Source organism: Paenibacillus dendrobii (genome assembly GCF_009807035.1).
GTDB classification, from domain to species: domain Bacteria; phylum Bacillota; class Bacilli; order Paenibacillales; family Paenibacillaceae; genus Paenibacillus_AQ; species Paenibacillus_AQ dendrobii.
In genome coordinates this window covers 2,247,916-2,709,288 of the sequence record NZ_WUBI01000001.1, presented here as the reverse complement: position 1 = coordinate 2,709,288, position 461,373 = coordinate 2,247,916, and the positions used below count along the sequence as shown (strand labels likewise).

Genomic DNA, 461,373 nt, shown 5'->3' with positions numbered 1-461,373 from the left:
CATTCTGTCGAAAACGCTAATGAATATTGACAAGTTTGGAACTCGGTTTCCTCATGTGAGTCTGAATGGAAAATATCTTTTGAATGATAACGACGATTGGACAGATGGCTTCTGGTCGGGAATCTTGTGGTTGTGCTATGAATATTCACAAGATGAACGCTACCTTAAGGCAGCAGAAGGGGCAGTAGCTAGTTTTCGTCAGCGGCTTGAGCAACAAGTCGTACTGGATCATCATGATATTGGATTCTTGTATAGTTTATCGGCCAAAGCGCAGTGGATCATAACCGGTGATGAGCGTGCTCGTGAGTTGGCTCTTGCTGCAGCTGATGTATTAATGAGACGTTGGCGGAATACGAGCGACGGCAGCGGTTATATTCAAGCTTGGGGAGCACAAGAGAACGAGCAAGAAGCGGGTAGAATTATTATTGATTGCCTGCTTAATTTGCCATTATTGTATTGGGCAAGCGAGCAGACCGGTGATCCGAAGTACCGTGAAATAGCAGAGATCCAAGCAGAGAGAACACGGCGATATATCGTTAGAGGTGATGATAGTTCGTATCATACGTTTTTCTTTGATACCAAGACGGGTGTTCCTATCGGCGGCGCCACACATCAAGGTTATAGCAACGGTTCGACGTGGACCCGGGGGCAAGCTTGGGGTGTATATGGGTTTGCACTATCCTATCGTTATACTGGAAATGAGGTGTTTCTGGAGACTTCCAAGCGTATGGCACGCTACTTCCTTGAGCATTTACCTGAGGACAGCGTTGCTTATTGGGATTTCAATGCTCCAGTAGCGGCTGATACCTACCGCGATAGTTCAGCTTCAGCGATCGTAGCTGCCGGACTGGCGGAGCTTATCTCACATTTGGATGCTGCCGATCCGGATCGTCTTTATTTCGAACAGATGCTGGCCATAAGCATGCAATCGCTGATTAACAACTATGCTACGATCGGTGATGATGATGCGGAAGGCTTTCTTAAGCATGGCTCGTACCATATCCATGGTGGTTTATCCCCTGATGATTATATGATTTGGGGCGATTATTATTACCTGGAAGCGTTAATGCGTCTTGCACACGGTGTTTCTGGTTATTGGTATGAGCGTAATTAAAAGAGACTATTCAAACATGAGGGGTTATAACAAAAGCTGGCCAAGCAGCCAGCTTTTTAACATGCGTTGATTCATATTATTAGGGATTGGAGAATGAATGTATGGGAATCCGGAAATGGCTTGGGAGTATATTTAATAAACAAATCAAAAGCGTACCAGATTTAAGACCATCATTTTCCCTCTATCATCATGGAGGAGAGATATGGATTTCGTGTTTAGATAATCTGGGCTCGGATATGCAATTAATTAAAGAAAAGGTAAATAATAATGAAGACTTAATGAGAACGGCTAATAAACAAGCTCGTGTACTATACCATTTAGATGGGACAGATGTCATAGATGAAACTGCAGAATATATAATGGAAAGCCTACGAAGGACTAGACATCATATATTTAAGATTGCAATAGTTGGAGTAACAAGAAGTGGAAAGAATAATTTTAATAAATGTTTAGAGAATGAAACTTCCAGACGTAGTTTAGGTATAAAATATTTTTCAAGTATGGACCAAGCGAAAGATTGGTTAGTAAGTGAGAGGTTTTAATTTACTTTGTATAGATGTAAATCCAAGAACGCTGTACGACATACATCAAAGGATGATAGTAATGATCAAAGGAATTTTATTTGATTTAGATGGGACATTACTGGATCGCGATCAGTCATTGGTTCGTTTTCTTGAAAATCAATATGATCGTATTCATGCTTTTCATGATATTGAGAAGCATGCTTTCATTCAAAGATTTATTCAATTGGATCAAAAAGGGTACGTATGGAAAGACAAAGTCTATCAAAAGCTTCTTGAAGAGATGGATTTGAATGTAAGTTGGCAAGAATTATTAGATGATTATGTGGAGTCATTTAAAAATCATTGTATTGGTTTTCCAGGGTTGTTTGACATGCTCGATTACTTAAAGGGAATGAATTATAAGCTCGGCATCATTTCAAACGGATTTGGCCGATTTCAGATGAATAATATATTAGGGCTTCAGATGAATCATTATTTTGACGAGATTTTAATATCAGAAATTGAAGGATTAAGAAAGCCCAATATGGAGATATTTCAGAGAGCATTAAATCGTTTAGGGATAGAACCACATGAATCTATATTTGTAGGAGATCATCCAATCAATGATGTTGAAGCGAGTATAAACGCTGGAATGATAGGAATATGGAAAGAAGATGACTATTATGAAAGGCCAAAAAATGCGTATAGATCCATAAAGAACTTAATAGAAATAAGAGATATACTTGTAGGCATATCCAAGTAGTTAGTGGTTGTACAGGTGCACATCGGACGGACCGAAGTATATTCTCCAAAATTAACTAACTAATGAAGATAGGGGAGTATTTATGATAGCACTTAAGGAAATAGATCGAAGCAATTTTTTTGATGTCATTAAGTTGAAAGTAGCTGATGAACAAAATGAGTTTGTAGCGACAAATTTGTTTTCGCTCGCACAGGCTAAGGCATTCCCAGAGTGTGTTTGCTTGGCTATTTATCACGATGATATTCTAGTTGGATTTACGATGTATTGTATAGATAAAGAAGATCATGAATATTGGATTTATCGGTTAATGATAGATTCCAAGCATCAGTCGAAAGGTTATGGAAAGGTTGCTATGGAAATGCTCATTGAAAGGATCAAAGAAGATATACAGCATCGAGTCATATACATAAGCTTTGAACCAGAGAATGCTTGGGCGAAACATTTATATGAAAAATTGGGATTTGAAGAAGATGGCCGGGTGATAGATGGGGAAGTCGTTTATAAACTGGAGTATTGAGGATTCCTGAATACAACAACGTTTTTGAAAGCGGGACAACCCCATGATTTGAGAGAGGGATGTTATGAAGCATAAGCTAAAGGGAATCATTTTTGATATGGATAATACCATATTAAGATCAAAAATCGATTTTTCAACCATGAAGAAAGAAACGTACCGATTTCTCGTATTGAGAGAAATACTTCCAAGCGATATGGATCTTAGTCGACACACAACTGCAACCGTTATTGAAGAGGCAATTCGCACCAATCGGATGACGGATCGGCTAATTCAAGAAGTCTGGGATATTCCCAAGAAACACGAAATGTGGGGAATGCAAGGAGCTGACTTAGAGCCGGGAACAGTGGAAATTCTTAATAAACTGAAAGGCAAATATCATATTACAATCGTAACGAACAATTCAGTTCGGGCTGCTGAGATAGCACTCAGAGAAAATAATGTCATGGAGTATTTTGACCGAATTGTTGGCAGGGAAATGATGGATTCATTGAAGCCATCCCCAGATGGTTATTTGCGTATTTTGAATGAATATAAATATTCGGCGGATGAATGGGTTTCGGTAGGGGATTCTTGGACTGACGGAAAGGCATCCATAAACGCAGGAATAAAATTTATTGCATATCGATCGGATATAGATAAGATGCAGCAGATGAACGTTATTCCTATTGCGGAGATAACAGATCTAATGGAATTAACGAATATTATGGAGCGTATCGAGGAAGGCCTCCCATTCAGATAAACAACATATATTCTAAAACCTGACTATGTGTTTCAAATGGACAACGACCATTTTTATTCCACTAAAACCGTACCAGAAGGTTGGAAATCAGGAAATGCCGAAATGAGTGATTGCTACGGTTTCTCCAATGCCTATCCGCGCTTCTGGGATATCAGATTTGAGTTCATTGCGAGCTTGGTTCCAGGCGCTTTTGTTTTCGTTGTTCTTCTAATAGTTTGGCCATGAATTCTTGAATCGGTTTCGTCTGCGACGTGGCCAAAGAAGGATGGGCAAGGTTACGGGTTTCCAGCGGATCTGCAGTCAAATTATATAGCTCATATTCGTCTGGCACAGGTTTGGTTTTAACGGATGTGACACAAAAAGTATGCGTGGTTGACTGTCCAGAAGTGGAATCTGCCGCAGTTTGGGTCGTCATATCTTTGCTGCCGGGATGGCTCCAAAATTGATCGTTATCAAAGTAGCGGGAATACTTCCATAACTCTTTCGCATGGTTCCGATGTATGCTGGCGATAACCGTTTCGATATGATTGGGTTGAACAACGGAAGGATAGGGTCTTCCCAATGGATTGATTTGGTGCTGGCCACGCGTAACATCGTCATCGATCATAAAATAAACCGGGCTTTCGGCGAATTCAAACTCGTTCTGCCCTACTATAGAGGGGGAGAGGTCCCGGCCAACCAAAGGATGAACTTCACTGAATTGTTGACGCAAGCGGTTTTGAATCTCTATCACGTTGGCATTGGCCAACCCCAACATCGTAGGCAGCAAATCAACATGACTGGTAAGCGAATTGAAGTTCTTTTGGCGGGGGAAAAGTTTGCGATTATGAATGACGAAGGGTACATGTAACATTTCTTCATAAGCACAGTACCATTTTTGATGGAGATCGCCGTGAGCGCCCAGTAGTTCCCCATGATCGGATGTGAAAATAACAATCGTGTTGTCGTAGAAGGAAGAGCGGGTTAAGGCTTCAAATACCTTGCGCATCTGCAAGTCGGCATTTTTTTGCAGCTGATAGTAAAGATTGCGGTAATGCGACGAGTTGATGATAGGTTGCAAGGCTCTGGGATAGAGCTGTTGATAGCTTGCCTGACAGCGCGGCTTGGTATCCAAACTTTCGTTGATTGTTGGAGGGGGAGCTACCCAAGGCATGGGATCAACATGGAAATGAAACATAGGAAGATGTGCGGTGAGCGCACCATATAGCACAATATCATGAGGATTCACGAACGAAGCAACAACAAGCCAAGGCTTTGCCTCGATGTTAATTTCTTTTTCCCGGTCGAGTGATTCGATCAGTTCAACTACCTCTGAGGCATAGACCACGTCTCGGCCGCTAACACCGAACGCTGCGGAAGAAGCAGAGTTACGCGGATTTTTACCGTGAGGCTCTGGACCAATCCAGCCGGAGAACCCAAAGTCGTTCAGACGGTTGGCATGCAGGTACAATTCTTCTTGTTCGCTGTCAGGCACGCCAGTCATGGGATGATAACTGGGGACGCCTTTATGCGTACCGGGTATCACAATATCTTCATAAGAAACATGCCACTTCCCTTTATAATAGGTCTGATAGCCTGCCTCACGAAAGTAATTTCCCATTGTCGGTACCGTGTTTCTTCCTAACCAGAACATATCGGAGTCAAAGGTTTCCTTGGCAATCCCATCGGTTTGACTCACGCCGTGGAGAGAGGGATACTGTCCTGTCAACAATGTAGCCCGACTTGGACAGCAAGCAGCACTTCCAATGTAATGCCGGTGGAATGCCATGCCATTGGATTGCAAAAGTTCATGAGTCGTCAGATTATGTCTGCGCCATTCCGTGATTTCCGCTTGCTCATAAACGGGGGGATAACGTTCCTCATCAACAAGAATCACAAGAAAATTAGGTTTTTCACTATGGGATGATGAGAGTCGGGTACTCAAGGCATACACATCCTGTGTTTTTGCCCTAGGATATGATGCAAGGTTCCAAAAAAGAAGTAATTTCAATCAAAATCGATAACCCATTCACAGAGCCTGGTGGGAGTTAGAATCGAAAAGTCATTTTTCAGCAAAAAGTAGATTGATTCAGCCGGACGCTGTCGTGTACACAAACATTAGCTGGAACGCTTGAAGAATGGAGGTGACCCGAAGATGCGTATGTATAAAGCGATATTTTCAATATCATTGTTCACTTTACTAATTGGCTGTGCTGGTTTAGCGGATTATGATATCGACTTACCAGGAAACTATTCAATTGTCAGATTATCAGCTCATCAAATAATCATTGCTCCTAAGCTTACCGATGATTCATGGGGATCCGCTGTTATTCCAACAGAAGTAGCTAGTGTTGGCTGGAATGATGATTTTATACTTGCAATGCAATATAGTATGATGAAAGACCCTACAAGTTCGAATGGATATGAAATTCCGGATACATCAAAAATGAATTATTGGATTATAGATATAGGGCAAAATCAAATTAGGGGTCCAATGAACCTTACGGATTTTGATGAAACTAAAACAAAGCTAAAAATACCAGAAACTTTAAAATTAAAGGACATAGATAAGATAAAAAAATAATAGAGCAATAGTTATTCGATAATATCAGTAGCCTGTAAGAGTTTAGAGATGCTGAACACACGAAATATAGCGGTGATCTTGGTTATTTATCGCAGATGACAAGGTTAGATTAGGCGGTTCAATTCATTCATAAGGAAGGGGGCTCTTCATAATGGCAGCCTCGAATCAAAGCTATAGAACATGCAACAAAGGACACCGATACCAAAAAAGCAGCGACTGTCCAACTTGCCCTATCTGTGAACAAGAACGCAAACCAGCCAATGGTTTTCTTTCACTGCTCTCGGCACCAGCAAGAAGAGCGCTGGAAAATCATGGAGTGACCACTCTGCCAAAACTTTCAGATTATACGGAAAAAGAAATTCTTCAATGGCACGGTATGGGACCGGCATCATTGCCAAAACTTAGGTCGGCATTGCAGGAAGAAGGATTATCGTTCAAAAACGGATGCGAGAACTCGCGTTGAAATTGAGCCGTCAAAGACAACACAAGAGCCAGCCATGCTAATCGCCAGACGAGAAGTTTTTACTGCTCCTTAAATCATGCTTCAATAACCTGGGAGGGCACATGAAAAGAATTATCCTGATAAGCGACATACATGGTTGCATCGATGAGTTTAATCTCATGTTGAAAACGGTTCATTATGACTCAAACCTGGATCAGTTGATATTGCTAGGCGATTATGTGGATAGAGGCCCCCGTTGTAAAGAAGTTGTGGAGCGTGTCATCGAACTGGTCCGGAATCATCATGTCATCGCGCTAAAGGGGAATCACGATCAACGATTGGTTGATTTGGTAAGAACTCCTGACGAGAAGATAAAATCGAAATTCTTAGAACATGGCGGACTGCAGACCATACTAAGCTACAATAGCGAGGAAGATAAGGGGATTTTAGAGCAAGATATCCATAAATTTATTGCGCATATGCAAGAAAATTATGAGGATCACGTGGAATTTTTAAGTACATTGCCGTTATACCATGAAGATGAACACCACATTTACGTACATGCTGGGATCAACCCTGCGTATGTTCATTGGAAGGAGCAAACGGAGTATGATTTTATGTACATTAAGGATGAGTTTATTTACTCCCCATTCGATCTAGGGAAAAAAGTAGTGTTTGGACATACCAAAACGGTAGATATCCATGACCAGGCCCATATCTGGTTCGATCAAGATAAAATAGCAATCGACGGAGGTTGCGCATACGGGTTGCAATTAAATGCACTTATTTTTGAAAATGGGGAATACAGAACAGAATATGTAAGCAAAATGAAATGAAATGGCGAGAATCTTCCGATGAATGATGAATTTGAGCAAAAGTTACATTCGGCATCGCCAACTAGGCTATAGGAGGAATTTATATTTATGTCTGGTAACCGAAAGATATTGATAGGTACGAATGAAGAAGCAAACGCTGTTAGAAATAAACTGATTGAATTCAATTCGAGGCATGTCCCGAACGGATATTATGAGGAAATTCATTTGTGTGTGAAAGATGATGAAGGCGAAATGATGGCTGGTCTCAACAGCACAATCTGTTGGAACTGGATGGAGATTGATATTTTGTGGGTAGATGATAACCACCGTGGGCAAGGACTTGGAAAAAGGCTACTGGAAGAAGCGGAACAAATGGCAAGAGCAAAGCATTGTACGTTCATTAAGCTAAACACCTTCAGCTTTCAAGCTCCTGAATTCTACAAGAAGTACGGATATGAGGAGATGGCAATGATCGAAGATGCTCCTATGGGATATAGACACTACTATTTCAAGAAGAATTTAATGTAAGAAGTAGACTGAAACGTGAATGACGTTTTTTCAAAAGGGATAGAAGGGAAACGGAAAAATTGAGGGGATGCATCGGTTTCATCTTGATTTTATCCAGTTATATCATTTGCAGCGTGAGTCTCCGGCCAAATATCGATTTTGACTGGATGACGTGCGGGATCTGTGTTCTATTGCTTCTCAATGCATATCTTGTAAACAAATTTGACCTGAAAACCTATTACATGTGGATCTTCATATCGATTGTTCCTGAAATAGCCTTTATTTTATATAGCCGTTTTCATGAAAGTACCGGGGGATTAATTAAATTCGAGTGGGACTGGGGTCTATGGGGGATTGTGATGATCATATTGGGCTTCTTTCAAATCATCACTTTGCTGTCATTTATCATGGGCGAAAAGAAGAACGGTTAGAATCAATGCATGCTCCTTACGTATGTGCAACTCGTGAGATCCTATTGTAGCAATAAGATTTACAAAAGCATCGATTGAGAAAAAAAGGCTTCTCCAGCGTAGAACTGGGGAGCCTTTTTTGGATAGAACGATTCGCGTTCGTCATTCGTAGTGATGAATTAAGCGACGATCACATTACCGCAGTACTCGCATTCCTTCCTTTCATTCGCATTCACGACGATCCTTGCACCACATCCGGGGCATTCCATCGATCGCGGTCCTTGTGGAGGACGGGGGCCAGCTGCTGGTTCATGACGGACTTCCGGGGAAGGGGGGGGATCATGCGGTTCTTCTCGTGGCCCTTCATGAAACCCTTCGGGTTCAATCTCCAGAACTCCTTGCTCAATTCTGCCGAAAGGCAGCCTGTGCGTCGTTATCATAAAATCCAGGTCTCTCATTACATGATAAGGGGATTGCTTTACCGCGACCGCCAGATGGTCAATTTCTGTTATACCCCTTTCCATTACGAGTTCGTAATACTGCCTCAGCAGAATGTTAAACTTATGATCCGCCCTGCTGGCAAGAAATGCAAAGACGATAGCCGGAACGATCAGCAGAACGCCAAAGATCAGGGCAAGATCCCACATTTGCTGTGCCTCTGCCGGTCCGAATTCATCATACGTTATGTAGAACAGGCCCATGAGAAGAAGATACGTACATACAAAAACCCAACCGAGCAATTTGTGATTTCTTCCTCTGCAGCTGTGATGGAAGTGGGTGGACAGCACACGAATCAAGGCCATGATGACACCCACGGGATAAAGGCAATATGTTGCCGAAAGAATGATGCGATCAAAAACGAGTAATTTGGATTTGTAGGGTACTTGATCTTGCATGATAATATCTCCTTCAATTCATGTTCTTAAGTCGTTCCTGTGTTGCCTTGGGACCATGCGGTACGACGTTCGTTTACTGTTTTGAGTGTATCCTTGACCAGCAGCACGGCCTCTTGGGCCAGTTCTTTCCTTTGGTGGTCCGGCACCGCAGCGATCAGCTTCACTTGATCCTCAAGTATGGAAATTTTTTGTTGAATCAAATGATTCATTTCGGAGAGGGACGCTATGAATACCGGATCGCTGTATCGGAGGGATTCCTCTAACTCCTTCGTCTCAGCCAACAGATGTTCTTGTTCAGGCACATCGGGGATGGCCAGTATCTGTTTGCGAATGGAAGTGATCCAGGCAGTCGTTTCTCTTTTGGCGCTGAGAAGGCGGTTTTCTGTGCGTTCTTGATCTCCGGCATATTTTCCGGCGCGTGAGACGATTCCTAGCGTCATTGAAAATACAATAAAGGTTATGATGTGAATGGACAGATAAGTCCATCCGGATACCTTAAACAGATAGCCAAAGCATATCACTTCAATGATGGCAATCATGGCATACATTCCGGTGACGAATCCCAAGGCGATTCGAAACGGCAATGAGATGGAAGCCTTTCGGTTAAAAGGGATCCGGTACAGGAATAGCAGCAGCGCAGCCTCTACCCATCCGATAGCGGCTCCGGAGATCCAGGAATTCATGTGAAACCATCCGCCGCTCAGACCGAATAAAATCACAGTGGCAGCTGGCAGCAAAGTCGCGGTTATTTTTATCCAACGACCATGATTGGTTCTTATATTCAATGTTCTTCCCCCGCTTTATGAAAGAGTAGTGCCGCATTCCATGCAAAATTTTTGACCTGGCGTGATCTCATACTGACAGTTCGTGCATTTCAGCACGCTGCTGGCACCGCAGCTTGGGCAAAATTTGGCCTTGGGATCAAGCATTTCACCGCAATTCTTGCAAGGCTGGGGAATCGAAGTACCGCATTTCGGGCATGCCGTGGCAAGTGCGGAGCAATCATGGCCGCATGTCGGGCAGGGAAGATACGGATCTCCGCAATGCTGACAAAACTTCGCATTCGGCGGGATCGGGTGGCCGCAATCGCTACAGAGCACTTCTGTATAAGGCTGATGCTCCTGTCCTGTCAGTAATGACTGGCCGCATCCCGAACAAAATCTGGCATCCTCGGCATTTAAACTTCCGCATTTCACGCACGCTTTCTGCTGAACTTGCGCATCCGTTGCGGTCTGAATTCGTACGTTGCCGGACATTTGTTGGACTGCGTTATACATGCTGCCCGCCATTCCCAATCCCATCCCCAGATCGGTACCGATAACGGCAGCACTGCTGCCTGGATTCTTGGCTGCCCCTTCCAGTGTGTCGAAGGATCTTTCCTGCTGGTACGTATACCCGATAATATCCATTTCGGCCTTTTTGGCCAGAGCTTCCTTAATCCGGAGTGCTGCCGGATCATCGGCCGGAGTATTAATGGAATCGACATAGAAATTCAGAAGCGAGATGCCCATATCCTGAAAAGCAGGAGCGATGGCGTCCTGAATATGCTTCGATATTTCAGCGGCATATGCGTTAATTTCGACCACGCTGATTTTCTTGTGAACGATATAGGATGAAATGATTTCATTAATGTTGGACATGAGTACGCCGCGGTAGTACTTAACCAGTGTGTCCTGATCAAAGGTGTGGAGCGTGCCCACCAGCTTCAACAGAAACTTGCGGGGATCTTCGATTTGAATGCCGAATTGCCCGAAAGCTCTCACGGATACGATGATGTTGAACTTCGGATCTTGCAGCTGCAGCGGTGTACTGGTACCCCATTTAACGTCGAGTGAACTGAGTTTATTAATGAACCAGACTTCTGCGGTAAAAGGTGATTTTCCGCCAAATGGGAGGTTGATCAAGTTGGAAAGGATCGGAATATTCGCCGTGCTTAGGGTATGGCGCCCAGCGGAAAAGGAATCTAGCGCCTGTCCGCCTTTGAATAGGATCGCTTCCTGTGTTTCGTGAACGATTAATTGGGTCCATGTACCCAATTCCTGATTCGGATAACGCCAAGCAAAGACACCCGGGGGCCCATCATATTTTACAACATCAATAATAGCCATAAGCTGCACTCCTTTTTACGCAATTCTTCCATCAAAAGAAATAGAAATAGGTACAAATATACCACTATTGTATACGATTCAAGGCCCATGTGGGTGCAAATATTGGAAAATAAAATGGATGAATCGGGTTCGGTAGAGGCACAGGTATCTCTTTTATTTACATTTGAAGAAGATAATTGAAGCTGGGGCGGAAAGAATATATGATCTGAATAAGAGAAAGTGGATAGACCCTTTCGGCGAAGTACCGTCATTGCTGCTCTTCATCATCACATGATTATGAACGCAATCTAACACAAGGGAGGACATTCATTTGTCATTCATCAAGGTATTGGATCAAGGCTACGTCAGACTTGTCAACCATATGGGCTCGGATTTATCGATTGTTAACGCTGCGCGGGTATCCTACGCGAAGGAATCTCATGAGCTTTCCGAAAAGGATATGAAGCTGATCCAGTTTCTTGCCAGGGAAGGTCATACATCGCCATTCAGGCATGTAGTATTACAGTATGAAATCTATGCTCCGCTCATGGTCGCAAGGCAGTGGTGGAAATACGTGATCGGTTCTTCACACGCGGAGGGAACTGGCGACAGCATGGAGGCATGGAACGAATCCAGCCGCAGATATATTACGGAGGAACCCGCGTTTTACATCCCTGGTTCGGAAGAATGGAGAAGCAAACCGGAGAATTCCAAGCAGGGCAGCGGGGAAGTATTAGGAAACGAATTAGGCGAGAAGTTATCAAGTGAATTATTGCAATACATAGATTTAGGCGTACAGAAGTATGAAGAGGCAATACAAAACGGTGTCTGTGCCGAACAAGCACGGCTATTCTTACCTGCATACGGCATGTACGTCAGATGGTACTGGACGGCATCGCTGCAGTCGGTTTGCCATTTTTTGAATCAAAGGCTTGAACATGATGCCCAGAAGGAAATACAAGATTACGCCAAAGCGATCCTTGAACTTAGCAAGCCATTGTATCCGGTATCCGTGGATGAATTGATCGGGAAAAAATAAATATTAATCCGGGAGGATCTTTTTGGGGATGGAGCCAGGCGGTATATATCTTTTTTGAAAAAGTGAGGGATGGCGAATGGAGAAGAACTCCAGCCTGGAATTTTATAATGAGCTTTCAGAAACGTACCATCTGATTTTTAACGACTGGTATCAGGCCGTTCAATGGCAAGGAGACTTTTTTAATGGCTTCATTCGCTTGCATGTTCTGCCTAAGGATGAAGGAGAGATCAAGCTTCTGGATGCTTCATGCGGGATCGGAACGCAAGCCTTGGGCTTGGCCCAACATGGGTTTACCATAACTGCCACGGATCTAAGCCCCAAGTCGGTTGAACGTGCCAAACGCGAGGCTCAGAAATTAGGGGTGCAGATTACCTTTGGAACGGCGGATTTCCGGACATTGGACGCAGATGTTCCCGGGAAGTTCAAGGTGGTCCTTTCCGCGGATAACGCGATTCCCCATTTGCTAACCGACGCGGATCTGGAGAAAGCATGCCGCAATTTCTATGACAAGCTGGAAGACAATGGCTTGCTGATCATCTCCATAAGGGATTATGACCGTGAAATTCTAGATAAACAGCGAGCGACAATCCCCCGGGTCATGGATGGCGGAAAGCGGATTGTTTTTCAGGTGTGGGATTGGGTCGAAGGCAGCAGCTTATATATGATCAATCACTTTATCATGCAGGAGCAAGACGGTATTTGGCAGACGGAAGTGAATAAGACCGCATACCGAGCATTGCTGAGAGAGGAATTAAGCGAAGCATTAAGGCGCGCGGGTTTTCAAGATATCCAGTGGCATATGCCTGCGGAGTCAGGATACTATCAGCCGATGGTTACGGCCAGAACATGAAACTGCATTATTTCTCGCACGCAATCAAATCTTTGTCGCGGTCCAGTTTCTTATTGGCGTTGTATAAAGCACTGGATACAAAAGGTTTAAACTTCGTTTTGCCGCCTTTATTCTTAACGGACGCAGATTGCGCGACGCCGCCTTTATAGACTTTGTTGAGCTCGGTGCAATTTTTAAAGGTCTTAACGCCGGATTCCGCGGTTGCCGTTGAAGCTGCGAGTCCCCCTCCGATACATACGACGCACAATCCCATGAGCAGAGCCTTCTTTAACATCTTAAATCACCACTTCCTATATTATGTAATTATAGTAAACTATGATTATCTCAAAAGACAACAGTTGAATTTTTATGATTCCTATGAGGGGAATGAACGGAGGTTAACGATGCCTTGGCCCATGGTGCATTTTGCGGTAGCAGAAAAAATATCGCTTTCGAATCCTTCACCCGAGCTGTTATTGGGCAGCATTTCGCCGGATGCGATCCATGCTCGAGACCCTGTCACGAGAGCGGAAAAGGGACTTACCCATTGGGTGGTGGATGGACGGTTTCCGAGTTTCGAGGCTCTTAAAATGAACTGTATCGCCTATTGGAACAAGCACGGGAATGCGGAATGGAAAGAGTTTGTAAGGGGCTATTTTGCCCATGTCTATACGGATATCCGGTGGACAGAGACGCTTTATGCCGATTTTGAAAAAGCGTACGCCGGAGATTCGAGCGAGATCAGGGATACGTACAATGCAGAAGTAAGCCAAGTCGAGTTTGATTTGCTAAGATCTGCAGATTGGGCGGATCAGGTCATCGCAAAATTACGGCTGGCCCATTCTTTTGCCATGGATCCCTTCGTAACCCATGAGGAAGTCAGCAGGTATAGGGATACCAAAATCAACTGGCTGCTGAATCCGTCCGATGAGCCGGGCATCGTCACCAGGTATTTTCAGGAAGACCGAGTGAATCGTTTTATCGAACAGACTTCCAATGAGTTCATAGCGTTATTCGATGGATGGAAAATAGACAGCGAGAGGAGTTTACAACCATGATTCACATCAGAAATATTCAACGCGCACAGGCAGGCGATTTTTGGAGGTTGAGACTGGAGGCACTTCAGTCCCACCCCGAGGCCTTTGGGGCTTCCTATGAAGACCAGGTGAACACACCGATGAATGAAGTCGAATGGAAGATAAATAATGAACTGGATAATTATATTTTAGGGGCTTTTTCAGAGAATAACGAGTTGATGGGGATGGCCGGATTCCGGAGGGAGCAGGGCGTGAAGGTCCGCCATAAAGGAATGATCTGGGGCGTATACGTGTCTCCTGAACACCGGGGGTTGGGCATTGCGAGAATGCTCATGCAGGAAATCCTGCGCCGGGGAAGCGAAATCGAAGGACTGCAGCAAATCCAGCTCACGGTAGTGACTGTCAACCATGCGGCGGCGGAGCTGTATAAAAGATTGGGCTTTGTCACCTATGGAATCGAAAAGGATGCATTGATCTATCAGGGCCAGGTATACGACGAGGAACTGATGGCTTATTTTTTGAAGTGAGAGAGGGGATATGATCCTGTGAAGAAGATTTGGATGCCCGTGGCCTTACTTATATTGCTCATGTTAGGTTTTGGAGCCGGGACTCTTTACAGCGATTACGTAAAAGTGAATGCGGCGGTCAAAGAATCGTTGGAACGAAGAACCATGGAATATTTAAAAAAACAAGGGTATCCTCCAGAGCAATATACGATGAAAACGTTAAAAGGTGTAAAATTTGACGGGATGAAGGACTACCATGTTGACGTTCAATTTACTGATGAACCGGGACATCACTACGATTACGGGGAAGACAATGACGGCAATATGATCCAATACGGATATAACGGAACGAAGCATATTGAACAATAGCCGAATTTGAGTAAACTTTCAAAAGCTATTTTCTACCATTAAACATAAAAGAGGTGCATCATGGATCAACAAGTTCTCCAAACCGCAAAAGAATTATCCGTCCGAATCATACGTCAAGCTGGGCAGATCGCCAAAGATAAGTTTGATGACATCGCCGACGTGCAGATCAAGGACGAATTTGGCGATGTCGTCACAGAGGTGGATCATCTCGCCGAAGGGGTCATCATTGCGGAGATTCAAGACGTTTTTCCCGAACATCAAATACATAGTGAAGAGGCAGGCGTGATTGGAGCAGACAGTGATTGGCTGTGGTTGATTGATCCGCTGGACGGAACGAATAATTTTGCGATCGGACTTCCGGTTTTTTCGGTGTCCATCACGCTGATGTACCAACAGGAGCCTGTGCTTGGCGTCGTCTACGAGCCGCTGACAGACCGAATGTTTGTCTCGATGAAGGGTGAGGGAACGTATTGCAACGATAAGCCGGTGCACGTGAAGAGCAGTCCCCATTTCCCGAGAGGGAATATAGGCTGGATTCAAGGCCATAAGGTTCAGAATGATCCGCGGGCAGTTCAACTGCGGCAGTTCATGGACATCCGTTGTAAAAGAATGATGCGGCTGTGGGCGCCAACGCTGCAGTGGTGCATGCTTGCCAAAGGGGATTTGGATGGCATTGTCTTGTATAATTCGGAAGGCGACGATTTGTACTCCGGTATCTTGATGGTCAAGGAAGCGGGCGGCGTGGTCGTTGATTTTGACGGTAACCCGTTTAACGGCATGAGCACGGAACCTTATATCATTGCTTGTCACCCGGATCATCTTCATCAGCTGTTGCAGCTGGTAAGGGAAGGTCTGAGTTTAAGGTAAGGAGAAACAATGCCGGTTACTTTCGCGCATCCTTTATATATCGCTCCGGCCAAATACATCAAACCGCGATATAGGATTCTAACCGGACTTATATTGGGCAGCTGATAGCAATAATGCAGAATGAATTGTTCAATTTTACCTGAAAAAAATACTAGATCGGATTATATATATTACCAAAAATGATGCGGCCAGGGGCGATGCCTTTGGTCTTTTTCGTTGCGCAAAAAAAGCCCTCCACACTTGTAATGTCCTCCAATGAAGCAGATAGGTCAAAATTGATATTGTTATGAAAGCCCTTACTTCAGAGCAAAAATGACACATTGTCACGTTGTCATTCGGCATTGTCAAACGCCTGCCAGCCTTGATATACAGCGCTTTCACAGATAACGAAAATGACATATTTACCGGATTCGGGACGTCCTCTATCGTTAGATATGTAAGCGCTAGCAAATTTCACATCCGGTGAAAACGAGCGCTAATCAGAGACAATCTAATATCAGGAAGGGGTGATCCTATGCAGGATACTAAGGTAGCCATGTCGGGCCATGCGAGGCTGAAGCCGGGAAGGACAGACAAAGGGGTATGGAAGAGAGTTGCCCAAAACTGGGAATTGTACATCTTCATTGCACCCGCCTTTTTCTACTTTCTTATTTTTTCCTACGGACCGATGTACGGCATCCAAATCGCATTTAAAAACTTCATTCCAACGAAAGGGATTACGGGAAGTCCATGGGTCGGATTCGACCACTTTGATCGTTTCTTTCATTCCTACTATTTCTGGGACTTGCTGTGGAACACGCTGAGCATCAGCTTATACGAGCTGGCGATTGGTTTTCCGATTCCGATTATTCTGGCACTTGCCTTCAATGAAGTGAGGACGGGCTTCTTCAAAAAACTGGCCCAGACCGTCACATACGCGCCGCACTTTATTTCGGTTGTGGTCATGGCCGGGATGATCATCACGTTTCTATCCCCGTCGACGGGAATCGTCGTGCATATCATTGAAGGGCTTGGCTTTAACGCTCCTGACTTCCTCACCGACCCGAGATGGTTCAAGACCATGTACGTTTTCTCCGGGGTATGGCAGAGCGCAGGCTGGGGAACGATCATCTACTTGGCCGCGTTGTCGGGCGTGGATCCTGGACTGCATGAGGCGGCAATCATCGACGGAGCATCGCGTTTCCAGCGTATACGTCATATCAACATTCCAACGTTGATTCCGACGATGACCATTCTGCTCATTTTGAATATGGGTAGTCTGCTGGGAGTCGGCTTCGAGAAACTCCTGCTGCTGCAGAACCCGCTGAATATGGGATCTTCAGACGTCATTTCGACGTTCGTGTACCGCTCCGGTCTCGTGGATGCCCAGTACAGCTTCTCGACAGCAATTGGTCTCTTTAACTCCGTAATCAACGCCGTGCTGTTAGTGGTTGTGAATCAGATAGTCCGCCGGACGAGCGAGAATAGTTTGTGGTAGAGAGGAGGGACAACGGATGCTGTCAGGTGTGAAAGAAACCAAACGGGATAAATTGTTTTTGATTTGCAATTACATCTACGTCTTATTGGCTTTTCTGATCGTGTTCTATCCGCTGGTCTATATGATCAGCGCGTCGATCAGCGATCCGAAGTATGTCGGCTCCGGGGAAATGTGGCTGTGGCCGAAAGGAATTACTTTTGACGGGTACAAGAGAGTATTCCAGAATTCAAGCATTTGGACCGGTTACGGAAACACCATTCTGTATACGGTGGTGGGGACGGCCATCAATCTGGTCGTTACGCTGCCGGCAGCCTATGCACTGAGCCGCAAGGATTTTGTAGGGCGCAACTTTTTTATGGGCATGTTCATGGTCACGATGTTTTTCGGGGGCGGCCTGGTGCCAACCTATTTGCTTATTAAACAGCTGGGCATGATCAATACGATGTGGGCCATCGTTATTCCTTCAGCCGCATCGATCTGGAATATCATCGTATCCCGTACGTTTTTCCAGAGCGCCATTCCAAAAGAGCTTCAGGAGGCCGCCCAAATAGACGGTTGTACGAATATGAGATTGTTCATCCGCATTATCCTGCCGCTCTCGATGCCGATCGTCGCGGTGATGGCTTTGTTTTATGGAGTAGGCAACTGGAACAGCTACTTCTCGGCACTGATCTATTTGAACGATTCGGCCAAATATCCGCTGCAGCTGGTGCTGCGTCAGATCCTGGTCCTGCAAGAAATGGCCGCACAAGGAGGCGGGGGCATCGACGCTTCAACCGCAGCAGCAATGAACAGCAAGGCGGAAATTGCAGCCCTCGTGAAATACGCAGTCATTATTGTAGCTACGATTCCAGTTATTGTGATTTATCCGTTCCTTCAGCGTTATTTCGTTCAGGGTGTTATGATTGGTTCCGTGAAGGGCTGATCTTTGCCATAAACAACAATAAGGGGAGTTGTTCATATGAAAAATCTACGCAAGGCATCATCCATTATACTCTGCCTGACGCTGTCCGCGACTATGCTGGCGGCATGCGGCTCCAAAGACGATAGCGGTTCTTCCTCGTCCGGTTCCGCCAGTGCGGAAGGCGTAAAAAAAGAAGGCTTTCCGATCGTAGACAAGCCGATCACGCTGAAGATGATGTCGCAGGATGCGGGTGTAGCGGATTGGAACCAGATGCCTGTCCTTCAGGAAATGGAGAAGTTGACCGGGATCAAGTTCACCTATCAGCTGGCGCCGATTGACAGCTTCGCGACCAAGAAGAATCTGGTGTTTGCCAGCGGAGACCTGCCGGATGTGTTTTACGGTGCAGATCTGAAGCCGGCGGACCAAGTAACCTACGGCTCGCAGGGCGTATTGATACCCTTGGAGAAATACATCGATGAAGGCTACGCCCCGAACATTAAAAAAATATTCGATGAGCATCCGGACATCCGCAAATCGTTTACGACGCCTGACGGACATATCTACGCGCTTCCGAATATCGACTTGTCGGCCGTATGGTACCGCAGTCCAATGTGGTATAACGGCAAATTCCTGAAAGCCTTGAACGTGACGGAGCTGCCGAAGACGACGGACGAGCTGTATACCTTCCTGAAACGTGTGAAGGACGAGGATCCGAACGGCAACGGCAAAGCGGACGAAATTCCGTTGACTTCAGTGAAGCTGGATGATTTGCGGATGTATTTCCTGGGCTTCTGGGGCATTTATGACGAGAAGGTCTATTCGGACAAGGATGGCAAGGTTCACTATACGCCGCAGGAAGAAGGCTATAAAGGATATTTGACCTTCTTGAACCGTCTGTGGAAGGATAACCTCCTGGACCATGAAACCTTCTCTCAGACGCCTGAACAAAAGAAAGCCAAAGGGCAAAAGAACCAAATTGCGTTGTTTAATGACTACTATCCTTACTTTACGCTGGGCGGAGAGCCAAGCGGGGACAATCCGCTCATGACGCCGGTGAAGAGCGAGGTTGCCGGTTCTCCGGTATACGGCAAGCATCCGGGCATTTCCGCGAACGGAACTTTTGCCATTACGAGCAAAGACCCGGCTCCGGAAGCAACCATGCGCTGGATTGATTACCAGTACGGCTATGATGGCGCGACACTGTTTGCGCAAGGACCTGAAAATCTGCTGTGGAAATACACAAACAAAGAAACCCACGAGAAAGAATGGCTGCCTGTCCCGGGCGGAAAAGAACGTGACGAATACCGCGGCACGCTTACGCCGAACTATGGCATCCTGACGCCGGGCATGAGTTCAAGCGAATTGACCAAAGGACTCAAGACCGATTTCGATACTTGGCTCGATAAAGAAAACGCGGAGAAGCTGACGCCGATCGGCAAGGCTCCTTTCCCTAACGTGTATTTGACGAATGAGGAGCAAAGCGAAGCGACATCCCTTTTCTCTGACTTGGATACGTACGTGCAGCAGATGGAAGCGAAGTTCGTAACCGGACAAGAGCCGCTTTCTAATTGGGACAACTATGTCGCACAACTCAAAAAAATGGGCGGAGATCGCATCGCTGAGCTATACCAAGGCGCATACGACCGCTGGAACTCGGAGAAATAAACAATTCTGATCAAGTAAAAAAAGAAGCCAACATATCCCGGTCCATAAGGGCCGGATGTTGGCTTTCGTAGTTATTGGTCATCCAAATCGTTTCCGGAGATGTCGCCTTCTGTATGCATTTTACGGTATTGACCGGGCGTATAACCGGTTTCCTTCTTGAATTTACGGATGAAGTTAGGTGTATCCAGATAACCGACCTTCAAGATGATGTCTTTCAGCGGGTCGTTCGTCGTCTTCAACTGATGCATGACTTCTTCCATTCTTTTTTGCCAGATATATTGAATGAAATTGAGGCCCATTTTCTCCTTGAACGAGCGGCTGACATGGGAAGGCGATATGCCGAACTCAAAGGCTACCGTCTCCAGGCTTAAGGTATTGTCCGTATAATGACCGTCGATGTAAGTGACGATTTGATCAATGGCGGACTCCTCTTCCTTCTGGCTGTCCTGCTCGACCTGGTTGCAGATCTCGGAGGCGAGTACCAGCAGGCTGTTTTCCAGTTCGTCCAGGGAGTTGCTGTAAATCATGCTCGGAGCGACCTGCTGCATCATGCTGTGATTTCCAAGCTCGGATGCGGCCTTGAGAATGGTATTCAGCAGATCAAAGCAGATACAGCGGGTAAGAAGAGCAGAGAGCTCGGAAGTCTTCAAGTTATGGATGGCAGAGTGGATCATTTGTGCCGCTACATCGTAGCTGCCCTGCTTGAGGCTCTGCGAGAGCTTGAGCAGCGTATTGTTCGGAATCCAGAATGCATGATCCGGCGTGTATGACAGCTTCTCGAAATAGGTTACGGTTCCATGGCTGGAGGATACGCGCATCTCAAATGCCGAGCAGGCTTCAATAAAGGATTGATTCAACTGATCCGGACTTGGATAGCAGGTGCCGACTCCGATCATCGGGATCATGTCGAACGTTTCGAGCATATGGCTGCGCACGGCTTCAACAATCTGCTGTATACGCAAGAACTCGTCCATTTTGTCTCCAAGATTAAAGCTGATGATGAGGCCAAGCTGATCCAGCTGCGACAGTTCCACGCCATATCCTTGAGCGTCTAGCTCAGGAAATTCGATCTGCGCGAGCAGTTCCATCAGATCCTGACGCTCTTGGTGGCCATTTTGTTCGTCTTCGTTCCAGCCAATCACCATCACGAAATGATGGGAACGGTCGAACTGGAGATCAAAAGCTTCCTGAAGCTCAGGCGTAAGGCTCTGCGCGCTGCCATATTTCAGAACCATGGACAGGAAATGATTGCGGGCGAAAGGTTCTTGAAGGTCGATTCTCGAACTGTATTCCTGTAGGGCAAACCGAATTCGGTCAAGTTCATTCCGGGATAGCGCAGCGTCGTTTTCGGACGGCTTCGCGCCGGCCTTAGAATCGGCGAATTCGACCAGCATGGAGATCGGTTGGTACTGCATCCGTGCCAGTACGAGCGCGATCGCGGCACCGACAAGCATGACGATGATGAACAGCATAATGATGAAGCTGCGAACATGCAGGACGCTGCTGAAGAACTGAGCGCTTGGCATGATCGTCACGTAAGTCCAGCCGTTATTTTCCGACTTCACGGATACAATGGAATGCGCCTTACCGTTCAGTGTCCGGTCCTGAATTCCCGGAGACAGGTTAGCGAACAATGATTTTGCCTCGGTACTGGATAACGCTTCACCTTGACGATTATCCACCAGAATATGTCCATCATTATCCAGAATGTAAGTCAGACCCTGGTATTTTCCGAGAATCGAGTCGATAAGACTGGTAAGCTCGGACTCCTTGATCAGATACATGACCGTTCCGTGAGGATTGGGACTGTTCGGCGTAATGGGTATCAGATAGGCCAGCATCGTTTCTTTCATACCGGATGGGGTGCTGACGGTATCCGCAGGACGCATCGTCGGAAATTGGACGGAGTTCAGGTCCTGCAGCAGGATTTCGCTCTTCCAATTTTGAAATTGGACGTTGCGAGTGAATACGTCAAAATTGTTGAGGCCTTTGCTGGAATAGATCTTGTCATCCTTATGAAGATACAGATACAACTCACCGATAATGGAACTGGTTGATTTGTACTGATCAAGCGCCTGAATGGCGTCACCGGCGTAAATGGGGTCATGAACGCGATAAGGAGTCAGTCTTTTGTCATAAGAAATGCGGGAAGCAATCTCGCTTAATTCTTTCATCCGCCCGTCGATGATGACCTTGGTTTGGTTTAATTGGGCAAGCCGGGATTGTTCGATTTCAGACCGCAAATTCGTGACCGCATTTTGATAGATAAATAGAGTCATTAATACTAATGGGATGAGCAGGATGAACAAATAGGACCATATGTATTTTAAGAAAAGCTTGGATTTAAAGTAGTTCATTCTCAATGATTCTGCCTCCTGTTAGCTCAAGATCAATTCAATGATAACAACAAAACCTTCGTTTGGACATAGACAGCATGATGGAATTTGTCGAAAATTGAGGACTAAAGTCGCTGAGCAACCATAAAGTATAGAACAATTCTATTTTTAAGAAGCAGAAACGATAGATTCTATTGGAGGGGATAACATGAGCGAGGATAAACGTTTAGAAGAAGACATGATCGTTGAACAGGGGGTCCACAATTACAGCAGCGAGGAACAGTGGGTAAAGCCGGAAGATCCGCTTCTCTTGGAACGGCTGGAATGGTTCAAGGATCAGAAGCTCGGTCTCATGATGCACTGGGGACCGTATTCGCAGCTCGGACTCGTGGAATCATGGGCTCTCAGCGATACGGACGAGGAGTGGTCCCGCAATGAGATCGACTGGGATATCGATGCGGAAGAACTCAAGCGGGAGTATTTCGATTTGAACAAGACCTTTAATCCGCTGCGCTTTCAGCCAGACTTATGGGCGGATCTAGCTGCGGACAACGGCTTCAAATATTTGAATTTCACGACGAAGCATCACGACGGCTTCTGCATGTGGGATACTCATACAACCGACTACCGGATCACGGGTCCGGACTGTCCGTTCCATACGCATAAATATGCCGATATTACGAAGCAGCTCTTCAATGCTTTCCGTGCAAAAGGCCTCGGCATCTCCGCTTATTTCTCCAAAGCCGATTGGCATACGCCTTATTACTGGGCACCGGGAATGAAGCCGGGAACCACGACGTCGCGCGGGCCGACCTATGATCCGAAGGAATATCCTTGGCTCTGGGAGCAGTTCGTCCAGTTTACCCATGAGCAGATCATGGAGTTGATGACGAATTACGGACGCATCGACGTGCTATGGCTGGATGCCGGCTGGGTCAATGATTACCGCGATCAGAACATCAGACTCGGGGAAGTGGTGGAGAAGGCCCGCCAAATTCAGCCTTGGCTGCTGTCGGCAGACCGTACGGTGGGCGGACCTTATGAGAATTTGATTACCCCGGAACAGACGCTGCCTGAACGCGCGCTGCATGTGCCGTGGGAGAGCTGCATCACAATGGGCTCGGCGTTCTCCTTCCGTTACGAGGATAACTATAAGTCGGTGCGCCAGCTGATTCATCTGCTGGTGGAAATCGTGGCCAAGGGCGGCAACCTGGCTCTCAATGTCGGACCGCAGCCTGACGGAAGAATATCCAATACTGCCATCTCCCGCATTCAGGGCATGGGCGCATGGTTGAAGGTACATGGCGAGGCGATCTACGGAACGCGGATTTGCGAGCCTTGCTCGGTCGGATCGGTTCAATTCACCCGCAAGGGAGATACGATCTATGCCTTCCACTTGTATAAGGATGAGCATGAGACGGTGCAGGAGGAAATACATTTGCCGCTGACAGCCGATTTCAGCCGGATCGATCTGATTGGCGGGCAGGACAATCTCGATTATCGCCGCACGGAAAACGGCATTACAGTCCGTCTGCCGGATGCGGAGATTCAGGCGGGAGCCCCGATCGCGCATGTATTCCGGATCCGTTAAAAGTTAGGGCGAGCCGACAACAAATGATATTTTACGGGAAGGTGCTGACCAGGTATGCAAAAATGGTTTGAGGAAGCGAAGCTGGGCATATTCATTCATTACGGAATATATGCCGTCGACGGAGTTGCGGAATCATGGTCTTTTTATAACGGGCGAATTCCGTACGAGCAATATATGAAACAACTGGACGGCTTCACTGCGTCTAAATATGATGCGGACTACTGGGCTGATCTGATCGAGAAATCGGGCGCGAAATATGCCGTCCTGACGACCAAGCATCACGACGGGGTGGCACTGTGGGACACGCAGTACAGCGACCTGAACGTCGTGAAGAAAACGCCTGCCAAACGGGATTTGATTAAGGAGTATGCCGAAGCTGTCACCAAGAGAGGCATCCGCCTTGGCATGTATTACTCGCTGATCGACTGGTCGCATCCGGATTATCCGAGCGTTTATGAAGGTGGCAAGGTGCCGGAGGATTTGACTCAGGTCAATACATACTCCAGTCCCGTAGACGGCGTGCAGGACGAAGAGAAGTGGAAGAAATTTTTGCAGTTTAACAATGACCAGTTGAAGGAGATCTTAACGAATTACGGCAAGGTGGATATGTTATGGTTCGACGGCGATTGGGAGCGGAGCGCCGAGCAATGGAATTTGCCGGAATTTAAGCATTACCTGCAGTCCTTCAACCCGGACATCATCATCAACTCGAGGCTTCAAGGACACGGAGACTACAAAACGCCGGAGCAGGGAATCCCGATCACGAGACCGGAAGGACCGTGGGAGTTCTGCACGACCATCAATACCTCTTGGGGCTACGTGCCGACGGACGACCGGTACAAATCGCTGAATCAGATCATCCGCATGTTCTGCGACTGCATCTCCATGGGAGGGAACATGCTGCTGGATATCGGACCCCGGGAGGACGGAACGATCGATCAGCGGCAAGAGGATATTTTGCTGGGGCTTGGCGATTGGATACGCACGCATGAAGAAGCGGTGTACGGGACAGAGGAAGGGATCATGACCCGTTATTATTTGGGAGGCAGCACGATTTCCAAAGACCGGAAGACGCTGTACCTGTTTGTCTACGATGATCCGAAGGAGAACGTATGCCTTAAGGGACTATGCAATCCGATTCGAAAAATTACGGTGCTCCACTCCGGCAAAGAACTTACGCATGAAATTCACGGCGGCGTGCCGTGGTTCAACATCCCGGGCACGACGTGGATCCATATGACCGCTGAGGATACGCATGATCAGGTGACGGTGCTGAAGCTCGAATTCGACGAGGAATTGGAAATGTACGGCGGCTCCGGCGCGGTCGTAACGCATAATTAAAAGGGATTCCATGACGATAGACCGGCACCCATGAACCGGACCTTCCAATCTCGGGTGGACAACCTGCATGCCGTGCTGGCATGATGGATAGGAAAAGAAAAATGCATTTTGCATGTTAAAGGAGATTGAAATCATGGAACAATTCAGATTACCCAAAATAAAGATGTCCGAAATAGAGCTTCCCAAAGCGGTCGTGGACGTGTTGAAGGAAGCGGAAGAGAAGCTGGCGCACCGTCCAAAGCTGCTGCAGCTGTTCAAGAACTGCTTCCCGAACACGCTGGAGACGACAACCAAGCTGATGGAAGACGGAACGACCTTCATCATTACGGGGGATATCCCGGCTTCCTGGCTTCGCGATTCAGTCGAGCAAGTTATGCACTACGTGCCGTTGGCAAAGAATGACGAGGATTTGCAGCGCATCATTTCTGGTCTGATCAAACGTCATATCCAATACATCCATATTGACCCTTATGCCAACGCGTTTAACGAATCAGCGAATGATTGGCATTGGAACAAGGCGGATTTGACCGACATGTCTCCATGGGTGTGGGAGCGCAAATTCGAGATCGATTCACTGTGCTTCCCGATGCGCCTGGCCTATGCATACTGGAAGGAAACCGGTCTGACGGATATCTTCGACGCTGGCTTCAAATCGGCGATGCGCCTGATATTCGACGTATTCAAGACGGAGCAGCGCCACTTCGAGAAGTCTCCGTATCGCTTCGAGAGAGATAACGGCATTCGGACGGATTCGCTTGAGAACGATGGCCTCGGCATGCCGGTCAATTACACGGGTATGGTCTGGTCCGGCTTCCGTTCCAGCGATGATGCTTGCGATTTCCATTACAATATCCCGGGGAACATGTTTGCGGTTGTCGTGCTCCGACATATGCAGGAGTTTGCGGAATGGATTTTCCGTGATACGGATTTCCTCAAGGAGCTTAAAAAGCTTGAGGGCGATATCGATCATGGCATCCGTCTTTACGGCATTTACCGCCATCCGGAATTCGGTCCGATCTATGCCTACGAAACCGACGGATACGGCAACTTCTGCCTGATGGATGACGCGGGCACGCCGGGTCTAATGTCGATTCCTTATCTGGGATATGTGACGGCGGATGACGAGGTATATCAAAACACGAGAAGATTCGCGCTGTCGAAGGAGAATCCGTTCTATTTCGAAGGAACGGCCGCGAAGGGCATCGGCAGTCCGCATACGCCGGACGGATTCATCTGGCATATGGCTTTGTCGATGCAGGGCATCACGGCAACGACGAAAGAAGAGAAGCTTGAGATGATCGCGATGCTGGAGGCGACGGATGCGGATACCGGCTACATGCATGAAGGTTTCCATTCGGATGACCCGGCTAACTTTACGAGATCCTGGTTCGCCTGGTCCAACAGTCTGTTCTCTCAGCTGGTCTACCATGCGATGAAGGATGGCATTCTGTAAGGCTTACGATCCAAGCGCTGAAGTATTAAGGGGGGATTTCCCCCCCTATTCAATTTCAAGGATGTCCGGAGGGAACAACATGAACCGAAGTGGAGTACCAGAGCCTAAGATTGAATACGCTCCCAAGCATTACATATGCCGCCGAGCCTCGGAGCCCCTGTCGCTGGACGGGCGGCTGGACAAACCGTTCTGGCAGGCTGCGGACTGGACGGATGATTTCGTGGATATCGAAGGCGATCTTCGTCCTAGACCGGCCAAGCAGACCCGCGTCAAAATGCTGTGGGACGATGAATATTTCTACTTTGGGGCGGAACTCATCGAGGATCAGATTTGGGCCACGCTCACGGAGCGGGAATCGGTTATCTTTTACGATAATGATTTTGAGATCTTCATTGATCCGGACGGAGATACCCACCAGTATTACGAATTCGAGATCAATGCGCTGAATACGGTCTGGGACCTCCTGCTCGTCAAGCCTTACCGGGACGGGGGACCGCCGGTGAACGGCTGGGACATCAGCGGGATGAAGACGGCGGTACATATCGACGGCGAGCTGAATCGTCCGGATGCGGCCAACCGGATGTGGAGCGTGGAAGTGGCGATGCCGTGGAAGATCCTGCGGGAATGCGCGGCAGACGCGCGTCCGCCGGTAACAGGCGAATTCTGGCGGGTCAATTTCTCTCGCGTGGAATGGCAGACCGAGGTGCAGGACGGAGAATACCGCAAAGTCGTGAATCCGCAAACGGGCAAGCCTTATCCCGAAGACAATTGGGTATGGTCGCCGATGGGAATCATCAATATGCATTATCCGGAGCTGTGGGGTTATGTCGTATTCGCGGACGGTAACGGCCCGGATACGTTCGAGCTATCCCAGGATGAACGCATCAAGTGGGAGCTGCGGAAGCTTTACTACCGCCAGCGTAATCATGGCGAGGCTGAAGGGGAGTTCACCAAGGACGCGAAGCTCCTGATGGGCGACGATTCATGGAGCATCGTTCCGGAGATCGAGACGACGCGGAGCTTGTTCCAGATTACGGCCCCTGCATCGGATGGAAGCGGAATGTACTGCATCCGCGAAGACGGAAAGCTATGGAAGGAGTGAACGGACATGACCATGCAGACCTCTGCATTTTCACTAGACTCAAAGACCATGGATCAAATCGAGCGCAAGCTTCAGGAAAAACGTGAGCTGGCACAGGCCAGAGCGCATGAGCTGTTTGACGTTTTTCAACAGGAGCTGACGGAAGAAGAGACTTGGGCCTTGAAATATCTGTTCGCCTACATGCCGGTGAATGATATGGCCGATTACGACGGAATGTTATTCCTCAGCCATGTGCGGCGGACGCTCGAAATCCGCAACCGTATGCCTTGGGGGAAGCGGGTGCCGGATCATCTGTTCCTGCATTTCGTGCTGCCTTACCGGGTCAACACCGAGAATATCGAGGATTCCCGCGGGATATTGCATGAAGCGTTGGCGGAACGCACCAAGTCGCTATCGATGGCGGATGCCATCCTGGAGACGAACTACTGGTGCCATGAAAAAGCGACCTACATCGGCAGCGATCTGAGAACGATCTCCCCGCTGACGATGATCCGGAATGCACGCGGGCGCTGCGGCGAAGAGTCTACCCTTGCCGTGGCTGCTCTGCGCAGCATCGGCATTCCGGCCCGGCAGGTCTACACGCCGCGCTGGGCGCATTGCGACGATAACCACGCATGGGTCGAAGCCTGGGCCGACGGCACCTGGTATTACATCGGCGCCTGCGAGCCTGAGGCCAGACTCAATCAGGGATGGTTCAGTCCGCCCGCGCGCCGGGCAATGCTGATCAACACGCGGATTTACGCGGGTTACCCGGGACCGGAGGACATTACGCTTGCCGACGAATGGTTCACGGAAATCAACTTGCTGGAGAACTATGCGCCGACACGGACGATTACCGTGACAGCGAAGGATGAAGCGGGAAATCCGATCAGCGGAGCCGAAGTTCGGTTTGAACTGTATAACATGGCTGAATTCTATCCCATTGCGGCCATCCCGACGAATGCGGAGGGCAAAGCTTCGTTTAAAACCGGCTTTGGCGATCTGCTTATCCGCGTGGTCCATGAAGGCAAGTGGGGAGAACGGAAGATTACGGTAGCGGACCAGGATCATTACGAGATCGTTCTTGATCAAACGGGTCAGCCGGCAGGAACGGTGGATTTGGACATGGTGCCTCCTCCGGAACGCGAGGGTGACGCTGCCGAACCGCTCTCCGAAGATAAGATTCAGCAGCATAACAAGCGAATCGAAGAAGGCACGAAGATCCGGACGGGCTATGAGGAGACGTTCCTGACCGAGGCGCAGGCCGCCGAGCTTGCGGATGAAGCCTCTCTTCCGTCAGAACGCGTGTGGGACGTTCTGCACAAAGCGCGCGGAAACAGCCGCGAAATCGCCGCCTTCTTACGGGAGCGTTCTGCCAAGCACGGAGAATGGCCGCTGCGCCTGCTGGAGAGCCTGAACGAAAAGGATCTGGTGGATACGTTCCGAGGAACGCTGGATGACCATCTGAACGGTTCATTGACGCATCGCCGGGACTTGCCGGAGGATATTTTCACGCAGTACGTGCTTTGCCCGCGCGTGCAGTATGAGATGATCGTGCCGTACAAGCAGTTTTTCCAACAGGCGTTTACAAGTGAGGAAGTCGAAGCTTTCATAGCCAATCCGTTGGAGCTTGCCCGTACGCTGGATGAAAGTTACGGCCTATGGGAAGACCTTCAGAACCTGAAGGGGAGAGGCAATCCGGTCGGCACGTACAACCTGATGAGAGGGGACCGCGTCTCGCTGGATATTCTCTTTGTGGCCATCTGCCGCAGCTTGGGCATTCCGGCCAGGCTGCATCCAAGCGAGCAGAAGCCGCAATATTTGGATGGCGGCAGCTGGGCGGATGCGTTATTCCCGCAAACGTCGCCGAAGGTAGAGGAGACGAAGGAATGGGGGGCTCTCCGCTTGCTCCAGGATCCCGACCCTGCGCCGGAGACACCGGCCGCTTCCTATGAAGAGAACTTTACGTTCGCGCGCATCGAGAACGGGATCTATAAGACGCTGGTCTATCCTTCTGGCAAAAAAGACGTGTACGACGAGCCGTTCGAGGTGGAACCGGGTTCTTACCGGATGACGTCGGGCGTACGGCTCAAAGATGGCACGGTGAAAGTGAGATTCTCGTACTTCGAGGTGCGTGCCGGTGAACAAACCGATGTTGTACTGACATTCAGACCGGCGGAGCAGGAGATTCCTGTCCTAGGAACCGTGGATCGCAGCATCGTCTTGACGTCGCTGGACGGAACAAGCATAACGATTGGAGAACTTGCAGGCGAGAATGGCGCGATTGTCGCCTGGATTGAGCCGGAGCGTGAGCCGACGAAGCATCTCTTCCGCGAACTCGGCGAGCTGGCCGAACCGTATGCGGAGCTCGGTGCGCCCGTCGTTCTTATTATCGGCGATGAGCAGTGGACGGCATCGTTCGAACCGGCCAATTATCCGAAACTGCCGCCGCGTACCATTTTCGTCCGGGATGCGACATATGCTGGATTACCGGACTTGATTGCGAAATCGCCGGCTCATGAGGCGGGCTTCCCGCATCTCTTCGTGCTGGACGGCCAGGACCAAATCCGCTATACGGCCTCGGGATACAAAATCGGAACCGGCAAGGAAGCTTTGCAGGTGCTGTCCGGGGTGTGGCAGCAAACTACGGATCGGAGTGAAGGATAAATGACGAAGACGAACTACGTTGTCGCCGGTTACGCCGTCGATGCCAAGCTTCCCGCGATGACGAGCGAAGACCTGGCGAAACTGACCCATCTGAATGTGGCTTTCGGCCATGTGCTGAACGACCAAATCTCGACGGAGCATCTTCAGCATCTGGGACGGCTGCAGGACATCAAGCGCGAGCATCCGGAGCTGTGCATCCTGCTGTCCGTCGGCGGCTGGGGAGCTGGCGGATTCTCAGAAGCCGCCTCTACGGAAACGGGAAGACGCAGCATGGCGGAATCTGCAGTCCGTGTACTGGCTGAGCATCCGTTTGACGGCATTGATCTTGATTGGGAATATCCAAGCTACGGAGAGGCTGAAATTGCATCCAGTCCGGATGACAAAACGAATTTCACGCTCCTGCTGAAGACTATCCGGGAAGCGCTGGACCGCAAAGGGGAGCAGGACGGACGCCATTATCTGCTGACGATCGCTGCGGGCGCAGACCAGTATTACGTGGACGGCACCGAAATGGATCAGGCGCAGAAGTATCTGGATTTCGTCCAGCTGATGACCTATGACATGCGCGGCGGATTTCAGGTGCTGACGGGGCATCATACGAATTTGTATACGCCTCAAGGAGACCTGTTCCGTATCAGCACGGACGCCTCCGTGAACATATTCGTTCGTGCCGGCGTTCCGAAGGAGAAAATCGTCATCGGCGCGGCCTTCTACTCCCGCGTATGGCATCAGGTGCCGGACCGGAACCGTGGGCTTCACCAGATGGCTGGCACTACCGGCGGATATGGACCGAATTATACGACGCTTGCCGCGGACTACATCAACAAAAATGGCTATACGCGTTACTGGGATGCGGAAGCTTGCGCGCCGTACCTGTTTAACGGATCGAGCCTGATTTCCTATGACGATGCAGAATCGATCGTTCATAAATGCGAGTATATCAAGAATGAGAGCCTGGCAGGTATCATGTTCTGGGAATACAGCTGCGATGATACGCATCAACTGCTGGATGCAATGTACCGCGGACTTAAAGGATAAATCATAGAATATTGAACTTACATCAGAGAATGAACTAAATCCAAGAAGGCTGAAGACTAGCACAGTGCGATGATTCCGGTGGGTAACCTGGACCATCATTCCTCATGGAAGCACGCAGTCTTCGGCTTTCTTTTTTTTGATATCAGATGTTGATAAACGTTTGCTTACATATATGTGTTGATTGGCGAATAACCTGGCAGTATGATAGATTTCATATTTTGATATATTTTACAAAAGGGCGTGAACACGATCACTCTTTCGGATCATGAACTGATGGGAATACAGGCGAGAACGTTATATGTACTGGATGACCGTGAGCAGATTGCTGCCATAAATGAACCTATGGACATGCAGCCACCGGCCGTTTTTATCGGAATATCCAAGGAGGGGCGGTTCATCCGCTTCAGGCAGGATCTGCCACAATCGGTGAGGGATGACATACTGGCCTGTACGGCGGAAACGCTAGATGTGGTCCGTCTCTGCCAAGTGATCGCAACTTATCGGAAAGTGACGGATATCTGGATGGGACCGGCGTATGCATTCCTATCGGATTCTGCCCTGCCCGAAACGGAGCCGAATATCGTTATGATCGATGGATCGAACCGGCATCTGCTGAAGCCGAACTTCCCCTCCCTGCATGAAGAGTTGTTCGATCACTTGCCTGCAGCAGGATATATGGTAGAGGGGGAAGTGGTCTCCGTATGCTGCAGTGCGCGGATTTCCGGGAAAGCCGCCGAAGCCAGCTTGAAAACGATGGAAGCGTACAGGGGACAAGGGCTTGCCCCGCGTGTCGTTCAGGCATGGTGCAGTGAAGTGGCCAGACAGGGACTCATCCCGCTGTATAGCACGTCATGGGATAACCTGAGCTCGCAGACGGTAGCGCGGAAGCTGGGACTGCATCCATACGGCATGGATTTGAACATTCGTACGGAATAGAAAATGTAACAATTCGCTTCAACAAGCCTTTGCTGTGCAGCTTCATGCCATACTTTAGCGATTCGGTTCTCAACATGCGTAGCCTGTGATACACTTCGAATAATATTTTTTTGAATGATGTATCGTTGAATTCGAGCTGTTTACGGAAGATCAGAAGTAGGTATGGACTATAAAGATCATGAATCGAGGTGCTGAAATGGAAAATAACATCGTGTTAAAACGGCTGTCCGAACCGTCCGAAGCAGTGATGCTGGATGAGGCATTCTCAAGCCATTTTGGATGGTACAGGCAGGGAGATTATTACGAGAGATGCCTTGCGGAAAACCGGGAAGGAACTCGGATCACTTTGATGGCCTTTTGCGGGGATGAATTGGCGGGATGCTGTCATCTGCTTCACCGTTCCAAATACCCCTATTTTCAGGAACATAACATTCCGGAGATCAATGATCTGAACGTGTTTCCGGAGTTTCGCCGCAATCACATTGCCAGTACAATATTTGATGAATTCGAGCGCATCGCGGCTCAAAGCTATGCATGTATAGGCCTGGGCGTCGGATTGTACGAAGACTACGGGAACGCTCAGCGGATGTATACGTCGCGCGGGTACGTCCTGGATGGACAAGGAATGACCTACAATAATCAAAAGGTCGTCCCGGGCCAGCCCGTTATGGTCGATGATGATCTGCTGCTGTATTTGATCAAAAAGCTGTAGACCGGAACCGGTAAAAGGGAGGCAGCATAATCAGCTGAACGGTACCGGTCCGAACGCTTTGAAGATCATCCGGCAGGCGCTGGAGGAGAAGGCACATTCTTGTACCAAGAAATGAGGGGACATCATCATGATTCAATTTTCAAATAAGAAGATTACGGTATTCCAGAGCGTTTTGTTTCAGACCACTTCAACTGTCATAGAGCTGGATGATGCCATCCTGATCGTGGACCCGAACTGGCTCCCCGGCGAGGTTCAGGAAATCAAGGCTCATGTGGATGCGGTCCAGGGGGACAAAGCATGCTATTTGCTGTTCACGCATGCGGACTATGACCATATCATCGGATACAAGGCTTTTCCGGGTGCTATAACCATTGGGAGCGTTGCTCTGGCGAATCATCCGCAAAAAGAGCATAAGCTGAAGCTGATCCGGGATTTTGATGCCACCTATTATGTGACGCGAGACTATCCGGTGGAATTTCCGGAACTGGATATCGTCATTGACCGGGACGGGCAGCAGGTGATGGTCGGTTCAACCATGTTGAGCTTTTACCTGGCTCCGGGTCATACGGAGGACGGCTTGTTCACGGTAGTTGATGCGGAGGGGGTGTTGATCGCCGGCGATTATTTATCGGACTTCGAGCTGCCCTTCATTTACGATAGTGCCCGGGCGTATGAGGAAACGATCCGCAAGGCCGCTTCGATATTGCAAAATCACCCGGTACGCCTGCTCATTCCAGGTCATGGACAGCATACCGAAAGCCGCGCCGAAATGGACCGGAGAGTGAACATGGCGCTGGATCATCTGAAGCGGATGGAACAAGCGATTCTTGCAGATGACGAACAGGCGCTGGAGCAGCTGAAGCTTGAGCATGGCTTCTTATCCGAAACGACGATGGAATGCCATCAGGATAATGTGAGAATCATGCGGCAGGAGCTTCTGTAACCGTCCAAGGAGGAATGACAATGAACTATAGGATTCGGCCGATTTTGGAACAAGATGAGCCTTTTATGTGGGACATGTTATACGAATCCATGTATGTTCCCGAAGGGCAGCAGCCATTCAGCAGGGATATCCTGAGGGACCCGTCGATCGCCAAGTATGCCGAGGATTGGGGCCGGGCGGGAGATACCGGGCTGATTGCGGTGACGGAGGCGGGAGAGCCGCTTGGCACCATTACGGCACGAATTTTTCAGGAAGACAATCAAGGCTATGGATTTGTCGGCGTTGATGTACCCGAACTGTGCATGGCGCTATCACGTTCATATCGGGGGCAGGGGATTGGAACGTCTCTCATGAAGGCCTTGTTCGAAGAGCTGTCTCATAACGGATATGCCCGGGTGTCGCTGAGCGTTGATCCGAATAATGCGGCTGCAGTTAAACTGTACCAGCGTTTTGGTTTTGAAGAAGTAGGCGTGGTCGGCACGTCCATTACGATGGTTGCCGATGTGTGCCAGACGGGAACAGCAGAGTTATAATCACGAAGGCATTTCGGTGCACATGTACATGGAATCAAAAGAACAGCATGCTTGCTTGGCAAAGGAGACTGCGATGCGGATTATCGTTACAGGCGGAGCCATTATTCAGGATGCAGAGGGACGTATTTTGCTGCAGCGCCGTTAGGACTACGGAGACTGGGGATTGCCTGGCGGCGGCATGGAGCCGGGGGAACTGATCGAGGACACGATGATGCGGGAGGTCTTTGAAGAGACCGGACTTGAAGTCACGGGTTTCGAGCTTTATGGCGTTTACAGCGGGCCAAGGATGCAGTATACATATCCGGATGGAAATGAAGTGGTGTTCGTGATGTTTATTTTTCATGTGGAAGCGGATTTGCGCGGACATATGGCGGACGACGGCAAGCATCTTCGATACAGGGATCGCAGCGGAGAATCGGTGGATCTTGCATTTCATGCGTTGGAAGATACGGACGACCTGCGCATCAGTTCGGTGCAAAGACCTGTCTTCGCGGATTTAAAGGCTGAGAAAACAGGGATTTTAAGATCCTGAAGGCGGCTTATCTTCTGGTGTTAAGGAGAGGTGTAACCTATTGATCATTTGGGTGAACGGCGCGTTCGGAGCGGGGAAAACGCAAACGGCGCATGAGCTCCAGCGGCGGATTCCGAATTCCTATATTTACGATCCGGAGAATGCCGGTTATTTTATCCGCAAAAACATTCCCGCTGGCATGGCCAAAAACGATTTTCAGGATCACCTGGTGTGGCGCGAAACGAATTACGGCATGATCAAGTACATTCATGACGAATATGACGGAACGCTGATCATACCGATGACAATCGTCGATCCGGGGTATTTCGACGATATTGTCGGCAGGCTGAGACGGGACGGGGTGGATATTCATCATTTCGCGCTGTGCGCCACAAGGGAGACGCTTCTGAAAAGACTGCGGAGCCGCGGCGAAAATGACCGTTCGTGGGCCGCGCAGCAAATCGACAGATGTATGGAGGGGCTTTCGCTTCCCGTGTTTGGGCAGCAGCTGCAGACGGACGGGATGACGATCTCCGAAGTGGTGGAGGCCATTGCGGTGACGCTTGGTATCACGCTTATGCCCGATCATCGAGGGAAACTGCGCAAAACATACGATAAAGTCGTGACGCAAATCAGGCATATCCGTTTTTTTCAATAAAAGGCTTGCGAGTGATGAAATCATGAGGATCGAATGAAATTAATAATTGCATAAATATTCATTACAATTTATATTAATACCAATCATTTTGCATAAAAGGGGTTGGTAGCTTTGTACAAGAAAATCGAGGAATATGCCTTAAATGCCTGGCCGGCGCTCCAGACGCTTGTTCATGACGGATGGCTGCTGCGTTTTGCGGACGGGTATACCAAACGTTCTAATTCTGTAAATGCCATCTACAATATGGAAGAAGACCAGCTGATGCAGAAAATATCCCAATGCGAGGCCTTGTACCACAAGGCCGGTCTGGACGCCGTGTTCAAGATTACGCCCTTCGTTCCCGGTTCGCTCGATCGTACGCTGGAGGCAAGAGGATACAAGGTTTGCGATCCATCTTCGGTCATGATATTGGAGGATCTGAATGCTGCGGCAGAGCCGAAGCTGACGAATGTGGAATTCTCGGCATCATTAACTCCTCAGTGGACGGACATCTTCGCTGCCTTGAACGGGGGACTATCGGATCGTCATCAAGTGGCCATGCAGAAGATGCTGTCGCAAACGGTGCTGAAAACGGGATACTTTACGCTTTACCAGGGATCCGTTCCGGTTGCCTGCGGTCTTGGAGTGATCGAAGATAATTTCGTTGGTTTGTTTGATATCATCACGTCTGTGGAGCAACGCAATCGGGGATATGGCGAACAGCTGATCCTGAACATATTGAAATGGGCAAAAGAAAACGGGGCAGAGCAGGGATATCTTCAGGTTGTTCAAGATAACAAGCCTGCGAACCGATTGTACGACAAGCTGGGGTACCGACATATCTATTCCTATTGGTATCGCAGCAAAAACCTGCTGTAGCACATCTGTTTTTTTCAGACAAAGGAAAAGAGGACTTTATGGAATCGTCAATGTTTCTAGTCATATGCATTATCGTGGTGGTGGCGGCCGGGTTTATCCAGGGGTTGACGAGCTTCGGATTTGCCCTGATCGCCATGCCCTTTCTGGCGAGGCTCATTCCGCTTCAGCAGGCGGTTCCCATTGTCGTCATGCTGAGTCTGTGCACGAACCTGATCGTTATTATCGATGCCAGGCGGCATGTGGATTTGAAGAAAATATGGATTCTCATCCTGTCCAGTCTGGTGGCGGCGCCAATCGGAACCTACCTGCTTCTGCTGCTGGATGAGCGGCTTCTGAAATCTTTTACCGGAATATTCATCATCCTGATCGCCATTCTGCTTCTGCTCGGCAAGTCGTTTCCCGTGAAGAACGAAAAGCTCGCCTTTGTGCCGGTCGGCATCATCAGCGGGTTGTTGAACGGAAGCATTTCCATGAGCGGCCCGCCGGTAGCGCTTTTTCTATCCAATCAACGGACGGGCAAAGAAACGTTCCGGGCCAATATCACGGCATACGGCATTATTTTAAATGTGATCACGATTTGTACGTATGCATACAGCGGTATGCTGACGAGGCAAGTGTTTACGTATTCATTATGGCTCGTTCCCAGCATGCTGATCGGCGTATGGATCGGCATTAAAGCAATCCGAAAGCTGAACGATCAATGGTTCAGAAGACTAGCGTTGTGGGTGATCATTCTGTCCGGCGCGTGGACGGTGATCAGCATATTTTAGCAGGCCAACGCCTTGTCGGTTTGTTTCGGCAGGAGATTTTTGAAGAAGTGGCCAAGAGCGATTTGGCTGGTTTGATTTTTACATATGTGTGGGCATTTGACTTGCGAACCGGCTCAGCCACAAACCGATCAAGCGAAATCTGGAGTCTTCCGAAAAGAATCTGCGGGAGACGATGAAGCATCACCGTCTGAATTCCCTGGAGGGGGAAATCAAGCACCCGCAGTATTTGCGAATGAACAATTCCCGCCTAAGTCCGGAGGAAGTCGCGCAGATGATTAAGGAGAAATTCGGATTATAAACCTTTAGGGGTAAAAAGGAGATTCAAGAAGTTATGTTTATCGAACTTTCCCATCTGATTCAGGACTCACTGCCGGCTTATCCGGGGGATTCGCTGACGCGGTTGGATCAGCATAAGACCCTTAAAGAGCACAAATACAACAACCATGAGCTTCACATTAATATGCATGCCGGTACGCATGTGGATGGGCCGATGCATTTGACCGACAGTCCAAGGCATATAAGCGATTATCCGATCGATACATTTATAGGAGACGGCTGCTTGTTGCAGGTGCAGGGTGAACAAACCATCCGCTACAAGGAAATTTATGAAGAACGGGTCCAAGAGAACCAGATCGTATTGCTCCACACGGGCCACGGTGAGAAGTACGGGCAAAGCGGCTATTTTACTGAATATCCGGTGCTGAGCTTGGAACTTGCCGAGCTGTTCGTTCGAAAAAAAGTGAAGCTGGTAGGCATGGACACGCCTTCGCCGGATACTTTTCCATTTGAAGTGCACCGCTATTTGTTTGAGCATGATATATTGCTGATCGAGAACCTGACCAATCTGTCTTCACTGGAAGGCATACAGAATTTCGAGATCATCGCGCTGCCGCTTTACATTCGGGCTGATTCATCCATTACGAGAGTCGTGGCACGGGTGAAATAATGGTTTAGGTTGGAGGGGGACGTACCTATGAGCAACAAAGTCATTACATACTACAATGCATTCGACGAATGGGGACGGCTCGACCGGGAGCCGATAGAATTCATCATTAATATGCATCATATTCAAAGCCTGCTTCCGCCAGAGGGACGTATTCTGGATAACGGTGCCGGTCCTGGAAAATATGCGATGGAGCTTGCCAAGCTCGGATACCGGATGACGCTGACGGATTTAACGCCGAAATTGGTGGAGATAGCAAAGAAAAAGGCTGAAGAGTATCAGGTTGAGGATCGGTTCGACGGGTTTTACGCAGCGAATGCCAGAGACTTGGGGCGGTTCGCCGATCACCAGTTTGATGCCTCCCTAATGCTGGGGCCGCTGTATCATCTGCAAACGCAAGAGGGCCGTGTACGGGCTGTTCAGGAACTGAACAGGGTGACGAAGCCTGGAGGGCTCGTGTTTGTGGCGATGATGTCCAGAACCAAGTTTTTGACGACATCGCTCATGTACCCGGAGATGTGGAAGCCCAACCATACGGTTCATGGCATCGCGGATTTTCTGGAGACGGGAACGTTTGATCACGCCGATGAAGGGAGATTCACGGGAGCATATTATTTTGACATCGCTGAGATTATTCCGTTCATGGAGTCGCAACGATTCGAAACCGTGAAACTGGTGGGATCGAGCAGCATTGCAGGGGCTATGAAACCGGAACAGTGGGATTACTGGCAGCAGCAGGGCGATGAAGCATACCGTGAAATCATGCAAATGATCTTAAAAGAATCCGAGAATCCTTACATGCTAGGTTCAGCGTCACACTTGCTTTATATCGGCAGGAAGAAAAGTTGAAATTCCCCAGAAAATCGCTAATTCAAAAAAAAAGTGGCTGCCTCTTAGGTAGATATTCTACCCTGGGGACAGCCACCTTTATGTTTACTTATCCGATGAATCTTGCGCCGCTGCGTTTTCCTGTTCCCGCAGATCTATTCTTCTGATTTTACCGGAGGATGTCTTCGGCAAATCGTGAACAAATGCTATTTTGCGCGGGTACTTATAAGGGGCCGTCCATTCTTTGACATGCGCCTGCAGCTCTTTCACAAGCTCGGGTGAACCCGCCGCTTCATCCTTAAGTACGATAAACGCTTTAACGACATGACCGCGAACCTCATCGGGGCTTGCCACGACGGCACATTCTTTGACCGCGGCATGCTTCATGAGCGCATCTTCGACTTCAAAAGGACCGATCGTATAGCCGGAGCTGATGATGATGTCGTCTCCCCGACCCTCGAACCAGAAGTATCCGTCTTCATCCTTGCGCGCCCGGTCGCCCGTTACGAAGTATTCACCATGGGAGCAGTTCTCTTTGCGCTCAGGGTCCTTGTAATAGGTCTTGAACAACGCTGGCATGCTCAAATGCACGGCGATATCTCCAACAACACCCGCAGGGAGAGGTTGTCCATCCTCGTCGATGACTTCCACGATGCCTGGAGCAATCGATTTACCCATGGAGCCTGGCCGTGCCGGCATGTCCTTGAGCGTGGCGATGATCAGTGTGCTTTCCGTCTGTCCGTAGCCATCCCGGATCGTAATATCGAAATGGCGTTTGAAGATCTCGATGACTTCCTGATTCAAGGGTTCTCCGGCAGACACCGCACAGCGTAACTTGGACAAATCGTATTGAGATAGTCCTTCGGTCTTGGCCATTAACCGGTATTCGGTTGGCGTACAGCATAAGACCTGAATTCCGTGGTCCTGCAGCAGCTGCAAGTACTGTCCGGGTTTGAAGGTTCCATTGTATACGAATCCTGTCGCTCCGGTTCCAAGCACAGTCAAGAACGGGCTCCAGATCCATTTTTGCCAGCCTGGTGCCGCCGTGGCCCAGACAATATCCGATTCGCGAATATCGAACCATAGGGACGAAACAATCCGCAAATGCGCATAACCCCAGCCATGGCTATGCACGACAGCTTTTGGATTGCCTGTGGTTCCGGATGTATAGGCCAGAATGGCAATATCATCTCTGTGACTGTTTACCGTAGTAAAGGTATCAGGCTGGTCCATCATTAATTTTTCAAGATCGATCCAGTCCGGATGGGTCTCCCCTGCGTCTTCGGAAACGAACAGACGATAATCCAGCTCGGGAAGTTCTTCCGTAATCTTGTCGACTTCAGTGGTTCCTTGAGACCAGGTGATAACAGCCCTAGCTTCGGAATGTCGAAGCCGGTAAGACAAATCCTTGGCCCGAAGCATTTCGGAAGAAGGAATAATGGCAAGCCCCTGTTTTAGACAAGCCAGGTAGATCACGTATGCGAAGATGCTCCGTGGAACCATAACCAGGACACGATCTCCTGGACGAAGACCCAAGCCTGCTAATCCTCCGGCCAGTTTATTGGCCTGCTTGCGAAGCTCTCCATATGTAATTTCCTTGCAATCCCCATGATCATTTAACCATTTCAGTGCAACCTTCTCCGAAGGATGCTGTTCCATTTCGGAAGTCATATTATAGTATTCGGGTGCAATCCATTGCTGCTGTTCCAAAATGAACATCTCCTACATCATTTTGATGGTATAGTCTTTCATCTTATTATAAATGATCTTATAAAATGAAATGCACGATTTGCAAAAATAGAATTTGTCATATGGCAGAGTAATGACAACGGATAACGACTCGAATGCCCGGTTTTTATAATCCTTTTCCTCCAAGCGGCATGACAGGTATCGATTCCACTCCGGCAATCAGCGGCATGGCCCGGCTAATCGACTCCTTAGTCTCCGGTTGGCTGAGTGATGCTTGATGGGCTTCAGCGCTGCTCCACACTTCGGTTACCCAGATGGCATCAGGTTCATCGTCCGAAACATTAATGATATAGATTTCGCAATCCGCTATCGTCTGTGCAGCGGCTGCGGCCTCCAGCAGGATGTCAGCAAGCGCCTGACGCTCTCCGGATTTGGCCGTGAACTTTACATAGGCTCCATATTTGCTCATGGTAACACTCCCACTATAATTTAATGTTTTCTCGCGTTTTCTCACTCATTCTTAGATTCTGAATCTTCGACCACCTCGAGAGATGGAAAAGTCATGTAACCATGGATAATTTTCTGGATGTGCCAGTTGCGGGAATAGAGATCGGATTGTAGTTCCCAATCTATGGGCGAATATCGTTCCTGGAATTTGAGCCAGCATTATTTGCTCCACTTCCGTCATGATCTCCTCAAGCTGCTTGGAGAACATCTCGTACTGCTCCAGAAGCGTCTTCAACTCGATTCTCGCAGATGCTAAACCTTGCGTAAGCCCAATAGAGGTTTTTGCTGCTTCCAGCAACTGCGTCGCTCGTCTGGGACCGACAGCGCGCTGTACATATTCCTTCCAACAAAGATGATGTCCGTCTTGTGGTGCTGTCGCTGAAGATCCTTCATCCACGTTACAAGTTTCGTTAGTCCATGATGATCATTGTCAAACACGCAGTCCTTGCCAAGTAACAATTTTATAAGTAAGGAAGTATAACTTTCAATATGACTAGGCTGATAAAGACGGCAAATAGCACTATAATAGGTACAATTATTATTTTGTTTGGTAGAATGATAAATTTTTTCATTATTTCAATAGACATTGATACCATTAGTAAAAATAAGAGAAAGCAAGGAATGAACAATTTGCTTTTTTTGCTAAGGAAAATATAAGTAAGATACTCTGTTCCACAAAAAGCGATGATCATTACTGAAAATATGCCAATAAGATTGCGTATGTTTTTTACCATATTCCACCACCTTGATGTAATAAAGGGGTATAAAAGTTTTACAACCATAAACGAAAACTCTAGTAACTATCAAAAATTATTTAAAAAATTCAAATTTATTATCTTTCCAATCGCCCCAGATTCCAGGGAATGGATTGGGAACACTACTGGTTTTAGAAATAAGAGAGTAGAACTTACTTACCACATGGTTCGAATACATGAACTCTACTTTCATATATTGATGTGCTGCCGCTGAAGATCCTTCATCCACGTTACAAGTTTCGTTAGTCCATGAAGATCATTGTCAAACACGCAGTCCTTGCCAAGTTCGATTCCGCTGAAATCGACGGCCCGGGTGACATGTGTCTACTTGGCAATGTCTGCACCGATTACGAGGGTATGATCTGTAATTTGCTGAATTCGTTGATTCTGCTTTTTCGAATGTTTATACTTCATTGTAGAGTGCCTCCTGCGCTGAGATTTGTTCTTTGGTCGGAACGTTTCCCAGTATACAGTTGGCACTTTTTTCTTTCTAAGCTCAAATTAATTCATTACAGGAATGGCTCCTTTTTAGGGCTTAAGTTGTATCTTCATTTTCCACAAAATCGTATACAATTACAACCAAGTCAGATTGAATTTGGAATTACGTATTTGCTCGAATCTTTGTTTCACCGGAAGGGGAGATACCGATCAGAATTCGCATTATAGGTTCTTGCGGCAGCGGCAAATCCTTTATCGCCCGGGAATGCTCGCGGATGCTCGGGATACCTCACTACGAAACGGATAATTTCGTGTGGGAACGCGGGGAGGTTCAGCGCAAGTTTCCGCCCGAGACAAGAGACAGGCTTTTACGGGAAGCAGTCCAATCGGAAGCTTGGATTATTGAAGGCGTTCACCACAAATGGGGAAAAGAAAGCTTTGAGCATGCCGACATCATTTTCATCATTTCCCCGAATAGGCTTGTCCGGGATTTCCGGATTCTTCGGAGATTCGTGCGGACACGGCTTGGAATGGAGCGGGCCAACTACAAGCAGTCCATCAAGAATTTGTTCGTCATGACGTTTGAATGGAATAGGGGCTTTGACCGGGTGGCCATGAAGGAGATTACCCAGCTTACGGAGCCTTATAAACGCAAGAGAATCATCGTGAAGAGCAATCAGGAGATTATAAAATACATACGTAATGCTGGTGGCGAGGGATGAAAAAGACTACACTGTACTACATTATTTTCGCGGTATTTGTAGGCCTGGCTTTGCTTGTTCAGTACTTGGTGGAAACCCATCAATCCTATTTCGGAAGATATGAGATGACGGAATCTTACGGAGGAACACAGAACCGATTCATATTTCATTTCGATATCGACGGACTGAAGCGGGAAACCGGCGTTCAGATCCTGATGATTACAGGTGACCGCGCCGAATTTTTTGAACCGGTAAACCATACGGAATATGAGTATGCACTTGAGCGGGACATCAACGTCATTCCGGATCAGATCCTGGTCGAATGGAAGGCCGGGCATACCCAATACGCCAAGAGAATCAAATAACCATAACGATGTCCTAATCGTCTAAATAAAGGATTCGTAAAGGAGCGATAAACCAGATGAGCACCCCGATTCAAAATCACATTCAAACCGTATTCATTCCGGTCAGCGATATCGAAAAGGCGCGGGGTTGGTACTGCGGCATTTTGGGTGTACCGGCGGATGGCGAGATTCTTCACGGTCATCTGTACATATTGCCGATGCGCGGCACCGCGGGAATCGTACTGGACAGCCGCATTTATGCGCCCGAGAAGGTATTCCGCTTTCCGGCCGTGCAGCTGCGTACCGATGATATTGAAGGTTCTTATGCATATCTGAAAGCAAGAAACGTCGAGCTTGCGTCCGGAATCGAATATGATCAGTGGTTTAATTTCAAGGACCCTGACGGCAACATGCTGATGATTTGCAAATGCTAGTGAATCGTAAATGCTGATTCGAAAGAAGCGAGCTAGCATTTTGATGGATACAAGGGGGAATATTTATGCCAAAACGCTGTTTTATCATCACAGGGACGTCTAAGGGAATGGGAGAGGCGATCGCCCGAGGTTTGCTCGAACGCGGAGATGCCGTGTATGGGATTGCCCGAAGCGCAGCGGAACCGCTCTCTGAACGAATGGGATACATCCACACCAACTTTGATCTCTTGCAAACGTCCCAAATCGAGTCGATGCTGCAGACGATACTGGAGCAGATCAAACCGGAAGAGTTCGAAATGGTATGCCTGATTAACAATGCCGCCATGCTGGAGCCGCTAAAGCGGGTGGAGGACCTGAGGACGGAGGAAATGACGGCGAATATTCACATCAGCCTGCTGGCGCCAATGATTTTGACCTCGGTGTTTATCCGGGAAACGAGAGGTTGGAAGCTTCGTAGAAAAGTGATCCAGATCAGTTCGGGCTCGGGCACTGCCGCCAATCCGGCCATGAGCGTCTACTCGACGGCCAAAGCCGGCCTGAACATGTTCACGGCGTGCGCAGGGACGGAGCTAATGGATGAAGTCGAAGTGATCGCAGTAGACCCCGGAATGATTGATACGCCGATGCAGGCGATTGCCAGGAACAAGGATATCGAGAATTTTGCCATGGCCGCTCATTTCAAACAGGCCTATCAGGCCGGGCTGCTGCAAACGCCGGATGAAACCGCTCGGCACATCATGAGAATCATCGATGCCCGAATAGAATCGGGCAGAGTTCTTACCTATTTGGAATCCTGATCTGTTGAATATGAAGTGAGCCAGCCGGGGCGATTGATCGATCTGGCTGGCCTTTTTTTGTTAAGGTCGAGTCACGCGACAAGATGGCCTTCAATACAAATGAACCTTTTGCAACTGTTTATATAGCAACAATCAAGAATAGAGCTGCCGGCATTGACGGTATATCGTTGTTGCGCAAAATTGTATGATATAAATAAGAGGCAGAGCTCCTTAATTTACCAATGAAAGAGGATACGTTATGAATGAACAGCAAGGAAATGAGCACCAAGTGTTTACCATGGAATGCCGGGATATTATACTGCGTGAATATCTGTCATCGGACGTCGAGGCGATATATGCATTAACGCAGCAACCTGAGATCAAACAGTTTCTTCCCGATTGGGATGTGCCGCTTGCCCAGAGAGTGGATTGGATCAAAAATTACGAAACAGTAGAGAACCGGCGATTTCTCCAAGCTGCCGCGGCGGATGGCCACATTGGCGGCATGATTCTCCGGCTTGGAATCATCGAGAAAGCAACGGGAGAGTTCATTGGCTGGTGCAACACCGGAATCAAGGATGAGCTCCCGGAACCGAACCGGGAAATTATGTACGCGCTGTCTAACCGGCACACCAATAAAGGCTACACGACGCAGGCGGTCCAGGCACTGGCGCAGTATTTGTTCGCATACACGGATGTTGCCGTGCTTAACGCGGTAGCCCTGACGCATAATCACTCTTCCAACAAGGTCATTCAAAAATGCGGGTTCGAAACTGAGGGAACGATTCGAATCGATGATGAGGAGTACAATCATTACAAGCTGTATAAACGCAAAGAGGCATGATGGAAGTCTATCGATCGCATCGATAGCTTTCATTAACGGGAAAAGTCAATCCCAATGAACAAAAAAAGGAGGGAGCATGATGAAGCTGATCGAATCGTCACCGCATCTTCTGGATGAAGAAATGACTATTTTGAACTCGGATTCATTCTTTAACCGGATATCCAAAGACAAAGACAACTTTACCCAAGAGGAGATCGTCGCAGAGATTGAGGATGGCAAAAGCATGGGCGCCGAGCGTTTTCTCATTCAGGATGATGGCGAATATGTAGGCGTACTGGAGTATTTGATGAAAAATCCAAACGACGGCTACACATGGCTCGGGCTGCTGCAGATTCGTAAAGATGCTCAGTCAAGCGGGTACGGACGCAAGGTCTTGGAGTTATTTTATGACATCATGCAGCAGCGTGAAGTGGGACGCTTCCGTTTGGGCGTCATCGCCGAGAACGAGCCGGGACACCGGTTTTGGAAGAGACAAGGGCTGCTGCCGATCAAATCTGTTGTCAATCAAGACAACAAGACCATTATCGTATATGAAAAGGAATTGTCCTGAAAGGATGGACGTTAAGAGTCAGGACATGTGAAGCAAGCACACAGTATATATAAAGAGGCACTCCATAGTGGAGGCCTCTTTTTTTGGCGGAAAGTAAGTTATTACAGTCAATGGCTGCCTACTCTAGGCGAGGTACAGTATCCTGCTCCGATTTGGACGTAAACTTCGATTCCCCTTGCCCCGTATCCATCCGATTCATTTGCCGGTATTCGGTGGGACTTTTCCCGTATTCGAAGGAAAACTGCTTGGAGAAATGATGAATGGAGCTGTACCCGAGCAGCTCGGCGATTGCGGTGACCGTTTGGGTCGACTCAAGCAGCAGCAGCGCTGCTTTTTTAAGTCTCATTTTGGACTGATAAGCCATCGGCGACATGCCTGCTTCTTCCCGGAACAGCTTGTACAGCTGCGATTTCTGAAGTCCGGTTTGCTTGCACCAAAGCTCCACCTGAAATTCGGCATCTGGATACAGCTCGATCTGCTGCATAAGCCGGGTAATCCGGTAATCGCGTACCTTGCGATTGAAGGGGCTGCCCGCAGCGTGAAGCAGGACGGCCCGCAGCAGGCTCGAAGCAATTTCTTCGCCGTAGACGATATATTCCATCTGGCACAGTTGATGCAGACAGTCTGCAGGCAAAGATGAAGCCCCCATGACGGTGCAGGCAGGAATATGGTCAAGTTCCGGGCATTCCTCCACAGGCGTCATGTACTTTGGATCCGACTCGTCCGGAGCAAAAGCAAACCGCGGCTGATGGGGGCGGGGGACGGACCACAGATCGAAGTAGACATTGTAGGCTTCAAGCGGTTGTTTGGGCAAGGGATGGAAGGAATGCACCTGCCCGGGCCGGACGAATATCATCGATCCTTTTTCCGCTTTATGTTCGGTTCCTTCAATATGAACGCTGCCCATTCCGGCAGTGAAGTAATGGATGGCAAAAGCGTAGCCGGTTCTTGTATGTTCATGTATGCCTCCGTCGTAAACCCAGCGGTGGGCCGAGCGCACGTGCGGCGTAAGCTCAAGTAAGCTGCTCATCAATCGATCATCCTTTTAGCATGTTGGTGGAATGGCGTATAAACAGCGGAATGCCGTTCAAATACACTTGGATAGTTCCATGATACACTAAAGGACAAATTCAGACATAGTGACACAAGGAGTGAACCGAATGAGATTCAGACAGATTCATCTTGATTTCCATACATCCGAACATATACCGGGCATCGGCAAGCAGTTCTCCAAGGAACAGTTCCAGGAAATGCTGAAGCGTGGACATGTCGATTCCATTACTATTTTTGCGAAATGCCATCATGGCTGGGCGTACTTTCCATCGGAAGTGAATGAGCAGCACCCGAACTTGGATTTTGACCTTCTTGGAGCCCAGATCGAGGCGGCGCATGAGATCGGAGTCAAGACTCCGGTATATTTGTCCGTCGGTTTCGAAGAAAAGATCGCCCGCATTCATCCGGAATGGCTGATGCGCGATGAGAAGGACCGCACCAATTGGGTGGACGGGTTCATGGTGCCGGGCTGGCATCAATTCTGCCTCAACACGCCATATCTGGATCATATCATTCGCCAGACGGAAGAAGTCGTGCGCAAATATGATGCGGACGGGATCTTCCTGGATATCGTCGGCGTACGCAAATGCTACTGTCCGACATGCCTCAATCAACTTCTGGCTGAAGGAAAAGACCCCCGCGATACGAAAAACGTGGTCGAGCTGGGTGAAAGAGTCTATGCGAACTATGCCAACCGCATCCGTGAGGCGATCCATGCGATTAAGCCAGGCCTTCCTGTTACTCAGAACTCGGGGCATTTCCCTCATGGACGCCGCGATCTGATTGACGTGAATACGCATCTGGAACTGGAATCGCTTCCGACGGCAGGCTGGGGATATGACCACTTCCCGCTGTCTGCCCGTTATGTGCAGCCGCTGGGCGTGGACTTCCTCGGGATGACAGGGAAATTCCATAAGTTCTGGGGAGAGTTCGGCGGATACAAGCATCCGAATGCCCTGCGCTACGAAACCGCGCTCAGTCTGGCTCACGGGGCGCATTGCTCCATCGGCGATCATCTCCATCCGGAAGGACTTATGGATCCTGCAACCTATGATCTGATCGGAAAGGCTTACAGCGAGGTTGAAGCGAAAGAGCCTTGGTGTGAGGGGACGACGAATATCGCGGATATCGCGCTGCTGTCGGTCGAGAGCACGGGATATGAAGACCATGCTTCCGCGATGTTCACCAACCAGTTTGACGCTGGTGCGGTCCGGCTGCTGCTGGAAGGCAAATTCTTGTTTAACGTGATCGATATGGATTCTGACTTTAGTGCTTATAAAGTGATTTTGATGCCGGACCATGTGCTTGTGAATGACAAGCTGAAGGCTAAACTCGAAGCATTTATAGCCCAAGGAGGCAAAATCCTGGCTACCGGCAAGTCCGGTATGGACCCGGCCGGGGAACAATTTGTGATTGATCTTGGCGTGCGCCGTACAGGGGATAATCCTTACAAGCCGGATTATTTCCGTCCGGATTTCGACATGCCGAACTTAGGTCAAGCCAACTTCCTGATTCAAGCCAGCGGTCAGCGTATTGAGCTAGCTGAAGGAGGCAAAGTGATCGCGAAACGGGTGGATCCTTATTTCAACCGGGACGCGTTCAAATTCAGCGGACATCAGCATACACCGTTTACTTTTGAGGCCAAGGATGAAAGTCCGGGCGTCGTAGAGAGTGATTCAGGTATTTATATTGCCTGGAACATGTGCGAGGATTACGCGATTAACGGCAGTCTTCCGGTGAAGGAGCTGATTCATCAGTCGCTTCGCAGACTGCTGACTGAACCGACGCTCTCAACCAACCTGCCGGCTCAAGGCGTCGTGACCCTTCAGCATCAGACAGGCGAAAGCCGCCTTGTGAATCACTTGCTGTATGCTTCCCCGGTGAAGCGCGGCACAAATGTGGAGATTATCGAAGATATCATTCCGGTACATGATGTGAAGGTTGATCTGCATCTGCCGGGCAAGGAGATTCAAGGGGTGTATCTGGCTCCGCAGAAAACGCCTTTGGCCTTTGAACAAAGCGGCAGTCATGTGAAATATACCGTTCCTGTACTGGAAAGCCATCAAATGGTCGTACTTGATCTGAAGTAAAAATAAAGCATTGCCGTTAAAGCTGCTACATCCTAAAACAGGCTGTTTTTGATCGGATGAACCCGTCCGCGCGAAAGCAGTCTGTTTTATATCAAAGGAGCTGGGAGACGAATGGTAAACTTAGGACATTGTAGAAGAATGTCGAAAAATACCCGTGATACATGTAAACTAAATTTGTAACCGATTACAAACGGGGATTGAAGTGAATTCATAAACCATGGGTTTAACCGAATCGCAAAACTCCATGCCAAAAAGCCAACCATGGGAAAGGGGGTTGCCATGCTGCGCAAACTTTCGAACAAGCTGCTGCCCGGTTCCATCAGCACCAAAATTACCTTCGCTTACATTTGGCTGTTTGCCTTGCTGATAGTTCTGCTCGCGCTCACCACGTATTTTATTTCATCCAACATCCTCATTAACAAATCGATCGTGAACATGCAGCAGAATCTGCGTCTGGCTTCCGAGAAGCTGGACATGGTGCTCAGTCAAGCGGAGACCTTCGCGCAGATGGCCATTACAGATGAATATGTGCAGGATATTATCAGCAGCCCCAGGTCAGAATATCTGGCCCACTATAATGATCAGATTGCCATACAGAATGCCCTCTTCGGAATGACGGAGAAGACGATGATCGATTCTGTGATCATCTACGACCAGATCGGAGGGATCTATGGATCTGGCGTGGAGAAGGACATTACGGATACGAGCGGGACATATATGAAGAAGTTCTCTTCATCCACGGCATCCTCGCAGTGGGTGGACACTACTCTGGCCAACTATCAGCGAGAGGACGGCCCAAGGAACGTGATCTCTCTCTACCAGAAATTCTATTCTGCCAGGACAGGCCTGCCGATCGGGTTGATTCAGCTCTCCATTAACGAGAAGAGCATCAGCCAGCAATACGGGAACATTTCCATCGGTAAGGGCGGAAGTATTTTCATCATTAATCGAAAAGGCAGAATCGTCTCGGACGACAACAAGAACCGGTTATACACTTCGGTAGAGACGGAGCCTTATTTTAACTGGGCTCTGAAACATCAAGATGGGGATATCTTCAAGATCAACGGTAAAAAGCAAATTGTCGTATCCCGCTATTTCCCCAAGCTGGACTGGATTATTCTCGGAGTCGTTCCGGTCGGCGAGGTGACCAAGGACAATCAGGTGCTGATTCGCCAATTCACGGTGCTTTCCCTGGTGTTCATTGTGATCGCGGCAGTATTGACCCATGTGACCGCGAAATCGATCACACGACCTTTGCTTGCGATGAAGAAAACGGTAAAGAAAATGAAGGAAGGCAACATGGACGTCGTTTTCGATATCCAATCCAGGGATGAGATTGGTGCGCTTGGGGCTGAATTCAATAAAATGGTGAACCGGACAAGGCAGCTGATGGAGAAAATTGTGGAGGATGAGAAAAAACGCAAGGAAATCGAGCTCGCGGCGCTCCAGTCGCAGATCAATCCCCATTTTTTATATAACACGCTCGAGAGCATCAGCGCACTGGCCGATCTTGGACGCGGGGAAGATATCGTAAGCCTCGTCAAGCAGCTGGCGGCATTTTATCGTGGTGTACTCAGTAAGGGAAGCCCCATTATACGGGTGGAGGACGAGCTCAATATTACCCGCAATTATCTGGATATTCTGAAGGTGCGTTATGGGGACCGGATCAGCAGCCATTTCGATGTGGATCCCGCTGTACTCCGTTACAGGTCGATTAAGCTGCTGCTGCAGCCGCTGGTGGAGAATGCGGTATATCATGGCCTGCGCTTTAAGCGCGGGAAGGGAATCATCGGAGTACGGGTTTACAGCGAAAATCATCAGCTTATGTTGGTGGTTACGGATAATGGAGTGGGCATGCAGCCGGAGAAGCTGAACGCCATCATGCGGGAACATTCCGCTCATGGAAGCGGCTTTGGCGTGAAGAGCACGGATGAACGGATCAAACTGCATTTCGGAGCTTCTTACGGCCTGCGGATCAGCAGTGTATACGGGGAAGGAACGACCATAACGGCGATTTTACCGCTGCTAAGAATGGAGGGGGAACACGATGATACAGACGATGATCATAGATGACGAATACCTGATCCGGGAGAGGCTGAAGCGATTAGTCGAATGGGAGCAACTTGGGTTTGAGCTTGCGGCAGAGGCCGAAGACGGCGAAGAGGCACTCGAACTGTTGGAAGGGGCAGAAGTTCCGGTACAGCTGGCGCTGGTGGATATCAATATGCCGATGATAGACGGACTTGAGTTTGCGAGAAGAGCAAAAGAGAGCCAACCAGGCCTGCATATTATTTTCCTAACGGGATACAGCGATTTCGATTATGTGAAAATGGCACTGCGGCTGGGGGCAGCCAACTATATCCTCAAGCCGATTGATCGGGATGAGCTGGCAGAGACGCTTGTGAAGGTAAGGACGGCAATTCTGGAAGAAGAAGTCAGCCGTGCCCATTCCGCTGCGGTCGCAGTAGAGGTGAACGATGCCTATGAAAGCACGCGAGCCCGCTTTATGATGCGTCTGTTGGATGCTTCCGCTTCAATGGAGGAGCAGGAGCGAAAGGCAGGGCTGAAGCGGTATTGTCCGAAGCTTGCGGAAGGGACGCTGGTACTTGCTGTAGCGGGTGCCGACCCGCTGGATGAAGAGAGCGTGGCTGCCGATCTCTTTGCCGGAAGGCATGCGGAACGACGTCATGAACAAGCTGAGCTCGGACTCAGCCTGCTGGCAGAGGCAATGCAGCCGCTCGAAGGTACGGAAATCTGCTATGACACGAGCGGACGTCTGGTCATGTTATCCGCAGATGAACATCAATTGGAGCAAGCTTGCCGCAAAGCTGTGGAGAGAATCCGTGATACCGCAGGTTTGCTGATGACGTTAGGCGTCAGCGGCTATTGCAATTTTGCTGAGGCGGGAAGAGGCTATCAGGAGGCCGTGCTGGCGATGCGCCACAAGGCGGTGTACGGCATTGGAAAGATCATAAGGTATGATGAGCTGCCAACCGGATGGAAGCCATTTCAGCTCGGAGGACTCCGTGAGCAGCTGCTGATCGATCTGCGGCTTGGGAACCCGGAAGATGCCGAAGTTCGTATCCGGGAATTGTTCAACCGATTCAAGGCCAACCCTACGCATATCGATCAGTTGTATTATATCGTGTATGAGCTTATCGCTGTGCTTAACGTGTACGCGGAAGAGCAGCAGATCGAAATGACGGAGGATGAGGCAGCGGCCCTGAATGCGGCGTCGGCCGTAGATCGTCTGGAGATGCCCGAACGCATCGAAGCCTGGATCAACGGCAGGATGCAAAGCCTTTATGCCCGTTCGGAATCGCAGAAGAGGTCTGCTTCGGCCAGGCTTGTCGAGACGGCGAAAGCATATATCGATGCCAACTATACCGATGCTGAGCTGGATCTAACGGCTATTTCGCAGAGCCTTCATATCAACGCGAACTATTTGAGCCGTATTTTCAAAACCGAGTGCGGCCTTTCCATTACCGAATATGTGACCCTGCGCCGGATGAACAAAGCCAAGGAGCTGCTGATGGCGGGGTACAGAAATGTGGAATACATTGCAGAACACACCGGATATTCTGACCCTCACTACTTCAGCAAATGCTTTAAAAAGTTTTACAGTGTTCCTCCTTCTAAATTTTCCGTGTAGGCGGTATGGATTGCTTTTATGATGAAAAGTCATAATATTCCCGGTCAGGTGGGGATATTACATTCGTTTTGAAACCGCTGCCAACTATAATTCCTAATAGAAAGTTAACCCAGAATACATCAAAGGAGGCAGCGGTGATCTTATGAAGGTAATGAATAAAGCCCACTGGACACTCACGTTATTGCTTATATGCTCCTTGGTACTTTCCGCCTGCGGAAGCTCGGACGGATCGGACGGCAGCTCGACTGGCGGCAAAGGAGGCAAAGAGACGCAGGTACGGATCATGACCCGCCTCTCCGGCTCGGATCTGAAATCCAAAGCGTTTAATGAGCTGTTGGATAAATTCAAAACGGAGAACCCGGACATTGACGTCATCAATGAATCGGTTAACGACGAAACCTCGTACAACAACAAATTTAAAACGGCCGTTGCGACGGGGAACGTTCCGAACATCTGGATGAATTACGGCGGACAATCCTTTAAGGTATATGCCGAAAACATCGCGATGGACCTTCAGCCGATCCTCGAGGAGGACAAGGCATGGAGCGGTGCATTCAAACCTCTGTTCAGCGGATGGCAGTATAGCGATATTAAGGGAACCTTTGCGATTCCTATGGAAGACAGCAGCGTGGCGATCTATTACAACAAAGAGCTATTCCAGAAGGCAGGCGTAGAGCCGCCAAAAACGATTGAAGAGATGATGGCGCTCGTGGAGCCTTTCAAAAATATAGGCGTCGTACCGATGTTGATGGGCGATAAGGAAAACTTCCGCGGCGGACATTTGATCAACAATCTGTCCTTCAAGCGCTTTGGCATACAGAAGACCGAAGATTTGGTCAGCCGCAAGGCCAAGTGGAATGATCCCGATATGGTTCAGCTGTTCCAGCTCATGAAGGACTGGCAATCGGCAGGCGTGCTTGGGGACAACATCGTCACGCTGGATTCGAATGGCACAACGGCGCAGTTCCTCGCAGGCAAAAGCGCCATGCTGTTCGAAGGCAACTGGGCAATCTCCCAGCTATCCTCCTCGGACATGGCTGACAAGATCGGTGTGATCCCATTCCCGTATTTTGCAGACCATCCGGAGAATAAGGATGTCTGGTTCGGAACCGCGGGCGGATACTCCGTATCCAAGTCCATTTCGGGGGCAGAAAAGGATGCCACGATTAAACTGCTGAAATATTTGACGAACGAAGATGCATTTAAATATTTTGCACAAGCGACGAAAGGCGGCACTTATCCGGTGAACGTGGAGCTGGATCCTTCCCAGATCGATCCGGTGACGAAGGAATATATGGAAGCGCAAAAGACAGCTAAAAGCTTCTTGGCCGAAATCGAAACCTATGATAATATTCCTTCCCTTCAGGACAAGCTGCGCAGTGAGATTCAAGGGATGTTTGCAGGCGCAAGTCCGCAGCAGACTGCCGACAACGTACAGAAGGTCGTTGACTCGAATCACTGATCGTAACTTACGATAATGATGAACAAAGCCGCCGGATGCTCACAGCCTTTATGGAGAGAGACCCGGCGGTTCTATCATTCACAGCCTGAGAACGAAGCGGAGGGAATCGCGTGAACAAGCAGAAAACATACGGGGCGATTGCGATTTTGCTCTTGCCTGGACTTTTGCTCTATACGATAGCTTTTATTTATCCGGCTATTCAAACAGTCTACCAATCCTTTTTTGATTGGAACGGCATCTTTAATGTTCCTCTTACTTTCGATGGTATGAACAACTACAAAGAGATGCTGGATAATCCGAACTTCTACAGGTCGCTGAAAAACGTCGGCTTGTTCATCGTCGCCTCCTTTGTCCTGATCCTGCCGATTGCGCTCTCGCTGGCGCTGATCGTCACAAGCCGGATGAGAGGCAAACGGTTCTTTAAAGTCGCGTTTTTTATTCCATCGATTCTGCCTCTCACCTCGGTAGGCCTGATGTGGCAGTTTCTTCTGAAAAGCGACGGCCTCGTGAATAAACTGCTGGAAATGTTCGGGCTCGGCGGATTGACGCATGACTGGCTGGGTGAGCCTGCACTTGCCATTTATACGGTCGTGATCGTCAATGCATGGATCTACTGCGGGCAGAACATGATCATCTTTGCGAGCGGACTGGTTGCCATACCGGACGACATCTATGAAGCTGCTTCTCTGGACGGGGCGAACGGTTACCATAAGCTCATGCATATTACGCTTCCTTTAATGAAGGAAATCTTCAAGGTATTTGCCGTTCTTGCCGTGACCCAGTCGATCCGCGTATTCGGACAGATCTACGTCATCACGGGCGGTGGACCGAACGGCGCGACGGATGTGCCGACGACTCTCTTGTACAACGAAGCCTTTAAGTTCAATAACTTCGGAGTAGGGAACAGTATCGGTACCTTTATGATCGTCGCCGCTTTAGTGGTAACGGTGGTCATGAACTTCTTGACAAGCTCCAGAAGCCGCACCAAGAAGAAGGGGGTGCAGGCATGATCAAGCTGAAAAGAACGCCGTTATATGTTTTTTCGATCCTTGCAGCCGTCATATTCCTGTATCCGCTGCTGTATTCCTTCTTCGCTTCTTTGAAAGACAATGTGGAGATTTATAACAACTCGGTTTTTTCACTGCCGGATATTTGGCGATGGAATAACTATAAAATGGCACTGGTCGATGCCAATATCAGCCGGGCTATACTAAATTCATTTATCTATGCGATTCCGGGGACCTTCCTGTGTCTGGTACTGTCGCTCATGGTTGCGTTCGTCCTGTCCCGGTACAAGCTGCGGATGAACGGATTTTTGTACAATTACTTTGCGATCGGACTCATGATTCCCGTATTCTCTCTGATGATTCCGATTTCGAAAGTGGTCGGAGCACTGCATTTGTTCAACAGCTATCCGCTCATGATCGTGCTCTACGGCGTGTTCGAGATGCCGCTGGCGATTTTCCTTATTACCGGCTACATGAAAGGCATCAGCAAGGAGCTGGATGAATCCGCGATCATCGATGGCTGCGGACCGATCCGCATGCTGTTCCGCATCATCGCTCCGCTCACGATGCCGGCGGTATCGACTGCAGGGATACTTAGCTTCTTCGATATCTATAATGATCTGGTGTGGAACGTCATTCTCGTATCCGACCAGAACATGAACAATATCTCCATGGCGCTGATGTCCTTTGTCGGCCAGCAGGGTTCTTCCCAGCTGGGGCCGACCTTCGCAGGCATCATGCTGACGATTGTGCCGACCATTGTCGTCTATTTATTGTTCCAGGAGCGGGTGGAGAAAGGTCTTAGCGCGGGGGCTGTGAAGGAATAAAGGAATAATGGAATTTCTGCAAAAAGCCGAATGTTATCCAGCCGATAACATCCGGCTTTTTATGCATGGGCTGCCATCTGCCTTCATTGCAGGTGGTATTTTGCGGGTTTGAGGGCTTTTTCCTTGAGGTGCTATTGTTGTATAATCATAGAAACAAACCTATCAAAAGACAGCTTTCTGACCCGGCTTAAGATATACATGATCTTGCCGGGTTTTATTGTCTTTCATGGGATCTAACGATTTACTCGATATGGAGGGACGACACTCATCATGCAGCTTGAGATAAGATTCGGGGAAGCGGCGGACCTTCCGGCCGTGCTGAGCTGGGACAAGCATTTTGATCGGGAATTGTTGCAGTGGAAATTGACCCGGCAAGAAGTCGTCGTGGCTGAGGCGGACGGCCAAATGATCGGTTATCTGCGTCTGGAATACATTTGGTCCACGGTTCCCTATATTGGTCTGATCCTTGTTTCGGAACCCTATCGGAAGAAGGGGGCTGGCAAAGGAATGGTTTCGTTTGTGGAGGAGTATTTAAGGGAACGGAGTCACCCATTTCTATACAGTTCGTCCCAGGCGAATGAAGCAGAACCTCAAAGTTGGCACAGGCATGCCGGATTCAATGAAACGGGAATCATTGCGGGTATGAATGAAGGCGGTATTGGCGAGGTCTTCTTCAGGAAGCAGCTGTAAGGCTTGGAACGGCATAGTGCCTGAAACATACGAATACACCCGCTTAGCGGAGAAAAAGAGGGACAGCATGGCAACGGGAGAAGCATTGGATATCATTAGGCAGGCAGAGCAATTTGTACAAGAGGAACTATTCGGTGAGGCCAGCGGCCATGACTGGTGGCATATCGAACGGGTGCGGAATACGGCACTGGACATTGCCGAGAAGGAGCATGCGGATACGCTCGTGTGCGAGCTGGCGGCACTTCTGCATGATATCGCGGATGAGAAGCTCAATGAGAGCAAAGAAGCCGGCCTGGATAAGGTTCGAAGTTGGTTGAACGGGCATACGGCTAACACGGGCCTGATCGAGCAGGTGATGGAGATTATATCGACCATGTCCTATAACGGCGGCCAGAACCCGCCGATGAAGACCCTGGAAGGCGAGGTTGTGCAGGATGCGGACCGATTGGATGCGCTTGGTGCCATCGGTATTGCCAGAACGTTCGCGTATTCAGGGGCCAAGGGACGCATCATTCACGATCCGGGGCTAAGTCATGAGGTGCTAGCACAGGAGGATTACCGGTCCAGCAGCAAAACGGCCATCTATCATTTCTATGAGAAACTGTTGAAACTGAAAGACTTGATGAATACCTCGTATGCCAGGGAGTTGGCCGAGCAGCGGCATGCATTTATGGAGCTGTATTTACAGCAGTTTTATAGTGAATGGAAGATTCGCGAGGTTCCGGATACCGCGGAATAAGATCAGAGAGGTTGAAGTTTTGTATGATCAACGGTCAAACGATGCTGCTAAAACCGCGAAATGAGAGGAAGTGGTCTACCCTTGAATACTGCCAACCGGATTACCTTGGCCCGGATCGCGTTAATCCCATTATTCATGTTGTCTTTCACGCAATGGCCTGCATGGCTCGCTGACAACAACGAATTCATCCGGTTCCTGAACAATTACGGACTATACATCGCTGTTGGAATTTTCGCGCTTGCATCAGGAACCGATAAACTGGACGGCTATGTAGCTAGAAAATACAACCAGGTCACCAATTTGGGGAAATTGCTCGACCCGCTTGCCGACAAATTGCTGATTTCCGTGGCGCTCATCATGATGGTACAGGCGGACATGGTTGCATCATGGGCGGCGGTTGTGATAATTGGCCGTGAATTCGTGATTACCGGGCTCCGCATGATCGCTTCCGCTCAAGGCATCGCTCTGGCTGCGGACAGATTAGGCAAATGGAAAATGGTCCTGCAGGTCGCAGCCATCATCGCCGTTCTGCTCGGAAACGTCCCTTTTCAGTGGTTTACCTCCGTACGTGTGGACAGTGTACTGATGCTGCTTGCGGTCATGATGACGCTGTTTTCCGGACTTCACTATCTTATTCAAAACTTCAAGATGCTCAATCTGAATGATATGTAGCTTCCATACCGAAAAAATGTATTTGGGAGGTTTCAGTTGTCATGATCCAGTCCTATTCCTTTTTGCGTATCGGTTACGTTTATGTGCCCACAACCCGGATGGAGGACTCCATTGCATGGTACACGGAGCATCTGGATTTCAAGCTGATGGACAAATTCGAAGACCGCGGTTCGCTGCTCAGCGTGCTTCATCATCCGCACTTGAATTCCATTGCCCTCCTGTTGATCGAAACCCGTGACCGGCAGCCGCTTGAAATCTCGAGAAACGGCAAGCCGTTTCCAATTATGGCCCTAAACTGTGCGGACATCGAGTATACATACGATAAGTTGAAGCGCGCGGGCGCTGAGGCGGAAGAGATTCATACGCTTGGCGGGGGCGAAGCGAAATATTTCTATTTCAGGGATCCGGAGGGCAACCTGCTGGAGGCTACCTGGTCGAAGTGGGATCCGCAGGATGAAATCAAGGACGATTTCAAGAAATAGAAGAATGTTCAATGCCACATCTGGCAGCAGCTTAGGGGTGGGGGATATGTATGAAAAAGTTAGCGGTTTTCATTTGCATCTTCTTTATGCTCATGCATTCAGAGGCATCAGCCAGCTGGGCTTATCCATTTGTCGTCTATGACAACAGTATATATGCAGTAACAATGGAGCAGGTGAGTTCGGATCTCCTTGGGGAGCGTATTGGTAAAGTAACCCGCTTCTCCGACCGCGAAGGGACATACCGTGGTCATTTTTCGAACAGCTACCCGAAGGGTACCGCTTATTACGCGATCAACGGTATCAGTCCCAAGCAGCAAATTGCTGTTCAAGCGGAGAAAGCATTGTATCTAAAAGCCTTATACCAAGGAGAATACGCGGCATCTGGACCTGCGAACAACATGTTCGTATGGATTGGTATGGCGGGAGTGGCAGCAGCGGCGATTGTCGTTTTCGTGTTATACCGCCGTAATCGAGCAACATGAGTCTATTCGCGTCAGGAGGAAGGGGAGAATCAGAATGAAACGAAAGATTGTCATCGCCGGTGGAACGGGTTTTATCGGGACCTATTTGGAAAAGCAATTCCAGAAGCTTGGCTTCGAGGTACTCATCATCTCCAGAAGGGCAGGCCATATCGCATGGAGCGATAAGGACGGGATTCGCAAAGCGCTGGATCATGCGGAGATGCTGATCAATCTGGCGGGTAAATCCGTGAACTGCCGTTATCATGCGAAGAATAAAGCCGAAATTATGGACTCCAGAACGGAAACGACCGGCATTCTTGGACAAGCCGTGCAGGAATGCGAGCATCCCCCGGATCTTTGGATCAACTCTAGCACGGCCACCATCTATAGGCATGCCGAAGATCGTCCGATGACCGAAGCCGCCGGGGATATAGGCTCTGGCTTTTCCGTGGATGTAGCCAAGGCGTGGGAGCAATCTTTCTTCTCTTTTTCTCTCCCGCATACCCGGCAGATTGCTCTAAGAATCGCTATTGCTCTGGGGCGTGGCGGCGGGGTCATGATTCCGTATCAAAATCTGGTCCGGTTTGGTCTTGGCGGCATTCAAGGGCCTGGCAACCAAAGATTCAGCTGGATTCATCTGGAGGATATCCTCGGGATTATTCTTTTTCTGATGGAGCATCCGGAGCTTAGCGGCGTGTTCAATGTGTCGGCTCCGAATCCCGTAACCAATCGAGAGCTGATGCAGCAGCTCCGCGAAGCCATGAAGATGCGCTTTGGGCTGCCGGCGCCGGCTTGGATGCTTGAGCTGGGAGCCCGGGTGATACAGACCGAAACCGAGCTGATTCTCAAAAGCCGATGGGTCATTCCGGAGAGACTCGAACAGGCGGGATATTCTTTTAAATACAAGACACTGAGCGAGGCGCTCCACGAAATTCTACCCTGATAAATATTGGGGTTAGGGCTTTAGTTAATCGCCAAAGAGAGGTACACTAATGTTATTGGGCCTTTATCCGATACTTTCCTGAAGGGAGCATCATCCATGTCTTTTGAAGCTACAAACACGCTGGAAGAGAAGCTGGCGAAAGCCGTTAACGAGCCCTCTGCCAGACCTGACTTTTATAATGAACTCCGCAATTCGGAAATTTATGCGATCCAAGGCGGGCAAACCCCCGTCCAAGAGAGAACCGAGCTGACCGCCGGCCAGTCCGTGCAGCTTCTGAGTGTTGAAACCAATGGGAAAAGATACCTTCCTATATTCTCCTCGCTCACCCGCATGCAGGACTTTATTAAAGAGCCTGTTCAATACCTGGCGATCAATGCCCTTCACTTTTTCGAGCTGACCAAAGGGGCGGATGTGCTGCTCAACCCGGGTTCTGCTTTTGGCAAAGAATTCAGTGCAAGGGAAATTGAATCCATTCTCGACGGTTCGGTCTTTAATGCTCAGGAAGCTTATGTAGTGGAAAAAAACACCCAAACCATGATCGGTCCGCCTTCCGAGATGCCAACGGAGCTGCTGAATGAACTTCGCACCGTTTTTGAAGAACGGTTGAAAAACGTCATTTGCGCCTATATAGCCCAGGTATTTAATCCACGTACCGACAATGCACCGCGCACCTTGATCGCGGTCAGCTACATCGGTAAGGGAGACCATATCATAGCCGAGGCGGGCAAGGTGGCTGAGAATGCGGTGGTACAATTTCCGCCCATCGAGTTCATCGAGCTGAACGGCAGCTCAGGGCTGGAGGGTTATTTTGAAAGCAACTGCAAACCATTTTATTTGAAAGAAACCTTCTGATTACCGCTTATATGGGAGGGCATGCCCGAGTTCCGGTTCGATGGGGATTCGGGCTTTTTATTTGGGAAACGATACCATGGAGCACAGATCTATTCTAATGAAGAGAGGTACAGACCAGCATGATCCAGGAGAATACAGAGCTTGCATGTCCATACTGCGGAAAAGAAATCGTATCGGCTTATTTTGAGGGAAGTTATACGGGCCATGTCCGGGTATGCAGCCAGGTAAATGAAGGCAGCACTGCAGAGGAGATCGTCCATCTGCTGGAAACGGAAAATGAGGGAGCCCCCTTACGGGTGTTGGTGCAGCGTGACCGGCTGGATTCCATTCTCTCGCGGGCAGATGTGTCAGCAGCGACGAAGGAACGGGTACGCTCAGCTATTTTGAAGATAAGGATGCATACTTGCAGAGCCTTTTTTCTGAAGAGATCATGGAAGTGTATGGTGCGTATGTTCAGCGTATGAATTTGCTGCATGATATTGCAGTAAAGCTGGATTTGCCGAAGCAGACGTTTGAGGCATTTCTCGCACAGGACTTCAGCCGCTTTGACCGGAAAACCGTTATTGTCCGTACGCCGGAACAAATTTACAGTGTTATATATCCCTAAAATGGAATTTGGTGTAAAATAGTGGCTGATTGCTGGGCCTGCAGACTTTTACATCCATGTTCAGACAAACCTGGCTGAGTATATTGCCGGGTTTTTTGGCTTTCCCAAAAAAAGGGCTGGGAGGAGTTCATGAGCGATCAGTAATGGTGCATCGTTGTGATCACGACGCTTGGATTGTTGATTCAGGTCCGTTACAGAACAGTACGCGAGCATGGAGTATAGCCATTCAGCATACGTACACATTAAAAATTAGGAAAGGAAGATGCATGATGTCAGTAGGGGCTGGGGGATCGGTTGTGGCTTTATTTCCGTTGATTCTTATTATAGGTTTTTGGGGATTGGGCATTGCCTGCATGATCTTTTTTATCCGTTTTGCCGTTAGGGCGATCAAAGCGCTGGATATCTATCTCGATGAGAAAAAGGGACGCAGGTACGATAGATTATGAGCAGGGGCGAGTGTATAATTTTGTTAAAAATGGAACTGGGATAAGCTGTACATTCCCTGAATGGCCTGGCTTGACAATTTGTTGGAGGATGATATTATGAGTAAAATTCAATATTCCGTTCAGGTTCGCTTGGTTTCGGATCTCGCTGCATCCAAGGAATTCTATGAGAAAGTGCTCGGCTGCGAGGTGAATGACTTCTGGGCGGTCCGCGATGAATTCGCGCTTGGCTTCAAGCTGCTTCAGGCCGCAGAACCGGGAGATGTACAGCCGAATCAGAAGGGGAAAGACCAGGCAACGGCTTGGGATACATACGCATACATGGATACGCACGGGGATTTGGACCGATTGTATGAAGAATTGAAAGCTGGAGGAGCTCATTTTATTCAAGAGCCCGTCCTCACGGAGGCAGAGTGGGGAGCGTGGAAGGAATTTGCCGTCGCAGATCCGGACCATTACTCGATCGGCTTTGGATCAGGCAAGAGAAATTAAGAATCAGAGGTTCCCGCCGCTGTCATGTTGGGACATGACAGCGGCTTTTATTTAAGGAGGCACTAATTATGGATCATGGATCAGGCGGCTATGTCGTTGGCTGGGGCACGTTGGCATTAATCAATGCCGGACTTGCGCAAGGAAAAAACAGGAGCGGTCTGAACTGGTTTCTGATTTCGCTTTTGATCGGTCCCTTGGCAACCCTGTTTATCGTGGTATGGGATAAAAAATGAGCATGGGACGATTTTTGATTGGACAATACGGTGCATTTGACCCGCTTAAATTCGGGCGGGACTACAGGAAGGGATTCTTCGGGATCGAGGCCTGCCTGCTGCAAACGGATGAGGATATTGCAGCGTTGCGTCAGGCTGCGATCGAGCATTCTTTTCAGGTAGGCATTCATTTTCCGCTTCGTGACCGGGGAGTTGTGATCCGTGATGCGCTTTTTCTCTCCCAAGATTCTGAGGAACGCAGCGATGCTTACCGGCGCATTCAAGAAGAACTGGATTCAATCAAGATGCTGAAGCTGAATCCGGCTTATATTCTGTTCCATTACCCGAAACCGGTCATTTTGGATGATCGCGTCAACTGGAGCACGTGGCATTTCAGCGACCGTCGGGAATATGCTTATGAGCGCGACTACTCGTTCGAAGTGTTTGAGCTGCGGACCGAGGAGCTTTTTCAGTGGCTGACAGATCAAAGTAAAATATACGGCTTCGTACCTGTGCTCGAGTTCGATGCATTGAACCGATATGTGTATGATTCGGAATTTTTAGAGAAACTGCTGCAGAAGTATCCTGCGGTCCGGCTTTGTTTGGATACCGGAAGATTGTATCTGCAGGAGCGTAGGGACCCCTTCTTCAAGTCCATTCCGCTCATGCGGAGATACGCCAAGTACGCTGAAGTGATTCATCTATGGAATTTGCAGTACAATGACGGCTTTGTTAAGCTGCGCTACCCGGTACTGCCTGAGCAGCTGCCCCAAGAGGGTTGGGCGCCCATCGCCGAATACCTGCACATCATCAGGGAAGAGAACCCGGACGTCAAAATTCAGTTCGAGCACCGTTCGGATTTGGTCAGCGAAGTAGAACTGGAGCGTTGCTACTGCTGGGTTTCGGACTTACTCACGGATCATAACTAGAGAAAGGATGCGGTTGAATCGTGGATCAATGGGCATACAAGACGGTAAAGTATAAAACCGGCGGCTTTCTGGGCGGCAAGGTCGATGAGGAGGATTTCGAGAACCTGCTGAACAGCTACGGATTTGATGGCTGGGAACTGGTTTCCTGTTTTGATACCAGCGCCAGTCAAGGCCAATCCCGGGACGTCATTGCGATTTTCAAGCGTAAGGTGTAAGAGATACATGAAAAGGGACAGCGTAGGCTGTCCCTTTGTAATACGTTTCATCTCCATATTTTATTGTTGCTGCTTTGCGGCAAATTCCCGCATTTCCGGCACGGTAGGATTGGCCAGGTAATGACCGCCTTCCACCTCGATGGTTTGACCGGTCAGGAACTTGGATTCATCCGATGCGAGGAACAGCACGGTGTAACCGATATCTTCCGGCTCGCCATGATAAGCAAGGGCGTTATGCTTCTCGAACATGTGCAGCATTGCTTCAGGCAGATTGTTCTTCGCAGCTGGAGTCAGAATGAGTCCGGGAGCAACGGCATTGCAGCGGATGCCTTGCTTGCCGTATTGCGTTGCCACGTATTTCGTCAATTGCACCACGGCAGCCTTGGAGGAGCCGTAAGCGGTACGGACGGAGTCGCTGGCGAATGCGGACATGGATGCGGTATTGATGATTGATCCTCCGCCGGCTTTGATCATATGCGGAATGGCATATCTGCATCCGAATACGACGCTTTTTACATTCACGTTCATCTGACGATCCCACTCATCCATATCCATGTTGACGATGTCGAGATCCTTTTTCAAATTGGTGACGCCGACATTGTTATACATCACATTCACGGTGCCGTAGGCTTCAACCGTTTTGTCTACAACTTCTTTAATGGATTCTTCCTTGGATGCATCGAGGAACATGGCTTTGGCTTCAAAGCCTTGGCTGACGAGTTCCTGTGCAGCTACTTCCGCTCCCTCAACATTAAAGTCTGCAATGACCACTTTTGCGCCTTCTTTGGCCATCAGCTGCGCGGATGCCAATCCAATGCCGGATGCTCCTCCAGTGACGATGGCTACTTTTCCTTCTACTCGTTTCATTTTTATGCCGCCTTTCGCTCTATAGTTTAATAACTTAAAGATTAGATATCTAATAACTAAAATCGTGAAGTATTATATCACTAACAAATTCAGAAAATCAAATGCGGTTCAAAAAGACGCTTTTTCAATGAAATATGCGACGCAAGATGAATGTTATTTTCTCTTAATACTGGATAGATATACTTTCCCCCGCATTGAATCAAGGGATCATCACGCCAGCCCTGCCAGAAATATCGTTGAGAGACCCTCAGCCATCAAAGGAAGGATCGTGCTGACAGTGGATAAAATGCCGTGTTTCCCTTACACTAATAGGATAATCAGGCATATGACAGCCTGGATATTTACATAGAAGGAAGGCCTGTGAATGTCTTACGAATGGATTTTATTGGACGCTGACGAAACCTTGTTTGATTTTAAAATGTCTGAATCGCGCGCGTTGTCCGCGGTGCTGGCGAGTATGCAGCTGGACCCGGAAGACCTCACGATCACGGACTGCTACAACCGTATTAATCGCGGGTTATGGCAGGAGCTAGAGCAGGGGCTGATTAATTCAACCGAGCTGAAGGTAGAAAGATTCCGGCGGTTTTGCCTCGAACAAGGGCTGAACGAAGATGCCGGGGTCATCAGTGACCGGTACATTGAATCGCTCTCGGAGCAAGCTTTTATTTTGGCGGGCGCGCTTGATCTCTGCCTGTATTTGAAGGACCACGGATACCGCATGGCCATCATCACGAACGGAATCAAGCAGGTGCAATTCGGGCGGATCAACCGTTCGGAGCTGAAGGATTTTTTCGAGCAGGTGATCGTATCCGAGGATACGGGCTTCCAGAAGCCGCAACCGGGCATTTTTGAGCATGCATTTTCCAAAATTGGAAGCGCAGAAAAAGAAAAAATGCTGATGGTTGGCGATTCACTGACCTCGGATATTCAGGGAGGCAACAATGTAGGGATCGATACCTGCTGGTATAATCCGAACCGCGTTCCGAATCATACCGGAATCGTTCCGACATATGAAATTCATGACTTGGCAGAGCTGAAAGGGATTCTGGAGCGAAGCCGGGCTTGAGAAGATGTGAAAGCGCATCGATCATGACAACAATTTGACGCTTATGTAACCTTATTGTGACGATTTGGCGCTGGCGATGTTTTATAGTAAATCTATAAGATCACCGCGCCCAAAGGGAGATTTTCTAGGGATGTTTTTTGCACCATCTCGTTTGAAAATAACTCAGCAGGGTAATGGATGATATGGAAATGAAATACATTGTCCATCAAAGGAGATATTTTCAATGAAAAAAATCACGCTGCTTGCTACCCTCATGATCGTCGCCCTGCTGAGCTTTATCACATCGGCGAGTGCAGTCGGAACGGATAAGGAATATACACCGGTTCCTCCGAGCGAGGACACAGTGACAGTCTTGATTTCTACAATACAGAATGAAAACGGGCAACTGAGCATTCAGGCCGACCCGATTGAATGGTATGAAGGCGCCGCAGCCGACCAGAAATTCCTGGAACGCGAAAAGGATGCCGCTGAGGAATTGGGCGGAGCACCTGACGGTTATTACATTGTGAATGATGACAATACGCTGCAAACGTATGAAGTTGCGCCAAACGCCCAAGTGCTGATGCAGATCTATGATCATGACGGAACCTACGAAGGCATGGACATCCAGTGGAACGAAGCCGTATCGCTGGATAAATATCTGGCTATCATGCATAACGACAAGCTGATGGACATGAAGACCTTCCCGTATCATTTAATCATTCAGGACGGCAAAGTAGTTAAAATCGTGCAGCAGTATATCCCTTAAGGCAAGCACGTAAAATGTAAAATCCAGTACTTCTCAGGTACTGGGTTTTTTCGGTTTGGGCGGCTTTCCATAGAAAAGATCCAACCCATGAGGGCTGGATCGGATTGTTTATGGATGAAATCCCAGGGTTGGATAATTACAAGCAGCAGCGGCATTACAGATGTGATCCGCCGCTTGCATCGATGAGCTGGCCGGTGACCCAGCGGCTGTCGGGTGAGGCAAGAAAAGCAGCGATATCCGCGATATCCTGCGGCTGACCCCATCGTCCAAAGATCGAGAATTCGGCACCGAACTGCCTTCCTTCCGGGCTTTGCAGGGTAGCGGCATTCATGTCCGTTTCAACAAACCCGGGGAGAATCGCGTTGATGGTTATGCCTCGCGGTGCCAGTTGATTGGCCAGGGCCAGCGTCAGGACATTGATTGCGCCTTTCGTCATGCTGTAAGCAGGAAGAGCGGGGAGCGATATTCTGGTAGTAGCGGATGACAGATTAACGATGCGCCCTTCGTCCCGAAGACGGGGCAGAGCTTGCTGGATTAGAAAAAATGGGGCTTTGACGTTGACGGCCATGATTTCATCAAAGGCCTGTTCTGTCGTCTCCTCGATGGTAGCGGAGAGAGCCATCCCCGCATTATTGACCAAAATATCAAAATGGCGATTTCCTGTCCGTTCTTGCAGCAGCGTATCCAGTGAGTCGAACAGCTGCTCGATATGACTTGTCGAACCAAGCTCCGCTCCTACGGCGAACGCAGCTCCGCCGCGCTGCTTGATCTCCTGCACGACCGCTTCGCCCGCGGCACGGTTTCTTCCATAATGAACGGCTACGAGAGCCCCTTCTTCTGCCAAGCGCAGCGAGATGGAACGTCCTATTCCACGGCTTCCGCCGGTTACGAATGCTGTTTTACCGGTTAACTTGCCCATACCTTCAACTCCCTTTGGTTTTAACAGTTGCGCACCTGTTTGAGACAGTTATATCATAGGTGGAATATCGAAATGTTGCTTTCTAATTCCAGCGGTTATAGAGGTCCTAGGCTGCAGGGGAGGAAATGTAAAGGGTCATATGCGATAATGAAGCTATGATTTGAAAATGAACGAGCGACGGGGGAAACTATGAATTCGATCCGCAGATTTGTCCTATTCGGCTTGCTAGAAGCACGCTCTTGTATCTTTCCGGCCGTCATCTTCTTGACGCTGGCTGCATCGAAGCTGTTCCATATTTCTGGACTGCCAAGGTATGATTTCATTCTATTGATATGCGTTCTGGCTCAGGTGCTGATGCTGGTGTTCAAATTGGAAACGTGGGATGAGTTTAAGGTCATCTGCATGTTCCACGTCATCGGACTGGTGCTGGAGTTATATAAAGTACATATGGGTTCATGGGCGTATCCGGAGGATGGTTGGAGCAAAATTGGCGGTGTACCTTTATACAGTGGTTTTATGTATGCGAGCGTAGCCAGCTATATCTGCCAGGCTTGGCGGAATATGAACTTGCGTATCCGGAACTGGCCGCATGCCGTGTGGACGGTCAGCATTAGTATTTTGATCTATCTGAATTTCTTTACCCATCATTATCTGTGGGATTTGCGCTGGTGGCTAACGCTACTGCTGTTCATTATCTTTTTCAAAACGTTCGTGTACTTCGACGTCGGGGGCAAAACCTATCGGATGCCGCTCGTGCTGTCCTTTTTTTTGATCGGATTCTTCATCTGGGTGGCAGAGAACATATCGACCTTCTTTGGCGCTTGGCAGTATCCGGACCAGGAGCATGCTTGGAGAATCGTGCATATCAGCAAGATCAGCTCCTGGTTCCTGCTCGTGGTCATTAGCATCATTATCGTGGCGCAGCTGAAAAAAGTGAAGGAAACGGAGCAGACGGAGGATGCGAATGCCGGAGTGAAGCAGCAGTTCAAATAGATTGAAACAACCCAGTACCTTATCGGTACTGGGTTGTTTTTTTGGAATAGGGAAATGAACGCGCTACAGCAGACTCTCTGCTTGCTGTTGATTCCGGTATTCATAGGGGGTGCAGCCGGTTTCCTGCTTGAACAGCTTGGAGAAATAGGAATAATTAGAATAACCGGTTTTGCTGGAAATGGCGTTAACCGACATATTCGTCGTTTTTAACAGCTGCTTCGCAATGCCGATGCGTGCCTCTATGATATAAGTTCCCAGGGAGATGCCGGTTTCCTTTTTGAAGAGACGCGCAAGGTAATCCGGGTTCAAATAGACGATTTCCGCCAAACTGGTTCTCGTGAGATCGTTCCCGTAATGCCGACCGATATATTGCTGGATTTCCTCCACGACGGACCTTGGCTGCTCGGCAAAATCCCGGTATCTTGTCGCCGTATTCACCAGATAAGTCAGGTATTTCTCCATATCCTCCATGGAATTCAGCGATTGCATAAACAATTGATCATTCATTTTTCCTGTATATAGCTTGTGCACCTGAATTTCTTTGTTTTTGAGAAAAGAATAGACAAGCTGAACCAAATCAAGCCGGAACAAACGGAGCAGCGATGCATTCATGGACTGATGGTTCAACAGACTGTGCAGATAGCGATGGGTTTCATCCAAAAAAGCCGAAGAATTGGCTTGGTTCAGCAGCTCCTCCAGAAGGGTCAGGTTGGGAGGAGTATAATCGGCTTCTTGATACTGGGTCTTTTCGAGCCAAAAGATCTGATTGCGGCTGTTGATCATCTCCTCATTCATATGGATCAACTGGCGAATGACCGGGTGAACGGCCGGCAAGGCAGAAGCCGTCGCAATGTTGCAGCACGCATCGCATCTGAGGAACCGATTGGCTTTTTCAATAAATGAAGAGCATAACTCTTCCATTCGGTGCGATTCCGGGGAAGCATCCCACTTCAGCATGGCGATCCAGTTGTAATCCTTGTACTCCAGGATCGTTTCAATGGAATAGCGGGGGCTCTGGAACAGCTCGTAGAGTACATTCAAAAGCGCGTAATCAAACAAATCCTTATCTTCCTTACCCAGACTGGTGTCATACGGGAATACCTTGATCAACACCGGTTGGAATGAATCCGAGATCTGGTAAGACAGATTCTGATCGGCAATGGCATGAGCGATGACGGCTGGATCCGATGGGAAGGTTTTGCCGGTCATCAGCTTGCGCCAAAAATGCTCGACGATTTTATCTTGGTTCTTTTTCCACAGATAGCCTTCCGCGATAGCCTTCTCGATGTGCTGCTCCGCACTCGCCTTGGACACCGCCTTACGGATAATCAAGGTCAGTTTATCGAACTCGATCGGCTTAAGAAAATAATCAAAGCTCTGCAGCTCGATGGCCTTCTGGGCATAATTGAAATCCGCATAATTGGTCAGGAAGATGGTCTGAACGCTGTATTCCTCCTCCCGTATCCAGGCCAGCAGCTCGAGTCCGTTTCCTTGGGGCATTTCGATATCGCAAATGAGAATATGCACGGGATGCTGCTGCAAAATGTCCCGTGCCTGGGAAACATTATAAGCGGTAAATATATTTTCAATAGAGAGCGCCTTCCAATCAATTTTCTTTTCAAGCGCTGTCACGACAAAATAGTCGTCATCGACCAGCAAAACATTCATTATGAGGTCTCCTTTCACAATGATTCCGGCGGATGAAATGGGAAAATGAGAGTCACGCAAGCGCCGCCTTCCTCGCGGTTGCCGAAACGGATTTCCGCCTTCCGGCGGTAAAGGAGTTCCAGCCGCTGCAGGGTGTTCATGATGCCGATATGGTTGCCATCGCTTTGATCGAGCGGGTGTCCACTAACCAGCTTCTCCAGGATGGAAGGAGCAAAACCGGGTCCACTATCGGATATCCGGATGACGGCCATGTCTTCATGATGTTCGATCAACCGGCTGACCGAGAGGGATATCTGAACTTCGCTTACCCGGGAAACGGCGTATTTGACTGCATTTTCGATAAAAGTCTGCAATACCAGCGGAGGAATATGGATATCCTGCGTGTCTATCAGCTCTTCGATCTGATATCTAAATGCATTCCGGTACCGGTGCTGTTGAATGTCCAGAAATACCCGGACATGGTCGATTTCATCCTTCAACCGGACAAAATTCTGGCCGTTCTGAAAGATGTACCTGAAGTACTTGGACGTAGACAAGGTCATATGTTCAATCTCCTTGTACATCTGCATTTGAGCCATACTGTAGATGTTTGTGAGGCAGTTCAAAAAGAAGTGGGGCTTGATTTGGAGCTTCATGTAGTCAAGCTGAATCCGCTGCTTATCCAGTTCCTTTTCGTAGATGTCGATTTTGAACCTTTTAATCTGCTCGATCAAAATTTTGAACTGAAGGTTGGCGTCTTCGAGCTCTATGAGTTTGCTGCTTTCGAAATCCGGATCCCTGCCGCCCTCGCTCAGTTGGGCCAGATTATCGGAGAATGACTGGATGGGTTTCAGCACGCGTTTATTAAAGTAGAGCATCACGACGCACAACGTTAGGGCAATGATCAGCGCGAGCAGTATAATGAGCAGCTGGGCCACCATGATCTTCTCGAATGTACCGAACCGGATAATCATCTGTACGCGGAATGATGCATTGGAAAATTGCCTGCTCACCGTTGTTTGCGATTGGACGAGGCTGGGGAGGGCAGGTTTGAAGGTGTTTTGTTGAAGCTGTTTTTCCCGGGCTCCGATGGGGGTGGAGATGCTTTCCCGTTTTTCATTGATCAGCGATACGGAGCCGTTTTCTCCCAAATTAATGGCCCTCAGCGGCCGGATTAACTCATCCGCCGAGATTAAGCAGATCAGATAACTGTCGTTATAAGGGACGATGTTAATGATGAAATATTTATTCTTTACGTGGATGGGAGTCCACTCGGAATAAAACCTCTCATAGATATTTTTATCTTGAGTGTAAGAGATCACCTGCTTTTTGAGTTCGAGGTAATCGGGATATTGGATGCTTAATGGAGCACAGTTCAAAAAGAAGTCCTTATTCTTAATGTAGAAGAAAAAATTGTACCCCTGACCGTAATTTTTCTGGAGCTCCGTAAAACGCTGGTGCAGTTGAGTATTCGACTTGAGGAATTCAGTGGAAGCGGTTTGGGATTTATCCATGGTTTTCATAATCTCATCGTTGGCCAAGGTCCAGCCCATGTAATGGTTGATATACGCAAAATCATGGTTGATCCGGTTGATGTACAGGTCGGCAGTATCCCTCAAATATCTTGTAGACTGCTGTTTGACGATGGATATGGATGCATAGCTAATGATAAAATCCAATATCAGTGCCGTGAACAAAATGAAGAGCATAATGTTGACGTAGTGTTTTACGGGATAGGGTTTCCCCGTCTTTTTGGGCAGCAGCCTCATAAGAATCCTCTCTCATCTCTTCCTATAGAAAATAATGTATGCGCTTTAATTGTTATTATATAGAACCTGCATCCATAACAACATGTGTGAATCTATGTATTTTCCCGAAAGTCCGGATAGTGACAATCAAAAGTCCGGATTATGGCAGTTTTCTTCGGGAGATACCAAGCTTTCGGATGAGAGAGTCCGGATAATGCCGTGACGAAGTCCGAATATGCCCTGCACGAGCAGATATAATGAGAATTGTTTAGAGCGGCAGATGAAAAAGAGAAAGGGGGAGTCTGTTTGAGAGCAAGTCAAACGGGTGGTTCGATGCAGCGGACGCTTGGGCGGATCAGCCGGAATTGGGGACTTTATGTGCTGCTGCTGCCGGCTTTCGTGCTGCTCGTGCTGTTCGCCTATAAGCCGATGTACGGCGTCGTGATCGCATTCAAGGATTACAGTCCGGCTTTAGGCATTACGGGGAGCCCTTGGGCGGGATTCAAGTACTTCGAAAAGTTTTTTCATTCCTATCAATTTACGATAACAATCAAAAATACGCTGATTATCAGTCTGTACAGTATCGTCACTTTTCCGATTCCGATCATGCTGGCGCTTATGGTGAATCAGATGCGGGTCAATCGGTTCAAACGCGTATTCCAGACCATAACCTACATGCCTCACTTTATTTCCACGGTCGTCATGGTGGGGTTGATGCTGATCCTGTTTTCGCCGGGCAGCGGCCTGATCGGGAATATCTATCGTTTGTTCGGTGCGGAGGCTCCGAATCTGATGGGCTCGGCCGGTTGGTTCAGCAGCGTGTATGTGTGGTCGGATGTGTGGCAGCATGCCGGATGGGACAGCATCATTTTCATTGCGGCCTTGTCTGCGGTCGATCCGAGCCTCTATGAAGCGGCGACGGTGGATGGAGCGAGCCGGTGGCAAAAAATCCGATACATCGATATTCCGATGCTGGTGCCGACGGCGGTTACCTTGTTCATTCTCCGGATGGGCGGATTGCTTGGCGTCGGGTTTGAAAAAGTGTATCTGATGCAAAACAATCTGAACATATCCTCCAGCGAAGTCATTTCAACCTACGTGTACAAAATCGGCCTGCTGAGCAGCCAGTACAGCTTTTCCTCGGCCATTAATCTTTTCAACACCCTGATTAACTTTGTATTGCTTATCCTGGTGAATCAAATTTCGAAAAAACTCAGCGACAACAGTTTATGGTAGCGGGAAGGAGGCCTGAAAACAAGTGATGGAAGCTGTGACGAATACCGCGGCAGGTAAGATCAATAACAGGGCATCCGACCGTGTTCTCGAAGTCGTGATGTATATCGCTGCCGTGCTGCTGCTCCTCATTCTCGTGTATCCGCTGTATTTTATCGTGATTGCCTCCTTCAGCGATCCTTCCGCCGTTGGCAACGGACAGGTGTGGCTGTTCCCGAAAGGCTTCACGATAGACGGATATAAAGAGCTGCTAAAGCATGAAAATATTTGGATCGGGTACCGAAATACGATTTTGTATACGGTCGTTGGAACCCTGATCGGTTTGGTCGTCAACGTGTCGGCAGCTTACGCGCTGTCGAGAAAGGATTTGGTCGGCCGCCGGTTCATATCGCTGTTTTTCATCTTTACGATGTTCTTCAGCGGGGGACTGATTCCCATCTTCCTGACCATCCGCGATTTTCATATGTACAACACGTTTTTGGTAATGGTGCTGCCGTTCTCGGTCGTGGTGTACGACATCATCGTGGCGAGAACCTTTTTCCAGACGAGCATTCCGAGCGATTTGTGGGAGGCGGCCCAGATTGATGGATGCGGCAACCTCCGGTATTACGCCCTCGTCGTTCTGCCGCTCTCCAAGGCCATCATCGCCGTACTTGGGTTATGGATCGCCGTCGGCTATTGGAATTCCTATTTTAACGCCTTGATTTATTTGAAAAATCCGAATCTGTATCCGCTGCAGCTGATTCTGAGGAATATTCTGATCACGAATCAAATGCAGTCCAGCCTCGGCAGCGGCGAAGCAGCCAATATCGCTTTGCGGCTTGCCAATATGATGCGTTACTCCGTTATCATCGTGTCCACGATCCCGATCATGTGCGTTTATCCATTCTTGCAAAAGTATTTTAACCAGGGGGTGATGATCGGAGCGGTCAAGGAGTGAGCCGGTTAGGACGAGAATCAATAATAGGGGGAATCTGGGAATGAGTAAAAGAAGAGTTGGCAGATTGTTGGTCACGCTCGGCGTAATCTCTACGCTTCTGGTAGGGATGACGGCATGCAGCGGCAGTAAAGAAGAAGGCAAAGCAGCCACCGATACCGATGGGTCATTCAACAAGACGGGCCTTCCCATCGTGAAAGAGCCGATTACGCTGAACGTACTCACCGTCCGCTGGGGCAATATGGGCGATACCTTCACGAAAAATACATGGCTGCAAAATCTGGAAAAAGACACGAACATCAAAATCAATTGGCAGGTCATGTCCTCCAATGATTGGGCCGAGCAAAAATCGATCATGCTGGCCAGCGGCACGCTGCCGGATGTCGTACTTGGCGATATCGCCTTTTCTGACTCGGATATCGTCAATAACATCAGCTCGTTCCGTCCGCTCGACGATTATATCGATCAGTACATGCCGAATTTGAAGGCCGCGATGAAAGAATCGCCTGAGCTGAAGAAGCTGAGCACGTTCCCGGACGGAAAAATGTATTCGCTACCGGCACGGCTTCCTTCCCGGCCGGTAACCCAGAATGAGCCGGTCATCAACAAGGCGTGGCTTGATAAGCTGGGACTCAAGGTACCTGAAACGCTCGACGATCTCTACAATGTGCTGAAGGCCTTCAAGGAAAACGACCCGAACGGCAACGGCAAAAAGGATGAGATTCCTTACAGCGGTTCCGGCGATATCAGTATGGATTTGCTCAATCCTTTCGGAATCACGGATCTGAATGCCACGAGCATGATGATTAAGGACGGCAAGCCGGTTTATTATCCAACCTCGAACGAATACAAAGAAGCGATCAAATGGGCTCATAAATTATTCTCGGAAGGTCTGATCGACCAGGAGCTGTTCACGCAGGATAATACGATGCTGACCGCCAAGCAGCAGAATCCGGATGTCGCCCTGGTAGGGTTCACCCATCAGTGGACGCCGGATGCCGTGTTCGGCAAGTGGAAGGATCAGTATGAGACGATTCCTACGATTTCCGGACCTGACGGCAAACGTTATCAGGTAGGCGATCCGAACGGACTTAGTTACAGACGCAACGAGCTCCTGATCACGACGTCCTGCAAAAATCCTGAAGTCGTAGCCCGGTGGGCAGACCAGTTCTATACCAATGAAGCCAGCATCCAGAATTTCTGGGGCGCGATCGACACGGTTATCAAGAAAAATGATGACGGCACGTATACCCTGATGAATCCGCCAGCAGGCACCAGCGCGGATGCCTGGTACTGGGACAGCTCCCTTCGCGACTTCGGTCCGAAGTATGTAAGCCCAAGTTTTGAGAAAAACATTGTCCTGGATCCGGCCAATGGCGACGGATTGAAACTTGAAATCGATAAACTGGGCAAAGATTATGTAACGACGCCTTTCCCGAACGTGATGTACACCGCAGAAGAATTCCAGGAGCTGCCGACGCTTACGACCGATATCGATACTTACGTAAGAACCAACCGCGCGCAGTGGATTACCAAAGGCGGTATTGACGAGCAGTGGGATGCCTATGTGAAAAAGCTAAATGAAATGGGACTCGATAAGCTGGTGAAAATCCGTACGGATGCGTATGACCGTTACAATAACGTCAAATAGCAAATAGCCGCCCAATGGGACGGCTAACAGGATCAATGGAATATGCAATAGAGGAACAGCCGGATTCATTCGCTGCTGCTGCCTGCCGCTCCGGCCGAAACGATCATCGTTTCGGCCGGAGCTTTTTTAAGATCCCCTTATTTTAAAAAATCCCCATACTGAGATAGCGTTCGCCCGTGTCCGGGGCGATGCAGAGCACCCGTTTGCCCGGACCGAGGCGCCGGGCTACCTGCAGTGCGGTCCACACGGCTGCGCCGGAGGAAGGTCCGACCAAAATGCCTTCTTCTCTTGCAAGACTGCGCGTGGTCTCAATCGCATCCTCGTCGCTCACCTGAAAAATTTCATCATATACGTTCGTGTTGAGGATCGGCGGGATAAACCCTGGGCTCGTACCGACAAGCTTATGAGGCCCTGGCTGTCCCCCGGACAAAACCGGAGAGCCTTTGGGTTCGGCCACATAGATGCCGATGCCCGGAATGTTCTCCTTCAATACCTCACCAGTACCGGTGATGGTGCCGCCCGTTCCTGCCGTCGCCACGAAAGCATCCAGCCGGCCTTCCATTTGCTCGATAATTTCCAGCGCCGTCGTGCGCCGATGGATGTCAGGATTGGCCTTATTTTCGAATTGCTGCGGAATGAAGCTGTTCGGAATCTCTTGGCTCAGCTCCTCGGCCTTGCGGATGGCTCCAGGCATACGTTCAGCCGCTGGCGTCAGGACGACCTCTGCTCCATAGGCTTTGAGAATATTGATTCGTTCCTTGGTCATATTGTCCGGCATAATCATGATGGCCCGGTAACCTTTGGCTGCCGCGTTCATGGCCAGACCAATGCCGGTGTTGCCGCTGGTAGGTTCGATGATCGTGGAACCGGGCTTCAGCAGCCCATCCTTTTCAGCTTGTGCGATCAGATTGAAGGCCGCGCGGTCCTTCACACTTCCGCTAGGATTATAGTATTCCAGCTTCACGTATACCTCGGCATCTTCCGCACTCGTTAGGCGGTGGAGCCGTACGGCTGGCGTTTGACCAATAAGCTCAGTTATATTTTGTACCACTTTGGGTTGTGTCATGGCTATATAAACGCTCCTTTATGATGTTATATCATACTAAAACGATAGACTTATCCGTTTATTATAGTTCCTCCCGGCAGAATGCACAATTCGGACACTTTATATTGCCGAATGGCCGCGTGTTTTACCCGCATTAGACCTTTTACCCGGGAGGACGAAGAACAATAGATACATGATGGTGAAGATGAACAGGGCGATGCCTTCTTCAGCCAGCAGATATACTGGGTAGGGACCGAGAAAGTCCAGGATGGAGGCGGTGGAAGGCTTATGCATCAGAAACATATAATTGGCACCCAATTCATAATCCGCGATTCCGACAAGCAAGGCGGCAATATTCAAGAATATCATCGTCAGTCCGATGGATTTCCACGTCGGTCTGTAATTTTCGATCCAGGTCATGTACAGAGAGGCAAGAATGATCAGAATATGTGCCGCAAAAAATTGATAGAATCGGATGTGCGGAAAGGCATATGCGAGATTGGGCGTGATCAGAGCCTGCAAAGCACCGCCAATTCCCGCGAAGAACAGAATGCCATACAGCAGGCGGCTTTTGGTCAACAGCATTGCGATCGATAGCAGCAGCGTCAGACTGCAAAGCTCCAAAGGCAGCGTGTAACGGGGGCTACAAGCCCCTTTCGAGATATTCCAGATATCGAGAATGGCTTCGGAACCTGCCAGCAGGCCGGCTAAGGCGTAGCGGACGATCGACTTGCCACGCGGGTTATGTTGAAGAAAGCCCTTGAATGCATAGAGAAGGAGTGAAGTAATGACGAGCAGCAGGAGCGCGAGAAGATGCGAAGAAGAGAACAGGACAAACGGTTCACTCATGAACATAACTCTCCCTAAAAAGTTTATATTACCATGATATCCATATCATGGTTGAACGCAAGCGGGGATTTTGAGCCTCGCAATCAATCAAAACTTACGTCAAAGATAAGTGGAAAGCGGTGATGGGCTGTGATTTTGGTGTTAAGGCACAAGATTCCACCGCCATTGAAATATGGATGGTCAACATAACGTAGGAAGAGTCGGATGTGAAGACAGCGGGCTTTTTTTATGATGTCAGAATTAGATTATCCGTTAGCCGCTTCAAAACCAGGGATTTCTTCCGCGAATTTCGGGTTTTCTGATCGATTTGGGCTGTGGAGGGTTAAAGGGTATTATAAGGAATAAAGTTATTGGTAGAAAATAGTTGGTCATACTATGAGATGATGGGGACGATTGCCATTGAAGTCTGCAATTGTGGATGAGAAACATGTATTAGTCGGCCTTACGGGCTGGGGAGATCATGACGATATATATCCTAAAGGAACCAAAACAGGGGACAAGCTGAAGGTTTACAGCAACCGTTTTCCGATCGTGGAGCTCGACAGCTCCTTTTATGCGGTTCCTTCACCGGAAAGGATGCACAAATGGTGCGATCAAACGCCAGATTCCTTTGGATTCATCGTGAAAGCGTATCAAGGCATGACGGGTCATGCCCGCGGCAAGATTCCTTATCCGGATACGAAGTCCATGTTTCGAGCATTTCGGGAGTCTGTAGAGGAAATGGAGAAGGCAGGCAAGCTCAGAGCCGCTCTGTTTCAGTACCCGCCGTGGTTTGATTGCAACCGGAAGCATGTTGAGATGCTGCGCCGTACACGGGAATGGATGGACGGATTCCCGCTGGCGCTTGAATTTCGACATCAAAGCTGGTTCGAGGGGGAGATGAAGGACAAGACGCTGGGATTTATGAGGGAAGAAGGCTGGATTCATTCCATTTGTGATGAACCGCAGGCTGGTGAAGGATCCATTCCGACGATTCTTGAGCCGACCCGTGATGATGTTACGCTCGTGCGTCTGCATGGACGAAATGCTGCAGGTTGGCATTCAAGCGGACAACCCAATTGGCGGGAAGTTCGATACTTGTATCGCTACAATGAGCGAGAACTTTTGGAATGGAAAGAAAATATAAACAAATTACTCAAATCGACGCAAAACTGCTGGGTGGTATTTAATAACAATTCCGGGGGAGATGCAGCTGCCAATGCCATGGAGCTGATGGAATCGCTTGGTTTGGAACTTCCGGAGATGGAGGAGCCGCCGGACCAATTGTCCCTTTTTGAAGAATAGAACGGAGCTTGTAAGGATTGCCATATGTAAATGGAGCGTAAATTGCGTTATTGTCCTGATTGATCTGTTTTTTAGATCATAACTATATTAAATGGTTATTTCAGGTATGGAGAGGTTTTGTTTATAATAGAAATTGAGCCGCTTACATTTTTCCGTAATGGCTTATAAGAATCATGTTTTCAGATTTCCGTCCAACGCATAGAAGAATGGTTCGATGATTAACTCATTCTATATGACTATTAAAAAATCAAGGCGGAGGTATCACTTTAGCGATGATAACCAATAAGAATGACACACAAACGCAGGGAGCCTGGGAATCTTACTACGGCCCCAACCTGGGATATGTTCAGGAACAATATGAACGGTATGTAAAGGATCCTGAGTCTGTAGATGAAACGTTCCGCAAGGTGTTTCAGATGTGGGGGGCTCCTCCAATCGCACCGACAGCGCTCGCGCCGGTAAGCACAGCGTCCGGCAGCATGTCTTTGGACAGCAACATGCTGAAAAAAGGCGTAGACGCCGGCAAGCTGGTATGGAACATCCGTGCTTACGGACATCTGGCAGCAGACATCGATCCGCTCGGCATCATTCCTAAGCCGGACACACGCGTGCTTGAGCCTGAACAATACGGACTGAGTCAGTCCGATCTGACGGCTTTCCCTGCATCCCTGATCTGGGATGGGGCGCCTGAGAATGTTAGAACCGGTTGGGAAGCGATCCAGAAGCTGCGTCAAACATATACAGGAACGATTGCCTTTGAATTCAGCCACGTGCATGACACTGAAGAGCGCGTATGGCTGAACCGTCATGTCGAAAGCGGCATTTTCCCTACTCCTTTGAGCGAGACGGAGAGAGTAAACCTGCTTGAAAGATTGATCGAAGTTGAACAGTTCGAGGAATTCCTGCACCGTACCTTCGTAGGGCAAAAACGTTTCTCTATTGAAGGCAACGATGTGCTGGTACCAATGCTCGACGAAATGGTGCGCATCATGTCCGACGAAGGCGCGGAGCATATCTTGATGGGTATGGCTCACCGTGGCCGTTTGAACGTTCTGGCACATGTACTGGGCAAACCTTACGATAAGATTTTCTCTGAATTCCATCATTCGCCGAACAAGAAACTGTTCCCTTCCGAAGGTTCTATGGGCATTAATTTCGGCTGGACCGGCGACGTTAAATACCATTTGGGCGCAAAACGCGTTCTTAAGGATGGCAGTGTGGTACAGACACGGATTACGCTTGCGAATAACCCGAGTCACCTTGAATTTGTCAATCCGGTTGTTGAAGGCTTTGCCCGCGCGGCTCAGGAAAACCGCAACCAGCCTGGCTACCCAGAGCAGGATGTGAATAAGGCCGCAACGGTTCTGATCCACGGTGACTCTGCGTTCCCTGGCGAAGGCATTGTAGCGGAAACGCTGAACTTCAATAAGCTTCCAGGTTTCCAAAACGGAGGCACAATCCATATCATTGCCAACAACAACATCGGTTTCACGACTGAGAGCCGGGATTCCCGTTCGACTCATTATGCCAGTGACTTGGCGAAGGGCTACGAAATTCCGATCGTCCATGTGAACGCAGATGACCCTGAGGCATGTATCTCGGCTATCCGTCTTGCGAGCGAATACCGCAACAAATTCAAGAAGGACTTCCTGATCGATCTCGTTGGTTACCGCCGTTACGGGCATAATGAAACGGATGATCCGGATACAACCCAGCCGCTCATTTACGACAAAGTGAAGAGCCATCCTCGCGTTGTCCGCATCTATTCGGATGTGCTGAACCAAAAAGGCGTGGTTAATAAAGAACAGGCGGATCAAATGATCCAGCAGGTTCAGAACCGCATGAAAGATGCATACGACAACATCAAGGATCTGGAGCAGGAGCCTGCGAATTCGCATCAGCAAACGCCTGCCGAAGACCGGATCAAGGCACTTAAGACTGCCGTACCGATGAATACGCTCCGCGAGATCAATGCGGATCTGCTGAAGCGTCCGGCTGATTTCAATGTCTATCCGAAGCTGCAGCGCATTCTGGAACGCCGCGAATCTGCACTGAACGAAGGCGAGAAGGTAGACTGGAGTCTTGCGGAAACATTGGCATTCGCCAGCATCGTTGCTGACGGTAAGCCGATTCGGATCACAGGCCAGGATGCCGAGCGCGCGACGTTTGCACATCGTAACCTGGTATTGCATGATACGAAGAACGGTTCGACGTTCTGCCCGATTCATGAGCTGCCGCAGGCGAAGGCGTCCTTTGCAATCTATAACAGTCCGTTGTCCGAGGCTTCCGTACTCGGATTCGAATACGGCTATAATGTATATTCCCCGGAAACGCTTGTCATCTGGGAAGCACAATTTGGTGATTTTGCCAACTGCGCGCAGGTCATCACCGACCAATTCATTTCGGCAGGACGCTCGAAATGGGGACAAAAATCGAGTCTGGTTATGCTCCTGCCGCATGGTTACGAAGGACAGGGACCTGAGCACTCCAGCGCTCGTCTGGAACGTTTCCTGCAGCTTGGCGGCGAAGAGAACTTTACCGTTGTCAATCTGACGAGCGCAGCCCAGTACTTCCATTTGCTCCGCCGTCAGGCCGCATTGACCGAGAGCGAAGATGCCCGTCCGCTGATCGTGATGTCGCCGAAGAGCCTCATCCGCAACACACGCGTTGCGTCGAACGGTCAAGAGCTCAGCGAAGGATACTTCAAGCGTGTCCTGGAACAACCGGGACTCGGCGAGCATCCTGAACAAGTGGAACGTCTGGTTCTCTGCAGCGGCAAAATTGCAGTGGAGATTGAAGAAGCACTCGATAAAGAAGAAGGAGGGAAAGATTGGCTGCATATCATTCGCGTGGAGCAGCTGTATCCGTTCCCTGAACAAGAAATCAGCGAGATTATCGCTCGCTATACGAATCTGAAAGAAATTCTCTGGGTGCAGGAAGAACCGGAAAATATGGGTGCTTGGCGTTACATCGAGCCTCATCTCCGGAAAGTTGCGCCGCAAGGAACGCCTGTTAATTACAACGGCCGTCCTGAACGTTCGAGTACTGCAAGCGGCTTCCAACAAGTACACAGCTTTGAACAACAACAAATCGTATCTACAGCATTGAACCAAAAATCTATTAAGCATAATATCGCACTGGGGAGGTAGCAAGCAGTGAGCGAAATTACAGTACCGGCAATGGGTGAATCCATCACAGAAGGAACGATTTTTAAATGGCATGTTAAAGAAGGGGAAGCAGTGAACCAGGGGGATGTCCTCCTGGAGCTGGAAACGGACAAAGTCAACCTTGAAATCAGTGCCGAAGAATCGGGTGTAGTTGAAAAGATTTTGAGAAACGAAGGCGACACCGTACAAATTGGTGAAGTGATCGGAAGACTTTCGGCTGGCGGCGAAGCGGCTGCGGCTGCTCCAAGTGCACCGGCAAAAGAAGAACCGAAGGCACAGGAAAAAGCAGCTCCGGCACCAGCGGCTCCAAGTGCACCTGCACCGGCTGAAGCAGGGGACTCTTACCTGGCAGCATCGCCGGCAGCACGCAAGCTTGCACGTGAACAAGGCATTGATCTGGAACAAGTAAACCGCGATCCTAAGGGCCGCATTTTCCAAGACAACGTGAAGAACCACACGGAAGCACCAGCTCCGCGTCCTTCGGCGCCTGCTCCAGCAGCGGCACCTGCAGAAGTGAGCCAGCCAGGAAAACCTGCTGAGCGCACTCGCATGTCCCGCCGCCGGGCTACGATTGCCAAACGTCTGGTTGAAGCACAGCACACCGCTGCGATGCTGACCACGTTCAATGAAGTGGATATGACCGCGATCATGGATGTTCGTAAACGCCGTAAGGATGCATTCAAAGAAAAGCATGAGATCGGACTGGGCTTCATGTCCTTCTTTACGAAGGCTGTAGTTGGCGCCTTGAAGAAATTCCCTCATCTGAATGCTGAGATCGACGGTGAAGATATCATCGTGAAGAAATACTATGATATCGGTATCGCCGTATCCGCGAAGGAAGGTCTTGTCGTTCCGGTCGTTCGTGATGCGGACCGTCTGGGCTTTGCGGAGATTGAGAAGGAAATTGCTTCGCTGGCTTCGAAAGCACGCAACAATTCCCTGGCACTGTCTGAGCTTCAAGGAGGCACTTTCACGATTACAAACGGGGGTACATTCGGTTCGCTGATGTCCACGCCAATCCTGAACGCGCCTCAAGTAGGTATTCTCGGCATGCATAAAATCCAGCTTCGTCCGGTTGCGATTGACGCAGAACGTTCGGAGAACCGTCCGATGATGTATATCGCCTTGTCTTATGACCACCGAATCGTGGATGGCAGCGAAGCCGTTCGCTTCCTTGTGACGGTTAAGGAACTCTTGGAAGATCCGGAATCGTTGTTGCTTGAAGGTTAATACTTGACCATAGATTCTAATCGAAATATCCGGACCGCATGCTGCGGTCCGGATATTTTTTCGTGAAACCATGGATTCGTTGACTTTTCCTAGATTCTGTCTTATGCTTATCATATACCCTATGGGGTATGTTATAAGTGATTAAATACGATGAATCGAATAGGAAAAGGGGATTGCTGCACGATGAATTCTTCAACCATTATTTATATTGTACTGGCTCTCTTTGTCATATGGATGCTATATCGTATGTTCGCGCCTGTGAAAGGGCTTGTGCAGCTGCGGGACGAGCCGTTCCGCAAGAAGTTGGACGAGTCCAGGCATAAGCGATTGATTGATGTGCGCGAGGCTCACGAATTCAAATCCGGGCACATCCCGGGTGCGATAAATATCCCTCTTTCCCAGATCGGAAGTCGTGCTTCTGAAATATCCAAGGGCGACGACGTGTTTTTGTACTGCCAGAGCGGCATGCGCAGTAAGCAGGCAGCTAAAATCCTACTCAAAAGCGGTTATCCTGAAGTGAACAACTTGATGGGCGGGATATCTTCCTGGACAGGGAAGCGGATACGTTAAAATTTGCTGTGATATCAATCGACTGCCTGTTGTACCTCAGTCCATGAAATTAAAAGAGACATTCCGTAAGCCCTCCAGAGGGTTACGGGATGTCTTTTTTTGATAGCAAAATAAGTTGTGTTATTCTTGCATTACTGTCCGTTGCTATTCGTATCCATGTCAGGCTGCATTAGCTGGTCAGCCGGGATATTCGGGTCATGCCAATTGGCAATGAGCTTATGAATATATTCGACATCTTCTTGATCCGGATCGTAATACCAAATGGAATCGCGCATGGCTCCTTTGCCTTTGAGCATATAATTGCTGAAGGTCGGCATGCTGCCTTCGTAGAAGGATTTCGCCAGATCAATCATAAACGTGGAGTTCATGTTCGTTTTAAAATTGCTCCCGGCGACTTTGATCAGATCCGGAATTTTCGTTAAGTTCTTGATTTCTAGTGCTCTGGCCATAACGGCATCGATCAGAACCCGGTGTCTCATCGTCCGGTTAAAATCGGAATCCTCGCGGTATCTGGCATAACTCAGTGCATCTTCACCGTTGTATATCGGCTTGTTGGGCTCGATCCGCAGTTTTTCGTGAATCTTCTGCTTGTTTTCAATAACATTGGTAATCGGTAGATGCACTCCGCCAAGCTTATCGACTACATCCTTCAAACCTTGAAAGTTAATGGTGGCGTAAAAATCGACGTTGTTGCCTACCAGATTCTCTACCGTATCGACGCTTCGTTTGATTCCACCACGGGCATAGGCGGCGTTAATCTTGCTTTTTTTATTTTCTTCGGCAATCTCGGTGTATGTATCTCGCGGGATGGAGATGAGCAGAATCTTCCCGTCCTCCGGGCGTACGACAGAGTAGATGATGGTATCGGAACGTCCGGGCTCATTTTTTCGCTCATCGGTTCCTAGCAGGAGGATGGAGAACGGGTCTTGAATCTTCTCAGGCTTGACCTCCTCATCGATTTTCTCGTACGATTGATCCAAAGTTTCGGTTACGCTATCCTTCATTAAGGTGTCAAAAGCGAGCAGCGCAGCTTGCTTCCGGAATATGTATCCGGTGCCTGCGATGAGAAGGAGGCATACAAGTGTAATAAGCAGCCAGGTACCTTTGCGTTTCTTTTTCTTCTTTTTGCGGGGGCGGGTAAGCCTTTGCGGCTCTTGATTTTCCATCTAGATCTCCTGTCAGGTTCGTCGTGGTCAAGCTATTCGCGGTTCATCCTACTTGTGACTGTAATCATTTTCCTTTTTTACAGTTCAATTTATTAAACCATTTTATAGTATTCTCTTAAATAAAATCAACACATAGAGTCACGTATTTCGTCAGCAATCGTGATGTTTCAACATCAACACAGCAAAAAAAGACGACTACAGGGCCGCCTTTTCAAATGGGGTTGAAATGGATTATATAATAAGTATAGTTGTTGATTTCGTATCAGACAGGGGTTTTCTGGCGCTCGTTCAACCGTTCCAGCTTACGGATAATTTCCTTTTGCCATCGAATATCCTTAAGCTGCTTCGCGAGATTCAATAGATCCAAATAATCGTCAATCCGCATTTCTGCGCATTGCGCTGATGTGTTCACCATGCTCGTCGACTCCTTAACCGTTGGTGTAAATTGCTTTTATGAGAATCATTGTATCATAAACTCATTCTCAATGATAATCTTTCTCAATAAAATAACAAATTTTTTTGGAGAGGAACATGTATACGATGGAAACGACGCTGAAATGGCTGAACTGGGCCAAACAGATCCAGGGAATCTCTCAAACAGGGCTGGCTTATACCAAGGATGTTTATGACAAGGAACGATACGAGCAGCTTCGCGCGCTCAGTGTGGAGATTATGCGGCAATACACGGATGTGGAGACCGGCAAGCTGGTCGAGCTTTTTGCGGGCGAATACGGTTATGCCACACCTAAAGTGGATATCCGCGGCGTAGTCGTGTCGGATGGCCGTATTTTATTGGTACGAGAGAAAGAGGAAGGGGAATGGTCATTGCCTGGAGGCTGGGCAGATCTGCTGCTGTCGCCATCTGATATCGCGGTAAAGGAGGTCTTGGAGGAGTCGGGGTTTGAGGTGAAGGCGCTGCGTCTGCTGGCCGTGATGGACAACCACAAGCATAATCCGCCTGCCCCTTACCATGCTTACAAAATGTTTATTCACTGTGAAATTACCGGAGGAGCGGCGCAGGAGGGAGTCGAAACCAGCGGGGTAGAGTTTTTCGGAGAAGATGAATTGCCCCAATTATCCCGAGACCGAAATACGGAGGAGCAGATTAAACTCATGTTTGCCCTGCTGAGGAATCCGGAGCGTATTCCGGTTATGGATTGAAACCTTGTACATGGACAAACTGCTGCGAATGCGGCAGTTTTTCTTATGTAACTGGGATATGCCGACTCCTCGCCTATAAGTTGATAGAAATTAAATGTTGGACGGATGATGGCAGGTTTTGTAGTATTGTAGCTGCTGTTCATTATTTTACTGCTGAGCATTGTACCGGAGGTGTGTCACCATGTTGTCTACGTTTGTCCATACCATATATCAAGTGTTTCTCCCTATATCTTTGCCTGTGATCGGCGGAGCACTCATTAAACGTTTTAAAAAAATCGAAACCAAGCCGCTTTCCACGTTGTCTCTGTATTTGCTCAGTCCGGCTCTTATTTTTGAGACGCTGATGCACGCGGACATTTCATCCGGCGATGTGACTCAAACGGTATTGTTCACCGTGTTGAATATGCTCCTGCTATGGGGGCTTGCGGCCGGTCTTGGCAAAATGCTGTCCCTCCCCGCGGCGGAGCGCTCCGGTCTGACCCTGGTCGCCCTCTTCACCAACTGCGTGAATTACGGTTTGCCGCTTGTCCTGCTGGCCTTCGGTCAGGCCGGAATGGATAAGGCATCCGTGTATGTCATCTTGCAGATTATCATTGTGAATACCATAGGGGTATACTTTGCTGCACGCTCGCATTTTTCCATGAGACAGGCTGCCTTGTCCATTTTCAAACTGCCTTCGGTTTATGCGGCCGTGCTGGCTGTCATTCTCCGCTCGGGCGGGATAACCCTGCCGGAGGGCTTGGAGCAGGGAGTATCGATGGTGTCGGGAGCCTATTCCTCTGTCGCTTTGTTCATTTTGGGTGCACAGATGGTGAGCGTGAATGTTGGGGGAGGAGCCAAGGCGATTTATACTGCTACATCGCAAAAGGCTTTCTATGCAGGCATGTCGCTCCGGCTCATTCTTTCCCCGCTGGCATCGCTGCTGTTGCTCTTTATCCTGGGCGTGGAGGGGACTCTTTTCAACGTTATCCTGATTCTCAGCTCCATGCCGGCGGCCGTGAATGCGGTCATTCTTGCCGAACAGTTTGACGCCGCTCCGAAGATTGTGACCCGCTGCATTCTCTGGACGACGCTGGCTTCCTTCATTCTCCTGCCGCTCATGATTGGGTGGCTTTCCTGAGTACGTTACCGCTGGCTTAGCGTATACTCGGGATTCGTGAAATGAATGGTATTTTCCAAGCCCGAGGTTTGATAGATTCGGTTGTCTTCCGTGATGAAAAAGGCCTCGACGCCCGGCTGCTCTTCTATATACTTCAGTCCTCCATCCAGGCCCATCATAAAGACGGCGGTAGAAAGCGCATCAGCATCTGTTGCTGTATCGGAGATGATGGTTACGCTTTTGAGCCCGCTATGGCTTGGATAGCCTGTCCGCGGGTCCAGGATATGATGATATTTGACGCCGTTTTCCACGAAAAAGCGTTCATATACGCCGGAAGAGTCGATCGTTTTGTTGATGATTTGGACATTGCCAAGCGAAGTGCCCCGGCTTTGGTCGGGGTCCTGCAGGCCGATGTTCCAGCTATGGCCGCCGGGCTTGCTTCCCATAGCGATAATGCTGCTTCCTCCAAGATTGACTATCGCGCTGTCTACCTGCTGCGCCCTTAGATAATCAGCGACCCGGTCGGCTGCATACCCCTTGCCGATTCCCCCCAGATCCAGCGCCATTCCCGGACGGGTCAGCTTGATCGACCGTTCTTGCGGATTCATGAGCACATCCTTATACCCGATCAGGCTAATCGCCTCGTCGAGCTCAGGCTTGGACGGGACATGGGCTCCTTCATTGCCGATATTCCAGAGGCTGACCAGAGGTCCGATCGTCGGATCGTATAAGCCGCCGGATGCGGCGGCATACTCCAGAGCCTTTTTCACCACGTCAAAGGTATCCTGCGATACCTGTACGGCTTCGTTGCCAGCAGCTTGATTGATACGGTAGACTTCGCTGCCCTCAAGCGTTCGGCTGAGCGCATGATCCATGTTTTCGAGCAGATGTTTAATATCTTCCAGCTGCTGAGGCTTGGCATGTTCTCCGTACAGCTTCACATTCACAACGGTATCGAAAATAATATAAGTCTCTGATATGGCTTCTGCTGGCTTCGCTTCGGCTTTGGCGTGTTGTTCTTTCCCGGATAAAAAGGGCAGGCTGTCCCGGGCAAAGACGGCAGCACCGCCAGCTGCGATGAGCACCAAGACAAACATTCCTGCAAGCCATTTTCTTTTCATCTTCGTTCCCCCCTAAATTCTGCTGAAGGAATGATTATTCCTAATAACATCTTACTTGGGGGCAGGGGGGACCGCTGTGCCATTCCTCATTCCAAGCATTAAATTTAAATTTTCATCCTTAACAAAAGATCGGCTAATGCAGTCTTGCTTCAGTTGGGAACTGCAACGGTGCGGTTAACTTTCTTTTCGATATCTGAGAATGCAGCCGAGGATCGTGAGCATAATGAGAAGCGAGATGGAGTTCGTAATCAGAAATGCAAAACCGACGCCGCCCAGCGCAATATGGACGGCATATACCTCCATCAGGGCGATGCCGGTTACAAGGAACAGGAATGTTTTAATATTCAGATCTTTTACGGATTTGGTACGCAAAATTTGAATGATCTGCGGAATCCAGCCAACCGCCAGAATGAGTCCGCCAATGAGCTGCATGATTGCGTATATCATCTAAAGTTCCCCCGTCTGGTCTATTTGGGGTAATATATGCAGCGGTAGCCCAGAAACGTGAATGTTCTGCCCGATGTCTGTTAGAATAAGGGTAATGGCAGAATATGGCCTGGAGAATCGATAAACGACATAGATGATAAACGAGTTGGAAAGGATGACAACATGCTGACGATCACGGAATTTCAAGTGGAGCATATTAAGGACCCGTTCCGCATTTTGGCGGGAAAGCGTTATGAATACAAATTGGACATTGAAGTCCCTGATGATGATGAGCTCTATTCAGAGAACGGACTGTATGTCCGGGCAATATATAACGAACAGGAAGAGGGCGGGGGTCTCGTCAAATACGACTTGTACGAGAAGTCGACCGACCTCTATCTTGATTTTGATCTTGAAGATGAAGAAGTACAGGCCATTGAGACATTCTGCCGGGAGCATCTGGGAGATGCAGAGGAATGAAGCATACCGTTACGTCCGTCCCTTATGGATACGAGCCTCCTAAAGAAGAGTACAGGGGCACGCTGATCTATTACGATACATTTGAGGATATAGCTGACGAAGCGTTGGATAATGCGGAGAAAACGGCGGAGGAACGGAATTTTTCCAAATTCGTGCTGTACCCGTTGCATGAAGAAACGGTAAGACGCATGCAGAAGCATCCGGTCCGTTCCTATTACAAACGTGAGCAACAGCTCGAAAGCTGGAAGCAGGATCGCGGCTCTGCCGCCATCATTGAGAGCTTTGAGGCGAAGCGAAAAAAATACACTCCCATGGATACGGCCCTGCGTCATTTGACGGACAAATTTCCTGCTCCGCATTTACTGTATCTGACCGCGGATATGGCCAATTTATTTGCGTCTTATTCATCCTTTGCCGAGTGGATCGTCAAACTGCGACTCATCCTGGCGGACAAGCCAGACCGCCTGCACCCGCTGCTGGAAAAGCACCGGAGCCGGTGGGATGTGGCGGGAGAAGAGAAGAAAGACGCGTAGAAGCGTATTTCCGGAATAGAAGCCGGCAGCTGGAATGCCGGCTTTTTTTGCAGTTCTCGTGCTCATTCCCAAAAAATGTACATGCGGTTGCTCATTCCTGTAAAGCCCGTTAAACTTAAGGAGAGTATTTTATTTTTGGAGTAGATATATTGCTTTTAAGAAGATATAAGAAAATATGAACTTCGAAGTGGTCGTATCCTTATATCTACATGAAACTACATCTATAGCGGTCTGTCTTCTTTGAAGGAACGTCGATAGACGTTTTTTAATTTCAATAGATTTCGTTAGGAGTTCAATAATTCATGAGTGTAGAAACGATGAAGCTGGAACGGGCGCAGCAGCTGCTGCAAACCTATTATGGCTATCCGGATTTTCGGGAGGGCCAGAAAAGAATCGTCCACAGCCTGCTGGATGGAAGCGATACGCTGGGGATTATGCCGACAGGCGGGGGGAAATCGATCTGTTACCAAATTCCTGCCCTTATGCTGCCCGGGCTGACGCTGGTCGTGTCGCCTTTGATCTCGCTAATGAAGGATCAGGTGGACGCGCTGACGGCAATGGGCATTTCGGCCGCGTATATCAACAGCACGCTGAGCGGTAAAGAAGTGAATGAACGGATTCGTGCAGCGAAGCGCGGGGACCTAAAGCTGCTGTATGTCGCTCCCGAGCGGCTGGAAGTGGACTGGTTCCGGGACGAAATGAGCGCTTTGTCCATATCCTGCGTGGCAGTCGACGAAGCGCACTGCGTGTCGCAGTGGGGGCATGATTTCCGGACTAGCTATCTGTCGGTGGCTCCATTCGTGCATAGCCTCCCGGAACGTCCGATTGTGGCCGCATTTACGGCAACTGCGACGCCGGAAGTAACGGAGGATATGGTGAGGCTGCTGCATCTGGAGCAGCCCGAAGTATTCGTGACAGGACTAAGCCGCGATAATCTGGCGATGTCGGTCCTGCGCGGTGAGAACAAACGCGAATTTGTGATGAAGTATGCCGAGGCGCATTCGCATCAGTCCGGAATTATCTATGCCGCAACCCGCAAGGACGTGGATGATTTATACGAACGTCTGAGAAGCGCGGGGATTGCTGCGGGAAGATATCATGCGGGCATGACCGATGATGAGCGGGCTGCAAGCCAGGAGGCATTTCTGTACGATGATATCCGGGTAATTGTGGCGACCAATGCCTTCGGCATGGGGATCGACAAGTCCAATGTGAGATATGTCATTCATTTCAGTATGCCGAAGAACATGGAGGCATATATACAGGAAGCCGGACGTGCGGGACGTGATGGTGAACCGAGCCAATGCATTCTCTTGTTCAGCGCTCAGGACATCATAACGCAAAAGTTCCTGATTGAGCAGAACCCGCAGGATTCGGACCGCAAGCATAATGAATATCGTAAGCTCCAGCAGATGGTTGATTACTGCTACACGACAAGATGCCTTCGCAATGCGATGCTGGATTATTTTGGAGAGGAGCATCCGGATAAGCCATGCGGCATATGCAGCTCCTGTACGGACGAACGTGAGCTTGTAGATATGACGATCGACGCGCAAAAAATCTTTTCCTGCATCCATCGCATGCGTGAACGCTTCGGGGTATCCATGGTGGCGTCTGTGCTTAAAGGCTCGCGCAATAAAAAGGTGCTCCAGTACGGATTCGATGATCTGTCGACTTACGGGGCGATGTCCAGCCGGACGGAAAAAGAGATTTCGGAGATCATTAACGTTATGGCTTCGGAAGGTTACCTTATGTTATCCGAAGGTCAGTATCCGGTACTCAAATTGCAGCCGCTGGCAGCGGATGTACTGAAGGGTCAACGCAAGGTAATGCAGCGCATGCCGGCCAAAGGTGCTGCCGAAGTTGCAAACGGCCGTTCCGGAGGCTCGCGCAGGCATGATCATTCGCAATCGGCTGTCAACGAGACGGTATTCGAGCAGCTGCGCCTGATCCGGCGCGAGCTTGCTGGCCGTGAGCATGTGCCGTCCTATATTATTTTCAATGATGCGACGCTGCGGGAGATGAGCGTGGTATGTCCGCAGACAGAAGATGAAATGCTGAACGTTAAAGGCGTTGGTGAAGTGAAATTCCGCAAATACGGCAAACCGTTCCTTGATTTTTTCAGGGAGCAGGGTGATGACCGGTACGATAGCGATTATGAATAACAGAAGGAACGTGAATCCATGAAAGTCATTTTAACGACGTTAAACGCCAAATTCATTCATACCTCGCTGGCAATCCGCCTGCTTAAGGCATATAGCGAGCACGAATTTGATATCGAGTTGACCGAATATACCATCAAGGATCCGGTGATGAATATCGTCTCGGATCTGTTTCAGAGAAAGCCCGATGTGATCGGATTCTCTTGTTATATCTGGAATATCGAAGAAACTCTCCGGGTGATAGACATTGTCAGAAAGGTCATGCCTGAAGTAAAGATTATTCTCGGCGGTCCAGAAGTTTCCTATGATACAGGCTACTGGATGGAACGCGCGCAGGGCGTCGATTTTATCGTAATGGGCGAAGGCGAAGAGACGTTTCATCATCTGCTGCAAGTGATCGAGGGCGACCGAAAATATCATTTTGTTTACGGGATAGCGTATCGGAAAGGGGAAGAGGTGATTATCAATCCTCCCCGTCCGAAAAGCGAGCTGGATTTACTTCCGTCGCCGCATCGCTTCCAAGAAGATATTCCGAATCTCGGCAAACGAATCGTTTATTTCGAAACCAGCCGGGGCTGCCCGTTCCAATGCCAGTTCTGTCTGTCGAGCATCGAAAACGGTGTACGCTATTACGATATCGAACGGGTGAAGGCGGATATTACGTATTTGATCGACAACGGCGCCAAAGTCATTAAATTTCTGGACCGCACGTTTAACATCAATCACACATACGCGATGGAAATGTTCAAGTTCCTGATCGAACATAATCGGGGCTGCATATTCCAGTTCGAAATCACGGCGGATATCATGCGGCCGGAGGTGCTTCAATTTTTGGCGGATAACGCCCCGGAGGGGATTTTCCGCTTTGAAATCGGGGTGCAATCCACGAACGATCCGACGAATGTGCTGGTCAAACGCCGCCAGAACTTCGAGAAGCTATCGCGGACCGTCAATATCATCAAGAACAGTGGCCGAATCGCGCAGCATCTGGACTTGATTGCCGGCCTTCCGGAGGAAGATTACGATACGTTCCGCAAAACCTTTAATGACGTATTCGCGCTCAGACCTGAAGAGCTTCAGCTGGGATTCTTGAAAATGCTGCGAGGAACCGGACTTAGGTTGAATGCGGAAAAATATGATTATTCCTATATGGACCAGGCTCCATATGAGATTCTTGGAAGCCATAAGCTTCCTTTTGGAGATATCGTACGTTTGAAGCGGCTGGAAGACGTTCTGGAGAAATATTGGAATGCCCATCGCTTGGATCATACGCTGAATTATTTGATGAAGCATGAATTCGAGTCGCCGTTTGACTTCTTCCAAGAGTTCGGGGATTACTGGGAAGGGCAGGGCTGGCAAAAAATCGGCCATCAGCTGGAGGATCTGTTCATGCGGCTTTCAGCTTTCCTCACACATCGCGGAGTCAAGCGGATGGATGTGGTGCTGGGGCTGATGAAGCTTGATTACTTCCTGAATCATAAATACAAACCACGCAAAATCTGGTGGGAATCGCCGATCAACAAGGATGAATGGAGCTCGTTCATGCGGGCGGTCCTGGAACATCCTGAGACGGTATCCGGCAGCTTCGCGGAGCTTCAGCTCAGTGAACGCGAGCTGCAAAAGCATGCGGTGCTGGAAGTGCTGCCATTCTCACTAGAGAGCGTGCTTGCAGGCGGCACGGGCGATTCGGCAGAGGGAGAGGACACCGTTCAGCAGCTGCTGATGGTACTGTATCAGCAGGATGACAGCGAGCAGGCGGTCTACTATACGATGGATTTGGCATCGGCCGATTCGGCTGCCGTGTAAGTCACAGTGAAATCCACTTTTGAATAATAAAAAAACGCTCTTGGCTCGTGGAGGAATGGACTTCCACGAAACCAGGAGCGTTTTTTTGCCAAAGAAGCACAGATAAGCCGACTAAGTCGTTGATGACTGGAAGGGGACTTCAGCCGAAATATGACGGTCTAACCAATCCTGCACGTCGCTTGTCACTTCATCACGGTTAATCTCGTTCAGCATTTCATGGCGGCCATCCGGGTACAGGCGGCATTCCACATCGGAAATGCCGAGTTTCCGATAAACGGCTTCCAGGCGGCGAACGCCGTCACCGTTCATTCCTACCGGATCATTCGCGCCGCTGAACAGGTAGATAGGCTTATGCCTCGGAATGCCTGCGTAGCCTTCAGGCTGCTGGATATCCTGCAGCAATCCGAAGAAATCGCGGAAGAAGGAAGCCGTACAGATTGCCCCGCAGAACGGATCCTCAATGTATCGGTCGACTTCATTCGGGTCCCGTGACAACCAGTCAAAAGGAGTGCGGGGCTTGGAGAAGGAACGGTTGAACCCGCCGAAGACAACCGCATTCATCATCATGCTGCGGTGGGATTCTCCAAGGAGCTTGCTCTGCAGGGAAGCGAGGGTTTTGCCGGCACGCAGCATTCCGCGCGGGCCATTCGTACCGGATAATATAAAACCGTCAAAGCCCTCGGACTTTGTCATGATCACCTTTTGGACAAGGAATGATCCCATGCTGTGCCCCATCAGAAATAGGGGCACGCCGGGATGATTGCTTCTCACTTGGATGCCCAACTGGACCAGATCCTGAACCATAAGCTGAAAACCGTTTTCTCCGACATGCCCAAGCTGCTCGGCCGAACCGGCAGTGAGCCCGTGTCCACGCTGGTCCGGAGCATAGACGGCATAACCGGCCTGAGCCAGTGCTTCCGCAAAGCGCCTGTAGCGTTCGGCTGTTTCACACATGCCGTGGGAGATCTGAAGTACAGCCTTGACGGCGGTGCCTTCAGAAGGGAGCCACTCGTAAACCTGTATTTCCGCTCCATGCGGTCCGGACAGCGTAAAGATTTGCTCATGCAAGCTCATCACTCCCCCATCGTTCATTCGGGACTTGAATAGTTTAATCTATGCTTCTTTAAGACAGCTAAGGATTATTCCGGCAAATATGAACGAAGCACCGTTGCGTTTCCTTCCAATGTATAAGAACCCAGATTGGCCGGAAGAAGGAAGCATTGTCCCGCTTTGTATTCCAGAGATCCGCCGTTCCAGCCCAAGGTGCCGTTTCCGTCACAGATGACCAGAATGGTAAAGCTTGCAGGCGTGGTCTGAAGACTCCAAGCGCTTTCTACAATCCCTTTTTCGACGATGAAGTAAGGGGATTTGGCCAACTGCAGCCACTCGCCGGCAGCAAGGCCGTCTGTTTTCATAGTCGTGGCGCCGGAGCCTTCAAACGCAGTAACATTCAAGGAATCCTCGATATGAAGCTCACGGGGTTTGCCGTCGAGTCCTGGGCGATCGTAATCGTAGATCCGGTATGTCGTATCCGAGTTCTGCTGGATTTCCGCAACGACCACTCCGGCGCATAGCGCATGCACGGTACCGGCCGGAATATAAAACGTGTCTCCTGCGGCAACGGGTACTTCACGGAGCGTATCCATGACGGTTCCATTTTCCAGTGCTTCTTTCATGCTTTCGCGGGTAACTCCGTCTTTCAGGCCGTAGATGATTTTGGCGTCCGGTTTGGCATCGAGAACATACCACATTTCCGTTTTGCCAAGCTCGCCCTTGGGAAGACCTTCGTAGTCATCGGTAGGGTGCACCTGAACGGACAGGTTGTCATTGCAGTCCAGTAGCTTGATGAGCAGAGGGAAGCGTCCGTTTTTTTCGGAAAAACCTTTACTGCCAAACCATTCTTTACCCAGTTGCTCACGGATTTGATCAAGTCCCTGTCCGGCAAGCTCGCCGTTGACGACGGTGGTCGTGCCGTTCGGATGGTCGGCGATCATCCAACCTTCGCCGATATGTCCTTCGGGTGGGGTGAGGCCAAATTGCTCCAGGGCGCGACCGCCCCAGACGCGTTCTTTGAACTCGGGTTGAAATTGTAATGGATACGGTTGTGTCATAGTTGCATCTTCCTTTCGTGGTCAATCATCTGATGGATGAATCAAACCGCTTATATCTATGTTGAGGTGCACATGATAGGATGTGTCACTGCGGTTTAGCGCTTTTTTTCAATGGCGATGACATAGGGAGAATCGCTGCGCTGGAGCTGCCTGTACACCACCGTTTGGCAGCGATCCTGCGGCAGTTCGGAAGCCCATGCCGTGACAGCCTCAGCTTCCGCGTCTCCTCCGGCATGGCCTGGATAGAGCACGACGGTGATGATACCCTTTGGACGAAGCATCGATAAGGCCGACTCCAAAGCGCGGAGTGTGCTGTCGCCCTCCGTGATAATGGTTTTGTCGGAATCCTGCGAAGGCAGATAACCCAGATTAAACATAATGGCGCCTATGCTGCCTTGTATCTTGGCGGGGATCCATTGCTCCATAAGGTCATGGCTCGCAAGAAACAGGGAAATGGAAGCCAGGCTGTCAGCCGGCTCCCGGGAGATTCGCTCTTTGGCAAGCGCAAGCGCCTGTTCCTGAATGTCGAAGCCGTAGACACAGCCTTTTGGGCCTATTGCCTTCGCGAGAAACGCCGTATCGGCGCCTGTACCTACCGTGGCATCAATTGCTGCGTCACCAGGCTGGAGGCGTTCTCCGATCTGCTTGTGCGCAAAGCTGAGCACTGATAAAAAGCCCATGGTTATGCATTCCTCCAATATTTACCCTGCCACGAATCGCGTGCTTTGAGCTCGGCGTCGATGCCGTTTAGCACTTCCCATTTCTTCATGCTCCACACCGGTCCGATGAGCAGTTTGCGCGGTGCATCGCCGGTGAGCCGGTGTACGATCATTTCCGGAGGGAGCATTTCCAGCGTGTCGACGATCAGCTTGATGTATTCGTCCTGCTCCAGGAAGCGCAGGAGACCGGCTTCGTACTGCCGTACCATGGGCGTTCCCTTCATGAGATGCAGCAGGTGAATTTTGATCCCTTGTACATCCATTTTGGATACGGCGCGGCCGGTTTCAAGCATCATCTCGTGCGTTTCTTGAGGCAGACCGTAGATGATATGGGCACATACCCGGATGTTATGCTTGCGGAGCTTTTCAACAGCATCGATGAAACATTGGGTATCATGGGCCCGGTTGATAAGCTCGGAGGTCGAGTCATGCACCGTCTGCAGTCCCATTTCCACCCACAAGTATGTCCGCTGGTTCAGCTCGGCCAAATATTCGATGACGTCGTCCGGAAGACAATCAGGACGAGTCGCGATTGATAATCCCACCACGCCCGGCTGTTGCAAAATAACTTCGTAGTATTCCCTCAGCTCTTCAACCGGAGCATACGTATTGGTATATGCCTGGAAATATCCGATGTATTTGGCATGCGGCCACTTCAAATGCTGTTTGTCCCGAATATCGTTGAACTGGGTCACCAGATCGTCCCGCCGCTTGCCGGCAAAATCTCCCGATCCTCTCGCGCTGCAGAAGGTGCATCCGCCTCTGGCGATGGTGCCGTCGCGGTTCGGACAGGTGAAGCCCGCATCGAGCATGACTTTAAAGACCTTTCCGTCAAACTCGCGGCGCATTTCTGTATTCCAGGTATGAAATCTTTTATCTCCCCACAAAAGCGGAGAGTCTATGGTTGGTGAGTTCATTTCGGTACTCCTTTTTGGCATATCGGCAAGGCTACAACCAGAAATGTTCTTTTACGCTTGCTCTATTGTAGCAAAAAAATGAAGTGAAGGGTATGAGCCCGCGAAGAAGCAGTCATTTTAAGCGTAAATCGGGCATATGCTTTATTGAAAAAACTTACATGAAATGTTATATTTATTTTAGCGTCAACAGTTCTCATCTTGGGTAATTACATTACAGAATTCATAAAAGCATGGCGTCTCGGCTACCATATGATCCGTGAGGTGATAATGATGAATTCGTTAACCAGGGAAGCTTCAGAGAAGGGTAAAATCGCTGTGGAATTGACTCCGGAGGAGGCGCTTGCCTTGACAGGCGTTACATTTAATGGGAATCCGGAGGTGAAGGCGGAAGCGCGCCGCAAAATTCGCAAAGCCTTCGAAAAGACATTTGATTTTCAGTATCAAGATAGGTTAGACTAACAACAATGAATTCGTTGGACCCCAATTCCAAATAGATTTGGAAAAGGAATTCTGTGCCCTCTGTTATGCAGAGAGCCGGAATTCTTTTTCTTTTTGTCGGAGAAAAAAGAGGCTTCTATGCAATTTGTTCTGTACTAGCTCTTTACATTTGGCTGCATCTTCGGCACAATATTTCAGTAACCGTCCGCATGGGCTTCCCTTGCGCGGATATCAGACAGTAATGAAAGCGGAGGTATATCATGCGTTTACGCGGCAGAAAAGGAATCCGGGAGAGTCTGGAGGAGCAGGAAGGCTTCGTGATTCTCGATCCCCGGTCGAATAAAGGGAAATGGCATACATTGTTCGGGAACGATCATCCCGTTTATGTGGAGCTTGGCATGGGCAAAGGGCAGTTTATCAGCCAGATGAGCTTCCGCAATCCGGATATCAATTTTATAGGTATTGATATGTATGATGAACTGCTTCGCCGGGCCAGTGAAAAGGCGCGCATAGCTTGGTCCGAACGCGATGTCGAAGTTCCGCCGAATTTGCGCCTGGCTTTGGCGAATGTCGAATTTTTGGAGGAAGTTTTTGAAGAAGGGGAAATCGAACGGATTTTTCTGAACTTTAGCGATCCTTGGCCTAAAGCCAAGCATGCACGGCGTCGTTTGACTCATCCGCGTTTTTTGGAGAAATACCGGTCCCTGCTGAATGCAAACGGTGAAATCCATCTGAAGACAGACTCGCAGACTTTGTTTGAATTTTCGCTCAATTCTTTTGCCGATTATGGTCTGCAAATGACGAACATTTCGTTGAATCTTCACCGAGAAGGAGCGAACGAAGCGCATGTCATGACCGAATACGAGACGAAATTTTATGGACAGGGCGTTCATATCCACCGCTGCGAGGCGATCGTGGGCGATGAGGCGCTGAAGCGCTATCAGGAGCACCGTCTCGACAATTACCGCATGCAGGAGAAGCCTCATTCGGGGGATTCTTTGCAGGAAGACGAGTAATGATAAGATTTAATCCATGAACAAAGCAGCGACCCTCTTGCACCATGTCAGAACTCATTTCATGCATTGAGCCAAGTGATAAACAATATATCTACAGCAAAGAAGGTGCCTTCCTACGAAGGCACCTTCTTTGAGTCCAGCATATCGATAATGCTCTGCGCGCTCTCCATCGGGCGGTAAAGGGCAATGCTCTGGAGCTGCTCTTCCCTGCGCTCGCGAATGGTTTCGAGCTCTGTCATCAGTTTGTTCATCCATTTGACGATAACCTCCAGGGAAGAAATGGGCTCACCCAAACCCTGGGCCGTGAAATAATGGCAATTTTCTTCCTCCTGGCCCGGCAGGGGATGGTGGAAGAGCATGGGAATCCCCTTCGCAAGACCCTCCGTGCAAGTCATTCCGCCCGGCTTCGTGACGAGCAGGTCGGACACCTCCATGAGCTTGTCCACTTCCTGAGTAAAGCCGATCAGCCGAATATTGGGGTGATTATAACGCGAATCCTGCTCCAGCTTCTTCAATACCTTTTCGTTGTTTCCAAGACAAAAAAGAATCTGAACATCATCACGCCAGCGGGTCAGAAAGTCGTTGATGATCTCATCGCTCATAATGCCCCAACCGCCGCCCATCACCATCACGGTAGGCATATCCTTTAATTGGAATGTATCGCGAATATCTTCTTTTTCGGGATGCTCCCAAAAATTAGGGTGCACCGGGATGCCGGTTACCTTAATTCTGCCGGGGGGCACTCCCTGCTGAATCATCTTGCCTCGCACTTCCTGGGTGGAAACGAGATAACGATCCACTTCCGGACTGATCCAGGTACCATGGGCATCGTAGTCCGTGATGACGGTGCAGAGCAATATCTTTTCCCCGAGACGCTTCAGACGAGATATGACAGCACTCGGGATCGGATGCGTACAAACGACAATATCCGGTCTCAGCTGATTGACGACATTTTTCGTATGGGTATAAAAAATGCGGTGCAGTGCGAGCGTCGTGAACCGGTTCAGCGATTTGTTATATTGATGGCGGTACATCATACCGACCAGCCTTGGCTGGGAAAGCACGGTTTTTTTATATGCTGTAATGATTAAAGGAGCAACCTTTGGGTTCAAAAAACTTCCAAGCTCAAGGACTTTCGTCTGAACATTCGGTGATAGTTTGCGTAGACTGCTTGAGAGTGCGTACGCAGCTCGAGTATGTCCAGCACCAAAGCCTTCAGATAATAACAATACTCTTTTTTTGATCACTCTCAGTTCACCTGTTCCTGCTTGTATTTCCTTATATCCCAGATTATCGACTTTAGGGCCACAATGCAACTGTTACTGCAGCTACAGAAGTACCAATGACAGCTCCTGCGAGCACGTCGGAGGGATAATGCAGTCCTAGATAGATTCGAGATACCCCTACCAAAAGGCTCAGTGGCAGAAACAGATATATCCATTCCGGATGACCCAGTATCAGTGGTGTGGCCAGCGAAAAGGCGGCCGTTGTATGCCCGGACGGAAAAGAATGATCTTTTAGCGGATTGCGAAAGGTGCGCGTTCCCGGCAATGCCAGATGGGGCCGCAGCCTCGGATACAGTTTCTTGGCCGCTGCGACAGGGATATGGCTGACAGCCAGGGATACGGCAGCCTGCGCGCCGGACTTGCTCCAGGAGGAAGAGCCGATGTACCAGATCAGTAAGGATGAGGCAATCGTAAAAGTGGCTCCTCCCAGGTGAGTAAGGTGATAAAGCCAAAAATTGAGGAAACGGTTATGGAGACGTCCATTTATATATTGAAACAGCTTCCTGTCGATCAGTATGAATCTCATGAGCAAACGTCTCATTCCATTCCCCCGTTTAACGCCTTGGTCAGGCTGTATTTGGACTGGCGGCGGACCCGGATTGCTTCCACTTTTCATTAATCATATTTTCTATTCGTTTCTTTTTCAAGGCGAAACTCCTGTATTCCGAGTGAATGAGGGGTAATTTTGACTTCACTTTACAGAACCTTTACAATGATTCAAACAGCGGGAATCCGTTTAAGAGTTAAGTGATTAATACTTGAGATTATACCTTAACCTACGTTTTTCTTTTTTAGGATCGCAGATTAGTATCAACTTTTCGTGGACTTATTTCGTTTATAAATATGGAATACGGTTATGATGTGAATTGATAAGGAAAAAGATGATTAAAAAAAGGGGGGACTAAAGAAATAAAAACCCGGTAAATAGCTGAAAATAAGAACTAACGGTCATGAATATAAGCTTGAAGTGCCTCAGATGGCTAAGATAACACTTCTCTTCGGCTTTTTAGGTACCAGAGCAGTTATTAAGCTTTTGACAAAAAGCTTAAAACCGTGGAAAATCGATATGTCGCTCGAAGACATACCGAAATATGAATTTCGAATGCCAAAGGTCATAAGGGTCATAGAAAAAAAAGAACCGTAAATCAATCCGTAATCTACAGAGAGAAAAATCGATTATGAGGGGTAAAAAAGGGGGGTTCTGAGAAACATGTTAGACGCCATTTTTATCGCGCTCCAGATTCTTCTGGCCGCGATCGGTGTATACCAGTTTGTGTTCTCGATTTTGGGTCTGTACAGGAAAAAGAAAAAACAACATTATCCGGCAACAAAATCCTTCGCGGTGCTAGTAGCCGCCCACAATGAAGAGCAGGTCGTAGGGGCGCTCATGGAGAACCTGAAGGAGCTCGACTATCCGAAGGAAATGTACGATGTTTTCGTCATTTGCGACAACTGCACGGACAATACCGCGAAGATCGTACGTGAGCATGGCATGAACGCTTGCGTTCGCACGAACAACAATCTTCGCGGTAAGGGTTATGCCATCGAATGGATGCTCAAAGAACTCTGGGCTATGCCTCGCCAGTATGATGCAGTCGTCATGTTCGACGCCGACAACTTGGCGGATGTGAACTTCCTGAAGGAAATGAACGATGATTTGTGCTCCGGCGCACGCGTTATCCAAGGGTACATTGATACCAAGAATCCGGAAGATTCCTGGATCACAGCCGCATATGGTATTTCCTACTGGTATATCAACCGTTTGTGGCAGCTTTCGCGCCATAACATGAATATGGCCAACTTCCTCGGAGGTACGGGGATGTGCTTTGAAACGAATCTGCTGAAGGAAATCGGCTGGGGAGCAACCAGTCTGGTCGAAGACCTTGAGTTTACGATGCGCAGCGTCAAGCGCGGTGTGTATCCGAAGTTCAATTACGATGCGAAAGTATTTGACGAAAAGCCGCTGACATTCAAAGCTTCGGCAAGACAGCGTCTGCGCTGGATGCAGGGACATTTTACGGTAGCACGCCGCTACTTCTTCCCGCTGCTATGGCAGAGCATCAAGGAACGTAGTCTGGTCAAACTGGATCTTGCTTTGTATGGAGCCAACGTATACATCGTACTCCTGACTTTCCTGATGACAGCGGTGATGTGGGTGGACAGCACGTTCTTCCAAGGTCCGCATATCGCTAATCTGTACGGATACCTGCCGGTTTGGCTTAGCTTCACGGCCATTGCCGCAAACGTGTTTACGTTCTTGGCAGCCATGTTCCTGGAGAAGGTTACTTACAAGAAGGTGTATCTATACCTGATACTCTTCCCGATCTACCTGATTTCCTGGTACCCGATTACGTTCTACGCTTTCTTTACGCAAAACAACAAGCAGTGGAGCCATACCGAGCATACTCGTGTGGTTCGGCTGGAGGAAGTGCAGAGCAAGCAGGGCTAAGTTTTCGAATCCATGGTTGACAACACGTTTGCATATATGTTAAATTATTTGAGTACGTTAAAAAGAAAAAAGGATTTTCAAGAAGAAGCACCAGCTTCTCACCTGATCGACTTCGGTTGACGGGTTCGTGATCCGATGATTTATGAATGTGAACTTTCATGAAACGTTGATCATAGGGATGCTGGTAGATGACACCGGTATCCCTTTTTAATTTTGTTTTTTCTTGAGAATTACCCATATGAACATGGAGGTGGACGGTTATCAGTAAGGATCATATGATTAATGACGAAATTCGGGCGAAGGAAGTTCGTTTGGTCGGCGCGGAAGGCGAACAGATCGGTATCAAACCGATTCGGGAAGCACTTCAAATGGCAGTGGACCTGAATCTTGACTTGGTGAATGTGGCGCCTCAGGCGAAACCACCTGTATGCCGCATCATGGATTACGGCAAGTTCCGTTATGAGCAGCAGAAAAAAGAAAAAGAAGCCCGTAAGAATCAGAAAATCGTTGATATCAAAGAAGTATGGTTCCGAGCTAACATTGAGGAGCATGATTTTCAAACCAAGCTTCGCAATGTCGTCAAGTTTTTGAAAGACGGCGACAAAGTGAAATGCTCTGTCCGTTTCCGCGGACGTGAGATCACTCACGCCAACATTGGCCAAAAGATTTTGGAACGCGTCAAAACGGAGGTTGCTGAAATTTCCGCGGTTGAACGCCAACCGAAATTGGAAGGCCGCAGTATGATTATGATTTTGGCTCCAAAAGCCCAATAGTCCTGAGGAGGAAGTACAATGCCTAAAATGAAAACACATAGCAGCCTGAAAGGCCGCTTCAAAGTAACTGGTTCCGGTAAAGTAACTCGTTACAAAGCTTACAGAAACCATTTGCTTTCCCACAAATCCAAACGCGCTAAACGCGTGCTCGCTGGTAACCCAGAAATGGCTCCGGGGGATGTAAGACGCTTGAAACAAGGCTTGGCTAACTTGAAATAGTTAACAACACATTTTTGGGAGGTTTATTATTATGGCAAGAGTAAAGGGCGGATTCGTTGTTCGTCGTAGACATAAGAAAGTATTGAAACTCGCAAAAGGTTATTTCGGTTCTAAACACCGCATTTTTAAAACAGCTAACGAACAAGTGATGAAGTCTTTGGTATATGCATACCGTGACCGTCGCACTACAAAACGTAACATGCGCAGATTGTGGATCGTTCGTATCAATGCGGCTGCTCGCATGAACGGATTGTCTTACAACAAACTGATGCATGGTTTGAAACTGGCTGGAGTGGACATCAACCGCAAAATGCTGGCTGATCTTGCCGTGAATGACATCACTGCATTCAACTCTATCGCTACTGTAGCTAAAGAAAAAATCAACGCATAAATCTGCGTTATTTTATAGAAAAAACCGCCTTAACCGGCGGTTTTTTTATGGAGTAAAAAAGGTGATTGCTAAGAGTCAGGAAAGCTAACACAGATTACCTGATTACTCTGCGCATAAAATGGATTTCCAATGAGATGCTGTGGTAATCTTTTAACGCATTAACGCGTGTTGTTATAATATATGACAAAGAGTTTACTCTAACTGTAAAATATTTCATTAATGAAGCGCTTACATCCGGTTTACTTCAAAAAAAGTTTTCAAATGTGATATAAATGTGCTGGATTTTGACGATTCGAGAAGGTATAATCTGAAATGTAAAAAGACCGACATTTGTACAAGCCCATTCTTGCAATTAATTGACCATAGATCAATTGCTGGTCAGGGCGGAACGAATGAGAGGAAAGAATTCATTGTAGGGGGACAAAATTCAATGAAAAAGATGTTCAAGTTGTCGCTGATTATGCTGCTCGCGTTTTCAGTGGTACTCGCTGGCTGCGGTAAAAAGAAAGAAGAAACAGGCGCAACTGGCGGCGATTCCGCAGGAACTGCAAAGTCGGCTGTTAAAGTAGGTTTGGTAACTGACGTGGGCGGGGTAAATGATAAATCCTTTAACCAATCCGCTTGGGAAGCTCTCGAAGGTTTGAAGAAAGACAAAGGCATTGATGCTCAATATCTACAAAGTAAGTCCAAAGAAGACTACGTTACCAACTTGAACAAATATGTAAAAGGTAAATACGACCTCACTTGGGGGATCGGTTTTGACCTTGGCGAAGACATGAAAACCGTTGCAGACCAAAATCCGGATGCACATCTTGCAATTATTGATGCTGTCGTGGACTCTCCTAACGTTCGTTCCGTAACGTTTGCTGAAAACGAAGGCGCATTCTTGGTAGGCGTCGTTGCGGGTAAAATGACGAAAACAGGCAAAGTCGGCTTTGTCGGCGGTTCCAAAATTCCGGTTATCGTTCGTTTTGAAGCAGGCTTCAAGGCTGGCGTGAAAGCGGCTAACCCTAACGCTGAAATCAAAATTAACTACACTGGCGCATTTGACAAGCCTGACCAAGGTAAAGCAGCTGCGGCTACCATGTACAACGACGGCGTAGACATTATCTTCCACGCTTCCGGCGCTACCGGTACTGGCGTATTTAACGAAGCTATTTCCCGTAACAAAGCAGGCGGCAGCAAAGTCTGGGTTATCGGCGTTGACAAAGACCAATCCCTGGAATTCGGCGATGATGTAACACTGACTTCGATGGTTAAGGGTGTAACGACGGCTGTTGACAAAGTAACTAAAGAAGTAATCGACGGAACGTTCAAAGGCGGATCCGAAACGCTGGGTCTGAAAGAAAACGGCGTTGGCCTTGCTGATACTTCGAGCAAAAACGTTCCTGCAGATGTACTCAAAGAAGTTGAGGACTACAAACAAAAAATTATCAGCGGCGAAATCAAAGTTCCTGAAGAATAAGACTTCAATGCACTGATCATCAGAGATATAAGTGTGTTTATTAAACGGCAAGGCTGGTTGATATAACTGGCCTTGTCTTACGTTCTTTAGCAAAAATAATGATATAAGGGTGATCTCATGGATGCAGCGACCCCTGTCGTTGAGTTGAAGCAAATAACCAAACGCTTTCCCGGCATCGTTGCCAACGACTCTATCAGCTTAAAGCTGCACAAGGGCGAGATTCATGCACTGCTTGGTGAGAACGGTGCGGGGAAATCAACCTTGATGAATATCGTTTTCGGATTATACCAGCCGGATGAAGGAAGCATTGAGGTTAACGGTACTCCTGTCACCATCGATAGCCCGAATAAGGCGATCGAGCTTGGCATTGGCATGGTGCATCAGCATTTCAAGCTGGTACAACCTTTCACCGTAACCGAAAATATTGTACTTGGCATGGAGCCGAAAAAAATGGGAGTCCATCTGGACTACAAAACTTCGGTTGCCAAGATCAAGAAGTTATCCGACCAATACGGCCTCAAGGTCAATCCAAACGCTAAAATACAGGATATTTCCGTCGGCATGCAGCAGCGTGTCGAAATTTTGAAGACGCTTTATCGCGGAGCAGACATTCTTATTTTTGACGAACCGACGGCTGTGCTTACACCGCAGGAAATCAGCGAATTGATGGGCATCATGAAGCGGCTGGTTGAAGAAGGCAAGTCCATTATCCTGATTACGCATAAGCTGAAGGAAATCATGCAGATTTCCGATACGGTGACTATCATTCGCCGCGGTAAGGTTATCGATACTTTGAAGACCGAAGAGACCAACCCGAACGAACTGGCGGAGAAAATGGTCGGACGCAGTGTGTCCTTCAAAGTGGACAAGAAACCTGCGACGCCGAAAGAGACTGTTCTTGAAGTTAAAGGGTTGACTTCGAAGAACAAAGACGGCATTGCCGTACTGAATAGTCTCAATCTCAAAGTCCGGGCAGGAGAAATCTTAGGAATCGCCGGCGTAGACGGCAACGGTCAAAGTGAATTGATCGAGGCTTTGACTGGACTAAGCCATGTGGAGAACGGTATCATCGAACTGAACGGCAAGGACATCACGAACAAAAGTCCCCGCCACATTACGGAAAGCGGAGTATCTCATATTCCGGAGGATCGTCATAAGCATGGACTCGTGCTTGATTTTTCCATGAGCGAAAATATGGTGCTCGAAACCTATTATCAGGCGCCGTACAATCGAGGCGGATTTCTGAACAAGAGTGCGATTGACAAACAGGCAACGAGATTAATCGAGCAATTTGACGTCAGAACGCCGAGCATTGAGACGAAAGCTCGTTCCCTGTCTGGTGGTAATCAGCAGAAAGCCATTATAGCCCGGGAAATAGATAAAAACCCTGATCTGCTGATCGCGGCTCAGCCGACGCGTGGTCTGGATGTTGGCGCGATTGAGTTCGTGCAGAAACAGCTTGTTGCCCAGCGCGACCAAGGCAAAGCCGTACTCCTGATTTCTTTTGAGCTGGACGAGATCATTAACGTTTCTGACCGGATTGCCGTTATTTACGAAGGGCAAATCGTCGGCGAAGTATTGCCGGAAGAAACCAATGATCAGGAGCTAGGCCTCATGATGGCGGGCAGCAAGATTGCGGGAGGTACAGCATAATGAGCAAAGTATTCAAGATCTTTTCTGTTAACAGCCTCCTGGTACCGCTGGTAGCCATTGTACTTGGTCTTATCGTGGGTGCGATCATCATGCTGATCGGCGGTTATGACCCGCTGCTTGCATACAGCTCCTTGTTCTCGACTGTATTCGGGAATGTATATGATTTCGGGGAAGCGATCCGCGAAATTACGCCACTGATTATGACAGGTCTCGCGGTTGCGTTTGCGTTCCGTGCCGGGCTGTTCAACATCGGTGCCGAAGGTCAGTACATTATGGGTATGACTGCCGCTACGGCAGTCGGCATTAAGCTGACAGGCCTTCCGATCGTGGTGCATGCGCTTGTCGCGATTATTGCCGGAGGTTTGGCGGGCGGTATTTGGGCTGGCATTACCGGTTACCTGAAAGCCAAACGCGGCGTTAACGAAGTTATCATTTCGATTATGTTGAACTGGACGGCTTTATATTTGGGTAACTATATCGTAAACAACTTCCTGCTTCAGAAGGGCCAACAAAAATCTGAAGAAATCAAAGATACTGCGTCCATTTCCATCGGGTGGCTATCCGAAGCATTCGATAATGCGCGGATGCACTGGGGTACGGTTATTGCGATTTTGGCTGCGGTCTTCTTCTTTATCTACATGTGGAAGAGTAAGCAAGGCTACGAGCTTAGAGCGGTGGGGCATAATGGCGATGCGGCCAAATATGCGGGTATGAACGTGAAAAAGAATATCGTTAAAGCGATGTTCATCAGTGGTGTCTTTGCCGGCTTGGGCGGAGCTTTCCAGGTTCTCGGCGTATTCCATTATCAAGCAGTCTTTACCGGGTCGCCTGGTATTGGCTTCGACGGAATCGCGGTGGCGTTGATCGGCATGAACCATCCGTTCGGTATTTTGCTGTCGGCATCTCTATTCGGCATATTGACTTACGGTTCCGCCGGCATGAGCTTTGGTGCCGATGTTCCTCCTGAAATCATTCGTATCGTTATCGGTTCCATCATATTCTTCATTGCTGCACAAGGCATTGTGCGCTGGGTTCTCAAGCCCTTGTATCTTAAGCGCAAGAAAGAGAAGGTGTTGTAAATGGATTGGATGACAACAATCGGCCAGCTGATTAATACGACGCTCGTCTTTTCTACGGCGCTTATCTTTGCTGCCATAGGCGGCATCTTCTCTGAACGTTCCGGGGTTACCAATATCGGTATTGAAGGTCTGATGACCTTCGGTGCATTTGCTGCGGGCGTGGCATCTTTTTATGCCGAAGACGCAGGTATGGGAGCTGCATCTCCGTATATCGGTTTGCTGGCCGCTTTGGTCATGGGCATCATTGCTTCGCTGATTCATGCCGTGGCATCCATCACGTTTAAAGCGGACCAGGTTATCAGTGGTGTCGTTATTAACTTTTTGGCGGCGGGAAGCACGCTGTACATGGTTAAACTACTGTTTGACGGTGCAGGTGAAACCACGCTGCTGAAGGAAGGTCTGACAAAATGGCCAGTCCCATTGCTGTCGAAAATCCCGATTATCGGGGAAGGCATTTTTAACAACTACCCGACAACCTACTTGGCCATTATTTTGGTACTCGTAGCTTTCTACGTGTTGTACAAAACTTCGTTCGGCCTTCGTCTGCGCGCTGTCGGTGAACATCCGAGTGCTGCGGACACGGTAGGCATAAAAGTGCTGCGTATGCGTTATATCGGCGTTATTTTGAGTGGCGCGCTGGCTGCTCTCGGCGGTGCCACCATCACGTTGACGACAACGAATACGTTCTCGCATAATACGATTTCCGGCCAAGGTTTTATTGCGATCGCTGCAATGATTTTCGGTAAGTGGAATCCGCTTGGAGCCTTTGGTGCGGCTGTATTCTTCGGTTTTTCCCAGGCGATTGGGAACTACTTCCAATTGTTTGCTTGGTCCAAAGATATTCCTCAGGAATTTATCTACATGCTGCCGTATGTTCTCACGGTCGTTGTACTCGTGGCCGCAGTCGGGAAGTCTTCCGCACCTGCCGCTCTCGGGGAACCGTACGATCCGGGCAAGCGATAATCAAGAAGCAAGATCTACCATGTCAAAGAGGCTGCATTCCATCAATTGGGATGCGGCCTTTTTTTCGTGAATGCAGTATCTGGGCGGTGAAGACAGGGCATCCAACTTGCAGGTACACCGGGCTATGGAACAAGCGCTTTGGCAACTAGCGGAATAGACTGACATTGAACATATTTGGAGGAGGGATTTCATGCAACAGTCTGTTACCCGTAAACAAGCGCAAAAGCTGATAGGTCAACATATAGTAGCTGTCAAAAAAGACGGTAATCTCGTTACTGGCAAGCTGGTTCGCATATCCGGCAACCGCCTGATTCTTCAGCGCAGCAAAGGGAAAAAAGTACAAACAAAGGCGATAATTCCTCTCGTCTTGTTCGATCTTTTGGCCATCGGAACGGCTCCGTTTGCCGGCGGTTTCTACGGCGGCGGGTTTGGCTACGGCCCTGGTCCTGGTCCAGGTCCATACGGCGGTGTTCCGGGATACGGCCCTGGTGGTTATCCGGGGGGATATCCAGGAGGATTCGGATTTTTCTAAGACATGGATGGGATAAACTCTTAAGATGGCGCATACAGAGCCCGCAATGAAATTTCCCGCTAAAAGCGGTCTGTCTTTCGTGGAACTGCGTTGACAGACTTTTTTTTCTGTAGCCGGGTTATAATGTTTTTTCCAGTTCATGGCACTGGTTTTGAGTGTGGAACCGCACTGTAACATAACCCAGCTTTTTGTAAAAAGATAAACCGTTGGCATTGCCGGCATCAACCATTACTTTGGACCGTTTGCACCCGCGTGACACCGCAAATTTTTCAGCGTGAACCATGAGCGTATTGCCCCATCTTTTGCGTTGTGATTCGGGTGTGACGGCCAACATATCGATATATAGCAGTTCGCCATGTAAAAAAAAATGCACAAAGCCAAGCGGATTATCCTCGTAACGCTGGCACGCGACAAGAGTAATGCCGCGGGCCAGTCTTTTAGGAATATCTTTACGCACGGCCTCCAATTGAACCGGGTTTAAATGCGACAGCGGGACAAGCTGGGAATCGATGAATCGCATAATGAACGCGTCGTCTTGTTTGGGTCTCCGATACCTGATCATCATGCCTTTCCTCCCTTCAAGCTGGGCTTCTTCAAAGGTGAATACATGTCATCATATGAGGGAAGGTGGAAGTCTGTGTTTAGTTGATTCAGAGCATGATTTTATCCTTTTGAAAATATGGGTATTGACTTTTAAGTTCGATGAATCATATAATGTGTCTAAACATTTTAACGAACATATCGTGATCGGCAATGAAGAGGACGAAGTTTAAAGGGCCCTTTTGCTCAGAGAGTGTGAGGAATTGCTGCAACCTCCACCAGAATCCCTTTTATACGAGCTCACCTCGGAGCTGTTTTCCTGAAAAGCGCTAAAGCTTATTAGGGAAAATCGTCAAGTCCACGTTACGGACTTTAGGTATATGAGACGGCAGGCTCTCTAATGAGTGTCGTTCCTTATTTCTATACCTGATGAGGCCTAGCATTGCGAGATGCATGGCAAATATGGGTGGTACCACGGAAGCACAACCTTTCGTCCCTCACGCAGAATACTTCTGCGTGGCGGACGGAAGGTTTTTTGTTTTCTACAGATGTAACATGTATGTAAATTATGAGGAGGAGGATGACTGATGAGCGCGCAAATTCCTGAAGTGCGGTCTACAGAACAACTACGTGAGAAATGGATGAAGCCGGAAGTCATTACCGGTTCGGAAATACTGCTTCGGAGCCTTTTGCTTGAAGGCGTTGAGTGTGTTTTCGGATATCCAGGCGGGGCAGTGCTTTATATTTACGATGCGATGTATGGATTTGAGGATTTCAAACATGTGCTAACTCGTCATGAGCAGGGAGCAATCCATGCGGCGGACGGCTATGCAAGAGCCAGCGGCAAAGTCGGCGTATGTATTGCAACGTCGGGACCGGGGGCGACAAACCTGGTCACAGGAATTGCCACAGCTTACATGGATTCCGTTCCTCTGGTAGTCATTACCGGCAACGTTGCCACAACTTTGATCGGAACCGATGCGTTCCAGGAAGCGGACATCACCGGTATTACGATGCCGATTACGAAGCACAGCTACTTGGTGAGAGACGTAAAGGAATTGCCGCGTGTGATTCACGAAGCTTTCCACATTGCTTCGACAGGCCGGAAAGGTCCGGTACTGATCGATATTCCGAAGGATGTTTCAGCAGCACTGACTTTGTTTGAGCCCAGCAGTAACGCGGTAAACCTCCGCGGATATAACCCTCGAATGGTGCCGAACAAACTGCAGCTCGACAAATTGGCTCAGGCTATTGAAGAAGCGGAACGTCCGATGATTCTTGCAGGCGGCGGGGTAATCTACTCCGGAGGCCATGAGGCATTGTTCGAATTCGTGAAGCGGACCGAGATTCCAATCACGACTACACTTCTTGGACTTGGCGCCTTTCCAAGTGGCCATGAGCTATGGACAGGAATGCCAGGGATGCATGGAACGTACACGTCGAACATTGCGATCCAGGAATCGGACCTCCTGATTAATATCGGGGCCCGCTTCGATGACCGGGTGACAGGCAAGCTTGACGGGTTTGCTCCTCATGCTAAGATCGTGCACATTGATATTGATCCCGCGGAAATCGGCAAGAACGTTCCAACGGACATCCCGATCGTCGGTGATGTGAAGACGGTTCTGGAAATGCTTAATCCGGAAGTGAAACGTGCAGCCAAAGCGGATGCATGGAGAACACGGATTCAGCAGTTGAAAATGGAACAGCCTTTCCGTTACCAGGATTCCGATACCGTACTCAAACCGCAGTGGGTTATCGAAATGCTGAACGAGACGACCAGAGGCGAAGCGATCGTTACGACGGACGTAGGACAACATCAAATGTGGTCGGCACAATATTATAAATTTAACCAGCCGCGTTCGTGGATCACATCCGGCGGCCTTGGAACGATGGGCTTCGGATTGCCTTCCGCAATCGGTGCCCAGATGGCTCATCCAGAGAGACTCGTCATTTCGATCAACGGAGACGGCGGTATGCAGATGTGTTCGCAGGAACTGGCTATTTGCGCCATTAACAACATCCCGGTCAAGGTTGTGATTATCAATAATCAGGTGCTTGGCATGGTACGCCAGTGGCAGGAGCTGATATACGATAATCGCTACAGCCACATAGATCTGGAAGGCAGCCCTGATTTTGTGAAATTGGCAGAAGCCTACGGTGTCAAAGGACTTCGGGCGACCAACAAGGAAGAAGCGCGCAAAGCATGGGCGGAAGCTCTTGAAACGCCTGGACCTGTCGTTGTCGAGTTTGTGGTCAGCAAGGGTGAAAACGTGTATCCGATGGTAACTCAGGGCTCGACCATTGATCAAATGTTGTTGGGAGATGCATAAATATGAGTATGAGACATACCATTGCCGTTCTAGTAAATGACCAACCTGGCGTTCTGCAGAGAGTCTCCGGACTGTTCGGAAGACGCGGATTCAATATTGAGAGCATCACAGTAGGACAGTCCGAAGAAACGGGTCTATCACGGATGGTCATTGTGACCCTCGGTGATGAGCAGACGCTGGAGCAAATCGAGAAGCAGCTGTATAAGCTGATTGATGTCATTAAGGTCATCAACCTCAGCTCAAATCCTATGGTAGCCAGGGAGCTAGCGCTCATTAAAGTGATCGCTGAACCGGCGAATCGTCCTGAAATTATGGGTGTGGTAGAAACCTTCCGCGCATCGGTGGTAGACATTGGCAGCCACAGCCTTATGGTGCAGGTGGTAGGCGACTCTACAAAGATTGATGCGATGATTGAGCTTCTGAAGCCTTACGGTATTCGTGAGCTATCCCGCACAGGTGTTACCGCTATGATTCGCGGAAATGTATAAACATGCAAATTAATGATATCGGATAAAATGCCCGCCGAAGAGCGGGGGTTTGAAGAGATCACCGAATTCATAGCTAAACATCCGGGAGGTCTCCTGAAACACCCGCTCTTCATGAGGGTTCTTTTTAAAAATAAAGGAGGATTTATAACATGGCAGTTACAACTTATTATGAACAAGATGCAGAACTTAGCGTATTGAAAGGTAAAACCGTTGCGGTAATCGGTTACGGAAGTCAAGGGCATGCTCAAGCACAAAACTTGCGCGATAGCGGCGTGAAAGTCATTATCGGTCTTCGTGAAGGCAAATCTTTTGATAAAGCCAAAAACGACGGCTTTGAAGTTCTCTCCGTAGCTGAAGCAACAAGCAAAGCTGACATCGTACAAATCCTGATGCCTGACGAAACTCAAGCATCGGTGTACAAAAACGACATCGAACCAAACCTGAAAAAAGGCGCGGCTCTGATGTTCTCCCATGGTTTCAACATCCATTTCGGACAAATCGTGGCTCCTAAGGATGCGGACGTGCTTCTGGTAGCTCCAAAATCCCCAGGTCACATGGTTCGTCGTACTTACGTTGAAGGCTTCGGCGTACCGGGTCTGATCGCAATCGAGCAGGATGCAACCGGACAAGCCAAACAAATCGGCCTTGCTTATGCAAAAGGCATCGGCTGTACCCGTGCAGGGGTTATCGAAACTTCCTTCCGCGAAGAAACCGAAACCGACTTGTTCGGCGAGCAGGCTGTACTTTGCGGCGGTGTAACTGCCCTGATCAAAGCTGGTTTCGAAACTTTGGTAGAAGCTGGATATGCTCCGGAAATGGCTTACTTCGAGTGCTTGCATGAAATGAAGCTGATCGTTGACATGATCTATGAAGGCGGTATGGCTAACATGCGTGATTCCATCTCCAACACAGCGGAGTATGGTGACTATGTAACTGGACCTCGCGTTGTAACTGATGAAACGAAGAAAGCAATGAAAGAAGTACTTAATGATATCCAACAAGGTAAATTCGCACGCGACTTTATCCTTGAAAATCAATCCAACCGCGCATTCCTGAATGCGACTCGCCGCAATGAAGCAAACCACCCGATCGAGGTTGTAGGTGCTCAGCTGCGTGAAATGATGCATTGGATCAAGAAATAATCATATTTATACGATAATGATCCTTTTCCCGCTGGGAAAAGTGAACCTTTCCAATGCGGCCGTGCACCTAGCGTGAGCCGCATTGGTAGTTTTTATAGGTTTTTGGATGATAAGGAGGTGCCTTGGACTTGCGAAAAATTTATGTATTTGACACAACATTGCGCGACGGGGAGCAGTCTCCTGGCGTAAACCTGAATACCCGTGAGAAGCTCGAAATCGCATATCAACTGGAAAAACTGGGCATTGATCGGATGGAGGCAGGTTTTCCTGCAGCATCTCCCGGAGATTTGGCGGCAGTAAACGCAGTAGCCAAAGCGGTGAAAAATGTGACGGTGATCGGTTTATCCCGTTCCAAAGAACATGATATCGACGCTGTCCGTGAAGCATTGATCGGAGCGCAGGATCCATGTATCCATATTTTCCTGGCGACATCGCCGATCCACCGAAAGCATAAGCTGAAAATGGAAAAGCATGAGGTGCTGGAAACGGCGCAATCGGCTCTGCGTTATGCGAAGAAGTATTTTTCCAAGATCGAATTTTCCCTTGAGGATGCCGGACGCACGGAACTGGACTTCATGGTCGAAATGGTGTCTATGGCCGTAGGCGAAGGCGTGAAGGTAGTGAACATTCCGGATACGGTGGGCTACTTGAACCCGTCCGAATACGGTGCCATCTTCAGACATCTGAAGGAAAACGTGCCTGATATCGAAAAGGTACAGCTCAGCGCGCATTGCCACAATGACCTCGGAATGGCGACAGCCAACACCCTTGCCGCGATTCAAAACGGTGCCGATCAAATCGAAGGCACGATTAACGGCATCGGTGAGCGTGCGGGCAACACGGCAATTGAGGAGATTGCCATGGCTCTGGAGACACGTCAGGAGTTCTTCGGTGCCAAGACTTCGCTCAATCTGTCTGAAATCTCCCGTACGAGCCGCTTGGTCAGCAAGCTGACGGGCATGGTGGTGCCTGGCAACAAGGCGATTGTCGGAGCGAATGCGTTTGCACATGAATCCGGTATTCACCAGGATGGCATGTTGAAAGAAAAAACGACGTATGAAATCATGACCCCTGAGACCATTGGACTGAAGGAAAGCAAGCTGGTACTGGGCAAGCATTCCGGACGTCACGCTTTCCGTGAGAAGCTGCTGGACATGGGCTATGAACTGGATGAGCAGGAGCTGAACCAGGCCTTTGCCCGATTCAAGGAGCTTGCGGACAAGAAGAAGGAAGTTTCGGATGACGACATTATGGCTCTCGTAGAAGAGAAGCTGGTCGATACGCCGGAGGTCTACAAACTGGAAACGATCTATGTCACTTACGGTAACCGCTCGGTACCTACGGCCAAAGTGCGCATTATCAAGGGTCAGGAGCAGGGATTGGAAGAGGAAGCAGAGGGTAATGGTTCGGTAGATGCCATCTATAACGCTGTCGATAAAGCGACAGGAGAAGAAGTCACCCTATCTGACTACTCGATCAAATCGGTCTCCCGCGGTAAGGATGCGCAAGGTGAGGTGCATGTCGTCCTCACTCAGAACGATGTCTCGGCGCAAGGCCGCGGACTCAGCACGGATATACTGGAAGCGAGTGCCCGCGCTTACGTGGATGCTTTGAACCAGTTAATCGAGAAGCGTAAAACATTCAGCAAGAGAGAACGTGCGAGCTTGTAAGAGCGCGCCATATCCCTCCTTGCTGATAGCACAGAAAAGGCAGACCGCTATGACTTGCGGTCTGCCTTTTCTTGTGAACCAACGGATTTAACCGTCTTGTCACTAAACTGGGTTAAGTATGATTACCAAGCATAAGCTTCCGGTGCTTCACCGCCCGGACCAGGGAAGATTTCATCCAGCCGCTTCAGTACGGCCTCGTCAAGCTTGACGTCGATCACGTGGAGTGAGCTTTCCAGCTGTTCCAGCGTGCGTGGACCGATAATCGGTGCCGTAACGGACGGGTGCGTCAGCAGCCACGCAAGCGCTACATTGTCCTGAGGTTCGCCGAGCTCGTTGCATAATTCCGCGAAGGCTTCCAGCTGTGCGCGATGCTTTTCAATTTTTTTCGAGTTATTGCCGCTGCGGGTGCCTTCGAGTTTCTTCAGCGCATTGCGTCCCAGCATGCCGCCATCAAGCGGGCTCCAAGGAATGACGCCGAGCCCCATTTCTTTGGCGGCAGGCAGCACTTCAAGTTCAGGCAAGCGGCAGTTTAGATTGTATTTATGCTGTTCTGCGACAAGGCCGAGAAAGTGGCGATTTTGTGCTTTACCTTGAGCCTGGGCAATTTGCCAGCCCGCAAAGTTGCTGGAACCGACATACCCGATCTTTCCTTGGGACACTGCGAGTTCAAAGGCTCCCCAAAGCTCGTCCCAGGATACATTGCGGTCTACATGATGCATCTGATACAGCTCAATATGATCGGTTTGCAGACGTTTTAGCGAGCCTTCCAGGTGACGGCGGATCTTGTAGGAGGACAAGCCTTCCGTGCTGTTAGGGCCATCGGCAGGATCATGCATATTTCCATGGACCTTGGTCGCCAAGACCACTTTCTCGCGTCGGCCGCCGCCTTGAGCGAACCAACGGCCGATAATGGTTTCCGTAAGACCGGAATTTTGGCCCCAGCCGTAAATATTAGCGGTATCAAAAAACTGAATTCCTGCATCCAAGGCAGCATCCATAATGCGGAATGCTTCTTTTTCATCCGTTGCGGGTCCAAAATTCATGGTTCCCAGGCACAAACGGCTAACCTTCAGACCTGATTTACCGAGATAGGTGTATTGCAAAATCGTTCAACTCCTTCAACGCAGATTTGGGTCTATACGATACCATTTTACCCGGAGGAGTCTCAAATAGGAATGTGGGAAGTTACGATTCTGGGGCGGGAAGGTTACATTCGGAGGCTTCTTATAGGAAAATACTATAAAGGTGATAGATTCTATATCTTGGTCAACTGCCCTGCGAATATGATACAACAATAGATAGATAATTAGATCAGTGAGTGAAGTAACCATAAGGAGTGACGGAAAACATGCCAGAAGTGAAGAAAATTGCCGTAATCAGCGGAGACGGAATAGGACCGGAGGTCGTTGCGGAAGCCGAGAAAGTGCTTAAGCGGACGGAAGAGTTGTTTGGATATTCGTTCGAGACAGAACATGCTCTCTTCGGCGGCATTGCTATTGACGAGAAGGGTACCCCGCTTCCGGAAGAAACACTGTCCGTGTGTAAAAATGCCGACGCTGTACTTCTGGGCGCTGTAGGCGGCCCGAAATGGGACAGCAATCCTAAGGAGCTTCGTCCGGAAACCGGTCTCCTGGGCATTCGCAAAGCACTCGGTTTGTTCTCCAATCTGCGTCCGGCAGTTGTGTTCGATTGCCTGAAGGATGCTTCTACACTGAAACCGGAAGTGCTTGAAGGAACGGATTTGATGGTTGTTCGCGAATTGACCGGCGGCATTTACTTTGGTGAAAAGTTCAGACGCCAAGGCGAGCATGGAGAAGAAGCGGTGGATACTTGCGCATATAACGTGGTTGAAGTGGAACGCATTGTGCGCCAGGCTTTCGAAATCGCCCAGAAGCGAAGCAAGAAGCTGGCTTCCGTTGACAAAGCCAACGTGCTTGAAACTTCCCGCTTGTGGCGTGAAGTCGTCATTCGCGTATCGGCGGATTACCCGGATGTTGAGCTGGAACATGTGCTCGTGGATAACTGCGCAATGCAGCTCCTTCGCCGCCCGGCAAGCTTTGACGTTATCGTCACGGAAAATATGTTCGGAGACATCCTCTCTGACGAGGCAGCGATGCTGACCGGTTCCATCGGTATGCTGGCATCGGCCTCCATGGGTGAAGGAGCATTTGGATTGTTTGAGCCGGTACACGGCTCCGCACCGGATATTGCCGGACAGAATCTGGCGAATCCGATTGCAACGGTCCTGTCGCTTGCCATGATGCTTCGCCTGACGTTCGGTTATTCTGATGCAGCGGATGCAATTGAAGCGGCTGTGTCTCAGGTCCTGAACGATGGACACCGCACCAGCGATATTGCTGTAGATAAGAGCAAGGCGATCGGCACCCGTGAGATGGGCGATCTGATCGTAGCGGCCATCAAGAAGTAATATAGATTGTTGCCCTTACCAATAGCAAGCGGGTGTCACTTTCCGAAGTGATGCCCGCTTGTTGCATGTATCGCTCAGGAAAAGCATGTTGTTTATATATACATATATAATAGGAAGCTTTTGTTCACGATTTTATTTTATTTATAATTATTATAAATAAATAACCGATATAATCTTGACTTTGAAATGGACGAATGATACCATTTTAAATGTAGGTTCCAGACGGAATCAATGATCATATGAAATAAGAAAAACTTATGTTTTTCTTTCATATAGAATGGACGAATGAGCTCATTCTATATATATCTCAAAGGAGGATTTATAACATGGCAGAACGTTTAGTAGGTAAACCAGCTCCTGATTTTACAATGGAAACCGTATTGGGTGACGGTTCCGACTTTAGTAAAGCAAGCCTGACCGACTACCGCGGTAAATGGCTCGTATTCTTCTTTTATCCTTTGGACTTCACATTCGTATGCCCGACTGAAATTACAGCATTGAGTGAAGCTGCTTCCCAGTTTAAAGCTCTTGATGCCGAAATCCTGGGCGTAAGCACAGACTCGATCCACAGCCACAAAGCATGGATCAACACTCCAACAGATGCTAATGGTCTGGGACAAATCAGTTTCCCGCTGGCTTCGGATATCACTAGATCCGTTGCTAAGGACTATGGCGTATACATCGAAGAAGAAGGCGTAGCACTGCGCGGACTCTTCATCATCAACCCAGAAGGCGAACTGAAATATCAAGTGGTTAACCACAATGATATCGGCCGCAGCGTTGAAGAGACGCTTCGCGTATTGCAAGCTCTGCAATCCGGCGGACTGTGCGCAATGAACTGGAAACCAGGCGACAAAAACCTGTTTGCGTAAGATTTCATATGGACAAGCCCCCTTTGCCGGGTGTGAGGATGCCCTCCTTACCTGCAACGGGGGCTTTTTAAGCTAATAGAAGGTGGAAATTTCGAAGGTTTAGACGGAGGGATATACGTTGATATATATCAAGAAGAACCTGCAGAAATTTATATGGAACTATACATCCGAAAAAGGAATTGCCATAGAATAAAGCGAATACATTTATGAATAATACGGTGGAATCAAGAGGAGGGTGAACTGGCATGAGTTATTGCTGCGGAGCGAGTATGGTTGGAACGAAGGGAACATTAAAACATTATCGCACTCAGGTCCACAATGTTCCCCTGCTGTTCTGTCCCGTGTGCCACCGGGTTGAAGTTCATTACAAGGTTGAGAACGAATATGAAATTTTAGCTGAATATGCGCATGGTGACGGAGCCGGGGAAATTGATTTCCAGGACTATGTTGTGGAAGATGACGAGACTATTTTCGAAAATGTCGTCAATTGCGAAAAGGAGGATCCCAAGGACATCGTACAAAGCCAAATTGACATGGCGCTGGACTTGTTGACAGTAGCCAAGCAAATGCAGGACGAGAAATGGGAGGGCGAATTAAAGAAAAGATTGGCCGTGATGAGCCAGCGGCGGCTGCGCTTGCAGCATAAGGCATAATCATGAAAATGGCACCTGTTATGCTTATAGGAACGATTTACCTAACATAACAGATGATATAAAAGCATCAGTACATGTGTATTCATGTATTTGATGCTTTTGTTTTAACATTTTTGAGAGCGTTTCCAAGTCGGGGTTCGAAGTTTTTCCATACATGAAAGCATCTTTGCGTACTTATTTGGGAAAATAACCATAAATTTCTTTTTTCGACAGTTTCTCTGATTGAGTTTTCCAGCTACCTTGTCTATGATAAAACTATCTTTTCTATTGCATGTCTGTCTATGAGGACAAATTGAACTAATGAAAGGATAAGCCCTTCTCCTGAATAAGAGCGGAGCCCTGATGATGCAGGATTGACTTTAGTTCATTTGTATAGATGAAAGAATAGGAGATGGGGGATGGAGTGAATCTTTCATTCTCTTGAAAAGGGGGAGTATCGTGTTGAGCGATATCCAAGAGACATTGTTACAGTCCCTTGAGGCTTTTCAATCCACGCAGTTGGTGAAGAACAAGTACGAAAACATCCTGGAGCATTTGGATAGCGGAGTTATGCTATTTGACAGCGAAGGTGTACTCACGTTTATTAACGTGCAGATGGCCAGGCTGCTCGAAGTGTCCCGGAAATCCCTTACGGGCTGTACGTTATTGCAGATTTTGCGTCATCCGCAGCTCAGCCGTTTCAAGAAGAAGAAGATTCTGCGGATTTATCGCGAAACGATTTTTCACTGCAAGAAGTACCACGAGCTCACGGATGAATCCGGGCGGCAGTGGCTGCTTACCGTAACTTACGGTGATCAGATGGACGGAGATTACTTGTTTAGCGTGAAGGATGTATCTGATTTTAAGCAAATCGAACAAACCGCTTATCGGAACGATAAGCTGGCCATGCTCGGTAAAATATCCGCCTCCATTGCACATGAAATCCGAAATCCGCTGACTGCAATCCGGGGGTTCATTCAACTGCTGCGTCCCCATCTGATTAAACTGGGAAAAGATGAATATGCCCGTATTATTCTTATGGAAATCGACAGGGCCAATGATATCATATATGAGTTTTTGAATTCATCGAAGCCTTCCGCGCCTCAGACGACCGTGATTCCGGTCTCCTCTTTACTGAAGGAAGTCGTGCTGCTGACCGAGAGCGAGGCGCTGATGAAAGGCTGTCAGGTGCTCCTGCATGATGATATTCTACCGCTGCATATCTCTGTGGACGTGAAGCAAATCAAGCAGGTGATATTGAACATGGTTAAAAATGCGATGGATGCGTTTGACCTTTTGACAGGGGAAAACGGGGGATTAATCGAGATCCGGGCGCATCGCGACAACAAGAATGTACATATTTGCATATCGGACAACGGTAAGGGGATGGACCATAATACGCTTTCCCACCTGTTTGATCCGTTCTTTACGACGAAGGAGAGCGGGACAGGCCTTGGGCTGTCTGTCAGCTACCGGATTATTAAGAATCATAAGGGGTACATTGCCGTTAATAGCACGGTCGGAAAAGGGACGGAGTTTGTTATTTCTTTGCCAATCGTGGAAATCGTATAGGGTGATGAAGAAAAAGCCTGTTCCTCAAGGTTAGGGGGAGCAGGCTTTTTTTGTAATGATGAAAGAGGGTCAGGCGAGAAGATATTAATTGTATCGGGATTCTTACATAATAGCTGGACCCACATTCCACTACGAAGTTCTAAAATTTGATAAAACTAACGGAGGATAAAGGTGCGGAAGAGTCGGTCCGGATGAATATGGTTGGCGTTTGATTTCGGACAAGCGCACGACGCTTGGTATGCTTGACGAGCATTCGCCAACAACCCGTTTTTTTGGGCTAAAGATACGGTCTTTGGAGTTGCTTTGGACAAACGTGGAATAATATATATGATTAAACGTCCGAAAACTCAAGACAAAAAGGAAGATGGCCCATGAAAGGACATTCCGATTCCGGATCTATACAGGTTTCAATCGATTGGAAGGAAAATCTCGACGCGGCGCAGTATGATGTGGACGCGTTTATTGTATTGGTATCACCTCAGGGCATACAGGATGGGAGCATGCGTCAGGTCTGGACTTCACTGCTTCTGCCGCTGATGGAAAGCCACCTGTTTCAGGCTGCGCCCTTTCAGACATATGCCGTTCCGCTGCCAGGCCGGGGGGAGTACCGGACCGTGATCTTCGTAGGTGCTGGAGAGCGTCCCCTGACATCCGAGGAACTGAGGATCGCCTCTGCGCAGGCTGCCAGAATGGCGCTGAAAATGAGGGCAAAAAAGCTGGCCTGGGAGCTTAGTTCTCCGCTGGTCACTTTCACGGCCGAACAGCATGCGAGAATTGCTGCCCAGGCGATGACGGAGGGAATGATTTTGGGTTCTTACCGTCATAAGCAATACAAAAAGAGCAATTCCGAATACAAGGGCTTGGAGCAGCTGACATTTTTGCGAAAAGGCAAGGTTTCGGGTGTAGAGATGGCGGATTGGGAGGAAGGTATCGCTCGCGGACGCGCTTTTGCTGAATCCACTTGTATAGCCAGGGATTTAACCAATCTGCCGGGCAATTTTCTCGTGCCTGAGGATTTGGCCAGGGCTGCGGTGGAGGTGGCAGAGAAACACGGATTGGAGTCGACGGTTCTGGATGAGAAACAGCTCGCAGCCATGGGAATGGGCGGATTGATCGCCGTCGGACAGGGGAGCGTGCACCCGCCACGGCTAATCATGATCAAGTACCAAGGCAAAGACGACTGGGAAGACGTCATCGGGCTTATAGGTAAAGGAATTACCTTTGATACGGGAGGTATTTCGCTCAAGAGGCGGGTTGGCATGGAGGAGATGATTAGCGATATGGGCGGAGCCGCCGCCGTTCTCGGGGTCATGAATGCGCTGGGAAGGCTCCGTCCTGCGGTGAATGTCGTGATGGTCATCCCGGCAGCGGAAAATATGCCGGCTGGAAATGCCTTTAAGCCGGGGGATATCATCCAAAGCTACAGCGGGAGAACGATCGAGGTACTCAATACCGATGCAGAAGGCCGGGTGGTGCTTGCGGACGGGATGGCCTATGCGAGGGAACAGGGGGCCGCTAAGCTCATTGATGTCGCAACGCTCACGGGAGCCGTGCTCTCGGCTTTGGGAGATGTCGCCACAGGAGTGGTTACGAATGACGATACGATGCTTGAGGAGTTCATTCTGGCCTCCAAGCGCACAGGGGAAAAGGTATGGCCGCTGCCTGCATACAAAGAGTTCTGGGATATGCTGAAAAGCGATGTAGCCGATCTCAGCAATAGCACCGGTTCCAGAGGCGCTGCGATTACAGCCGGGCTGTTTATCGGAACCTTTGCGGAAGGGCTGCCCTGGATTCATTTGGACATTGCCGGAACGGCTTTTCTAAACAAAGAGCGGGGCGTCAACCCGAAAGGGGCAACCGGGGTTATGGTTCGTACCCTGACGGAGTGGATTCTTGCGCAGGAAGCACCTGATCAATAACAGCACGCAAAGGGCAGATCCCTGGTTCGTTCGAACCTTGGAGCTGCCCTTTGTTAGAATGCGTACTTTCATACGAATTATCGTTTGTTTGGGAAACCTCTGCTTGCCGTTTTTGCATCCTGCATCGTTGCCTCCAAAGTGGAGCGCACGGCGCCTGAGAGTCCTGGTTTCAATATGTATATATTTCGAAATGTGCACGGAGCGTGAATAAATGCATAATCATCTTTACTTTAGCACTGTGAATCAAGTATGATGAGATAATAAATTTTAATACGGAAGGAGCAGGTTTTTTTGAAGACAAATCCCTGCAAGATTGTGGATTGTACAATTCGAGACGGTGGACTGGTGAACAATTGGGATTTCAGCGTTGAATTTGTACAGAGCTTATATGCCGGACTGAATGAGGCTGGCGTTGATTATATGGAAATCGGCTACAAAAATTCTCCGAAGCTGCTCAAGGGTGCCGATCAGGCCGGGCCATGGCGCTTTTTGAACGATGATTTCCTGCGTGAGGTCATTCCTCAGAAGGGCAAAACCAAGTTATCTGCTTTGGTGGATATCGGACGCGTGGACGTCGATGATATTCTGCCTCGCACGGAAAGCATGCTCGACCTGATTCGCGTTGCCTGCTATATCAAAGATGTGGACAAGGCACTTGATTTGATCCAAACGTTCCATGACCGTGGTTATGAGACAACCCTGAACATTATGGCTTTGTCCAATGTCATGGAAAATGAGCTGATTGAAGCTTTTGAAATGATTAAGGATAGCGTCGTTGACGTCGTATATATCGTTGATTCCTACGGCAGCCTGGATCACAAGGACGTGGAATATCTGGTAGAGAAGTTTAAGAAGCATCTGCCGAATAAACGTCTGGGCGTACATACGCACAACAATATGCAGCTGGCGTTCTCTAATACGCTGACTGCGGCAGAGCTTGGCGTGGAACTGCTGGATGCTTCCGTATACGGTATGGGACGCGCTGCAGGAAACTGCCCGACGGAGCTTTTGGTAACGCATCTGAAAAATACGCATTATAGCCTGCGCCCGGTGCTGGATATCATTGAGCGTTACATGATCCCGCTTCGTGAAAAGGAAGAGTGGGGCTACCTCATTCCTTACATGATTACGGGCACGCTGGATGAGCATCCGCGCTCGGCGATGGCACAGCGTGCATCGAAAGATAAAGATAACTATGTGGAGTTTTACGATAAACTGACCACACCGGAAGTGAATTTCGACACGAAATAACCGGAATTCAAATCATAAAAAAAGCTTGACCGCGTAAATGGCGGTCAAGCTTTTCTTTTTACTATTTAATACGGACGTATTCCCGTTCCCCTGTATCCTTATTATAGTACACCTGGTATTTGAGGCCGTCGCGCGGATCCACGAATATTTCGGGTGTCGGCGTGAATCTTCCGCTCATGAGATCCCTGCGGCTGGCATCCTCATCCTTCCGACGGTAGCGGCGGTCGAAGAAGCGCCAGCTGAGCCATAGTAGAAGCAAAAACACGACAAGCTGTAATCCATACACCAAAACGACAGTCACGATGGCTCCCATATGAACGACCCCGTTAACCGACAGGTCGAGTTTTTACGACGGTTCCGTATGCAACGATCTCGCTCATATTGTTGCCGATATCCCCGCTGTCGAAGCGCATCATCACAATGGCGTCTCCGCCCATGGCGTGCGCGTTTTGCACCATCCGATCCATCGCTTGCCGGCGGGCATCCTCAATCATCTGTGTGTACTGCTTGACCTCACCGCCAACCAGTCCTTTTAAGGAAGCCATGATGTCTCCACCGATTCCCCGCGCCCGGACAACGACGCCAAATGTCGTCCCCAGTACCTCAACTACCTCATGATTATGTATGTGCTCCGTCGTTGTAACGATCATCCACATTCACTCCTTCAGTGTGATACCTTATTTTACGGATAAGTGCGAAAAAGGATTCAAATATTTATTCATCCCTGCCTTCTGTCGAAGGGTGACGGGGCCGCAAAATTATTGTCTGATCCTAGCAGGAAAAGGCGTAGAAATGTGGAATTATTTAGCATGAAACCATCTTCAATATTTTAGGATAACCCGGGGGTCAGATGGCTTTATGCGTACAAGAGTTGAGGAGAAACGAACGATCAAAGCAGCCCTATGGGGAGTAGTGTTATTTGCAGCTGTACAATTGGCAGAGTCCGTTTTTCAGTTTCAAGTCATGGATAAAGATGCATTTAGGACAGTATTTATTCTTCTCAGCAGTTGTTGCGTAGCAGCGAGCTTTGCTATTTTTTCGCAAGGGTGGTTATTATTCTCACACAAACTTTCGCGGTACAGACTGTACACGGCCGCATTGTTTTTATGCGTGGCGGTATTTGATCTGTTGCAGACCATGAGTTTGATGGGAGTCTCCTTTTTCGGGTATGCGCTGACTCAGAATGATGCCTTGTGGCTGCTTATTTTATCGAGGATGCTCTTTGCAGCGGGAATTTTATGCATTTACAGTATGAAGGATTCGATGGTCTCACGGACACATAAAACCATTGTTTTTACGGTGACAAGCCTGCTGTTGGTTCTATCCATTGTACCGTTTGCGATTTTGAATCCAACAATGCCGGTACTGACCAACGAAGGAAGCATGAATGTTCTCATGAAGGTGGTTGGACTGGGAATCGTTGCCGTTTGTTTAAGCGGTATTGCTTCCATTGTATACCGCGGGCGAAAGGAAAGGGCCCCGTCTCTGCTCATCATTATTCGTGCCTTGATTTACATCGCTATAGGCCAGGGATTGATTATAAGCTCTGATAATACATACGACATCAATTATTTGCTAGGTGCCCTTTGCGGAAGTGTGTCATATTACTTGATGCTAAAAGGTGTTTACCGGTTGACCATTGAGGATCCATTCCGTGAACAGCAGCGCATCGAGGCCAAGATGAACTATTTGGCTTTTCATGATGATTTGACGGGATTGCCGAACAAGCGCAGATTGACCCAGCGTCTTGACAAACTAATGCGGGGAAAAGATACAGAGAAGTCAGGAATCGTGGTATTCAATGTGAACCGTTTCAAGAATATCAATGATTCACTTGGCCATCAGGCAGGTGACCGGCTGCTGCAGCTGGTGGGAGATCGCTTGAAACGGAATTCGCTTCCGAAGGAAGAGATTTTTAGCATGGGCGGCGATGAATTTGCACTTATCCTTCCTGCTCTTGTCAGTGTGGATGCGGCTATGAGCCGAATTAGGGATCTGCTTGCGATGTTCGAGAAACCCGTCACCATTGATGATTATGATTACCATATTTCGCTGTGCGCCGGCATGGCTGTCTATCCGGAAGATGGAGATACGGCAGAACAGCTGATACAGCACGCGGATACTGCGGTTCATCATGCAAAGGATTATGGGATCGACGTGCGTCATTTCGTGCCTTCGATGCAGCGGAAGGCGAAGGAAAGGCTCAAGCTGGAGAATGATCTGCGAAAGGCACTGGAACGCGGTGAGTTTTATTTGGAGTATCAGCCCCTGGTTCATCTGGAATCGACGGAAATCGTTGGAATGGAGGCGTTATTAAGGTGGAAGCATCCGAAACGCGGTAACGTTTCTCCGCAGGAATTCATTCCTCTGGCGGAGGAGAGCGGCTTGATCGTTCCGCTTGGCGAATGGGTGCTTCGTACGGCGTGCCAGCAGAATAAGCAATGGCAGGAGGCGGGGTATAAGCCGATTTGCGTATCCATCAACCTATCCATGCGTCAATTTCTTCAACCGCAGCTGGCGGATCAGATTGGCCATATTCTAAATGAAATCGGTCTTGATCCGAAGTATGTCGAGCTTGAAATTACGGAAAGCATGACATTTGACAAGGAGACGGCCTTCGATCAGCTGCACAGGCTTAAAGAGCTTGGGGTTTTCATTAGCATCGATGATTTTGGTACAGGCTATAGTTCTCTTCATTATCTCAAAAATATGCCGATTGACAGGCTTAAAATTGATCGATCCTTCGTACATGAGGTCATGAGTGATCATAACGATGCTGCCATTGTATCGACGATCACCTCCATGGCCCATCACCTGCATCTGAAAGTGACAGCCGAAGGAGTAGAGAATGAGGAGCAGCTTCGTTTTCTCAGGGAGCAGCGCTGTCACGAAGGGCAGGGGTACTACTTCAGTAAGCCGATCTTGCCTGAGGACTTCGAAAAGATGTTCTTACTTCATTAGAAGATGACTTGACATGGATGTTCTGAAAAAAGAGTTGCATATCCCGTTTATTCATGATATATTATTTCTTGTCTTCACTACCATGAAGTCGTGAGTAATTACGGGATGTAGCTCAGCTTGGTAGAGCACCTGGTTTGGGACCAGGGGGTCGCATGTTCAAATCGTGTCATCCCGATTTTCATATTGCGGGTGTAGTTCAATGGTAGAACTTCAGCCTTCCAAGCTGATAGCGTGGGTTCGATTCCCATCACCCGCTCCATACATAAAATATAACGCCGAAGAGGCGTTTTTTTGTTGGGCGGAAGTGTGGGAAGAGAACCCACGCGCGAGGGTACGACCGTCCGTGCAGGCTGCAATGAAAGTTCCCACCCAGGACGCGCGTCAACATCTACCTCTAATCGCGAGCCGGAGGCTCGTACTTCAATCCAGATGTTGAGTATTCCCATCACCCGCTCCATACATAAACCATAACGCCGATGAGGCGTTTTTTTGTTGGGCGGAAGTGTGGGAAGAGAACCCACGCGCGAGGGTACGACCGTCCGAGCTATTAAAAGAAGGTCGATGGATTTATTTATCCATCGGCCTTCTTTTGTGTTCTATGAAAATGAACTATACCATAACGCGTGTATGCCCCAGGAAATGCATGGCCGCCGAGAAGCCGGCGCCAATCATGGTTGCACGACTGCCCAGCGTGGAAAAGGCGATTTCGAGCTGCTGCTTGTGATAAGGCAGCGTCCGCTCTGCGACGACTTGCTGCATCGGTCCTTCAAGCCACTTCCTGGCATCGGAAAGCGCGCCTCCGATCACGATCAGCTCCGGGTTGAACCCGTTGATCAGATTCGTGAGTCCGATGCCAAGATAGGAGCCCATTACCTCAAATTGCTGACGTGCAGCCGCATTGCCATCAGCGGCAAGGCGGATCAGCTCCGGCGTATGATAGGCAGGCAGCTCCATCGCAGCCAGATCGTAGGCCTTCTCCGAAGCGTACAGCTCCCAGCAGCCCCGGCTGCCGCAGCTGCAAGGCGTTCCTTCCGCTTCGATACACATATGACCGGTTTCACCGGCGTATCCCCGCGAACCCTTATAAAGCTCTCCGCCGATAATGATGCCAGAGCCAATCCCTGACCCAGCACTGACATACAAAAGATGGCGGACATCTTCGCCACGCCCGAAATTCAGCTCGCCGAGAGCGCCACTGTTGGCTTCATTGTCGATAATGACGGGGATCGAAAAGCTCTCTTCCAGCAGTTCTCGCAAATGAACCTTCTCCCAGGAAAGGTTGGGTGCAAACAGTACAACGCCATCCTCATCAACCATGCCAGGAACGCCGACTCCGATGCCGACAACGCCGTAATGCGTCGTGGGAGCCATGGCAATCAAACCGGTTAGCATCGTCTTCATGTTCTCCAGCACAGAAGGGAAATCATGCTGATCAAGCGGCAGTTCAGTTTCATAAAGGACGGCTCCGTTCAAATTGCATAATACGGCGGTAAGGTGCTTAACGCGAAGCTCCATGCCAACGACACAGCCAGCCATGGCGTTAAAGTGCAGGATCAGAGGCTTGCGGCCGCCGCTGGATTCACCGGGTCCGGCCTCCAGTACAAGCTGTTCCTCCAGCAGTTCGGCAACCAGATTGGAGACGGTGGCTTTATTTAACCCTGTCATTTCCGATATTCTGGCGCGGGACAGCTCGGGATGCTTGCGAATGGTATGCAGGATTAAAGACTTGTTTATTTTTTTGACGAGTGCCTGGTCACCGGTAACTTTCACGTCCAACACATCCTTCAGAAACGTTTCGTTTTTTTCATATGACCCCTAGTCTAGTGTCTTCAACCGTAAATTGCAATATAGAAAACGGATGGTTGGCAACGGGGAGCGGGTTTCTCCTCACAGAAGGAGGATGAATAAAAAATGGAAATAAAAAAACTTAGTTTAACCAATATACAAAGTGGAAATGTTATGTTAGGATGTTGTTGTAAACGTTTGCGTTCAAGGAAATTTTAAGGAGGAGCATACACATGGCATATTTTGAAAACGTCGGAAAAATCAATTACGAGGGCAGTCGTTCAACCAACCCATTTGCATTCAAACACTATAATCCTGAGGAAAAAATAGCCGGCAAAACGATGGAGGAGCATTTGCGTTTTGCCATGGCTTACTGGCATACATTGACTGCAGGCGGCAGCGATCCCTTTGGCACGGACACGGCGGTTCGCGGCTGGGACCATCTCAGCGGAATGGATAAGGCGAAGGCACGCGTGGAAGCTGCATTTGAATTCATGGATAAAATGAATCTGCAGTATTTCTGCTTCCATGACGTGGATATTGCGCCTGAAGGCAGCAGTCTGAAAGAATTTTACGGCAATATCGATACGATTGTGGATTTGATTGAACAGGGCATGAAGTCCTCGGGCAAAAAGTTGCTGTGGAACACGGCGAACATGTTCACGAATCCGCGTTATATGCATGGTGCCGGTTCGACCTGCAACGCTGATGTGTATGCGCATGCCGCGGCTCAGATCAAGAAAGGCCTTGAAGTCGGCAAACGGCTCGGAGCGGAAAACTATGTATTCTGGGGCGGACGTGAAGGGTATGAAACCCTTTTGAATACCGATATGAAGCTGGAAATGGACAATATGGCGCGTCTGTTCACCATGGCGGTGGACTACGCGAAGGAAATCGGCTTTGATGCGCAGTTCCTGATCGAGCCGAAGCCGAAAGAGCCAACCAAACATCAATATGATTTTGATGCGGCTACAACGATCTCGTTCCTGCAAAAATACAATCTGGACCAGCACTTCAAGCTGAACCTGGAAGCCAACCATGCGACATTGGCTGGCCACACGTTCAATCACGAGCTGCGCGTAGCGCGGATTAACGAAATGCTGGGCTCCCTGGATGCGAACCAAGGCGACATGCTGCTCGGATGGGATACAGATGAATTCCCGCTCGATATTTATGACGCGACCCTGACTTTATACGAAGTGCTCAAAAACGACGGTCTCGGCAAAGGCGGCATCAACTTCGATGCGAAAGTACGCCGTCAATCCTTCGAGCCTGAAGATCTGTTCCATGCCCACATCGCCGGTATGGATACGTACGCCAAAGGCCTGAAGGTAGCGGCGAAGCTGATCGAAGACCGGGTGTTCGACGATTTTGTTGAAAAGCGCTACAGCAGTTTTAATGAAGGTATCGGCGCTGATGTAGTATCCGGCCGAGCTACGCTGGCTTCGCTGGCTGCTTATGCACTGGATAATGAATCACCGCGCAAAAACGAATCCGGACGCCAGGAAATGCTGAAGGCGCTTTTGAATCAATATATTTTGGCTGAATAAAACAACCAGGATCATTCTAGACATGCAGCGGAGGTTGCCAGAAGACAGCGTTCTTCGGCAACCTTTTGCTTGTTTAATGAGAATAAATTTGTCAGACTCTTAGACAAGAAAATACCTGAGGAGGCGAACCATGAAATATGTAATCGGAATCGATATCGGGACGAGCGCGGTTAAATCGGTGCTGGTTTCCGGAGAGGGCAAGGTTGTTTGTGAACATTCGGAAGGTTACCCGCTTTACAATCCTAAGCCAGGCTGGAGCGAACAGAATCCGGATGATTGGGCAGAACGTACCATTGTGAGCTTGCGCAGGCTGATGGATAAATCCGGCGCGAAGCCATCTGAAGTAGAAGGCTTGAGCTTTTCCGGTCAGATGCATGGGCTTGTCCTGGTAGACGGGGCGGGAAAGGTTCTGCGCCCGGCGATCCTGTGGAATGACACACGAACGGCATCTCAGTGCCGTAAAATTGAACAAACGCTTGGAAGCAAGCTGCTGGATATTGCACGGAACCGTGCGCTGGAAGGGTTCACGCTGCCGAAAATTCTGTGGGTTCAAGAACATGAGCCCGAAATTCTCTCACAGGCGGAGCATTTCCTGCTGCCGAAGGATTATGTAAGATACCGCTTGACGGGCAGTTTCGCGATGGATTACTCGGACGCGGCCGGAACGCTGATGCTGAATGTGGCGGGTAAAACCTGGAGTCCAGAGATATTGCAGGCTTTTGATCTGCCAATGTCTCTCTGTCCGAAGCTGGTGGAATCCTCCGAACAGACAGGCACGATGCTGCCGGATGTGGCGGAGGCCGCAGGATTGCTGCCATCGACGAAGGTATTCGCGGGCGGAGCGGACAATGCATGCGGTGCGATCGGAGCCGGAATTCTCGGAGAAGGCAAAACGATGTGCAGCATCGGGACATCAGGCGTCGTGCTCTCTTATGAAAGCCGCAAGGATATCAATCCGCAAGGGAAGATGCACTTCTTCAACCATGGCGAAGAGAATGCCTTTTACGTCATGGGCGTAACGCTCGCAGCGGGACACAGTCTTTCCTGGTTTAAAGACACCTTCGCTAAGAATTTAAGCTTTGATGGTCTGCTTGAAGGCATTGAAGAGGTTACCGCCGGAAGCGGAGGCTTGCTGTTTACGCCATATATCTCAGGAGAACGGACACCGCATCCCGATGCAGATATCCGAGGAAGCTTCATTGGGATGGACTCGGGTCATACCCTGAAGCATTTTGCTCGGTCGGTGATGGAGGGGATTACCTTTTCGCTGCGTGAATCCATTGATATCATTCGTCAGTCCGGCAAGGAGATTACGGAGGTGACGGCGATCGGCGGCGGCGCCCAGAACGAAACCTGGCTGCAAATGCAGGCTGATATTTTTAATGCCGCAATTGTTAAGCTCGAGAGTGAACAAGGACCCGCGATGGGAGCTGCGATGCTGGCCGCCTACGGCTGCGGATGGTTCTCTTCACTCGCCGAATGCGCGGAGCAGTTCATCCGTCCCGCCAAAACCTATGCTCCTAACAAGGAGCAGGTAGAGGTATACTCCGAGCTATTTTCGGTTTACCAAGATGTGTATGCGCAAACCCGCGGTTTGAACGAAAGACTTGCGGCTTACCGCAAATAAGATATAAAGTTGAGAGAGCTGAAGTGACAATTCCTGTGAGGTTGCGCTTTTCCGGCTGAATACAGGCCATGGGGGAAGATAGACATGTGGCATCGGATCGTCATGCTGCTGAATGATATTAAAATACGGAACAAGCTGCTGCTATCCTTCCTGCTGGCGGCTCTGCTGCCGGTTCTGCTGGTCGGAGGGTACCTCACCATCGAAATGAAGAAGATGGCCTTTCATAATGCGATGGAGCAAGCCTCCACGAACGTCGATCGAATTAAAAAAAGAACGGAAGAGGTCATTCGCGTTTCTCTCGATATTTCGTACCGTTTATCCAATGATGCCAGGCTCAAAAAGCTGGCCAACCGGCAATTTGAAAGCGTATACGATGTGGTCGAGGCTTACCGGGATTACCCGGATATGCGGGAATATTTGCGGCTCTATAAAGAAATTTCAAACATTCGCTTGTACACCGATAATGCGACCTTGCTGAATAACTGGGAGCTGATCAATGCATCGGATGAAATCAAAGCAAGCGATTGGTATCAAAATGCCCTTCAGCATGAAGGCATGGTCAGCTGGTGGTATATCGAGGATGAACGCGATCACAAAAAGTATTTGAGCCTGGTACGGACCATCGAGTTGGAAAGCCTGAAGAAATACGGCGTACTGGTGCTGAACGTGAATATCAACATGCTGAATTCGATCCTGAGCCAGGAGACCTTCGACACGATGATCGTGGACGACCGGGATTACATTATCGCGGCGAACCGGAGTGACTGGAACGATAAGAAGCTGACGGATATCTCGCTGGACAACAATATTATGACCCAAAGAAGCGGTACCTTCGAGGCAACACTCAACGGTATTCCTTCCAAGGTATTGATAGATGAGCTTAAGCCCGCCTCAAGTGAGAACGGGGTGCGCATCATCTCCGTGTTTTCGATTGGAAGCATCGTCAAAGAGCCGAACAAAATCATTGGGCTGGCACTGACGGTGATCGTGATCAGCATCATTTTGGCGTTTCTGCTCATCTATGGCGTCTCGTCTCTTTTCTCGCGACGGATGTTAAGGCTGAGCAAGCATATCAACCGGGTAGGACTCGGCGACTTCGATACAACGCTGCAGATTGACGGCAAGGACGAAATCGGCCTGCTTTCGCGGCAGTTTAACTCCATGGTCCGAAGCATTCATGATCTCATGGAGGAAGTCACACAATCCAATGAACAGAACAGGCTGCTGGAGCAAAAGCAAAGTGAGATCCGCTTTAAAATGCTGGCCAGCCAGATCAATCCGCATTTCTTGTTTAACGCGCTGGAATCGATTCGCATGGAGGCCCATATGAAAGGGCAGACGGAGATTGCGAGGATTGTCAGGCTGCTAGGGAAAATGATGCGCAATAATCTGGAGGTCGGCAATAACAAAATCCCGCTCCGGCAGGAGCTGGAGATGGTGCGTTGTTATCTGGAGATCCAGCAGTTCCGCTACGAGGACCGGCTACGATACGAATTCCATGTCGATCCGGATACGGAATCCCTGCATGTTCCGCCGCTCATCATCCAGCCGCTTGTGGAGAATGCGGTCGTTCACGGTCTGGATAACAACACGGAGGGGGCCCTCGTCAAGGTGGAGATCGTCCGGACAGAGGACGGAGCTAAGTTTACCATAACGGACAATGGCATGGGGATCACGTCGGATAGACTAAACAAGGTCATGCGTACGCTGGAAGATTCAGAGGAACGCGAAGGAGAACGGATCGGACTGCGCAACGTGCATGTCAGGTTAAAGCTCACCTATGGAGAACCGTACGGCTTATCCATTCACAGTAGTCCCGGCGAAGGGACCGAGATCTCCTTTACCATTCCTATGGAGGGATAATGCAGATGATTAAAGTGCTGATTGTTGACGATGAACCGAAGCTTCGCGAAGGCTTAAGAACATTGATCCCTTGGAATGAGAAGGGGTACAAGATCGTGGATACAGCCGCTAACGGACTCGAGGCTCTGGAAAAGTATGATATGTACAAGCCGGAACTGATCATAGCGGATATACGAATGCCCGGGATGGACGGTCTTGAGCTTATCCGGGAGCTGCGCGGCCGGGGGGCGGACAGCCATGTGCTTATCCTAAGCGGCTATGCCGACTTTGAGTATGCGAAACGGGCCATTACGTATCATATCGATGGATATCTGCTCAAACCGGTGGATGAGGATGAACTGATCTCCTATCTCGATCAACTGAGGGACATGATTATGAAGGAGCATCGTTTCAGTCAATGGCAGGAAGAGGAGCCGTTCCGCAACAGAGAAGCCATTCTGAAGGAATTGCTGCAGCCGGATCTTACTTTGATTAATGGCGATAATCTGCGAAGCCATGCTGAAGCATTGGGGATTCCTAAAGGACCATGTGAGGTAGCGCTGATAAAGTTGAAACGAATGGATGCCCCGGGTGATGCATTAGGGGGCGATATCCGTCAGGCATTGGAGCAAATGCTTGCCAGACATGGACTTGGTATGGTCTTTCCATACCCGCCTTATATAGGTATCCTGCTCACACATCCTTTGCTTAGCCATGAGGATGAACATGCATTGTACCAACGTATTGCTGATATCATCCATCAGGAGCAACTTGAATTCAGTGTGGCTGCCGGCGGAAGCGTTGGGGGAGCGGAGGCGGCTTACCTCTCGTTATCTAAAGCCTGCGAAGCGATGAAGCAGAGTTTTTTCAGTCCGAAGGAATCATTTATACGCGATCATGGAGCCGAAAGCTGCGAAGCTGCCGGGGAATCGCCGGATATGGATCATTCCGAAGCGGAAAACAAGCTGCTGCTGATCGTTGAAACGGGCAATACGAACAAACTGGAGCAACTTGTGACGGCGATGTGCCGCAGCATGTCGGCGGAGGGAATGGATGAACTTAAACTGAAGGAGCATCTGATCCGGCTCGTGGGAAGTATCCTTGCCAGGCTGGAGTCCGCACACCCTGACATGCGTTCTTTTTTGGCAGAGCATGCGACACCCGTAGGAGCATTCTATCAGAGCGGCCATATCAGCGATCTGATCGAGTTGACGGTTTCTTTTTTTCGTAATGTGTCCGAACAGATCAATCGGGAAAACCGGGGCAACGACATACAGCGGATGATCGACCTGATTCACCGGCGTTATCAGGAAAATCTGAAGCTCGAAGCCCTTTCCGATTTATTTAATTACAATAGTGCTTATCTGGGGAAAATGTTCAAGAATACGACGGGCGAATATTTCAACACTTATCTGGATAAGGTGCGGATGCAAAAGGCAAAGGAATTTCTGGAACAAGGCATGAAAGTCTATGAGGTGGCCGAGAAAATAGGCTACATGAACCCGGATTATTTCAATATGAAGTTCAGAAAATATGTCGGAGTATCTCCAACCTCTTACCGTAAGGGAAAATGACGGTAGGAGGTTTTTTTTGTTTGGGGGAATGTGTGATTTACTTGGTAAAATGTCTAATTTGTATATGATTTTATATCTAATTATGAGGGTACTGCAATCGCTTACATAGGTTTAAAATAAGGGCATAGAGAGGAGGGCATTACCATTGAAAGCGGCAACAATCATACCAGACAGCACTCCGGGCAACAGAGAAAAGCCCCAAAAAACACCTCAATCACGAAAACGTTTTTGGAGAACTTTTAAAAACCAGAAATATCTGTATTTGATGTCACTACCATTCGTCATTTGGGTGTTCGTGTTCAGTTACCTCCCTTTGTGGGGATGGACCATGGCATTTCAAAAATATAAGCCGGCGCGCAGCTTCTTTGAGCAGGAATGGGTGGGTTTCGAGCATTTCAAAACCCTCTTCCATGATGACCAGTTTTTACTGTCGCTGCGCAATACGCTGGCGATGAGCTCCATGGGACTGATTGCAGGATTTGTTTTCCCGATTCTGTTCGCCATACTGCTGAATGAGATTCGCCTCAGTTTCTTTAAACGTTTTGCACAAACGATTTCGTATCTGCCTCACTTTGTATCATGGGTTGTGGCCGCAGGCATTGTGACCAAGATGCTGTCGACCGATAATGGTCTGGTCAATGATGTGCTGATGGGACTCGGCTTCATTCATCAACCGATCCAATTTATGGCTCAAGGCCATCTGTTCTGGGGAATCGTTACCTTGTCGGATGTGTGGAAGGAAACCGGTTGGAACGCCATTATTTATCTCGCGGCAATTGCAGGTATTGGCCCCGAACTCTATGAAGCAGCCCGGGTGGACGGTGCAAGCCGCCTGCGCCAAATTTGGCATATCACGCTTCCTGGAATCCGGCCGACCATTATCGTCCTGCTCATCATGTCTGTCGGCAACCTGCTGAACATCGGCTTCGAGAAGCAGTTCCTGCTCGGCAACAATCTTGTCACGGATTATTCGCAAGTGCTGGATCTGTACTCTCTGAAATACGGTCTCGGCATGGCACGGTATTCCTTCGGTACGGCCATTAACATCTTCAACTCGGTGATCAGCGTCGCGCTGTTGTTCACCATTAACGGCATATTCAAGCGCACAACCAAGGAAAGCCTGCTGTAAAAGCATTTTACGAACATGAACATAGCAGCTACTACGAACTAACATCCATGGAAAGGGGGAACGTGAGTGTGGGCAAAACAGCGTTAGCGCACGGCAAGTCCTGGTCTGACCGGATCTTCGATGCGCTGGTGTTCATTATCGTACTTCTCGTTGTCGTGATCACTATCTATCCGTTCCTGAACGTGCTCGCCATCTCGTTAAACGATTCCATAGACAGCGTGCGCGGAGGAATCACCATATTTCCCCGGCATTTTACCTGGGATAATTATATTAAGATTTTTACATTCAGCGGTTTGATAACAGGCTTCAAAATTTCGGCGCTTCGCACGATCGCGGGTACGCTGCTAGGACTGTTCAGCGCTTCCATGCTGGCTTTTACGATCAGCCGGGAAGATTTCCAGGGACGCAAGTTTGTATCCACTTTTCTTGCCCTGACCATGTATGTTTCCGGGGGATTGATCCCGACCTATATACTGATGAAAGACTTAGGGCTTATGAACACATTTGCGGTTTATATTCTGCCTGGCATCGTAAGCGCATTTAACGTATTTGTAATTCGTTCCTTTATCGATGGCATTCCTTATGCGCTTCAGGAATCGGCCAAGCTTGACGGGGCCAATGATTTTACGATTTACTGGCGAGTGATTCTGCCGCTTGCCAAACCGGCACTGGCGACCATATCACTTTTTCTGGCGGTAGGACAGTGGAACGCTTGGTTCGATACGTACTTGTATAATGGATCAAGCGAATCGCTTACGACGCTTCAGTATGAACTCATGAAAGTACTACAGAGTACGACGGCCGGCAGCGGCGGAGATTATCGTACCAATCTCGTCACGTCAACCGTAAATCAGGTCTCGCCGGAATCGATTAAGATGGCCATCACGATTATCGTGACCGTTCCGATTCTGCTGGTATATCCTTTCCTCCAGAAGTATTTTGTCAAAGGCATGACGCTGGGTGCGGTGAAAAGCTGATCGCTGCTGGGAAGCTAACGGTATCATCGGGGGTGCTCCGCAAGGCCCCTGTTATACGAATAGATTGTTGTCCGAGGGAATAACGAGAACTAAAAACCATCAGGAGGGGTGTAAGTATGGAAAGCGCAAGAAAAAGAAAAACGAAAGCTTCCGCTTTACTGCTCATTTCCGCACTGTTTGTCGGCATGCTTGCCGGCTGCGGGGGAAGCGGCAATGAAACGGCGGAAAAAGGCAACGGAACAACCGGCACGGCACAAACGGCAAAAGACGATAATTCACCGATGACATTATCCTTTTTCAGTTCCGACCCGAGTCCGAACTGGACCGGTATGAAGGATCAAATCGGCAAGATCATAACCGAAAAAACAGGGGTTGCGCTCGATGCCGAATTCGCTGTCGGCGATCCGCAGCAAAAAGTTGCCCTGATTGCTTCCAGCGGTCAATATCCTGATCTCATCAGCGCCAAAAACGATCTCAACAAGCTCGTTGACGCAGGTGCCATGCTGGATCTGACGGACCTGATCGACAAGTATGCGCCGAATATTAAAAAAGTGCTGGGCGATTCGATGAAACGTGCCCGCTACAGTGACGACGACCATGCGATTTATGCCATTCCTACTTATGCTGGCGTGGATATGCAGAACTTTAAGGTCAGTGGTGGATTTGAGCTTCAGCATCGTGCGGTTGCCGAAGCGGGATATCCGGAAATCAGAACCGTGCAGGATTATGAGAACGTTATCAAATCCTACATCGAAAAGCATCCAACAGATGAAAACGGCAATAAAAACATCGGTTTGACCTTGAACGCTGATGACTGGTATATGTACATCACGGTTACCAATCCGGCTTTCTATACGACCGGATCCCCGGATGACGGCGAATACGCCATCGACGTGGATACGCAAAAGGTAACTTATCACTTTAAACGCCCTGTGGAAAAGGAATACTTCCGCTGGTTGAACCATATGAACGATATCGGGCTTCTTGATCCGGAAAGCTTCGTGCAGAAGTATGACCAGTACAAAGCGAAAATCGCCACCGGCCGCGTCGTCGGTCTGATCGACCAAGACTGGGCATACGGGGACGCCGAGAAAGCACTGAAAACAGCGAAGAAATTCGATCAAGGTTACGGCCATTATCCGGTTACAATGTCCAAAGAATACCAAGAAACTTCATTCTGGCCTACGGGCTTCATGGCCGGATACGGCATCGGCATCAGTAAAGATTGCAAAGACCCTGTCCGTGCGATCAAGTTCCTGGATTACCTTGCCTCCGATGAAGCTCAAGTGCTGATGAACTGGGGCGTGGAAGGAAAAGACTACAACGTTGAAAACGGCAAACGCGTCATTCCGCAAGAGGTTCTTGACCGTAAAGTGAATGATGCGACGAACTTCACGAAAGAAACGGGCATCGGCTTGTACCAAACGCTTGGTGTCCACTATGGCGACGGCGTGAAGGATTCGACCGGAAACTACTACACCACGAATTTCCCTGAACAAATCGTGACAGAATTCAACGATGTCGAGAAGAAAACGCTGGCAGCTTATAACGTAAAAACATGGAGAGAATTGTTCCCTAAAGAAGACGAGTTCAAAGTCAGACCTTGGGGCGCAGCATGGAACATCAATATTCCTGGCGACAGCGAAATCGTCGTTCTGGATAACAAGCTGAAAGACATCACATGGAAGAGAATTCCTGAGGCTATTCTTGCGAAACCTGCCGATTTCGATAAAGTATGGGATTCCTACATGAATGAGCTGGATAAAGCCGGCGTAGACAAAGTGGAAACCATGCGTGAGGAGCTGGTGAAGCAGCGCGTGAAGCTGTGGAACGAATAAGATTTGAGACTTTGAGATTTCGAACGAGATAAAAGACATGTGGCGGGAAGTTTTGGCGCTTGGCGCCGGGGCTTCCCGCTCATTACTAGAGGGACCTGAAACAGCACATAAACAGATCAACGGATATCCTTGGGTGATGGAGATTCCGAGGAATAGGGGAAAGGAAGTGCGGAATTGATCAATCAAAAACTGCCGAAAATGTGGTACGGGGGAGACTATAATCCGGAGCAGTGGGGTCCGGAAGATTGGAAAGAGGATCACCGCATGTTCAAGCTGGCCGGGATTGACGTGGTGACCATCAACGTGTTCTCCTGGGCACTCAATCAACCAGGGGAAAATACGTACGATTTTGCTTGGCTGGACGAAACGATGGACCGGCTGCATGCGGAGGGGCTTGGCGTGGTGCTTGCCACCAGTACGGCTGCCCATCCCGCTTGGATGGCCAAAAGACATCCGGATGTAACAAGGGTTGATTTCTATGGGCGAAAACGTACCTTTGGCGGACGTCATAATTCCTGCCCGAACAGCAAGACGTACCGTAAATATTCCGGCCGAATCGCCGGCAAGCTGGCGGAGCGGTACCAAGACCATCCGGCTCTGCTGCTGTGGCATGTATCGAACGAATACGGAGGATATTGCTACTGCGACAACTGCGCCACCGCATTCCGCGTTTGGCTTCAGGACCGATACGGTACGCTGGACGCGGTCAACAAAGCGTGGAATACACGCTTTTGGGGACACACTTTTTACGATTGGGACGAAATCGTTCTTCCGAACGGGATGAGCGAGGAAGGGGAAGGCAATGTCAGCGCGTTTCAGGGCATTTCCTTGGACTTCCGCCGGTTCATGTCGGACAGCCTGCTGGATTGCTACAAGATCGAGCGGGATGCGATCCGCGAGCACAGCAAGGATGTCCCGATCACGACCAACCTGATGGGCACCTTCCCGCAACTGAACTATTTCGACTGGGCCAAAGAAATGGACATCATTTCGTGGGACAATTATCCTTCGCTGACGACGCCTGTGAGCGAAACGGCGATGGTGCATGATCTCATGCGCGGACTTAAGGATGGGGCACCGTTCATGCTGATGGAGCAGACGCCCAGCCAGCAGAACTGGCAGGCTTACAACTCCCTGAAGCGTCCAGGCGTCATGCGGTTGTGGAGCTATCAGGCGGTAGCGCGCGGAGCGGATACGGTCATGTTCTTCCAGATGCGCCGCTCAATCGGAGCCTGTGAGAAGTATCACGGCGCGGTCATCGAGCATGCGGGGCACGAGCATACGCGCGTATTTCGCGAGGTTGCCGAACTCGGCCAAGAACTGATGCAGCTTGGAGATATGCTGCTTGATGCGCGCTCCGATGCTAGAGTCGCGATTCTATACGATTGGGAGAATCGCTGGGCGATTGAGCTGTCGAGCGGTCCTACCGTCGAATTGCAGTATGCGTCAGAGGTCCATAAATATTACGACGCTCTCTTCAAGCAGGGCATTCAGGCGGACTTGGTCAGCGTGGAAGCCGATTACAACCAGTACGACATCGTAATCGCGCCGGTAATGTACATGGTTAAAGCCGGAGTTGCCCAAAAAGCGGAGAAATTCACGGCTGCTGGAGGAACCTTCGTTACGACCTTCTTCAGCGGCATCGTCAACGAGAATGATCTTGTGACCGTCGGGGGTTATCCGGGAGAGCTCCGCAATCTACTGGGAATCTGGGCAGAGGAGATCGATGCGCTGCCCGCTGGCCAGTACAATCAGATCGTAATGAAGAAACCGTTCGGGAAGCTGGAAGGCTCCTACAACTGCGAACTTCTCTTTGATCTGATCCATGCGGAGAGCGCAGACGTGCTGGCTGAATATGGATCGGACTTCTACAAGGGCATGCCGGTTTTGACGGTCAATGCCTTCGGCAAAGGCGAAGCCTATTACGTGGCTACGAGCGCATCCGCTGAATTCCTGCAGCCGTTCTTGAAAAAACTATGCGAGGATCGCGGAGTCGAGCCTTTGATCCAAGAGGTTCCACCGGGGATTGAAGCCACCAAACGGGTAAAGGGAGGACGCTCATTCTTGTTCCTTCTGAACCATAACGCGGAGAATGCTGCCGTGATCCTTGGCGACGGCAAGCATCGGGATCTTTTAACAGGTTCCATTGTTCAGGGGACAGTTGAACTTTCGGGCCGCGGCGTCATGATTCTGGAAAAGGCATGAACCTGGTGACCGTTGGTCAAACCAATAAAGACCATTCCTGTTGGATCAGGGATGGTCTTTTGCCTTTTCACGGGAATATCTTTTCAGCGAGCGTCTTTTCTCCTGACTGTGAAGACATTTGGAATTCCGGTGTTATTGGACCCAGCCGCTGCGAATGGCAAGGACTACGGCCTGCGTTCGGTCTTCTGCGCCTATTTTTTGCAAAATGCGGTGAACATGGGTTTTGACGGTACTTTCGCTGATATGCAGCTTTCCGGCAATGTCCTCATTTTTGAGACCATAGGCCATTTCTTGCAGTACTTCGAGTTCCCGGTCGGTCAGAGGGTCAGGCAGCTTGGAAGCTTCGTTTTGCTGAACCGACGGGGATACGGATCTGTGAAGGGCTTCTGAAATGATCTTGGCCGCGGCAGAAGTTCGGTAAATCGCTTCCCCGCGGCTGGCAGCCCGGATGGAACTAAGCAGCTCTTCCGGCTCGGCATCCTTCAGAAGATATCCTACGGCCCCGGCGCGGATGCCTTCGTACACGTATTCCTCCAAATCGAAGGTAGTCAGGATGATTACCTTGCAGGAAGGCAGCAGTTGCTTCAGTTCGCGCGTAGCTTCAATGCCGTCGAATTCAGGCATTTGTACATCCATAAGAACGATATGGGGGTGCTCTTTGAGGGCAAGGGAAACCGCTTCATGGCCGTTGCCGGCGTCTCCGCACCATTCCATATCTTTTTGAGCCTTAATGATAAACCCGAGTCCGTGCCGGATCAGGGGCTGATCGTCCGCGATTATGATGCGAATCCTTTCAGATGGCAGGTTAATCATCTCCTTTTACTGTGACTGCCTTTCTTGGAAGCCGTACCGTAAGCTCCAGTCCATGGGGATGAGCAGGCAGAACGGACAGGGAACCTCCGGCTGTTTCGCATCTCCCTTTCATGGCGGTAAGTCCAAAGCCGGGTTTCATATCGGCTCCAGCCAGGCCGTCATCCCGGATGGTCATGATGACATTGTCTTTTTGTCCGGTCAGGTGGACGCTGGCATCGGTGGCTTTGGCATGACGTAAAATATTGGTCAGCGCTTCCTGCAGAACCCGGTACAGGACATGAACGTGTTCAGGGGGTATTGCTTGATAGCCTTCCGCCGTAAAAGAAACCGGAAGTCTGTTTTGTTCGCTGAAGCTTTCGGTCAACTTCCGCAGTTCATGAAGGCCGATACCTTGATGCGCAAGTCCCATCTCATGAACGACCGATCTGACGTCCTGCAAGCACCTTCGGGCAATGTCAGTTACGTTCCTGAGCGTGGACATCGTCTCCTCTGGTGAAGTTTGAATCATATAAGGCAGCGCCTGCAGCTGCACGATCACAGAGGTTAATCCGTGCCCGATGCTGTCATGGATATCCGCGGCGATCCGGCTTCTTTCTTCCAGGACTGCATAACGGAGTGAGCGTTCTGATGCTTCTTCCAGTTCCTGATGCGCTTGGTGAAGCTGGGCATACGCATTCTCCAGCTGCCGATGGGCTAGCGTCAGCTCCTCGAGATGCCGTTCTTTCATGAGCCGCGTTTCTTTTCGGGATTTTCCGCCCCAAAACATCAGATAAATTGCCGCAAGCCCGATGCAGTGCGCGAGTACCGACTCCGGATTCAGCCCTTCGGCATAATAGAGGATCGCCGCTGCAATAACTGCGATTGCCGCGGTATATATGGCGGAATATGCGGAAGGCAGCCTATATGTCGCCCATCCGGTCAGGAAGATGATCACCGTATAAATCATCCCGTTTAGACCGAAGGCCAGCAGGACCGACAAGGCGCCGATGCCGACAACCAATGCAGCGGTAAGTGAGATTCCTATTCCTTGAACGGCCCTGGGCCACCACTGCAGGCACATGCAGACGATGATTAACAGCGCACCGGGAAGAGTGGCATGAAGCGGCGCGTGAATCAGGCTTTGAATGATGGAGTATCCCAGCAGCAGACTCAGCAGCAAGTTTCGCACGCGGGATGCGGATCGTATGATATGTTTTTTGTCGTGACCATCATTCATGGCGAGCTCCTTTGTCACCCTGACGTTTGGGAAATCAGTTATTGTATATTTTCGCTTATTGCTAAAAATTCAATGCAAATCCGGCTTGCAGCCGTGGGGACCGCCCATGGTACATCGTCACATGCTGCGACGGGTCATCAATGCTTGGTAGCGCTGATAAATGATAAAGCGGCGGGCACAGATCGAGCCTAGCGGGATGAACAGCAGGGCGTTTGCCAAGCTGACGAGGGAATGCGTCTGTCCCCAATGCTCGGCAATCATCCGAAGGACCAGTACGGCGATGAAAATAAGAATGCTAACCATCGATCCTTGGACGGAGACACTTCCATCCTGACGAATCCGCATTTTTTCCAGTTTACCTCTTACTACGCCAAGCGCCAATCCCACCACGGCACATACAGCATACAAGCCTATTGACGCTGGATCAATTGTATGCCATTGGACGGCAGGGAATACCATCGAGGCCCACAGAACCGGCATAATCCACATGGTTGCCGGCTTGACGGTTCGTTCCCGACCCGACATCCACAAGACCAGTACGATTATAATAATATAACTAGTATAGTTGTTCATCGTTTACCACCTCATGATTTTTATGTGATACGTACAGAATATCAGTAGTGGTATTAACGCGAGTCCTTCCGGATACTGATTTTCACACGGCCGCATACATCTGGAGATGTACGACTGCCGTTTTCCGGGCTTTCCATCTTCAGTAAAATTTGTTAAAATGGCATCAAGCATCTCATTCTAATGAAAAGAGGTAACCACACATCCGATGGATACACATGACTGTTCTCTCTAATCTGCATGCCAACATCAAAATGTTGCACACAGGCAGTCTCTGCGCCCGGCGTAGGGAAGAGGAATAGGAGTGCTATGTCTATTTTAGGGGACACGTGGACCTTGATTCATGAAAGCGGAAATGCTTATTTTTCTGCGTTTTCAAGTGTTCAAATGCGTGGGTTGCTTTGAGCTTTAACGTTCATGGCGTAGACTCCGTATGTCCGCTTATTCAGCATAGGCATCATCTCATTTCGAAACCCTACCGTAGGCCGTCTGCCTGCGGTTTTTTAGATATAAGGAAGTATCAACTCCGAAGAGAACACATCCTTATATCGCAAGAAAAACTTCCGCTCAACGCGGTCTGTCTTCTGTGAATGTACGTCGACAGATGTTTTTCTAATTTCATACCAAAGGGTGATGCATATATGATGAATATCGTAAAAACGAAAAATATAACCAAAGAATTTAAAGGGAAAACCATCTTCGAACAGGTGGATTTTGAAATATTTGCAGGAGAAAGACTCGCTCTGTTTGGTGTGAATGGTGCAGGCAAAACGACGCTGTTGAAGGTGCTTACCGGGCAACTGGCGCCGGATCATGGCACCATCGAACGCGGTTTGCCGCTGGAGCAGTGGGGAATGATGGAGCAGAGCTCGGACTCTTTGATGGCCCTTACTACGCTTGCGGCTGCCGGCTTCGACAGCGGGGAGCTATGGGAATTGAAGCAAAGAATCGTGAGGTTGGAAAAAGAGCTCGCGATTCCTGAATCGTCCGCAGAGAGTCGGCTGCTCGAGACATATGGACAAACGATGGAACGTTATGAACAGATGGATGGATTCCAATGGGAGATTGAAGTGGAGAAGGTACTTACCATGCTGAACATCGGGGAGGAATTATGGCAGGTTCCTTTTGCCGACTTAAGCGGTGGGCAGAAGACAAGAGTCAGGTTAGCCGCCCTGCTCGTCAAGCGCCCCGCATTTCTGCTGCTGGATGAGCCGACCAACCATCTGGACAGCGATAGCATGACCTGGCTTGAACAATGGCTGAACCGTTACGACGGTACCGTCTTGTTCGTCTCCCATGACCGGACCTTCCTGGACCATGTCGCGACCGGCATTTGCGAATTATCAGCATCTGGCGTCAAAAAATACAAGGGCGGCTATACGGATTATAAACGGGAGAAGGAGCGGGAACTTCGGGAGCAGGAGACGCTCTACAAAAAGCAAAAACAGGCGAGGGAAGCACTGGAGGAATCCATACGCCGATATCAGGAATGGTTCAAACAAGCCGAAAAATCCGCCGACAAAAATACGGAGACCAAAGCGGCCACTCCTTATTACAAAGCGAAGGCGAAAAAGAATATTTCCAGATACCACGCCAAGCAGAAGGAACTGGAGCGGTTGGAGAGCAACAGCGTGCAGAAGCCGAGGGATGCTTCAAAAGTGAACATGCAGCTGGGCGACGGAGGCTTTGCTGCCCGCGTCCTTCTTAGGCTCGAGCGGCTGTCTTTTGGATATGGAGAGAAGGACCTGTTCAACGGCCTTGATCTCATATTATCCCGTGGAGACCGGCTGGCGCTGAGGGGGCCTAACGGAAGCGGCAAATCGACGCTGCTGAAGCTTGTTCTCGGTGAACTCGAGCCGGACCGCGGCAGGGTTTGGGTTCATCCGGGCGTAAGCACGGGGTATTTTTCGCAGGAGCTTGAGGGCTTAAGGGAGGAAGAGACGCTGCTAGATAGTTTGCTTCGGCTTCCTGATATGACGGAGACACAAGCCCGTACAATCTTGGGCTGCTTCCTGTTTTCCAGAGAAGATGTATTTAAGCGCATCGGCGACCTGAGTATGGGCGAGAAATGCCGGGCAGCCTTCGTGCAGCTCTATTTCAGTGGAGCCAATCTGCTGGTGCTCGATGAGCCGACGAACTATCTTGACATCTCGACCCGGGAGGTCGTAGAGGAAGCGCTCAGTGCGTATCCGGGAGCGCTGATGGTGGTTTCGCATGACCGCATGCTCGTCCGGAAGCTAGCCAACCGTCTATTGAACCTTTCCCCTGAAAAGGAGCCGGAGCTGTTTGAAGGAACGGTAGAGGAAGAAGAAGAACGTTTGGCAAGGCATGGTGGAGTGGGCAGAGAGGAAACGGACCGGGAGAACCGCAGACTCGAGCTCGAATGGGAAATTGCAAGACTGCTGGGCAGTGAGGAATCGGAAGGAAGTCAGGAACGCATACAGCAAATCCGAGTGCTGAGAAAGGAATTAGAGAGTCTGTAATCATTCGAGGCGATTCTTGGCAGACTTGCCAGAGCCGCCTTTTTTACTTATAATAGTTGACTATAGTGTACAACATGAATATAACGTCATAAGATGCAATTCAACAACAGTTCTAAATGCCATGATGGAGACAAGTAAGCAGTGCCACTTTACAGGGAGGAGACGCCGCAGATTGAGAGCGTTTCTACAGTAACAGGCTGCCGAAATTCCCTCCGGAGCTGTTCCCTGAACCTTTTGTCCGCATGTGTGGACGTATGACAGTAGGGGATACCGGTCTCGTTCCGTTACAACGATCAAAGTGAGAGCAAGCTTTTCGGTGTCCCGGCATCGGGTGGAAGGCTGTTCTAACAAGGGTGGTACCACGGTCTTTTCGTCCCTTTCCGGGAGAAAAGGCCTTTTTTGTTTTCTATGGAATATGCGGTACGTTTTATTTTGAGAAGGAGGCAGGAAGAGATGAAGGAAAAACTCGAAGCGCTGCGGCAGGAGGCCCTGGATCAGCTGCAAGGAGTAGAAGATGTGCAGAAGCTGAATGACCTGCGCGTCAAGTATTTGGGTAAAAAGGGTGCACTTACTGAAATTTTGCGGGGCATGGGAGCCCTGAGCGCGGAAGAGCGTCCGGTCATCGGCCAGGTTGCCAATGATGTGCGCGGGGCGATTGAAGCCGTGATCGAATCCAAGCAGGAAGCTTTCCAAAAGGCAGAAACCGAACAGCGTCTGCAGGCGGAAAAGATCGACGTTACCCTGCCTGGCCGCAAAATGGCGCAGGGCGGCATCCATCCGCTGAACAAGGTCATTGAGGAAATTGAAGAAATTTTCATCGGAATGGGATATCACATTGCCGAAGGTCCCGAAGTAGAAACGGATTATTACAACTTCGAAGCCCTGAATCTGCCGAAGAACCACCCGGCACGCGATATGCAGGATACCTTCTACATCACGGAAGAACTCTTGATGCGTACGCAGACCTCTCCCGTACAAATCCGCACCATGGAAAAAATGCAGGGTGAAGTGCCTGTCAAAGTCATCTGCCCGGGCAAGGTGTACCGCCGCGATGATGATGATGCAACGCACTCCTTCCAGTTCAACCAGATCGAAGGTCTGGTCATCGGCGAAAATATCCGCATGAGCGATTTGAAAGGCACGCTGCTTCAATTCGTTCAGGAAATGTTCGGTCCGAACACCCAGATCCGTCTACGTCCAAGCTTTTTCCCGTTCACGGAGCCAAGTGCGGAAGTCGACGTAACCTGCGTAAAATGCGGCGGCAGCGGCTGCCGGATGTGCAAGCACACCGGCTGGCTGGAAATCTTAGGCTGCGGCATGGTCCATCCGAAAGTGCTCGAGATGGGCGGCTACGATCCGGAGAAATACAGCGGTTTTGCATTCGGCATGGGCGTGGAGCGGATCGCGATTTTGAAATACGGCATTGACGATATTCGTCATTTCTATAGCAGCGACTTGGCATTTTTGAAGCAATTTGCCCGTCAGTAAAGCGAATAAGGTAAAGAAGGAAGGGACCCGGAATGAAAGTGTCAACAGAATGGTTAGCGGACTATGTTTCGCTTGAAAATGTGGCAGCCGCGGATCTGGCTGAGAAGATTACACGTGCGGGGATTGAAATCGACGAAATCGAGAACCGCAACAAAGGGATTACGAAAGTCGTCGTCGGCTATGTGAAGAGCAAAGAGAAGCATCCGGATGCGGATAAGCTTAATATTTGTATCGTTGATGCCGGCCAGGAGGAAGAGCTTCAAATCGTTTGCGGCGCCAAAAATGTGGATGCCGGTCAAAAGGTGCCTGTGGCACTCGTAGGAGCCAAGCTTCCAGGAGGTCTGGAAATTAAAAAAGCCAAGCTGCGCGGCGCACTGTCGCAGGGCATGATTTGTTCAGCAAAAGAGTTGGGAATGAATGATAAGCTCCTTCCAAAGGAGCAGCAGGAAGGCATTCTGGTTCTGCCCGAATCGACACAGATCGGAACCCCGATCGGCCAGGTCCTGGGACTGGATGATGAGGTGCTGGAGTTTGATCTGACGCCTAACCGTTCCGATTGCCTGAGCATGATCGGTGCTGCATATGAGGTCGGAGCCATTCTTGGCCGCGACGTTAAGCTTCCGGACCCCGCGAAGGAACTGGTTGAAGTCAGCGATACCGCAGCCGACCATATTTCTGTGAAAATCAGCTCTCCCGAGCATTGCAGTCATTATGCAGCCCGTTATATTACCGGTGTACACATCGGTTCGTCGCCGCTGTGGATGCAGAATCGCTTGATGGCTGCAGGCGTGCGCCCGATCAATAACATCGTCGATATTACCAACTATGTCATGCTGGAATACGGTCAGCCGCTGCATGCGTTTGATGCCGACCAGCTGACGAACGGGGCAATCGACGTCCGTCTTGCCAAGGAAGGTGAAACGATGGTCACGCTGGATGGCCAGGAACGGAAACTGGAGCCGCATATGCTGCTTATTACCGACGGCGTTAAGCCTGTCGCTCTGGCAGGCGTGATGGGGGGGCTCAATTCCGAAGTGACGGACAGCACGGTGAATATCTTGCTGGAATCCGCCAAATTCGATGGCGGTACCGTACGCAAGACGTCGAGACAGCTCGGACTTCGCTCCGAAGCAAGCCTGCGTTTTGAGAAGGAAGTGGATCCGGGTGCCGTTATTCCGGCATTGGATCGTGCGGCTGCGCTGATATCCCGTTATGCTGCCGGAACCGTCCATAAAGGCATCGTGGAATCCGAATCTGCGTCTGTGGAAGACAAAGTGATCGTGCTATCCTTCGATAAGCTGAACCGTTTCCTCGGAACCGATCTCTCTATGCTTGAAGTGAAAACCATCTTCAGCCGTCTGCATTTCAGTTGTGCAGATACCGCGCAGGGCATTCTGGAGGTTAAAGTGCCTACACGCCGCGGCGATATTACGAGCGACGTGGATCTCATCGAAGAAATTGCCCGCTTGTACGGGTATGACAACATTCCGACAACAGCGATCGAGGGACCAACGACACCGGGGGCCTACACGAAGCCGCAGGCGCTGCGCCGCGATGTGCGCAAACTATTCACGCATGGCGGATGGCAGGAAGTGATCAGCTACTCCTTCACGCATCCGGACCTTACGGCAATGTTCCCGGCTTTGACAGAAGGCAGTCATGCGATTAAGCTGGCCATGCCGATGAGCGAGGAGCGCAGCGTGCTGCGTACCAGCATTATCCCTCAGCTATTGGATGTTGCCGCTTATAACGCAAACCGCAAGCAAAATGATCTCGCCATGTTCGAGATGGGGAACGTCTTCTACAGTCAAGAGGAGCGACTGACAGCTCAACCTAAAGAACTCCCTGTATTGTCACTCTTGCTCTGTGGAAGCCGTGGACAGAAGCAATGGAATCAAACGCCGGAAAAAGTAGATTTCTTCGATCTGAAGGGCGCGCTGGAAACCGTGTTTGAATATCTCGGACTTCAGGACTCGATCACCTATGTGGCCAATCAGCCGCAGGGCTATCATCCGGGCCGATCCGCATCTGTATATCTGACGAATGACGGCGGCGAACAACTGCTGATCGGTACACTGGGTCAAGTGCATCCGCAGCTTCAGCAGGACCGTGGTCTAGGAGATATGTATACGGCGGAAATCCTGCTTCAACCGCTGTACGACTATGCGGATGGTAATATCCGCTACCGTGAGCTTCCTCGCTTCCCGGCTTCCGAGCGTGACATCGCCGTGGTCGTTGATGAAAGTGTTGAAGCGGGAGCAATGCTCTCCGTCATTCGCGAGGCTGCTGGCGAATTGCTGCAGTCCGTACAGGTATTCGATGTATTCACAGGCAGCAAACTGGGTGAAGGCAAAAAGAGCGTTGCTATATCTACATTGTATCGCCATAACGAGCGTACGCTCACGGATGAAGAGGTTTCATCCGCGCATGCAGCCGTTGTCAGCCAGCTTGAGCAAACTTTTCATGCGGAATTGAGAAAATAGCAGGAATTGAATGAAGTCACATCGAATCCATGTACATAAAGATTCGATGTGGCTTTTTTTGCAGAATAACAGACATCTCAGAGTCAACACACATATGAAGGAGGGCACAACTGTGACTACACCTGATCGTACACGCGTCACCGTGGAAATCTACGGGACTTCTTATAAGCTGGTAGGCAGCAGTGCCGACTATATGAAAAAGGTTGCCACTTATGTCGATGAGCGGATGAATCTCATTTCCAAGAGCCATTCACGGCTGGATACGCCAAAGCTGGCTGTATTGGCTGCCGTACATATGGCCGAGGAAGCCATTCAGATGCAGGATATTCGCAATGAGGTCAAAATGTTGACCGGCGAGAGAAGCGAGCTGCGTAGTGAGCTGGCTCTGCTTCAGGCTGCACGTACAGAGCAGCAGGAGCTGCATGTGAAGCTTCAGGAAGAACATCGGGCGGGGATGAAGGAGAAGGAAGAGCTCCGCAAGCAGTGGGAAACGGAGAAGGCGGGTCTTTTGAAACAGTTTGAAGATACGAAGACTTCGCTCACAGCCGAACTGCAGAAAACCCGGACGTCTTTGGGGAAAGAACTCGAGGATACCCGCGCTGCATTGAAAAAAGAAACGGAAATGAAGGATTCGCTGCAGCGTAAGGAGAAACAGGCTGCCGAGCAGCTTCAACGGGACAAGCAATCGCTAGAGGCGCAGCAAAAATCAACCGTGCAGGAGCTTGAACGAAGTCATGCAGCTGCGCTTCAGTCGGCGCAGCAGAAGCATCAGGAGCTCTTGAAGAGCACGGAAGCGAAACATCAGAGCGTACTCAAAGAATCGCAACAGAAGTATGAGACTTCCTTGCAGGAATCGGAGAAGAAGCATCAGGCAGCTGTTGAAGGATTGAGCAAACAGTTGGATGAGCTCCGCGGAGGAAGCTCTCAGCTGCAAGGCAAGCTCCGGAGTTTGCAAGAGGAGCTGCAGCAGGCGAAGAATGCATATGCGAAGCTCCAGGAGCAACATCAGGCCGCGCTGAAGAAAGAGGAGGTCTCTCAGACCGAGTTGAAAACCCTGAGAGAACAGCAGGTGCGGCTGAACGGACAAGTGAACCGCTTGAAGGAAGAGGCTGCCCTTTCGGAAGAGGAACAGCGCCGGATGCAGAAGCTGCTTGAGGAATATAGCACATCCTCCAGCAAGCAGAAGGAAGAGGTCGAGAAGCTGACGGCTGAAGCGGCTGACTGGCGCAGTCAGGTGGATAAGCAGAAGGAAGAGATCGGCGAGCTGGAGCTTCGCGTCCTGGAAGCAGGAGAACAGAACGATACGCTTGAAGCTGGCATGAAGTCCCTTCATGACGAGCTGAGTGCCCTGAAGGATCAGGCGGAAACAGAGTCGCTGAAGGCTGCAACTGCCGACGAAAAATCCGCAGAGCTGCAGCAAAGGCTTGAGGAACAGCAGCAGCTGATCGAATCGCAAAGCAAGAAGCTTGAGGACCTCGATGAAACGCTTCAGCTTCAGGAGCTTTCGATTGAAGAGCAGAGGGAGCTTCTCGTCGAGAAGGAAAAGCTGCTAAGAGAGCATGTGGCCGCACTCGAGTCGAAGGAGTCGACGATACAGCAGCTGAAGGATTCCTTGCAGGAAAAAGGGAATCGTCAACAGCAGTTGGAGCAGGCGCTGGGGGAGAAGGAAGCGGAATATCTCGAACTTCTGCAGACACTGGAAGTAAGCGAAGCGCAGTCATTGGAGCTGAAGCAGACGCTGGAAGCAAGCGAAGCACAGTCATTGGAGCTGAAGCAGACGCTGGAAGCAAGCGAAGCGCAAACTCTGGAGCTGAAGCAGACATTGGAAACGGGCGAAGCGCAATCATTGGAGCTGATTCAGACGCTGGAAGCAAGCGAAACGCAGTCATTGGAGCTGAAGCAGGCGCTGAAAACAAGCGAACAGCAGTCATTGGAGCTGAAGCAGGCGCTGGAAGCAAGCGAAACGCAGTCATTGGGGCTGAAGCAGGCGCTGGAAGCAAGCGAAACGCAGTCACTGGAGCTGAAGCAGGCGCTGGAAGCAAGCGAAGCGCAGTTAGTGGAGCTGAAGCAGGCGCTGGAAGCAAGCGAAGCGCAGTTACTGGAGCTGAAGCAGACACTGGAAGCAAGGGAAGCGCGATCTCAAGAACTGGAGCAGGATCTGGATGCTGCAGAAACACAGTATCTGGAGACACTGCAGTTAGCCGAACAGAAAGAAACCCAGCTCCTGAAACTGAAGCAGTCCATGGAAGAAAAAGAAGATCAGTACCGGAAGCTGCAGCGTCAGCATGGCGAAGTTCTGCAGCAGCATGAGGTAATGAAGGACCAATATGACCTCCATATGCTGGAGCATCAAGAGCTTCAGGAAGTCATCGTGAATAGCAACCGCAAATACGAACAGCTGGGCGAAGAGCTTGAGGAACGTGAATCGGCATATCAGGAGGCTAAACGTCAGCTCAAGGAAACCGAACAGAATCATGCGAATATGGACCGGCTCTATCAGGAACAAGTCAGACAATACGAGCATTTGAAAGAGCAGTACCACGGTCTGCAGAAGCAGCATGAGGAGCTTTTGCAGAAGGGAAGCGATATGAAGCGCCAGCAGGAGGACGCGGAACTCGAGTATCTGATGGTGCTGGAAGAGAAGGATCAGGCACTCCGGAAGCTTACAGAACTTGCACGGATGCTAGACGAAGCTGCGAGCAGAGAAAATGAGCAACGTGAACTGCTGCGAAGCAGTGAGTTGTCGATGCAGTCCTACCAGGAAAAGCTGGAGGAAATGATGGGCCGTCAACAGGACTGGAGCAGCAGGGAACTAGAGCTTCAGGAGGAGCTTGAGGAATGGAGACGCCAAATTGCTGCAGGAGAAGATCAGCTGGGCCAGCTGCAAAGCGAGAAGGAAAAAACGTCTGCGGAGCTGCGTGAGGTAGGCGAAAACTTTGAGCTGATGGCGAATCAATACCGCCTGCTTCAGGCGGAGCTTGAGATACAGCAGGAAAAGACCGATAGGCTCCAGGAAGAGCACAGTCAGCTGCAGGACGAATACTCCAAGCTTCAAACAGAATATAACGAATGGATTGAACTGATTGAGCAGGATCAAAGCTGATTGCTGCCTGCAGTACAGATTATAAAAATCCCCTCACAGACCTTTAAAAAGGAACATCATCGATCATTCCTTTTTACCGGAGCTGGAGGGGATTTGCTGTGCTGGTGCGAATAGAACTATTCGTCCACGACTACTTTGGCGATCATGGCCGTATGACCGGCACCGCAAAAAATGGAGCAGGTCATGTCGAAGGTTCCGGCTTTCTCAGGAGTCACGACTTTGGATTTATGCTTGCCGTCCAACTGCAGTTCCAGAGCGGGAATCAATACGCCATGGGTACCTTGTTCGTTTTCAAACGTGATTTTGACGGGAACACCCTTTTTAAGATGATATTCTTGTTTATCGAACGCATAGTTAGTCGCTTTGATGACCAGCTCCTCGCTGGGGGCAACACCTGTGTCGCTGACGCCGCTGCTTGCGGTCGAAGAGTCTTCCTTTTCTCCCCCACAAGCGGAAAGCACCAGGAGAAGCATGCAGGAAAGAACAAAAGCGAAGGTCGTTTTCAAATCGTGATCCTCCTCAAAACATTCATTGTTTGACAATACTAGTAGTCATCATACCCCAAAATTGGAATTCTGGAACATTCCTGTTTTGAATACTTAGTGAACTAAACGCACAACGTTAACCCAATCCAACCATAAACAGGCGCATTTTTCAAAATCTTTACAGATTAAAGGATGTATTTGTCTTTTTATTAAGATATAATTATAATCACACAGTTCATATTAAGATTGATAAATTTATTCTTTCCTAGAGTAGGGGATTGACTTTTCAATGGACAGGAAAAATATGATGTTGGAGGACCGGTGGCATCGCAAAATTTTGAATGCCTACTGGATCGTCATGCTGATGTTCCTCGCGGCTCAAGCCGTCTTTTTACTGTCGGGCGGAGTCCTTCCCAATACAGTAGGAATGGATAAGGACTCCTGGCTCAGACTGGCAGGCTTAAACGGACTTACCATGTTGATTTTGCTTAGCACCGAGGTATGGCTGAGATATGGTCCGAAACATCAGAAGAAAGCCATTGCGGGCTGCGGTTTTTTAGTGTCTTACATGTTTTACTTTATTATCGAACCGACAGCGGATGGAGCTCAGATGGCTCTGCTGCTTCCTGTTCTGATCTCCATTGTGTATTTTGACCGCAAGATGCTCTACGGCTTCGGCATATTTACGATTCTGGCGTATGGATTGATCTATTTCATGATGGAACAGCCTTGGTATCAAAAGCCCGTCCCAGAGTTTATCCAAGTTGAAAGTGTATTTATCGTTAGTCTGATCATCGGAAGCACTATTTTGGTTCGCGTTAAGGAATTCATCAGTTACCTGAACTCGGTTATGAAATCCGAGCAGCAGCTGCTCGTGGAGAAAACCATTTCGGACAAGCTTTTGAAAATGGATGCTCTGACGAGTCTTTATAATCATAAAACTTTTCATGAATATTTGGATGCATTGCTGGAGCATTCTGAAAAATATCATCTCCCGCTGCAGCTCGCTATTATTGATATTGATGGTTTCAAGAAGGTCAATGATACTTACGGGCATTGGGTTGGCGATCTTGTGCTAAAGCAGGTAGCCTCGACCATTACTTCCATTATGATGCCAAATGACTTTGCAGCGCGTTATGGCGGTGAGGAGTTCGCGGTTATTTTTGCGGACAAAACACTGGCGGAGGCACAGGCCATCACGGAAGAGCTTCGAAAAGGGATCTCTATTGTGGAACACTCGAATATGAAAGGCCGGGCGGTGACCGTAAGCATCGGGTTATGCGATTACCATCCCGGGGATGATAAAGAGTCTTTATTCCGAAAGGCGGACAGTGCTCTGTATCATGCAAAACGTACAGGAAAAAATAAAGTGGTGACGGCTTCTGACGCGATGTTTGCAGACTCGCTTGAAAGTAAGGTTGCTTCGATCTGATCCATAACGGGCTTAATGGAAACACCCCTGTTCCGTGGGAACAGGGGTGTTTGCTGCTGTAAGGATTATTTATGGTCTTTGGCTGCATTGAACGGAGTTACCGGAATGAACAGGTCGATGATCCCGATGACGAGGGCAGCGAGGACGGCACCTAAGATGGTGACGCTAACGCCTCCAACGATAAACTGGGCGATGTATATAACCAGCGCACTCACGATAAAGCCGACAATGCCTCGACCGAATGGAGATACTCTTTTGCCGAAGATTCCCTCCACAACCCAACCGAGCAAAGCAATGACCAGAGCCAACAGTAAAGCGCTCCAGAATCCGCCCACGGAGAATTGCGGAACGATCCAGCCGACAATCATAAGCACGATCGCGGAAACGATAAATCGTACAACATGCCCTAGAAAATGCATGCAATTGGCCTCCTTTTACGTAAAGATACGTTGAAATCATTCCACAATGCGTCGCTTCATTCATTATGCAATTTCTAATATTATGTCATAATGCGTCGGCTTTTATCATTTATGAAATGATTCTATATGCAAGGTTTATTGTATTCAGATCGTGAAATCTTATGTATCGGGTTTGAAGGTATTTAGCGGAATTGTTTCGCAAATGGCGAAGGCGCGGCGGTTTCGTATATAATAAAGGCAATGTATGAGAGGAGTAGTGAAATTCTTTGGACGATAAAATTTTGCACACACTGGAATACCGCAAGATTTTAAATAAATGTACCAGCTATGCCCAGACTTCCATGGGAAAACAAGTATCGGAAAACTTGAAACCGGATACGGATCTCGAATCCGTCAAACGGCGGCTTCAGGCGACAGATGAAGCGTATACGGTGGACCGCCTTAAGGGAACTCCTTCCTTCGGCGGTATTACCGACATATCAGGAGCACTGAAACGGGCAAAGATTGGCGGCACGCTAAGCCCTCATGAGCTGCTTGCGGTTAGCAATACAACGTATGGTTCGAGACGAATCAAACGTTTTATCACGCAGATGAATGAAGATGAACCGCTAAAGCTGCTGTCGGACATTAGCGAGAATATATCGGAGCAAAAAACACTCGAGGATGCCATCAAAGCTTGCATATCGGATGAGGCTGATGTGCTGGATTCGGCGAGCCCGGGTCTTGCCCAAATCCGTCGTGAACTGCGCGGCGGCGAAGTGCGGATTCGTGAGAAGCTGGATAACATGATCCGGTCCTCCTCGGTAGCCAAGATGCTGCAGGATCAACTTGTGACCATTCGGGGGGACCGGTTCGTCATTCCGGTAAAGGCAGAGTATCGTTCCTATTTCGGCGGCATTGTGCACGACCAATCCGGCTCCGGCGCAACCCTGTTCATCGAGCCCGAATCCATTGTGGCCATGAATAACAAGCTGCGCGAAACCCGGATGAAGGAAGAACGCGAAATTGAAATTATTTTGCAAAAGCTGACGGCATTGGTCGGAGATCAGGCTGACCTCTTACTGTTCGATCTGGATTTGGTAGGCCAGCTTGATTTTATTTTTGCCAAAGCCCGCTTGGCACACGTCATGAAAGCGACAATGCCAAAAATGAATGACCGCGGGTACTTAAAACTGCGCAAGGGGCGCCATCCTCTCATTGAATTGGACAAGGTTGTTCCGATCGACGTGGAGCTTGGCAACTCATATACTTCGATCATCGTGACGGGTCCGAATACCGGAGGTAAAACGGTAACGCTGAAGACAATTGGTCTTCTTAGTCTTATGGCGATGTCAGGATTGTTTGTACCGGCGGAAGAAGGAAGCCAGTTGTGTGTGTTTGATGCCATTTATGCGGATATCGGCGACGAGCAAAGCATTGAGCAGAGCCTCAGTACATTCTCCAGCCACATGACGAACATCATCCGGATTCTGAAAAACATGACGCCTAAAAGCCTTGTTCTTCTGGATGAGGTTGGAGCGGGTACGGATCCGGCCGAGGGATCGGCGCTGGCCATTTCCATATTGGAACATATTCATCAGACGGGCTGCCGCATGGTTGCCACGACTCACTACAGTGAATTGAAGGCCTATGCTTATGAACGAAAAGCAGTCATTAATGCCAGCATGGAGTTTGATGTCAACACATTGAGTCCAACCTACCGACTGCTCGTGGGAGTTCCGGGGCGAAGCAATGCGTTTGCCATTGCGGAGCGTTTGGGCCTGCCGAATAAAATTTTGGATTTTGCCCGCGGGGAAGTGAACGAGGAGGATCAGCGCGTTGAGCATATGATTGCCTCGCTCGAAGAAAATCGCTTGGGTGCCGAAGTGGAACGCGAGCAGGCAGAAAAGCTTCGTCAGGAAATGGAGGGGCTGCGCAGCAAGCATCAGCAGGAACTGGAGAAGCTCGAACAGCAGCGTGACCGCCTAATCGAAAAGGCACAGGCAGATGCGAAAGAGGTTATTGCCAAAGCCAGACGAGAAGCAGAGGAAATCATCAGCGACCTGAGGCAGCTGGCTAAAGAAGAAGGGGCTTCCGTCAAGGAGCATAAACTGATTGCCGCCCGCAGAATGCTGGATGAAGCTGAGCCGCAGCAGCGGAAGAAGTCACCGGCAAAAAGCAAGACCAAGACGCCTCGCAAGATTGAAGCGGGGGACGAGGTCATGGTTTACAGCCTGAACCAAAAAGGAAGCGTGGTCGAGCTCGCAGGCTCGAAGGAAGCGGTTGTGCAGCTTGGCATCATGAAGATGAAGGTCAGCCTGGATGATCTTGAGCTTGTGCAAACGCATGAAGCGGCAGCGAAACAAGCCCAGCGCCATGCGACGATCGTGAAACGAACCCGCGATGACAACATTCGGAGCGAGCTGGACCTCCGTGGTGCCAATCTGGAGGAAGCCCTGATTGAAGTGGATCGGTTCATTGACGAAGCGTTCCTTGGCAATTTGGGTCAGGTTTATCTAATCCATGGCAAGGGCACAGGCATACTTCGCAATGGTATTACAGAGTATCTGCGCAGGCATAAACATATTAAAAGCTTCCGTCTGGGCAACTATGGCGAAGGCGGCACAGGCGTAACCGTTGCAGAGCTGAAATAAGTTTATACCAGCATGCTCCAGGTTTAGAGCGAAGGAGGCGGGAATGTGAAGAATGGGGTAGATCATCTGCTCGCCCATCCGCTGGGAACATTAATTGGTTATTTCTCGGTGGCCATTTTGGGTTTGATCGTGTTTTTGTATCTGTTTGAGCTGGTCGCCAGGTATAACTGCTGGAACGAGATCAGCCGTGGCAATGTTGCGGCTTCTCTCGCCACCGGCGGGAAAATTTTTGCCATTTGCAATGTGCTGAGATACAGTATTGAGGGAAAAACCTCCATTTACGACACGATGAAATGGGCTTTTTTCGGGTTTGTTCTGCTGTTCGCCGCATATCTGTTATTTGAGTTCTTAACTCCGGTTTTTTCGGTTGATGAGGAGATCCGCAAGGATAACCGGGCGGTGGGGATCATTTCCCTGCTCATTTCCGTATCGCTGTCCTATGTGATCGGTGCCTGCATTTTTTAATTGCAGCGGATAAGGTTTTTTCTGGGAGGAAGACATGAAAAATCTGTCGAGAATTTTGTTTGTTGCGGCTGTGATCTTTTTTGCAGTCGGCATCATTTATTTAATGAAACATTGAGGAGATGAAAGGCAATGGATACGACCGTTTGCCCATGGTGCCAGACCGAGATTGTCTGGGATGAGGAAATTGGACCTGAGGAGAATTGCCCTTATTGCCAGAATGAGCTGAAAGGTTATCGGACCTTGAATGTTCAAATCGGCGATGAGGAAGAAGAGGACGTCGAAGAGAATGCGGATTGGGAAGAAGATGGCGAAGGAGAGGACGACACATCGTTCTGGGCGCAGGAAGATATGCAGCATCAGCTTCCTCCATCTATCCGCACCCTGGACAAGTTCGAAGAAAGCCATGACTTGATGAATTATGAGGAAAGCGTGGAAAAGATCCTGGATGAACAGGAAGAGGTTCCTGAATGTCCTAAATGCCGGGATTACATGATTCTTGCGGGAACCCAGGAAATCTCGGGAGAAGGCTTCGTTCCAACGCCTTTCAGCGCCCTTAAGGCTCCGGTTATTAAACCTCCTTTCCGTGTGAACATGTATATTTGTACGGGCTGTTTCCATGTGGAAACCAATTTGACGGAGGAAGACCGCTTGCGGATGGTCGATCATCTGAGCCGCGAGAAGTAGAACCTCTGATGGATGTATGCCATTGCTTTTCAAATGATATCCCTTTCTTTGGGGCATGTTAAGATCGAGCATGTCCGGCTATCCAAGGGGGGACTTATGAAAACGACGGCAAAATTGGATCGGCAATCCCGGCTTTTGCTGGCCGTTAATGGGTTGATCGTTCTGGCGGGAGCCTTGTCCGGCACCTTCTTGAATGTATATTTATGGAAAAGTAAGCAGGATTACGTCATGATCGGCTGGTTTACTGTAGCCCAGCAGGTAGCTGTAGGACTCACCTTTTGGCTGACTGGCAAATGGGTAAAAGAATATAACAAAATGAACGCCCTGCGGGCAGGCATTGTCCTGTCGGGGGTGTTTTATCTTCTCGTGCTATGGATCGGATCGGACGTCATACGCTGGATATGGCCGTTGGGTCTGCTGCTCGGGATATCGATCGGGCTATTCTGGCTCGCATTTAATGTCGTTTATTTCGAAGTAACAGACCGCGAGAACCGGGATTTGTTCAATGGCTGGGTTGGGCTGCTAGGTTCGATTACCGGCATTGTAGGCCCGTGGTTTTCGGGGCTCCTGATCAGTTGGTTGAAGGGTGACAAGGGATATCGGATCATATTCACGATCTCCTTGGGGATATACGCACTGGGGGTCGTGCTCAGTTTTTTCCTCAAAAAGAGGGAGAACGGCAGCGGATACCACTGGGCGGAACCAGTCACGCAGCTTCGGACCAAAGGCAGTCCATGGCGGCTGATGGCACCGGGATTGGCTGCGCAGGGGATACGTGAAGGGGTGTTCGCTTTTCTGGTTGGTTTGCTGGTATTCGTTGCGACCAAGCAGGAAGCAAGACTTGGGCAATTCTCGTTGATTACGTCCGCAATATCGCTGCTGACTTACTGGCTGGCAGGAAAATGGTACAAGCCTAAATTCAGAAGCCCGGGCATGCTTGTCGGAGCGCTGCTTCTGTGGATTGTAATCGTTCCGTTGCTCTGGAAAACGAGTTATGGAACGCTATTGATTCTTGGCATCGGATCTGCGGTATTCATGCCGCTGTATATATTGCCGATGATCTCATCAGGCTTTGACTTGATGGGAACCAGCAATGAAACGGTGGAAAAGAGGGTTGAGCTGGTCGTGCTGCGTGAGCTGAGCCTGATGGTCGGCCGACTGGTGGGAACCTTTATTTTCATTGTTGTTCTGATGCTGAGCAAGACGTCTTTAACCATTACGGTACTTATGCTGATTCTTGGCGCATCGCCGATTGCAAGCTGGGTTTTCGTACGAAAGCTGCTTCATGGAGGCAAATCGGCATAACTTGCCCTTGGAACTGCATCATAAACAAGAAAATTTTCGAGCCCTTGAGGTGACGCTGAGAACAGCGTCCCTTGGGGGCTTTTTGTGTTTCTAATGGATGACGCTGCCGTGGCAAGTGGCTGTTCACCGGTGAGATTTAAGGATGATGTAAGGTTCGCATTAAAATGCTGTAAGGTACGGAGGTTATGATTACTTTTGTGTTCGTAAAACTACAAGATATTTAAGGAGATTTCCAATGAAAACCATTCTGCAAGCAATCAATGTGAACAAGACCTTTGGCACGAAAGGAAACATATATACGGCATTGCAGCATATCAACCTCAGTATCGAGGAGGGCGAGTTCGTCGGGATCATGGGTCCGTCCGGAGCGGGAAAGTCCACGCTGCTGAACATTTTTTCGACCATCGATACGCCGACCTCCGGCGAAATCACCATTGACGGACAGAACATCGTAACGATGAATGAAGAGAAGCTGTCCGATTTCCGCCGGAATAAGCTCGGGTTTATTTTTCAGGATTATAATCTGCTGGATACATTGACGGTTAAGGAAAATATTCTGCTTCCGCTTGCTCTATCCAAAGTGCCGGCTGCGGAAATAGAAGTTCGGGTTAATGAAATTGCCGATATGTTCGGCATTCGTCCGATCCTGGATAAATACCCGTACCATATTTCGGGAGGACAAAAGCAGCGTGCTGCTGCTTCAAGAGCGATTGTGGCGAACCCCAGCCTGATTCTGGCGGACGAGCCTACAGGTGCGCTGGATTCGAAATCGGCAACCAGCCTGCTGGAGAGCTTAAGCACGCTGAATGAGTCGAATCGTTCCACGATCATGATGGTGACACATGACGCCTATGCCGCAAGCTACTGCAAACGCGTGATTTTTATCAATGACGGCCAGCTGTTCAAAGAATTGCATAAACAGGATTTGACGCGCAAGGAATTTTTCCAGCAAATCCTTGAGGTGCTGTCTTCACTCGGAGGTGGGCATCATGACGCTGTTTAGCATCGCGGGGAAAAATATCCGCAAGAATTTCACCAACTACTTTCTGTATTTTGCATCGATGATTTTTAGTATCGTCATCTATTTTACCTTTGTGTCGTTGAAATACGACAACTCCATTCAGTCGGCATCGGATAGCTCACCCAAAATCAGTTCTGCTTTTAGCGGTGCGGCTGTGGTGCTTATCATTTTCGTCGCGATATTCATCTGGTACTCCAATTCGTTCTTTACGCGCAAGCGTAAGAAGGAGGTTGGACTTTACTCTCTGCTCGGTGTACGCAAAAAACAGATCGGGCGCATGTTGTTTTACGAAAACTTCCTGATGGGAGTTTTGGCGCTAATCGTGGGGATTGCGCTTGGTTCCGTGCTAAGCCGCTTTTTCGTCATGATTCTGATGAAGGCAATGGGCTATGATGCCATAACCAACTTCTCTATTTCCTTGGCAGCAATCGTGAACACTTTTATCGTATTTATGATCATTACGCTCATTACTTCGTTTCAAGGCTACCGGCTGATTTACAGGTTCAAATTAATCGAGCTGTTTCATGCGGATCAACTGCGTGAGAAGGAGCCGAAGGCATCCTGGCTGATAGCGCTGCTGTCCTTGGTCCTGGTAGGTATCGGTTACTGGCTTGCATTGCAAAATCTTGCGAATTCGAAGGCTTGGGCGACGCTTGGTTTAATGGTAACTCCGCTTGTGATTCTGGTAACGGTCATTCTGGGAACGTATCTATTGTTCAATACTTTAACGGTCACGATGCTGAAGTTATCCAGAAGAAACAAGAAACGTTATTGGAAAGGCCTGAACATCATCGGGACCTCCCAGCTATTGTACCGGATCAAAGGAAACGCACGTACGTTGACGATCATTGCTGTACTGAGCGCTACGACGTTAACGGCTGTCGGGACGGCCTACAGCTTGTATTATAGCAACCGCAGCTCGGTCTCTCTGGTTAACCCGAACAGTCTGATGTTCATCAGTACAAACAGCAAAATCACCAGCCAGGCAGATACAATCATACAGCATTCCAAGGAGCACGACGTTCTGTATCATACCACTCTAGAGCTGCTTGAGATGGATGCGGACACATCCGGGCTGGATCAAATCAGTCAGTCAGATGAGCAAACCTTCACGTTGCTGTCTAATCGGGATTTCAATCGTTTGGCGAAGCAGCAGGGGCGGGGCGAGGCTTTGAGCCTTCATGCGGATGAAGCCGCTGCACTGGACCCCATATACATCAAGGGGATGTCTCCGGAGTACGTTGGCTCTTCAATTACGCTCAGCGGAAATGGAGATCAAGAAAAAATTACTTTTAAGGATTTGAAGAAATACAGCGTTTTGAACCAAGGAACGGTGTATTCCACCATTGTGGTCAGCGATGACCTGTTTGCGAAGCTGGAGAGCAAAGCCAAAACAATGACCCTGGAGGCTTACGGCATCACGCATCAGGACAAAGCCCAATCATTGACGAAGGAACTGGAAGGTATTTTACCCGAAAAGGCCGGGTTTTCGAGCTTTTACCGGGACTATGCCAGCGGCATGGAATCATCCGGTTTGTTGATCTTCATGGGAGGATTCCTTGGACTGGTCTTCCTGGCGGCGACAGGCAGCATCATATACTTCAAACAGCTAACTGAAGCAAATTCGGATAAAGCGCGGTATCTGATTTTGTATAAAATCGGCGTGAAAAAAAGAGAAATCCGCAAGACGGTAGCCAAGCAAGTCATGTTCATCTTTGCACTGCCGCTGATTGCCGGCATCGCCCATTGTGCGGTCGCTCTGTCGGCATTATCGAGATTGATGCAAACGAGCCTCGTTATTCCGGTGGTCATTTGTATGGGGATCTACACTTGCATTTACCTGATCTACTATTTCGTGACCGTGAACGCGTACTACAAGATCGTAACGAATGTGAAGTAAATCATCAGCAAAGGAGAAAAACGATGAAAAAAGGACTTGTCATAGGATCAGTCATCTTGGTTGTGCTCATCGGATTCGTCGTGTTCATTCAAAACGTGAACCTGAATCGGCTAGGCACGGATCAATATTACGTGCAAATCCAGGACGGAAAGAGAATGGAAGAAAAATCGAACGATGGCAAGAAGTTTGTCTACTACGAGTACACCCTGGATGGCTTCGATAAAAATGGGCAGGAAAAGAGTGTGACCTTCACAGCAAGCAAGGAACTGCGCAAGGAAGCGTATCTGAGCGTTTATATGAAGGGGGATAAAGCGGGCTCGTACCAAGAGGTGCAGGAAAACGAGCTGCCGGGCCCGGCGAAGCAAAAGCTGGAGAGATTAGGGAAGAAGTAAAGAGAGAGCCCGGGCTTAAGCCAAATTGCCATCGACTTTATGTAATACTCAGAGGATTGAACGGAATTATCACGCCATCATCCCTACCTGAAATACTCAGCGGAAAGGCCGGAATTATTCTGCAGAAGCGAAGCGTTCGCCTTTGTCACCGGATTTCTCCCCTAAAGGGGCAGGATCAGGAAATCTGGTGACAACAGCGATCGTAAGAATAATCCGGAATTGGAGCGATACAGGAATTAAAGATGAAACACAGGGGTGACGCCATCGTCCCTACCTGTAATACTCAACGGAAAGGCCGGAATTGGAGCGGACACAGCTCGGTTCATTCAATCGTATATTTCGAAATGGTAACGGACATAAGCAGCACATTCATTAGATCAAAGGGAGAGAATCCAATGAACAAACATACCTTCACCTCTATATCCAAAAAAGCTATGACGTACTCGCTGGCCTTCACGCTGGCTGCATGCCCGATCGTCAGCGCAGGCCATGCCTTCGCAGCGCCTGCGGCCGTTGCTGAGCAGTCAATCGATGTTGCAGAGGCACATACAGCTATACAGTATAAAATCAATGCGCGGCTTGATGAGAAAAACATGCATATCAGGGGCAGCGAAACGGTTACTTATCGTAACACTTCTAGTGATACGCTGAAGGAATTGGTGTTCCACACCTTTGCCGATGCCAACCGTTCGAAGTCAACGCAGGCCAGCATGTTCCAGAGTACCAACGCAGAAATCCTGAAGAACAACCCAAGCCTCAAACCGGATGTTTTTCTGGGTGGCATTGACATTAAGGACGTCAAGACGGATGGGAAAGCCCTGACTTTTGACAATACCAATCAAGCTTTGACCGTTCAGCTTACGCAAGAACTGAAGCCTGGCGAAGCAGTCACGCTCCAAGTGGATTTCGATGTGAAGATCCCGTATGGCTCCGAACGCTTGTCTTATTATAAAGACATCATCAATGGCGCTCACTGGTTTCCGGTCATGTCCGTGTATGACGAAATCAAGCATGAATGGGACAAAACGCCGTACAGCACCACCTTTGAGACCGACTATTACACCTCTTCGGACTTCGAGGTTCAATTCAATGTACCTGACACGTACCAGATGTTGATGCCTGGAAGCATCACGACTCAGGAAGCCAAGGAAAACGGCCGCAAAATCGTATCTGCCGTGGCGAACAACACGCGGGAATTCGTCTTTTTCGCGAGTCCGAACTACAAAGTCGACAGCGTGACCCGAGATGGCTTGACCGTCGAATACTATTATTTTGACAACATGCCGAACAAGAAAAAGATTGTGGGCGAATACGTGGACCAAGCCTTTAAGGCGATCCAGTTCTTTAATGAAAAATATGGGAAATATCCATATCCCGAATTTCGCATCGCCGAGTCGTACGTGGAGGGAGTAGCGGTCGAATTTGCACGCGTGATTCAAATGGGGATGATTGGTAATAACGCAGATCCGGTGCATGATTCCGTATTCGTGCACGAGATCGCGCACCAATGGTTCCATGCCCTGATCGGCAACAACTCGGAACAGGAATCGTTTCTGGACGAAGGCTTTGCCGATTTCTCCAAAATCTATTTCTCTGAGAAACAAGGCGATATGCTGAACGGATTCAAAGCGCTTCAATTCGATGATTCTTCCTATGATTCACCCATTGCTTCAAATAATCAAGAGGTAGGAGACGATGCCAGTCCGGTCTTCTATGAAAAGGGCCGCCAAGCCATTTACCAACTGTACCGTCAGGTTGGTGAGGAGAAATTCGATGCGTTCATGAGAGAATATTTCAACAGATATGCGTTTAAAAATGCTACAATCGACGGACTGCTGCAGACCATTGAAGATACGCTGGGGAAAGAGGCACGCAATGAAATGGACAACTCGCTGCATCAGCCGAATTTTGTCCTGAAGCCGGAATACCGCCTGAGCGAGCAGGAAACAGCCGCTTATTTTCATGAACTATTCAAAGAGACATACCGTTCTTCCCTCGCACAGATCCCGGAACTTCCGTTCGAGACGATGAGCCGGATCGAGGAAAAAGCTCTCCAGGGCGAACCGCTTACTGTAGTACTGAGCGATCAGGCAGGGACTAAGGCGAAAAAGCAGCAGGAATTAATCCTGAATCAGCTGAAAAGAACGTTTGAGATTGCGGGCATTAAGCCTGTCATCATTACGGAGCGTCAGGTATTGAAGCAGAAAATGGAAAAGGAAATCGGAGGCAGCAATCTGATCGTGATCGGCAGCGCTCAAACGAATGGACTGATCCAAGCGCTGAAACCTGGCATCATTCAAAGATCCAAGGATATAGGTTTCGATTGGAAGAGTATGATGAATACCAAAAACACAGCGGGCGCTTATATCATCAAGCATCCATTTAATCATAACCGATTATTGCTCCATTTCTACTGGAACGGGGATACGCTTGCAGATGGAACGGTTGAACCGTTTGGGAAGCAAGTACTGAATGCGCTCAGCTTTACCACTGATTTTTATCAATATTATGTAATGGACAAGACTGGAAAAGTGATTGTTGACCAGAAGACGGCTAACCCAATGTCCAAATTTTTCGTGGATTAGTAAACAATCAGGGCTCGTGATACGATAATAGTTTGCATAGTAATTTCGAGGGTGGGGAAGCTGAGTACAGTTTAGCCTGCTTGGGTTTAGACGGCTGAACACGAGCCCACCCATGGTAAGGAGGTTGAAAAGATCTTGTCGTTCAATCAAAAGGTTCTCATCGTGGATGATGAAGCTGATATCGTGAGGCTTCTTCAGACCGTGCTGATCAAGGAAGGCATCGAGGGGGTATATACGGCTGGCACGGCGGAGCAAGCATGGACCGAATTCCAGCAGCGGCAGCCCGATATTGTCATTCTCGATATCATGCTACCGGATGGTGAGGGATATGATGTCTGCAAGAAGATACGAAGTGTCTCTAACGTTCCGATTTTCTTTTTGTCCGCTAAGGCGGAAGAGATCGATAAAATCCTGGGTTTCGCCATCGGCGGGGATGATTATATCACGAAACCATTCAGTCCGAAGGAAGTGGCTTACCGGATCAAAGCTCGCTTCAGAAGAGCCGATAATCCCCGGGAAGGTGAGAAACAAGAGCTGCATATTTTAAGAGCAGGCCCTTTCGAGCTGGACGAGCAAAAAGTTGAATTAAAGAAGAACGGCAGCAGCATTGAACTTAAACCGAAGGAACTTGGCCTACTCACGCATTTTATGAGGCATCCCAATCAGATCATCAGCAAAGAGAGCCTGTATGATCATGTATGGGGCGAGGAATTCTTCGGGTTTGATAATACGGTGATGGTTCATATCCGGAGGCTTCGGGAAAAGATCGAAGCAGATCCATCGAGTCCAAGATATCTGGTTACGGTGAAAGGACTGGGATATAAGCTTGTTGTAGAGGATGATTAATCCATGAAATGGAGACTGACCGGCAGTTATTTGATATCCGTTGTCCTTATCGTCGTGATCGTCATCATCATGAATATTTTCGTCGTGATCGGCCTGTATACCATGCAAATGGTATACAAGGACTTCCCGCTGCCCAGCGAAAAAACATCAGCGGAGTCCATCGCCCGCTCCTTGGGCCAAAACATCGTCGTATCTCCTGCAGGCATATCGGTTAACGATCAGGGGAAGAACGAACTCCAGCGGAATCAGGCTTGGGTTCAAGTGCTCGATGAAGACGGCAACGAGGTATATGGTTACCGGGTTCCGAAAGGAGCAAAGACCAAATATACGCCCGTGGATATCGTCCAAAGTTATAAGTACAAGGATAAGGATGTATTTTCGACGGTTTTTTTCGGAGAAAAGCTGGGAAGGGATCACCGTTACAGTTATTTGGTAGGATTTGAAAGCAGGTATTTGGAGCGGCAGGTGTTTACCTTTGATCTGCGGGTTCTCGCACAGATTCTCAAGATCGGAAGTCTGGTCCTGATCATCGTCGACGGATTCATTGCGCTGTGCATCGCCTACTTGTTCAGCAGAAAGCTGACCCGCCCGCTGCATGTGCTGATTGACGGGATCAAGCGGCTGGCTCATAAAAACTATCAGGTACGGTACGAGCCTAAAGGGATCTACAAGGAAGTGTTTTATAACGTCAATGTATTGTCCCAGGAGCTGAAAGCAAGCGAGTCTGAAAGAAAAAAGCTCGATCGAATGAAAGAAGAGTGGATCGGCAATATTTCGCATGACATCAAAACGCCGCTTGCTTCGATCCAGGGGTATGCGGAAATGATGAAGGACAAGGATTATCAGTTTTCCGTGGATGAAATGAGAGACTACGCGGAAATTATCGAACGCAAATCGTTGTATCTCAAAGCCGTGATTGAGGACTTGAACCTGTCTACCCGTCTGAAAAATAAAGAATTGACGCTTAATGCAAAAAACGTAAATATCGTGAGTCTGGTCCGGAACGCGGTCATCGACACGTTGAATGATGCCAGATACGCCAAACGGAACATTGAATTCCAATGTCATGAGGAGACCATCAAAATGGATGTGGATGAGATCTTGCTTCGCCGAGCGATCAGCAATTTGCTGTATAACGCGATCGTCCACAATGATGAAGCGGTGGTCATTCAGGTCTATGTGGAGAAAAAAGGGGCAACGGCCTCCATTTGCGTTGAAGACAATGGAAAAGGGATTCGGAAGGAAGAGCTTGAGCGGATTTTCGACCGTTACTACCGCGGTACGAATACGGGTGAACTTCATAAGGGATCAGGCCTTGGGATGGCTATCACTCATGACATCGTGAAAGCGCATGGCGGAGAGATAAACGTATCGAGCAAGCTTCATCAAGGAACGACCTTTGAAATTCGGTTGCCAATCACTAAAAAAAGCAATGTCAGCGAATGACATTGCTTTTTTGGGTGCTTATATCAAGGCCATCGGCTCGGGAGGCGAGGGCTTGCTGGTTCGTTGCAAGGAGAACATCTCTAGCTCCGGACGTTCTTTTCCTGTCAGCACATCGCCTAGCAGATCCGCCGCGATCATGCAGTACACCGTACCATTTCCGCCATAGGCTTCGATAAAATAACTGTTCGGATAATCCGGGTGCGTGCCGATCATGGGCAGCCCGTCATGCGTCGAACCGAAAATGGAGGCCCAGGCGTAATCGGCTTTCAGTCCGGTATAGTTCGGGAACAGTTTCCTCACCTCGTCCAGCAGCACTTCGCTTTTATGCATCGCGCGACCATCCCGTTCCTCGGGCTTCGGCGGATGCTCGTCAAGTCCACCCACAACGATCCGGTTATCCGGAGTTGTGCGCATATACAGATACGGTCTGGCGGTTTCCCAGATCATGCAGCGCTCGTGCCAATCCGAGAGATCTTCTACAGGGTTGGTAAGCACGGCATAGGATACCTTGAGCACGGCATTCCTGTCTCTTTTCACTTCCTGAGTTTCATAGCCCATGGTGAATATGACCTTTTTAGCTCGGATCTTAGAGTTCTTGGTATGGCATGTCACACCATTTTCATCATAATCAAAGTGAATGGCTTCCGTGTGCTCGAATATATGTGCGCCGTGCCGGGAAGCTGCTTCGACCAATGCATGCACCATGCGGAACGGATTAACCTCGGCATCTCCATGGGTATAGAGCGCGGCAGGCTTGGAAAATGGCAACCGCTGCTCGATTTTGGCCTGATCCCAGTATTCAACGTTAAATCCGTATTTTCGAAAATTCTCGTATTCCTCCTGCAGCATCGCGACATCATCTTCATGGCTGGCATAGTACAGGCTGCTCCGGGGAACCAGGTGAGGGTCTGTATATAAACGACCACCTGTATCGATCAGCTTTTGCATGGCGCGTTCACAGAGTTTATAAAAAGCAACACCGGTATCTTCACCAAAAGTGTTGATGATCGATGTGAGTGTCTTGTCATTCGAAAATTGCAGCAGACCGGTGTTGGCCGAGGAGCTTCCGCCGCCAATCCTTCTCTTATCGATCGTGATGGTATTCAATTTCCGTTTTGTCAGCTCATAGGTCAAGATCGCGCCGCTCATGCCGCCGCCAACGACAAGAACATCGCAGTCCAGATCTTGATCCAGCGAGGGATATTCGGGAATGTGTTGAAGCGTATGAGGCCAAGCCAGATTTCCACTGTTCAAGATCATCGTGTTCGCTCCTTTTCATTAATACGATTTCAGTATTTGCTAAATATAAGCCGTTTATCGATCAGCACATAGAAAAAAAAGCCCGGGATATAATATGCATGAGTAAAACATCCCCAGAGGAGGCAACAACATATGCAATCTGGTCAAATGCAGGCCATTACGGGCAAAGAGCTCGAGTATATTGTCGATTCGATTTCCAATGAAGATTTATTGATCAAACAGTGTGCCGCAACGGCCGCAACGAGCCAAAATGCAACGATCCAACAGGCATGCCAGCAGTATATCCGTTCCATGGACCATCATTTGGAGATGTTGATCCAGGCTTTACAGCAGCACCAGTCATTAGCTCCTAACCAGCCTCAACAATAATTCCATTACGGGAGGTAAACCGAATCATGTATTATCAAAACCAAAGTCAAAACAACTCTGCATTCATGCAGGATGAGGACCTGCTCTATACCATCCTCGCGGATTTGAAAAGAACGGTAAGAGAATACACGACGGCGACGACCGAATCTTCTTGTCCGACGGTACGCCAGATGTTTACGCAGCTGACCAACGACACCCTTCGTATGCAAGGAGAGCTGTATAATCTGATGAAGCAGATGAATATGTACTCTACTTCCTCCAAAGCGCTCCGTCAGGACGTGGACAAACAGATTCAGGATTCGCGCAATACGCAGCAAAAGACGCGCCAGTTCGTTCAGCAAAAAACAGGCGGCATGGGGCAGTATGCACAGTCTCCGAATGTCCCGCTGCATCAGCCGAATATTCATAATCCGTATTACATGTAACCTGCTTTCCTTCCCGTTAACCGGAGGGAGCGGACTATAATATATGTAACCCGCGGGATGCTGCGGTGAAGCATGGCACATTTTTACCGTCTCTAATTCGGCCCACGCCGCAGAGACGGTTTTTCTTTGCATGCATCCTAAAGTATTGTAATATAAGTATTAATCTCTTTCCCGGGTATGACATGTTCTGTAAGCAACCCGTGAAACGAATGCTGGAGGATACTGTATGAAAGAACTGACTGAACTGAAACTAAAGGTTCTCGATCTGTTAAATGAGGACGCGAGACGGTCTCCCCTACTTCTGTCAACGCTCATCGGCGTGGATGAGGAAGCGGTGAAAGAGGCGATTGCCGAGCTTGAAGCGGACCATGTGATTGTTAAGTACGCGGCCGTGGTAAACTGGAGCAAAATTGAGGAAGAAACGGTTACAGCGCTGATTGAAGTGCAAATTACCCCTGAACGCGGTCGCGGATTCGAAGGAATCGCCGAACGCATTTACTTGTACCCGCAGGTCAAATCCGTGTATTTGATGTCCGGAGCCTATGATTTGCTGGTGGAAGTGGAGGGCCGCAATTTGCGGGAAGTCGCGAACTTTGTATCCGAAAAGCTTTCTCCAATCGATTCTGTACTGTCTACGAAAACCAACTTTATTTTGAAAAAATATAAACAAGACGGAATTATTTTTGAAGACCGTGAAGAAGATAACCGTCTCATGGTCTCACCGTAAAGGAAGATGTGTCATGATCGTGAATGAAGATACCAAACAACAGCAAGTCAAATCGATGAATTCTTATCTCGCTCCACTGGTCAGGGATATCCCGCCATCCGGCATCCGCAAATTTTTTGATCTGGCAAACGGAAGCAAGGATATCATCACGCTTGGGGTGGGCGAACCCGACTTCACGACGCCGTGGCATGTCAGGGAGGCCTGCGTATATTCCCTTGAACGGGGAGTGACCGCCTATACCTCCAACGCAGGGATGATTGAGCTTCGGGAAGCCATCTCGCAATACTTGCATGACAGCTTTGAGGTTGGATATGACCCGCAGAACCAGATTATCGTAACGGTTGGCGGCAGTGAAGCTATTGATCTTGCGCTGCGCGCGCTTGTCGCTCCTGGCGATGAAATTCTGATTCCGGAACCTTGCTATGTATCCTATTCCCCGATTACGTCCATTGGCGGAGGGGTCCCCGTAGGAATCGAAACCTATGCCAAGGATGATTTCAAGCTGACGGCAGAAGCGTTGGAAGCGCAAATCACGCCGAAATCCAAGATTCTGATTCTCTGCTATCCGAGTAATCCGACCGGGGCTACCATGACTTATGAGGATTGGCTTCCGATCGCGAAAGTCGTGGAAAAGCATGATCTGATTGTGATTTCCGATGAAATCTATGCCGAACTGACGTACAACGATACACATGTCAGCTTTGCATCGATTCCGGGTATGATGGACCGTACCATTCTTGTCAGCGGTTTTTCCAAGGCTTTCGCCATGACCGGCTGGCGGATGGGTTATGTATGTGCTCATCCGGATATTATTGCTGCCATGCTTAAAATTCATCAATATACCGTGATGTGTGCACCGGTCATGGGGCAAGTCGCTGCGCTGGAGGCCCTAAAGAACGGCATGGAGGAAAAAAACCGCATGGTTGAATCTTATAACCAGCGCCGGCGTTTGATCGTCCAGGGTTTCCATGATATCGGGCTGGAGTGTCATGAGCCTCAAGGTGCGTTTTATGCTTTCCCTAGCATTGCGTCCACAGGACTCAGTTCCGAAGCCTTTGCTCAAAGGCTGCTGCTTGAAGCCAAGGTAGCCGCTGTTCCGGGTACGGCTTTTGGTGCGACCGGTGAAGGTTTTCTGCGCTGCTCCTATGCTACTTCGGTAGCACAATTAACTGAGGCACTGGACCGTATGGGTACGTTTCTTCACAAGCTTAAGCAGGAATCATAACTACCCAAATGAACTGGGGCTCATGGAGCTCCAGTTCATTGTTTTAGGGTTTTATTCTGTTTTTTGAATAAATTAACAAAAAATTCACTTTCTTTTATGAATTTGTATGTTATAATTTTGCTTTAGGAGCAAGAAAAGACTTACCAGGGAGGGATTACCTTTGTTTTGTGCTGAATATGATTTGCCATCGTATCGCGGTGACTACACTGCAGAAGGCAATCAGCGCGGTGATTGGACAACCAAAACGACGGATTCTATTAAGAATGTATCCTTGGAAGATGAAATTTTGATGCTCCGCAATAAGATGGAACAGATATTTTTGCAGGAACAGTCCTTTACTTCGGAAGTCGTTATCGAAATCAGCAGTTTGCTTGACCTGAAGATTAACGAATATATGAAGCTGTGTCCCAAGAAGAATAAAGCCTAAGTTACATAAACAAGTTCGATTCCCTCAGTTGTGGGAGCAAATAGTATGTAATGGTCGAATCCTCTGCCGCTAAGCGCAGGGGATTTTTTTGTTTAGCTCCATTTGGGTTGGGGTATGTTTCATGATACAATCATCTCCTGCATGACACGATGAGTCAAGTCTGTTGAGATTAAATTTCTTTCATTCTATCTAAGGTAAGACGAATATATCAATCCGGAGGGATCGACCATGGTTAAATTTCAAGATATTATTCCGTACATGGATCAAGTTCGCACACAGTTAATGAACGTATTGAATTCCTTTGGACCGGATGAAAAGGAATTGCGCGAAAAGCCGGAGGGGTGGAGCGTCACTGAAGTGGTAGAGCATCTGGGTAAGCTGGAGGGCGTCATTCAATATCAAATCAAGCAAATGTTGGGCAAGGAGCCCGTCCTGCCGTCGGAACCGCTAGACGAGAAAAAGACGGATGTCATGGATATCCTAAAAAGCAGCGGCATTATCGGAGTGAAAATTGAGGCGCCTGCGCCAACCCGTCCAACAGGCACGAATACTTATGAGCAGGCAGTGGAGAAGCTGAACGAAGTACGATCTGCAACCAAAGCCCTTATTCCAGAGCTTGCTAAACGAAATACGAACGAGCTTGTATATCCTCACCCGTTCGGGTTCGAATTGAATGCGGCACAATGGGCACATTTTATTGCGATTCATGAGTCGACTCATATCCATCAGCTGCAGCGCATTCGCGAGGCGAACCGATAAGCGAGATTCTTTTACGGAAGCACCATAATCGGAATTTCATAGAAAGAACGACCGATAAGCAATATTCTGCTTGACTTCCCCCGATGGGATGCTTTTTACTGCGTTTTTCGGGCTTCTATTGCTGGTGAAATAGAGTCCGTGCATCCTCTGCACGGGCTCTTCTTTTTTGTCTGTTCCATGTGTGATATATTGAACCTATTGGGGAAAAGAGGGGGAGCAGAGATTGAAGGCATACGGTAAACTGATGCTGGTCATACTTGCTGTTTTTATGCTGGCAGGTTGCGGGAAAGATGACAAACCGGGAGTTTCGGTATTTATGATCGACGAGAATTCCGATCCGACACAGGTTTCTGAGCAGTTGGAAAAAACAGTACAGGAAAAGTTGGGTCCGGACATCAAGGTCGAAGTGATTGCCAGCCCGCTGTATAATCCGCAGAAGCTGATGGTGGAATACGCCGCTGGCGGGCATGATATTATGATTATACCTGAAGAGGATATGAAAAATTACGGCAAGCTTGGCGGACATGTTGCGTTGGATGACCATTTCGATGCCAAAAAGTATCCGGAGGGCGTCTTTGCGAGCAAGGAAGAGAAAGATGACAAAACCATTGATAATACAGAGCATTTGTACGGTATTCCGGTTAAACAAATGAAGCTCTTTAAGGATTTGAAATACACGCCTGATAAACTGTATGCCACGATACCGATTTCTTCGAAGCATATCGATGACGCACTGAAAGCACTGAAGGCGATGACGGAATAATATTAGATTTCATCCTGCAGAGGGAGGTTTAAACAATGAAAGTGTACACAAGGACTGGCGACGAAGGCCAAACATCCGTTATCGGCGGACGGGTATCCAAGGATGATCTCCAAGTAGAGGCTTACGGCACCATCGATGAGCTGAACAGTTACGTCGGACAGGCTGTCAGCCTGATGGAAGGAGAAGCATTCGAGGATCTGCGGCAGAACCTGCTGGAAATTCAGCATGAACTGTTTGACTGCGGATCGGACCTGGCCTTTGTTAAATTAAGCGAGAGCAGATATAAAGTAAATGCCGAAATGGTGGAACGGCTGGAGCAGTGGATGGATGCTTACGAGGAGGAAAATCCGGAGCTTGAGCGCTTTATTTTGCCGGGGGGAACGCTGCTGTCGGCAACCCTGCATGTATGCAGAACCGTATGCCGCCGCGCGGAACGTAGGGTGGTAACCCTGGGTCACGACAAGGAAATTAATTCGGAGGTGCGTCATTATCTGAACCGGCTGTCCGATTATTTCTTTGTGGTTGCCCGCACGGCTAATGCCCGAAGCAATGTACAGGATATTGAATATGTCCGCAGCAAAAAGGTGTTCGGCAACAAGAAATGACATCCTATTATCCGCCTATTACTTATATCATACCCGAAGCTGAGGATGGCTGGCTGCTCAAGACCATCCTGGCTCGGCGCATGCACGTATCACGTAAACTGCAGTCCCGCCTGAAGCTGACCGAACAGGGCATCACCCTAAACGGGGAGAGAGTCTATATCAGCGTTCATGTCCGGACCGGCGATGTGGTGGAAATCCGGATGGAACAGGAAACCTCCGACGATATTCTGCCGCAGCCGATTCCTTTTGAGATTCTATATGAAGATGAGCATATGTTAATAGTGAATAAAGAAGCCGGAATGATCGTTCATCCGACGCATGGCCACTATACGGGCACTCTCGCGAATGGAGTCGTGGATTATTGGCTTCAAAAAGGGGTAGCATACCGTTTCCGCGCCGTGCACCGCTTAGATCAGGAAACGACGGGCGTGCTTGCTATAGCCAAAAACCCCTACGTACACCAGCATATTTCTGAGCAGATGATCGAAAATCGCGTGGACAAGAGATATTTGGCTTTGGTGCATGGAACACCCGAACCGCGGCAGGGAGAGATTAACGGCCCGATTGACAGGGATCCCGAAGAGCCGCATCGCCGGATCGTTACGCCGGACGGATATCCCTCGCTAACGAAGTATAAGCTGCTGGACAGCTGGGATCAGGGCTCGCTTGTCGAGCTTAAGCTGGAGACGGGGAGAACGCATCAAATCCGCGTACATATGACAAGCATTGGCTGTCCGCTGATCGGCGACAAGATGTATCGTCATCCGGTCTACAAGGAAATGATGGAGGCGGTGGATTCGGTTCCGACCCAGGAAGAGCTGCAGGCTCACTTGCCGGAAACCGCATGGCGGATCATGCAGCTGGACGAATCTATTCCGCGTCAGGCACTGCATGCATTCGAGCTGACTTTTGAGCATCCGGTGACGCATGAAAAGATGACCTTCCAAGCACCGCTGCCCGGAGATATGCAAGAACTCCGGCAGCGTCTGGAATCGGGAAACCTTGAACCGAAATAAGACAAAGAGAGTTGACTGCAATGAGTAAACTGGAAGTGTATCAATACCCAAAATGCGGGACTTGCCGCAGCGCTGTCAAATGGCTACAGGCTCACGGACATGAGGTTGAGCTTCATCATATTGCGGAAGAGCCGCCGACCCCGGAAGTGCTCTCTGAACTGGTTAAGCTGAGCGGCCTGCCGCTCAAGAAGTTTTTTAATACGAGCGGCGAAGTATACAAGCAGCTTGGTCTGAAGGACAAGCTCGCCGGTATGGACGAAAAGGAGCAGATCGAGCTGCTGTCGTCGAATGGCATGCTGATCAAACGCCCGATTGTGACGGACGGGAGTAAAGTCACGGTCGGGTACAAAGAAGACCAATACGAATCCGTTTGGGGATAACAGGAAAGAGCCAAAAGCTCCCTGGAGTTGTGTTATACTATAGGCAGATTGCCGACTCTGCAAAAGGGAATAAGGCAGACAAGGGGAGAAACGAAGATTGATACCTAATGATAAACGTCAATCCGTCATGTTGGTGGACGGGATGGCATTATTGTTCAGAGCTTATTACGCAACCGCCACAAGCGGATATATCCGCCGTACGAAATCAGGAATCCCGACCAATGCGATATACGGATTTATACGTTACTTTTGGGATGCCGTGCAAAATTTTGATCCAAGTCATGTCATCTGCTGCTGGGATCTTGGTGGCTCTACTTTCCGTGGACAGCAGTTCTCCGCATATAAAGGAAACCGTCCGGAAGCACCGAATGATCTGGTGCCTCAGTTTTCCATCATCCGTGATGTGATGGATAGCATGGGCGTACCGAATATCAGTGCCGAAGGCTATGAGGCTGATGATTGCATCGGCACGCTGGCAACGAAGTTCAGCAAGGACATGGATGTCATGGTTCTATCCGGCGATCATGATCTGCTGCAGCTGGTCAGTGACCGCACAACGGTGATCATTATGAAGAAGGGCCACGGCAATTATAAAGTTTACACACCGGAGTCGCTCTATGAAGAGAAGCAGCTTCAGCCTCGTCAGATCATCGATGTGAAAGCCTTGATGGGGGATGCCAGCGACAACTATCCGGGAGTCCGCGGGATCGGCGAGAAGACGGCCCACAAGTTGATTCAGGAATATGGATCGGTTGAAGGGATTTTGGACAATCTGGAGCAGCTGTCGAAGAGCGTCCGGGTCAAAATCGAAACAGATTTGGAGATGCTGCATCTGTCCCGCAAGCTGGCGGAAATCCATTGCTGCGTGCCCGTGGCATGCGAGCTGGATATCTGTGAATTGTCGCTTGATGAGCAGATGGTGGTCGATAAATTCGAAGAGCTCGAAATGAAGAGCCTCTGTCATTTGCTTGGCGTTGTAGTCTAAGTCGGAAACATCGAATATGAAAAACAAGCGCTGGGGATGTCGGCATCACGCCGGCATCCCTTTTTAAGATAGAAAGTATAAAGACTTAGCTCAACGTCATCAAACTTATTTCAGTTTTGAGCCATAAACTTCGTAGAGATCACATCCTTCTATCGCAAGCGTCCGCCAGGTTAAGAGTGTTACAGCCTGAGGGATGTGCGGATGAGAATTGACTTTTTTTGATGAACTGGGCTATAATGCCCGTGGTTATGGATAGGAAATCATACTTGATACCTCATGAAGACAAAGACAATGAGAATGGTGTAGGAGGGTTTACAAACGATGAGTATTCTGGGAGCAATCGAAGCCGGAGGAACAAAATTTGTATGCGGAATCGGCAAGGAAGACGGGACTGTTCTGGAGCGGGTCAGTTTTCCGACCACGACACCGGAAGAAACGATGGCACAAGTAGTCGCTTTCTTTCAAAATAAAGGCGTGGAAGCAATTGGTGTAGGTTCATTTGGGCCCATAGATCCCGTTAAAGGAAGCCCTACATATGGTCGCATTACAACAACGCCTAAGCCTTACTGGAGCAATTATGATGTTGTCGGGCACTTGAGTTCACATTTTCAGGTGCCTATTGAATTCGATACAGACGTCAATGGAGCGGCGCTTGGCGAATATACTTGGGGCGCAGCCCAAGGTTATGACAGCTGTCTTTATATTACGGTAGGGACAGGCATTGGAGCCGGTGCTGTCGTAGGCGGCGAATTAATTCATGGGCTATCCCATCCTGAAATGGGACACATTCTTGTCCGCCGCCACCCGGAGGACAAGTTCGAAGGCTTCTGCCCGTATCATGGCGATTGCCTTGAAGGCGTAGCCGCAGGTCCATCGCTCTCCAAGCGATGGGGAGTTCAAGGCGTGGAACTGACGCCGGATCATCCCGCTTGGGAGATGGAAGCTTATTATCTTGCGCAGGCATTGATGAACTATATTTTGATTTTGTCCCCGCAAAAAATCGTGATGGGCGGAGGCGTGATGAAGCAGCAGCAGCTGTTCCCGCTGATTCATACCAAGCTTCAAGAGCTGTTGAACGGTTATGTGCAGCTTCCTGCGATCAGCGAGCATATCGCCGACTACATCGTATCTCCACAGCTTGGAGATAATGCAGGACTATGCGGAGCCTTGGCCCTCGCGAAAAAGGCGCTGGCGGCTGTCTAAAATCATGTCCCTGACAGGGGGACTAGGCAAGGGGGGATCGCCCCCCTTGCTTTTTTGTGCATTCATAATCGTGCTGGCATAGTTTTCGCTTTTTAGTCATAAAGTCGCTTGTGGAAATAGCTGTAAATCTATATATTTCTTGATATGATCGAAATCCAAGAATTTGAAACTGAGAGGAGAGAATCGATTGAAGAAGAAATGGATCATTGCCGGCGCGACGGCGGCGCTCATGCTGACAGCAGGAACAGGGGTATATGCCGGTACTCAGCTGCAGGAAATCAAGGCGTATCTCAACGGAAATATCCAATTGAAGTATAATGGAACGCCAATACAGGCGAGAGACGAAAAAGGAAATGCGGTGCTGCCGATTACATACAATGGAACCACCTATCTTCCTGTACGCGCCGTAGCTGACGTGATGGGGGTAGCCGTATCTTACGATGCCAAGACGTCGACAGTGGAATTGGGCGAAAAAGCCGAGGGCGTAGCGATCGCCAAAGACTTCAAAGACATGTACTATACGAAAGATCCGGCTCAGACGACATACCTGGGCAAGGATTACAAAGAAGCCTTTTTCGATAACGCCGGCAGCAAGCGCTCCAGCAGCTTTATGCTCTACCCGAAAGGGAAATACCAAAAGCTCTATCTCCAGGTCGCAGCCGTGGGAGAAGACATCGACAACTTCTTTGTCAACGACAGCGAGAAAGATGTGAAGTTGAAAACGGATACGATCGCAGTCAAGGATGGGTTGAAAACGATTGAAGTGGACATCACCGGCGTGAACGAGTTATTCGTGAATGCCGACCTGAAGAGCTCGGGTGCCATGTTTGTTCCGCTAACAACTTCTTACTACAAATAAGCTCAGAAATCAAAAAAAGACCGGTCCGGCATGTATGCTCGGATGGGTCTTTTTTTGGCTTGAATGCGGCTGCATTCAGGCTCAATCTGTAAAATACGGCATGCCGACGACCATGCGCAGAAATCCCCGAAGTTCCTCTGCCTCGGTTTCACCTATCTTAAAGGCAGATTCCAGATATCCCGGCTCTTCCACATCATCTGCACCGATGACCGCGCTGATTCCCTGCTGTAGATCAGCTACAAGGCTTTTACCGTAAAATAACCCGGTGCTGGTTACGGCCAGATCAAAGCGCTTAAGGGAAGGACCTATAAAAGTAACAAACCGGGTGGAGGTTTGCTCCGTGCTGTCCGCTAAAAAATCCAATTCTCCATGCTGTGGCATGCTGTCCCATCACTCCTCGAATCTCTTGTTTCATCATTCTGCTATTATAAAGCATACGGCACAGATTATCATTGACCAATTAGGATGATATGGTATGATCTTGATTAACAGCATAATCCAATTTCGGGGAAGCACCTCTCTTGCATATCAAGGGAGGTGCTTTTTGTTGTGCTGATTTTTAGGGTGGAGGCTACAGGATGCAGAATGTATTTATGAATCGTCTGGTCAAAGAAAATGTAAACGGCGGGAGCAGCATCGCCGAAGTATGGATCTGTGAAGCCGCAGGAACTTGGCAGCTGGGCTGGAGGGATGTAAATGACAGCAGCAGGGCGGAAGATAGCATCTGGTATGAGGGCGGCTCCTGGAACGAAATGCTGTATATTTACCGTCATGGTCTGGCCGTTAAGCTCGGAGAAGGTTACAGGCCGCTAATTGACGGCATATTTCATGATGAAGAGGAACATAAGGCGAGAAGCCAGCCCGTCCAAAAGCTCTACTGCTACAGCGAATTGAACTACAACGAGGAGCTGTACAACGAGCTGTGTGCTTGGAGAAGAAAAAAAGCGGCAGTTGAACGGAAGGCACCTTATTTTATCGCAACCAATAGGCTTTTGCGTCTCATCAGCGCGTTCGTCCCGCTGACAGTGGACGAGCTGCTGCAGCTTCCCGGTGTCGGGGAGAATAAAGCGGCGGAATACGGCACGGAGTTGCTCGAATTAACGGCAAATCGCGAGCGGGACCGCGGCTTTCCACTGGACTGGGTTCAGGAGCTTCTGGATGAGCAAACCTATGAGTCTTGGGTTTACAAACAGAAGGAGCTGAAGTATAAGCAGGATTTGGACAAATACCGGATCAAGCAAATGCTGCTGAGAGGGATCGTTGAGGGCAAACGGCTGGAGCAGATGGAGCAGGAGAGCGGCCTTGGCAGACGTGAATTGGTGGAGTCGCTGGAACAGCTGGAGAAGGAAGGTTATGACGTGGAGCTATTGATTGCAGGCGAACTGCAGGAGATGCCGAAGGCAGAACAAGAGGATGTGTGGAATGCTTTTGAGGAGCTGGGCGACGCATTGTTGAAGCCGGTCCTTCAGCGGGTGTACGGACAGGAAGGAGCCGCTGGACCAGTCATGGAACTGCGATATGAGCGGCTGCGGCTGATCCGTATGCGTTTCCGTAGGGAAGCCGAGAGCCGAAGAAACGCGGGATAGCGGGCCGGACCCATTTCGGGAACCGGATGCAAATGCGACAGAGAACACGAAAAGGACGAAGTGCGCTGCCTGCTGTCATAGCAACCTCGCACCTTCGTCCTTTATGTTCAAGAGCATGTTCCCTTCAGATCCAGTCCTTTTTCCGGAAGATCAGCACCATGCTGATGGCAAGCACAACCATCACGCCAATCACGGTGAAGTAGCTGTATTTCCAGTGCAGCTCGGGTATATTGTCAAAGTTCATCCCGTAAATACCGGTAATCACGGTCAGGGGCATGAATATTGTGGTAATGGCGGTAAAAACACGCATGATTTCGTTGGCGCGGTTCGCGATACTGGATTGGTAAGCTTCTCGAAGGTTGCCCATCAGATCGCGGAACGTGTCAAAGGTTTCAGAGATTTTAACGGCATTCTCATAAATGTCGCTGAAGTATTTTTGCAGCTGGTCGTCGATCAGCCGGAGATCCCTTTTATTGAGTGTATTGATAAGCTCCTTTTGCGGTCCCAGAACTTTTTTCAGCCACAAAATCTCACTGCGCAGACCGATGATTTCGTTCAGATGGGATTTTTTCGTATGCATCAGGATATCTTCTTCGAGTTTTTCGATTTTAGCTTCGATCCGGTCGCTTACGGTAAAGTAGTTGTCTACGACAAGGTCGATCAACAGATACAAAAAGCGGTCGGGCGTATTAACTTCCTGTTCCCACAGAATCGGCTTCAAGGAGCGCAGCTCATGGATTTTTTGCTTGGTCACCGTAATGATATAATGGCGGCCTAAAAAGACGTTGAGCGAACGCAGAAAAATCTCCTCGTCATCAAAACGGATAGAGTTCACAACGATAAAATAGTGGCTTTCGTAAATTTCGATCTTGGGACGCTGTTCTTCCTCGCTCAGGCAGTCTTCTACCGCCAAATCGTGCAGGGAGAACAAGGGCTGCAAAAGCGCAAGGTCGTCAACATCCGCATCGATCCAATAGAATCCTGCGGGCGGGGCAGTCAGTGTGGTTTGAATGTCGTCGATCGGGTTAAAAACGCCGTCGCTCACCAACCGGATTTTCATATGATTTCACTCCTCCATCCCCACATGCTAAGCATGTTCAGGGAAATGCTTTATTAAGAGCATAGGAAAGAGATCAGCATTGCCGGTGGAATTTGGAGAATAAAGGGGAGATTCAGAAGACAAAAGCAACGAGAACTTCCCTGTGCCGGCAAGCTGATATCAGTTCTATGCAGTTGTGTTCATTTGCACTCAGCTTCGGGCTCGGGTCGCCTTCCATCTTACATGTCACCTCTGTCATATAGGTATTAAACACTTGTCTAGTATAACGCCGGGTCATGCACCTTTCAAGAAGAAAATGGCTGCTTGCATGACCCGCTTACAGCGTATGACAAAGGCTGGAAATGCGTGAAGGAAAATTATGTTGATAACCTGCCCTGGAGCTTCTTGACGAAGGATAGGTTTATGATTTAAAGTAATGAACAAGATACTATTTGTTTAATCCAAAATTGAATACAGCGAAATCTTATCAAGAGCAGGTGGAGGGACTAGCCCGATGAAACCCGGCAACCGGCGTACCATACGCACGGTGCTAATTCTTGCAGGAAAATGTTGCGGTTTGCGCCATTTCCTGACAGATGAGAGAGGCGTATGAATTAACGTGATGACCTTTCTCTATGCATGAGGAGGTCATTTTTTGTTATATGCACCTATACACCTTGCTCCCCAAATGATTTTCGCCACCTGAAAAAAGGAGTGTTGAATCATGCCGATTAAAATTCCGGATGCCTTGCCGGCTAAAGAGATTCTGAACGGAGAGAATATTTTCGTGATGGATGACAGCAAGGCGTATCACCAGGACATCCGTCCGCTTCGCATCGCCATTCTGAATATTATGCCGACCAAAGAAACCACCGAAACGCAGCTGCTGCGTTTGCTCGGCAACTCCCCGCTGCAGGTCGAGATCACGCTGCTGCACCCGCGCTCGCATACATCCAAGAATACTTCGCAAGAGCATCTAGAAGCGTTCTATAAGACATTTGACGAAGTGCGCCACCGCCGTTTTGACGGCATGATCATAACGGGAGCCCCCGTGGAGCAGATGGATTTTGAAGACGTGAACTACTGGGATGAGCTTCAGGAAATCATGGATTGGTCCAAAACCAATGTCACCTCTACGCTTCATATTTGTTGGGCCTCGCAGGCAGGACTGTATCATCATTTCGGCGTACCGAAGTGGGATTTGGCGAAAAAATGCTTCGGCGTATTTCCGCATACGATTAATCAGCAGAACGTCAAGCTTTTGCGTGGCTTCGATGAAGTCTTTTATGTTCCCCAGTCTCGTCATACAGAGGTCCGGCGCGAGGACATTGAAGACATTGGCGAATTGGAGATTTTGTCCGAATCCGAAGAAGCCGGAATCTATTTGGTGGCCACGAAGGATGGCAAACAGATTTTCGTGACGGGCCATTCGGAATATGATCCGTATTCCCTGAAGTGGGAGTATGAACGCGATATTGCCAAAGGGATGGACATGGAGATTCCAAAGCATTATTACCCGAATGATGATCCGAGCCGGATTCCTCCTACGGTATGGCGCGCCCATGCCAACTTATTATTCTCTAATTGGCTGAATTACTATGTATATCAGGAAACGCCTTATGACATCGAAGAGGCTCTGGAAGTCTGGCCGCAGATCTGATCGAAGCATCCATCTAAAAGAGAGTGTGAGGGAGATAGTTATGGAGAAAAAACCATTAAGCATTGAAAGCAGGCTGGCACAGATTGGCTCGATCGAGGAACCCGTGACTGGAGCGGTGAATTTTCCGATTTATCAGGCAACAGCGTTCCGCCATCCGAAGCTTGGACAGAGTACGGGGTTTGATTATGCACGTACGAAGAGCCCGACCCGCAAAGTGCTGGAAGAGGCATCGGCTCAGTTGGAATCTGGTGACGCAGGCTTTGCCTGTAGCTCCGGCATGGCCGCGCTTCAAACGATTTTCTCACTGTTCGGACAAGGCGATCATCTCATCGTTTCTTTGGATTTGTACGGGGGAACATACCGCATGCTCGAAAGGATCTTTTCGAAATTCGGCGTGAGCGCGACTTACATCGATACCAATGACCTGGATGAACTTGAAAAATCGAGACGTCCGGAGACGAAGGCTGTCTTTATTGAAACGCCGACAAACCCGCTCATGATGATTACGGATATAGAAAAGGTGGCAACTTGGGCGAAGCGTCATCAACTGCTGACGATTGTTGACAACACGCTGCTAACGCCATTCTTCCAGCGTCCCATCGAGCTGGGTGCCGATATCGTCATCCATAGCGCAACCAAGTACCTGGGCGGACATAATGACGTGCTGGCAGGTCTGATCGTAACGAAAGGCAAGGAGCTGTCGGAAGAAATGTTTTTCCTGCACAATTCCATTGGCGCCGTGCTTGGAGCAAGCGATTCTTATCAGCTGATGAGAGGCATGAAGACTCTCGCGCTGCGGATGGAGCGGCATGAAAGCAATGCCAAAGCGGTCGCTGAATTTCTGAAGACGCATCCTGCGATTGACGAAGTATTTCATCCTGCGTTTCCGGATCATCCGGGTCATGACATTCAGAATAAACAGTCCAGCGGGAATACGGGGATTTTCTCCTTCAAGGTTAAGGATGCCCGTTATGTTGAGCCGATCCTTCGCCATATCCGGCTGATTGCTTTTGCCGAAAGCCTGGGGGGCGTGGAATCATTGATGACATATCCGGCGGTTCAGACGCATGCGGATATTCCGGAAGAGATCCGGAAGGCGGTAGGCGTGGATGACAGACTGCTGCGTTTCTCGGTCGGCATTGAACATATCGATGATCTGATTGCCGATCTTGGAGGAGCATTGGATGCAGCGGTAGAGGAAATAGAAGGGGGAAAGCATCATGAGTGATCAGAACAAAGAACAAAGCGGACAGGAAGCTAAATTGAAGTTTGCCACCAAGCTTTTGCATTTCGGTTCCGAGATTGACAGCACGACAGGGGCGTCCAGCGTTCCGATTTATCAGGCTTCAACCTTTCACCATGAGGATGTATTCAATCCTCCGGTTCACGATTACAGCCGTTCCGGCAACCCGACGCGACAAGCGCTAGAGGATTATATTGCCCTGCTTGAAGGGGGCGTACGCGGATTTGCCTATTCCTCCGGCATGGCCGCCATTTCCAGCACCTTTATGATGCTGTCTGCAGGTGACCATATGATTGTGACGGAGGATGTGTACGGGGGTACATACCGACTGCTTACCAGTATCCTGAACCGTCTTGGCATTGAAAGCACCTTTGTGGACATGACGGATCTGGAACAGGTAAAAGCGGCACTGAAACCGAATACCAAAGCTGTATATATGGAAACGCCATCGAATCCGACGCTTAAAATTACGGACATCGAAGCGGTGACGTCCTGGGCGAAGGAGCATGATCTCCTGACGATGCTGGATAATACGTTCATGACGCCATACTATCAACGTCCGATTGAATTAGGCGTGGATATTGTCCTGCACAGCGCCACCAAATTTTTGGGCGGACACAGCGATGTGCTGGCTGGTCTGGCCGTAGCACGTACGGACTCCATCGGCAGACAGCTCAAGCAACTTCAGAATGGACTCGGAACGGTGCTCGGCGTTCAGGATTCTTGGTTGCTGATGCGGGGGATGAAAACCTTGCAGGCACGGATGAACCATAGCGAGCAAAGCTCGGCGGTTCTGGCTGCATGGCTCAAAGGCCGTCCGGACATCGATCAGGTGTTCTATCCTGGCCTCCTGGATCATCCGGGAAGAGAAATTCATGAGAAGCAGTCCACCGGATACGGAGCGGTCGTTTCTTTTGACGTAGGATCAGGCGAGCGTGCCAAGCAAGTCCTGAACAAGGTGAAAATCCCGCTGGTTGCGGTAAGCCTGGGCGCGGTGGAGAGCATCCTCTCCTATCCGGCGATGATGTCGCATGCGGCGATGCCAGCGGAAGTGCGTCACGAACGCGGCATCACGGACGGGCTGCTCCGTTTCTCCGTGGGTCTTGAAGACATTGACGATCTGATTGCCGATTTGGATCAGGCATTGCAGGGCTAGAGTTTCTAAGAAAGCACCGCGGTTTGCGGTGTTTTCTTTTTGTGTCTATTTTGTGAAATCTCATCCAATTAATGCTTGAATTGACTGTATTTTCGCAGAACGAAGCCTTGACCCATAGAAAGTGAAGTTTTTCTCAAGCTAAAAATATGATAAGATGGTGGGGATGGTTCAAGGAAATAAGTTCTAATGATGTCAGCATACAATTCCAATGAAGTTTAAATTTTGCCATATGATAAGGAGGCTGCCGGAGATGAGCACAGTAAACCAGATCTTGGACAAAGCGCTGCGGGGTGAACGTCTGAATTTGGAAGACAGCGTGACCCTGTTCGAAAGCGACGAAATTGAAAAAATGGGCCATGCCGCCGATATCATGATGAAGAGACAACATCCCGACCCGATTACGACGTTTGTCATTGGACGGAATGTCAACTATACGAATATTTGCGATACGTTTTGCACGTTCTGCGCATTTTACCGTCGGCCGGGCCATAACGAGGGCTACGTGCTTTCGGACGAGGTCATTTTCCAGAAGATCAAGGAAACACAGGATGTGAACGGTACCGAAATTTTGATGCAAGGCGGTACGCATCCGGATTTGCCGTTCAGTTATTATACGGATCTGCTTCGGGGCATCAAACAGCGGTTCCCGAATATTACGATGCACTCGTTCTCACCGGCGGAAATCCGCAAAATGCAGGAGGTATCGGGACTTCCGCTTGAAGAGGTCGTGCGTGAATTGCATGCTGCAGGACTGGATTCGCTTCCAGGTGGCGGTGCAGAAATTCTGGATGATCGCATCCGCAAAAAAATCAGCCGTCACAAAGGGACTTGGCGCGATTGGATGGACGTCATGCAAACGGCGCATAAAGTCGGCATGAACACCACCGCGACGATGGTCATCGGCTTCGGCGAATCGATGGAGGAGCGCGCGCTTCATATGCTGCGTATCCGTGATGCTCAAGATGAGTGCGTAGCCAATGGATATGATTCCAAAGGGTTCCTTGCCTTCATTCCGTTTACCTTCCAGCCGGATAATACGAGCCTGAAGCGTGAACGCGAAACACCGGAAGCTTACCTGAAGACGGTAGCGATCGGCCGCCTAGTGCTCGATAATGTTCCAAATCTTCAATCCTCTTGGGTAACGATGGGACCTGAAGTCGGCAAATTGTCGCTTAGCTACGGCTGCAATGACTTTGGCAGCACCATGATGGAGGAGAATGTGGTTTCTTCGGCAGGGGCGGTACATAAAGTCAATATCGCTTCGATCCTGCAATTGATCCGAGAAGCTGGCAAAATTCCTGCACAGCGTAATACCCGCTATGATATTCTGAAGGTGTTTGAAGAAGGTTCGCAGATTGAACGCGATTTTGTAATGCAGAACTAATCCATGATATATCATTTCCAATCCTGCTTCGTTTACGAGGCAGGATTTTTGAGTTGGTTACGTGAGGATCCGATCCGAGTCCCAATGAAATTGAAGCCTGCCTTCACTGCGAAAAATCAGCATGTTTACTGCGGCATGGGAAATGATGGCTCCAAATTTTTCTGATGAAAGTATTGTATTAATATGCGTTTCTTTGTATAGTTTACTTAATTAACGTTAATTAAAAGTGGAGCGTGAGATTATTCATGACCAGAAATAAGTTGAGAGCAGCTGCCATGCGGCTGTTCGGAGAGAAAGGGTACGACGGTACGGCGCTCTCCGAAATTGCGAAGGAAGTGGGCGTCAAGACACCGGCGATCTATGCCTTTTATGAGAATAAAGAAGATTTGTTCATGACGGTATTTCGCGAGGCGATGGAGTCCTATAATACGTACATTCAGGAGCTTTCGGAAGAGCAAAATATGACGAGTGCTCGCGATAGCCTATATCGAGTCTTGTCGAGACAATATGAGTTCTATCAAAAATGTCCCGAAGAGAGCGTATTCGTGCTGCGGTATATGGTATTTCCGCCTGCTTTTTTGAAAGAAACGATCGAAGAGGCTTTTCTTCAATCCGATGAGCTGCTCACGAAGGCGATTGAAGAATTAATTGTGCATGGCATGGAAACGGAGGCCATTCGGGATCAGCCAGTACAGCCGCTCGTAGACTCTTTCCTCAACGTTATGGATGGATTAAGCATGCAATATTTCTACTACACTTCCAGAGAAATCTATGAGCGCAAGCTGAATAACGCCTTTGAAACGTATTGGAACGGCGTTCGTTCAAACTACAACTAGAGGAGCTCACAATAAGGGGATGGGGAAAATGAGTGAAGTTAGTCAAGTAAGCAGCAATGATTCAGGTGCACAGGATTTTGAAAGGGAACCCGTTCCCGCGCATATGCGCAAAAAATGGTTGTCTATGTCTCTCGTCTGGATTGCGATCGGTATCGATTTATCGGCTATGTTCCTCGGGGCTGAGCTCGGTAATGGAATGAACTTGGCGGACTCGCTGACTGCGACGATGGTCGGTTCGATTATCCTCGGTCTGATCGGCGCATTATGTGCTTTTGTCGGAGCTAAAACAGGTTTATCGACAGCCATGATCAGCCGGTTCTTGTTCGGTAACATTGGGGCACGTATTGTATCCATCGTACTCGGCATATTCTCGCTGGGGTGGTTCGGTGTACAAGCCGGTTTTTTCGCTTCGAACATGCAGACGGCATTTCATAAATTATGGGGGATTGATCTATCGTTAGGCCTTCTTTCGTTTATCGGCGGAATGCTCATGATGTCAACGGCAATATGGGGATACCGTTCAATCGAGCGACTAAGCGTATGGTCAGTACCTCTGTTGGTTATTTTTATCGGCGTGGCTCTGTTTATGGCGTTCAACAGTCAAGGTACTTCAGCTATCTGGGAACCGATCAGCGGACCTGCGATTCCGATGGGAACTGCAGTTTCTCTGGTTATCGGTATTTTTATCGTCGGTACGGTTTTGTCGCCTGATATTGCGCGTTGGGCACGTACGCCTATGCATGCAGTAACCGCCGCATTTATCGGTTTTTTTGTTGGGAATAGCTTCATGACGGTCATTGCCATTTTCTTGTCCCGTTTGATGGATACGGATGACCTTACGAATATTTTCATTACGCTGGGACTTGGGCTTCCGGCCATTATCGTCTTAACGTTGGCACAATGGACGACGAATACGAACAATTTGTATTCCGCATCGCTTGGATTTTCCGTTGTGTTTCAACGGTTTCCGAAAAAATGGATTACCATTATTGCCGGCCTTTTCGCTACATCATTAGCTGTATTTGGCATCTATGACAAGTTTCTCTCTTTCCTGAATGTGATTACGATGTTCGTGTCTCCTATCGGCGGGATCTACACTTCTGAATATTTACTCGTGGATCGCAAGAAATTTACGTTTGAAGGGATCGACCGTAATAAGAATTGGGTCATTCGTTCCTTGATCGTATGGGTTGCAGCAACGCTGTTTGCTTATATGACAACCGCATCTCCAGACGGGTTCGGGTTGTTCCAGTTGACGCGCGTTCCGGCTCTCGACGCATTTATCTTTGCCTTTATCGTGCAATGGATCGTCGGAAAAATGATGAGTAAGAAAGGATCACAACATGAATAACAACAAGCTGACAGAATTAAATGAACAAGCTATCAAGTATATCGCCGTTGGAGCAGCAGTTCTTGGAACCGGCGGGGGCGGCGATCCTCATATCGGTAAATTAATGGCCATGGAAGCCATTCGCAAATACGGCCCGGTTCGCGTGGTTCGACCGGAAGATTTGGGGGACGATGATTTGGTCGTTCCGCTATCGATGATCGGAGCGCCAACCGTCATGAACGAGAAAATCCCGTCCACGGAGCAAATGACGAAGCCGCTGGATTTGATCGAGAAAGAGCTCGGCCGCAAAGTGAACGCGATCATGCCGATCGAAGTCGGCGGCGGGAATTCGCTTGTCCCCGTCCTTGCGGCTGCTGAACGCGGAATTCCGATATTGGACGCCGATGCAATGGGACGGGCGTTCCCCGAATCCCAGATGGTGACGTTCCATCTCGACGGCATCGATTGCAGTCCGATCACCATGGCGGATGAACGCGGAAACGGCGTCCTCATGCACGCGATCGATGGTATTTGGGAGGAGCGGATGGCTCGTGCGATCACAATTCAAATGGGTGGTTCAGCCTCCATCTGCGATTATCCGGTGTCGGGCGCGCAGGTGAAGCAAAGTGCCATTCCGCATACCTTATCGCTGGCTTATGAAATCGGTAAAACTTTATTTGAATCCAAAGAGCTGAGACAGAACCCGATCGAAGCACTGCTGATGCAGCTTCATGGTTATGCGTTGTTCCATGGCAAAGCCGTCGATATTCGCCGGCGTACCGAAGGCGGATTTACGAGGGGAGAAGCCGTATTCGAAGGGACGGATGCGCAAAAAGGACGTACCATGCGCTTGTTTTTCCAAAACGAATTCCTTCTGGCGACAGAGGATGGACGTTCTCTAGCCGTCACACCGGACTTGATCGCGCTCCTTGATCAGGATACAGGAATGCCGATTACGACGGAAAACTTGAAATACGGTGCCAGGGTGACTGCGGTCGGCTTCCCTTGTGATCCGAAATGGCGGACACCAAAAGGGCTGGAGACGGTAGGACCGCAATATTTTGGCTATGATACGCCATATGTGCCCATCGAAGAGCTTGCGGCAGGGAAAGGGGGAGATCTGTAATGTCTCAGACGATTACACAGCAAGAAGAAATGTACCGCATTGGGATTGATGTCGGAGGGACGAATACAGACGCTGCCTTACTCGATTCAAGGTTGAATACGATTCATACGGTAAAAGTCCATACGACCCGTGATGTGAATGAAGGGATCGTGGAATCGATCCAAAGATTGCTCGCGGAGAGCGGGGTGAACCCGGCGCAGGTTCGTTACGCGATGCTCGGGACAACCCACTGCACTAACGCGATTGTTGAACGCAAGCATCTCGGTAAAGTAGGCTTGATCCGTATCGGGGCGCCTGCGACGACATCTATCCCTCCGCTCGCGGATTGGGACGACACGCTTAAAGCCGCTATCGGATCCCATGTCTATGTGGCTAAAGGCGGTTATGAATATGATGGACGCACGATCGTGGAGCTTGATGAGACGGAGATTACGGACTATTTCCAACGCATGAAGGGAGAAGTCGATGCAGTTGCAGTCTGCGGCGTATTTTCTCCCGTGAATACATCGCAAGAAAAACGTGTTGAGCAGCTTGCCAAGCAAGTGCTTGGAGAAGGCATGCCGGTCACGTTATCCCATGAGATCGGCAGCATCGGGCTGCTGGAGCGAGAGAACGCATCGCTATTGAACGGCGCACTGCTTAATGTCATTGCGGGTGTCGTCAAAGGCTTCGAGCAGGCGCTGCATGGATTCGGTATTGACGCCGGCGTTTATATTTGCCAGAACGATGGTACGCTGATGCGCAGCGAATATGCGCTTCGCTATCCGATTCTGACGATTGCTTGCGGACCTACGAACTCAATCCGGGGAGCTGCGCATTTATCGGGACTTAGCCATGCCCTCGTTGTTGATATCGGAGGAACGACGACGGATATAGGCGTACTGGCTCAAGGATTCCCGCGGCAGTCTTCGGCGGCGGTCGAAATCGGTGGCGTACGCACGAACTTCCGTATGCCGGATATTCTGTCTATCGGAATCGGCGGCGGCACGATCGTTCGGGCAGATGCCGCTCAAGATGTCGTAACGGTCGGCCCGGATAGCGTAGGCTACGAACTGTTGAAGCGCGGGCGGATCTTCGGCGGCGATACGCTTACCGCAACGGACGTGGCAGTGAAGCTCGGGAGATTTGAGTGGGATGGTGCGCTGACGGAGGAGCTGGACGAAGCCGTTTGCCGCAGGGCAGACGAGGTAATTACGCGTGACATTGAAGATGCGATTGATCGTATGAAGACAAGCGCAGATGCCGTTGATGTCATTCTCGTAGGCGGCGGGAGCATTCTCGTGGCGGATAAGCTTGAAGGTGTCGCACGTATCGTAAGACCTGATTATTATGATGCAGCCAATGCCATTGGCGCGGCGCTTGGTGAAGTCAGTGGAGAGACAGAGCGTATTTATTCGCTGGATGATATGACCTACGATGAAGCCATGGCTAATGCACGCGATCATGCGGTTGAGCAGGCCGTTCTTGCCGGAGCAGACCGTGCTACGGTACAGATCGTGCTGACGGAGGATATCCCGATCGCTTACTTGCCGGGCAATGCCTTGCTCGTGAAAGTGAAAGCGGCTGGTCGATTGTAGGTTCTGTAGAGATGGGCTTCTTCCTGTGTCGATTGACGGGGAGAAGCCTATTTATTAGATTCCCGTTATATGCACTATGAAAACGCAACAAGCCCAATTATTCCATTCATTACATGTCGACTTTGCCTGAGAAATGTTAGCCTGTTTTCCATTGATCACTCCCGTATATCCCCCCTGCATAGACATATACTTTGTAAGAAGGATTATTGAAAGGAGTGAACTCCATGGAACTGTTCAGCATTGCAGCCCAAACCTCTACTCCGCAGGAAGCGGAGCACTATAAACGCTTGGTTTCGGAAGCGAATCAGGTTTTACATACAAAATACAAATCTTTGGACATCAGCTGTACAATCCATGAAGACATGATGCTCTGGCGCTGCCGTGAGGATGACCCGCGTTTTTTCAAGGGAAATCAACTGCAGCAAGTATACGACACAGCCGCGAAGACATTAGCGGAGTATATTTTACAGGAAAAAGAACAGCAGCTGGTTGAAAAGATCCTGGAGGATGACTTTGACTTTCCGGATCCAGAAGAGCATGAACAAATACTGAAGCACTGCAGGATGATTCTGGAGAATAATCCTGAATTAAGCGAGTCCTGGAATCGCCGCTCGGATATGCTGGTTCAGAGTATCAAACAATGTTTGTCTGAAAGGCCGCTGCTGCATGTGGATGGATTTCTGACCTTCCGTTCCAGAACATATATCAAAGAGCTGAGGGAAATTGTGGAGTATGCGGTGGACGAATTCTTAATGGACCGTCAGTATGAGGAATTTGTCGGAATGCTGAAGTATTTTGTGTATTTTCAACAGCCCCAGGTTCCGCTGGTCCATGTGATTCATAAGGGCGGGCAGGATTTGCAACTGCTTGATGAGGATTTGAATCCCCTGGAGTACCGCTATGATGAAGGAGTGGTCGTCGAACGCCTGGATCAACAGGATCTGCAAATGGAGGATGCGGTTGTCACGACGTTGATCTCCGTATCTCCAGCCAAAATCGTTATACACACCAGGGAGCCGCAAATGGCGGTGATTCGGACGTTGACGCAGATTTTTGAGCAAAGGATCGAGATATGCAGATACTGCCCCGATTGTCACGCCTACTTCCGGGAAACGGGGAAGATATAACTTGACGGCGGATAAACAAGGGACTTATAATAACTCATAATTCGATAAAAGCTTCGACAAAGATATGGACCCAAGAAACGGACGGTGCAGAGAGAGGGAACGCTTGGCTGAAATTTCCTCACGTTATTCCGGCTTTGGTCTACCCCTTTGTAGCTGCGGTTATGAACGCCTTTCCCATTCGGGAATCAGCCATTAAGAGCCGCCGGGTCATTCCGTTATGAATGCTGATGAAGGATAACGACATTTTTTCCATGGCGTTATCAAATTTGGGTGGAACCACGGGTGCAAACACTCGTCCCTTGTATAGGGATGAGTGTTTTTTTGTATGCTTTTTTTGGAAAATGATGTTTCTGAGGTTAAACAATAAGGAGGAATTTACGTGTCAGTAAGTATCAAGCTTCCGGACGGATCCGTCCGTGAATACGCAGAAGGTAGCACCATTGAAGATGTAGCCGCATCGATCAGCAGCGGTTTGAAGAAAAATGCAGCAGCCGGCAAAATGGACGGTATTGTCGTGGACTTGTCCACTCCGCTCAAAGACGGTGCGCTGATTGAAATTGTAACTCTTGATTCCGAGGACGGACTGGAAGTCATGCGGCACAGTACGGCTCACTTGATGGCTCAAGCGGTAAAACGGCTCTTTGGCGCCAAAGAAGTGAAGCTCGGCGTTGGCCCGGTCATTGAAGGCGGATTTTATTATGACATGGATCTGGAGCATCCGCTCAATCCGGAAGATCTGCAAAAGATCGAGAAAGAAATGGAACGCATCGTAGGCGAAAACTTGCCGATCGTGCGCAAAGAGGTCAGCCGCCAGGAAGCGCTGAATGTATTTGGGGAGCTCGGCGATCCGTACAAGCTGGAACTGATCAATGCACTGCCTGAGGACAGCATTATTACGATTTATGAACAAGGTGAGTTCTTTGACCTTTGCCGCGGCCCGCATTTACCTTCCACAGGCAAAATCAAAGTATTCAAGCTGATGAACGTAGCCGGCGCATACTGGCGCGGAGACAGCAAGAACAAAATGCTGCAGCGGATTTATGGAACTGCATTCGCGAAAAAAGCTCAGCTTGATGAGCATCTGCATATGCTCGAAGAAGCCAAGAAGCGCGATCACCGCAAACTTGGCAAAGAGCTCGAAATCTTCACCTTCTCCCAGCTTGTGGGACAAGGCCTGCCTATGTGGCTGCCAAAAGGCGCGAAGCTGCGCCGCACGCTGGAACGTTATATCGTGGATTTGGAAGAGAGCCTCGGCTATCAGCACGTGTACACTCCGGTACTGGGTAACGTGGAACTATACAAAACATCAGGACACTGGGAGCACTACCAAGAGGACATGTTCCCTAAAATGGAGCTCGACAACGAGGAGCTTGTTCTTCGTCCAATGAACTGCCCGCATCACATGATGGTGTACAAGAGCTCGATGCACAGCTATCGCGATCTGCCGATTCGTATCGCCGAGCTTGGCATGCAGCACCGTTATGAAATGTCCGGCGCATTGACCGGCCTGCACCGCGTGCGCGCGATGACCCTGAATGACTCCCATATCTTCTGTCGTCCGGACCAGATCAAGGAAGAGTTTCTGCGCGTGATCCAGTTGATTACGAAAGTCTATGAAGACTTCGGCATTCATGATTTCCGCTTCCGTCTGTCTTATCGCGATCCGGAGGATACCGAGAAGTACTTCCCGAACGACGAAATGTGGGAAATGTCCCAACGCATGCTGCGTGAAGTTGTGGAAGAAACCGGCATTCCGTTCTTCGAAGCGGAAGGGGAAGCCGCATTCTATGGTCCGAAACTGGACGTGCAGATCCGCACAGCGCTGGGCAAAGAAGAAACGCTGTCTACCGTACAGCTGGACTTCCTGCTGCCAGAACGCTTTGAACTGGAATATGTCGGCGATGACGGTCAGAAGCATCGTCCGGTCGTTATTCACCGCGGTATTTTGGGTACGATGGAACGCTTCACGGCCTTCCTGCTTGAGAACTTCGCAGGTGCATTGCCGGTATGGCTGTCACCAGTACAGGTCAAAGTCATTCCGGTATCGACTGCATTCGAAAGCTATGCGAAACAGGTGGCCGAACAGCTGCAGCTTAGCGGCGTAGCCGTGGATGCCGATCTTCGCAATGAAAAACTGGGCTACAAGATCCGTGAAGGACAACTGGAGAAAATTCCGTATATGTTCATCGTCGGTGAAAATGAAATGAATGCGGGCTCCGTTTCCATCCGTAAGCGCGGAGAGGGAGATTTGGGCGCTATGCCGCTTTCCGAAGCGGTTTCCATGCTGAAGGATCAGATCGTAAACCGTGTGATTTTCTAAGAACTAAATTAGGCTCAAAAAGGTTGAAATTTCATTCTTTCTTTTTGAGAAAAGACGAAGCAGCGAAGGCGGACGGAATCGATCTGAAGAACGATCCGTAACCGCAGCGGCCACCCGTCGGGATAGTGTAAAATTATTGTTTTGAGCCATATTTAATCCTCTGCCATGAACCTTATGTTCAAAAAACATGTATAAATGCCTTTTCATCTGGACATCCTCGCTAGTAAGGGGGAGGATTTCAAATGATGAAGGTAAAAACATGGCAGAGGATTTTATTATGTATGCTTTTGTTTGGGCTGCTTGGGGATGCGCCAAATTTGTATGCCGCGGCATTTTCGATGACGCCAATTTCTGAATCGAATAGCACAAGCGCCAATTCAGTATTGTATTCAACCAACGACTACTATCTCAAACCGTTAAAATATGCATCGCAGCCGGAAATGTTCAAAATTGTCGATATCAACAAAAAGAAAGCCGAGCAGGTTGCAGGAGCAAGTCCAAATGAGTATTTGCCCAAGTTCAATTCAAAATCATTGCCGACGTTAGTCAAGCCAGAAACCAAGGTCAGTCCTGGGGCAAAGGTCGGCACGACGGTCAAGAAGCAAGGGGCGATTACCGTAACGGCTCCCAAACAGGATCAGATTATCCATACGGTAAAAGTGATGGCTACAGGATATACAGCCGGATACGAATCAACCGGGAAACGTCCAACTCATCCGCAGTATGGCATAACATATTCGGGAGTCAAGGTGCGCAGGGATAAGAATACGATCTCGACCATTGCCGCTGATCCGCGTGTATTCCCGCTAGGTACCATTCTATATATTCCCGAGTATGGATATGCTGTCGTTGCCGATGTCGGTTCCGCGATAAAGGGGAAGAAGATCGATCTTTATTTCGCCACGACCAAACAAGTCTACAAGGAGTGGGGAAAGAAAGAGGTTGAAGTTCAGGTTATCAAGCGAGGTAATGGAAAATGCAATGAGAAATTGGTGAATGCGCTGGGGAATGCAATTCAGACATACAAATCTGTGCCTGCCTCATTGCTTGAAGAAGTGATCTAATGATGGTTACAGCCTTTTTATCTACGCTGACGAGCTGAGATAAAAAGGCTTTTTTTGTGCCTAGGATGAACGCTGGCTTTCTGCATAAAATTGATGGCGTTTCACATACTACGGACTGGGGAAATGAATTACTGCCCCGGGCAAGTGTAGCTTGCCAAGTGATGAGAAGCTTGCAGGGAGGTGAAACCAGATGAAAAAGCAGAAAAATCAAGATAACTATCAAACACCTAACGAAAAATTCAATGCTGAATTCGCTGAAGAAAACTCTTCCCAAAAGAGCTCCAAAGCCGCAAAAAACAGCAACTCTAAAACTCCGGATGAAAAGTTCGACGCCGAATTCAACGAAAAGAACTAATCGCCCGCAGCATAAGGTTCTACAGGAAAACATCCGCTTGAAAAAGCGGGTGTTTTTATTTTTTTGTAAATCATATCCAGGTGACTCGGTCTCGAGACCGAGTACAACATCATTCCCGCGCCGCTATCGATAAAACGGCAGGATGTTGTACAATAATATCAAATCCACGGAGGTGGAGATTCCAAACTGAAAAGTTATTTTTTAAAAAGGAGATACACACATGAAAAAGCGATGGTTGGACCGTTTGTTTGGAGGGGCAGTGCTGATCGGAATCGGCGTTATTTTCCTTCTCAACCAGCTGGAGATTATCCATGTCAGTCTGGGTTATGTACTAGGCCAATATTGGCCGGTAATCCTGATTATTCTGGGAATCAAGGAGCTGCTCAAAGGCAGAAAATCGTTTGTGGGAGCGATTTTTCTTCTGTTGATCGGGACGTATTTTCTGGGGAGAAATGAAGGCTGGGTTTGGCTCACGCCAGGCAGTTTCTTCAAAATCATTATCCCTTCGTTACTGATTCTGGCGGGGGTGTACGTGATATTCAAGCCACATAATAACCGCTCGCAGCCTACACGCCCCCATGACATCGATGATCAGTCGGAGTTTATTCCGGAACCGCCGGAGCCCGAGGATTTGACGGCAAAATCGACGCTGGACCAGCAGTTTGAAGAAAAATTCGGCATTCCTTATACCGAACGAAAGCAAGCGGAGCGCAAGCACATTCGTATCGAGGATCATGAAGATGTTGACGACGATGATGATTTTGACATGGACGATATGGATGATGATGTTAAAGACAGATACAAGCATTACAAAAAGAAATATAAACAGCAAAAGAGACACCACCAGCAAATGAGGCACCAAATACGTCATGAAAGAAGACATGGGCATTCCGATTGGAATGGGGAACAGGAAGGTTTTGATGGAGGACGACACAGTGGGGGTAAAATCAACAAATCGGCCTTTATCGGTGATATTCATTTGGGACGCGATTATTTTGAGCTGAAGCCGACCAATCTGTCGCAGTTTATTGGAGATACGGTCTTGGATCTTACTAACGCTCATATCCCTTTTGGGGAAACGAAAATCAACATCTCGGCGTTTATCGGCGATATTAAGGTGTATGTGCCTGACGATACCGATCTCGGCGTTTCAGTCAATTCAAGCTCATTTATCGGTGATATGTCCATCCTGAACGAATCCCGCAGCGGATTTATGAGCAGCGTCCAATCGAAGACCCCCTTTTACAAGGATGCAAGGAAGAAAATACGCATTAATGTCAGCGCATTTATTGGCGACATCAAAGTGAACAAAGTAGGTTGAGCGCATGCGGAATATCATGAAGAATACCAAATGGGTGCTGTTGTTTTATTTTCTCCTGAGCGGTCTCTTGATGAGTGCAGTTCTATATATCGGGGCGGACAGTGGATATCTGGTCGTCAAAGGAACCTGGGTTTGGGTCTACACAAGCCTGGGCTTCCTGCTGTTATCCATTGTAATCGGCTATATGGCGGGTCAGCGGATTCAGCGCAAAATCGATATCTTGGAATACAATATGCTGCAGGTTGCAAAGGGAAATCTGTCCGTACGGATCGAGGAGTCCGATGACCCTACCTTTACGCGGCTCTACCATGAATTCAACAATTTGATGGAGGCCATGGAGAAGAAGATGATGCTGCTGCAGCGGATGGGCGAGCAGGAGGTTGTGGAGAAAGAACAGGCAGCGGAGCGTGCAGTGCTGGAAGAACGTCGACGCATGGCGCGCGACTTGCATGATACGGTGAGCCAGCAGCTGTTTGCCATTCATATGTCGGCCTCTTCGCTGCCCAAAGTGCTGGAGCGTAATGCGGAGCAAGGACAAGTGGTCATGACCCAGCTGATTTCCATGTCGCAAATGGCACAGAAGCAGATGAGGGCCTTGATCGCCCAGCTTCGTCCTGTGGAGCTGGAAGGGAAAAACCTTGAAGAAGCGCTTGAAGTATGGTTCCCGGATTACTGCCGCCAAAATGGACTCAAAGGCATGAAGGAAGTCGAATTGCAAGGAGATTTGTCCGAAGCGATCGAGCATCAATTGTTTTTGATTATTCAGGAGGCTATGGCTAATATCGTCAAGCATGCCCGTGCGCGTCTGGTCAGCATGTCGCTGCGTGAGGAACAAAGGCAGGTCGTTCTCAGCATCAGCGATGACGGTCAGGGATTTGATGAAATGCCGCATAAGACAGGATCGTATGGTTTGTCGACCATGCGGGAACGTGCAGAAAAATTAGGCGGTAAAGTTGAGGTTATCAGCCGCCAGGGTTCGGGAACAACGATTCGCGTACATATACCTAAGTTTGTGGATGAAACAAGCGGCAAGGGACATAAGATGGGAGAGGAAGAGGAATAATGACAGATATCATTAAAGTAATGATCGTGGACGATCATGAAATGGTACGAATGGGGCTCAAAACATATCTGATGCTGGAACCATCTATTGAGGTCGTCGGTGAAGCGGATAACGGTTCGAAAGTGGTCGACTGGCTTAAAAATACGGCGCCCGAGCAGTTCCCTGACCTGATTCTGATGGATCTGATGATGCCCGTCATGAATGGAGTTGAAACCACAAGAGCGGTTCTTGCGGAATATCCTTCCATGAAAATCGTCATTTTGACAAGCTTTCTGGAGGATGACCTTGTCGTGGATGCCGTCGAGGCCGGGGCCGTGAGCTATGTGCTCAAAACCGTGTCGGCGGATGAGCTCATATATGCGCTGCAAGGAGCAAACCGAGGCATGCCTGTGATGACCGGTGATGTCTCCCAGGCGCTTACGCGCGGCATACGCCAGCGCACCGTACAGGGCGATTCCTCAGGTATGACCGAGCGTGAAAAGGAAGTACTGCTGCTGATTGCCGAAGGAAAGAGCAACAAGGACATTGCCGAAGAATTACATATTAGCATCAAAACAGTCAAGACCCATGTCAGCAACCTGCTGATGAAATGCGAGCTGGAGGACCGAACGCAGCTGGCGATCTATGCGCATCGCAAGGGATGGGTGCAGGTCGATTAAGCAGGGAAGCGGTCTGGCTCTTTTTAAAATTTCGTCAATAGGTGTATTCTTTTAGAAATCAGGTGAAAGGCTGCCGTGAGGTATGCGTCTGATTTCGCAAGAAAAACTACCGCTAAAGGTGGTCTGGTATCTGTGAAATTTCGTCAATAGGCGTTTTCTTTTAGAAATCAGAGAGGAATCAACGAACGGAACAGCAGCCTGATTTCGCAAGAAAAACTACCGCTAAAAGGTGGTCTGGCATCTGTGAAATTTCGTCAATAGGCGTTTTTCTTATCTCCTTTTTAATTGTTTTTAATCTGCTATTAAGGTTTATAGTACATGATATAAACAGTTAAACAATTCCCATATGGAAATCGATATAAATAAGGGTACAGGAGGCATAAAACATGGACGAAAGAAACAGATCCGGTCAACCTGAAGATGAATTTGAAAATGGCACATTTAAACGCCAGGAATCTTCTGAGTCGGGTTCATCATATTACTATTCCTACGGTCCGTTCCAATCTCTCGGTAAAGATAACAATGAACAGCGTGGAGCAGAAAGCCCCAAGCAGGAGGATGTCGAGATAACGCCTCCAAATCCGGTTCGGCCGCTTCCGTCAGCGAATCCATATTACTCTTCGACTGACTCCGGCAATGTTGGCAGAAACGGCGGCGGAACAGGAGGTAGCGGCAGCAACGGCAATTGGCAGTTCAACCAAAAGCAGCCGCCCAAGACTTCCGTCAAAGCTATCTTGATCTCCTTCTTGGCGGGCGTTGTGGTCGTCGGGGCGTTGATGTTTACATCGGACCGAATGAACTTATTTACGCCGAATGCGGCAATGTCATCGGCTGAACAGCCTAGCACGACCGTATCTGCAGCGCCTGAAGGCGGTAGCGGTGGCAATACCTCCACAACCTCGCTTCCTTTGAGTAAACCTACGGACGTATCGGGTGTTGTACAGGAAGCAGGACCTGCTGTCGTAAAAATTGAAACGCTCGTGAAGCAAAGCAGCCGCAACAGCCAATCACAGTCGAATCCGTTCCTGAACGATCCGTTCTCTTACTTCTTTGGCGGCCAGTCCGGAGACGGCAGTGATAGCTACGGTGGGGATTCCCAATCCAATGGAGACTCCCAATCGCAATCCAAAGGGCAAACGCAACTGGTACCCTACGGCATTGGCTCGGGATTCATCTACAATAAAGACGGATACATTCTGACCAACGAGCACGTCGTTGAGAATGCGGACGTTATTCAAGTAACGATTGAGAATGACAAGAAGATCTATGAAGCCAAGCTTCTTGGCAAATCCAAGGATCTTGACCTTGCCGTACTTAAAATTGAAGGCAATAACAATTTCCCGGTTGTGCCACTTGGTGATTCCAATGGTTTGAAGGTAGGCCAGCCCGTAGTTGCCATCGGTAACCCTCAAGGATTTGACCATACGGTAACCAGCGGCGTACTGAGCGCACGCGAACGTTCCATTGACATCAAGGAGGAAACAGGCTCCGGTACTCGTAAATATCAGCATTTGCTGCAAACTGACGCGTCCATCAACCCAGGTAACTCCGGTGGTCCGTTGCTGAACATGAATGGCGAGGTCATAGGCATGAATGTGGCCGTAAGTGCTGATTCCCAAGGTATCGGCTTCGCGATTCCCACGAGCACCATTCAGAACGTTGTCAGCAAGCTCGAAAACAATGAGGAGATACCTAAAGATCCGGTACCATTCATCGGCGCAACACTGATGACTTTGACCGATGAAGTTGCCAAACAAATGGGTACCAACATTACGGAAGGGTGTGTTGTGTCGGATGTTACGTTCAAATCTCCGGCATATGAAGCGGATCTGCGTCCGTATGACATCATCACCGGCGTGAATGGTACCAGCTACAAGACGAATTCCGATCTGGTTGCCTTTATTCAAAAACAAAAGGTTGGCTCCAAGGTAACCTTGAACGTAGTTCGTAACGGCAAGAAAATGGATCTTGAAGTTACCGTCGGCGATAAAAACAAATACAACATTCCTTCTGAAAGTATGGATCAGGAATAAACAGAAGGTAGTAATCACTTTAACAGCGGAAGGGACGGTCCCTTCCGCTGTTGCTGTACAAAGATGCAAAGGCAAATATTCACTGCTACAATAGAAGTAATATCTTATTGTGAAAGTATAGAGAACAGGAATGAAGGGGCTATCCGTATATGCGATCGAAAGTACTAATTATTGATGATGACGAAAAAATTATCTCCATGCTCCGCAGAGGGCTCGCATTCGAAGGTTACGACATTATTACAGCCAATAACGGAGCTGAAGGCTTGAAGAGCGTTCTGAACAGTGAACCGGATCTGGTCATTCTGGATGTCATGATGCCGCAGGTCGATGGCTTTGAAGTATGCCGTCGTTTGCGTGAGGGAGGCATTCGCGTACCGATTCTGATGCTGACGGCGAAGGATGAAATTGAGCATCGCGTCAAAGGTCTGGATCTCGGAGCGGATGATTACCTCGTTAAGCCGTTCGCTCTGGAGGAACTGCTGGCACGTGTGCGTGCGCTCTTACGCCGGAAGCCTGGACAAGAAGACTCGGAGGATCATCGTTTGACGTTTGAGGATATCATCCTGGATGTTGATTCCAGAGAGGTGCTGCGAGAAGGTAAAAGGCTCGAACTGACGGCGAAGGAATTTGAGCTGTTGCATTTGTTCATGCAAAATCCGAAGCGGGTTTTGTCGCGGGATCTCATTATGGACAAGATTTGGGGTTATGATTACAGCGGCGAATCCAACGTGCTGGAAGTTTATATCGCGATGCTGCGTCAAAAAACCGAGGAACATGGAGGCAGAAGACTTATTCAAACGATTCGGGGAGCCGGTTACATTCTGAGAGGTGACTCATAAACATGTCCATAAGACTTCGGCTGACAGCCTGGTATACATGTATTTTGGCAGTAACGCTAATCTTGTTTGGGTCTGCCGTGTATGGAGTGGTTCACTATAATACGTATTCCGATATTAAAAAGAAGATTTTGCAGCAGCGAAATCAAATCACGAGTTTTATTTTGGATATAGGACAGTGGGGAACGATTGATCTTGGTCTTGAGGGGAAAGCGGATTTTCAGTCCGCGCAGATTTTCGGGCAGCTGCACAATTATCAAAGCAACAAGAACTCGGTGTCGCCCAATCTCAAGCAATTGGGCACTGTTTTCCCGGTACCCACCGCGAAAAACGCAATTCATGCAAAACAGTTTGAAACCATTTATATAAATGGAAATCCGTTTTTGGTTTATCAAGAACCCGTTATTATACAAAATCAGTTGCTCGGATTTCTGCAGCTTGGGGTGTTTACGGGACATGAGGTAGAACTTCTAAAACTCCTGCGGAGCATACTGATCATGAGTGCAACCATCATGCTGATTATGGCCACAACCTTCGGCCTTTTCCTCGCCCGCAAATCGATGGCACCGATCGGCAAGGTCATTGAAGCTGCGGGCCAGATTCAGAACGGATCGGACCTTAGCGTGCGGATTGCTTACGACGGCCCGCAGGACGAAATCGGGCAACTGATTAATACGGTAAACAGTATGCTGGGGCGTATGGAAGGCTTTTATAAAAACCTGGAAGAATCCTACGCCGCGCAGCGCCGGTTCGTATCCGATGCATCGCATGAACTTCGGACGCCGTTAACCACGATCCGCGGGAATGTGGATCTGCTTCAAAAAATGTGGTCCGAGGATGATACGGAACGTCCGAACCTGGACGAAGCAACCATGCATGCCATGTCCTTGGAAGCAGTTAGCGACATCGCGGACGAATCCAAACGGATGAGCCGGCTGGTTAGCGACATGTTGTCGCTGGCCCGGGCGGATACCGGACGGACTTTTGAGAAGCAGCCGGTTCCGCTCGAGATCTTGGTCGAGGAAGTGGCACGCCGGGCGCAAATGCTGCCGCATCAGGCTGAGTGGGTAACGGGAGACTTTTCCGTATTGAACGGCATTTACGTAAACGGCAACAAGGATTATATGCAGCAGATGCTGTTCATCTTTATCGAGAATGCGTTCAAATACACGCCTGAAGGTCAGGTCGTCTTTGATGCCTTTATCTATCAGAATCAGGTAGGAATACGGATTAGTGATACCGGCATCGGCATGGATAAGGAGGAAGTACCCTACATCTTTGATCGCTTTTACCGCGCAGACAAGTCACGTGGCGTAACAGAAGGGATCGGACTTGGTCTATCCATCGCCAAATGGATTATTGATGAGCTTCAAGGCTCCGTAGAAGTGGTAACACGTCAGGGTGAAGGAACCACCTTCGTCATCTGGCTGCCGATTGTCTTTCCGACGCCTCTCGAATAGGTTATAATAAATAATTGATAGCTTAGCATGAGGAAAGCAGGTGAAGTCAGCGTATGGAAGTCATTAAAATATCACCGCGCGGATATTGTTACGGCGTTGTGGATGCCATGGTGCTTGCGCGTCAGGCTGCACAGAATCTGGATCTCCCGCGGCCTATATATATACTCGGCATGATTGTTCATAACAGCCATGTCACGAATTCTTTTGAGGATGAAGGGATTATTACGCTGGATGGAGCGAACCGTCTGGATATCCTGGATCAAGTGGAGAAAGGCACGGTTATTTTTACAGCACACGGCGTTTCTCCCGAGGTACGCAAGATTGCCCGTGATAAAGGTTTGACAACCGTCGATGCGACCTGTCCTGATGTGACGAAGACGCATGATTTGATCCGTGAGAAGGTTGCGGATGGTTATGAAGTGATCTATATCGGGAAAAAGGGCCATCCGGAGCCGGAAGGCGCCATTGGCATCGCACCCGATCACGTACATCTGATCGAGAAGGAAGAGGAGATAGCCGAGCTTAAGGTAACGTCCTCCAAAATCATCATTACGAATCAGACAACCATGAGCCAGTGGGATATCAAACACATCGTGAAACGCCTGCTGGAGTTGTATCCTGCGGCTGAGGTGCATAATGAAATCTGCCTGGCGACCCAGGTGCGTCAGGAAGCTGTAGCCGAGCAGGCGGGACAGGCCGATCTGGTCATTGTCGTCGGAGATCCAAGAAGCAACAACTCGAACCGGCTGGCACAGGTATCTGAAGAGATTGCCCATGTCAAAGCGTACCGGATTGCCGACATCACCGAGCTCAACCGCGACTGGCTGGAAGGCATTGCGAAAGTGGCCGTTACTTCCGGAGCATCTACTCCTACACCGATTACTAAAGAGGTCATTAACTATCTGGAGCAGTACGATCCGAATGACCCGGAAACCTGGGAGATCCGGCGGACGGTGAATATGCAGAAACTTCTGCCACCGGTTAAAGCTAAAAGGTAAATCAAGAACAGGCTTTCCTTTAATGGATGGCCTGTTTTTTTGTTGTATAGAAGATTGTGGATTAATGATAGGGCTCTTTTCTCATATTTTAGATAAAGGTAAGGACTTGGTATTGACGGATAGAGGCAAATGTTATATAGTTACTTTAGTGATTAAAAGCATAAAAGCTAAAACGCGTCTAAGCAAATAAGTATTAGCCGGAATTTATTAAAATATCTAAGCTGCGCAGCAGACTCTGCGCTTTCATAAGAAGGGAATGGTAATCATGATCGTTATTACATCCAACACGACGCCGGAGGAACAAATTCAGGATATCGTCCGCGTTATTGAAAAGAACGGTTTGCAGGCATCTATCTCTAGAGGTTCGGACCGCACGGTTATCGGGCTTGTCGGTAAAGTGGATCCAACGATAGCAGAGCATCTGCGGCAGATGAAAGGCGTTGAAAATGTAGTGAAGATTACAAAATCATACAAGTTGGCAAGCCGGGATTTTCATCCGGAAAACACGGTTATTGATATCAAAGGCGTGAAAATCGGCGGCGAAGAGCTGGTTGTAATGGGTGGTCCTTGTGCAGTGGAATCCCCGGCTCAAATCGACGAAATCGCAGCGCTGGTGAAAGCGGCAGGCGGGCAGGTGCTCCGCGGCGGCGCGTTCAAACCTCGTACGGGTCCTTACAGTTTCCAAGGCGTCGGCGTTGAAGGATTAATCATGATGGCCGAAGCGGGTCAGAAGCATGGACTGTTGACGATTACCGAAGTCATGACACCCGAGTATGTTGATATCTGTGCGGAGTACGCGGATATACTTCAGGTCGGTACACGAAACATGCAGAACTTTGATCTGCTCCGTAAGCTGGGGACCTGCGGCAAACCGGTTCTCCTTAAGAGAGGCTTCAGCGCTACTTACGATGAATTGCTGAACGCGGCTGAGTACATCCTTGCCGGAGGAAATCCGAATGTAATGCTCTGCGAGCGTGGAATCCGGACTTTTGAAAGCTATACCCGCAATACGCTGGATCTGTCAGCGATTCCTGTGCTGCAATCGCTGAGCCATTTGCCTGTCATCTCCGACCCTAGTCACGGCACCGGACGCCGCGAGCTGGTGGAGCCGATGTCCAAGGCATCCGTCGCAGCCGGAGCAAATGGTCTCATTATCGAAATGCATACCGACCCTGATAACTCGATGACGGGTGACGGTGTTCAATCTCTGTTCCCGGATCAATTTGCAGCGCTTTTGAAAGATCTGGAGAAGCTTGCTCCGATTGTCGGCCGCACGTTTAACACAGAAAAAGCTCCTGCGGAGGCCTTTGTCGTCTAAACCCGTTTATTCATAACCTAATCATATATGGGCCTGCCTTGACGGTGCAAACCGACAGGCAGGCTGTTTGTTGTGCTTTAAATGGGCAAAGGCCTAAAGGTGTGAGGTTACCTAACACTAATCAAAAAAATACCTGACATGGATATTGACGATGTCAGGTTTTTCGTTTTATAATGACGACATAAATATTAGATACTGAACGTTCACGCTGGATATATGGGTTAATGTTCGGATATTGGGAGGAAGAGATCATGTCGGTTGAAAACGTGTTGAAAACAATCAAGGATAATGCAATTGAGTGGGTGGATTTTCGCTTTGTAGATTTGTCTGGCCGTGCCCATCACATTTCTTTGCCTGCTAAAGAAGTAGATGAAGAAACGTTTGTGAACGGAGTAGCGTTTGATGGTTCTTCCATCCCAGGTTTCCGAGGCATCGAAGAATCCGACATGGTTATGATGCCTGATCCTGATGCGGCATATGTCGATCCTTTTACCGCACATCCAACATTAAATATCATGTGCAACATTTATACGCCGGACGGCGAGCGTTACGAGCGCGATCCGCGCAGCATTGCGGCGAAGGCCGAAGAGTTTCTGCAAGCTAGCGGTGTAGGAACAACAGCTTTCTTTGCACCGGAGTCCGAATTCTTTATTTTCGACGATGTTCGTTACGAGAGCACTATGAACAGTTCTTCCTTCTATGTGGATTCCGAAGAAGCAGCATGGAATACCAACCGCAAGGAAGAAGGCGGTAACCTGGGCTTTAAAGTAGGGGTTAAAGGTGGATATGTTCCAGTAGCTCCAGTAGATACGCAGCAGGACATCCGCAGTGAAATGTGCCGCTTGCTTGAAGAGGTAGGCTTGCGCGTGGAACGCCATCATCATGAAGTGGCGACTGCAGGCCAAGCGGAGATCAACTTCCGTTTTGACACGTTGAAGAAAACAGCAGACAATCTGCTTGTATACAAATATATCGTTCACAATACGGCTCGTCAGTATGGTAAAGTGGCAACCTTTATGCCGAAGCCTCTTTTCGGGGACAACGGAAGCGGCATGCACGTTCACCAATCCATTTTCAATGGCGACACGCCTTTGTTCTACGAAAAAGGTGCTTATGCCAACCTGAGTGAGATGGCCTTGCATTACATCGGCGGCATTCTGTACCATGCTCCAGCCCTGCTGGCGCTGACCAATCCGTCGACGAACTCTTTCAAACGACTGGTTCCAGGCTATGAAGCCCCGGTGAACCTGGTATTCTCCAAAGGGAACCGTTCTGCGGCAATCCGTATTCCGGTTGCTGCCGTCACGCCGAAAGGCTGCCGGATCGAGTTCCGTACGCCGGACTCTACGGCGAACCCTTATCTGGCATTCTCGGCTATGCTGATGGCCGGTCTTGATGGCATCAAACGTAAAATCAATCCGGTTGAGCTTGGTTATGGCCCAATGGACAAAAACATTTACGAGCTGAGCGATGACCAAAAAGCGCAAATCCGCAGCGTGCCTGGTACACTGGATGAAGCGCTTGACGCTCTGAAAGCCGATTACGAGTTCTTGCTCGAAGGCGACGTATTCACCAAAGAATTCATCGATAATTTCATCGAACTGAAGCGCGGCGAAGCGAAAGCCGTTGCCATCCGCATTCATCCGCATGAATACGGCCTGTATTTTGACTGCTAATCAGCTCGCATTCCTCAAGACTGCCCTCCCGGGGCAGTCTTTTTCTTTGTTCAACTTCACCAATAAGAGCCTGAAGCCGCCAACGAATATGGATAACTTATTGACAGAAAAAAAGATTATATCTATACTTTTTGGTAAAATATACATTGAAATAAAATAATATTCTTTTAAATCCAAATTATGTAAAAATTGATTTCTGTTATTGTTATGAATCTATAGAAATCACAGCAAGCGGGGGAGATGATTGCAACGAATGCACTAAACCTTCTGGAACTTGATAAGATTACGAAAGCCTTTGGGGATTATTCCGCCATATCCGAATTGAACACGGCGGTTATGCCTGGCGAAAGGATAGGGCTTATCGGGCCCAACGGAGCTGGGAAAAGCACACTGCTGAAAATCATCGCTGGAATTATTTCCAAGGACTCCGGCGAACTGCGGCTTGAAGGCCAGCAGGTTCTGAAGAATAACGACCTTGCCAAATCAAAAGTAGCCTATCTTCCTGATGAACCTCCTCTCTACGATTTATTGAATGCCAATGAATATTTGGAATATACGGCAGCTCTTTGGAAAATTCCGATCGAATCCGCAGAACCGAAAATAAAGGAATTGATGAAGCGGTATCAGATGACGGATGTCTCCACCCTGTGGATTAAGAACTATTCCAAGGGGATGAGACAAAAGCTGGGGCTGATATCGGTCCTGTTCCGCGGCTCTCCACTGCTGCTTCTGGATGAGCCGTTCACCGCACTGGATACCGATGCCGTGGATACGACAATTCAATACCTGCAAGATCGGTCGTTTGTTCACGCCGCCATGATCGTGAGCCATGATTTGGATCTGCTTGAGCAGGTTGCCGACAGGGCGATTGTCCTGGATAAAGGCCAAATTATAGCCGAATTTCCGTCATGCAGTAATCTTAAAGAGCAGTACGAGAACGCCAAAAGGAGGTTTCAGCTGGAAGATGCCTCAGTCCAGAATTAAGCACTTCTTGTTGCCGTTCCTGCTGGAGTGGAGGTTGCTGTGGAGGAGCGAGCTGGGGAGCCCTGGGTGGAGCCGGTGGAGGAAATGGATATATGCCGTATATATTGCCGTCATCTTAGCCGTATCCTCTTACCGCCTGCTAACTTCAACGCATGTTCCGGATGCCCGCGCCGTATTGTCTTTGGGATTCATCACCACGTTATTTTTATGGACATCTTTTAAATCCATATCCTTCAATGAGAAGCATTCGAATGTCTTTATTATTTCGATGGCACCCTACTCCAAATATCTGCACCTGCTATTGAAAATCTGTGCCCATTGGTTGTATCACAGTTCTTTGCTTTTGCTATTGGTGTCTCCGTCGCTGCTTAATATGATTTTCGGCGGTCATCCGCGAATCGTGTTTTCTTATGTCCTCTTGGGGTTTGTCGCTCTCTGGGTTACAAGCCTGGCGTGGATTCTAATGTCCCTGATTGTGTATCAATGGGGTGCGGACGTGGCACGCTTTTTCCTAAAAGTCCTGTCCTTCGTCCTCTCCATTGGCGCTACAGCAGAGATTGTCTTCTATCCTCATGAGTTCGAGCGAACCTACCAATCATGGATGACAGAACTGCAAACACTGCTGCCGAGCTTAGGTTTTTTCCTGGGTGCAGGCGTTGTTTTCCTGATCGCGGTATGGACTGCGAGCGGTCTGTTGACCAAAAGAAATGCCAGGCAGACAGCTAACGGCGGCGGAGCTGCCGGAATGAAGATCATGGGCTTTTCCGCATTGCTGATGAAAGAATACCGGTTATTGCTCCGGCTTTTGCGCAAGATTGCCATGTTCACGCTGTTTAATTATGCGCTCTCCTTCGGCATCGTCTGGGTGCTCTTCCGTGTGGCTCATCCCAATGAGCTGTACTTTTATGTAAGCCTCATGATGTTTATTTTTGCGGTGTACATAGCAGGTCCCAGCAATATGCTTTGCGCTTGCGAGGAACAAACCGTCAAGATATTGCGGACCAGTCCGACTTCCATCAGAAAGGTCATCATGGCGAAAACCATTGCTGTCTACTCCATTCTGGGCCCTGTCTCTTTGATTGCCGGCTGCCTCATTTTAAGAATCAGTCAAAAAGATCCGATTCAGCTCTATCTCATTATCGGTGCTGGTATATGCGTAGGCATGGTTTCGGTATGGACTGGTGCGATGGAAACGATTATTCATCTGCTCGGCTTCGGATTTCCCAAAATGATGTCGATCTCCACGCCGAGTCTTGTCGGCTCCGCCATTTTGGTCATTACCAGCTATTTTATGGGGAAAATGAACATCGTTGCGATTGCGCTGTTACTGTTATGCGTTCTTGCCATCTATAGTTATTCCATATTGACGGGGCTGCGTTTGTTAAGACGAGCCTAACGAATGTATTTCATTTCAAGGGGGAAGAGTTATGCCTAAAAATCAGTCGAATTCATGGATCAAATTTTTAGCCGTTTTGTCGCTTTTGACAATGGTGAATCTATCAGGACATCCTAATCCTTTTCAACCGTTTTTTCCTTTTTTCGTATTTTTCATCTTATGGAACCATAATCAAGTATGGCTGCATCGTGCATCTTATTTAGGCTTCATCGGATTTGTGGGTTTTATAGGTTATTTATTAAATATTTAGAAAAATAGTAAAAATATTGAAATTATTTAAAAGTCTTGTATAATTTATGTAGGGCAACAGACGGTCCGATATCCATCATCAAGGCCGCCCTTTCTGATTCATGTATGAAAGGAGGTGATATTTTGTTGAAGTGGAATCGTATTACGAAGGCTTTGGTAGGTACAGCTTTCGTTGCTTCGCTTATTTTTGTATCGACGAACCAGCAGGCATTGGCTGTTTCGCCGTCACAGATTGAGCCGGACAAGGAAGAAATGATACAGGCCAGCTGGTGGGCAGCGGCAGGTGCCGCTGCAGCTGGAGGCGCAGCATCAGGCGCTGTCACGGGAGCCGCAGCTGGAGCTGGCGGATTGTCCTGGTCGCTGCCTGGCACGCTTGCCGGAGCAGGCGCAGGCGCAGCTACGGGCGCAGCCGTAGGCGCAGTAGCCGGCTTTGCTGGCTATGCCGTCTCCTCTCTGTTCGGTGCATCGATGGAACCATCCTATACACAGGTAACTGACATAGTATTTGATCATTAAAATCCATAAGTTTCTAAAAACGTCATCAGCATCCCGTTTTGGACAACCAGATCAGGGATGCTGATGGTTGTTTATCGACTTAACCTGCGAGGGAGGAGGAGAAACGCTGAGGATTTTTCCAGAAGGAGCGTTTCTAATTAAGGGACCATGAAACGTAAAATTTTGTCCAGACTTGTACTTTGCTCCTTAGTGGCTGTTTCTGCTTATATTTTCATCAGTCATTTTTTTCTGATCTTTCTGTATCTTTCTCCCGCCAATCCAATCAAATCTGCTATGAATCCGTATATTCATCAATACACGCAAGATCTATGGGCGCAAAACTGGTCACTGTTTGCCCCGGAACCTTTACATAACAACACAGGCTTATTGGTTAAATGCAAGGATGAAGACGCGGACCAGGAATCCGAATGGTACAACATTAATGTCGGCATGCTGAATTCGCTGCATAATGAGCCCTTAGGGCCATTTGTAAGATTATCGCGCATGCATTTGACGGCGATCCGCTATTACCAGGGCTTTTCGGATCCAACCTCGGAGCTGTACCGACAAAAAATATGCGGCACCGACCCTGATAACCCCGTCTGCAAAAGAGAAGACGACAGTTCCAAGACGACCAAGGAAATGGGCACGAAAATGCTAAAACGCCTTGGATCTGTAGCTTGTACCCAATTAACCCGGAGCAATAAGATACAGGATGTGAAGCTTAGAGTCCTGTTCGCTCCGGTAAAGCCCTATTCAGAACGGATGAATCAGCAATGGAAGCCGGAGATTGCCGGATTCGAAACTGAATGGCTGAAGTATGAAGAGGTGGCTCCGCTGCCTTTTAAACTGGCATCGGGGGGACCTGCGACATGAAGATCGGTGCATGGATTGATAAAGCCATTGACGTGATTTCGGTCCCGCGGCATCAGGTTGGTATGAAGCTGGTCAGAATCATTATCGGGGTCATTTTGCTGTATATTTATTCGGTCAACTACGGACAGCGATTTTTCTTGTTTGGACCGGATGGTGTTTTTTCCGATTCGAATTTATTCAGCCTTTTTCATGTAGACAGTCCTTTGGTTTTTAACATTCTCTATCATGTTGCCATTCTTGCGGCATTGTGCTTTACGATCGGATGGGGCGGAAGAATCATTGTATTCATAAATTTTCTGTTCTTCTGGTCGTGGACTTCTGTTTCGCTCTTGATCGGCGACGGGGGAGATAATCTGCTTCGCGTCATGTTCCCTTATCTGATCCTTACGGATCTGTTCGGCAAACTGGATTCCAAGCCGACGACGCTGTGGAAGAAAGCTCTGGGCATTTTGCATAATTTCGGGTGGATGGCCGTCATTTTGCAGATCTGTTACGTCTATTTCACGGCCGGGCTGATGAAAATCCAGGGAGGCATGTGGCAGGATGGCACCGCGCTGTATTATATCCTTCAGGTCGACGAGTTCCGAAATCCGTTATTTTCGTCGCTCATCGTCAATCATCCATGGACCTCGGTTGCCGGCTCGTACGTAACGATCTTTTTCCAAATTGCGTTTCCGTTTCTGATCCTCTACCGGCGCGTAAAACCGTTTGTCATTGCCGTGTCGATCATGTTCCACTTGGGAATCTGGGTGTTCATGAATCTGCCTTCGTTCTCGCTTGTAATGATTGCCTTTGAGCTGCCGCTGCTGTCCGATGGCTTCTATTACAAGGTTGCCGGAATGTTCCGTTCCAGATGGAGTGGCCTTAAAAGGCGTTTTGTCTTATCTACAGATAAAAAACAGACCGTTAACAGAGAAGTATCCTAACAGGGGTGGAGGGGAATTTCGATGCCATACGAGCCAAATGCAGCTGATCAAGAACATGGCAAAGGGCTTTTTGTTTTTTACGACAATTGGTGTCCGATGTGTACTCGAACGATGCGTTTCTACCGGAAGTGGGATTGGTTCAAGCGCATAACCTTTATGCCAGCCAGGGAAGAGCAAATCCTCGAGCAATTTCAAGTGGATCAGGAGCAGGCGCTGAAACGCATGGTTGCGGTAAAGTACACCAAGAAAAAAAAGTACCGAATGACCGCGAACGCGGCGAAGCACTTGGAAACACAGCAGTTTGAGGGCATCGACACCATCTATCATATGAGCCGTCAAATTCCTATACTATGGGTGCTCGTTCCGTTTTTATATGCGGCCCGTATCCTCGGGATCGGTGCATACGTATACGACTGGATTGCAAGCAGCAGGAAAATCATTCCGATTGGCCAGTGCGAGGGCGATGTTTGCATGATCCCGAAGAGATAAAGACAACTATATAAATTGAAGTTTATTTTATATAGAAGGTTTTCCGGTAGCTGATATCAGCGTGTCTTACCAAAAGGCTGTCCCATCTTGGGGCAGTCTTTTGTTTGCTCTTAGCTCACACGCCCGTACCTCTTAATTCATCATAATCCGATGACCTATCAACCTGCATGCCTCGCTATCTGGTTGGACATATTAACCAAATGAATAATACATAAACAGGAGATGTGAACGAGGATGAAGCATGATCATAAGAAGCATGGCAGCGGTGCCCTTGAACAGGAGAGAACGCATGCTGGCGGCACATCGGGTGAGGTGGAAAAGGCCAAAACACTGACGGACCGTCAAGGCCACCCGATATCCGATAATCAGAATGTGCGGACAGTAGGCAGCCGTGGACCGATGACGCTGGAGAACTATCACTTTCTCGAGAAGATCACCCACTTCGATCGGGAGCGTCCGCCGGAGCGAGTCGTTCATGCCCGCGGGGCAGGAGCGCATGGTTATTTTGAAAGCTATGGCAAGGTAGGCGAGGAGCCGGTGTCCCAATACACCCGCGCGAAACTGTTTCAGGTCAAAGGAAACCGTACGCCTGTGTTCGTGCGTTTCTCGACCGTGATACATGGAACGGGTTCACCGGAGACACTGCGGGATCCGCGCGGATTTGCGGTGAAGTTTTATACCGAGGAAGGAAACTGGGACCTCGTAGGAAACAACCTCAAGATCTTTTTTATCCGCGATCCCCTGAAATTCCCGGACATGGTGCATGCCTTTAAGCCGGATCCGGTATCCAATGTGCCAGGTTCCGTGGGGATGTTTGATTTTGTATCCAAATCTCCTGAAGCGACCCATATGATTACTTTCCTTTTCTCCCCTTGGGGAATACCCGCAAACTATCGGCAGATGCAGGGTTCGGGCGTTAACACGTATAAGTGGGTGAATGCGGAAGGGCAAGCGGTGCTTGTGAAGTACCACTGGGAGCCGATTCATCAGGGCATTAAAAATCTGACGCAGGGCGAAGCCAACGAGATTCAAGGCATGAATGACAGCCACGCGACCCAGGATCTGTATGAGGCAATCAAGCGGGGGGACTACCCTGAATGGGAGCTATGCGTGCAGATCATGAGTGATGATGACCATCCCGAGCTCGATTTCGATCCGCTGGATCCGACCAAACTGTGGCCGGAAGAGCAGTTCCCTTTTCTTAAAGTAGGTAAAATGGTACTCGATCGGAACCCGGAGAATTATTACAACGAGGTAGAGCAGGCGGCATTCGGCACTGGAGTGCTTGTGGATGGACTTGATTTCTCTGATGATAAGCTGCTTCAAGGACGTACATTTTCTTATTCCGATACCCAACGTTACCGTGTAGGAACCAACTATCTACAGCTGCCGATCAACGCGCCCAAAAAGCGTGTAGCGACGAATCAGCGAGCCGGACAGATGCAGTATTTTGTCGACATGGCACCTGAACAGAGCCCGCACGTGGACTATGAGCCATCGATGACGGATGGTCTCGTTGAAGCGGAGCAACAAGCGAAGCCACACGAACCCGAGTATCATGCGAAGCTGCAGCGTGAGAGAATCGAGCGGACGAATGATTTCAAGCAAGCGGGTCATACATTCCGCGCCTTCGAGGACTGGGAAAGGGAGGATCTCATCCGTAATCTCGTGAACGCGCTGATTCTGTGCGATGAATCCATACAGCAGCAGATGGTACGAAACTTTACTCAAGCCGATGAAGAATATGGCCGGAGAGTAGCCGAAGGGTTGGCAAAAGCCCGCAATAAGGAAGCAAAAGGTTCGGATCAGCGAAAGAAAGCGGTTCGTGACGCTGAGCGAATGGGTCATGAAGCGGAACCCTATTAAACATAACGATGCCTGTCCGCCTTGGCGGGTGGGCTCTTTTTCATATATCAGCCGGTTATCGTTACTTCATGCGAACAGTTCGCTCTGGCTTCTTAGGTCACTTGAAGAGTGCAAAAGATTTTATTTCTGTAAAGCTTTATAAGAGTAAAAGAAATGTGCTAAAGTGATATGGAAAGGGAAAAGATCACTGGAACAAGCGCTTGTGCTTTTTGGTACTTGATGCATCCGGGGATACCTGCTATCATTTTATAAAATTAGTTACAGAGAGAGGATGGGGAGTTATCGTGAGCAAGAGAGCTTACAATTTCAATGCGGGGCCGGCAGCATTGCCGCTCGAGGTTCTGGAACGCGCACAGGCTGAATTTGTTGATTTTCGGGGAACAGGCATGTCCATTATGGAAATGTCTCATCGCGGCAAAGTGTATGAGGAAGTCCATCATGAAGCGGAAAGCCGCCTGTTGTCTCTGCTCGGCAATCCTGAAGGGTACAAGGTCCTTTTCTTGCAAGGCGGCGCAAGCACACAGTTCGCCATGATTCCGATGAATTTCCTGACCGAAGGCAAAACGGCGAGTTATGTTCTGTCCGGCAGCTGGGCTGATAAAGCGATCAAGGAAGCGAAACTGATTGGCGAAACGCATATTGCCGCCTCTTCTGAAGCGGATAAGTATATGTCCATCCCAGATCTTAGCAGCATCGAAATTCCGGATAACGCGGCTTATCTGCATGTAACCTCCAATGAAACCATCGAAGGCACTCAATATCAGCAGTATCCAAAGACAGGCAACGTTCCGCTGATCGCTGATATGTCGAGCGATATTCTCTGTCGGCAGTTCGATGCCACTCAGTTCGACTTCATCTACGCCGGAGCTCAGAAGAATCTCGGACCTTCTGGCGTGACGGTTGTGATCGCTAAAGAAGAGATGATTGCCGAATCTCCAAAGCATATTCCGACGATGCTGCGCTACAGCACGCACTTGAAGAATGACTCTCTGTACAATACGCCTCCTTCTTTCTCTGTATATATGGTAAACGAAGTATTGAAATGGATTGATGAAAAGGGTGGCTTGGCTGGAGTGGAGCAGGCCAACCGCAAGAAAGCAGGCCTGATTTATGATATAATCGATAGCAGCGAAGGCTTCTATCGCGGTCCTGTCGATGCCGGCAGCCGTTCCATGATGAACATTACATTCCGGCTGGCATCCGAAGAACTCGAGAAGCAGTTCATCAAGGAATCGGAGCAGGCAGGATTCATCGGTCTGAAGGGTCACCGCAGCGTGGGCGGATTACGCGCTTCCATTTATAATGCGGTACCTTACGACACCTGCAAAGCTCTGGTCGATTTCATGACCGATTTCCAAAAGAGTCATGGATAATGGAAGCTGATACGGATTCAGCCTGTTGAACGCACAGCCTTTCGCCTTACTTTGGCGGAAGGCTTTTTCGTTGCTGCATTTTGAAGAAGAATAGGATGGAGTGATTCATTGATGGCACTGCATATCGTGCTTGTAGAACCTGAAATTCCGGCAAACACCGGCAACATCTCAAGAACCTGCGCGGCAACGGGAACCCATTTGCACTTGGTTCGGCCGCTTGGTTTTAGTACGGATGATTCGAAGCTGAAGAGGGCGGGATTGGACTATTGGCATTCCGTTCATTTGGAGTACCATGATTCATTCGCGGAGGTACAGGAGAAATATCCCGAAGGCCGTTTCTTTTATGCTTCGACAAAGGCCGTCAAAAGATACAACGACATCGAGTTCCGGGACGGGGACTTTCTCGTGTTCGGAAAAGAAACCAAGGGTCTGCCCGAAGAGCTGCTGGCCGCAAATCCCGAGACCTGCATCCGTATGCCAATGACCGATAATGTCCGTTCGTTGAATTTGTCCAATTCGGCTGCGATCATCGTATTTGAAGCTCTGCGGCAGTTGGATTTTCCGGGCATGAAGTAAGTTTCTAAAAGAAAGAAATAAAAATTCGATTTGTTAGCAGGATTCGACATCCTCATATCGAACTATTAAGAAAGACCCATTTTTTTTGATTGGAAAGGCGTTTTACCATACTTTGGAGTACTTTCTAATCATAAAAGAAGTTGACTAGTTAATAGGAGAGGTGTAGTTGGTCTATGAAACCTGCTGGTGTAGTTCGCAAAGTCGATCAGCTGGGAAGAATTGTCTTGCCCAAATCGCTCAGAAAACGGTATCAGATGAATGAGGGGGACCCTGTGGAAATTTTGGTGCAGGGAGATCATATCATCCTGGAACGTTATCGTCCCAAATGTGTATTCTGCGGCTCCATGGATGATGTAAGCGAGTTTAAAGAACGTTACATTTGCGGCCAGTGCCAATCGGATATGGTACAGCTGCAAAAACACGCTTAACCATCATTTCAGGCATCACGAGGATTCGTGATGTTTCTTTTTTATGCCTCTCACGGAGGAATAAAGCGCAAGAAAAAAGGCTTCCTTATTCAGGAAGCCCTTTTGGCCGTGGATTACAGGCCTTTGGTTTTATCTTCGTTATAAGCTGCGGTTAAGATGCCTGTCAAGAACATAACAAGCACCAGTGCAATAATCCAAAACGTTAATGAGAACGACATGAAGGCCACCTCCCGCTAATCTACCATGCTCATTAAGAATATTATACCCAGAGTTTCATAAAAAATAAATGAGTATTGTTCAAGATTCATGTACATTGATCAATTTTTTCTTTATTTGTAGAATAAAAAGTGGGTTGGGACTGGTCTAAGGTTTCCATCGGAAGGATTATTCACGACTCTTCCGTTCACAATAAGGGAAGAAGAGCCTCCGCCATCCAAATTATAAGCATCCATCACGCCAAGTCCGTACATTTTGCTCTGCAGCTCCTGCAGCGTGGCGCCCGAACTTCCGTTTTCGTTATAACCGTCGACCACGATAATGAGCAGTTGGTCGTCTTTATAGTTCCCGATAACGGTACGAGGCGCGCGCTTAGGCGAAACTTTCCATTTTTCAGGGATGGGCATGGGTTGTCCATTTTTCAAAAGCACCGGTACGAAGGTAGCTCCGAACCTGGGCTTCATGTTATCCAGTTCACTCTGATTACTGAATTTCCCCCCGATCAGCTTACCGGAACCGTCCATACCCACGAAGAACAAATCCTTGAAGCTGGATTGAAACCCGGTCAGGTATTTGCCGTTCATCACCGTCGTGCTGAGCGGATAGCGTTTGCCGCCATTGTCAGCGAATCCTCCGGCATTAATGCCGGCTACGGCGCCATGCCTACTGACAGCCTGCATCGTGGTCTCCGCCCCTCCGATATGATCCCGGCCGAGACTCATCTGCATGGCGGAAGGATCTTTCAGCTTAACCTTCATGGCGTAACCCTGGTATGTGCCCGGATTCACCCTATACAGCTCGATCCGTATGCGATCGCTGTCCACCCGCTCAAAAGCAGAGCCAAGCTTGGCGGTAATCCTGCGGTTATATATGTACTCCGGTCGGAGCGCCTGGGTCTGCGCAGTGGAAACGATCGAATTCATGGCCGTAGTCGTCTGCTTGTAAAGAGCCGCGGTCTTACGGATGGAATTGATGGTTACTTTTACGGACTGGTCAGCCTTATCCAAATGCTGTTTCAGTGTTTCGGTTTGCTGTTTTAATGTGGGCTCAGGCACATAAGAGGCCGTCTCCATTTCGAGATGGATGGGGCCCGAACTGAATAATAAAAATAGTAAAAGTCCTAAAAAGGGAGCCGTCGCGAGCAGAAAAAAGCGGTTGATCTGTTTCTTCTCGATGATCATTTGAGGAGATCCATTTTCTGCTGCAGCGCATTCAGCTGTTTCTTGACTTCATTCAACTGCGTATACAGCTTGTTGCTGTTATCGGTTTTGCTGGTGGCGTTGTCTTTGGTAAACGTCAGCAGCTCGTTAAACGATTGTACCTTGCTTTCCAGCTCCTTCACTTCTCCGGATAAAGCTTCAAATTTCGCCTCGTAGCTTAACTTCAGCTCGTTCATCTGTTTCTGGGAATCCGCCTGGAGCTGCTGAAGCATTTGCTGCTTCACATGATTACTGTATAAATAAGCAGCCGTAATTCCTGCTGCTATGAGCAAGATCCAAACGAGCAGAATGATTTTAACTGAAGGGGATTTTTCCCGTCTTGTCCGGTTCTGATAAGGTGCGGAAGGTTCTGTCGAAGATTGCATATCATCACCCCGGTTTACAACTGGATTTTTTTAGTTAATAGAATTGCAGACTTCCTGGACACCTGTGCTGATCATGCAAGAAAAACGATCTGGAGCATGGCCTGTCTTTTTCAGAGCGACCATGAAGAGGCTTTTCTTGCCAGTCCCCATTCTAACATTCCCCTGCTCTTTTCGCAAAAATGAATCTAAAGTCACAGAAAAGCCTAAAAAGAGATTGCGCCATATGGAAGCGTTGCGATACAATCTTGTTAGATTTATTTGCAGTAATGCCTTAAGAGGCTTGATTTTAACAAAATTTAACTGGAACACCTCCGACTCTACTTTATGTGCTCAATACGTCTTAAAACAAGCATTTGACGCGTTATACACCATAGCTGAATTATACGTTCATGTAATCATTCCACTCTATTTAGCAGGGGGTTTCAATTGAAATGAGGAAGGTTTGGCGGGTTGTGATTATAGATAGTCACCCCACAAGTATGCTGGGAACCAAGTTAATATTGGAAGAAAGGGAAGATCTGAGGGTGACAGGCATGGCTTCAAATTGGGATGAAGGTCTGATGCTTGTCGTGGAACAGCAACCGGAACTGGTGCTCTTGGACTACCAAATGCCGGAAGGAACGGCGGAAACGCTGCTCGAAAAACTGACACATTCCTCGCCTTCAAGTCACATTATTATCTTGACGGATACCGATGGGATTAAGCTTTTGCATTCGGTCGTGAACCTGGGAGGAAGCGGCATCCTATCCAAGCAGGCGTCTGCGGCGCAGCTCATGCTGATGATCGACGCTCTGCGCGAGGGGCTTGCAACGCTGCCGATGGATTGGCTGAAGAACGGGATCTGGCAAGTGCAAACTCCGGTCGTCGACGGCGGATTGTATCATCTGACGGATACGGAAATCTTTATCATGGAACGGATTGTCCAGGGAATTACCTATGACAAGATCGCGACGGAAATTGCGGTCAGCCGGCGTTCTATCGACAATTATCTGCGGAAAATATATGTGAAGCTAGGTGTATCCACCCGGGCGCAGGCGATCGAAAAGTTTGCCTTGACTTCGCGTCAAAAAAGTCCTGTTTTCAGTTAAACCACGATATATATACATGTAAGGATGTTACGAATCCTGATGTATTGCTTCAGATACAAATGAGAAGAATGGTGGATTGGAACTGGAAGAAGGAGGAGATATCATGCAGTATTCGTTCGCGGAGCGCACGAAATCCATGCTGGCGTCACCGCTTCATTTCATGAGATCACTGTCTACACGCGAGTCGTTCATCTCTTTTGCCGAAGAGCTTCCAGCTGAGGAGCTGTTCCCGTTGTCATCACTTGAGGCTGCTGCGGCAGCCGTCATCTCGAAAAGCCCTGCGGCGCTGCAATACGGCGAGCCTCAGGGCTATTTGCCGCTCAGGGAGTGGCTATGCAATAACTTTAAGCAGATGAAGCATACTGAGGTAGTGGCAGGCCAGATTTTACTTACCACAGGCAGCCAGCAAGCATTTGATTTGCTGGCCCGCGTATACGTTGAACCCGGTGATCCCGTTCTGGTCGAACATCCGACTTCACCGGGTTTTTTGCAGATTCTGAAAATGCAGGGAGCAGTCATCGTTCCGGTAGAAGGCAATGCAGACGGGATTCATCCGGAGCATTTGCTCCAGCAAATGGAGAGCATACGTCCCAAATTGCTGCTGGTATCTCCAAACTTTACGAATCCTACCGGAGTATTATGGAGTCTGGAACGGCGCAAGGAAGTGCTGGAGATCTGCAGATCACGCAAGGTTCTGATCGTGGAAGATAATTCTTACGGGGACTTGCATTTTGGAGGCATAAGCGAGAAGGAATTTTACAGCAAATATCCTTCCTTGTTCTCGCTCGATGAAGCGGGTAAGGGGGGGCAGGTGCTATACATCGGATCCTTCAGCAAAACGGTGGTCCCGGCACTGCGTACGGGCTGGGCTGCAGGCAGCAAGGCCATGATTGAAACGATGGTTATGGCCAAGCAGCTGGCGGACTGGCAATCCAGTCATTTCAACCAATGCCTCCTTCATTATCTGCTTGAATCCTCGACCTTCGATATTCTCGAGCATGTTCAGATGCTGAATCGTGAATATGAAATCCGCCTGAAGCTGATGACGGAACTTCTGAAGCGTCCCGCATGGAAAGGTTCCCGGTTTGAAATTCCGGCAGGCGGCATGTTTCTATGGGTTAAGCTCCCGGAGGCGCTGGACAGCGTGGCATTGCTTAAGTGCTCGCTGGATAAGGGGGCTGCGTTCTTGCCCGGTACACTGTGCTATACGAACGGGGAAGGCAGAGAATATATCCGCCTGAATTTTACTCATCCGGGACGGGATGAACTGCTCCTTGGCATGAATCTGATCGGCGAGGCGATTACCGAATTTACGGCAAGGAGTTAGTTCTTGGGCGTAGTCCCCTTTCCAGCAGAGGACGGTGCCGTCTCCAGTACCCCACCATATAGCTCAAGTCCTTCTTTTCCGGCTGAAGTAAGGATGTACCGCCCGCGTCCGATCCGGTCAAACCATCCATAATAGTTGTTTCTTAGAATGGCAGCCACATTTCCGATTCCTGTCAGGTCCCGGAGCGAGGCCGGTGAAGCCCCTTCCGCCGGAGCGCCGGCCAGCGCGAATGCCACCCGCAGTGCCTTTTCACGGTATGCGGTCATGAGCTTCGCGCGATTGCTGCCTCCAATGTTGTAATCGCCGCTGCGTTCATGGAATTCATATAAAAGGCGCTCCGTGCGTCTTTTTTTGATTTTATGGGGCGTTTCCTGCTTTTCCGGCTCACACAGTATCTCGACAAAGGGTTTTTTTGTCTTGAAAAAGGTGATCGTAATCAGTCCGAACCCCAGCTTGCGGCACAGTCCCGTAATTTCGCCCCATCGCTGGTTAACGGCACCGCGTTTGGTGCGGCTGCGTTCCACCGCCAAATAGACCTGCGAACTCATGTGCAGACGTTCCATCCCTTGCAGCAGCAGCGCGAGATTGAACGTTTTTTTCATTTCGATGATCAGCGGTTCGCGTTTCTCCGGATGGACTCCAACCAGATCACAGTTGCGCACTTCTCCCTTGATTTCATATCCATGCTGTTCAAAAAAAGCCTTCAGCGGCTCATACAGCTCGGTTTCATGCTGTACGGTCATTCAAATTCCCCTTTGCCCAAAAAGGCGTTAAGCCTCGTCTTTTTTAATCTAGATCTATAATTTCCGGGGCCCCCACAAAGTACTTGAATTAGCTCCGAAGCAAAGTCCCCACTTTGTGGGGTTATTTTACGTTTCCTATATTATAACATTTGATAAAAGACAATCCTCCTTTCGCGAAAAAATAGGTCAACTAATCCCCAATTTCAGCATAGGTATGTAATACACTTTTTGATTCAGGATTATGTGAATATCAAGATCTAATGGGATGAAGTTGACCCTTGACGCTTTGATGGAATTTTTGACAACTCAAAACGTAGTCATAGGAGGTACTAGCATGGATATTTTCGAACGCGTAGCGGCCTATAGGGCAGAAAGTGATCAACTTGCATGGAATGGGACCTTTAAAGATTACATTGCACTGCTCCGTCAGAATCCCTCAGCGGCCATTACCGCACATGCGCGCGTGTATGACATGATCAAGTCGTACGGCGTTGAGGAGGTGGGCGGCCATAAGCGCTATAAATTTTTCGAGCAGGAGATCTTTGGGCTGGACCGCTCCGTGGAGAAGCTGGTTGAGGAGTATTTCCACTCTTCGGCGCGCAGGCTCGATGTCCGCAAACGGATTTTGCTGCTGATGGGGCCGGTGAGCGGCGGTAAATCTACGCTGGTTACACTCCTGAAGCGCGGCCTGGAAAAGTATTCGCGTACCGAGCAGGGGGCGTTCTACGCGATTGATGGATGCCCGATGCATGAGGAGCCGCTGCACTTGATTCCGCTTGAGCTAAGATCCGAGGTGGAGAAGGAGCTTGGGGTGCGAATCGAAGGGAACCTATGCCCGTCCTGCCAGATGCGCCTGAAATTGGAATATGACGGGGACATCGAGAAGGTGCCTGTAACCCGGGTGACCATATCCGAGGATGCGAGAGTGGGGGTCGGGACATTCAGTCCTTCGGATCCGAAATCGCAGGATATTGCGGACTTGACCGGCAGTATCGATTTCTCGACTATTACGGAGTTCGGGTCGGAATCCGATCCGCGCGCATACCGTTTTGACGGGGAACTGAACAAGGCCAACCGGGGCTTGATGGAATTCCAGGAAATGCTCAAATGCGATGAGAAGTTTCTATGGAATCTGTTGTCCTTGACGCAGGAAGGGAATTTCAAGGCAGGGCGGTTTGCGTTGATCTCGGCAGATGAGCTCATTGTGGCCCATACGAACGAAGCGGAATACAAGGCATTCATATCCAATAAGAAAAACGAGGCACTGCAATCGCGGATGATTGTCATGCCGATTCCATACAACCTCAAGGTTTCCGAGGAAGAGAAGATTTACAACAAGCTGATTCTGCAAAGCGATATGAAGCATGTGCATATTGCTCCGCATGCGCTGCGTTCCGCCGCTATTTTCTCCATACTGACTCGGCTTAAAGAGACGAAGAAGCATGGCATGGATCTAGTCAAAAAAATGCGAATGTACGATGGTGAGGAGATTGAAGGCTTCAAGGAAGCGGATCTCAAGGAGATGCAAACCGAATATCTGGAAGAAGGAATGTCGGGCGTGGATCCGCGCTATGTCATCAACCGGATTTCCAGTGCTTTGATTAAGCAGGACCTTCAGTGCATTAACGCATTGGATATACTGCGGGGGATCAAGGATGGATTGGATCAGCATGCTTCTATATCCAAGGAGGAGCGGGAACGCTACCTGAACTTCATCGCCGTTGCGCGCAAAGAATATGACGAGCTGGCCAAAAAAGAAGTGCAGAAGGCGTTTGTGTATTCCTTTGACGAATCGGCCAAGACGCTGTTCGAGAATTATCTGGATAATATCGAAGCCTTCTGCAACATGTCCAAAATCCGCGATCCGCTCACGGACGAGGAAATGAATCCGGATGAGCGGTTGATGCGCTCGATCGAAGAACAAATCGGCATATCGGAAAACGCCAAAAAAGCGTTCCGTGAAGAAATCATGATCCGCATTTCCTCCTATTCGCGCAAAGGGAAAAAGTTCGAATACAATAACCACGACCGGCTGCGTGAAGCCATTGAGAAGAAGCTGTTTTCGGACCTGAAGGACATCGTTAAGATCACCACCTCCACGAAAACGCCGGACGCGAATCAGCTGAAACGGATCAATGAAGTCAGCAAACGCTTGATGGATGAACATGGATACTGCCCGGTATGTGCCAATGAATTACTGAAGTACGTAGGAAGCTTGTTGAACCGATAATCGGTCGAACCGTCCTCGCTTGAGGGCGGTTTTTTGCTGTCTGCAATAAAAAAGTTCACAAAAACCATTTAAATCTAGTGGATAAGCTGTCGATATAGTCTATAATATACGAAGTTGCTGTATCAACGGAAAATTTAGGTATAAAGAAGGAGCTTTTTTATATGATTAATGTATCGCCAAAGAGAAAGAAACAGATAGATTATATCAGGTTGACGGAGCAAGATATGGAAAATCTTCTGCAATTCCGTCCTGTATTCGCGAAAGTGGTAGAAGAAGTCGTAAACCATTTTTACAAGCATATTGCCACTGAACCAGAACTGATGGAAATTATCGGGAGAACCACGACCATTGAGAGATTGAAGGATACCCAAAGAGAATACTGGATGTCGCTGGCAGACGGCAAAATTGATGATGCTTACTTGGAAAAAAGAATTGCGATCGGACTGGTGCACTCCCGGATAGGGCTTAGCGTTGAGTACTATCTAGGAAGCTATATGACATATCTCGATATCGCAACGGATTTAATGCGTCAGGTGGTGCCGGATCAATGGATTTCTATCATTCATTCACTCAGCAAAATGTTCAATCTGGATTCCCAACTTGTGCTTGAGGCCTATGAATTGAAAGAAAAGGAAAAATTAAAAGATCTCGCCGATGAGAAAGAACATGTGCTGCAAGCGGTTACAGAGGTCGTGCAGCAGCTGACGGGCATGATATCCGAATTAAACGAGAGTGCAGGGCAGATCGCTACCTCGGCTCAAGTGACCGCGGATTCGCAAGAGACGGCCCATGCTTTGATGGACGAGCTGAATGAAGATGTGAAACAAATCGAGAGTATGGGCGTGCTCATCAAAGCGATCGCGGATCAGACGCATCTGCTTGGTTTGAATGCAGCGATTGAAGCGGCTCATGCCGGGGATATGGGGAGAGGGTTTGCCGTGGTTGCCGGGGAAGTGCGCAAGCTGGCCATGCATTCCCGCGAGGCTCTGGAACAAATTCAGGACAAGGTCTCCGGGATTATGCAGCGTTTGAGCAGTGTCCGGAATGAAACGGAAAAAACGACCGTGCATGCCAGAGAACAGGCGAGCAGTTCCCAGGAGCTGGCTTCCTTTGTAACCATGATCGAGAAGCTGACTCAAGATCTAGCGGAAATTCAAAGTAAAAGCTAAGCCTCTTTGCAAGGATTGCACAATTTTCCATTTTCATGCAGAAATTTCTGTATCTCTGTCTACTCATTTCAAGTATAATAGACTACAACATCATGAGTTTCAGGGATAGAAGAAGTGATCTGGTTGAACATGTTTCGGCAATCCGTATTCCGAGGTGATCTGATTTGGCTTCAATTCATGATGTGGCAAAAGAAGCAGGAGTTTCAGTAGCTACAGTGTCCAAAGTGATTAATCACTATCCGGACGTAAGCGATAAAACGAGAAAAAAAGTCAAAAATGCAATTGAACTTCTCCGTTATAGACCCAATGTCATTGCGAGAGGGCTGGTGACAGGGAGGTCCTGGACCGTTGGGGTTCTGATTAATATACCGTTTACCAATCCATACGTGGCAATGCTGCTGGAAGGGATCAAGACGGCGCTGGAGGATAGCGGGTATGATCTGATGAGATTATCCGCCCGGCTGAACGATCCGGCTTACTCATTCATCGATCACTGTCATAGCCGCAATTTAGACGGAGTGGTGGTGTTCGGAGTCGAGAAGGATCATCGCAGCATCCAGGAACTGATCGAGTCCGGCATTCCGACGATGTTCGTGGACACGGATGCTACCGGCCTTCGGGCAGGAAATATTACAACGGACAATCGGAACGGCGTACATATGGCAGTTCGACATCTATTCGAGCTGGGACACCGCCGAATAGCCTATTTGGCGGGGACTCCGGGACACAATGTGGGTGAAAGCCGCCGGGCCGGGTACCGTGATGGACTTGAAGCCTCCTCCATTCCATACTGCGAGGATTACGTCGTGAACGGGGACTTTTCCTATGACAGCGGCATTCAGGGTATGACCAAGCTGCTGCAGTTGGAGCGGCGGCCGACGGCGGTAGTTTGTTCATCGGATATGTCAGCCTTTGGCGTGATCCATTCGATTGAAGCCCATGGCCTTACCGTTCCGGGAGATATATCGGTCGTAGGATTCGATAATATTTATGAAGCAGAGCTGTTCAAACCGGCGCTGACGACCATTAACCAGAATATTCATGCTATTGGGGTGAAGTCCATCCAAGAACTGATCTCGATGATTAAGAGCTCGGATTATCCGCCCCCGGTTGTCACGGAGCCGTCCAGTCTGATTGTGCGGGAATCGACGGCAACATGTGCGGACTCCGTTGGATAAATAGGAAGTGGAAGAGCATGCCGTAAAGGCATGTTCTTTTTTTCTGCGAAGTTTCATCTGACTTCAATATTCATTATAATGAATGAAATGATTAAACTTTCAGGGTGAACGGGATGTGTTGACGATGGAACTAAAACGAGTGCTGGTGGTCGATGATGAAGAAAGCATCCGCAGCGCCATTACGTACGCTTTGAAACGGGAAGGCTTTGAGGTTGCAACCGCCGCAGACGGGGAAGAGGCATTGCAGAAGGTATCTTCTTTCCGGCCGGATATGCTTGTCCTGGATGTCATGATGCCCAAGCTGAACGGATATGAGGTCTGCCGCCGTTTGGAAAACGTCAAGGGACTGGGAATCCTTCTCCTGACTGTCAAAAACGATATCGTGGACAAGGTACTGGGTTTAGAGCTAGGTGCGGATGATTTTATGAGCAAACCGTTTGATATCCGCGAGCTCGTGGCCAGGGTGAAATCGGTGGTGCGCCGTTTGGATAAAGGAAGCGAGGCGGCTCCGTCATCCGATTCGGAGGTGTACCGGCTGGAAGAGCTTAAAGTCGATACAGTGCGCCGTACCGCAGATATCGCGGGGGAATCCTTGGAACTGACGCCCAAGGAATTCGATTTGCTAGCGCTGCTGGTATCCCATGCCGGACGCGTATATACCCGCGAGGATCTGCTTGAGCTGGTGTGGGGGATGGAGTATTTTGGCGGAACGCGTACCGTGGATATTCATATCCAGCGGCTGCGCAAGAAGCTTGGAGATGCCCAGTATCTTCTGCAAACCGTGTACGGCATCGGCTATAAAGCGATGGAGAAATAGTTTACAAGTTGGAAACACTTTGAAATATCCAGGATATATTTGCGGGTTATGATTAGAACTGCGCTAGGGGAGATATACTCCGCTTTCAACAGGTAAGAGATAGATAAAGCAGGTTAGAATTAGCTATCAACGAGGCCGTTCGTACAGTAAAACGGCGGCAAAAAGACCCGGTGGGTTCCCGGGTCTTTTTTGTTTTGTTATGGATGTTAAACAAACTTGCGATGCAGCTTTTTGCCATCGTGGGTGAACATCACTTTTTTATCCTCAATAATAGTTTCCATATGGACGGTACGGCCCCAGAGCTGATAGACATAAGGCATCGTCCGCTCCATGTATTTCAGATCAAGCTCGGTGCCTTCGTATTCATGCCGGATGATCAGTTCTCCGTTGCGCAGATAATCGCCATCGGACACAACCAGATACGGGTTGCCGCCATTGACTCTGGAGACGACCAGCTGATCCCGGACGCGTTCCCAGCCTTTGTCGGTAATTTTCCACTCGGGTCCTTTTTTCTCAAATACGTACAGATCCAAATCATTGGTCAATTCCTTCGTTAAGTAATTGCGAATGAATGAAGTATCCGAGTCGTATTCGCGTACCTCGAATATTTTCTCCCGGCCCCGTCCAGGCTTTCTGCCGCCGAATTCCTGTTCTTCTTTCGTCGGATGGTCCCAGCGGCGTTCTATATCCTCGAAAATCTTTAGCCCCAAATAGTAAGGATTCAGGCTGTTGCGGGAAGGCTGCACGACGGAGGAATTCAGCTTGGCGAATTCGATGGTCTCCTCGCTGGTCAAGTCCAGCTCTCGAATAATGCGTTGGTGCCAGTAGGAAGCCCAGCCTTCGTTCATGATTTTCGTTTCCATCTGCGGCCAGAAATACAGCATCTCCTCGCGAAGCATGCTCATGATATCACGCTGCCAGTCCTCCAGCACCTCGGAGAATTCCTGGATGAACCACATGATATCCTTCTCCGGCTCGGGCGGAAAATGACGTGAAGCAGCGATGTCCTTGCCTTTATTCTTCGGTTCATCCAGGCCCCATAAATCATCGTAGTCACCGGCACGCGGCTCTTGTTTACGGGATTCCTTTTGCTCCTTCATTTTGTATTCCATATAACGCTGCTTGTCGGGATGCTTCGACTTGATGAGCTGAGGATCCACATGCTCCTGTATGCTCAGAACGGCATCGATGAAGCTCTCCACCGCTTCGGTTCCATATTCCATTTCATAATGGCTGATTCGCTCTGCTGTAGCGGACATGCTCTCCACCATATTACGGTTGGAAGCGGAGAAACGGAAATTATTCTTGAAGAAATCGCAGTGGGCGAGGACGTGAGCGACGATCAATTTGTTCTGAATCAGCGAGTTGCCGTCGAGCAGAAAAGCGTAGCAGGGATTGGAGTTAATGACCAGCTCGTAAATTTTACTGAGACCGAAGTCGTATTGCATTTTCATTTTGTTAAACGTTTTTCCGAAGCTCCAGTGCGAGAAGCGGGTCGGCATACCGTAGGCGCCAAAGGTGTAAATGATGTCAGCCGGGCAAATTTCGTAACGCATCGGATAATAATCCAAGCCGAAACCGTCGGCTATTTCCATAATTTCGCTGATGGCATATTCGAGCTGCTTGATTTCGTCTTGATTGCTCATGATTGGATGGCTCCTTCCTGTTTGCGGAAGAGTGTACGCAGGGATTTATTTATACATATTCATAAAAGGCGGAAGTATGAACTGACATGACCATTGCGGGAGCAGCAAACCATGCGAATGGTAACTTTTCGTCCTCATCATGCGTCTAAACCATTGGAAGGTTTTTGAAAATGTGGTGAGAGGGTGATTACATTGAAAATAAAGTGGATGACTACGGCGCTGCTTGCGGCATCGCTCATTCTTCCATCGGTGGTGGATGCGGCAGGCACGGCTTATTATAAATTCACTTGGGATAATGAAGGTCAGAGTACAGGAGGAGCCTTTTTCAAAGATGGCACGACTTTTGTCGCGGCAACCATCGCGGAGTCGGCGGGAATGAGTCTGAGCTGGGATCAGGCACATCAGCGTGCCGAAATGAAGGGCTATGGGAGAAAAGCAGCCGTGAGAATCGGAAATAAAGTAGGCATAATCGAAGGCAAGTTGGTCCGGATGAACGCGGCTCCTTTTCTGTATAAGAATGAACTCTATCTTCCTACTGGATTCGTCGTTCAAATGCTGGAGGGCGGTGCACTGGCGTGGGACCCGGCTCAGCATCTTGTGAGTGCAAGCGGATTGCATACCTACGCGGGTTCCAGCCAGACCTACGAAGGCCGTACTTACAGCGTGGCCAATAGCACGGGAGACCTGTATGTGACGGACAAAAGCGGAGCTCGGTTGAAGCTGGCGAATCTCGGTTCCAAGCTGTATGAAACGGCTGATATGAGTTTTCAAAAAACACCCGCGGGCCTGCTGCTTTTGACCATCCATGACAATTATGGGGAGCCTCATATCAATAATCACATCTTCACGCTTGTTCTAAAGGGCGATAGTGTGATTCGACAAAACGATGTGCATTATTGGAAGAGATACAAGGAGAATGTCGTATTGAATGGCAATGAGTTGCTGCTTACCGACGGAAAAAAGCTGCGCATCATTGAAGATGGAACCGGAAAAGTCAAAGAAACGCTTGATCTCGTGAAGCTTGGCGGCGAAGACAGCGAGTATTTCATCGAAGGGGCAGGGGATGATTTTCTGCTGATTCGCCCCAATGATTCCGGACTCCTTACGCTCGTAGACCGGAAATCGGGTGAAAGCGTTAAACTATACGACAAGCTGCTAAGTAAGGAAGAGATCGAATATGCCCAGATGAATGATGTTCCGTATAAAGGCGATTGGCTGGAGTATGTGAAGAGAGAGGGAAAGACTCTTTATTTTAAAAATAATTCGATGCTCAGCCAGGACAAAAAAGTATATACTTACACGCTGCCAATGAAGGGAGACGGGCAATGAGGATTGCGGTGGATAGATGGAGTACAAATGAAGAAGCCGTTGACGGGCATCGATGAATCGGAGGCATACCCTTGTATACGTTAGATGAATTGCGACAGGAATTTCGAAAAGGAAGGAAGCTGAAATATTTATTTTTCTGGGGGCATCAGCCTGCAGCCGACGGCAGCCTCACCAAGAGCTGCTTCAGTCAATGGTGGAAATGCAATTTCACCGTGGACGGCGAGAGATACAGCAGCGCAGAGCAGTATATGATGGCTGAAAAGGCAAGACTCTTCAGGGATGAAGAAATCGTCGAACAGATTATGATGTCGAGACATCCGAAACAGGCGAAAGATCTCGGACGCAAAGTACGCGGATTCGACCCCGACGTGTGGGCGGAAAAGGGATATGACATTGTCGTCCGCGGGAACATGGCGAAATTCTCGCAAAATCCGGATTTGGAGCAGTATCTGCTGGGTACCCGCCAGAGGGTGCTTGTAGAAGCAAGCCCCGTCGACAGCATTTGGGGAATCGGTCTTGCGGCCGACGATGAACGAATCGAAAATCCGCTGTTGTGGAAGGGAACCAATTTACTGGGATTTGCTTTAATGCAGGTCAGGGATCAACTTAAGATGAATGAATCAGACATTGTATAGTCTAAAGCGGCATGGGTGTGATTTCATCAGAGGAATCCATTGTCGGTCAAAAAGACGTTGTTTGGGTGCTTTAGATGCATCCACGCAACGTCTTTTTGGATTCTTGTTTTTTAAAAATATGCCCTTATGTCCATAGCACTTAGGTAAGCGCTCCCTCCTGCTTTTGGAAGAATGTGCGCAGAGCCTGGTACACTTCTGCTTTTTCCTTAATGACATAGTACATGAACTGATCCATTTTAATATTGCGGTAGGCCGACATGAGTGTACTGCTGCGGTTGTATTGATTGACCTCTCCGTATCCGAACATATTGCTGACCTTGAGAAGTTCTCCGATGAGGCGGACACAGCGTTCATTATCCGAAGTCAGATTGTCGCCGTCCGAGAAGTGGAACGGATAAATATTGTACTTGGATGGCGGATAACGCCGGTCGATGATCTCAAGCGCCTTTTGGTAGGCCGACGAACAGATGGTGCCTCCGCTTTCTCCTCGCGTAAAAAAGTCCTCCTCGGAAACCTCTTTTGCTTCGGTATGATGCGCAAGAAACACGATATCCACCTTTTCATACTGCCGCCGCAGAAAACGGGTCATCCAGAAAAAGAAGCTGCGTGCACAGTATTTTTCAAAAGATCCCATGGAGCCGGACGTATCCATCATGGCGATGATCACCGCGCTGGAGTGGGGTACTACGATTTCCTCCCATGTTTTGTAGCGGAGATCATCCGGACTGATGTGGTGGATGCCGGGGGACCCGGTTGTTGCATTGCGGCGCATGTTTTCAAGAATGGTGCGCTTTTTGTCGATGTTGGACTGCATTCCTTTTTTGCGGATATCGTTAAAGGTGATGGATTCGGTCTCGACATCCTGCTGCTCTTTGGGTTTCATGAATGGCAGTTCCAATTCCTCAAAAAGCATGTTTTCCAGGTCTTCCATACTGACTTCGGCTTCCATAATATCGTATCCCGGCTGATCACCAGCCTTTTCGCCCTGACCGGGCTTTTGCACCGGATCGCGTCCGAGCACATCCCCAACCTGGCTGTCTCCGTCTCCTTGCCCTACGTGCTTTTGCTTCTGGAAGTTATAGATAAAACGGTATTCGTCCAGACTCCGGATGGGCACCTTGATGATCTGTTTACCGTCCGACATGACAATGCTTTCTTCAGTTATGAGATCGGGCAGGTTCTGCTTAATCATTTCTTTTACTTTTTCCTGATGGCGGACTTGATCCTGGTATCCTTTGCGGTGCAGTGACCAGTCCTCCTTGGACACGACAAACAGCGAATGATCGTTAGAATGCATGTTCAGCACCTCCCATATACGCATACTCGGCTTTAGAAGAATGAGTCATTATTAATCAAGTATATTCACGTGGAGGGACGATATGTGATGGGACGGGAGTAAAATAACGAGTTCAATCGATTGTAAGATAAACCATATTTAGGATGTTTGAGTAATCATTCGACTGTTTATGACAAATATTGCAAAAAACTTGTTGTATACTGCAGTTGTCCTAGTTATTTAGGATGAGAGATTATGTTTTATTTTAGCGTCACCAATACATAGGTTTGAGGGAGGTGTGCTCCAGATCATTCACGTGGGCAAGCAGTCCCGTAGGATAAAACAAAAGAAAGTGGATTATGCAGCGGCGACGGTTTTTGGGAAAGCAAAAAATGTGATTGATAGGGAGTGTCGTTTCATGAAAAAAGTATTGCCTATTTTGTTAGCAGGTTCTTTGTTGTTCACTAGTGGTTTGTTTGTGAAGGGTTCTTCAGCTACAGCAGCTTCATCTACAGGGAAAATTGAAGTTCTTCTGGATGCGAAAAAAATTCAGTTTCCGGATGCACAACCCTATCAAGATGCACAGGGCAGCGTGATGGTTCCGATCCGCTTCGTATCCGAAGCCTTGGGAGCAGAAGTGGGCTGGGAAAAGGTAAACGGGCACATGTCCGTATCAGTGAAGAATGGAGACCACATCGTAGATATGACGGTTGGTCAGGAAGTGGCGAAGGTAGACGGCAAGGACAAATCCTACGGAACCAAAATCGAACTGAAGCAAAACCGGACGTTCGTTCCGCTGCGATTGGTTAGTGAGGGCCTCGGTCAGACGGTGGAATGGGACAAGGTGGGAAGATGGGTTTGGATCGGGAAGAAAGAGGCGTTAACGCTTGAAGAGGCGGGGCTAAAGCCGGTGAGTATTGAGCCGTATAAGAAGTATTTTGCGGGGAAGCCGGCGTTGCTGATGACTGTAGATCGCGATGCTGAATACAGCAAAGCTGTAATCTTTAAAACCAGTGATCTCCCTACTGCATTTATTGGTGATATCTATAGTATGGATTACTATGTAGAAAAGGATGGAAGCAGTTTTATTAAGGTACGTGCGAAAACTAACATGGACAGTCCTGGTAATATCTTTTTCCTTTCCAATGATGGTAAACCGAGATATAGAAATCCTGTATTTAAAAAAACGATAAATAATAACGATGGAACAAAAATTTTCTATTATCCGATTTTATCGTTTTTAGATGAACTGGATGGGATAAAAAATTATAAGACCTTCAAGATAAAGGATGCAGTTTATATTGGATTTAGTTATGCAAATAAGAATTATATTCCATTGCTAAAAAACCCTTGGGCGGATAAATAGCATATGAGAATAAGTTCTAAACGTTACATTAGTTTTTATTTGATTTTTATTTTATTATTCCAATCCTTCAGCCTATCTCAATCAACTATTGTAAGTGCTGATACACCGATTACACCTTTAGGGTACTATAAAGAGAGCAATTATCGTTATTTTGTAGGAATGATGTATTATGAAATGTGGTTAAATACTGCAGGATATTGGGTTCCTGATGGTATTGGACCTGGTATGCATAAAAATGGTGAAGCGACTTTTACTTACAGATTTCAATTTCAAAATCGTAAAATAAAAAGTGTTCGGGCTACAATTTATGATCATAACTCGCAGAACGACATATACTTCACTGAATCTCGTAATCAAAGTTGGGAAAGATTCGCAGCTGCTGTTAGTGAAGGTGGGGTAGAAAACAGTATTAAACCTTTTAATCCTCAGGGAATTGGAACAGATACTACAACTATTCCAATTACAATTAAAATGCTACTTAATGCTTTAAGTCCAGAGGATATTACTCAAGAATCTTGCCCTAACTGCGCAGCGGGAGTAAAGGGTGTTAGAATTTATGCTCCTGTCCTATTCAAAATCGAACTAGCCTCCCAACTCAACGTCAAATACTACACCACCGACGGCAGGTCGCTAAATGACATCTTTACACCACGGACAAACGAAGAAATGGTTGTGGGGAGAGACTATTCGTTTACACCGCCTACCCACGATGAATACGAATATGTCGGTTTTAAAAAATCAACGACAGATGAACCGCCGAGCGGGGAAATCCAGCAGAGACCTCCCCCTTCCTTGAACTACGACGGTTCATTCGAGAAATACACATTGTTTATGTATTACAAGAAAAAGGACGGCGAAGAGTGCCCTCCCGGAGAGACCTGTGAGCCAACGACAACACCCCAAGACCCAACATGTACCGATCCGGCACCCGCACAAACCATCATTGGTAAGGTGGACGATCCTAGCGTCTCCGCAGTCATTAAGGCTGACAGCAGAGGCAGCGAGAAATTCGATGTGTTGCAAGGGATCCCAACCTCGGAAAGCTTATACGGCAACGTCAAAGCGAAGGAATATCTCTACCAGAATACATTCACCCAGATGAAAGGCGTTTGTACATACGAGGTCAAGGTGAAGAAGAAATACGAACTGGAGTGGGATCCGAAGAAAGATGTGCCGAATGCGAATGGGGAGGGAACGCATGAAGAATCCGATATTCAGCATGACACTGAGGAGAAGGAGTACTTGTACACGGTTCAACGACCGTACTCCTATTGGAAGATCGACAATCTCGAAGTCTATGACATCAAGAATGCAACGCTGAATAACTATGCTTGGGATACCGTCACGATTAACCCAGCTGGCTACACCTCTCCGGTATATAGCACGGCGCAGGATGGAAACTTCTATCCTCCGGATCAGCCTGGCGATCAGACCGCACCTTCCGAGAAGAAGACAGGCGGGAAAACAAAGCCCGTTGTACCTAATGAGCAAGGCGCGTTTCAGGGACTGGCTGAGCAGGCCGTTGCCAAAGTAGAGGTCGAAAACGACTCACTTATGTTTAATAGCCAAACCATCATGAACAACCAGCGTACGCAGGAAAACGGTCCGACTCCGTTGCAGATCCCTCAGCCGCAGATGATCCATGACAACGTGCTTTACAGCCCGGGACATGTCATCAGCACAAGCAAGACGAATAAGAGCAGCCAGCCGAGTACGGGGGATATTTACTATAATCTCATGAGCGGTAATATCAACGGGGGAGCCAACAAGAGCTTTACCATCGGAGGTATCAACCCGGTCACGGTTCACACGCCTGTTGTTATTTATGCATCCACTTCGGACGACAAGGAGCATAACCAAAAAACCATGCCGGCGGTCAGCCGCAACGCAACCATTCTGGATCGTCCCTTTACGATCTACATGCCAACGAGCGGACAGCACCGTAACATTCCTGGTTATGGAAACCGGGACTATGCCAAATATGTGCGTGAAAAACAGGTCCAGTTTCCGTTTGATGTCTACACGGCAGATAAGAGCAGATTCATTCCTAAGAATACCTGGGTGTCGATTCCGGTGATGCAAACGTCCACCACGTTTTTTTTACCTGTATGGGTAGATGAGGGGTTCTATGATGTTCAGTTTCGCACGATCGCAGAGAACGCACCCGCCAATTATGCGACCGAATCGCAGGCCAACCTGAATCTGGCCCATCACGTGGCGACTGATGTCGTGCCTGTAGACGTTATCGGGCGGCTCTATGATTTTCACGTCACCGACATTGCCGATTATAACTGGGAAAAAGTGTTCCGGACGCAGTCTGGAAGCGCCAACCCGACTGGTATCTCTTACTGGGTAGGACAAAAAACGATCGACGGCGATTCCCGGGGGAACAAGGAGATCTTTACGCTGCCGATTCGCCCAGGCAGTCATCCGCTGCAGGGCTACAAGAACGTATCGGTGAAAACGGGGTACCACTTCAAATTCGATTTTAAAACGAAGGGCAACATGTGTGCGACTTGTTTTGCTATAACTGGTTAATACCAGGAAAAGCAAGGACCTAATTTAATTAAGTCTAACTTTCTATCCGAGGACAGGAATGATGAAGCCAAGTTTTCTGAAACTGTCCCGTTGAGACTCCTACATGCGTTTTGTTCGGCAGGAACAAAAGGTATGAAGCTAGGTGAAGTCGGCAGAAGGAAGGCTGAAGCCGCCTACCAAGGAAGGTATGCCAACTGATATGCCGGATGGCTGAAAAATTGTCTATGGTGAGAATGTTCAATCGGGAACTGACTAAACTCCGAATTTACGAATCTAGATGCCTAACTCATGGAAACATGTTGACCAACAGATGTTGGGGCAAGTGGCGTTGAGTACAATTACATGTTAGGAAATACGCTATACCGAACAATGGCGGTATCAAGCTTGCAGGTTCAAAGGGGTCACCTAAGGATAATATGTATAGCTAGGGTAGAAGGAACAAGGAAAACAAGGAACGTCGCAATTAGGACTGTCATCCAAGACGGTTGCTATAAGGTATTGACCGAAATGCATTCATCCTTGTGAGAGTAAGGGCACGACTGATGAAGCTTCTGTAATCGAAGTGGAGGAACAGCCCTGAGTCTTTATAATAGTTTATTTATTTTCCAAAAGTGAACTGTATCGGTCCGGTATGAATGTGGGGACAATCTCTGACAGGGGGTTGCCACAATACAGGCTCTACGTTATTGGGATTACTACAACTTAACAGATACCTTTTCTGATTTATATGAACGAGCCAAACAAGGAAATACTTTCAATCGCCTTTATGAACTAATCACATCTAGAGAAAATATTCTCCTTGCTTATCGAACAATCAAATCAAATAAGGGATCAAAGACAGTTGGTACAGACGGTAAGACAATTGAGAACCTCAGAGTAATGACGGACAACGAGCTAGTAGATCTTGTAAAAACAAAACTAGATAAATACCAGCCAAAGAAAGTCAGACGAGTCTTCATCCCGAAAGCCAATGGTAAAAAGAGACCATTGGGGATTCCATGCATCATTGATCGATTGATACAACAATGCTTTAAACAAGTACTTGAACCAATCGCTGAGGCGCAGTTCTTTAAACACAGCTATGGATTTAGACCGCTAAGATCTGCCCACAACGCATTGGCCAGGGTGCAATTTCTGATTAATAATGGACAACTTCATTATATCGTTGACATTGATATAAAAGGATTCTTCGACAACATTAATCACGCCACCTTATTAAAGCAAATATGGAATCTAGGGATTCAGGATCGCAAAGTCCTAAGCATCATCAACAAGATGCTAAAAGCTGAAATCGAAGGTGAAGGTGTTCCTGAAAAAGGAACACCACAGGGAGGGATTCTTTCCCCTCTGCTTTCCAATATCGCACTACATGACTTGGATGTATGGGTAGCCGGGCAATGGGAAAATTTCCAGACCAAGCACGCATATACACAGAGGAATAAATATTATGCTCTGAAAAAGTCCAAGCTTAAAGAAGGGTTTATCGTACGATACGCTGACGATTTTAAAATTCTTTGCCGAGATTGGGAAACAGCCCAAAAGTGGTTTCATGCCGTAAGACTATATTTGAAAGACCGTCTAAACTTGGATATCTCCCCTGAAAAGTCGAAAATTTTGAATCTACGGAAGCAGAAATCTGAATTTCTAGGATTCACAATTAAAGCGACTTTAAAAGGAAAGAAGCAAGTTGCGCATACTGGTGTGATTGATAAAAAGAAACAACAGATAAGGTTGCAGTACAAAAAACTTATTCAAAACATCAAACAATCACCAACGGCTGGTAACGCGCACAAATTCAATAGTTTTGTTCTCGGTGTTCATAATTACTTTAGAAAAGCGACACATGTATTCAAAGAGTTCTCACGACTTGCCTATGACCTGAAAAAGTTCACCTATAATCGTCTGAAACGATGTGGCATATACGATCATCCAAGTAATCCACCACCAACATACAGGAACTTTTATTCATTCACTTATCGAACGTTCCTTATCGATGGTGTTTATCTCTACCCGATAGTGGATGTAAGCACTTCTAACAACCTAAATTTCAGCCAAGAATTAACACCATATACGTTAGAAGGGCGGAATCGTATCAGCAAAAAACTGAGTGGAGATGTCCAAAAGGAAATCATTAAGTTAATGAATTCCAATAATCCCCAGCGCAGTGCTGAGTATCTGGATAATCGAATTAGCCGGTATAGTATGGCTATGGGCAAATGCGAGATCACAGGTGCATTCCTATACGCCGATGACGTGCACTGTCATCATTATGTTCCGTCAAATTCTGGTGGTAACGATAAGTATAACAACTTACGTATTATCCATCGAGATGTCCATAAACTAATTCATGCTGTGAACCATGAGACGATTATTGAACTCAAAAGCGTGCTGGACTTAACCAAAAGCATGCTTATCAAGGTTAACCAATACCGTAAAATGAGTAACTTGGGAATGATCGATTAAACTATTATCAAGATGGAACGCCGTGTGCGGTGAAAGTCGCATGCACGGTGTGGAGGTGGGGAAAAGGTAGCGACGTAGTCAAAGCCTTACCTATATCTATTCGGTTCGCTGGACGGTATCCGGATCACGCCAACCTTTTACTATGTAAGTCAGAACGGTAAGACCGTTACAACAAAAGGCGAGACCCGCATTCCGGTCGATCTGTATTACAACACCAGTAAAAACAATTTCGTTAAAGTGGGTTCCGCGCAAGATCAGGTCGAGCGTTACGTGATTCTCAATGACCGGCTGCGCAATGTACCGACCGTGGAACTGAGCGATACGGCAAGCTACAAGTTCGGGCATGGCGGTCAAGCGGGAGGCACGAGCAAGAACCAATACGTGCAAAACTATATCAATGTCTTCACGAAGCAAAAAACGCCGGTGGGCAGCTACAGCCTGCTCATATTACCGGAACAGCTGCGAACCTTCTTGAGGCTGCAGGAGAGCATTCCGGCATCCGTGGATCCCGAACGTGCGAATGTATCGAATCAAAAATGGTACGGTGAGTACAGCTTGCCGGCAGAACCTTTCGTGGTCGCTGCGGGAACGAATGTCGCTGAATACGGACGAACGCATGGCGGGCTGGACAGCAAGTCTCCGATTTTTCTGAAAAACGGCTACATCGTCGTCAATTTCAACATCGAGTCGATCCAACAGGGCGATCTGAAGAATCCCCATTTGCAGTATATCAACGGACCATTGATGAATCAGTGGACGATGGAAGGCTTTAAGCGCGATATTCAGGATGCATACGGCAATCGATTTACATTAAAAGACGGCGACGTCGTATTTTACAATGCGGATCAATCCAGCCGGGATGACTTTAGCTCGCAGGTGCCGCATTAAGCGATGTAGCAACGAAAAAACAAGTCTGCGGACATTCCGCAGGCTTGTTTTGTTGGCTGCCGGATAATTCGATCACTGTTACAACCCTGGAACGTAGTTTTTTTCTGATAAGTCTATGTCAGCGTGCTATGAAACGAATTATTTGCGAAGATATACAGATTTTTTCCCTGCCTTCCTATACAATAGTGAACAAATCATATTGTTACGGAATCATGACTTGCAGAACAGGAGGAACGTATTTGACACAGCAGCTGAATATCGGCGTTATCGGTACGGATTCGTCGCATTCCACGGCTTTTGCGGCATTGCTGAATCATGCAGAGCATCCCTATCATGTTCCAGGCGGGAGAATCGTTTCGGCTTACGCTGGAGGATCCCCTGATTTTGAATTAAGTATATCCAGGGTGGGGATATTTGCCGCTGAGCTGGCCGGGAAGCATCAGGTGCATTTTTACGATACCCCTGAAGAGGTCGCCGAGCATAGTGATGCAGTAATGATTCTGACGGCGGATGGGCGCAGGCATACAGAGCTTTTCGAGAGCGTTGCGGCTTACGGCAAGCCGGTTTTTATCGATAAGCCGCTTGCGCTGAGCTTGAAGGATGCGGAAGAAATCTGCGAGATCGCCCAGAAAAATGGAATTCCTCTCATGAGCAGTTCTTCTCTTCGTTATGCGGAGGCATTGACGAGTGAACGAAGCAGCACCGAATCAGGCAAGATCACAGGCACGGATTGCTACGGACCGATGGCCATGGAGCCTACGCAGCCGGGATACTTCTGGTATGGCATACATTCCATCGAGATGATGTATGCGATCCTCGGAACCGGCTGTGAGTACGTGACTGCGGTCAGCGCTGATGATCCGGGCAGTGAAGAACTCATCATTGGCGAGTGGAGCGATGGGCGAATCGGAACGGCCCGTGGCAGCCGCCTGTCGGGGACTCCGTTCGGCGCAGTTATCCATCGGGAAAAAGGTCAAATTTTCGTCAATATGGATGCCAGCGTGAAGCCGTTTTACGCCAGCCTGCTGGAGCGGGTGATGGAGGTATTCCATCGCAAGGCCGAGACTCCGGATATGAGGATCACGCTGGAGATCATCCGTTTTATCGAAGCGGCGAACGAGAGCCGGGAAACGGGAAATAAAATAAAGCTTTAGCTCTATATGAAACGAAGCTAAAAGGTTACACAGCACAACTCATATAGATGAGGGAGAGTTGGCCTTCCCGATGTCATGGCCTTCCCGCCGGACCGACCATCTATTCGCATACGAAAAAGGCAGCAGTCTGCAATTTTGCAGGCCGCTGCCTTTTGATGCTTGACATATCCCTGGGAGCAACGTCTAGGCTTGCTCTCCATGCGCTTCCTGTAGCGCCATTGGAATCTGCCGTTTGCGTTCCGACAAATAAACCGCTAGACCGATCAAAAAGGCGACTCCGACCAGAACTGCGCCCACCCAAGGCAGGGAGGTAAGCCCCATGTTGTTGATGACCCAACCGCCGCAGAAGGCGCCAAATGCATTGCCCAGGTTGCCTGCCGAATGATTAGAGGTGGAGGCTAAAGCCGGAGCTTCCTGGGCCATATTCATGATTTTGACCTGAATGCCTGGCATGACCGCAAACGAGGCGGCTCCCCACAGGAAAATGGTGATGACAGCCGCGACAGGACTGTGCACGGTAAACGTGAAAATGGTGAGCAGCACGCAAATGGAGGCGAAAATGCCAAGGACGGCTGGCATGAGCTTCCAGTCAGCCAGCTTTCCACCGGCAATATTGCCGAACGTGACGCCGATGCCGAACAAGACAAGAATCCAGGTAACGCTTTTTTCATGGAATCCCGTCACCTGCTCTAAGAGTGGGGCAATGTACGTAAACACCGCGAACAGGCTGGAGTTGCCGATGGCGCAAGCCAGCAGAATGATGAGCAGCTTCGGCTGGGCGAGAGCCTTGAACTGTTTCATAAGACTTGCGGACTGATCCTGACGGATCTTCGGGATGAAGATCATAATGCCGATGAGCGCAATGATCCCCATCAGCATAATCGCGGCAAAGGAAGCCCTCCAGCCGAGATGCTGGCCAACGAAGGTGCCAATCGGCACGCCGATGATATTGGCAATCGTGAGTCCCGCCATCATGATGGAGACAGCCCCTGCCCTCTTATGGGGCTTGACGAGATTGGAGGCGATGACGGCTCCAACACCGAAAAAGGTGCCGTGGCACAGGGCGGTCAGCAACCGGGCTCCCATGAGTACATCATAATTCGGAGCGACAACGGCAATACCATTTCCGAGTATGAACAGCGCCATGAGCAGGCAGAGCAGAAGCTTTTGCGGCAGACGGTGGGTCAGAATCGTCATGATGGGGGCACCGATTGCCACGCCAAGGGCATAGCTGGTGATCAGCTGACCGGCGGTGGAGATGCTAACTTGGAGGTCATCGGCGACATTCGGAAGAATGCCCATAATAACAAATTCCGTCATCCCGATGGCGAAGGCTCCGACCGTCAGCGATAGAATGGAGACGGGGAAGGGGTCCTTGGTTCCCGCCCCTCCACGTAAGGTTCGTGATTGATTCATGCTGTGAGTTCAACCTTTCTGATAGCTTACATTTCTTTCTGTAATTATTGTATTTTTCATGAAAATTTACAAGAACCAATATTTCCGCAAAGTTATTGACAGGCCTAGGAAAAACATTTAAAGTTCTTTAATAACATCACTGGAGAAATTAAATAGATAATAGTAATAGAAACGCTACTTAAGACATAAAAAACTAGTTTTCAAACAAACATATCATTAAATGTCAGGTGTATTTCTCCATAGGTGAAATTAATTAATAGTGGAGGAGCAATCCGCGAAATGCAAAAGCACGATCAGGAGTTTATTAAGAAAAAGAATAGAACGACTGTTTTTGAGATGATCAAGAACAATTCACCCCTGTCACGTGCAGACATTGCCAGATTGACCGGTATGAGCCCCACCACGGTAAGCAGAATCGTTTCCGAATTATATAACCTTGATTACATGCATGAAATTGAGCAAGAGACGATAGGCGTAGGACGCAAGGCGGTTTTCCTGCAGGTTAATCCCAAATCTGTTTTATCCGTCGGCGTGGAAATTGATAAGTTAAGCATCCGGATCGGGGTCATTGATCTGGATGGCCGAGTCATCGGGAGCAGAATGATCGAAAGACAAAAGAATGAGGCCTCTGATGTTACGCTTGAGCATATCGCGAGTGGAATCAACGGGTTGATTGAGGAGAAAGACTTCGACCGACGCAGAATCGTGGGCATTGGAGTCGGACTACCAGGCATTATCGACCATTCAGGCGGCAAAGCCGTGTTATCTGCGCAGCTTGGCTGGAAGCAGACGGATATCGCAGGAGTTCTGAAGAAACATACAGGGCTCGAGGTGGCGGTAGACAACGAACTGAAGGTGAAGTCACTGGCGGAGCATATGTACGGATCTGCCAAGGGATCGAGTCGTTCGGTACTGATCGGTTTCGGCAGCGGCGTTGGCTCATCACTCATCATTGATGGAGAGATTTACCGGGGAGAATCCAATAGCGCGGGGGAGATCGGCCATACGGTCGTAGACCCGAACGGAATTCTTTGCGAATGCGGCAAAGTAGGATGTTTGCAGACCTATATTGCGGAAGCTTCGCTGATTGAGCAATCCAATAAGATCAAACCGATCGCCAGTTTGGATGAGCTGTTCGAGGCCAGACGTGAAGGTGAATTCTGGGCATCGAGCATTATCGACCGGGCGATGACCTTCGTTGCGGTAACGATCAGCAATATCGCGTGCATGTACAATCCGGATACCGTGATTCTAACAGGCAAGCTCGTCGAGAGATTTCCTGAAGTTCGGGAGTTTATCGCTGAGAAATGCATGGGGCAATTCGTGTGGGAACCGCTGCGGGGTACTTTCCAAATCGTATATTCCGCATTCGAAAATGATGGCGTTGTCATTGGGTCAGGCCTGCTAGCGCAGAGCCGCTTCCTCGATATCGGAAGTCAAATGGAACAAGTGGAACAAGTCTAACAGCATGAACAATATCAAAAGCGGGGGATACAAATGTATTTCAAACCATTAGTGGAAGAATTTCGCGCAGGCGTGCTTGAAAATGTCCATTTGGGCGTTTTGTGCGGAGTGAATGACAAAGGCGAAGTGATTCATGAGGTAGGCAGCGCGGAGCATGTGACGTTCCTTCGTTCGGCTGCCAAGCCATTTCAAGCCATTCCGGTCATGAAGCAGGATATTGCCGGGAAGTATGGACTGACGGATACCGAAGCTGCCATGTTCGCTGCATCGCATCGGGGTGAGTCCTACCATATTGAAGCATTGGAATCGATCATGAGCAAAACCGGACTGACGGAGGATCAGCTGCTCTGCTGTCCTACTTATCCGCTGAATGACGAGCCGAAGTTCGCCTGCATGCGTGAGGGCAAAGCACCGAGAAGGCTATATCACAATTGCTCCGGCAAGCATCTGGGCATTATCGCCACGGCTAAAGAGATGGGTTATGACACCGAAACCTACTGGCAGCTGTCCCATCCGATTCAGCAGGACATTCTGCATACGTTAGCTGATATGGCCGAATATCCGTCCGAGCAGATCCAAATTGGCGTTGACGGCTGCGGGTTCCCGATCTTTGCGCTTCCACTTCAAAATATTGCAAAGGCATACCTGAAGCTTGCCTGCCCGGATCTGATCCAGGACCAAGAGACGCGAGAAGCCGTTCAAAGAATGACAGCGTATATGCATGCCGCACCGGACAGCATTGCCAGCCACAACTTCATTTGTTCCGAGCTGCTGCGTGACGACAACATCGTCGCTAAGGGCGGAGCCAAAGGCGTGTATTGTTTCTCTTTAATTCGGGAACGCGTTGCCTTTGCGCTTAAAGTCATCGATGGTTCGGAAGTCCCTTGGCCGATTATCGTCGCTTCGATTCTGGAACAGATCGGTTACAGCAATCAGGAAACGATCGACAGACTCTATTCCGTCGTGCCGAAGGAAATCCAAAATGACAATCACATCGTTGTCGGCGAGCGGAAAGCTGCTTTTACTTTTTAACATTCATTCATCATTTATATTCTAATTTGCTTTCTTGTACATGGGTTCGTTCGTTGTTTCCGCATAAGGAAGTGACGGTGCAATCATACATCAAAGGGGAACAAAAGGAGTGGGACATGTTATGAAAAAGAAAAAGTTGGGCTTACTGGCATCGCTGCTGGTCGTATCGGCCATGTTTACGGGCTGCTCGTTTTCGGGCAGTGACAGCAAACCTGCGGACAGCGCTTCCGGTCAAACAACATCCTCTGCAGGATCAGCCAAAGAATTGAAGCTGTACGTAGAGAACGAAATTAAGGATCTGGACCAATGGAAAGCATCTGATGATGTGTCATTTACAGTCCTGAACAATGTTAATGAAGGTTTGTACCGTCTGGATTTGAAAAATGAGCCACAGCCAGCGATGGCAGAAAAGGTTGACCTGACCGAGGACAAGCTGACCTATACCTTCACGCTTCGCGACAATGCCAAATGGAGTGACGGAACGCCTGTGACGGCACAAGATTTCAAATACGCTTGGCTTCGTGAAATCGATCCGAAGACCGGAACCAACGGCTATTCCTTTATTATGACCGATTATATCGTGGGTGCTGCCGACTATGCAGCCGGCGGATCGGCGGATAAAGTGGGCATTGAAGCGAAGGATGACAAAACGCTGGTCGTTAAGCTGACTCAACCGACTCCTTACTTCTTGCGCTTGACTTCGCTGGCTCCATACTTCCCGATGAAAGAGGAATTCGTGAAGTCCAAAGGGGAAGGATATGCAATTGGTGCGGACAGCATGCTGTATAACGGCCCGTATACCCTGACTTCGGTTGACGCTGCGAGCGGTGCTGTATTGACCAAAAACGCGGGGTACTGGGATGCGGCCAACGTAGCTGTAGACAAAGTGGATCTGAAGGTCATCAAAGAGAAAAGCACAGCATTGAATGCTTACAAAGCCGGCCAGTTGGACCGTGTACTCTTGGCCTCCTCTGATGTGAATGCATCAAAAACGGATCCAGGCTTCGGCACAGGCATCAATTTCAAAACGACTTATCTGCAGTTCAACCTGAAGGCAGACGGCGTAAGTAACCTGAACATCCGTAAAGCGCTTGAATTCGGATTCGATTCCAAGCTGCTGGCTGACCAAGTTCTCAATAATGGCTCCAAAGCGGCTACAGGTATGATTCCTGACGAAATGAGCGGCATAGACGGCAAGTCCTTCCGTGAAACGCAGGGCGGTCTGGTTGGCGTCGATGCAGCCAAAGCTAAAGAATACTGGGAACAAGGCGTGAAAGAACTGGGTAAAGCTCCTAAGATCACAATGCTGGTAGCCGATACCTCTGAAGTGAAAGACGTTGCTACGTTCATGCAAAGCGAATACAAGAAAAATCTTGGCATTGATCTCGTCATTGATACCAAAACCAGCAAAGCGCGCGGCCAATTGATGGACAACAGCAACTACCAAATGGCCATTACCGCTTGGGGCGCTGACTACGATGATGCAATGACTTACCTTGATCTGTGGGCGAATCATACGCCATACCGCGGCAACTATGAAAGTACGAACTATGACAAGCTGATCGCCGATGCGAAGAAAGAAACCGACGAGAAGAAACGTCTGGACATGATGCTTGCGGCGGAGAAGACGCTTCTGAATGATGATGTTGTCGTTGTTCCAATTTATTTCGGCGGCTATTCCTTCCTGCTGAACAACAAGGTGCAAAACTTGGAATACCATCCGTACGGCAACCCTGTCGACTTTAAATATGCGGATGTAAAATAATGCAGGTTTGTTCCGGGAGAGGAGAGAAGCGCTGCTTCTCTCTTTCCTTTCCCGCCCCTTACCAAGATTGATTCCCCACGCTTCCGGGAGGTGCAACATTGAAACGTTATATCGGTATCCGAATTATTTACCTGATTCTTACCTTGTTCATTATCTCCACCGTAACCTTTTTCCTGATGAAGGCACTACCCGGTACACCATTTGATGAAGAAAAGCTGGCCCAGCTTCCCCAGGAACAAAAGCAGATGATCTATGCCAGCTATGGCCTGGATAAACCGGTTTTCACGCAGTATGTAAATTACATTAAAAATGTGGCCAAAGGCGATCTGGGTACTTCGTTTTTCTACACGGGGCAAAAGGTAAAGGACATTATCTCGAGCCGTCTGTTCCCGTCTGCATTGATTGGCCTGCAAGCCGTACTGCTGGGACTGGCCATCGGCATGATTCTGGGAATTGTAGCCGCTTATCGGCATAACACCGGCTGGGATTATGCAACGATGATTATCGCAGTTCTCGGCGTCTCGATTCCGAACTTCGTGCTGGCGGCACTGCTGCAGTATTTTGTCGGGCTGAAATGGGGACTTCTGCCAGTGGCATTCTGGGAAAGCTACCCGAGCTCGATTCTTCCGTCCATTGCCCTGTGTGTTGGGGTTATCGCGTTGATTGCACGTTTCGTGCGGACAGAAATGCTGGAAGTGCTCGATCAGGATTATGTAACGACTGCCAAGGCCAAAGGCCTGGGAACGATGCGAATCATGTTTCAGCACGTTATCCGCAACTCCCTGATTTCCGTCATTACGATACTTGGGCCGATTGTCGTCAATTTGCTGACAGGCTCGCTCGTCATTGAAAACATTTTCGGGATTCCCGGAATCGGCAGTCTTTTCGTAGATTCCATTAAGATGAACGATTACTCGACCATTATGGGGATTACGATTTTTTATAGTGCCTTCTATGTGCTCGTCATGCTTGTAGTAGATTTGTTATACGGCCTTGTCGATCCGCGGATCCGTCTGGCTTCAGGAAAGGGGTGAGCTTATGCCGCAGGACACACAAAACATCGATGCTCTATTTAAACCGGCTGCAGCCCGGCCTGATGATAAGGAAAAGATCTCCCGGGAATCGGTCACGGCATTTCAGGACAGCTGGAGACGCCTCAGACAAAATAAGGCTGCCATCATCAGCCTCGTGATTCTGGTGATCATGCTTCTGCTAGCCATCATCGGACCATGGATCGGCCATCACAATTATTACGATACGGATTACGGTGCGGTGTATCAAAAGCCGAATGCGGACCACTGGTTCGGAACCGATAAATTCGGCCGCGACCAATGGGCGAGAATTTGGGAAGGCACGCGCATCTCTCTTCTCATCGCGGTGCTCGCCGCTGCGCTGGATTTGGTGATCGGCGTGGCCTATGGCGCGGTATCCGCGCTGCTTGGAGGCCGGACGGACAACGTGATGCAGCGCATCATCGAGATTTTGACCGGTATTCCGAGCTTGATCATTATCATCCTCCTCATGATGGTTATGAAGCCCGGAATTATCACGATTATGATCGCCATGTCGATTACGGGCTGGGTGAATATGGCCCGCTTGGTGCGGGCACATATCATGAAGCTGAAATCGCAGGAGTTCGTGCTTGCCGCCCGTACGCTGGGGACATCCACTTCACGCATTATATGGAAGCATTTGATTCCGAACACGATCGGCATTATTGTCATCAATACGATGTTTACGATTCCGTCGGCGATTTTCACCGAGGCGTTCCTGAGCTTCATCGGTCTTGGACTTCAGTCTCCGATGTCATCTCTGGGCGTACTGATTAATGACGGTTTCGCTTCACTCAATACCCAGGCTTACTTGCTGCTGTATCCATCCATCGTCATCGTGCTGATTATGGTGACGTTCAATATTTTGGGTGACGGGTTACGGGACGCGCTGGATCCGAGAATGCGGAAATAGGAGGGAATGACCATGAACAGCTTGCTGGAAGTGACAGATTTGCAGGTGAGCTTTTACACATATGCCGGCGAGGTTCAGGCGGTGCGTGATGTCAGCTTTTCCCTCGGCAAAGGAGAAACGCTGGCCATTGTGGGCGAATCCGGTTCCGGGAAATCGGTAACCTCGAAAAGCATCATGAGACTGCTCGCCAAGTCCGCGAAAATCAAAAACGGTTCGATCCGGTTTGAAGGGAAAGAACTCGCATCTCTGCCCGAGAAACAAATGCAGAATATTCGGGGAAAAGACATCTCCATGATTTTTCAGGATCCGATGACCTCGCTGAATCCAACCATGACCATCGGAAAACAGATTACCGAGGTACTGCGCAAACACCAGAATATGGGGAGAGACGCGGCCGCGAAAAGAGCGGTAGAACTGCTGAACCAGGTAGGCATTCCGAATCCGGAAAAAAGGCTGAAGCAATATCCTCATCAGTTGTCCGGCGGAATGCGGCAGCGCGTCGTGATTGCGATTGCGCTGGCGTGCAATCCCAAAGTGATTATCGCGGATGAGCCGACAACCGCGCTGGACGTTACGATCCAGGCTCAAATTTTAGAACTGATGAACCGGCTGCAGGATCAAATGGGAACTTCCATTATTCTGATCACCCATGATTTGGGCGTCGTGGCCAATATGGCTTCTCGAGTCGCTGTCATGTATGCAGGGAAAATCGTGGAGACCGGTACGGTCGACGAAATATTTTACGAATCGAGGCATCCGTATACCTGGGGGCTGCTGGCTTCCATGCCGAAGTTGCATGAGAAATCCGATGAACTTCAAGCCATCCCGGGCACGCCGCCGGACCTCAGCGATCCGCCGAAGGGCTGCCCGTTTGCGGCTCGCTGTCCTTACGCGATGGAAATATGTTACGAACAGATGCCGTCATATACGGAACATACAGGAACCCACCGGGCTGCATGCTGGCTGCAGGACAGCAGAGCACCCAAGGTGGAACGTCCGCTTGCAGCAGGAGGTGAACGGTAATGAATACGGAGAAGAAGCCGCTGGTGGAAGTCAGCCATTTGAAACGTTACTTCGATGTCGGAAGAGGCCAGATTCTGAAAGCCGTCGACGATGTCAGCTTCGAGATCTACCCGGGAGAAACCTTTGGCCTTGTGGGAGAGTCCGGCTGCGGCAAGTCTACGCTCGGACGTACGCTGATCCGGTTGTATGATGCGACCTCGGGCACGGCAACATTTAAGGGTAGTCCCATACACGGGAGCAAATCGAAGTCCGAAATGAAACAGCTCAGACGGGATATCCAGATGATTTTCCAGGATCCGTATGCTTCGCTGAACCAAAGAATGACCGTGACGGACATTATTGCCGAGGGCATTGATGCCCACGGGTTAGCCAAAAACCGCAAGGAGCGCCTTGAAATGGTGCATGCATTGCTGGATACAGTAGGGCTCAACCGCAGCCATGCCGAGCGTTTTCCGCATGAATTTTCCGGCGGTCAACGTCAGCGGATCGGAATTGCCCGGGCGCTTGCCGTGAATCCAAGCTTTATTATTGCGGATGAGCCGATATCGGCGCTGGATGTTTCCATTCAGGCTCAGGTCGTCAATCTGATGAAAAAGCTTCAGCGTGAGCGTGGCTTAACCTATTTGTTCATTGCGCATGACTTGTCGATGGTCAAACATATCAGCGACCGTATCGCTGTTATGTATTTGGGTGGCATGGTGGAACTGTGCGAAAGCGACGAACTGTTCGATAACCCGCTTCACCCTTACACGAAAACGCTGCTGTCGGCCATTCCGCTGCCGGATCCGAAGCTGGAACGCAGCCGGGAACGCATGGTGCTGCAGGGAGATCTGCCGAGCCCGATTAACCCTCCGAGTGGCTGCCGTTTCCGTACCCGCTGTCCGTTTGCGATGGAGGTATGTGCCTCCGAAACGCCGAAGTGGCAAGAAGCATCCAAAGGACATTATGTGGCCTGCCATCTCTACAACGGCGAACAGGCCGGAACGGCTGCCAAACCGGATTCCCAAGGAGTTGATCATCATGAATTGGTATGAGCAGGCACTGAGCCGGAAAGCTGCCATAATCCATGATCTGAAAGGGCTGCTCAGCATCCCGAGCATCTATGATCCCGAAACGGCTGCCCCAGGGCAGCCGATGGGCGCCGGTGTCGCCGAAGCGCTCCGCTATATGCTTCAGCTGTGCGAGGCGGAGGGCTTCCGGGTCTGCAATCATGACGGTCTAGTAGGGTATGCAGAATACGGGCCGGAGGATGCCGAGCATTACATCGCGGTACTGAGTCATCTGGATGTGGTGCCTGTATCGGGCGATTGGGTCACGCCACCGTTTGAGCCGTCGATCCGTGACGGGAAAATTTATGCCCGGGGAGCCATCGACGACAAGGGACCCGCCATGGCTTCCTTTTATGCTTTGAAAATCGTCAAGGAGCTTGGCTTGCCGCTGAAACACCGGATCCGCCTGATTTTCGGGACGGATGAAGAACGGACCCATCAATGCATGGAGAAGTACAAGGAGCTTGAACCGATGCCGGCCTGCGGCTTTACGCCCGATGCAGAGTTTCCGATTGTTTGCGCGGAAAAGGGACAAATCAACACGCGTATCCTGTTTCCATCCGGAAGCCCTGGAGCAGACATGAAGGGTGAATTCGAGCTCGTTTCTTTTCATTCGGGCGTTGTTGCCAATATGGTTCCCGAAGCGGCCGAGGCTATGGTTGCAGGCGAACCGAACCGCTTGAAGGATCTAGCTCAGGCGTATGACGTTTATTGCAGCGAGATGAAGCTTCACGGCACAGCGGAATGGAAGGAGCATAGCCTCATTCTGCATATGGCAGGAAAAGCTGCTCACGGCATGGAACCTGAGCTGGGGATGAATGCGGGACTAGCTTTGATCCATTTCCTGAAGGGTTATGCCTGGAATGGCGGCGCGGGGCACTTTCTGTCAACGGTGGATACGCTACTGTACAACGATGTTCACGGTCGGGCTCTTGGGATTGCGATGGAAGATGACATCAGCGGGCCTTTGACGGTCAACAGCGGACTTCTTCAATACGAGCCGCAGGGAGAAACGTACTTCCATATCAACTTGAGATTTCCGATCTGCGGAAACTATGATGAGCTGCTTGCGAAAATCTCATCCAAGATATCCGATTATCAACTTGAGACGGAGCCGCCGAGTTTGAAGAAGCCGCATCATGTACCCGAGGATCACCCGATGATCCGGGCCCTGCAGGAGACATACGTAGCCGAAACCGGCCAACCAGCGAAGCTCCTGTCCACTGGAGGCGGTACGTACGCGGCTCATTTTCCAATGGGTGTCGCATTCGGGCCGCTGTTCCCGGGGATGGAATCTACGGCGCATCAACCGAATGAACATATGGAGGTTGAGCTTCTGCTGAAATCCACCGCGATATACGCGAGGGCCGTAAGCGAGCTGGGCAATCTGGATCTGTAAAGAAAGATGATCCTTTATTTCATTTTATATAAAATCTTTTGCAAAGGGATGCATGGATGATGGAAATCAAAACGGGAACAGAGCAACATGCTAAAGTGCTGATTGAACTGGTATTCAGTGACGGAGGATACGTGCCCGGACTTCCGATCTCCGCAAACATGAAAGAACGTGGAGCTCAGGCCTGGTTTTACGGCCGTAATTCCGGAGAACAAGATATCTTAATCATCGGTCTGGGTGCTCGCGGCAAGTTCAGCCTCGAAGTTTTGCGTGAAGCTGCCGGCAGCGCCGGACGCGCGATTCAGGAGATCGGGAAGACAACGGCTGAAATCGATCCGTCTTCACTTCAAGACCTGTTCGGTTCCACCGTATGGCCTCATGAAGCCGTCGCGGCATGGACCGAAGGCTGGGAGCTCGGAACGTATACTTTTCATAAATATAAAATGGTTGAAAAACAGCCGCCGGTCGAATGGGTCCGTCTGAGTCCGGATCAGCAAGGGGAATATGCCTCTGCTGCAGAGCTTGGGCGGATTCGTGCTGCGGCTACGTCTTTGGCGCGTGATCTATGCAATGAAGCGGCAAGCGATCTGAATCCGTCGTCCTTTGTCGCACGCATCCGTCAAGTTTTTGACGGACGGAATGTGAAGATCCATGTCTATGAAGGCGAAGAGCTGAAGCAGCGTCAAATGAACGGTCTTTTGGCTGTGGGTGCGGGCAGCAAGTATCCGCCTGCCATGGTTGAAATCAGCTATACGGGAGATCCGGATGCCGAACATCTGGCTCTGATCGGCAAGGGCATTACGTTTGATATGGGCGGCATGAACCTGAAAAACGCCCGCGATTTAAGCGATGCCCGCTTTGATATGGGCGGAGCAGCCGCCGTCATCGGTGCGATGGATATGCTTGAACGCCTGGAGGTCAAGGCAAGGATCAGCGTACTTATACCGATTGCCGATAATGTACCGGATGGCGGGGCCTTCCTGCCTTCAGATGTGGTCCGCTATCCGAACGGGCTCAGCGTCCAAGTGGTGAACACGGATGCCGAAGGCCGTCTGATTCTGGCAGATGCAATCCTTCATGCTATTCGCAGCGGAGCACGGCAGATCATTGACGTGGCCACCCTTACAGGTGCAGTAGGACATGCACTAGGTCTGAAGGTTGCAGGCATATGGGGCGATGATGAGTATGCGGGGCAATTTATGCGGATCGGGGAACGTAACGGCGACCGGATCTGGCAGTTACCGTTAGTGGATGAAGATGAGGAGCTGCTTAGCAGTCCATATGCGGACTTGGCCAATCTCGCGTCCAGCCCATATGGAGGAGCCAACATGGCGGCACTGTTTTTGCGACGTTTCGTGGATTCTAAAGCGCGTTGGTGCCACATTGACATGGCTAATACCGTACAGGTTCCGGCGAGCCGCGGCTATAAAGTGACGGGAGCAACCGGATATGGCGTTAGACTGCTTGCCGACTTTGTGCGCGAACAGATAACGGCAAGCAGTAAAGGAGGGAAATCATGAAGCTGGAAGTCATCGCAACGAATTTGACGGACGCGCTTTTGGCTGAACAGGGCGGAGCAGACCGGATTGAGCTTGTGACAGGGATTTTGGAGGGGGGGCTCACCCCGGGACCCGGGCTAATCAAGGAAGCGGTGCGTCATTTACATATTCCGGTTCATGTGATGGTCCGTCCTCATAGTCAGTCTTTTGTATACGATGAGAATGACCTGCAAACGATGCAGCAGGATATCGCTTTTATCAAGGAGAGCGGAGCGGCAGGGATCGTGGTTGGTGCGCTCACTTCCGAGGGAAAGGTCGATACAGCGGCGCTGGATCTGCTCCTTCAGGATGTGGCAGGCATTAACGTGACCTTCCACCGGGCATTTGACGAGATCGAGGACCAGCTTGCTGCACTGCAGCTGCTTGCTCGCTATCCGCAAATTAACCGGATTTTGACTTCGGGCGGTCCTTTGCCGGCCCCGAAATCTGTACCACAGATCAAAAGACTGACAGAAGCCGCTCAAAGCACGGGAATTTGCATTTTAGCGGGATATGGCCTTTCCGTGCCTGTACTTCAGGATTTTGCAGAAGCGACAGGCGTGGAGGAGGTCCACTTTGGATCGGCTTTGCGCATGAACGGGGATAACCTACAGCCTGTGGATCCTGGTCGGGTTCGTGCTGCCAAACAGATTATTCATGATCTACATCAAGGAATGACGGGATAGATAAATAATGATGACTATTGTGGTGAATACAACAATGAAAAAAGAGAACAGAGCGGTTATCGGTGTGGACTTGGGTGGAACCAAGATTGCAACGGGGATGCTGGATCAGGACGGCGGCCTTCTGGCTCGAAGCCAGAAGGCGACTGCGGGACTCCAAAGCTCGAAGGAAGTCATCTCAACCATCGTGGATACCATTGAAGAAGTCCGCGGACAGCATGAGATCGCCGGCGTTGGTGTGGCTTCGCCGGGCATGGTGGACAGCAAAAACGGCGTTATTCTGAATGGAGTCAATTTGCCGGACTGGGATGGTATCTCCTTGCAATCGGAGCTAGAGAAAAGGTTAGGTATTTCGGTACGTTTGATTAACGATGCGAATGCCGCCGCTTGGGGCGAATATGTATATGGAGCGGGACGAGGATCGCAAAGTATGGTTTACGTGACTCTGAGCACGGGAATTGGTTCTGGTCTTGTACTGGACGGAAGGCTGTTCCTTGGAACAAGCTCCTTTGCAGGTGAACTCGGGCATACCGTTATTGATCCCGGGGGAGCATTATGCGGTTGCGGTCAGCGGGGCTGCTGGGAAACCTATGCTTCCGGAACGGCAATTGCCCGTATCGCGAATGAGGCGATTGCCGAGTCGGCAGCAGCCTCGCAAATGACCACTCTGGCAGCTGCAGAAGGCGTTCCCGTGAGTGCCAAGCACGTGTTCCAGGCTGCAGGCATGGGGGATGAACTGGCCAACGCAACATTGGAGCAGGTCATTCACTATACCGGACTGGGGCTTGCGAATATCATTCATAGCTTTAATCCGGATTGCATCGTGATCGGCGGCGGCGTCAGCAGAGCGGGAGCGGCCTTCTTTGAACCGCTGCTTAAGAAGACCGAGGAATTGGTCATGGAACCCTACCGGGGAACATGTAAGATCAAACCGGCAGAACTCAAAGACGATGTGGGTATCATCGGGGCTGCGGCGTTATTTGTTGATCATCAATAAAGCAATACTACAGGAGAGAAATCGAATAATCCAAAGGGATGCGGTAAGTTATCATAACTTGCCAGCATCTCTTTTTTTTGAATATGACAAGATAGCTCTAAATATTTTGCAATTATTTTTCATATATATGATTGAATATTTCACATCAGTGAAATATAATGTCATTATAACGCGTCATCAATACATTATTAACGACTGGGGTGGATATTTAGTGTCAGAACAGTATGGCGTATTGACGTATCCGGAAATTGGAGGCCAAAGCGAAGCACTTGCGGCCGCTTGGAAGCAGCTTGAGCAGCAACAGGATTGGGTAGATCAATTTTTTAAGAGCGATAAATATGATGAGGTGCTTTTTATCGGATCAGGGACCTCTTACTATCTAGCGTTGACAGCGGCAAGCACTTTCCGCAAATGGACAGGAAAGAGCGCAAGCGCGCATCCTTCTTCCGAAATCTATCTGTTTAGAGAGCAGGCGGTTGCAGCGAAGAAAGAAGTGCTGCTCGTCGGCATTTCCCGTTCCGGAGAATCATCCGAAGTGATCCTGGCCCTGGATTCCGTGAAGGATCTTGCCGGCTGGACGACTTGCGGCGTGACTTGCGATGAAGACAGCACCATGGCGAAGAATGTGCCGTGTCTCGTATCACCGCTGGGCAAGGAAAAAAGCACCGTCATGACGAAATCTTTCAGCAGCATGACCTTCATGGTGCAGGCAGCCATGGCGAAAGCGGCGGGAAGCGATGCCTATCTTACCGAGCTGAAGGAAGTGCTTGAGCTCAGCAAGAATATTGTGGCCAAGGGCGATGCGGAAGCCAAATCGGTTATTGACGGGCATCCCGAGCTGAACAAGTTCATCTATCTTGGCATGGGCGCATATAACGGTCTGGCTCAAGAAGCTTGCCTGAAATTAAAAGAAATGTCCTGTGTCTGGACGGAAAGCTTTGGTACAATGGAATTCCGGCATGGTCCTAAATCGGTTGTGGAGCCTGGCACGATGGTATGCCTGTTCCTGTCCGAGAATGCCAGAGCCTATGAAGTGAAAGTGGCGCAGGAAATGAAGGAATACGGCGCATATGTGGTGATTGTGACGGCTGAAGCGGGAGAAGATACTTCCTTTGCGGATCTGGTCTTTGCCACGGGTGGAAAAAATCTCAGCGATGAAGCCAGAGCGGCCCTCAATATGCCGCTGGTTCAATATATCGGTTATTACACAGCCTTGCGGGAAGGTAGAAATCCGGACAGCCCGCGGAATTTGACCCAAGTGGTCAAAATCTAATTTCAAAGGAGCGAGACAGTTTTGCGTGAACGAAATGGGTCGAAAGAAGAACGTCAGGAACAAATATATGAATATATCCTACAGTACGGTTCTATTTCTCTTCAGGAGGTCATCCAGCATTTTGAATGTTCGGAGGCTACTGCCAGACGGGACCTGGAAGCTTTGGAAAAGGCAGGTCGGGTGATCCGGACGATGGGCGGTGGAGCGAAGCCTGCAGGGCTGGTCTCCGGAAGGGAGATTCCATTTCACGAAAAGCAAAACAAGTTCTACCGGGAAAAAGAGAGCATTGCGCAGCTTGCGGCATCCCTTGTGCAAGAAGGGGATGTGATTGGTTTAACGGGCGGTACGACGACCTATTTGATCGCCAGAGCGCTTAAAAACCGCCGCAATATCACCGTCGTGACCAACGCGGTCAACATAGCGATGGAATTGTCTGAAAATGAGGATGTACAAGTGGTGCTTACCGGCGGCATGCTTCGCAGCAAGAACTTCGAGCTGTGCGGGCCGCTTGCCGAGCGGACGCTGGAAGCACTGAACATCCACACGATGTTCATGGGTATTGACGGCTTTTCAGTGGAGCAAGGAGTCAGCACGTACTCGGAACTGGAGGCAAATACGGCCAAATTGATGATGAAACGGACGGAACGGACGATCGCCGTATTTGACCATACCAAGGCCGGGCGCAATTCTTTGTTCCAGGTAGCTCCAGTCACGGCCCTATACGGAATCATAACCGATGAAGAGCCTGGAGATGAGCTCCGTGCACGTCTGACGTCGGAGCAAGTGAACGTCTTCGTGACCGGGACCGCTAAATAATATGAAGTAAGTTATCATTATTCATCTTCTTGATTGCAATAAAATTGATGAATGCAGGGCGGGTGTAAGGATGGAAGTATATGCTGGCGTGGATGTTGGCGGGACCAACATTGTATGCGGTTTGGTCACCTCCTCCGGCGAGGTCGTGTATCAAATCAAGCGCGCGACGGAAGTCTCGAAGGGGCCGGATTCGGTCCTGGAAAAAATCGCGGCCATGATTGAGGAGGCGGCGGTTGCCTATGCCGAGCAATCAGGCACAGGCATCTCTGTCACCGCAGCAGGCATCGGACTGCCTGGTTTTGTTGATCCGGAAGAAGGAATTGCCCGATTCGCGGGCAATCTCGGCTGGCGGAATCTGCCGGCGGTACAAAGGCTCCAAGCGAGGTTGAATCTCCCCGTTTATATCGACAACGATGTACGCACATACGTATTCGGGGAAGCCATGTATGGAGCGGGCAAGGGCTACAAAGACGTACTTGGCATTACGGTAGGCACCGGCATTGCCTCCGCCATGGTGAACGACGGCGCACTCTTTTACGGCTTTCGCAACATGTCGGGAGAGCTCGGGCATATTGTGATGGAAGGTCTTACCGATCCATGCCCATGCGGTTTGGAGGGATGCCTTGAAACCTTCGCTTCGGCTTCAGGGATGGTGCGTCAGGCGAAGAAGGCGCTTCGCGCGGGAGAGCCCTCGATTCTTCATAGCTGGTTTCCGGGAGAAAAGCTGGAGGAGCTGTCCGCAGCGGATTTATCACGTGCCTACGACCTGGACGATCCATTTGCCAAATTGATTATGGAAAAGGCGGGAACTTTGCTCGGGCGCGCCTTGTCTTACGCCGTGTCAATGGTCAGTCCGGAACTGATTATTGTGGGCGGCGGCGGCGCTTTGGCTGGTGATCGCCTGCTGGCACCGCTGAAGAAAGAATTATTCAGCCGGATCTTGCCGGATTACCGGGACCAACTGAAGGTGGTCACGGCTTTGAACAACGACGATGCCGGTGTAACGGGAAGCGCAATGTATGCCAAACAAAAGCATATCGCCGCAACGAAATAAATTGAACTAAAGAAAGGGAAGGCAATTCGCCTGTATTCCGTGTGGAATCAAGGGAAGCAAGGTGAAACTTTAGTTCATTTTATAAACAAGCACTTCTAACATTTATCGTAAATCCAAACATGAAGGGGAAATTCACATGGCACTCGTTTCTTCTACTTCTTTATTGCAAACTGCAAGACAAAATAAATATGCCATCGGCGCATTTAACGTGCATACGCTAGAAATGCTTCAGGCAGTGGTTGAGGCGGCAGAGGAAGCGCAATCTCCTCTGATCATTCAGTCCACGGTAGGTACGGTGAAGCATCTGGGTGCGGATTACATCGCTGCAGCGGCAACGGTTGCGGCCAACCGCTCTAGCGTGCCGATCGCACTGCATTTGGACCACTGCTCCGATTTTAACGTGATCATGAGCTGCATCCGCGCAGGCTACACGTCTGTCATGATCGATGCTTCCCATTCACCTTTTGAGGAAAATGTGGCAGCGACACAGAAGGTCGTGGAAGCGGCCAATGCCATCGGCATTAACGTCGAGGCGGAACTTGGCAAAGTGGGCGGCGTTGAGGATGACATCGTCGTGGATGAAAGAGACGCGCTGCTGGCTGATCCGGCCGAATGTGCCGAGTTTGTGGAACGCACAGGCGTTCATACGCTCGCTCCGGCGATCGGAACGGCACATGGCATTTACAAGGGAACGCCGAACATCGATTTTGACCGTATTAAACGCATAGCCGATGTGGTAAGCGTACCTCTCGTACTCCATGGCGGCTCCGGCATTCCTGAGGAGCAGGTGAAACGTGCCGTATCGCTTGGCATGGCCAAGATGAACGTAGCCACGGAACTGCGCATTATTTTCTCCGACGCGATCAAAGCGGTTTTCGCCGAAAATCCGGAAGAAAACGATCCGCGTAAATACATGGTGCCTGCAAAGCAAGCGTTGAAAAAGGCAGCCATGGAAAAAATGCATCTTTGCGGCTGTGTCGGACGCGCAAGCGACTTCCGTTAATCAGCAGAATACGTACGATAGCATAATGAAAGCCTGTCTCCTCCTGATTTCAGATCAGGGCGAGGCAGGCTTTTTTGAAGATGATAGACTACATTCAAAAGCGGTCTGTATTTTATGAGATTACGTCGATAGACGTTTCTCTTGTATTTCGATTTACTGTGGCTTCAGATAGTCCAAAAAAATATTTTTTACGATCGTAAGCTGGATGAGCATGTCCGGGTCAGCCTCAAACATAACGATATTGCTCTGAAGCGACAGCTTTTTGGAGAACATGCCCAATGCATTCACCAGCGTAGCCAGCGTCTCGTGAACAGGAATATCGGAACGGATGGAACCGTCATTGATGCATTCCTGAATAATATTTTTAAAGATGCCGTATACCTTGCGGGTCACCTGATGATATTCCTCAATTCCATCCAGGGGCTCGGTCTGCTGTGCTGCATAGCTTTCAAAAGCTTCAATTAGCTTGTTGCGGTTAATATAGGCAGAGGAAGTGTCCTCGATAAAGTGGTCGAATAGCAGTTCTATTTTCCGAATCCCTGTTTCGGCTCGTTCTGAAATCGACTTGAATGCCTCGACCTCCATTTCGATAATTCTCGATGCCACGGCAACGACGATCCGGTCTTTTTTAGGAAAATATCGAAACACCGTCGCGATGCCTACATTTTCTTCGGCGGCAATGTCGCGCATGGTGGCTTTATCCAATCCTTTTTTAACAAAGACACGCTCGGCAGCTTCGACAATGCTGATTTCCCGCTGCTGCTTGGCTTCCTGGCGCTCCTGTTCCCATCTGCTTTTTGGATCCATAGTACGTTCACGACCTTCTGAAAAGAATTCTTACTTATTATAATACAGTGCTTGGTGTACCGCTTGATTTTTTAGAATGCTATCAGACGAAATCCGGAAAGTCAATGAATTGTAAATGTTATCCTGTTTCGCTGTATGTTATGGCATTGCTATTGTTTTGAAGTGGTGATATAATCAATATCGTAATGATAGTCATTATATCACGACTCCGGAATATTGTACCCGGATCCTTAAAATTTGTACAAATATTTCGGAATAAAGAGGTCATTCTATATAAATTGGAATAAAGAAATGTAGGCAGAGCAAGCTTTATTTCATTTTATATAACACACAGTATTTATAATTGAAGGGAGTTTTTGATCATGGGTAGAGTATCTGGCAAGGTTGCAATCGTAACAGGCGCAGCAGGCGGCATGGGTAAAGCGGATGCTATGCTTTTGGCTCAAGAAGGAGCAAAGGTCGTTGTGACCGACATTCAGGAAGATAAAGTCAATGAGGTCGTTGAAGAAATCAACAAAAACGGCGGCGAAGCTATTGGGTTCCGCCATAACGTGACTTCTGAAGAAGAGTGGCAACATATCGTGGATGAAACCGTAAAAAAATGGGGCAAAGTCGACGTTCTCGTCAATAATGCCGGTATTTCTCTGGCTAAGAAGCTCGTGGATACGACTGCCCAGGATTGGGACAAGGTTATGTCGATTAACCTGACAGGCGGATTCTTCGGACTGAAGCATGTCATCCCTGTCATGCAAAAGAACGGCGGCGGTTCCATCATCAACATTTCTTCGATCGCTGGCCTGACAGGCAGCAACGGCGCGGGTCCTTACACCGCTAGTAAAGGTGCGGTTCGTATGTTGACCAAAGCCGTAGCCATCGATTACGGTCAAGACAACATCCGTTGTAACTCGATCCATCCTGGTTATATTGAAACTCCAATGACCAAAGACTTGCTCTCCGATGACAACATGACCAAATGGTTCCTGTCCAACACTCCGCTCCCTCGTTTGGGTAAACCGGAAAACATCGCGCAAGGCGTATTGTTCCTGGCTTCCGATGAATCTTCCTTTATCACTGGCGCTGAGCTTGCCATCGACGGCGGCGTGTCTGCAAGATAATTTCTTTTAATAAGAAGCAAAGCTCTTCGGGATTTTCCCGGGGAGCTTTTTTGTGTACCTGCAACCTTCCAAATGATGGATTCGTTAGTAATTATAAGAGAAAATAACCATAATTCAGGGGGGCTGTTTATGAAAAAATGGGGGTCATGGTTTGCTGTTCTATTGCTGATTGTGATGCTGGTCAGCGGCTGCTCATCAGGGTCGGAGGATAAGGCATCAGGGACGGAATCGAGGGCCGTCGAGACATCCGTAGCGGATCAGGCAAGCACGGCGGAGGACGGGGCTTCTCTCAGTACAAATGAGGCGGTTCCGAAAGAGAGCGAAAGTAAACAAGAGTCACCTGCAAGTACAGAACCCAAGCTTCCCGATTCTTCCTCACAAACCTCTTCAGGGACTTCATCAGGTTTCAATTCCCAGGACCTGTCCAGCGGTCTGAACAAGAAACTCATGTACAAAGCTAATATTGTGATGGAGATTTCGGATTACAATCAGTCACAGTCAGAAGTCCGTAACATGGTCGCGTTGGCCGGTGGATATATCGTTAATTTCAGCGAAACCCAGTCCATCAGCGAAAAAGGCGGCACATTCGTTATTAAAGTTCCGGCGACCGGATTTTCCCCATTTCTGAGCAGCCTTGAGAAAATCAAACATGTTAATTTGCAGCGGAGCATTGAAGGCCAGGATGTAACGGAGGAATACGTTGACCTGGAATCCAGATTGAAGGCGAAGCAGGTTATGGAGGAGCAGTATGTGGCGTTTATGAAAAAAGCAACCAAGACGAATGATCTGGTCTCCTTCGCCAATGAGCTTGAGCGTATTCAAACTGAAATCGAACAAATCAAGGGACGAATGCGGTATATCAACCAGAATGTGTCGTATTCAACCGTAGAAATCCGGATCTATGAAGAGATTAAAGAGCCGGCCAAAGAGAAGGAGAAGAGCATTCAGACGCCTCTGGGCAAGCGTGCTTCGAGCGCTTTTCAAGGCAGTATCGATGTCGTCACGCTCGTACTTCAATGGATCGTTGTCATCTTATCCGGCTCTCTGCCTATTCTGATCGTTGCGGCTATCGTGCTGCTGGTCATTTGGCTGGTCAGAAAATCGAGAAGACGTCATCAGGAGGAAGCGGCAGAAAAACGCAAACGGCTGAACGCTGGTTCAAAGCCTGACCCAATTGGTGAAAAAGCTATAGACGATAAGCCGGAGGATGAGCAATAAATTCACGGCTATTATATGGATATAAGGAATAACCGTACACAATCTGATTGTGTGCGGTTATTTTTTGGGTATATACGTCTAGAGACGGAGCATGCTACGAAAGCGGATGATCCTTCGAAAATGAATTGCTTTAGCCACTTTATTGGACTATTATTATAAGGAGAGATTCATATGTACACAACAGATCATACCAATCAGATTGCTTCTTATACCGCCAAGCTTCTCCGAGATCGATTCGGAAAAGGTCCTGAATCGATATACGTGTCGGTGAACGACCAATGCATCACGCTGCATCTACGGAATTTTATCGGTCCCGTGGAACAATTTCTTCTGAATCAGAAGGAAGAGCAGGTATTCCGTTATACGCGGGAACTGATGATGCAATCATTGCTCCCTGAATTGACGGCATATCTCGAGCGGGAGATGGATATAAGGCTGGATGATCTTTATTACGACTGGGGACTGCATGACGCGTCCGGAATCATCGTTGGACTCTTCGCAGATCACTCGCATATATCGGAAATATATAATGGAAGAGACGAAATACATAATCAAATTCATCGGGTGACCAGCATTGTACAGAAGAGGCCCGACAAGGTATACTCCTGGTGGGTTAACCCGAAGACGTTGGTTGTGATTCGGGAAGGCCTGCTGATTCTCATCGAAAAGGAAATGATCCAGCTTGGATACGACGAGGTGCTGCGCACCACGAAACGGAAGCTGGAGAAAAGATATTTTGAGGAGGAAACGGCAATCAGTGCAGCGGTGGGACGAAAGCTGACGGAGTTATACGTGGATTGGGATTTTGAACGCGATAAAAGCGTGATTGTATGCCTGTTTCAGGATTAGTTTTTTAATTGGCAGGAATGAGTCAGACATGTGATTACATGAGCTGAACATAAGCCAAAGAGAGAGCGGACTGCTCTTTCTTTGGCTTTTTTTATGGGGAAAAAGATTTATTCAAGGCCAGTACAGTGTTTATCATTGCAAGAAAAACTTCTGCTTCGCGCAGTCTTTCTAATGTGATCGTTTGCATCGATAGAGTTTTTCTTACAGGAAGGAGGGGAATGATGAGAAGAGATCAATACATCATATTATGCGTCGAGGATAATCCGATTAATATGGCTCTTATGCATCATATTTTCAAAAAATACCCCCAAATTCGACTATTAAAAGCTGATTCGGCTGAACAAGCGATCGAACTGTTGGGACAGGATCGGCCGGATTTAATTATCATGGACATACAGCTTCCAGGGATGGATGGCTATGAAGCATTAGACTATTTGAAAAGCAGAGAGGATACCCGGGATATTCCAATCGTGGCCGTCAGCTCCTACGCCATGGACTCTGATGTGGCCCGCGGCCTTCAAGCTGGATTCGCAGAATACATTACGAAGCCGATCAATCTTAAATTTTTTCTGGAGAGGGTTAAGGAACTGATCAAGCAAGCAGCCGTAAGCAGGGAAGAATAATTCCGCAGCATTCATATAACAATAGAAAAGAGCACTTGAGATAAAGGGCATGTCCTTCCGCTGATCGGCGGGGATATGCCCTTTTAGAATTAAACGTGGCTTATTACTGAATTGAACTGAAGAAGAGGAACACTTTCCTGCACGGATCTTGGAATCAAGAAGAAGCAAGATTCGTCTTTAATTCATATTATTTAGTTGACAATAACCGGGTACACGCATAACATTTACTTTATTCCTATGAGAATACTGTCGAATTAAGTCGTAATAAAACGAATTTTATGTGAAAGCGAAGTGAAGAAATGTTTGCACAAATTAACGGGGTGAAGATTTACTTCGACGTGGAAGGATCGGGTTATGTACCGGATGGGGAGCGGATGGTTGCCAAACCGGTATGCTTTGTCGTTCATGGGGGACCGGGAAGCGATCACTCTGATTTCAAACCATGGTTGACACCGCTTTCAGATGTGGTGCAGCTGGTATATCTGGATCAGCGTGCAAACGGTCAGTCCGAGCGTGTTGACCCGGATACATGTACGCTGGAGCAGCTTGCCGATGACATTGAAGCACTCCGCAAGTATTTAGGCCTTGGGAAAATCCATTTAATGGGCCACTCTTTCGGAGGGATGGTCGCGCAAGTATATGCTACCCGTTATCCCGCTTCATTGAACAAGCTGGTGCTTCTGTGCACGGCTCCAAGTAAGGAATTCTACCCGGCCGCCATGGAGTTTGCTTCCAAGACCGCTACCGAGGAGCAGCTGAAGGTCATTCCCGAATTATTCGAAGGACGTATCCGCGATGAGCAACATTTGATCGAATGGTGGGATCTCTGCTTCCCGCTCTATTTCCATCACAAGGATGAGCAGATTATGAGAGAAACCGGTAACCGTCCGATTGGTGCACTGGAAGTGGCGAACTATACCTTCAAACATTTTATGCCGGAATACGATGTGCGCCCGGAGCTACCTTCCTGTAATGTGCCCACACTGATTATCGGTGCCCGTTATGATTGGGTGACGCCTCTTTCCCAGGCGGAAGAGATGAAGCGTTTGCTGCCGAACAGCCAACTGCGTATTTTTGAACACAGCGGCCATATGCCGTTTATTGAAGAACAAGATGATTTTATTAAGACGACTGCACATTTTCTGACAAGTGAGGGAGAGGTTTCTTGAGCAACGAAACGCTTGTAATATTGATTGTCATGGCTATTTATATTGCGGGACTGCTGCTGATCGGCTTTCGAATGTCCAAGCAGATCAAAACGCTGGATGATTATATCCTTGCGGGCCGCAATTTGCCATGGTACGTATTATCGCTTACCTTTGCGGCGGCGGTAGCCAATACAGCCACCGTTATGGGGCAGCCGGGCTTTGCCTATTCTATCGGTTTTACGTATGTATTCTGGTCCAGCTTATCATCCGAGACGATATCCGTGCTGCTGCTCTCCCGGATCGGGGTGCGGCTGCGTTCGATGAATCTGACGACCATCAGCGATCTCGCGAATGCCCGCTTCGGCAACAGCCGCAGACTTGAAATCGTTCTCTCATTGTGGCAAGTCGTATGGGGGATTTTTATCGTCGGCATGTCTTTGTTCGGCGTATCCCTCGTACTTGAGGTTATCATCGGTGTGCCTTGGCAGTATACGATTGCACCGATTGCGATCATTACGATTCTGTATACCATGTCAGGCGGTCTGCGGGCCGTGGTCATTACCGATGCGGCCCAAATGCTGATCATCGTGTTGGGCGTCGGTACACTGTTCTTTATGATTACATCCAAATACGGATTGTTTACCGACTTTTTATCCAAATATGTGGGTGATACTGGTTTTAATCTGACCGATGCCAGCAAAGGGCTGACTCTGTTCCCTGGTTTCACAGACCTGTTCACGCTGCCTCCGGGACAAACGATCATGGGGCTGATTGCTTTTATCATGGCAACTTCCTTCTGGATTCCGATCGATCTGGGCTTCATTCAGCGCTCCCTGGCGGCGAAAACCTTGAAGGACGGCCGGAAAAGCGTATATTTCTATGCAATGGTGGACTGGTTTAACGCATGGATTCTCGTTCTGCTCGGCGGCTTTGGCGCCATTTTGCTTCCAGGACTCATCAATACGGACGAGGTCGTGATTCGTCTTGCTCGCGAAATCCTTCCTCTCGTCGGAGCGGCACTGGTTGTAACTGCTGTCGTATCGGCGGCGATGTCGACCATATCCGTATATTTGAACGCGGGCAGCGGCATCATCGTTAAAAATATCATTCTTCGCGTGAAACCGAATATCGGCACGAAAATGGAGCTTAGACTCACGCGCATCATTACGGTTGCCATCGGACTCTTGGCTCTTGGATTTACGCCATTTATCTCCAACAACGGCATCGTGATGGCGGCTGTGGCCATGCAGATCATTATGATCTCGGCGCTGACACCGCTGGTGCTGCTTGCTCTCTACTGGAAAAAAACAACGGAAGCTGCAGCATTCTGGGGATGTATTATTACATCGGCTGCTACCCTGTTCATGATGATCAATGTGGGAGGGCCTTATGCAGCAAGCGGCGGCGCAGGGTACTTCGGCATCCCGGTCATTTTCTGGAGCATCGCGCTGGCATTAGTGCTGTATATCGGTGTGAGCTTGATCAATCCTGAGAAACGCGATGTCATGTCACCGGAATGCAAGGCGATGTTCGAACAAAAAAGCAAGCTTTCCTCGCAAAAGGATCTGCTGGTGTTTGGAATCATATGGGGTGTGCTTGCGGCTATCGGCATTTATAAGAAGCTGTCCGGAGGCACCAAAACAGCCTTTCCTCCGCTTAGCGGCAGCGGTGCCTGGATTACTAACGGCGTATTCTATGCGATGAGTTTGTTTACGGCGGGTCTGTGCATATTCCTGACTTACCGGGTGTACAAGCATATGCGCCGGAATTAATCCGGATAGAAGGATGGAGGGCACATAACTTTACCTGGACTGTGGCATATTACCTCTAGTTTGTGAATTCAGACAATTCATTGATGGAGAGGTGATATCCACATGAAGCGCTTTGTGATCGCATTGGCTGCGGCAATATTCTTGCTCTGCGGCTTTCAGCAAACGGCGTCTGCGGACGGTCCTTACCATTTTGGCTTCAAAAAAAGCAAAAACGGCCAGCTTCCCTCCATTAACGAGGAAGGGTTCAAGGACGTTTTGCAGAAAAATGACGCTATCTTTTTGGGAGATACCACCCGCAAGGAGCTGTACCTGACGTTTGATAACGGCTATGAGAACGGTTTTACTCCCAAGATTCTCGATGTGCTGAAGGAGAAGAAGGTTCCGGCTATTTTCTTTCTCACCGGGCATTACGTCAAGGATAAGCCCGAGCTCGTCACGCGGATGGTGACGGAAGGCCATCTCGTAGGCAACCATTCCTGGTCGCATCCCGATATGACGCAGGTGTCGAATGAGCAGCTAAAGGATGAACTAACGAAGGTCAAACAGGCCGTGTCGGGTACAACCCGTCAGCAGGCGATGGACTTTGTCCGTCCGCCGCGCGGTATTTTCAATGATCGTACGCTCGCCTTGAGCCGTTCTGAGGGTTATGTCAGCGTATTCTGGTCGGTTGCATATAAGGATTGGGACGTTAACGATCAAAGAGGCGCAGACTATGCGTATAACCAGGTAATGGCTCAGCTTCATCCGGGAGCCGTGATTCTGCTGCATTCCATCTCCAGAGACAATACGGAAGCGCTCGGACGGATTATTGATGGGGCAAGGCAGCAGGGCTACGAGTTTAAGAGCCTGGATGCATTAAAGGTGAAGACTTACTGACCGGCGGTTACGCCGGCATAGCACAAGAGGCAGCCCATAAAGGGCTGCCTCTTGTTGTCTAGATCGGAAAACGGATTAATTCCCGTTGATTTTTTTGAGATTTTCTTGCCATTTCTGCGTCTCGAATTTCAACAGTTTCTCATAGCCAGCTTTTTGGGCATCCTGCTCTGCCTTGTCGAGGAGGGCGATGACTTCCTGCTCATCCTTGGCGAACAATGCCTTTGCCCGCACCTTGTCGGCGATATCGGATACGCGCTGAAGGATCATGCCCTCGTCCGAATCCGGGAGGGGCTGGATGTTTCCGAACTCTGTGGCATCGAAGGAGGTCTTCCAGGCGACCGCCGTTTGGGAAACGGTAGCCCAATCCCGCTTATCTTCAGGGAGATTCATTTCATTCTCGGCTTTGGACCCGTCTATGAACGCCGTGTTTCCGGCCCATTGGAAGGTATCCCAGATTGCCATGAGCTTGGAACGTTCTTCAACCTCATTTTTATACTTATCCGTGTAAATCGGAGCCCCTTTATCATTGGTGCCCTGCCAATACATTCCTTCAGGACCCCAGAAAATAATACGCTCTCCTTCTTCTCCCGTCAGCCAATCGAGATAAGCAAAGATGCCTTCGGGGTTCTTCGCAGAAGTGGTGATGGCACTGACATTCCAGCCAAGCGAATCATATTCGTTGACCCATACTTTATTCGGATCGACACCCGTCTTGTGGAGCGGCCAGATCATGGTATATCCGCTACCGGGATCTTTGGCACGAAGCATGCTGTTGGCTTCTGTACCGAGCACAGTGGTATCGAAATCTCCGTAGATGGCTACCCGGCCATTATTCACTTTTTCTTTGACCTGATCACGGGTTTGGGTGATGGCATCCTGGGTGATGAGTTTTTCGCGGAATAATTGATTGGCGAACACCATCGACTCGCGGTAGACCGGATCGCTGAACAGGGACTTCAGCTCATTGCCCTGAGGAACTGCGCGGAGGGAAACCTGCCCGACGTTCCGGTCTTCTGCCATGCCTGCATAGAGAAAGTCGATGCCTTGGCCCAGTAATCCGACCTCGAACGGAACGATATCGGGATACTTTTCCTTCACCAGCTTCAGATAAGCATATAAGTCATCAAAGGTTTCGAGCTTCGGCGATCCAAGCTCCTTGTAGATTTTGTTATTGACGGCGTATCCGCCGTTGCCCATGGGCCTTTTCGTGTACCAGTTCGGGAACTGGTACAGCTTGCCATCCTCGGAACGGAGCATATTCAGTGTTTTTTCGCCTGCCCATTTTTTCAGATTCGGGTATTTTTCAAGATAGGGATCCAGAGCAACGAGTTTGCCCGCCTTCCTGAGCTTTTCGATGTCCGTTCCGCGATCTCCCCAGATGACATCCGGCAGCTGGCCGGAGGCGATCATCGTATTGAATTTCTGCAGGGCAGCTCCGCCTGATTGAATGGCTTGGACCGTCACCTTTTGGTTCTCCTGAATCCACTTCGTTGCCGGGTCCTGTCCCCATGGATTCATGGTATACCAGTCATAGTTACCGTAAAAGGAAAAGGTAAGCGGCGTTTCTCCCAGCACGAAAGGCTTGGTAGAATCCGCTTCGGCTTTGTCTTTGGATTCCGTTTTTGCCGCGTCATTTCCGCCGCCTCCGCCGCATGCCGCGAGCATGATGCTCATGCCCAGCATGCAGACCAGAAGCAGCAAAGATGTTTTTTTGAATGACATTTTCATACCCCCATATGAATGTTGTGATATGTACAAGCCTCAAGAAAGCTTTTACATCGATCATATCCGGCTTCATTCTTTAATGGAACCGATCATGACGCCCTTGGTAAAATATTTTTGCAAAAATGGATAGACCAGCAGAATCGGGATGGTTGCCACCAGCATGGTTGACATAGTCAGCGACTTGGTCGTGACGTTTTGAAGCTGGGACATGTGGCTGCGCGCGGCGGCGTTAGTCTGCATCATCTGCTCGGACATGATGTTGGAGCTTAAGATTTGCTGGAGCAGCGTTTGAATCGGAAGCAGATGCTCGGTTGTGATGTAGATGCTGGCCGTAAACCAATCATTCCAGTGCCATACCGCCGAAAACAGAGAGAGCGTGGCGATAACAGGACCCGAAATCGGGACGACGATTTTGAAAAAAATGCCCCAGTGGCCGCATCCGTCGATTTTGGCAGATTCCTCCAGTCCTTCGGGAAGCTCCAGAAAAAACGTACGGAAAATGATCATATTCCAAACGCTGATGATATTGGGCACGATCATGACCCAGAAATTATCCATGAGTCCCAGTTCGCGGTTGATCAGAAAGGAAGGAATCAGTCCGCCGCTGAAATACATCGTGATAATGCACAGGATCATATACCATTTGCGTCCCATGAGCTGCCTTTTGGACATCCCGTAAGCGAAGACTGCCGTGCAAACGATGGACAGGATGGTACCGATCACCGTCCGAAGTACGGAGATGAGGAAGCCTGTCATCAGGCGTTTATCCTGAAAAACGACATTATAATTCTCCAGCGTGAACTGCCTCGGCCAAAAGGTAATGCCGCCCCGGGTGGTGTCTGAGCCCACGTTAAATGAGATGACAATGGAATTCCAGAACGGATATAGCATGGCAAAAGCCATGATGATCAGTAAAGCATAGATCAGACCCAGAAAAATGCGGTCGGTAAAAGAGTTCTTCATGTCGTTATCACCTGCGCTTCATAAATGTAGTTGCAGTGCCCGGGGATGTCTACCACAGGCTGCGTCCCAGTTTACGGGCCATCATGTTGGCGGCTGTCAGCAGAATGACGCTGATTGCCGATTTGAATAATCCGACGGCGGCAGCGTAGGAAAAGAGCGAGTTGCGGATCCCGACGCGGTAGACATACGTATCGATGACATCCGAAACATCCTGAAGTACAGGATTTTTAGCCAGAAGCAGGATGTCTTCAAAGCCCGCGCTCAAGATATCACCTACTGCCAGAATCATGAAAATGGTGATGACGCCGGATATACCTGGCATGGTGATGTACCACATTTTCTTGAAGCGGCTGGCACCGTCGATGGATGCGGCCTCGTAAATTTCCGGGTTGATGCCGGCAATGGCAGCCAGATAGACGATGGCGGAGAAGCCAATCTCTTTCCAGATGCCTGTTCCGATCAGGATGGCCCAGAAATACCCGGGGATGGACAGGAAATTGATCGGCTCGCTAACCAGCTGGAGCTTTTGCAGGAGCATGTTCAGACTTCCGTTGTCCGTTGCGAGCATGGAGGCCACAAAGCCCGAGACGATAACCCATGACAGGAAGTGGGGCAAATAGCTGACGGTCTGAATGATCCGTTTGAAGCGAAGATGCATGACTTCATTCAGGATCAGCGCCAGCAGAATGGGTGCCGGGAACCCGATGAGCAGCCTCAGGGCGCTGATCACAAACGTATTGCGCATCACATTCCAGAATTCGGGTGCTTCGAAAAACATCCTGAAGTGCTTGAAGCCTACCCAGGGACTGTGCAGAAAGCCCTGAAAAATATCGTAATCCTGGAAAGCCATTAGCACCCCATACATCGGCAGGTAGGAAAAGATCAGGATTAGAATCATCGCCGGGATGACCATGAGCTGCAAATCCAGCTGCCTGGAGAATCGGAACCAGAAGGATTTGCGGCCGGGTCCCGCAAGCGTAGAGAGTACGGTGCTTTTTTTCATGACAACACTTCCTTTGTGAAATTTCTCTCCTGGGATTTATGGTAAAGGAGGCATCCAAGCAAAAAAACTGATGCAAACAACGATTTATAGACTTCTGCAATGAAGTTGCAGCGTTTTCAACATGTTAAAAATGAAATGTTATATGATGGGATCAGATCGGCCATTGATGGCTTTATTCCGCAAGTTGCCCGGGAGGAATGAGATGTACAACGTATTGCTTGCCGATGATGAAGTACTGGATTTGAGGGGGATGGAGCGATTTATTCCCTGGAGTGAACTCCGGATGAAGGTGGCTGCTGTCGTGAGCAGCGGTTTTGCCGCACTGGATTATATCAGACAGTATCCGGTTGATATTCTGATCACCGATATCCGAATGCCGATCATGTCGGGCCTGGAGCTGTCAAGGGAGGCTTTGCAGCTGCTTCCACAGCTCAAAATCATTTTCGTAAGCGGCTATGAGGATTTCCACTATGCGAAGCAGGCGATGGAGCTGAATGCGCAAAGCTACGTGCTGAAGCCAGTGGAGGATGAGGAAATGATTGAGGTTCTGCATAAGGTGAAGCGTCAGCTTGATCATGAGGCACAGCAGTCCAGGCTTCAATCGGATTACGATAAAACCCTGCCTATGCTAAGGAATGATATGCTGCACGAACTGCTCGATGGCCAGCATGAAGGAGAAGATGCCCTGTTCCATGAGAAGCTGCAGGTACATTGCGGGATAGATCCTAATAAGCCGCACCGAACGGCCGTCATCGAAATAGACGATGTAGCCTGGAAGCTGAACGCGTACAGTGAGTCGGAAGCGAAACAGATCGTATATCAGCTGTACCAAACTCTAATGGAGTGCTGCGAGGAGCTGCAGATCCTGTCGCTGTGCAGGCTTTCAAGCCGACAATTCGCCTTAGTGCTCCAGGGGGAGCATTTGGGCAGAAGCGAGACCTTTCTTAGGGAACTCATTGACCGGATAGAAATCGGTTTTCCTGTTACGATTACCATTGGTCTCAGCAGTACGGCGGCATCGCTCGCATGGATTCAGACGTCTTACCAGGAGGCCAGGCAGGCTTTGGATTATAAAATGCTGGCGGGCAAGAGCAGATTGATCCTCTTCTCTGAAATGGAATCGGGCAATGTGGAGGACGTGCAAAGCTTGGAAATGCGGCTGGATGCCCTATTCGCGGAAATGTCCAACTACAGGCTTGTCCAGCTTCATGACGAGCTGGGGCATGTATTCGCCCTGATCCGCCGGATGAAGTCCAAATCTACGGTATACAACGTTGCCATTCAGATTATTTCCAGATTGGATGCCTATCTGGCGGGGCTGAATGAGAATCTGTTCCAGCTGCTCGGCATGAGAATGGAGAACCTGGACATCCTGTTTAAATTTGAAACGATGGATGATATCCAATCCTGGTTACGTCGGCGGGTATTCGAAATCTCCGAAATGCTTCACATCAAAAAACAAAAGAAGAACAATAAGCTATTGGAGTCGGTCTGTGCGTACGTGGAAGAGCATCTCGATCAGAATATCGCTCTCCGGGATGTAAGTAATATGTTTTCCTTTTCCCCGAATCATCTTGGGGTACTGTTCAAACAGGGAACAGGCGTCAATTTCAGCGACTACGTGGTAGATCGGCGAATGGAGAAAGCCTGCCTTCTGCTGAAGGATCCCCACTATAAGATCTTTGAGGTGGCCGGCCGTGTGGGGTATAAGAATCTTACATATTTCAGCAGGCAGTTCAAGGACAAATACGGCATGACGCCAGGTGATTACCGCAAGCAGTGCTAAGCGAAGGAGAGCAGAATTTGCATGAGGCGGAAGGAACGATTTCTGTCATTCGGCTACAAGCTGATGATTTCATATATTGTACTGCTTATTGTGCCGGTAGTATTTGTCGGCACGTTTGCCTACAACACATCCGTGGATTCGATTCGCAAACAAACCAAGGCGAATATCCGCGGCACGCTTCAGCAAATCCAGGACAATATTCATTACAAGGTGGAGGACATTCAGAGGCTGACGGATTTGCTGTATTATGACCGGACGTTGTCAGATTCCCTGCGGCGTTACGATGACGGCTGGTACAGCTTCGATACCCTGCAGAGCTACCTGATACCGACGCTGCAAAATACGATTCATGCGACTAACCGCAATATTGCGCTGTCCGTATACATTCAGAATGACACCATTCCGGAGGTTTATTACTCATACGAAGGCATGGACCCGATCAGCAAGGGGAGGTTCTACGAGCTTTTTCATCAGAAGCGGATTCTGGACAAACCTTGGTTTAAGGATTTTCCGAAAGAACAATATGGAGTGACGATGCAGTGGCGCCAAGTTGAGGAGGATGACAGGTTCGGGAATATATCCCTGCTGCGCAGATTAATGGATACGTATGAGCCAACCGCACCGAAGCCCTTCGGATTTGTACGCATCACCGTCAAGATTGCAGATCTGCTGGAAAGCGTGAACGAGGATAAATTCCGTAACGGCAGTACCCTGTACATAGAGAACGAAAAGAAGGAAATCATCTATTTTTCTTCGGCGGATCAAAGCATCAAGGAAGAGCAAATTCCCATGCTGGAGGGCAAGGACTATCTGCAAATCAAGGCTCCCATCGAGGGACTGAACTGGACGCTCGCAGCCAATATTCCCAATCAGGTGATGGAGAAGGATATTCAGAAGGTCAAAAGCGTCACGTTTATTGTATGTCTGATCATGATCGTGCTATTTTCCGCGGCTGGATGGCTGCTATCCAGATATTTTTCCAGACGGGTTGTCAAAATCGTGTCGGTTCTGCGTTCCTTTCAGGAAGGTGATTTGCATAAAAGGCTGCGCTACCGAGGCCAAGACGAGTTTAATCAGATCGCCCTGGCTCTAAATGACATGGGTGAGAACATGAACCGACTGATTCAGGAAGTGTACCTGTCTAATTTACAAAAGAAAGAGGCGGAGCTGGAAATTCTTCAGGCCCAGATCAATCCGCATTTTCTATATAACTCTTTCTCGTCCATTAACAGGCTGGCGCAATTCGGCGAAATCGCTAAAATCCGCGCCATGGTCAGCGGACTCGCGAAATTCTACCGCCTGTCGCTGAACGAGGGCAGAATGATGATTTCGGTCGAGAAGGAGCTGCAGCAGGTACAGACCTACATAGAAATCCAGAAAATCAAATATGAGGATCGCCTCACCTTCAATGTCGATGTTGACGAAAAGGTGCTGGGCTACGATACTGTAAAGCTGATATTGCAGCCCTTTGTGGAGAACATTCTGGAGCATGCCTTTTACGGGGATAGCATCCATATCCGCATTACGGCAGAGGCTGCGGAGCAGGCCATCGTGTTCAAAGTGATTGATGACGGCATCGGTATGAATGCGGAAACCATCCGGCAGATTTTTTCTCCAAGCGGAATTAAAATGGGCTACGGGATCCGTAACGTCGATCAGAGAATCAAACTGCAATTTGGCGATTCTTATGGTGTCTTGCTGTACAGCCGGCTAGGCATCGGGACAACCGTTCAATTGACCATCCCTTATTTTCATCATACAGAATCAAACGATAGCGGCCCGTCACAGGGATAGGTGGAAAGCTATTGGGGTTTCCAGCGCGGCTGCGAGAGGAGGATGATGACTCAGGCACCTTGGTCAGGCTTCATATGCAAACACCCAATCTATTCATTGAAAGGCGGATGAATCAATTGATCAAAGGTAAAAGAAAACGGGCGCTTCTGCTGGCTCTGCCCGCACTGCTGATGGGCTTCATGCTGGCTGTGCCTGCCCAAACCACGTCTGCGCAGACTGGCCCTTTCGTTTCAGAAATTATCGTGCGGACGGTAGCCAATTTCAAGAATCACAATGACGTCGTCAGCTTCGTGAACAATGCCTCGAAGCGCAGCATCTCCGTCATTAATCTGAGCGTGAAGCAGGATGAGGATGATGAGGTTCCATCGGGCTATGTGTTTTATAAGAGCAAGATCGCACCCATCGCTTCGGGATACAGCAATTTTGACGCTGTGAAGGATGTGATTACCGAAGCACATAAAAAGAACATTCAAGTACGTGCATGGATTCCACAGTTTCATGACCGGGCGGCCTTCGATAAGAACAGCGACTGGCAGATGCGCTCCCTTGTGAACGGCAAGGTCAAGCCCTTCACGGGTTCCAACGGCAGCGAATATTTCGTCAATCCGCTTCACCCGGATGTGCAATCTTATGAGCGCTCCATTATCAAAGAGGTAGCCGCGAACTATGATGTGGATGGAGTTGTCCTTGACTGGATCCGTTTTGATGATTACAACATGGACATGGGGGATTACACGAGGACGCAGTATAAAAATCAATATGGCTATGATCCGATAACCATCAATTTTAATACGGACAACGCGAAACGCAGGGAATGGAACGAGTGGAGAACGACAAGGCTCGGGGAATATGTCCGCGATGTGAGGGGCGATTTGAACGGAATTACGCCAGGACTCTTTTTCGGAGCCTATATTCTGCCGCCGGAGTTCGTGGAATGCGGTCAGGATGTCGCGAAATTCATGCCATACATGGACTTTATCTCGCCGATGGCGTACTTCGATGATTGGGAATTCCCGCAAAGCTGGGTTTATGATAGTACGGGTATCCTGAGCCAGACCCGTCAGAAAATCGGCAATGCCGAGATTATTGCGGCGCTGGATACGGATTGGACCGATGCACAGTATCATAACGTCCAGCAGGGAATCCGTACGAATTTTCCGGAGATCGCGAATCTCGCATTTTTCGTTTACGGCAAATGGACGGATAATGAAATGAAGAAGATCAACAACCGTGCAAGCTGGTAATTTCGGAATAGGCGTCCGCCCTTATGGGGCGGGCTTTTTTATGGTTCTGTAAGAAGCCGGATTTGTATGGAGCAGTTGAAATCTATTATACTGGACTTCGTACCATCGTCCATTCGTCCATTTAATAGAAACCATGACAACGTATGAGCCTTTGCAGCAGGGAAGGGGAAGATTGCTATTTTTTTAACAACATGGGATTATTCGCTGTTCAGCTGGATCAATAATGCAGCGGGGAGTCATCCGGCGATTGACGCGATCATGCGTTTTTTGTCCGAAGACGCCGAATATCTATTTTATCTGGCCGTGATTGTATATTGGTTTACCCGGAAGCGGGAGAACCGGAAGATGGTTGTGCAGGCTCTGGCCTCCGCCTGTCTTGCTTTTGTGATTGGAACTATTCTCAGCCATCTGTTTTATCGGGATCGCCCGTTTGTGGCTCACCATGTTCACCAGATGATTGAGCATGCGGCCAATGCCTCGTTTCCAAGCGATCATTCCATCGGTTCTTTTGTGATCGCATTCTCTATTCTTTTGTTCCGCAAAAAGGACGGGATCGTCTGGATGGTTCTCGCAGCCCTGATCGCCTTTTCTCGGATCTGGAACGGAGTCCATTATCCAACTGATGTTCTAAGCGGCGCGCTGATTGGGATTCTTTCATCTGTCATCGTCTATATGCTCTTTGCGAAGCTGTCCTGGACCCGGAAAGTGCTGTCCGGATTTATTAATATCTATGAAAGCGTAGAATTCCGGATTTGGCGGAAATCATAGACTGGAATGATCCTTTTTTTGGCTTTTTTCAACAAAATATGAAACATTTATTTCCTGGGAAACGTCTATTCTACAAAAGCTGTGCGTATTAGGATTATGCAAGTATGGGGGATAGCAGACGATGGAGCAAGCATCACTGCCAAAGAGATCCACGGCAAGGCAGCAAAAAAAGACTCAAGTCGTTAAAAATAAAAAGCGGAAAAAACGCAAAAAGGGCTTCGGCTGGTTCTTTACCCGATTGATCTGGACCGTATTGATTGTTGGAATGCTGGGTGCAGGCTGGTTCTTCCTGACACCGTCAGGTAATGAGTACCGTTTTCTTGCTGCTGACACATTGATTACCACGCAGCACCGTTATCTGGCCAAATATATTATCGGGCAAGCCGAGCTGGACCGCAGAGTCGCGGAGTACAACAAGCGTTTTGAATCCATGGGGGAGGAAAAGGATACCCATCAGATTCAGCTTCCCGCTCCCCAGCAGACAGCTTCCGAAACCACACAGGAGAAGAAGCCGCTGGTTGAAGTCGAGGAGATATCGGGCAAAGGCTATCACGGGTATGTCATGACCGTTAATGATCCCACGAAAATACGGCTCGGCGTGCCGAAAGCTAAGGGCAAAGGGGAGAAAGTCTCCAGTATGGTGCAGCGGACGGGAGCGATCGCCGGTGTCAATGCGGGTGGTTTTGCAGACCCCAACTGGAAGGGCAACGGTTTTAAGCCGATCGGTATCGTCATTTCCCAAGGCAAGTTGTATTACAATGGTCTGGGCAAGGATTCGTCGACTCAGGTTGTCGGAATTGATAAGACCGGTAAAATGGTCGCCGGCCATTATTCCCTAAAGGAATTGAGCAATATGGGGATTCAGGAAGCCGTTACGTTCCAACCGCGTATAATCGTTAACGGCAAAGGGTTGATCAAGAATGCCAGCGAAGGATGGGGAATCGCACCTCGTACCGCCATGGGGCAGCGTGCTGACGGCGCTATTTTATTCGTCATCATTGATGGCCGACAGCCGACATACAGCATCGGGGCAAATCTATACGATGTTCAGCAAATCATGCTAAAGCATGGCGCGGTGATTGCTGCCAACCTGGATGGGGGATCCTCAACGGTTCTGGTGAAAGATAACGAAATCGTCAACAAGCCATCCTCTGAATACGGGGAACGCTACCTGCCGACGGCGTTTCTGGTTTTCGAGCATCCGGAAGAAGCGAACATCCCGAATATTTGGGCCGGATTGAATCCGAAGGACATTGATCCGGGCAAGAAGAAATAACTAGCCGCCTGAAAGGCTTGCATCAATATGTCTTGGACGAAGAGACTTGATGTTAGCGCAGTTAAATCGAAGAAGCCTGAGGCGGAGTGCCTCAGGCTTCTTTCTATGATACACCGGTCATTTCAGGTATGGTCCGGCAGGAGGCTATTCCATGCTTTTCTGGTCTGATGCTGCACTCGCTACATGTAAGTATCTCCGCCTTCACCGCTCCAAGTCATCTCGGCGAAGGAAGCTGGACTGGAAGATGTTGCCGTCTTGGATCCGGAAGCGTAGAGCCCGCCGGAAACGCCGGACATCGTATAGTCGGTGTACAGCTTATTGGAAACGTAGTTTGTATGAATCATGGCGCCTGAGATATTGGACGCCGTTACGCCTTTTAGCTCAAGATCGCTTCCGTAAGATACTCCGTCCGAAGCTGTGGTTTTATTCGCTTTAAAAGCCTGGCCCGAAGATGAATTGTTTTGAATGGTGGTATTGATGATTTGTACATGATCGGCGCGTGTATAGACTCCATTGTTGCCCACACTCGATTCGGGTATGGTGTTCTCAAAGTCGACATTGCCGCCGACCACTTTAATGTGGTGCGTGCCTTCTTTAAAGTCAAAACCGTCATTGACGGTGCGTATGGCATTACAATGTAAAAATGTGATATACCCGCTTTGATCCGGATTCGGGCTGGTCGTCCAATTCTGGTCGGCATCTCCGACATAAAAGCCCTCACCGAACTTCCCGCCGGTCCCTGTGCCCTGTGCCGTACTGTCCGAGATCAGCCAATATTGGCTGTTTTTACGGATCTTGAATCCTTCCCCCTTTGTATTTTTAACGGTAACGTTGCTTACATAACCATGCGAAGCTTCAATGAGCAGCCCTTTGTTCGATTGGGAATTGGAGTTAATCGTCACGTTTTCCAGCTTGTAATAATTGTTCTTGATATGAAATGCCGCATTGCCTGCCGAGGCGGAAAAGTTAAAAGTGGCTCCGCTTCCGGTGCCCCGAATGGTGATGTAATTGCCAGCCGATCCGCTTTTGGATGTTGCAAGGGTGCCATCCGATACCGTGTAGGTCCCCGATACCTCAATGATGTCGCCGGGACTCGCGCTGGATAAGTAGCTGCGCAGCGTCGCGACATCACCAGCGGGAACCGAGCGGGTGGCTGCTTTTGCCGAATGGATCGGATACAACGCGAAAACAAGAACGAAGCAAAAAAGAGTTATCATGCCCAGTTTGAACGATTGTTTCATTATCCTCAAACCTCCCGTTTTCTTGATACTCCAAACTCCAGACTTTAACCGTGCTTTTTACCGTTTGCGTGCACACCCGTATTTCCTTGAAAAAGGGGCATCACCTCGTCATTCCATGTTGAAGATCCATATTAAAGCGCTTTAATTATAAAACACAACATATAACAGATTGTGGTTTGAAAATATCATTATTCCATCCGCATTCGATACCGGTGAGGGGTCATGCCATATCTTTTTTTGAACATGGCGATAAAATACGACGGGTAATTGAACCCGGCCTCCTTACTGATTTCTTCTACGGTTAGAGTCTCTTCGGAAAGAAGCATCTTTGCCTCCTCCAAACGTCTTTCATTCGTGTATTCGATGATCGTCAAGCCCATTTGTTCCTTGAACAGCTTGGATAAATAATTTGGGGAGAAGTGAAATTCTTCCGCCATGTCTTTGATCGTGAATGAGAGGTTGTAGTGTTTGTCAATCCATTTCACAATAGCGCCAATGAGCTCTGTCGAACCGCTACTCGCCAGATGCAGCATTACCTTGTTTGCACCTGGCGAATAAATATGGCTGTTGAAATGAGTGAAAAACTGGAATAAAAACAAGGGGACGATCTCCTTTTGGAACTTTGAGGGAACGATTGCCAACGTCTCGTGCAGATGTAGGAATTGATCTTCGAAATACGAAGCATCCTTATGTGACAAATAAAAAACCTGATAGGACAATTTTTGTTCCAAAAACTGAGTTAAGGCGGAAGTCAGCTGCGGTAACACACCAAGGAAGCTTTCGATGACGGAGGCTTTAATTTTGAGCAAGGTGCGGACATAATCGGGCGGAACCCTGACTTTAATCTCGTGAATTTGAAAAGGTTTGACGAGAATCAAGGTGCATGGCTGAAGCGGGTACGTTTGATTGTTGATGATATACTTTCCTGTTCCTTCGTGAATATATAAGATTTCCAATCCTTCATGGGCATGAAAATATTCCACGGGTTCTGTACGCACACTCCGGTAATGAAATAAATATAAATTATCTCTCCATTGAATCGCATTGTGAATTTTCATTTCATACCTCCTCCGTGATTGATCCGTCCCCAAATTTCAGTTGTTCATTGCTAAAGGGGCGACATCTAAATGTATTCACATTACCTTTGCATAAGCATTGATTCAAGAGTCATCTTTCTCTACCGGAATGACTTGGCTCATGTTGTACAAAAAAATAAACAACCGTCCCCCAATTGAAACCCGGAAACGGTTGCTGCTTGAAATGTTTGAATGATATGAAATGAATAGCGTTATGCCTTTTTGCTGTACATAATGCCGATGGTTTTTGGACCGCAGTGGCTGGATATGACACAACCTGCAGTGGAGATGACGACTTCGCGTGCATGGGTCTTTTCCTGAAGCGCCTTCTGCAAATATTTTGCTTCGTCTTCGGCAAAGGAATGGACAACAATCATCAGGTCATTATCCATCTGATCGCTTTTTTCCAGGGCATTTTGAAGCATCTGATTCATTGCTTTTTCTTTTTTGCCTCGCACTTTATAGGCCGGTGTCATTTTGCCGTCAATCACTTTAATGACCGGGCGGATATTCAAAAGGCTGCCGAGCAGGTTCTGGACACCGGAGCATCGTCCGCCTTTATAGAGATATTCAAGAGTGTCGATAACGAACTCGGTTTCAATCTCCGGGCGCACGGTCTCCAGCATGCTGACGATCGCATCCAGACTTTTGCCGTCTCTGGCCGCGTGTACCGCCTTCATAACAAGCAGGCCGATGGCGCTGGACAGATTGCGTGAATCCACGACACGGATCGATGCATCCGGAAATTCGGCCGCAGCGATCAAGGCGTTCTGGTACGTTGCGGAAAGCTCGGAAGACAAGCTGATGTAAAGAATGGAATCTCCTTGCAGGACATGAGGCTCAAATGCAGCCATGAAATCCGCAGGGGAAGGGGCAGCCGTTTTCGGGAGGCTTCCGTTTTGGGAGACTCGCTCATACAGTTCGGCCGGCGTAATATCTACACCGTCTCTCAATTGCTCGTCCCCAAACACGACATACAGCGGAATAATCCCGATATCATACTGGTCAACCCACACCTTAGGCAGGTCGCTGGTGCTGTCCGTGAAAACTTTAAGATTTGGCATGAACATCTCCCTTACACATATGTTGCTTTGGTCAAAATCAGGAATATATCATCTGATTGGATATTACTTTAATGGATATTCGAACATCTGACAAGCGGTAATAAGCAAAAAGCAGCCGCAGATAGGGGCTGCTTTTTGCTTATTGGGCTTGCTCATTATAATCATTCACAAGTGGGGATGATTATTGTTTCTTTACGTACAAAATACCGATTGTTTTGGCCCCACAATGGGATGAGATCACGCAACCGGCATCGGAAATAGCCACCTCACGGGCTCCGGTTTTTTCTTCAAGCACGCGTTTCAGTTCCTTGGCATCCTCTTCCGCCAGGGAATGCGTAACGAAAATCAGATCGTTATCCATTTGATCCCTTTTGTCCAAAGCGTTATGAAGCATCTGTTCCAGCGCTTTTTCCCTTTTGCCGCGTACCTTGTAAGCCGGCGTCATTTTCCCGCCGACGACCTTAATGACCGGACGGATTTTCAGCAGGCTGCCGACGAGATTTTGCATGCCGGAGCATCGTCCACCCTTGTATAGATAGTCCAGTGAGTCAATGACGAACTCCGTCTCGACAAGGGGCTTGACCTTTTCGATCAGATCGGCGATCTCACGGGGGCTCTTTCCTTCATCCGCTGCTTTGACCGCTTTCATAACCTGAAGACCGATGCCCGTAGATAAATTCAAGGAGTCGATCACCGTGACTTTACCTTCCGGAAATTCCTCCGCGGCAATCAGCGCATTCTGATGAGTAGAGGAAAGTTCCGACGACAGACTGATATAGACGATATTTCGGCCTTCTTCTATAGAAGGGGCAAAAGCCTGAATGAAATCCGCCGGAGATGGCGCAGCCGTTTTTGGCAGACGCCCTGTTTCGTTCACTTTCGCATAGAGCTGCGGAGTGGTAATATCCACACCGTCTTTGTAGGTTTGGTCTCCAAACGTTACATATAAAGGAATAAGGCCGATATCATTCTCCGATAGCCACGCCCGAGGCAGATCGCAGGTGCTGTCGGCAAATATTTTGACCTTCGACATTTCTATCCCCTTCCGGCTCGCAGCATCAGAATGACGAACATCAGACCAAAGCTGAAAATAATAATCGTATTGAGAGACAATCCGAGAATCGCGAAGATTTTCTTGCGGTTGCGGAGCACTAGACCGATGATGCCAAGAATAACGCCTATGATATTAGCTGCGAACAGTCCGATCAGAATGATAGTCACGATAGTTACACCCGTCGTGGAGCTCTGGGTCCAGGTATTGTCACCCTCCAAGCCCTTTGAGAAGATGGCTCCCATTGCTCCGACGCTTACGATATACGCCAGCATGGATACGAGACTGATAATAAATGAAGCAATGCCTGGACCGGCGTGTCTTTTATACTGCGTCGGCTGCTTTGGAGGCTGGTGTGATTCCATGTTAATTCTCTCCTTACCAAAATGAGATATGTATGATTCTTACTCTTCCACATAATGAAGCAAAAATCAAGCCGGATGGACCGTCACCGAAGGCTTCACAGTGGAAAAGAATATACCGGATAGGGTAATATGAATGACAGAATCATCAAATTATGTTTGCTGGACTAAAGGAGTGGGGACAAGTTGCAACGTAAATTTATGTTTATCGGTGCATTGATGGCTATGCTTTCCGTAGCGATCGGTGCTTTTGGGGCTCATATGCTGGAGCCCATTGTCGGCGAATCGTCGATGAAGGTGTACGAAACAGGGGTTCAGTACCATATGGTGCATGCACTTGGTATCATTCTAATCGCGGTCGCAGCCGGATTTTGGGGAGATTCTCGTAAGTTGGCTTGGGCGGGCTGGCTCTTGTTCGCCGGCATCATCCTTTTCTCCGGAAGCTTGTATCTGTTAGCTATTACAGGAATCAAGCCACTAGGCATTATTACCCCGTTTGGCGGGGTAGCCTTCATCGTCGGTTGGATTTGCTTGATGGCCGAGGCGATATCCAAGAAGAAGAAATAAACGTTAAAAAAGCCCTTGCTATGCCGTGTTCACGGCTGCAAGGGCTTTATTCGTATTAAATGACCTCAATGACCTCACTAAGCTTAAAAGAATATACCTGCTTCTCGTCCACATGATAGACGTTTAACAGCTGAGTGGATTCGTCAAAATTCAATATGCGGCAAGGCATGCTGGTTGGTTGTCCACTGCGGTTTGTTGTCAGTCGGGTCAGCCGATTGTCGCGGATGCAGTTCGTAATCCATTCATGCAGCTGGGAGCTGTATTCTGTGGTGCCTATCTTTTTCTCAGCGGGGGAGCTGGGGCATGTTTCCGGTGGTTCGATCTTTGTCTTCAGTCTGGTTCGGATGTCAGGTAAAGGTCTTACCGTGGAAGCACCGGACTTAATAAGAGATTTCCGTTTGTCTTGCAGCATGGACTCAATCAGGTTCCCAAGCTCCATTCCTGATTTAATCCGGAAATCCGCGATGTTTTCACTGTTATTTAACATTTCAATCATAGCCTGCAGAGCTAGTGCGTTGGAGCGGCTTTTAATCAGAATATCCACATTGAACAAATATCCTGTTTCCTCATAACTTTGTTTGTTTTCCATAAATCCCCCAGCCTATACCATGTGCAAAAATAAGTCTTTAAACTGTATAAATCATATCATGAACATGTAAACATGAATAGTCCTAATGTCGGAGAATGGCATAACTTTATTCCTAGATGAAATTGTGTATTTATCCGGGAAAACCATACACACCGAGCAGACTGCAGGAATACACATAATCTGAACACTCTATCCAAAGAGGGAGGTGTGAGCCCATGGTGACTATGGAGCCCATTTCGGTCGGAGAACACATGCTGGTCGGAGTAGAGGTGAAGCTGCCTAAGACGACATTACTGACAATCAGCACCTCGCGCGGCTATATCATGTGCGGGGCACTCGATGTAGGACTTTTGAACGACCGCCTGGGCGACCGCAAAATTATTGCAGGCCGGGCGGTAGGGGTAAAGACGCTGAAGGAATTGCTGGAAGCGCCGCTCGAATCTGTGACTTCGGAAGCAGCAGCCCTTGGGATTACTCCGGGTATGCCCGGTTATGAAGCGCTTCTTATCATGTTGTAGGTTCTGGAATCCGATCTATCCCTGCTGAACCTGCTTTTGAACAAAACCGCCAAACCAGTCCCGTCCCGGGACTGGTTTTCTATATTTATTGCCGAAACCGTCACTTTAAGGAAGATGGCTAATCATGATACTTTTATCACTGCTTCTTAGACTGGATTTCGGGATAATGGGCATAAGAATCGGCTGCCATCGTCAGGCACTCGAGCAAGGAATCTTATGAGTAATGACCGGAAATACTAAGCAACGCGGTTTCTGATTCTGGAACTCGATTCGCATCATGATCCGTGATTTACCGGAATGATAAACACCAGATATGAGAATATTCAAAATGGCGTCACATGTTTGGATTTTCTTGAAAATGAGGCGTTGATTTTGATTCGCGGCTAGGTGTGTAGGGTAAAATAGTAACAGAGCCGCTGAGATGGCATATGCCGCTGAGTGAGGCACGTTCAAGTAAAACTTCAGAGCGGTCGACATGGCCGATTTATAACTAGAGAAAAGGAAGGGATTAAACCATGGCTAAAACAACTGCAAAATCCAAAACGACTACACTCGAGCAAATTTTAAACCAGGAAGTGGCTAATCTGAACGTATTGTACGTGAAGATCCATAATTTCCACTGGTATGTTAAAGGGGAGCATTTCTTCACCCTGCACGTTAAGTTCGAAGAACTTTATGACGACATCACATTGAAAATGGATGAAGTAGCGGAACGTCTTCTCACAATTAAAGGAAGCCCTGCGGCTACAATGAAAGAGTACTTGGAGCTGGCTACCATCCAGGAAGCTACCGGCAAGGAAGATGCGCGTAAAATGGTGCAGACCCTGATCGAGGATTTCGCAACCGTTTCGGAGGAAATGCATGAGGGCATCCATCTTGCTGAGGAAGCAGGGGACCATCCGACAGGCGACTTGTTCATTAAAATCAAAAACGATCTTGAAAAACATATGTGGATGCTGCGTTCTTACCTGGGATAAGAAGCACTCCTTACTTACCGGAAAGCTGAAAAGGAACGCCTTACAAGGTGCCCGATCTTTTCGTCGGCACCTTTTTGGCGTCAAGCATATGAGCTGTCCGTCCACACTGGTGCTTCTGTTTAAAGAAGACTGAGGCAAGAATCGGCATCATGTACCGGAAGCAGGGATACGGATCCATTCCTCATTTACATCCTGTTACATAGGGTTTGAACCTCTGAAATAAGTTCATTCTTTCGTGCTGAGCGCCTTCACCGGAGATAAAAGGGTCCGCTGCGTGGTTGCTGAATCCAATAAACGAATCGTTGATTCCTTTGTTTGAACGATGAATATAACCAATATTTAGGAACTAAGGAATAGGAAACAAGCCAGCTGGTGACGAGCAGACTAAATGCCGGTGCCGGATGATGCGCAAATATACGCAAATTAGTGCGGGTTTCAGCAAGCGCGGCAGTTACGGGAATAGGAGTGTACAAATAAAGAAGCAGGCTTGGCTTTTCGTTAGCTGAGCCTGCTTTCTGCAATTATTTCATTCCTTGCGGGTGCGGGCGGTTGATATGAACATGACTTTATTATAGAATTAGTGATAATCAATGAGAATCAATTTAGATTTATTTTAAATTGATAATTATGATTGCTTGAAATCAGGGTAGGTCATCCCTGTTTAAATAGACTTTCTGATTTCGGTAAAACCAAATAACGGAGGGAATAACGAATATGGCTACTCACTTTACCATCGAAGGACTTAAAGCGGAAATTGAAGGCAAAGAAATTCTCAAAGGAATTAACTTGGAGATGAAAGGCGGAGAAATTCACGCCATCATGGGACCTAACGGTACCGGTAAAAGTACTCTCGCTTCCGCGCTTATGGGTCATCCTAAATATGAAGTAACGGAAGGCAGCGTAACGTTGAACGGAGAAGACGTGTTGGATATGGCAGTTGACGAGCGCGCACGCGCAGGTCTGTTCCTGGCAATGCAGTACCCAAGTGAGATTACGGGTGTGACAAACTCTGACTTTTTGCGCAGTGCCATTAACGCCCGCCGCGAAGAAGGTCAAGAAATCTCCTTGATTCGTTTTATCCGTCAATTGGAAACCAAAATGAAGGAACTCGACATGAATCCTGAATTTGCACACCGTTACCTGAACGAAGGCTTCTCCGGCGGTGAGAAAAAACGGAATGAAATTTTGCAAATGATGATGATCGAGCCGAACATCGTCGTACTGGACGAAATCGACTCCGGTCTGGATATCGATGCACTGAAAATTGTTGCCAGCGGCGTGAACGCTATGCGCAGCGAAGATCGTGGTTTCCTCATTATTACCCACTACCAACGTCTGCTTAACTACGTTAAACCGGACTTTGTCCATGTCATGATGCAAGGACGTATCGTGAAATCCGGCGGACCTGAGCTTGCAGAGCGTCTGGAAGCAGAAGGTTATGATTGGGTTAAGGAAGAGCTTGGAATCGAAGACGAGACTGTAGGTCAAGAAGCGTAAAAAAACGGAAGGAGGAAATCGAAATGACAACACAAACCATTCTTCCGGTTAACGCTGAAGGCTTGAGTCAATTGTCGAAACAGAGACAAGAACCAACCTGGCTTACGGAAAATCGTCTCAAAGCATTGGAGCTTGCGGCAAGCCTCAAATTGCCAGTGCTCGAAAAAATGAGAATTGAACGTTGGGACATCCAAAACTACGGAAGTTCCAAGGAGAGCGGTAGTATTGCGTCCCTGACGGAGGTTCCAGCCTCCATTCAAGAGCTGGTGAAAGATCAGGAATCCGGAAGCTTGATTATCCAGCGCAACTCTGGCGTGGTATATACGAAATTGGCAGCGGAACTGTCTGAGCAGGGCGTAATCTTCACAGATCTGCAAACAGCGGTTAAGGAGCATGAAGAGCTTGTCAAAACATATCTTCATACGGCAGTTAAGGCCGATGAGCATTCTGTAGCTGCTTTGCATGCTGCTCTCTGGAACGGAGGCATCTTCCTCTATGTTCCGAAAAACGTCGAAGTTAAGGTACCTCTGCAGGCAGTATTGCTGACTGATGATGAAGAAGCGACATTTGCGCCGCATATTCTGATCATCGCGGATACCAATAGTACGGTGACTTATGTAGACAACTACGTGTCTGGCGACAGCTCGAAAGCCGTTACCCACAACGGTGCGGTTGAGATTTTTGCCAAATCGGGCGCGAAGGTGCGCTACGCAACCATTCACCAAATGGGAACGAACGTAACGGATCTCAGCTACCGTCGTGCTATCATCGACAACGATGCGTCCATGGAATGGATCGTCGGCGAAATGAACAGCGGCGACACGATGAGTGACACGCATACGATTCTGAAAGGAAACGGATCGACTTCCGATTCCAAAATCATCGCGGTCGGCTCCGGCTCGCAGAAACTGAACTATACGACCCGTGCGAACCATTTCGGCAAATCTTCCGAGAGCCAAATGATCACCCGTGCTGTCATGCGTGAAGAAGCTCAGGCGATCATCAACGGCATCACGAAGATCGAACATGGCGCAACGAAATCCGACGGACAACAAACGGAAAAAGTGCTCATGCTGAGCCCTAAAGCCCGTGGTGACGCGAACCCGATTCTGCTTATTGACGAGGATGACGTTAAGGCAGGTCACGCGGCATCCGTCGGCCAGGTGAATCAGGAGCAAATCTACTACCTGATGTCCCGCGGTATTTCCCGTGAAGTCGCCGAGTCGCTGATCATCTACGGTTTCTTGGCACCGGTCGTTTCCCAAATTCCGCTCGAGGGCCTTCAGAAACAACTGCAGGCTGTCATTGAAGGGAAGTTGGGACAATGAACAACGCCATTCGCGAGCAGTTTCCGATTCTGAAGCAGGAGATCAACGGTCATCCTCTGGTGTATCTTGACAGCGCGGCGACTTCGCAGAAGCCGCTGGCCGTGATTGAAGCGCTGCGCCATTATTATGAATATGATAATGCGAACGTGCACCGTGGTGTGCATACGCTCGGCAGCCGTGCTACCGATGCTTATGAAGGCGCACGCGAAAAAGTGGCGAAGTTCATTCATGCGAAGAGCACCAAGGAAATTATTTTTACACGCGGAACGACGACGGCATTGAATATGGTCGCTTCGTCCTACGCGCGCTCCGTTCTCAAGGAAGGCGATGAAATCGTCCTGACCCCGATGGAGCATCACAGCAATCTCATTCCATGGCAACAGGTGGCAAAAGCCACCGGTGCCGTGCTCAAATATGTTAAACTACAAGAAGACGGTTCGGTGACCTTATCTGAAGTCGAGAAAGTGGTATCGGACAAAACGAAGATTATTTCCATGGCGTACGTCTCTAACGTAATGGGCGTCATTAATCCGGTGAAGGAAGTCGCGGCTCTCGCGCACCGGCATGGTGCCATTATGGTGGTTGACGGAGCTCAAAGCACTCCCCATATGAAGGTAGACATGCAGGATCTGGATTGCGATTTCTATGCATTATCAGGTCATAAAATGTGCGGACCTACCGGCATTGGCGTGCTGTACGGCAAAAAAGAATTGCTCGAATCCATGGAACCTGTGGAATTCGGCGGCGAAATGATCGATGATGTCGGCCTGTACGATTCTACGTGGAAGGAACTGCCTTGGAAGTTCGAGGGCGGCACTCCGATTATTGCGGGAGCCGTCGGGCTTGGAGCAGCCATTGATTTTCTCGAAAGCATCGGAATGGATGCCATCGAGGCGCATGAACATGAACTGGCTACTTATGCAGTAAGCCGTTTGTCCGAGATTGAAGGACTTAAGCTTTACGGTCCGCGTGAGCGGAAAGTGGGCTTGGTCACGTTTAATCTGGGGGATGTTCATCCGCATGATGTGGCGACGGTTCTGGATGCCAGCGGTATTGCCATCCGCGCGGGGCATCACTGCTGCCAGCCGCTGATGCGCTGGCTGGAGGCAAGCTCCACGGCCCGTGCAAGCTTTTATTTGTATAATACCAAAGAAGATGTGGACCGTCTGATCAGCGCATTAATCCAGACAAAGGAGTATTTTGGCTAATGCAACTTGATGACTTGTACCGGCGCGTGATTATGGATCATTACAAGAATCAGCGCAACCGGGGTAAATTCGAAGACGGAACCGTTACGGTGGATCTGAATAATCCGACCTGCGGCGACAAGATTTCGCTACAGCTCAAGGTGGATAACGGAATCGTGCAAGATGCTAAATATACAGGTGAAGGCTGCTCCATCAGCATGTCTTCCGCATCTATGATGACCGAAGCTGTCAAAGGCAAAACGGTCGAGGAAGCACAGGACCTGGCTTCCCGTTTCTCCTCGTTGATGCAGGGGGAAGACGTTCATTTTGACGATTACGAGGATATTGAAGCTTTGTCCGGAGTTAACAAGTTCCCTGCCCGCATCAAGTGTGCCACTCTTGCGTGGAATGCACTGCGGAAAGGGATTGACGAGGATCAGCATAACCATAAATGATAGGGAGGTTCAAACCCATGGCTAAAAAGGCCCCTGATATTGAAGAGTACAAATATGGGTTCCGCGACGAACACAAAGCGGTTTTCCAAACGGGCAAAGGTTTGACCCGTGAAATTGTCACCGAAATTTCCAAAATTAAAAACGAACCGGAATGGATGCTGGAATTCCGTTTGAAGTCCCTGGAGCAGTTCGAGAAAATGCCGATGCCTAAATGGGGCGGCGACCTCGATGAACTGGACTTTAACGATATCCAGTACTATGTAAGACCTTCCGAAAAGCAAGGCAAGACTTGGGAAGAGGTTCCTTCCGAAATCAAGGAAACCTTCGACAAGCTGGGTATTCCGGAAGCGGAGCAGAAGTTCTTGGCCGGCGTATCGGCTCAGTACGAGTCCGAAGTTGTATATCATAATATGCAAAAGGATCTTGAGGACCAAGGCGTTATCTTTACGGATACCGACACGGCGCTCAGAGAGCATCCTGAAATTTTGAGAGAATATTTTGCAACGGTGGTTCCGCCATCCGATAACAAATTCGCGGCTCTGAACAGCGCAGTTTGGTCCGGAGGCAGCTTCATCTACGTTCCAAAAGGCGTAAAATGCGAAATTCCGCTGCAAGCCTATTTCCGGATTAACTCCGAGAACATGGGACAATTCGAACGTACACTCATTATTGCTGACGAAGGCAGCTTCGTTCACTATGTTGAGGGTTGTACCGCTCCGATTTACAGCACGAACTCGCTGCACAGCGCAGTTGTTGAGATCATTTGTAAAAAGGATGCCCGCGTCCGTTATACAACGATTCAAAACTGGGCACCAAACATCTATAACCTTGTGACCAAACGTGCCGTTGCCGAAGAAAATGCAACCATGGAATGGGTTGACGGCAACATCGGCTCCAAGCTGACCATGAAGTATCCTGCGGTTCTTTTGAAAGGACGCGGCGCGAAAGGCATGGTATTGTCGATCGCGGTTGCAGGTAAAGGCCAGCATCAGGATGCCGGCGCTAAAATGATTCACCTGGCACCGGATACGACATCCACGATCGTGTCGAAATCCATCAGTAAGCATGGCGGTAAAGTCACTTACCGCGGTCTGGCTTCCTTCGGACGCAACGCGGACGGAGCAAAATCCAACATTAAATGCGATACGCTGATTCTGGATAACGAGTCCACTTCGGATACGATTCCGTACAACGAGATCAAAACCGACAACATCGTTCTGGAGCATGAAGCAACGGTATCCAAAGTATCCGAAGATCAACTGTTCTACCTCATGAGCCGCGGTCTGACCGAAGCGGAAGCGACGCAAATGATCGTTATGGGCTTCATCGAGCCGTTCACGAAGGAACTGCCGATGGAATATGCGGTAGAAATGAACCGCCTGATCAAGTTCGAAATGGAAGGAAGTATCGGTTAACCTTTACGCATAAGGTCTCCGATATCCTTTAATCAAAACGTGTCTGACGTGACTTTTACACTTCGGTGTTAAGGTCACCCGGACACGTTTTTTTGTAATCGCAAGAAAAAACGACATTTTAATCCGTTCTATCATGACAGAACGGATATTTCCAATATCCGCTCCCTTTCGAGTTGCATTTTAATCGGCTCCCAGTAGGGGAGGGCCTATTCAGGAGAAGAAAAATATGAAGAGCACAAAAAGCGTGTCTTGGCGTAATGCCAAGACACGCTTTACTGTGAAGCGGTATTATAAAAAGATCTGATCGATACCGATGTCGCGCTCAGAGGAGAGGTCCACAAACCGGTCCCCGGTGTTGACGAGCGGACGGAAGAAATCAGCCGGATTGGTCATTACAATGGTGCCGGTTTCTCCGGTTGAAAGAACTACATGTTTACCGATGAAGTTAGGAAGCATATGGCGAATAAATGCTTGGGTGGCGTTGGCGCTGAGTTTACCAAAGCTCATGCTGTGCAGCTCGCGCATGACAGTAAGCAGTTCCTGTTTGGACTGGTAAACGCGATTCATGCTCATGGCACTGAAGACATCGGCCACGGCTGTAATGCGAGAGAATGGATGTATTTCTTTTTTGTCGATGGCATGGGGATAACCGCTGCTGTCATCACGTTCATGATGCTGCAGGGCAACCAAAGCCGGAATGGTGTCGGTTGAGGAGCTGCGGATGATGTCGTGTCCATAAATCGTATGCATCTTCATTTCTTCAAACTCTTCTGATGTAAGCTTGCCCGGTTTGTTCAGCAGGCTTCCTGGAATTCGGCACTTTCCGATGTCGTGAAGATAACCGGCTCTGCCTGCTTCGTAGGCTTCCTCTTTGGAGAAACCGAGCCAGGATGCGATATAATAGGATAGAATTCCCACCTGCATCGAGTGGTTGTATGTATAGTCGTCATTCTGATCAATGCAAAGCATAAGAGACACGATGTCTTTATGTTCCTTTAATTGATCAACCAGGGGCTCCATGATATCATCTACCACGGTTTCATTAAAGCGGCCGGTTGCTAACGCTTCCATGTACAAGGACTCGAATCCGTCTACAGCATTCTCTAAAAAGGGTTTCGTTTTCTGTAGTAGCTCATGCTGCTGTGTGTGTAACATCGTGATTTCCGGCTGAAGGACAGCAGGCTCAATATCCGCATAATCAACGCCATGCTGCATCAGCTTTCTAATCTCTTCCTCGTCCAGTTCAGTCCCTTTTTGCAAAACGTGAAGACCGATTTCACTAAATGTATCCGCAAGCAGCCGGTCGCCTGGTTTTAAGTCTGTGACATGCACTTTCAAGCAATACGTCACTCCATTTCTTCAAAATTCGACATCTGTTATCAACTATCATATCAAGAAAAAAATGGATTGACAATGCCAATGTTCCCAGAGCTACAGGCTTACGGTTGGGTCCCAAGGACCCTTTTGGTGGCCTTTCCACTCAGAACCATCGTCCCAGATTTCCTTTTTCCAAATCGGGACAGATTGCTTGAGTTTCTCAATGGCGTATCGGCTGGCTTCATAGCAGTCATCTCGATGTCCTGTGGAGACGGCGATGATTACGCTGGTTTCCATAATATCCACCTTCCCGATTCGGTGCGAGATGGCGCATAAGGTTCCGGGCCAGCGGGTATCCATATCTTTGCCGATCGCTTCAAGCTGGGATAGAGCCATGGGAATATAAGCCTCATACTCCAGATGCACGGTACGCTGTTCACCGGTCATTTCGCGCGTGGTGCCCACAAATGAGAGAGTTGCCCCGTGATTCGGGTTCAATACCTTGGAGGTCACTTCATCGACAGATAAAGGCTGGTCGGTAATGCAGTAGCGGCCATCTTTGGACTCGACATGGACAGGAGCCTGTCCGTCTCCTCCGGAAACGGGAGGAATCAGGGCGATTTCTGCACCTTCCGTAATAAGGTAGTCCCCTGGAGCATATTCCTGATTTACGGCGACAAAAGAAACGGAGATCTGCGAGGCAGCCTCCGGGTAGGACTGGGACAGTTCTATTTTTAGCTCATCGGCGGTAATTTCGGACTTTTGTACAGAATAGGTAAGAACTGAGGTTTGCAATCGTTCTGCAAGACCTGCAAATAGTTGAATGCGAAGTAGCATTTTTTCACCTCAAACATGGATGTTAGTGTATCCAATATACCATATCCGTTTTGAAAATGTTATGCTTATGCCCTAAAGGGTAGCTTGTATAAGGGCCTTACTGCACTCGTAAAGAAAGGGAGGACTTTTGCTATGCAAGGGAACCAGCCTAAATCCATTACCATACTGCACACGAATGATATACACAGCCATTTTGAAAAGGTAAGCTCCATTGCAGCATATATTGCAGAAGCGCGCGAAACGGAAAGCGGAAGTCCTCTGCTGCTGGTGGATATCGGTGACCATATGGACCGGACGGCTATGGAAACGGAAGGCACGATGGGCGGAGCTAACGTTGATATTCTGAATCTCACCGGGTACGACGTTATTACTATAGGAAATAACGAGGGATTAACGTTGACGCCTGAGGACCTGGCGAGTGCCTATTCAGGGCTTCTGGCCGAAGTTGTATGCTGCAATATTATTGAAAAGGCAACAGGCGCTCCCCCGGCCTGGATGAAGAAGCATACCATTATTGAAAAAGGGGACATCAGGATAGGGATCACGGGAGCGACTGCACCGTTCGCGGCTTTCTATGAACTGCTGGGTCTGGATGCATTGGAGCCTGAGGCAGCGATTGAGCAGGAAATCAGCCTGCTCCGTCCGCAAGTGGATATTGTGGTCCTGCTCTCCCACTTAGGGTTGGCAACGGATCAGCGGCTTGCAGAGCGGCTGCAGGGGCTTGATTTGATTCTGGGCGGACATACCCATCATCTTCTCGAAAAACCGCTTCAGATCGAAAATACGACAGTCTGCGGGGCAGGAAAGTTCGGAGATTATGTGGGCAGAGTCCGCATGGTGCAGCAGCCGGGCGGAACATATCAAGTTGCGGAGGGGGGCTGCATACCGGTCGATACGGAGAGATTCGACGAAAACGTCAGCAATGCGCTGGTCACCCACCGTCTTCATGCTGAAGAGGCCCTGAAAGAGACGGTGGCGGTTACGGATCGGATTCTGTCCCTGGATTATACGGTGGAGTCCCCGTTTGGAAATTTGCTTGCACAGGCTGTTCGCAGATATACCCAAACGGAAATCGCCCTTGTGAACACCGGGCAACTGCTTGGTCCGCTCCCTGAAGGGGAAATATCGGCCGGTCTGCTCCATACGCTGTGTCCATCGCCGATAAACGCCTGCGTGATTAAACTCAAAGGGAGGGATATCCGCCTTACCCTTGAACAAAGCCTTCTTTCCGAATTTTGGAGCCGTGAAATCAAGGGCTTCGGCTTCCGTGGGGAAATTTTGGGGAATATAGCGATTGATGGTTTGGAAGTCTTGTATGATGCAGGGGCTATCCCTTATGATAGGATTGTCCAAATTACATTTATGGGAGAGCAGCTACAGGACGAACAGGTGTATGAGGTTGGAACGCTTGACATGTTCACTTTCGGAATCGGATATGAACGTATCGCGTTGGGACAAAGTCCCGAGTTTTTACTGCCCGACTTTCTTCGCGATCTGCTGCGCCTTGAGCTGCAGCGTCCGGGAAGTCTGGATGAAAGCGAGCAATGCAGATGGGCTAAGGTCCACTAAGATTTCCTGGGGGAGGAAGCAATGGATACAATTACGGCGATCATTTTAGGGATTGTGGAAGGAATTACGGAATTTATTCCCGTCTCTTCAACCGGACATATGATTTTGACATCGAAGCTGCTGGGCTACAACGATCAGGATCCGGTCATGAAAACATTTGAGGTGGTCATTCAGCTAGGTGCGATTCTCGCAATCGCTTTGGTTTATTGGCGGCGTATCCTCGATCTATTCGGCATCAAAAGAATGAATGCAGATCGGGGCAGTCTTATCCCGCGAAAACGCCTGAATTTGCTGCATGTCATTATCGGTATCGCACCTGCTCTTATCGTTGCTTTTTTTGCAAGGGACTTTATTAAAAGCCTGTTCAGTGCAAGCACCGTCATTTGGGCCTTAATCGCCGGGGGCGTGTTTATGATCTTCGCGGAATGGTTTAATAAGTCTAAAGCCAGAATTACAGCCGAAACCATGGATGATTTGTCTTACAAGCAAGTGTTCCTGATTGGTATTTATCAGATTCTTTCCGTACTATGGCCGGGATTTTCACGTTCGGGCTCCACGATTTCCGGGGGGATGCTGGCAGGCGCAAGCTACAAGGCTTCGGCTGATTTTTCATTCCTGATGGCGATTCCGATTATGGTTGCGGCTTCGGGATATGAGATGCTGGATTCCTATCAAAACCTGACTAAGGATACGCTTGGACTGTTTGCGATTGGATTCATATTGGCATTTGTGGTAGCTTATATCGTCGTTCTCGCATTTATGAAGCTGATTCAAAAAATCCGGCTCACGCATTTTGCGGTATACCGGTTTATTTTGGCCATCGTTTTTTGGTTGTTCATCATGCGCTGATCCCGTCTTTTGCCTGGCCAAGGAAGGTGTGCCCGGAAAAACGGTATCGGTACCTGAACATTCATTTACAGATTAATCGAATAACGGCGCCTTGGCCGCCTAAGTCCGTTATTCAGGGCAGGAGAGGATAGCTTTGCGTTTAGTACCCGTTCGAAAGCTGCAGGAAGGAATGCGGATCGGTAAAAAGATCTACAGTGATGAAGGCATCATCCTTTTGGCCGATGGCGTCGTATTGACAGCTCCGCTGATTCGTCGGCTCGTTGAGCTGGACATCGGCTATATTTACATAGAAGACGGTTTGACAGAGGGAATCGATATTCCTGAAATGCTTCAAGAGGAGACGCGGCGCAACGCGCTGCAGAATATCCGCAAAAATTTTCAGCGTCTGTCCGAAACCTCCAAAATGGCAAAAGGGTACTTTCATCTGGGGAAAGATTTTGGAAAAGTTATGGAGTCTATCTTGTGTGACGTCAGCTCTCAGGAGGACTCCATGATTCTGCTCATGGACATGAACACCGCAGACCAATATTTGTATAAGCATTCCCTCAATGTATGTGTCTATTCGCTTGTTCTCGGCATCGCCAATGGATATTCACAGGAGCAGCTAATGATGCTTGGTCTGGGGGCTCTGCTGCATGATATCGGCAAGACACAAATTCCGCAGCGTGTCCTGTCCAAACCGCAGAAATTAACGGATGAAGAGTTTCGGATGATGCAGGCCCATACGGAGATCGGATACAAAATATTGAAAGAAGAGCCCAATATTCCTCTTTTGGCTGCGCATTGTGCCTTTCAGCATCATGAACGGATGAACGGCAGCGGGTACCCGCGCGGAATCGAAGGCAATGCTATTCATGAGTACGCCCAGTGGGTAGCCCTTGCAGATTCCTACGATGCGATGACATCGCACCGCGTATACAGACCGGCCATGCTGCCGCATCAAGCCGTTGAGGTTCTGTACGCAGGCTCGGGAACATTATATGAACAAAAAAAGCTGGAGCTCTTTCGGGACAGGGTAGCGATCTATCCGCCGGGACTGTCCGTTAAATTAAGCACCGGCGAGACAGGCGTAGTATCCAGAATTCATTCGAACATGCCGCATCGTCCAGTCATACGCATTCTGGGAGACGCTGAGGGCCAAACTCTGCAGACGCCTTATGAAGTGGACCTTGCCAGCAAACTTTCCGTAATCATTACGGATGTGGATGGAACGGATACGCAGCCCACTTCTTTTGAGCACTAAGGAGGCAGATCCATGAAGCGACAGGTCAAAGCACCGATCCAGCAGTGGGGCAGCGTTATTTTCCGCTACCGCTGGGCTGTCGTCACGGCATGGGTCTTTTTGATTTGTTTTCTTGGTTTTTTTGCTGTTCGTACGCCTTCCTTGCTTCAGGACAGCGGCTTTGTGCCAAACGGAAGCTCATCCGAAGAGGGAATCGTCTTTCTGGAGGAAAAGCTGGGCATGTCCGCGGCATCAATGGATATCGTTCTTGAGAGCACTTCAGGCGAGAACCTGACGACTTCCGTGGCGCAGAATCGAATCTGGAAAGAGCTTGCCCCGCTACGAAATGAGCCGTTCGTCCAGGACATGTACTCAAGCATCGTGACTCGGCGTACCGGTGAAGATGATATAATGGCGTTTACGGTACTCCTGAAGGAGACATCAAGTGAGGCTCTCGGACATTTCGAGGCCATTAAGGCAGCCGTACCGCAGGTGAACGGAACCCATACCTATATAACGGGCAATTTGGCCGTTTATCACGATATGAGCAGCGCAGTCAGGCATGATATCGTCCGGGCCGAATCCTTCGGAATCCCGGCGGCGCTTTTCATTCTGCTGCTCCTGTTCGGCACGCTTCCCGCCGCGGTATTGCCGATTGCGGTCGGACTTGGAAGTGTTGCCGTTACCATGGGCAGCCTTTATTTTGTGGCGGTTCAGGGCGTGGCGTTAAGCAACTTCCTGCCGAACATGGTCACCATGCTTGGTCTTGCCGTGGGTATAGACTATGCGCTTTTCATGGTGAGCCGTTTCAGGGAAGAGCTGAAGAGTGGAACGGTAGAGGATGCGTTGAATGTCACATGCGGGACAGCAGGCAGATCCGTGCTCTATTCTGGCGGAGCCGTTATAGCGGGCCTGCTGGCATTGTGTTTCATCCAGCTCCCAGTTTTTCGTTCGCTGGCTTTGGGTGGGATGCTGGTTGTGCTTACATCGGTGGTAGCCGCGGCCACGCTTCTTCCCGCGCTTCTTGGAATCATGGGACACCGTATTTTCGCCTGGCCCATTGGGCTGCGGCATCAGAAGGAGTTTAACGGAAGAGGCGGCCAAGCATGGATCCGGATATCGCAGTTTATCATGTCACGACCTGCGTTGATTGCCGTCATGGTTACGGCAGCGCTGCTGGCAACCGCACTGCCTACGCTGAACATGAAGCTCGGGATTCCTTCCGCCGAGGTGCTTCCGCCGTCCTATACCTCCAGATACGGGGCGGATCTGATGAAAAAGGCATACGACATTAAAGAAGCCAACGCCATTATGATTGCCGTCGGACTTGATCAGCCTTATCAGGATCAGGCTTCTATCCGGCTGATGAAATCATACGCGTCCACGATCAGGAATTTGCCCGGCGTGCACCGGGTGGAGAGCTATGCCAGCTTTCTTAAGGATGATTCCAATACGATAAGTCCGGAGCTTCAAAAAGAAGTGGAGAAGCGGCATGCGGCTAAAGGGAACGCAGCGGTCATTGCCGTCGTGCCGGAGAACGGGGAAACCGATCCGGCTACCGTCAAGCTGGTGCAAGAATTAAGGGAGCACCCGCCGGAAGGAGTGAACGGCTTCTTTGTTACCGGTCCCCCCGCATACAAGCTGGATATCATGGACAGGATTCAAAGCGGAGTTCCGTACGTGCTGGTCACGGTTCTGCTGCTGACCTATACGATTTTGTTCGCTGCCTTCCGCTCCGTGCTGCTACCTTTGAAGGCAGTAGTCATGAATTTACTGAGCCTCGGTGCCAGCTTCGGTCTGATCACCCTTGTTTTTCAGCATGGGTACGGGGCGTCTTGGATTCAAGTCAGCTATACCGGGAGTGTGTTTGCGGTCCTGCCGGTTCTTGTATTCTGCGTCGTATTCGGCATCTCGATGGATTATGAAGTCATGATGCTGTCACGTATTGCGGAGGCTTACCGAAACGACAGGAATAATGAACGAAGCACTGCCATAGGATTGCAGAGAACCGGTGGAATGATCACCGGGGCGGCATTGATTCTGGCTGTGGTAGCGGGCGCCTTCATGTTCACGGACAACGAGCTGATGAAAGCGCTCGGACTTGGTCTGACCGCCTCTGTGCTGATTGATGTGACCATTGTCAGGATCCTGCTCGTCCCCGCTTTAATGAAGCTGATGGGTAGGGCTAACTGGTGGCTACCAGCTTGGTTATCTTTTTTTAAGAGGACTGAACCGGATATCGTACAAGGAGACTCTCATCGCTCATGAAGACAGCGGGAGAGTTTTTGTTCACTTCATGGTATGATAAAAAGAAGTATCGCTACAGGACTGATGCTTCCGGAAGATGGATTGCCCATGATCCCGTCTGCGATAATGCTAGGTTTAAATAAAGAAATAAGGTGAGGAAAAGAATGAATACTGTACAACTGTCACCCATCAATGATCCATGGGATCCCATTGGTTCGCTCCGTACTTATGGCCGTCATGTGCTGACGAGCGTGGAAATGACAGTCACTCATTTATGCAACATGCGCTGCGAGCATTGCGCCGTAGGAGATATGCTCGTGATGAAAGAAGCCGATTTTTTACCGCTGGATCTGATGCTCAGAAGACTGGATGAGGTCGAACATCTGCAAACGATCAGCTTGACCGGAGGCGAGCCGTCTTTCCGGGAAAAAACGGTGAATGAAGTTATTGTACCTTTGCTTCGTTATGCCAAGGAACGCGGCATCCGGACGCAAATCAACTCCAACCTGACGCTGGATATCGGCCGGTACGAGAAAATGCTCCCGTATCTGGATGTCATGCATATTTCGTTCAACTATTTAAACGGTGACGATTTCCACGAGGTGGGTTTTGCGAACAGCAATCACCCGGTACCCAAAGAAACGGCTTACCGCATGTACGATAAAATGATGGAAAATGCCGTCAAGCTCAGCGAAGCCGGCATGTTTATTTCAGCCGAATCCATGATTAATTATCGGACGCATACAAAGCTGGCCGGAATTCACAAACTAATACAAGAAATGGGCTGCAAGCGTCATGAAGTCCATCCGATGTATGCCTCTAATTTTGCCAGTGCGCTGCCAGTCCTTTCGCTAGAAGAAACACGCATGGCTATTGATTCTTTGCTTGATGTACGTGATCCTGAGATGTGGATGCTGTTCGGAACGCTGCCTTTCTATGCGTGCAGCGAAAGTCCTGAGGATATGAAGCTGATCCGACGTTTGGCGTCGGAACCGAACGTAACGGTACGCAATGATCCCGATGGCCGCAACCGGGTGAACGTCAATCTGTTTTCCGGCGATGTCTACGTGACCGACTTTTCGGATGTTCCACCATTCGGGAATATTCAGAGCAGCCGGCTTGATGATATTTTTACGAAATGGCAAACCGATCATCCGCTGAATAAAACGATAAACTGCCACTGCGATGCAGCAGGATGCTGCGGACCGAATCTGCTGGTGAAAGATATGTATTATAAGGATACGGATTTTAGCATAAGGCAAGCTAACATATTTTAAGAAATGGGGCGTTTCAATTGGACGGGGAGTTAGAAATAGGCAAGCTATTATTCAACCTTTTCCTGGTTTTGCTGCTTGTATTCTTTAACGGGGTGTTTGTCGCGGCAGAGTTCTCGCTTGTTAAAATGCGCCAATCCCGGCTGACACAGCTGGTGAGCGAGGGCAACCGCATGGCGAATTATGCTCTGAAAGTAAACAATAAGCTGGATGCGTATCTGTCTGCCACGCAGTTCGGCATCACGCTAGCATCCCTGGGACTCGGGTGGATTGGCGAGCCTGCCATCTCGCATCTCCTGGTACAGCCGCTCATGTATAAAGCCGGAATTACGGACAGTACGCTGATTGCGACAGTGTCCGTCATTATCGGTTTCTGTATCATTACTTTTTTGCACATCGTTCTTGGAGAGCTTGCGCCAAAGTCCCTGGCGATTCAGAAAACGGAAGGGGCGGCGCTGCTGCTGTCCGCTCCGCTGATGCTTTTTTATAAAACATTCTTTCCGTTTATCTGGCTGTTGAACGCATCTGCCAACGTGATTTTACGGTTATTTGGCGTACAGCCTGCAACGGAATCAGAAGCTGCGCATTCTGAAGAGGAAATCCGCATATTAATGAATCAGAGCGCCAAAAGCGGAGTGATCGACAAAGATGAGATGAAGCTGATGGACAACATCTTCGAATTCTCCGATCTGCTGGCACGCGAAATTATGCTGCCTCGTACAGACATGGACTGCCTGTACACGAATAACACGCTGGAGGAAAATCTCCAAATCATCAACGACACCAAGCATTCCCGTTATCCTGTCGCTGTAGAGGACAAGGATCAAATTCTCGGGTTCGTACATATCACGGATTTCCTGCTTGCGGATGAGGAGCATCAGAAGGAACTTACCTCATTGGTGCGTCCGATCCTGAATGTTCCGGAGTCGATGGAAATCAGCCATGTACTCCGCCTGATGCAGAAGAAACATGCCCAGCTTACGCTGGTCGTGGACGAGTATGGCGGGACGGCCGGGATGCTTACTGCCGAAGAAATTCTGGAGGAAATTGTCGGCGAGCTGTACGATGAATTTGAGGATGAACGTCCGGATGTGGAGATTCAAGAGGATTTCATCTCCGTGGATGGCCGTATGCTGATCGAAGACGTGAATGATCTGACCGGCGTCATCATTGAGGACGATGAGGTGGACTCCATCGGCGGCTGGTTGTTCAAGGAACTGGAAGGCAATCCGGTCAAGGGCAGAATGATTCAGATGAATAATTTTATATTCGAGGTTGAGGAATCGACCAGACTCCGGATAACCCGGGTCAACATCCATCGCGTTGCCGCAGCCGAGACTAGCAGCGAAGAGGAAGGGGCGGCCAACGGGGATTAAGGGGGGAGTAATGTCAGGGAAACAGCTGCTTCTCATCGGATTCGGACTTTTGCTTCTGTATATTTTGTTTACGGCGGGAGCACCGTTTCTGCTGGCTGCCCTGGTTGCCATTTCGCTTGAGCCTGTCCACGGCATGATGATGGCGAAGTTCAAATGGAACCGGGTTGCGGCCGCTTCCCTCACATGTACCTTGTTTCTGCTTCTGGTTCTGCTTCTGGTGTACATGCTGGGGCTGCAGGTATTCGGCCAGCTGGTGGAATATTGGAAGAATGCGCCCTCCTATTTTGCGGCTGCCAATGATTTTGCGCAAAACACGATGATACAAGCCCGGGGGTGGCTCGACCGCATCCAGCCGGATTTGGCTGAAAGCTTACGCGTACTTTTGTCCAACGTAACGCAATATGCGGAATCCTTTGCCAATTCATTGTCTTCGACGTTCTTGGATTTTGCCAAAGGGATTCCGGGAATGTTCATCTTTTTTGTTGTTTTCTTCGTCGCGGTATATCTGTTCAGCTACGGCCTGCCTGCATTGCGTTCGGGTCTGCTGTCCCTTTTTGAAGATGAAATGCAAGGCCAGATCCAGCAGGTGCTGCACAGTCTGAAAATGTCGATATTCGGTTTTATTCAGGCTCAGATGATACTCAGTGCTTTTACGTATGTTGTCACCTTAACCGGGCTGCTAATTCTGAACATTCACTATCCGCTCGCGATTGCCATGCTGATTATGTTCGTGGATATTTTGCCGATCCTGGGTGTAGGATCTGTCCTGATTCCATGGGCATTGTATATGTTTATCGCTGGCGATTCCTACACGGGCTTCGGATTATCGCTATTGTTTGTTATTATTACGGTGGCAAGGCGCGTACTTGAACCGAAGGTGATCGGTGATTCGGTCGGCATTGGGGCGCTTTCAGCGCTCGTCAGCATGTACATCGGGTTTAAGCTGGTAGGTGTGATTGGCGTTTTTATCGGGCCGCTGGTGGTGATCATCTATTCTGCTGTCCGCAAGGCGGGATTATTTCAGATCAAGATCAAATTCTAAGTAGTCTTCTCAAGGACTCCCTGGACAAGTTTCGGCTTGTTTCGAGGGAGTTCTTTCGCTTTCTTTACGATTTTTTGTTCAGATTCCACGAATGTCTCATATGTTAGTTACGAAGAGACTGATGGGATACCTTGTCATCGGCCTTGTACATGATGCAGAAGGAGGAGCCTTTGGTGAATGTGAACAACAACCAGGTGAGAGTCTATAAGCCCTTTATCGGGCCGTTTGATCCATGTCCGCCGATGCTGTACAGAACGTACGTCGTGCCGCCAAACCAATATATTACCTTCCAGCCGCTCGATTGGCCGCAGTTTAGCCTGCAGGAAGCCTTGACGCGTGGAACGCTCTGGCCTAATTTGTTTAGTCCTTATAGTCCCAACCGGAGTCAGCAGGGAGGGGGAGCCTGATGTCTGAGAATCAGAAGCCCGAAAATATGGGGCCGGCCAATATCATGCCGAGCAATGTCGGTCCGGCAAACGTGATGCCAAGTAATGTGAGTCCGGCAAACGTGATGCCAAGCAATGTTGGTCCGGCAAACATGATGCCAAGCAATGTAGGACCAGCAAATCAGAAGCCTGAGCATGTTGGAGCTGCCAATGTGAAGCCTGAAATGCAGAAGGGTGCAGCGATCGATCACAAGTATTATGAGCTTTTGGAACAAATCCAGGTCGTCGATTTCGCATTGGTTGAGCTGAACTTGTATTTGGATACGCATCCGGATGATTTGAAAAGCATTGAGCAGTACAACCGGCTGGCCCAGGAAAGAATTCCGCTGGTCCGACGTTTTCAGGAGCTTTACGGTCCTCTGATGAACTTTGGCCATGCGTATTCCAAATTTCCGTTTGAATGGCCGCAGACGCCATGGCCTTGGCAGGTATGACGAGCGTGAATTCATTATCTCAAGAGGAGGCGGTCCAAACGCATGTGGGTATATGAAAAGAAGCTGCAGTACCCGGTACGCGTCAGTAAATGTGATCCGAAGATGGCAAAGTATTTGCTGGAGCAGTATGGGGGCGCCGACGGGGAGCTGGCTGCAGCCCTGCGGTATTTGAACCAGCGTTATACTATTCCGGACAAAGTCATCGGGTTATTGAACGATATCGGCACGGAAGAATTCGCCCATCTCGAGATGATCGCTACGATGGTCTATAAACAAACAGAAGCTTAATTACAACGAATGTGATATACTCTTCTCAAGGAATAATATACCATGAGGGGATGAAATATCATGGCGATTAAGAAGGTTGCAATTTATTGCAGAAAAAGCCGCGAAGCCGATGATAAGACAACTGCATCTATAGATGGACAAGCTAATTCTCTGATAGAACTATGTGAAAAGCGCGGGTATGTGTATGATTTGTACAGTGAGACAGGATCGTCCCAAGAATGGGATCGTCCAGAGTTCCAGAAGTTGCTGTCCAAGATCAAGCACTATGAATACGATGCCATCGTTTGCACCGAACAATCTCGCTTGACTCGGAACACGAAACATTACGAGGAAGTCAAAGAGATCATGATTAAGGCAGGTTGTGTCCTTGTAACACCAACATCTATGACGGACTATACCAATGAAGATCAAATGTTCAGCGGTGACATTATTGCATTAATTGAAAAGCGAGAATGGCAAACCACTCGAAAGCGTCTTATGAGGGGTTCTAGGGAATCTGCTAAGAAGGGCAATTGGATGGGCAAGAAAGTTCCTTTCGGTTATCGATACAATCGTGATACAAAGAACCTTGAGATTGTCCCGGAGGAAGCCGAGATCATTGTCCGTATGTTCAAAGAGTATGTGTCAGGAAAGTCTACTACAACTATAGCATACGACTTCACCAATGCAGGGCTTACTAATATGCAATGGAGTTCATCCTCTGTGGCACGAATGATTGCCAATGTTGCTTATGCTGGACATTCATCCTATGGACGCACCAAGCAGTACAAACAAGATGGAAAGCGTGTAACAGAGAAGACATCTGCGGAAGATCAAATTTTGATTAAGAACGCTCACGAACCCATCATTTCTCAAGAATTGTTTGATATGGCACAGAGAATTAGAAACGAACGTAACTCCCGACCAGCTGCTTTGAAAGTTGGGAAACATACATTTTCTGGTTTGGTACGTTGTGGAGTCTGTGGTAATATCCACTCATTTCAAAATGCGCACGGTAAGAAGAGAATTACAAGCTGTAGGACACGGACATACAAAGATGATGGAACATACACCACATGCACGAATGGTGGGGCATACGTTGATGACTTTAGAACCCTCTTCCATGAATACTTTGCTCAATATGTCGATCAGCTTGAACAATACATCCATCTCATGACTGATGATGAGGTACAGAATTTTGATGAAGAGATCAAACGTAGAGAAAAGCAGATCGAGAAACTAAACAAGGATATTAAACGAGTGCAGCAAGGATTCGTAATGGAAATCTTCACACCAGATGAGGCTCAAAAGCAAATTGCATCCTTTAAGGAGCAGATCGCATCACTTGAAGAACAGATCGAAACCATGACAGCGGAGAACAATATGTCAGAACACGATAGGGTTTCTGCACGACTTGAAAACATGAGACGTTTTCTAATTCATGGCGACAACATTCCAGAAAATGAAGCAAATGATATTCTGCGTGAATTTATTGATACGATCATCTACACTAAGGAAGGAAATGAGATTAACTTGAAAATCATAATGAAGGAATAAGAAGCTTTCTGGAAAATTACCAGTGACCATTGCTCTGCAATAATAACAGTTAGAAGCCTGGGGCTGCTCTCAACCACAGGCTTTTATCATTTGCTCTATTCGCTGAATATTACGGCCACCATTAAGGTGATTATTGAACCAGCCCACCGAAAAAAATGGCCACACTTCCGGCGATGGAAGCCACCCTATTAACTCGGCTTCGAAATCGTCACCTAGATGGTACCATAAGGGCAATTCGAGAAAACAAAATGAATACCCCTTTGGTTTACAAGCTTTACAAGCCTAAAATGTGCTCTTACTGTAGTTCATAGGATATGATAAAATGTTTTTTAAATGGTGCTTTACGGAATAATTAAGACTGCGCGTTTGGATTTAGGTTTTTCTCAAGAGAGACTCGCGAACTTCATGTTGGATTTATGCCAGTCTAACCTGACCAAATCAGATTATTCTTCATACTTTAATTGAATTTTGAAAAAGTAGAAATGTTAGCTCTGAACAGATTGAATTGTTTATGGAACAAAATAGATATGCAGTATTGGAAAATATGAGGAGATTAAATATGAAATCTGAAAAGCAAATTGAAATAGACTTTATTCAAAAACTACAAGATTTAAAGTACACATATCGAGAAGACATTCGGGATAAAGTGTCTCTTGAAGCTAATTTCAGAGAACATTTTGAGAGATTGAATCGTGTTAAATTAAGCGAATCTGAATTTGCACGCCTCAGGAACAGCATTATCACTGAGGATGTATTTGTTGCGGCTAAGGCATTACGAGAAATCAACACTTTCAAACGTGATGATGACACACCACTACAATATACTCTTGTAAACATCAAAGATTGGTGCAAAAATGAATTTGAAGTGATAAATCAATTGCGTATCAATACAGACAACAGTAACCACCGTTATGATGTTATTATTCTCATTAACGGAGTTCCTGTTGTTCAAATTGAATTAAAAGCTCTACAAATTACACCCAAAAAAGCAATGGAGCAGATTGTAGATTATAAAAATGATCAAGGCAATGGGTATACCAACTCACTTCTTTGTTTTATGCAGCTTTTTATCGTAAGCAATGAAACAAAGACATACTATTTTGCCAATAATCATATAGAACACTTTTGCTTTGATGCAGATGAACGATTTTTGCCAATTTATGAGTTTGCAGATGAGAAGAATAAAAAGATAACGAATCTGTATGACTTCGCGGATAGATTTTTACCCAAATGCACCCTTGGGCAATTAATTAGCCGATATATGGTTCTTGTTGTAAGTGAACAAAAACTGATGATTATGCGTCCTTACCAAATTTATGCTGTTAAGGCGATTATGGATTGCATTGAACAAAATCGTGGCAACGGATACATTTGGCATACTACTGGAAGCGGAAAAACGCTGACTTCTTTCAAAGCATCTACACTTTTGAAGGACAATCCTGAAATTGAAAAGTGTCTATTTGTCGTGGACAGAAAAGACCTCGACAGACAAACACGCTTAGAATTTAATAAGTTCCAAGAAGGCTGCGTCGAGGAAAACACAAATACCGAAAGTTTGGTTAGGCGCCTTACTTCTGACGACTATAAAGACAAGGTGATTGTTACCACCATCCAAAAGCTTGGATTAGCCCTTGATGATGACAGCAGACGTAATCAAGAGAAAAAGAAAAAAGGTGAGCTCACCTTTAAACAAAGATTAGAAAAACTCAGGGATAAACGAATGGCAATTATTTTTGATGAATGCCATCGTTCCCAGTTCGGAGATAACCATGATGCCATAAAGACTTTTTTTCCGAAATCACAGCTTTTCGGCTTTACTGGAACACCAATTTTTGAAAAGAACTCTACATATAAGAAAATTGATGGCACCGTAGGCTCTTACAGAACAACAGAAGATGTATTTCAACAGCAGCTTCATGCCTACACCATAACAAATGCAATTGACGATGGTAATGTATTGCGTTTTCATATCGATTATTTCAAACCAGAAGATGATAAGAAGGCTGCCAAAGTATCCTCTAAGGAATATAAGCGTGCAGTTGTAGAAGCAATCTTATCTAAGCATGATGCAGCCACATATAACAAACGGTATAATGCACTCTTTGCAACATCTTCGATTAATGACGCAGTCGAGTATTTTGAACTGTTTAAAACTCTGCAAGAAGAACTCAAAAATAGTGGAGATGAGAAATTTAATCCACTAAATATTGCTTGCGTCTTTTCTCCACCAGCTGAGGGCAATAAAGATGTGAAACAACTTCAGGAAGATCTTGTACAAGAAAAAGCCGACAATGAGCAGGAACCCGATAAGAAAAAAGCAGCCCTTAAAGCTATTATTGATGATTACAACGCCCAATATGGCACGATCCACAGCATAAACGAATTTGACTTGTATTATCAGGATGTTCAAAAACGTATTAAAGACCAACAATATACAAATGCAGATTATCCGCACAAAAACAAAATTGATATAACTATAGTTGTGGATATGCTGTTAACTGGCTTTGACTCTAAGTATTTAAATACTCTGTATGTTGATAAAAATTTAAAGCAGCACGGCTTAATTCAGGCCTTCTCAAGAACAAATCGTGTTCTAAATCCCACAAAACCATATGGTAACATCATTGACTTTAGAGGGTTGGAAAATGAGGTCGATGATGCGATCAAACTCTTTTCTGGTACAGAACGGAGCGAGAAAGTTAAAGAGATTTGGATTGTTGAACCAGCTCCTGCCGTGGTTAAAAAGTTGGATAAGGCTGTTGCCGAACTGGAAAAATTCATGCTATCACATGGGTTGGAGTGTAAACCGGAAGAAGTAAGCAACCTGAAGGGTGATACAGCACGCGCAAACTTTATTGATAAATTTAAAGAGATACAACGCCTTAAAACGCAACTAGACCAATATACAGATATAAAAGTAGATCAGACAGCAATTATTGAGAAATTGCTACCTGAGGACACCTTGCGCGCATTCCGCGGGGCATATATTGAAACTGCTCAAAGGTTAAAAGCGCAGCAAGGTAAAGATATTGTGGGTAAAGCGCCAGAAATTGAACAAATCGACTTTGAGTTTGTTTTGTTCTCCTCTGCCATTATTGATTATGATTACATCATGTCGCTAATTTCAAAGTACACACAACCTGACGTTCCTAAAAAAGATAAAATGTCAAAAAAAGAGTTGATTGATCTTATATCATCAACCTCCAATTTGATGGATGAACGAGAAGATATCGAAGAATATATCAACACTTTGGAAGTAGGCAAGGGATTGGATGAAAAATCCATAAGGGAAGGCTATCAAAAATTCAAGGCAGAAAAATCAGCTAAAGAATTGGATGCTGTTGCAAATAAACATGATATAGAGTCGGTTTCATTGCAAGCATTTGTTGATAAAATAATGGAGCGTATGATTTTTGATGGTGAGAAGTTAAGCGACCTGTTAGAGCCTCTTGGCCTTGGCTGGAGAGACAGAACAAAAAAAGAATTGGAACTGATGGAAGAATTAATTCCGCTACTGAAAAAGTTAGCAAACGGACGTGAGATTGTGGGGTTAAAGGCATATGAGTAAAAAAGAAAAAGTAACTTTGGTACCAAAACTTAGATTTCAAGAGTATAAGAATGCATCAGAATGGAGCAAAGTAAAAATTGGTAAGTATTTAAAAGAAAGTAGGATAAAAGGGAGCAAAGGTAATACAGCAAAGAAACTAACTGTGAAATTATGGGGTCAAGGAGTTCGTGAAAAAAATGAAATCCAAAAAGGCAGTGAAAATACTCAGTATTTCCAACGTCAAGCAGGGCAATTTATATATAGTAAACTTGACTTCCTAAATCAAGCGTTTGGAATAGTACCTGATTATTTGAATGGTTATGAATCTACAGTTGATTTACCTTGTTTTGATGTAGATGAAGGACTTGATGCAAGATTTTTACTCGAATATGTGAAACGCACAATCTTTTATAAGAAGTACGGTGAAATGGCAGACGGTGGACGAATTGCTAAACGCATTCAAGTTGATACTTTTTTGGGTTTTCCAGTATATATACCTGATATTAAGGAACAACAAAAAATTGCCGACTGCCTGTCTTCCCTTTACGACCTAATCACCGCCGAGGATAAAAAGCTGTCAGCTCTTAGGGCACACAAAGAGGGGTTAATGCAGAAGTTATTCCCCGCCGAAGGCAAAACTCTGCCCGAATGGAGATTTCCTGAGTTTAGGGATTGCAGGGAATGGGAAGAAACAACTCTTGAAAGAGTTGCTGACTATGAAAACGGAAAGGCTCATGAAAATGATATTTTGGAACGCGGAAAGTATATTGTGGTAAATTCGAAATTTATCTCTACCGATGGCGAGGTAAAAAAATACACTGACACGGCTAATTTACTTGCCCAGAAGGGTGATATACTTATGGTATTAAGTGACGTGCCAAACGGTAGAGCCATTGCAAAGTGTTATCTTGTTGATAAAAATGATACTTATACTGTTAATCAACGTATTTGCAGATTGACACCACGAAATGTTAATGGATCTCTTTTGTACTATGCAATCAATAGAAATAGCTATTTTTTAGCTTTTGATGATGGCGTAAAACAAACCAATCTAAAAAAGGACGATGTTCTGTCATGCCTGGTGACTCTTCCAAAAGAGAAACAAGAGCAACAAAAAATTGCAGATTGCCTTTCGAGTGTAGACGAACTTATTGCTGCACAGGCAGAAAAAATCGAAGCTTTGAAGACTCATAAAAAAGGATTAATTCAAGGACTATTCCCTTCCATTGAGGAGGTGGGGAAATGACCAGCAAAACTTTTCCTAATTTAAAAAAAATAGCACAAAATATGCGCGATACACTTGGTGATAAAAAGTGTTATTTAATCTTTGCTCACAATGGAACCGGAAAAACAAGACTCTCCTGCATGTTTAAAGATTTAGGTAAAAAAACTATTCGCAACACTGAGGAAAAAACAGTAGATACTCTTTATTATAATGCTTTCACCGAAGACCTTTTTACATGGAATAATGATTTGGAGAGTGATACACAGCGTGTATTGATGTTAAACAAAGAATCTCGTTTTTTTAATGGCATAAAAGAGCTCGAGATGGATACCCGTATTCGTGATTTTTTAAGAATTTATGCTGATTTTGATTTTAGAATAGATTATGATGATTGGTACGTAGTTTTTTTACGTGATGTTCAAATACGTAATACTACAAGACGAGAAGAATATATAAAAATTTCCCGCGGGGAAGAAAATATCTTCATTTGGAGCTTTTTTCTTGCCATTGCCCAATTGGCAATCGATAAAGATCCTGCATATGACTGGGTAAAATATATTTATATTGATGACCCAATTTCTTCATTGGACGATAACAACGCTGTCGCTGTAGCTTGTCACCTTGCACAACTAATTAAGACGAATGATATGAAAATGGTTGTTTCTACACACCATGCATTATTTTTCAATGTAATGTATAACGAATTAAAACGAGATAGTACTGCGAAGCGATTTCTTAGTAAAAAAGATGATACTGGTAAATACCTTGTCCGTGATACAGGAGATACCCCTTTTTTCCACCATATCGAACTACTGAAACAATTGAAAAGAGTTGCAGACTCTGGAAAACTATATACGTATCATTTTAATATTCTTAGGAATATTCTTGAAAAAACATCTTCTTTTCATGGTTTTGATAACTTTTCTTCCTGCATTAAACAAGATGAAACAGATTTAGATGGTACCATTCATTTGCGAATGACACAGCTACTAAATCATGGGGGATATTCAATATTTGAACCCGTTGAAATGGTGGAAGACAATAAAAGGATTTTCAAAGAAATTCTAAACGGTTTTATGGATACTTATAAGTTTAATACCGAGTTATTTATTGAGAAGTAAAGGATGATAATATGTCTGATTCAAAACAAAAACAATTAGGTGCAACCCTGTGGGCTATAGCAGATAAACTTCGCGGAGCGATGAATGCCGACGACTTTCGTGATTACATGTTGTCTTTTCTCTTTTTGCGATATCTTTCAGATAATTATGAACAGGCTGCAAAAAAAGAGCTTGGTAGCGATTATCTTTATTGCGAGAATGAAATTAATAATATCTATGCTGCGAGTAAGCAGGATGAGACTATTAGTGTGTTGAAAGAGCAGGCAGCAGATTATTTTAGCAAACAAAAATTAGATGAAAATGAAAAAGAGATTGTACTCGATGAGCATTTAACATTGTTTGAAAGTAAAAAATTGACTCCGCTTATTATGTGGTATAATAACAATTTGGATCAAGTAGCAATGTTTGAAAAGCAAATGCGACGTAAGCTTCATTATGTAATCAAGCCGCAGTTTCTTTGGAGTAATATATACGAATTAGCTCGCACGCAGAATGGACATCTTTTAAAGACATTACAAGCAGGTTTTAAATTTATAGAAAATGAGTCATTCGACAGCACGTTTCGTGGTTTGTTCTCAGAGGTAAATCTTGACTCTGATAAGCTTGGAAGAACTTACAACTCTCGCAATGCAATGTTGTGTTCGATTATAACCGAAATCTCTGAGGGGCTAGATGAATTCTCTAACGAAAGTGATCTGCTGGGCAATGCCTACGAGTACTTAATAAGTCAATTTGCTGCGGGGTCCGGGAAAAAAGCCGGAGAGTTTTATACTCCCCAACAGATTTCTACGATTCTTTCTCGTATCGTTATACTTGATAGTCAAGATCCAAGTAAAGGGGAAAAAAAGTATATTAATAACCTGCTGGACTTTGCTTGCGGATCTGGTTCTCTTCTAATCAACGTTAAAAAGCAACTTGAGCCAAACAGCATTGGGCAGATATATGGACAAGAAAAGAATATCACGACTTATAATCTTGCGCGTATGAATATGCTCCTTCATGGATTCAAAGATTCCGATTTTCAAATATCTCACGGAGATTCATTATTGAATGATTGGGATATATTCAATGAGATGAACCCGGCCAAGAAATTAGAGTGTGACGCAGTTGTAGCAAACCCGCCTTTCAGTTACCGTTGGGATCCTAATGATACACTTGCTGAAGATTTTCGCTTTAAAAACTATGGACTGGCACCCAAATCAGCAGCAGATTTTGCTTTTCTGCTTCATGGTTTCCACTTTTTAAGCGATAATGGCACAATGGCAATCATTTTGCCACATGGTGTTTTATTCCGCGGTGGTGCAGAAGAAAAAATAAGAACAAAATTGCTTAAGGACAATAATATTGACACAATAATAGGATTACCAACAAACCTCTTTTTCTCTACCGGTATTCCGGTCTGTATCCTTGTGCTAAAAAAGTGCAAGAAATTTGATGATGTGCTGTTTATTAACGCAAGTGAGTACTACGAAAAGGGGAAGCGTCAAAATATCTTATTACCAGAGCACATTGACAATATAGTTGAAACATATCAATATCGAAAAGAAAGTGACAAAAAGTATTCTCGCCGTGTCCCTATGGAAGAAATTGAAAAGAACAGCTACAACCTGAATATATCAAGGTATGTCAGCACGGCTCCGGAAGAAGAAATTATTGACCTTGCGGAGGTAAAAATGGATTTAGACCGCATTGAATATGATATAAATGAAGCCAAGGAAAAACATAATCGGTTTTTAAGAGAGCTTGGGTTGCCGGAGTTGAAGTAATCTGGCGCGCGATTCCACTAACGGAAAACGTTAGATAAACAAGTAAGATAGGAGAGCCACTCAAATATAAACTGTACCCCTTGTAAAGGACATTCTAAAAAAGTCTAGGCAGATTGAAGAAGATGATCTCTGTATTGAACAGGGGTCATCTTTTTTAAATTCCATTGGTATCTGTAGTGATTGTAATAAGTCATATAGTCCTTAATCTCCCGTTTTAACTCGTTCAAAGTCAAACAGGGTTTAATGGAAGCCTGATCTTTAAAATGACCGAAAAATGATTCCTGAGGTGCATTGTCCCAGCAGTTTCCCCGCCTGGACATAGACTGCTTTAAATTCATCTTCCTCACCATTTTTTGAAAATCTGGATGTGTATAATGGGATCCTTGGTCAGAATGAATGAAGGCACCCTCTGCTTTCTTATACCTTCGGTTTCTCTTAAGCTTCAGGAGGGTATCTGTCGCAAGATCCATCGTAATTCGGTCTGACACATGATATGCCAAGATTTCATTGGTTGAACTGTCCTTGATAGTTGATAAATAGGCTTTCTTGCCTGAACCGTAAAATAAATAGGTGATGTCCGTCAGTAATATCTTACTGGGGATCTTCTGCTTAAACTCACGATTTAGCAGGTTGGGAACGACCCTGTGTTCTTGGGTAGCCTTCATCATCTTTTTATAGGGATTAGCCTTCCTGAAAGGACACACAATGTCGTACTTCTTCATAATCCTCCTGATGCGTTTCAGATTGTAGACAACCTTAAACTGCCCCTCTAGTGTCATCTTAATAGAACGGGCACCTTTCTTGCGTTTTTTGAAATGATATACTTTTAAGATGATCTCTTTTACCCGTTCATCTTGCTGCTCACGTTGGCTTCTCTTTTGCTTTGCCTCAGAAGACCAGTACCTGTAATAACCGCTCCTGGAAACCTCGGCTATCTTACATAAATAGTTGATCATACGACAGAGTTGATATTTCTTGACAGTGGTATGGATTAGAATATATTTTTGGTGAGGTGACAGCTTTATTTCTTGCTCTGCCCCCTTTCCGCAAAACGAATCTTTTTTAACAACTCGTTCTCCGCTTTTAACAAATTGTTCTGAGCCTCCAACCTGGCATACTTCTCTTCCAGCGTCAGTTCTCTCCTGAGAGATCTTCCTGATCCTTGGCTTCTTGTATCCTGTAGACCTAAAATACCGTTCTCTTTGAAACTCGTACGCCATCTCTTCCCCGAGGATCTGACTCTTTGGATCCCAATAACAGTTACGTCAAAACCACATTCCTCAAATATTTGTCTCGGCAGTTTGCCTTTGTTATTCTCTGAGATAAACAATTGCTTAAACGCATCCGTATACGTAATTGCCCTTGAAGATACAGACTTCACATAGGGATTACTAGATAGCAGCTTGATTTCTTTATCTGTAAATATATTCTTGCTCACTTCGTTTTTCCATTCCCATCTATTCTGATATAAACAAAAGTACCCTACCGATAGACTTTTTTTCTCGATAGGGTACAGTTTAATAATGGGTGGCTCTTTTTGCTGGAGGGCTGTTTCAATAATGCCGGAGACGAGGCTCTCTCTTACCGGAAAGATGGCTCAATATGATCCGAATTATTCAATTCGCTCAATTTCGAATTAATTACTGATCGATAGCTGAATGTTGGTTGCCGTTTCTTTGAGCAGATGCGTAACATTCTTTCAACTGTCCCTCAATATTGATTGATATTATCATATCAAAAAGATATCAATGCGCCTTTGGATCTTAATCCGAGGGCGTTTTTTTGTTGATTTTTAAGCGTGGAGGAATTGAGATATTCTCCTGTATACAATTAATAGCTTCTTGCAAATTTGCTCGAAGCTTAGGACTTAACTGGTCATCGCCTCGATTAAAAAGCCAATCAAGGCTAATTCCGTATGTATCTGCAATTTTCAAGGCTATGTCAGATGAAAGGCTCATTTCTCCACGTTCAATGCGACTAATTGTGTTGGATGAAACATCAATACTTTCTGCAAATTCGAGTTGTGAAAGATTCTTTTCTTCTCTTAATTCCTTAACTCGCCAAAGTACAATATCTTTTTTAAGCATATAAGCGCCTATTTTGTCGTTCATTTTGTCGCTCCTCTCGCAGTCCGCATTATTAATATACTATACAAAGTCGTATAGAGACAATCACGGGAAATGATGCCCTCAACTAGTCGTGTATGTTCTCGTTATCGGAATATGGCTGCTTTACAATAAGGTTACGACATGGCTATGTTGAATTTATTTACAAGGTGATGAACACATAAGCGTTTACTAGGTGCTAGAGAGCTTGACTTCAAGGCAAATGACGGTTCACAGGTAAAGGGTATGCAGCTTTTTGTAGCTTACACAGCCGAGAATGTCGTAGGCGAAATGAGCGATAAACTCTTTATTCGTGACGGTGTTGACCTGCCCCAATTCAAAGTGGGGGAAGTCATCGAAGTTGCGTTTAACAACCGTGGCAAGGTGGAGAGCGTCAAGCCCGCCGCCAAGCAAGCCAGCCAATAGCAAGCAGGACACCACACCGGATGGATTTTCCCCCATGGAAAATCCATCCGGTGGCAGGGTTGCCTAAGGCTAGTATTACCCTTAGGCAACTTCTGTCGCATTGTCGCAACAGTACCATGATAAGGGACGGTGACAAATTGAAGGATACACAGTCACGAAAATGGCAGATTACTCTGAACCTTAAGAGCAAAAAGCAGATAGACCTTGCACTAATCAAAAAAGAGCTGTCAGAGATAAAGGCAGTGCAGTACTACTGCTACGCGCAAGAGATTGGGTTAAAAGAACACACACCGCATATTCATATCTTTATCGCTTGTTCTTCCCCTGTACGGTTTTCAACGATAAAGCGACATTTCCCTGAAGGGCATATCGAACAGGCACGAGGGAGTTGTGAGGAGAACAAAAGATATGTTCAGAAGTCAGGGAAATGGGAAGACGATCCTAAGGCTGATACTTCGATTAAAGGAACATTTGAGGAATGGGGAGAAATGCCTGTGGAGCGCCAAGGCGCTCGCTCTGACCTTGATTTACTTTATCAGCTTGTGAAAGACGGAAAAAGCAATTTTGAAATACTAGAGGAAAATTCTGATTATCTTCTGCGACTTACAGATATTGAACGTGTACGCCAAACGGTAAAAGCGGAAGAATTTCGCACAACTTTCCGCAATATGGAAGTGACATATCTGTGGGGGCGTACTGGCACTGGAAAGACACGCTATGTAATGGAGAAGGAAGGATATTCTGCAGTTTACAGAGTCTCAGAGTACGAACATCCATTCGACAGCTATACAGGGCAAGAAACGCTCGTGCTTGATGAATACCGTTCTCAACTAAAGATTAGCGAGCTATTAAATCTGCTTGACGGATACCCTTTAGAACTTCGATGTCGATATGCCAACAAAACAGCTTGTTTCACAAAGGTTTGGATCATCAGCAATCTTGCCCTACAAGCTCAATATCCCATTATTCAGCAAGAGCAACCTGAAACGTGGAAAGCCTTATTAAGGCGTATACACAAAATTGTGGAGCTTCAACCAACGCGAAGTGGTTTGAACAAATCACATTAAATTGTGGAAAGGACACTTTCAATGAATAACATTAATCAGAATGATAAAGCCAGACGAGAACGGAATAGATTAAGAAAAGCCGCTTACTTACACTTCATAACAGGGATTAGACAGCTTATCACTATTCACAAGTGGAAAAATGTCTTTGTGGCTGCCTACATGCTAGTTGCGTCGTGTGCGTGGGTTTATCGTGGCAAGCTGCTATTTGGGCTTGATAGTGCTTTCTCACTGTTTCCTGTACTCAAAATAGCGTTTGACTGGCTTGTTGTCCTGTTATTACTGCTCGGCTTGCTGTGCCTCATATCCGTAATCGGAACACCACTAAAAGCCAAATTGTATCAAGATCGACTTATTAGCTCGGGTTTTACAAATCACAGTCACGAACCGCCTTTGCTTCTTGCAAAGTACAAACACCCAAAAAACCCCAAACTCACAATCTGGGAGTTTGATGAAAACGAAACCTCGCTTTCAACTTGGGAGAACAAGAAAGACAATATTAAAGGCGCTTTAATTGATACGATTCTCCATGTAAAGCAGAGCAGAAACGGGAGGCGTGTTATTCTTACAACCGTTTCCCCACGGTCCATGTTGCCGCCAATTCTACGCTGGCAGGACAACTACCTAAGCAAAGAAAGTTTTGAGCTTATTTTGGGCGAAAGTCTAATCGGGCGAGAAACGGTCAACCTTGCAAAAATCCCCCATATTCTCTTGGGCGGCTCTAGTGGTTCGGGTAAAAGCCTTCTGCTAAAGCTGTTACTTATGCAGGCTATGAAAAAAGGTGCAGAGGTCTATATTGCGGATTTTAAAGGTGGAGTGGATTTTTCCCGTGTATGGCACCAAAAATGTCGTATATGCTTTGATGAAAACGATCTGCTCGACCTGTTAACAAGCCTAACAAACGAATTGCAACGCCGCAAAGCTGCGTTACGTGAAGAGGAGTGTGTCAATAATGACGAGTATAACGCCGCCACATACAGCCATCTAAAGCGTATTATCTTCGCCTGTGATGAAATTGCGGAAATCCTCGATAAAACCGGATTTTCCAAAGAACGAAAAGAGCTAATTTCTCAGATTGAAAGCCATTTATCTGTCATTGCTCGGCAAGGTCGAGCCTTTGGAATGCACCTTATTATTGCAACTCAACGCCCCTCGGCTGACATTTTAAGCGGACAAATTCGCTCAAATATTGACTGCCGTATTTGTGGTAGGGCAGATAATATCTTGTCACAAATTATTCTTGATAGCACGGAAGCTGCTGAACAGATACCGAAGGACGCACAAGGGCGATTTATTACAAATACAGGGCTAATCTTTCAAAGCTATCTATTTGATGATAACGAGGTGTTTTCGAGCGGGTCGCGAGCAATCGGAGGGTAATCCCGATACGTGAGTGCGAAGGAGCAAGCCAATAACGTAGGGCAAGCATGGCTTAAGAGCACTAGATGAATCGGACAAACCTTGACATTCATAGAAATAAGGCAGAGGTGATGCCAATGCCGAAGACTGAAACGATGATGGGGCAACCATTGACCTTCGAGAAGACGATTGACGGTAAGGGAACAGTACAGGTATTCGGAAAACTTGATCTTGATAAATTCATACAGCGATTATTATCCTCGAAAGCTCTAGTCAAATAGGGCTTTTTTTGTTGCAATTTAGATATTGTCTATAAATTGACGAAGGATGCCACCGTCGAGCAGCTTGAATGTGCTGGCCTTGGCGACCATTATGCTGCTCACGACAAGGCTCTTTTCTACAATAATGCCTCCGGAGTGCCATTTACAGCCGCGTATATTCAGGCTAAAGGTGATCCGCTTGCGGATCTGTATGAGGATATCGCCGCCGAGGAGAAGGCTCGGGCTACATATCAATGGCTGATTGACATGACGGATGATGTGGATCTGCAGGATAGCCTGAAGTTTCTGCGCGAGCGTGAAATCGTTCATGCGACCCGTTTCAGGGAAGCGGTGGAAATTATTAAGGACGACCGGACGCAGAAAAGATTTTTCTGATGGAAGAAATACGGTGGTGAATCAAGGCGTTCCAGCCCCGGAGCGCCTGTTTTGTTTGGTTTACATCCTTGGAGGCTTCCCTTATGATAGGCTATAAGCAAAGCGTCTCACATGGCGCGCACATCGATGAACAGAGGGGACGATGCTAACAATGAATTCTCAAAGTAAACTGACCAGGCCGGAGGCCATGATATTTGATATGGATGGAACGTTGTTCCAAACCGAATCAGTGCTGCTGCCTGCATACCATAAGCTGTTTGATACGCTGCGCAGTGAGGGCTTATATACGTCGCCAACGCCTCCTGAAGAGCGGATGCTGGGTAGTCTTGGCATGCTGCTGGAAGATATCTGGAAGGTCGTCATGCCGGATGGAAGTCAAGAGGCCCATAACCGCGCCAATGAGCTGCTGCTGCAGCTGGAGCTGGAAGGACTTGCGGGCGGCGGGACATTATTGTATCCGGAAGTTAAGACGACTCTGGAGTCGCTGCATCAGCAAGGTGTTAAACTGTTCGTTGCGAGTAACGGACTGGAGCATTATATTGACGGAATTGTGGAAACGCATGAGTTGGTCGAGCTTTTTGATGGCCTGTACAGTGCGGGGAAACAAGGCACGCTCTCCAAAGTGGATTTGGTGAAGATGCTGCTCGAACAGGAGAAGCTGCAATCTGCTTGGATGGTGGGAGACCGTTCCTCAGATGTGGAAGCCGGGAAGAAAAACGGACTTGGCGTGATCGGTTGTGCGTATGCCGGTTTTGGCAATCATGATGAGCTGAAAGGTTCGGATGTACTTATTTCCTCTTTTCCTGAGCTGCTTGAGCTCTACAAGAAAGCGATACCGAATACATAAAGAAGAGCTGATAACGAAAAGGCCAGCTGGCCGCAGAATTTACTGCGGTTTGCTGGCCTTTTTGGATTCTGTCTTTTGTTTGTACAACCAAACGGAGTATTCAAGCGGCCTGACGATAGACTGTCGGTACATCTCGGCATCGCCGATCTGATAGAAAACTTCTCTCGCCGGTTTAGGATTGACTTCCAAAAGGTAGATCTGGCCCTTCTTGTTAATGGCCAGATCTAGAGCAAGCTCGCATAAGGCACCGTATTTGTTTTCCAGGAAAGCGGCCACCTCAACTCCGAGTCTTTCGGCCCGTTTCTCGATCTGGTGACGACTCTCCTCTTCATCAATCCATTGACTGAGCATGGAATTTAGTGATACGGCATGCCCTCCACCGTGCAGATTGGACGTGATGCTGCGCGGCGCGCCTACCCTGCCGGCAATACCGGTAAGCTGCCAGACGCCTTCTTTGTTTTTCTGTACCAGCATGCGGTAGTCGTGAACGCGTCCATTTGGAAGGTCAACCTGGATTCCCTCCTGCACCAGATATCGGTCCTTCATATTCCAGCTCTGTAAAACAGATCCGAGACGGGAGGCATGAACTTTCTGCGGCGTAATGATTTTCCGTTGTTGATTTCTTCCTTGGATATAGTAGTAATGAGTGTGTTCCTTCAGCCGTTCAATCCGCAAAATTCCGCGGCCGCCTGTTCCGTTGATCGGTTTTAAAAAGACGACGTATTTTTTTTTGAGCATGTGATGCACATCCGGCAGCCCATGATAAAGATGCGTCTCCGGGAGATATTTCTTGAATTCGGGCCTTTCCGAGAGCACTTCATATATCGTCCATTTATTCCGAAGCGGGCGGTTCAAAAACAGCAGGTGGCTGTAACGACGGCGGAACTCAAGGAGCTGCGTGAAACGGGAGCCTTTTTGGATGCGACAGCGGTCATAGATCATGTCGGGAAAAGCGCGCCATCTTCGTCCCCAGGCTCCCCGCTTGATATCATACTCTAGCGCGTAGATTCTTTGTTTGTTCTCACTGAGATCCATGGGGGTAAACACAAAAACATCTAATCCCATCTTGCTGCCTTCCAGAATCATTTTCTGGTAAATAGGCTTCTCCTCTAAATGTTTCTGATTATTCAAGTAAAGCGTCAAAATGCCTAAGACGGGAACCGACACATCGTTTCACCTTCTTTAGTCAGGGCCGCCTGATAGCGAGCCGTATTCTTGGAATTCCCTTCGAGCTGGAGGAGGATTCTGCCTGATGCTGCTTTTGTCAAAGAGGAGGCGGTTAGTCCCGCCCGAAAGCAAAGATTCAAGAAGGAGATCTGGTTGAGTCCTGCTTGACATTGTATTCTTCCGAGTCGCTCAAGTTGTTCCGTTAAAAGTGAATAACCAACTCTTTTCCGCCGGTACAGCGGATGGACGGCAATCAAAAAGGCATCCTCGCCATAATTTTCGATGAAACTTGCTCCGATCAAAACAGGACCGGTCTCTCCGCGAACCGTTGCCGTCAGCAGGGAAGTGCCAGGCTGCCGCAAGAAGTGTTCGTTTGCTTGGGCGAGCCTGACATAATCCTTGCGGACGGTTTGCTTACCGCCATGTTCAAACAGAAAACGGAGCACTCGTGAGTGCTGACGGTTCCAATCTTCGCGGGGAAGGGAGAGCAGTGACGTCACTTTCATGTTTGACTCACTTCCTTTTATATGGCAGCCTTTAGCGATTCGCAAGATATTGGCTGTATTGGAAAATACGCTCCAGCGATTTTTGGCGGATATGGGGTTCATCGAATTTCATCGGCTTGGCGTTAGCTTCGAAGAACCATATGCTGCCGGCAGCATCCACACCCAGATCCATGGACATCTCTCCATGGGCATGCCCGGATGCCTTCTCGATTTGTCTGGCGATAACGATGGCAGTCGTTTTTACCCGGTTCATGATGCCCGGGGCCATGTCTGCGCCAAAGACGATGGCGAGCATTTTATGGGGATCCTCGATGCTGCCTCCACGAGGGACATGGGTTGTAATACTTTTAGATCCAGCCATGCGCGCGCCGACTCCGGTGACGCTCCACTGGCCCTTTTCTGTCTTCTGAAGCAGAACCCGCAGGTCGAAAGGACGATTATCCACAACAGCAAGCTCAATACCTTGCTGCACAATATAAGGACTTAAGCCGGTTTCGGTTCTGATACGGGCCCAGAGACGCTGGATGTTTGCCCCCTTATAAGTGGTGCTGTTTTTAGTATTCTGGACCTTCAGACGGTATGGGAGCAGTTTGTCCTTTTGGTATCTTAGCATCATAATACCTTTGCCTGCTTTTCCGCTTTCCGGCTTCAGATAAAGGCAGGAGTAGCGTTCCAGCATTTTTTGAAGACCTGCCTCCCCCCGCAGGCGTCTCGTTTGGGGCACGAGATGTACGGTCGATTTCGACTTTTTCAGCCATTCGAACAGATGCCATTTGTTGAAAAAGTATGGGTTATAGAAATTGATTAGCGGGTGTACCAGGCATTCCTTGATTTTACGGCGTACGGCAGGTTTGAGCTCATCCTCACGCTGCGGAATACGGTTATAGATGACTTGGGGAAGGGGGAAATGCTGCTGTTCCCATTGATTATCCGCATTCAGTGTATAGCCTTTAACTTTCTCGGCAGTGAGTTTAAGGTCTTTGATCGTCACGACATAGACAGGAAATCCCATTTCCTGTCCTGTCCTGACGATATCACCAAAGTTGGACAAATTTCCCCGGAAATAACGGGGACCGCCCGACATGGTCAAAATGGCGACGACGGGCTTGCTATCATCCGCATTTACATTCGTCACTCAGAATCCCTCCTGCGGAATTTACTCAGATAAAGGCAGTGTTCGAGGATATGCTCCACAGAGGCTTTCCCTTCCGACCGCAGAGAAGGATGGCTGAATATGGAGCGGCCGGGTTTGGCATTGGCTTCAAACATCCATACCTTTTCATCCTGGTCAATTCCAAGGTCAAATCCGATTTCGCCAAGCAAATGCTGGTGGTGGAACTCAATGGCTTCAGCAAGCGTAATGGCGATTTTTTTGGCGTTCTGCAGAACTTCATCCGATCTGGAGCCGAAGGTGCGCCCCAGCGCCTGTTGAGGCGTCAGCAGCGATCCGCCGTTTTTCAGATGCGTCGTGACGCTGCCTCTTCCGGCTTTTTTGGCGCCGATGCCGACGACGACCCATTTGTTGTTTCCGTTCTTATGCATGTGAAAGCGGAAGTCGATTGGACAATTGTCGATCTCGACCAGACGAATTCCCTGTTGAATGACGTAGGAATCGAGCGAGCGCCCATGTCTGGATTGAAGCATCCGCATCATGCTGTTAAAACTGCTGAAACGTAGCAACACGTTGCCATTACCTTTGCGATAGCGTGCGAAGTATCCTTTTTTGGGCAAATAGATCAGTCGGTAGATGCCCTTGCCGAGACTGCCTCCGGAAGGCTTGTAGTAGAGAAACTGATGCCTCTCCAGCATATCCTTGATTTTTTCGGGCGTGGGATTCATGTGGGATTCCGGCACGTACAGATTGACTGTGTTGTCGTTTTCCAGAAGGCGGTATATATCGGATTTATTAAAGAAGCTCCAGTTGAAATAAGGAATTTTTCGGCGTCCAAGGCGCTCCCTTAATTGATTGATGGAGGAAGAGGTTTCGGCTTTGCGACTAGGGAGGCGGTTATAGACAACATCGGGCAGGGGAACCGTCTTGCGATAAAAGGATCCGTTATCATTGAGGAAATAACCATTGACCGTTTCCTGCTGCCAATTGATATCCCGCGGTGTGAAGGCGAAAATATAGCATTTTCTTTTTCCTTCTCTCAGCAACTGCTTAATGAATCCCGTGCGGGACGAAAACGGCTGCGAGGAATTCGTCGTCGGTCCATCCGAAAGCACGCCGATCAGTGGTCCAAGCTGAAATTCATTGTCCTGGTTTCGTATATAGATTCCGCCTGACGAAGGAACATGAATACCGCTTCTAACGGCCGATCCGAGAAAAAGATGCTTACCCTGCTTTTTGATGGGTTTTACGGCTGCATGAATCGTATCTTTGCCGAGACGGAGCTGGATGTTCTTTTTGCCGGACAGCTTTAAACTTTTCATCAGAGTATCAGAAATATAGACGACTTTCTCGGGCTGCTGCGAAAAATGAACATTACAAAAAGTCAAACTCATTAATTTACCCTCCTAAGTTGTCGAAGCAATAGATAGCGGGCATAACGGAGCGGATTTTCCGAAGCGAGAACGGCGCTGCCCGGGTCATCCCCGGCTTGCCGGATCGAAGTGCGTCCAGGCTTGGAGTTGACCTCCAGCAGCCATATGTTCCCTTTCGTATCGATCCCGAAATCGATGCCCAGTTCTCCGAGCCTGCCATAATGACTTTCCAGAATCGGCGGAATGGTCTCTGACAACTGCCGGAGCGTTTCCGTCATATGTTCTGCCTGCTTAGCTCCGAATTGTTCGCTTAGATACGGCAGGACGGGAAGGGCTTTTCCGCCGCCGTGAAGGTTGGAGGTCATGCTTCCCGCGGCGCCTTCCCGGACGGCCATGCCGGTACGCATCCACAACCCTTTCTCATTTTTCTGCATTAATACCCTGACATCAAATGGTTTGTCGTTTCTGCCGTACAAATGCAGAAACGGCTGGATGATATAATCTCGTCTTGCAGTAAACTGCCGAATCCAGTTGAAGGCCTCGTCTTCTCCGGCGAAGGTACTCTCCACATGCCGATTCGCAGAATCCCTAGCCTTGATGAGAATGGATCCCGAGTTAGGGTGGAACCGAACAAAAATCGTGTTTTTGCCCTGGGAGCCGCCTTTGGGCTTCAGAAACACTTCTCCTCCATACGCTCTCAGGCTGCTCATCAAGGTTTCCTTCCCGCGATAAAAAGAAGTCGGAGGCAGATAGGGTTTCAGGCAGGATTCCCTTTTGAGAACCTGATGCACCCGCCATTTACCTGGAAGCCCCCTGGACCAGAGTACCCACCGTTTGGAGTCACGGGCTTCAGCCAGCAGGCTGAGAGCTGCCGTGAACTCCTTTCCGCTGTGGAATAGGCACCGATCATAGACGATATCAGGAAAAGGAAACCGCTCATGATGCCAATCGCCCCGGATGTACATGAAGCCATCAACGAAGCTGCGGTCTATCGCTGCATCCTCCGGACAAAAGACGATAACCCGAATTCCGTATTTTTTTCCTAGCACGGTTAGTCTCCTGCAGTATCCTTCATCGGAGAATGGCGGATTGCCGGTTCGGCTGCAGCACATGATGCCAAGCGTGCCTATCTCTATGCTTTTCATGGCATCCCTCCTTAGAAGCCTGACAAATAGCAGCAGTATTCCAGCAGCCTTTTGACCGAGGGCCTGATCTTGGTTTCGTTCAGCGGGGTGTTGTCGTTTTTGGATGGCTTGGAGTTGACCTCCAGCAGCCAAATCTTACCGGAGACATCCATCGCCAAGTCGATGCCGAGTTCTCCGAAATGCGCTGGGATCAAATTATCGATTCCCTTGGCAACTTCCAGAGATGCCCGTTGAAGCTTGATATAAGCTGTATTTTTGACTTCAGCGGGGAGCATGCATTTGCTTACCGCGTCTTTGACGGTACTGAGTGTACCGCCACGGGCCAGATTTGAAACAAAATGGTTCCCGCCCGCGGTGCGGGCTACAATCGAGGTCACATTCCAGGTGCCAAGACCGTTTTTCTGAACCAGTGCCCGGAAGTCGATCGGCCTCTTGCCGTGATCGATCAGTGTGAGGCCCTGCTGGATCTGAAATCGTGTCGTTTTCATTTTGCCGGATATGCCTGCAAACAACTTGGTTAAGTTTGGATATGACTGCCTGCGGGCACCGCCCGTGGAAGTGGCCAGTGTCTGGAAAGTTCCGTCCTGCTGTTTAGCGATGCGGATGATACCTTTACCCAAACTGCCGCGTACCGGCTTCAGAAACACGACCGGATAGTGGGAGCACATTTTTTTGAGAATGGTAAAACCATTCAGCAAATGGGATTCAGGCATAAATCTGGCAAGGGAGGAATCGACCTTAAGCGTGTCAAAAACCTCGTTTTTGTCCAGAAACCTTTCATTGAAGACATGGGCGCCATACCTGGATTTTACTTCTTTCATAAAATGCTGTACGCTAGGTTTATTCTCCATTTTGCGGGTCGTGAGACGGTTATTGACGACATCCGCGATGGGCATCGCCGTTTGGCGCCATCCGTCGTCATATACCCAGCCATGTATACTGTTTGACTCTTCCTGGATTTGATCCGGTGTAAAGAAGTATACATATGCCCCCTGCTTCCGGCAGGCGTTTACAAGCTCCCGGCAAAACATGGATATGGAGCCGAACGGTTTATCGGGCTGATCGGGATGATCCCGGCTGATGAGCACGCTGATCAGCGGCCCGATCCTGAGTGTACGGCTCGATGAATTGTAGGTCGCCCTCAGTACCGGACGAGCATAAAGCCCCATTCGGCGGGCCAGAGGCTCACTGATTCGCAGACCGCTGTATTTGGCTGCGGTAATAACGGTGATCTCTTGTCTGAAGGAACCAAATGCCAACTGCAGAGGACGGTCGGTAGGAATTTTCCACTGTTTGACCAGCTTCTCTCCGAGTACAATGGCGTTTTCCTTAAAAGCGCCCGGAGCGAACATTTGGACCGGTAGCATTTTTTTGGACATCGTGGATCTCCTTCCAACAGCAACTTGATGTCTACAGGGCAGATAAGGAGCATCTGCATTTTGCATGTAATGCATCATATGAGGACATATATCCCTTGGTGATTGACCCATTTTTTAAAAAAAGGGATTTGCAGCTTTCATTTTTTAAAGGAGGAAGGACACATGAATATTTACGACAAAGCGAATGAATTGGCGAAAGCCCTTAAAGAAAGCGAGGAGGTTCAGGATATCACATCGGCCATGAGCCTGATTGAGAAGGATATCGAAAGCAAAAATATGCTGGATGATTTCAGAAACCGTCAGATGGAGATTCAGCAGCGGATGATGTCCGGCGATATGCCTTCCCAGGAAGAGATGGAAAAGATGGAGAAGCTCTTCGATGTGCTTAGCCTGAACCTGAACATTCGCCGCTTGTTTGATGCCGAACGACGCCTCAGCACGATTATTGAGGATATTAATAAAATGATCTCCGACAGCCTTCAAGGACTATATGGCGGCCAAAGCCTGTAATTTATAGTTCTGAAGGATTTTTCTTGTAACTTGTCTCATATTTTCGGTTAGCCCTTCATAGAGTAGAAATATAGATTCACTTGAGAAGGAGCTGCCGTGATGAAAAAAAGAAACAAATTCAAGCATTCCATGTATCTGATTCTGGCGTTGGCCATGCTGGTGTATGCTCTGCCTTTGATTTCGTTCAGTGGAGGTTGGTCATGGGCATCGGCTTTCGGTGTGGTGTGGGCCTTATTCGCTTTTCTGGTCATTGGAGCCCATTTGCATTACTTGCTTGGTGTGGATGAAGAGAAGCAAAAGGCGCTCGACCGCATCAAGGCAGCCAAACTGCGTCAATGGCAAATGAAATGGCCGGAAGAACCTCAGCGCAGACAAGAAAATATGTAACGGAAAAAAAGCTGGGCAGCTGCTGCTTCAGCTTTTTTTGTATGGAAGAGAATGCTATTATATAGATACAGAGTGGTACAGTTAGATCTATGGGGGTGTAACAGTTGGAAGGCCGCGATGATGCGATTACAAAGCACGAACAGCTTTTGCTGCATATTGAAGGACTAAAGGTAGGGAGCAAAATTTCGGTCCGCAAGCTGGCGAGGGAAATGTCAGTTAGCGAAGGTACGGCCTACCGTGCACTCAAGGATGCGGAGAATCTGGGAATTGTCATTACAAAAGAACGGATCGGAACCGTGCGGGTGGAGAAGAAGCCGCGCAACATATCCGAGCAGCTTACCTTTGCCGATGTCGTGGATATCGTCGAAGGACATGTGCTCGGCGGGGCTGACGGGCTTCATAAAAATTTGCATAAATACGTGATTGGTGCGATGAAAGTCGACGCCATGGTCCGGTATATTGATGCCGGCAGCCTGCTGATCGTCGGTAACCGCGATAATGCGCATACGCTCGCTTTGGAACAGGGCGCAGGCGTGCTGATTACCGGCGGATTCGGCACCAGTAAAGAAGTCAAGGCATTGGCCGATCAGTTGAACCTGCCGATTTTCTCATCACGCCATGATACGTTTACCGTTGCGTCATTGATTAACCGCGCGATCTTTGACCGGCTGATCAAGAAGAAAATCATGATCGTGGAAGATATCGTGGGCAGCAAACCGAAAATCCATGCGCTGAAAATGTCCAGCACCGTAGGCGAAAGCATGGCGCTCTCCGAGCAAAAGGGGGATCCGAGGCTTCCCGTTGTTGACGAGTGGAACCGGGTTCTCGGTATTGTAAACCGCAGCGATATGAGAAACCTGCCGGATGAACAGAGCATCGAGAAGGTGCTGATCCGCAATCCGGTGACGGCTACGCTCCAGACTTCGCTGGCTTCCGCCGCGCAGCTGATGATGTGGGAAGGCATCGACTTTTTGCCGATTGTTGACCGCAACCGCAAGCTGGTGGCGACCGTTTCACGCAAGGAAGTGCTGCAGGCGATGCGCGATGCGCGTAAACAGCCTCAGCTTGGAGAAACGTTTGACCATTTGATCTGGAACGGTTTTGCGGATGAACGGGATGAGGAGGGACGCCTCTTTTTCCATGGGTTCATTACGCCGCAGATGGCGACGGACCTTGGAACGATTTCCGAAGGGATTCTGACGACGGTCATGACGCAGTCTGCGCTTCGTGCTGCGAAGGACATGACGGGTAATGATTTTGTGCTGGATAATATGTCCACCTATTTCGTGCGTCCGGTTCAGATTGAGGACCCGGTTGCCGTGATGCCGAGGTTGCTGGAAGCTAGCCGGCGAACATGCAAATTGGAGATCGAGATCATGCATATGGACAGTCTGGTCGCGAAGGCCGTGCTAACGCTGCAATCGATTGAACATGGATAATGCCATGCCCGATCGCTCTAGATAAAGAATGAAATAGGCTACGAATGATAAAAGCCGGACGCTCCATATAGGAGTATCCGGCTTTATTGGTTAGGCAAAGAATTACATGCTGTTCGATTTCATACGGCGGTAGTAGCCGCGATTTCGTATCCCGGCAAAAATATTGAACGCGCCAAGCACCAGGAAAACCGCTTCAATAACGACGGCGACCGTCGAGCCTCTAAAAATAAACATGAAGATCAACGCAAGCACGACAAGCATGATCCCCATAAAAATATTCGTCACAGCCCCGTACAAGCCTCTTTCGCGCGCATCCTTCGCACGACGGGAACGGTTGCTGTATAAAGCGGCGCAAATGCAGGCGATGACCAGCAGCGCAAATAGCAAATAGCGGATGACAACCATGTGATGCTGCAGCTCCTTCTCTATATATCCATAAATTCGGGCAGTTACATAAAGTGAACCAAAGTCTGCTTGTCCACATCTCGATCAATACGGCGGACAATGAGACGTTTTTTCTTTAGTTCATTTTATTAAGTAGCATTATTGTAACATGAAATTATGGATTCCGCACTTGAACGGTATGGACATCAACCCAGATCTGGAGCATGCCCTCCATCAGCAGCATCGTCTTGATTTCAACGGAATATTCCTTGTCGCGCACCTTATAGATTTTCTGCTCAAGTAGGGTGCGTACAACCTTGCTGTAAGTATCGATTTCAAATACGTTTTGTCCCCGAAGGACGCTTAAATCCTTGCCCAGCTGAGCGATAATAGCTTTTACGACAACCGGATCGAGCGGAGGATCTTGCTGCTCATTACGGATTTTAATCTCCCGAATAACGGTCTGCTGATTCCTGTATTTCTTTAATGTTTTGTTATCTTCTTCGTACTGCTTGATTTGTGTTTCCAGATCCTGATTGGACACCCATAATAAATTGTAACTTGTATGGAAGACAACGTTATAGGCAACGCTGCCGACGACGACACCCAGCACGAATACAGCTGCGATCTGCGAAATGTGGCGGTAGCGTTTAAACGGCGGAATCCTCATGGCTACTCCTTACCGCCGCATACCCATTTGACCAGCTCACTGCCCATATGCGCCCCAAGAAAGGCCGATACCAGGAATAAAATCTGCTTGATTGCCGGAGACATATTTCCTCCCAGAAAATTGCTTTCGATGACCCTCATGGGATCGATCGTCCCGCCAACTGCTGCGGCCAGTGCCCAAATCTTGATCCGGTCTGCAACGTCAAGCATGGTTTGGGTTGGCGGCTGCAGCGAAATGACGGCACCCACGCCTCCGACCATGGCACCTCCGATCACAATACCGAAGGCAATGAAGAAATCCAGAATTGCTTTGGATAAAAAAGTGCTCATCAAAATCCAGTCCTTTCGCAAGGGGCACTAGCGTACCGCCTGTCCGATGATCTCCCTACTTCATTCTATGGGCGGTGCCTTGCGTAATATGATAAAATAATATAAAGAGTTGAAGACTACGATCCGATTTTAAAGCGGACCCAAAGGAGAAGAGATATGAGTTCATTTGTGCATCTTCATGTGCATAGCGAATACAGCCTCCTGGATGGAGCGGCACGGATCTCGGACCTTGTCCGCCAAGCTGCAGAATACGGGATGAAGGCGCTGGCGCTTACGGACCATGGGGTCATGTATGGTGCCGTGCCTTTTTACAAAGCATGCAAGTCAGCAGGCATCAAGCCGATCATCGGCTGCGAGGCTTATCTGACTGCCGGTTCACGCAAAGAACGCGGGAGCCGTAAAGATCAGCCTATATACCATTTGATTCTCCTGGCCAAAAATGAGACCGGCTATCGTAATTTGATGAAGCTGTGCTCTATCGGCCATTTGGAGGGTCATCATTATAAACCACGGATCGATATGGATGCCCTGAGAGCTCATCATGAAGGAATTATCTGCCTGAGCGCCTGTCTCGGCGGTGAAGTGCCGCAGCATCTTCTGAACGGAAGAGCGGAGGAAGCACGCAGGGCTGCAATCCGTTACCGGGATATTTTCGGAGAAGACTTTTATCTTGAGCTTCAGGATCATGGACTGCCCGAACAAAAACGCGTGAATCCGCAGCTGATCGAGCTTGCCGAAGAACTGAATATTTCGTTAACCGTTACCAATGACGTCCACTATTTAAAGCGTGAGGATGCCGCGATGCAAGACGTGCTCATCTGCATCGGAACGGGCAAAACGGTTGAAGATGAGGGAAGGCTGCAGATCCCGACAGATCAGCTGTATTTCAAAAGCGGTGAAGAAATGGCCCGCTTGTTCCCGCATGTGAAGCAGGCGCTGGTCAATACGGCTGCAATTGCGGACAAGTGTAATCTGGAGCTGGAATTCGGAAGATACATTCTGCCGGAATTCAGTCCCCTGCCTGAAAGTATGGATTCCGCGCAATATTTGCGTTCACTGTGCCGGGAGGGGCTTATCAAACGTTATGAAAAGACCGCGCTGTGGGCATCACCTGAAGGTCAGGAGGAACTGAACAAGCGCCTCGATTATGAGCTTGGCGTCATCGGGAGCATGGGCTTCAGCGATTATTTTCTTATCGTATGGGATTTTATCGCTTACGCGCATAAACAGGGCATTGCCACAGGTCCCGGAAGAGGCTCGTCCGCAGGCAGCCTGGTAGCGTACGTGCTAGAGATAACCAATGTCGATCCGATTAAATATCATCTTCTCTTCGAGAGGTTTCTCAATCCGGAGCGGGTAACGATGCCGGATATCGATATTGATTTCAGCGATGAACGGCGGGATGAGGTGATCCGCTACGTCGCTGAGAAATACGGCCAGGAGCGAGTGGCTCAAATCATCACGTTTGGTACGATGGCGGCGAGGGCCGCTGTACGGGATGTCGGACGAGCCCTGAACGTGCCTTACGGGGATGTGGACAAGGCTGCCAAGCTGATACCGGGCGCACATGGCATCAACATAAAGAAAGCTCTGGAGCTAAGTGATGAGCTGCAGAAAATTTATCAACAAAACTCGAAAATCCGCGAATTGCTGGACATGGCTATGAAGGTGGAAGGAATGCCGCGACACGCTTCGACACATGCTGCGGGCGTTGTCATTTCCCGTGATCCGCTGACTGACGCCGTACCGCTGCAGGAAGGCAGCGAACAGACCGCGTTGACCCAGTACTCAATGGAGAACGTGGAAAGCATCGGCCTGCTCAAGATGGATTTTCTCGGTCTGAGAACATTATCGATCATCGAACGCTGCATGAATTGGATTGGAGAAGCAGCGGGAAGCCCGCCGGATTTCGAACGCATCCCCGACGACGACCCGCAGACTTACGAAATGCTGGGAAGCGGGGAAACCACGGGCGTTTTCCAGCTGGAATCCGCAGGTATGAGGAGGGTGCTGAAGGATCTTAAGCCTTCCGTATTCGAGGATATTATTTCGGTCCTGGCCCTGTACCGGCCGGGTCCCATGGAATTCATACCGAAGTTTATTCAGGCCAAGCACGGCCTGATTGAAATTGATTATCCACAGGAGGATCTCAAACCGATTCTCGGCGATACCTATGGCATTATCGTCTATCAAGAACAGATTATGAAAATCGCGTCACTGATGGCCGGATTTTCGCTCGGGGAAGCAGATTTGCTCCGCCGCGCCGTCTCGAAGAAAAAGCGTGAGGTTCTGGATCAGGAACGGAGCCATTTCGTTGCGGGCAGCTTAAAGCAGGGATACACCGAGGATGAAGCCAACCGGGTCTATGATATGATCGTCCGGTTTGCTGATTATGGCTTTCCGCGGGCTCATGCTGCGGCTTACGGGGTGCTTGCTTTTCAGACCGCCTATCTGAAAGCTCATTATCCGGTGCAGTTCATGGCCTCCATGCTGACCGCGGTCATGGGCAGTCACCGCAAGGTTGCCGAATATGTCGTGGAATGCAGGCGGATGGATATTCACGTGCTGCCTCCGGATGTGAATGAAAGCGGCGTGCTGTTTACTCCGGTCATTCCGGGGAGTTCAAATCATACGGGAGCCGGTCCGGGACATATACGGTTCGGTCTCGGAGCCATCAAGAACGTAGGCACGCAGGCTGTGGAGAATATGATGCTGGTCCGGGAGGAAAAGCCCTTTGAAAGCCTGCTGGATTTCTGCCGCAGGATCGATTTGAGAGTCTGCAACAAGCGGGTGATTGAGTCGCTGATTCAGGCGGGGGCGTTCGATTCACTCCCGGGTCACCGGTCACAGCTGCTGGCCATGCTTGACGAGACCGTTGAAGCTGCCGTGAAGTGGCGAAAAGAACGCGAAGATTTGCAGATTCAGCTGTTTGATTTTGTCGAAACGCCAAACTGGGATATCGAGTATCCCGAGATTCCTGCTTTCTCCGCAGGACAGCAGCTGGAGCTTGAGCGGGAACTGCTGGGACTGTACCTCTCCGGCCATCCGCTGGATGATTATAATCAGTCCGTCAATATGCCGGGAGTAGACAGGCTGATGGATCTTGCGGAAGCTGCGGATGAATCTTACGCGGTCGTAGCAGCCATGGTCATCTCCGTTAAAACCATCACGACCAAGCAGGGAAAAGCGATGGCCTTCATGGAAGTCGAGGACCAGATCGAGCGCTGCGAGGTGGTGCTCTTTCCGGAGGTGTGGCGGCGCAGCTCCCCGAATATTGAAAAGGGGGCTCTGCTCGCACTCCGCGCCAAGGTACAGCAGCAGGATGAAGGCTTCAAGCTGCTGGCTGAGGACGTGCTGCCGCTGGACGATGCTGCGCTCGGGCAGCTGGTCAAGCGATCGCGGACCAAACCAGCTTCGGGCAGAAGTTACGCCAAACAGCCGCAGCCAGCCCAGAAACCGGTATCGGTGACAGCCGGAACGGAGGCTAAAACCTTCGGTGCGGCAGTTGCTTCTGCGGAATTGAGTTCTTCGGAAGAAACGAATCCGTCCAGGAAGGGCAGGGCGGCAGAGCAGCGCGTATTCGTCAAGATTACGCCGCAGGCTGAGCGCAGTCCGGATCTTCTGACCCGGCTTAAAGTGCTGCTGCAGGAGCATTCGGGTCCGGTTCAGACGGTATTGTTCTACGAAGATAGCCAGAAACTGTTAGCACTTAGTGACAGCTACCGCATTAAGCCTTCGCCGGAGCTGTTTGACAAGATGGAAGGAATTCTGGGGAAAGATACGGTACGAATCAAATAAACGGATTGATAGCCCGGCGTTCTTTAAGGCTGAAGGGCTTCGCATTCATACGAAATCTTTCGCCCGAAGGTTTAACCGAGATTTTACGAACGTTTCCGCTTGCTCCCGCATACACTTATGAACACCTATCCAAAGGACAACATTTAATGCGCCTCGGTTTTGAATTTCAGGCTTGCCGGGCGCGTATGCGGGGGGATTTGCGGATGTCGTATGAAGCAGTGGTGGCTATGTTGAACCACCGGGGAGTCAAGGTTGAAGATATTGCCGATATCGTGTACCAGCTGCAGCTGGTGTATCACCCTCTTTTAACAAGGCAGGATTGCATAGATAGCGTCAAAGCGGTTCTCGGGAAACGGGAAGTGCAGTATACGTTGTTCACGGGAATGGCTCTTGATGAGCTCGCGGAGCGGCGCCTGCTGCCGCATCCGTTACAGGCTATCATGGAAGCAGATGAGCCTTTATATGGCGTGGACGAGACATTAGCACTTGGAATTACCAATGTTTATGGTATGATCGGATTGACAAGTTTTGGTTATCTCGATAAGGAGAAAACTGGAATTATAGCAGAGCTGAATGATAAAAAAAATGAAATACACGTATTTCTGGATGATCTTGTGGCCGGACTTGCCGCAGCGGCTTCAGCCCGCATTGCGCATCGGCATAAAGGCGCCAAAATGTATCCGCATGGTCCTGAACATTCCGGGTCGTAAACGGTTTTTCATCCCTTTGGAAGCCCCTTGATCTCACGAATAGTTTCAAAGCCCTTTGTTGCGGGAAAAAAGATAGTTATGTTATCATTGTTTCATTATACGGGCTCAGAACATGAGATTAGGGGGCTTTCGAAAGGAATGTGGACGGTCATCTATATTGCGCCTACCGCCAAGGTAGCCGAAATGATCCAGACCAAACTAACGGAAGAAGGATTTTTGGTGAAAAGCCGTCCGATCAACTTATCCAAGCAGCAATTCGAAATACTGGTGCCCTCCGGTGAGCTGGAGGAAGTCCAAGAAGTGCTGAATTCCATTCTGCATCCTTAATCTTTCGGAAAACGAGACAGTGGCGTTATATTTGGTAGAATGAAGATGCGGCTGAGTAAATTAACGGCTGGAGAGGTGTAGTTGTGTTTAAAGACTTATTTCAGAAAAAAAGAAAGTACGCGACCATTCCTTCAGATCGAGTAGGAAGAGGCAGCGAGCCTGGCGAAAGCGAGAGACCCAAGCGGGAAATTCCGGAAGGGCTCATGAATAAATGCGGCAAATGCGGCACCATTCAATACAGCAAAGAGCTGGAGAAAAATCTGAAGGTCTGCCAGAACTGCGGATATCATATGCGTCTGAACGCCGTGGAACGGATTCACATGGTGCTGGATGAAGAAGGCTTTGAGGAATTTGACAGCGGCATGGTATCCGTCGATCCGCTACAGTTCCCGGGATACGGAACAAAGCTGGAACAGCAGAAGATGAAATCGGGTCTGCGTGAGGCTGTCATTACCGGACAAGGAACCATCGAAGGATTGCCTGTGGTGGTAGCGGTCATGAGCTTTGATTTCTTCACGGGCAGTATGGGCTCGGTTGTAGGTGAAAAAATCACGCGCGCGATTGAAGTAGCGACGGAAAAGGATTTGCCTCTGATCATTTTCTCCACATCAGGCGGTGCACGGATGCAGGAAAGCATTCTCAGCCTGATGCAAATGGCGAAAACAAGCGCTGCCCTGGCGCGTTTCAACGAAAAAGGCGGCCTATATATTTCCGTAATCACGGATCCTACGACTGGCGGTGTTTCTGCCAGTTTTGCCACGCTTGGTGATATCAACATTGCCGAGCCTGGAGCGGTGTTTGGTTTTGCCGGCAGAATCGTCATTGAACAGACAATTCGTCAGAAGCTGCCTGACGATTTCCAGACCGCAGAGTTTAATCTGGCTCATGGCCAGCTGGATCTCGTAGTTCATCGCAAAGAGCTGCGTGGAATGCTGTACAAGCTTATTGAGCTTCATAGCGTGAAAGGGGGTTATTAAGTGGCGGGAGAATTGCCTTTTGAAAAGCCCCTTGTTGAAATGCGGCAAAAAATCAATGAACTGAAGCAGTTTGGACAAGACAAGGGTATTGATTTTACCGACGAGATTTCAAGACTTGAGGAGCGCTACGCGGAACTGGAGAATGATATTTATACGAATATTTCTCCTCACCAGAAAATGCATGTCGCAAGACATCAGCAGCGCCCGACCTCGCTTGATCTGATCCAGCTGATCTTCAGCGACTTTATCGAATTACACGGCGACCGCCTCTTTGGCGACGATCTTGCCGTGATCGGCGGACTTGCGAAGTTGGAAGGAAGACCAGTAACGGTCATCGGCCAACAGCGGGGTAAGGATACCAAGGACAACATTGCCCGTTTCTTCGGCAGTGCCCATCCTGAAGGTTTCCGTAAAGCGCTTCGATTAATGCAGCAGGCAGAGAAATTTAAACGCCCGATTATCACTTTTATCGATACAAAAGGTGCTTATCCGGGTAATACAGCAGAAGAAAGAGGACAATCCGAAGCCATTGCCCGCAACTTGCGGGAAATGTCGGCACTCGGGGTTCCTGTCATTTGTGTGATCATCGGCGAAGGTGGAAGCGGCGGTGCTCTTGCGATGGCTGTAGGTAACCGTGTGCTGATGCTGGAGCATGCCATTTATTCGGCTATTTCGCCAAACGGGGCGGCATCAATTCTTTGGAAGGATGCGTCCAAGGCGGACCAGGCGGCTGAAGCCATGAAGATTACGGCTAAGGACCTGCTTGGGTTTGAGGTTATCGAAGAGATCATTCCGGAGCCGGTTGGAGGCGCACACAAAGACTATGAATTAACGGCATCCTCGATTAAAGAGGTATTGGTACGCCATCTGCATGAGCTCTCTACCATGGACAGCGCGGCTTTAAAAGAAGACAGATATCAGAAATTCCGCAAAATAGGAAAGTTCGCGTATGAGCAATCATCGTCCGCCGGAGTGATAGAATAGATTGATCTTGTCAATGATGGATATGACAAAGTTCCTATACAAAATCTTTAATTTGTAGTAGATTTAATCTTTGGATAAAGATGTTGGATAGAGAGATTTTAAGAAAAACGGAGGAAACCCAAATGCGTAAAACAAAAATCGTATGTACTATCGGACCTTCCAGTGAATCGTTGGAAAACACCAAAAAATTGATTCTTGCTGGCATGAACGTAGCCCGTCTGAACTTTTCACACGGCGATTTCGAGGAGCATGGCAACCGGATCAACAATATCCGCCAGGCTTCCAAGGAACTGAACAAAACAGTAGCCATTCTGCTTGATACCAAAGGACCGGAAATCCGTACGGGCAAGCTGGCTGTTGAGCCTATTGAACTGGTTCAAGACGAATATATCACATTGACAACCGAAGAAATTTTGGGAGACAAGGACCGCATCTCGATTACTTATCAGGATCTTCCAAGTGATGTGGAAGTCGGCTCCACCATTTTGATCGATGACGGTCTGATTGGTTTGACGGTTGTTGGTGTAGAAGGCACTGAGATCAAATGCCGCATTGTCAACGGAGGTACAATCAAAAGCAAGAAGGGCGTTAACGTACCGGGTGTCGCGATTTCTCTGCCAGGCATTACGGAGAAAGACGCGAACGATATCGTGTTTGGTATCGAGCAAGGCATCGATTTTATCGCAGCTTCCTTCGTCCGCAAAGCAAGTGACGTTCAAGAAATCCGTGAGCTGCTCGAGAAGCATGATGCAGGACACATTCAAATTATCTCCAAAATCGAGAATCAGCAGGGCGTGGACAACCTGGACGAAATCCTTGAAGCTTCCGACGGCCTTATGGTAGCCCGTGGCGACCTTGGCGTTGAAATTCCTGCTGAAGAAGTACCATTGGTACAAAAACGCATGATCGAGAAATGTAACGTTGCCGGTAAACCGGTTATCACCGCTACTCAAATGCTCGATTCCATGCAGCGCAACCCGCGTCCAACCCGCGCTGAAGCAAGTGACGTGGCGAATGCAATCTTTGACGGAACCGATGCGATTATGCTTTCGGGTGAAACAGCTGCCGGTAAATATCCGGTGGAATCCGTTCTGACCATGTCCCGTATCGCTGAAAAAGCGGAATCCGCACTGAACTACCGCGATATCTTCCTGAAGCAAAGAATCGCCCAGGAAACCACTGTAACCGAAGCAATCAGCCAATCCGTCGCGATTTCCGCTCTGGATTTGAATGCCAAAGCGATCATTTCCTCTACGGAATCCGGTCATACGGCGCGCATGGTATCCAAATACCGTCCACAGGCTCCGATCATCGCCGTAACGACTCAAGAGCGTACGCTCCGTCGCTTGGCTTTGACTTGGGGTGTAACGCCGATCCAAGGCAAGACAGCAACTTCTACGGACGAAATGTTCGAGAACTCCCTTAAAGGCGGCCTGGAATCCGGGCTCGTGAAGCCAGGAGATCTGGTTGTAATTACGGCAGGCGTTCCGCTTGGACAATCCGGTTCCACGAACCTTGTGAAAGTTTCTCAGGTTCCTAACGCATAAGAAGCGCGAAATCATGGAATGACCGATAACGTTATAAATTCTTTTAAATATAAGGCTGTGCAGGTGAAATCCTGTACAGCCTTTTTTTCTTTATCCGAAACCGGACGAGGAAATTTTTTCTGAATGAACAGGGCGGACATAGCGCAAAATATCTATATTATGCTTATTTCCCGATAGCCAGGCGCTAGATTCGAGAGTTGTGAAGCCCTATGTTATACTTGCATTAACGCTTTATATTTTCAAAGAAGGGACTTTGGCGTACATGGAAAAAGACATGGAAGACAAGCTCGGCCGATGGTATGAGGCTTCCGTCCGGGTCCGCTATCAGGAGAGCGACCAGATGGGAGTCGTGTATCACGCCAACTACCTGAACTGGTTTGAGATTGGACGGACCGAAATGATCCGTGAGCTTGGCATTACATACCGAAGCATGGAGGATCAGGGTGTTCTGCTTCCCGTTATAGATTTGGACATGAAATTCAGCCAACCCGCCCGATATGATGATGAAATCACGATTTTTACACGGATGACATCATTTTCGAAATTGAGAATCGGATATGCGTATGAAGTCAGAAGACTTTCCGAAGAAGAGAGACGGCAACTGGGCCAGAAGAGGCTCTTAGAAGGGCCTGAGCTGCCCGGAGAGCTGCTCGTATCAGGTTCGACCAGGCATGTGTGGGTGAATCGTCAATGGCAGCCTGTAAGGCTGGACAAGAGCGCTCCGGACCTCTACGAGGCTCTGGAACTGTCGCTCGCCGGGGGAGGGGAGCAATGAATGTGGAAGTGGCTGCTTGCCGTAATTATTATTGTGCCCGCAGTTGAAATTTACGGTTTTGATTGGGTGGCTAGCAGGGTTGGCGGTGGGAACACGTTCCTGCTTGCCATCTTGACTTCCGCGATCGGGATGCTGATGATGCGCTTTGAAGGACGCAAGGTGCTGGAGGATTCGCGGGCGCGGATGAATTCCGGCCAGGTTCCGGGAAGAAGCCTGGTCGATGGACTATGCGTTTTTATCGGCGGCATTCTCCTGGTCATTCCCGGCTTTGTGACCGACATCATCGGGTTTACCATGGTCTTTCCTCTTACGCGCCCATTGTACCGCTTTCTGATCCTAAAGTGGCTGGAGCGGAAGATGAAAAAGGGGAATATCACGATTCATCGCCGGTAAAAGAAGTGGTTTTGCAGTGTGATAAAAAAATCTTTATGTGACTGATAAAACAATTTGATGCTTTTGTAAGGGGCACTTATGTTCACATATCCGTCAAAATCCTTTATGATAATAGTGATTCCATTACTTGGCGTCTTCATGTCAGGTAGAATGGCGGACGGCCGTTTTTGAAGAGATGAGAAAAGGAACACATTCAGAAGACATCGCATGCTGAACGGGTAAGAAGGAATAGGCCTAGGCTGGTTGTGCGGTTTTTCTTCCGTAAAAATACGTCATGAGACGACGTTACGGCCTGTCTTCCGGTAAAGTGCGTCTAAAGACGTTTTTCTTGTTTCGGGCAAAATGTAAATGTTTTCACGGCTTGTTTATCCTGTTTTAAAATCCGTTTTTCAAAGGAGAGATGTACGATGACAGCTACTAAAGGCCTTGAGGGCATTGTTGCCGCAGCTTCTTCCATCAGTTCCATCGTGGACGGTGTGCTCACATATCGCGGTTATGACATCGATGATCTTGCAGTCAATGCAAGTTTTGAAGAAGTAGCCTATCTGCTATGGTTCGGAAAGCTGCCGAATGAAGCAGAACTAAAACAGCTCCATGAGGATTTGAGCAACGAAGCTCCGATTCCCAATGAAGTTATCGAGCAAATGAAATTATACCCTAAAGATACAAATACCATGGCTGCTCTCCGTTCGGCGGTATCGGCACTTGCCCTCTACGACGGTGAAGCTGATGACATGAGCCGTGAAGCAAACCAGCGCAAGGCGATCCGCCTTCAGGCTAAACTGCCTACCGTCATCGCTGCCCTGGCGCGCATCCGCGAAGGCAAAGAACCTGTGGCTCCGCAAGCCGGACTATCCGTTTCCGAGAACTTTCTGTATATGCTCAGAGGCGAAAAACCGGAAGAGGTTTCGATCAAAGCATTGGATCAAGCGCTTGTGCTTCATGCGGACCATGAGCTGAACGCTTCGACTTTTGCTGCTCGCGTAACCGTGGCTACGCTTTCAGATATCTATTCCGGCGTGACTTCGGCGATCGGCGCACTGAAAGGTCCTCTGCATGGAGGAGCCAATGAAGCGGTGATGAAAATGCTGAACGAAATCGAAAGCTTGGAAAACGTCGAGCCGTTCATCCAGCAAAAATTGGATAATCGCGACAAAATTATGGGCTTTGGCCATCGCGTGTACAAAAACGGAGATCCGCGCGCGAAGCATTTGCAAAAAATGTCTCGTGAGCTTGGCGAAATGAAAGGCGACACAACGCTGTATGAAATGTCCGTCAAGATCGATGATCTGGTAACGACTCAAAAAGGTCTGAGACCGAATGTGGATTTCTACTCCGCTTCTGTGTATACTCAGCTAGGGTTCAATCACGAGTTGTTTACCCCGATTTTCGCGATCAGCCGCGTATCCGGATGGACCGCACATATTCTCGAGCAGTATGAAAACAACCGCATTATCCGTCCACGTGCCGAATATGTGGGTCTCACCGATCAAAAGTACGTACCGGTTGAACAGCGCTCTTAGTGGACAATAAAGAATAGGGGGACCGGTAGCGGCGCACTTTTCGTGCAGGGCTCCGGAGCCCCTATGTGACTGTCCATGTTTGAAATGAAAAGAATATTGATGAAAATGAAGGAGGACATTATCATGAAATTGGACAAATTTGCACTTCCTACCGAAGGTGAAAAAATTGAAATAACAGAAGGCAAGCTTCAGGTGCCGAACAACCCGATCATTCCTTTTATCGAAGGTGACGGAACAGGCCGCGACATCTGGAAAGCTTCCAAACGCGTTCTGGATGCTGCTGTTGAAAAAGCTTACGGCGGATCTAAAAAGATCGCTTGGTACGAAGTATTTGCCGGTGAAAAAGCGTTCAATACATACGGAGAATGGCTGCCAAACGACACGCTTGAAGCTATCCGTGAGTACATCGTAGCTATCAAAGGACCATTGACTACGCCAATCGGCGGCGGTATCCGTTCCCTGAACGTAGCCCTTCGCCAAGAGCTGGATCTGTATGTATGTCTGCGTCCTGTACGCTACTTCAACGGCGTTCCTTCTCCGGTGAAGCATCCTGAGCTGGTGGACATGGTTATTTTCCGTGAAAATACCGAGGACATCTACGCTGGTATCGAGTATCAAGAAGGTTCCGAAGCCGTGAAGAAGGTTATTAAATTCCTTCAAGACGAAATGGGCGTTAACAAAATCCGTTTCCCAGAAACTTCCGGTATCGGCATCAAGCCTGTATCCTCCGAAGGCTCCAAGCGTCTGGTTCGCGCAGCTGTTGAGTACGCAATCCAGCATGGCCGTAAGAGCGTTACGCTGGTACACAAAGGCAACATCATGAAATTTACTGAAGGTGCCTTCAAAAACTGGGGCTATGAAGTGGCTGAGCAAGAGTTCGGCGACAAAGTATTCACATGGGCACAATACGATGCCATCAAAGAAAAAGACGGCACGGATGCAGCTAACGCAGCACAAAGCGCAGCAGAAGCTGAAGGTAAAATCATTGTGAAGGACGCGATTGCGGACATCGCCCTGCAGCAAGTATTGACTCGCCCTACCGACTTTGATGTGATTGCTACACTTAACTTGAACGGTGACTACCTGTCTGACGCACTGGCTGCCCAAATCGGCGGTATCGGTATCGCTCCAGGTGCTAACATCAACTACGTAACTGGACATGCTATTTTCGAGGCTACTCATGGTACGGCTCCTAAATACGCGGACAAAGACGTGGTAAACCCTGGTTCCGTTATCCTGTCCGGCGTTATGCTGCTTGAGCATCTGGGATGGCAGGAAGCGGCTGACCTGATCTATAAAGGCATGGAAACATCCATTAACAATAAAACCGTTACTTATGACTTTGCCCGCCTGATGGACGGCGCAACGCAAGTAAAATGCTCCGAGTTCGCTGACCAAGTCATCAATAACATGTAAGGAAGAAGGAAAAACAATGGCTTTGACTCGTAAAAAAATTACTGTCGTAGGTGCCGGCTTTACCGGTGCAACTACTGCTTTGATGTTGGCTCAAAAGGAACTTGGCAACGTAGTGCTGCTGGATATTCCACAGCTCGAGAACCCGACCAAAGGTAAAGCGCTCGACATGCTGGAAGCAAGTCCGGTACAAGGCTTCGATAGCCAAATTACCGGTACTTCCAACTATGATGATGCCGCTGACTCGGACATCGTTATCATTACTGCAGGTGTAGCCCGTAAACCAGGCATGAGCCGTGATGACCTCGTGAACACCAATGCAGGCATCATGAAAGCGGTTTGCGAAAATGTAAAAAGAGTCGCTCCAGAATCCATTGTAATCATTTTGAGCAACCCTGTAGACGCTATGACTTATGTAGCGAACAAAACGCTCGGCTTCCCTAAAAACCGCGTGATCGGTCAATCCGGCGTACTGGATACGGCTCGTTACTGCACATTCATCGCGCAGGAGCTTAACGTATCCGTGGAAGATGTCCGCGGCTTCGTGCTCGGCGGACACGGTGACGACATGGTTCCTCTCGTTCGTTACTCGAATGTTGGAGGGATTCCAATCGATACACTGATTCCTGCGGACCGCATTCAAGAAATCGTGCAGCGTACCCGCGTAGGCGGCGGTGAAATCGTCAACCTGCTGGGCAACGGCAGTGCTTACTTTGCTCCTGCAGCTTCCCTCGTACAGATGGCTGAAGCGATTATGAAGGACAAGAAACGCATTATTCCTGTCATTGCGCTTCTTGAAGGCGAATATGGATACCACGATTTGTTCCTGGGCGTGCCTACCATTCTTGGCGGCAATGGCATCGAGAAAATTTTCGAGCTGGAGCTTACGCCTGAGGAAAAAGCGGCCTTGGACAAATCCGCTGACTCCGTACGCAACGTCATTTCCGTTGTGAACGTGTAATTAACGTTCGATTGCACCATAGTTCAAAAGGGAAAACCTCTAAGTTTGTTCATATTTAGAGGTTTTCTTTTCTTTTGATTGGTGTAAAATGATAATACATGTAATCTAAATCATAGAATTTATGGAGGGATCCTGTTCATGGGAATGGTAATGTTATTTATACATATCTTGGGCGCTGCGGCTCTAGGCTTCTATCTGATTCTGCCTTTCGTTGTGGGTAAAGTAGCCAAACTGTCTCTGCCGGCACAGGAAGGCAGTGCGGCAGCCATCCGCGGCCTTAATACGTATGCTCAAATCGCGCTTGTCATTCAATTGCTGACGGGTGGATATTTGATGAGTCAAGGCGATTATTCGGTACCTTGGATGATCGTGGTCATTATCTTGTTCCTGGCTATTGGTGCCATCAGCGGCATGATGGGCAAACCGCTTCGCCTTGCGCTGGATGGCATTAAGAACAGCCGCGACATTTCGGTCCAAACCGGAAAAATCCGTACGCTGAGCGCTTTGATCGCCATTTGCGTTCTCGTTATGCTGTTCTTTATGGTATACAGAGATATTATCTAATCAACGGATATGAAGTAACGCCGTCCCCATTCCTTTAGGGGGACGGCGTTTTTGTGTTTGATTTTATGGTTCATGTGGTAAGTAACCATCGTCAGAAGAATAAAGGAAATGATTTGCGCCATCCTAATATGGATAAGTAACCCTCGTATGATTGGATGTTGAGAACAATAAATGCAGCATGGAAGGGAGAAATGAATCGTGTCAGGAAATTCACAAACTAAGCAGACGCTGCCTCCGCAGCATCAGAACCAGCAGCCGGGGATCGAATCGGAGATGAATCCGCTCCCTAAATACGAGCCGAGCGATTATGTCGCCGCAGGCAAGCTCAAAGGCAAGAAAGCAATTATTACAGGCGGGGATAGCGGCATCGGACGCGCAGTTGCGGTGGCATTTGCCAAGGAAGGTGCGGATTTGTCGATCATATATTTGAATGAACATGAGGATGCGAAGGAAACGAAGCGTCAGGTCGAACAGGAAGGACGCAAATGCCTGCTGATCGCCGGTGACATCGGCGACGAGCATTTCTGCAAAAAAGCCGTGAACCAATCGGTGCAGGAGCTTGGGGGATTGGATATCTTGATCAACAATGCAGCCGAGCAGCATCCGCAGCAGAAGATCGAGGATATTACGGCAGAACAGCTGGAACGGACTTTTCGGACCAACATCTTCGGCATGTTCTATATGACGAAGATGGCGATGCCGCATATGAAGGGTGGCAGCTCCATCGTAAATACGGCTTCCATAACCGCCTATAAAGGCAATCCGACGTTAATTGATTATTCGGCAACCAAAGGAGCGATTGTCAGCTTTACACGCTCCTTATCGATGAATATTGTGGAAAAAGGCATTCGCGTGAATGCAGTGGCGCCAGGGCCGATCTGGACGCCACTCATCCCGTCAACTTTTGATGCCAAGAAGGTAAGCGAATTTGGATCGACCCAGCCGATGAAGCGACCGGGCCAACCGGAGGAGCTAGCTCCGGCTTACGTATATCTGGCATCCAATGATTCTTCCTATGTGAGCGGACAGGTCATCCATGTGAATGGCGGAGAAATCGTGAATGGCTAATGAACGCTAAACAGGTTATCTATCATAAAAGGCTGAGCAGATGAGAATCTGCTCAGCCTTTCTATGTTATTCTGGGTTATTTGAGATCTGAGACAGCTCATCCAGGGACATCTCAAAGCTTGGAGCCATATGAGTCAGAAAATAGTCCGCTTCCGGAAGCTGCATTTGCTTTACCTTGGAAAGCGTCTGTTCCTTGGCAGCGGCAAATTCCCTGTTGCCGGATGCGACTTCAAAAGCGCATTTTAGATAAGCGTCCAAACTGTCGGCAGCTTTGACGTAGCGAAGGAGCTCACGCTGCTCCGCATCCTCGGAGTCGGGCCGGAACAGTTTGGCATAGATTGACTGCAGCTCGGGCGGGGCCATACCAGCCAGACGTTTGGCTGCGATGTTCTCCATTTCGCGGAAGCTCGCGAGAAGCTGCGGATTGTTATGCTTCACCGGCGTGGCGATGTCTCCGGTAAAAACCTCGGCTGCATCATGGTACAATGCGAGCGTGGCAGCGCGGTCTGCGTTCAGCTTACGGTCATAATAGGTATTGCCGATTAAGCAAAGCATATGGGTTAAGAGCGACACGTGGAAGGAATGATCCGCCACATTTTCAGTTGTTGTACTCCGCATCAGGCTCCAGCGCCGGATGTATTGAAGTCGGTACATATAAGCAGCTAATGGAAAGTTCAAGGATTTTACGCTCCTTTTAAAATGATCATATTTAATCCAGCGTTAACAATTCGCTATTATTATACTCTTAACCCCTGCAAGACATCTACCTGTTAAAGATTGCTTGGCGTGGCCATCCCATGAACGGAAAATAGACTGTTCATCCTTGGATTTTCAAGATAGGATAAGAATAAGAAAAATGAAATGAAAACTCATGAAAAGGAAGACGGCAATGAGACCCTTTCGTATCAGACTCACCTTGATCTTAATGATCATGATTGGCATCTCCATGGTGGGTGCGGGCATTACGATGGCCCAGGTGTTTAAAAAATCCCATATTTCCGCATTAGAAGACAATATGATCAGGGAGATCAACCTACTGAGCCGAACGTTTGATTTTCGTCCCGCTTCGGGAGAAAGTGCGGTGACTTACTATACACGTGAATCCAGATATCTGGCCGGACTTATCGACTCGAGGGTTACGTTTATTACGAAAGACGGAACGGTCATCGGAGATTCGGAAAGCGATCCGCTCCTTATGGATAATCACAGCACGCGCGAAGAGATCGTTAACGCGGCGCAAAAAGGCGCCGGGCATGCGATTAGGTACAGTTCTACTCTTCGGGAGGACATGCTATATGTAGCGGTGCCAGTCGTTTCCGGTGGTAATTACGATGGTTTTATCCGCTTGTCTGTGAGTCTGGAATCCGTTGACGAGGGAGTTCGCAAGGGCTGGACGCTGATGGCGGGCGGGTTGGCTATTTTGTTCGTCGTGGCTACACTTGTCAGCTACCGTGTTGCGGCTGGACTGACATCTCCTCTGGAGAAAATTACCAGGGTTGCGGGGAGGATATCCGGTCTCGATTATGATGCGAGAGTCAATATGTACCGGAAGGATGAGATCGGAGAGCTGGCCAAGGCGATTAACGGCATGGCGGATAGTCTTCAAAATCAGCTGCAAACGATACGTGATAATGAGGACCTTCTCCAAAGTGTACTCGATAACATGACCAGCGGAATACTTCTGGTGGACGCGACAGGCAGCATTGCCCTCATCAACCCGGCCGCAGAAAGAATGTTGCATGTCGGTCCCGGCCAACTGAACGGGCGTTCTTTCAATGAACTAAAGCAGTATTATGAGCTGACCCGGCTGATCAAGGACGGAATAACGGAACGGGTGATTATCCATGAGGAACGAAGCGTGTACCAGCCGGAAGAAACCATTCTGCATCTGGATGGAGTGCCTATGTTCGGAGAGGAACATTCTTTTAAAGGCATGCTGTTTCTGCTTCAGGACGTGACGGCGATCCGCCGACTGGAGAATATGCGAAGCGAATTTGTGGCGAATGTATCGCATGAGCTGAAAACGCCGGTGGCAGCCGTGAAGGGATTCTCCGAGACGCTGCTCGGAGGCGGCGTCAAAGATGAAGAGACAGCGAGATCCTTCCTGCAAATCATATACGATGAAAGTGAGCGGCTGAACCGCTTGATAAGTGATATACTTGATTTGTCGAAAATCGAATCCAAGCGTTCTCCGATGGATTACGCACCGGTTCATTTAGCCTCTTTCTGCGCGTCCATTATGGATACGATCGGAACCGTGGCCAAGAAAAAAAGGATCACGCTGCATACCGAAATCCCGGAAGAGTTGTTCGTGGAGGCGGATGAGGATAAGCTCCGGCAAATTTTGATTAATCTCTTGTCCAATGCCGTAAGCTACACGCAGGACGGCGGCAAAGTGGAGCTTATCATTCAGGAACGCGGGGATGACGAGGAATCCGATAAGGTGATCATGAAGGTTTCCGATACGGGAATTGGCATACCTAAAAAGGACCAACCGCGAATATTTGAACGCTTTTACCGGGTGGATAAGGGCAGGTCGCGCAACTCAGGCGGGACCGGCCTCGGACTTTCCATCGTAAAACACCTGGTCGACCTGCATCATGGAGAAATCTCCGTGGAAAGCGAACTCGGCATCGGAACTACATTTACGGTTGAACTGCCTATGCTGCAGGATTAAGCGAAAAGAATCCTTTCGTTACGCTTTTCATTTCTGTAATCTTAAAAAAGGTGCGATGTTGATGCTTCTTGTTTACACAGAGTTAACATTTGAGTGTTACGATGGGCTTGTCAGCATTCGAAACCATTGTTTTTAGAACGGGGGAATTAATAAATGACGCAGCGCTTGCTGGTTATTGAAGATGAGCCGACTTTGGCCAGATTGCTCTCTTACAATCTGACGCAAGAAGGCTATGAAGTCACCATAGAAGATCACGGAACTTCCGGATTTGAGCGTGCGGTTCAAGAGCCTTTTGACTTGATCATACTGGATTTGATGCTGCCGGGAATGAATGGATTCGATATTCTTGGCAAACTGAGAGGGAAGGCCATCACGACTCCGGTAATTATTTTAACTGCCAAAAACGCGGAAGAAGAAGTGGTGCAGGGCCTTAAGCTGGGCGCGGATGATTACATCACGAAGCCGTTTGGTGTCTCTGAACTTTTGGCCCGCGTGGGTACGGTGTTACGGCGTGTCTCGGGAGCGAAGGAGGAGATGGTCCCGGAAACCGCGGATTCTGCGATCCGGCTGGGACAGCTGGAGATTTTCCCGGAAAAGTATGAGGTGCTGCTTGGCAGCACAAGTATCAGCCTAAGACCAAAGGAATTCGAAGTATTGCTGTACCTGGCCCGCAAGCCGGGCGTAGTGCTGACGAGAGATGATTTAATGAATGCCGTTTGGGGTTTCGATTACATCGGAGGCCAGCGGACGGTGGACGTCCATGTCAGTTCGCTCCGCAAAAAGCTTGAGCTTGATCCTGAATCTGTGCATATCGACTCCATCCGCGGAGTGGGATATAAACTGGTTATCAATAAAAAAAGAAGCGCTCATCATCAGGAATCATGATGGGGGCTTTTTTTTGTGTGTGGATGTTTGTGTATGCCGGTTCGGCGAATGCAATTAACATCGATAACGGTTTGTTTTTACACTCACTTGATCCGTGTCGAATCTTCTGTTAATCATTCAGCGTTATGATGCGGCTAAAGAGAAGTTCTGAGGGGGAGTTTGGTCTTGAGCACACTGCAAATGGAGAGAAGCACGAGTAACAATCTTCAAGAGCCTATATCTGAAAAGAACCAGAACGCAGACCCTATGCTGATGGACACAGCAGTATCAAATGTTCCCGGACAACAGGTAAGCAAAATATCTGCCGCTGAATGCTGCCGCACGGTCCCTGCATTGAATTCGTCTGTCACCTGCAGGGAAGCACTTGGAATGTTGAAAGAACACCCGCATTTTCCATGTCTGGTCATCTGTGGAGAGAACCATCGCCCGGAAGGACTTCTGATGAAGGACGCCTTTTTTCGGAGATTGACAGGCCGGTTTGCAGCTGATTTATATTTTGACCGCTCAGTAAAAAAATTCGCCGAAGAAGATATTTTGATTGTGGAAATGGAAGAGGACCCGGCTCTGATGATTCGGCGGGCACTGGAAAGACCGGAGAACCGGTTCTATGACTGCGTGATCGTGACGGAGAAGGACCGGCTGGCTGGAGTCCTGACGGTTCAGGATCTGATGAAGATGTCGGGGCTGCTTCAGACCGAAGCAGAGGAGCAGAGAAGACGTACGATATCAGAGAATTACGGACATGTGAGCGGCATGGAGCATTCGCTGGGAGAAGTTGCGGAGGCTGCGAGCCTTACGCTTGAAGAATGCCTCCGCATGAAAGAATGGACGTCAGAAGGAAGGCTGAAGCTAGATGAAGCAGGACAATCATATACGGAAGCCGTCGCTCACATGAACCGGAATCAGAAGCAGGTATCCCGTCTCATCGAGGATGCAGGCCAAATCTCCTCGCTTACGCAGGGAATCGCGAAGCTTGCGGATCAAAGCGGCCTCCTGGCTATCAACGCCTCTATTGAAGCAGCTCATGCGGGAAGCCAAGGCAGAGGGTTTCAAATTGTTGCGGCGGAAGTAAGATCATTGGCAGCGCAGACCCGGAGCCTCGCAGCAGATATTTCCGGGCTTCTGGAGCGTATCAGCCAATTAGCCGCCGAAACCGGGACGTTAACCGCTTCTGGAGTGCGGCAAATTCAGGCAGGGGCTGAACAATTGACCCAAGGAAGCCGGATGTTCGGCGAGCTGGAGCAGGCTGTTGGACATGTGGAAAAGACCGGCAGATCCGTACACCAGCTGGCAAGAGATACAGCCAAGCAGGCGCTTGGCGTGAAAAAGGAACTGGAACGGACTCTCACTTGAAGGAATTCCATAGATAGACCCGGATTCACATTTTACACTGCGTTTACAATTGTGGCACACAGCCTTTACATAAAGGATATACAATCAATAGAGTCACAGGTCCAGCACTTGCGATGACGAGTGAATACAGGATGTCCCAATGAACGATAAGGAGACCTGATTAGGAATGGAAAATATCATTGAAATCGAAGACTTGAACTTATATTATGACCAGTTCCATGCCTTGAAAAATATACATTTGGATATTCCGGAAAAGACTATCACCGCTTTTATCGGTCCGTCGGGCTGCGGTAAATCCACGCTGCTCCGCACACTGAACCGGATGAATGACATGATTACGGGTACGCGGATCGAGGGCTCCGTCAAAATCAGCGGCACCGGGATCTACGGCAAGGATGTATTTGTGGAGGAACTGCGCAAACGTGTCGGCATGGTATTTCAACAGCCGAATCCTTTTCCGAAATCGATCTATGACAATATTGCCTATGGCCCGCGCCTTCATGGCGTCACGAACAAAAAAACGCTGGATGGCATTGTAGAAGAAAGCTTGCGTCAAGCTGCGCTATGGGAAGAAGTGAAGGACTACCAGAAACGTTCGGCGCTTAGTCTGTCCGGCGGGCAGCAGCAGCGCCTTTGCATCGCTCGCGCGTTGGCTGTTGAGCCGGATATTCTTCTGATGGATGAAGCGACATCTGCGCTCGATCCGATCTCCACGCTGAAAATCGAAGAGTTGGTGCAAGAGCTGAAAGAAAAATACACGATTGTCATGGTTACGCATAACATGCACCAGGCTGCCCGCGTGTCTGGCCGTACGGTGTTCTTCCTGAACGGGGAGGTTGTCGAAGCGGATGAAACCAATACACTGTTCAGTAATCCGCGCGATTCCAGAACAGAAGATTATATCTCCGGTCGTTTCGGCTGATATGGAGAAACAATACTTGATATAGGGGGAAACATCGGCCATGATTCGGAGAAAAGAATTGGATCAGGATCTGGAGCAGCTTCGCTCGCTGCTGGTTAAGATGGGGGAGCATGTGGTGAGGGCGCTTGATGAAGCAGTGATCAGCCTCAAAACCCAGGACTGCGTAAAGGCACAGGAAATCGTGCAGGCAGATGCCAAGCTCAATCTGATGGAAGAAGAAATTATGGACATCGGCTCCAGACTCATCGTTACTCAGCAGCCCGTTGCCAAGGATCTTCGAAGAATACTCGTTGCATTCAAGATTTCCAGTGACCTGGAACGCATGGGCGATCTTGCGCTGGATGTGGCTAAAGTGACTTTGCGCCTGCAAGGGGAACAGCTCATCAAACCGCTGATTGATATTCCGCAAATGGCCAACATCGTGAAAGTGATGATCGAAGAGGCCATTACCTCTTATTTGGACGAAAATACGGACCTTGCATACAAAATGGCTCAGGACGACGATCAGGTTGACCATCTGTACAGCCAAATCTTGACGGAATTATATGGTCATATGAGATCAAATCCCGACTCGCTGCCGCAAGCTCTATTGCTGACGCTGGTCGGACGTTATATCGAACGGATCGCAGACCATGCGACCAATATTGGGGAAAGCGCCGTTTATCTCGTAACGGGCAAGCGCCCCGACTTAAACCGGTAAAGCCGGTTTTCCCATATGACTTGTGGATCATGAAAACATCGGAGAAATTCCGGTGTTTTTGTGTTTTAGAATGCCGATTTTTTTCTCGAATGAGGGGTCATGTGTTAAGATATGAAAAGGTATCACTTCAAGGAACAAATATGCAGAACATCACTAGGGGAATTTCCGCTAATCGTGGTCTGCCCTCTTTAAAGTACATCGATCAATGGTTTTCTTTTCATGAATAAAAGGAAGTTAAAAAAGGGAAGGTGCTGTATGAGTAGCAAACTGATTCTGATTGATGGAAACAGTATCATTTACCGGGCATTTTTTGCGATGCCTCCATTAACGAACAACAAGGGACTCCACACGAATGCCGTGTATGGATTTACGAATATGCTTTTGCGATTGATTGAAGATCATAAACCCACGCATATGATGGTTGCTTTTGATGCCGGGAAGATAACCTTTCGCCATGAGGGATACCAGGAGTACAAGGGCGGCCGCGAAAAAACGCCACCGGAACTGTCCGAACAGTTTCCGCTCCTGAAAGAGTTGCTCCAGGGCTTCGGCATATCGCAGTTTGAGCTGAGCGGATACGAAGCGGATGATATCATCGGGACGGTATCCCGGATCGCAGAGGAAGCGGGTCATCAGATACTCGTCGTCACCGGTGACAAGGACATGCTTCAGTTGGCTTCCGATCATGTACAGGTTGGACTGACGCGTAAAGGCGTAACAGAAATCGAGACTTATGCACCGGAACAGATCCAGGAAAGATATGGCCTGACGCCGCTGCAGATCATAGATCTTAAAGGGCTCATGGGCGATGCTTCCGATAATATTCCGGGCATTCCGGGGGTAGGCGAGAAAACGGCGCTCAAGCTCCTGCATCAATTTGGTTCGGTTGAAGAGGTATTGGCAAATACCAGCGAGCTGAAAGGGAAAATGAAAGAGAAGATCGAGACCCATGCGGACGATGCGGTCATGAGCAAGAAACTGGCTACGATCTACCGTGAGGTACCACTGGACAAGTCCTTTGACGACATGAACTTTAACGGTCTTAAGGAAGAAACGGCCGGTCCGGCCCTTGCCAAACTGGAATTCAAGTCACTGCTGGAACGCTTGTCCTTTAAGGCGGACGGCAGCAACCCGGATCATCCTGCCCAGGAGCAAGCACCAGCCAAGGAGATTAAGGTCGAAATTCTGGATGAAGAACATATCCATGTGTTGGTTGAAGCGTTGTCTACGATCGAGGCGCTGCATGTGGAGACGAACGGGGATAATCCTCACCATGCGGATGTGATTGGAGCCGTGTTCTCATCTCCCGAACAGCATTACTATGTTTCGTATGAACTGCTCAAGACGGAAGAAGCGGAACCGGTGCGGAAGTGGCTTGCGGATCAGGATATTCCTAAGCGTGGTTATGATCTGCACCGCACAGATTTGGCGCTACATTGGAAAGGCATCGCGTTTGCCGGCGCATCGTTTGATGTCCAATTGGCCGCGTACCTCCTGGACCCGACCGAATCGAACCAGAACGTCCATGCGCTTGCCGCCAAGTACGGCCTGCAGTTCCTCGCTTCCGATGAAGAGGTATACGGCAAGGGTGCCAAATACAAAGTGCCGGAAGACGAGGTACTGAGCAAACATATGGCTGCCAAGAGTGCAGCGATTCTGGATCTGATTCCGCAGCAGGAAAGAGAACTGGAAGGCAATGAAATGGCGTCTCTCTTCCATGATCTCGAAATGCCGTTGTCCCGAATTCTTGCAGATATGGAGAAGCAGGGAATCTCGGTGAATAAGAATGACCTGACTGAGCTGGGCAAGGAATTCGAAGGCCAAATCAGTGAGCTTGTCAAAGAAATATACGAGATCGCCGGCACGGAGTTTAATCTGAATTCGCCGAAACAGCTGGGCGAGATCCTGTTCGTGAAGCTGGGACTGCCAGTTGTCAAGAAGACGAAGACCGGTTACTCTACGGATGCCGAGGTGCTGGAGAAGCTGGCTCCTTATCATGATGTCGTGCGTCTGATCCTGCAATATCGGACCATTGCCAAGCTGCAGTCGACTTACGTGGAAGGCCTGCTCAAGGAAATTTCGCCAGAGACAGGAAAGGTGCATACCTATTATCGTCAGACCATTGCAGCTACGGGACGTCTGAGCAGCCAGTATCCGAACCTGCAGAACATTCCGATCCGTCTGGAGGAAGGACGCAAGATCCGTAAGGTGTTCGTGCCGTCTGAGCCGGACTGGCATATTCTTGCGGCGGACTACTCGCAGATCGAGCTGCGCGTGCTTGCGCATATTTCCGATGACAAGGGTCTGAAGGAAGCCTTCCTGCATGACATGGATATTCACACGAAGACGGCGATGGATGTGTTTGGCGTTCAAGCAGAGGAAGTAGACTCGAACATGCGCCGGTCGGCGAAGGCCGTCAACTTCGGCATCGTATACGGCATCAGCGATTACGGATTGTCGCAGAACCTGAATATCACCCGGAAAGAAGCCGCGCGATTTATCGATCAATATTTCGACGCGTTCAGCGGGGTTCGCCGTTACATGGACGACATCGTAAAGGACGCGAAGCGGGACGGGTATGTGACGACGCTGCTGGAAAGAAGACGTTATTTGCCGGAAATTAACGCCAGCAATTTCAACTTGCGTTCCTTCGCGGAGCGTACGGCGATGAACACGCCGATTCAAGGCACGGCGGCAGATATCATTAAGCTAGCGATGGTCCACATGGATGCTGCATTGGCAGAAAAGAAACTGAAGAGCCGCATGCTGCTTCAGGTTCATGACGAACTTGTATTCGAGGTACCGGCAGACGAGCTGGAACTCATGAAAAAACTGGTGCCAGAGACGATGGAAAAGGCCCTGGCATTGTCCGTACCGCTGAAAGCGGAAGTCAGCTATGGGATGAATTGGTACGAAGCGAAATAATGCCCCATAGAAGGGGAACTTCCGTTATAATGGGGATGAGGTGAAGTCATCATGCCGGAATTACCGGAAGTCGAGACAGTCAAAAGAACATTAAATCAATTGGTCAAAGGCAAGGAGATTGACCATGTTACCGTAAATTTGGCGCGGATTATTCAGCGCCCTGACGATATAGATCAGTTTGCTTTTATGCTGGCAGGACAGACCATTCAAGGTGTGGAACGCCGCGGGAAATTTTTGCGCATTTTGCTGGATGATCTGGTTCTGGTATCCCATCTGCGGATGGAAGGACGATACGGCGTATATGACAGCTCCGAGCCGGTGGAAAAGCATACGCATGTTATTTTCCATTTCAAAGACGGAACCGAGCTACGCTATAAGGACGTCCGCCAGTTCGGGACGATGCATTTGTTCCAGCCTGGCGAGGAATTGAACATGCCGCCCTTGTCCAAACTGGGACTTGAGCCGCTAGACGCCGATTTTACAGTCGAGAAATTCCAGGCTGCCCTGGCAGGCAAAACGACGAAAATCAAGGCAGTTTTGTTAAACCAGGCATATGTCGTCGGGATCGGTAATATTTATGTGGATGAGTCTCTTTTCAGGGCTGGCATCCATCCCGAACAGCTGACGAATACGCTGACGGACGAGCAGTTCCAGGCATTGCATCAGGCCGTGGTAGCTACCCTGTCGGAATCGGTTGAAGTGGGGGGATCTTCCATCAAATCGTATGTCAATGGACAGGGCGAGATGGGGATGTTCCAGCATCAGCTCAAGATTTACGGACGCCAGAACCAGCCGTGCCAGAGCTGCGGGACACTCATCGAAAAATCTGTTGTCGGCGGCCGTGGCACTCATTTTTGTCCGGTATGCCAGTCGATCAAGCCATAAGTAAATAAAAGCATGGGCGTGCACCCCTTGTTCGTCCCCTCCATATACTGATATGGAATTGACTTCAGGGGAAACGGAACGCCGGAGGCCTCTCTTTATTACAGGCTCCGGATGTCCGTTTCATCAAGGGGAGGGAAACCAGGGGTGCTCAGTCATGTCTTTTCACTGCTCCTGCTCGCATTTGCATTAAGTTTGGATAGTTTTGGTGTCGGGATTACATATGGACTCAGGCAGATGAAGATCTCACCGCTGTCCGTAGTGATCATTTCGTTATGCTCCGGTGTCATTATTTATATATCGATGCAAGTGGGTGTACTGTTGGCTAAGGTAGTATCTCCTGAGGCCGCGTCCATTGTCGGAGCTGTCATATTGATTATTATGGGTTCCTGGTCTTTGATCCAGCTCCTGATTCAGAAAGAAAGAAATCGTGAGGAAAAAGAATCCGCAACGATCAAGTCGGTCGAAAATGCGCATTCCATGGAAACAGCAGCTTCTGCAGCTCCAAAGCCTGAACAGACGGTGTTCTCTTTGGAAATCCGCAAGCTGGGGCTGGTCATCCGCATTTTACGGACGCCGTCATCTGCCGATATCGATAAATCGGGAAGTATTTCGGGCATTGAAGCGATGTGGCTCGGGATAGCGCTATCCCTTGATGCCTTCGGAGCCGGACTTGGTGCGGCATTGCTTGGATTTTCACCGGTCTGGACGGCCCTTGTGATTGCGCTATTCAGTGGTACTTTTCTGGTTATTGGCATGAAGACCGGTTTCCGGTTTGCATCCAGGTCGTGGATGCGGCATTTTACCGCGCTTCCGGCGTTATTATTAATAGCCATGGGAATAATAAAGCTGTTATGAGGTGAGTTAAGCACATGAATATCGGGTTAACCGGAGGTATAGCAACTGGAAAAAGTACCGTGTCCGCTCTCTTGGTAAACAAGGGAGCCTTGCTTGTTGATGCCGATGTGATTGCCCGGGAGGTTATGCTCCCGGGTCATCCCGTTTTGTCGGCCGTTACCGATCATTTCGGACAAGCTGTGCTTCTTGCGGACGGCACTTTGGACAGAAAAAAACTGGGGGAGATCGTTTTCCACGATCCTACACAGAGGCAAGCATTGAATGATATTACGCATCCGGCTATTCGCAGAGAAATTCGCATGCAGATGGAGTCATTGGAAAGAGAATATCCGGACAAGCTCGTTGTCGTGGACATTCCTCTGCTGTTTGAGTCGGGTCTGGAGGCCATGTTTGAGCGGGTCATGATGGTGTATGCGCCGAAGGCCACTCAACTGGAACGCTTGATGAAGCGCAACCGATTAAGCCGAGATGAGGCATCAGCCAGAATCCGGTCGCAAATGGACATTGAAGAGAAGAAGCAGAGGGCGGATATCGTGATCGATAACAGCGGAGATGCTGAACAAACCAAACGCCAAGTCGACGAATTCTGGCTTCAGTCAGGGTACGCATGAAGCTCCTCCGTTTTTTGCGCAAAAAGAGATTTCTTCTCTTGTTGTTTCTCGGCTTCGTCGTCGTTCTCTTTTTCAGCACCAACTGGATGTCTTGGTTCTATCCCATATATTATAAAGACAATATCAGAGAGCAATCCGAACGCTACGATGTGGACCCGTTTTTGATTGCTTCCATCATTCGGGTGGAGTCGAATTTCAAGCTGGGCAAGGAATCCAAAAAGGGTGCACTTGGTCTTATGCAGCTGATGCCGGATACGGCCCAATGGGCGATGGAACAGGCCAAGCTTCCTGAGGTTACGATGGACCATATTAAACACAAGCCTGAAGCCAGCATCGAGATCGGCACCTGGTATTTGAAAAATCTGAACAATCAGTTCAAAGGCAACAGGATTGCGGTCATTGCCGCTTATAACGCAGGGCCAGGTAAGGTGGACGGTTGGCTTAAAAAAGGCGTTTGGGACGGGACACTGGAGTCTGCAAAGGACATTCCAATCGGTGAAACAAGGCATTATATTCAACGAGTGGTTTATTATTATAATCAATATACGCGTATTTACAGCGATTTTTGAAGATATAAGGAAGTTATGAACTGTGAATGCACGTCTGTAGACGTTTACTTGTAGGTAAACAAAGAAGCATTGAAGCAGCTTACGGGCTGCCTCAATACTTCCTCGGAGTAAGCATGTATTATTTGAATTGACCAGCCAATTGTTGTTCAGCCAGGGTTACAAGACGTTTTGTGATGTATCCCCCGATCGAACCGTTCTCATAGGAAGTCATGTTGCCTTGGTATCCGTCTTGTGGGATGGAGATACCCAGTTCTTGAGCAACTTCATATTTCATTTGGTTGAGGGCAGCAGTAGCTTTTGTTACTACCAGGTTGTTCGAACTGTTTTGTGCCATTGATGTTCACCTCCTCGCTGTTGGTAAAAGTATTATGTCTCGAAAATCGAATCTTCATAACTTTTTTGAGAACATTTTAACTGGAAATATAAGCTATTTCCCGCCAGCCCTTGCAGGGAGAGGCCTCACAGCTTTTTTTAATTGATTTTTCGTGTATTTAAAACCTAATGTGAAGGATAAAGGAAGTGAGTTTGCATGAAATGCCCGTACTGTGATTACGCAGGCACCAAGGTGCTGGATTCCCGTCCGGCCAATGACAATAAGTCGATTCGCCGCAGACGTGAATGTGAGAAATGCAGCCGGCGGTTCACGACATTTGAAATGGTGGAGGAGACACCGCTGATCGTCATTAAAAAAGGCGGCAGCCGCGAAGAATTCAGTCGCGATAAAATTCTGCGCGGCTTAATCCGTGCCTGCGAGAAGCGCCCTGTGTCCGTAGAACAGCTGGAAGCCATCGTCTCGGAGGTAGAGAAGTCCCTGCGCAATACGGCTGTCGCTGAAGTGGAAAGCCGCCAGATCGGCGAACTGGTTATGGAGCAGCTATATCCTGTCGATGAGGTTGCCTACGTGCGCTTCGCATCCGTGTACCGGCAGTTTAAGGATATCAATATGTTTATGAAGGAGCTTAAAGGGCTGCTTTCGAAAAACACCATGCCGGACTCCGTTGACTGATCCGCCAAGGCAAAAAAGGACGAAAAGAGCAAGCATGTGAATGCTTAACAAGCTTTTTCGTCCTTTTCATATGTTGAAGCAAAGATTTTTTTAAAAAAAAGTGTTGCATAGGCCTGTCTGCTGTGCTATATTATTAAAGTACTCTTTTTGATGCGATTATCGTTTAAGGGGCCTTAGCTCAGCTGGGAGAGCGCATCGCTGGCAGCGATGAGGTCAGGGGTTCGATCCCCCTAGGCTCCACCAAAATTTCATCACATTGTGGATTGTTAGCTCAGTTGGTAGAGCATCTGACTCTTAATCAGGCGGTCCAGGGTTCGAGTCCCTGACAATCCATCATTTTTCACGAAAACCACTTTTGAAGTGGTTTTTTTGTGTTTAGGGATAGTATCTATAATTGCTGCTTTTTTGTTTGGTGGTTTTGGGGACAACACCATTTCATAATATCGTTCCGCTGCTTAAGGCTGGTTCAACCGATACGAGCGCGACAATTTATCTTAAGATCAGAGATCATAAGGGCGAAATTAATATCAACAGCGTCATAAATGAAGGTACTACCTTTGAGATTATGTTGCCGCTAACAAATTTTTCTTTATAAGATGAATCTCACACAAAATGGGCGACCTGTCACCGATGAATTACCGGGATCAGGTCGCCGCTTATAAACTATAGCTTCACCGCTACATCTGAAGATTTTTTTTCACTGAGTCTCTGTATTCCGAAGGATTCATTCCTGTCCAGCTCCGAAATACGCGGCTGAAATAATGCTGGTCGGTATATCCTATGATTTCGGAAATGTCTTTGATGTCCATCTCGGGCTTTTCTTTAATCAATCGTTTTGCTTCATTAATCCTCAGTGAAATAAGGTATTGAAGCGGCGGAATACCATGATATTTTTTGAACACCCGGATTATATAGGAAGCGTTAAATTGAAACGTATGGGCTAAATGATCTACGTTTATGGCTTGGGTGAAATGAAGACGGATGTATTCTTCGAGCTTAACGTACAGTTCTCCGGCCGAATCAAGCTTCTTCGACACAGGTAAGTAATCCGTGAACAGCTTTAACATGTTCTGGCTTATATCAGCAAGATGACTGGCGGTTGCCAAGATTCGATGAATTTCGGATTCCATGACAGCCGCATCTAGGCGGGGATTATCCAGGTGATCCGATAGGAGCCGCGCCAGTTGGACATATCTTTTCTCCAATGCAAGCTGTGTATAAGTCGGGGACTTCCATTCTTCAAAAAGGCGAGAAAGCTCCAAAGTTAGTGGACCGAATTTTCCTTGTCTGGCGAACTTCTCAATGGTACTGGCCGCCACCGGGTCCAACGGACTCATGGGTTCCTGCTGTTTAGGGTCTTCGAGCCGGATGATCGTTGATTTGCCGGGAACCAACCCTTTTTCTAGTGATGTGCTGAGCTTTTGAGATATTTTCCATAAATCCCCTAAATGGACGGGGGTGAGATGCGTACTCAAAGTGATGGGAGACGTGTGTATATAACAGCCTAAGATATTTTGGATCTCATTTGCAGCGTTTGCGAGTGAATCGTAATCGTTATTATTGGTTGCCGTGACAAGAATTTTGACATTACAGTTTTTATCATCCAGTACCCACCACTTTGCCACAGGCTCCAGAGAATTCATCAGTTGATTCCAATGAACCATGTCCCACATTTTGTTTATGTTTCGAACATCGATGTCATCCATAATGTGACGATATAAATTCCCGATACAAATGAGATAGAGCATAAACTTGCTATTTTGCAAGACTAGAGAGTTTGAATTAATCGGTTGATGTCCATTCAAAAATTGCGATATGATGCTTCTTTCAGATTGGGTGTTCCGTTGCTCCAATTCGATCTTGATTTCGCTAAGCGTACCCAGCAGACCTTCCGGGGTCATTGGCTTAAGAAGATAATCGGAGACACCGAGCCTTAGCGCCTGCTGCGCGTATTCGAAATTGTCATATCCGCTTAGAATGACGATGTGGAGATCGGGATACAGCTTTTTGACTTGATGCGTTAATTGAATGCCATCCATCAACGGCATTTTTACATCCGTAAACAGGACATCAGGCTTATGGTGCTTTACCAGTTCCAGAGCGTCTTCTCCATTCATCGCTGTGGCAACGACCTCGAATCCGAGACGGGCTTGGTCTATCTTTTCGACGATGTGCTCCAGAATGATTTTTTCGTCTTCTGCGATCAGTATTTTGAATGAATGGTCTTTAAGCATGTACAATCTCCTCTGGCCAAGGTCCTCCAATTCTCACTACTGCACCCTCCTCCGTATTCAATAAATGAAAGACGGCGCGGTTACTATACAGCAGCTGCAATCGGTTGAAAATGTTTAGCAAACCGATATGGGGCTCATGCTCTGAATTGGGTTGTTCGGAATCATGAAGTCTATGGGAAATTTCTGTTAATACTGCGTGACTAAAACCGATACCGTTATCCGTTATCGTTATTTCCCAGCCGTAATCGCTGATCTTACCCTCAATTCGAATATGCCACGGTGGCCGTTTATTAAAAGCATGTTTAAAACAGTTTTCCACAATAGGTTGAATAATCAGCCTTGGAACGCGTATTTGATCCATGTTTGGCGGAATATCAATACTGCAAATGAATTGATCGGAATGGCGCGACTTCATCAAATCCAGGTATTTGGATGTGTAATCCATTTCCCGCTCAATGGTGACAGGAGCGGAATCTTCAACAGCGATATATCTTAACATGCCAGAAAGATCCGTGCACATTTTGACGATTTCCCGTTGATTATTGTTGTCTGCCTTGATGCTGATTACGGTCAGCGTATTATAAAGAAAATGAGGATTCATCTGAGCTTGAAGGGCGAGCATGCGCGCCTTGATTTCTTGGGACCTCGCTTCCACGGTTTCATGTAAAGACTCTTCAAGTCTTTCGCACATTTGTATGAAAGCTGATTTAAGCTCTTCAAGCTCGTTCAAATGAGAAGGAGTATCCATTATTTTCTTGGGATGAAGCGCTTGCAAACTTAAACTGTTAATTGATTTACGAATCGCTTTTATTGGCGTCGTCAGGCCTCTGGATACATAGTAAGTTAAAATCATCGTCACAAGAAGCGCGGCAATGCCGACCAGAATGATTTGATTGCGAAACACTTTTACCGGCTGCAATAAAGCGGTCTCAGATTCCATGAGCAAAACCGTTAGTCCACTGAAGTCGGAACGAGAATAGGCAACCATTTGAGCCGGATTTTCAGATCCACCATCAATCACCGGCAGAGAAGCAGGCGTCAGAATTCCGCTAGAATCCTTAAGTTTGCTGACCTCATTCCATTGTGTGATGCTTGGTTGCAGTTCTCTGGAATAGGGGTAGATCAGACTGCCATTCTTATCATATACGTGCACCTTGATCGAATGAGGATTTTTTTCTCCAGGAATTGCAATCGACCGGTTGACAATGTTTTCGAAGATACCGTAATCCTGCTGAATTTCGACGATGTTGTCCATCGGCTCACCGAGCACCTCTGTAAACGCACGGCTGACGGAAAGGATTGTCGTCTTGGGATCCCAATCGTCCTTGCGAGGAGGGATAATTGTTCGCCGTCCGTCTTGATTTAAAGTAGCGTGGATCCAAGCCTGGCCCTGAATGGTTTCGGGAGATAAGCGGGACACGTCAAAATTTTTGCCGAATTCAATAAACTTCCCGTTCAAGCCATAAATGTGAATCTGATAGAACTGAAACGGATAGCCTGTAATGGAAAACAGGGTGTTAGAGATATTCCTTCGGTTATACAGCTCTTTAGCCGGATTATCCGCATTTTCAAAAAAATAGGTTCGCAGACTGTCCGAAGTTATGATCCGCTCTGCGATCGCATCCATGTTTTTGAGCTCTGCATCAAATTTATCCGAGATATTGAGTGATAATTGATGAATGGATTCGGAAGCCTTTTGCTCAAGTACTCGAGAAACATACAAGTAATAAGATGTTACGAAGATAATGATAAGAAGAGTAATGAGACTAGCATATGCCATAAACAGCTTGGCTTGTACCGTTCTGAACCGGTTCATTCTTCCAATCCTCCAATGGATCTTTGCGTGGTCAATATAATCCACATGATTAAGTCACTATCCTTCATTCCCATGGGTTCCATCCATGATTAATAATAAGAACGTACCGTACACAAACACAATAATGAAAAAAGGGAGGTTTGTAAATGCATCATATGAAACCGCTTAAATCATTAACAGTAGCTCTCGTTGCGCTGTTTGGCATTTCAGGATTGGTGGGATGCTCCGGGGCAAAGGATCAGTCAACCGGAGGAGATATCAAAGAACAAGGAACTACGAAGAAAGATGTTACCATTACTTTTGTAGGTTCGCAAAACTGGTTGAACAAGGGTTCCAAAATTGACTCGGAACTGAACGAAGCATTTACGAAAGAAACCGGGATTAAAGTTGACATGCAGGTGATCCCGGATGACCAGTATGCCAATGTATTAAAAACAAAGCTTGCATCGGGGGAAGCTCCGGATATATTCATGGTTAGTGCAGGTGTGGGCGCGCAAAAGTTTCTGCCGGAGAAATATTTCGCCGATTTGTCAAATGAAAAATGGGTGTCTCGTTATGTTCCTTATGCCAAAGCAGGAAGCACCATAGACGGTAAGGTCATGGGTTTCATGACATGGTCAGTCGATGGCTGGGGAATGCTTTATAATACAAAAATATTCGACAAATATCATTTGACAGTACCTAAAACATTCGATGAATTTACACAATCAATGGATACTTTGAAGGCTAACAATATCACGCCAATTTATGAAGTGGGTAAGGAAGCTTGGCATTGGGGAATCTGGCTCTCACAAATGGGCGCGGTTGCCGAAAAAAACAACCCGGGATTATACGATAAACTGAATTCGAATCAGATCAAGTTCACGGATGTCAAGGAATTTGAAACTTCCTTAACTCAGTTCAAAGAAATGTATGACAAAGGGTACTTTGGCAAAAATCCGATTTCCAATACATGGGATTCGGGATACGAAGCGATGGGGAAAGAGCAAGCGGCTACATTCCTGGGGTATACTTCGTATCAAAATGAAATAGCCGGTAAATTTCCGGATTCAAATGCAAATGATTGGAAAATGTACCCTATTCCTCTTGCAGACAATAATGTATTCTCGCATTCTGCAGGCGGCAATATGCGCGTCGCTTATAAGGATTCCAAAAATCTGGATAGCGTAAAGGCATTTTTCGATTTCTTGGCTCGTCCTGAGAATCTGAAAAAATATTATGAAGCCCGTCCTGACATCCAAACAGCGCCTTCTTTTACAGATGTGGAGGCAAAACCTACCGAATCAGGTAAATCACTGGTTGAAAACGCACCTGGCGGAGATGGTATGGATATGGAATACGGGGTTCTCTACTGGGATAATACGGTCGTAGGAAAGTACATCCAGGATATGATGCTCGGAGGCTTGTCGCCTAAGCAGGTTCTGGAATCGATCGATAGAGACAGAGCAAAATTGTTTAGTGCTACAGGGAAATAATCGATAAAGAAAAAAATGACGATGCCCGGCTTTTATAACCGGGCATCATCTAGTATTACAGTTGGTAGGCAATTGTACTGGAGGGTTCCAACATGTATACTTCAAAACTCTACTCATGGAAATTTGTGTTACCTGCCTTTTTATTGTTTTTCGCCTTATTTCTTGTCCCTAATCTGATGGGCTTTTACTATTCGCTTACAAACTGGAATGCGATGAGTGATCAGGTAAAGTTTATTGGGCTCGACAATTTTAGGGATGTATTTGCGGATAAATCCAATTTCACGTCAATATACAACACGCTGATGTTTGCGCTCGTCACGTCGATATTTAAGGCGGTCATCGGTTTGGGACTTGCTCTGATGCTGAACGAAGGCATTAAATCGAAGAACTTCTTAAGAACTATTTTTTTCATGCCTGTGATTATATCGAATTTGATCGTTGGACTTATCTTCCAGCAAATTTATAACCCGGATACCGGCATATTAAATGGTTTCTTGGATGTGGTTGGTTTGGGAGCATTTAGCCAAGCATGGATCGCTGATCCGAAGCTTGCCATATGGTCTGGCATGGGGGTGGAGATTTGGAAAGCGGCCGGCTTTAATATGGTCATTTTTCTCGCGGGATTGCAGATGGTCCCTAAGGAAATGCACGAAGCGGCCGGGATTGACGGAGCGAACTATTGGAACAAATTAATAAAAATCACGATTCCGTTCCTTCTCCCTTCGATTACCATCAATATGCTTTTGAATGTTATCTCAGGACTGAAAGTGTTTGATGTCATTTTTGCATTAACGAATGGCGGCCCAGGCAGGGCGTCCGAAGTTGTCAATTTAACGGTGTTTAACCAATTCGGACTTGGAACCTATGGATATGCCACGGCGCTGAGCGTCATATTGTTTGTATTCCTCATCATCATTTCAATCGGTATGGTGAAGATATTCACGAGATCTGAGGTGAAAGAAGGATGACAAGAAAACATACGATGATCAACGTCACCAAGGAAATCTGCATGTGGATACTAAGTCTGATTATATTAATTCCGGTTGCCATGCTGCTTCTTAATTCTGTGAAAAATGTGACCGAATCGGCCTCAATGAGCTTAAAGCTGCCGACTTCATTTCACTTTGATAATTTTGTGACCGTGTTCAAGGATGGAAACATACTGCGTTCTTTCTGGAATAGCCTGCTGATCTCCTCCTTGACATCCGTGATTACAATCATCACTTCGTCGATGGCTGCTTTCGTGATGACCAGAAATCGAACGAGATTAAACCGGTATATTTATATTTTGTTCCTGATCGGTCTGATTGTGCCGATGAACTATATTACAACGATGAAAGTGCTCCAAATGCTTCATATCATCAATACGTTTACCGGCATCATTCTTCTGTATTCAGCAACGTTTATTCCTTTTACGGTATTCCTCTTTTATGGTTTTGTAAGCGGAATCCCCAAAGAACTTGATGAATCGGCAGTTATTGACGGCAGCGGCGGTGGAGGCTTGTTTTTCAGAATCATTTTCCCGCTGATGAAGCCTGTTTCGGTTACGGCGCTTATCATTAACTTCTTAAATTGTTGGAATGATTTTGTGCTTCCCCTTTACTTTTTGAATTCTTCCGGCAAATGGGGAATGATCATGACCATGTACAATTACTTCAGCCAATATATCAGCTCATGGAATCTTGTGTCAGCCGCGATGCTGATTAACCTGGTTCCGATTCTAGTGGTATATGTGCTGGGACAGAAATATATCATCTCGGGCATGACGGCAGGAGCAGTGAAAGGCTGATTCAATGTTATAAGGAGGAAAGGAATATGCCGATTATCAGCATACCTGAACGAAAAGCCTGGGTTTTGCGTACCCATCATGTGGATTACGTCATCGGTGTTGACAAAAATGGAGCGCTTCAGCATTTGTACTGGGGCGAGAAGCTGGCCCTGTCTGAGGATTATCCTGAAGCAGACAGCCGGCAAACCTGGATTTGGGAGACGGATGATGGTAACAGTAGGGAAGAAACCATGCCGTGGGGCAGACGAAACTTCGCGGAACCGGGCTTGAAGGTGGAATTCGCGGACCGAACGCGGGATCTTGTCCTTCAATTTACGGGAGCCCATATTGAAAATAATATGCTTCAAATCGATTTATTGGATGGTTTGAAATCTTTGCAAGTTACGGCCAGTTACCGTCTATTTGACGAGTTTGATTTGATTGAGCGTTCTCTGGCAGTGAACAACAAAGGGGATGGCCCCGTCTGTATTGAACAAGTAATGAGCGCCATCTGGCATTTTCCCGTATATCCTTCTTATCGCCTTACTTATCTGACCGGGCATTGGGGAGCAGAAACACAGCTTCGGAGGGAAGTGCTTCACGAGGGCAAAAAAGTCATCGAAGCCCGCAGAGGCATTACGGGCCATAATAACAATCCGTTTTTTGCCGTGGATTTCGGTGAAGCTGCGGAAGAATCCGGTCTTGTGTATTTCGGAGGGCTTGCGTTTAGCGGTCACTGGAAAATGGTCGCCGAACGAACTCCCTATCAAACACTGCAGCTGGCGGCGGGCATCCACGATTTTGATTTTCGCTGGCTGCTTCAACCAGGCGAAGCGTTCAACACCCCTGTGTGTGTAGGCGGGTATACTGCAGGAGGGTTTGGTGATGCAAGCCGGAAGCTGCATGGATATCAGCAAAAATATGTTCTGCGCAATGGCGGTGAGCTGCGCAAGATTCTGTACAACTCCTGGGAGGCGACGTATTTCGACGTCAACGAAGAAAACCAGAAGCAGCTTGCGGAAAAAGCCGCGAAGCTGGGCGTGGAGCGTTTCGTCGTGGATGACGGCTGGTTCGGTAAACGGAACGATGATAACGCAGGACTTGGCGATTGGTATGTGAACAAGACCAAATTTCCTAATGGACTTACGCCGCTCATCGATTATGTCAAATCCCTTGGCATGGATTTCGGTATCTGGATTGAGCCTGAGATGGTAAATCCGGATAGCGATCTGTACAGGCTTCATCCGGACTGGGTCTACCATTTTCCGGATCGCCCGCGCACGGAGGGCAGAAATCAACTTGTCCTGAACTTAGCAAGGGATGACGTTCGGACCTTTGTTTATCAGGCCGTCGAAGAATTGCTGTCTACCCATGAAATTTCGTTTATCAAGTGGGATATGAACCGCTACTTTAGCGAACCGGGTTGGCCGTCCGCCGAAGCCGGCCGCGATCGCGAAATATGGGTTCGGCATGTCCATGCGCTATATGACATTTGGCAGCGGCTTCAGGACAAGCATCCTCATGTACAGTTTGAGTCATGCGCCGGAGGCGGGGGCCGAGTGGATATGGGGATCATGCGATTTGCGGACCAATTCTGGACTAGCGACAATACCGATGCGTTGGATCGCCTGCGCATACAATGGGGCTATTCGCATGCCTATAACAGCAAATCGATGGTATGTTGGGTAACCGAAACGGTCAATTACATGAATGGCCGCCGTATCCCATTAAAGTTCCGTTTCCACTCTGCGATGATGGGAACGCTGGGAATTGGCATGGATTTGAATCAGCTGAGCCCTCAGGAAATGGAGGAAGCCGCAGGTTACGTCGCTCAATATAAGCAAATACGTCCTATAGTTCAGGAAGGACTTTGCTACCGGTTGTCCCCACCTGAGCAATCAGATCTGACATCGATGCAGTATGTGGGGAGGGATGGGCAGGAAGCGGCTGTGTTCGTGTTCAGGCATGCGCAGCATTTCGGACATCCCGCTCTCCCAGTCAGACCGCGCGGATTGGAACCATTCACAAGGTATCGGAACGTTGAAACCGGTGAGGTGCGCAGTGGGCAAGCCTGGATGTCACGTGGTATTCTATTGGAGCTAACGGGAGACTATGACAGTGCATTAATCAGGCTGTATAAAATGAACTAAAGTTTAACCTTGCTTCTTCTAGATTCCATCTGGAATTCCTGCTGCCACATGAGATCGGCAATCTGAGTGCGTTTTCGGAAGCAACGTAGAGGCTGAAAGCTACTTTAGAACCGCCGTGAAACCCAGAATCTCATTGCCTGCAAGTATAGCATCATAGCATCATTGTCGCTAGATCTATAAACAGGACGGAACTGACCTTACAGCCCGAAAAACGTTGTTCTCATGGACAGCGTTATTCGGCGTATATTGGCAGGAATCCATTGTCAGAAATATCCACCTTCGAAAGTCAATTTTGTGTATTTAATTGGAAAATAGCATCCATTAGAATAACCGTTGAAAGCGCTTTAAAATATTGGTTTAATGTTTTATTTGCGATGAATAAACGAGGATAGGAGGAGAATAAGGGTTTTTCGTCAGGTCAGCGTTATGAGCTTAAAGAATGGAGGCAAACCGAGAAACGGCAAACGGGTTGATACTAAAAAGCGGTTCATCTGAAAAAGGAGCTGAAGCTTATGCGTCGGATTTCGTTCATTTTGTTCATCGTGACATTAATCGCCGGAAACTATGCTTTTAATACGGCAGTATCAGAAGCCTCAGGAACGCATGCTGCTGTGTCTGGAGCAACGGGAACGTATGTTTATGAAGCTGAAGATATGGCATTAACAAACTTCACGACGGATACCTGGACCTATATGAACTATGTCAATCATCAGCCGATCGAAACTATGAAGTTTGTTCAAGGAACTTTGGGGAATACAAGTACCGCCAGCTCGGTCTTCAACGGTACGTCCGGTATTTATGATATCATTACACGTTACGTCGGCCAGGTTCAAAATGGAGTCAGTTATACCATCGCCGTTAATGGCATCACGGTTGACCAGTGGGGCTCGTCGCAAAGATACGGTACGGATTATATGGATCCGAGAGACATCGATAATCATACGACCAGCAAGGTGACGCTGAAGCCCGGAGACGTTCTGAAGTTAACGGCTGTCTCCACCAACGAAGCTGCGCGTGTTGACCGTCTGACCGTTCAAACCTACCAAGGTCCTCCTGCGAGCTCGCTGACGATCGACTCTCCCAATGCAGCGCTTAACGATGGTTTTGACTGGGCTAAAAATCGGGCGCTTGGACTCACGTTCTATCCAGGCAATCCGATGATAGGTCATGAGTCGGAATGGTGGCGGCTTTCTGACTCCACGCACACCTCGACCGTTCCCGGTTATTGGGGCGCCTATGAGAATCGTGAAAGTTTTTACAACCGCGATATTTCCCATCAATCCGACGGGGGACATCTCTTGGGGCTGGATGATGAAACCTTTAGTATGATGAAAACCTTCGCCGGTTCGTCGACGCTGCCGGGCCAGAACGGCTGGCCGCTTTGGGCTCACAGCTCCTATGGGCTTATGTACTACATGGATGGAACGGGATTCAGGGAATTGCCGTCACCCTTTGACATCATGCACAAATCTTACCAGCAGTACCTTTGGACGGGGGATTCCCGTTGGATTAACGATCCGACTTTATCTGCATATTACGATTCAACGGTTGGACCGTTCCTTGCCGATCATGGCGTTGTCTGGAACGACGCCAATCCGTCGATAGAACAGCCTGTAGTCAAAATGAAACCGGGGGAATATACGCCAACATATTATGAATTCATTACGGACCATTTTGTCTCTGCCGGAGATTCGCTTGCCTTGGAATACCAATCGTTGCTGGCTTATGCGGAAATTTTAAAAGCCAAGGGTGATTCGGCAGGCAGCACACTCTGGAAAAACAGGGCGCAGCGTTTGAAAGACTATTATGAGGCACATTGGTATGATCCTTCCACGGGACATTATATCCGCGGTTTTGATGCGAACGGTGGCTTTAAAAGCGACTGGGGCCATGAGGCCAGCATGTTCATTCCTCTGAAAGGGCTGGGCGATTTTGGACCAAGAACCCATGCCTTTCTGGATTACATCCGTGCGAACGACGACGACTTGAATGTTGAAGCGACGACATATTTGCCTGAAATGTATTACAACTATAACCGGTCTGCGGAAGGCTGGTACTGGTTGAGCAAAATATTAAAAGAGAAGAATACTTATCCCGAGGTTTCCTTTACCGCGTTAAGCAATGCGATTGTCGGCATGATGGGCTTACAGCCGAATGCCCCTGCCAGTAAGGTGTCCACGATATCCCGCCTGACCGATGAGGTGCCGTGGGCGGAGGTTAACCATGTAAAGATAGGATCAAACGACCTGAAGATTAAACATAACGGATTAACAAATTCTACGCTCACCAACAATTCAGGGGAAGCTATCACATGGGAGGCACAATTCTACGGTAAATACTCATTGCTGAATGTGAATGGCAGTCCAATCGCTGCGAAAACCAAAACGCTGTATGGTCAAGAAATTTCTTACGTTGATGTCGTGGTCAACAGCGGGGAGTCTTGCCATGTTGGTGCTGAAACCATCGATTACATCGCTCCAACGGCCCCAACGAATTTGACGGCAAGCCAAGTATCCCCAACGACCGTTCAGCTGAGCTGGACCGCATCAGAAGATAATGTGGGAGTCGCTGGGTATGATATTTATAGCGGCTCAACGGTGATCGGGAGCACCAAGTCCACCTCCTATACGGTAACGGGTCTTGCTGCAGGAGGGGAGTCTTACACCTTTACGGTCAAAGCCAAGGATGCCGCCGGCAATGTATCCGCCGCCAGCAATGAGGTGAACGTATCGACGCCGATTACGCCTGAGGTTTATGTAAGCGACCTGAAATGGGTATCAGCCGATGCAGGCTGGGGAACGGTGCAAAAGGATAAAAGCGTGGGCGGAAATACACTGACTCTTAAGGGGAAAAGCTATGCCAAAGGCATCGGAACGCATGCGGCAAGCAGTATTATATACAATCTGAACGGACAATACGCTAGATTTCGTTCGGACGTCGGAGTGGATCAAGAGGTTGGAACGAGTTCTACCGTCGTGTTCCAGGTATGGGCGGACGGCAGCAAACTATTCGACAGCGGCGTCATGAACAATGCCAGTGCAGCCCAAGCGATTGACGTTAGCGTATCCGGAGTCAATGAGCTGGTGCTGAGAGTAACCGACGCTGGCGACGGAATCAACAGCGACCATGCGGATTGGGCTGACGCCCAGTTATTGCGAAGCGAACCCGATACACAGGCGCCAACGGCACCTGCAAATCTTGCTGCCAGCAATATCACGGAAAACGGTGTAGATCTAAGCTGGACAGCGTCGAGCGACAATGTAGGTGTCGTGGAGTATTGGATATACAATGGAACGACTTTAGCAGGTACTGCAACGACAACAAGCTTTCATGCTGGAGGGCTCTCCGCCGGTACGGCCTATACCTTTTCCGTCAAAGCGAAAGATGCAGTCGGCAACGTATCCACGTCCAGTAACATCGTGAATGTCACCACCCACGAGGCTCAGCAGATTCCCGCCTATTTGAGCGATATGGCCTGGAAGTCGGCGACAACGGGGTGGGGAACGGTGCACAAGGATAAAAGCGTGAACGGAAATACGCTAACGCTACAAGGAAAAACTTACGACAAAGGCATCGGAACGCATGCGTCAAGCAGCATAGCATACGATCTGAATGGGCATTATACTAGATTCCGCTCGGAAGTAGGGGTGGATGATGAGGTTGGTGCGAATTCAACCGTTGTGTTCCAGGTGTGGGCGGACGGCAGCAAAATATTCGACAGCGGCGTCATGAACAATGCCAGCGCAGCCCAAGCGATTGACGTCAGCGTTGCCGGCGTTAACGAACTGGTGCTGACGGTAACTGACGCTGGCGACGGCATCAACAGTGACCATGCAGATTGGTCCGATGCAAGGCTGCAATAAACAAGATCAGCTGCAATATTGATTGCTGTTGTATAAAAGATATCATGAAGGAATAGCCGTTTCCCGGTGTCCTACCGGGAAGCGGTTGTTTGTTTGGACCGATAAAATTCCTTTTAATCAAAAAAACAATATGATATTATTTAGTAAAATAAAATAAATGATTTAGTAAAAAAGTGGAGATGTTGAAGTTTATATGCGAAAGCTGGGCTTGTTAGGAAGATTGTCCCTTTGTTCCATCGTCTTATCGACTGGTTTAACGTTGGTTTGGCCGATCAATACGATCTATATGCAGCAGGAGCTCGGGCAAAGTTTGACTGCTGTGGGGCTTGTGCTGCTGTTGAACAACGGGGCTGCTTTTGTTGGGAATGTTGTTGGAGGTATCCTCTTCGATCGCTGGGGAGGCAGGGTTTTCATTATAGTGTCTGCATTAAGTTCGGCCGGCGTTGTAGCGGCAATCGGTATTGTTCATGATGTGCTCAGCTACTCTGTGTTGCTCACGATGCTTGGGCTTTTAAACGGGATCATTCAGCCTATGCTAAATGCCATTGCCGTAGCGGGGAGTCCAGGGAAGGAGCAGCAGGCGGTAAATGGCATGTTTGTTTCGCAAAATGTTGGAATGGCGTTCGGCGCAGCTCTCGGCGGAGCTATTGCCAGTCTATCGATGAAAGGCGTGTTTTTTTTCAATGCGTTATTATACGTCGTTTTCTTGCTGTTATTTATGGTTCTGATCCGAGAACGACGAGCGTATACGGTTCGGGATGACGGGAGCAATTTACCGAATGTTTTACCTGTGAGAAAGGGCAGCCTGAGGTGGTTTTTTGCCATTACGGCCATTTGCATGGGGTTTTCCGTTTCATGGTTGTGCTACTCTCAATGGGCGGCAATTGTGCCTGTTCACTCATTGGCAAAGGGAGTCTCCTTTTCGCATTACAGCTTGTTATGGACATTGAACGGTGCGCTTATTTTGGCCTCACACCCGCTTAAAATATGGCTTGTTGGACGATACCGGCTTAGACCTGTTACGCAAATCATTATTGGCACCATTTTTTTGTCGGCAGGTTTGGGGATGGTAGGTTTTGCTGAAGACTTCTCACATTTTGCTGCTGCCATGGTCGTGTTAACCTGCGGAGAGGTACTGGTTTTTCCGGCCGTTCCCGTGTGGCTGGTTGACGAGTCGGGCGATGGCCTTAAAGGTAAAATGCTAGGGATATGTGCTGCCGCTTCCACATTCGGACGCATGCTGGGACCACTAGCCGGGGGAGTGGTATATGAACGAATGCCAGGACACTGGGTATTTACATTGTCCTCAGCGCTTTGCTTATTGACGGTATGTAATTATTGGATAGCTGCCAGCTTCTTGGAGCATCGGCGCGGTAGGATCCTTAGACATGAACATGTGGAGGCGCATTTATGAACTGCTGCGATCGGGGTTCAATCCATTGGTCAGCGCCATGATGATTTCTTTTGAATTTATTCATAAATGATCTTGATTATCCAACATAAGGATGATAAGATAACCTCAATATATTTACTAAATATATTGAGGTTATCTATTGTTAATTTAGTAAATTTATTGAAATTTAACAATATCCCAAGCAGGGGGGATGGCTGCACAGCGCATAAGATACGCAATGATTCTTGTTTTGAGCACTGATTTGTAAGCGGATTCAAATTGAGGGAGGTCAATTTGTGAAAAAATCCTTGATGTTGTTAGTTACCGTTGTTTTCTCATTCACAGCGCTTGCCGGATGCGGCGGCGGATCAAAACCGGAGCAGGAAGCGGGCGGAGACAAAACGCAAAGTGATTCGAGCCAGATATCCGAAAAGAAAGTGAATGAGTTCGGTTGGGAAATGCCTGATAAAACGATCGAGATCAACTTCTATTCCGGACAAGACAATCCAGATAAGGTCAACAAATATCAGGCGGAGCTTCAGAAGTACATTCTCGAAAAATTCAACGTAAAACTGCACAATATCGTCTACGATGTGGATCAAAAAGAAAAATTGAATCTCATGCTCGCAAGCGGCGATTATCCCGAAGTCATTACGGGTCTAAATGAGTCCCAGGCGCAGCAGTGGGTTAACCAGGGCAAGGCAGTTGAGATCGGGCAATATGTGGATCAATCTGGAGCAAACATCAAGTCTCAGCTGGAGACATGGTACAAATCGTATCCAAGTCAAGATGGCAAGCTCTATATGCTGCCGAAGTATTGGGGACTTCTGCCGATTCCAGATAACTCGGCTCATATCCGTAACGATTGGTATGTTGCCATGGGATCACCAAGTTTTGAGACGCCGGAGCAATATTACGACATTTTGAAGCAAATGCAGGCTGCGCATCCGAAGAACGCAAAAGGCGAAAAAACGTATGCGCTTTCAGGGATAGCACCCGTTACGACCAATATGGTGCCGACGCTTGCCGGCATGTGGGGACTCCAAAATGGCTATAAGGTCAGTCCGGAAGGCGATATGACGCATTGGGTCAATACAGAGGAAGGACTCGAGCTTACCAAATTCATGAATCAAATATATCGTGATGGTTTGCTTGATCCGGACACGTTCGTGAACAAATTCGATGAGTGGAAAGCCAAATTTTCGTCAGAACGTATTATGGGTCACATTGGGCCGTGGTGGCAGTCTTGGAATGCTGGTCATGAAGTCTGGCAGAAGACAAACAAAGATTGGAAGGAAGACCAGCGCTACGTGCAAGTGGCTTTAAAGGCAGCCGGAGTGGAAAAATCGTATTTGTCTCCTAAAAATGCGCGCGGCGGTACGTTCACGATTATTACGGATAAGGCTAAACATCCGGAGGATATCGTGAAATGGATGAATTTCTCGATTACGGATATGGGAACTCGTCTAATGGGATGGGGTGCCCCGAACCAGCCTGATTCCGTTTGGAAGTTCGAAAACGGCAAGTGGAGCTGGGTAGAGGAAGCTAAGCAGGCCATCATCAATGCAACGTGGAACTACGATAAATCCGATACTTTGGGACAGACATACCTGATGCTGGTAGAAGGTCAAGGAACGATGAAAGATGATGGCAAAAGCACTCTCTGGTTTGACCAAAATTTCAACAATGAAGCCAAGTGGAAAAAAGTAATGAACGACAACCTGAAGGACACGATCTACGATAACTCGTTAGGCTCAATTACGATTCCTGCAAACGATCCGCTGTTGATTACGCAGCAGCAAATCGACGACCAGTTAGAGACGTTGTGGGCCAAGACCGTCATGAGCAAGACCGAAGATGAGATGACAAACAACTTTAATGTACTGAAGGATAAGCTGAATCGCGCAGGGCTGCATGACATCGAGAAATACAGATCCGACGTGTACAAAGATCGTATGAAGAATTGGAAGTAGCAACGCGGAAGGAGCGGGAGGAAAGATTCATCTTCCTCCCGTTAATGAATTTTACTCCGATTGGGAAAGCGGGTGGAAGGGTGAACACTGAAATCGTGAGCAGCACATCGACTCAACCGAAATCACGATTCGATCATATCAAGCGGACCGTTTACAAGGAGCGGCAATTGTGGCTGATTAGTATCCCGATGATTCTATGGGTGCTTGTTTTTTGTTACATACCCATGTACGGGATCATCATCGCCTTCATGAATTACATTCCCGGAAAGCCAATGTTCAGTAGCGACTGGGTCGGTTTTTTGCATTTTAAAACATTTTTCCATTCACCGGATTTTTGGCATGTAATCCGTAATACGCTGGCGATTAGCGGACTCGGCATTGTGTTTGGCTTTACGGCCCCCATTATCTTGGCGCTCCTGCTCAACGAATTGCGGGGAAGAATCTTTAAACGGTTTGTTCAGACGGTTTCCTATTTGCCGCATTTCATTTCATGGGTTGTCGTGGCTAGTATTTTGTTTGCGACGCTCGGCAATGAAGGCTTTATGAATGATATACTGCTGCGGTTGGGTTTTATCGATAAACCGATTTCATTCCTTGGCGAAGGAAAATACTTTTGGGGCGTGCTTACGACCACCAACGTGTGGAAGGATGTAGGTTGGGCCACCATTATATATTTATCCGCGATAGCGGGGGTGGATTCCGAACTTTACGATGCCGGAAAAGTGGATGGACTGGGACGGTTCGGTATGGTATGGCATATTATCCTGCCTAGCATTCGCCCAACGATTGTCTTGCTGTTTATTCTCGGCATTGGCGGGATTCTAAATGCGGGCTTCGAGCAGCAGCTGCTGATCGGCAACTCGCAAACAAGAGAGTACTATGAAGTTATCGATACGTATGCCTATAAATACGGTATACAGCTTGGTAACTATTCGTACGGTGCGGCAATCGGATTTTTGAAGGGTATCATCTCGCTGCTGCTTGTGCTGGCCGCAAACCGCATCAGCAAAAAAGCGTTGGATACCTCGATTCTATAGGGGGCGATCAACATTGGAGACAACAGGAATTAAGCCTAGTATAGGCAGTCGTATTTTTGATGCGATCAACATTGTATTTATGATTGTGTTCATGTTTGTGATGCTGTATCCGTTTATCAATTTACTGGCAATTTCCTTGAATGACGGCGTGGATGCGGCAAGAGGCGGAATCTATTTCTTTCCGCGCGTTTTCTCACTCGATTCCTATACGTTTCTGCTGAAAAATGACCGGCTTTTCTCCGGGCTATGGGTATCGATCCTGCGGGTTGTCGTCGGAACAGTTACTTGCGTCTTCATGACAGGGCTCCTTGCCTATGTCGTCACGATCCGCAACTTCTCGGGAAGGAAGTTTCTCCGTATTCTGTTTCTTATTACGATGTATTTCGGAGGAGGTTTAATCCCTACCTATTTGCTGATGGTCCAACTCGGTCTCACCAACACATTTAATGTCTACTGGATTCCTGGACTTCTTAACGCTTACTACATGCTTCTTATGGCGTCATATATGCAAGGTCTCCCTGATTCGCTGTTCGAATCCGCGAGAATCGACGGGGCATCGGAACTGCGTATTTACGTCAGCGTCGTGATTCCCATTTCGATGCCGGTATTCGCTGCGATTGCCGTATTCAGCTCGGTGGGCCACTGGAATTCGTGGTTTGACGTCATATTGTACAACTCAAACGGGAAATGGGATACGCTGCAAACGTATCTTCGCAAACTGCTGCTAGAGGTCGAGGCGCTCCAGCAAATTCAGGATGCACAGGCGGCGTATTCGAAATATCGCAATATATCAAGCAATACCCTACGGGCGGCCGTGACGATGGTCGTTACGCTGCCGATCGCTTGCGTATATCCGTTCATGCAAAAGTACTTTGTGGGCGGTATTACGCTGGGTGCGGTAAAAGGCTGAGATAAGGTAAGAGAAAGATCAACAGGAATATGGAGGATGCCAGGGTGAACAACAACATAATGAAAGAACATAGTTTATCGATTGGAAAATATCTTTTTACGGTTTATTCCGAAGACGATTCGTTTCGCGTGATATTGTCTTCTCAGGCAGCTGCCGAGGGCGTCGAACTGCTGCATATCCGAATAGAGGCGGATGCCGGGAAGCGGCCTTCGCCCGTAGAAATCGTTTGGCATATTCCTGCCGTTGACGTTCATGGCTATTGGCATCCGGCGGCTTACCGGAATCGTCGTCTTCATGTGGATTGGGAGCGGGCACTGGTTGCCAAGGCGACCTACTCCGCTCCCGTGGGATGCCTGTTCAATACGATGGGGCTGAATCGGTTGACGTTCGCTTATTCGGATGCTATGAATGCGGTCGGAATGCTCGCGGGCATACATGAGGAGACATCGGTTTTCCGATGCTCGGTGAAGCTGTTCACTGAGCCGACGGCTCCTTTTCAGACATACGAAGCAGTTTTACGCTTGGATGCAAGGGAGCTTCCTTATTATGAGAGTCTTAATGAAGTACAGCAGTGGTGGGCATCCCTTCCGGGGTATGAACCATCATATGTGCCTGAAGCCGCCAAGCTTCCGGTTTACTCTACATGGTACAGCTTCCATCAACAGCTAAATCCGGAGGAGATTGAACGGCAGTGCCGGCTTGCTCAAGAGCTCGGATGCGGAATGGTCATTGTCGACGATGGATGGCAGACGGCCGATAATTCAAGGGGATACGCTTATTGCGGGGATTGGTCTGTGTGTGAAGATAAAATTCCGGATATGCGGGCGCATGTCGAACGTGTGCACGAACTTGGCTTGAAATACATGTTATGGTACTCGGTGCCGTTTGTTGGAATGAAAAGCGAGGTGTGGCATCGATTTAAGGATAAGCTCCTGGCTGTATTTGAACAACTTGGGACCGGCGTGCTTGATCCCAGATACCCAGATGTCCGCGAATACACCATCGGGCTCTACGAAAAGGCTGTGCAAGAATGGGATTTGGACGGGTTTAAGCTGGATTTCATAGACAGCTTTTCCGCGACGGAAGAGACACGGAACAAAGTCGACCCGGAAATGGACTTTGCTTCTGTGCCGGAAGCCGTTGACCGGTTGATGAGCGATGTCATGACAAGACTAAGGTCTATGAAACCGGATATCATGATTGAATTTCGGCAGAACTATATCGGACCGTTAATGAAAAAATACGGGAACATGCTCCGGGCTACCGACTGCCCGAACGACGCGGTCGAGAATCGAATCCGTACGATCGATGTCAGACTGCTTAGCGGCAAAACGGCGGTCCATTCGGATATGATCATGTGGAATCCCAATGAGCCCGTGGAAAGCGCCGCGCTGCAGCTGATTAACGTGTTGTTCTCGGTGCCGCAAATCTCAGTCAAGCTGGATCAGCTTCCGGCAGGACATTTGGACATGGCATCCTTCTGGCTGTCTTTTTGGCAGGAGCACCGCGATGCCTTGATTGACGGCGACTTGAAACCCGGCAAACCGGACTCGCTCTATGCCATGGTCTGTGCAGAAACGATGGAGAAACGGATTTTATGCGCATACGATGACATGGTTATACAGGTCGGAAATCATGTTCCTGAAAGGCTGTATGTTGTGAACGGTACCTACCATGAGCGGTTGGTACTGGAGATTTGCGAAGATTTGGGAACGACCCAAGTGGAAGTTTTCGATGTCCAAGGCCGCCGGATCGACCGGTTCGAGATGAGCCTTCATTCAGGAATACACAGCATTCGGATTCCAGGTGCTGGTTTGGCCATGATCCAAAAGGGAGTGAATTGATTGAATACGCAGCGAATCGGCCGTATCGCTTTCGAATCGTCAAGCTCCGAACTGAATCAGGCCTTCAATTGGGCTAAGCGTCAGGCATTGTCCTATGCCCATATCGACGGTCCTGCGGGACCGTGGTATGAAGCTGCTTTGCCCGGCAGGGATGCATTCTGCATGCGTGATGTTGCGCATCAGAGCACGGGAGCGCATCTGCTGGGGCTGCAGGAACATAACAAGAACATGCTGCGGCAATTTGCAAGACATATTAGTCAAGGCAAAGATTGGTGCACTTATTGGGAAATCACGAAGGAGGGGCTGCCTGCCTCTGTTGATTATGATAACGACAAAGATTTTTGGTATAATTTGCCTGCCAATTTTGATTTAATCGATTGCTGTCTGCGACAATATCAGTGGTCGGGAGAAACGGATTACATTGAACATCCTGAAATGAATCAGTTCTATGATCGTTCGGTCAACGACTACGTGGAACGTTGGGATAAAGACGGCGATGGTGTGCCGGAACATTACGCCTCTTACGGGCGTCGTGGCATCGCTTCGTATGTGGAGGACGGGCTCCATCCGTTAGTAGGTGGGGATCTTGTAGCTGCTCTGTACGCGGGGTATCGCGCTTATTCAACGATACAGCTCCTTCGCGGCCACAAAGAACTTGCAGCAGAATTTGCAGCCAAAGCCTCGAACATCAGCCGCCTCTATAATGATACCTGGTGGAATGAGCAGGCAGGGCGTTTTTATGGAGCAATCATGCAGGATCATTCGCCATATTCGGATTATTATGCCACCGCCCATTTTTTGCCGCTCTATTTCGGGCTGGTCGAGAAGGATCTGCACATGGATGCTGCCTTGCGGGATGTCGTCAAGCATGGAGGCAACAACGTAGAAGAACGTTCCTATTTAGCGGAAATCTACTACAATCACGGTTTGGAAGAAACGGCATACTCGGCGCTGCTGGAACTCTCATCCCCGCGTACCTCCAGACGGTCATATCCTGAGGTGTCATACAGCATCATTTCTTCGTTATTTACAGGAATGATGGGAATTGTGCCCGATGCAGCGAACAGAGTATTGGCGACTTTACCGCGATTAGATCCCATCCAGTGGTGCAGCGGGATGAACATCCCCGTATGGAATAACGAGATCAATCTATCGCATCTAAATAACCGGCAAAGCGCTTTGGAGAACGTTTCTGGTGATGCATTCGTTTGGGAAGCCCGTTTTCCGGGCGAAAGGAGTACGCTGTTCGTTGACGGTGTAGAACGTGAGGCGACGACAACGCAGGATCGCCATTACGGTAGCATAAGCTCAATTCGCCTGCATGTGGAGCCTGGACAAAAAATAGTTGTGGGGATTGTGAATATCCCTAAGGAAAGCGTGTGATTCCTATCGCCACCCTGAAAGAAATCGCAAAAATAGCTAAGGTATCGAGTTCCACGGTTTCCCGGGTATTAAGCAGTGATTACTCCTTTAGCGTATCGGAAGAAACGAGAAGAACCGTTATTGAGGTTGCTAGATCATTGAATTACCGTCATAAACCAGGTAAAAAGAAAAACGAGCTTGACGAGGGAAGAAAATGGAATGTCGGGGTGTTGTTTTGGTGCTCCGAGCAGTTTGAGCTTACCGATCCTTTTTATATGTCCATTCGGCAAGGAATTGAAAAGGAATGCGACAATCAAGGTTTGACTATAAAGCGGATATACCGTTGGAGCGATGAAGACAGCTCTACAATTGAAGATTCTGAAATAGATGGGCTGATCGTTGTCGGAAAGGTGGAGTGCATCTTCCATTCCAAACGACCGGATATGCCCATTGTTTTTGTAGACCACTGTTCCTCTGTTGAACATGATTCCGTCCAGTTTGATGCCGCCGTCGCAGCACGAAAGACGATGGAGCACCTGCTGCACTTCGGGTATGATCGTATTGGGTACATCGGAGGGAATAGTTATATCAGGACGTTGGAAGGGATAAATTATTACGAAGACGAACGACAGCAAATGTATAAAAGGATGTTGGAAGAACAGGGAAAGTTCAAGCTAGAAGACATGTTCGTCGGAAGCTGGGGAGTGGAGGATGGTTACAAGCTAATGAGTGTGGCCATCAAAAATGGAAATCTGCCAAGAGCGTTCTTCGTAGCCAGTGACTTATTGGCGATCGGTGCGTTGCGGGCTCTGCATGAGTCTGAGATTAAAGTACCGGAACAAGTAGCAATAGCAAGCATTGATGGAATAGACGTGTCCAAATATGTCAATCCTCCGCTCACGACAGTGAAGGTCTATACGGAAGAGATGGGAAGTACCGGCGTAAAGTTGATGGTCGACCGGCTGCTGGGTAGAAACTATGCACTGCATGTTATGGTGGAAACCGAATTGATGATTCGTGAGAGCTGCGGAAGCCTTATCTTTCATCCAATATGAATAAAAACCTGTTGATCTAGTAATATTAGATTAAACAGGTTTTTGATATATTCACTGGTGATTTATATTCGCAACATGGAAATGAAAGAGGTATAATGGAGTATTAGGAGGATTTGTCCTGGACTAAAGTAGCAGGGGAACCGACCTGAGTATACCTTTAGAAAGTGTGTGGTCGAAATAGCAACGATTAAGGATATTGCGGAATTAGCGGAAGTATCAAGTGCAACCGTATCCCGGGTGCTCAATAACGATCTTTCTTTTAATGTACCTGAAGAGACGAAGAATAAAGTCATTGAAGTTGCCAAAAGACTGAATTATAAGAAAAAAGCTGAACGCAAACGCAAAACCGATGAAGCGACTGAATATAAGCTGGGGCTTCTCATATGGTGTTCGGAGCAGCTTGAATATTCCGATCCTTATTATTTGTCTATTCGGGTTGGGGTGGAACGGGAGTGCTTGCGGCGTGGAATTGATATACATAGAGTGTTCCGATGGGTTGAAGGCACAAGCCAAGATATGAATTTATCGGATTTGCATGGCTTGATTTCGATTGGCAAAGTCAATCCATCGTTTATTCTGAATTCCAAGGACACGAATCTGCAAGTAGTTACCGTAGATTGCATTAGCTCAGAACGATGTGACGCGGTCGTGTTTGATTTGGAGAAGGCAGCAACACAGGCATTGGATTACCTTTTTGAATTGGGACACCAAAGAATCGGTTACATCGGCGGTACAACCTATGTTTTTTCAAAAGACACCAAAGAACAATACGTAGACGAAAGACAGCGGGCATTTTGCCGTTTGATGGCTGAAAAAGGTTTGCTTCGGGAACGGGATCTCCATATCGGAGGCTGGGGAACGGAATCCGGATACCGGTTGATGAAACGAGCCATTGAACAGGGAGATATTCCTTCGGCGTTTCTGATCGCGTGCGATCCTATGGCTATCGGCGCGCTTCGGGCGATAGATGAATCAGGGCTTCAAGTACCGGAAGAGATTTCGATCGTGAGCATCGACGACATTGAATTATCGCAATACGTTAATCCTCCATTGACTACGGTAAGAGTGTTCTCTGAAGAAATGGGAAAGACCGCAGTTAAACTGATGTTAGATCGGTTGAAAAGCGGTAGAGAAGCATCCCTTCAAGTAACGATCCCGACAGAACTGGTGGTCAGGAAAAGCTGCAGAGGGGTCAAGAAAGATGAGCAAGCGTAATAGGCTGTCTATGATCTTATATGTCGGCAGCTTATTCTGATTTCTTCATTTGAACGAATTACGCGCGAAGCTGCTGATTCAGTCCAGGTTCGCCGTGCCCTGCTTATCCTGGCTTCCACACTCAAAAAATGAAAGTTCCAGAAATCAGCCGGCTTCTAGCGATATTTCAATCATACGGTGATATACCATTTGCATCCAACAGCATTCCTGAGCTAACGGCGATTTCGTTAAAATGCAGCGAATTAGGTCAAGCGTCGGTTGAGATGCTACACAGACTGAACCGGAAAGAAGATGTCAACGAACTGACGGTCATTGAGTCGGATTTGGTCGTTGTAGAAAGCGCTTCCAAATTGCTTGGATAAGGGCGGATTTAATGACGGACTGCCCGCGAGGCAGTCTTTTTTTAAAAATTATCAACGCAGGAGTTGATATCTATTGAGCCAAATAGAGGGAAGTAATGTATCCAAGCGAATCATGCAAAAAATCGGTGGTTTAAGGTTGAGATCAAAAATATTGATATCGAATTTGATCATCATATTTTTGATTTCAACTGTAATTGGTAGCGCTTCCGTGTATACGGCTAACTATTTTCTTGAGTCGAATACGAAGGATCTTTCCGAACAGATTGTTCATCAGGTCTCCGATAATATTGAATACCGTGCAAGAGAATTCATGAATTCAACGGTGTACTTGATCTCAGATCAGTTATTGCGCAGCTTCTTGACCGGAAAGGATGAGCTTGTCACCGAGGACAACTTTCCCGCGTATTGGAGCCGCGTAAATATCGTGCTTTCCCAATTTGCAAGTAACAACCGTTACATTCGTTCCATTGTGATTAAGAGCAACAAAGGCACAGTCTATTGGTGGGAAGATCAACATTATGTAAAAAATGACCTTAATATACGGAGTGCTTCAAAAATCATAAATCAAGCAGAAACCGGACTCAAGCAGAGCGGAAGGGAATATGCGTGGACATCCTCATTCAGGGGAGAAGAAGAAGTATCTTTGACAAGGTACTTCATAAATCTGGGCCATGTCAATGAACATCTGGGTACAGTGGTGATTAATATGGACCCGAATTTTTTCAGAAATTTAAAATCGGATATTTCGTTTATTAGTCCGGATAATTTGATGATCTTGAATCAGAACCAGCAAGTCCTGGTCAAAAGCAGCCTTCAATTGCTTGAGCAGAAGGAGCTTTTTGATCAAATTCAAACGCAATCCGGCAGTCTTAACGGATTCATCCGTAAAATCAACGGTCAAAGTTACTTAATAACGCAAGAAAAAACGAATCCTTCTGGCTGGAGAGTCATATGTGTCATTCCATTAACGATTCTAAAGGATCATTCACGGCTATTGCAGTGGATCGTAATTGTTATAAGTGCTCTTGCGATACTCATTTCCGTAGCAATCTCCTGGTTCCTTTCCGCTAGGACGACCAAGAACATTAAACTCCTTGAAAGAAATATGCGCAAAGTCGAGGAGGGGGATTTTAATGTCAGAACAGATATCATGGGCCGGGACGAAGTCGGTATGTTGTCTGTTCGATTTAATTTCATGGTCGGCAGGATTAACGAACTGGTCAACTCGGTATATAAAGAACGCATTGCCAAACAGCAGGCACAATTTCAAGTATTACTCGCACAGATCAATCCGCATTTTCTCTACAACACGCTCGGTACAATCAAGTGGTTTGCCCGCATGAAAGATCAGTCTGATATCGAAAAAATGACGAGTGCTCTGATCGAGCTATTAAAATCGTCTGTCCGAAGAACGAGTGAATTTCATACGTTGTCTGATGAAATGATGGAGCTAAACAACTACATTTTTATTCAAAAGTCAGGCTATGGTGATGAACTGCGAGTTACATTCGATATTGATGAAGAATTACTTGACAGTTTTGTGCCTCATTTCAGTTTACAACCACTCTTGGAAAATGCGATTTTGCATGGAATTGAATTATCTAAAGGTAACGCATTGATCATAATCAGGGCCCGGCATGAAAAAGAAGTCGTCCACTTGATCGTGGAAGATAACGGGATTGGGATGGATGCTCAAAAAATCGAACATATTTTGAATCGTGACGGTCATCAGAAGATGTTCCCGGGAATGAGCAGTATTGGAGTGCGTGCTGTTAACGATCGAATCCAACTCTATTTTGGCAAGGGATATGGTTTATTTTATGAGAGCGAACTGGGTCAAGGGACGAAAGCAATCATTAAACTCCCTTATCTTACGAAACTGGAGGAGGCGGAGAGTTATGCTGCAGGTCATGATCGTTGAAGATAACGCAATATACCGATATGCTGTCAAATCGATCATTCAGTGGGAAGATTATGGATTTGAACTGACCACCGAAGCAATCAATGGTATGCAGGCATTCAATTATATTCAAGAGCGTCATTATGATTTAGTTATTACAGATATCAGCATGCCGGAGATGAACGGTCTCGATTTGATTCAACAGACGAAGCAATTATACCCGGAGATCAAGTTTATCGCGCTGAGTTCTTTTGATGATTTCCAGTTTGTTAAGGAAGCGATGAAATTAGGCGCGGAGGATTATCTATTAAAGCATGATCTTGAGACCGAAGGTTTGATCAATACTCTGGAGCAAGTAAAAAGCAAGATCTTAAAAGACCGGGAAAAGCTTGCAAAAGCGAACTCACAAGCATCTGATTTATACCTATCGAACTTTTCCCTTCGAAAGCTTGTTCTTGGTGAGAGCATTCCAGCTCATAAGGCAAATCAAGCACTGTCTAATATCCAAGATAAATTGGGCCGTCCCCCTTATATCGTACATCTTCTTCATATAACCGCAATTAAGTATGAAGAAGTTGAAGCGGATTCAATGTTAAGTAAGGCGAGAATACTATTTTTGGACGATATCTCCTCAGAAAATGAATTCACGTACCCGATTGCATTATCGGATCAAAAAGTCGTTGTCATTCAAAGCTTTCCGAATGAAAAAAGTGAATCCCGAGTCGCTCAAGCTGCGCATGAACTGGCAGGCAGTTTCATTCTGAGCGCCAAGCGTCTGCAGCTTTCCGTATCGGTAGGTATGAGTCAGATGAGCATGAATATATCCGATATTTCCTCCTTATATCAGCAGGCGGGAGCTAATTTATTTCAAAAAATCTATGACGATCAAGAGAGGATTTTCAGCTCGCAGGAGTATCGGGGGAATTCTTCGGAAGAGACCGGTATCCATCAGTCCTTTATGGTACAACTTTCCTTAGCGTTTAAAAGCGAGGATATGAGCGTGATTGAAGAAGAAGTCACACATATTTTTGACATGATCAATTCGAGTCGATTGGAGATGAAGCACGTAAAGAGACTTTTGTTCGATATATTTGCACTTCTGCCTGTCATTGCGGCTGAGAGGAAAATGATGTTGAACAGTATGAATCATTGGCATGATGTATTGCTTGATTCGATGGAGAATTTAGAGCCGATTCGCGAAATTAGAGAATACTTCTTATCCTGTTGTCGTCAAATATTTGGGCAAAAGGATGTTAGACAATCCTATCGCAAAGATATCCAAATGGCTAGGGATTATATTCATGCGCATTACAACGAAGATATTTCGGTCGCAGATCTTTCGATTGTATTGAATTTAAGCCCGAACTATCTCTCCAAGTTGTTTAGAAGCGAGACCGGAAAACGAATCGTTGAATATATCAATCAATATCGGATCGAAGCAGCAAAGAAGCTCCTCAGGGAGACCAATCTCAAAGTGTATGAAGTAGGGGAAAAAACAGGGTTTCAAGAGACATCCTACTTCTGCAAAGTATTTAAAGAAATGACCGGAATTACCGTCTCCGAGTACAGGAAGAGCTAAACGATCATGGAATAATCCAATTTCTCGTAGTTTTTTATCATGCAAGGATCTCATTTCGAAACCAAACGAAGTTATTTATAATAAATGTTTTTTTTATGCAATGATCTCAACGGCAGGGCCCTATAGACTAAGAGAAGATAGAGCATGAAAGCGCTATCGAAATCTAGAGTAGAAAAGGGGGAGTATTTGTATGAAGAAAGTTTTAACCTTGACTGCTGCAGTTGCACTTTTGGCAAGCGTGATGACAGGGTGCGGGTCTGCCGGTGATAATAAAAATTCGGAGGGCTCAACGACTCCAGCATCAAACAAAACATCAGACAAACCCATTACGCTGACTTGGGTACATCATTTTGGCGAAGAGGGAGCAAGAAAATGGATTGACCTTGGAATTCAAGAATTCAAAAAGAACAATCCGAATGTCAACGTCGAAGTTACAGCAACAGATGGCGGCAATTACAAGACCTTCTTGAACACCAAAGTAGCCGCCAATGATGTACCTGACATTTATATGATCGATGAAATTCCTGGATTTCAAGAAATCATCGACGCAGGTTATGCGACGGATTTGACGGGTCAACCCTTCTTGAACAATATTAGCGAGCAATATTTGAATGGCGTTAAATCCACTGACGGTAAAATTTGGGCGCTCCCTATCGACACGAATGGCGGCGGTGTTACCTATAACAAAGACGCATTTGCCAAAGCGGGCATCACACAAGTACCCACAACGTACAGCGAGTTTCTTGCTGATTGTCAGAAGCTGAAGGAAGCAGGGATTATCCCGATTGCAGCAGGATTCAAAGACAGCTGGACGATTAACTGGGACATTAATCCGGATCTTCTCGTAACCGGCGTGAATTCCGACACGAACTGGATTGCAGATGTTGAAGCGGGTAAAGCAACATTCGCGGATAATAAAGGTCATTTTAAAGAAGTATTAGAGCGCTTCGTGCAGCGCCTTCCATATGTGAACGACGATCCAATGGGCACGAGCTGGGATAAAGTGCAAGAGCTTCTCGGCAGTGGCAAAGCCGCGATGGTCATTAATGGAACATGGACAGTAGACGGAGCAAAGTCCAAAAATCCAAATGCTAACATCGGCTTATTCGCTTTCCCTTCCACAGAAAATCCGGATGATGCCAAATTCGCCATGAAATCCACCGGCGGTATTGTGGTCAACCCGAAATCGCAAAACAAAGAAGCTGCAATGAAATTGCTCGAAACTTTCTCAACGCCGGAAGTAGGTAAAATATTTCAAGATAACAAAAAAGGGATCTCTGTAATCAAAGGCTTAAAACCGGATTTCGATCCAACATATGTTGAATTGGATGCAAGCTACTTGAAAACGGGCAAAACGTTCGACTGGTCGCAGTTCTCCCCCAACTTTGTAAGTGTAGAATTATCAAATGCGTTTACAGATGCCATCACATCCTTGATTCTTGATAAGAATCACGATGTGGACCTAACCATTAAAACGCTTGATGATAGCTTTAACAATATTCGCGAACTGCAAAAATAAAGTTGTATACCTATATGAATTGAACTAAAGAAAGGGAAAGCACTTCGCCTGTATTCCAGATGGAATCTAGAAGAAGCTTTAGTTCATTTTATATAATGACACTCGTTGAAGACGTGATTCTCCCGGCTGATGCCGGGAGAATCATTACTTGGAGGTATTCACATGTCTAATCGATTTCGTGATGGAATGGTTCGATTCAGTTTTTTGATTCCTGCTTTCGCTTTTTTTTCTTTTGCGATGATCATTCCTTTTTTCATGGGGATTCATGTTTCATTTACCGATTGGAATGGGATTTCGCCTAGCTATAATTTTGTGGGATTAGATAACTTCAAGAAAATTTTTACGAATGCTGATATTCTAAAACCGTTGAAAAATACGATCTACTACATGGTTATGTCCGTCATTTTCTCCAATGTGCTCGCGTTGTTGCTTGCAATGGCTGTTAATCGATCCTTTGTGGGCAGAAACTTGTCGAGGACGATATTCTTCTTGCCCACAGTACTGAGCGCGGTTCTCGTTTCATTTATTTGGGGCTTTATATATCGTGAAGTTTTCCGTTTATTGTTCGGCATTAACAGCTTGCTCGGCAGTCCGGACACCGTCATGCCGGCAATAGTCGGTATCGATGTATGGAATAGCGTTGGGATCAGCATGATTATCTTTTTATCTGCTTTGACAGGCGTTCCCAAAGATTTGTACGAGGCTGCGGAAGTAGACGGCGCTAAGGCATGGCAAAAATTCAAGAACGTAACTGTTCCGATGATTATGCCTGCAATTACTGTAAATGTAACGTTAGCGATCACTTATGGTCTTCGTGTGTTTACGACCCCCCTCATTGCGACGAATGGCGGTCCGGTTCGGGCATCAGAAACAATTGCCATCTATATATATCGAAATTTGTTTGACTTCAAAAAGGCCGGTTATGGTCAAGCGGTATCCATGATATTCTTGATTCTTCTTGTTTTGATCGGCTGGTTCGTGTCACGGGTGTTACGCAGTAAGGAGGTGGAAATGTAAAGATGCCAGAGACGAAAAAGAAAATCTCTAATGGTATTTTGAACATCCTAACCTACATGTTGGCACTCGTGTTTCTTTTTCCATTTCTAATTAGTATTTTAATGGCGATTAAGACCCCAGCGGAGACGACGGATTCACTATTGAAAATCCCTTCGCATATTGCATGGGGCAACTTTAGCTCGGCATGGGAAATTACTCATTTTACGAATTCGTTCATGAACAGCGCGATTAGTACGGTTTCGGGGGTAGCGCTAATTGTTTTTTGCTCATCCATGGCAGCGTTTGCGATTTCACGCAACTCCAAAAAGCGTGTATTTCAATTTGCTGAACTGCTCATTTTGGCAGCGCTGATGGTTCCATTTCAGGTAATCATCATTCCCGTATATAAGTTGTTGAAATCGATGGATATGATCAATACGCTTTATGGCTATGTCATTATGCTCGTTGGAACGAGTATCCCGTATTCAACCTTTCTATATATAGGATTTATCAAAAGCGTTCCTCGTGAATTGGAGGAAGCCTCCGTTATCGATGGATGCGGACCTTACCGCATGTTCTGGCAAATTGTATTCCCATTGCTGAAACCGATTACAGCGACAGTAGCGATACTACACGTCATGTGGCTCTGGAATGAATTCAATATCGCGTTAATCGTGCTGCAGAAGACGGCTGTCCGAACGATTCCGATGATGCAATATTTCTTTTTCGGGCAGTATACGACGAACTTGAATCTTGCTTTCGCTTCTGCGGTATTAACAATGATCCCGATTCTTATATTTTTCGTGTTAGCGCAAAAGCAAATCATCGGAGGACTCACAAACGGCGCAGTAAAAGGATAATCGTTATAACTTGACTTATATAAAAAAGGAGCAGTCTATGACCTGAATATCGGGATGGACGTTATTAGTCCATTGAGTGATTTTTCACATTGTGATATCATCGTCGCTCCTGTCATGTACATGCTGAAGCCTGGTGTGGCTCATCGAATCGAGCGCTTTGTCGAGCAGGGTGGTTCATTCGTTACGACGTTCTTTAGCGGCATCGTGGACGAAAATGATCTGGTCACGTTAGGGGGATATCCCGGGGAAATAAGAAAATTGCTTGGGATCTGGGTGGAGGAAACCAGCGATCCTGAGGACCGGTTCTTGAGAGAGCTGTGTATGGTTCTGCTAGATCATCATTCGATCCAGGCTCCAATAGAAGCGGAAGCTGGCGTAGAGACATATGCAGCCCGTTTCTTTATTGATAATGTGATAACAGAACCTTGCCTCTGAAGGCGAGGTTCTGTTGCTCTATTTTACGATAAACGCAATGATAAGAAACATAGGCAGCAAATATCAATCGTCGTCGAAAGGAGAATGATAATGGAGAATCAGAACTTTCCGGGGGGAGCGGGACGAATGAAGCCAAATATTAGTTTTCATGTTATCTCTGACACACATGTTGATGAAGATCCAAAACACGCCTATTCTCTGAATTTCGATCAAGCGCTCAAGGATATGAAGAAGACAGCACCGGACTGTGACGGCATAATGCATGTTGGTGACGTGACCGATAGCGGTTATCCGGGACAGTTCCAGACGATGACGGAGATTTGGAACCGGAACAAGACGGGCCTTGCACCGATGTATTTTACGACGGGGAATCATGACGTTCGTTGGGCCGATTTCGAGGAACGCATGGCGAGCTTTAGGGCAGCGACGGGAATTGATCGGCTGTACTACGATATTTGGATTAAAGGCTATCATTTTATTTTCCTCGGAACCGAGAAGCCGTTAAAGGATTGCGCATATCTGTCGGAAGAGCAGCTTGCATGGTTCGAGCGTAAGATGGCGGAAAATGCAGAAGCAGTCAAGCCGATATTTATCTTCGTGCATGAGCCGATGAAGAATACGGTTGCGGGGTCGCAGACTCGATTTGGATGGCATGGGATTAGACAAGATCGGGAATTGAAGATGATTCTATCGAAGTATCCGCAATCGGTCGTGTTCTCGGGACACACCCATTGGGAGCTTGGTGCCCTGGATACAATGTACAACGCCAAATATGCGACTTTGTTCAACGTGCCTTCAACTGCTTATTTGTGGACGGATGAGGATGAGCTGAAGAAAGGATCACAGGGATATTTTGTGGAAGTCTATGACGACAAAGTATTCGTCCGGGGCAGAGATTTTGCGGAAGGCTCATGGGTTTGCGACGCGCAGTACATTGTTTCATTACCTGCCTATATTCCTGTTGTGGATCCCGTTATGGACCCTGACATGACGCTTAGCAATCCGTCGATGCAATTAGATAAGCAAAGCTATATCACAGGAGAGTCGATTCAAGTCACGTATACGGGAGCTCTGAATCATGATGCTGTAGGAATATTCCAGAGAGGTGCCGTGCCGAATGAGGTTCAGAAGGTTGATCCGAAGGTGTTCATGCTTACCAATGAGGTTCAACAGCCCAATGGGAAAATAGTGTTCAAGGATATGGATCTACCACCTGGCGATTATGACATGATTTATTTGGGCGAGACTCTGCATGTTGAATTAACCCGGTTGCCGTTCAAGGTAGAATCTAAAGCATCCTTTCAGTCAAGATGATGATGGCGGAGTAGCGAGTTCAATAAATCTTTCATTATAAAGCGAGGGATATAAAATATTTAGCAAGAGGGAGAAAATAATTATGAGAACATCGATCCCCCTAGGCTTCATAATGTAAGAGACCCGCCTAACCTAAGGATTTCCGAGTATTAGACGGGTTTTTATGCGGAAATTGCTTATGGACTTCCCAAAACATCGTGAGGAGATGCTTCACGATTTGTTTACATTTCTGCTATGTTATTTAAGACATTAGCCACCTCTTAACAGCTCTTTGAAGAGCTGTTTTTTTGTTTTTTAGCATGCGAATATCACCCGGGAAAATCCAGTTCGGATGCATGCCGGTTTTTAAAGCCTACGGCAGAGGCACTGACAATCCTGATAAGTTATTCTAACTTTCTTTAGTTACGATGGCTAAATTCGACAAAGACCTAAAGACGCTGTGGTTGTATACGCTTTCACTCATTTTTACAATGGATATATCGAAGAGAAAGGTGTGAGCAAACTTCATGAGTTTATCAACTTCGCCGCGAACGAGTACCAAGCTTTTCACCAAGCTAAGGTCGCAATATCAACTCCTGATCATGTCTGTGCCTTTTGTGGTCTTGCTAATTATTTTTTCTTATATCCCGTTATGGGGTTGGCTGATGGCTTTTCAGAAATATTCTCCCGGCAAAGGGATCTGGAAGAGCCCCTGGGTCGGTTTCGATAACTTTGTCACCTTGTTTCACGATGAGCGGTTTTTCCTCGTATTACGAAATACGCTTGTCATGAGCGGATTAAGCCTGGTCACGGGGTTTGTCGGAGCGATCCTGCTTGCCTTGCTGCTGAATGAGGTACGGCATTCCTTCTTCAAGCGCACCATTCAGACAGTCACGTATATTCCACACTTTGTTTCGATGGTTGTCATCGCGAATATCGTGCTAACGTTTCTGGCGCCGGAAGGCATTATCAATGCGCTGCTCCTCAAGCTGGGCATTTTGAACGAATCCGTCTTCATCATGGGGAAAGGCGAACTGTTCTGGTTCATCAATACGTTGGTTGGCCTGTGGAAAGAGCTTGGATGGAGCACCATTATCTATCTGGCTGTCTTGGCAGGAATTAACCCGGATCTCTATGAAGCTGCCGACGTGGATGGAGCCGGACGATTCCAGAAAATGTGGAACATCTCCATTCCGAGTCTGATGCCAACGGCGATTATTCTATTGATTTTGTCGATGGGCAATATCATCAATATCGGTTACGAGTCGCAGTTCCTCCTGGGAAATCCGCTTAACTTGGATTATTCGGAAGTCCTGGATTTGTACGCCTTGAATCTGTCGTTCGGTTCCGGTGAATATTCGGTTGGGGTTGCGCTAGGCATTTTCAAATCAATCGTCAGTTTGCTGATAGTGATCACGGTCAATTTCATCGCCAAGAAATCGAGCGGTATTCGCTTATTCTAATGTCATGAAGGGGGAGGCTGCATTGAAGATTCGACTTCGGTTTCGGGATATTAGCTTTGATATCGTCAACTACGTCTTACTCGCGTTACTGGGCTTTATTACCTTGTATCCTTTTATTAATCTGCTGGCTGTATCCTTGAACGATCCGCTGGATACGGTTCGGGGTCAGGTGTACTTTTTTCCTAATAAATTCACGCTCGACAATTTTAAAATCGTCTTTGATGACAGCGCCTTGTACATGGCTGGCCTGCGGTCGATCCTGCGAACCGTCGTGGGAACATTCCTGTCGGTCATCTGTACGATGATGCTGGCTTACACATTGACCAGAAAAGATTTCATCTTGCGTAAATCGATCAACCTCATCATGATTGTCAGCATGTATGTTACCGGCGGTATCATCCCTTCCTATCTGCTGATTAAGGGATTGGGACTCACGAATTCCTTCTGGGTGTATATTTTGCCGGGATTGATCGGCGTATTTAACGTCATCATCATGCGGACGGCGATGGAAGGCTTGCCGGAGGGATTGATCGAATCCGCAAGGATCGAAGGAGCGAATGATTTTCAGGTTTTATTCCGGATAATCCTGCCGATCAGTTTACCCGTGCTGGCTACGGTCACGTTGTTTAATTCCGTCGGCCACTGGAACTCATGGTTTGACAACTATTTGTACAATACCCGGGATAATCTTAATCTGTTACAATACGAGCTTATGAAAATATTGCTGCAATCGACAAGCCAGATGGTGAACAATGCATCTTCTACCGGCTATGTCGACAGCGATGCGGTGAAGAATGTCACGCCGGAAGCCATCCGCGCTACCATGACGGTTATCGTGACATTTCCGATTCTTCTCGTATATCCGTTTCTGCAAAAATACTTTATCAAAGGCGCCTTGATCGGCGCGGTCAAGGAATAGTTATCTCGGATGCATAAGCTCCGTTGATATACAAAACACAAGGGGGATTGACATGAAGAAGGCAGGGTTAATCGTTAGTTGTTTGGTGCTTATGACAGCCATATTAGCGGCCTGTGGCAAGTCAGGAGATACATCAAGTGGAGATTCCAATGCTCCGGTTACGTACACGATGAGCACGACGGACACGAAGTTAAAGTGGGGGACGGCGGTCGACAAGGCGATTACGGAAAAAACGGGCGTTTCCATAGATTATACTCCGATTGTGGGCGATGAGGGACAGAAGAACGACCTGTGGCTGGCGTCCGGAGACTATCCCGACATGATGACGCTGTCCCCGAATATGACGGGTAAGTATCGGGATGCCGATGCGATCGTTCCGCTGGAGGATCTTATCGACAAGTACGGACCCAATATTAAAAAGAGATTCGGCAAATACCTTGATCTGCTGAAAGATCCGGATGGCCATATTTATTCCATTTACGGCATTAATCTGGCGCAGGAGGCGCCTGCGAATGCAGCGGCATCGTTCATTATCCAATACGACGTGCTGAAAGAAGCAGATTATCCGGAGATTAAGACGCTGGATCAACTATTCGATATTCTGAAATCGTATTACGCGAAGCATCCGACCATCGACGGTCAGCCGATGATTCCTTTCTCTGGTTATTGGGGAGGCCTAACGTTCACTAACCCGGTCATTGCAGCCGCAGGCTTGCCGGATCAAGGCTTTAGCATTCTCGATGAGAACAACAATGTGCGATTTGGTTTGACGGAACCTTTTGCCAAAGAATATTATAAGTTCTTGAACAAACTTCAAAATGCAGGCATGCTGGATAAGAATATCTTCGGCAAAGGGGAAGAAAACCTGGCGAAAATCGCCCAAGGCAGGGTGCTGGCGGAGTTCATGCCGGGCTGGCTGCTGAGTACCCCTGAGAAATCTCTTGTCGCTTCGGGACTCACAGAACGCCAATACGCCAAAATACCGCTCTTCGTTGATGAAAACACGGTGGATCAATCCTTCGTCGTGCCGATCACAAACTCCAGTTCCAACTGGGTGATTACGAGTAACGCGAAGCATCCGGAACGAATCATCAAGATGATCGACTACCTGTTTTCAGATGAGGGCCAGGTTCTGATCAACTGGGGCGTAGAAGGCCTTCAATATGAGGTGAAGGACGGAAAACGGGTTCAAAAACAGGATTATACCGATCAGCTCAAAAAGAATCCTGATATCGTATACAGCGACGGTCCGTCAGGTCCGATTACGAATCTTACCATCGGGGACGGAGCCTTGTTGGACGATGGCGATTACGCCACGCCGAACACCAAGGAATCGGTCATCAAGAATTATGACGATGCGACGAAAGAAGTGTTATCCAAATACGGCAAGGAAACATGGGCCGATTTCCTGCCGAAGCCGACCCACGTCCCTTCAATGCTGTGGCAATTGTCAGAGCCGGAGGAAAGCAAGGCCGTCTTCAGAAAGCTTGAAGAGGCGCTCAATAAAGAAGTTCCAAAGATAATTCTAGCGAAATCAGATGCCGAATTTGAAACTGCATGGGGCAATTTCGTGGATCAGATTAATAAGGCAGGCCGTGAAAAGTATGAGGCAGCATGGACCAAAACCTGGAATGACTTCCTCAAACGTTATAATGATGCCGTGAAATAATGACCATACCGGACATTCCAAGCGGAGTGTCCGGTGTTGTCGCTTCTGCCGGCTTAGCCCGAGTTGAGGTGGATTAACGTGAACTTTCGAATGAAAATATTTATTGCCATGGCGGCCGTATCCGTTGTGCTTCTGTCGCTGCTTACTTGGTACATGAGCGAGTACAGCAGCAACATCATTCTGGACAAAGCCAAAGAAGATGCGGGATATTCGATTTCGCAGCTATCTCAGAACGTCGATAGTTTGCTTCAAAGCTATGAGCAGATCGTGGATTCTTTGTATGTCAGCACCGAAATGCAGCGCATGCTTCTGACTAATTATCATTCTTTTGATGACGTGCAAAGCGTGTATCTGAATTATATTAAACCTTATGAACAATGGATTACGACATCAAGAGAATTGCTGCAATTTTCGCTATATACCGAAAACCCTACCTTTCAATACGCCCAGGTTCATTATATCGACGATGAAGTCAAGCAGTCGGTCTGGTACCGGAGTTTGCAGGGCCATGACAAGACCTTGGTGAAAACATGGACCGTATCCGAGGAATACGCGGTGCTGCGCAAAGGGACGATCCGGCTGTCGCAAAAAGTCCACAACCCGGCAACCGATCGGGACATGTATACGATTATTGACATCGAGGACCGGCTCATCCATAACCTGATCTCAAGGGAAAACGAGTCCCAGCGGTATATCATTGCTTTGCCGGATCATTCGATCGTTGAAGGGAAGCAGCGCGGGATCACACGTACGGATGAGCTTTCTTTTTATAACATCGTGTCCGGGCATGACGAGTATTCCGATGTCTATGTAGAGGACGGCAAGAAATACTTGCTGACCGTTAAGACCTTAAATTCCAGAAGCAGCGTGCGCGGATTGAAGGTCATTCAGATGATGCCGATCGACGAGCTGCTCATCAAGGTCAATCAGATGAAGAATGTTGCGCTGATTTTGCTGCTGGTATCCGGTTCCGTCTCGATTCTGGCGAGTTATTTCATTTCGCGCCGGATGACAAAACGATTGATGCAATTCGCCCGGCAGATCAAAACGATCGATATCGAGAAGCTGGCAACAACGGTGGAAATCCGCGGAAATGACGAAATCGGCCAGCTGAGCCACCACTTTCAGCAGATGATGCATCGGATCAATCAATTGGTCAAAGAGGTGTACCAAGCGGATATTTTGAGAAAAGAGATCGAGCTGTATGCGCTTCAGACCCAAATCAATCCGCATTATTTATTCAACACGTTAAATGCGATCAGGGGCAGCCTCCTGGAAAAGGGAGACCGGGAAAACGCGGAGATTATTAAGCTGCTGGCGTTATCGTTCCGCAAAGTACTGAATAAGCCGGCCAAATCGCATGCATTGGCGGAGGAATTGGAGATTGTCGAGACGTTTCTGAAGATACAGGTATTTCGCTTTGAAAGACGGCTCCGATACCGCATCGACATACCCGAAAGCTTATTGCAAATGGAGGTCCCGCGGTTATGCCTGCAAACACTGGTGGAGAACACGATCGTGCATGTGCTGGAGCAATCCCTTGGAACGACGGAGGTATCCATTACGACCAACCAATCCCAACATGATATTCAGATTACCGTCATGGACAATGGTCCCGGGCTGTCTCCTGATCAGGTCCGTGACATTGTGGTTCAATTCCATGAGGATTCCGATTTGGCCAGAGAGAAGCATGTTGGACTCCGCAATATCCACCAGCGGCTGCAAAAAATGTACGGCGAACCTTACGGTCTGCAGTTCGTAAGCATCGAAGGCCAGGGTACGCTTGTCTCCATCCTACTGCCTGCATATTTACCGAAAGGGGGACAAACGCCATGTTGAAAGTTTTGCTGGTAGACGATGAGCCGGGCGCAATCAAGACATTCAAATACTTGCTCGACTGGAACGAATACGGTTTTCAAGTGGCAGGCGAAGCGGCGAACGGGCATGAGGCGCTAAGCATGCTGGATCATCATCATTACGACGTGATGTTCACGGATATCCGCATGCCGGGAATCAGCGGCCTGGATCTGATTTCTGCCGTGAGATCGCGTTCGGATATTCCGATCATCGCCGTAAGCGGATTCGATGAATTTGCTTACGTGAAGCAATGTTTGAAGTACGGGGTGAAGGATTATTTGCTGAAACCCGTGAACGAGGAGGATGTCATCCGTTTATTGTCCAACATTGCCGAAGAACTTCAATTTCGCGATAAATTAGAGAGAAGGATGCAATTGGGCATATCGGCGCTCAAAGATCAAACCTTTAATTTTTGGGTGCAAGGCCGGCTGCAGGACGAACAGGTCGTAGAGCATCTTCGCATGCTGAATATCGAACTGGGAGAGCATGATTCTTACTGCTGCATGCTTGTCGAGATGGACTTCCATGAACACGCCGATGCCCAGATGGTCGATCAGGATATCGAGACCACCCGATTTGCCGTGCGGAATATCATTGAGGAAATACTGGATTGTCACGGCGTTCTCTTTGAAATATCGAGAGAGCGATACGGAATTCTGATGTACCGCGATCCCGTGCTTTTGGACTCCAAACGATGCGTACGGATAGCGACCGAGATCCAGGAATGCGTCCTGCGGTTTGCGAAAATTTCGATCACGATTGGAATCGGGCCGGTGGTGCTAGCCATCATGGAAGTGGAAAGTTCTTTTTATTCGGCACAATTGGCGCTGGATCGCAAGTTTTTGCTGGGTACTCCTTCGATTATTTGCGGCACCGTAGCGCCTGCCGATTTGAATACGCGCGAAATCATGAATATCCGCAATACGAAGCGGCAATTCGAGGACATGATCAGGCAGGGGGAGCTGCCGCAAATCGTTTCGCTGCTGGACTACCAAATGGAGTATTTTATTTCCCAATCAACTCCCAAATCGGTCGTCCAGGTCATGATTCTCGACCTGTTCTCCAGCATATACCGTTTGGAGCGCGAACGAGCGCGAACATTAGACGAGGCTTTGCGATTGCCACCGGATGAGTATGCCCGGATCTTTCGCGCCTCAACGATCCAGGAACTGTTCCAATATGCCAAGGAGAAATGCCTGGACATCATTAAACGAATAGAACAAAGCGAGGAGCCGCCCTCCTCGAATGCGATTGAGCAAGTTAAGCGAATCGCCAAGACGAATTACGCGAGTAACATCAGCCTCAAAAATATTGCGGAGCAAATCTTCATGAATCCGGTCTACCTCGGCCATTTATTCAAAACGATGGAAGGCGTCTCCTTCAACGATTATTTACTGAAGATACGGCTGGAGGAGGCGAAGCAGCAATTAATGTATTCGGATAAAAAAATATACCAGATTGCCAATGATGTCGGTTATCGCCATTTGGATTGGTTTTACCGGAAATTCAAGGAATATACCGGCGTGAGCGCAACCGAGTTCCGTTCCGCGCATGGGAAGCCAAAGTGACACGGAAGGCTTCGGCTGGTTGATAGTACTGCCTGGGCATCTGCTCTTGCATAAGCACAAAAGGGCTGCAGAATATGCGGTTTTTTTGTGCTTGATCCGATTGTTATTGCAACCGGACATGAGATCATTCTATTCTTAATAGAAATACGGGAAGCCTTAGCAACAAACAGAGCCTTGTGGGAGATCCGGAAGGAAGGTCAAGTTACATATGATGAAGAAAAGCATTAAACATAAAATGATTCTATCCTTTTTATTGGTACTATGTTTGCCTACGACGCTGATCAGCCTCATGTCATACCGGATATCAGTCCAACTGCTTGAAGAAAAAGTAAGCGATTCCTTTTTGGCCAATTTGACGTTTATCGGCGACAATATCGAAAAAGAGCTGGAGCAATGGGAGCAAATATCCAAATATATCAATGCCAATCCCGTCATTCGGAACGTGCTGATGCGCTCATACAGTAACGACTTGGATTTCTATTACGACATGAAAAAGGTAGATGAGCAGCTCGAAACCTACTCGATCAACACGAACATTTTTGCCTATGTCTCTTCCATGGTCATCGTCGGGAACAACGGAAGGAATCTGTTGTACGGCGAGGATGCCAACAGCCTGGACATCGAGCGGATCAAGCAGCAGGAGTGGTTCAGCGAAGTGAATCGCATGGACGGGAGGGTCATGTGGCTGGGAATTCACAAAAACATTGCCAACTACCGGGTGCAAAACGAAAGCGTTGTCGCTCTGGGCCGGGCCATTAAAGGGGAGAAGAACAACCAAATCATCGGCACACTGTATTTAACCTTCCGGGAATCGTATTTTACCGGCTTGCTTAAAAACATCGAGCTATCCGAGGGTGGCAGATTGTATATCGTCGATAACAGGGATCATGTCGTCTTCGATTCGGAAATGAAGCTGCTGAACGAGACCTTTCCGGGGATGAATCCGATAAAGGATGACCGGGGCAAGGGATATTTTCTGACGAAAGGTCCGGACGGAAAGCAGATGCTGATGGCCCATGTGCCGATATCGAAGTATGACTGGAAGGTGGTCGAATCGGTTCCTTATGCATCGCTGACCAACGGAACGAATGAAATCTTCCGCAATACCGTGGCGATCTTTTTGATTTCGTTCGTCATGACGTCCGTCATCTGGTATTTCGTATCCTCCCATATCGTGCGCCCTATTCGGAAGCTGACCAACTCGATGAAACAAGTGCAGGAAGGCGACCTGTCGGTACGGGTGGACATCGAACGTCCGGATGAAGTCGGGATGATGAACAAGCACTTTAATTTCATGATTATGCGGATTCAGGAATTGTTCCGTTCGAATCTGGAGGAGCAGGAAAAGAAGAAAAATGCCGAGATCAGAGCGCTTCAGTCGCAAATTAATCCGCATTTCCTGTACAATACCCTAAATACGATCCGATGGATGGCCATCATCCAGAAATCCGACAACATCCGTGAAGTCGTGGAGGTGCTGGGCCGTCTGTTAAAAAACACGATGAAGCACGAGGGTCCTTTCGTCAGCGTGGAAGAAGAGCTGGCCAACCTAAAGGACTACGTCTATATCCAGAAGCTGCGCTATAGCCATAAATTCGATGTCAGGTATGAAGTCCATCCGGAAGTTCTTCCGCTGCCATGCGTGAAGTTTATCCTGCAGCCTCTCATCGAAAATGCCATTTTCCATGGAATTGAGCCGAAGGAGGAAGGCGGCGGAATCATTACCGTGTCGATCCGGCGCGCTGTAGACCATATCGTCATCAAGGTGCTGGACAACGGAGTAGGCATATCTAAGGATACCTTGAACGAGCTTGACCGGCGCATGGCCATATCCGGGAGGGATGGCGGCATCGGCATGTTCAATGTGATGGAAAGGCTGAGGCTGACTTACGGCAAGGCAAGCTCGTTTCGAATCCGCAGCGAGGAAAACAAGTTTACCGAAATCGAAATGATGTTTCCCACAGCCGCGGAAGGACAGAGAATCGGAGAAACAAGCGAGGAGATAAGTGATGTATAAAGTCATGATCGTGGATGACGAAATGCTGGCCAGAGTCGGGATCAAATCGTTGATTCCCTGGGAGGAGAACGGGTTCGTCGTCGTGAAAGAAGCGGAGAACGGAAAAAAGGCCTACGAATGGATTATGGAAAATTCCGTGGATATCGTAATTACGGACATTAAAATGCCAGTCATGAACGGCATCGAGCTGATCAGCCAAGTGGGGGAGCGAAAGCCGGACGTTAAGTTTCTTGTTCTAAGCTCCTTCGACGATTTCGAATATGTGCGTGAGGCGTTAAAAAGCGGGGCGGAGGATTATTTTATCAAGCTGCAGATGAATCCCGAGCAGCTGCTTGGACAGCTCGCCAAAGTGGCCGAAAAGCTGGAGAGCGAGCGGGAGCAAAAGCAGCAGACATCCCAAACCGGAACGGTCCGGAGCCAGGAGCTTGCGCTTGTCAGGGAAAAGCTGTTAAAAGATTTGATCTACGGATGGATTCACTCGGAATCGGAATACCGCCGGCGCATGAAAGAGGCGGAACTTGAGTTTCCTGACGGGCAGGTCGTTTCCATCGTGTTTCAAACGGGCGGGATGGAGATTTATGAACGATACCGCGATGATGAAATCCATCTGCTGAATTATGCCATTGTTAACATTTTGAATGAAATGACCCATGACCAGCAGGCTTACCCGGTATCGGTTCATCCGAAGGAATTCGTGATCCTGTCTTATTGCCGTCCGGGGCTCGATTACGCCATGTCTCTGGAACAAGCCGGACACCTGGCGGATTCTATCAAGGCGGCTCTTAAGCAATATCTGAACTTTACGGTTTCCATGGCGATCAGCGAGCCGGTGCCCTCTTTGCTGGAAGCGAAGCAAAGCTACCGGCAGGCGATGGAGGCGCTTGGACTCAGCTACGCTTTTCCCGGAGGAAGCACGATCTATTACAGGGAAATCAAAACACTTGGCGGCAGCACCGAAGCTGCTGATATCGCCAAGGAAATGAGAAAGCTGGAGCATTTTCTGAATAGATACGAGGACAATCAAGTGTACAGGACGCTGGGCAGCATCCGGCAATTGCTGATGAACCTGCACGGCCATTCGCTCGATACGTTCAAAATGTACAGCGCGCCGGTTGCCTATCTGCTATCCTCCAGCCGGGGAGGCGATGATTCCGGGTGGATGGACCAGCAGCTGAAGCAGATGGACAAGTGGACCGTGAAGAGCGACGTGATTCAGTGGCTGGAACAGGTACAGGAGGAATGGATGGACGGCATGAGCGAGGATACGGATTCCTCGCGGCTCATTCTTTCGGCCAAGCGGTATATCCGGAAAAACTATGCGAGCAGCCTGACCCTGGAAGCGGTGGCGGAATACTTGCAGCTGTCGCCTTCCTATTTCAGCAATTTGTTCAAGAAAGAAACGGGACAGAATTTCATCGATTATGCAACGAATCTCCGGATCGAGCAATCCAAAATTCTGCTGCGCACGACGGAAATGAAAGTTTACGAGATTGGTCGTACTGTCGGGTACGAAAATGAGCACTATTTCAGCCGGGTATTTAAAAAGGTCGTCGGGTGCTCACCGCTTCATTATAAATCGGATAACACGTTATAGCATGTATTCACAGACATGTATGCCAGTCGTAACTATCCTGCCAGCTTGGCAGACAGACGTAACCGGAAAAACCGGTTGCGTATTTTTTTGCCCAAAAGAGCCAGGAGAACCTATAATCCGGAAATTGTGCATCATTTCTTTAAATCGTGCAAGGCGTTCGTCTGTCCAGCGACAGAAAAAAATGATCACTCTCAAATTAAGATATTAGATCTTTAAGATGTGCATGTAAAACAGGCGGAGTCAGACTCTATAATGGAAATGCAAAGTGATTTTGATAGCGGAGGGGTTAAGGTGACAATACAAACAAAAAAGTACACCATCGTTCTATTGATGATGATGATGCTCCTTAGCGCATGCGGAAGCAAGTCTGATTCCGGCGATGGGAAAACGGATGAAGCTCAAAATAACGGCAGCGCGTCCAAAGAAAGAGTCGTTACGGTATATGAGGATGCCAAGCGTGCAGAGAGCGAAGAGATGAAAAAGAAGATCGCGGACTTCACGAAGGAGACCGGCATCAAAGTCGAATTGAATATCGTTCCTGGCGATGGCGTCGAAATTTACAAAAAAATCGACGTCGACATGATTTCCAACGAAAAAACGGATATCATTCGTTTGACCAATCCGATCCTGATCGATAAATACGGTTCGAACGGCTGGTTATACCCGCTGGATGAGCTGATGGCGAAGGAAAACTATGACGCCACGAAAATATACGGAAAGTATCTGCCGAAATTCCAGGACGGCAAGACCTACGTTCTCCCAGACCAGGCTGGTAAATGGGCCGTCTATTACAACAAGAAAATTTTCGATGATGCTGGCGTGCCTTACCCTTCGGGCGAGTGGACGTGGGATGATTACATCGAAACGGCTAAAAAACTGACGAACCCGGCTAAAGGCATTTACGGATCCTACATGCTGGACTATGACAACTACATGTACATGCTGGCCAGACAATATGACGTCAGCGGCTATAAAGAAGATGGCACGTCCAATTATGACGACCCTGCCTTCAAGAAGGCGCTGCAATTTTTCGGGGACCTCGGGACTGTTCAAAAGATTCAGCCAAGCTGGCTGGAGTTCAAATCCAAGAAGCTTTCCTGGGACGGCTTCATGTCCGGGGATTACGGTATGCATTTTATCGGCACGTGGTACACGAACCAGTTCAAGGACAAGACGACGTATCCGAGAGACTGGAAGGTCGGCATTACGCAGATTCCAGTCCCTGCGGATGGCAAAGGAAATAATAACTTCGGCATCGTGGCCGGATACGGCATCAACAAAAATGCTGCGCATCTGGATGATGCGTACACCTACGTCAAATGGATGGCCGAGAACAGCTACAAATATAATGGGAACCTGCCGGCCCGCGTGGATTTGAGCGATGAAGACATCAAGGCTCTCTTCCAGAAAACCTCGGATGACTTAAGCGGAGAAATTACGGTGGAAGAACTGGATAAAGCTTTGATCTCCAACAATCTCGGATTCGTGGACGAGAAAATTACCGGACCGGGATCGACCGAGTACAGCAATATCATTCTGCAGGAAGCGGAGCTGTATCTGGTCGGACAAAAATCGCTGGACGACACGATCAAATCGATAAAAGAGCGCGCTGACCGCGCGATTAAGGACGCCGCCCAATAAACCAACCCTATTTCGAAGGATTCCGAGCGGCAAGCACCGCCGGAATCCTTCTCAGCTTAAGGAGCCAAAACAATGAAAAGTCATGCAAAGGCATCGAGACGTGGTTTTTTCGCCGCCATTATCCAATGGGGATACCGTGAGAGAGGAGCCGCCTGGGTGTTCGTGCTTCCCTTTGTGATCGGTTTTCTCATTTTTAATATCATCCCGATGGCGTATTCAGTCTATATCAGCTTCATGGATTACAACTCCTTCAAAGCGCTGAACAGCATCAAGTTTATCGGATTCGATAACTATGTCCGGCTTTTCCATGATCCGATCGCGCTGAACGCGTTCGTTAAGAGCTTCATTTATACCGTGTTCTATGTGCCGGGCTTGATCCTGCTTTCCTTTCTGGTGGCCACGCTGCTCAATCGGGCGTTCGCGCTGCGGGCCCTGACCCGGACATTGATCCTGATGCCATATGTCGCCAACGTGGTGGCGGTGTCGATCGTCTGGTCGATTCTGCTCGATCCGTTCGGCGGGCCTGTGAATCAATTGCTCACGAAGCTGGGCATGGATCCACCGCTATGGTTAAGCGGCGTAAAGACGGCGCTTCCGACGATTGCGGGCATTAATGTATGGCAGAGTCTGGCCTTCCAGACGATCGTATTTCTGGCCGCCCTGCAGGGCGTGAACAAAGAGCTGTACGAGGCCGCCGATATCGACGGAGCCAGCCGCTGGAGAAGGCTCTGGTCCATTACGCTGCCGGTGATATCGCCTACGACCTTCTTTCTGGTCATTACGAGCATCATCGGATCGTTCCAAAACTACGCCTCTGTTCGGATGTTGACCAATGGTGGACCGGGTACGTCTTCGCGCGTGATCTCGCTGAATATTTATGAAGAAGCCTTCACCTTGAATCATTACAGTTACGCGTCGGCACAAGCGATTATCTTGTTCGCAATTGTTCTGGTCATCACGATTATTCAGTGGAAAGGACAAAAACGATGGGTACATTACTAAGAAAAGGCTTGTTCAACCTATTCATGCTGATTCTCGGCGTTATCATGGTCGTTCCCTTTGTGTTCATGATTTCAGCCTCGTTAAAAGCACCGGGGGAAGTGTTCGTCAACCCGATGCAGATCATTCCGGATAAAATCTACACACTCAATTACGAGACGATTTTTCATCACAAATATTATTTCCATTGGTATTGGAATTCGTTTAGTACGGTCGTCATGACGGTTCTGTTGCGGGGCCTGCTCGTAACCATGGCCGCGTATGCCTTTGCCAGGCTTTCGTTTCCGGGCAAAAACGCCATCTTCCTGTTCCTGCTGAGCGCCATGATGATTCCGCACGACACGACGATCGTGGCCAAATTCATGCTGTACAAATACATGGGCCTGATTAATACCCATTGGGTCATCATTCTTCCCGCAGCCTTTGACGTGTTCTTCATTTTCCTGCTGCGTCAATTTTTCATGGGCATTCCGAAGGATTTAACGGAATCCGCGCTCATTGACGGCGCTTCACATTTCGGAATCTACTTCAGAATTATTCTGCCGCTCGCGGTGCCTGCGCTGATTACGATGGGGCTCTTCACCTTCATATGGACCTGGAACGACTTTATCAGCCCGTTTATTTTCATTAATGACATTAATAAGCAATTGGTTACGGTAGGCCTGGAATACTTCCAGCTGGAAGCAGGTAAAAACTATGCGCTGCAAATGGCGGGAGCATGCCTGATTGTCGTTATTCCGATTACGATATTTGCTGTGTTGCAGAAGTATTTCGTGCAGGGCATCGCGATGTCGGGAATCAAGGGGTAAATTGAAGCGGAAGTTGCATTTTTTAGCTTCACGGGTAGGGAGAAGGGAATTGTGTTGAGTCTTTTATCAGACGGTCAAAGGCTTTCAATACGTTAACATAGGGGCACGGATCATACGATCCGTGCACATTCCTAGCTCCGGAAAACAGCCATACGTTATTTTTTTGAATCATAATGTAAGCGCTTCATATTAGAATGGCGAGGTGATTCGAGATGAGGAAAACGATGCTGCTGGCGATACCGATCCTGTTGTTCATCGGCTGCATGCTTGCGTTCATGGCTTACCTTGGGCCTGCGAAGGCTCCGGGGAAACAGGATTCCTCCGATATCGTCGCATACGTAAACGGGGATGCGGTGGAGCGGAGAGAGATGAACTTGATCGCGGAAAGATCCGGGCTTCCCCGCGCGAACGAGGATCAAGGCGGCCTGAATGACCCGCGAGCGCTTGAGCAGGCGGTAGAGGCCAAGGTCGCGCAGGAGGCAGCAGTGCAATTCGGAATCATTCAGGACAGCTCATTTTCAGCCTTTTTAAAGGAATTGAAGGTGGAGAACGAGCGAAGGACGGCGGCGCTAAACAACAATGAGCCCCTTTACGGACCGCAGCAGTATACGGAGAAGACCTACTACGACTACCGCTATGCCGTCATGATGACTGCACTCAAGGCAGCCTGGTCGGTTAAAGAGCTGCAAGCCAGCGAGCCTGTTCTCAAGGAGTATTATCAGCGGAACCGTGAAACGCTGGCCAAAAAGCATGACATGATCCAGATGTATGAATGGATTCAGCCAAAGCCGGAGCCTTACGATGCGGAAAAGCTGCAGCAGGCCAAGAAGGAAGTTGAGGCTCTGCGCCGCCAGTTGGAGGCTGGCAGCGATTTTTCCCTGATGTTTCGGCTACGCAGCGCTAAACCTGGCTTAACCGGGGTTCTGACCATAACGGAGGACAATTATAAGGAAATATCCAAATATCGCAGCGGCGATTATCAAGCCGCCATTGAACTTGCCGAGGGAGAGGTCAGCGGCGTGCTGGAGAACCGGGAGAGTTACTACTTGCTGATGGCCGTGGAGAGGCAGCCGGGCGGTTACCGGTCCTTTGGCGACATGCGAGAGGAGGTGGTCCGGCAATATGCCGATCGCTCTTTCGAGTCGTACCTGAAGCGGATGGCGGAAGAGGCGGAGGTCGTAATAACCGGAAAAAATTCAGGATAAGCGCATGAACCGATGAAACCAGAGTAGGAGTGATCATTGATGAAATGGGGATTGTTTAGAAGCTTTTGCATGACGGTATTGATGTTTTTGTGCGGAGGTGCCTTGTTCGCGGTATCCGCGTCCGCCGCAACGTACTATGTGGACTCGGTGAGTGGCAATGATGCGAACTCCGGCACGGGGGAGACGGCAGCCTGGAAAACCTTGACCAAAGTAAACGGGGTAACTTTCCAGCCGGGAGACCAGATTCTGTTCAAGAAGGGCGGCTCCTGGACGGGGACATTATGGCCTAAGGGCAGCGGTGCAGACGGCTTGCCAATCGTGATCGACAGCTATGGATCGGGCGGCATGCCGCTCATCAACGGCAACGGCAATGAAGCGGCCGTCTATCTTTCCAACCAGCAATATTGGGAGATCCGTCAATTGGAGATTACCAATAGTAACGGCGCAAGCTCCCGGAGAAACGGAATTTACGTCGTCAATCAGGACGGCGGTACTCTGAATCATATTCACTTGATCGGAAATAACGTACATGACGTATACGGTAACAATGTGAAGGACGGAAACGGCAGCTCCGGTATTAAGATTCGCACCATCGCCGGTTCCGTGAAGTCTAATTATCAGAACATCCTGATCGACGGGAATACCGTGGGGCCGCGGGTGGACCGGACCGGCATTGATATCAATTCGGATTATTGGTGCCGTCAGGACAGTGGCTGTTCGGGAACTTATAACTGGTATCCCAGCACGAACGTCATGATATCCAACAATTACGTCACGGACGTGGGCGGCGACGGCATCGTGCCGATGGCAACGGAAGGCGCCGTGGTTCAGTATAATACGGTCAACGGCTTCAATATAAGGTCGGGTACGGTGAACGCAGGTATCTGGGCATGGAACGCTGATCATACGGTCATTCAATACAACGAAGCGTTCAACGGACATACCAGCCAGGACGGCCAAGGCTTTGATATTGATTACGGTCAGACGGGGACGATCGTCCAGTACAATTACAGCCATGACAATGACGGCGGTTTTATTCTGATCTGCCAGCCTGCGGGTGCGAAAAACGACGGAGGCATCGTAAGGTACAATATCAGCCAGAATGATCACGCCCGGATATTCCAATTGGCCGGGCCGACGACGAATACACAAGTCTACAACAATACGGTTTACCTTCCTGCCGGAAGCTCAACCAGCCCGATATACGCTAACAGCTGGGGCGGGTACACCCAGTCGATTTCGTTCCGCAATAATATCTGGATGCTGCAAGGAGCTGGAAGCTGGCAGGGCATGTCCAATATCGCCAGTCTCGATTTCAACACCAATACGATTTATGGAGCCCACACCGCCGGCGAGCCTGCGGATGCCAACAAATCAACGCAAAATCCGAGCCTCGCGGCAGCGGGCGGCGGAGGAACCGGACGAAATTCGGTGGATGGATACGCGCTCGTTCAAGGATCGCCTGCCATCGGATCGGGTGTGATTATTCCAGACAACGGCGGGAAAGATTATTGGGGCAACGCTGTCCCGTCCGCAGCTGCTCCTAACCGCGGAGCTTATAACGGAACAGGGGTTCCAGCGCCGGCCAATCTGGTCGTTAACGGCGGCTTCGAACAGGGCAGCCTGACCCCGTGGTATAACTGGAATACCGCAAGCGTCACGAGCGGAAACGCAAGGAGCGGAACCTATGCCGTTCAGCTTGCAGGAGGACCGGGATCAGCAGAGCAAATCGTTCAGCTGGCCCCGAATACGACGTATACGCTGAAGGGCTATGCCAAAACTGCGGATGGCAGCCAGCCTATACGCATCGGCGTCAAGAATTACGGGGGAGCGGAGAAATACGCGGCGATCAGCACCACGAGCTATTCGCAAGGCGAGGTTACGTTTACGACAGGCTCAAGCAATATGACGGCCACGATCTATGTCTATAAACCTTCAGGCAGCGCCGCGGCATACGGAGACGATATCGAGCTCGTTAAAAATCCGTAGACAGGAGGCCGGACCTGAGCATTTTACGCTTTTCAATCATTTCAGTGGATGGATGAACCGATGTTTGAGTATCCGCGGGTAGGTTGAGTAAACAGGTTTATGCCATGAATCATTCATATGTAAAAGAAAAACCCGGCGGGCTTCGGCACGTCCGGGTTTTTCTGAGCTGGGATAGGGCGTTTTAGTTCTAGGGATCCGACCGCATTACGGTCGCAAGGCAGGAGCCAGGCGGAATCGTCGGCGCTATAGAAAATAGGATTGTTTGAATTGCTGGGGCGTGAGTCCTTCGAGGCGCTTGAACACCGTGCAAAAGTAGCTGGTATGCTCGAATCCGGATCTTCTTGCGATCTCCTGAATTTGTAAATGGGGCTCCAGGGCGATCAATTCCTTGCTGATATAAATGCGCTCCCGGTTGACGTATTCCATGGGTCTCATGTGAAATGCCTTTTGGAACAGCATGCATAGGTACTGGGGCGTCACATGCGCTTGTTCGGCTAAAAGCTGGATGGTCAGCGGTAGATGGCAATGCTGCCTGATATATCGCACCACCGGCTGAAGCCGCTCGAAATGCTGCGTATGTTGGTTTGGATATATGTGCCTCGGCAGATCGAGAAGAAAGGAATATAGCCATTTCGAGCATTCCGCACCGGTAAAGCTGTCGGAGGAGCCTGCCGATGTAATCAACCGTGAAATGTCCGTTTTCATTTTTTCAACGTTCAGGACCGTATAGACATGGGAAAGGGTAATTCCCGCTTGCTTCAGCAGCGGGGCGCACAGGCTTCCATCCATAGAAATGAACATGAGTTTCCAAGGCTTGTCGACGGCATGATAGCGGTGGGGGACGCCGGGGAAGAGGCATATGGCCTGCCCTGCTTTAACGTTATACACACAGCCGTCCACATCAAGAATGCCTTCACCCGATAGAATCAATAGCCATTGATAATAAGCGAAACCGTCCGGACGATGCACGGGTTCCTGATGGTCCCATTGTCCCGTCATCGTGACGTAAACGGGGAGCCGTTTATCCATATCGCTGAGATGACAAAAGCGAATAATATCCATATTGAACGAAACCACACTTTCATATTTTTAAATATGATGAAAATTGTTTTATGGAAAAGAGAGAAACGACAATTCTATAATGTGAATATAATTATACTATATTGCGGATTGGAGTGACCTGTCTGTGGGTAAGACAAAATGGATTTATACCTCTCCGGCTAACGGGTATCCTGAATGGAATAACAATCCTGACATTTTTCAACTGAACCGAATGGAAGCGCATGCGACATTCATATCGTATGACAGTTTGGAGGAAGCGTTGGACGGGAAATTCGAGGAATCCGGCAGCTATCACAGCTTAAACGGACTTTGGAAATTTGCATGGGCGGAGAATCCGGACAAGCGGATCGCCGGCTTTTATGAAGAGGATTACGATACCAGCGATTGGGAGGACATTCCCGTGCCAGCGCATTGGCAGCTTCATGGCTATGATTATCCTCAATACACCAATGTGCGCTATCCCTGGATGGAGCAGGAAGAATTGAAGCCTCCTTTTGCACCAACAAAATACAATCCGGTGGGTTCTTATGTGCGTACGTTTACGATCCCCGAGCATTGGGATGGACAGCCGGTCTATATCAGCTTCCAAGGCGTCGAGTCGGCATTTTATGTGTGGCTTAACGGAGAACTGGTCGGATACAGCGAGGATTCTTTTACCCCCGCTGATTTCGATCTGACGCCTTATATGGTGAAGGGAGAGAACAAGCTGGCCGTTGAGGTCTACCGCTGGAGCGATGCGAGCTGGCTGGAGGACCAGGACTTTTGGCGGCTGAGCGGGATTTTCCGGGATGTTTATCTATATACGGCACCCGATGTCCATATCTATGACTTTAAGGCATTGCCTGAACTGGAAGACGATTTCCGGAACGGGGCCTTGTCCGTGACCGCGCGGATCAACCATTACAGCGAACGGCAGCAGGTTGCATTCGCCCTTGAAATGCAGTTGTACAATGACCGCCGCGAGCCGGTGTGGGAGAAGTCGAAATCGCAAAGCTTAAGTATGGGCTTCGAGCCGGGGCAAACGGCTGCGCTATCCGGCAATATCGTATCACCCGAGCTGTGGAGCGCGGAAAAGCCGAATCTGTATACGTTGGTCGTCTCGCTGAAAAATCAGCACGGGCAGCCTATCCAGTATGTCAGCTGCAAGGTAGGCTTCCGCCGTTTCGAAATCAAAGACGGCCTCATGAAAATCAACGGGAAAACGATAGAGTTCAGGGGCGTAAACCGGCATGAGTTTTCTCCGTCCAAGGGCCGCGCGATCGGTTTGGAAGAGATGGTGCAGGATATCGTGTTCATGAAGGAGCACAACATTAATGCGGTTCGGACCTCTCATTATCCGAATCACCCGCAATGGTACGAATTATGCGACGAATACGGTTTGTACGTCATCGACGAGGTAAACCTGGAAACGCATGGCACGTGGCGCTACGGCCAGCAAGAGGAAGAGGAGACGATTCCGGGCAGCAAACCGGAATGGCTTGAAAATGTGCTCGACCGGGCCAAGTCCATGTACGAACGGGACAAAAACCATCCGTCGATCGTCATTTGGTCGCTTGGCAACGAATCGTTCGGCGGCGATAACTTCCTTCATATGTACCGGTATTTCAAAGAGACGGACCCGTCTCGTCTTGTCCACTATGAGGGAGTATTCCATCATCGGAAGAGCGATGCGGCATCCGATATCGAGAGCCATATGTACACAAGCATCGATGTGATCGAGAAATACGCGAGCAACCATCCGCCCAAACCGTTTATTTTATGCGAATACAGCCATGCTATGGGCAATTCCTGCGGCGGGCTGAGCGCGTATTGGGAGCTGTTCGACCGTTATCCTGTTCTACAGGGCGGGTTTATCTGGGACTGGATCGACCAGGCGATATGGACGAAGAACCAGGATGGCGTAGAATATCTCGCTTATGGCGGCGATTTCGGCGAGTCGCCGCATGACGGCACCTTCTGCGGGAATGGTCTGATTTTCGCGGACCGCTCGCTCTCTCCGAAAATCGTTGAAGTCAAAAAATGCTACGAAAACATCCGCTTTGACGGAAGCGGGCTTGCGGAGGGAGTCATAAGAGTAACGAATCGCTATTTGTTTACGAATCTTTCCGAATTCGAATGCATATGGAACGTTATGAAAAACGGCGATGTGGTCGCCGAAGGCCGCGAAGATCTCGATGCTGCGCCGGGCGAAACGGCCGCGATCGACGCCGCTCGGCTTCTCGAAACGGCAGCTGCCGGCTCTGCCGGAGATGAGTTTATCGCAACGGTTCGTTTTCTGTTGAAGGAAAGCACTGTCTGGGCGGAAAAGGGACATGAGGTAGCCTTCGGGCAGTTCCTCCTTCCAGTCAAGCATACTGCAAAGGTGAGCCATTGCGTCCCTGACAAGACGGTCACGGTGGAAACAGAAGGGAATGTATTGACCGTTACGGGCGAGGCATTCAAGGCAGCCTTCGATTCCAGCACGGGCGAGCTGGTCTCCTATGCCATCGCTGATGCCGAGCTGTTCGCGGAAGCGCCGCGTCCCAACTTCTGGCGGGCCATGGTTGACAATGATCGTGGAAACAACCTGGAGAAGCGCAGTGGGATATGGCGCAAGGCAAGCCAAGAGCGCAGGCTTCTCAGCTTTGCTTCGACGTCGACCGAGCTGCATGCCATCATCTCGGTACGCTACGCTCTTCCGACCGTGCCTGAATCTTATTGTGCCCTGGAGTACATGGTTCATGGCGATGGAACGCTCGATGTGCGCATGAGTCTGACACCGGGAGAAGGATTGCCGGAAATTCCGGAAGTAGGTATGCTGTTCACGATGGAGAGCACCTTCGAACGTATCCGGTGGTATGGCAAAGGACCGGTCGAAACGTACTCCGACCGCGGCACCGGGGCGAAGATCGGCAAGTACGCCGGGCTTGTGAAGGATCAGTGGGTGCCTTACCTCCGTCCACAGGAATGCGGAAACAAAACGGGGGTCCGTTGGGCGGCGGTAGAGAATGGCCGCGGCACGGGGCTGCGATTCGAGGGACAATCCACATTCGAATGTAATGCGCTGCCGTATACGCCGCTTGAAATCGAAGCCAGCGATCATGCATATAAGCTGCCGTCTCCGGACAAAACCGTCATCCGGATCATGTCCAAACAAATGGGCGTAGGCGGAGACGACAGCTGGGGGTCTAAGCCGCACTCGGAGCATAGGCTGTATGCTAACCGAGTATACGAATTTGCATTTTCCATCAGCGGATTCGGGGCACAGCAGTAATGCCAGAGGCGTTTTCGGGAGAAGAATTACCGAAAACGCCTCTTTGCGTTGCCGCGTCCTGGCATGCACTTACGATCGTCTCTTCATACGGTGGCCCATGGGCCGGATTCTGTTCAGTACTTTCAGTGGGGAAAGATCCGGAGCTATATTTAATTTTATTATTTGTGCTAGTAGTCAAAAATTACATAGCGTATAGTAATCGCTATACCATAGGGGCTTGAATGAATTCCCATGACATTAAGTCATATAAAGAAGGAAGGAGTTTATCACTTTGGAGGATAAATCTCCGTTAAATGATCAAAAATGACATATTTACTAATTACAAATGTGCTAACTATACTACTCTTATAGTTAATGGAGAGGGGGGAATATAAAAATGATTGCGCTTTCTTATAAGGCGGGAAGCAATGATTATATAAAAGAGGTGTGACATGAGCAGACAAAGTTCTTTTATTCGGCTGTTAAGGTATATGAGCAGATATAAGCTTTTATATGTTGGTTTAATCATCACAATGGTGGTAGGTACTTTTCTAGAACTCTCTATCGCTTGGTTTTTGTCTCTGATAACAAATGCTGCTGTAAAAGGAGAAGTTGAGGCTTGGTCCAATTTGATTTTGATCGCTGTTGGAATTTTATTTTTTTTGGTCCTGAACTCATATGCTGATACATATTTCAAACAAAAAGCATCTTTAAAGGTAAGAAACGACATTCGGCTGGATACATTAGATCACGCCTTAAGATTACCTCAATCGTATTATGATAAGAATTATTCAGGTGAATTGCTAGCCCGTTTCACAAGTGATAATCAAGCTGTGGGCGAAGCAAGTGGTAATATTATCATGGGTCTTCTTAAAAATCCGTTACTAGCACTTTGTGCGTTTATTTATTAAACATTAACTGGCCACTCGCCTTGATTTCAATTTCAATAGGACCGCTGATGATATTGGTAGGGAAACTATTCGGTGAAGCGATGCGTAAGAAGAGCATTATTCTGCAAGAAACGATGGGTTCGGCGACCTCATTCTTGCAAGATGTATTGAGCGCCAGTGTTTTATATAAAATTTTTGGTCTAGAGAAGAAAATCTCAAAGCAATATCAGCAGTACAGTACAACGATATCTGAAATCGAGCGGAGTCAGGGGAAAGTTCAAGGGAGTGCAAATGCGATATCAGGAAGTAGGTGCTATGCTCGCATTCATTCAACTTATGAACTATCTTGTTCAGCCGTTTTCAATACTACCCGCGCTTTGGTCAAATATGCAGCAAGCATTAGCGGGTGCCGAGCGGATCTTTCAGATCATTGATGCACCTAAGGAATACGAAACACTTCCAGAACAAGGGCGTGCAAAATCTTTTAGGTCTTTAACGATATCTAATGTTGGATTCTCTTATTCAAATTCTAAGGAAGACTTGGTTCTTAGAAACGTTCACTTCCATGTAAAGGCAGGTCAGACGATAGCCATAGTAGGTGGTAGTGGGGGAGGAAAGTCTACATTATTTAAATTATTGCTTGGGTTGTATTCTCCGACAAGTGGATGGATTGAAATTGATAATAGAAGCGGGGACTCCATGGGCCTAAGGGAATACCGAGACTATTTCTCCCTTGTTCCTCAAGAGACAATTCTTTTCACAGGAACGATTAGAGATAATATTTTGGATGGTAACTTGGAGGCAGATGAGGCAAGCGTTATTGCAGCAGCAAAGAAAGCAAATGCTTATGATTTTATTATGAAATTAAGTGAAGGCTTTGATACAGCGATCGGGGAGCGTGGCAGTCGGTTGTCGGGTGGACAAAAACAAAGGATTGCCATAGCAAGAGCAATTTTACGAGATGCACCCATATTGCTATTAGATGAGGCGACGGCAGCTTTAGATAATGAATCGGAGAAGATCGTACAGGATGCTTTAACAAAGCTGATGGTAGGAAAAACAACGCTGATCATTGCACATCGTCTTACTACGGTTCAAAATGCAGATCTCATTTTAGTTATGGAAAACGGGAATCTTGTTGAACAAGGCACGCATGATGCGTTACTTCTAGCCCGTGGTCGATATCATTCGCTGTACTATACGCAATTGGAGGAAAGTGAAGATACAGAAAAAATTGTTCAGGAAGCTTAGCTACCATGTTATAAAAGGCTGACTACATAACCATCGCAACGAACATAAACCATTTTATAATATCGTTCTGCTGCTGATTTAGATGAACAATCCCTAACGGAAATACTGTTGTCTTCTCCCGTGTATGCTTATCTTTGATAAGTGCTTCAAATCTACGATTCATCATGTTTTTGATGGACATACTCTTTCTCCGGAAGGAGCCCTGCATTCGCTCGTCGAATGAAGTGGGATGTATTTATATTCGCCGTGGGAGTGTGTGCAGATGGGGAGACCGCTAATTGACTTCGTGGAATATTCTCATGAGGAATTAATGGGAATGTTATTGGAGCAGCAAGGTATGACGTTTAAATTCAAAAAAATCGAAGGTCGTTTCATACATACATTTTGTGCGGGTCAATTGTTAGCAAAAATCGGATTAACACCCCAGGAAGTGGTGGGCAGCCAGTTGAAGGATTTCCTTCACGAAGATTACGCGGCGGAAAAGGAAGCTTATTATAATGAAGCATGGCAAGGGAAGGAAGACGTGAGCTATGAAGGCGAGCTGCTGGGTGTGACTTATGTGGCTTCCCTGCGGCCGATCAGGCGAGAGGGAGAGGTCGTGGAAGTGATCGCTTCCTGCGTAGACATTACGGAACGAAGGAAAAGCGAGCGAGAGCTGCGGGAAACGAAGGAATTGCTGGAGTCCTTGTACGAGAGCTCCGTCGACGGCATCTGCATTATGGATACGGAAGGCAAAGTCATCCGGATCAACCACGCTTTCGAGAAAATATACGGATGGTCCGAGGCTGAGCTGATTGGCAAAAAGGCCCCCATGTTTCCTGCGCACCTGGAAAAACGTATGGAGGAGATTTGCTGGCATCTGCAAAGCGTGAAAAAAGGCATCCATTTGGAGACCGTTAGATCGCGAAAAGACGGCGAAACCATTCATGTGTTCATGACGTTAGCCCCCATCAGAGACGCGGATGACCATATCATCGCCTTAACCGGCATTACCCGAGACATTTCCGAACGTAAGAAGATGGAGGATTTTTACCGAAAAGCGGATAAGCTGAACGCTGTGGGCCAATTGGCTGCGGGGCTTGCGCACGAGATTCGGAATCCGCTTACATCGCTGCGTGGTTTTTTGCAAATCATGCAGTCCGGGCGGGTCGACAAGGGCGAATATTATGACATCATGCTTTCCGAGATCGACCGTATTAACAGCATTGTCAATGAGTTTTTATTGATCGCCAAGCCGTCACAGTCCAAGTTTCAAAAAAACGATCTGGTTCGCATCCTGCACGGCGTCGTCACTTTATTGGAGACCCAGGCCGCGCTGAACAACATTAAGATCGTCACAGAAATCGAGGATGCCTTTCCATTGGTGGAGTGCTCGGACATGGAGATCAAGCAGGTGTTCGTCAACATTTTAAAAAACGCGATCGAGGCGATGCCGGGTGGTGGAATCGTTACCATCTGTGCTTGCGTGAAAAAGGAAATGGCCAGAATCCGGTTTGTTGACCAAGGCGTCGGAATCGGCGAGAATCAGTTTGCCCGGCTCGGAGAGCCGTTTTTTACGACGAAAGAAAAGGGCACGGGGCTTGGGCTCATGATGTGCTACAAAATCATTGGAGATCATAAAGGTGAAATTAACATCAATAGCGCGGTGCAGGTGGGAACCACCTTTGAGATCATGCTGCCTTTAAGCAGCAGTGTTTCACCCGAAGCCTAACTGTCGCGAATCTAATAGATAACCATTAAAAAGCCATCCACTCGGCCCAATCGAAAGGATAGCTTTGCTCAGTACGAGATAGAAACGCCTGCTGCAGATTAGCCTTTCTTCCAATTGCTTGATCGCATGGCTGACGCTCGGCTGGGTCAAATAGAGTTCCTTGGCGGCTTGCGTCAGGCTTCCCATTTTGGCAGCCCAATAGAAAACTTTATATAGTTCGTAATTGTTAGTCATAGATACTGTCTATATCTCCTTGGAAACATATTAATTTCATGCATGCTACTTATTCGTATTATAGTGAATTTAACAAGCAGATACCAGGATTGAAATGGCTGTTGGAAAAAGGAGCGCGTCTGGATCTGTTTGCTGCAGTATGCCCTGATGGGGGGAGCGGGAGTCGAAGCAGGTGCACACGTTCAAGTGGTTCATCCACATGGATGTGCTGCATGGACGGACTTCCGATGGAGAAGAGGAGATTCGCGTATGTACGATGTGGGAGCGCAAGGAGGACTTTGAAGATTGGGCATCGAGCGATAACTTCCGCTCCGCGCATGCTTGGCGGACGACGGACTCGCAGTCGGGCGGAGGCCATTTCGCTCATGGTCATGGTTCCCCGCACAGCGGGGGCTCTTCCCATGGAACGCATGCCGCCCATGGGGAGGAGTCCGGACCTATTATCGGCAACAAAGTGTCGATCTATCGGGTAGCAGCATCTCATCTTCCTGCCGAGGCTTCTTTAGGCAAAGCCTGAGCACGTATTCGGACTCCATTTCCCCGGGCTTCTTACGCGAAGATTCGCAAATAGCAATCAATAGCATCAGAAACCCTGCCTTCACAAAGGCAGGGTTTCTGATCTTTTAGGTGCGTATTATTTTCCCAGGTCATGATTGGATCCATTGGACGTTACTTTGCCGAGCTTTTCGTCTTTATGCTTTAATGTAGGCGAGAGAGGCCGCTTTTATGATGATGGAGCTATTGCCCCGTAACATTCTACTCAATGGATGCTTCATAGATGGCTTGAACCGATTCCGACAGCATGGCATTGAATTCTTCCTCTGTTTGCGAGGCATTCAGCCCTTGCGATAAAGCCCGCGAGAAGCTGGCGATTAGTCCATGGTTCTTAGCAAGCTTGTCGTTCGCTTCCGCTTGCGAGTATCCGCCGGATAAAGCCACGATCCGTACCACATGCGGATCCTTCATCAGATCGCTGTAGAAATCGTTGACGGTTGGAATGGAGAGCTTCAGCATGATGAGCAAGTCTGGAGCGAGCGCTGATAGCTGGGAGACTATTTCCTCTTTTAGAAGCTTTTCCGATGCCTCTTTGTCCGCGCTGTGAATATCGACTTCAGGCTCGATGATGGGTACCAGACCCATGGCAGCGATTTGTTTGCCAACGGCAAACTGCTGCTCCACGACTTTTTTGATACCGACAGGATTGGCTTCCTTAATGACCGAGCGCATTTTCGTTCCGAAAATATGTCTTTCGTTCGCTCGCTTCAGGAGATCGTCCAAATCCGGCATGGGCTTCATGAGCTGAACGCCGTCTTCCGGCTCGGCAAGACCTTTATCGACTTTTAGAAATGGCACGACGCCTTTCTTTTCCCATAGGTAATCGGCGGTGAATTCCCCGTCAATGGTGCGGTCCATCGTGTTTTCGAACAGAATCGCGCCCAAAATGTGCTCGGAGCTGAATGCCGGGCTTTTGATAATGCGCGTTCTCATTTCGTGAACCACGCCGTACATTTCTTCTTCACTGGAATAGCTGTCCTCTTGAACGCCGTATTGTAGCAGAGCTTTAGGCGTACTGCCGCCGCTTTGATCCAAAGCTGCGATAAAACCTTTTCCCGTACGGATTCGATTGAGCTGTGTTGTATTCATGAATGTTTCTCCTTCCTTGACATGGACTGAAATGACATCTTGAACCCTTTTATTATATCACCATTTTTTCCAGATATATAACCGAGGCTTCTGCTAAGAGTGGATATACCACAGGTCATAGGCATCACGAGAAAGAAAAGAGGGAGCTACCAGAAATATCCCGCCCACGACACGTTCTGGGGAGGATACTCCGGCCACTTCATGGACCCGGACGGCCACCTGTGGGAAATCGTCTGGAACCCGGTATGGGAGACGGAGGAGGTAGCAGAGTAGCAGCGGATTGACCTATTCACGGGCAACGCCAAAAAACCGCTTAACACATGGGACTGACCTCTGTTTGTGAGACACGGGGCAGTCGTCTTCATGTCTCATGCGGTTTTTCCATGGAACGTGATCCGCCACTCCGGCTTCACCCCAAAGGCGTATCCGATAACCGGAAGGATTAAGCTTCATCTCCGTACTGCAAATTCAGCACCGGCACATCCAGGAAGCGGGATATGGCCAGCGCACAGGCACCCATGATACAGGATGTATGTCCCATGCTCGACAGGGTCAATTCGCGGTAATGGCTGATCCGTGAATGGAGGCTATCGTGTATTTTTGGCAAGGAATCCGGGTACATGAGCAGCAGCTCGCTCTCGATCACGACGACTTCCGGATTATACATATTGATGATGTTATTCAAACCGATGGCCAGGTAATAAATGAACTCCTCCATAATTTCCAGCGTATCCGCATCCTGCTCATCCAGCCAATGCTTCACTTGTTCATAGGTGACAAAGTTCAGCTGTTTTTTGTCAGCCAACTGCTCGAACACGCTGGTCTCCGAGGCGTATTTCTCCCAGCAACCATGATTGCCGCAAGCGCAGGGCTTACCTCCGGGAACGACAATCATATGGCCGATCTCGCCGGCGAATCCGTCATGGCCGCGGAAAAATTTGTTGTCCATCATCATGCCGAGTCCGATGCCGGAATAGAGCGTAGCACACAGCAGATTATCGGTTTGATGGTGTATGAACGCTCTTTCGGCAAAAGCGCTGAGGTTCGCGTTGTTCTCCAGATGGATGGCGGCGCCGACGGCTTTTTCCAGATCGGCCTTCAAATCCACGTTCACCCATTGGAAGCGGGGCACGTATTGAATGGTCTCGTCCGTCGATACGAGGCCGTGAATGGCGATCACGATGCCGACCATGCCGTAACGGCTGTCCGAGCATCTCTGTTGATAAGCCGTTATTTGTTGAGTGAGCAGCTTCAAAATGTCCGCATACTCTTCCGTCTCGAGCTGGACGGTTTGCGAGGACACCGGGACGCCGGACAGATTCGAGAGCGTGAACGAGACTTGTCCATAATCCAGATCGATTCCGAGTGCGTATCCCGCCTCGCCGTTCAAGGAGAGCATGATGGGCTTGCGACCGACGGCGCTGTGCTCAAGCTGGGTTTCGACGATCAGCTCTTCCTCCAGCAGATCGGCCACCTGGGCCGAAATGGTTGCTTTCGTCAGAGCCGTGATCTTCGAAAGATCCGCTCTTGAGATCATTCCTTCCTTCAGAATCTCCCGAATAATCAAAGCCCGGTTGATTTTTTTTATATATGAGGCATCACCCGTAATCATTCATATCCTCCCATGCGAACGAATATCGTATTCGAATATTATATCATTTTAACGCGGATAAGAGAGCCGATATACGGCCGAATATTATCGATTGACAAATGCGATAGCAGTTGGTAAATTACCCTTATAATTAGTTAGTTTAATAAACAAATTAAATAATGTAAAGGGTTACAGAACGAAATCGGCTCTTTTGAGAGGAGAGTATGGATGATGAAACGTTTCATGGATGAAAACTTTTTGCTGAACACCGATACGGCTGTTCAACTGTATGAGAACGCGGCGTCACAGCTGCCGATCTTCGATTTTCACTGCCACCTGGATCCGAAAGAGGTCTGGGAGAACCAGCCTTACCGGAACATTACGCAACTGTGGCTGGGCGGGGACCACTATAAATGGCGCGTGATGCGCATGCATGGCATCGGCGAGCAGTATATTACGGGCGATGCAGATGACTGGGATAAGTTCAAGGCTTGGGCGGAAACAATGCCTCATCTGATTGGCAATCCGCTGTATCACTGGACGCATCTGGAACTGAAGAACGTCTTCGGGATCGAGAAAATATTAAGCCCGGACACGGCGAGCGAGATTTGGGAGGAGTGCAACCGGAAGCTGCAGCAGCCGGAATTCCTGCCAAGATCACTGATTGAGAGAGCCAGGGTCCATTTCATCGGCACGACGGACGACCCGCTGTCCACGCTGGAATATCATGAGAAGCTGGGCAAGGAAGAATCCTTCAAATCGATCATTGCGCCAACATTCCGGCCGGACGGCGCCCTTTTCATTGAACGTCCTACGTACACCGATTGGATCGGAAAATTGGGAGTAGTCAGCGGGCAGACCATTCATTCGCTGGATGCGTTTTTGCAGGCGCTGCAAAGCCGCGTGGATTATTTTGCCGAGCATGGTGGTCGGGCTTCAGACCATGATATTCCGCATCTGGAGTACATCGAAGCTTCCAAAGAAGAAGTCGCGGAGATTTTCAACATTCGCCTGAGTGGACAACAGCTAACCAACGACGAAATAGCGGCCTACCGGTCATTCATGCTCAAAGAGCTGGGTAAAATGTACGCCGGCAAAGGCTGGGTCATGCAGCTCCATATGGGCGCGCTTCGCAGTACCAATACGAAAATGAAAGAGCTGATCGGCCCTGACACCGGCTTTGATTCCGTTGGAGAAACGAATCTGGCCCAAGGACTTGCCCGTTTTCTCGATGCACTGGACCAGGAGGATGCGCTGCCAAGAACGGTCCTGTTTAACCTGAATCCGAAAGACAACGCCGTTCTGGCCGGCATGATGGGGAATTTTTACGAGGAAGGTGTCCCTGGCAAAATCCAGTTCGGTTCCGGCTGGTGGTTCAACGATCATATCGACGGCATGGAGAAGCAAATGAAGGATCTGGCGAACGTCGGCTTGCTGAGCCACTTTATCGGGATGCTGACAGACTCGCGCAGCTTCTTATCCTATGCCCGCCATGAGTATTTCCGCCGTATTTTGTGCAATCTGCTCGGCGATTGGGCGGAGCAAGGGCTCGTACCAAATGACATGAAGTCCCTGGAGCGGATGGTTCGAAATATCGGATACGACAATGCGGAGAAATTTTTCTTGCATCGGTCTTAAGGAAGGGAGAACAAGTTATGGGAATTTTGCAGGAGCTGTTAAAGGATATTCCGATACCGAAGATGGCCAAAGTGAAAGTGAATTTCGACAATCATCAGATTGATGATCTGGGAAGTGAGCTTTGGGCAAAACTGCGGCAGAAACGGATTCAGCAAACAATCAAGCCCGGCATGAAAATCGCAATTGCGGTCGGCAGCAGAGGGCTGGACCGGATCGTGGAGCTCACGGCCGTAACCGTGAAGGCTCTGAAGGATGCGGGAGCGGAACCGTTCATCGTTCCCAGCATGGGAAGCCATGGCGGCGCCACAGCGGAAGGGCAGCGTGAAGTGCTGGCGCATCTTGGCGTCACGGAGGAGACCGCCGGCTGCGAGATTCGTTCCTCGATGGAAGTCGTGAAGCTGGGTGAACTGTCCAACGGACTACCGGTTTACTTGGACAAATACGCTTCGGAAGCGGACGGCATCGTCGTCATTAACCGCATAAAGCCGCATACGGCCTTCAGAGGTCCAGTTGAAAGCGGCATTATGAAGATGATCAGCATCGGCCTTGGCAAGCAAAGAGGGGCGGAGGCATGCCATCAACTGGGCTTTAAATATATGGCCGAGAATGTTCCTGCCATGGCCAGAATGATCATGGACCGGAAACCGGTGTTGTTCGGCGTCGCTACCGTGGAGAACGCTTTTGATAAAGTCGCCGTGGTCGAAGTGCTGACACCGGATGAGATCATCGAGAAAGAACCGCAGCTGCAGATGAAAGCCAAGGAACTGCTGCCTAAGCTGTTCTTCGAACAGCTTGAAGTGCTCATCATCGATCAGATCGGCAAAAATATTAGCGGCGACGGCATGGATCCCAATATCACAGGGCGTTATCCGACGCCATACGCGCATGGAGGTCCGGACGTGAATAAAATGGTGGTCCTGGATTTAACTCCGCAAACCGAAGGCAACGCGAACGGCGTGGGAACGGCTGATTTTACGACGCAGCGGCTGGTGGACAAAATGGACCGGGAAGTCACCTACGCCAATGGATTAACGTCTACTGTCGTGGCTCCGACCAAGATCGCAACCACGCTGCCTAATGATCGCGAAGCGATTCAGGCAGCGATCAAGACGAGCAACATTCTCGATTTTAACAAGGCCAAGGTAGTTCGCATTCAAAATACGCTGGTACTCAGCGAAATTGAAGTATCGGAGGCATTATTCGAATACGTAAAGAGTCACCCCCAGATGGAGCTGTGCTCCAATCCATATGATTTTGCCTTTAACGAGCAGGGGAATTTGATACCACACAAGGGAGCGTAAACGATGACGAATTTATTTGATTTAACGGGGAAAACGGCGGTTGCGATCGGAGGAAACAGCGTGCTCGGATCGTCCATCGCTACGGGCTTTGCCGAGCATGGTGCCAGAGTAGCCATTGTGGGGCGCAATCTTGAGAAAGCGCAGGAGGTTGTGAACTCGATTCAAGGCAGCGGCGGGGAGGCGAAAGCTTTTCAGGCCGATGTGAGCTCGAAAGATTCGCTGATTCAAGTTGCGTCTGAGATCGAAGCGTGGTCCGGCGGTTGGGATATCCTGTTGAACGCGCCGGGCAAAAACAGTTCCACTCCTTTTTTTGAGCTTGGCTTGGAAGAGTGGGATGACATCATGGACGTCAATTTAAAGGGGATCGTTATCACCTGCCAAATTTTCGCCAAGCGTATGATCGAGCAAAAGCGAAGCGGAAGCATCATCAATATCTCTTCGGTTTCTTCCACCACGCCGCTGTCAAAGGTATTTACGTACTCCGTATCCAAAGCAGGACTGAACAGCGCGACCCAGTTCTTGGCGCGGGAGTTCGCGCCTGAAGGCATTCGCGTGAATGCCATCATTCCGGGATTCTTCCCGGCGGAGCAAAATCGGAAAATACTGAGCCCGGACCGGATCGAGTCCATTATGAAACATACCCCGATGAACCGGTTCGGGACGCCGGAGGAGCTGAAGGGCGCCGCCATTTTTCTGGCTTCAGACCAAGCTTCGAGCTTTGTTACAGGCACGCTGCTGCGTGTGGACGGCGGTTTCGGAAGCATGACAATTTAACGCGGAATCGGAAGGAGGGTACGCAGTGATAGCCGAAAAATATGAAAAATTACAGTCTATCCTTCGTGAAATGAACACGGTCGTCGTTGCGTTTTCTGGAGGGGTAGACAGCACCTTTTTGCTGAAGGCTGCCGTCGTTACCCTGGGACCCGATCAGGTGCTTGCGGTCACCGCAGATTCGGAAACATATCCCACCACGGAGCTGGAAGAGGCCAAGGAACTCGCTGCATTGATCGGTGCCAAGCATCAGGTGATCGAAACCTCTGAGCTTGCCATCCCGGGATACGCGGAAAACACGAAAAACCGCTGCTATTTTTGCAAAAGCAGCTTGTTTGACCATTTGGAGCCGGTGCTCAGCGAACATTCCTTCGAAAATATCGTGTACGGGGTCATCGCTGACGACATGAATGAATTTCGTCCCGGCATGCAGGCGGCCAAAGAACGGGGCATTCGCGGTCCTCTGCTGGAGGCCGGGCTGTTCAAAGAGGAAATCCGGGAGTTGTCCAAAACCTTTGGACTTCCCACCTGGGAGAAGCCGTCCTTTGCATGCCTTTCCTCGAGGATCGCTTACGGCGAATATATCACCAAGGAGAAGCTGAGCAAGGTCGAAAAAGCGGAAGCGTATCTGAAATCCCTTCAGATCCGTCAGGTCCGGGTGCGCACGCATCAGGAAACGGCACGAATCGAAGTGGAGCCGAAGGATATGCAGACCGTGCTTGCCCATCACGCATCGATCGTAGGCAAGCTGCAGGAATACGGATACAAATACGTGACGCTCGATCTGGTCGGATACCAGAGCGGCAGCATGAATAAGGTTCTTTCCTTATAAAGGTTCACCATGAAAAATGAAAAGGAAGATGAAGATGCCAAGAGAGCTTGTCATAGGACTGGATATCGGAACGACAAGCGTGAAAGCGTGTGTATTTAACATTCACGGCAAGCTGATCGCGGAGGCCGAGGAGATGAATGCCTTTCATTATCCGCAGCAGGGCTGGGTCGAACAGGACACGGCTGCCATTGAAAGATCCGCCGTGACGGCCATCAGGGAAGCGGTCCGCAAAGCGGATATCGGCAAGGATGAGCTGATTTCACTCGGATTCTCGTCTGCGATGCACTCGCTGGTCGCCGTGGATGAACAGGTGAAGCCCTTGTCGCCAGCCCTGATCTGGGCCGATGGAAGAAGCGCCGAACAGGCAGATCGGATGACGAATAAAGCCAAAAGCGATATATACGCAAGAACCGGGACGCCGATCCATCCGATGACGCCGTTCATGAAGCTGCTGTGGATGAAGGAAACGGGGTATGAACCGTACCGGGAGGCCGCTTATTTCATGTCAGTCAAGGAGTATCTCATCTACCGCTGGTTCGGTGAGCGGATGATCGACTATTCAATGGCATCGGCCACGGGCCTGTTTAATCCGTCATCGCTGACATGGGACCGGGAGCTGCTGGACATGACGGGGATCTCCGAAGTGCAGCTTTCGAAGCTTGTTCCTCCGACCACGATTCTCCGCGGCATGAGTTCGGAGATCGCGGCCGAGATGGGAATTCAAGGGGAAATTCCATTTGTGATCGGGGCGGCGGACGGCCAGCTGGCCAACCTGGGAATCGGTGCGATTTTGCCGGGAGAGGTGGCCGTGTCCGTGGGCACAAGCGGCGCCATCAGACAATTAACAAGCCACATTAAGGTAAGCGAAAATCAGGAAACCTTCTGCTATTCCTTTACCCAAGACACGGTGATTATCGGCGGACCGACGAATAACGGCGGCATTGCCCTGCAGTGGCTCAAGGATCTGTTCCAGGATCAGGGCGGCTTCACGGAATTTCTGAAGGCGGCGGAGCAGGTGGAGCCGGGCTCGGAGGGACTTTTTTTCCTCCCCTATATCAACGGCGAGCGTGCACCCATTTGGAATCAGCGAGCAAGGGGTAACTTTCACGGCATCGCGATCACGCATAAGAAGGAGCATTTTGTTCGTGCCGTCCTCGAAGGCATCACCTTCAATCTCTACCAAATCGGCAAAGCGCTGGAGGCTATCGCGGGCGAACCGAAGAAAATTTATGTGAATGGCGGCTTGTCCAGATCGGCATGTTGGCTGCAGATGATGGCAGATGTGTTCGACGCGGAAATCTACGTTTCGGAGAATCATCACAGCGCCGCATGGGGCGCGGCTTGGACGGCACTGGTGGCGACAGGGAAGGCAAGCTCGTTCGAAGAAATCAAACGGAATATCCCGATGGGGGAAGCCATCAAACCGGATGCGGAAAACAGCAGACGCTACAAACAAGTCTATGAACAATACGAAAAGGCCGTGAAGGCAATCACCGGACTATTTTAGATCTGGGCGGAATGGAAGGGGATGAGGGCGAGTGCTTGATCAAATTTTGGAGCAGGTTCAAAACGGGACCCTTAGCATCGCGGACGCGAAAGAAAAACTGGCTACCTTCGAAGACCTAGGGTTTGCCAAAGTAGATCATCATCGGAGCAAACGCCAGGGATTTCCCGAAATCGTATATGGGGAAGGAAAAACGGTCGACCAGATCATTTCGATTGCGCAGTCGCTTCAGGCCCGGAACCAGAGCGTCCTGGTCACGAGAATTTCGAAGGAAAAGGCCGCGGTCGTTCAGAAGGCTTGTCCTGCGTATATGTACGACGATACGGCCCGAATTTTATTCTGGAAAAAGGACGCTGGCTCCGAGGAGCATTCGCACGGATATGTCGCCGTGATTGCCGCGGGGACCTCTGATCTCAGGGTCGCGGAAGAAGCGGCGGTCACGGCAGAGGTACTGGGAAGCAAGGTGCACCGAATCTATGACGTAGGGGTAGCGGGGATACACCGTCTGCTGAGCCATGCGGAGGAAATTCAAAACGCGACCGTCTCCGTGGTGGTGGCGGGCATGGAAGGCGCGCTGCCGAGCGTCGTCGGCGGACTGGTCTCCCATCCTGTCATTGCCGTTCCGACAAGCATCGGATACGGGGCCAGTTTCAACGGCCTTTCGGCGTTATTGACGATGCTGAATTCCTGCGCGTCGGGAATCAGCGTGGTCAATATCGATAACGGGTTCGGCGGGGGATATAATGCGGCATTGATTCATCAGCTTGTACACAAAGGGGGAAACCGGAATGAAAACATTATACCTTGACTGCTTCTCCGGCATTAGCGGGGACATGTTCATCGGAGCGCTGATTGATGCCGGCGCCGATCCAGGCAAGCTTGCGGAAGAGCTGAAAAAGCTTCGCATTGAACAAGAATACGAGCTGAAATGGGGGAAAGTCGTTAAAAACGGCATCACTTCCACGAAATTCGACGTGCTGCTGAAAGGAAGCGGCGCGCATTCGCATGAACATCATCATGCCAACGATCATGGACATGCTCACGAGCATGATCACAATCACAGCCATGATCACGATCACAGCCACGAGCACGCGCATGACCATGAACATAGCCACAGTCATGAGCACGAACATACGCATGAACACCACGAGCATGAGCATCATGAACACGACCATGATCACGAGCATAACCACGTGCATCCGCACAGCCACGAGCATGCACATGATCACACCAATAGCCACAGTCACAGCCATGATCACAGCCACAGTCATGATCACGGGCACTCGCATCCCCATCATCACCATGATCATCGATCATACAAGGATATCGTCAAGCTCATTGAAGATGCTGGGTTCGAACAGTCCGTAGAAGAACTCGCTATTCGGATTTTTAAGAAAATCGGGGAAGCGGAAGGGAAGATCCATGGCATGCCTTTAGAGAAGGTCCATTTCCATGAGGTTGGTGCCGTAGACTCGATTATCGATATCGTAGGTGCGGCGATCCTGATTCATGAGCTGGATGTCGATGTCATCCAATCTTCTCCCGTGCCGGTCGGAAAAGGGAAGATCCGTATCGATCATGGCATTTATCCGGTGCCGGCTCCCGCAACGCTAGAGATTCTCAAAGGAACTCCCCTGGAGCAATCGGATATTCGCGGAGAGCTGACCACGCCAACGGGAGCGGCTATTGTCTCCGTGCTTGCGGAAGAATATGGCCCGATTCCTTCCATCAAGGTGAATGCGATCGGATACGGAGCGGGAACGAAGACCTTCGCCGAGCATCCAAACGTGCTGCGGGTGATGATTGGCGAATAGCCATGGCGAAACAGTAATACATTGGCATTCGCCCGATATTCCTTTGAGGGAGGGAAACGCATATGAACGCCAAACGGCCTCCGAACCATGAGCATATCGACCATGACATGATCAAGATGGAAGTGAATTTTGACGACATCCCGGGTGAATGGCTCGGGTACGTTATGGATTTGCTGTTTGAAAGCGGGGCAAACGATGTATACTATACACCGATTTACATGAAAAAAAACAGGCCGGGAACCCTGCTGCAGCTGCTCTGTTCCAATGAACATATCGATCGGATGAAGGAGATCATTTTCCGGGAGACCACCACCTTAGGCGTACGATATTATCCGCTGACCGTGCATCGTTTGGAGAGAACGTTCGAGCAGGTCCTCACGGAATGGGGCCCCGTAACCGTAAAAAAGGGAATGCAGGGCGGACATACCGTTCAGTGGGCGCCGGAGTTCGAGGAGTGCAAGCAGATCGCTCAGACGCATGGCATTCCGCTCAAAAAAGTCTACGAGCAGGTGTGGAAATCAGCGGGAGAAGAGTCCGGTAATCCGCAACAGGACTAGAGCGGGACATGAGGAGGAAACGCAGTGGTAATCAGTTTTATTTCGGCAAGAGCAAAAAACTGTCGCGCTCCACGTTAACTGGCGTATTTTGGGGCATCGGACATACCAGCACACTCTTTATCGTCGGCATGCTGACATTCACCACCATCATCGGCATTCCGTTCGTATACAGCAAGAAAAACGTCCTGATCAACCGCTCGCTTGCGCAGGTGGCAGGCACAGTCAGCTTTCTGTTCGGCATCTATTACATGTACAACCTCGGGATTAACGAAGGGCTTTTCAAGCTTTGGGTGCAGTAGGTTGCGGATTCCTCTTCCTTCCAGCCCATCGTGGTTGACATTAAATGTTGAATTCACTATACTGTCTGTAATCTTATATGCGATATACGTTGAAAGAGCCCAGTAGCAGATGTCGTCCCTGTTCCAGAAAGCCGGGGGGTGATGAAACCCGGTACACACGAAGCCTGCGAATTACACTTTGGAGTATCTCGGGTAATGCCGAGCGGAATTGGCGAACGATATCTCGCCGAAGAGCGGCATGAATGGCGCGCGAACAGCGCAAATCTCCATTGGTGCAATCTGGGTGGTAACACGGTTATTCAATCGTCCCTTTTGTCATTTGACAAGGGGCGATTTTTTTGTTTTTCAACGCGGAAATGGGAATTCGTTATAAGGATAACTAACTAAAGGGGTGTTATGACGGTGAATATTATCGATGAACTTGAATGGCGCGACGCCATCAATCAACAAACGGATGCCGAAGGACTGCGCGAGCTGACGAACCAAAAGGCGATCTCGCTGTACTGCGGAGTCGACCCGACCGGTGACAGCATGCATATCGGCCACCTGATTCCGTTCATGGTGCTGAAACGATTCCAGCTTGCCGGACATCGTCCGGTCATTCTGATCGGCGGTGCGACCGGAACGATCGGCGACCCGAGCGGCCGTCAAACCGAGCGTTCGCTGCAGACGCTGGAGCAGGTGCAGGCGAACGTGGACGCGCTGACCGAGCAGATGAGAAAGCTGTTTGTCACCGATGGCGACAATCAAATCCGCATGGTTAACAACTACGACTGGACCCATAAAATCAACGTGATCGAGTTCTTGCGCGACTACGGCAAAAACTTCAGCATCAACTCCATGCTGGCGAAAGACGTGGTGGCAAGCAGACTCGACAGCGGTATTTCCTTCACGGAGTTTTCGTACCAGATTTTGCAGTCGCTGGACTACCTGCATTTGTTCCAGAACGAAGACGTGCAGCTGCAGATCGGCGGCTCCGACCAATGGGGCAACATTACAAGCGGCTTGGACCTGATTCGGAAAAAGGAAGGCGCGGAAGCCAAAGCATTCGGTCTGACGATTCCGCTGATGCTGAAAGCCGACGGCACCAAGTTCGGCAAAACGGCCGGCGGAGCCATTTGGCTTGATCCGAACAAAACGACACCGTTCGAGTTCTACCAGTTCTGGGCCAACACCGACGACCGGGATGTGGTGAAATACCTGAAATACTTTACGTTCCTGTCCAAAGAGCGCATCGAAGAGCTGGCCGAGAAGGTAGAGACCGAGCCGCATAAACGTGAAGCGCAAAAAACGTTGGCCGAGGAAATGACGAAATTCGTGCATGGCGAGGAGCTGCTCGAGCAAGCCAAGCGCATTACCGCCGCATTGTTCACCGGGGATATCAAATCGCTTACCGCCGATGAAATTGAGCAGGGATTCAAAGAAATGCCGACGTTCGAAGCGACGCAGGAATCGAAGAATATCGTCGACTGGCTGGTCGATCTCGGCATCGAGCCGTCCAAGCGTCAGGCACGCGAGGATGTCACGAAAGGCGCGATCTCGATGAACGGCGAGAAAGTCAGCGACGTTGGGTTTGAAGTGACGGCCGAACAAGCAATCGGCGGCCGATTCATCATTATCCGCAAAGGCAAGAAAAACTACAGCCTGGTGAAAATGTCATAACAGACTCCGTTAGACAGAAGCTTCCCTTGAATCCATCAAGGGAAGCTTCTGTTATAATTCATGTTCCTACTAGGGGCCGAGCTGCCAAATGCAAGTATTTTTGTTATTGACCGTTGTTAAATACTGACATAATATAACTTGTATAAGGTGATTACCTAAAATATGTATGTATCATGGTGGAGGTGTTTCATTGGAAGAGACGGCCACTATTCAGTCAGCATTGAAATTTTATTTGCAAAATGAAGGCTTAACCATTCAGCAATTTTCACGGATATCGGGCATCAACGAGGACATGCTTGGCCGGATTTTGAATGGGAACCCTTCGGATTTGATGGAGCAGTTAGAACAGATCACAGCAGGAATGGACTTAATAGAAGGTTGGCTTGACAAGCAGAGGCATTCGGAGCAGTTGGAAGAAGCAAGATCGACATTGGAGCAAATCGAGAAATGGGCGGCAGCGAATACATATTTGGATCTTATCGTGTCGAGTGAAACGCAGAGCATTCCCGAGTATATCGACTTCATCTCTGCACAGGAAGAAGATGTGTACACAGTACTTTTCAAAATGCTGCAAACGGCGAATCGGCATCGAATCAACATCGACGATCTTTTGGACCGGTTTGCTTCGTATTTTCCAGAGCAGAAGCATGGTTTTAGGGTTGCGATCAATCAACAAGCAATGTCTGAAACATACGTCACGTTTTTGACTGAACTGGCCATTTATCAACTGCGCCAACATCGCTGTGAAGGTATTCACCTGATTCTGCAATGTCTCGATTTTTCAATCCGCATCAATAGCGAAATAAACATCATGGAATGCGTGAATGTATTTGAACGATTCAAACATCAAGCAGGATGGGAAGCGAAACAAGAGTTTATGGATCTATTAGGGAAATCAAACATGATTCAATTCTGCCTCGAGATGGAAAGACAAAGGCTATATCAGATGGTCCATCAATACGGTGGCATGTGGAATCCAAACGTGATCCGTCAGTCTATGGTATTGGATGAGATCATCAATAACTATAATAAGCTCAATACCGAGCGAAAAGAGAAAAATCCGATCTGAAGAAGATCGGATTTTTTGTGTTAGATTCATAGGCCTCATATTCGGTACGTATTATAGAATAGTGTCAAAGAGAAGCATAGTGTTAAGACGAAAGGATCAAGTCAAGCTATGCCGCCAGCGATAAACGCAGATCGAGAAATCAGCCTCGAAATTATGCAAAAAAGAAAACAGCTGATTTTTAAACCCAAGGGACACGGCGGAAATCTTGAATGCCGCGTCCCTTATTCCTATTGTTCAGAGCGGGATTGACAATGAATTCAATCATTAAATACTATAAAGGAATAAAATATAGGAGAGGAAAACTTTTCTATACGAAATGGTCATGGGAATATAAGTCGAAAAATAAAGAGAGTGAAGATGATGAACACTGGCTATCCATCAAACACGCAGGTCCAGTCGGGTAATCTGAGCAGTTATGTGCTGTCTGCAAAAGCCTCCATCCCGCTTATGGCAGAGAAGGATATTATTCGACAACGACTAATGAATCATCTGGATGAAAGCATCCGATGTAAGCTCACGCTGATCACAGCCCCGGCAGGCTTCGGGAAAACGACGCTTGTCAGCAGCTGGATACATGTCCGTTCCCTTAAGGCTGCCTGGGTATCGCTGGACGACGGAGACAATGAGTGGATTCGCTTTTGGAGCTGTATCACGGAGGCGATTGAGCGGTGCGTTCCCGGTTTCTCGGAAAATATAATGCGCGGACTACAGGCGTATCGCAGTTCATCCATGGAAGCGATGATGTCTTTTTACTTGAATGAAATCTGCACCATCACGGAACCATTCGTGCTCGTGCTCGATGATTACCATCTGATCCGCGATGCTTCCGTTCTTGAAAGCCTGGCGTTCTTCCTGGAATATCTTCCTGAGCATATCCGACTTATGATCATCAGCCGCGCGCATCCTTCGCTGCCGCTATCCCGTTTAAGGGTACGAAAACAGCTGAGCGAAGTGGGTGCAGCCGATCTACGGTTTACGATCGATGAGATTACGGCCCTTCAGGAGAAATCCTTAAGCAACGTGCTTTTACCGGAACATATTGCCCTGCTCGAGCAAAAAACGGAAGGCTGGGCCGCCGGCCTAATCCTTGCCTTCTTATCCATGGAAGGTCGAAGCGACGTTACACCTTTTATTCAATCCTTTTCGGGGAATCACCGATACATATTCGACTATTTGATGGATGAAGTGCTGCTCCGGCAAACGGAAGAGTTTCAGGTCTTCCTGCTGCAAACGTCCATATTGAATTACATGAATGCATCCCTCACAGATGCTGTCACCGGCCGCAGCGATTCCAAGCATTTATTCCATGCCCTGGAACGTTCCCACATGTTCTTCATTCCTCTTGACGATACCCGCACATGGTACCGCTATCACCATCTTTTTTCTGAAATGCTCCAAAACCGGCTGCTGAATCGATATGGACTCACCGAGGTGAATGAACTTCACCGGCGGGCATATCAGTGGTATGAACAGCATGGATTTATTACGGAAGCCGTGAACCACATGTTCGAAGCCGATGAGAAGGAGCATGCCGCAATCTGTATTGAACAGAATTTTCCCCTCATCATTCAAAATGGCGATGAAACTTCACTGCAACGCTGGCTTAAGCAATTACCCCTCGAAAGCATCGTAAGCCGTCCGGATTTGTTTTATTACCAGGCTGGGAGGCTCGCTGCTTCCGGGAACATTCCGGAGGCCAAAAGCTTACTGGAACGGACCCTGCACTTACTGGATCAGCAGAAAGACTTATTCTCAGAAGAGGAACGGCGGGAACTGACATTAAGGGTCGGGATGTACCGGGCTTCTGTTGCTTACTATCAGGGCGATGTGGACACTTTTATCGACCTGCTCGACAGCAACAGGGAAGGCCTGGTGAAGTTTCCTTCGATCGTGAACGTTGTGAATCTGGGGGAAGCCTTGTTGTACCGAGGGCCGATTGGTTTCGGGGGCAGGCTGAAAAAGATGGCTTATTTATCTGCCAGGGCATCCGAGTCGGAAACGAGAAGGGCGTCCATTCATGGTGCACTGCAAGGGCACGGGTTCGTGTTCTTGGCTGATTTGTACTACGAGTGGAACCGACTGGAGGAGGCGGAGAGCATATTGGAGCAGGCACTCCAGATGTACGATCCTGAATCTTCGCATCATCTGGGAGTTGCAATCCCTGGGATTATTCTGCATACGAAAATAAAACAGGCTATGGGAGACTTCGAAGCTGCCGAAGAGATCCTTCAACAGGCGACGAAGCACATCGAAAAGCTGCGCTCACCCCATTGGCAGTTGTTATTGGAAGCATGTTTTGCTCGGTTTCAGCTGACACGGGGAAACATCGATGCGGTGGAAAAATGGGTGGAGCACCGCCATATCCAAACGCCGGATAAGACGAGCGTTGCACGGGAGTATGAGAATCTTACGCTGGTACGCTTATGGATCCACCGTAAATCAACCGAGGAAGCTGTCAAGCTGCTGCGGAAGCTGGAGAAAGATGCCAAGCGGACAGATCGACTGGGCAGTCAAATCGAGATTCTGCTGCTGCTGGCATTAGCCTATCAAGCAGAAGGCAAGCATATCAGCGCATCGGAATCAATGGAAAAGGCGCTTCAATTAGCGTCACAACAAGGGTATATTCGAATCTTTCTGGATGAAGGGTCATCGCTGTATGAGCTGTTATCCCAATATTTGAAACAATATGCCAATCATGATGAGGAGGCTGCGGATTACGCCCGGAAACTGCTGCCCATGTTTACCGGACTCCAAGGAGATTACGCAGGCATGCCTCTTCATGAAGGAAGTGAGTTCGCGGTCTCGCTTACCAATCGGGAAAAGGAAATTCTGAACTACATCGCAGCCGGGCATTCGAATGATGACATTGCCCGCAGCTTGTATTTATCAGTGGGAACAATCAAAGGTTACACCTATAACTTATACCAGAAGCTAGGCGTGAAAAATCGCGTGCAGGCGATCTCGAAGGCCATGGAATTAAATCTATTGTAGCATCTGCGGAATCGTTCGTTAATCCAACTTTAGTTGGTTGAACGCGGTTTATCAGACCGTCCATAAGGGCGGTCTTTTTCCGTTATCTAATCCGTCTTTAAGGTTCATTTAATATTCAACAGGTATACTTGCGCGTAACTGCAAATGAAGGAGGATTTAATTCATGGGCAAACCGCGCATCGAAGAATGGACGCAGCTCAGGGGGCTCGCTTTTCTGGCTATCGTGATGCAGCACTCTATCGCTGAATACATTTACAGAGCCGATATTGAACCAGCCGACTCCATTATGCTGACGATGATTTATCATCTGACCCGCTTTGGCACCCCGACATTTGTTTTTTTGTCCGCCGTTCTGATGTTCTACAATCATTCCAGAGGGCTTCATTATTTCCAATTTATTCGTAAAAGACTTGGGGATGTCTATGTTCCTTTCCTGCTCTGGACACTGATCTACTGGTTATACGTACGCGTGTTTACACCGGCATTTTGGCAAAAGGGCGGTCAGGACTGGAGCTCTTTCTTTAAGGAGTTGCTTGTCCCGCAGACCGGATATCAGTTGTGGTTTATTATCATGATCGTTCAGTTCTATATTTTCTTTCCGGTCATGGCCGTCATCTATAGGTTTATCCGCAGCAGGCTTGAACTGCTGAATGATCGTAATCGAGGCCTGAGTGTCTTTTCCATCATGGCCGGATCAGGTTTGGTTTATATAATTTTGCTGTATCTGTCCTATCATGTCATGGGATCATGGGCGGTAAAGCTCGGCAGTCCATGGTCGGACCTGATCCAGTATCGGAGTTACTCATTCCTGATGTATGGATTTTACATTGTGATCGGGGCGGTATGCGCAGCAGGTGTAGAGAAGTGGAGAATGTGGTGTACGAGGTTGCTCCCATGGAGCGGACTTGTCTTTTTGGGAATGTATATCAAGCTCGGAAGTGATGTCCTCCGTGGTTCGGGAGAGGTCGTCAACCTGAATATTTCCACGTATCTGAAACCCTCGACTTTCATTATTATTGTGGCGCAGATGCTGCTGTTATATGGTCTACTGATCATGATGCAAGGACGCAGCAGGATGTTTTTGCGCCTGCTTGCCTGGATTGGCAAATATTCATTCGGGGGCTATCTCATACATGCCTTGATTATTTATGTCATCGCATATTTTACCCGGCCCATGGCGCTTGAGGGCAGTCATGTCGCGTTCACGCTGCTTACCTTTGTCATGACGGTGATAGCTGCACTAGGAATAAGCTACACGCTGTCGCATATGCCTGGATCACGATGGACGGTGGGATCAAGACGAAATAAGCAGCGGAAAGCAGTTAAAGAGTCCGATTTTACAAAAGAGGCACCGGCACTTCTAAGTACCAATACCGGACCGTGAACACAATCCCGATAACGTCTTCAGTCAAAGAGGTTATTCCTTCGGAGGTCTTTTGTGACCAACGAGGGGACAACCTCTTTATTTTTGTTTGATTTGTTAATTAGTGGAACGTTTCGATTCGATAGATTCCCGATTTTGATAAGGATCATATGTAACAAAAAATACGTTTGACAGCGGTTACATTCAATAACTATAATCGAGGTTGAAAATAAATTGAAACGTTTCGATAATTTGTAAATGTACATTCCAACGATCCAAATTACTCTTTGACCGCTCCGATGACAATGCCTTTGACGAAGAAGCGCTGCAGGAACGGGTAAGCAATGAGGATCGGCAGCGCGCCGATGAAGATTTGGGAAGCGCGAAGCGTGCGCTGTGACAGATTGGCGATTACGGACGGATCGAAGCTGGTTGTGTTTCCTTGCACGATGATGGTTTGCATCAGGCTTGCAAGCGGGAGATTCTCGGCATTTTTAATATAGATCAATCCGTCAAAGTAAGCGTTCCAGTGCCCTACCATGGTGAACAAGGCGATCGTCGCAATGACGGGCATGGATACCGGCAGAAAGATGGATACGAAGCTCCGCAGATATCCTGCGCCATCGATGAATGCGGCCTCCTCCAGCTCCTTGGGTACGGTACGAAAGAAATTCAAGAGCAAAATCATGTTGTATACCGCAACCAAACCCGGAAGGATCAACGCAAGCAGGTGATTCATCAGGCCGAGCTTCAAGATCAGAATATAGCTTGGGATGAGGCCGCCACTGAATAGCATGGTGATGACGAAATACCAAAGATAAGCATTCCTTCCCCGGAACACATGCGTGTCTTTTGAAAGGGCATAGGCAGCAATAGCGTTCACGAGCAGGCCAAGGCCGGTTCCGATGAGCGTCCGTTTGACGGATACCCAGAGTGAGGTCAGAAAGTTGATGTTGTTGAACGTTTTAGTGTATGCCTCGACCGTGAACCCAATGGGCCAAAATGTAACCAATCCGGCATTGGCGGCGGCTGTTGAGCTTAGGGACACCATCAGCAAATGAAACAGGGGCAGCAGGCAGGCAACGGCGATGACCCCGAGCAGGATGGTATTAAATATGCTGAATATACGGTAAGGCAGCGTTTTGTGATACATGATCCAGTCATCCTTTCAAGTTGGGACTTTGCAGCCGGTCGAGTGCGCAGCGGCAAGAAGGGTTCTGCAAAATCCGGAAGTAAACCGGCTGCGCCATTCCGGAGAATGGCCGCATCCGCAAGCAAACATTTCGTCAGGTGCCCTCTTAGAAAATCCGGTATCCGGCGAACCGGTATGCCAAGCGGTAAGAGATGACGATCAGGATTAAGCTGATGATCGATTTAAACAGGCTGACGGCCGTCGCGAAGCTGAATTGCCCGCTCAGAAGACCTTCCCGGTACACGAACGTATCGATAATATCGCCTTGCTGATAGATCATCGGGCTGTACAGATTAAAGATCTGGTCGAAGTTCGCGTTCAGGACGTTTCCGAGCGCCAAGGTGGCGACCACGATCAGTATCGGAATCAGCGATGGGATCGTAATGTACAGGGTTTGCTTGATACGGCTTGCGCCGTCGACTTCAGCTGCTTCGTATAGTGCAGGATTGATGCCGGCAAGCGCAGCGAGGAAGATGATCGTGTTAAATCCGAATTCCTTCCATACATCACTGAAAATGATCGTAAGCCGGAACCAGGTACCGTCTCCCAGGAAGAACACAGGCTTGATGCCAAACAAGTACGTCAGGAATTGGTTTACAATCCCGGTTTGGGCAAGCAGGTCGATCAGAATGCCTCCGAGCGTAACCCAGGAAAGAAAGTGGGGCAGGTACACGAGAGTCTGGATGGAGCGCTTATATCCCATGTGCCTGACCTCGTTCAGAAGCAGCGCGAACGTGAACGGAATAATTAAATTCAGCACGATTTTGGAGCAGGCGAACAGGACGGTATTCCAAGTGATTTTCATAAAGTAGTCATTCTCGAACATGTACTGAAAATGCTTCAAGCCGACAAACGGGGAACCGGTGATCCCTAGCGGCGCTTTATAATCCTGAAAAGCCATAATAATGCCCGACATGGGGACATAGGAAAATACGAATACGAGCAGCGCGGCAGGCAGCACCATCAGATGCAAGATCCATGGCACACGGGTTCTTTTTTTCTTTTTCGCTGTCCGGTTAGCGCTCAGATTGACGTCCGGATTCATGATTGGTTCCATAGCTCTCTCCCGTTCCATAAAAGTCTCGATTGGTTGTGGTGAAGTTCTGCTTAATATCATAGCAACGCGGATCGTCATTGAACTATAAGACATTGTTAGGATCGATAGGGTTTTGTTAGGCATATTCCAAGGGGGAAGACGAATGAATCTGCGGGAAAGCCTTCGCATTTTTAGAAAAAGGATGGGGGCGAAGTTCAGCCTGTCCAAGAAAATGAATATTTTGATTCTGATGCTGTTCATCCCGATGATGGCCATGTTTACATACTCGAACAGCATTTCTTTTAATGTCATCGATAAGGAACTGAAAGCGTCGAACATCAAGCAGCTTTCTTTTTTGTCCAGCCAAATCGACTCCCGGATCAATCAAACCATGGATTTCGTGCTTACGTTCTCCAAAGATCCGAATGTCCGCAAATTCAATGGGCTGAACATATGGGATGACCGATATGACAAGATGCAGACGAGATATGTCATACAGGAAAAAATGATGCTGCAGTCGGGGATTACGAACATCTGGCCGGTGAAATTCACGGTATACTCCCAGCTGAATCAGGAAGCCATCACGAATGCGGATAAAATGGCGAAGTATGATGAGGAATACCTGGAAAAAAACATCACGGGAAAATGGAACTATGGTGACGGCAAAACGCTGACGGACGGAGAGACCCCGGCATTTCACTGGTTTTACACGGATTCGATTGGACAACAGGTCTCGCTGAAGGGAAGCAATCTGGTCGTCCAGGCTACGTTCGAGCATGAGAATATCCAGAATATGCTGGATACATATAAGGCTGGCGGGCAGGGAAACCCGATCTTTTACCGCGAGGGAGAAGCCCCGATTCTGAATCGTACGGCAAGCGTGCAGCTGACGGATGAGCTGGTGCGGTACTTGCAGGGGAAGGAGCTGAAGGATACCTCGCAACAAGTGATTACCCTCGACCACAAGAGCTATTTGGTTAGTGCGGTGAAATCCCTTTATCTGGACTGGTACTTGGTGGACATCGTGCCGCTCGATCAGATTCTGGGTCCGATCTCGTTCAGCCGGAATATGTTTTACTTGACTATGGTCTTGCTGTTCGTCGTAGGCATTTCGGCGTCTGTCCTGCTGTACCGGAATGTGCAGCGTCCGATACGCAAGCTGATCAGGGGTCTGCAAAGCGTTCAGAAAGGGGATTTTCCCGTAAGGATTGATTCCAATGTTAACAATGAGTTTTCGTTCTTGTTCTATAGATTTAATGATATGTCCAGTCAGATACAACATTTAATCGAAAATGTGCTGTATGAGAAGCTGCGGGCACGGGAGGCAACGTTAAAACAGCTGCAGGCGCAGATAAACCCGCATTTTCTATACAACTGCATCGGTTACATGATGAATATGGCGGAGTTGAAAGATGAAGAAGCTGTCGTCTCCATGGGGCATAACCTGAGTGCATATTACCGGTATATTACCCGCATGGAAAAGCCTCTGGCTTCCCTCCGGGATGAAGTTCAGCTTATTGTCAATTACTTGGACATCCAGAAGCTTCGCAATGGAAGAATTCACTATCAAATCGATATTCCGGAGGAAATGATGAGGCAGGAGGTACCGCGTTTGATGCTTCAGCCTATAGTTGAGAATGCCGTCATACACGGAGTTGGAAAAACGTATAGCTCGGGAGAAATTCGGATCAAAGGCGAGATGTCGGATGGTTTCTGCAAGCTGTACGTGGATGATGACGGACCGGGGATGACGGAAGAGAAGCTGGAGGAGCTCAATCTTAAATTACAAGGACCGATGCGGGAAGATATGGGCTACGGCTTTTGGAATACGAACCAGCGCATCGTTCAGCAATTTGGAGAGGGGTCATCCATGAGCTTCCGAAAATCGGAACTCGGAGGATTCCGGACCGAAATCGTATGGAGGCCGACTTCAGAAGAAGAGATTCATCAATCTGTTATTTAAAAAGGGGATCGACATATATGCAAATGATCATTGTTGACGACGAAGCCCATTGGGTGGATAACTTATCTGCAACGAAGCCGTGGCATACGCTTGGGATCGAGCAGGTGCATAAGGCATACTCCGCTCAGGAAGCGCTTCGAATTCTGGAGACGCATCCGATTGATCTGATCATCTCCGACGTGATCATGCCGGAAATGACGGGGATTGAGCTGATCGGGAAAATACGAGAACGGGACAATAGAATTAAATGCATCATTCTGTCCGGGCATTCCGATTTTGAATATACCAAGGAGGCGCTCCGGCATCATGCCGTGGATTATCTGCTGAAACCGCCGGCCGATCATGAATTGATGGGCGCGGTCAAGACAGCCATCGATCAGATCAAAACGGAATGGGAAAGCATCAGTTCTTACGAACGGACGGAGTTTACTCTGCGGGAAAACCTTCCTCTCCTGCGGGGCCAGCTGCTCCTTGACGGACTGCGGGGGGAGCGGATCTCAAGCGAGGAATGGAGACGGAAGCTTGAGAACTATCATTTGCCGTTTCTTTTCGGAGAATGTTCGCTGCTGCTTGTCCGCATGGAGGATGAGTTCGGACGGTACCGTAACAACGGATTGCACCTGATGGAGTACGCCATTATCAATATGGCAGAGGAAATACTCGGGGAGTTCGCTAACGTCTGGGGTGTAAAGGAGGAGCATGGATACTTGGCGTTGTTGCTTCAGTTCAGAACGGAACACGGGGATAACGGCAAAGAATCCCTGCTCGAAAGGTCTGCGACACAGCTTCAAGCCAAAGTGAAGCAGTTTCTGGACGGATCATTATCGGTCGTTATGACGGAGTTCTTCCCATTTCCCGATTCGCTGCCTGACCGGTACAGCCATGCGCTGGCTTTTTTTCGGCAGATTGTCGGGGACGAACGTGAATTCGTGATCCGTGCGGGAGAACTGGAACAACAAGTATCGCAGGGGCCTCTGGACGTAATTCATGCTCCGCCCGGACTCAAAAACCTGCTTGAGGCGGGGCGTTGGGACGCGGCTGAGCAGAAGCTGAATGCCGTATTCGCCGAGCTGGATGAGAAATGGGACGACTCTTGGGAGCATTGTTTGGAAGCCGGTTATGTGATCGCTGCATCCTTCACCCATTTCGCCCATCGCAATGGACATACGCTTGCCGGTTTACTGGGAGAGGACATCGCTTTGCTTCAAAGCTCCGAAGCTTTCGCATCGATCGGCAAGTTGCGGAACTGGTCGCTCGGTTGTCTGCACAAGCTGCGAGACGGTACGTCGAGCGAGGTCAAGGATATGCGTTCGGTTTATGTAAAGAAAATACAAGCTTACATCGAGGAGCATCTGCATCTTGATGTTTCACTTCGTGCTCTCGCTGATCACGTCAACCTCCATCCGACCCACTTGTCGAAGCTGTACAAGATTGAGACGGGTGAAGGGGTCAGCGATTATGTATTCCGTCTTCGCATGGAAACGGCCTGCGACATGCTGAAGAAGACAGAAAAGAAGGTTTACGAGATCAGTTCCGATATCGGTTATTTGGATCCGGCTTATTTCATCAAGGTATTCAAGCGGCAGTTCGGGGTGACGCCGCAGGAATACCGGGAAGGAAAATAACAACATGACAGAGTCCTATGGAAACTAACAAATTCATATAGATGACCTCCCAGGCCCGTTGGTAAAGTAACTCATGTAACAATCTAACAACGTAGGGGGTTAATCAATATGGGGAAAATGAGGAAGCTATGGATGCCGCTTGTTGCCATGATGCTATTCATGTCAGCCTGCAACAGCAATTCCGGCGGCAGCAGTACGGCAACCGATGCCGATTCCAATAAGACTTCGGAAACGAAGACAGAGACGGTATCCGAGGCGGATCTCGCATTTAAAAACGGAAAATATGATCCGCCGATTGAAATCAGCACAGTCATTATGCCAAGGGATTATACCAAAGGCGAGACGAAAGAAAACAACGTGCATGACCGCTGGATGCTTGAGACGCTTGGGATCAAGCACAAGGATACATGGTACCCTGCGGGCAGCGACCAATATAAGCAGCAGCTTCAGCTTGCCTTGACGTCCGGCGAGAAGCTGCCTGATTTCGTCATGGTGCCTACCGATGCGGTACTGACGAATCAATTGATCGATTCCGGGCAGTTTATGCCGATCGATGATTTGTTCGAGAAGTATGCGAACAAAGCGTGGAAGGATCATGCAGCTCAGCATCCTGAACTGTGGTATCCGTTCACGAAGGAAGGCAAGAAGTGGAATCTTCCGATCATGGAATACACCGACAATGATGATACGGTATTGTGGCTGCGCGAGGATTGGATGGAGAAGCTGAAACTTGAGGCTCCCAAAACGATTGCGGACCTGGAAAATATCATGGATAAATTCAAAAACCAGAACCCGGATGGATTGGCTCCGAAATATGTGTACCCGCTCGCTATTTCCTTGAAGAACAATACCAATACCTGGATGGGCGGACTGGATTGGCTGTTCGGAGCTTATGGTTCCGTTGAAGAACAGTGGAATAAGGATGACAGCGGCAATTTGGAATATGGCTCCGTTAACCCGGGCGCCAAGCAGACGCTGGCGAAGCTGCAGGAATGGATGGAAAAAGGTTATATTCATCCGGACTCAGCCCTGTGGGATGAAGGGAAATCGGCTGAAATCTGGACCAAAGGCAATGCCGGTGTGCTGCCAGGCGCCAACTGGGTACCGGACTGGCCTGCCCCGGATCTGCTGAAGAACGTGCCTGGTTCGAAGTATAAGGCATATCCCGTCGTTGCCGGTCCAGATGGCAAGATGGGCACGAAATGGCAAAATTCCGGCGTGAACAGCAGCTTTATGATCAATAAGGATGCCAAGCATCCGGAAGCGATTATTCTGTACTATAACTATCTGCTCGACAACCTGGCGAACCCGACTGCGGGCAGCCCTTATGAATACGGCTTCGCCAAAGGCTACGACTGGGATGAGGTTGACGGACAACCGACCAGCGACAAAGACAAAATCAAGGATTTCTTCGATAAGTTCCCGTACATTACGGGTCCCGCACGTATTCCGGATCTGTACATGAATACGCTCGTGAAACTGGCTGACGGCGCGAAGCCGGAAACGCCATACGAGAAGCAGCAAGCTCAGTTCCGCAAACCGGAAAACTGGTACGCCGCTAAAGTCGTGATGTCGCAAATCGATATCCGCAAGCAAAACTACTTCACAGGTGCAGCGACACCAACCATGATTTCCAAGTGGAATCTGCTTCGTCAGTCGGAGCTGGAGACCTTCAACAAGATCATTTACGGCAAGCTGCCTGTAAACGCATTTGACGATTTCGTCGCAAGCTGGAAAGCGAACGGCGGCGATCAGGTAACGAAGGAAGTTAACGAATGGTTTAAATCCGTTTCACAATGATATACCTCTGAGGTCATTGGAGTTCGTGGATTCATCTTTCAACTGTTCTTTAACACCGCGAAAAGGCATAGCAGCAATAGCTTTGCAATAACAACCCCAATAAGCCGCCCATAGGGGCGGCTTATTTGATTATGTGGATGCTTATTTTATTCATTATCAGGGGACCAAGTCAAAATAATGCCCGTTGCCGGTAAAAATCCGACTCGTGATCCGCATGGGGACTATTTATAATATTGCTGAAAATCCATCCGTTCATGATGGAGGTGAATTTGTGTAAGGGCTTTCTTTTTTGGTTTCCGACAGTATAGTTCAGTTTAGTTCAGCTTTTGGCAAATAGGGCTTTGAATTGCATTGAGTATGATATGAAGAGGTGATCCGATGAGAAGATTCAGCTTGATTGTGGTTTGCTGTATGGTTTTCAGTTTACTGGGCTATGGGGATTCCGGACGCATTTACGCATCAGCCGAGGCTGCAGAATCTGCTTCAACGAATCTGGTTGTCAATGGCGGTTTTGAATCAACCAAAACTAGCGCGGGCTGGGCGAATTCCTTTGGACCCGCCAACTGGGATATTTGGGTTCCCAAAGGAACGCCGATTCTTTCTTCGGATGCGGCCGTGTATTACGAGGGAAAACGATCCGTCAAGATTGCGGCATCGACTCAAAGCCGGGCCGATGTCAACCAAAAGGTCCCTGTCGTTGCGGGAAAAACCTATTTGTTCAGCCTGGCGGTGAAAACAGAGAACCTTACGACGACGACCTCCTACGGCGGGGCATACGTGCGGACTTCGTTTCTCGATCCCTCGGGGAAAAACCTGGGATGGGGTCCTTCCACGCCCAAATTACTAGGCACCAATAACTGGACCCGTCAACAGTTCCAAGTTACGGTGCCAGCGAACACGAGCCAATTCTTCATCGAGATTTTTTTGGAAGAAGGGAAGGGGACGGCTTGGTACGATCAAGTAGGTATGGAGGAACTTGATGTGGGTTCAATCCGTTTGCCGGCGCTGCTCACGATCGAGAAGGATCAGACGAAAGCGATGGAGCCTGTTCTGACGCCGCCGGATACGGGAGATACAACCATCGATTGGTCATCTTCCGATCCAACGGTTGCGACTGTAGATGCAGCGGGTGCGGTGACAGGACATTCCTATGGACAGACGGTCATCAAGGCGGTCCTGAGCAGTGGCGTTTCGGCCGAGACGCTGCTGACCGTCGATTCGGCTTCGAATATGGCAGAGTATAATCAGATGCGTGCCAAATGGTTTAACCGGTTGACCGGCAATGAAGGTTATGATGCCAATGATCCGGATATGGCGTCCGCCGCGAATTCGATTGTGGATAAAGTGACCAATCCGGATCATACCGGTTTCTGGGATACGATGTTAACTTCAGATAATCGGACCGCGCTCTGGGCGGATCAGGCAAGCGCTTGTTCGCCGAGCACCAGCTATTCGAGACTTAAAACAATGGCACTGGCTTTTGCCAGCCAAGGCTCAGCCTTATACCAGAATCCCGGGCTGAAGGCGGATATCACGGCTGCGCTCGATTGGTTATACCTTCATAAATACAACGAAAATACGGTCTACAACACGGGCTGCGGATGGGACTTTGAAATCGGGATCGTCCAAACGCTGAATGATATCGTCATTCTGATGTATGATCAACTATCCGCAACGCAGATCGACGATTACATGAAGCCTGTCGATAAATTCGATGGTGACCCAACGGTCTTTAATCTGGCATATCCTTCCGAAGCCACGGGAGCGAACCGGACGGACAAAGCCATCGGCGTCGCCATACGCGGCATCATCGGCGATAACGGGGCGAAACTCGCGCAGGGAAGGGATGCTTTGAGCAAGGTTTTCCCTTACGTTACATCCGGGGACGGGTTTTACGAGGACGGATCGTTCATCCAGCATTCGAACATCGCTTATACGGGGAGTTACGGCGGAGTGCTCCTTACGGGGATGGCGAATATGCTGTATTTGCTCGGTGATTCTTCGTGGGCGGTAACCGACCCGAACGTTAGCAACGTATACCATTGGATTACGGATTCTTACGAGCCTCTGGTCTATCATGGCGCGATGATGGATATGACTTTTGGCCGGGCGATTTCCAGGGAGCGGAGCACGCCATACCGTGGACCCGCAAATTTGGTTTTGCTCATATCGCAGACAGCGCCTCCCGAATACAAGGAACGTTTGAAGGCTATGGTCAAGGATTGGTACGAGACGGACCCCACGTGGAGCGCTTCCCAGGTGACCAATACGTTTGATCTTACGTTGGTAAAGGCTTTATTAAACAACTCCGATATTGAGCCAAGAGGCGATTTGACGCAAAACTTCATGTTTGCCGCCATGGACCGAGGGGTACATCTTCGGCCCGACTATGCGCTGGGACTCGGCATGTTCTCAGACCGAATATCCGCTTTTGAATACGGCAATGGCGAGAACAAAAAAGGCTGGTACACAGGTATTGGAATGCTCAGCCTGTATAACAACGATTACTCGCAATTTATCGATCATTACTGGCCGACCGTCGACATGATGCGATTGCCCGGAACGACGACGGACGGAACGACGGGAACGTTGAAGGATTGGGGCTCATACCTCAATAGCAAAAACTGGGTTGGAGGCGTCTCGGATGGACTTTACGGGGCGGCTGGCATGAATTTCTCTCTCACCGGCGTAACCGGCAGTAATCTGGAAGGAAAAAAATCCTGGTTTATGTTTGACCATGAAATCGTTGCGCTAGGGGCGGGGATTACGAAAAAAACGGCAGGTTCCCGCTCTGTAGAGACCATTATTGAGAACCGGAAGCTGAATAGTAACGGCGATAATACGTTAACAATCGATGGTAACGTCCAGCCGGGGCAGCTCGGATGGTCCGGGCAGCTAGACAATGTTCATTGGGCTCATCTGCAGGGAAACCTTCCAGACTCGGATATCGGATATTATTTTCCGCAGCCGGCTTCTATTAAGGCCCTTCGCGAAGCGAGAACGGGTTCATGGAAAGAGATCAATGATGGCGGTTCTGCCGGCCCGGTTTCCCGCAACTATGTGAGCCTCGCCTTTGAACATGGAGTTCAGCCGGAGAATGCTTCATATTCGTATGTCCTCTTACCGAACAAAAATGCGGCGGAAACCCTGGATTACAGCAGCAATCCGCAGGTAGAAGTGCTGAGCAACACGGCGGATATCCAAGCGGTGCAGCAAAAAACGCTGGGAATCACAGCTGCGAATTTCTGGAACTCCGGCACGGTCGGAGTCATGTCATCGCAAAATCCTGCTTCGGTTATGGTCAGGGAAGATAACGGCGAAATCTCGGTATCGATTTCCGATCCGACCCGCAAGCAAAGCCAATTGATCGTCGAGCTGCATGAAGCGGGACTGTCTTTGGTCAGCAAAGACGATACGATCCAAGTTTTGCAGGCGGGCGATAAGGCAACGATCCAAGTCAATGTCGGGGGTTCCTTGGGTAAAACGCATGTCGTTACCTTTCGAAAGAGCGCGCCGTAACAAAACACAATAAGCTTAAACACGCCCGAGAAATCGGGCTTGTTTGCATGTTGCAGTCTTGAATAAGCAATGCGCTAATAGGCTTAACCGTATCACAATATAGTCAAAATATTTCTCCTTGATGTAAAAGGATTTTATGTCGAAAAACAAAGATGACATCCTATAATAGATTTATTAACTCGTGGTTGGGAGATGAATTGTGCATGGGCAGCAATGATGCATTGTTTGAGAAGCAGCCGGCACGAATATGGACGGAAGCCTTTCCCGTCGGGAACGGCCGCTTGGGTGGCATGATTTTCGGGGGGATTGGGAATGAACGGATTCAGCTGAACGAAGATTCTTTGTGGTACGGTGGCCCCAAAGGAAATGATAACCCGGCTGCCGTTGGCAAACTGGAGGAAATCAGAAGGCTGTTGTTGGAGGGGAAGCCCGAGGAAGCGGAAAGGTTGGCTCTATTGCATATGACCAATGCGCCCAACTATTTTGGCCCTTACCAGCCTTTAGGAGATTTGTTGATCGAGATGGAAGGTCATGAGGCTGCTTCGGATTATGAACGTGTGCTCGATATTCAGGAGGGAGTGGCATCGATCTCCTATCAAGTCGGATCAACGCGGTATGACCGGCACATCTTCTCCAGTGCAGCCGATCAAGTGTTGGTCATGCATTTGACGGCTTCCCGTCCGGGATCTCTTTCCTTGAGGATCAGGATGAGCCGGAGGCCTTACGAAGGAGAAATCCGTAGGGAGGAGGGCGGAATCCTTGCGATGCAAGGACAAGCCGGGCCTGACGGCGTGCATTATGCGGCTGTGATTCAGGCCGTTACACAGGGAGGAGAGCTTCAGGTTGCCTGGAATTACCTGGATATCCGCCATGCCGATTCGGTCACGCTGATCCTTGCCGCCCAGACATCGTTCCGGTGCAGCGACCCTTACAGAGAAGCGTTGGAGCAGGTTGTCCGCGCATCCGCCATGTCATATGAAGAGCTGCGGCAAAGACATATACTCGATCATCGTTCCTTATTTGATAGAGTCGTGCTGGAACTGAGGGGAGATCGTGCAGAGAACGAGAACGCCCGGCAGCTGCCGACTTCAGAACGTCTTCACCATTATCGCCAGGGCGGAATAGATCCGGGGCTTGAAGCTTTATTTTACCAATACGGACGTTATTTGCTGATGGCCAGTTCACGGCCGGGAAGTCTTCCCGCCAATTTGCAAGGAATATGGAATGACAGCTTTACTCCGCCATGGGAATCGGATCTTCATTTGAACATTAACTTGCAGATGAATTACTGGATTGCCGAGACGGGGAATTTAGCGGAATGCCATGAGCCTTTGTTTGATCTGATCGACAGATTGGCCGTAAACGGCCGCCGCACGGCCGCTTCTTTATACGGTGCTCGGGGATTCACGGCCCATACGATGACGAATTTATGGGCGGACACCGGCATATTCGGAGTATACACGACGGCTAACATCTGGCCGACGGGTGGTGCATGGATTGCCCTCCACTTATGGGAGCATTACTTGTATAGCGGCTCAGAAGAGTTTTTACGTGAACGGGCTTATCCTGTGCTGAAGGAGGCCGCTGTGTTTTTCCTGGATTTTTTGACAGAAGACCCGGCCGGGCATCTCGTCACTTCGCCATCATTGTCTCCGGAGAATCGTTATGTCACGGAAGCGGGGGAAACTGGGGCATTATGCTACGGGCCCTCCATGGATTCCCAAATCGTGTACGCTTTATTCAGTGCATGCCTTCAAGCTGCGGAGCGCCTCGATCTGGATGGTCCGCTGCAGATAGAATGGAAGAACGCCCGCAGCAGGCTTCCGCAGCCGCAGATCGGGCAGTACGGCCAGATCATGGAATGGTCCGTCGATTACGATGAGGCCGAGCCGGGTCATCGCCATATTTCCCATCTGTTTGCGCTGCATCCGGGCGAGCAAATATTGCCCCATCGGATGCCGGAACTGGGAGCTGCTGCGAGGCTGACACTCGAACGAAGATTAACCCATGGCGGAGGGCATACCGGATGGAGCCAAGCCTGGATTGCGAATTTTTGGGCCCGATTAGACGATGGCGAGCAGTCATACGGCAGCTTGCGGAATTTATTAAGCAAAGCTGTTCATCCCAATCTCTTCGGAGATCATCCGCCGTTTCAGATTGACGCCAATTTTGGAGGAGCGGCTGCCATGCAAGAGATGCTCCTGCAATCGCATGCAGGCGAAGTCCGCCTGCTGCCTGCGCTGCCGTCCGAATGGCCTTCCGGCCGCGTCACAGGATTATGCGCAAGAGGCGGGTTCATTGTTGATATCGAATGGTCGGCGGGGCAATTGGCAGAGGCGAGGATCGAGTCCAAGCTGGGCAATGAGTGTCTCCTTTACAGTGAAGCGCCGCTTCAAATATTCGGTTCCCTAGATGAACCAATTGCGGTTCATCCGACCCATCATGCTTATTCTTTGTGCATTCCGGCCGGAACCGCCTGGCGGGTTCGATTGAAATGATGAATGGACTCGTCACTTCTTAAAATGATGGATCAAAAAGTCAAAATAGTGCACATCACTGCTAAAATTCACGCGCGTGACGGCAGCTTTTATTCGTTATGATGGTTCTAAATTCGTGAACGAAAACCAAAGGGGGAGAAGGTCATCATGTGGACCGATGCGATTGAAGACGCGATTGCCAAGACATTACAAAATATCGATAGATTCGGAGAGAAATTTCCTCACGTCAGCCGGAACGGAACGTATGAGCTGAACGATAACAATGACTGGACCGATGGATTCTGGTCCGGGATGTTATGGCTCAGTTATGAGTATTCCGGGGATGAACGCTTCCGCCAGGCGGCTGAAGCCACGGTCGCGAGCTTTCATAAGCGTCTGCGGGACCATGTGGTGCTGGACCATCATGATATCGGATTCCTGTATTCTTTATCCTCGAAAGCGCAGTGGATCGTAACCCGGGATGAATCCGCCCGGCAGCTAACGTTGCAGGCGGCCGATGTGCTGATGAAGCGGTGGCGCGAACCCGGCGGTTACATTCAGGCTTGGGGACGGAAGGAAGATGCCAAGGAAGCGGGCCGGATCATTATCGACTGCCTGCTGAACCTTCCGCTGCTGTACTGGGCAAGCGAGCAGACAGGCGACCCCGCCTACCGGGAGGCGGCGGTCTTGCAGGCAGAGAAGTCCAGGCGTTTTTTGGTCAGAGGCGATGACAGCTCCTATCATACGTTCTTTTTTAATCCCGAGACGGGCGAGCCCATCGGCGGAGCGACGCATCAGGGATATTCGAACGGTTCGACCTGGACCCGGGGACAGGCTTGGGGCGTGTACGGATTCGCGCTGTCCTACCGGTATACGAAGAACCCGTTGTTTCTGGAATCCGCGAAACGCCTTGCCCGGTATTTCCTTGAGCATTTGCCGGAGGATCACGTAGCCTACTGGGATTTCAACGCACCTGTACAGGAAGGGACTTACCGGGACAGCTCGGCATCGGCCATCGTGGCGGCGGGGCTGCTGGAACTCCTCTCCCATCTGGAAGATCAGGACTCCGACCGCGCCTATTTTCAGGAAATGCTCCTGAAATCCATGACGAGTCTGGTAGAGCGGTATGCCACCATCGGGGAGGAAGATGCCGAGGGGCTGCTGAAGCACGGTTCGTATTACGTTCATGGAGGAGTGTCCCCCGATGATTACATGATCTGGGGCGATTACTTCTACTTAGAGGCGCTTATGCGCATGGAGAAGGGGATCACCGGCTACTGGCATGAACGTGTTTAATCGCCTGCGGCAGCAACGACGCCGATTAAGTGAATGACAAAAGGTCGGGGGACAAGATACGATAAGACTAGCATGATTATCCAATATAAGTGGACCAGTGAAAAGATAAGGAATTAGGCAAGAGGGAGAAATGATTCTGATTCCTTGCCAATCATTGGTTTAACTTCTATTGAAGCATGAAAGAGGCGAAAGTCAGGCGTGTTCAAGTTGAACTATTACCGGAGAATACAACTTTCATTCCTTTTGTTTATTATCGTACCGATCATCACCGTATCGGTGATTTCTTTTGCGCTGATCAAAGAAACGATGGTAGAGAAGCTGCAATTGACCAATGAGAACTTTTTGAAGGTCATGGTCGATGAAATCGGCAAGACGATCGATGACGTGACGTTCGCTTCCCATTTTATTGTCAATGACACGAGCTTCAGGACGTACTTGAGAAACTTTGCCGACACGGACCGGCTCCGAAGTTACGATGATTATACCAACTTCACCCAGATCAAAGGCGTGTTTTCCCTCATCACGTCCAAGCCGTTGAACAATAACATCCGGATGTATCTGGTGAACCGAAAGCGCTTCATGATTCCGTCGAGCGAGGACGACATGACGGTCGTGAACAGAAACCTGGATGATCTGTACGCCAAAATCGATTTCAACCAACCGGAAACCTTGCAGTGGCTCGGCATGGATAGAGAGGGCTCTGAGCAGAACGGGACCTATTATATTGCCAGAGTCATCTATGATGGCCACGATAAGCAGTATTTATCGGTTCTCATCATCGGTATCTCCGAATCTTATTTTGACAAGCTGCTGAAGCCGGTGGAGTTCGGCAAGGTTGTTCTCTTCGATGCCAAAGGAAGCCGCATTGCCGGGAGTACGGAGTTGTCCGCGCCGGGACCGGGGGGTTCTCCTTCGACCCTTCGCTCAGAAGTGACGCTCGACAAAACGGACTGGACTCTGGTCTATGAGGCCAATAAAGAGGCGTTTACCGGCAAAATATCGCGGACGTTCTATGCGGGGATCGGGGGCGTCATCCTGTTCTTCATCATTTTCTCGATCTCGTCGATGTACATAGCGAAAAGGCTGCATAGACCGATACAAAAACTGCAGCGCGTCGTCCGGCAATTCGGCATGGGCAATCTGGACGTCAGGCTTGAAGTGAAAGGAAGAGATGACATCGCCGAACTGAGCCACACGCTCAATACGATGCTGGATCAGCTCAAGGGATTGATTCATGACATCGAGCATGAACAGGAGCAGAAGCGGGTGATGGAGCTGGAAGCCTTGTTTATGCAGATCCGGCCCCATTTTCTGATCAATACGCTTAATTCGATCAAATGCAGCCTGATTCTGCAGAAGGATCGGCTGCACAGCGGCATTATCGATTCCTTAATGAGCCTGCTTCGCGCGTACATGAAATTTAACGAGCCGACGACTTTACAAGAAGAGTGCGAACTGATGCGGCATTACATCGATATTATGAAAATAAGGAATGAAATTCCGGTGCAGCTGGTGGTCGATCTGGAGCCGGAATTAACGTCTTGGATTATTCCCAAGCTGATGCTGCAGCCCATCATCGAAAATGCCATTGTACACGGGCTCGTGGATCATCCGGATGCGAAAATATGGATCCGCGCAAGCAGGAAGCAAGGCTACTTTACGATTGAAATCGAGGATAACGGCGATGGGATCGAAGAAGCGCGGCGATTACTGCTGAACGAACAGCTGCAAATCCGCGATTCAGGCCCGGATACCCCGTATGACAGGGTGGGATTGCTCAATGTGGCCCAGCGTCTGCGGCTTTATTTTGGCTCCGATGCCGCGATCGCCCTTGTTCCGAATGAGAGGCGCGGAATGACTGCCGTACTTCGAATACCGGTTCACGACGTCCAGGCTATACTTCCAGGGAGGAATGCAATCTGATGCATAAAGTGATGTTGATTGATGATGACGTGCCGATGCTGAAGGTGCTGCAGCAAATGATCGAGTGGGATTCGCTTCAACTGCATATTGTGGGATCGACTTATTCCAGCGCCAAAGCGCTGCATCTGTTTCAAGAGACCTTGCCGGACATTGTCATTACGGATATCGGACTCCCGCAAAAAAACGGAATCGAGCTTGCAGAGGCATTCCGCCACATGAAGCCCGACACCAGGGTCATCTTTTTAACCTGCCATGAAGATTTTCATTATGCTCAGCAGGCGGTAAAGCTGAATGCCGACGATTATTTACTGAAGGATCAACTTACGGCGGAACAGCTTGAGCAGAGTTTGCAAAAGTCGATCCGCCACCTACAATCCAAAGGGGCTCCAATGGATCAAAAAGCTTCGAATTATAACAGCGATCTGTTCAAGCAAGGGCTGATTCAGCGGGTTTTGGACGGCGTGCATCCGGAAGAGACGCGGGAATATGCAGCGGGGCTGGGCATTTCATGGGAATATCCCTGGTTTATGATGGGGATCGTGCATTTGCATTACGCAACGTATGAACAGCTGTACGCTCAAGACAACATTTCGTTGATATCGTACGGCATTTACAATATTGCCGTTGAACTCGCCGCTACGTACGAGGGGATCACGCCGTTTATGGAGCAGAACCACCTGATCGTTTTGTATAATTACAGGCTGAATTTGGCGGGCAACGCTTATTCCCATTTTCAGGCGTATTTACGGGAGCTGCGGTCCAGAACCGGACAATTTTTAAAATTGCGGTTAAATATCGCCGCCGTAACGGATAAGATAGGACTCGCCGCCGTCGGTTCCTGCCATCACCAAATGATCCAGCACAGACATGAGTTTTATGAGAACGGGGACTTCGTGATTTCGGACATGCCGCTCTTACGGCAGCATCTGTTTTTACCTTTTCCGCAAGGTTCTTTGGACAGGTATAAATCGGATATGGAGCGCGCGGTGCTGAAGAATGATGCCCGCAGCATTCAGGAATTGGCTTCATCCATCGGGAATGCGGCAAGAGAGAAGCGGTTTGAGCCAGGGGAATTCGTCCAGGAGGTTATTATACTGCTGCGCGGCATCGATATGATGTTTTCCGGAAGGAAGTCGGATGAGACCAGGTATGCTTATCTCGCCTCGGCGAGAACCTTCGGGGATGTCATGGAACTTGTAGAACGGCAGCTGGTCTATATTGCGCAAAATAAGCAGAAAGGCGCTGCTTCGGGGATTCAAGAACCCAAACTGCAGCTGATTCAGCAATTTATCGAGCAGCATTTGGCCGACAATATTACCTCGATCGATATGGCCCGCTTTTTATATTTGAATTCAAGTTATTTCTCCCGCTATTTCAAGCGCTTGACCGGCGTTAATTTTACGGATTACGTCCATCAATATAAAATGGACATCGCGGCGAAGATGATGAAAAGCTCCGGGCAAACCCTGGAATCTCTTGCAATGGGACTGGGATATTCGGACCGTACCTACTTCTCCAAAGTCTTCAAGAAATACATAGGCATGACGCCCAGCGATTATAAAATGAAGTATGCCGTCAGCAAATACATTCGATAAATAAACCGGTTCGGGTGAAGCGAAAAGTCAAAATCTTACCCGTACCAAGTCAGAATCCATCCTTCGAAAAGGATGGGTTTTTATTATGATAAAAGAAAATAACACGCTAGCAATAAGGCCTTACAGGCCAACTAATCATGTTGAGGTGATGCGAAGTGGAAGCTGCCAAACCAACCTTTACGAACGAGAAGCTTCAGGATTCCCGCAAATTTTGGACCCCGAAACGGAAGGAGGCCCTCGTCGGCTGGTTATTCCTCGCTCCGGAGATTGTGGGGATGCTGCTGCTGAACGTTTTTGCGCTCGGGTTCTCCCTGTATTTAAGCTTTACGTCCTGGAATCTGCTGTCCGGGGTATCAGGCATTAAATTCGCGGGGCTGGAAAATTACATTCATATGCTGCATGATCCGACCATTCTAAAGGCGCTGAAAAACAATCTGATTTATACCGTGCTGACGGTTCCGGTTCCGATCGCGATTGCGCTCGTTCTGGCCGTCCTGATTCATAACAAGGTGTTCTGGAAGGACTACTTCAAGGTTGTATTCTTCATTCCTTATATCTCGTCCATCATTGCGATCGCCGCCGTATGGAGCGCATTATTCCATCCTTCGCTCGGACCGATTAACCAGTTACTGATGGATCTGGGCATCTCCAATCCTCCGAAATGGCTTGTGGATCCGAAAACGTCGCTCATCTCGATTGCCATCATCAGCTCCTGGGCTGGTCTGGGTTATACGATTATCATTTATCTGGCCGGACTCACCAGTATATCGAGTGAGCTATATGAAGCTGCCGAAATCGATGGGGCAACATCCCTGACGAAGTTTTTTAAAATCACGGTTCCTTTGCTTCGTTCAACAACCTTTTTCCTGATCATTACGATGCTCATCGGCTCCTTCAAAGTGTTCGATATTATCTCCTACCTGACAGAAGGCGGTCCTGATAATTCCTCAACAGTGATCGTGTTCCGAATTTACGAAGAAGGGTTCGTGAATTACAACATGGGCTATGCCTCCGCGATCTCTTGGCTATTATTCGCCATTATCGCGATTATTACGGCGGCAACCTGGAAAATGAGAAAAGAAGAATAGGAGGCGAGAAGGACATGCCATTGTTTCGCAAAAATATTTCGAAGCTGATTACGACAATTTTAATGGGAGCGTTGTCCATCTTCTTTTTGATTCCATTCGTATGGATGATTTCCTCGGCGTTTAAATTTGAAAAGGACGTCATGCGGTTTCCCATTGACTGGATTCCTAAATCTATTAATGTAGTGTACAATTTCAAAGCAGTTTGGATGGGGAAAGTACCCTTTTTACATATTTATTTCAACTCGATCAAAGTCGCCGTCATCGTCACCTTCATTACGTTGCTGGTATCCACCATGGCGGCATATTCATTCACCAAGCTGAAATTCCGGGGGAGAAATCTCGTATTTACGGCGCTGCTCGCCTTCATGATCATTCCGGATCAGGCGACGCTCATTCCTCGGTTCATGCTTGTACGCTGGATGGGGCTGTATGATACGCATATTGCGCTGATTCTCATGAGCATGTTTTCGATTTATTTCACGTTTTTGCTCCGCCAATTCATGGTGGGGATCAGCGATGAATATATTGAAGCCGCAAAAATTGATGGGGCGGGACATTTGAGAACCTTTGCCTCGATCATCATTCCGCTCTGCCGCCCTGTTCTGGCTACTGTCGCCATCATTAAATTCATTTGGTCTTGGAACGATTATCAGAATCCGCTCATCTTCTTGCAAACGAAGGATCTGTACACCATTCCGCTTGGAATGACCTTGTTTCGGGATGACTACACGACCAATGACGCGATCATGATGATGGCCTCGCTGTCTGCCATTATTCCTCTGTTGGTGATTTTCATCGTGCTGCAAAAGCAAGTAATTAACGGCATCGCATTGGGCGGGGTGAAAGGCTGAGTGTTTCGGGCGCTCAAAAAGGTCAAAAAAGTAATCCATATACCTCAAAATTATGCACTTGCACACCGCGTCCAATTATTATACTGAGGTTGCAAGAATGAGAGGATCTTCCATCTATAGGGGGCAGAAAAATGAGAAGGAAAAGTAAACGAAATCTTGTCGCTTCACTTTGTCTAATGTTAGCCGTGTTTACCGCGCTGAGCGGATGTGGCAGCAAACCGGACTCTGCCGGCGGTACCGGAAAATCGGACGGGCAGGTAACGCTCAAGTATTATAACTGGGACAATGCGGATCAAGAAGGCGCAACCGACGCGATGCTCAAAGAATTCGAGGCGCAAAATCCGGATATCAAGGTAGAACATGTCGTGCTCGTTCCAGGTAACTCCGTTGAAATGCTGAAAAAACTTGATTTTCTGATTTCGTCCGGTGAAGCGGTCGATGTCGTCAATGTTCCGAGTTCAGGGGCTGTTATTGAAAGAGCAGCCAGAGGGGCGTTAGCTCCACTGAATGATTTGTTCCAAAGCGAAGGGGTTAAACCGGAAGATGAGTATTACGTCAATCCCAAGGTAGGCGACAAGTATTACGGAATGCAGATGACTGCGGGTTATCAGTTCGTGCTGCTGAATAAGGACGCTTTGGACGAAGCGGGATTGCCAGTGCCTAAATACGGCTGGACATGGGACGATTTCCGCGATTACGCGAAAAAGCTCACCAAGGGCGAAGGCGTGGATAAACGTTACGGAACGTATTTCCACACATGGGAGCTGTACATGAACGCGCCTGCCCAGACGGTGATGAAAGATCCGTTCCGTTACGATGACGGTACGACCATCCTTGCGGACCCGACATACAAATATTTCTTCCAGCTTCGGAAGGACATGGAGACCGTCGATAAGTCCGCTAAACCTTACGCCGATACGCTTGCGGCCAAGCTGAACTACCGCAGCGAATTCTTTAGCGGCGACGCAGCGATGCTTCTCTCGGGAAGCTTTATGATCCCGGATCCGGGGAATATAGAACAGTACCCGCATGATTTCAAGACGGCATTCGCGCCGGTTCCG

At 48.5% G+C, this 461,373-nt stretch carries 397 protein-coding genes, 4 tRNA genes, 9 pseudogenes, 1 riboswitch and 1 other annotated feature (2 of these 412 cut by a window edge); of the genes and pseudogenes, 330 read left to right on the top strand and 80 right to left on the bottom strand.

From position 1 onward, the window contains the following. From GRF59_RS11880 to GRF59_RS11860, 5 genes are all read left to right on the top strand, one after another. On the top strand, positions 1-1,114 hold the 3' portion of the coding sequence (locus tag GRF59_RS11880; protein ID WP_237391724.1) for a glycoside hydrolase family 88 protein. 68 nt of this gene lie to the left of the window's left edge; 1,114 of the gene's 1,182 nt are visible here — the last part of the coding sequence; the start codon falls outside the window, past its left edge; its stop codon occupies positions 1,112-1,114. 101 nt (positions 1,115-1,215) lie between these two features. Next, entirely contained in the window at positions 1,216-1,656 is a 441-nt protein-coding gene (locus GRF59_RS11875; RefSeq protein ID WP_160497751.1) for a hypothetical protein, read from the top strand. Between the two features lie 61 nt (positions 1,657-1,717). Continuing rightward, positions 1,718-2,380 carry an HAD family hydrolase gene (locus GRF59_RS11870; RefSeq protein WP_160497750.1) on the top strand — a complete coding sequence of 221 codons (663 nt, stop codon included), beginning with the start codon at positions 1,718-1,720 and terminating at the stop codon, positions 2,378-2,380. 82 nt (positions 2,381-2,462) lie between these two features. Next, complete coding sequence (locus GRF59_RS11865) at positions 2,463-2,897, top strand: GNAT family N-acetyltransferase (RefSeq protein WP_160497749.1); 435 nt, start codon at positions 2,463-2,465, stop codon at positions 2,895-2,897. A gap of 64 nt (positions 2,898-2,961) precedes the next feature. Continuing rightward, the gene (locus GRF59_RS11860) at positions 2,962-3,636 is read left to right on the top strand and encodes an HAD family hydrolase (protein ID WP_160497748.1); all 675 of its coding nucleotides are present in this window, start codon (positions 2,962-2,964) and stop codon (positions 3,634-3,636) included. A gap of 163 nt (positions 3,637-3,799) precedes the next feature. On the opposite strand, the gene GRF59_RS11855 is transcribed toward GRF59_RS11860, so the two are convergent. Continuing rightward, positions 3,800-5,560 carry a sulfatase family protein gene (locus tag GRF59_RS11855; protein WP_160497747.1) on the bottom strand — a complete coding sequence of 587 codons (1,761 nt, stop codon included), beginning with the start codon at positions 5,558-5,560 and terminating at the stop codon, positions 3,800-3,802. A 210-nt stretch (positions 5,561-5,770) separates the two neighbouring features. On the opposite strand from GRF59_RS11855, the gene GRF59_RS11850 reads away from it, so the two are divergent. The 4 genes from GRF59_RS11850 to GRF59_RS11835 all read left to right on the top strand — a co-directional run bounded on the left by GRF59_RS11850 (position 5,771) and on the right by GRF59_RS11835 (position 7,984). Then, positions 5,771-6,199: a DUF3997 domain-containing protein gene (locus GRF59_RS11850; RefSeq protein ID WP_160497746.1), complete on the top strand. Its 429-nt coding sequence runs from the start codon at positions 5,771-5,773 to the stop codon at positions 6,197-6,199. A 151-nt stretch (positions 6,200-6,350) separates the two neighbouring features. Next, positions 6,351-6,662, top strand: a complete 312-nt coding sequence (locus GRF59_RS11845; RefSeq protein ID WP_160497745.1) for an RNA polymerase alpha subunit C-terminal domain-containing protein — start codon at positions 6,351-6,353, stop codon at positions 6,660-6,662. A gap of 101 nt (positions 6,663-6,763) precedes the next feature. Further along, the gene (locus GRF59_RS11840) at positions 6,764-7,477 is read left to right on the top strand and encodes a metallophosphoesterase (protein WP_160497744.1); all 714 of its coding nucleotides are present in this window, start codon (positions 6,764-6,766) and stop codon (positions 7,475-7,477) included. An 87-nt stretch (positions 7,478-7,564) separates the two neighbouring features. Beyond that, a complete protein-coding gene (locus GRF59_RS11835) occupies positions 7,565-7,984 on the top strand; it encodes a GNAT family N-acetyltransferase (protein ID WP_160497743.1) in 420 nt (139 codons plus the stop codon). 568 nt (positions 7,985-8,552) lie between these two features. On the opposite strand, the gene GRF59_RS11825 is transcribed toward GRF59_RS11835, so the two are convergent. From GRF59_RS11825 to GRF59_RS11815, 3 genes are read right to left on the bottom strand one after another with little or no spacing between them, the layout of a single operon-like run. After that, positions 8,553-9,269, bottom strand: a complete 717-nt coding sequence (locus GRF59_RS11825) for a hypothetical protein (protein WP_160497741.1) — start codon at positions 9,267-9,269, stop codon at positions 8,553-8,555. A gap of 26 nt (positions 9,270-9,295) precedes the next feature. Then, positions 9,296-10,054 (bottom strand): hypothetical protein, encoded by a 759-nt coding sequence (locus GRF59_RS11820; RefSeq protein ID WP_160497740.1) that lies wholly within the window; start codon positions 10,052-10,054, stop codon positions 9,296-9,298. Between the two features lie 15 nt (positions 10,055-10,069). Beyond that, the gene (locus tag GRF59_RS11815; protein ID WP_160497739.1) at positions 10,070-11,377 is read right to left on the bottom strand and encodes an SPFH domain-containing protein; all 1,308 of its coding nucleotides are present in this window, start codon (positions 11,375-11,377) and stop codon (positions 10,070-10,072) included. Positions 11,378-11,687: 310 nt separating this feature from the next. On the opposite strand from GRF59_RS11815, the gene thyX reads away from it, so the two are divergent. Together thyX and GRF59_RS11805 are read left to right on the top strand one after the other, a co-directional pair. Beyond that, entirely contained in the window at positions 11,688-12,395 is a 708-nt protein-coding gene (thyX, locus tag GRF59_RS11810; RefSeq protein WP_160497738.1) for an FAD-dependent thymidylate synthase, read from the top strand. A 76-nt stretch (positions 12,396-12,471) separates the two neighbouring features. Then, a complete protein-coding gene (locus tag GRF59_RS11805; RefSeq protein WP_160497737.1) occupies positions 12,472-13,245 on the top strand; it encodes a class I SAM-dependent methyltransferase in 774 nt (257 codons plus the stop codon). Positions 13,246-13,252: 7 nt separating this feature from the next. Here GRF59_RS11805 and GRF59_RS11800 read toward each other — a convergent pair whose 3' ends face one another. Beyond that, positions 13,253-13,498: an excalibur calcium-binding domain-containing protein gene (locus GRF59_RS11800; protein WP_237391813.1), complete on the bottom strand. Its 246-nt coding sequence runs from the start codon at positions 13,496-13,498 to the stop codon at positions 13,253-13,255. 130 nt (positions 13,499-13,628) lie between these two features. Between GRF59_RS11800 and GRF59_RS11795 the strand changes: the two genes are divergently transcribed. The 7 genes from GRF59_RS11795 to GRF59_RS11760 all read left to right on the top strand — a co-directional run bounded on the left by GRF59_RS11795 (position 13,629) and on the right by GRF59_RS11760 (position 20,049). Further along, entirely contained in the window at positions 13,629-14,282 is a 654-nt protein-coding gene (locus GRF59_RS11795) for a hypothetical protein (protein WP_160497735.1), read from the top strand. Next, the gene (locus tag GRF59_RS11790) at positions 14,279-14,788 is read left to right on the top strand and encodes a GNAT family N-acetyltransferase (protein ID WP_160497734.1); all 510 of its coding nucleotides are present in this window, start codon (positions 14,279-14,281) and stop codon (positions 14,786-14,788) included. The genes GRF59_RS11795 and GRF59_RS11790 overlap by 4 nt, the downstream gene beginning before the upstream one ends. A gap of 18 nt (positions 14,789-14,806) precedes the next feature. Next, positions 14,807-15,136 carry a DUF3139 domain-containing protein gene (locus GRF59_RS11785; protein WP_237391723.1) on the top strand — a complete coding sequence of 110 codons (330 nt, stop codon included), beginning with the start codon at positions 14,807-14,809 and terminating at the stop codon, positions 15,134-15,136. A gap of 60 nt (positions 15,137-15,196) precedes the next feature. After that, the gene (locus tag GRF59_RS11780; RefSeq protein ID WP_160497732.1) at positions 15,197-16,003 is read left to right on the top strand and encodes an inositol monophosphatase family protein; all 807 of its coding nucleotides are present in this window, start codon (positions 15,197-15,199) and stop codon (positions 16,001-16,003) included. Between the two features lie 514 nt (positions 16,004-16,517). Further along, the gene (locus GRF59_RS11770) at positions 16,518-17,480 is read left to right on the top strand and encodes an ABC transporter permease (protein ID WP_160497730.1); all 963 of its coding nucleotides are present in this window, start codon (positions 16,518-16,520) and stop codon (positions 17,478-17,480) included. Positions 17,481-17,496: 16 nt separating this feature from the next. Beyond that, positions 17,497-18,405, top strand: a complete 909-nt coding sequence (locus GRF59_RS11765; RefSeq protein WP_160497729.1) for a carbohydrate ABC transporter permease — start codon at positions 17,497-17,499, stop codon at positions 18,403-18,405. 36 nt (positions 18,406-18,441) lie between these two features. Then, positions 18,442-20,049 (top strand): type 2 periplasmic-binding domain-containing protein, encoded by a 1,608-nt coding sequence (locus GRF59_RS11760; protein ID WP_160497728.1) that lies wholly within the window; start codon positions 18,442-18,444, stop codon positions 20,047-20,049. 71 nt (positions 20,050-20,120) lie between these two features. On the opposite strand, the gene GRF59_RS11755 is transcribed toward GRF59_RS11760, so the two are convergent. Then, a complete protein-coding gene (locus GRF59_RS11755) occupies positions 20,121-22,406 on the bottom strand; it encodes a helix-turn-helix domain-containing protein (protein WP_341480048.1) in 2,286 nt (761 codons plus the stop codon). Between the two features lie 187 nt (positions 22,407-22,593). Here GRF59_RS11755 and GRF59_RS11750 point away from each other — a divergent pair, with 187 nt between their 5' ends. The 18 genes and pseudogenes from GRF59_RS11750 (at position 22,594) to GRF59_RS11670 (ending at position 39,269) form a co-directional block, all read left to right on the top strand. Then, positions 22,594-23,976, top strand: coding sequence for an alpha-L-fucosidase (locus GRF59_RS11750; protein ID WP_160497726.1), 1,383 nt, complete (start codon positions 22,594-22,596; stop codon positions 23,974-23,976). A gap of 54 nt (positions 23,977-24,030) precedes the next feature. Further along, positions 24,031-25,317, top strand: a complete 1,287-nt coding sequence (locus GRF59_RS11745; RefSeq protein WP_160497725.1) for an alpha-L-fucosidase — start codon at positions 24,031-24,033, stop codon at positions 25,315-25,317. Between the two features lie 133 nt (positions 25,318-25,450). After that, the gene (locus GRF59_RS11740) at positions 25,451-26,770 is read left to right on the top strand and encodes a glycoside hydrolase family 125 protein (protein ID WP_160497724.1); all 1,320 of its coding nucleotides are present in this window, start codon (positions 25,451-25,453) and stop codon (positions 26,768-26,770) included. A 79-nt stretch (positions 26,771-26,849) separates the two neighbouring features. Beyond that, complete coding sequence (locus GRF59_RS11735; protein WP_160497723.1) at positions 26,850-27,872, top strand: carbohydrate-binding family 9-like protein; 1,023 nt, start codon at positions 26,850-26,852, stop codon at positions 27,870-27,872. A 6-nt stretch (positions 27,873-27,878) separates the two neighbouring features. Further along, positions 27,879-30,518 (top strand): transglutaminase domain-containing protein, encoded by a 2,640-nt coding sequence (locus GRF59_RS11730; protein ID WP_160497722.1) that lies wholly within the window; start codon positions 27,879-27,881, stop codon positions 30,516-30,518. Beyond that, on the top strand, positions 30,519-31,556 hold the full coding sequence (locus tag GRF59_RS11725; RefSeq protein ID WP_160497721.1) for a glycoside hydrolase family 18 protein: 1,038 nt from the start codon (positions 30,519-30,521) through the stop codon (positions 31,554-31,556). A 240-nt stretch (positions 31,557-31,796) separates the two neighbouring features. After that, positions 31,797-32,492, top strand: coding sequence for a GNAT family N-acetyltransferase (locus GRF59_RS30130; protein ID WP_160497720.1), 696 nt, complete (start codon positions 31,797-31,799; stop codon positions 32,490-32,492). Between the two features lie 178 nt (positions 32,493-32,670). After that, a complete protein-coding gene (locus GRF59_RS11715; RefSeq protein WP_237391722.1) occupies positions 32,671-33,204 on the top strand; it encodes a GNAT family N-acetyltransferase in 534 nt (177 codons plus the stop codon). 127 nt (positions 33,205-33,331) lie between these two features. After that, positions 33,332-34,147 carry an MBL fold metallo-hydrolase gene (locus GRF59_RS11710; RefSeq protein WP_160497719.1) on the top strand — a complete coding sequence of 272 codons (816 nt, stop codon included), beginning with the start codon at positions 33,332-33,334 and terminating at the stop codon, positions 34,145-34,147. 20 nt (positions 34,148-34,167) lie between these two features. Beyond that, entirely contained in the window at positions 34,168-34,680 is a 513-nt protein-coding gene (locus GRF59_RS11705; RefSeq protein ID WP_160497718.1) for a GNAT family N-acetyltransferase, read from the top strand. 22 nt (positions 34,681-34,702) lie between these two features. Further along, the gene (locus GRF59_RS29980; RefSeq protein WP_272914973.1) at positions 34,703-34,825 is read left to right on the top strand and encodes a hypothetical protein; all 123 of its coding nucleotides are present in this window, start codon (positions 34,703-34,705) and stop codon (positions 34,823-34,825) included. 18 nt (positions 34,826-34,843) lie between these two features. Further along, the gene (locus GRF59_RS11700; RefSeq protein ID WP_237391721.1) at positions 34,844-35,212 is read left to right on the top strand and encodes an NUDIX domain-containing protein; all 369 of its coding nucleotides are present in this window, start codon (positions 34,844-34,846) and stop codon (positions 35,210-35,212) included. A 40-nt stretch (positions 35,213-35,252) separates the two neighbouring features. Next, positions 35,253-35,849 carry an AAA family ATPase gene (locus GRF59_RS11695; RefSeq protein WP_160497717.1) on the top strand — a complete coding sequence of 199 codons (597 nt, stop codon included), beginning with the start codon at positions 35,253-35,255 and terminating at the stop codon, positions 35,847-35,849. A gap of 111 nt (positions 35,850-35,960) precedes the next feature. Continuing rightward, positions 35,961-36,707, top strand: coding sequence for a GNAT family N-acetyltransferase (locus GRF59_RS11690; RefSeq protein ID WP_160497716.1), 747 nt, complete (start codon positions 35,961-35,963; stop codon positions 36,705-36,707). A 50-nt stretch (positions 36,708-36,757) separates the two neighbouring features. After that, positions 36,758-37,477 carry a sulfite exporter TauE/SafE family protein gene (locus GRF59_RS11685; RefSeq protein WP_237391720.1) on the top strand — a complete coding sequence of 240 codons (720 nt, stop codon included), beginning with the start codon at positions 36,758-36,760 and terminating at the stop codon, positions 37,475-37,477. Beyond that, positions 37,408-37,775 (top strand): annotated as a pseudogene (locus GRF59_RS11680) (hypothetical protein). The gene GRF59_RS11685 and the pseudogene GRF59_RS11680 overlap by 70 nt, the downstream one beginning before the upstream one ends. A gap of 33 nt (positions 37,776-37,808) precedes the next feature. Beyond that, positions 37,809-38,423: a cyclase family protein gene (locus GRF59_RS11675; protein ID WP_160497714.1), complete on the top strand. Its 615-nt coding sequence runs from the start codon at positions 37,809-37,811 to the stop codon at positions 38,421-38,423. 27 nt (positions 38,424-38,450) lie between these two features. Then, the gene (locus GRF59_RS11670) at positions 38,451-39,269 is read left to right on the top strand and encodes a class I SAM-dependent methyltransferase (RefSeq protein ID WP_160497713.1); all 819 of its coding nucleotides are present in this window, start codon (positions 38,451-38,453) and stop codon (positions 39,267-39,269) included. An 84-nt stretch (positions 39,270-39,353) separates the two neighbouring features. Here GRF59_RS11670 and GRF59_RS11665 read toward each other — a convergent pair whose 3' ends face one another. The 4 genes and pseudogenes from GRF59_RS11665 to GRF59_RS30275 all read right to left on the bottom strand — a co-directional run. Beyond that, positions 39,354-40,961: an AMP-binding protein gene (locus GRF59_RS11665; protein ID WP_160498245.1), complete on the bottom strand. Its 1,608-nt coding sequence runs from the start codon at positions 40,959-40,961 to the stop codon at positions 39,354-39,356. Positions 40,962-41,103: 142 nt separating this feature from the next. After that, positions 41,104-41,406, bottom strand: coding sequence for a putative quinol monooxygenase (locus tag GRF59_RS11660; RefSeq protein ID WP_160497712.1), 303 nt, complete (start codon positions 41,404-41,406; stop codon positions 41,104-41,106). A gap of 174 nt (positions 41,407-41,580) precedes the next feature. Then, positions 41,581-41,790, bottom strand: a pseudogene (locus GRF59_RS30280) (IS110 family transposase); the annotation flags it as partial. Between the two features lie 610 nt (positions 41,791-42,400). After that, a pseudogene (locus tag GRF59_RS30275) lies at positions 42,401-42,613 on the bottom strand (IS110 family transposase); the annotation flags it as partial. 299 nt (positions 42,614-42,912) lie between these two features. On the opposite strand from GRF59_RS30275, the gene GRF59_RS11645 reads away from it, so the two are divergent. From GRF59_RS11645 to GRF59_RS11620, 6 genes are all read left to right on the top strand, one after another. Continuing rightward, positions 42,913-43,359 carry a P-loop NTPase family protein gene (locus tag GRF59_RS11645; protein WP_202128545.1) on the top strand — a complete coding sequence of 149 codons (447 nt, stop codon included), beginning with the start codon at positions 42,913-42,915 and terminating at the stop codon, positions 43,357-43,359. Then, the gene (locus GRF59_RS11640; RefSeq protein ID WP_160497711.1) at positions 43,356-43,703 is read left to right on the top strand and encodes a hypothetical protein; all 348 of its coding nucleotides are present in this window, start codon (positions 43,356-43,358) and stop codon (positions 43,701-43,703) included. Before GRF59_RS11645 ends, GRF59_RS11640 begins: the two co-directional genes overlap by 4 nt. Before the next feature lie 56 nt (positions 43,704-43,759). After that, positions 43,760-44,116, top strand: a complete 357-nt coding sequence (locus GRF59_RS11635; RefSeq protein ID WP_160497710.1) for a VOC family protein — start codon at positions 43,760-43,762, stop codon at positions 44,114-44,116. Between the two features lie 65 nt (positions 44,117-44,181). Next, positions 44,182-44,913, top strand: coding sequence for an SDR family NAD(P)-dependent oxidoreductase (locus tag GRF59_RS11630; RefSeq protein ID WP_160497709.1), 732 nt, complete (start codon positions 44,182-44,184; stop codon positions 44,911-44,913). 238 nt (positions 44,914-45,151) lie between these two features. Next, complete coding sequence (locus GRF59_RS11625) at positions 45,152-45,736, top strand: GNAT family N-acetyltransferase (RefSeq protein WP_160497708.1); 585 nt, start codon at positions 45,152-45,154, stop codon at positions 45,734-45,736. 79 nt (positions 45,737-45,815) lie between these two features. Continuing rightward, the gene (locus tag GRF59_RS11620) at positions 45,816-46,286 is read left to right on the top strand and encodes a GNAT family N-acetyltransferase (protein WP_160497707.1); all 471 of its coding nucleotides are present in this window, start codon (positions 45,816-45,818) and stop codon (positions 46,284-46,286) included. 118 nt (positions 46,287-46,404) lie between these two features. On the opposite strand, the gene GRF59_RS11615 is transcribed toward GRF59_RS11620, so the two are convergent. Beyond that, entirely contained in the window at positions 46,405-47,316 is a 912-nt protein-coding gene (locus tag GRF59_RS11615) for a helix-turn-helix domain-containing protein (protein ID WP_160497706.1), read from the bottom strand. A 130-nt stretch (positions 47,317-47,446) separates the two neighbouring features. On the opposite strand from GRF59_RS11615, the gene GRF59_RS11610 reads away from it, so the two are divergent. From GRF59_RS11610 to GRF59_RS11520, 20 genes are all read left to right on the top strand, one after another. After that, entirely contained in the window at positions 47,447-49,429 is a 1,983-nt protein-coding gene (locus GRF59_RS11610; protein ID WP_160497705.1) for an alpha-amylase family protein, read from the top strand. A 279-nt stretch (positions 49,430-49,708) separates the two neighbouring features. After that, positions 49,709-51,502, top strand: a complete 1,794-nt coding sequence (locus GRF59_RS11605; protein WP_160497704.1) for a sensor histidine kinase — start codon at positions 49,709-49,711, stop codon at positions 51,500-51,502. Beyond that, entirely contained in the window at positions 51,477-53,081 is a 1,605-nt protein-coding gene (locus GRF59_RS11600; RefSeq protein ID WP_160497703.1) for a response regulator transcription factor, read from the top strand. The genes GRF59_RS11605 and GRF59_RS11600 overlap by 26 nt, the downstream gene beginning before the upstream one ends. 142 nt (positions 53,082-53,223) lie before the next feature. After that, positions 53,224-54,543 carry an extracellular solute-binding protein gene (locus tag GRF59_RS11595; RefSeq protein WP_237391719.1) on the top strand — a complete coding sequence of 440 codons (1,320 nt, stop codon included), beginning with the start codon at positions 53,224-53,226 and terminating at the stop codon, positions 54,541-54,543. 110 nt (positions 54,544-54,653) lie between these two features. After that, positions 54,654-55,553 carry an ABC transporter permease subunit gene (locus tag GRF59_RS11590; RefSeq protein ID WP_160497702.1) on the top strand — a complete coding sequence of 300 codons (900 nt, stop codon included), beginning with the start codon at positions 54,654-54,656 and terminating at the stop codon, positions 55,551-55,553. Then, positions 55,550-56,377, top strand: a complete 828-nt coding sequence (locus GRF59_RS11585) for a carbohydrate ABC transporter permease (RefSeq protein WP_160497701.1) — start codon at positions 55,550-55,552, stop codon at positions 56,375-56,377. The genes GRF59_RS11590 and GRF59_RS11585 overlap by 4 nt, the downstream gene beginning before the upstream one ends. 270 nt (positions 56,378-56,647) lie before the next feature. Continuing rightward, complete coding sequence (locus tag GRF59_RS11580; protein ID WP_160497700.1) at positions 56,648-57,067, top strand: GNAT family N-acetyltransferase; 420 nt, start codon at positions 56,648-56,650, stop codon at positions 57,065-57,067. A gap of 67 nt (positions 57,068-57,134) precedes the next feature. Further along, entirely contained in the window at positions 57,135-57,806 is a 672-nt protein-coding gene (locus tag GRF59_RS11575; RefSeq protein WP_160497699.1) for an HD domain-containing protein, read from the top strand. An 81-nt stretch (positions 57,807-57,887) separates the two neighbouring features. Then, complete coding sequence (gene pgsA, locus GRF59_RS11570; protein ID WP_160497698.1) at positions 57,888-58,478, top strand: CDP-diacylglycerol--glycerol-3-phosphate 3-phosphatidyltransferase; 591 nt, start codon at positions 57,888-57,890, stop codon at positions 58,476-58,478. Positions 58,479-58,519: 41 nt separating this feature from the next. Continuing rightward, positions 58,520-58,960, top strand: coding sequence for a VOC family protein (locus GRF59_RS11565; RefSeq protein WP_160497697.1), 441 nt, complete (start codon positions 58,520-58,522; stop codon positions 58,958-58,960). Positions 58,961-59,010: 50 nt separating this feature from the next. Next, positions 59,011-59,442: a hypothetical protein gene (locus tag GRF59_RS11560; RefSeq protein WP_160497696.1), complete on the top strand. Its 432-nt coding sequence runs from the start codon at positions 59,011-59,013 to the stop codon at positions 59,440-59,442. 34 nt (positions 59,443-59,476) lie between these two features. Next, positions 59,477-60,364 (top strand): TIGR01777 family oxidoreductase, encoded by an 888-nt coding sequence (locus tag GRF59_RS11555; protein ID WP_160497695.1) that lies wholly within the window; start codon positions 59,477-59,479, stop codon positions 60,362-60,364. A 96-nt stretch (positions 60,365-60,460) separates the two neighbouring features. Further along, complete coding sequence (locus tag GRF59_RS11550) at positions 60,461-61,216, top strand: enhanced serine sensitivity protein SseB C-terminal domain-containing protein (RefSeq protein ID WP_160497694.1); 756 nt, start codon at positions 60,461-60,463, stop codon at positions 61,214-61,216. Positions 61,217-61,335: 119 nt separating this feature from the next. Further along, positions 61,336-61,680: a hypothetical protein gene (locus GRF59_RS11545; RefSeq protein WP_160497693.1), complete on the top strand. Its 345-nt coding sequence runs from the start codon at positions 61,336-61,338 to the stop codon at positions 61,678-61,680. Then, complete coding sequence (locus GRF59_RS11540; protein WP_160497692.1) at positions 61,677-61,823, top strand: hypothetical protein; 147 nt, start codon at positions 61,677-61,679, stop codon at positions 61,821-61,823. Before GRF59_RS11545 ends, GRF59_RS11540 begins: the two co-directional genes overlap by 4 nt. Before the next feature lie 269 nt (positions 61,824-62,092). Continuing rightward, entirely contained in the window at positions 62,093-62,269 is a 177-nt protein-coding gene (locus GRF59_RS11535; RefSeq protein ID WP_160497691.1) for a hypothetical protein, read from the top strand. Positions 62,270-62,365: 96 nt separating this feature from the next. Beyond that, positions 62,366-62,758, top strand: a complete 393-nt coding sequence (locus GRF59_RS11530) for a VOC family protein (protein WP_160497690.1) — start codon at positions 62,366-62,368, stop codon at positions 62,756-62,758. Positions 62,759-62,826: 68 nt separating this feature from the next. Continuing rightward, positions 62,827-62,991 carry a hypothetical protein gene (locus GRF59_RS29390; protein ID WP_202128544.1) on the top strand — a complete coding sequence of 55 codons (165 nt, stop codon included), beginning with the start codon at positions 62,827-62,829 and terminating at the stop codon, positions 62,989-62,991. A 2-nt stretch (positions 62,992-62,993) separates the two neighbouring features. Continuing rightward, positions 62,994-63,899: a sugar phosphate isomerase/epimerase gene (locus GRF59_RS11525; protein WP_160497689.1), complete on the top strand. Its 906-nt coding sequence runs from the start codon at positions 62,994-62,996 to the stop codon at positions 63,897-63,899. 20 nt (positions 63,900-63,919) lie between these two features. Beyond that, a complete protein-coding gene (locus GRF59_RS11520; protein WP_160497688.1) occupies positions 63,920-64,114 on the top strand; it encodes a DUF4177 domain-containing protein in 195 nt (64 codons plus the stop codon). A 60-nt stretch (positions 64,115-64,174) separates the two neighbouring features. Here the strand turns inward: GRF59_RS11520 and GRF59_RS11515 are convergent, their stop codons facing one another. Beyond that, positions 64,175-64,981, bottom strand: a complete 807-nt coding sequence (locus tag GRF59_RS11515; protein ID WP_160497687.1) for an SDR family NAD(P)-dependent oxidoreductase — start codon at positions 64,979-64,981, stop codon at positions 64,175-64,177. A 364-nt stretch (positions 64,982-65,345) separates the two neighbouring features. Here GRF59_RS11515 and GRF59_RS11510 point away from each other — a divergent pair, with 364 nt between their 5' ends. After that, positions 65,346-66,047 (top strand): YjjG family noncanonical pyrimidine nucleotidase, encoded by a 702-nt coding sequence (locus GRF59_RS11510; protein WP_160497686.1) that lies wholly within the window; start codon positions 65,346-65,348, stop codon positions 66,045-66,047. Between the two features lie 223 nt (positions 66,048-66,270). After that, complete coding sequence (locus tag GRF59_RS11505; protein ID WP_160497685.1) at positions 66,271-66,795, top strand: hypothetical protein; 525 nt, start codon at positions 66,271-66,273, stop codon at positions 66,793-66,795. A gap of 154 nt (positions 66,796-66,949) precedes the next feature. Here GRF59_RS11505 and GRF59_RS11500 read toward each other — a convergent pair whose 3' ends face one another. Beyond that, on the bottom strand, positions 66,950-67,714 hold the full coding sequence (locus tag GRF59_RS11500) for an SDR family oxidoreductase (RefSeq protein ID WP_160497684.1): 765 nt from the start codon (positions 67,712-67,714) through the stop codon (positions 66,950-66,952). Positions 67,715-67,903: 189 nt separating this feature from the next. On the opposite strand from GRF59_RS11500, the gene GRF59_RS11495 reads away from it, so the two are divergent. Then, complete coding sequence (locus tag GRF59_RS11495; protein ID WP_160497683.1) at positions 67,904-68,707, top strand: DUF817 domain-containing protein; 804 nt, start codon at positions 67,904-67,906, stop codon at positions 68,705-68,707. A gap of 63 nt (positions 68,708-68,770) precedes the next feature. Here GRF59_RS11495 and GRF59_RS11490 read toward each other — a convergent pair whose 3' ends face one another. Both GRF59_RS11490 and GRF59_RS11485 read right to left on the bottom strand, forming a co-directional pair. After that, on the bottom strand, positions 68,771-70,375 hold the full coding sequence (locus GRF59_RS11490; protein ID WP_160497682.1) for a response regulator transcription factor: 1,605 nt from the start codon (positions 70,373-70,375) through the stop codon (positions 68,771-68,773). Positions 70,376-70,389: 14 nt separating this feature from the next. Beyond that, positions 70,390-72,123 (bottom strand): cache domain-containing sensor histidine kinase, encoded by a 1,734-nt coding sequence (locus tag GRF59_RS11485; protein WP_160497681.1) that lies wholly within the window; start codon positions 72,121-72,123, stop codon positions 70,390-70,392. 312 nt (positions 72,124-72,435) lie between these two features. Between GRF59_RS11485 and GRF59_RS11480 the strand changes: the two genes are divergently transcribed. Genes GRF59_RS11480 through GRF59_RS11470 form a run of 3 tightly spaced genes read left to right on the top strand, consistent with a single transcriptional unit; the run spans position 72,436 to position 75,923 of the window. Next, on the top strand, positions 72,436-73,338 hold the full coding sequence (locus GRF59_RS11480; protein WP_160498242.1) for an ABC transporter permease: 903 nt from the start codon (positions 72,436-72,438) through the stop codon (positions 73,336-73,338). 25 nt (positions 73,339-73,363) lie between these two features. Then, positions 73,364-74,275, top strand: coding sequence for a carbohydrate ABC transporter permease (locus GRF59_RS11475; protein WP_160498241.1), 912 nt, complete (start codon positions 73,364-73,366; stop codon positions 74,273-74,275). Positions 74,276-74,315: 40 nt separating this feature from the next. Further along, positions 74,316-75,923, top strand: coding sequence for an extracellular solute-binding protein (locus tag GRF59_RS11470; RefSeq protein WP_160497680.1), 1,608 nt, complete (start codon positions 74,316-74,318; stop codon positions 75,921-75,923). A 142-nt stretch (positions 75,924-76,065) separates the two neighbouring features. On the opposite strand, the gene cysK is transcribed toward GRF59_RS11470, so the two are convergent. Together cysK and GRF59_RS11460 are read right to left on the bottom strand one after the other, a co-directional pair. Then, a complete protein-coding gene (cysK, locus tag GRF59_RS11465; RefSeq protein ID WP_160497679.1) occupies positions 76,066-76,989 on the bottom strand; it encodes a cysteine synthase A in 924 nt (307 codons plus the stop codon). Positions 76,990-77,088: 99 nt separating this feature from the next. Beyond that, complete coding sequence (locus GRF59_RS11460) at positions 77,089-77,823, bottom strand: YwaF family protein (RefSeq protein ID WP_160497678.1); 735 nt, start codon at positions 77,821-77,823, stop codon at positions 77,089-77,091. 393 nt (positions 77,824-78,216) lie between these two features. Here GRF59_RS11460 and GRF59_RS11455 point away from each other — a divergent pair, with 393 nt between their 5' ends. The 4 genes from GRF59_RS11455 (at position 78,217) to GRF59_RS11440 (ending at position 84,068) form a co-directional block, all read left to right on the top strand. Next, positions 78,217-79,101 carry a DUF72 domain-containing protein gene (locus tag GRF59_RS11455; protein ID WP_423802936.1) on the top strand — a complete coding sequence of 295 codons (885 nt, stop codon included), beginning with the start codon at positions 78,217-78,219 and terminating at the stop codon, positions 79,099-79,101. A 272-nt stretch (positions 79,102-79,373) separates the two neighbouring features. After that, positions 79,374-82,250: a 2-oxoglutarate dehydrogenase E1 component gene (locus GRF59_RS11450; RefSeq protein WP_160497676.1), complete on the top strand. Its 2,877-nt coding sequence runs from the start codon at positions 79,374-79,376 to the stop codon at positions 82,248-82,250. 6 nt (positions 82,251-82,256) lie between these two features. Further along, a complete protein-coding gene (gene odhB, locus GRF59_RS11445) occupies positions 82,257-83,498 on the top strand; it encodes a 2-oxoglutarate dehydrogenase complex dihydrolipoyllysine-residue succinyltransferase (RefSeq protein WP_160497675.1) in 1,242 nt (413 codons plus the stop codon). A gap of 183 nt (positions 83,499-83,681) precedes the next feature. Continuing rightward, complete coding sequence (locus GRF59_RS11440) at positions 83,682-84,068, top strand: rhodanese-like domain-containing protein (RefSeq protein ID WP_160497674.1); 387 nt, start codon at positions 83,682-83,684, stop codon at positions 84,066-84,068. Positions 84,069-84,199: 131 nt separating this feature from the next. On the opposite strand, the gene GRF59_RS11435 is transcribed toward GRF59_RS11440, so the two are convergent. Next, complete coding sequence (locus tag GRF59_RS11435; protein ID WP_160497673.1) at positions 84,200-85,234, bottom strand: LCP family protein; 1,035 nt, start codon at positions 85,232-85,234, stop codon at positions 84,200-84,202. Between the two features lie 262 nt (positions 85,235-85,496). After that, positions 85,497-85,649: a hypothetical protein gene (locus GRF59_RS29385; RefSeq protein ID WP_202128543.1), complete on the bottom strand. Its 153-nt coding sequence runs from the start codon at positions 85,647-85,649 to the stop codon at positions 85,497-85,499. A gap of 116 nt (positions 85,650-85,765) precedes the next feature. Here GRF59_RS29385 and GRF59_RS11430 point away from each other — a divergent pair, with 116 nt between their 5' ends. After that, positions 85,766-86,395, top strand: a complete 630-nt coding sequence (locus tag GRF59_RS11430) for an NUDIX hydrolase (RefSeq protein WP_237391717.1) — start codon at positions 85,766-85,768, stop codon at positions 86,393-86,395. A 181-nt stretch (positions 86,396-86,576) separates the two neighbouring features. Then, the gene (locus GRF59_RS11425) at positions 86,577-87,515 is read left to right on the top strand and encodes an AEC family transporter (protein WP_160497672.1); all 939 of its coding nucleotides are present in this window, start codon (positions 86,577-86,579) and stop codon (positions 87,513-87,515) included. A 5-nt stretch (positions 87,516-87,520) separates the two neighbouring features. On the opposite strand, the gene GRF59_RS11420 is transcribed toward GRF59_RS11425, so the two are convergent. Both GRF59_RS11420 and GRF59_RS11415 read right to left on the bottom strand, forming a co-directional pair. Beyond that, on the bottom strand, positions 87,521-88,615 hold the full coding sequence (locus GRF59_RS11420) for an FAD:protein FMN transferase (protein ID WP_237391716.1): 1,095 nt from the start codon (positions 88,613-88,615) through the stop codon (positions 87,521-87,523). Between the two features lie 174 nt (positions 88,616-88,789). Beyond that, a complete protein-coding gene (locus GRF59_RS11415) occupies positions 88,790-89,062 on the bottom strand; it encodes a SemiSWEET family sugar transporter (RefSeq protein WP_160497671.1) in 273 nt (90 codons plus the stop codon). Positions 89,063-89,224: 162 nt separating this feature from the next. Here GRF59_RS11415 and GRF59_RS11410 point away from each other — a divergent pair, with 162 nt between their 5' ends. The 4 genes from GRF59_RS11410 to GRF59_RS11395 all read left to right on the top strand — a co-directional run bounded on the left by GRF59_RS11410 (position 89,225) and on the right by GRF59_RS11395 (position 94,022). Next, positions 89,225-89,521: a DUF6509 family protein gene (locus tag GRF59_RS11410; protein WP_160497670.1), complete on the top strand. Its 297-nt coding sequence runs from the start codon at positions 89,225-89,227 to the stop codon at positions 89,519-89,521. Further along, entirely contained in the window at positions 89,518-90,054 is a 537-nt protein-coding gene (locus tag GRF59_RS11405) for a hypothetical protein (RefSeq protein ID WP_160497669.1), read from the top strand. The genes GRF59_RS11410 and GRF59_RS11405 overlap by 4 nt, the downstream gene beginning before the upstream one ends. A gap of 302 nt (positions 90,055-90,356) precedes the next feature. Continuing rightward, positions 90,357-92,219, top strand: coding sequence for a DNA helicase RecQ (gene recQ / locus GRF59_RS11400; RefSeq protein ID WP_160497668.1), 1,863 nt, complete (start codon positions 90,357-90,359; stop codon positions 92,217-92,219). Positions 92,220-92,237: 18 nt separating this feature from the next. After that, positions 92,238-94,022 (top strand): B12-binding domain-containing radical SAM protein, encoded by a 1,785-nt coding sequence (locus GRF59_RS11395; protein ID WP_160497667.1) that lies wholly within the window; start codon positions 92,238-92,240, stop codon positions 94,020-94,022. 111 nt (positions 94,023-94,133) lie between these two features. Here the strand turns inward: GRF59_RS11395 and GRF59_RS11390 are convergent, their stop codons facing one another. The 4 genes from GRF59_RS11390 to mnmL form a co-directional block, all read right to left on the bottom strand. Next, the gene (locus GRF59_RS11390) at positions 94,134-95,096 is read right to left on the bottom strand and encodes an alpha/beta hydrolase (protein ID WP_160498238.1); all 963 of its coding nucleotides are present in this window, start codon (positions 95,094-95,096) and stop codon (positions 94,134-94,136) included. Positions 95,097-95,161: 65 nt separating this feature from the next. Then, positions 95,162-96,133: a type I phosphomannose isomerase catalytic subunit gene (locus GRF59_RS11385; RefSeq protein WP_160497666.1), complete on the bottom strand. Its 972-nt coding sequence runs from the start codon at positions 96,131-96,133 to the stop codon at positions 95,162-95,164. A gap of 95 nt (positions 96,134-96,228) precedes the next feature. Then, positions 96,229-96,813: a tRNA 5-(aminomethyl)-2-thiouridylate-methyltransferase MnmM gene (mnmM, locus tag GRF59_RS11380; protein WP_160497665.1), complete on the bottom strand. Its 585-nt coding sequence runs from the start codon at positions 96,811-96,813 to the stop codon at positions 96,229-96,231. 2 nt (positions 96,814-96,815) lie between these two features. Then, positions 96,816-97,769 carry a tRNA modification radical SAM protein MnmL/YtqA gene (mnmL, locus tag GRF59_RS11375; RefSeq protein WP_160497664.1) on the bottom strand — a complete coding sequence of 318 codons (954 nt, stop codon included), beginning with the start codon at positions 97,767-97,769 and terminating at the stop codon, positions 96,816-96,818. Positions 97,770-98,039: 270 nt separating this feature from the next. Here mnmL and GRF59_RS11370 point away from each other — a divergent pair, with 270 nt between their 5' ends. Then, on the top strand, positions 98,040-98,228 hold the full coding sequence (locus GRF59_RS11370) for a hypothetical protein (RefSeq protein ID WP_160497663.1): 189 nt from the start codon (positions 98,040-98,042) through the stop codon (positions 98,226-98,228). Positions 98,229-98,467: 239 nt separating this feature from the next. After that, a complete protein-coding gene (gene trmB / locus GRF59_RS11365; protein ID WP_160497662.1) occupies positions 98,468-99,223 on the top strand; it encodes a tRNA (guanosine(46)-N7)-methyltransferase TrmB in 756 nt (251 codons plus the stop codon). A gap of 113 nt (positions 99,224-99,336) precedes the next feature. On the opposite strand, the gene GRF59_RS11360 is transcribed toward trmB, so the two are convergent. Together GRF59_RS11360 and GRF59_RS11355 are read right to left on the bottom strand one after the other, a co-directional pair. Continuing rightward, a complete protein-coding gene (locus GRF59_RS11360; protein WP_160497661.1) occupies positions 99,337-100,470 on the bottom strand; it encodes an MGDG synthase family glycosyltransferase in 1,134 nt (377 codons plus the stop codon). Between the two features lie 52 nt (positions 100,471-100,522). Then, positions 100,523-101,050 (bottom strand): phosphatase PAP2 family protein, encoded by a 528-nt coding sequence (locus GRF59_RS11355; protein ID WP_160498237.1) that lies wholly within the window; start codon positions 101,048-101,050, stop codon positions 100,523-100,525. A gap of 669 nt (positions 101,051-101,719) precedes the next feature. On the opposite strand from GRF59_RS11355, the gene GRF59_RS11350 reads away from it, so the two are divergent. From GRF59_RS11350 to GRF59_RS11310, 9 genes are all read left to right on the top strand, one after another. Further along, the gene (locus tag GRF59_RS11350) at positions 101,720-102,958 is read left to right on the top strand and encodes a glycosyltransferase family 2 protein (RefSeq protein WP_160497660.1); all 1,239 of its coding nucleotides are present in this window, start codon (positions 101,720-101,722) and stop codon (positions 102,956-102,958) included. Between the two features lie 275 nt (positions 102,959-103,233). Continuing rightward, positions 103,234-103,731, top strand: coding sequence for a translation initiation factor IF-3 (infC, locus tag GRF59_RS11345; protein WP_160497659.1), 498 nt, complete (start codon positions 103,234-103,236; stop codon positions 103,729-103,731). Between the two features lie 18 nt (positions 103,732-103,749). Further along, complete coding sequence (gene rpmI, locus GRF59_RS11340) at positions 103,750-103,950, top strand: 50S ribosomal protein L35 (RefSeq protein ID WP_076173245.1); 201 nt, start codon at positions 103,750-103,752, stop codon at positions 103,948-103,950. 31 nt (positions 103,951-103,981) lie between these two features. Then, the gene (gene rplT, locus GRF59_RS11335; RefSeq protein ID WP_160497658.1) at positions 103,982-104,341 is read left to right on the top strand and encodes a 50S ribosomal protein L20; all 360 of its coding nucleotides are present in this window, start codon (positions 103,982-103,984) and stop codon (positions 104,339-104,341) included. 430 nt (positions 104,342-104,771) lie between these two features. Continuing rightward, positions 104,772-105,806 carry a BMP family lipoprotein gene (locus GRF59_RS11330; RefSeq protein ID WP_160497657.1) on the top strand — a complete coding sequence of 345 codons (1,035 nt, stop codon included), beginning with the start codon at positions 104,772-104,774 and terminating at the stop codon, positions 105,804-105,806. Between the two features lie 117 nt (positions 105,807-105,923). Beyond that, positions 105,924-107,459: an ABC transporter ATP-binding protein gene (locus GRF59_RS11325; RefSeq protein WP_160497656.1), complete on the top strand. Its 1,536-nt coding sequence runs from the start codon at positions 105,924-105,926 to the stop codon at positions 107,457-107,459. After that, positions 107,459-108,538 (top strand): ABC transporter permease, encoded by a 1,080-nt coding sequence (locus GRF59_RS11320; protein WP_160497655.1) that lies wholly within the window; start codon positions 107,459-107,461, stop codon positions 108,536-108,538. Before GRF59_RS11325 ends, GRF59_RS11320 begins: the two co-directional genes overlap by 1 nt. After that, positions 108,539-109,501, top strand: coding sequence for an ABC transporter permease (locus tag GRF59_RS11315; RefSeq protein WP_160497654.1), 963 nt, complete (start codon positions 108,539-108,541; stop codon positions 109,499-109,501). Positions 109,502-109,691: 190 nt separating this feature from the next. After that, entirely contained in the window at positions 109,692-110,033 is a 342-nt protein-coding gene (locus GRF59_RS11310) for a hypothetical protein (RefSeq protein WP_160497653.1), read from the top strand. Positions 110,034-110,151: 118 nt separating this feature from the next. Here the strand turns inward: GRF59_RS11310 and GRF59_RS11305 are convergent, their stop codons facing one another. After that, a complete protein-coding gene (locus GRF59_RS11305; protein ID WP_341480045.1) occupies positions 110,152-110,598 on the bottom strand; it encodes a GNAT family N-acetyltransferase in 447 nt (148 codons plus the stop codon). A 562-nt stretch (positions 110,599-111,160) separates the two neighbouring features. Between GRF59_RS11305 and ilvB the strand changes: the two genes are divergently transcribed. The 4 genes from ilvB (at position 111,161) to GRF59_RS11285 (ending at position 116,206) form a co-directional block, all read left to right on the top strand. Beyond that, entirely contained in the window at positions 111,161-112,906 is a 1,746-nt protein-coding gene (gene ilvB, locus GRF59_RS11300) for a biosynthetic-type acetolactate synthase large subunit (RefSeq protein WP_160497652.1), read from the top strand. Positions 112,907-112,908: 2 nt separating this feature from the next. Continuing rightward, positions 112,909-113,394, top strand: coding sequence for an acetolactate synthase small subunit (ilvN, locus tag GRF59_RS11295; RefSeq protein WP_160497651.1), 486 nt, complete (start codon positions 112,909-112,911; stop codon positions 113,392-113,394). A gap of 149 nt (positions 113,395-113,543) precedes the next feature. Continuing rightward, complete coding sequence (gene ilvC, locus GRF59_RS11290) at positions 113,544-114,536, top strand: ketol-acid reductoisomerase (protein WP_136604006.1); 993 nt, start codon at positions 113,544-113,546, stop codon at positions 114,534-114,536. A gap of 128 nt (positions 114,537-114,664) precedes the next feature. Further along, a complete protein-coding gene (locus GRF59_RS11285) occupies positions 114,665-116,206 on the top strand; it encodes a 2-isopropylmalate synthase (protein WP_160497650.1) in 1,542 nt (513 codons plus the stop codon). Between the two features lie 122 nt (positions 116,207-116,328). On the opposite strand, the gene GRF59_RS11280 is transcribed toward GRF59_RS11285, so the two are convergent. Continuing rightward, a complete protein-coding gene (locus GRF59_RS11280) occupies positions 116,329-117,309 on the bottom strand; it encodes an aldo/keto reductase (RefSeq protein ID WP_160497649.1) in 981 nt (326 codons plus the stop codon). A 245-nt stretch (positions 117,310-117,554) separates the two neighbouring features. Here GRF59_RS11280 and leuB point away from each other — a divergent pair, with 245 nt between their 5' ends. The 6 genes from leuB to GRF59_RS11250 all read left to right on the top strand — a co-directional run bounded on the left by leuB (position 117,555) and on the right by GRF59_RS11250 (position 124,880). After that, positions 117,555-118,634: a 3-isopropylmalate dehydrogenase gene (leuB, locus tag GRF59_RS11275; protein ID WP_160497648.1), complete on the top strand. Its 1,080-nt coding sequence runs from the start codon at positions 117,555-117,557 to the stop codon at positions 118,632-118,634. A gap of 326 nt (positions 118,635-118,960) precedes the next feature. Next, positions 118,961-119,506, top strand: a complete 546-nt coding sequence (locus GRF59_RS11270) for a peroxiredoxin (RefSeq protein ID WP_160497647.1) — start codon at positions 118,961-118,963, stop codon at positions 119,504-119,506. A gap of 245 nt (positions 119,507-119,751) precedes the next feature. Next, positions 119,752-120,159, top strand: coding sequence for a hypothetical protein (locus tag GRF59_RS11265; protein ID WP_160497646.1), 408 nt, complete (start codon positions 119,752-119,754; stop codon positions 120,157-120,159). 438 nt (positions 120,160-120,597) lie between these two features. Continuing rightward, complete coding sequence (locus GRF59_RS11260) at positions 120,598-121,710, top strand: ATP-binding protein (RefSeq protein ID WP_160497645.1); 1,113 nt, start codon at positions 120,598-120,600, stop codon at positions 121,708-121,710. Positions 121,711-122,081: 371 nt separating this feature from the next. Further along, entirely contained in the window at positions 122,082-123,629 is a 1,548-nt protein-coding gene (locus tag GRF59_RS11255) for a leucyl aminopeptidase (protein WP_160497644.1), read from the top strand. Positions 123,630-123,920: 291 nt separating this feature from the next. Further along, positions 123,921-124,880 carry an aldolase catalytic domain-containing protein gene (locus tag GRF59_RS11250; RefSeq protein WP_160497643.1) on the top strand — a complete coding sequence of 320 codons (960 nt, stop codon included), beginning with the start codon at positions 123,921-123,923 and terminating at the stop codon, positions 124,878-124,880. A 61-nt stretch (positions 124,881-124,941) separates the two neighbouring features. Here GRF59_RS11250 and GRF59_RS11245 read toward each other — a convergent pair whose 3' ends face one another. Next, positions 124,942-125,193, bottom strand: a complete 252-nt coding sequence (locus GRF59_RS11245) for an HD family phosphohydrolase (RefSeq protein WP_160497642.1) — start codon at positions 125,191-125,193, stop codon at positions 124,942-124,944. Between the two features lie 13 nt (positions 125,194-125,206). Further along, the gene (locus GRF59_RS11240) at positions 125,207-125,530 is read right to left on the bottom strand and encodes a YbjQ family protein (protein WP_160497641.1); all 324 of its coding nucleotides are present in this window, start codon (positions 125,528-125,530) and stop codon (positions 125,207-125,209) included. 208 nt (positions 125,531-125,738) lie between these two features. Here GRF59_RS11240 and GRF59_RS11235 point away from each other — a divergent pair, with 208 nt between their 5' ends. The 3 genes from GRF59_RS11235 to GRF59_RS11225 all read left to right on the top strand — a co-directional run bounded on the left by GRF59_RS11235 (position 125,739) and on the right by GRF59_RS11225 (position 128,100). Then, on the top strand, positions 125,739-127,841 hold the full coding sequence (locus GRF59_RS11235; protein WP_160497640.1) for a putative bifunctional diguanylate cyclase/phosphodiesterase: 2,103 nt from the start codon (positions 125,739-125,741) through the stop codon (positions 127,839-127,841). Positions 127,842-127,942: 101 nt separating this feature from the next. Next, a tRNA-Pro gene (locus GRF59_RS11230) sits at positions 127,943-128,016 on the top strand. 10 nt (positions 128,017-128,026) lie between these two features. Continuing rightward, positions 128,027-128,100: transfer RNA gene (locus tag GRF59_RS11225), tRNA-Gly, on the top strand. 350 nt (positions 128,101-128,450) lie between these two features. Here GRF59_RS11225 and GRF59_RS11220 read toward each other — a convergent pair. Beyond that, positions 128,451-129,611, bottom strand: coding sequence for an ROK family protein (locus tag GRF59_RS11220; RefSeq protein WP_160497639.1), 1,161 nt, complete (start codon positions 129,609-129,611; stop codon positions 128,451-128,453). A 248-nt stretch (positions 129,612-129,859) separates the two neighbouring features. Between GRF59_RS11220 and xylA the strand changes: the two genes are divergently transcribed. From xylA to GRF59_RS11180, 8 genes are all read left to right on the top strand, one after another. Beyond that, positions 129,860-131,176 carry a xylose isomerase gene (gene xylA / locus GRF59_RS11215; RefSeq protein ID WP_160497638.1) on the top strand — a complete coding sequence of 439 codons (1,317 nt, stop codon included), beginning with the start codon at positions 129,860-129,862 and terminating at the stop codon, positions 131,174-131,176. Between the two features lie 130 nt (positions 131,177-131,306). Next, positions 131,307-132,803, top strand: a complete 1,497-nt coding sequence (gene xylB / locus GRF59_RS11210) for a xylulokinase (protein ID WP_160497637.1) — start codon at positions 131,307-131,309, stop codon at positions 132,801-132,803. Between the two features lie 84 nt (positions 132,804-132,887). After that, complete coding sequence (locus GRF59_RS11205; RefSeq protein WP_160497636.1) at positions 132,888-134,666, top strand: cache domain-containing sensor histidine kinase; 1,779 nt, start codon at positions 132,888-132,890, stop codon at positions 134,664-134,666. Between the two features lie 5 nt (positions 134,667-134,671). Beyond that, positions 134,672-136,219, top strand: coding sequence for a response regulator transcription factor (locus tag GRF59_RS11200; RefSeq protein ID WP_160497635.1), 1,548 nt, complete (start codon positions 134,672-134,674; stop codon positions 136,217-136,219). A 163-nt stretch (positions 136,220-136,382) separates the two neighbouring features. After that, complete coding sequence (locus GRF59_RS11195; protein WP_341480067.1) at positions 136,383-137,348, top strand: ABC transporter permease; 966 nt, start codon at positions 136,383-136,385, stop codon at positions 137,346-137,348. Between the two features lie 68 nt (positions 137,349-137,416). Then, the gene (locus GRF59_RS11190) at positions 137,417-138,325 is read left to right on the top strand and encodes a carbohydrate ABC transporter permease (protein ID WP_341480044.1); all 909 of its coding nucleotides are present in this window, start codon (positions 137,417-137,419) and stop codon (positions 138,323-138,325) included. Between the two features lie 116 nt (positions 138,326-138,441). Next, positions 138,442-140,163, top strand: coding sequence for an ABC transporter substrate-binding protein (locus tag GRF59_RS11185; protein ID WP_160497632.1), 1,722 nt, complete (start codon positions 138,442-138,444; stop codon positions 140,161-140,163). A 174-nt stretch (positions 140,164-140,337) separates the two neighbouring features. Beyond that, on the top strand, positions 140,338-142,368 hold the full coding sequence (locus tag GRF59_RS11180; protein WP_160497631.1) for a beta-galactosidase: 2,031 nt from the start codon (positions 140,338-140,340) through the stop codon (positions 142,366-142,368). 132 nt (positions 142,369-142,500) lie between these two features. Here the strand turns inward: GRF59_RS11180 and GRF59_RS11175 are convergent, their stop codons facing one another. The 3 genes from GRF59_RS11175 to GRF59_RS11165 form a co-directional block, all read right to left on the bottom strand. Next, positions 142,501-143,172: a response regulator gene (locus tag GRF59_RS11175; protein ID WP_160498235.1), complete on the bottom strand. Its 672-nt coding sequence runs from the start codon at positions 143,170-143,172 to the stop codon at positions 142,501-142,503. Position 143,173: 1 nt separating this feature from the next. Continuing rightward, positions 143,174-144,397, bottom strand: coding sequence for a sensor histidine kinase (locus GRF59_RS11170; protein ID WP_160497630.1), 1,224 nt, complete (start codon positions 144,395-144,397; stop codon positions 143,174-143,176). Between the two features lie 117 nt (positions 144,398-144,514). Beyond that, positions 144,515-144,970 carry a CcdC protein domain-containing protein gene (locus GRF59_RS11165; protein ID WP_160497629.1) on the bottom strand — a complete coding sequence of 152 codons (456 nt, stop codon included), beginning with the start codon at positions 144,968-144,970 and terminating at the stop codon, positions 144,515-144,517. Positions 144,971-145,611: 641 nt separating this feature from the next. Between GRF59_RS11165 and abc-f the strand changes: the two genes are divergently transcribed. From abc-f to zapA, 4 genes are all read left to right on the top strand, one after another. Next, complete coding sequence (gene abc-f, locus GRF59_RS11160) at positions 145,612-147,450, top strand: ribosomal protection-like ABC-F family protein (protein WP_237391713.1); 1,839 nt, start codon at positions 145,612-145,614, stop codon at positions 147,448-147,450. A 112-nt stretch (positions 147,451-147,562) separates the two neighbouring features. Next, positions 147,563-147,831, top strand: a binding site (T-box leader). 72 nt (positions 147,832-147,903) lie between these two features. Continuing rightward, positions 147,904-148,938, top strand: a complete 1,035-nt coding sequence (gene pheS / locus GRF59_RS11155; RefSeq protein WP_160497627.1) for a phenylalanine--tRNA ligase subunit alpha — start codon at positions 147,904-147,906, stop codon at positions 148,936-148,938. A 32-nt stretch (positions 148,939-148,970) separates the two neighbouring features. Then, positions 148,971-151,421 carry a phenylalanine--tRNA ligase subunit beta gene (gene pheT, locus GRF59_RS11150; RefSeq protein ID WP_160497626.1) on the top strand — a complete coding sequence of 817 codons (2,451 nt, stop codon included), beginning with the start codon at positions 148,971-148,973 and terminating at the stop codon, positions 151,419-151,421. A 112-nt stretch (positions 151,422-151,533) separates the two neighbouring features. Beyond that, entirely contained in the window at positions 151,534-154,524 is a 2,991-nt protein-coding gene (gene zapA, locus GRF59_RS11145; protein ID WP_160497625.1) for a cell division protein ZapA, read from the top strand. 116 nt (positions 154,525-154,640) lie between these two features. On the opposite strand, the gene GRF59_RS11140 is transcribed toward zapA, so the two are convergent. Next, positions 154,641-155,030, bottom strand: coding sequence for a cupredoxin domain-containing protein (locus GRF59_RS11140; RefSeq protein WP_160497624.1), 390 nt, complete (start codon positions 155,028-155,030; stop codon positions 154,641-154,643). A 268-nt stretch (positions 155,031-155,298) separates the two neighbouring features. Here GRF59_RS11140 and GRF59_RS11135 point away from each other — a divergent pair, with 268 nt between their 5' ends. Continuing rightward, positions 155,299-156,441 (top strand): GGDEF domain-containing protein, encoded by a 1,143-nt coding sequence (locus GRF59_RS11135; RefSeq protein ID WP_160497623.1) that lies wholly within the window; start codon positions 155,299-155,301, stop codon positions 156,439-156,441. A gap of 65 nt (positions 156,442-156,506) precedes the next feature. Here the strand turns inward: GRF59_RS11135 and GRF59_RS11130 are convergent, their stop codons facing one another. Then, positions 156,507-156,860, bottom strand: a complete 354-nt coding sequence (locus GRF59_RS11130) for a phage holin family protein (RefSeq protein ID WP_160497622.1) — start codon at positions 156,858-156,860, stop codon at positions 156,507-156,509. Positions 156,861-157,126: 266 nt separating this feature from the next. Between GRF59_RS11130 and GRF59_RS11125 the strand changes: the two genes are divergently transcribed. The 10 genes from GRF59_RS11125 to GRF59_RS11080 all read left to right on the top strand — a co-directional run bounded on the left by GRF59_RS11125 (position 157,127) and on the right by GRF59_RS11080 (position 170,137). Beyond that, entirely contained in the window at positions 157,127-159,493 is a 2,367-nt protein-coding gene (locus GRF59_RS11125; RefSeq protein ID WP_160497621.1) for an endonuclease MutS2, read from the top strand. Between the two features lie 45 nt (positions 159,494-159,538). Continuing rightward, positions 159,539-159,958, top strand: a complete 420-nt coding sequence (locus GRF59_RS11120; protein ID WP_160497620.1) for a DUF350 domain-containing protein — start codon at positions 159,539-159,541, stop codon at positions 159,956-159,958. Between the two features lie 129 nt (positions 159,959-160,087). After that, positions 160,088-160,642, top strand: coding sequence for a hypothetical protein (locus GRF59_RS11115; protein ID WP_160497619.1), 555 nt, complete (start codon positions 160,088-160,090; stop codon positions 160,640-160,642). A gap of 96 nt (positions 160,643-160,738) precedes the next feature. Further along, positions 160,739-161,947 carry an MFS transporter gene (locus tag GRF59_RS11110; RefSeq protein ID WP_160497618.1) on the top strand — a complete coding sequence of 403 codons (1,209 nt, stop codon included), beginning with the start codon at positions 160,739-160,741 and terminating at the stop codon, positions 161,945-161,947. A gap of 235 nt (positions 161,948-162,182) precedes the next feature. After that, positions 162,183-162,950 carry an ABC transporter ATP-binding protein gene (locus GRF59_RS11105; protein WP_160497617.1) on the top strand — a complete coding sequence of 256 codons (768 nt, stop codon included), beginning with the start codon at positions 162,183-162,185 and terminating at the stop codon, positions 162,948-162,950. Next, the gene (locus GRF59_RS11100) at positions 162,937-164,868 is read left to right on the top strand and encodes an FtsX-like permease family protein (protein WP_160497616.1); all 1,932 of its coding nucleotides are present in this window, start codon (positions 162,937-162,939) and stop codon (positions 164,866-164,868) included. The genes GRF59_RS11105 and GRF59_RS11100 overlap by 14 nt, the downstream gene beginning before the upstream one ends. Before the next feature lie 23 nt (positions 164,869-164,891). After that, entirely contained in the window at positions 164,892-165,260 is a 369-nt protein-coding gene (locus GRF59_RS11095; RefSeq protein ID WP_160497615.1) for a YxeA family protein, read from the top strand. A gap of 395 nt (positions 165,261-165,655) precedes the next feature. Further along, positions 165,656-167,845: a M1 family metallopeptidase gene (locus tag GRF59_RS11090; protein ID WP_160497614.1), complete on the top strand. Its 2,190-nt coding sequence runs from the start codon at positions 165,656-165,658 to the stop codon at positions 167,843-167,845. 135 nt (positions 167,846-167,980) lie between these two features. After that, the gene (locus GRF59_RS11085) at positions 167,981-168,691 is read left to right on the top strand and encodes a response regulator transcription factor (protein WP_160497613.1); all 711 of its coding nucleotides are present in this window, start codon (positions 167,981-167,983) and stop codon (positions 168,689-168,691) included. A 3-nt stretch (positions 168,692-168,694) separates the two neighbouring features. Beyond that, the gene (locus GRF59_RS11080) at positions 168,695-170,137 is read left to right on the top strand and encodes a sensor histidine kinase (protein ID WP_160497612.1); all 1,443 of its coding nucleotides are present in this window, start codon (positions 168,695-168,697) and stop codon (positions 170,135-170,137) included. An 18-nt stretch (positions 170,138-170,155) separates the two neighbouring features. Here GRF59_RS11080 and GRF59_RS11075 read toward each other — a convergent pair whose 3' ends face one another. After that, the gene (locus GRF59_RS11075) at positions 170,156-171,397 is read right to left on the bottom strand and encodes an NAD(P)/FAD-dependent oxidoreductase (protein WP_160497611.1); all 1,242 of its coding nucleotides are present in this window, start codon (positions 171,395-171,397) and stop codon (positions 170,156-170,158) included. 132 nt (positions 171,398-171,529) lie between these two features. Here GRF59_RS11075 and GRF59_RS11070 point away from each other — a divergent pair, with 132 nt between their 5' ends. The 13 genes from GRF59_RS11070 to GRF59_RS11010 all read left to right on the top strand — a co-directional run bounded on the left by GRF59_RS11070 (position 171,530) and on the right by GRF59_RS11010 (position 181,140). Continuing rightward, positions 171,530-171,766 (top strand): hypothetical protein, encoded by a 237-nt coding sequence (locus tag GRF59_RS11070; RefSeq protein WP_160497610.1) that lies wholly within the window; start codon positions 171,530-171,532, stop codon positions 171,764-171,766. 26 nt (positions 171,767-171,792) lie between these two features. Beyond that, entirely contained in the window at positions 171,793-172,191 is a 399-nt protein-coding gene (locus GRF59_RS11065) for a spore coat protein (protein ID WP_160497609.1), read from the top strand. A 226-nt stretch (positions 172,192-172,417) separates the two neighbouring features. Then, positions 172,418-172,918 carry an Lrp/AsnC family transcriptional regulator gene (locus GRF59_RS11060; protein WP_160497608.1) on the top strand — a complete coding sequence of 167 codons (501 nt, stop codon included), beginning with the start codon at positions 172,418-172,420 and terminating at the stop codon, positions 172,916-172,918. Between the two features lie 13 nt (positions 172,919-172,931). Beyond that, positions 172,932-174,143, top strand: a complete 1,212-nt coding sequence (locus tag GRF59_RS11055) for an aminotransferase class I/II-fold pyridoxal phosphate-dependent enzyme (protein ID WP_202128541.1) — start codon at positions 172,932-172,934, stop codon at positions 174,141-174,143. A gap of 160 nt (positions 174,144-174,303) precedes the next feature. Then, positions 174,304-174,570 (top strand): aspartyl-phosphate phosphatase Spo0E family protein, encoded by a 267-nt coding sequence (locus GRF59_RS11050; RefSeq protein ID WP_160497607.1) that lies wholly within the window; start codon positions 174,304-174,306, stop codon positions 174,568-174,570. Positions 174,571-174,798: 228 nt separating this feature from the next. After that, entirely contained in the window at positions 174,799-175,329 is a 531-nt protein-coding gene (locus tag GRF59_RS11045; protein ID WP_160497606.1) for a DinB family protein, read from the top strand. 223 nt (positions 175,330-175,552) lie between these two features. Continuing rightward, the gene (locus GRF59_RS11040) at positions 175,553-176,092 is read left to right on the top strand and encodes a hypothetical protein (protein ID WP_237391712.1); all 540 of its coding nucleotides are present in this window, start codon (positions 175,553-175,555) and stop codon (positions 176,090-176,092) included. Between the two features lie 35 nt (positions 176,093-176,127). Beyond that, on the top strand, positions 176,128-176,697 hold the full coding sequence (locus GRF59_RS11035; RefSeq protein WP_160497605.1) for a cob(I)yrinic acid a,c-diamide adenosyltransferase: 570 nt from the start codon (positions 176,128-176,130) through the stop codon (positions 176,695-176,697). Then, the gene (locus GRF59_RS11030; protein WP_160497604.1) at positions 176,694-177,713 is read left to right on the top strand and encodes an RluA family pseudouridine synthase; all 1,020 of its coding nucleotides are present in this window, start codon (positions 176,694-176,696) and stop codon (positions 177,711-177,713) included. Before GRF59_RS11035 ends, GRF59_RS11030 begins: the two co-directional genes overlap by 4 nt. A 20-nt stretch (positions 177,714-177,733) precedes the next feature. After that, positions 177,734-178,093, top strand: a complete 360-nt coding sequence (locus tag GRF59_RS11025) for an arsenate reductase family protein (RefSeq protein WP_160497603.1) — start codon at positions 177,734-177,736, stop codon at positions 178,091-178,093. A 127-nt stretch (positions 178,094-178,220) separates the two neighbouring features. Continuing rightward, on the top strand, positions 178,221-179,078 hold the full coding sequence (locus GRF59_RS11020) for a 5'-3' exonuclease (RefSeq protein WP_160498232.1): 858 nt from the start codon (positions 178,221-178,223) through the stop codon (positions 179,076-179,078). A gap of 321 nt (positions 179,079-179,399) precedes the next feature. Then, positions 179,400-180,281, top strand: a complete 882-nt coding sequence (locus GRF59_RS11015; RefSeq protein WP_160497602.1) for an ROK family protein — start codon at positions 179,400-179,402, stop codon at positions 180,279-180,281. A 187-nt stretch (positions 180,282-180,468) separates the two neighbouring features. Further along, positions 180,469-181,140 carry a stalk domain-containing protein gene (locus GRF59_RS11010; protein WP_237391711.1) on the top strand — a complete coding sequence of 224 codons (672 nt, stop codon included), beginning with the start codon at positions 180,469-180,471 and terminating at the stop codon, positions 181,138-181,140. Positions 181,141-181,221: 81 nt separating this feature from the next. Here GRF59_RS11010 and GRF59_RS11005 read toward each other — a convergent pair whose 3' ends face one another. Then, positions 181,222-181,521, bottom strand: a complete 300-nt coding sequence (locus GRF59_RS11005) for a DUF3055 domain-containing protein (protein ID WP_160497601.1) — start codon at positions 181,519-181,521, stop codon at positions 181,222-181,224. A gap of 197 nt (positions 181,522-181,718) precedes the next feature. Here GRF59_RS11005 and GRF59_RS11000 point away from each other — a divergent pair, with 197 nt between their 5' ends. After that, on the top strand, positions 181,719-182,726 hold the full coding sequence (locus tag GRF59_RS11000; RefSeq protein ID WP_160497600.1) for an HRDC domain-containing protein: 1,008 nt from the start codon (positions 181,719-181,721) through the stop codon (positions 182,724-182,726). Positions 182,727-182,850: 124 nt separating this feature from the next. Here the strand turns inward: GRF59_RS11000 and corA are convergent, their stop codons facing one another. Beyond that, positions 182,851-183,786, bottom strand: coding sequence for a magnesium/cobalt transporter CorA (gene corA, locus GRF59_RS10995; RefSeq protein WP_160497599.1), 936 nt, complete (start codon positions 183,784-183,786; stop codon positions 182,851-182,853). Positions 183,787-184,246: 460 nt separating this feature from the next. Then, a riboswitch (SAM riboswitch) is annotated at positions 184,247-184,368 on the top strand. Positions 184,369-184,489: 121 nt separating this feature from the next. Between corA and metA the strand changes: the two genes are divergently transcribed. From metA to GRF59_RS10840, 32 genes are all read left to right on the top strand, one after another. Beyond that, a complete protein-coding gene (gene metA / locus GRF59_RS10990) occupies positions 184,490-185,425 on the top strand; it encodes a homoserine O-acetyltransferase MetA (RefSeq protein ID WP_160497598.1) in 936 nt (311 codons plus the stop codon). A gap of 40 nt (positions 185,426-185,465) precedes the next feature. Continuing rightward, complete coding sequence (locus GRF59_RS10985; RefSeq protein ID WP_160497597.1) at positions 185,466-186,653, top strand: aminotransferase class I/II-fold pyridoxal phosphate-dependent enzyme; 1,188 nt, start codon at positions 185,466-185,468, stop codon at positions 186,651-186,653. Continuing rightward, entirely contained in the window at positions 186,646-187,824 is a 1,179-nt protein-coding gene (locus tag GRF59_RS10980; protein ID WP_160497596.1) for an aminotransferase class I/II-fold pyridoxal phosphate-dependent enzyme, read from the top strand. The genes GRF59_RS10985 and GRF59_RS10980 overlap by 8 nt, the downstream gene beginning before the upstream one ends. A 250-nt stretch (positions 187,825-188,074) precedes the next feature. Next, the gene (mqnC, locus tag GRF59_RS10975; protein WP_160497595.1) at positions 188,075-189,208 is read left to right on the top strand and encodes a cyclic dehypoxanthinyl futalosine synthase; all 1,134 of its coding nucleotides are present in this window, start codon (positions 188,075-188,077) and stop codon (positions 189,206-189,208) included. A gap of 245 nt (positions 189,209-189,453) precedes the next feature. Continuing rightward, positions 189,454-190,044: a TetR/AcrR family transcriptional regulator gene (locus GRF59_RS10970; RefSeq protein ID WP_160497594.1), complete on the top strand. Its 591-nt coding sequence runs from the start codon at positions 189,454-189,456 to the stop codon at positions 190,042-190,044. A 28-nt stretch (positions 190,045-190,072) separates the two neighbouring features. Continuing rightward, a complete protein-coding gene (locus GRF59_RS10965; RefSeq protein WP_160497593.1) occupies positions 190,073-191,395 on the top strand; it encodes a cytosine permease in 1,323 nt (440 codons plus the stop codon). After that, on the top strand, positions 191,388-192,500 hold the full coding sequence (locus GRF59_RS10960; protein ID WP_160497592.1) for a DUF917 domain-containing protein: 1,113 nt from the start codon (positions 191,388-191,390) through the stop codon (positions 192,498-192,500). Before GRF59_RS10965 ends, GRF59_RS10960 begins: the two co-directional genes overlap by 8 nt. After that, positions 192,500-194,077 carry an ROK family protein gene (locus GRF59_RS10955; protein WP_160497591.1) on the top strand — a complete coding sequence of 526 codons (1,578 nt, stop codon included), beginning with the start codon at positions 192,500-192,502 and terminating at the stop codon, positions 194,075-194,077. Before GRF59_RS10960 ends, GRF59_RS10955 begins: the two co-directional genes overlap by 1 nt. A gap of 224 nt (positions 194,078-194,301) precedes the next feature. Beyond that, entirely contained in the window at positions 194,302-195,204 is a 903-nt protein-coding gene (locus GRF59_RS10950; protein ID WP_160497590.1) for a putative sporulation protein YtxC, read from the top strand. 379 nt (positions 195,205-195,583) lie between these two features. After that, complete coding sequence (gene thrS, locus GRF59_RS10945) at positions 195,584-197,524, top strand: threonine--tRNA ligase (protein ID WP_160497589.1); 1,941 nt, start codon at positions 195,584-195,586, stop codon at positions 197,522-197,524. A gap of 533 nt (positions 197,525-198,057) precedes the next feature. Next, positions 198,058-198,588 carry a 3D domain-containing protein gene (locus GRF59_RS30270; protein ID WP_423802953.1) on the top strand — a complete coding sequence of 177 codons (531 nt, stop codon included), beginning with the start codon at positions 198,058-198,060 and terminating at the stop codon, positions 198,586-198,588. Positions 198,589-198,778: 190 nt separating this feature from the next. Then, complete coding sequence (locus tag GRF59_RS29380) at positions 198,779-198,943, top strand: hypothetical protein (RefSeq protein ID WP_202128539.1); 165 nt, start codon at positions 198,779-198,781, stop codon at positions 198,941-198,943. Positions 198,944-199,163: 220 nt separating this feature from the next. Next, entirely contained in the window at positions 199,164-200,264 is a 1,101-nt protein-coding gene (gene liaF / locus GRF59_RS10935; protein ID WP_160497588.1) for a cell wall-active antibiotics response protein LiaF, read from the top strand. Positions 200,265-200,268: 4 nt separating this feature from the next. Continuing rightward, a complete protein-coding gene (locus tag GRF59_RS10930) occupies positions 200,269-201,327 on the top strand; it encodes a sensor histidine kinase (RefSeq protein ID WP_160497587.1) in 1,059 nt (352 codons plus the stop codon). Then, on the top strand, positions 201,327-201,986 hold the full coding sequence (locus GRF59_RS10925) for a response regulator (RefSeq protein ID WP_160497586.1): 660 nt from the start codon (positions 201,327-201,329) through the stop codon (positions 201,984-201,986). Before GRF59_RS10930 ends, GRF59_RS10925 begins: the two co-directional genes overlap by 1 nt. 386 nt (positions 201,987-202,372) lie before the next feature. Then, entirely contained in the window at positions 202,373-204,019 is a 1,647-nt protein-coding gene (locus tag GRF59_RS10920; RefSeq protein ID WP_160497585.1) for a S1C family serine protease, read from the top strand. Between the two features lie 149 nt (positions 204,020-204,168). After that, a complete protein-coding gene (locus GRF59_RS10915; protein ID WP_160497584.1) occupies positions 204,169-204,858 on the top strand; it encodes a response regulator transcription factor in 690 nt (229 codons plus the stop codon). A gap of 2 nt (positions 204,859-204,860) precedes the next feature. Beyond that, positions 204,861-206,315, top strand: coding sequence for a sensor histidine kinase (locus tag GRF59_RS10910; RefSeq protein ID WP_160497583.1), 1,455 nt, complete (start codon positions 204,861-204,863; stop codon positions 206,313-206,315). Positions 206,316-206,368: 53 nt separating this feature from the next. After that, complete coding sequence (locus GRF59_RS10905; RefSeq protein WP_160497582.1) at positions 206,369-207,313, top strand: 4-hydroxy-3-methylbut-2-enyl diphosphate reductase; 945 nt, start codon at positions 206,369-206,371, stop codon at positions 207,311-207,313. A 265-nt stretch (positions 207,314-207,578) separates the two neighbouring features. Continuing rightward, positions 207,579-208,631 carry a 3-deoxy-7-phosphoheptulonate synthase gene (aroF, locus tag GRF59_RS10900; protein WP_160497581.1) on the top strand — a complete coding sequence of 351 codons (1,053 nt, stop codon included), beginning with the start codon at positions 207,579-207,581 and terminating at the stop codon, positions 208,629-208,631. Positions 208,632-208,882: 251 nt separating this feature from the next. Continuing rightward, positions 208,883-210,307: a type I glutamate--ammonia ligase gene (gene glnA, locus GRF59_RS10895; protein WP_160497580.1), complete on the top strand. Its 1,425-nt coding sequence runs from the start codon at positions 208,883-208,885 to the stop codon at positions 210,305-210,307. Between the two features lie 240 nt (positions 210,308-210,547). Further along, positions 210,548-211,291, top strand: a complete 744-nt coding sequence (locus tag GRF59_RS10890; protein WP_160497579.1) for an ABC transporter ATP-binding protein — start codon at positions 210,548-210,550, stop codon at positions 211,289-211,291. After that, positions 211,272-212,687 carry a hypothetical protein gene (locus GRF59_RS10885; RefSeq protein WP_160497578.1) on the top strand — a complete coding sequence of 472 codons (1,416 nt, stop codon included), beginning with the start codon at positions 211,272-211,274 and terminating at the stop codon, positions 212,685-212,687. Before GRF59_RS10890 ends, GRF59_RS10885 begins: the two co-directional genes overlap by 20 nt. Before the next feature lie 31 nt (positions 212,688-212,718). Next, the gene (locus GRF59_RS10880) at positions 212,719-212,937 is read left to right on the top strand and encodes a hypothetical protein (RefSeq protein WP_160497577.1); all 219 of its coding nucleotides are present in this window, start codon (positions 212,719-212,721) and stop codon (positions 212,935-212,937) included. A gap of 122 nt (positions 212,938-213,059) precedes the next feature. Next, the gene (locus GRF59_RS10875) at positions 213,060-213,452 is read left to right on the top strand and encodes a hypothetical protein (RefSeq protein WP_160497576.1); all 393 of its coding nucleotides are present in this window, start codon (positions 213,060-213,062) and stop codon (positions 213,450-213,452) included. A 147-nt stretch (positions 213,453-213,599) separates the two neighbouring features. After that, positions 213,600-214,307: a DUF5819 family protein gene (locus tag GRF59_RS10870; RefSeq protein ID WP_160497575.1), complete on the top strand. Its 708-nt coding sequence runs from the start codon at positions 213,600-213,602 to the stop codon at positions 214,305-214,307. Beyond that, the gene (locus GRF59_RS10865; protein WP_160497574.1) at positions 214,304-215,233 is read left to right on the top strand and encodes an HTTM domain-containing protein; all 930 of its coding nucleotides are present in this window, start codon (positions 214,304-214,306) and stop codon (positions 215,231-215,233) included. The genes GRF59_RS10870 and GRF59_RS10865 overlap by 4 nt, the downstream gene beginning before the upstream one ends. Positions 215,234-215,254: 21 nt before the next feature. Beyond that, positions 215,255-215,722 carry a thiol-disulfide oxidoreductase DCC family protein gene (locus GRF59_RS10860; protein ID WP_160497573.1) on the top strand — a complete coding sequence of 156 codons (468 nt, stop codon included), beginning with the start codon at positions 215,255-215,257 and terminating at the stop codon, positions 215,720-215,722. A gap of 234 nt (positions 215,723-215,956) precedes the next feature. Then, a complete protein-coding gene (locus tag GRF59_RS10855) occupies positions 215,957-217,588 on the top strand; it encodes a catalase (RefSeq protein ID WP_160497572.1) in 1,632 nt (543 codons plus the stop codon). Positions 217,589-217,869: 281 nt separating this feature from the next. Beyond that, positions 217,870-218,961, top strand: coding sequence for a 3-phosphoserine/phosphohydroxythreonine transaminase (gene serC, locus GRF59_RS10850; RefSeq protein WP_341480066.1), 1,092 nt, complete (start codon positions 217,870-217,872; stop codon positions 218,959-218,961). A 111-nt stretch (positions 218,962-219,072) separates the two neighbouring features. Next, positions 219,073-219,537, top strand: a complete 465-nt coding sequence (gene trmL / locus GRF59_RS10845) for a tRNA (uridine(34)/cytosine(34)/5-carboxymethylaminomethyluridine(34)-2'-O)-methyltransferase TrmL (protein WP_160497570.1) — start codon at positions 219,073-219,075, stop codon at positions 219,535-219,537. 173 nt (positions 219,538-219,710) lie between these two features. Further along, positions 219,711-219,965, top strand: coding sequence for an AbrB/MazE/SpoVT family DNA-binding domain-containing protein (locus GRF59_RS10840; protein ID WP_160497569.1), 255 nt, complete (start codon positions 219,711-219,713; stop codon positions 219,963-219,965). 329 nt (positions 219,966-220,294) lie between these two features. On the opposite strand, the gene GRF59_RS10835 is transcribed toward GRF59_RS10840, so the two are convergent. After that, positions 220,295-221,362 carry a phosphodiester glycosidase family protein gene (locus tag GRF59_RS10835; RefSeq protein WP_160497568.1) on the bottom strand — a complete coding sequence of 356 codons (1,068 nt, stop codon included), beginning with the start codon at positions 221,360-221,362 and terminating at the stop codon, positions 220,295-220,297. Continuing rightward, positions 221,359-221,766, bottom strand: coding sequence for a hypothetical protein (locus tag GRF59_RS10830; RefSeq protein WP_160497567.1), 408 nt, complete (start codon positions 221,764-221,766; stop codon positions 221,359-221,361). Before GRF59_RS10830 ends, GRF59_RS10835 begins: the two co-directional genes overlap by 4 nt. A 431-nt stretch (positions 221,767-222,197) precedes the next feature. Here GRF59_RS10830 and GRF59_RS10825 point away from each other — a divergent pair, with 431 nt between their 5' ends. Together GRF59_RS10825 and GRF59_RS10820 are read left to right on the top strand one after the other, a co-directional pair. Then, positions 222,198-222,854 (top strand): response regulator transcription factor, encoded by a 657-nt coding sequence (locus GRF59_RS10825; protein ID WP_160497566.1) that lies wholly within the window; start codon positions 222,198-222,200, stop codon positions 222,852-222,854. 103 nt (positions 222,855-222,957) lie between these two features. Continuing rightward, positions 222,958-224,181: an aminotransferase-like domain-containing protein gene (locus tag GRF59_RS10820; protein ID WP_160497565.1), complete on the top strand. Its 1,224-nt coding sequence runs from the start codon at positions 222,958-222,960 to the stop codon at positions 224,179-224,181. Here GRF59_RS10820 and GRF59_RS10815 read toward each other — a convergent pair. Next, positions 224,178-224,924: a DUF2161 family putative PD-(D/E)XK-type phosphodiesterase gene (locus GRF59_RS10815; protein ID WP_160497564.1), complete on the bottom strand. Its 747-nt coding sequence runs from the start codon at positions 224,922-224,924 to the stop codon at positions 224,178-224,180. The genes GRF59_RS10820 and GRF59_RS10815 overlap by 4 nt on opposite strands. Positions 224,925-225,258: 334 nt before the next feature. On the opposite strand from GRF59_RS10815, the gene GRF59_RS10810 reads away from it, so the two are divergent. The 4 genes from GRF59_RS10810 (at position 225,259) to GRF59_RS10795 (ending at position 230,318) form a co-directional block, all read left to right on the top strand. Further along, the gene (locus GRF59_RS10810) at positions 225,259-227,154 is read left to right on the top strand and encodes a PrkA family serine protein kinase (protein WP_160497563.1); all 1,896 of its coding nucleotides are present in this window, start codon (positions 225,259-225,261) and stop codon (positions 227,152-227,154) included. A gap of 161 nt (positions 227,155-227,315) precedes the next feature. Then, the gene (locus GRF59_RS10805) at positions 227,316-228,323 is read left to right on the top strand and encodes a globin-coupled sensor protein (protein WP_160497562.1); all 1,008 of its coding nucleotides are present in this window, start codon (positions 227,316-227,318) and stop codon (positions 228,321-228,323) included. 164 nt (positions 228,324-228,487) lie between these two features. After that, positions 228,488-229,501: a LacI family DNA-binding transcriptional regulator gene (locus GRF59_RS10800; protein WP_160497561.1), complete on the top strand. Its 1,014-nt coding sequence runs from the start codon at positions 228,488-228,490 to the stop codon at positions 229,499-229,501. A gap of 124 nt (positions 229,502-229,625) precedes the next feature. Beyond that, positions 229,626-230,318, top strand: coding sequence for a response regulator transcription factor (locus GRF59_RS10795; RefSeq protein ID WP_160497560.1), 693 nt, complete (start codon positions 229,626-229,628; stop codon positions 230,316-230,318). Between the two features lie 206 nt (positions 230,319-230,524). Here the strand turns inward: GRF59_RS10795 and GRF59_RS10790 are convergent, their stop codons facing one another. Then, positions 230,525-231,964 carry a SpoVR family protein gene (locus tag GRF59_RS10790; protein ID WP_160497559.1) on the bottom strand — a complete coding sequence of 480 codons (1,440 nt, stop codon included), beginning with the start codon at positions 231,962-231,964 and terminating at the stop codon, positions 230,525-230,527. Between the two features lie 192 nt (positions 231,965-232,156). Here GRF59_RS10790 and GRF59_RS10785 point away from each other — a divergent pair, with 192 nt between their 5' ends. Then, a complete protein-coding gene (locus GRF59_RS10785) occupies positions 232,157-233,293 on the top strand; it encodes a copper amine oxidase N-terminal domain-containing protein (protein WP_160497558.1) in 1,137 nt (378 codons plus the stop codon). Between the two features lie 65 nt (positions 233,294-233,358). Beyond that, positions 233,359-233,928 (top strand): NADAR domain-containing protein, encoded by a 570-nt coding sequence (locus GRF59_RS10780; RefSeq protein WP_160498229.1) that lies wholly within the window; start codon positions 233,359-233,361, stop codon positions 233,926-233,928. A gap of 139 nt (positions 233,929-234,067) precedes the next feature. Here the strand turns inward: GRF59_RS10780 and yhbH are convergent, their stop codons facing one another. Next, a complete protein-coding gene (yhbH, locus tag GRF59_RS10775) occupies positions 234,068-235,225 on the bottom strand; it encodes a sporulation protein YhbH (RefSeq protein ID WP_160497557.1) in 1,158 nt (385 codons plus the stop codon). 397 nt (positions 235,226-235,622) lie between these two features. On the opposite strand from yhbH, the gene GRF59_RS10770 reads away from it, so the two are divergent. The 5 genes from GRF59_RS10770 (at position 235,623) to GRF59_RS10745 (ending at position 243,613) form a co-directional block, all read left to right on the top strand. Next, positions 235,623-236,570, top strand: a complete 948-nt coding sequence (locus GRF59_RS10770) for a copper amine oxidase N-terminal domain-containing protein (RefSeq protein WP_160498228.1) — start codon at positions 235,623-235,625, stop codon at positions 236,568-236,570. Between the two features lie 672 nt (positions 236,571-237,242). Beyond that, positions 237,243-239,108 (top strand): DUF5704 domain-containing protein, encoded by a 1,866-nt coding sequence (locus GRF59_RS29375; protein WP_202128536.1) that lies wholly within the window; start codon positions 237,243-237,245, stop codon positions 239,106-239,108. A 669-nt stretch (positions 239,109-239,777) separates the two neighbouring features. Further along, on the top strand, positions 239,778-241,571 hold the full coding sequence (gene ltrA / locus GRF59_RS10755) for a group II intron reverse transcriptase/maturase (protein ID WP_160498227.1): 1,794 nt from the start codon (positions 239,778-239,780) through the stop codon (positions 241,569-241,571). 237 nt (positions 241,572-241,808) lie between these two features. Beyond that, positions 241,809-242,459: a hypothetical protein gene (locus tag GRF59_RS10750; RefSeq protein WP_160497556.1), complete on the top strand. Its 651-nt coding sequence runs from the start codon at positions 241,809-241,811 to the stop codon at positions 242,457-242,459. A 239-nt stretch (positions 242,460-242,698) separates the two neighbouring features. After that, positions 242,699-243,613, top strand: coding sequence for a Gfo/Idh/MocA family protein (locus tag GRF59_RS10745; protein ID WP_237391710.1), 915 nt, complete (start codon positions 242,699-242,701; stop codon positions 243,611-243,613). A 183-nt stretch (positions 243,614-243,796) separates the two neighbouring features. Here the strand turns inward: GRF59_RS10745 and GRF59_RS10740 are convergent, their stop codons facing one another. Then, positions 243,797-245,029, bottom strand: coding sequence for an MFS transporter (locus GRF59_RS10740; protein WP_160497554.1), 1,233 nt, complete (start codon positions 245,027-245,029; stop codon positions 243,797-243,799). Positions 245,030-245,308: 279 nt separating this feature from the next. Between GRF59_RS10740 and GRF59_RS10735 the strand changes: the two genes are divergently transcribed. The 15 genes from GRF59_RS10735 to fba all read left to right on the top strand — a co-directional run bounded on the left by GRF59_RS10735 (position 245,309) and on the right by fba (position 262,087). After that, positions 245,309-246,493 (top strand): ROK family transcriptional regulator, encoded by a 1,185-nt coding sequence (locus tag GRF59_RS10735; RefSeq protein WP_160497553.1) that lies wholly within the window; start codon positions 245,309-245,311, stop codon positions 246,491-246,493. Between the two features lie 33 nt (positions 246,494-246,526). Continuing rightward, entirely contained in the window at positions 246,527-247,525 is a 999-nt protein-coding gene (locus GRF59_RS10730) for an asparaginase (RefSeq protein WP_160497552.1), read from the top strand. Between the two features lie 121 nt (positions 247,526-247,646). Further along, complete coding sequence (locus tag GRF59_RS10725) at positions 247,647-249,290, top strand: peptide ABC transporter substrate-binding protein (protein ID WP_160497551.1); 1,644 nt, start codon at positions 247,647-247,649, stop codon at positions 249,288-249,290. A 98-nt stretch (positions 249,291-249,388) separates the two neighbouring features. Next, on the top strand, positions 249,389-250,324 hold the full coding sequence (locus tag GRF59_RS10720; RefSeq protein ID WP_160497550.1) for an ABC transporter permease: 936 nt from the start codon (positions 249,389-249,391) through the stop codon (positions 250,322-250,324). Positions 250,325-250,328: 4 nt separating this feature from the next. Further along, entirely contained in the window at positions 250,329-251,255 is a 927-nt protein-coding gene (locus tag GRF59_RS10715; protein ID WP_160497549.1) for an ABC transporter permease, read from the top strand. 12 nt (positions 251,256-251,267) lie between these two features. Beyond that, entirely contained in the window at positions 251,268-252,278 is a 1,011-nt protein-coding gene (locus GRF59_RS10710) for an ABC transporter ATP-binding protein (RefSeq protein WP_160497548.1), read from the top strand. Next, positions 252,278-253,312: an ABC transporter ATP-binding protein gene (locus GRF59_RS10705; protein WP_160497547.1), complete on the top strand. Its 1,035-nt coding sequence runs from the start codon at positions 252,278-252,280 to the stop codon at positions 253,310-253,312. The genes GRF59_RS10710 and GRF59_RS10705 overlap by 1 nt, the downstream gene beginning before the upstream one ends. Then, positions 253,299-254,726: a dipeptidase PepV gene (pepV, locus tag GRF59_RS10700; protein ID WP_160497546.1), complete on the top strand. Its 1,428-nt coding sequence runs from the start codon at positions 253,299-253,301 to the stop codon at positions 254,724-254,726. The genes GRF59_RS10705 and pepV overlap by 14 nt, the downstream gene beginning before the upstream one ends. Before the next feature lie 59 nt (positions 254,727-254,785). Continuing rightward, the gene (locus tag GRF59_RS10695; protein WP_160497545.1) at positions 254,786-256,243 is read left to right on the top strand and encodes a leucyl aminopeptidase family protein; all 1,458 of its coding nucleotides are present in this window, start codon (positions 254,786-254,788) and stop codon (positions 256,241-256,243) included. Continuing rightward, on the top strand, positions 256,240-256,947 hold the full coding sequence (locus tag GRF59_RS10690; RefSeq protein ID WP_160497544.1) for a copper homeostasis protein CutC: 708 nt from the start codon (positions 256,240-256,242) through the stop codon (positions 256,945-256,947). The genes GRF59_RS10695 and GRF59_RS10690 overlap by 4 nt, the downstream gene beginning before the upstream one ends. A 34-nt stretch (positions 256,948-256,981) precedes the next feature. Then, on the top strand, positions 256,982-257,941 hold the full coding sequence (locus GRF59_RS10685; protein ID WP_160497543.1) for an ROK family protein: 960 nt from the start codon (positions 256,982-256,984) through the stop codon (positions 257,939-257,941). A 211-nt stretch (positions 257,942-258,152) separates the two neighbouring features. Next, positions 258,153-259,214 (top strand): SIS domain-containing protein, encoded by a 1,062-nt coding sequence (locus GRF59_RS10680; RefSeq protein WP_160497542.1) that lies wholly within the window; start codon positions 258,153-258,155, stop codon positions 259,212-259,214. A gap of 21 nt (positions 259,215-259,235) precedes the next feature. Beyond that, positions 259,236-260,030 carry a DeoR/GlpR family DNA-binding transcription regulator gene (locus GRF59_RS10675; RefSeq protein ID WP_160497541.1) on the top strand — a complete coding sequence of 265 codons (795 nt, stop codon included), beginning with the start codon at positions 259,236-259,238 and terminating at the stop codon, positions 260,028-260,030. Between the two features lie 70 nt (positions 260,031-260,100). Beyond that, positions 260,101-261,084: an ROK family protein gene (locus GRF59_RS10670; protein WP_160497540.1), complete on the top strand. Its 984-nt coding sequence runs from the start codon at positions 260,101-260,103 to the stop codon at positions 261,082-261,084. Positions 261,085-261,220: 136 nt separating this feature from the next. Beyond that, the gene (gene fba, locus GRF59_RS10665) at positions 261,221-262,087 is read left to right on the top strand and encodes a class II fructose-1,6-bisphosphate aldolase (RefSeq protein WP_160497539.1); all 867 of its coding nucleotides are present in this window, start codon (positions 261,221-261,223) and stop codon (positions 262,085-262,087) included. Between the two features lie 153 nt (positions 262,088-262,240). Here fba and GRF59_RS10660 read toward each other — a convergent pair whose 3' ends face one another. Next, the gene (locus GRF59_RS10660) at positions 262,241-262,894 is read right to left on the bottom strand and encodes a TetR/AcrR family transcriptional regulator (RefSeq protein ID WP_160497538.1); all 654 of its coding nucleotides are present in this window, start codon (positions 262,892-262,894) and stop codon (positions 262,241-262,243) included. A gap of 362 nt (positions 262,895-263,256) precedes the next feature. On the opposite strand from GRF59_RS10660, the gene GRF59_RS10655 reads away from it, so the two are divergent. The 7 genes from GRF59_RS10655 to pdaA all read left to right on the top strand — a co-directional run bounded on the left by GRF59_RS10655 (position 263,257) and on the right by pdaA (position 270,495). After that, the gene (locus GRF59_RS10655) at positions 263,257-264,009 is read left to right on the top strand and encodes an SDR family NAD(P)-dependent oxidoreductase (RefSeq protein WP_160497537.1); all 753 of its coding nucleotides are present in this window, start codon (positions 263,257-263,259) and stop codon (positions 264,007-264,009) included. A gap of 129 nt (positions 264,010-264,138) precedes the next feature. Beyond that, on the top strand, positions 264,139-265,227 hold the full coding sequence (locus GRF59_RS10650) for a DUF4349 domain-containing protein (RefSeq protein WP_160497536.1): 1,089 nt from the start codon (positions 264,139-264,141) through the stop codon (positions 265,225-265,227). Positions 265,228-265,398: 171 nt separating this feature from the next. Next, positions 265,399-266,076, top strand: a complete 678-nt coding sequence (locus GRF59_RS10645; RefSeq protein WP_160497535.1) for a Na-translocating system protein MpsC family protein — start codon at positions 265,399-265,401, stop codon at positions 266,074-266,076. A 221-nt stretch (positions 266,077-266,297) separates the two neighbouring features. Then, on the top strand, positions 266,298-266,699 hold the full coding sequence (locus tag GRF59_RS10640; RefSeq protein ID WP_160497534.1) for a response regulator: 402 nt from the start codon (positions 266,298-266,300) through the stop codon (positions 266,697-266,699). A gap of 299 nt (positions 266,700-266,998) precedes the next feature. After that, complete coding sequence (locus GRF59_RS10635; RefSeq protein WP_160497533.1) at positions 266,999-267,868, top strand: alpha/beta fold hydrolase; 870 nt, start codon at positions 266,999-267,001, stop codon at positions 267,866-267,868. Further along, complete coding sequence (locus GRF59_RS10630; RefSeq protein WP_160497532.1) at positions 267,865-269,619, top strand: sodium:solute symporter family protein; 1,755 nt, start codon at positions 267,865-267,867, stop codon at positions 269,617-269,619. The genes GRF59_RS10635 and GRF59_RS10630 overlap by 4 nt, the downstream gene beginning before the upstream one ends. A 102-nt stretch (positions 269,620-269,721) precedes the next feature. Further along, positions 269,722-270,495, top strand: coding sequence for a delta-lactam-biosynthetic de-N-acetylase (gene pdaA / locus GRF59_RS10625; protein ID WP_160497531.1), 774 nt, complete (start codon positions 269,722-269,724; stop codon positions 270,493-270,495). A 75-nt stretch (positions 270,496-270,570) separates the two neighbouring features. Here pdaA and GRF59_RS10620 read toward each other — a convergent pair whose 3' ends face one another. The 3 genes from GRF59_RS10620 to GRF59_RS10610 all read right to left on the bottom strand — a co-directional run bounded on the left by GRF59_RS10620 (position 270,571) and on the right by GRF59_RS10610 (position 274,186). Beyond that, positions 270,571-272,217, bottom strand: coding sequence for an extracellular solute-binding protein (locus GRF59_RS10620; RefSeq protein ID WP_160497530.1), 1,647 nt, complete (start codon positions 272,215-272,217; stop codon positions 270,571-270,573). 72 nt (positions 272,218-272,289) lie between these two features. Next, positions 272,290-273,183, bottom strand: a complete 894-nt coding sequence (locus GRF59_RS10615) for a carbohydrate ABC transporter permease (protein ID WP_160497529.1) — start codon at positions 273,181-273,183, stop codon at positions 272,290-272,292. 49 nt (positions 273,184-273,232) lie between these two features. After that, positions 273,233-274,186 (bottom strand): ABC transporter permease, encoded by a 954-nt coding sequence (locus tag GRF59_RS10610; protein ID WP_237391708.1) that lies wholly within the window; start codon positions 274,184-274,186, stop codon positions 273,233-273,235. 202 nt (positions 274,187-274,388) lie between these two features. Between GRF59_RS10610 and GRF59_RS10605 the strand changes: the two genes are divergently transcribed. The 5 genes from GRF59_RS10605 (at position 274,389) to GRF59_RS10585 (ending at position 281,054) form a co-directional block, all read left to right on the top strand. After that, a complete protein-coding gene (locus tag GRF59_RS10605) occupies positions 274,389-275,972 on the top strand; it encodes a response regulator (RefSeq protein ID WP_160497528.1) in 1,584 nt (527 codons plus the stop codon). A gap of 21 nt (positions 275,973-275,993) precedes the next feature. Then, positions 275,994-277,766 (top strand): sensor histidine kinase, encoded by a 1,773-nt coding sequence (locus GRF59_RS10600; protein WP_160497527.1) that lies wholly within the window; start codon positions 275,994-275,996, stop codon positions 277,764-277,766. A gap of 11 nt (positions 277,767-277,777) precedes the next feature. Then, positions 277,778-279,010 (top strand): family 10 glycosylhydrolase, encoded by a 1,233-nt coding sequence (locus tag GRF59_RS10595; protein WP_160497526.1) that lies wholly within the window; start codon positions 277,778-277,780, stop codon positions 279,008-279,010. A 171-nt stretch (positions 279,011-279,181) separates the two neighbouring features. Then, positions 279,182-279,778 (top strand): undecaprenyl-diphosphatase, encoded by a 597-nt coding sequence (locus GRF59_RS10590; protein ID WP_341480065.1) that lies wholly within the window; start codon positions 279,182-279,184, stop codon positions 279,776-279,778. A 121-nt stretch (positions 279,779-279,899) separates the two neighbouring features. After that, positions 279,900-281,054 carry a phosphodiester glycosidase family protein gene (locus tag GRF59_RS10585; protein ID WP_160497525.1) on the top strand — a complete coding sequence of 385 codons (1,155 nt, stop codon included), beginning with the start codon at positions 279,900-279,902 and terminating at the stop codon, positions 281,052-281,054. 179 nt (positions 281,055-281,233) lie between these two features. On the opposite strand, the gene GRF59_RS10580 is transcribed toward GRF59_RS10585, so the two are convergent. From GRF59_RS10580 to GRF59_RS10560, 5 genes are all read right to left on the bottom strand, one after another. Continuing rightward, positions 281,234-282,295 (bottom strand): hypothetical protein, encoded by a 1,062-nt coding sequence (locus GRF59_RS10580; RefSeq protein ID WP_202128534.1) that lies wholly within the window; start codon positions 282,293-282,295, stop codon positions 281,234-281,236. A 188-nt stretch (positions 282,296-282,483) separates the two neighbouring features. Next, positions 282,484-283,353, bottom strand: coding sequence for an AraC family transcriptional regulator (locus GRF59_RS10575; RefSeq protein WP_160497524.1), 870 nt, complete (start codon positions 283,351-283,353; stop codon positions 282,484-282,486). A 230-nt stretch (positions 283,354-283,583) separates the two neighbouring features. Then, a complete protein-coding gene (locus GRF59_RS10570) occupies positions 283,584-284,435 on the bottom strand; it encodes a DegV family protein (RefSeq protein ID WP_160497523.1) in 852 nt (283 codons plus the stop codon). Between the two features lie 181 nt (positions 284,436-284,616). Further along, complete coding sequence (locus GRF59_RS10565) at positions 284,617-285,468, bottom strand: DegV family protein (protein ID WP_160497522.1); 852 nt, start codon at positions 285,466-285,468, stop codon at positions 284,617-284,619. 2 nt (positions 285,469-285,470) lie between these two features. Then, positions 285,471-285,851, bottom strand: a complete 381-nt coding sequence (locus GRF59_RS10560; protein ID WP_160497521.1) for a hypothetical protein — start codon at positions 285,849-285,851, stop codon at positions 285,471-285,473. 183 nt (positions 285,852-286,034) lie between these two features. On the opposite strand from GRF59_RS10560, the gene GRF59_RS10555 reads away from it, so the two are divergent. Next, positions 286,035-286,415, top strand: a complete 381-nt coding sequence (locus GRF59_RS10555) for a DUF423 domain-containing protein (protein ID WP_160497520.1) — start codon at positions 286,035-286,037, stop codon at positions 286,413-286,415. A 55-nt stretch (positions 286,416-286,470) separates the two neighbouring features. Here the strand turns inward: GRF59_RS10555 and GRF59_RS10550 are convergent, their stop codons facing one another. Then, the gene (locus GRF59_RS10550) at positions 286,471-287,004 is read right to left on the bottom strand and encodes a hypothetical protein (protein WP_160497519.1); all 534 of its coding nucleotides are present in this window, start codon (positions 287,002-287,004) and stop codon (positions 286,471-286,473) included. A gap of 215 nt (positions 287,005-287,219) precedes the next feature. On the opposite strand from GRF59_RS10550, the gene GRF59_RS10545 reads away from it, so the two are divergent. From GRF59_RS10545 to sufB, 7 genes are all read left to right on the top strand, one after another. Continuing rightward, positions 287,220-287,522 carry a YunC family protein gene (locus GRF59_RS10545; RefSeq protein ID WP_160497518.1) on the top strand — a complete coding sequence of 101 codons (303 nt, stop codon included), beginning with the start codon at positions 287,220-287,222 and terminating at the stop codon, positions 287,520-287,522. Positions 287,523-288,037: 515 nt separating this feature from the next. Next, complete coding sequence (locus tag GRF59_RS10540) at positions 288,038-288,499, top strand: Dps family protein (protein WP_160497517.1); 462 nt, start codon at positions 288,038-288,040, stop codon at positions 288,497-288,499. A 714-nt stretch (positions 288,500-289,213) separates the two neighbouring features. Continuing rightward, the gene (sufC, locus tag GRF59_RS10535; RefSeq protein ID WP_160497516.1) at positions 289,214-289,996 is read left to right on the top strand and encodes a Fe-S cluster assembly ATPase SufC; all 783 of its coding nucleotides are present in this window, start codon (positions 289,214-289,216) and stop codon (positions 289,994-289,996) included. A gap of 23 nt (positions 289,997-290,019) precedes the next feature. Further along, a complete protein-coding gene (sufD, locus tag GRF59_RS10530) occupies positions 290,020-291,324 on the top strand; it encodes a Fe-S cluster assembly protein SufD (protein WP_160497515.1) in 1,305 nt (434 codons plus the stop codon). After that, positions 291,321-292,532, top strand: a complete 1,212-nt coding sequence (locus tag GRF59_RS10525; protein WP_160497514.1) for a cysteine desulfurase — start codon at positions 291,321-291,323, stop codon at positions 292,530-292,532. The genes sufD and GRF59_RS10525 overlap by 4 nt, the downstream gene beginning before the upstream one ends. Beyond that, the gene (sufU, locus tag GRF59_RS10520; protein WP_160497513.1) at positions 292,532-292,966 is read left to right on the top strand and encodes a Fe-S cluster assembly sulfur transfer protein SufU; all 435 of its coding nucleotides are present in this window, start codon (positions 292,532-292,534) and stop codon (positions 292,964-292,966) included. The genes GRF59_RS10525 and sufU overlap by 1 nt, the downstream gene beginning before the upstream one ends. A gap of 17 nt (positions 292,967-292,983) precedes the next feature. Then, positions 292,984-294,381 carry a Fe-S cluster assembly protein SufB gene (gene sufB / locus GRF59_RS10515; RefSeq protein ID WP_160497512.1) on the top strand — a complete coding sequence of 466 codons (1,398 nt, stop codon included), beginning with the start codon at positions 292,984-292,986 and terminating at the stop codon, positions 294,379-294,381. A 288-nt stretch (positions 294,382-294,669) separates the two neighbouring features. On the opposite strand, the gene GRF59_RS10510 is transcribed toward sufB, so the two are convergent. Continuing rightward, entirely contained in the window at positions 294,670-295,719 is a 1,050-nt protein-coding gene (locus GRF59_RS10510) for an HD-GYP domain-containing protein (RefSeq protein ID WP_160497511.1), read from the bottom strand. A 93-nt stretch (positions 295,720-295,812) separates the two neighbouring features. Continuing rightward, positions 295,813-296,535 carry a molybdenum cofactor biosynthesis protein MoaE gene (locus tag GRF59_RS10505; RefSeq protein ID WP_160497510.1) on the bottom strand — a complete coding sequence of 241 codons (723 nt, stop codon included), beginning with the start codon at positions 296,533-296,535 and terminating at the stop codon, positions 295,813-295,815. Between the two features lie 132 nt (positions 296,536-296,667). Between GRF59_RS10505 and GRF59_RS10500 the strand changes: the two genes are divergently transcribed. The 15 genes and pseudogenes from GRF59_RS10500 (at position 296,668) to GRF59_RS10430 (ending at position 316,477) form a co-directional block, all read left to right on the top strand. Then, positions 296,668-298,104 carry a bifunctional metallophosphatase/5'-nucleotidase gene (locus GRF59_RS10500; protein ID WP_160497509.1) on the top strand — a complete coding sequence of 479 codons (1,437 nt, stop codon included), beginning with the start codon at positions 296,668-296,670 and terminating at the stop codon, positions 298,102-298,104. A gap of 21 nt (positions 298,105-298,125) precedes the next feature. Next, on the top strand, positions 298,126-298,953 hold the full coding sequence (locus tag GRF59_RS10495) for an undecaprenyl-diphosphate phosphatase (RefSeq protein ID WP_160497508.1): 828 nt from the start codon (positions 298,126-298,128) through the stop codon (positions 298,951-298,953). A gap of 133 nt (positions 298,954-299,086) precedes the next feature. After that, on the top strand, positions 299,087-300,196 hold the full coding sequence (locus GRF59_RS10490) for an HD-GYP domain-containing protein (protein WP_160497507.1): 1,110 nt from the start codon (positions 299,087-299,089) through the stop codon (positions 300,194-300,196). A 12-nt stretch (positions 300,197-300,208) separates the two neighbouring features. Next, a complete protein-coding gene (locus GRF59_RS10485; protein ID WP_160497506.1) occupies positions 300,209-302,443 on the top strand; it encodes an MMPL family transporter in 2,235 nt (744 codons plus the stop codon). Between the two features lie 143 nt (positions 302,444-302,586). Beyond that, entirely contained in the window at positions 302,587-303,699 is a 1,113-nt protein-coding gene (yfkAB, locus tag GRF59_RS10480) for a radical SAM/CxCxxxxC motif protein YfkAB (protein ID WP_160497505.1), read from the top strand. Between the two features lie 17 nt (positions 303,700-303,716). After that, positions 303,717-305,072 (top strand): hemolysin family protein, encoded by a 1,356-nt coding sequence (locus GRF59_RS10475; protein WP_160497504.1) that lies wholly within the window; start codon positions 303,717-303,719, stop codon positions 305,070-305,072. A gap of 10 nt (positions 305,073-305,082) precedes the next feature. After that, the gene (ytvI, locus tag GRF59_RS10470; protein WP_160497503.1) at positions 305,083-306,114 is read left to right on the top strand and encodes a sporulation integral membrane protein YtvI; all 1,032 of its coding nucleotides are present in this window, start codon (positions 305,083-305,085) and stop codon (positions 306,112-306,114) included. A 242-nt stretch (positions 306,115-306,356) separates the two neighbouring features. Then, a complete protein-coding gene (locus tag GRF59_RS29745; RefSeq protein WP_237391804.1) occupies positions 306,357-306,521 on the top strand; it encodes a spore coat associated protein CotJA in 165 nt (54 codons plus the stop codon). A 203-nt stretch (positions 306,522-306,724) separates the two neighbouring features. Then, positions 306,725-306,994: a spore coat protein CotJB gene (locus GRF59_RS10460; RefSeq protein WP_160498223.1), complete on the top strand. Its 270-nt coding sequence runs from the start codon at positions 306,725-306,727 to the stop codon at positions 306,992-306,994. A gap of 42 nt (positions 306,995-307,036) precedes the next feature. After that, positions 307,037-307,276: pseudogene (locus GRF59_RS10455) on the top strand (manganese catalase family protein); the annotation flags it as partial. Between the two features lie 66 nt (positions 307,277-307,342). After that, entirely contained in the window at positions 307,343-308,818 is a 1,476-nt protein-coding gene (locus tag GRF59_RS10450; RefSeq protein ID WP_160497502.1) for a recombinase family protein, read from the top strand. Between the two features lie 559 nt (positions 308,819-309,377). Continuing rightward, positions 309,378-312,386 carry a type I restriction endonuclease subunit R gene (locus GRF59_RS10445; RefSeq protein WP_160497501.1) on the top strand — a complete coding sequence of 1,003 codons (3,009 nt, stop codon included), beginning with the start codon at positions 309,378-309,380 and terminating at the stop codon, positions 312,384-312,386. Continuing rightward, the gene (locus GRF59_RS10440) at positions 312,379-313,611 is read left to right on the top strand and encodes a restriction endonuclease subunit S (protein ID WP_160497500.1); all 1,233 of its coding nucleotides are present in this window, start codon (positions 312,379-312,381) and stop codon (positions 313,609-313,611) included. The genes GRF59_RS10445 and GRF59_RS10440 overlap by 8 nt, the downstream gene beginning before the upstream one ends. Then, on the top strand, positions 313,608-314,711 hold the full coding sequence (locus GRF59_RS10435) for an AAA family ATPase (RefSeq protein WP_160497499.1): 1,104 nt from the start codon (positions 313,608-313,610) through the stop codon (positions 314,709-314,711). The genes GRF59_RS10440 and GRF59_RS10435 overlap by 4 nt, the downstream gene beginning before the upstream one ends. 11 nt (positions 314,712-314,722) lie before the next feature. Further along, positions 314,723-316,477: a type I restriction-modification system subunit M gene (locus tag GRF59_RS10430; RefSeq protein ID WP_160497498.1), complete on the top strand. Its 1,755-nt coding sequence runs from the start codon at positions 314,723-314,725 to the stop codon at positions 316,475-316,477. A gap of 104 nt (positions 316,478-316,581) precedes the next feature. Here the strand turns inward: GRF59_RS10430 and GRF59_RS10425 are convergent. From GRF59_RS10425 to GRF59_RS10415, 3 genes are all read right to left on the bottom strand, one after another. Next, positions 316,582-317,915, bottom strand: a protein-coding gene (locus tag GRF59_RS10425; protein ID WP_160497497.1) for an IS3 family transposase whose coding sequence is annotated in 2 segments (ribosomal slippage) — positions 316,582-317,528 and positions 317,528-317,915 — 1,335 coding nt in all. Because the reading frame shifts where the segments join, the coding sequence is not laid out codon by codon here. Between the two features lie 325 nt (positions 317,916-318,240). Beyond that, the gene (locus GRF59_RS10420; RefSeq protein ID WP_160497496.1) at positions 318,241-318,588 is read right to left on the bottom strand and encodes a helix-turn-helix domain-containing protein; all 348 of its coding nucleotides are present in this window, start codon (positions 318,586-318,588) and stop codon (positions 318,241-318,243) included. Between the two features lie 225 nt (positions 318,589-318,813). Continuing rightward, on the bottom strand, positions 318,814-319,044 hold the full coding sequence (locus tag GRF59_RS10415; protein ID WP_160497495.1) for a hypothetical protein: 231 nt from the start codon (positions 319,042-319,044) through the stop codon (positions 318,814-318,816). A 101-nt stretch (positions 319,045-319,145) separates the two neighbouring features. Between GRF59_RS10415 and GRF59_RS10410 the strand changes: the two genes are divergently transcribed. The 5 genes and pseudogenes from GRF59_RS10410 to GRF59_RS10390 all read left to right on the top strand — a co-directional run bounded on the left by GRF59_RS10410 (position 319,146) and on the right by GRF59_RS10390 (position 322,934). After that, complete coding sequence (locus GRF59_RS10410) at positions 319,146-320,075, top strand: hypothetical protein (protein ID WP_202128533.1); 930 nt, start codon at positions 319,146-319,148, stop codon at positions 320,073-320,075. 21 nt (positions 320,076-320,096) lie between these two features. Beyond that, positions 320,097-321,452 (top strand): FtsK/SpoIIIE domain-containing protein, encoded by a 1,356-nt coding sequence (locus GRF59_RS10405; RefSeq protein ID WP_160497494.1) that lies wholly within the window; start codon positions 320,097-320,099, stop codon positions 321,450-321,452. Positions 321,453-321,568: 116 nt separating this feature from the next. After that, on the top strand, positions 321,569-321,712 hold the full coding sequence (locus GRF59_RS10400; protein ID WP_237391706.1) for a hypothetical protein: 144 nt from the start codon (positions 321,569-321,571) through the stop codon (positions 321,710-321,712). Between the two features lie 24 nt (positions 321,713-321,736). Then, positions 321,737-322,087, top strand: a pseudogene (locus GRF59_RS10395) (manganese catalase family protein); the annotation flags it as partial. A 151-nt stretch (positions 322,088-322,238) separates the two neighbouring features. Further along, positions 322,239-322,934, top strand: a complete 696-nt coding sequence (locus tag GRF59_RS10390; protein WP_160497492.1) for an HAD family hydrolase — start codon at positions 322,239-322,241, stop codon at positions 322,932-322,934. Positions 322,935-322,973: 39 nt separating this feature from the next. Here the strand turns inward: GRF59_RS10390 and GRF59_RS10385 are convergent, their stop codons facing one another. Genes GRF59_RS10385 through GRF59_RS10360 form a run of 6 tightly spaced genes read right to left on the bottom strand, consistent with a single transcriptional unit; the run spans position 322,974 to position 329,615 of the window. Then, positions 322,974-324,101, bottom strand: coding sequence for a YheC/YheD family protein (locus GRF59_RS10385; protein ID WP_160497491.1), 1,128 nt, complete (start codon positions 324,099-324,101; stop codon positions 322,974-322,976). Further along, complete coding sequence (locus GRF59_RS10380) at positions 324,083-324,607, bottom strand: hypothetical protein (protein WP_160497490.1); 525 nt, start codon at positions 324,605-324,607, stop codon at positions 324,083-324,085. Before GRF59_RS10380 ends, GRF59_RS10385 begins: the two co-directional genes overlap by 19 nt. 31 nt (positions 324,608-324,638) lie before the next feature. Beyond that, on the bottom strand, positions 324,639-325,691 hold the full coding sequence (locus GRF59_RS10375) for a YheC/YheD family endospore coat-associated protein (RefSeq protein WP_160498220.1): 1,053 nt from the start codon (positions 325,689-325,691) through the stop codon (positions 324,639-324,641). Between the two features lie 47 nt (positions 325,692-325,738). After that, positions 325,739-327,112, bottom strand: a complete 1,374-nt coding sequence (locus GRF59_RS10370) for a YheC/YheD family endospore coat-associated protein (RefSeq protein WP_160497489.1) — start codon at positions 327,110-327,112, stop codon at positions 325,739-325,741. After that, positions 327,112-328,236 carry a YheC/YheD family endospore coat-associated protein gene (locus GRF59_RS10365; RefSeq protein ID WP_160497488.1) on the bottom strand — a complete coding sequence of 375 codons (1,125 nt, stop codon included), beginning with the start codon at positions 328,234-328,236 and terminating at the stop codon, positions 327,112-327,114. The genes GRF59_RS10370 and GRF59_RS10365 overlap by 1 nt, the downstream gene beginning before the upstream one ends. A gap of 11 nt (positions 328,237-328,247) precedes the next feature. Next, a complete protein-coding gene (locus tag GRF59_RS10360) occupies positions 328,248-329,615 on the bottom strand; it encodes a YheC/YheD family endospore coat-associated protein (protein WP_160497487.1) in 1,368 nt (455 codons plus the stop codon). A gap of 162 nt (positions 329,616-329,777) precedes the next feature. On the opposite strand from GRF59_RS10360, the gene GRF59_RS10355 reads away from it, so the two are divergent. The 3 genes from GRF59_RS10355 (at position 329,778) to GRF59_RS10345 (ending at position 331,951) form a co-directional block, all read left to right on the top strand. Next, a complete protein-coding gene (locus GRF59_RS10355) occupies positions 329,778-330,125 on the top strand; it encodes a YlbF/YmcA family competence regulator (protein ID WP_160497486.1) in 348 nt (115 codons plus the stop codon). A gap of 99 nt (positions 330,126-330,224) precedes the next feature. After that, on the top strand, positions 330,225-330,512 hold the full coding sequence (locus tag GRF59_RS10350) for a hypothetical protein (RefSeq protein WP_202128531.1): 288 nt from the start codon (positions 330,225-330,227) through the stop codon (positions 330,510-330,512). 104 nt (positions 330,513-330,616) lie between these two features. Beyond that, positions 330,617-331,951: a DRTGG domain-containing protein gene (locus GRF59_RS10345; protein WP_160497484.1), complete on the top strand. Its 1,335-nt coding sequence runs from the start codon at positions 330,617-330,619 to the stop codon at positions 331,949-331,951. A 102-nt stretch (positions 331,952-332,053) separates the two neighbouring features. Here GRF59_RS10345 and GRF59_RS10340 read toward each other — a convergent pair whose 3' ends face one another. The 3 genes from GRF59_RS10340 to GRF59_RS10330 all read right to left on the bottom strand — a co-directional run bounded on the left by GRF59_RS10340 (position 332,054) and on the right by GRF59_RS10330 (position 333,334). After that, positions 332,054-332,356 (bottom strand): YtpI family protein, encoded by a 303-nt coding sequence (locus tag GRF59_RS10340; RefSeq protein ID WP_160497483.1) that lies wholly within the window; start codon positions 332,354-332,356, stop codon positions 332,054-332,056. A 154-nt stretch (positions 332,357-332,510) separates the two neighbouring features. Continuing rightward, positions 332,511-333,005 (bottom strand): sporulation membrane protein YtrI, encoded by a 495-nt coding sequence (locus tag GRF59_RS10335; RefSeq protein ID WP_160497482.1) that lies wholly within the window; start codon positions 333,003-333,005, stop codon positions 332,511-332,513. Positions 333,006-333,007: 2 nt separating this feature from the next. Then, positions 333,008-333,334 (bottom strand): YtrH family sporulation protein, encoded by a 327-nt coding sequence (locus GRF59_RS10330; protein WP_160497481.1) that lies wholly within the window; start codon positions 333,332-333,334, stop codon positions 333,008-333,010. Positions 333,335-333,490: 156 nt separating this feature from the next. Here GRF59_RS10330 and GRF59_RS10325 point away from each other — a divergent pair, with 156 nt between their 5' ends. The 13 genes from GRF59_RS10325 (at position 333,491) to GRF59_RS10265 (ending at position 348,374) form a co-directional block, all read left to right on the top strand. Then, positions 333,491-337,132, top strand: a complete 3,642-nt coding sequence (locus GRF59_RS10325) for a DNA polymerase III subunit alpha (RefSeq protein WP_160497480.1) — start codon at positions 333,491-333,493, stop codon at positions 337,130-337,132. Positions 337,133-337,335: 203 nt separating this feature from the next. Next, entirely contained in the window at positions 337,336-337,842 is a 507-nt protein-coding gene (locus tag GRF59_RS10320) for a phosphatidylglycerophosphatase A family protein (protein WP_160497479.1), read from the top strand. Between the two features lie 138 nt (positions 337,843-337,980). Further along, the gene (locus GRF59_RS10315; RefSeq protein ID WP_160497478.1) at positions 337,981-338,169 is read left to right on the top strand and encodes a glutamate decarboxylase; all 189 of its coding nucleotides are present in this window, start codon (positions 337,981-337,983) and stop codon (positions 338,167-338,169) included. An 83-nt stretch (positions 338,170-338,252) separates the two neighbouring features. Continuing rightward, on the top strand, positions 338,253-339,146 hold the full coding sequence (accD, locus tag GRF59_RS10310; protein ID WP_160497477.1) for an acetyl-CoA carboxylase, carboxyltransferase subunit beta: 894 nt from the start codon (positions 338,253-338,255) through the stop codon (positions 339,144-339,146). After that, on the top strand, positions 339,147-340,130 hold the full coding sequence (locus GRF59_RS10305) for an acetyl-CoA carboxylase carboxyltransferase subunit alpha (RefSeq protein ID WP_160497476.1): 984 nt from the start codon (positions 339,147-339,149) through the stop codon (positions 340,128-340,130). Positions 340,131-340,252: 122 nt separating this feature from the next. Then, entirely contained in the window at positions 340,253-341,677 is a 1,425-nt protein-coding gene (gene pyk / locus GRF59_RS10300; RefSeq protein WP_160497475.1) for a pyruvate kinase, read from the top strand. A gap of 262 nt (positions 341,678-341,939) precedes the next feature. Further along, positions 341,940-342,452, top strand: a complete 513-nt coding sequence (locus GRF59_RS10295) for an acyl-CoA thioesterase (RefSeq protein WP_160497474.1) — start codon at positions 341,940-341,942, stop codon at positions 342,450-342,452. Continuing rightward, the gene (locus GRF59_RS10290; protein ID WP_160497473.1) at positions 342,453-342,845 is read left to right on the top strand and encodes an FxsA family protein; all 393 of its coding nucleotides are present in this window, start codon (positions 342,453-342,455) and stop codon (positions 342,843-342,845) included. It abuts the gene before it with no gap. 407 nt (positions 342,846-343,252) lie between these two features. Then, entirely contained in the window at positions 343,253-344,368 is a 1,116-nt protein-coding gene (gene citZ / locus GRF59_RS10285) for a citrate synthase (RefSeq protein ID WP_160497472.1), read from the top strand. A gap of 123 nt (positions 344,369-344,491) precedes the next feature. Beyond that, the gene (gene icd, locus GRF59_RS10280; protein WP_160497471.1) at positions 344,492-345,784 is read left to right on the top strand and encodes an NADP-dependent isocitrate dehydrogenase; all 1,293 of its coding nucleotides are present in this window, start codon (positions 344,492-344,494) and stop codon (positions 345,782-345,784) included. Positions 345,785-345,800: 16 nt separating this feature from the next. Then, on the top strand, positions 345,801-346,742 hold the full coding sequence (mdh, locus tag GRF59_RS10275) for a malate dehydrogenase (RefSeq protein WP_160497470.1): 942 nt from the start codon (positions 345,801-345,803) through the stop codon (positions 346,740-346,742). 138 nt (positions 346,743-346,880) lie between these two features. Then, positions 346,881-347,306 (top strand): hypothetical protein, encoded by a 426-nt coding sequence (locus tag GRF59_RS10270; RefSeq protein WP_160497469.1) that lies wholly within the window; start codon positions 346,881-346,883, stop codon positions 347,304-347,306. A gap of 198 nt (positions 347,307-347,504) precedes the next feature. Beyond that, positions 347,505-348,374 carry an SDR family oxidoreductase gene (locus tag GRF59_RS10265; protein ID WP_160497468.1) on the top strand — a complete coding sequence of 290 codons (870 nt, stop codon included), beginning with the start codon at positions 347,505-347,507 and terminating at the stop codon, positions 348,372-348,374. 66 nt (positions 348,375-348,440) lie between these two features. On the opposite strand, the gene yfbR is transcribed toward GRF59_RS10265, so the two are convergent. Further along, positions 348,441-349,052, bottom strand: a complete 612-nt coding sequence (yfbR, locus tag GRF59_RS10260) for a 5'-deoxynucleotidase (RefSeq protein ID WP_237391705.1) — start codon at positions 349,050-349,052, stop codon at positions 348,441-348,443. Between the two features lie 211 nt (positions 349,053-349,263). Between yfbR and pnpS the strand changes: the two genes are divergently transcribed. The 10 genes from pnpS (at position 349,264) to GRF59_RS10210 (ending at position 360,756) form a co-directional block, all read left to right on the top strand. Continuing rightward, entirely contained in the window at positions 349,264-351,051 is a 1,788-nt protein-coding gene (gene pnpS, locus GRF59_RS10255; protein WP_160497467.1) for a two-component system histidine kinase PnpS, read from the top strand. A gap of 153 nt (positions 351,052-351,204) precedes the next feature. Then, the gene (locus GRF59_RS10250; RefSeq protein WP_160497466.1) at positions 351,205-351,936 is read left to right on the top strand and encodes a response regulator transcription factor; all 732 of its coding nucleotides are present in this window, start codon (positions 351,205-351,207) and stop codon (positions 351,934-351,936) included. 165 nt (positions 351,937-352,101) lie between these two features. Next, the gene (locus GRF59_RS10245; RefSeq protein WP_160497465.1) at positions 352,102-353,289 is read left to right on the top strand and encodes a methyl-accepting chemotaxis protein; all 1,188 of its coding nucleotides are present in this window, start codon (positions 352,102-352,104) and stop codon (positions 353,287-353,289) included. Positions 353,290-353,455: 166 nt separating this feature from the next. Next, the gene (gene pstB, locus GRF59_RS10240; RefSeq protein WP_160497464.1) at positions 353,456-354,211 is read left to right on the top strand and encodes a phosphate ABC transporter ATP-binding protein PstB; all 756 of its coding nucleotides are present in this window, start codon (positions 353,456-353,458) and stop codon (positions 354,209-354,211) included. Between the two features lie 40 nt (positions 354,212-354,251). Further along, positions 354,252-354,911, top strand: coding sequence for a phosphate signaling complex protein PhoU (gene phoU / locus GRF59_RS10235; protein WP_160497463.1), 660 nt, complete (start codon positions 354,252-354,254; stop codon positions 354,909-354,911). A gap of 255 nt (positions 354,912-355,166) precedes the next feature. Further along, positions 355,167-357,836: a DNA polymerase I gene (gene polA / locus GRF59_RS10230; protein ID WP_160497462.1), complete on the top strand. Its 2,670-nt coding sequence runs from the start codon at positions 355,167-355,169 to the stop codon at positions 357,834-357,836. Between the two features lie 51 nt (positions 357,837-357,887). Next, complete coding sequence (mutM, locus tag GRF59_RS10225; RefSeq protein WP_160497461.1) at positions 357,888-358,721, top strand: DNA-formamidopyrimidine glycosylase; 834 nt, start codon at positions 357,888-357,890, stop codon at positions 358,719-358,721. A gap of 144 nt (positions 358,722-358,865) precedes the next feature. After that, the gene (locus GRF59_RS10220; RefSeq protein WP_160497460.1) at positions 358,866-359,576 is read left to right on the top strand and encodes a manganese efflux pump; all 711 of its coding nucleotides are present in this window, start codon (positions 358,866-358,868) and stop codon (positions 359,574-359,576) included. A gap of 14 nt (positions 359,577-359,590) precedes the next feature. Beyond that, complete coding sequence (gene coaE, locus GRF59_RS10215; protein ID WP_160497459.1) at positions 359,591-360,187, top strand: dephospho-CoA kinase; 597 nt, start codon at positions 359,591-359,593, stop codon at positions 360,185-360,187. Then, entirely contained in the window at positions 360,184-360,756 is a 573-nt protein-coding gene (locus tag GRF59_RS10210; RefSeq protein ID WP_160497458.1) for a lytic transglycosylase domain-containing protein, read from the top strand. The genes coaE and GRF59_RS10210 overlap by 4 nt, the downstream gene beginning before the upstream one ends. 118 nt (positions 360,757-360,874) lie before the next feature. On the opposite strand, the gene GRF59_RS10205 is transcribed toward GRF59_RS10210, so the two are convergent. Further along, positions 360,875-361,090, bottom strand: coding sequence for an alpha/beta-type small acid-soluble spore protein (locus GRF59_RS10205; RefSeq protein ID WP_160497457.1), 216 nt, complete (start codon positions 361,088-361,090; stop codon positions 360,875-360,877). Between the two features lie 195 nt (positions 361,091-361,285). Here GRF59_RS10205 and nrdR point away from each other — a divergent pair, with 195 nt between their 5' ends. The 3 genes from nrdR (at position 361,286) to GRF59_RS10190 (ending at position 362,095) form a co-directional block, all read left to right on the top strand. Then, a complete protein-coding gene (gene nrdR, locus GRF59_RS10200; protein WP_160497456.1) occupies positions 361,286-361,762 on the top strand; it encodes a transcriptional regulator NrdR in 477 nt (158 codons plus the stop codon). Between the two features lie 167 nt (positions 361,763-361,929). Next, positions 361,930-362,005, top strand: a tRNA-Ala gene (locus tag GRF59_RS10195). Positions 362,006-362,022: 17 nt separating this feature from the next. Beyond that, positions 362,023-362,095: transfer RNA gene (locus tag GRF59_RS10190), tRNA-Lys, on the top strand. 344 nt (positions 362,096-362,439) lie between these two features. Here the strand turns inward: GRF59_RS10190 and GRF59_RS10185 are convergent. Both GRF59_RS10185 and GRF59_RS10180 read right to left on the bottom strand, forming a co-directional pair. Next, the gene (locus tag GRF59_RS10185) at positions 362,440-363,996 is read right to left on the bottom strand and encodes a response regulator transcription factor (RefSeq protein ID WP_160497455.1); all 1,557 of its coding nucleotides are present in this window, start codon (positions 363,994-363,996) and stop codon (positions 362,440-362,442) included. Then, positions 363,989-365,812 (bottom strand): sensor histidine kinase, encoded by a 1,824-nt coding sequence (locus tag GRF59_RS10180; protein ID WP_160497454.1) that lies wholly within the window; start codon positions 365,810-365,812, stop codon positions 363,989-363,991. Before GRF59_RS10180 ends, GRF59_RS10185 begins: the two co-directional genes overlap by 8 nt. A 146-nt stretch (positions 365,813-365,958) precedes the next feature. Between GRF59_RS10180 and GRF59_RS10175 the strand changes: the two genes are divergently transcribed. From GRF59_RS10175 to GRF59_RS10015, 32 genes and pseudogenes are all read left to right on the top strand, one after another. Then, positions 365,959-367,287, top strand: coding sequence for an ABC transporter substrate-binding protein (locus GRF59_RS10175; protein ID WP_160497453.1), 1,329 nt, complete (start codon positions 365,959-365,961; stop codon positions 367,285-367,287). A gap of 92 nt (positions 367,288-367,379) precedes the next feature. Beyond that, the gene (locus GRF59_RS10170; RefSeq protein WP_160497452.1) at positions 367,380-368,255 is read left to right on the top strand and encodes a carbohydrate ABC transporter permease; all 876 of its coding nucleotides are present in this window, start codon (positions 367,380-367,382) and stop codon (positions 368,253-368,255) included. Further along, positions 368,252-369,076, top strand: coding sequence for a carbohydrate ABC transporter permease (locus GRF59_RS10165; protein ID WP_160497451.1), 825 nt, complete (start codon positions 368,252-368,254; stop codon positions 369,074-369,076). Before GRF59_RS10170 ends, GRF59_RS10165 begins: the two co-directional genes overlap by 4 nt. Positions 369,077-369,102: 26 nt before the next feature. After that, positions 369,103-371,205, top strand: coding sequence for an alpha-galactosidase (locus GRF59_RS10160; protein ID WP_160497450.1), 2,103 nt, complete (start codon positions 369,103-369,105; stop codon positions 371,203-371,205). 512 nt (positions 371,206-371,717) lie between these two features. After that, positions 371,718-375,068 carry an NPCBM/NEW2 domain-containing protein gene (locus GRF59_RS29740; protein WP_160497449.1) on the top strand — a complete coding sequence of 1,117 codons (3,351 nt, stop codon included), beginning with the start codon at positions 371,718-371,720 and terminating at the stop codon, positions 375,066-375,068. A gap of 193 nt (positions 375,069-375,261) precedes the next feature. Beyond that, on the top strand, positions 375,262-376,482 hold the full coding sequence (locus GRF59_RS10150) for an MFS transporter (protein ID WP_160497448.1): 1,221 nt from the start codon (positions 375,262-375,264) through the stop codon (positions 376,480-376,482). Between the two features lie 275 nt (positions 376,483-376,757). Continuing rightward, the gene (locus tag GRF59_RS10145; RefSeq protein ID WP_160497447.1) at positions 376,758-378,434 is read left to right on the top strand and encodes a type 2 periplasmic-binding domain-containing protein; all 1,677 of its coding nucleotides are present in this window, start codon (positions 376,758-376,760) and stop codon (positions 378,432-378,434) included. 44 nt (positions 378,435-378,478) lie between these two features. Next, positions 378,479-379,471, top strand: coding sequence for an ABC transporter permease (locus tag GRF59_RS10140; RefSeq protein ID WP_202128529.1), 993 nt, complete (start codon positions 378,479-378,481; stop codon positions 379,469-379,471). 13 nt (positions 379,472-379,484) lie between these two features. After that, a complete protein-coding gene (locus GRF59_RS10135) occupies positions 379,485-380,381 on the top strand; it encodes a carbohydrate ABC transporter permease (protein WP_237391704.1) in 897 nt (298 codons plus the stop codon). A gap of 44 nt (positions 380,382-380,425) precedes the next feature. Beyond that, positions 380,426-382,225 (top strand): alpha-galactosidase, encoded by a 1,800-nt coding sequence (locus tag GRF59_RS10130; RefSeq protein ID WP_160497446.1) that lies wholly within the window; start codon positions 380,426-380,428, stop codon positions 382,223-382,225. After that, the gene (locus GRF59_RS10125) at positions 382,226-383,608 is read left to right on the top strand and encodes an alpha-L-rhamnosidase-related protein (RefSeq protein WP_160497445.1); all 1,383 of its coding nucleotides are present in this window, start codon (positions 382,226-382,228) and stop codon (positions 383,606-383,608) included. Beyond that, a complete protein-coding gene (locus GRF59_RS10120) occupies positions 383,605-384,642 on the top strand; it encodes a LacI family DNA-binding transcriptional regulator (protein ID WP_341480041.1) in 1,038 nt (345 codons plus the stop codon). Before GRF59_RS10125 ends, GRF59_RS10120 begins: the two co-directional genes overlap by 4 nt. 168 nt (positions 384,643-384,810) lie before the next feature. Then, the gene (locus tag GRF59_RS10115) at positions 384,811-385,857 is read left to right on the top strand and encodes a LacI family DNA-binding transcriptional regulator (RefSeq protein WP_341480040.1); all 1,047 of its coding nucleotides are present in this window, start codon (positions 384,811-384,813) and stop codon (positions 385,855-385,857) included. Between the two features lie 831 nt (positions 385,858-386,688). Then, on the top strand, positions 386,689-388,140 hold the full coding sequence (locus GRF59_RS29730) for a sensor histidine kinase (RefSeq protein ID WP_341480039.1): 1,452 nt from the start codon (positions 386,689-386,691) through the stop codon (positions 388,138-388,140). Continuing rightward, the gene (locus tag GRF59_RS10100; RefSeq protein ID WP_160497442.1) at positions 388,118-389,698 is read left to right on the top strand and encodes a response regulator transcription factor; all 1,581 of its coding nucleotides are present in this window, start codon (positions 388,118-388,120) and stop codon (positions 389,696-389,698) included. The genes GRF59_RS29730 and GRF59_RS10100 overlap by 23 nt, the downstream gene beginning before the upstream one ends. Positions 389,699-389,888: 190 nt before the next feature. Beyond that, positions 389,889-391,217, top strand: a complete 1,329-nt coding sequence (locus GRF59_RS10095; RefSeq protein WP_160497441.1) for an ABC transporter substrate-binding protein — start codon at positions 389,889-389,891, stop codon at positions 391,215-391,217. A 162-nt stretch (positions 391,218-391,379) separates the two neighbouring features. Continuing rightward, positions 391,380-392,234: a carbohydrate ABC transporter permease gene (locus GRF59_RS10090; RefSeq protein ID WP_160497440.1), complete on the top strand. Its 855-nt coding sequence runs from the start codon at positions 391,380-391,382 to the stop codon at positions 392,232-392,234. A gap of 2 nt (positions 392,235-392,236) precedes the next feature. After that, a complete protein-coding gene (locus GRF59_RS10085) occupies positions 392,237-393,073 on the top strand; it encodes a carbohydrate ABC transporter permease (protein WP_160497439.1) in 837 nt (278 codons plus the stop codon). 30 nt (positions 393,074-393,103) lie between these two features. Then, positions 393,104-393,355: pseudogene (locus GRF59_RS30265) on the top strand (beta-galactosidase trimerization domain-containing protein); the annotation flags it as partial. Between the two features lie 279 nt (positions 393,356-393,634). Next, complete coding sequence (locus tag GRF59_RS10075) at positions 393,635-394,822, top strand: metallophosphoesterase family protein (protein WP_237391702.1); 1,188 nt, start codon at positions 393,635-393,637, stop codon at positions 394,820-394,822. Positions 394,823-395,328: 506 nt separating this feature from the next. Next, the gene (locus tag GRF59_RS10070) at positions 395,329-396,264 is read left to right on the top strand and encodes an ABC transporter permease (protein WP_160497436.1); all 936 of its coding nucleotides are present in this window, start codon (positions 395,329-395,331) and stop codon (positions 396,262-396,264) included. 22 nt (positions 396,265-396,286) lie between these two features. Next, on the top strand, positions 396,287-397,183 hold the full coding sequence (locus GRF59_RS10065; RefSeq protein ID WP_237391701.1) for a carbohydrate ABC transporter permease: 897 nt from the start codon (positions 396,287-396,289) through the stop codon (positions 397,181-397,183). A 91-nt stretch (positions 397,184-397,274) separates the two neighbouring features. Then, complete coding sequence (locus GRF59_RS10060) at positions 397,275-398,852, top strand: extracellular solute-binding protein (protein ID WP_160497434.1); 1,578 nt, start codon at positions 397,275-397,277, stop codon at positions 398,850-398,852. A gap of 78 nt (positions 398,853-398,930) precedes the next feature. Then, positions 398,931-400,691: a histidine kinase gene (locus GRF59_RS30125; RefSeq protein ID WP_160497433.1), complete on the top strand. Its 1,761-nt coding sequence runs from the start codon at positions 398,931-398,933 to the stop codon at positions 400,689-400,691. After that, positions 400,685-402,277, top strand: coding sequence for a response regulator (locus GRF59_RS10050; RefSeq protein ID WP_160497432.1), 1,593 nt, complete (start codon positions 400,685-400,687; stop codon positions 402,275-402,277). The genes GRF59_RS30125 and GRF59_RS10050 overlap by 7 nt, the downstream gene beginning before the upstream one ends. A gap of 211 nt (positions 402,278-402,488) precedes the next feature. Continuing rightward, positions 402,489-404,294 (top strand): sensor histidine kinase, encoded by a 1,806-nt coding sequence (locus GRF59_RS10045; RefSeq protein WP_160497431.1) that lies wholly within the window; start codon positions 402,489-402,491, stop codon positions 404,292-404,294. Beyond that, positions 404,287-405,888 (top strand): response regulator transcription factor, encoded by a 1,602-nt coding sequence (locus GRF59_RS10040; protein ID WP_160497430.1) that lies wholly within the window; start codon positions 404,287-404,289, stop codon positions 405,886-405,888. The genes GRF59_RS10045 and GRF59_RS10040 overlap by 8 nt, the downstream gene beginning before the upstream one ends. 291 nt (positions 405,889-406,179) lie before the next feature. Further along, positions 406,180-407,529 (top strand): extracellular solute-binding protein, encoded by a 1,350-nt coding sequence (locus tag GRF59_RS10035; RefSeq protein ID WP_160497429.1) that lies wholly within the window; start codon positions 406,180-406,182, stop codon positions 407,527-407,529. A 72-nt stretch (positions 407,530-407,601) separates the two neighbouring features. Further along, positions 407,602-408,531, top strand: coding sequence for a carbohydrate ABC transporter permease (locus GRF59_RS10030; protein ID WP_160497428.1), 930 nt, complete (start codon positions 407,602-407,604; stop codon positions 408,529-408,531). Further along, the gene (locus tag GRF59_RS10025) at positions 408,516-409,337 is read left to right on the top strand and encodes a carbohydrate ABC transporter permease (RefSeq protein WP_160497427.1); all 822 of its coding nucleotides are present in this window, start codon (positions 408,516-408,518) and stop codon (positions 409,335-409,337) included. Before GRF59_RS10030 ends, GRF59_RS10025 begins: the two co-directional genes overlap by 16 nt. 212 nt (positions 409,338-409,549) lie before the next feature. Next, positions 409,550-410,542, top strand: coding sequence for a peptidylprolyl isomerase (locus GRF59_RS10020; RefSeq protein ID WP_160497426.1), 993 nt, complete (start codon positions 409,550-409,552; stop codon positions 410,540-410,542). Between the two features lie 39 nt (positions 410,543-410,581). Continuing rightward, positions 410,582-412,531, top strand: coding sequence for a carbohydrate binding domain-containing protein (locus tag GRF59_RS10015; protein WP_160497425.1), 1,950 nt, complete (start codon positions 410,582-410,584; stop codon positions 412,529-412,531). A gap of 243 nt (positions 412,532-412,774) precedes the next feature. On the opposite strand, the gene GRF59_RS10010 is transcribed toward GRF59_RS10015, so the two are convergent. After that, positions 412,775-413,530, bottom strand: coding sequence for an AraC family transcriptional regulator (locus GRF59_RS10010; protein ID WP_237391700.1), 756 nt, complete (start codon positions 413,528-413,530; stop codon positions 412,775-412,777). Between the two features lie 187 nt (positions 413,531-413,717). On the opposite strand from GRF59_RS10010, the gene lacZ reads away from it, so the two are divergent. The 5 genes and pseudogenes from lacZ to GRF59_RS09980 all read left to right on the top strand — a co-directional run bounded on the left by lacZ (position 413,718) and on the right by GRF59_RS09980 (position 420,677). Then, on the top strand, positions 413,718-416,846 hold the full coding sequence (gene lacZ / locus GRF59_RS10005) for a beta-galactosidase, LacZ type (RefSeq protein ID WP_341480038.1): 3,129 nt from the start codon (positions 413,718-413,720) through the stop codon (positions 416,844-416,846). Positions 416,847-416,894: 48 nt separating this feature from the next. Next, a pseudogene (locus tag GRF59_RS30260) lies at positions 416,895-416,987 on the top strand (beta-galactosidase); the annotation flags it as partial. Between the two features lie 290 nt (positions 416,988-417,277). Further along, positions 417,278-418,149: pseudogene (locus GRF59_RS30255) on the top strand (ABC transporter transmembrane domain-containing protein). Beyond that, complete coding sequence (locus tag GRF59_RS09985) at positions 418,031-418,966, top strand: ABC transporter ATP-binding protein (protein ID WP_237391699.1); 936 nt, start codon at positions 418,031-418,033, stop codon at positions 418,964-418,966. The pseudogene GRF59_RS30255 and the gene GRF59_RS09985 overlap by 119 nt, the downstream one beginning before the upstream one ends. A gap of 262 nt (positions 418,967-419,228) precedes the next feature. After that, positions 419,229-420,677, top strand: coding sequence for a PAS domain-containing sensor histidine kinase (locus GRF59_RS09980; RefSeq protein WP_160497419.1), 1,449 nt, complete (start codon positions 419,229-419,231; stop codon positions 420,675-420,677). Positions 420,678-420,782: 105 nt separating this feature from the next. On the opposite strand, the pseudogene GRF59_RS09975 reads toward GRF59_RS09980, so the two are convergent. Further along, positions 420,783-420,911: pseudogene (locus tag GRF59_RS09975) on the bottom strand (helix-turn-helix domain-containing protein); the annotation flags it as partial. A gap of 172 nt (positions 420,912-421,083) precedes the next feature. Here GRF59_RS09975 and GRF59_RS09970 point away from each other — a divergent pair. Continuing rightward, positions 421,084-421,428 carry an antibiotic biosynthesis monooxygenase gene (locus GRF59_RS09970; RefSeq protein ID WP_160497418.1) on the top strand — a complete coding sequence of 115 codons (345 nt, stop codon included), beginning with the start codon at positions 421,084-421,086 and terminating at the stop codon, positions 421,426-421,428. Between the two features lie 239 nt (positions 421,429-421,667). Here GRF59_RS09970 and GRF59_RS09965 read toward each other — a convergent pair whose 3' ends face one another. Continuing rightward, the gene (locus GRF59_RS09965) at positions 421,668-422,555 is read right to left on the bottom strand and encodes a fructose bisphosphate aldolase (protein WP_160497417.1); all 888 of its coding nucleotides are present in this window, start codon (positions 422,553-422,555) and stop codon (positions 421,668-421,670) included. Positions 422,556-422,997: 442 nt separating this feature from the next. After that, a complete protein-coding gene (locus GRF59_RS09955) occupies positions 422,998-424,167 on the bottom strand; it encodes an ROK family transcriptional regulator (RefSeq protein WP_160497416.1) in 1,170 nt (389 codons plus the stop codon). 210 nt (positions 424,168-424,377) lie between these two features. Here GRF59_RS09955 and uxaC point away from each other — a divergent pair, with 210 nt between their 5' ends. From uxaC to GRF59_RS09890, 13 genes are all read left to right on the top strand, one after another. Continuing rightward, complete coding sequence (gene uxaC / locus GRF59_RS09950; RefSeq protein ID WP_160497415.1) at positions 424,378-425,784, top strand: glucuronate isomerase; 1,407 nt, start codon at positions 424,378-424,380, stop codon at positions 425,782-425,784. A gap of 17 nt (positions 425,785-425,801) precedes the next feature. Beyond that, complete coding sequence (locus tag GRF59_RS09945) at positions 425,802-427,085, top strand: nickel pincer cofactor-dependent isomerase, group 22 (RefSeq protein ID WP_160497414.1); 1,284 nt, start codon at positions 425,802-425,804, stop codon at positions 427,083-427,085. A gap of 3 nt (positions 427,086-427,088) precedes the next feature. After that, complete coding sequence (locus GRF59_RS09940) at positions 427,089-427,859, top strand: SDR family oxidoreductase (RefSeq protein WP_160497413.1); 771 nt, start codon at positions 427,089-427,091, stop codon at positions 427,857-427,859. Positions 427,860-427,884: 25 nt separating this feature from the next. Further along, the gene (larE, locus tag GRF59_RS09935) at positions 427,885-428,688 is read left to right on the top strand and encodes an ATP-dependent sacrificial sulfur transferase LarE (RefSeq protein ID WP_160497412.1); all 804 of its coding nucleotides are present in this window, start codon (positions 427,885-427,887) and stop codon (positions 428,686-428,688) included. Between the two features lie 34 nt (positions 428,689-428,722). Continuing rightward, positions 428,723-430,195, top strand: coding sequence for a gluconokinase (locus GRF59_RS09930; RefSeq protein WP_160497411.1), 1,473 nt, complete (start codon positions 428,723-428,725; stop codon positions 430,193-430,195). Between the two features lie 31 nt (positions 430,196-430,226). After that, entirely contained in the window at positions 430,227-431,000 is a 774-nt protein-coding gene (gene larB, locus GRF59_RS09925; RefSeq protein WP_160497410.1) for a nickel pincer cofactor biosynthesis protein LarB, read from the top strand. Then, entirely contained in the window at positions 430,981-432,006 is a 1,026-nt protein-coding gene (gene larC, locus GRF59_RS29965) for a nickel pincer cofactor biosynthesis protein LarC (RefSeq protein ID WP_160497409.1), read from the top strand. The genes larB and larC overlap by 20 nt, the downstream gene beginning before the upstream one ends. A gap of 62 nt (positions 432,007-432,068) precedes the next feature. Next, the gene (larC2, locus tag GRF59_RS29960) at positions 432,069-432,563 is read left to right on the top strand and encodes a nickel pincer cofactor biosynthesis protein LarC2 (protein ID WP_160497408.1); all 495 of its coding nucleotides are present in this window, start codon (positions 432,069-432,071) and stop codon (positions 432,561-432,563) included. 8 nt (positions 432,564-432,571) lie between these two features. Next, on the top strand, positions 432,572-432,862 hold the full coding sequence (locus tag GRF59_RS30250) for a hypothetical protein (RefSeq protein ID WP_202128527.1): 291 nt from the start codon (positions 432,572-432,574) through the stop codon (positions 432,860-432,862). Positions 432,863-433,264: 402 nt separating this feature from the next. Beyond that, on the top strand, positions 433,265-434,524 hold the full coding sequence (gene tyrS, locus GRF59_RS09905; protein ID WP_160497407.1) for a tyrosine--tRNA ligase: 1,260 nt from the start codon (positions 433,265-433,267) through the stop codon (positions 434,522-434,524). Positions 434,525-434,714: 190 nt separating this feature from the next. Further along, on the top strand, positions 434,715-435,593 hold the full coding sequence (locus GRF59_RS09900; protein WP_160497406.1) for an aspartyl-phosphate phosphatase Spo0E family protein: 879 nt from the start codon (positions 434,715-434,717) through the stop codon (positions 435,591-435,593). A gap of 360 nt (positions 435,594-435,953) precedes the next feature. After that, positions 435,954-438,584, top strand: coding sequence for a winged helix-turn-helix domain-containing protein (locus GRF59_RS09895; protein WP_160497405.1), 2,631 nt, complete (start codon positions 435,954-435,956; stop codon positions 438,582-438,584). Positions 438,585-438,747: 163 nt separating this feature from the next. Continuing rightward, the gene (locus GRF59_RS09890) at positions 438,748-439,968 is read left to right on the top strand and encodes an acyltransferase (protein WP_160497404.1); all 1,221 of its coding nucleotides are present in this window, start codon (positions 438,748-438,750) and stop codon (positions 439,966-439,968) included. A gap of 259 nt (positions 439,969-440,227) precedes the next feature. Here the strand turns inward: GRF59_RS09890 and GRF59_RS09885 are convergent, their stop codons facing one another. Together GRF59_RS09885 and GRF59_RS09880 are read right to left on the bottom strand one after the other, a co-directional pair. Next, complete coding sequence (locus GRF59_RS09885) at positions 440,228-441,100, bottom strand: carbohydrate ABC transporter permease (RefSeq protein WP_160497403.1); 873 nt, start codon at positions 441,098-441,100, stop codon at positions 440,228-440,230. A gap of 145 nt (positions 441,101-441,245) precedes the next feature. Next, positions 441,246-442,196: an ABC transporter permease gene (locus GRF59_RS09880; protein ID WP_160497402.1), complete on the bottom strand. Its 951-nt coding sequence runs from the start codon at positions 442,194-442,196 to the stop codon at positions 441,246-441,248. Positions 442,197-442,338: 142 nt separating this feature from the next. On the opposite strand from GRF59_RS09880, the gene GRF59_RS09875 reads away from it, so the two are divergent. The 11 genes from GRF59_RS09875 to GRF59_RS09825 all read left to right on the top strand — a co-directional run. Further along, positions 442,339-444,138, top strand: a complete 1,800-nt coding sequence (locus tag GRF59_RS09875) for a sensor histidine kinase (protein WP_237391698.1) — start codon at positions 442,339-442,341, stop codon at positions 444,136-444,138. A 17-nt stretch (positions 444,139-444,155) separates the two neighbouring features. Beyond that, the gene (locus tag GRF59_RS09870) at positions 444,156-445,763 is read left to right on the top strand and encodes a response regulator transcription factor (RefSeq protein ID WP_160497401.1); all 1,608 of its coding nucleotides are present in this window, start codon (positions 444,156-444,158) and stop codon (positions 445,761-445,763) included. Between the two features lie 108 nt (positions 445,764-445,871). Continuing rightward, complete coding sequence (locus tag GRF59_RS09865; RefSeq protein ID WP_160497400.1) at positions 445,872-447,563, top strand: type 2 periplasmic-binding domain-containing protein; 1,692 nt, start codon at positions 445,872-445,874, stop codon at positions 447,561-447,563. 378 nt (positions 447,564-447,941) lie between these two features. Next, complete coding sequence (locus GRF59_RS09860; RefSeq protein ID WP_160497399.1) at positions 447,942-451,082, top strand: polysaccharide lyase family 8 super-sandwich domain-containing protein; 3,141 nt, start codon at positions 447,942-447,944, stop codon at positions 451,080-451,082. Between the two features lie 203 nt (positions 451,083-451,285). Further along, a complete protein-coding gene (locus GRF59_RS09855) occupies positions 451,286-453,580 on the top strand; it encodes a glycoside hydrolase family 95 protein (RefSeq protein WP_160497398.1) in 2,295 nt (764 codons plus the stop codon). Between the two features lie 147 nt (positions 453,581-453,727). Further along, positions 453,728-454,855 carry a glycoside hydrolase family 88 protein gene (locus GRF59_RS09850; RefSeq protein WP_160497397.1) on the top strand — a complete coding sequence of 376 codons (1,128 nt, stop codon included), beginning with the start codon at positions 453,728-453,730 and terminating at the stop codon, positions 454,853-454,855. 198 nt (positions 454,856-455,053) lie between these two features. Next, positions 455,054-456,778 carry a histidine kinase gene (locus GRF59_RS09845; RefSeq protein WP_160497396.1) on the top strand — a complete coding sequence of 575 codons (1,725 nt, stop codon included), beginning with the start codon at positions 455,054-455,056 and terminating at the stop codon, positions 456,776-456,778. Then, positions 456,778-458,373, top strand: a complete 1,596-nt coding sequence (locus tag GRF59_RS09840; RefSeq protein ID WP_160497395.1) for a response regulator transcription factor — start codon at positions 456,778-456,780, stop codon at positions 458,371-458,373. The genes GRF59_RS09845 and GRF59_RS09840 overlap by 1 nt, the downstream gene beginning before the upstream one ends. 155 nt (positions 458,374-458,528) lie before the next feature. After that, positions 458,529-459,461: an ABC transporter permease subunit gene (locus GRF59_RS09835; RefSeq protein WP_160497394.1), complete on the top strand. Its 933-nt coding sequence runs from the start codon at positions 458,529-458,531 to the stop codon at positions 459,459-459,461. A 14-nt stretch (positions 459,462-459,475) separates the two neighbouring features. Continuing rightward, on the top strand, positions 459,476-460,312 hold the full coding sequence (locus GRF59_RS09830) for a carbohydrate ABC transporter permease (protein WP_160497393.1): 837 nt from the start codon (positions 459,476-459,478) through the stop codon (positions 460,310-460,312). 131 nt (positions 460,313-460,443) lie between these two features. Further along, on the top strand, positions 460,444-461,373 hold the 5' portion of the coding sequence (locus tag GRF59_RS09825) for an ABC transporter substrate-binding protein (RefSeq protein WP_160497392.1). The gene runs 438 nt beyond the window's last position; the window shows 930 of its 1,368 coding nt (coding positions 1-930); the start codon lies at positions 460,444-460,446; its stop codon lies beyond the right edge, outside the window.

Excerpts from the sequence above, each read along its gene's own strand:
- GRF59_RS10930 (WP_160497587.1), top strand. The coding sequence starts at position 200,269 with ATGCGGAATATCATGAAGAATACCAAATGGGTGCTGTTGTTTTATTTT.
- cysK (WP_160497679.1), bottom strand. The coding sequence starts at position 76,989 with ATGACACAACCCAAAGTGGTACAAAATATAACTGAGCTTATTGGTCAA.
- GRF59_RS11020 (WP_160498232.1), top strand. The coding sequence starts at position 178,221 with ATGTTGGTGGACGGGATGGCATTATTGTTCAGAGCTTATTACGCAACC.
- GRF59_RS11390 (WP_160498238.1), bottom strand. The coding sequence starts at position 95,096 with ATGAGCTTGCATGAGCAAATCTTTACGCTGTCCGGACCGCATGGAGCG.
- GRF59_RS11315 (WP_160497654.1), top strand. The coding sequence starts at position 108,539 with ATGGATTGGATGACAACAATCGGCCAGCTGATTAATACGACGCTCGTC.
- GRF59_RS11490 (WP_160497682.1), bottom strand. The coding sequence starts at position 70,375 with ATGAATGTTTTGCTGGTCGATGACGACTATTTTGTCGTGACAGCGCTT.
- GRF59_RS10710 (WP_160497548.1), top strand. The coding sequence starts at position 251,268 with ATGAACAGCTTGCTGGAAGTGACAGATTTGCAGGTGAGCTTTTACACA.
- yhbH (WP_160497557.1), bottom strand. The coding sequence starts at position 235,225 with ATGCATTCTAACGATCATTCGCTGTTTGTCGTGTCCAAGGAGGACTGG.
- GRF59_RS10910 (WP_160497583.1), top strand. The coding sequence starts at position 204,861 with ATGTCCATAAGACTTCGGCTGACAGCCTGGTATACATGTATTTTGGCA.
- GRF59_RS10040 (WP_160497430.1), top strand. The coding sequence starts at position 404,287 with ATGTATAAAGTCATGATCGTGGATGACGAAATGCTGGCCAGAGTCGGG.
- GRF59_RS11070 (WP_160497610.1), top strand. The coding sequence starts at position 171,530 with ATGCAATCTGGTCAAATGCAGGCCATTACGGGCAAAGAGCTCGAGTAT.
- GRF59_RS10870 (WP_160497575.1), top strand. The coding sequence starts at position 213,600 with ATGAAACGTAAAATTTTGTCCAGACTTGTACTTTGCTCCTTAGTGGCT.
- GRF59_RS11510 (WP_160497686.1), top strand. The coding sequence starts at position 65,346 with ATGTCTTACGAATGGATTTTATTGGACGCTGACGAAACCTTGTTTGAT.
- metA (WP_160497598.1), top strand. The coding sequence starts at position 184,490 with ATGCCGATTAAAATTCCGGATGCCTTGCCGGCTAAAGAGATTCTGAAC.
- fba (WP_160497539.1), top strand. The coding sequence starts at position 261,221 with ATGGCACTCGTTTCTTCTACTTCTTTATTGCAAACTGCAAGACAAAAT.
- GRF59_RS09885 (WP_160497403.1), bottom strand. The coding sequence starts at position 441,100 with ATGTATCACAAAACGCTGCCTTACCGTATATTCAGCATATTTAATACC.
- GRF59_RS11615 (WP_160497706.1), bottom strand. The coding sequence starts at position 47,316 with ATGAGCAGCTTACTTGAGCTTACGCCGCACGTGCGCTCGGCCCACCGC.
- GRF59_RS10185 (WP_160497455.1), bottom strand. The coding sequence starts at position 363,996 with ATGCTTAAAGACCATTCATTCAAAATACTGATCGCAGAAGACGAAAAA.
- GRF59_RS09865 (WP_160497400.1), top strand. The coding sequence starts at position 445,872 with ATGGGGAAAATGAGGAAGCTATGGATGCCGCTTGTTGCCATGATGCTA.
- GRF59_RS10915 (WP_160497584.1), top strand. The coding sequence starts at position 204,169 with ATGCGATCGAAAGTACTAATTATTGATGATGACGAAAAAATTATCTCC.
- GRF59_RS11440 (WP_160497674.1), top strand. The coding sequence starts at position 83,682 with ATGAATTCTTCAACCATTATTTATATTGTACTGGCTCTCTTTGTCATA.
- larC2 (WP_160497408.1), top strand. The coding sequence starts at position 432,069 with ATGAACGCCAAACGGCCTCCGAACCATGAGCATATCGACCATGACATG.
- sufD (WP_160497515.1), top strand. The coding sequence starts at position 290,020 with ATGACAACACAAACCATTCTTCCGGTTAACGCTGAAGGCTTGAGTCAA.
- mnmM (WP_160497665.1), bottom strand. The coding sequence starts at position 96,813 with ATGGGCTTTTTATCAGTGCTCAGCTTTGCGCACAAGCAGATCGGAGAA.
- GRF59_RS09945 (WP_160497414.1), top strand. The coding sequence starts at position 425,802 with ATGGGAATTTTGCAGGAGCTGTTAAAGGATATTCCGATACCGAAGATG.
- GRF59_RS10885 (WP_160497578.1), top strand. The coding sequence starts at position 211,272 with ATGCCTCAGTCCAGAATTAAGCACTTCTTGTTGCCGTTCCTGCTGGAG.
- GRF59_RS10550 (WP_160497519.1), bottom strand. The coding sequence starts at position 287,004 with ATGGAAAACAAACAAAGTTATGAGGAAACAGGATATTTGTTCAATGTG.
- GRF59_RS11395 (WP_160497667.1), top strand. The coding sequence starts at position 92,238 with ATGAAAGTCATTTTAACGACGTTAAACGCCAAATTCATTCATACCTCG.
- GRF59_RS10605 (WP_160497528.1), top strand. The coding sequence starts at position 274,389 with ATGTACAACGTATTGCTTGCCGATGATGAAGTACTGGATTTGAGGGGG.
- GRF59_RS10635 (WP_160497533.1), top strand. The coding sequence starts at position 266,999 with ATGTTTGCACAAATTAACGGGGTGAAGATTTACTTCGACGTGGAAGGA.
- GRF59_RS11870 (WP_160497750.1), top strand. The coding sequence starts at position 1,718 with ATGATCAAAGGAATTTTATTTGATTTAGATGGGACATTACTGGATCGC.
- larC (WP_160497409.1), top strand. The coding sequence starts at position 430,981 with ATGAAAACATTATACCTTGACTGCTTCTCCGGCATTAGCGGGGACATG.
- GRF59_RS10690 (WP_160497544.1), top strand. The coding sequence starts at position 256,240 with ATGAAGCTGGAAGTCATCGCAACGAATTTGACGGACGCGCTTTTGGCT.
- GRF59_RS10350 (WP_202128531.1), top strand. The coding sequence starts at position 330,225 with ATGAAAAAAAGAAACAAATTCAAGCATTCCATGTATCTGATTCTGGCG.
- GRF59_RS11415 (WP_160497671.1), bottom strand. The coding sequence starts at position 89,062 with ATGATATACGCAATCATGCAGCTCATTGGCGGACTCATTCTGGCGGTT.
- GRF59_RS11600 (WP_160497703.1), top strand. The coding sequence starts at position 51,477 with ATGATACAGACGATGATCATAGATGACGAATACCTGATCCGGGAGAGG.
- GRF59_RS10485 (WP_160497506.1), top strand. The coding sequence starts at position 300,209 with ATGAAGCGACAGGTCAAAGCACCGATCCAGCAGTGGGGCAGCGTTATT.
- rplT (WP_160497658.1), top strand. The coding sequence starts at position 103,982 with ATGGCAAGAGTAAAGGGCGGATTCGTTGTTCGTCGTAGACATAAGAAA.
- pstB (WP_160497464.1), top strand. The coding sequence starts at position 353,456 with ATGGAAAATATCATTGAAATCGAAGACTTGAACTTATATTATGACCAG.
- GRF59_RS11355 (WP_160498237.1), bottom strand. The coding sequence starts at position 101,050 with ATGAGACGTTTGCTCATGAGATTCATACTGATCGACAGGAAGCTGTTT.
- GRF59_RS10860 (WP_160497573.1), top strand. The coding sequence starts at position 215,255 with ATGCCATACGAGCCAAATGCAGCTGATCAAGAACATGGCAAAGGGCTT.
- GRF59_RS11470 (WP_160497680.1), top strand. The coding sequence starts at position 74,316 with ATGAGTAAAAGAAGAGTTGGCAGATTGTTGGTCACGCTCGGCGTAATC.
- GRF59_RS11545 (WP_160497693.1), top strand. The coding sequence starts at position 61,336 with ATGATCCAGGAGAATACAGAGCTTGCATGTCCATACTGCGGAAAAGAA.
- GRF59_RS11540 (WP_160497692.1), top strand. The coding sequence starts at position 61,677 with ATGAATTTGCTGCATGATATTGCAGTAAAGCTGGATTTGCCGAAGCAG.
- GRF59_RS11235 (WP_160497640.1), top strand. The coding sequence starts at position 125,739 with ATGCGTACAAGAGTTGAGGAGAAACGAACGATCAAAGCAGCCCTATGG.
- xylB (WP_160497637.1), top strand. The coding sequence starts at position 131,307 with ATGAAATATGTAATCGGAATCGATATCGGGACGAGCGCGGTTAAATCG.
- GRF59_RS11715 (WP_237391722.1), top strand. The coding sequence starts at position 32,671 with ATGAATCGAGGTGCTGAAATGGAAAATAACATCGTGTTAAAACGGCTG.
- GRF59_RS11165 (WP_160497629.1), bottom strand. The coding sequence starts at position 144,970 with ATGAACAACTATACTAGTTATATTATTATAATCGTACTGGTCTTGTGG.
- GRF59_RS10525 (WP_160497514.1), top strand. The coding sequence starts at position 291,321 with ATGAACAACGCCATTCGCGAGCAGTTTCCGATTCTGAAGCAGGAGATC.
- GRF59_RS10650 (WP_160497536.1), top strand. The coding sequence starts at position 264,139 with ATGAAAAAATGGGGGTCATGGTTTGCTGTTCTATTGCTGATTGTGATG.
- GRF59_RS10500 (WP_160497509.1), top strand. The coding sequence starts at position 296,668 with ATGCAAGGGAACCAGCCTAAATCCATTACCATACTGCACACGAATGAT.
- GRF59_RS10920 (WP_160497585.1), top strand. The coding sequence starts at position 202,373 with ATGGACGAAAGAAACAGATCCGGTCAACCTGAAGATGAATTTGAAAAT.
- GRF59_RS10250 (WP_160497466.1), top strand. The coding sequence starts at position 351,205 with ATGACGCAGCGCTTGCTGGTTATTGAAGATGAGCCGACTTTGGCCAGA.
- GRF59_RS10025 (WP_160497427.1), top strand. The coding sequence starts at position 408,516 with ATGGGTACATTACTAAGAAAAGGCTTGTTCAACCTATTCATGCTGATT.
- pheS (WP_160497627.1), top strand. The coding sequence starts at position 147,904 with ATGAAGGAAAAACTCGAAGCGCTGCGGCAGGAGGCCCTGGATCAGCTG.
- GRF59_RS11875 (WP_160497751.1), top strand. The coding sequence starts at position 1,216 with ATGGGAATCCGGAAATGGCTTGGGAGTATATTTAATAAACAAATCAAA.
- pyk (WP_160497475.1), top strand. The coding sequence starts at position 340,253 with ATGCGTAAAACAAAAATCGTATGTACTATCGGACCTTCCAGTGAATCG.
- trmB (WP_160497662.1), top strand. The coding sequence starts at position 98,468 with ATGCGTTTACGCGGCAGAAAAGGAATCCGGGAGAGTCTGGAGGAGCAG.
- GRF59_RS11750 (WP_160497726.1), top strand. The coding sequence starts at position 22,594 with ATGAGCGAGGATAAACGTTTAGAAGAAGACATGATCGTTGAACAGGGG.
- GRF59_RS11780 (WP_160497732.1), top strand. The coding sequence starts at position 15,197 with ATGGATCAACAAGTTCTCCAAACCGCAAAAGAATTATCCGTCCGAATC.
- GRF59_RS30250 (WP_202128527.1), top strand. The coding sequence starts at position 432,572 with ATGAGGAGGAAACGCAGTGGTAATCAGTTTTATTTCGGCAAGAGCAAA.
- GRF59_RS11205 (WP_160497636.1), top strand. The coding sequence starts at position 132,888 with ATGTGGCATCGGATCGTCATGCTGCTGAATGATATTAAAATACGGAAC.
- GRF59_RS11410 (WP_160497670.1), top strand. The coding sequence starts at position 89,225 with ATGCTGACGATCACGGAATTTCAAGTGGAGCATATTAAGGACCCGTTC.
- GRF59_RS10060 (WP_160497434.1), top strand. The coding sequence starts at position 397,275 with ATGACAGCCATATTAGCGGCCTGTGGCAAGTCAGGAGATACATCAAGT.
- GRF59_RS11635 (WP_160497710.1), top strand. The coding sequence starts at position 43,760 with ATGAGCACCCCGATTCAAAATCACATTCAAACCGTATTCATTCCGGTC.
- GRF59_RS10495 (WP_160497508.1), top strand. The coding sequence starts at position 298,126 with ATGGATACAATTACGGCGATCATTTTAGGGATTGTGGAAGGAATTACG.
- GRF59_RS10365 (WP_160497488.1), bottom strand. The coding sequence starts at position 328,236 with ATGAAAAGCATAGAGATAGGCACGCTTGGCATCATGTGCTGCAGCCGA.
- GRF59_RS11800 (WP_237391813.1), bottom strand. The coding sequence starts at position 13,498 with ATGGGATTGTGCGTCGTATGTATCGGAGGGGGACTCGCAGCTTCAACG.
- recQ (WP_160497668.1), top strand. The coding sequence starts at position 90,357 with ATGAGTGTAGAAACGATGAAGCTGGAACGGGCGCAGCAGCTGCTGCAA.
- GRF59_RS11475 (WP_160498241.1), top strand. The coding sequence starts at position 73,364 with ATGGAAGCTGTGACGAATACCGCGGCAGGTAAGATCAATAACAGGGCA.
- pdaA (WP_160497531.1), top strand. The coding sequence starts at position 269,722 with ATGAAGCGCTTTGTGATCGCATTGGCTGCGGCAATATTCTTGCTCTGC.
- GRF59_RS10355 (WP_160497486.1), top strand. The coding sequence starts at position 329,778 with ATGAATATTTACGACAAAGCGAATGAATTGGCGAAAGCCCTTAAAGAA.
- GRF59_RS10925 (WP_160497586.1), top strand. The coding sequence starts at position 201,327 with ATGACAGATATCATTAAAGTAATGATCGTGGACGATCATGAAATGGTA.
- GRF59_RS10100 (WP_160497442.1), top strand. The coding sequence starts at position 388,118 with ATGCTGCAGGTCATGATCGTTGAAGATAACGCAATATACCGATATGCT.
- GRF59_RS10645 (WP_160497535.1), top strand. The coding sequence starts at position 265,399 with ATGTACACAACAGATCATACCAATCAGATTGCTTCTTATACCGCCAAG.
- GRF59_RS11565 (WP_160497697.1), top strand. The coding sequence starts at position 58,520 with ATGATCCAGTCCTATTCCTTTTTGCGTATCGGTTACGTTTATGTGCCC.
- GRF59_RS10545 (WP_160497518.1), top strand. The coding sequence starts at position 287,220 with ATGGTGACTATGGAGCCCATTTCGGTCGGAGAACACATGCTGGTCGGA.
- GRF59_RS11500 (WP_160497684.1), bottom strand. The coding sequence starts at position 67,714 with ATGGGCAAGTTAACCGGTAAAACAGCATTCGTAACCGGCGGAAGCCGT.
- GRF59_RS10380 (WP_160497490.1), bottom strand. The coding sequence starts at position 324,607 with ATGAAAGTGACGTCACTGCTCTCCCTTCCCCGCGAAGATTGGAACCGT.
- GRF59_RS10045 (WP_160497431.1), top strand. The coding sequence starts at position 402,489 with ATGAAGAAAAGCATTAAACATAAAATGATTCTATCCTTTTTATTGGTA.
- GRF59_RS11055 (WP_202128541.1), top strand. The coding sequence starts at position 172,932 with ATGATCGTGAATGAAGATACCAAACAACAGCAAGTCAAATCGATGAAT.
- GRF59_RS11420 (WP_237391716.1), bottom strand. The coding sequence starts at position 88,615 with ATGAAAAGAAAATGGCTTGCAGGAATGTTTGTCTTGGTGCTCATCGCA.
- GRF59_RS10955 (WP_160497591.1), top strand. The coding sequence starts at position 192,500 with ATGTCTCAGACGATTACACAGCAAGAAGAAATGTACCGCATTGGGATT.
- GRF59_RS10390 (WP_160497492.1), top strand. The coding sequence starts at position 322,239 with ATGAATTCTCAAAGTAAACTGACCAGGCCGGAGGCCATGATATTTGAT.
- leuB (WP_160497648.1), top strand. The coding sequence starts at position 117,555 with ATGCCAGAAGTGAAGAAAATTGCCGTAATCAGCGGAGACGGAATAGGA.
- GRF59_RS10905 (WP_160497582.1), top strand. The coding sequence starts at position 206,369 with ATGGAAGTCATTAAAATATCACCGCGCGGATATTGTTACGGCGTTGTG.
- GRF59_RS11730 (WP_160497722.1), top strand. The coding sequence starts at position 27,879 with ATGACCATGCAGACCTCTGCATTTTCACTAGACTCAAAGACCATGGAT.
- polA (WP_160497462.1), top strand. The coding sequence starts at position 355,167 with ATGAGTAGCAAACTGATTCTGATTGATGGAAACAGTATCATTTACCGG.
- GRF59_RS11860 (WP_160497748.1), top strand. The coding sequence starts at position 2,962 with ATGAAGCATAAGCTAAAGGGAATCATTTTTGATATGGATAATACCATA.
- pheT (WP_160497626.1), top strand. The coding sequence starts at position 148,971 with ATGAAAGTGTCAACAGAATGGTTAGCGGACTATGTTTCGCTTGAAAAT.
- coaE (WP_160497459.1), top strand. The coding sequence starts at position 359,591 with ATGAATATCGGGTTAACCGGAGGTATAGCAACTGGAAAAAGTACCGTG.
- GRF59_RS10890 (WP_160497579.1), top strand. The coding sequence starts at position 210,548 with ATGATTGCAACGAATGCACTAAACCTTCTGGAACTTGATAAGATTACG.
- GRF59_RS10150 (WP_160497448.1), top strand. The coding sequence starts at position 375,262 with ATGCGAAAGCTGGGCTTGTTAGGAAGATTGTCCCTTTGTTCCATCGTC.
- GRF59_RS11595 (WP_237391719.1), top strand. The coding sequence starts at position 53,224 with ATGAAGGTAATGAATAAAGCCCACTGGACACTCACGTTATTGCTTATA.
- uxaC (WP_160497415.1), top strand. The coding sequence starts at position 424,378 with ATGAAACGTTTCATGGATGAAAACTTTTTGCTGAACACCGATACGGCT.
- nrdR (WP_160497456.1), top strand. The coding sequence starts at position 361,286 with ATGAAATGCCCGTACTGTGATTACGCAGGCACCAAGGTGCTGGATTCC.
- GRF59_RS10960 (WP_160497592.1), top strand. The coding sequence starts at position 191,388 with ATGAATAACAACAAGCTGACAGAATTAAATGAACAAGCTATCAAGTAT.
- GRF59_RS10085 (WP_160497439.1), top strand. The coding sequence starts at position 392,237 with ATGCCAGAGACGAAAAAGAAAATCTCTAATGGTATTTTGAACATCCTA.
- GRF59_RS10805 (WP_160497562.1), top strand. The coding sequence starts at position 227,316 with ATGATTAATGTATCGCCAAAGAGAAAGAAACAGATAGATTATATCAGG.
- GRF59_RS11385 (WP_160497666.1), bottom strand. The coding sequence starts at position 96,133 with ATGACACAACCGTATCCATTACAATTTCAACCCGAGTTCAAAGAACGC.
- GRF59_RS29980 (WP_272914973.1), top strand. The coding sequence starts at position 34,703 with ATGTACATGGAATCAAAAGAACAGCATGCTTGCTTGGCAAAGGAGACT.
- GRF59_RS11135 (WP_160497623.1), top strand. The coding sequence starts at position 155,299 with ATGGACAGGAAAAATATGATGTTGGAGGACCGGTGGCATCGCAAAATT.
- GRF59_RS09875 (WP_237391698.1), top strand. The coding sequence starts at position 442,339 with ATGAATCTGCGGGAAAGCCTTCGCATTTTTAGAAAAAGGATGGGGGCG.
- GRF59_RS10335 (WP_160497482.1), bottom strand. The coding sequence starts at position 333,005 with ATGAGGATTCCGCCGTTTAAACGCTACCGCCACATTTCGCAGATCGCA.
- GRF59_RS10090 (WP_160497440.1), top strand. The coding sequence starts at position 391,380 with ATGTCTAATCGATTTCGTGATGGAATGGTTCGATTCAGTTTTTTGATT.
- glnA (WP_160497580.1), top strand. The coding sequence starts at position 208,883 with ATGTCGGTTGAAAACGTGTTGAAAACAATCAAGGATAATGCAATTGAG.
- GRF59_RS11100 (WP_160497616.1), top strand. The coding sequence starts at position 162,937 with ATGACGCTGTTTAGCATCGCGGGGAAAAATATCCGCAAGAATTTCACC.
- GRF59_RS11685 (WP_237391720.1), top strand. The coding sequence starts at position 36,758 with ATGTTTCTAGTCATATGCATTATCGTGGTGGTGGCGGCCGGGTTTATC.
- mdh (WP_160497470.1), top strand. The coding sequence starts at position 345,801 with ATGGCTTTGACTCGTAAAAAAATTACTGTCGTAGGTGCCGGCTTTACC.
- GRF59_RS10435 (WP_160497499.1), top strand. The coding sequence starts at position 313,608 with ATGACCAGCAAAACTTTTCCTAATTTAAAAAAAATAGCACAAAATATG.
- pepV (WP_160497546.1), top strand. The coding sequence starts at position 253,299 with ATGAATTGGTATGAGCAGGCACTGAGCCGGAAAGCTGCCATAATCCAT.
- GRF59_RS10360 (WP_160497487.1), bottom strand. The coding sequence starts at position 329,615 with ATGTCCAAAAAAATGCTACCGGTCCAAATGTTCGCTCCGGGCGCTTTT.
- GRF59_RS09830 (WP_160497393.1), top strand. The coding sequence starts at position 459,476 with ATGCCATTGTTTCGCAAAAATATTTCGAAGCTGATTACGACAATTTTA.
- GRF59_RS10315 (WP_160497478.1), top strand. The coding sequence starts at position 337,981 with ATGTGGACGGTCATCTATATTGCGCCTACCGCCAAGGTAGCCGAAATG.
- phoU (WP_160497463.1), top strand. The coding sequence starts at position 354,252 with ATGATTCGGAGAAAAGAATTGGATCAGGATCTGGAGCAGCTTCGCTCG.
- GRF59_RS10070 (WP_160497436.1), top strand. The coding sequence starts at position 395,329 with ATGAGTTTATCAACTTCGCCGCGAACGAGTACCAAGCTTTTCACCAAG.
- sufC (WP_160497516.1), top strand. The coding sequence starts at position 289,214 with ATGGCTACTCACTTTACCATCGAAGGACTTAAAGCGGAAATTGAAGGC.
- icd (WP_160497471.1), top strand. The coding sequence starts at position 344,492 with ATGAAATTGGACAAATTTGCACTTCCTACCGAAGGTGAAAAAATTGAA.
- GRF59_RS10565 (WP_160497522.1), bottom strand. The coding sequence starts at position 285,468 with ATGTCGAAGGTCAAAATATTTGCCGACAGCACCTGCGATCTGCCTCGG.
- GRF59_RS10170 (WP_160497452.1), top strand. The coding sequence starts at position 367,380 with ATGTATACTTCAAAACTCTACTCATGGAAATTTGTGTTACCTGCCTTT.
- GRF59_RS10770 (WP_160498228.1), top strand. The coding sequence starts at position 235,623 with ATGAAAAAAGTATTGCCTATTTTGTTAGCAGGTTCTTTGTTGTTCACT.
- GRF59_RS11560 (WP_160497696.1), top strand. The coding sequence starts at position 59,011 with ATGAAAAAGTTAGCGGTTTTCATTTGCATCTTCTTTATGCTCATGCAT.
- GRF59_RS10030 (WP_160497428.1), top strand. The coding sequence starts at position 407,602 with ATGAAAAGTCATGCAAAGGCATCGAGACGTGGTTTTTTCGCCGCCATT.
- GRF59_RS11480 (WP_160498242.1), top strand. The coding sequence starts at position 72,436 with ATGCAGCGGACGCTTGGGCGGATCAGCCGGAATTGGGGACTTTATGTG.
- GRF59_RS11130 (WP_160497622.1), bottom strand. The coding sequence starts at position 156,860 with ATGCATTTTCTAGGGCATGTTGTACGATTTATCGTTTCCGCGATCGTG.
- GRF59_RS11305 (WP_341480045.1), bottom strand. The coding sequence starts at position 110,598 with ATGATGATCAGGTATCGGAGACCCAAACAAGACGACGCGTTCATTATG.
- GRF59_RS11610 (WP_160497705.1), top strand. The coding sequence starts at position 47,447 with ATGAGATTCAGACAGATTCATCTTGATTTCCATACATCCGAACATATA.
- GRF59_RS11530 (WP_160497690.1), top strand. The coding sequence starts at position 62,366 with ATGAGTAAAATTCAATATTCCGTTCAGGTTCGCTTGGTTTCGGATCTC.
- GRF59_RS11620 (WP_160497707.1), top strand. The coding sequence starts at position 45,816 with ATGAAGCTGATCGAATCGTCACCGCATCTTCTGGATGAAGAAATGACT.
- GRF59_RS11075 (WP_160497611.1), bottom strand. The coding sequence starts at position 171,397 with ATGATCTTGAACAGTGGAAATCTGGCTTGGCCTCATACGCTTCAACAC.
- GRF59_RS11535 (WP_160497691.1), top strand. The coding sequence starts at position 62,093 with ATGTCAGTAGGGGCTGGGGGATCGGTTGTGGCTTTATTTCCGTTGATT.
- GRF59_RS10950 (WP_160497590.1), top strand. The coding sequence starts at position 194,302 with ATGGAACTGTTCAGCATTGCAGCCCAAACCTCTACTCCGCAGGAAGCG.
- GRF59_RS10835 (WP_160497568.1), bottom strand. The coding sequence starts at position 221,362 with ATGATCATCGAGAAGAAACAGATCAACCGCTTTTTTCTGCTCGCGACG.
- GRF59_RS11770 (WP_160497730.1), top strand. The coding sequence starts at position 16,518 with ATGCAGGATACTAAGGTAGCCATGTCGGGCCATGCGAGGCTGAAGCCG.
- GRF59_RS10880 (WP_160497577.1), top strand. The coding sequence starts at position 212,719 with ATGCCTAAAAATCAGTCGAATTCATGGATCAAATTTTTAGCCGTTTTG.
- GRF59_RS11265 (WP_160497646.1), top strand. The coding sequence starts at position 119,752 with ATGAGTTATTGCTGCGGAGCGAGTATGGTTGGAACGAAGGGAACATTA.
- GRF59_RS11850 (WP_160497746.1), top strand. The coding sequence starts at position 5,771 with ATGCGTATGTATAAAGCGATATTTTCAATATCATTGTTCACTTTACTA.
- GRF59_RS09850 (WP_160497397.1), top strand. The coding sequence starts at position 453,728 with ATGTGGACCGATGCGATTGAAGACGCGATTGCCAAGACATTACAAAAT.
- GRF59_RS11310 (WP_160497653.1), top strand. The coding sequence starts at position 109,692 with ATGCAACAGTCTGTTACCCGTAAACAAGCGCAAAAGCTGATAGGTCAA.
- aroF (WP_160497581.1), top strand. The coding sequence starts at position 207,579 with ATGATCGTTATTACATCCAACACGACGCCGGAGGAACAAATTCAGGAT.
- GRF59_RS10325 (WP_160497480.1), top strand. The coding sequence starts at position 333,491 with ATGAGTTCATTTGTGCATCTTCATGTGCATAGCGAATACAGCCTCCTG.
- GRF59_RS11640 (WP_160497711.1), top strand. The coding sequence starts at position 43,356 with ATGAAAAAGACTACACTGTACTACATTATTTTCGCGGTATTTGTAGGC.
- GRF59_RS10290 (WP_160497473.1), top strand. The coding sequence starts at position 342,453 with ATGTGGAAGTGGCTGCTTGCCGTAATTATTATTGTGCCCGCAGTTGAA.
- GRF59_RS09980 (WP_160497419.1), top strand. The coding sequence starts at position 419,229 with ATGGGGAGACCGCTAATTGACTTCGTGGAATATTCTCATGAGGAATTA.
- GRF59_RS10725 (WP_160497551.1), top strand. The coding sequence starts at position 247,647 with ATGAAAAAGAAAAAGTTGGGCTTACTGGCATCGCTGCTGGTCGTATCG.
- GRF59_RS11710 (WP_160497719.1), top strand. The coding sequence starts at position 33,332 with ATGATTCAATTTTCAAATAAGAAGATTACGGTATTCCAGAGCGTTTTG.
- GRF59_RS11760 (WP_160497728.1), top strand. The coding sequence starts at position 18,442 with ATGAAAAATCTACGCAAGGCATCATCCATTATACTCTGCCTGACGCTG.
- GRF59_RS11645 (WP_202128545.1), top strand. The coding sequence starts at position 42,913 with ATGCTCGGGATACCTCACTACGAAACGGATAATTTCGTGTGGGAACGC.
- GRF59_RS11755 (WP_341480048.1), bottom strand. The coding sequence starts at position 22,406 with ATGAACTACTTTAAATCCAAGCTTTTCTTAAAATACATATGGTCCTAT.
- GRF59_RS29390 (WP_202128544.1), top strand. The coding sequence starts at position 62,827 with ATGGATCATGGATCAGGCGGCTATGTCGTTGGCTGGGGCACGTTGGCA.
- GRF59_RS11270 (WP_160497647.1), top strand. The coding sequence starts at position 118,961 with ATGGCAGAACGTTTAGTAGGTAAACCAGCTCCTGATTTTACAATGGAA.
- GRF59_RS10010 (WP_237391700.1), bottom strand. The coding sequence starts at position 413,530 with ATGACGGGACAATGGGACCATCAGGAACCCGTGCATCGTCCGGACGGT.
- mutM (WP_160497461.1), top strand. The coding sequence starts at position 357,888 with ATGCCGGAATTACCGGAAGTCGAGACAGTCAAAAGAACATTAAATCAA.
- GRF59_RS09940 (WP_160497413.1), top strand. The coding sequence starts at position 427,089 with ATGACGAATTTATTTGATTTAACGGGGAAAACGGCGGTTGCGATCGGA.
- GRF59_RS11185 (WP_160497632.1), top strand. The coding sequence starts at position 138,442 with ATGGAAAGCGCAAGAAAAAGAAAAACGAAAGCTTCCGCTTTACTGCTC.
- GRF59_RS11825 (WP_160497741.1), bottom strand. The coding sequence starts at position 9,269 with ATGCAAGATCAAGTACCCTACAAATCCAAATTACTCGTTTTTGATCGC.
- GRF59_RS11105 (WP_160497617.1), top strand. The coding sequence starts at position 162,183 with ATGAAAACCATTCTGCAAGCAATCAATGTGAACAAGACCTTTGGCACG.
- ilvC (WP_136604006.1), top strand. The coding sequence starts at position 113,544 with ATGGCAGTTACAACTTATTATGAACAAGATGCAGAACTTAGCGTATTG.
- GRF59_RS10020 (WP_160497426.1), top strand. The coding sequence starts at position 409,550 with ATGAGGAAAACGATGCTGCTGGCGATACCGATCCTGTTGTTCATCGGC.
- mqnC (WP_160497595.1), top strand. The coding sequence starts at position 188,075 with ATGAGCACAGTAAACCAGATCTTGGACAAAGCGCTGCGGGGTGAACGT.
- GRF59_RS11835 (WP_160497743.1), top strand. The coding sequence starts at position 7,565 with ATGTCTGGTAACCGAAAGATATTGATAGGTACGAATGAAGAAGCAAAC.
- GRF59_RS11670 (WP_160497713.1), top strand. The coding sequence starts at position 38,451 with ATGAGCAACAAAGTCATTACATACTACAATGCATTCGACGAATGGGGA.
- GRF59_RS10330 (WP_160497481.1), bottom strand. The coding sequence starts at position 333,334 with ATGAGCACTTTTTTATCCAAAGCAATTCTGGATTTCTTCATTGCCTTC.
- GRF59_RS10585 (WP_160497525.1), top strand. The coding sequence starts at position 279,900 with ATGGAGCAAGCATCACTGCCAAAGAGATCCACGGCAAGGCAGCAAAAA.
- GRF59_RS11255 (WP_160497644.1), top strand. The coding sequence starts at position 122,082 with ATGAAAGGACATTCCGATTCCGGATCTATACAGGTTTCAATCGATTGG.
- GRF59_RS11735 (WP_160497723.1), top strand. The coding sequence starts at position 26,850 with ATGAACCGAAGTGGAGTACCAGAGCCTAAGATTGAATACGCTCCCAAG.
- GRF59_RS10735 (WP_160497553.1), top strand. The coding sequence starts at position 245,309 with ATGCAAAAGCACGATCAGGAGTTTATTAAGAAAAAGAATAGAACGACT.
- GRF59_RS10570 (WP_160497523.1), bottom strand. The coding sequence starts at position 284,435 with ATGCCAAATCTTAAAGTTTTCACGGACAGCACCAGCGACCTGCCTAAG.
- GRF59_RS09880 (WP_160497402.1), bottom strand. The coding sequence starts at position 442,196 with ATGGAACCAATCATGAATCCGGACGTCAATCTGAGCGCTAACCGGACA.
- GRF59_RS10420 (WP_160497496.1), bottom strand. The coding sequence starts at position 318,588 with ATGAACGACAAAATAGGCGCTTATATGCTTAAAAAAGATATTGTACTT.
- GRF59_RS10210 (WP_160497458.1), top strand. The coding sequence starts at position 360,184 with ATGAAGCTCCTCCGTTTTTTGCGCAAAAAGAGATTTCTTCTCTTGTTG.
- GRF59_RS11705 (WP_160497718.1), top strand. The coding sequence starts at position 34,168 with ATGAACTATAGGATTCGGCCGATTTTGGAACAAGATGAGCCTTTTATG.
- GRF59_RS11015 (WP_160497602.1), top strand. The coding sequence starts at position 179,400 with ATGAGTATTCTGGGAGCAATCGAAGCCGGAGGAACAAAATTTGTATGC.
- GRF59_RS10580 (WP_202128534.1), bottom strand. The coding sequence starts at position 282,295 with ATGAAACAATCGTTCAAACTGGGCATGATAACTCTTTTTTGCTTCGTT.
- GRF59_RS11525 (WP_160497689.1), top strand. The coding sequence starts at position 62,994 with ATGGGACGATTTTTGATTGGACAATACGGTGCATTTGACCCGCTTAAA.
- GRF59_RS11325 (WP_160497656.1), top strand. The coding sequence starts at position 105,924 with ATGGATGCAGCGACCCCTGTCGTTGAGTTGAAGCAAATAACCAAACGC.
- GRF59_RS11675 (WP_160497714.1), top strand. The coding sequence starts at position 37,809 with ATGTTTATCGAACTTTCCCATCTGATTCAGGACTCACTGCCGGCTTAT.
- GRF59_RS11605 (WP_160497704.1), top strand. The coding sequence starts at position 49,709 with ATGCTGCGCAAACTTTCGAACAAGCTGCTGCCCGGTTCCATCAGCACC.
- GRF59_RS11550 (WP_160497694.1), top strand. The coding sequence starts at position 60,461 with ATGTCTTTTGAAGCTACAAACACGCTGGAAGAGAAGCTGGCGAAAGCC.
- GRF59_RS11170 (WP_160497630.1), bottom strand. The coding sequence starts at position 144,397 with ATGAATGATGGTCACGACAAAAAACATATCATACGATCCGCATCCCGC.
- GRF59_RS10440 (WP_160497500.1), top strand. The coding sequence starts at position 312,379 with ATGAGTAAAAAAGAAAAAGTAACTTTGGTACCAAAACTTAGATTTCAA.
- GRF59_RS10985 (WP_160497597.1), top strand. The coding sequence starts at position 185,466 with ATGGAGAAAAAACCATTAAGCATTGAAAGCAGGCTGGCACAGATTGGC.
- GRF59_RS10405 (WP_160497494.1), top strand. The coding sequence starts at position 320,097 with ATGAATAACATTAATCAGAATGATAAAGCCAGACGAGAACGGAATAGA.
- xylA (WP_160497638.1), top strand. The coding sequence starts at position 129,860 with ATGGCATATTTTGAAAACGTCGGAAAAATCAATTACGAGGGCAGTCGT.
- ytvI (WP_160497503.1), top strand. The coding sequence starts at position 305,083 with ATGTCAGGGAAACAGCTGCTTCTCATCGGATTCGGACTTTTGCTTCTG.
- GRF59_RS10180 (WP_160497454.1), bottom strand. The coding sequence starts at position 365,812 with ATGAACCGGTTCAGAACGGTACAAGCCAAGCTGTTTATGGCATATGCT.
- GRF59_RS11060 (WP_160497608.1), top strand. The coding sequence starts at position 172,418 with ATGAAAGAACTGACTGAACTGAAACTAAAGGTTCTCGATCTGTTAAAT.
- GRF59_RS11095 (WP_160497615.1), top strand. The coding sequence starts at position 164,892 with ATGAAAAAAGGACTTGTCATAGGATCAGTCATCTTGGTTGTGCTCATC.
- GRF59_RS10165 (WP_160497451.1), top strand. The coding sequence starts at position 368,252 with ATGACAAGAAAACATACGATGATCAACGTCACCAAGGAAATCTGCATG.
- ilvN (WP_160497651.1), top strand. The coding sequence starts at position 112,909 with ATGAGTATGAGACATACCATTGCCGTTCTAGTAAATGACCAACCTGGC.
- GRF59_RS10790 (WP_160497559.1), bottom strand. The coding sequence starts at position 231,964 with ATGAGCAATCAAGACGAAATCAAGCAGCTCGAATATGCCATCAGCGAA.
- GRF59_RS11430 (WP_237391717.1), top strand. The coding sequence starts at position 85,766 with ATGTATACGATGGAAACGACGCTGAAATGGCTGAACTGGGCCAAACAG.
- sufB (WP_160497512.1), top strand. The coding sequence starts at position 292,984 with ATGGCTAAAAAGGCCCCTGATATTGAAGAGTACAAATATGGGTTCCGC.
- GRF59_RS09860 (WP_160497399.1), top strand. The coding sequence starts at position 447,942 with ATGAGAAGATTCAGCTTGATTGTGGTTTGCTGTATGGTTTTCAGTTTA.
- GRF59_RS11065 (WP_160497609.1), top strand. The coding sequence starts at position 171,793 with ATGTATTATCAAAACCAAAGTCAAAACAACTCTGCATTCATGCAGGAT.
- GRF59_RS10715 (WP_160497549.1), top strand. The coding sequence starts at position 250,329 with ATGCCGCAGGACACACAAAACATCGATGCTCTATTTAAACCGGCTGCA.
- GRF59_RS11330 (WP_160497657.1), top strand. The coding sequence starts at position 104,772 with ATGAAAAAGATGTTCAAGTTGTCGCTGATTATGCTGCTCGCGTTTTCA.
- GRF59_RS11815 (WP_160497739.1), bottom strand. The coding sequence starts at position 11,377 with ATGGCTATTATTGATGTTGTAAAATATGATGGGCCCCCGGGTGTCTTT.
- GRF59_RS10375 (WP_160498220.1), bottom strand. The coding sequence starts at position 325,691 with ATGTCGGGCGGTCCCCGTTATTTCCGGGGAAATTTGTCCAACTTTGGT.
- GRF59_RS10295 (WP_160497474.1), top strand. The coding sequence starts at position 341,940 with ATGGAAAAAGACATGGAAGACAAGCTCGGCCGATGGTATGAGGCTTCC.
- corA (WP_160497599.1), bottom strand. The coding sequence starts at position 183,786 with ATGAAAATCCGGTTGGTGAGCGACGGCGTTTTTAACCCGATCGACGAC.
- GRF59_RS11200 (WP_160497635.1), top strand. The coding sequence starts at position 134,672 with ATGATTAAAGTGCTGATTGTTGACGATGAACCGAAGCTTCGCGAAGGC.
- GRF59_RS10460 (WP_160498223.1), top strand. The coding sequence starts at position 306,725 with ATGCAGAAGGGTGCAGCGATCGATCACAAGTATTATGAGCTTTTGGAA.
- GRF59_RS11845 (WP_160497745.1), top strand. The coding sequence starts at position 6,351 with ATGGCAGCCTCGAATCAAAGCTATAGAACATGCAACAAAGGACACCGA.
- GRF59_RS11740 (WP_160497724.1), top strand. The coding sequence starts at position 25,451 with ATGGAACAATTCAGATTACCCAAAATAAAGATGTCCGAAATAGAGCTT.
- GRF59_RS11350 (WP_160497660.1), top strand. The coding sequence starts at position 101,720 with ATGTTAGACGCCATTTTTATCGCGCTCCAGATTCTTCTGGCCGCGATC.
- GRF59_RS10980 (WP_160497596.1), top strand. The coding sequence starts at position 186,646 with ATGAGTGATCAGAACAAAGAACAAAGCGGACAGGAAGCTAAATTGAAG.
- GRF59_RS10660 (WP_160497538.1), bottom strand. The coding sequence starts at position 262,894 with ATGGATCCAAAAAGCAGATGGGAACAGGAGCGCCAGGAAGCCAAGCAG.
- GRF59_RS11625 (WP_160497708.1), top strand. The coding sequence starts at position 45,152 with ATGAATGAACAGCAAGGAAATGAGCACCAAGTGTTTACCATGGAATGC.
- GRF59_RS10450 (WP_160497502.1), top strand. The coding sequence starts at position 307,343 with ATGGCGATTAAGAAGGTTGCAATTTATTGCAGAAAAAGCCGCGAAGCC.
- GRF59_RS11090 (WP_160497614.1), top strand. The coding sequence starts at position 165,656 with ATGAACAAACATACCTTCACCTCTATATCCAAAAAAGCTATGACGTAC.
- GRF59_RS10140 (WP_202128529.1), top strand. The coding sequence starts at position 378,479 with ATGAATTTTACTCCGATTGGGAAAGCGGGTGGAAGGGTGAACACTGAA.
- mnmL (WP_160497664.1), bottom strand. The coding sequence starts at position 97,769 with ATGAACTCACCAACCATAGACTCTCCGCTTTTGTGGGGAGATAAAAGA.
- GRF59_RS10795 (WP_160497560.1), top strand. The coding sequence starts at position 229,626 with ATGGAACTAAAACGAGTGCTGGTGGTCGATGATGAAGAAAGCATCCGC.
- GRF59_RS10840 (WP_160497569.1), top strand. The coding sequence starts at position 219,711 with ATGAAACCTGCTGGTGTAGTTCGCAAAGTCGATCAGCTGGGAAGAATT.
- GRF59_RS10865 (WP_160497574.1), top strand. The coding sequence starts at position 214,304 with ATGAAGATCGGTGCATGGATTGATAAAGCCATTGACGTGATTTCGGTC.
- GRF59_RS11460 (WP_160497678.1), bottom strand. The coding sequence starts at position 77,823 with ATGTTCATGAGTGAACCGTTTGTCCTGTTCTCTTCTTCGCATCTTCTC.
- GRF59_RS10815 (WP_160497564.1), bottom strand. The coding sequence starts at position 224,924 with ATGACCGTACAGCATGAAACCGAGCTGTATGAGCCGCTGAAGGCTTTT.
- GRF59_RS11840 (WP_160497744.1), top strand. The coding sequence starts at position 6,764 with ATGAAAAGAATTATCCTGATAAGCGACATACATGGTTGCATCGATGAG.
- GRF59_RS09855 (WP_160497398.1), top strand. The coding sequence starts at position 451,286 with ATGGGCAGCAATGATGCATTGTTTGAGAAGCAGCCGGCACGAATATGG.
- GRF59_RS10825 (WP_160497566.1), top strand. The coding sequence starts at position 222,198 with ATGAGGAAGGTTTGGCGGGTTGTGATTATAGATAGTCACCCCACAAGT.
- GRF59_RS10015 (WP_160497425.1), top strand. The coding sequence starts at position 410,582 with ATGAAATGGGGATTGTTTAGAAGCTTTTGCATGACGGTATTGATGTTT.
- GRF59_RS29380 (WP_202128539.1), top strand. The coding sequence starts at position 198,779 with ATGAAAAAGCAGAAAAATCAAGATAACTATCAAACACCTAACGAAAAA.
- GRF59_RS09965 (WP_160497417.1), bottom strand. The coding sequence starts at position 422,555 with ATGAATACAACACAGCTCAATCGAATCCGTACGGGAAAAGGTTTTATC.
- GRF59_RS10445 (WP_160497501.1), top strand. The coding sequence starts at position 309,378 with ATGAAATCTGAAAAGCAAATTGAAATAGACTTTATTCAAAAACTACAA.
- GRF59_RS10415 (WP_160497495.1), bottom strand. The coding sequence starts at position 319,044 with ATGGGGGAAAATCCATCCGGTGTGGTGTCCTGCTTGCTATTGGCTGGC.
- GRF59_RS11575 (WP_160497699.1), top strand. The coding sequence starts at position 57,135 with ATGGCAACGGGAGAAGCATTGGATATCATTAGGCAGGCAGAGCAATTT.
- GRF59_RS11035 (WP_160497605.1), top strand. The coding sequence starts at position 176,128 with ATGAAAGTGTACACAAGGACTGGCGACGAAGGCCAAACATCCGTTATC.
- GRF59_RS10855 (WP_160497572.1), top strand. The coding sequence starts at position 215,957 with ATGAAGCATGATCATAAGAAGCATGGCAGCGGTGCCCTTGAACAGGAG.
- GRF59_RS09985 (WP_237391699.1), top strand. The coding sequence starts at position 418,031 with ATGCTCGCATTCATTCAACTTATGAACTATCTTGTTCAGCCGTTTTCA.
- GRF59_RS10640 (WP_160497534.1), top strand. The coding sequence starts at position 266,298 with ATGAGAAGAGATCAATACATCATATTATGCGTCGAGGATAATCCGATT.
- GRF59_RS11080 (WP_160497612.1), top strand. The coding sequence starts at position 168,695 with ATGAAATGGAGACTGACCGGCAGTTATTTGATATCCGTTGTCCTTATC.
- GRF59_RS11725 (WP_160497721.1), top strand. The coding sequence starts at position 30,519 with ATGACGAAGACGAACTACGTTGTCGCCGGTTACGCCGTCGATGCCAAG.
- GRF59_RS11025 (WP_160497603.1), top strand. The coding sequence starts at position 177,734 with ATGAGTAAACTGGAAGTGTATCAATACCCAAAATGCGGGACTTGCCGC.
- GRF59_RS10655 (WP_160497537.1), top strand. The coding sequence starts at position 263,257 with ATGGGTAGAGTATCTGGCAAGGTTGCAATCGTAACAGGCGCAGCAGGC.
- GRF59_RS10670 (WP_160497540.1), top strand. The coding sequence starts at position 260,101 with ATGGAAGTATATGCTGGCGTGGATGTTGGCGGGACCAACATTGTATGC.
- GRF59_RS10400 (WP_237391706.1), top strand. The coding sequence starts at position 321,569 with ATGCCGAAGACTGAAACGATGATGGGGCAACCATTGACCTTCGAGAAG.
- GRF59_RS11745 (WP_160497725.1), top strand. The coding sequence starts at position 24,031 with ATGCAAAAATGGTTTGAGGAAGCGAAGCTGGGCATATTCATTCATTAC.
- GRF59_RS11005 (WP_160497601.1), bottom strand. The coding sequence starts at position 181,521 with ATGCCACAGCATGGAGAATTGGATTTTTTAGCGGACAGCACGGAGCAA.
- GRF59_RS11425 (WP_160497672.1), top strand. The coding sequence starts at position 86,577 with ATGTTGTCTACGTTTGTCCATACCATATATCAAGTGTTTCTCCCTATA.
- GRF59_RS10575 (WP_160497524.1), bottom strand. The coding sequence starts at position 283,353 with ATGAAAATTCACAATGCGATTCAATGGAGAGATAATTTATATTTATTT.
- GRF59_RS11790 (WP_160497734.1), top strand. The coding sequence starts at position 14,279 with ATGATTCACATCAGAAATATTCAACGCGCACAGGCAGGCGATTTTTGG.
- infC (WP_160497659.1), top strand. The coding sequence starts at position 103,234 with ATGATTAATGACGAAATTCGGGCGAAGGAAGTTCGTTTGGTCGGCGCG.
- sufU (WP_160497513.1), top strand. The coding sequence starts at position 292,532 with ATGCAACTTGATGACTTGTACCGGCGCGTGATTATGGATCATTACAAG.
- GRF59_RS09890 (WP_160497404.1), top strand. The coding sequence starts at position 438,748 with ATGGGCAAACCGCGCATCGAAGAATGGACGCAGCTCAGGGGGCTCGCT.
- GRF59_RS10600 (WP_160497527.1), top strand. The coding sequence starts at position 275,994 with ATGAGGCGGAAGGAACGATTTCTGTCATTCGGCTACAAGCTGATGATT.
- yfkAB (WP_160497505.1), top strand. The coding sequence starts at position 302,587 with ATGAATACTGTACAACTGTCACCCATCAATGATCCATGGGATCCCATT.
- GRF59_RS11110 (WP_160497618.1), top strand. The coding sequence starts at position 160,739 with ATGAAAACGACGGCAAAATTGGATCGGCAATCCCGGCTTTTGCTGGCC.
- GRF59_RS10685 (WP_160497543.1), top strand. The coding sequence starts at position 256,982 with ATGAAAAAAGAGAACAGAGCGGTTATCGGTGTGGACTTGGGTGGAACC.
- GRF59_RS10430 (WP_160497498.1), top strand. The coding sequence starts at position 314,723 with ATGTCTGATTCAAAACAAAAACAATTAGGTGCAACCCTGTGGGCTATA.
- GRF59_RS10095 (WP_160497441.1), top strand. The coding sequence starts at position 389,889 with ATGAAGAAAGTTTTAACCTTGACTGCTGCAGTTGCACTTTTGGCAAGC.
- GRF59_RS11450 (WP_160497676.1), top strand. The coding sequence starts at position 79,374 with ATGATAACCAATAAGAATGACACACAAACGCAGGGAGCCTGGGAATCT.
- GRF59_RS09930 (WP_160497411.1), top strand. The coding sequence starts at position 428,723 with ATGCCAAGAGAGCTTGTCATAGGACTGGATATCGGAACGACAAGCGTG.
- pnpS (WP_160497467.1), top strand. The coding sequence starts at position 349,264 with ATGAGACCCTTTCGTATCAGACTCACCTTGATCTTAATGATCATGATT.
- GRF59_RS10205 (WP_160497457.1), bottom strand. The coding sequence starts at position 361,090 with ATGGCACAAAACAGTTCGAACAACCTGGTAGTAACAAAAGCTACTGCT.
- GRF59_RS10160 (WP_160497450.1), top strand. The coding sequence starts at position 369,103 with ATGCCGATTATCAGCATACCTGAACGAAAAGCCTGGGTTTTGCGTACC.
- GRF59_RS10075 (WP_237391702.1), top strand. The coding sequence starts at position 393,635 with ATGAAGCCAAATATTAGTTTTCATGTTATCTCTGACACACATGTTGAT.
- GRF59_RS11045 (WP_160497606.1), top strand. The coding sequence starts at position 174,799 with ATGGTTAAATTTCAAGATATTATTCCGTACATGGATCAAGTTCGCACA.
- liaF (WP_160497588.1), top strand. The coding sequence starts at position 199,164 with ATGAAAAAGCGATGGTTGGACCGTTTGTTTGGAGGGGCAGTGCTGATC.
- GRF59_RS10705 (WP_160497547.1), top strand. The coding sequence starts at position 252,278 with ATGAATACGGAGAAGAAGCCGCTGGTGGAAGTCAGCCATTTGAAACGT.
- GRF59_RS10175 (WP_160497453.1), top strand. The coding sequence starts at position 365,959 with ATGCATCATATGAAACCGCTTAAATCATTAACAGTAGCTCTCGTTGCG.
- GRF59_RS10610 (WP_237391708.1), bottom strand. The coding sequence starts at position 274,186 with ATGAAAAAAAGCACCGTACTCTCTACGCTTGCGGGACCCGGCCGCAAA.
- GRF59_RS11765 (WP_160497729.1), top strand. The coding sequence starts at position 17,497 with ATGCTGTCAGGTGTGAAAGAAACCAAACGGGATAAATTGTTTTTGATT.
- GRF59_RS10810 (WP_160497563.1), top strand. The coding sequence starts at position 225,259 with ATGGATATTTTCGAACGCGTAGCGGCCTATAGGGCAGAAAGTGATCAA.
- GRF59_RS09895 (WP_160497405.1), top strand. The coding sequence starts at position 435,954 with ATGAACACTGGCTATCCATCAAACACGCAGGTCCAGTCGGGTAATCTG.
- GRF59_RS11485 (WP_160497681.1), bottom strand. The coding sequence starts at position 72,123 with ATGAGGCTGCTGCCCAAAAAGACGGGGAAACCCTATCCCGTAAAACAC.
- GRF59_RS11435 (WP_160497673.1), bottom strand. The coding sequence starts at position 85,234 with ATGGAAAATCAAGAGCCGCAAAGGCTTACCCGCCCCCGCAAAAAGAAG.
- citZ (WP_160497472.1), top strand. The coding sequence starts at position 343,253 with ATGACAGCTACTAAAGGCCTTGAGGGCATTGTTGCCGCAGCTTCTTCC.
- GRF59_RS10695 (WP_160497545.1), top strand. The coding sequence starts at position 254,786 with ATGGAAATCAAAACGGGAACAGAGCAACATGCTAAAGTGCTGATTGAA.
- GRF59_RS09955 (WP_160497416.1), bottom strand. The coding sequence starts at position 424,167 with ATGATTACGGGTGATGCCTCATATATAAAAAAAATCAACCGGGCTTTG.
- GRF59_RS11320 (WP_160497655.1), top strand. The coding sequence starts at position 107,459 with ATGAGCAAAGTATTCAAGATCTTTTCTGTTAACAGCCTCCTGGTACCG.
- GRF59_RS11865 (WP_160497749.1), top strand. The coding sequence starts at position 2,463 with ATGATAGCACTTAAGGAAATAGATCGAAGCAATTTTTTTGATGTCATT.
- GRF59_RS10505 (WP_160497510.1), bottom strand. The coding sequence starts at position 296,535 with ATGCTACTTCGCATTCAACTATTTGCAGGTCTTGCAGAACGATTGCAA.
- GRF59_RS11660 (WP_160497712.1), bottom strand. The coding sequence starts at position 41,406 with ATGAGCAAATATGGAGCCTATGTAAAGTTCACGGCCAAATCCGGAGAG.
- GRF59_RS09840 (WP_160497395.1), top strand. The coding sequence starts at position 456,778 with ATGCATAAAGTGATGTTGATTGATGATGACGTGCCGATGCTGAAGGTG.
- GRF59_RS11805 (WP_160497737.1), top strand. The coding sequence starts at position 12,472 with ATGGAGAAGAACTCCAGCCTGGAATTTTATAATGAGCTTTCAGAAACG.
- GRF59_RS10830 (WP_160497567.1), bottom strand. The coding sequence starts at position 221,766 with ATGCAATCTTCGACAGAACCTTCCGCACCTTATCAGAACCGGACAAGA.
- GRF59_RS11795 (WP_160497735.1), top strand. The coding sequence starts at position 13,629 with ATGCCTTGGCCCATGGTGCATTTTGCGGTAGCAGAAAAAATATCGCTT.
- abc-f (WP_237391713.1), top strand. The coding sequence starts at position 145,612 with ATGAATATCGTAAAAACGAAAAATATAACCAAAGAATTTAAAGGGAAA.
- GRF59_RS11245 (WP_160497642.1), bottom strand. The coding sequence starts at position 125,193 with ATGGGAGCCATCGTGACTGTCGTTTTGGTGTATGGATTACAGCTTGTC.
- GRF59_RS10740 (WP_160497554.1), bottom strand. The coding sequence starts at position 245,029 with ATGAATCAATCACGAACCTTACGTGGAGGGGCGGGAACCAAGGACCCC.
- GRF59_RS29385 (WP_202128543.1), bottom strand. The coding sequence starts at position 85,649 with ATGGTGAACACATCAGCGCAATGCGCAGAAATGCGGATTGACGATTAT.
- GRF59_RS11585 (WP_160497701.1), top strand. The coding sequence starts at position 55,550 with ATGATCAAGCTGAAAAGAACGCCGTTATATGTTTTTTCGATCCTTGCA.
- ilvB (WP_160497652.1), top strand. The coding sequence starts at position 111,161 with ATGAGCGCGCAAATTCCTGAAGTGCGGTCTACAGAACAACTACGTGAG.
- GRF59_RS10820 (WP_160497565.1), top strand. The coding sequence starts at position 222,958 with ATGCAGTATTCGTTCGCGGAGCGCACGAAATCCATGCTGGCGTCACCG.
- GRF59_RS10620 (WP_160497530.1), bottom strand. The coding sequence starts at position 272,217 with ATGTCATTCAAAAAAACATCTTTGCTGCTTCTGGTCTGCATGCTGGGC.
- GRF59_RS11495 (WP_160497683.1), top strand. The coding sequence starts at position 67,904 with ATGAATTCGATCCGCAGATTTGTCCTATTCGGCTTGCTAGAAGCACGC.
- GRF59_RS10540 (WP_160497517.1), top strand. The coding sequence starts at position 288,038 with ATGGCTAAAACAACTGCAAAATCCAAAACGACTACACTCGAGCAAATT.
- GRF59_RS10730 (WP_160497552.1), top strand. The coding sequence starts at position 246,527 with ATGTATTTCAAACCATTAGTGGAAGAATTTCGCGCAGGCGTGCTTGAA.
- GRF59_RS11405 (WP_160497669.1), top strand. The coding sequence starts at position 89,518 with ATGAAGCATACCGTTACGTCCGTCCCTTATGGATACGAGCCTCCTAAA.
- GRF59_RS10970 (WP_160497594.1), top strand. The coding sequence starts at position 189,454 with ATGACCAGAAATAAGTTGAGAGCAGCTGCCATGCGGCTGTTCGGAGAG.
- GRF59_RS11580 (WP_160497700.1), top strand. The coding sequence starts at position 56,648 with ATGCAGCTTGAGATAAGATTCGGGGAAGCGGCGGACCTTCCGGCCGTG.
- GRF59_RS11000 (WP_160497600.1), top strand. The coding sequence starts at position 181,719 with ATGCAGAATGTATTTATGAATCGTCTGGTCAAAGAAAATGTAAACGGC.
- GRF59_RS10320 (WP_160497479.1), top strand. The coding sequence starts at position 337,336 with ATGTCGTATGAAGCAGTGGTGGCTATGTTGAACCACCGGGGAGTCAAG.
- GRF59_RS11030 (WP_160497604.1), top strand. The coding sequence starts at position 176,694 with ATGACATCCTATTATCCGCCTATTACTTATATCATACCCGAAGCTGAG.
- GRF59_RS11505 (WP_160497685.1), top strand. The coding sequence starts at position 66,271 with ATGAAAAAAATCACGCTGCTTGCTACCCTCATGATCGTCGCCCTGCTG.
- GRF59_RS29740 (WP_160497449.1), top strand. The coding sequence starts at position 371,718 with ATGCGTCGGATTTCGTTCATTTTGTTCATCGTGACATTAATCGCCGGA.
- GRF59_RS10050 (WP_160497432.1), top strand. The coding sequence starts at position 400,685 with ATGTTGAAAGTTTTGCTGGTAGACGATGAGCCGGGCGCAATCAAGACA.
- GRF59_RS10370 (WP_160497489.1), bottom strand. The coding sequence starts at position 327,112 with ATGAGTTTGACTTTTTGTAATGTTCATTTTTCGCAGCAGCCCGAGAAA.
- GRF59_RS11555 (WP_160497695.1), top strand. The coding sequence starts at position 59,477 with ATGAAACGAAAGATTGTCATCGCCGGTGGAACGGGTTTTATCGGGACC.
- GRF59_RS09870 (WP_160497401.1), top strand. The coding sequence starts at position 444,156 with ATGCAAATGATCATTGTTGACGACGAAGCCCATTGGGTGGATAACTTA.
- GRF59_RS10615 (WP_160497529.1), bottom strand. The coding sequence starts at position 273,183 with ATGAAGAACTCTTTTACCGACCGCATTTTTCTGGGTCTGATCTATGCT.
- rpmI (WP_076173245.1), top strand. The coding sequence starts at position 103,750 with ATGCCTAAAATGAAAACACATAGCAGCCTGAAAGGCCGCTTCAAAGTA.
- trmL (WP_160497570.1), top strand. The coding sequence starts at position 219,073 with ATGGCACTGCATATCGTGCTTGTAGAACCTGAAATTCCGGCAAACACC.
- GRF59_RS29745 (WP_237391804.1), top strand. The coding sequence starts at position 306,357 with ATGCTGTACAGAACGTACGTCGTGCCGCCAAACCAATATATTACCTTC.
- GRF59_RS10965 (WP_160497593.1), top strand. The coding sequence starts at position 190,073 with ATGAGTGAAGTTAGTCAAGTAAGCAGCAATGATTCAGGTGCACAGGAT.
- GRF59_RS11115 (WP_160497619.1), top strand. The coding sequence starts at position 160,088 with ATGGATACGACCGTTTGCCCATGGTGCCAGACCGAGATTGTCTGGGAT.
- GRF59_RS11240 (WP_160497641.1), bottom strand. The coding sequence starts at position 125,530 with ATGATCGTTACAACGACGGAGCACATACATAATCATGAGGTAGTTGAG.
- GRF59_RS10270 (WP_160497469.1), top strand. The coding sequence starts at position 346,881 with ATGGGAATGGTAATGTTATTTATACATATCTTGGGCGCTGCGGCTCTA.
- GRF59_RS11370 (WP_160497663.1), top strand. The coding sequence starts at position 98,040 with ATGAATTCGTTAACCAGGGAAGCTTCAGAGAAGGGTAAAATCGCTGTG.
- GRF59_RS11515 (WP_160497687.1), bottom strand. The coding sequence starts at position 64,981 with ATGAAACGAGTAGAAGGAAAAGTAGCCATCGTCACTGGAGGAGCATCC.
- GRF59_RS10340 (WP_160497483.1), bottom strand. The coding sequence starts at position 332,356 with ATGGTTGTCATCCGCTATTTGCTATTTGCGCTGCTGGTCATCGCCTGC.
- GRF59_RS10560 (WP_160497521.1), bottom strand. The coding sequence starts at position 285,851 with ATGGAATCACACCAGCCTCCAAAGCAGCCGACGCAGTATAAAAGACAC.
- GRF59_RS11630 (WP_160497709.1), top strand. The coding sequence starts at position 44,182 with ATGCCAAAACGCTGTTTTATCATCACAGGGACGTCTAAGGGAATGGGA.